Raw genomic sequence first — 461,373 nt, 5'->3', positions numbered from 1 at the left:
CTACGGCCTGCGAAAAACAGAAAAACGGAGAACCACCGCCCGTCATGTACGGGACGCCGCACGTAGATATCTGGGTCGGCGGCAAGGTAACCGACAAAACCGGCGCCCCGATACCCGGGATCGAGGTACTCCAACAAAACAGCCCCTATAAGGCCCTGACCGGGGACGACGGTTCCTACGAACTTCCCGGACAATTATTCTCCATTGAAACGACGGCGGACATCCTGTTTACCGACACCGACGGCCCGTCCAACGGCGGGGAGTTCGCGGCACAGTCCGTTCCGGTCGAATTCACCGAAGCCGACCGCGTCTCGGAAGCCGAGGGATGGTGCGGGGGCAGTTTCGCACGCACCGGTGTCGACGTCACGCTGGAGGAGGACGCGCAGGAATAGCCCGGAATATCCCGCGGCAACACCCGGTAAACGGAATAACACCCCGTACGCGATACGGATTTCCTGTTTTTTCGTATATTTGTCGTGTGGACTATCTGGACAACGACATAAAATTCGTAGGCGGCGTCGGCGAAGCCCGCGCCCGGCTTCTGGACAAGGAGCTGGGCATCCGTACGCTGGGCGACATGCTGCGTCACTACCCGTTCCGCTATATCGACCGCACGAAAGTCTACCGCATCGCCGAAATCACCGACGATGCGCCCACCCTGCTCCAGTTCCGCGCCCGCGTGACGGGCGTAGCCTATGCCGGCACGGGCCGCAAACGACGCTTCACGGCCTACGTCTCCGACCCCACGGGGTCGGCCGAACTGGTCTGGTTCCAAGGTATCAAATGGATCGAAAAACGGGTCGAAGTGGGGCGCGAATACCTCATTTTCGGGCGGCCGTCGTTCTACCGCGGCGAATTGTCGATGGCGCACCCCGAGCTGGAAACCATGGAGCAGGCGCTCTCGCGCAAGGCCGAAAGCGGCATGCAGGGCATCTATCCCTCGACCGAGAAACTTTCGAACGTACTCGGCGCCAAGGGCATGTACCAGATTATCTGCAACACATGGGCGCTGGCCAAAGACCATATCCCCGACTACATGCCCGACGAGGTACGAACCCGCTACGGGCTGATACCGCTGCGTGACGCCTACTACAACATCCATTTTCCGCAGTCGCCCGAACTGCTGCGGCAGGCACAGTACAGGCTGAAATTCGACGAACTGCTGGGCATCCAGCTCAACATCCAGTCGCGCCGTACGGAACGTCTGGCCCGAAACAACGGCTTCCTGTTCATGAAGGTCGGGGGCGTCTTCAACACCTTCTACAACGAAAAACTCCCGTTCCCGCTCACCGGGGCGCAGAAACGGGTCATCAGGGAGATCCGGCAGGACACCGTCACGGGCTACCAGATGAACCGCCTGTTGCAGGGCGACGTCGGCAGCGGCAAGACCCTCGTGGCGCTGATGTCGATGCTGCTGGCCGTGGACAACGGCTACCAGGCCTGCATGATGGCGCCCACCGAGATCCTCGCCCGCCAGCATTTCGCCACCATCACGCGTATGCTCGACGGCATGGGGGTGAAGGTCGCCATCCTCACCGGCGCCTCGAAGGCCAGGGAGCGCCGGCTGGCGCTCGAAGGGATCGCCTCGGGCGAGGTGCACATCCTGATCGGCACGCACGCCCTGATCGAAGACCGCGTGCAGTTCGCCAACCTGGGGTTCGTGGTGATCGACGAGCAGCACCGCTTCGGCGTGGAGCAGCGCGCCCGGCTTTGGACGAAGAACGAGCAGCCGCCGCACATCCTCGTGATGACCGCCACGCCGATCCCCCGCACGCTTGCCATGACCCTCTACGGCGACCTCGACGTCTCGGTGATCGACGAGCTTCCGCCGGGACGACGGCCGATCAAGACCGTACATTACACCGATGCGGCGCGGCTGCGCCTGTTCGGCTTCATGAAGCAGGAGATCGCCAAGGGACGGCAGGTCTATGTCGTATATCCGCTCATCAAGGAGTCCGAGGCCATGGATTACAAAGACCTCACCGACGGCTACGAAGCCATATCGCGCGATTTCCCGCTGCCGGAGTATGTCACCACGATCTGCCACGGCAAGATGAAACCCGCCGACAAGGAGGAGTCGATGCGCCAGTTCAAGTCGGGCGAGGCCGATATCATGGTCGCCACGTCGGTCATCGAAGTGGGCGTCGACGTGCCGAACGCCACGGTCATGGTCATCGAATCGGCCGAGCGGTTCGGGCTCTCGCAGCTGCACCAGTTGCGCGGGCGCGTAGGACGGGGCGGCGAACAATCCTACTGCATCCTGATGTCGGGCGAAAAGCTCTCGAAGGAGTCCCGGGCACGCCTCGACGCCATGTGCGAAACCAACGACGGATTCCGCCTGGCGGAGCTCGACCTCAAACTGCGGGGTGCGGGCGATATCAACGGCACGCTCCAGAGCGGCATGGCGTTTGATCTGAAGATCGCCAACCCCACGCTCGATGTCCAGATACTCACCGTCTCGCGCGAGGCAGCGGCCGGTATCCTCTCCGGCGACCGCGGCCTCTCCCTGCCTGAGCACCGCGGCCTCAGGGAGTTAAGACGGCGCTATTCGGGACGCGAAGAGATTGATTTTTCCATGATTTCGTAATATTTCATACCCGCAGACCGTTTACCCATTAAAAACCCTTTTCCCATGAAACGATTGTTATTCACGATATTGTTATTCACCGCCGCGCTGCCTGCCGCAGCCCAGCTCTACCACCCGGGCGAGCAGCTTTTCTACCGCGTCAGCTACAAGGCCAAGATGTTCCCCAATACCGAAGTCGGCGCCGTGGAGGTCAAGACCTCCGAGGTGCAGCTCGACGACCGGAAGTTCTACAAGGTCGAGGGCATCGGCCGCACACTGCCTACCTACCGCTGGTTCTTCAACCTCGAAGACATCTACACGGTATGGATCAGCCCCGAGACGCTGCGCCCGGTACGTTTCGAAAGTGACATCAAGGAGGGCGACTACACGTTCCAGAGCTATTACACCTACGACTGGGACAACAGCCAGGTGCATACCCGGTGGCGGCGGCGCCAACGGCCTTTCGAGGAGAAAACCATGCCCCTGACCCCGGGGAGCATGGATGCCATCGCGCTTTTCTTCACCATGCGCTCGGCCAATGCCGAGGATTTCAAACCCGGTGAGCCCGCAACCCTCCAGATGGTATTGCAGGACACGATCCGGCACCTGAATTACAGGTACATAAGCCGCGAAACGAAGAAGATTCGCAACATGGGACGCTTCAAGACCCTCAAGTTCGAATGCCAGTTGGGCACCTCCGAAGGGTTCTCCTTCACCGACGGCACGGTCTTCACGCTATGGATCTCGGACGACGAGAACAAAATCCCGCTTTACATCGAGTCGCCCGTCCGCGTAGGCAGCATCAATGCCTATATTTCGGGCTACAAGGGGCTTAAATACCCGATGACGAGCCTCATAAAATAAAAATTTTGTTATCTTTGCCTCAGGATAACCCTGACCCGGCGAACAATCAGGTAAATTCGACACTGAAAAACTGTTTTTATGGAAGAAAATAAGCAAGGGTACGACCCCTCGGAATTCGAGGACGACGATTACATGGCGTCGCAGCCCGTCCCGGAAAAATCCATCCGCGGCTACCGCATCGTCATCATCATCCTCTCGGTGATCCTGGTGGCGCTTTCGGTACTTTATTTCAGCATACACCGCCAGCAGATGGTCGACAACCAGCTGCTGCAGGCCGACCGCGACTCGATCCAGAACGACCTGGGACGCCTGATGACCGACTACGACAACCTGCAGGTGACCAACGACAGCATCTCTGCCAACCTCAACGTGGAACGCGACCGCGCAGACTCGCTGATGACGCGCCTGAAAAAGGAGCGTTCATGGAACCTGGCCAAGATCAAACAGTACGAAAAAGAGGTGGGTACGCTGCGCACGGTCATGAAGAGCTACATCCGCCAGATCGACTCGCTCAATACGCTCAACAAAAAACTCATCAACGAGAACGTAACCTACCGCAAGGAGATCTCGTCGGCGAAGCTGCGCGCCGAAATGGCCGAGGAGAAGGCTGCCGAACTGGACAACAAGGTTCGTGTCGGCGCCGTGATCCGCGCCCGCGACATCCGTCTCTCGGCGCTCAACGCCAACAGCAAACCCGTATCGAGGATCAAGAATGCCGCGCGCCTGCGCGTGGATTTCGTACTGACGGCCAACGAGCTGGCGACACCGGGCGAAAAGACCGTCTACGTCCGTATCACCTCGCCCGACGGCTATGTGCTGACGACCGAGGCCATGCCGACTTTCGATTTCGAGGGCGAACGCCTGAGTTATTCGGCCATGCGCGAAGTGGACTACCAGAACCAGGATCTCGAAGTGGGTATCTACTATAACAGCACAGGCTTTGCCGCTGGTGCCTACACCGTACAACTGTTCTGCGACGGCCGCCTGATCGGAACCTCGCAGATCGCGATGCGATAAAACAGGAACACCCCGCACCCAAGGCGGGAGGAGAGCCCAAGCCCCGGAGTTAACGCTCCGGGGCTTTCGTATTGCAGGCACCCCGCTCCCGGCACCGGGAAAACCCCGGCGGCCTGCGGGAATCTTCATTCCGGATTCCCGCATGATGCGATCCCGGCTGCCCCGGGCACTCCGATCCTGTTCCCGGCCCCGCCTGTTCCGGATTCCGGCGCATATCCCCAATAACGGGTATCGGGCGGGGAAAATTCCCCTGAAATTGCGATTGCACGGATACGCCGGGCTCCGTACTTTTATAAAATCTACGGGCAACGGCAAAACACAGGCCGGAGCGCGGTAAAAGCACTATCATAGATTTTAACTATAACTGCATAAATATTATCAATTTGATTTATACAAAGATTTCCCCTATTTTTGTATCAGCAAAGAGGAAGAAAACTAAAGCAGCAAAAAATATTCACATAAATAAAACAAGTACAGCTATGACATCAATCATCAATTCAACGGTACCCGAATTCAAGGTTCAGGCCTACCACAACGGCAAATTCGTAACGGTCACGAACGAAGACCTCAAAGGCAAATGGGCGATCTTCTTTTTCTACCCGGCCGACTTCACGTTCGTGTGCCCCACCGAGCTGGTGGACATGGCCGACAAATACGACCGGTTCAAAGCCATGGGCGTGGAGGTCTACTCGGTAAGCACCGACACCCACTTCGTACACAAAGCCTGGCACGACACTTCGGAAAGCATCCGCAAAATCAACTACCCGATGCTCGCAGACCCCACGGGTGTACTTTCGCGCGGCTTCGGCGTCATGATCGAGGAAGAAGGCGTAGCCTACCGCGGCACGTTCGTCGTCAACCCCGAGGGGAAGGTCAAGCTGGTGGAGATCCAGGACAACAGCATCGGCCGCAATGCAGAGGAGTTGCTGCGCAAAGTCGCCGCGGCACAGTTCGTCGAGGCACACCCGGGTGAAGTATGCCCCGCCAAATGGCAGCAGGGCGCCGAGACGCTCAAACCGAGTATCGACCTGGTAGGTAAAATCTAAGGGCCATGCTGGATCATGCACTCAGGGAGCAGTTGCTCCGCTTGTTTGAGGGGCTGGAAGCCTCCTACGTGTTCGACGTCACGGCCGACCCCGGCCATGCGTCGCGCGGAGAGCTGCTCGAGCTGCTCGAAGAGACGGCGGCCTGTTCCGCGAAGATCGGCTGTCGGATCACCGACGGGCAGGGACTGGAGTTCCGGCTTCTGCGCAACGACAAGGACACCGGCATCCACTTCCGGGCAGTGCCCAACGGCCATGAATTCAGCTCGCTGATACTGGCCGTGCTGAACGCAGACGGCAAGGGCAAAAACCTGCCCGACGAAGCGACGCGCCGACGGATCGGGGCGCTCGGCGGGCAGATCGCGCTGACGACCTACATGTCGCTCACCTGCACCAACTGCCCCGATGTGGTACAGGCGCTCAACCTGCTGGCGCTCTCCAATCCCCGGATCACCCATACGGCCGTGGACGGAGCCTTGTTCCCCGAGGAGGTTGCACGGCTGAATATCCAGGCCGTGCCGGCGGTCTTCCACGGCGAAGAGCTGATCCACGTCGGCCGCGGCTCGCTGGCCGAACTGCTGGACAAACTCGAGGAGCGCTTCGGCACTTCGGACACAGGCATAACGCCCCACGTGCGCGAATATGACCTGCTGGTCGCCGGGGGCGGCCCCGCCGGGGCTTCGGCCGCGATCTATGCAGCCCGCAAGGGGCTCCGCGTGGCGGTCGTGGCAGAAAAGGTCGGCGGACAGGTCAATGAAACGGTAGGCATCGAAAACCTGATCTCGGTGCCGCGCACGACCGGAGCAGAGCTCGCAGGCGACCTGCGCAGACACATGGAGGCCTACGGGATCGACATCTGCGACAACCGCCGCATCGAGCGTTTCGACATAGACGGCGGCATCCGGGAGCTGCATGCCAAAGGCGGGGAGGTTTTCCGCGCCCCGGCACTGGTCGTCGCCACGGGAGCTTCGTGGCGCAGGCTCGGGGTGCCGGGCGAGGCAGAGTATATCGGCCGCGGCGTAGCCTTCTGCCCCCACTGCGACGGGCCGTTCTACGCAGGCAGACACGTGGCCGTGATCGGCGGCGGCAATTCGGGGGTCGAGGCCGCAATCGACCTGGCGGGCACCTGCGCTTCGGTGACGGTTCTCGAATTCATGGAGACTCTCAAGGCCGACCAGGTATTGCAGGAGAAGCTGCGCACGCTCCCCAATGTAGAGGTACATACGAACGTGCAGACGCTCGAGGTCGAAGGCGACGGCAGCCGCATGACGGCCCTGCGCACGAAAGACCGCTCGACGGGAGCGGAAAAACGGCTGCCGCTCGACGGCGTATTCGTCCAGATCGGCCTCTCGGCCAACAGCAAGCTGTTCGCCGGCATCCTCGACACCAACCGCGCGGGAGAAATCCTCACCGACAAGGAGTGCCGCACGTCGGTACCCGGCGTATATGCAGCGGGCGATGTGACGGACATACGTTACAAACAGATCGTGATCGCAATGGGCGAAGGGGCCAAGGCGGCCCTGTCGGCCTCGGAAGACCGGATCAAGGGAATCATATGATATGCAAACTATTAAAATAAAAACGATTATGAAAACACTGGATTATTTGCACCTGGACGAGAAGAAAGTACAGGGCGTAGTATCGGCGCTGCATTCGCTGCTGGCCGACTTCCAAGTATTTTACACCAACCTGCGGGGTTTCCACTGGGATATCGAAGGGCACGGGTTCTTCGTCCTGCACGGCAAGTTCGAAGAGCTGTACGACGATACTGCCGAAAAGGCCGATCAGATCGCGGAACGCATCCTGATGCTGGGCGGCAAGCCCGAAAACAGGTTCAGCGAATACCTCAGGGTCGCCAAGGTCAAGGAGATTTCCGGCGTAACACGCGGCGATGAGGCCATCGGGCATATCCTCACCACTTACAGCTATCTTATCGGCGAGGAGCGCAAGTTGCTCGCACTGGCTTCGGAGGCCGGCGACGAGGCTACCGTGGCGTTGATGAGCGACTACCTGAAGGAGCAGGAGAAGATGGTCTGGATGCTGACCGCCTACAACAAATAGCCCTTCACGGGAAGACCGGGCAGCCGGTATACAATGGAAATGCCGGCGGAGTGTGAACTCCGCCGGCATTCTTTTCATCCGGAATCCGGAAACGACACCGGCAAGACAAGGCAGCCCGGGCCCGCCGCCCGTTTCCCTCCTGGGTGCACCGAAGCGATGCCCGTCGCCCGGCCTTCCGCCGGAATTATTTGTTCTCTTCCTGCCAGATCAGGGCCGAAGCGCCGAGGATCGCGGCATTCTTACCCTGAATACCGCTCGGAAGCAGCTTCACTTTATTCTTGAATACGAAGAGCATGCTCTCTTCCATGTACCACTGCGTAGGCTCGAAGATCAGCTTGCCCGCCTTCGACAGGCCGCCGAAGAGGAATATCGCCTCGGGCGACGTGACGGTCACCACGTCGGCCAGTGCACGACCGAGCATCTCGCCCGTAAAACGGAAGGCTTCGAGGGCGATGGGATCGCCCTGCTCGGCAGCCGCGGAGATCATCGAAGCGTCGAAATCGCCGAAAGCGATGTCGCGCAGCTTGCTGGGGGCCGACATTTTGGCCATCAGCTCGAATGCCGTGCGCTTGATGCCCGTAGCCGAAACATAGGTCTCCAGACAGCCCTTACGCCCGCAGCCGCACTCGCGGCCGTCGCGCTCGACGATGACATGGCCGAACTCTCCGGCAAAGCCATCATGGCCGTAGACCATCTCGCCGTTGGCGACGAAACCCGATCCGAGCCCCGTACCGAGCGTTATCATGATGAAATCGCGCATGCCCTTGGCATTGCCGTAAATCATCTCGCCGATCGTCGCGGCATTGGCATCGTTCGTCACGAGCACCTTCACACCCCCGAAGCAGTTCCGGATGTCGTCCGCCAGCGGGAAAATACGGCGGCTTTCGTCCGGATTGGGGTCTCCTTCGCGGAATTTCCAGAGGTTCGCGGGGTTTTCGACCGTACCCTTATGATAATTGGCATTTGGGGCGCCGATGCCGATACCCGTCAGTTCGTACTCGAACGAAAGACTGTCGGCCAGTGCATGCATCGCCTGGCAGAGGTCTTCGACATAGGCCGGATAGTCGTCTACACTGGGGTATTTCTTGGTCGAAATGACCGATTCGGCATACAGGTCGCCGTTTTCGTCGACGAGGCCGAACGCAGTGTTGATACCGCCGATGTCCACGCCGAAAGCGAGTTTTTTCATATCGTGTTCAGGTTAAAGGTTAGAATTTATCAGGTCAAAGTTAATCCAAAATTCGGCTACTCCAAACTTTTTTCCTACTTTTGGGACAGATTCCGATCCAAAAGTATTGTCAGACTATGCAAACGAACGAGCAACTGCTCTCCGCCATCGAAAATTACCTGGCCCAAACCGAGTTCCCGGCCGAACCCGAGCTACTTTACGCCCCGATCGGCTATTCGCTCGCGGGCGGCGGCAAGCGCCTGCGCCCCATGCTGCTGATGCTCTCCAACGGCATCTTCACCGACAAGATACAACATGCCCTGCCGGCCGCCGCGGCCGTCGAGGTGTTCCATAACTTCACGCTGCTGCACGACGACATCATGGACAATGCAGCCGTGCGGCGCGGCAAACCCTCGGTCTACGCCAAGTGGGGACAGAACGTGGCGATCCTCTCGGGCGACGCCATGCTGATCTGCGCCTACCGGTTGCTGGGCGAAGTGCCGGCGCAGCTGCTGCCGCAGATACTCTCGACGTTCAACACCATGGCGCTCGAAGTATGCGAAGGGCAGCAGTACGACATGGATTTCGAACGCAAGCCGAAGGTTTCGGTCGTGGAATACATGCACATGATCGAACTGAAGACCTCGGTGCTGCTGGCCGGGGCCACCACGATCGGCGCCCTGCTGGGCGGCGCTTCGGAGGAGGACTGCCGCAAGCTGCGCCGCTTCGCCATCGAACTGGGACTGGCATTCCAACTGCAGGACGACCTGCTGGACAGCTACGGCGACGAGAGGCTGGGCAAGGCCATCGGCGGCGACATCCTCGAAGGCAAACAGACCTACCTGATGATCACGGCCATAAGCCGCGCCGACGAACCTACGCGCGAAGTGCTCCGCTCGACACACCGCTCACAGATGCCCGACGCCGAGAAAATCGCCACGATAAAAGCCGTCTACGACCGTCTCGACATACCACGCCTCACCGAACAGCAGATTTCGCTGCGCTTCGAAAGGGCGCTGGGCATCCTCGACACCCTTTCGGTCGAAAAATCCCGCACGGAACGGATGCGCGAATACGCCCTGAGCCTGATGGGACGCAAAAACTGATTCCGCCAACACCCCTGCGGCAAACGACGCAGGGACATCCCCCGCAAACGACACTATGCAACGCTCCGAGATAGAAATCATGGCCCCCGTAGGGTCTTACGAAGCACTGGCCGCAGCCATACAGGCCGGGGCGGACTCGGTATATTTCGGCGTCGGGAAGCTCAACATGCGCTCGGCATCGGCTGCGAACTTCACGCTCGACGACCTGGCGAAGATCGTCGCCACGGCACACGCCGCAGGGGTCAAGACCTACCTCACGGTCAACACCATCGTCTACGAGGACGAGATGCTGACCGTCCACGAGGTGATCGACCGCGCCAAGGCCGAAGGCATCGACGCCATTATCGCCACCGATTTCGCGGCGATACTCTACGCCCGGCGCATCGGGGTCGAAGTGCATATTTCGACCCAGAGCAACATTTCGAACTCCGAAACCGTGAAGTTCTTCTCGCAGTGGGCCGACACGGTGGTGCTGGCGCGCGAGCTGACGCTCGAACAGGTGGCGCAGATACACCGCCAGATCGTCGAGAACGACATCCGGGGCCCGCGCGGCGAGCTGGTCGGGATCGAGATGTTCGCCCACGGTGCATTATGCATGTCCATCTCGGGCAAGTGCTACCTCTCGCTCTACGAAACCAACTGCTCGGCCAACCGCGGCGCCTGCCGCCAGTTATGCCGTCGCAAATACACCGTCACGGACACGGAGACCGGTGCGGCGCTGGACATCGACGGGCGTTACGTCCTCTCGCCCAAAGACCTCTGCACGGTCGATTTCCTCGACCGGTTCATCGGCGCGGGCGTCCGGGTGCTGAAGATCGAAGGACGCGCCCGCGGCGCGGAATACGTCAAGCGCGTGGTGTCGTGTTACGACGAGGCGCTGCGCGCCATCGAAGCGGGCACCTACACCCCCGCCCTGGCCGCCGGGCTGAAGGAGCGGCTCGCCACGGTCTTCAACCGCGGATTTTGGGAGGGCTACTACGCCGGGCGCCCCGTGGCCGAACACAGCCAACATTACGGCTCGGCCGCCACGCGGCGCAAGGTCTACGTAGGCAAGGTGACGAACTTCTACAAAAGAATATCGGTGGCCGAGGTACTGGTCGAAGCCGCACCGCTGTCCGTGGGCGAAGAGATTTTCTTCATGGGTGCCACCACCGGCATCGCCGAACAGACGCTCGCCGAGCTGCACGACACCGACGGCACCCCGGCGCAATTCGTGGCACAGGGCACCCTCTGCGCCGTGCATACCGACACACCGATCCACCGCGGCGACCAGCTCTACAAATTCGTCGATGCGGAATAGACCCGGCTGTCGGGACAATATCCATTACGAAAAACGCCTCCGGGCGTTTTTTTGTTACGGGTTCCCTGCGGTCAGACAGATGAAAAGCTGCTTATCATAAAATTTTTATCGAAAAACAATAAATTTTATTTGTTTTTCAAAATTTCTTTCGTAAGTTTGCAGTGTCAAAAACAAAAAGACACCCACTATGGAAATCGAAAAAGTCATCCGCATCCTGGCCATTTTCATCGCCGTGGCAGCCTTTGCAATCAAAGTAGCCACGCACCTGATGTTTCCCGGAGCATCGCACACCGGCGACATACCGCTCCTGATCCTGCTGACCCTCTCGGTCTGCGGCATCTGGCGGGATGCCTTGCGCTCGAAAAAACAAAACGAAAATTCCAACGAATAACCCATGAAAAAACTCTTTATGTTCGCCGCCACGGCAGCCATGCTGGCCGCATGCGCACCCAAGACAGCCCCCGAGTTGCCGATGGAAACCTTCTTCCGCAACTCGGAAAAAACGGGTTACCAGATCTCGCCCGACGGCAAGTATTTCTCCTATATGGCGCCTTACGAAAGCCGCCGCAACATCTTCGTGCAACCTGTCGACGGCAAGGATGCCGTACGCATCACCTCGGAGACAGAGCGCGACCTGGCCGGGTATTTCTGGGCCAACAACAACCGCATCCTCTACCTGAAGGACACGGGCGGCGACGAGAATTTCCAACTCTACGGCGTGGACATCGACGGCAGCAACCCGAAGGCCTATACGGCCATCCCGGGCGTGCGGACACAGATCATCGACCCGCTCGAGGAAATCGACTCGCTGATGATCATCGGCACCAACCAGCGCAACCCGATGATCTTCGACCCCTACCGCCTGAACCTCAACACGGGCGAGATGACGATGCTGTGCGAGAATCCCGGCGACATCCAGAGCTGGCTGACCGACCATGACGGCAAGCTGCGCGTGGCCTACGCCATCGTCGACGGCGTGAACACGCAGATCCGCTACCGCGAAACCGAAGCCGAGCCTTTCCGTCCCGTACTGACGACCAACTTCAAGGAGGGCGTGTCGTTCGCCACCTTCACCCCGGACAACAAGCTGGTTTACGCCATCACTAACCTCGGGCGCGACAAATCGGCACTCGTGCTGATGGATCCCGCGACCTGCGAGGAGCTGGAACAACTCTACACCAACGATAAATACGACCTCGGCGGCCTGTGGTACAGCGACGCGCAGAAGAAACTGCTGGGCGTGTCGTACGAAGGACACAAGGGCAAGACCCGCCACTTCTTCGACAAGGCTACCGAAGAGATGCTCGGCCGGATGGAGAAGCACCTGCGGGGCTATGAAATCGGTATCGGCGGTTCGAACAAAGCCGAGGACAAATACATCGTCTATGCGGGCGGCGACCGCACGATGGGCGCCTACTACTTCTACGACGTGAAAAGCGACACGATGACCAAGCTGGCCGACCTCGCACCGTGGATCGACGAACAACAGATGGCCGAGATGACCCCGGTCACCTATACCTCGCGCGACGGCCTCGAAATCGAGGGATACCTCACGCTGCCCGTCGGCAAGACGCTTCACAACGCCAAGAACCTGCCCGTAGTGGTCAACCCCCACGGCGGCCCGTGGGCCCGCGACTCGTGGGGATTCAACCCCGAGGTGCAGTTCCTGGCCAACCGCGGCTACGCCGTATTGCAGATGAACTTCCGCGGTTCGACCGGCTTCGGGCGCAAATTCACCGAAATCGCCTACGGCAAATGGGGCCAGACCATGCAGGACGACATTACGGACGGCGTGAACTGGCTGATCGAAAAGGGCATCGCCGATCCTTCGAAGATCGCCATCTACGGCGGCAGCTACGGCGGTTACGCCACGTTGCAGGGTATCGTCAAGGATCCCGACCTCTATGCCTGCGCCGTGGACTACGTGGGCGTATCGAACCTCTTCTCGTTCCTGCAAACCATCCCTCCCTACTGGAAACCGATGCTCGACATGATGTACGAGATGGTCGGCAATCCCGAAAAGGACGCTCAAATGCTGCGCGAAAACTCCCCGGCACTCAACGCCGAACGGATCAAAACCCCGCTGCTGGTGGTACAGGGCGCCAACGACCCCCGTGTGAACATCAACGAGAGCAACCAGATGGTCGACGCCCTGCGCAAACGCGGCGTGCATGTCGACTACATGGTCAAGGACAACGAGGGACATGGCTTCCACAACGAGGAGAACCGCTTCGATTTCTATCGCGCGATGGAGAAATTCCTCGGCAAATACCTCAAGGGCATCGAACCCGAGGGCGAAATCGTCCCCGAAAGCAGCCGCCGGTAGTCCCAATACAGACAATCCCTAAAACGAACACAGCCTCATTTTTTAAAATAAAAAGTTCAAATTTCATAGTTGTGTGACGGAGGCCCGGATAATCCCGGGCTTCCGTTTTTTACAGCACGGGAGGGCGGCAGAAACCGCACGGACAGGGCAAAAAACACAAAAGGGAGGAGTGCAGACGGCCGCCACCGACGACTACCGCGGCATCCGGCACCCGCACCGCAGCAGCCGGAGGCGTGGGTGCCGCCAAAACGCAGACCTCGGAGAGAGGCGGCAGGCGGCAGCATCCAGCGGCAGACACGCTACGTGCGGTCAGTAACATCCCCGAAACCGACGGCGAGCCGTTTCCCGCAACCCGGCCGATCCGGCTGCAACCAGCCTGCGGGCCGACCCGAATTTGAATTGAGCCGCGATTAGATTATCTTTGTCCCTGCAATGAACGCTGCATCCCACATAATTCGACCTTACGACGGGCTTCCGATGCCCCGCCGCCTGTGGGCCATCCTGGCCGTAGCGTTCGGCGTCTCGCTGTCGGTGATCGACAGCGCCATCGCCAACGTCGCCCTGCCCACCATCGGACTGGAACTGGGTATCTCGGCGGCCGACTCGATCTGGATCGTCAACGCCTACCAGCTGGCCATCATGGTCTCGCTGCTGTCGTTTTCGGCATTGGGCGACGTGGTGGGTTACCGCAAAGTCTATATCGGCGGCCTGATGCTCTTCACCGTGGCCTCGGTGGGCTGCGCCCTCTCGACATCGCTCCCGACACTGGTGCTGGCGCGCGTGATGCAGGGGTTCGGCGCCGCTGCCGTCACATCAGTCAACACCACGCTTATCCGCATCATCTACCCCAAGGCGCAACTGGGACGCGGCATGGGAATCAACGCCACGGTCGTCGCCGTGTCGTCGGTCGCCGGGCCTACGCTGGCTGCGGGCATCCTCTCCGTCGCCCAGTGGCCGTGGCTCTTCGCCGTGAACATCCCCATCGGGCTGGTGGCGCTGTGGCTGAGCCGCCGCTTCCTGCCGGACAATCCCGTGCGGGTGAGCGCACGCCGTTTCGACTGGCGCGATGCCGTGATGAATGCCCTGACCTTCGGCCTGCTGATGGCTTCGGTCGAAGGATTCTCGCACGGGCTCGACCCGCGCCTGCTCACCCTGGGCATCGCAGCGCTGCTCATCGTCGGGTTCTTCTTCATCCGCAGCCAGCTGCGCGAGCCCTATCCGATCCTGCCGTTCGACCTGCTGCGCATCCCGATCTTTTCGGTTTCGGTCGTCACGTCGATCTGCTCGTTCCTGGGGCAAATGCTGGCCATGGTAGCGCTGCCATTCTACCTGCAACACGAATTCGGCTACGACGAAGTGGCGACAGGGCTGCTGATGACCGCATGGCCGGCCGTGATCATGGTCGTGGCTCCCGTGGCCGGAATGCTCGTCGAGCGCATCCACGCCGGACTGCTCGGCGGGACGGGGCTGACGGCCATGGCCGCGGGACTGTTCCTGCTGGCATTCCTGCCCGAACACCCCGTACCGGGCGACATCGTATGGCGGCTGGTGCTCTGCGGTGCCGGCTTCGGGCTTTTCCAGTCGCCCAACAACAGCATCCTGATCGCCTCGGCTCCGCCCGAGAGGAGCGGAAGCGCCAGCGGCATGCTCGCCACGGCGCGTCTCATAGGCCAGACCACGGGCGCGGCCCTGATGGCGCTGCTGTTCCACATCGTCCCCGACGACAGCACCCACACGGCACTCCTGCTCGCCGGCGGGTTCGCACTCACAGGAGCCGTCGTCAGCCTTACCCGCATCCGGCTACCGCTGCCCGAAGGGTTGACCCGGCAGAAGAAATAACCCCCGGCAGGCAGAACGGCGGACGCTCCGGCAGGTATCCGCCACCGCCCGTGCAACCCGGCACGGCACGCACGGTAAACAGAGAAAACAAACGCCCCAAACACCGCACAGACAACAGACATACCACAACATTGATCCGGCATGAAATACCCCTTTCTCCTCGCCGTCCTGCTCTCCTGCACCGGAACGGCGTCCGCACGACAAACCCCGCCTTCACCCTCCGATACGGCACAACGGGCAACGGCCCCTTTGCAAGCCGACCATGCAACACCCCGCACCCCGCACGCAACCGGCGCGGAGACACCCCCTACACTGCACCCCGACACCGTACAACCACCCGCCCGGACGCAATTCATCCGCCCGCCCTACCTGCGGCCCGGCGACACGGTGGGCATCGTCACCCCGGCGCGGAAACTGTCGGAAAAGGCCGACACGGCGAAGGTGCGCGAGCGCTTCGAATCGTGGGGCCTGAAGGTTAAGTTCGGATCGCATACCGCCGACCGCGAGCAACCCTATTTCGCAGGCACCGATGCCCAGCGCGCCGCCGACCTGCAGGCGATGATCGACGATCCCGGCGTGAAAGCCGTCGTCAGCTTCCAGGGCGGTTACGGCTCGGTACGGCTGCTGCCGCTCATCGACCTCGACCGCCTGCGCGAGCAGCCAAAATGGATCGTCGGGTTCAGCGACGTGACAATGCTCCACCTGGCACTGGGACGGCTGGGCGTTGAGAGCCTCCATGCCACCATGCCGGGCAAGTTCCGCTTCGGCCGCGACGAGACCCCCGAATCGATCGTCTCCGACGAAGCGCTGCGCAGCGCGCTGCTGGGACTGCGGCAGCGTATCGACACCGACCCTCACCCGCTCAACAGCCCGGGCACGGCCCGCGGACGCCTCACGGGCGGCAACCTGGCGATCGTCTGCTCGTCGCTCGGCACACCCGAGGAACCCGACTTCGACGCCCCCACGGTGCTCTTCATCGAGGAGGTCGGCGAACACATGTACCGCCTCGACCGCATGATGCAACAACTCGCCCGGAGCGGAAAGCTCGCCAAATGCAAAGCCATCCTCGTCGGGCATTTTTCCGACATGGCCGGACAAAAACATTTCGGCATCACCGACCCCTACGACATCGTTGCGCAATACGTGCGGCCGCTGGGAATCCCGGTCGTCTTCGGCCTGCCCGCGGGGCACGAAGACCCCAATGTGGCGCTCTACATGGGGCGCGAAGTCACCGTCACGGTGGGCGAAACGGGTGCCGCCATCGAATTCTGACGAAGGAAGCGGGGCGCAGCGGAACGGCCCGACTCCGCCCGGACAGCAGGGCGGCGGGGCAACCGCCCCGGGCAAAGCCGCCGGGCTGCGGCGGAGCGGCGAAAGCCTTCCGCCCCCGGCACCGCCGCAAACCAGTCCCGTTCCTCTGCCGCACGGTCGTAAAACCAGCCTTTCTGCCGCTTGCCGGCGGATACACCGTCCGCCCCGAACGACGGCAGACGTCCCGCTACGCAAAAGCCGTACGCTCCGGGCCATCGCCCTCCGCAAAAAATAAACCCGCCGGGGAACGGGCTTGCCATATTTTTACTATTTTTGTAAAAGGAGGGATACGTAGCCCTGCGAAAGGCGCGGGAAACCGTCCCCGGAAACGAAATACGGATTATCGGAAATCTAAAACACTACGCATATGTTCTCAGCAAAAACCTACGCCGCGCGCCGCAACATGCTGCGCACCAAAATCGGATCGGGCATCGTCCTGTTCCCGGGCAACCCCCTGTCACCCAATAATTACCCGAACAACGCCTACTACTTCCGGCAGGATTCGTCGTTCCTTTACTATTTCGGGCTGAACGTCCCCTCGCTGGCGGGCCTGATCGACGCCGACACGGGCGAAGAGGCACTCTACGGCGACGATTTCACGGTCGAGGACATCATCTGGACAGGCCCGCAGCCCACGTTGCGCGAGCTGGGCGCAAAGGTCGGCATCGCAGCGACATATCCCCTCTCCGAACTCGAGAAACGGCTCCGCAAAGCCATTTCGCTGGGGCGCAAAATCCATTTCCTGCCCCCTTACCGCGGAGAGACAAAGCTTTGGCTGTCGTCGCTGCTGGGTATCAAACCCGCACTGCTGCACGACTACAAGTCGGTAGACCTGATGTTCGCCGTGGCCGAAATGCGCGAGAAAAAGAGCGCCGAGGAGATCGAAGAGATGGAGCGCGCGTTCCAAATCGGCTACAAGATGCACACGCTGGCCATGAAGATGTGCCGCCCGGGCGTCGTCGAGCGCGAAATCGCGGGCGCCATCGAAGGCGTCGCCAAATCCTACGGTTCGGGCGTGTCGTTCCCGTCGATCGTCTCACAGCACGGCGAAACACTGCATAACCTCAACGCCGACGGCGTACTGGAAGAGGGACGTCTGCTGCTGTGCGACGCGGGCGGCGAAACGGTCGACAACTACTGCTCCGACCACACCCGCACCTACCCCGTAAGCGGGAAATTCACGCAGAAACAGAAGGATGTCTACAACATCGTGCTGGCGGCACACGACCATGTGGCCAACATCGTCAAACCGCACATGATGTACTCCGAGATACACAACGCCGCCTACACGACGCTGGCCGAAGGGCTTGCCGGAATAGGGCTGATCAAGGGATCGGCGGCCGACGCCGTGGCCGCGGGTGCCATGACGATGTTCATGCCCCACGGGCTGGGACACGGGCTGGGCATGGACGTGCACGACTGCGAGGCGATGGGCGAGCGGAGCTTCGACTTCTCCTCGATCGCCCAACGCGCCGCCAAGTCCGCGACCTGCATTTACCGTGCGGCGTGGCGCCTCGAACCGGGGACGGTAATGACCGACGAACCGGGGCTCTACTTCATCCCGGCGCTGATCGACAAATGCCGGGCCGAGGGCCTTTACAAGGGGATCGTCAATTACGACGCCCTGGAAGGCTACCGCGACTTCGGCGGCATCCGCATCGAGGACGACATCCTTGTGACGGAGAGCGGGAGCCGTATGCTGGGCGACAAGAAGATACCCGTCACGGTCGAGGAGCTCGAAGCAGTCGTAGGCCGGTAACGTGAAACGGATTTTCATTTTCCCGACCATCGAGGAGGCCAAGGCGTTCATCCTCACCGAGCCCCGCGACCCGGTATTCGTCGGCGGGGTGGGCATGGCCGAAATCGCAGCGGCGACCCTGCGCGCCGTGAAAGCCAAAAAGCCGCAGTTGGTGGTACTGGCCGGCATTGCCGGCGCCTGTGACCGGACATTGCGGCGCGGCGAGGTGGTCGAAGTGGTCTGCGAACGCATAGCGGGCATTCCCGAGCGTTACGCCCGCGAATACGAAACCTCGGGCCCCGACCTGGGACTACCCCTTGCAGCCGGGGTCACCGTCAACCGCTCGGGCGACGGAGCCGCGGCAACGGGCGGGCCGAAAAGCGCGGCGGAAGGCACCGGGCACGCGGCAGGGGATGCCGGGTTCACGGAGCCGCACCCCGGATTTACGGTCGGAGGCGGAGCAGAGCACGCAGCGGAAGGCACCCAACGCCAGACGCCGGGCAATGCCCGAAACCAGCCGGGGAACATAGCGGCTCCCATCGGGTTCGAAACGCCGGACGATATGGAACGCACGGCGCTTGCCACGCAACCCGGAATACCGGACAATGCCGGCAACCCGGCCCAAAGGCCGGAAGGAAGCCCGGAGGATACGCCGCAAGAGTACCTGCCGGAAGTGGAGAACATGGAAGGCGCAGCCTTTTTCGCCGTATGCGACGCGCTGGGCGTCGCATGCTGCCAGATACGCGCCGTGTCGAACTACGTCGGCGAACCCTTCGGCCAGTGGGCTGTGGAGGAGGCCGTCGGGAACCTGACGGAAAAGTTAAACCAAATATTCGAAAGCAATGAATAAAAATTGGATGCTCTGGGCGGGACTGATCCTGATACTGGTCGTCTTCATCCTGGTCTGGCAATTCGCCCCCGCCATCCAGCGGTGGCTGGCCAACGTATTTATCGACATCATCGTCCTCGTGCTGACTTTTGCCGCCGGATGGCTGCTGGGCCGTTTCGGGGGTAAACGCAACCGCAGCGACAACGAGAAAAACGCCCGCAACATCACCGAGGCGCAGAAACAGTGAGGCTGAAACTGCACATCTCACCCTGCCCGAACGACACTTTCATGTTCGACGCGCTCGTTAACGGCCGCATCGACACGGGCAGCCTGCGCTTCGAGGTCGAATACCACGACATCGAGGAGCTGAACCGCGGTGCCGGGCTGGGACGTGCCGACATCAGCAAGATAAGTTGCGCCGTGCTGCCCGCCATCGCGGAACACTACGTGCTGCTCGACAGCGGTGCGGCACTCGGACGCGGCAACGGGCCGTTGCTGGTACGCCGCGCAGGCGATACGCGGCCGATACGCCGTGTGGCCGTCCCGGGGCTGCACACCACGGCCAATGTCCTGATGGGCAAACTCTTCCCCGAAATCGAAGAGCGTACACCGCTGCTCTTCTCCCGAATCGCGGCTGCCGTCGAGCGGGGCGATTTCGACGCCGGGGTACTTATCCATGAGGGCCGCTTCGTCTACCGTGAACGGGAACTGGAACTGGTCGCCGACCTCGGGCAGTTGTGGGAGCAGCGGACGGCGCTGCCGCTGCCGCTGGGCGGGATCGCAGCCCGGCGCAGCCTGCCGGACGAGGTGCGGCACGAGGCCGAACGCCTGCTGCGCACGAGCATCGAATACGCCTTCACCCATCCCGAAGCTTCGCGCACCTATATAAAACAGCACGCACAGGAGCTGGATGACAAGGTGATCGACGCACATATCGCGCTCTTCGTGAACGGGTACTCGCTCTCGCTGGGCGACGAAGGCCGCCGTGCCGTCGAGGCGCTGACGGGAGTGATCCCCTGAGCAACCGCCGGCCACCTCCAATACGTTCCGTTATGAAGTCCGTTTTATTATTGTTTCCGCTCCTGATCACCGCGGTTCGCGCAACGGGCGAGACGCCCCTGCGGCAGGCCGCCAACGGGAGCCGGGTACGCTTCCTCGGGCTGCGGACATTCGACAATCCCGTCGTCGTAGGGATGGAAAAGAACGGCAACAAAACCACCCTCCGCAGGAAAACAGCCGGCGGGGCGGGCGGTTACGAGCCCGGAAAAATCGCGGCGGACGAGAGCAAAACCCTCGGCAGGCAGGCATGGCTGGAGTACATGGCCCGGTTGCAAAAGGCCGGCTGCAGGCAGATGGATACGACAGACAAAGGCCTGATGGGTTTCGACGGCTCGCAAAGGCTCCCGGGAGTAAATCTGAACGGACAATGCCACCCCGTCGACCGATGGTGCGGACGCGGTATCCGGGAACTGCACCTGCCGCTCTTCCGGCTGACCGGAATGGAAATACCCGGCAACGACATATATTAGGGAACGCCCCGGCAACCCGGAACATACAGCCTACGGCGACAACGAACTATTACGAAGCAACCCCAAACCCCGCAATATCCCATGTACCGCACGACAAACCGCCCCAACACCCGTATCGAAGTGGCCGACGCACTGCGCGGCATCGCCGTGGCAGGGATCATCCTGTTTCACGCCCGCGAGCATTTCAACCTCTACTGGAGCGCCCTCGACCTGCCCCGCGCCGGATTCGGCAGCTGGGAACAGCCCGTGGCCGATATGCTGGGATTCCTGCTTTCGGGCAAGATGTACGCCATCTTCGCATTGCTGTTCGGGCTGAGCTTCTTCATCCAGAGCGACAACCAGGCACAGCGGGGCAACGACTTTTCGCTGCGCTTCGCATGGCGCATGGTGCTGCTGTTCGGCATCGGGCTGGTCAACGCGGCGATCTACAACGGCGACGTACTGACCTACTACGCCCTTTTCGGGCTGCTGATGATTCCCATCGGCAAGCTCCCCAACCGATGGGTGTGGGTCATCGCGGCCCTGCTTTTCATCCAGCCGCTCGAACTCTGGCAGTATTTCAGCGGACATACGCTCTCGATCCGCGGCATCGAAGGCATGGAGACCCTCTATCCCACCCTCGCCACGGGCACCTTCGCCGAGAGCGCCCGCGTGAGCCTGCTCTACGGCCCGCTCAGTTCGTTCGGCTGGGGACTGGAACACGGACGCGGCACGCAGACGCTGCTGATGTTCGTATTGGGCATGCTGGCCGGCCGCTACCGGCTCTTCTACGACGAAGGGCAGCACAGACGCATCTGGGGCGGGCTGCTGGCCGTGGGCATCGCGGGCACGTGGCTCGTACCGTTCGAGGCGATGCGCAACCTGATGACGGCCACGGCGATCGTTTCGACGGTCGTCCTGCTGTGGTACGGCTGGCCGGGGTTCCGCCGGGCGCTGCACGGCATGACCTTCTTCGGGCGCATGAGCCTGACCAACTACCTGTTGCAATCGCTGCTCGGCACGGCGCTCTTCTACAACTGGGGGCTGGGGCTTTACCGCCACGTGGACGTGATCTACGGCACGCTGGCAGGCGTGGGAATCATCCTGGTACAGTATCTCTTCTGCCGCCTCTGGCTGCGGCGCCATACGCACGGCCCCGTCGAATGGGTATGGAAAAAGCTCACATGGATCGACCTCCCGCTTTTCGACCGTAAAATCGCCTCCTGAGGGCGATTTTTTCGTGTCGCCGTTTGGTTATCCCGATTTTTTTGTATATTTATAGTCGGCTAATCGGAAAATGCTCCGCAGCACGACTTTCCGTTCCGGGAACCCGGCTCCGCGAAGTACTCCCGACGATGCCCCGCACCACCGCAAAACCTTAAAACCATACGGGAATATGAAAAACTATTCAGCAAAAGAAATTAAAAACATCGTACTCATCGGCGCGCCCGGCACGGGAAAAACTACCCTTGCCGAAGCGATGGCCTTTGAGGGTAAGGTCATCGACCGCAGGGGTAGTATCGAGGCGAACAACACGCTCTCGGACAATACGGATATCGAGCACGAATACAAACGCTCGATCTATTCCACGATCCTCTTCACCGAATTCATGGATCGCAAGCTGAACATCATCGACTGCCCGGGCTCGGACGACTTCTGCGGAAGCCTCTTCTCGGCATTCAAGGTAGGCGACGTGGGCGTATTCCTGTTCAACGCACAGAACGGCTGGGAGGTCGGCAGCGAGATCCAGGCCCGCTATGCACGCCTGCTGAAAAAGCCCGTCATCGGCGTGGTGAACCAACTCGATGCCGAGAAAGCCAATTTCGAAGCCACGATCGAGTCGATCAGGGCCGCATCGCGCGTGAAGCCCGTCATCGTACAGTACCCCGTCAACCAGGGGCCTGAGTTCAACGCCTTCATCGACGTGCTGCTGATGAAGATGTACCGTTTCAAGGACAACGACGGCCACCGCGAGGAGCTGGAGATTCCCGCCGACGAGATGGACAAGGCGCAGGAACTGAACAAGGAGCTGGTCGAAATGGCCGCCGAACACGACGAAGCGCTCATGGAGCTCTATTTCGACAAGGGTACGCTCACGCAGGACGACATCCGCGCCGGACTGAAGATCGGCCTGGCCAAGCGTGAACTGATGCCGATTTTCTGCACCAGCGGCAAGCGCGACATCGGCACCAAGCGCCTGATGGAGTTCATCATCAACGTGGCACCCGGCCCGCTGAAGGCTCCGTGTTTCCTCTCGACCGAGGGCGAGGAGATCGCCGCCGACGAGACGGCACCCGCCGTGGCGTTCGTCTTCAAGAGTCAGGTCGAACAGCATATCGGGGAGATCACCTATTTCCGCGTCATCCGCGGCAGGATCGCCGAAGGTACCGAGCTGGTAAATACCCGCACGGGCAACAAGGAGAAGATTTCGCAGTTGTTCGCCGTTGCGGGCAAGAACCGCATCAAGGTCACGGAGCTGTCGGCCGGCGATATCGGCTGCACGGTGAAGCTCAAGGGCACGCGTACCAACGACACGCTCTCGGCTGCTTCGGCACCGGTCAGCATCGAACCCATCGTCTTCCCCGAACCGCGCTACCGCGCCGCCGTGAAGGCCAAGGAGCAGGGCGACGAGGAGAAACTGGGCAAGGTCTTGAACGATGCCAAGTTCGAAGACCCGACGATCCTGGTTGAATACTCCAAAGAGTTGAAACAGACCATCATACAAGGCCAGGGAGAACATCATCTGAACATCCTGCGCACGCGCATCGAGAAGGAGAACAAACTCTCCTATGACTATATCGCACCGAAGATTCCCTACCGTGAAACCATCACCAAAGTTGCGCAGGCCGATTACCGCCACAAGAAACAGTCGGGCGGCGCCGGACAGTTCGGTGAAGTGCACATGATCATCGAGCCCTACTACGACAACATGCCCGAACCCAAGAACTACAAGGTTCCCGGCAAGGGCGACATGGTCGTGAACCCCAAGACCAAGGAGGAGTACGACCTGGCATGGGGCGGCAAGCTGCAATTCTACTCGGCGATCGTGGGCGGCGCCATCGACGCACGCTTCATGCCCGCCATCCTGAAGGGTATCATGGAGAAGATGGACGAAGGCCCGCTGACGGGTTCTTACGCCCGCGACATCCGCGTGGTGGTCTACGACGGAAAGATGCACCCGGTGGATTCGAACGAGATTTCGTTCAAACTGGCGGCGCGCAACGCCTTCAAGGAGGCTTTCCGCAACGCGGGCCCCAAGATCATGGAGCCGATCTACAATGTCGAGATACTCGTCCCGAGCGACTACATGGGCGCCGTGATGTCCGACTTGCAGAACCGCCGCGCGATGATAGCCGGAATGGAGTCCGACAAGGGCTTCGACCGTCTGAACGCCATGGTTCCGCTGGCTGAGCTGTACCGCTACTCGACGACACTCTCGTCGCTGACGTCGGGTTCGGCCACCTATACGATGAAATTCTCGTCCTACGAGCAGGTTCCGGCCGACGTGCAGGACAAGCTGCTGAAGGCTTACACCGACACCGACGAGGAGTAATTCCCGGCAGTGGGGCAATACGGGGGGGGGTATTCCCCCTTCCGGACAGGGGCGGGCACGATTGCCCGCCCTTTTTCGCCGCCGGGAACCGGCAGTCCCCGCCTCCGCCCACCGGCGCTCCGCACGCCCTGCGGTATGGCGTATGCCTCAATCCGCCCGGCATCCCGGCATATCCCGCGCGGCCGCAACGAACAGAGCCGCCTCATGTTAAGTTAATGTTAACAATCGGTGCCAAAACCGTTTCATCGGAAAAAATGGCGTAAATTTGTTCACAATTTGCACTAAACCCCAACATGAGCGAAATCTACACCGTAATCGTAGTTATTCTGGGAATCCTCGCCATTTCAGGTCTTTTCGTCGGCGTCACGAACGACGCAGTCAACTTCCTCAACTCTGCCATCGGCTCCAAGGCCGCTTCGATGCGGGTCATCCTCACCGTCGCCTCGGTCGGCATTATCGTCGGCGTAGTCACGTCGAGCGGCATGATGGAGGTGGCCCGAAGCGGCATGTTCAATCCCGGACTGTTCACATTCCACGAGGTCATGATGTTATACCTGGGCGTGATGTTCGCCAACATCATCCTGCTGGATCTCTACAACTCGTGGGGCCTGCCCACCTCGACCACCGTCTCGCTGATCTTCTGCCTGCTGGGCTCGGCCATCGCCGTGTCGATCTACAAGATCTCGAACGACCCGGCGCTGGGCGTCGGTTCGCTCGGGCATTTCATCAACACCTCCCGCGCCATGGGCATCGTTTCGGCAATCCTGCTGTCGGTGGTAATCGCCTTCACCTGCGGTACGATCGTCATGTATGTTTCGCGTACGATCTTCTCGTTCCGCTATACGGTGGTCTTCCGCCGCTTCGGGTCGCTGTGGTGCGGCGCATCGCTCACGGCAATCATCTATTTCGCCGTCTTCAAGGGGCTCAAGTCGCTGCTCGCCGACCATGCCTTCATCGAAATGGTCGACCGGCACCTGCTGCTGTCGCTTTTCATCTGCTGGGTGGCATGTTCCGTGCTGCTGTTCTTCATCCAGCGGTTCAAAATCAACATCCTGCGCATCACGATCCTGTCGGGTACGTTCGCACTGGCACTGGCCTTTGCGGGCAATGACCTGGTGAACTTCATCGGCGTGCCCGTCGCCGGGTTCGACGCCTTCTCGATCGCCAAACATTCGGGCGATCCGCAGATGATGATGGGAGCCCTGAGCGAGAACGTCCCAGCCAATTTCCTGATCCTTTTGGCCGCGGGCGCCATCATGATACTCACGCTCTGGACTTCGAAAAAGGCCATGCACGTCTCCGAGACAGAGTTGTCGCTCTCAGCGGCACAGGGAGACGAAGGCCCCGAACAGTACGGCTCGTCGGTCATGTCGCGCACGATCGTCCGCGCAGCGCTCAACATCAACGCCGGCATCGAACGGGTCATCCCCCCGCGCGTACGAGCCGCCGTCTCACGCCGGTTCGAATACGAGGACATCGAACATAGCGGTGCCCCCTACGACATGATCCGCGCCACGGTCAACCTCACGACCTCGGCCATGCTGATCGCCATAGCCACTTCGCTCAAACTCCCCCTGTCGACCACTTACGTCTGCTTCATGGTGGCCATGGGTTCGTCGCTCGCAGACCGCGCTTGGGGCCGCGAAAGCGCCGTATACCGCATCTCGGGCGTCATGACCGTCATCGCCGGGTGGTTCATCACGGCATTGGGCGGGTTCCTGATCGCCTTCGCCGTCGGGCTCGCCCTGATCTACGGCGGCACGATCGCCTTCATCATCGTCACGGTACTATGCGGATACATGCTCATCCACAGCAATTTCATCAAGAAAAGCAAAGCCTCCGCCGCCCCTGCCGCAGCCGGGGTGAAACCCCTGTCCTCCGAAGACATCATCGTCAACCTGCGCGACGAGGTGTGCCGCACGATGGAGTCGGCAACAAAGATCTACGACCGTACGCTGATCGCCGTATTCAAGGAGAACCGCAAGGTGCTGCGCGACATGGTCAAAGAGTCGAACGACCTCTTCTACCAGTCACGCGAACGCAAATACACGCTGCTGCCCACGCTCAAAAAGCTCCAGAGCAGCGACGTCAACACGGCCCACTACTACGTGCAGGTGGTCGATTACCTCAACGAAATGACCAAGGCGCTGATGCACATCACGCGCCCGGCGTTCGAACACATCGACAACAACCACGAAGGGCTTTCGAAGGAGCAGGCCAAAGACCTCATGTCGATCAACGACGACGTGGAGTCGATCTACCGACATATCAACCAGATGCTGCGCGACGGCGATTTCTCGGAGATCGAGATGGTGCTCACGCTGCGCGACCAACTGTTCGAGTCGATCGCCGAGGCCATCAAATCGGAGCTTTCGCGCATCAACGAAGCCCGCTCGAATACCAAGGCCAGCATGTTGTACCTGACGATCCTCACCGAAACCAAGAACATGGTGCTGCAATCGCGCAACCTGCTCAAATCACAGCAATATTTCCTCAAGCACCGCACGGGGCCGCAGAAGTGGATTAAATAACGGCTACGTATAAATCCCTGCATTCCGTTTGCAGCGGGATAAGAGCAGACGCGGCAACGAGCGCCCGGAGCAGGCAGGCGTAAAGCGCAGTCGTTCGGAACCGTTCGGAGAAAAACCGCGAACACTCCGCCAAAACGGCTTGCAGATGATTTTAGCCACCTTTTGTCACCCAAAGGTACTCGATTGCTTTTTTGCAGAGAAAACACATAACCGCTTCCTGCACGAAAGCACACGACAGGTTACACAAAAAAACGCATACGACATGGATATAGCACAGGTCAAGCGGCGGGAGAACATCGCCGAATACATCCTTTACCTCTGGCAGTTGGAAGACCTGCTGCGGGCGCTGCAATTCAGCCCCGAGGCGATTTTCTCGACGCTGATCGCCCCCCGCAAGGACATCGCCGAGGAGCAGAAGCACGTCTACCTGCTGTGGTACATGGACATCGCCAACCTCCTGCATCAGGAAGGCAAGGACGAGAAAGGGCACTTGGAGCATACGCTCCACCTGATCGGCGACCTGCACGACCTGCACCTGCAATTGATGAAGCTGCCCGTCGGCGCACATTACCGCCAGACCTATGCGAAGCTGGAGCCCGAGCTGCCGCGCCTGCGCGCCGTACTGGGCAATCCCGGCATGAACGACACGGAACTCTGTTTCCGCGCACTCTACGCGGCGATGCTCTACCGCATCAAGGGCGAGGGTGACAAGCAGGCCGTCACCGACACGCTCGAATACATCTCGCCCGTCATCGCCGAGCTGGCAGACATGTACGGCAAAGTCGAACGCGGAGAAATCGACCTGTTCAAGACCGACACGGCGAAATAGACCGTTCCGGGGCCGACGCAGCCAAACAGCGCATGCCGGGCACCCGAAGCGGGATACCGGCATCGGGCAACAGCCCCGCCACCGAAGACTCCGGCAGCCCGGGAAGGGCCGAGAGCCGCGCCAAATCACCTGCGACCGGCCTCCACGCGAAAAAACGGACGCCCACAAAGGCATCCGTTTTTATCTTGCGAACCGCAGCAGCGACGCGCCGGCCCTACTTTATATCCAACCCCATGATATAGTCGTTCATATAATATCCGTCACCGATCGGGAAATCGCCTTCGCGCAGTTTGCGCATCCCCATCCGCTCGTAAAAGTGCAGCGCCCGGTTGTTGCGGTTGACGTTCAGCTCCATGCGGCAAGGCGCAGGATGCACCGAACGAATATATTCCACGGCATGGCGGAACAGGAATTCCCCGGCACCGATTCCCTGGAAGCGGGGAAGGACATAGATTTTCTGCAAATGGAAAAGGTCTTCGGCCTCGTGCTGCACCGAAAGGTAACCGCACGGTTCGCCGTCGGCCGAGGCGATGAACCAGGCGAACTCCCCGCACATCTCGCGCGCAAGCACCTCCGCCCCGTACATCCACTCCATCATATACTCCATCTGCGACGGGGTGATGATCCCGCGGTAGGTCGCAGGGAACACCTCGTCGGCAAGGCGGCGTATCAGGGCGCAATCGGCCTCACAGGCCCGTCGTATCGTCAGCATCATCTGGAACAATAAAAAAGGCCGGCACGAAAGCCGACCTCTTAGTCATTTTCCCGCAGGAATTAAGCGTACTTGAACGTCGACTCGTCCGATACGGTCAGCTTCTTGCGACCTTTTGCGCGACGTGCAGCCAGCACCTTGCGGCCGTTCGCCGTAGCCATACGGCTGCGGAAACCGTGCTTGTTGATTCTCTTCCGGCGCGAGGGCTGGTAAGTTCTCTTCATTGCCATAGCTATATAATTTTTGTTGTTTCAGACATTTTTACGGATTGCAAAAGTACAACAAAAAAGTTATCCGCAAAAATTTTTCAAGAAAATATTTCAAAAAGCCGGGTAAAAAGCATGAAATCTTTTTATCTTTGTCAACGAGAGAGTGGCCGCCGACAAAGCCGCATGTCCGCACGGGACATGTCCGCACGGCAGGGGCGGCTTACGGCGGGAAACGGTTCCTGCCGTTAATTTTCACGGATTATGGCGATTTTCAAAGTCGAAGGAGGCCATCGGCTCCACGGCAGCATCACGCCCCAGGGCGCCAAGAACGAAGCGTTGCAGATACTCTGCGCCACGCTGCTGACCCCCGAACGGGTCACGGTGCACAACATTCCCCAGATCCTCGACGTCATGCAGCTCATCGAACTGCTGCGGCGCATGGGCGTCGAGGTCGAACAACTCGCGGAGGATACATACAGTTTTTGCGCCCGCGAAATAGATTTCGACTACCTCCGCACGGAGGACTACCGGCAACGCTGCACGCGCCTGCGCGGCTCGGTGATGCTCATCGGCCCCATGCTGGCGCGCTTCGGCGTGGGTTACATACCCAAACCCGGCGGCGACAAAATCGGCCGGAGGAGGCTGGACACCCATTTCCTCGGGTTCCAGAAGCTGGGTGCGAAGTTCAATTTCGACATCGCCGACGAATTTTTCATGGTCGAGGGCCGCGAGTTGAAAGGAACCTACATGCTGCTGGACGAAGCATCGGTGACCGGTACGGCCAACATCGTGATGGCCGCCGTGATGGCCAAGGGCTTCACGACGATCTACAACGCCGCCTGCGAACCCTACCTGCAACAGTTGTGCAAGATGCTCAACCGCATGGGCGCACGCATCTCGGGCATCGCCTCGAACCTGCTGACCATCGAGGGCGTCGAGTCGCTCGGCGGCACGGAGCACACGCTGCTGCCCGACATGATCGAGGTGGGCAGCTTCATCGGCATGGCCGCCATGAACCAGTCGGAACTGACGATCCGCAACGTATCGTTCGAGAACCTGGGCATCATCCCGGCGCAGTTCGCCCGCATGGGCATCCGTTTCGAGCAGCATGACGATGACATCTATATCCCGCAGCAGGAACATTACAGCATCGACACCTTCCTCGACGGGTCGATCATGACGATCGCCGACGCCCCGTGGCCGGGGCTTACACCCGACCTGCTGTCGATCTTCCTCGTGGTGGCGACGCAGGCCAAAGGTGCCGTGCTGATCCACCAGAAGATGTTCGAAAGCCGCCTGTTCTTCGTCGACAAGCTGATCGACATGGGGGCGCAGATCATCCTCTGCGACCCGCACCGTGCCACGGTCATCGGCCACGACCACCGCATCCGCCTGCGGGCCACGCGCATGACCTCGCCCGACATACGTGCGGGTGTGGCGCTGCTGATCGCCGCCATGTCGGCCGAAGGGGTTTCGACGATCCAGAATATCGACCAGATCGACCGCGGCTACAAGGACATCGACGGGCGTCTGAACGCCCTCGGCGCACGGATTACGCGCATCGACGACTGCGAATAAGAGGGAAGGCCAAACGGCAGCGCCGCAGCGGGGAACAAGACTGAAACAAGATTAAGAAACACGATTGGGAGCTTATGTTTTTGGAAAATGCCAGCCGCAAGGGCTGGATCGAAGTAATCTGCGGCTCGATGTTCTCGGGTAAGACCGAGGAGCTGATACGCCGCCTCAAACGCGCCAGGTACGCAAACCAGAAAGTCGAGATATTCAAACCCCGCATCGACGTGCGCTACTCGGAGGAGGAGGTCGTTTCGCACGACGCCAACGCCATCCGCTCCACGCCAGTCGACTCGCCGCGCAACATTCTGCTGATGACCTCGGAGGTCGACGTCGTGGGCATCGACGAAGCGCAATTCTTCGACGACAGCATCGTCGAGGTCTGCCGCGAACTGGCCGACAGCGGCGTGCGGGTCATCGTCGCAGGGCTGGACATGGACTACACCGGCAAACCCTTCGGGCCGATGCCGGCGCTGATGGCCACGGCCGAATATGTCACCAAGGTGCACGCCATCTGCGTCCGCTGCGGCAACCTCGCCCATCACTCGCACCGCCTCACACAGGACGAAAAGCTGGTCGTACTGGGCGAAACGGACTCCTACGAAGCCATCTGCCGACACTGCTTCAAAGAGCTGGTACGCGACAAGAAAGAGAAATAAGCGCAACGGGCTCGCACGGGGAACCGGGCACCTGCCAGCCTACACCAAGAAAAGCACACCGAGGGCTACAAACGCGCCACCGAAGGACATTTCAAACGTCGCATGGCCTATGCGGATCGCAGCCGGCAACAGCCCCGCCCTGCCGAAGCCTGCGAAGAATAGCGGACACACCTGCGGCCTACTGCGCAGCCTGCAGCGCAGCGATAAACCCGGGCCACAATACCCACAGGTTCTCGGTCTGCAACCAAAGTTCGCGCGCCTGTGCCTGCACGGAGGGACGTTCGCCCTCGATATCCCGCAGGTAAGCATCGTCGGCAGGGTGCTCGGCGGCCGTAAATTCCCGGAAGAAAGGCGCAAACCGCGTCTTGAAATGCAGCAACTCCCCTTCGGGAAGCGTCCCTTCACGACGGAATGCCGACCAGAGCAGCAATATCCCGCGGCTGGCACATTTGTCCGAAACGTCGTTTATCACTTCGTCGAACAGTTCCTGCTCGTCCATCGCCAGGTAATCGAACGCCAAGAGTTCGCTCCCCTCGAGGTGGTCTTCGGGATCCAGCTCCAGGAGCATCTCCAGCAGCGCCGCAGACATCTCGAAATCGTTGATCAGAAAGTGGTCGATGGCCGAGGCACGGATCAGTTCGAGCGCAGACTGCGAATTGCGATGGCTCCATTCGAGGTTGATCTCTTCGTCTTCGGGCAGCAACCCCGCAAGCCGCTGGAATGCCTGGTAACGTTCATTGCAGGCATCTTCGACATTCCCCGCGGCCTCCAGCTCACGGGTGTGTGCCAAAACCCTGGTGAAATTATACGGCCCGTCGCCGACGATTTCGAAAGTCTGGTCGAGCGTGGGGTTAAGATATGCTTTTTGCATCGCGGCGCATTTTAAAAATCATGGTTATCAGTATAGCGAGTGTCAGCGCGCCGCCCAGCAGGTAGGCCGCTGCCCGGTCGCGCATGCCACACATAAGCGGCGATATAAAGACATAGGACATGCAGACGTAGGTCATGACCAGCGCCGGCAGGAGCCCCACCCAGCGGTTGCGGCCCCGTTTGTTCAGGTAGGCCGTAATCATCCACAGCGTGACCATCGCCAGTGTCTGGTTCATCCATGCGAAATAGCTCCACATGGCCTCGAACGGCAGGCAGAAAATAATGACCAGCCCCGCAGCGAAGAGCGGGATGCTGATATAGATTCGCTTGCGCAGGCTGCGCTGTTCGAGCCCCATGAAATCGGCCACGATCAGCCGTGCCGAACGGAACGCCGTATCGCCCGAGGTGATGGCGCAGGCCACAACCCCGAAGATCACCAGTCCGGCCAGCACTTCGCCCAGCGTAGTGCGGGCGATGACATCGACCATCACGGCCGCCTGCCCGCCATACTCCGCAATCGCGGCATTCAGCCCGGAGGCACCGTTCCAGAAGGCCATGGCGATGGCCGCCCATATCAGCGCGATGATGCTCTCGGAGATCATGGCGCCGTAAAACACGGGGCGGGCCTGCCGTTCGGAACGCAGGCAGCGTGCCATCAGCGGCGACTGGGTCGCATGGAAGCCCGAAATAGCGCCGCAGGCGATGGTCGTAAAGAGCATCGGCAGGATCGGAAACCGCTCCGGGTCGGCAATGCAATTTTCCAGAGAAGTAAACTCGGGGATCGTATATTTGCCGCTGAAAAGCAATACGGCGAGGATTCCCAGCGCCATGAAAAGCAGTGCGCAGCCGAAAACCGGATAGATACGGCCGATGATCTTGTCCACGGGCAGCAACGTCGCCACGATATAATAGATCAGGATAACGCCCAGAATGATGAGCAGCAACCACGAGAACCCGCCGAAGGCGATACCCGACAGCGACGGGGCCTCGATGCGGTTGGCGATCAGCGAAGCGGGCTGCGACAGGAAGACAGCGCCGACGAGCACCATCAGCCCCACGGAAAAGATGCGCATAAGTTGTTTTATCCCCGGCCCGAGGTAGGTGCCGACGGTCTCGGGCAAACTCGCACCGTTGCTGCGCAGCGAGACGATCCCGGCGATGAAGTCGTGCGCCGCCCCCATGAAGATACCGCCGAAGGTAATCCACAGGAATGCCACGGGGCCGTATGCCGCCCCCAGCACGGCACCGAAAATCGGCCCCAGCCCCGCGATATTGAGCAGCTGTATGAGGAAAGTCCTCCACATCGGCATCGGGATATAATCCACTCCGTCGAACGACGTGGCCGAAGGCACAGGCCGCGCAGCATCCACGCCGCACAGGCGTTCGAGATAGCGTCCGTAGGTGAAATATGCTGCCACGAGGAGCCCCAGGCACCCCAGGAAAGTAATCATAACCCGGTCTGTTTTCGGTTAGTTTTGACGCGAATATAGCAAGAAATGCGAGAATTTTCCGAAAATTGTTGCGAGAAAAATATTTTTTTCAGATATTTGCAATCCCAAAGAGAGCTTAATGTTCTCGGCAAGCCGAAATAGCTCAGTTGGTAGAGCGTTTCACTCGTAATGAAGAGGTCCCGGGTTCAAGTCCCGGTTTCGGCTCGGAAAGGTCGCCATACGGCGACCTTTTTTCGTTATAAGGCCTTGCGAACCCGAATTTTTTATACTTTTGTTGCGCAATGGTTCGCAAAGGGGTTCCGCAACCCCCTGACCGATTAAAAGGGAATGCCGTGAAAATCGGCAACAGTTCCCTCTGCTGTGAGTTCCTGCCACCCGAAATGGCACAACAAGTCCTGACAATCTTTTGCCACTGGCCCCAGTCCGGCCGGGAAGGCGTCTCGACGGGAACGAGTCAGAAGACCTGCCGTTGCAATGATTTTACAATCCAGGGGAATGGATCGTGATCGGCATGAAGAGCCTGCCGGCAAGGCATATTCCCGGATGTAAAATCAGTTTGACAAATACGAAGGCCGCACCGGACGTCCGATGCAGCCGGCCGCAGTTCCGCACCAGGGAAGAGGAGGGGCCGGTCGTTTCTTTAATTTTCGACGCATGAAACGGATTTTACGACATATTCTGCCCGTGATCCTGTGCCTGCCGGCACTGGGAGGCTGCATGAAGTGGGACTACGCAGACATGGAAGAGTTCGCCGCGACGGGGCCGGGGTTGTTCATCACCAACGAGGGAAATTTCCAGTACGGCAACGCCACGCTCTCCTATTACGACCCGGCAACGAAAAAGGTCGAGAACGAGGTTTTCTACCGTGCCAACGCCATGAAGTTGGGCGACGTGGCACAGTCGATGACCATCCACAACGATCTGGGATGGATCGTCGTGAACAATTCGCATGTCGTCTTCGCAATCGACCTCCGTACATTCAAGGAGGTGGGCCGCATCACGAACCTCACCTCGCCGCGGTACATCCACTTCGTCTCCGACGAAAAGGCCTATGTGACCCAGCTCTGGGACAACCGCATTTTCATCGTCAACCCCAGGCGGTACGAGATCACGGGCTACATCGAGTGTCCCGGCATGACACCCGGATCGGGATCGACCGAGCAGATGGTACAGTACGGGCAATACGTCTACGTGAACTGCTGGTCGTACCAGAACCGGCTGCTGAAGATCGACACCCGAACCGACAGGGTGGTGGACGAACTGGTCGTCGGCGTACAACCCACATCGCTGGTACTGGATGCCAACGACAAGCTGTGGACGATCACCGACGGCGGTTACGAAGGCAGCCCCTACGGATATGATGTTCCGGCACTGTACCGCATCGACGCCGCCTCGTTCCGCCTGGAAAAGCAGTTCCGTTTCAGAGAGGGGGATGCACCCTCGGAAGTGCAGCTCAACGGCACGCGCGACACGCTGTACTGGATCAACAAGGATGTCTGGCGCATGCCCGTAGCTGCCGAGCAGCTCCCGGCGCGCCCGTTCCTCGAATACCGGGAGACGAAATATTACGGGTTGACGGTCGACCCGGACAACGGCGACGTCTACGTGGCCGATGCCATCGACTACCAGCAGCAGGGGATCGTCTACCGTTATACGGCCGACGGCGACGCGGTAGACGAATTTTACGCGGGCGTCACCCCGGGCGCCTTCTGCTGGAAACGATAACCCGACAAACACGCGAAGCAATGAAGAGACTCCTAATCCCGCTGTTCAGCATCGCCCTCTGGTGGAGCGCCGCCGCCCAGGACAAGGCGCCGTCGGACGGAGGGTGGTGGAACGAGAATCCGTCGCTGGTGTTGCCCATCCGCGCAGTCGGGGTGACGGGCGTGAAACCCATGAAAGAAATAGGCGTTCAGAAAACGCAGCTCGACACGCTCGTCCTGCACGAGAACATTGCCCTGTCGATGGCCGACGTGCTGACATTCAATTCGTCGATCTTCATCAAGCAATACGGACGGGCGACGCTTTCGACGGTCGCATTCCGCGGCACGGGCCCTTCGCATACGCAGGTGGTGTGGAACGGCATGCGCATCAACTCGCCGATGCTGGGCATGACCGATTTCTCGATGATTCCCTCCTACTTCGTCGACGACGCACAACTGCTGCACGGCACCTCGTCGGTCAACGTCACGGGCGGCGGCCTGGGCGGTGCGGTCATGCTGGCGACCAAACCCGCCGATACGCAGGGCTTCGGGCTGCAATACACCCAGGGCATCGGGTCATTCTGGACGACGGACGAATTCCTGCGTCTCACCTACGGCAACGACCGCTGGCAGACCTCCACGCGCGTGGTATATTCGTCGTCCCCCAACGAATATTCCTACCGGAACCACGACAAGAAGGAAAACATCTACGACGACGAGCACAACATCATCGGTTCGTACTATCCCCGCGAAAAGCACGACGACGGAGCTTTCCGCGACTTCCACCTGTTGCAGGAGGCCTATTACAACACGGGCAACGGAGACCGGTTCGGCCTGAACGCCTGGCTGATCGCCTCGAAGCGCGGGCTGGGGCGCATGACGACCGATTACGGCGATCCGAAGAAATTCATCAACGAACAGCGCGAACGCACGCTGCGCAGCGTGCTGTCGTGGGATCACCTGCGCCGGAACTGGAAAGTCGCGGCCAAGGCCGGATACATCTACAGCTGGTTCGCCTACGACTACGCCAACGACGTGGGCAACGGGAAACTGGAGTACATGACCACCTCCCGGAACTGGTACCACACGCTCTTCGTCTCGGGCGAAGGGGAGTACTACATAGGCCGCAAATGGCTCTTCACGGCACAGGCCGACCTGCACCAGCATTTCGTCACGAACAACGACCGCAGGATCATCTCGCAGGACATGAACCGAAAGACCATCGGATACAACCACGCGCGCACGGAGCTTTCGACCAGCATCACGGCCAAATGGATGCCCACCGAACGGCTGGGGCTGTCCGTCACGCTGCGCGAAGAGATGTACGGCGCGCAGTGGACGCCGCTCATCCCGGCGTTCTATGCAGACTACCTGATCTCGAAACGCGGGACGATCCGGGCAAAAGCCTCCGTATCGCGCAACTACCGTTATCCCACGCTCAACGACCTCTATTTCCAACCGGGCGGGAACACCGACCTCGTACCCGAATCGGGGTTTTCGTACGACGGCGGGATATCGTTTGCCGTAGGGAAGGAAGGGGTATATTCGCTGCACGGCGAGGCGACATGGTTCGATTCCTACATCGACGACTGGATTCTCTGGCTGCCGCTGGGCGGCAACACCAACTACTGGACGCCGCTCAACATGAAGGACGTACACGCTTACGGCGTGGAACTGAAAGCCGGGTACGACCGTATGCTCTCGAAGGAGTGGCAGCTGGGACTGGACGGCAACTTCTCGTGGACGCCCTCGGTCAACCGGGGCGAAGCGTTCAGCAAGGGCGACCGGTCATTGGGCAGGCAACTCCCCTACGTGCCCGTATATTCGGCCGCAGTGACAGGGCGTCTGGCCTACAAAAGCTGGCGCCTGCTATACAAGTGGTGCTATTACAGCGAGCGGTTCACCATGACGAGCAACGCATTCACCTACACAGGCAACGTCCCCTACTACCTGATGAACGACGTGACTCTCGAGAAGCTGTTTTCCGCACGCTGGGCCAATTTTTCGGTCAAAGCCGCCGTCAAAAACCTCTTCGACGAAGAGTATGTTTCCGTGCTGGGACGCCCCATGCCGGGGATAAATTTCGAAATATTCCTCGACATCCGCCCCAAATGGAGAAAGAAAAGAGTCCGGGATTGATCCGACCCGCACAGGGGACATCGGCAGGCCGGCACTATTCCGATTCCGCTTCCCGGGCTCCGAATCACGGCCCGGCGGGAAGAACTTTCCCGGGGAAGGATGTTTCGTATGAGCATGACAAAAAGAGTTTTCGGGGAAGATGCCACGAAACGGCGTCCCGGGAATAAAAAGTCCGGATCCGCGCGGATCCGGGCATAGCGATAAACCAAAGAAGCCGGCAGGGTTATTCCGCCCAGCCGCCGCCCAGGGCTTTGTAAAGGTCGACCAAAGCCAGGTGCTCGTCGCGCACGGCATTGCTGACCCCGATCTGAGCGTCGAAATAACGGCGTTGTGCATCCAGCACGTCGATATAATTGATGCTCCCGCCCCGGTATTGCAGCTGGGCGAGTTCGACGTATTTCCGGGCTGCGTCGCGCAGGTTAACCTTCAGCGCGGCCGTCTGGCGAACGCTGCGGTAGCTGACCACGGCGTCGTTGGCCTCCTTGAAAACCGTCAGCACCTTCTGTTCATACCCCAGCCGGGCCTCGTCGTAGGCGGCCAGCGCGGCCTTGTACCGGGCCTGTTTACGGCCGAACCCGAAGATCGGCGAGGCGAGCGTACCGGCGACATACGAGAACGGCGAACGGAAAAACCCGCTCACATCGTCGTTTTCCCAGCCGCCCGTCAGGTTGAACACGATGCGCGGGAAGCGGTCGGCGTAGGCCATGCCCGCGGCGGCCATCGCCGCACGGAGCTGCTGCTCAGAAGCCCGCACGTCGGGACGCCGCAGGAGCAATTCCGACGGCAACCCCACGGGAAGCGACTCGGCGAACTCCGCCTCGGTATTCATCTTGCTGCGCACGACCCGCCAGTCGGGATTTTCGCCCATGAGCAGCGAAATGCTGTTTTCCATGACCTCGATCTTGCGTTCGAGGTCGGGGATCAGCGCCGCCGTCGAGGCGTACTCCACTTTCGCCTGCTGGAAGACCGTTTCAGAGGTGAGGCCGCCCTCGAAACGCAACTGCGCCTGGTAAGCACCCTCGCTGCGCGTGATGAGCGTACGCCGCACGATGGAAAGCTCGTTGTCGAGCGCCATCAACCGGAAATAGGCGGCGGCGACCTCGGCCACGAGCGTCATCTGCATCGCACGCCTGTCCTCGACCGATGCGAGGTATTCGGCACCGCCCTTGCGCTTGGCCCAGCGCAGGTTTCCCCACAGGTCGAGCTCCCAGCTCACGGTAGCCTTGGCGCCGAATTCGGGGTCGCGGCTCGGCTCCTCGCCCGCATAGTCGTTGGTTTCGTGATCGGCGTAGACCGTTCCCGACACCGACGGCAGGCGGTCGGCCTTGCCGATGCGGTAAAGCTGGCGCATCCGCTCGACACGCGCCGCGGCGGCAAGCATGTCCTTGTTGTTGGCCAACGTATGACGGATGATGTTGCACAGGGTCGAATCGCCGTAGAACTGCCACCACTCCATGTCGGCGATGGCGAGCGAATCGGCCGCAGCACCCCCGGCGATAGCCGCCGGGAAATCGACCTCGGGCGCCTTGCAGTGACGCACGGCCGAGCAGGAGCCCAGCCCAGCGGCAGCAGCCAGTATCACAAGAAATATCGCAAGTCGTTTCATCGTTTCAGTTTTTCTTTAATCCGGTAAATCCACACGAAGAAGAAGGGCACGAAGACAATGCCTACCGTAATGGCGACCAACATGCCGAAGAAGACGCCCGTACCGATCCCCTGACGGCTTGCCGAGCCCGGCCCCGAAGCGAAGACCAGCGGCAGCAGACCGAGGATGAAGGCCAGCGAGGTCATGACGATCGGGCGGAAACGCAGGTGCGCCGCCGTGAGCGCCGCGGAGACCGCATCGCGGCCCTTCTCGACCTCTTCCTTGGCGAATTCCACGATCAGGATGGCGTTCTTGGCCACCAGTCCCACGAGCATCACCAGTCCGATCTGGAAATAGATATTGTTTTCCAGCCCGCAGATCCAGATACCCAGGTAGGCGCCGATGCCGGCCACGGGGAGCGACAGGATGACGGCCACGGGCACCGACCAGCTCTCGTACTGTGCCGCAAGGAACAGGAAGACGAACAGGAAGGCCAGCGCCAGCACCAGGCCGGTCTGCCCGCCGACATGCTTTTCCTGGTAGGAAAGGCCGCTCCACTCGACGCCGATCGACGCGGGCAAGTGCTTGCGGACGAGCTCTTCCAGCACACCCATCGCCTGCCCCGAACTGTAACCGTGCGCGGCCTCACCGGAAATGGTGGCCGAGTTGAACATGTTGAAACGCTTGATGTTGCCTGCGCCCGTCGTATAGTGCGTCGTCCCGAGCGAAGTGATCGGGATCATCACACCGCCCGCCCCGCGCACGAAAAAGAGGTTCAGGTTGTCGCGCTGCGCACGGTAGGGAGCCTCGGCCTGGATGTAAACGCGGTAGATGCGGTTGAACATATTGAAGTCATTGACGTAGATCGACCCAGTAAAGGCCTTCATCGTCGAGAAAATGTCGGACATCGAGACACCCAGCAGCTGCGCCTTGTCTCGGTCGACGTCGAAATAGAGCTGCGGAATGTCGCCCTGCATGGACGATGCCAGCCCCGTGAATTCGGGACGCTGCGAAGCGTAATACATCAGCGTATCCACGGCATGCTGCAAATCCTGGTAGGTCGTATTGCCCCGTGCTTCGAGCACCATCTCGAAACCGCCCGAGTTGCCCAGACCGGGAATCACAGCGGGCGTCGAGAGGTATACCTTGCTTTCGGGGTAGCGCGAGAGTTCGGTGCGCACGCGCTGCATCACGGAACTCAGCCCCTCGGAGTCGCGGTCACCCCACGGTTTGAGGATCACGGTCAGCTGGCTGCGCGCCTGGTTGGTACCCACGCGCGGACTGGAACCCGTGACATTGAGCACGTATTCCACGTCGGGATCGGCCATCAGGAACTTCATCGCGCGGTCGGTCACCTCACGGGTGCGTTCGATCGTCGCCCCCTCGGGCAACTCCAGTTCGACGGTAAAGTAACCCTGGTCTTCCTGCGGCATGAAGCTCTGCGGCACGAGCCTGTTCATCAGCCAGATGCCGATCAGCACGATGCCGAAGGCGGCGAACATGCGGCGCGAATGCTTCAGCGCCCCCTGAATCATGCGGCCGTAGAACTTGTTGCCCGTCGCCAGGGTGAGGTTGATGCGGCGGAAAAAGCGGTTTTTCTTCCCCTCGCCTTCGGGCCGCAGGAAAAGCGCACACATCACAGGGCTGAGCGTCAGCGCCACGACGGTCGAGATGACCACCGACACGGCGATGGTGATGGTGAACTGGCGGTAGAGCTGGCCCGTAATGCCCGAAAGGAAACTCACCGGGACAAACACGGCGCACAATACCAGCGACATGGCGATCAGCGCCCCGCTCAGGTTGGACATCGCCTTTTTGGTAGCCTCGTAGGGCGAGAGGTGCTCCTCGTTCATGATGCGGTCGACATTCTCCACGACGACGATGGCGTCGTCGACCACGATGCCGATGGCGAGGATGAGCCCCAACAGCGTCAGCATGTTGAGCGAAAACCCGAAAACGAGCATCACGCCGAAGGTACCGATCAGCGAGATGGGCACGGCAACGATCGGGATGATCGTGGCGCGCCAGCTCTGCAACGAGAGAAAGACCACGAGGATCACCAGCAGCAACGCTTCGAACAATGTCTGGTAAACATGGTGGATCGACTCCGAGATGTAGGTCGTCATGTCGAACGGAATCTCGTAGCTGATGCCCTCGGGGAAGTTGTGGCTGATCTCCTCCATGGCCGCCTTGACCAGCGCCGCCACCTCCATGGCATTGGCTCCGGGCAGCATGTTGATATTCAGCACGGCGGCGTTCCCGCCGTTGATGCCGCTCTCGGTATTATAGGACGAAGCTTCGAGCGAGATACGCGCCACGTCTTTCAGGCGGATGATCGACCCGTCGGGGTTGGCACGCACGACGATGTCCTCGAATTCGCTGACAGACGACAGACGCCCCTGCGCCGTGATGGGGATCGTCACGTCGATGCCGTTCATGGGGGCCTGCCCCAGCACGCCGGCGGCAGACTCGCGGTTCTGGTCTTTGAGCGCCGTCTGCAAATCCTTGACCGTCAGCCCCAGGTCGGCCAGCTTGTCGGGCATGACCCATATCTGCATGGCGTAATAACGGCTGCCGACGTTCGAAACGCTGCCCACTCCGGGAACACGGCGCAACATGTCCAGCACGTTGAGCGTCGCATAGTTCGAAAGGTAGATTTCATCGAACTTGGGGTCGGACGAAAGCAGGGTTATGGTCATCAGTTTGCTGGCCGCCTGCTTCTCGACCGAGATGCCGTTCTGCACCACTTCGGCAGGAAGGCGCGCCTCGGCCTTCTTCAGCCGGTTCTGGATATCCACGGCCGCCAGGTCGGGATCCGTCGAAATGTCGAAGGTCACCGTGGCGGAGAAACCGCCCGAGTTGGAGCTCGACGACTCCATGTAGATCATGCCGGGGGTACCGTTCAACTCCTGCTCAATGGGCGTAGCCACGGCCTGCGTCACGGTCTGCGCATCGGCACCGGGGTACGACGCCGAGATACGCACCACGGGAGGTACGATCTGGGGGTACTGGTCGACGGGCAGCAGTGCCAGGCCGATGAAACCCACGATCACGATGATGATGGACAGCACCGTCGAAAAGACGGGCCTGTCGATAAAGAAGTCCGCTTTCATAGGCTACTGTTGTTTTTCGGCCTCCTCATCGCGGCGCGGAGCGACCGGTTCGACTTTCATGCCGTGCTGGAGTTTATGGTAGCCCTCGACGACGATATCCTCGCCCCGCACCAGGCCGCGTTCGACGACGATGTTGTTGCCCCATTCGGGGCCCGTCTCGACAAAACGCTTCTCGACGATGCTGTCGGGGCGCACCACGTAGATGTAGGCGCCGCCCTTCTCGATCTCGATGGCCTTCGACGGCACGACGACGGCATCCTCACGCACGTCGAGCAGCAACCGCACCTTGGTGAACTGCCCCGGCAGCAGGATGTGGTCGGGGTTGGCCATCTCGGCTCGCACGGAGAAGGTACCCGTCTGCGGATCGACCTGCGGGTCGGCGAAATCGACCAGGCCGCGGTAGGGGTATTCCGAACCGTCGGCCAGGGTCACGGTGATGTAGGGATCCCACTTGCGGGTCGAATCGCGGTGCCCGAGGTTGACGTTGCGCGCCTTGCTGCGCAGGTAGTCGAGGGCCGTCATGCTGAAATCGACACGCACGGTATCGCTCTTCACGACCGTGGCGAGCAGCGATTTGCCGCTCGGCCCCACGAGCGTACCGATGTCGGCGTTGCGTTCGGAGATATAACCCGAAATAGGCGACTGCACGGAGGTATAGCCCAGGGTCATCTGCGCCTGCGTGAGGTCGGCCTCGCCGACGGCCACGTCGGCCACGGCACTCTCGTAAGCCGCCGTGGCATTGTCGAGTTCGAGCTGGCTGGCGGCACTCTGTTCGAAGAGCGGACGGATACGGTCGAGGTCGCGCTTGGCTTTCAGCGCCTGCGCCCGGGCTTTGTTCAGCTGCGCCTTGGCCTTGTCGACGCGCGCACGGTAGACCCGGGGGTCGATCACGAAGAGGGTTTGTCCCTTCCTGATGTAGGTACCCTCGGCGAAGAGCATCTTTTCGAGGTAGCCCTCGACGCGGGCGCGGATTTCGACGAACTGCTGGGCGCGGATGCGGCCTACGTAATCGCCATAGATATTGACGTCTTCGGTCGTTACGGGTTCCACCGCCACGACGGGCAGGACGACTGCGGCGGGACGCGGCCGGAGCAGGATGACGAGCAACACCGTCACGACCACAAGGCCGGCAATGACTCCGATCCACTGGCCTCGGCTCAGTCTTATCCGGACATGGGCAACACGGGAGGCCGCTTTCTTCACACCGTTCAGGTTCAGCTCCTGCAAATTCGGTTTCAATTTGTCAAATTTCATAAAGCACTAATATCATTGGGGGCAGCAAAACGGGGTTCAAACCTTGCGCCAGAATTGCAGGCAGCCCATTAAAACATTTATTGACAGCAAAATATCTACCAAATACCAAATCAAATATATACAAAAATCTGTGGAATAATTCTACATCCGTGTGGAATTATTCCACAACACCCCGGCAAAGCGTCCGCCTGCCCGGGGTCTTGCGACGGCCGGAGCCGTAACCGGCGCATCCGAACGCATTGGAGGCAACCGCCCCGGCTTCGCGGCGCAAAGGTAACAAAACAAGTCCGGGCAGGCGAAAAACTGCACCAGGAAGGTTACAGCAAATCCGCCCGGAATATTATCCGAAGCGGGCACAGTCCCGGCGGGAAAGCCATAATCCCGGGGAAACATCCCGTCAGAAGGACACAAAAAAAAGACCCGTATGGGTCTTTTTTGCCATATCGCGGCAACGCGATTCACCGCTTACGCCCCGCCTCCCGGGATGTTTCGCATGCCTGTGCCTGCGAAGCAGACTGCGACCATGCTGAAATTCTATTCCGGAGGGCTTATTCCCGCCCCCGGATGAGGCTGCCGTCCCCGGTCACCTTGAGGATCCGGGCGTTTCCAGAGGGCTCAAATCCCCCCCCCCTCACGGTTCTCTCCATCCTCCGGGAAACGGATGTCGATCGGATGGGCGAAGACAAAACGCGCACCGGAGGTATAGGTCGGATCGACCCAGATGCGGCCGCCGAAGATCATGGCTATCTGGCGACAGATGGCAAGGCCGAGGCCCGTGCCCTTCTTCTTGTTGCCGTCGAGTTTCTCGAAACGGTTGAAGACCATCTCCTGTTTGTCGAGCGGGATGCCGGGGCCCGTATCTGTCACCGAGAAGAGCACTTCCCCGTGTGCCTCGTCGACCTCCACGCCGAGCGTGATACTCCCCTGGGAAGTGAACTTGCCGGCGTTGGTGAGCAGGTTGATCAGGATCTGCGACAAGCGGTGGACATCGGTTACGAGCATATAGGAACCCACGGCACATTCGAGACGCCCCTCGACACCTTCCTGCCGCGTATGGGCGGTCGTCATGAGCACATGCTGGCAGACCTGCACGATCTCCTCGGACGAGTAGTTGAATTTGATCTTGCCGCATTCGAGCGACGAAATGTCGAGGATGTCGTTCAGCAGCGTGAGCAGCATCTCGGAATTGTTGACCACGATGGCGCAGTACTCGGCACGCTCCTCCTGCGAAAGTTCCTCGCCCTGCATCAGCGACGAGAAGCCCACGATGGCGTTGAGCGGCGTGCGGATCTCATGGCTCATATTGGCCAGGAACGCCGATTTGAGCATGTCGGACTCTTCGGCCTTCTCGCGGGCGACCACCAGCTGTCCCTCGCGCTCTTCGAGCGTGCGCTTGAGGCGCCGCGTGCGCAGGAAAAGCGCCGCGACGAAGACCAGCAGCAGCACCAGCAGTACGATACCCGCCACGAGCAACTCGATGTAATGGGAATATTTCGAGAGTTTGGCCGCTACGGTATCCTCGACCACACTCCCCTTGGGAAGGGCGTATTCGGCAATCTTCAACTCCTTGAGCTTGCGCGAATCGAAGAGGTACTGGCCGTCCGTAAGGTGGAAATGCGTCCCGTCTATCCTGCCCGATGTGTAGTACTCCTTGATCTGCGAAGCGATGACCGAGGCTGCATTCTCGTATTTGGGGACATAGCCACCCACGGCCACGTCGCCGATGCCGATCTGGGATATCGAGAAGACCGGGATGCGCGGATTGAACTGCACCAGATCATTGAGCGAACGCTGCATGAGGTACTCCCCGTCGCGGCCCACACGCCAGGTTCCGAGTATCGCCGCGGAACGGTGCGACAGCGACGCATAGGTATCATGCATCGCCTCGTCCCCTTCGCGGCTGTCCACCAGCACAAGGTTCATATCGGGATAGTTCTTCATCTCCTCGCGCACGAGTGCCTGGAGCGAAATACCCCCGTAGGTGTTATCCGAGATGAAGGCGACGTTCTCGGCCTCGGGGAAAAGCGAACGGATCAGCTCGATATTGCGGCGGACGTCGTACTTGTTGAGCATACCGCCCACATTGTTCAGGCTGTCCGTCATGTTCATGTAATTGATCGAAGGGGGCAGCCACATGCCGAGACTGTCCTCCGGCGGCGGGAGCACGATGCCATTGGAGCTGACATAGCAGCAGAAGCACATCACATCCTTGGGGATATGCCCCAGCGAGACGAACGACGCCCAGGCCTCTTGCCCCAGCAGGACGATGGCGCGAAGCCCCTTGTTCTCATACCGGGAAATCATGTTCTCGGTCTGCGACATCCAGATAGGTGCGTCGTTGATGCTCTTGCATTCGAGCGTTTCGACATAGATATCACACGGTACGCCCGAGGCCAGGATGTTGCGTTCGAACTCGGCGATGAAGCCCGACATGCGGCGCGTATCGGGATTATACGAAGAAATTATCAGGATGCTCTCCCTCTCCTGCGGCTCCTGCGCCCGGAGCAATACCGGCAGCAGGGCGCAACAGAAAAGAAGCATCCGAAATTTTATCACGGGGTTTCTGGTCATAGTTTTCCTTGTCTATCGCGAAAGCAGCGCCGTAATCCGCGTACGGAGTTCATCCGCCCGCAGAGGTTTGGCAAGACATTCGTTGAAGCCGGCCTGGAACATGCGTTGGCGGTCGGTCTCGAACGCATAGGCCGTAAGTGCGATGACGGGGACATCGGGCGCAATCTCCCGCACGCCCCGAAGCGCCTCATAGCCGTCCATGACGGGCATGTTGATGTCCATCAGCACCAGGTCGGGGCGGCTGTCGGAAAACAGGGCGACGGCCTCTTTTCCGTTCCATGCGTGTAACAGGTCGTAATCACGGCGCAGCAACACCTCGACAAGCTTATAATTACTCGGATTATCCTCGGCAACCAGCAAGCGGGGACGGTTGCCGACCGGATTTACACTATTGTCACACTCCATCGCTTCATCGGTTTAACAAAATCGCCCGACAGCGGCAAAGACCGGACAATTGCACAAAAATACCATTTTTTTGATTAATAATAAAATATTTCCCTTTAAAAATTAACAGCACCCCGAAAACAGGACGGGAAATCCGGGCGTTTTTGACATATAAATTACCTTAAAAGTTTATAATGCCAATTTTTTTACCGATATTTGCACGGGGTATCCGGATCAGGAGCGGGAAACGACACGGTTTGCAACGCCCGCTCCGGAATTCCAGGTAAATAATAAACAACCGCCCGGAACCGGACAACGAGCATGCGACGCTTCCCGTTCCGGAAAAACCCGATGACAACGAACCGCCGAACATGAACCGCAAGAAAGTACTGATCGTAGACGACAAGGAGCAAATCGCAAAAATCCTTTTCGCATACCTCCACCAGGATTACGAATGTTTTTACATGCAGAACCCGCCGCAGGCCATCGAGTGGCTCTCGCGGGGGAACATGCCCGACCTGATTATTTCGGACATCCGCATGCCCGAAATGCGCGGCGACGAATTCCTGGCATACCTCAAGCTCAACGAACTCTTCAAGCAGATCCCGGTCGTGATGCTTTCGAGCGAGGACAGCACCTCGGAACGCATCCGCCTGCTGGAAGAGGGTGCGGAAGACTATATCGTCAAACCGTTCAACCCGCAGGAACTCAAAATAAGGATTAAAAAGATTTTGGATTGAAGTACCCCGTCATCTACATCAAAGGCAGAGGCAACCACACGGCCCGTTTCACGGAGCTGACCGAGGGACAGATGCGTATCGCAGGGGATATCGGCGCAGCCATGGGTAAGCTCATGCCGCTCAAGGACGACCACGCCTTCATCCTCTACGAACAGCAGGGCGAGGAGGACATCCGCAGCATCCGCTTCCTGCGTTCCTGGTTCCCGGGCGCCGGCATCGTCCTCATCACCTCGGGGCAGCTGACCGGGGAGGAGCGGCGTGCGTATCTCGGAGCCGGCGTGAACAGCGCCGTGCCGGGCGACATATCGCGTGCAGATTTTCTCCGCACACTGCAATTCATGACCGACTATACGTTCGTCCGCAAACCCGTCGCAGGCGCCGGGAACGAAGTACGGTTGTTCCGCATGCCGCTCTGGAAACGGGCGTTCGACATCGCAGCATCGCTCTCGGCGATCCTCCTGCTCTCGCCCCTGCTCATAGCCGTGGCCGTGGCCGTCAGACTCGACAGCCCGGGGCCGGTCATCTACAAGTCGAAACGCGTGGGAAGCAACTACCGGATCTTCGATTTCCTGAAGTTCCGCTCGATGCGCTCCGACGCCGACCGGCGGCTCAAGGAGCTGGAAGATCTGAACCAGTATGCCTCGGCACCCGCCGCGGAAGACGACGCGAAGATGGTGCTCGACGACGAAGAGATCCGCAAACTGCTGGCGGACACCGAAAACGGCATGCTCTATGCAGACGATTTCGTGATCCCCGAGGAGGCTCATCAGCACCAGCTGGAAACCGAACAGGAAAACGCGTTCGTGAAGATCGAGAACGACCCCCGCATCACGCGCCTGGGGCGTTTCCTGCGTAAATACAGCATCGACGAACTCCCGCAGCTCTTCAACATCCTGCGGGGCGACATGTCGGTCGTGGGCAACCGCCCGTTACCCCTCTACGAGGCCGAACGCCTCACGAGCGACGAATATATCGAACGGTTCATGTGCCCCTCGGGCCTCACGGGACTGTGGCAGGTCGAAAAACGCGGGCAGGCGGGGAAACTCTCGCCCGAACAGCGCAAGCAGCTCGACATCGAATACGCCCGCAGGATGTCGCCGTGGTTCGACCTGAAAATAATCCTGCGCACGTTCACCGCATTCATACAGAAAGAAAATGTTTAAAACCCAGCAACATATGAAAAGGGCCGTCTTCACACTCTGGCTGCTGCTGGCTGCTGTCGCCGCAACGGCGCAAAGCGAGCCTACGCCACCCGAATTCGAATACAGCGACCTGCAACGGCTTACTCCGGAAGATTACATCGACATGCAGCTGCCCCCGCTCCACGTACTGATGGAGAATGCGCGCCATGCACCGCAGGTCGGCTATTACGAGTCGAACCGCGAGATCGAGGAGCGCGAACTGAAAACCGTGCGCCGCAACTGGATGCGCAATTTCAAGCTCAACGCCAACTACAACTACGGATCGTCGGACATCTACAACCAGAATTATCAGGACAGCAACATCCCGATATGGACGACGACCACGACCGGGCGCGAGCAAAGCTGGTGGAACGTCGGAGCTTCGTTCTCGATCCCGCTCGACGAGATTTTCAACCGCCGCAACAAGATCAAGCAGCAGAAGAAGCGTATCGAGAATACCCAGTACGACCTCGACCGCTGGTACGACGAGTTGCGCATGAAGATCATCGACGCCTACACCACGGCCGTCGAGCAGCTCTCGATCCTGCGGAGCGCCGCCGAAGCCAAGATCACGTCCGAGGCACAATACCGCATGACCGAAGTGGACTTCGTCAAAGGCAAGCTCGACGCGCAGACGCTGAGCCGCCAGAAGAGCCTCGAAAATTCGGCGACCCGCGAATACGAGCAGGTGCGGCGCAACCTCAACGACGCCCTGCTGCGGCTCGAGATACTCACGCACACGCCGATCATCAACAAACCCATATCAATGCCCGGGACATCGAAAGAAGCGACTAAAACCGAATAGCCTATGAACTACATCGCATATACCGCGCGGTTTCTCTACCGCATCAAGTGGTGGCTGATACTCTGTCCGCTGCTGGTCGCGCTGCTCGTCTACATAAAGATGGGTACCAAACCGCGCAACTACAAGTCCACGACGACGATCTACACGGGCATCGTCTCGGGATACGACATCACGACCACCGAAGGCTCGCGCCAGGACTGGAACGTCATCAACAATGCGATGGACAACCTGATCAACATCATCCTGTCGCAGTCCACGCTCAAGAACGTTTCGCTACGCCTCTACGCACAGGGGCTTACGCACCTCGACCCGGACAACGACAACCAGTACCTCTCGGCACGCACCTCGCGGTACCTGCTGAGCAAAACCCCGCCCGACGTCATGGAGCTCGTCGACCACACTTCGGAAAAGAACACTTACGAGAACCTGCGCAAATACGAAGAGATAGACCATAACAACCACGTCTACGGCATGTTCCACTGGAGCCCTCCGTATTACAGCTACCAGGCGCTGAGCCAGATCAAGGTCAAGAGGCTGGCCAACAGCGACATGCTGGAAATCAGCTACGAGAACGACGACCCGGCCATCGTCTACAACACGCTGATTATCCTCAACGACGAGTTCGTCAAGCAGTACCGCGACCTGCGGTTCGGCGAGACGAACAACGTCATCGCCTATTTCGAATCCGAGCTGGAGCGGGTGGGAAACAACCTGCGCAACCTGGAGGATTCGCTGCGCGACTACAACGTCCAGCACCGTGTCATCAACTACGACGAGCAGACCAAGCACATCGCCGCCCTCTCGCGCGACTACGAATTGCGCTACGAGGAGATCCTGCTGAACTTCGAGAGCGCCGAGAAACTGCGCGCCTCGATCGAAGGGCAGCTCGAAGGGTTGCAGGAGACTTTCCGCAACAACGCCGAGTTCATCGAGAAACTCCATAAGATCGGGAGCATCTATTCGCGCCTGTCGGCCGCCGAGGCCTTCCAGCCCGAAACCGACGGCACGGAAGGTATTTCCGACCGGACGGCCATGCCCGCCAGCCGCAACGACACGGGGCAGTTACGCAGGAAACTGAGCGAGGAGACCCGCAGCCTGCAGGAGCTCACCACGAACATCGCCAACCAACAATATACGAAGGAGGGACTTTCGGCCAATACGATCGTGACGGAGTGGCTCGCCGCCGTACTGCTGGCCGAGAAATCCCGCGCCGAACTGGCGGTGATGAAGCTCCGCAAACAGGAACTCGACCAGAAATATACGCAGTTCTCGCCCGTGGGCTCGACCCTCAAACGCAAGGGGCGCGAAATCAACTTCTCGGAACAGTCCTACCTCTCGATCCTCACGGCGCTCAACACGGCCCGCCTGCGCCAGAAGAACCTGCAGATGACTTCGGCGACGCTGAAGATCATCAACGCCCCGGTGCTTCCCCTGGAGGCGGAACCGAGCAAACGCAAGATGATGGTCGCCGCGGCAGGCCTCGCCACGCTCCTGTTCGTACTGGGATTCTTCATCCTGCTCGAACTGCTCGACCGCACGCTGCGTGACAAAGTCCGCGCCGAGCGCATCACCAAGGGGCGGGTCATCGGGGCCTTTCCCGGCAAAGCCTATTTCGGACAGCGGAGGTTCACCAAGCAATACCGTGAGATCGCATCCCGCTACATCGGCAATGCGGCGGTCAACTATTTCGACCCGGCCAAACAGCCCAACGTGCTCAATATCCTGAGTACCGAACGCGGGGACGGCAAGAGCCTGATCGCCGAACACCTGGCGGCATTCTTCCGCGAAGCGGACATGAAAGTCCGCATCGTTTCGTGGAACAAGGATTTCGACATCGAACGCAAGGAGTACCTGCTGGCCGAGAAACTCGGGGATTTCGTGCGCGACATCCCGGGCGAAGTTCCCCTCGCCGAGGCCGACGTGGTGCTGGTAGAATACCCGCCCTTCGCCACGAGCTCCGTACCGAAGGAGTTGCTGCGCCATGCGGCGCTGAGCATCGTCATCGCCCCGGCGAACCGCACGTGGAAAGATACCGACCAACTGCTTTTCGAAAAGGCAGAAAAACTCTCGGGGCGCACCCCCGTCGTACTCTGCCTCAACTGCGCGGGCCGCGACGTGGTGCAAACCTTCACGGGCCTGATGCCTCCGTACAGCCGCCTCCGCAGGTTGGGGTATCAGATCAGCCAGTTCGGGTTCACGGCCGTCAAATAAACAGCGACACGTCATGGAACGCTACGGCAGCATAACCACCCCGGTCAGCGTGCCCCGGCTCATCGTCGGGGCAATGCTGGCCGCCGGTGTGGCCGTGCTCATCCTGGCGTTCACCCAATACGGGTTGCTTGCCGGACTGGCCGTCTCGGTGATCCCGGCGGCACTGTGCATCCTGTGGGTCACACTGCGCAACCCCGCCATTTCAATGCTCGGGCTGTTCGTGGCCAACTATTTCATCATGGCGCTCACGCGTTACGCCCACGACCTGCCGTTCGGGATGATCCTCGACGCACTGATCTTCTACAACATCCTGATTATAACGCTGCAAGCCCTGATGCGCCCCATCGAATGGAAGCGCGCCAGTTCGGGGCTGACCGTCGTGGCAGCGATCTGGATGGCCTACTGCATCCTCGAAATAGTGAACCCGGAGTCGGTCTCGGTCGCGGGATGGTTCTCGTCGGTGCGGTCGATCTCCTTCTATTTCTTCTTCATCGTCGTGCTCACACAGCTCACGATGACCGAGTACAAATACCTGAAATACATGCTCGCCGTTTGGTCGGTGCTGACACTGATCGCCGTCGGGAAAGCCTGCATGCAGAAATTCTTCGGCTTTAACGCCGCGGAGAACTACTGGCTGTTCGTGCTGGGCGGCCGTTCGACACACATCATCCACAGCGGCGTGCGTTACTTCTCGTTCTTCAGCGACGCGGCCAATTTCGGCGGCTCGATGGGGCTGTCGATGGTCGTATTCTCGATTTCGGCGCTCTACTACCGCAACTCGTGGATGAAGCTCTACCTGCTGCTCGTGGCGGCCGCGGCATGCTACGGCATGCTGATCTCGGGAACCCGCAGCGCACTGGCCGTACCGTTCGTGGGCTACTCGGCCTTCATCATGATGTCGCGCAACATCAAGATGATCGGTGCGGGCGTTTTCCTGATCATCGCAGCCTTCATCTTCCTGAAATTCACCACCATCGGGCAGGGAAACAGCATTATCCGGCGTGCCCGCAGCGCCTTCAACACAAACGACCCCTCGTTCCAGGTGCGCCTGGCAAACCAGGCCAAACTACGCGAACTGATGGCTGACAAGCCTTTCGGCGCCGGACTGGGACACGGCGGCGGCAAGGCCAAGACCTTCGCCCCGAATGCGGCATTGTCGCAGATTCCGACCGACTCGTGGTTCGTGATGGTCTGGGTCGAAACGGGTGTCGTCGGCATCCTGCTGCACATCGGCATCCTGCTCTACATCCTGGCGCGGGGCGCCTACCTGGTGGTCTTCAAACTGAGGAACACCCAGCTGAGGGGATTCACGGCGGCGCTTACGGCGGGAATCTCGGGCATCGTGGTCATGGCCTATGCCAACGAGATCCTAGGGCAGATCCCCACGGGCGCCATCCTCTACATGAGCATGGGTTTCATCTTTCTGGCACCGCGTTTCGACCGCGAACTGGCGCGCAAGGAGATACTCGACAGGGCGATGTCCGCGCAACCGCCCCGCGCAAGGGAAAATTACGAATAGCATGAAACCGCTGATTTCGGTCATATCGGTCAATTACAATGGCTACGGGCTTACCTGCGCCATGGTCGAATCGCTGCAACGGCACGTCACCACGCCGCTGGAGATCATCGTGGTGGACAACGGTTCCGCCCGCGACGAGGCGGCCATGCTGCGCGAATGCTACCCGGAGATCAAGGCACTGCGCAGCGACCGCAACCTGGGGTTCGCCGGAGGCAACAACCTGGGGTTCGCAGCCGCGACAGGCGATTACCTGCTGCTGCTCAACAACGACACCGAGGTCGAAGACGATACGCTGCATTACCTCTGCGAAACCCTGGCGGGCAACCCCGCGATCGGTGCCGTATGCCCGAAGATCCGGTTTTTCGCACCCCCGCGGCATATCCAGTTCGCCGGGTATACGCCTCTGACGCACGTTACGCTGCGCAATGCGCTCATCGGCTTCGGGATGCCCGATGACGGGTCGTTCGACACGCCGCGCGACACGCCCTACGCCCATGGCGCGGCGATGATGGTACGGCGCGAAGTACCCCGAAAAGCCGGGCCGATGCCCGACATCTATTTCCTCTACTACGAAGAACTCGACTGGTCGGTGCGTATCCGTGAACAAGGCTGGAAAATAGCCTACGACCCCCGTTGCACGGTATTCCACAAGGAGAGCGCGACGACCGGACAGCAAAGTCCCCTGAGGAGTTACTACCTGACCCGCAACCGGTTGCTGTTCGCATGGCGGAACCTGCACGGCACCGCCCGGATGCTTTCCGTCGCCTACCAGCTCCTCATCGCCGTGCCCAAAAGCATCGCCGCGGCGCTGGCACACGGGCGCCGCGACCTGGCAAAGGCCATACGGCACGGTGCCGGAGGCTTCTTCACCCTGAAAAACAAAACGGTATGATGTTGCTGCTCGACATCCTCGACTGGATATTCGTCTTCGTGCTGGGACTCCCGGTGCTCTACCTCTTCGTCTTTGCGGCCGCCTCGACTCGCTCACGCAAGGACACCTATCCCCCGGCACGGCGGCAACGCAGGTTCGTGACGCTGATCCCGGCCTACAAAAGCGACGCGGTGATCGTCCATACGGCACAGGCCGCGCTGCAACAGGACTATCCGCAGGAACTGCACGAGGTGGTCGTCATCGCCGACCGGCTGCAACCGGCCACGCTCGCCGAGTTGCGCCGGATGCCGATCCGCGTGCTGGAAGCCTCCTTCGAGAACAGCTCCAAGGCCAGGGCGCTCAACTTTGCCGTAGGGGAAATCGGCCCGGACGGCGCGGAGGCCGTGGCGATACTCGACGCCGACAACCTGGCGGGCAGGGAGTTCATCGCCCGCATGAACGACGCCCTCGACAGCGGCATCCAGGCCGTGCAGGCACACCGCACGGCCAAGAACCGCGACACGGACACCGCCGTACTCGACGCAGCGAGCGAGGAGGTCAACAACTCGATCTTCCGCCGCGGGCATGTGGCGCTGGGATTCTCTTCAGCGCTGATCGGCTCGGGCATGGCCTTCGATTACAAATGGTTCCGCGAAAATATCGCCTGCTGCACCACTTCGGGCGAGGACAAGGAGCTCGAAGCGCTGCTGCTGAGGCAGGGCATCTACATCGACTACCTGGACGACGTGCGCGTGCTGGACGAAAAGGTACAGGGCGAAGGTGCCTACTACAACCAGCGGCGGCGCTGGATAGCGGCGCAGTTCTACGCCCTTTCATCGGCCGTAAGGCAGCTTCCGGGAGCAATCCTCTCGGGGAATACGGATTACTGCGACAAGCTGCTGCAATGGTGCCTGCCGCCGCGCATCCTGCTGTTGGGGCTGGTGCCCCTGTGGGCCGTCGTTATGACGGTATGCGCACCCATGGGTTCGATAAAATGGTGGGTGGCCGTCCTGCTGCTGCTCCTGGCCATGGCGATGGCGCTGCCCGACGAGCAGGCCGACGACCGCCTGGGGCACGCCCTCCGGCGGATGCCCGTCCTGTTCCTGCTGACGCTGGCTAACCTCTTCCGGTTGCGGGGCACCAAAGACAAATTCATCCACACCGAACATACCGGGGCCGGAAGCGAAGCCCCCGGAAACAATACCGGAAACCGACCATGAAAATCGCGATCGAGGCGCAGCGCATCTTCCGCCCCAACAAACACGGCATGGACTTCGTGGCGCTCGAAACCATCCGCTGCCTGCAACGGCTCGACACGAAGAACGAATACTTCATCTTCACGGGCGAAGGCGAAGACCGCTGCCTGAAGGAGAGTCCCAACATGCACATCACAACGCTCCGCTGCCCGAGCTACCCGCTGTGGGAACAGTGGGCGCTGCCGCGCGCCGTGGCCCGTGTGAAGCCCGACCTGCTGCACTGCACGAGCAACACGGCACCCGTATGGGGAAAGGCCCCGCTGGTCTTGACGCTCCACGACATCATCTTCCTCGAGGAACAGGCCGCGCGCAACAAATCGCTCTACCAGTCGCTGGGGCGCATCTACCGCCGCCTGGTAGTGCCGCGCATCCTGCCCAGATGCCGGATGGTCGTCACCGTCTCGCAATTCGAGTGCGACCGCATCCGCACCGCACTGAACTTCGACCCCGAACGCATCATGGCTATTCACAACGGCTACAACGACCGGTTCCGCCCGATGGAAGGCACGGCGGAAACCGTCCGCAAATACCTGCAAGACCCCGAATTCCTCTTTTTTCTGGGCAATACCGACCCCAAAAAGAACACGCCCGGCACGCTGAAGGCTTATGCCGAATACGTACGGCGCTCCGAAAAGCCGCTGCCGCTGCTGGTCGCAGACCTCGGGGAACAACCCGCAGAGGCGATCCTGCGCGAGATCGGCGAACCCCGGCTGCGCGGAATGCTCCGCCTGGCGGGATATATCCCCAACAGCGACCTGCCGGCCATCTACAACGGGGCTTCGGCATTCCTCTACACCTCGCTGCGCGAGAGTTTCGGCATTCCCCAGCTCGAAGCGATGGCCTGCGGCACGCCCGTGGTGACATCCGCGGCCTCGGCGATCCCCGAGGTGGCGGGCCAAGGCGCTATCCTCGTCGACCCTACCGACCCGACGGCGATCGCCGATGCCCTGCTGCGGCTCGAAACCGATGCGGAGTTCCGCGCAGGACAGGTCGCCTACGGCCTCGAACGGGTAAAACAATTCTCGTGGGAAAAGACCGCCCAGCACTTGCTGGCACTTTACGAATCGCTCGGGAAGACAAACTGAATACCGTACTGCCGAAATTTCGTGCTCCGGATTCAAAACCCCGGACAGCCGCATTGCAAAAGTTCGTTATATAACACTGTAATTGACTTATGATTGAAAAAATCAGAAATAACCCCCGGCTCAAACAATTCGTCATCGGGCTGATTTCGCCGCACAAACACCCCCGGCCCCGCCTTTGGGTACGCTGGTTCGTGAACCCTTTTGTTCACAAAAAAGGCCGCGGTGCGCTTATCCGCCGCCACGCGCGGCTCGACGTTTTCCCCTGGCGGCGCTTCGAAGTGGGACGCGACGCCCTGATCGAGGATTATGCGGTCGTCAATAACGGTGCGGGAGACGTGGTGATCGGCGACCAGGCGCGCATCGGCATCGGATCGGTGGTCATCGGCCCCGTACGCCTGGGCGACCGGGCCGGACTGGGACAGCATGTCTTCATCTCGGGGTTCAACCACGGTTATGCCGACGGGACACGAGACTCGAATGCACAGGAACTCGTGCGCAAAGAGGTGACGATCGGACGTGAATCGCATATCGGCGCCAATTCGGTGGTCGTGGCGGGCGTCACGATCGGCGAACGCTGCCAGATCGGCGCCGGGAGCGTCGTCACCAAGGACATCCCCTCGTACAGCGTCGCCGTAGGCAACCCGGCGCGCGTAATCAAGCGTTATGACGCCGCACGCGCAAAATGGATACGTGTCGATGAATAACCCGAAAGTCAGCGTCATCATCCCCGTATACAATACGGAGGCCTATGTCGAACAGACCCTGCGTTCGATCATGGGACAGACCCTGCGCGACATCGAACTGATCGTCATCAACGACGGTTCGACGGACGGCAGCCTGTCCGCACTCGAACGCATAGCCACCGGAGACGACCGCATCCGGCTCTACACCCAGCCCAACAAAGGGCTTTCGCAGACCCGCAACGCAGGGATCGACCGTGCCCGGGGCGAATTCATCTACTTCATGGACAGCGACGACCTGCTGGAGCCCGACGCCCTCGAACGCTGCTACGAACGCTGCCAGTCAGACCGGCTCGATTTCGTATTCTTCGACGCCGAAAGCTTCGGCGCGGCAGCCTCCGACGCCGCATGGTTCGACTACCGGCGTGCAAAATATTTCGGAACGGAGGTCTGCGACGGCACCGACCTGCTGCGCAGGATGCTCGCACTACACTGCTACCGGGCTTCGGCCTGCCTGAGTTTCATCCGCACTGCCTACCTGCGCGGGCTGGGACTGCGCTTCTACCCGGGGATACTCCACGAAGACGAACTCTTCACCCCGCAGCTCTATCTCGGGGCGACGCGCGCCGGCGGGATCGAGCGTTCGTTCTTCAAGCGGCGCATACACGGGGATTCGATCATGGGACGCGGGTTCTCGCGCCGCAACCTCGAAGGCTATACCACCGTACTGCGCGAACTGAACCGTTTTGCCGCGACGCGCGACGCCGGCCAGCGGCAACTCATACGCACGCTCACGAGGCAGATACTGCGCCCCGTGATGCGCAACGCCTGGGCGCTCCCGGCCGGGACACGCTGGAAACTGGTCTGGGATGCCCTGCGCCACTACCCGGGCAGCATCGACGGCCGCGCCCTGGCAACACTGCTGTTCAAGAAACCGTTAAAGAAAGGGAACGGGAAATGAGTGTCAGGCGGGAATTGGCTTCGGGTGTATTCTATACCTCGATCGCGAAATACGCGGGCATCGTCGTAACGCTCGTGGTGACGGGTATCCTTTCGCGCCTGTTCACCCCCGAGGAGTTCGGCGTGGTGAACATCGCCACGGTAGTGATCGCCTTCTTCGCCATCTTCAGCGACCTGGGCATCGGCCCGGCCGTCATCCAGCACAAAAACCTCGACAGGCACGACCTGGGCGGGATATTTTCGCTCTCGGTATGGTCGGGGGCAGTCATGGCGCTGCTGTTTTTCGCAGCAGCCGGCTGGATAGCCTCTCTCTACGGCGATTCGCAGGTGCTGCGCAACGTCCTGCGCATCCTCGCGCTGAACCTCTTTTTCGCCGCGGCCAACATCGTCCCCAATGCACTTATCCTGAAGGAGAAACGCTTCCGGTTCGCCGCCATGCGGTCGCTCACGGTGCAAATCGCAGGGGGCACGGCCGCCATCGCCGCGGCCTATGCCGGGGCAGGCATCTACGCACTGACGATCAACCCGGTGTTTTCGAGCCTGATGCTCCTGGCGATAAACTACCGCCAGAACCCGCTGCCGCTGCGCCTGCGCCCGGGACGCAAGGCGCTGGGCAAAGTATTCTCGTTCTCGGCCTACCAGTTCTCGTTCCAGTTGATAAACTATTTCAGCCGCAACCTCGACAAGCTGCTCATGGGACGTTACATGAGCCTCTCGCAACTGGGTTATTACGACAAGTCGTACCGGCTGATGATGCTCCCGCTGCAAAACATCGCCTATGTCATTTCGCCCGTCATGCACCCCATTTTTTCGGAGATGCAGCACGACCTGAAGCAGTTGGGCGCCTCCTACCTGAAAGTCGTCCGGCTGCTGGCGTTCATAGGGCTGCCGCTCTCGGCCGTGCTCTTCTTCACGGCGCAGGAGCTGGTGCTCATCATCTTCGGCGACCAGTGGGAGCCGTCCGTCCCGGTGTTCCGGATACTGGCGCTCTCGGTCGGCATCCAGATCGTGATGTCCACTTCGGGGTCGATCTTCCAGGCCGCCAACGCCACGCGGATGCTCTTCTTCTGCGGCGTATTCTCGGCGGCGCTCAACGTCGCGGCGATCTGCACCGGCATCTTCGCATTCGGCACGACCGAAGCCGTGGCCTGGTGCATCTGCGCCTCGTTCGCCGTCAACTTCGTGCAGTGTTACCACGCGTTGTTCTGCCTCACGCTGCGCACGGGATGGCGCCGGTTCTGGCGGAATTTCCTTTCGCCGCTGCTGCTCACGGCACTCGTCGGCCTGCCCCTGGCAGCAGTCGGATGGCTTCTCCCGCCGATGCCGCTCGTGGCGTCGCTCACCCTCAAGGGGACGGCGGCACTCGGCGTATGGCTCCTTTATGTGCACCTGAGCGGCGAATACGACCTGAAAGGGCTCTCAGGACGGCTCCTGGCCCGCAAAAAACGATAACAACATGAAAGGATTATTTGTCGTCTTCCACGGGTTTTCGGCCCACAGCGGCATCAGCAAGAAGATTTTTGCCCAATGCGACGCACTGCGGCGCAACGGCGCCGATATCGAGTTGTGCCACATCGAGATAGCGCCCGACGGCACGCAGCGCCGGATGGTCGGCGGGCAGGCGATCCGCACCTTCGGCAAGGGATTGCGGGCCAAGCTCGAAAAAAGGGTCTCGCTGAGCGACATCACGCGCTACATCCGCCACGAAGGGGTGGAGTTCCTCTACATCCGCCACGACCACAACGCCAGTCCGGTGCTGATCGGCTGGCTGCGCAAGGTCAAAAAACTCGGCGTGCGGATCGCGCTCGAAATCCCGACCTACCCTTACGACGCCGAATTCGCGCAGTCGCCCGCGGTGCGGAAACTCAAACTGCGCATCGACCGCATGTTCCGCTGCCGCATGGCCCGTTACGTCGACCGCATCGTCACTTTCTCCGATGATACGGAGATATTCGGCCGCCCGACGATCCGCATCTCCAACGGCATCGACTTCGGGAGTATCCCGCTCAAAACCCGGGGACACGGGGATCACCACAACATCCGGCTGCTGGCCGTGGCGAACATCCATTTCTGGCACGGCCTCGACCGCGTGATCGAAGGGCTCAGGGAGTATTACGCCGCCCCGCACCAGTGCATCGTCCGCCTGCGCATCGCAGGCGACGGCGTGGAAACGCTCATCGCGGAATACCGCCGCAGGATCGACGCATACTCCCTGACGGAGTATGCCGAAGTCATCGGCCCCCGTTCGGGCGCTGCGCTCGACGCCGAATTCGAGTGGTGCGACATGGGCATCGCCAGTCTCGGACGCCACCGCAACGGCATCACCGGTATCAAGACGCTCAAAAACCGCGAGTACGCCGCACGCGGCATCCCGTTCGTATACTCGGAACGGGACAGCGACTTCGACGGCATGGGCTACGTAATGAAAGCCCCGGCCGACGACACGCCCCTCGACATCGCGGCGCTCGTGCGTTTCTACGACGGGCTGCACCTCACGCCCGCACAGATCCGCGGCACGGTCGAGGGACGCCTCTCGTGGGACAACCAGATGAAACAGGTATTAACCGAACTTTTCGAAGCATGACGACCGTAGCGACACTCTTCTGGGCGGGGGTATTCCTCGTCTTCTACACCTACCTCGGATACGGCATCCTGCTGTGGCTGCTGGTGAAGATCCGCGAAGCCATGCACCCGGCACGGCGGTACGCCTTTCCTGCCGACCCGCCCGAGGTGACGCTGCTCATCGCCGCCTACAACGAACAGGAGGTCGTGGCGGAAAAGATGGCCAACTGCCGGGCATTGGATTATCCGGCCGGAAAGCTCCGCGTGACGTGGATCACCGACGGCTCGACCGACCGCACCGTCGAACTGCTCGCCGCCTACCCCGAGGTGACGGTGCTGCACGACCCGCGCCGGGGCGGCAAGACCGCGGCGCTGAACCGGGCGCTGGGAATCATCCGCACGCCGCTCATCGTTTTCACCGATGCCAATACGATGCTCAACCCCGAAGCCGTGACGGAAATCGTCCGCTGTTTCGAAGACCCCGCAGTGGGGTGCGTGGCCGGCGAAAAGCGCGTCGCCGGGACAGGGGATACGGGCGCCGCCGCGACAGAAGGCATCTACTGGAAATACGAATCGAAACTCAAGGAGCTGGACGACCGTCTCTACTCGGCGGTAGGGGCTGCGGGGGAGTTGTTCGCCGTGCGGCGCGAACTGTGGCAGACGCTGAGAGAAGATACGCTGCTCGACGATTTCGTCTGCTCGATGCTGATCGCGGCGCAGGGATACAGGATCGCTTACTGCAAGGGCGCCTATGCGCTGGAGACCCCTTCGGCCGACATGGGCGAAGAGGGCAAACGCAAGAAGCGCATCGCGGCGGGCGGGCTGCAATCGGTATGGCGGCTGCGCAAGCTGCTCAATCCGTTCCGTTACGGAGTGCTGTGGTTCCAGTACGTATCGCACCGCGTGCTGCGCTGGACGCTGACCCCCGTGGTACTCGCAGCACTCCTGCCGCTCAACGTCGCGCTGCTGTGGTCGGGCCATCGGGCGCTCTATGCCGCGGCCCTCGCCCTGCAATGCGCATTCTACCTGGCCGCCCTCGCAGGATGGGCGCTGGAGCGCAGCGGACACCGCAACAGACTGCTCTTCATCCCCTACTACTTCCTCTTCATGAACCTCAATGTTTTCCGCGGGGCGTCGTACCTGGCGACCCACCGCGGAAAGGGTGCCTGGGAGAAAGCCCGCAGGGCCTGACCGAATTTTGAACGGAACCTGAAATATTATACTATATTTGCATGTCTAAACCTCCCCTCATGAAAAACATCTCCATAAACCCCGAGGACTATACGATCCTGGCCGTCGACGACATCGCCACCAACATCATGCTGCTGAAAGCCGTGCTGAGCCGTGCCAAATACAAGATCGTCACGGCATCGGGAGGTAACGAGGCGCTCGAAAAGGCCGCAAAGGAGTCCCCCGACCTGATCCTGCTGGACATCATGATGCCCGACATGGACGGCTACGAGGTGATCAGGCACCTGAAGGCAGACCCCGCATTGCAGGACATCCCGGTGATTTTCCTCACGGCGCTGCACAACCCCGAGGACATCGTCAAGGGGTTCAAACTGGGAGCCAGCGACTACGTCTCCAAGCCGTTCAACCACGAGGAGCTGATCACCCGCGTATCGCACCACATCTATCTGGCGGCGGCACAGCGCACGATCATGCGGCAACGCGACGAGTTGCAGGCCACGGTCGACGCCCGCGACAAGATGTACTCGGTGATCGCCCACGACCTGCGGTCGCCGATCGGCACGTTGAAGATGGTTTTCAACATGCTTTCGATAAACCTTACGCAGGAGCAGATCGGCGAAGACAACATGGAGATGATCACGATGGGCAACAACATCACCGAGAGCACCTTCATGCTGCTGGACAACCTGCTCAAATGGACGAAGAGCCAGATCGGGCGCATGAACACGGTGTTCCAGGAGGTCGACATTTCGGAGGTCGTGGTTTTCGCCAGCAAGATGTCCGACCTCGTGGCACAGGTCAAGAACATCGCCGTCGAATACGACATCCCCGGCCCGATCACCGTCCCGTGCGACGTGGACATGGTGAAAACGATCATGCGCAACCTGATGTCGAACGCCATCAAGTACAGCAACGAGGGCGGACGGATCGTCATCCGCGTGCGGGAAACCCCCACCCATGCCGTGATAAGCGTGCGCGACTTCGGCACGGGCATCAGCGAGGAAGACCTGCCCAAACTGCTCAACCCCGAAATACACTACACCACCTACGGCACCAAGAACGAAGAGGGATCGGGCCTGGGCCTGCAACTCGTACAAGACCTCACACGCCGCAACGGCGGGGAGCTGGCCATCGAATCGACGCTGGGCGAAGGCTCCACGTTTACGTTCACCATCGCCAAGGTGCAGCCTAAGTCCGAGACCGTAGAAGACACGGGGGGGGGTATTGCGCGTCCCTGAGCGATAAATGGCTCCTCGACGGGCTGGCCGCTTTTTTCCGCCGCGAAAAGGCGGAAAAAACGGTATATATACCGTAAAATCCGGGCGGACACACGGATACCTCCCCGAAAAGGTCGCCATGAGCGATCTTTTTGTTATATTGCAGGATAAAAACCCGACCTCGCCATGAAGTATTGCAGTACAATCCTCGTGGGGCTTCTCTGCACGGCCGCCTGCCTGGCGCAGACCCCGCTGCCCGAAAGCCGCCGCACCTCCCCGGAAATATTCATCTATAAACCCGATGCCCGAGATCTCCGCGAACTGCATGTGAAAGGCAAGGCGCCCGACGAAGGGATGCTGCACACGTTCGTCGGCAAATATACTGCGTCGGGAAAGATCCCGCAGCTCCCCCGGGGAAATTACCTGCGGGTCTGGACGGACGGGAACAAACTCGTATACGGCGATCATGTCGTAGACAATTTCTATTACAGGCTCGTCAGGGACGAGCAGGTGATGCTGATACTCTGCGACACGCTGGGCAACATCATCGACGATGCCGTGGTAAGGCGGGGCTCGAAACGGATGAAATACGACCCCGGCACATGCACCTACAACCTCCCGCGCATCCGCGGCGAAGAGGCCACGGTCGAAGTAAACAACGACGGCGTACTGCATTACATCACCATCGGGAACGAACCGGATTACACCTACCGTCCCGGGTTCCTCAAAACGGCCTGGGGAAAGGTCAAAACAGCCTTCAAGCGGGTTTTCGCACCGGGGAAGCTGCCCGCGCGGGACAAGTACGACGGGTTCGTGGTATTCAGCAAACCCAGGTACAAACCCGGGGAAACGGTGAAATTCAAGGCGCACATCAACCGCAAAGGCAAGCCCCTCGACGGGAAGGTCGACGTGGCACTCGTTTCGTATTACTCCCCGTCGATAGACACGACCCTCGTATCGCTGGCGCCCTACCGTCCCGGCATGTACGAATGGGAGTTCAGGCTTTCGGACAGCCTCCGCCTCCGCCTCGACAAGGATTACACACTCCGCTTCCGGACGGGCGACAAGCATGCCAACGACATCACGGGCCGTTTTCGCTATGAGGAGTACGAACTGGGCAAGCTCACCTTCACGGCCAGGGCCGACAAACAGAAATACGCACGGGGCGACACGGTGAGGATTTCACTGAGCGCCGTGGATGAGAACAACATGCCGGTATACGACGGGCGGGTAAAGGTCTTGGTCAAACCCGCCAGGTACATGGGCTGCAAATTCCTCGCCCGCACGGCATTCGTCCCCGACCGGCTCTGGGAGCATACGTTCGACATGGAGGGCAAGTCCACGAAGGAAATCATCCTGTCCGACTCGATATTCGTCGACGGCGTGTCGATGTATTACAACGTCGCCTGCTCGTTCTTCGATGCGGGCAACGAACGCAGGGATGAGCGCATAAGCCTGTACCGGGACGCAAGGCGGAGGCGGATCGACTATTCGGCCGGCCAGGGGATGCTCGCCCTGCGTGAGCTATACGACGGCAAAAGCGTCGAAAGCCGTGCCCTGGTAACCGCCTACAACCCGGAATACGGGATCGTATGGCAGGATTCGGTCACATTGCCCTGCAGTGTGCCGCTGTCGTGGATCGTCAGCGAATACGAGGTGCAGAGCGCCACGGCATCGGAGGACATCGAGGTCGGAAAACTGCCGGGCGAACTGATCGGGCACCGCTTCTTCCGCCGGGACGGCACCGTCCGGCTGGTGGTGGACAACCCCGCGAAATTCCCGTTCTGGTACACGATCTGCATGGGGGACAAGACGATTGCCAAAGGGTATGCCACCGAACTCGACTTCGCGCGCAAGGACAACGGCCGCAAGGGCTATTCGATGCAGATAGCCTACCTGCAGGGCGAGAATGCCCGGACGATACGCGGCGAACTGCCCTTCACGGAGAAAAACATCTCGATGGAGGTAACGACGGCGGCGACCGTCTATCCCGGACAGAGCGCAAAGGTCGAAGTGGCGGTCAAAGACCGCAAGGGACGCCCGGTGAAAAATGCCGACGTGACGGCCTATGCGTTCACCTCGAAATTCGAAGCCCTGCCGCCGGCAGTGGCGATATACGGGAAGTCGGCGTCGGGAAAGACCATCACCCCGAAGAACTACGAGGCCGACGAAGAGTTCCTCTTCAACATCCGCACCGGGATGGACTGGCCGCTGTGGCGGCAGCGCATGGGACTGGATTCGATCGAATACTACAAATTCCTCTACCCGGAACCGTTCTACGCCTATGCCGAGGAGGCCCCCGGAAGACTCACCCAGCTATCCCCCTATGTGGTCGTCGACGGGGAGGTGCAGGGCATCCATGTTCTGTGGATCGACGAACAGCCCCACTATTTCAAACAGGCGCAGCAACTGACGCCGTACAGCTTCCCGATATGGCCGGGGCTGCACACGCTGCGGCTGCGCACCTACGACAGGGAGGTGACCGTCGAGAACGTCTATGCGGGCGAGGGGCTGAAGACCATCGTTTCGGTAGACGGCGGACAATCCGCAGTGCGACCCGGGGAGGCCCCCGGGGACAACCGTCCCGTGCGGATCTCCGTCAGGGAATACGACCGGAAAGAGAAAGGCATGCTCACGCAGTGCGAGACGGCGCTGCTGACACGGCACATGATTACGGTCGACAACACCTTCGGGAAAGCGACCCTGCTCACGGGACAGCCGGACAGGCAATCCTCCTACTCCGTTGAAACCGAACTGCCGGGCATTATCAACGCCGGCGGGGTCTGCTACTACCTCAACGGCACGCAGAAGCAGACCCGCCGGTACAGGCCGCAGGCCGAAGCGGCAATCCTGGCCGGGCCGTTCCCCTACCGGGGATTCACCACCGGGGGCATACAGGTCGGCACGCTCTATTCGGACACACTTGCGGTCAACAGTTTCGAAATCGAGGGCGGCTACCGTTACGACATTCGGAACAACTACCTGAAACAGCAGAGTTGGGAGCAGAACCCGATCCAGAGGCAGCTCGAACCTTTCACGCAGGCGGTCTGCTTCGGGCAGGACGCGCTTACGGCCGAATCGATCCGCGGCATATTCAGGCGGCGGCTCGCCGACATGGTCGAAAACGAATCGGGGCTGATCTCGGCCGTCCCGCCGATCTCGCTCATGGACAGCTGCCGCCTGCAACTCGCCCCAGGCAAACTGGCGGACGGCACAAGGGCACAGCCGATCATGGTGCTCCTGCAATCGACGGGCAAGTACCCCGCCAGCAGGCTCTACTACGGCACGACGACCGAAATCGACAGGCTGCCGGAGGGGAACCTCCGGGTAGACCTCATCTTCAGGGATACGACCCGCTGTTCGGCCACGATAAGGCTGCGAAAGGGCGGCATCAACTACCTGCGGATGGATTCGCTCGTAAAGGAACCGGCCGACGACCGCAGCCGCGCGCTGTTCGGGAAACTGGAAAGGATGTTGCGCGTATCGCGCCCCGCGGCACCGCTGGCCGACTACAAGCCCGCGGAGGCGGAGCGGGACAACCCGTTGCGAAACCCGGGGCGCATCAGCGAAGCCAACCTGACGGGCAAAGTTGTCACAGGCACCGTGCGCGACCCGGATGGAGAACCCATTGCCGGGGCATCGGTGCAGATCGACGTGACTGACACCGGGACTGTCACGGATACGGCCGGGAAATTCACCCTCTCGGACACGGGACGGGGAACGCTCGTCGTCAGTTATATCGGCTACCGGAATTTCGCCACCAAACTGATCTCCGGCTACGACTATAACATCGTCCTGGAGGAAGATTACAACGCGCTGGACGAAGTCGTGGTCGTAGCTTACGGGAAGTCCGGAAAGAGGGCCGTGGTGGGAAGCAGGGCCAATTCCGCAACGGTCACAACGGAAGTGGCATTCGCGGAATTCGACGAGCAGACGGAAACGCTCCCCAGCACGCTCGCGGGCATGGCCGCCGGGATACAGGTGCGGGGAGCGGGCACAATCGCCGGTCAGGCCCCGATGATCGTCGTGAACGGCGTACCCTACGACGGGGCACTGTCGGACTTCGACCGGGGAAGCATCCTGTCGATGAACCTCGTCAGGGACGCGAACACCGCAATCTACGGGGCGAGGGCCGCAAACGGGATCATCTTCATTGAAACCTCCGACCGGAACGCGGCGGGCGGCGACGGATTCCCGCTCGAGGCCGGTATGCCGAACACGCTGCGCACCGATTTCCATGACGACGCATTCTGGAAGCCCCGCCTGACGATCGACAAAGCAGGGCGGCTGACTTTCGAAGTGACCTATCCGGACGACATCACCAGCTGGGACGCCAACTTCATCGCCGTCGGTGGCCGCAGGCAGGCGGACAGGAAGCATCTGCGCATAAAATCGTACAAGCCGCTCAACGCCCAACTCTCCGTCCCCCGCTTCGCCATCGCGGGCGACAGCCTCAATGCTGCCGGACGGCTGACCAACCACACCGGCGACACCTTGTCCGTACGCCGCACGATCGAAACCGACGGACGGACGGCCGAGAAGCAAATCCGCATCGCCACCTCGCATACGGACGCAATACCCGCCGTCGCAGGGGATGCCGACAGCATCCGGATCGTCTACTCGCTGACGACGCCCGGAGGCTATTTCGACGGGGAGCGGCGTGCGATCCCGATCTACAAGGCCGGAATCCTGGAAACCCACGGGGAGTTCGCCGTCCTCAACGACACCGCGGCCCTGCGGTTCACGCCCGACCCGGCGCTGGGCACCGTGACGATCCACGCCGAGGCATCGGCCATGCAGGCATTCCTCGACGAGATCGAAAACATCGACCTCTACCCCCACCTCTGCAACGAGCAGATGGCTTCGAAGGTCAAGGCGCTGCTCTCGAAAAAACGGATATACACCCTGTTCGGACGGAAATTCAAGGACGACGACAAGGTCACGAACCTGCTCCGCAAACTGGCGGCCAACCAGAACGATGGCAAGTTATGGGGGTGGTGGAATCGGGAACAGACCGAGCTGTGGATATCGCAGCAGGTCGTGGAGGCACTTCTCGACGCCGAAACGGAGGGTTATAAGACCGGCCTCGACCGGCAGGCACTGACGGACGCGCTGCTGGCTGGCCTGAACCGCCGTATGCCGGCGGCGGCATCCGACTCGACGGGAATGCGGAAAAACGAACTGCTCTCGCTGGTGGGGCTTCTCCGCAAGCTGGACGCCAGGATCGACTACCCGCGCTACTGCGCTTTCATCGCGTCGATCCCCGACGCGACGCTCGGCAACCGGCTCCGGACGGCGGAAATGCTGCAACAGTTCGCCCCTGATGGGATGCCCGCCGCGGATTCGCTGCTGGCTCTTGCCTCCCGAACCATGATGGGGTCGTTGTACTGGCGCGACAAAACACCGCGGGAACCGACGCTCCGCAGGTTCGCGCAGCCGGACATGAGCGACGTCGAAAACACGCTCACGGCATACCGCATCCTGCGCGCCGCGGGCAACCGCAAGGCCGAGTTGGAAAAGATCCGCAACTACTTCTTCGAACAGCGTAAAAGCGGTTCGTGGCGCAACACCTACGAATCGTCGCGGATCGTGGAAACCATCATGCCCGACATGCTGGAGAAGGACGGCGGCACATTCCGCGAAGCGAGCCTGACGATCGACGGACAACGGTTCGGCAAATTCCCGCTTACCCGGACATACGAGCCCGGAAAGGAGATAACCGTCCGCAAAGAGGGTTCCATGCCCGTATTCTTCACAGCCTACCAACAAGCCTGGAACGACAAACCGGAGCCTGCGGCCGAAGGCTTCTCGGTTTCGACCCGGTTCCGCAAGAACGGCAAGCCCGTGACAACACTCCATGCCGGGGAGCGCGTCGAACTGGTGGCAACCGTAACGGCCGATTCCGACGCCGAATACGTCATGGTCGAGATCCCGATCCCCGCGGGCTGTTCCTACGACTCGAAAGAGAAAGGCGATTTCTGGAAAGAGGCGCACCGGGAATACTACAAGGAGAAGGTCGCCGTCTTCTGCAACAAGCTCCGCAAGGGGACGCATACCTTCACCGTCAGGCTCCTGCCCCGCTATACGGGCTCCTACCGCCTCAACCCGGCGCGTGCCGAACTGATGTACTACCCGGTATTCCATGGCCGCAACGAGATGAAAAAGTGCGGCGTGGCCGAGGCACAGGAGGCCCGCTGATCCCGGGAAAAAGACATGACGGCAGCGTGACGATTGCGTCCGCTACCTGAACCGCAGTTCAGCGACCACGGCCTTGTGGTCGCTGACATCTTCCGGAGGCATGTAATAACGGATGCCCTCGAAAGCGTCGTCGTAAAAGATGTAGTCGATGCGCAGTACCCCTCCCAGATAGCGGAAAGTACCGCCGTAACCGCTCCCGCTGTCACGGAAACCGTCGGTCATGTCCCCCTTCATCGTACGGTAGGTATAGGACGAAGGCGTATCGTTGAAGTCGCCCGCAAGGATCACCGGATAGGGCGAAGCATCCATTTCGGCACGGATTTCACCTACCTGCCCGGCACGGATACTACTGTTGTGTTCCAGCTCGCCCAAGATTTGCTCGACGGGGGCGTCGCGGTCGTAATCCTTCCGGAACCGGTGCCTGAGCTGGGCAATGCCCGAAGTCTGGAGGTGGACAGCGAAGAGTCGCACCGTATCGCCGACGACGAGCAGGTCGGCACGCAGGTAGTCGTTGCTCGTATCGGCAAACCGGACGTATTTATGATCGAGAACGGGATATCGGCTGACCAGGGCCGCACTGCCCTCATGCAGGAAATAGGGCATCCGCGGGGCAAAGACCTTCCCGATGCTGTCGGCCGGGAATTCCCTGCTGTCCATAAACTCCTGCAGGCAAAGCACGTCGACCTGCTCGCGGTTCATCATGCCGGCGATGGCCCTGGCCGTAGCGGGCATGGAACCCAGCCTGCGGAATCCGTTTACGTTGAGCGTGGCGATGCGGATGTCGTGCGGGTCACCCGAGTCCTTGAAATCGGGAAGCTGTACCATGGCCGAAATATACCCCAGGTTGAGCACCAGCGCGACCAGTGGCATCAGCAGGACAATCCATTTGCGGCGAACCGTCCACCAGACCAGCGCAACCACGTTGGCCAGCAGCACGACCGGCATGAGCAAGGCGAGCGTCGCCCAGAATCCGCCCTCCCCGGGGGAGACGGACGAAGCATACCGGCACAGGACGGCGGCGACCAGAAGCAGCCCGGTGAGCACCACCGAAATACCATAAAAAAGAATAGAAACGGCTTTGCAACCCATTTTGTTCACTATTTAAGCGATTTGCGCGTACAAAGATATGCTTTTCAAAATATATTTAGTATATTTGACGATCAAAAAAGACGCAAATTGGAATGAAGAGGGTTTTAATCTCCGGCGGTGCCGGATTCATCGGTTCGCACCTATGCGAAAGGCTGCTTGGTGAAGGAAACGACGTAATCTGCATCGACAACTATTTTACCGGTCACAAAAGCAACATCCGGCACCTGCTGAAACACCCCAATTTCGAAGTCATAAGGCACGATATAATCTACCCCTACATGGCGGAGGTCGAGGAGATCTACAACCTCGCCTGCCCCGCCTCGCCGATCTACTACCAGCACGATCCGGTTAAGACGACGCAGACTTCGGTCATCGGTGCGATGAACATGCTCGGCATGGCGCGTTACAACCGCGCCAAGGTCTTGCAGGCTTCGACCTCGGAAGTATACGGCGACCCGCTGGTACATCCGCAGACCGAGGATTACTGGGGCCACGTGAACCCGCTGGGACTGCGCTCGTGCTACGACGAGGGCAAACGCTGTGCCGAATCGCTCTTCATGAGCTACTACCGCGAACACGGCATCCCGGTGAAAATCGTCCGTATTTTCAATACCTACGGCCCCAAGATGGACATCAACGACGGCCGCGTAGTCTCGAATTTCATCGTCCAGGCATTGCGCAACGAACCGATCACAATCTACGGCGACGGTGAACAAACCCGCTCGTTCCAGTATATCGACGACCTGGTCGAAGGGATGATCCGCCTGATGGACGATACGCCCGACGATTTCACGGGCCCGGTCAACATAGGCAACCCCAATGAATTCACCATCAACGAACTGGCAGCCATCGTCCTGGAACTCACGGGTTCGAAGTCGAAGATCGTACACATGCCCCTGCCGTCGGACGACCCGCAGCAGCGCAAACCCGACATCTCGCTGGCCCGCAAGATGCTCAACGACTGGGAACCCACGATCCAGCTGCGCGACGGACTGGTAAAGACCATCGCCTATTTCGAGGATATCCTCTCACGGGGGAGCGTCCGGCACTGACCCGCCCCGGAAATCGGCCCGGCCCGCCCTTCTTGGAACACCGTCAGCCTGTTGAGCACCGCCCGCCTGTTTGAGTGCAGCGCGGCACAATCTCCGGTGCGGCCCGAACCCTATTTTTTCAGATACTCCCGCAATACGGAGCCTGCCAGCCGTATCAGCGTGCGCGTCGGATGCAACGCGGCGAACCCGTTGAGCATCCCCCAATCGTGTACCACGCCGTTGAAGCGCACGGTCGTCACTTCGACGCCCGCCTCGTCCAGACGACGCCCCATCGCCTCGCCCTCGTCGCGCAGGATGTCGTTCTCGGCAACGGCGATCAGCGTCGGAGGCAATCCCCGCAGCCGTTCCGCAGAGGCCCGCACGGGTGACATGAGGTCGTTGCCGCGCTGAGCCGGGTCTGAAACGTACTTGCCGAACATCCATTTCATCAACGGCGCGGTCAGGAACCGCTGGCGGCCGTATTTCACATACGAATCCCAGTCATACCCCGCATCGGTCACGGGCCACATCAGCACGAGCGTGCGCAGCCGCGGCCCGCCGTGATCCTCGGCCACGAGCGCCGCCGCAAGCGACATGTTACCGCCGACGCTGTTGCCCGCCAGCGCCAGCCGGCTGCCGTCGACCCCGATCTCCCGGCCGTTTTCGGCCACCCATTTCACTGCGGCATAGACCTCCTCGACAGCCTTCGGAAAATGCGCCTCGGGCGAAGGCGTATAGTTGACGAATACCGCCGCACAACCCGACTCCACGACAAGGTCGCGCACCAACCGCCTGTGGGTGGGATAGTCGCCCAGCACCCAGCCCCCGCCGTGGATGAACACGAACGCCGGGAGATGCACACGCCCCGCCCCCGAAGGGCGGACGAGGTTCAGGCGCAGCGTATGCCCTTCGCTTTCGACCGTCCGTTCGGACTCCTCGATGCCCGACAGATCGACATGCACGGCCGCCTGCACATCGGTCAGGACGCGACGGGCCTCCCCGACCGGCAACGATTCGACGGGAGCGCCGCCGTTCAACACTTTCAGATAAGCTTTGGTTCCCCGCGACAGGTGGTCGTCCTGCAAATAATCCGGAGCTTCCTTCAGATGATCCATAACAAACCGTTTTAAAGTTTATGACACGGACTGCAAAGGCGCTGCCACAAACGAAAAAAGCCGGACGAAATGTCCGGCTTTTCGGTATGTCATAAGCGGTTTTTACTGTGCCATGGCATGACGGAACCCGTCCACCTTGTCCCAGTCGCCGCGCGTGAAGTCGGGCACGGCGACCGGCATACTGTTGTGTTCGAGCGACGCCGCGGTCAGCGACCCGATGCACGACCATTCGGCAGCGTCGTAAACGTCCTGATCGAGCGGCAGGCCATGCTGCAGGCAGTAAACGAGGCGATAGTCCATGATGAAATCCATGCCGCCGTGGCCGCCCACGCGGCGGGCCTTCTCCTCGATGTCCCGGGCGATCGGATGCTTGTAACGCTCCATCAGCGCCGCCTTCGCCGCCTGGGGGATGAACGAATGCTCGCTCAGATTCTCGTGGTCGGGAATCTCCTCGCCGGCGATTTGCTCGGGACGGAACGCATAGCCCTCGACCGGGTATTTATTGGCGAAGCCCTCGGTGCCCGTAAGCTGGTACATGCGGCTGTAAGGACGGGGCGTATAGACGTTGTGTTCGAGCAGGATCGTGCGTCCCCGCTCGGTCTTGATGAGCGTCAGCGTCTGGTCGGCATTGGCGAAGGTCTCGGCACCCATCTTCTCCTTGGCGAGCTTCAGGCCGTTGACCGACTTGGTATCCATCGCCACGAGGTAGTTCATCTTATCGCCGCGGTGGATATCCAGCAGCTGGCAGGCCGGGCCGAGGCCGTGCGTGGCATAGACGTCGCCGCGGTGCGACTGGTTGAAGTCGAGGCGCCAGTTGCCCTGGTAATAATCCCAGTAGGGTTCGAGGTTATGAATATAGGAGCCTTCGGTGTGGAGTATCTCGCCGAACAGCCCGTGCTGGGCCATGTTGAGCGTCGTCAGCTCGAAGAAGTCGTAGACACAGTTCTCGAGCATCATGCAGTGGCGCTGTGTCTTCTCGGCAGTGTCGACCAGTTGCCAGCACTCGTCGAGCGACATGGCGGCTGGGACTTCGACGGCGACATGCTTGCCGTGCTCCATGGCATAAACCGCCATCGGGACGTGCAGCTGCCACGGGGTGCAGATGTAAACCAGGTCGATGTCATCGCGCCGGCAAAGTTCCTTCCACCCCTCCTCCCCGCTGTACGGGGCAGCAGCCGGGAGGTTATGTCCGGCGAGGATCTCCTGCGACTTGTCGACACGCTCGGGGTAGAGGTCGCAGAGCGCCACGATCTCGACCCCGTCGATGTTGGCGAAGCGTTCCACGGCGCCCGGGCCGCGCATACCCAGCCCGATGAAACCCACGCGTACGACCGGGATCGGGTCGACCGTCAGCCGCAAAACGGAATGCTGGCCCTCGGCACGGGCCGGGACGTCGAATACGATCACGCCGTCGACGATGCTGTAACCCTCCGCGGGCGGCGTGCTGCACCCCCAGCACAGCACGGCTGCCGCCGAGAACAATAAAAAGGCAAATTTCTTCATTATATCCGGGTTATTTAGTTATTTAGACAAAAGTATGAAATATTTTGAAATCTGCGCTCATTTGACTACTTTTGCCGACGTAAAAATCACACACCATGTTTCGTAGATTAGCGGCGGTAATCCTCTCGGTCGTCCTGCTCTCCCCGGGCTGGCTCGGCATGACAGGGCTCACGCTGCCCTTCGCCATGATCCCGCTGCTGTGGATCAGCGCATCGTACGACCAGACGCGCCGCTCGTGGTGGCGCATGTTCGGCTGGGCGGCGCTGACCTTCGCGCTGTGGAACATCTCGACCGTCTGGTGGATATGGAACGCCACCCCGGTGGGGCCCGTGGCCGCGACGCTCGCCTCAACGACGCTCAACATGATCGCCTTCATGTTGTTCCACACCGTCGCGAAGAAAGGGCCGAAGGCGCTGGCATACACCTTGCTCATTGCCGGGTGGATCGCAACGGAATACTGGTATACGGTCGGCGAATTCTCGTGGCCGTGGCTGATCCTGGGCAACGGATTCTCGCACGACATATGGCTCGTGCAATGGTACGAATACACGGGTGTCTTCGGCGGTTCGCTGTGGGTGCTGCTCTGTAACATACTCTTCTTCGAAGCGCTGCGGGCACGCCGCAGCATCGGACGGTGGATCCCGGCCGCGGGCGTCCTGCTCCTTCCGGCCGCCGTGTCGCTGGGCATCTGGTGGAGCTGGGAGCAGCCCGACGAGGGGACGGCCGAGGTGAGCGTCGTCCAACCCAACGTCGACTGCTACGACAAATTCAACGGCCGCGCCGACTGGCAGCAAGACAACATCACCGACCTTTTGGCACAGGTGCCCGCCGGGGCGCAATTCATCCTGCTGCCCGAGACTGCCGTCCCGGGGCATTACTGGGAACCGGGTCTTTCGGAATTCCGCCCGGCCGACGAACCGGGCATGTTCTGGCAAGAGCTGGCCGACAGCCTGCGCCGGTCGCACCCCGGGGCCCTGCTCGTCACGGGCGCCAACACCCTGCGTTATTATGCCGCCGGGGTACAACCCCGCACGGCACGCCGGGACGGGTTGGGCGAAGGTTACTACGACGTATTCAACACGGCGGTAGGGCTCGACTCCGCAGGCCGCATGCAACTGCACCACAAAGGCAAACTGGTGATCGGCGTGGAAAACACCCCGACGATCGTTTTCGACATCCTGCAATTCCTGGTAATCGACCTGGGCGGCGTCGTGGGACAGATCGGCATGGGGCAGCACGGCACGGCCTTCGAACACCGGGGCGTGAAAACCGGCCCGGCAATCTGCTACGAAGGACTTTACGGCGATTTCTTCGGCGATTTCGTGCGCCGCGGGGCACAGTTCATGGCCATCATCTCCAACGACGGCTGGTGGGGCGACACGCCCGGCTACAAACACCTCTTCACGATCTCGCGCCTGCGCGCCATCGAACACCGCCGTGCCATCGCCCGGTCGGCCAACACCGGCATGTCGGGCTTCATATCGGCCCGCGGCGACATAGGCCAGACGCTCGGCTGGGAAAAACGGGGCGTGCTCACAGCGGCCGTACCCCTCAACTCCCAACTTACCTTCTACACCCGATACGGCGACTACCTGGGACGCATCTCCGAATACCTGATGCTGCTCTGTGTGCTCTACTACATCGCCTACCGGGCCAAGAAAAAGAACCACCTCGTAAAATAAAACCCGAAACCCGATATGAATTACACCCAAACCCTCGAATTCCTCTTCCAGTCGCTGCCGGCCTTCGAAACCAAAGGCGCAACGGCCTACAAGCCGGGATTGGAGCGCATCACCGCATTCTGCCGCCACATCGGCAACCCCCAGCGCAATTTCTTCACGATCCACGTGGCGGGCACGAACGGCAAAGGTTCCGTATCGCATATCATCGCCTCGGTATTGCAGCAGGCCGGCTACCGCACGGGGCTTTTCACCTCGCCCCACCTGCAGGATTTCCGCGAACGCATCCGCGTCGACGGCGAGATGATTCCCAAACAGAAGGTCGTGAACTTCGTGGACAAACACCACGACAAGATGGTCGAGCTGGAACTGTCGTTCTTCGAAATGACCGCGGCACTGGCTTTCGACTACTTCGCACAGAGCGACGTCGAGGTCGCGGTGATCGAAACGGGACTCGGAGGGCGACTGGACGCCACGAATATCATCGTACCGGTCGTAAGCGTCATCACCAACATCGGGCTGGAGCATACGGCGCTGCTGGGCGACACGCTCCAGAAGATCGCAGCCGAAAAAGCCGGGATCATCAAGAAGAGCATCCCGGTCGTGATCGGCGAGGGCGACCTGCGCTACAACGACGTGTTCGAGCAGGTCGCTGCGGCCAACAAATCGAAAGTCATCTATGCCGAAAAGGTATTCTCGTGCCAAGAGTGCGGTTGCAGGGAAGGGCGGCAGCACTTCTGCATGCACCGCGTGCGCGACGACCGCAATTTCGAGGTAGACCTCGACCTTACGGGCAATTACCAACGCCATAATATCCTGACAGCCGCGGCGACGGTCGATTTCCTGCACGAGGAAACCCCGCTGACGATCTCCCGCCGTGCCTTCCTCGAAGGGACGCGCGATGCGGCGGCCATCACCTCGCTGGCGGGACGCTGGCAGAAGCTGGGTGAAAATCCGCTCGTCGTCTGCGACACGGGGCACAATCCCCACGGCATCGCCTACGTGGCCGAACAGCTCAAAGCGACGCCCCACAAGGAGCTTTACTGCGTGATCGGGTTCGTCCGCGACAAAGATCTGGCACACATCCTGCCCCTGCTGCCGCGCGACGCGCACTACATCTTCACGCAGGCACAGACCGAAAGGGCATTGCCCGCCGCCGAACTGACAGCCAAGGCTGCGATCTACGGGCTCAGGGGGGAAACCATCCCCGAAGTGCCGGCCGCCGTGGCACATGCCCGGGAACTTGCCGCTGCGGACGATATGGTCTTCATCGGCGGCAGCACCTATGTCGTCGCCGAAGCACTCTGATACATACGATATTCAGAACCCGTATAAAGTCCGTCCGAGTGTCTCGGACGGACTTTCTTTTGTCATCCTGAATAAAACTATAAAAAATAGTTTTATGTGAAGATTTTTTAGTTATATTTGCAGAAAACCAATCGCATGAAACGAATCCTTCCGCTCCTGGCGGCCGTGATCGCATTGACAACCGTACTCCCCGGCAAGGCGCAAACCGGCAAATATTACATCGACGGACGGGAAACAACCCGTGAAGAGCTGTTGAAACTTCCCGCGGGCGCAATCGAATCCATGGCGAATTCGGTGGAAAACGGATTGCCCGTAGTGCGTATAAAATTAAAACCCGAAGGCGGGGAACAGGCTCCGGCCACCGGGCAACAGGAAAAAAACGCTGCGACCCCGCATGAAAAAGCGATGCAGCTGGTACGTGGAATCTATGAGCAGCACACCCTGCTCAAGGAGGGCGACCTGGCGGCCGATTTCCGGGCTGCGAAATATGCCGGAGGGGATCTCACGCTTACAGCTCTGCGTGGCAAAGTCGTGCTGCTGAACTTCTGGGCTACCTGGTGCGGCCCCTGCCTGCGGGAACTGGCGCCGGAAGCCCTGCCGAAAATCATTCTCGAACGGTTTGCCGCAGACAGCGAATTCGTATTCCTGCCGGTCGCCTATACCGATTCGAAAGAGAGTCTCGACAAGTTTTTCGCAGGCGACGAACAGCATAATTACGCTTATCTGCGCGACCTGACGGCAATGGATCCGGACAAACGGGTATTCGGCCTTTATGCGGAGCAGGGCGTCCCGCGCTCCTTCGTAATCGACCGCAACGGCCGCATCGTCCTCGGGTCGCTGGGTGCGGCACAGGAGGAGCTGGAACGCATGGCCGCGGCTATCGAAAAAGAACTTTCCAGATAACGGATAAAAACAGCCCGGCCGTAAAGGCATGGGATTATAATGATGTAATGACTTGATTATTCAGGTCATTACATCTTTGTATAGGGATAATAGATAACGAGAAGGCAACGATTTATTTTCAGCTTATTCCGATCAAAGTAAATTAAAATTCATAGATTATATCTGAAGTTCAAGAAGGAATAAAACTGAAAGATTATCACCACAATGAATCTCAAAACACGACAATGGTCAAACCTTGTATTATTTTACTTTTTTGTTCATTTTAATTTTTAATATAGTCCGTTTCCTGTTTTCCTTAAAACTTATTATCTTTAATGCATGCTTTTCCGATTCCCGCATTCGTCATGGTTGCCGGCCTGCCGCCGGTTGTTACTGTTGCTACCCGCTTTGGTGCTGGCGGCGGGCCTTTCGGCGCGGTCGCTGGTCAAGGCGGACGTGCAGCTGGCGAACAACGCCGTTTTGGCGATGTATCAGGACGAGGATGCCAATATGTGGATCGGAACCTACGACGGACTGCACCTCTACAACGGCAAGAACACCTTTGTTTTCCGCATGGAGCTGGACAACGAATTTTCGCTGTGCAGCAATATCGTGCTGGAGATAGCCCCGGCCGAAAAGGGCTACCTATGGGTAGCCACTTCGCTGGGGATCAATAAATTTTCCCTGCGCGAGCGACGCGTCGTCGAAAGCTATATGCAGTACGTCGACGTGGAGAATATCGCTTCGGACAGCGAGGGAAACACCGTGCTTTTCTCGGGTGAGGATTTTATCACCTGCTACCGCCCAGGGCGCGCCTTTTTCGAGGACGTGTATATTCCGGGCGTCCGCGCTGCGGAGATTGTCGCCGTCTGGTCGGAGGCACCCCGGGTGTTCTGCACCTTGGGGCGGGACGGAGAGTTGGTGCGTTACCGGCTCAACGACGGCGAAGGGAAAAGTCTCGTGCGGGTATCCGGGCGCCAGCTCTCCGCGCGTCCGGTGCGCAAGGCGTTCTTCAATGGCGGCAGGCTCCATTTCGTCGACACCTCGGGCGGGCTGTGGCGGTATACGTACAAGGACGAATCGCTGGTGCTGCTATCCGACCTTTCGCAGCTGGGCGAAACGGGCTTTACCGTGTCGACGGTCTGTTCGTTCGGGGACGAGGTTTATGTGGGCTTCCTGGCCGGGGCCCTGGGCCGTGTTCCCGAGAAAGGAGGCCGCTGCGAGCTGATCGCCTCGGACTACCGCGTTTTCTGCCTGTGGGCCGACTGCAACCAGGATATCCTCTGGGTCGGAACCGACGGCTACGGGGTTCATATGTACTGCGACAAGGAGGAGCTGTTCACGACGCTGCTCATGGAGGACATGCCGCAAAAGGTGCTCAAACCCGTGCGGGCCATCCATACCGACGACAGGGGAAACCTGTGGATAGGCACCAAGGGCGACGGCGTAATCCGCATCCGCGATTATGAAAGCTATGCCGGCGGGAATATTCCCGTCGACCACCTGACCCGTTTCGACCGCGGCAAGGGACTTACGAGCAACGAAGTTTTCAGTTTTTGCAGCAGCCCGGCCCGGAATGTCATATGGCTTGGAACCTCGGGCCCGGGCCTTACCTATTATGCATACAGGGACGACCGGATGCGGACGTTACCCCTGCAGCCGGGAATGCCGGAGATACGCGGCGTCCACCAGATGTGCGAGGTGAACGACTCGACGCTCTACCTCGCCTGCGATACGGATGCGCTGGTCGAACTGACAATCGGAAAGGGCGACAGGCCCGTCGTGACGGCGATGCGCCGTTACCGGTTCCGGCTGGAGCGCCGCGACTGCAATGAGTTTTATGCCCTGATACGCGAAAGCGACTCGACGCTGCTGCTGGGCATGCGCGGCGGTTACGGGCTGATACGCTTCGACATGCGGACGAAGAAGTACGTATTTGTTGATATGCACCGCCTGCAAAGCCGGGCCCTGGGCGATTTGCTCTGCCTGTGCAAGAGCCGCGAGTCGGGACTCTACTGCGGCGCCAGTTCGGGGCTGATACTGCTTACGCCCGAGGGTGACATCCGGCAGTTCAACCGCCGCAACGGCATCGTCAACGACATGATACACGGCGTGCTGGAGGATGCGCACGGCTGCATCTGGTTGAGCACGAACAAGGGCCTCGCGCAGTACAGCCCCGGCCATGACTTTTTCCACAACTACTCCTCTTCCGATTTGCGCGTCATCGAGTTCTGCGACGACGCTTACTGGAAATGTCCCTATACCGACCGGCTTTTTTTCGGCGGCGTGAACGGCGTGGTGTGGATAGACCCCGCGGCCGAGCCTCCCTCTAACTACAAACCCCGGCTGCGCTTCATGGATCTCAAACTGCCGGACGGAACACTCGTGCCGCTGTCGGATTATACGGGCGACGGACACGACCCCCTCCCGGTGCGTATTGCGCCCCGTACGACCGGCTTCGCCGTCTCTTTCGTGGCTGTCGACTACCTGAATGGCGATAACTACGAGTATTCCTACATGCTGGAGGGCTATTCCGACGAGTGGGTGGAATTACAGAAAAACAACCGCGTCGCCTTTATGAATATTCCCGCGGGCAGTTACCTGCTGCACGTGCGCTATAAGAGCAACGTCATGGATCGTGCCACGCAGGTCTACACGCTGCCCCTGACGGTGCTGCCGCCGTGGTACCGCACGACGGTAGCCCTCGTGTGCTATATCCTGCTCGCGGTAGGGCTCGTATGGCTGTTTGCCGCCTTGCTGCGCAGGCATTACCGCAGGCAGCAGCAGCGTGTCGTAGCCCGGCTGGAGGAGGAACAGCGCGAGAAGCTCTATGAGGCGCGGCTCAATTTCTTCGTCAACATTTCGCATGAACTCTGTACGCCGCTGACGCTTATCAACGGCATGAACGAGCGTATCGCACAACTGAGCGCGGAGAATCCGCAGCTGCACAAGTATACGGATGTGATGCACGAGAATGTCAAAGGCCTGAACGACCTGATTCAGGAGATACTGGATTTCCGGAAAATCGAGGAGGAGGGATTCGGCCGCGTCCATATCCATAGCGTCGATATCGCCGCGATGCTCTGCGTGCAGGTACGCTCGTTCGCCGACGCTGCGGAGCGCAACGGCATCGAACTGTTGTTGGAGGTACCGCCGGAGCTGACGTGGAACACCGATGCCGCATTCCTGAAGAAAGTGGTCTTCAACCTCATGTCCAATGCGATGAAATACACGCCTCAGCGGGGATGTATCCGCATTTCGGCGACGGCAGCTGGGAACGGGCTGGAGCTGAAAGTCCGGAACACGGGGCGGGGAATAGCCCCCGAGCAGTTGATACATGTCTTCGACCGTTACCGTATCCTGGACAGTATGGATCGCAATATGTACACCGACTCCACGTCGCGCAACGGGCTGGGGCTCTTCATCTGCCGCGGGCTGGTGCAGGCGCTCGGCGGGGAGATTTCGGTGGATAGCGAGGTCGGCCGGTATGCCGAATTCACGGTGCGCTTGCCATACCGGGAGGTGGCGGACGGGGATGTCGGTGCGGAGGCGGTGCAGAAGCCGGCCGGTGTCGCTCCGACCCTGCCGCGCGGAGGTGAAAAACCCCTCGTGCTGGTCGTGGACGACAACAAGGACATCGTATGGCTGATCGAATCGGCGCTTTCCGGGCAGTTCCGCGTCAGCACGTGCCACGATGTGGCCGAGGCGCTCGCACGCCTGGGCGAGATGACGCCCGACCTGATTATCACCGACATCGTCATGGCGGGCGCGAGCGGACTGGAGTTGGTGAATGCCGTGCGCAGCGATAAATTCCTGCGCGGTATCCCGGTCGTCGTCGTTTCGGCGAAGATTACCGAGAGCGAGCAGGTCGAAGGGCTGGTGTCGGGAGCTGACGCCTACCTGACCAAACCGTTCTCCGTGCCCGTGCTCTGCGCCACGGTCGAACGGCTGATAGCCAGCCGCCGGATGCTGAAGGATTATTACAATACGCCCGAGAGCGTCTATACGGTCGTCGAGGGACAGAAGATGCATCAGACCGACAAACTTTTCATGGACACCGTCGTGGACACCATACAGGAGCATATCGAGAGCGAGAACCTGCGCATGGAACTGATTGCTGAACGCCTCGGACTGACGGCCCGCAATTTCTACCGGAAGTTCAAGAAGATTTCGGGACGCACGCCGAGCGAATTCATCAAGGAGTACCGTTTCGAGTATGCGGCCCGCCTGCTGACGACCACCCACCTCACCATTCAGGAGATCATGTACCGCGTGGGGATTTCGAACAAGTCCTATTTCTACCGCGAATTCCAGAAGAAATACGGGCTCAAACCCAAGGAATACCGTACGAAGCAGTAGTTTGCACCGGGAGCGGAAAAGTATCCTGATTCGCATAAAAGAGGTGGTAATTTACCTTGTGCGAATCAGGATACTTTTTTTGTCCGCGATGCATCCCTTTCCCCGGGGCTGTTTGCTAAATTTGTATAAACCTCAAACCGAACCAACTGACTTCCCATGACTTTGAAATAGTCTATTCTCTCAAAACTGCGGGCAGCGTTTCAGGGCCCGAAATTACCGCTCCCGCATGATTTACGAAACTATTGTTCTACGGAAACCATTTTATCAACCTAAACCAAAAATTAATGAAATTACACTTTTACTCTGTTTGTATGGTTCTGCTCTCCCTGTTGCCGGGATTGACCGTGTCGGCGCAGGAGCAGAAGACGACCGCCGCGCGTACGGTGATTGTCGTTGACCAGGCGGGGCCGGTAATCGGTGCGAGTGTCGTGATCAAGGGAACCGTATCGGGCGCCTCGACCGATGTCAATGGCGTTACAACTATCGCTTGTCCGGACGACGCCGTTCTCTCCGTATCGTATGTAGGTTACAGTACGCAGGAGGTAGCCGTCGCTTCGCGCACGGCGATCGAAGTCAGACTCGAAGAGGACGCCCAGCGGCTCGATGAGGTCGTGGTCGTAGGTTACAACACCGTACGCCGCGCCCAAACCACGGGAGCTCTTTCGCAAGTGAAGGGCGAGAAGCTCGAATTTCAGTCGTCGCCGACGCTCGAAAACCGATTGCAAGGCCAGACGCCCGGTGTGATGATCTCCAGCGGTTCGGGACAACCGGGCAGCAACGATCTATCGATCCGCATCCGCGGTACAGGATCGATCAACGGTAGCAACACTCCTCTTTATATTATGGACGGCGTGATGGTGCAATCGGCCGATTTCGCGGCGCTCAACTCCAACGACATCGCCGACATCCAGGTGCTGAAAGACGCTTCGGCCACGGCGATTTACGGTTCGCGCGGCGCCAACGGCGTGATTGTCATCACGACCAAAAGCGGACGCAGCGGACGCACGAACATCAACTACCGCAACCAGTTCGGTTTCTCGTTCCTGGTGGATTACATCGATATGATGAACAGCGAGCAGAACCTCCAGTACCAGCTGCAGTGCGTGATGTCGGAACCCAACAGCAACTTCTATCCGATGATGCAGTACCTCAAGCGCGAAATGGACGGCACGGCCTCGGAGGCCGACCTCGCGCGTCTGGCCAAGGCCCGCGCCACCGACACGGACTGGATGGACCTGATGACCCAGACGGGTTTCCTGCAGGAGCATAGCGTTTCGGTTTCGGGCGGCAGCGACAAGACCCGGTTCTTCATCTCGGGCTCTTACCTGACGCAGCAGGGGATTCTCAAGAAGTCGAGCCTCGACCGTTATTCGACACGTTTCAATATCGACCACAAGGCGACCAAGTGGCTCGACCTGGGACTGAAGGCCACGGTCGGTTACAGCAAGACCAACTTCGCAGACCCCGAAGCCGGTGCCGGACGCCAGAACTGGGGCAACCCGTGGTTTACTACGCTGCTGGCCTATCCCTACGAGTCGCCCGACGACTGGTACAACGTCGACAACCCGACGCTCATCACCAAATATTACGACCGCGAAACGGGCCGCCTGAAAACCGTCGCTTCGGTGTATGCGAAAGCTTCCATCACAGACTGGCTCTCCGTAAAGACCAATTTCGGACTGGATTTCATGTACAACCGCAACGTGTCGACGCTGCACCGCGACCATCCCAATGCGCAGCAGAACCACGGTTACTACGGCCAGACCTCATCGGAGCTATTCCGCTACACGTGGACCAATACCATCAACGTCAACAAGGATTTCGCCAACGGACATTCGCTCAACGCCGTAGCCGGTATGGAGATGTTCCAGGGCAAATGGTACACGTCGAACTTCACGGGCTACGACCTGAATTCCGACATGATGCAGTCGCCGGCCGGTATCGGCGACAAGTCGGGTTCGTCGCTTTTCCCGCCCTCGATCGGCGGCGGCCGCACGATGAGCAACCTCATGTCGTTCTTCGCGCAGGCCAGCTATTCGATCGCCAACAAGTACAACTTTTCGGCCTCGCTTCGCCACGACACCTCGTCGAAATTCTACGAGGACAACGCCAGCGCCACGTTCTGGTCGGTCGGCGCCAGCTGGCTCATCTCGTCGGAGTCGTGGTTCGACAACGCGAAGTGGCTCAACCAGCTGAAATTGCGCGCCAGCTACGGTACGACGGGTAACCAGGACGGCGTGAGCGACTTCGGAACGTTCGACGGCTACTACAACTCGTCCTACAACGGCGAATCGGGTTACAGCCACGGCCAGCTCGGCAACAGCGAACTGCGCTGGGAAACCTCGGCCCAGACCAATGTCGGACTGGACGTGTCGGTGCTGGATTCGCGCGTGAACGTCACCTTCGACTTCTATAATATCAAGACCAAAGACCTCTACATGTCGAAGAACATCTCGATGACCAGCGGTTTCAGCTCGATTTTGGCCAATGCGGGCTCCATCGTCAACCGCGGTGTCGAGCTCGGCGTCAACACCACGCCCGTCAAGACGCAGAACTTCCAGTGGGATCTCGGGTTCAACTACACCTACAACAAGAGCGAGATTACCGATCTGGGTACCTGGTCGAACAAGGAGGGGCGCTACAAAAACGGCAACACGCTCTATGAACTGGGCCGCCCGCTCGGTACGTGGATCATGCCTTACTACGCAGGCGTCAGCCCCGCTAACGGCATGCCCGTCTTCTACGACAACTACGGACAGCTCACGACCGACATCAACCAGGCGTATATGGCCGACCATCTGGGAACGTATGAAGTGCCTGTCTTCGGCGGCATCACGACCCGGCTGCGCTACAAGGGCGTGCAGCTCGACGCACAGTTCACCTATGCCTACCACTATACGGTGATGAACTGCCAGCGCTGGTATATGGACAACCACAAGTTCAACGGCAACAAGCCCGTGCGCATGCTCCGCATGTGGATGAAAGAGGGCGATGTGACCGACGTGCCGGCTTTCCGCGACGGCATTCAGCCCTCGCCGATGGCCTCGCAGTTCCTCGAGGATGCCTCCTACCTGCGCCTGAAGACCCTGCGCCTGTCGTGGACGCTGCCCGACCGCTGGATGCGGAAGACCCGCTTCATCCGCAACCTGACGCTCTATGCACAGGGCGAGAACCTCGTGACATGGACGGGATATACGGGTGCCGACCCCGAGGTCAACGGGGCACAGGACGTCATGTCCTATCCGAAGCCCCGTACCATCACGTTCGGTGTGGATATGAATTTCTAATCCTAAAATGAACCAGACAATGAAAAAAATACAATCGATATGCATCGTGGCGCTGCTGGCGGCTTTTGCGCTCACGTCATGTAACTATACCGACCTCGATCCCACGGACATGGTCGGCCCCGACAAGGCGTTCGGCAACGTGCAGAACGTCCATAAGGCCGTGGTCGGCATCTACGGCAAGGCCAGCCTGCGCTCGAAACTTGCCGTTACGGAATATATCGCCGACGACTGCGTGCAGGGCGGCGATTCGGGTGGCGCAGGAACCGACCTTGCCGGCTGGGTCTACACCGCCACGTCGGGCGACGTCAGCGGCTTGTGGGCGCATTACTACGGTATCATCAATCAGGCCAACCGCGTGCTTAACTACGGCCCGAAAGTGAAGCCGCTCAACGCCGAAGAGGAAACCTCACTGCAGGTGTCGCTCGGCACGGCTTACTTCTTCCGCGCCTATGCGCATTTCGAGCTGCTCTGCTTCTTCTCCGATTTTTCGAACGACGACGCGCTGGGCATCCCGTACGTCAGCCATTACCACGTGGTGGGCAATCCCCCGCGCGACAAAGTCGGCGCATGCTACGAGCAGATTATGACCGACCTCACCCGCGCGTACGACATGCTGACGGTAGCGGCTCCCGACCTGGCGGCCGACAACAAGGCAACCAACTCGACGGCATACATTTCGCAGGCCGCGGTCGATGCGCTCCGTGCGCGGGTTTCGCTCTACCACAAAAAGTACACCCACGCCTACATCTATGCCAGCAACGCCCTGCGTGCCGTAGGCATCGCCAAGCTTGGCGAGGTGCAGAACCTCTGGCTGGACAAGTCGAACGCCGGTACGATTTTCAAGCTGTCGCGTCCCGCAGGCTCGTCGACGATCGGGACGCTCTTCGTGGGCCGCGACTATTCGAGCGTTTTCCGCCCGAGCAACGAACTGCGCGCCCAGTTTTCCGAAAAAGACGTCCGCGGGCCGGTTTTCTTCGAATACGGCCGTGACCGCGCTGGGGCGCCCGTGTGGATGGTCACCAAGTGGTTCGGCGACGCGTCGGATATCGGCCGTCTCGATGAGAAAATGTTCCGTGCCGAGGAGATGCAGCTCATTGCCATCGAGGCGCTGATGATGCGTGAGAACCCCGACCTGGCTGAGGCCAACCGCCTGCTCAACGAACTGCGCGCCGAACGTATCGAGGGCTACACGGCGCAGACCTATCCGGGGCTGCTGGCCGAGATTATCAAGGAGCGCCGCTGCGAGCTGGTATGGGAGGGGCACCGCCTGTTCGACGCGCGCCGCCTGAAAGTGACCATGACGCGCGAGGGCAAGACGATTTCCGCCGACGACTACCGCCTGACGCTGCCGATTCCGCAGGCCGAAATCGACGCCAACTCGGGCATCTCGGAGAGCGACCAGAATTACGGATATTAACGGACTTTAAAACCTGAAAATGATGAAAAAGATAACATATATGCTTTTAGCGGGGGCGCTCCTCTGCTCCTGTGCCGATGAAAAGCCGCATTTCCTGCCGGCCCCGGGCGGCACCGTGGAGATCGGCGGCATCGGCGCCACGCCATCGTCCGACGCGGCGGCGCTCCTTGACGACGACCTTACGACCTACTTCGAGGCCGAAGTCGGCTCGGAGAACAGCGTCGAGGCGGTCGTGGATTGCAGCGCCGGGCGGATCGTGGCCTACACGCTCGTATCGTCGGGCGTGGTGGAGCAGGGCGACAACGGCGTCGAAGCGCTGTACGACCCCGTGTCATGGAAGGTCTACGGGTCGGACGACGGCGCGTCGTGGAACGAGGTGGACAGCCGTTCGGAGGTCGCGTTCATCGCCCGTTTCCAGAAACATATCTATTACCTGGCGGCGCCGGCCGACTATGCCAAATACAAATTCGTGTTCAAGGCCAACGGCGGCGACAAGCTGACTCTTTCGGACATCCTTTTCCACACGGAAGACCCGTATGCCGCATGGAAGAACTTCGAGTCGCCCGAAATCCTGTTCATCGACCTGGCCGAGGACAAGGGCTCCAAACTCTACGACGTGCTGGTTCAGGACAAGATCGCCTACCTGAAGTGGCATGCGCTGGAGATTTGCACCTACCTCTACTTCAACGACCGGGACGAGCGTTTCCCGGTGAACACCATCGAGTATTTCCTCGAACCGATGCCCGGCAAGGTGTCGTACAAAGGAGGCTCGTCGCCCAAAATCAACATCCATTACTCGACCGACTGGATTCAGAAATCGGCCAACGAGTCGCTGCTCAAGTTGAGCCTCGAAACGCGCGGCGTGCTTTTCCACGAGATGGTACACGCTTTCCAGCTCGAACCGCAGGGCATTCCGGCTTACAGTCAGGGCAACATGTCGTGGGCGGCAATCGAAGGTCTGGCCGACGCGGTGCGCACGGTGGCGGGCTACCACGACTATGCCACCCGCAATACCAACGGCAGCCTGATGTCGGGCTACCAGACGACGGGCTTCTTCTGCTACTGGCTGACACAGACGCAGGACAAGGACGCCATCCGCAATATCAACGCGTCGATGCGCACGATCAATCCGTGGAGCTGGGACGCGGCGCTCAAATACGCACTCGGCGAGGATGCCAATGAGCAGACGCTTTGGGCGCTCTACAAGGCCGATAAAACCAATTACCAAAAACGCTAAATCTGAATGACATCCATGGAAAAGATAACGATATTTCTGGCGGCCTTGCTGCTCGTCTTCGCTGCGGGATGCCGTGAGGATGCTTCCCTCGACGGACTCGAGTCCCAGACCAAGGAGGAGGGCACCTCGGCCGGCGAGAATGCCGAGTCGATAGCCGTGAAAGAGGCGCTGACCTACGAAAGCGCGCTGGAATACAATTGGGTGGCAGAATATGCCCCCGCTGCTGGAAAAAGCTATACGATTCTGTTCAACTTCCTGTCCGACAGTTCGGTGGCGACCGATTCGCCCGTTTCGGAAAACGAGAAAAACCTGGCGCTTTTCAGCGTTTCGGCGCTCAAGGAGGGCGGCGTGATTATCAAGTTCGACGGGCCCACGATGCTCAACGACGAAATCGTCGATTCGGAGTTCCGCGAAAGGCAGCTCATCGTCGAGTCGACGACCGAGACGACCATCAACTGCGTAGGCGCCTCGTCGGGCAAGCCAGTCGTGTTGACCAAAGCCACGTCGGAAGACGTACTCAAGCTGGGCGAGAAGTTGGTATGGCTGGCCCTGTCGAAGAAAAACGCCATGCAGGGTGTCCTGCGCGACGGCGAGAACAAGTTCCTGGCCCGCTATGCCGTCGACAAGAAGTCGCGCAGCATGGAGTTCACCTGGATCGACGCTGCGAACAAGGACGCCAAACACGAGTCGGCAGGCTTCGAGCTGGAGGTGACCGACGCGCAGTACGGCATCCAGTGGCCGGCCGTCACGATTAACGGTGTGGGGTACAGTTCGCTCACCTACACGATTGCCGGCGAAAGCCTCGCCTTCAACGTGGCGGACGCGAAAATCACCGCCGTAACCGAGGCGCATCCCGGTTTCGTGGACAAGGCGTCCAAGCAGTATAACCTCGGTGGCAAGCTCGAGTGCGGCACGGCCCACCCGACGCTCTGGTCGGCGCTGGTTTCGGACAAGTTCCGCAGCATCCTCTTCTATCCCTATGCGGACGACATTCCGCTGCGCGTGGAAGTTTATGTGGGCGACGGCACGACGGGCAACTATCTCTTCGTGAACGACTATACGACCGATCCCAAGACCGCACGCTTCGACAGCGACGCCGACTGGATTCGCTTCTACGCCAGCGTGCAGGGCGACTTCCTGAAGATTGCGACCGGTTCCGAGATTGCATCGTACCCTATCAGCCAGGCGGCCGCCGACCTGAAACCGTTCACCGATTTCTATTTCCATGCCGACGGCCTGTACGTAATCGAGGAGAGCGATTCGCGCGGTAAAGGCTTTTACCTGATTTCCAAGACGGGCAACCTCTGGGTGAAGGTGCGCGACGGCCTCTACTCCGAAGGCGGGGGCGAGGAGCCGGGCGGCGAGAACTTCCTGCCGCAGCTCGTGGCGCAGGGCATGAAACCCTACGGTACGTTCTTCGACAACGACAACAAGAATTTCAAACTGCATTACTCCCTCGATGCAGAGGCAGGTACGGCCGACCTGATTTGGATAGAGGATTCCGAGGCGGTCTACACCGACGGCAATTACCGTGAGATGGCGCGCAACAAGGCGCAGTACAAGACCGTGGCCGTCGATGCGACCGAGGCGGGCGTCATCACCTTCCGGGAGCCGCTCACCGTGGGCAGCGTCACCTACAAGGGCCTTACGTGGACGGGCCCCTACACGCCGAACGTGGACGGGCTTTCCTGCACGATCCGCACGCCGCTGCAGAGCGAGGCTCATCCGCTGGAGTATTTCTTCACCTATCCGGTCAACAAGTACGAGGGCGGCACGCCGGTATTCATTCCTTATTCGCGGCTCTGCCTGCCGACGGTTGAGGACGATATTCCGGGCATGACGGGCACAGAACGCTATATCTTCTATCCCTACACGCAGCCGGGAGGCGGCACGCCCGCCGGGCCTTGCGCCATCGAGGTTTTCGCGGTGGGCAAGGGACAGCGCATCGACATCAAGTCGTTCCGCAACGGGTTCGAAAATCATCCCGTATCCATCGCCGTCAGCGCCTACAAAGTCGAAGACGACCGTATGATTTTCACCAAAGGCGACGTGACGGGCGCATTCGTGGATGCCGACGGCAACGAGATGAGCAGCGAGGAGTCGCAGAAACTCGTCAAACCGCTCGAGCGGCTGCTCTTCGGCGAGCGGGGATTCCACGTCTACAAGGCAGAAAGCGTTTCCTACGACGGCAACAAACACTATTTCTATCTGGTGAGCCCCGATCCTTCCTATCCTTACTGGATTAAAATACGCGAGGCTTAATAGCCTGCTGCGGACGGAGGTGTTCCGGCTTTGACCGGGGCATCTCCCGTCCTGCGGCACAACAAACCGAAATGACAGTTATGAAGAATTACCTGATTGCCCTGATTGCGGCCTGCCCGGTCGTTGCGGCCGCCGCGCAGACACGCCCGGCGACGGACTACATCGACCCGATGATAGGCACCCGCAGCATGGGGCACGTTTTCCCCGGGGCCTGCGTGCCGCACGGCATTGTGCAGTTGAGCCCCGACACGGAGATGGTGCCGCACAACATCGACGGCAAGTACCAGCCCGAGGCCTACCGCTACTGCGCCGGATACCAGTACGACGACCCGACGATCGTCGGCTTCTCGCACACACATTTGAGCGGCACGGGGCACTCCGACCTGGGCGACATCCTGCTGATGCCGACCGTGGGGGAGATACGCACCGAGCGCGGCACGGCCGAACACCCCGAAACGGGCTACCGCTCGCGCTTCTCGCACGAGCGCGAACGCGCAGCGGCGGGTTATTACGAGGTGATGCTCGACGACTACGGCATCCGGGCCCAGTTGACCGCCACCGAGCGGGTGGGCTTGCACAAATACACCTATCCTGCGGGCGAAGACCAGCACCTGATTCTCGACCTCGACCACGGCATCTACAACTACGAGGGCAAGACCCGCTGGGCGCAGGTGCGTGTCGAGAACGACACGTTGGTGACGGGCTACCGCATCACCAGCGGATGGGCGCGCACCAACTACACCTATTTTGCCATGAGCTTCTCCAAGCCCGTGCGCGAATACGGCGCGCGCGACCGCCGGCCGCTCGATTACGGCGGAGGCTGGCGGAAGTTCGACACGGAGCGTAACTTTCCCGAAATCGGCGGGTGCGGCATCGTGATGCACTTCGATTTCGGCGACGATTCCGCACCGCTCGAGGTCAAGGTGGCGCTGTCGGCCGTGGGAACGCGCGGGGCGCTGGCCAACCTGTGTGCCGAGGCTGGCGGGCGCACGTTCGACCAGGCGGCAGCCGACGCCGCACGCAAGTGGGAAGAACAGATGTCGGTAATTGAAGCCCAAGGCAGCGACGAGGCGCTGCGTATGCTCTATACGTCGCTCTACCACACGATGATAAACCCGTCGGTCTATATGGATACGGACGGTAAATACCGCGGTGTCGACCACGAGATACACCAGGCCCGGGATTTCAACAATTATACCGTTTTCTCGGTCTGGGACACCTACCGGGCATTGCACCCGCTGTTCAACCTCATCTGCCGCGACCGCAGCCGCGACATCGTGAACTCGATGCTCGCACACTACCGCCAGAGCGTGCACCGCATCCTGCCCGTATGGTCGCACATGGGCAACGAGAATTGGTGCATGATAGGTTACCATTCGGTGTCGGTGGTGGGCGACGCCCTCGACAAAGAAATCGACGTCGACCGAAAGTTGGCGCTTGAGGCGATGATCGGCAGCGCCAACTGCGACTATTACGACGGAACGAGCATTTACAAGCAACTGGGTTACGTCCCTTACGACGTGAAGTCCACCGGTTCGTCGATGACGCTGGAATATGCCTACGACGACTGGGTGATCTACCGGACGGCCCGGCGCATGGGACTCTCCGATGAGGCCGAAACCTACCGCCGCCGGGCGTTGAATTACCGCAACGTCTTCGATCCGGAGACGGGGTTTGCCCGGGCGCGAATGAGCGACGGAAGCTGGAAACCCGACTTCAACCGCTACGATACGCACGGACAGGGGTTTATCGAGGGCAACTCGTGGAACTACTCGATGTACGTGCCGCACGACCCGGCGGGGCTGATTGCCCTGATGGGCGGCGATGGTCAGTTCACGGCGCGTCTGGACAGCCTCTTTACCGAGTACCTGCCCGACAGGTATTTCGCGCAGACCGAGGACGTGACGCGCGAGGGGCTGCTGGGCATGTATGTCCACGGCAACGAGCCGAGCCACCATGTACCCTACCTCTACATGTGGACTTCGCAGCCGTGGAAAACGCAGTACTGGGTGCGTGAGATCATGGATCGCATGTACCGTCCGACGGTCGACGGCCTGTGCGGCAACGACGACTGCGGCCAGATGTCGGCGTGGTACATTTTCACGGCGATGGGATTCTATCCCGTCTGCCCGGGCACCGACCAGTATGTGCTGGGCGCACCCTACCTGCCTTATATGAAAGTGAGGATCGGGGAGGGGTGTTACCTGGAAATTAAGGCGCCGGGCGTCAGCTCGAAGAACCGGTATGTGCATGGGGTGAAACTCAACGGGAAACCCTACACCCGGGCGTATATCACCTATGCCGACCTGAAAGGGGGCGCCGTGCTGGAATTCGACATGCGTTCCACGCCCGACAAGCGCCGCTGCTTTTCGGCCGAAGAACGGCCCTACTCCCTGAGTTGCGAACAGTAAAACGACTGCAAACATGAAATTTACGCTGATAAAGCTTGCTGCCGCATGCGCTGCGTTGCTGTGGGCGTTCGCGGTTACGGCCGACGATGCCCCGCGCATCGGCTATGTCCGTCCGCTGGTCGGCACCGACGGCTTCGGCAACGTCTATCCCGGGGCGCAGGTGCCGTTCGGCGGCATCCAGATCAGCCCCGATACGGACGACGATTATTACGATGCCGCCTCGGGCTACAAATACGCGCACAAGACGCTGATGGGATTCTCGCTCAACCATTTGAGCGGTACGGGTATTCCCGATCTGGGCGACTTCCTCTTCATGCCGGGCGTGGGGGAAATCAAGCTCGAACCCGGTACGCACGACGACCCCGACGCCGGTTACCGATCGCGGTACAGCCACGACGAGGAGTGGTGCTCGCCCGCCTATTACGGCGTGAACCTCACGGACTACGGCGTGAAAGCCGAAATGACGGCGGCGCAGCGCAGCGGCATCCTGCGCTTCACCTATCCCGAGGCTGACGACGCCTTCATACTTGTCGACATGCGGCATACGCTGTGGTGGAAATGTCGGTGGGCCAACCTGCGCAAGGAGGATGACCACACCATCACGGGCTATAAACTCGTGCAGGGCTGGGGCGCCGAGCGCCATGTTTATTTCGTGGCCGAGTTTTCCGAGCCGCTCGACGACTTCGGCATCATGGAGGGCGGCAAACGGGTGTGCTACGACACGAAACGTTTCCGCAGCGATTGCGAGGCGTGGGGCGAAGACCTGAAATTCTGGGTGCGTTTCGCCACGCGGCAGGAGCAGCAGGTGACCGTCCGCGTCGCCATTTCGTCGGTCGACCCGGCGGGCGCCCGGGGCAGCCTGCACGAGATCGACGGCCTTACGTTCGACGAGGTGCGCAGCCGCGGCGAGCAACTGTGGGAGCGGGAGCTTTCGCGGTTCACGGTCGAGGGCCCGCAGCGGGTTAAGGAGACGTTTTACACCTCGGCGTACCGCTGTTTCCTCTCTCCGTTCCTTTTCCAGGATGCGGACGGCCGCTTCCGCGAGCACGACAAGAGTATCGGGCGCGCCGAGGGATTTACCAACTATACGACCTTTTCGTTCTGGGACACCTACCGCGCCTTCCATCCGCTGATGAACCTCGTACGGGCGGACATGAGTGCCGACGTGGCCAACTCGATGCTGGCGCACTACGACAAGAGCGTCGAGCGGATGCTGCCCGTCTGGTCGTTCTACGGCAACGAAACCTGGTGCATGATCGGGTACCATGCCGTATCGGTACTGGCCGACATGATTGTCAAGCAGGTTCCCGGCTTCGACTACGAGCGGGCTTTCGAAGCGATGAAACGCACGGCGACCAATCCTAATTACGACTGCCTGCCCGAATATACGAAACTGGGCTGGGTGCCGTTCGACAAGGAGCGCGAATCGGTTTCCAAGACCCTCGAATACGCCTACGACGACTATTGCATCGCGCAGGCAGCCCGCGCGCTCGGCAAGGAGGAGGACTACGACTATTTCCTGCGCCGCTCGCTCTCGTACCGCAACCTGATTGACCCCGAAACGAAGTTCATGCGGGGCCGAGACAGCCAGGGCCGCTGGCGCACGCCCTTTACGCCCGTCGCCTATCAGGGGCCGGGCTCGGTGCACGGCTGGGGCGATATTACGGAAGGATTCACGCTGCAATATACGTGGTACGTGCCGCACGACGTCGCGGGACATATCGACCGCGTGGGCCGCAGGCTGTACGAAACGCGCCTCGACTCGCTCTTCGTGACCGAACTGCCCGACGATATTCCGGGTGCGCATGACATACAGGGGCGTATCGGCGCCTACTGGCACGGCAACGAGCCCTGCCACAACATCGTCTATCTGTACAACTACCTCGGGCAGCCGTGGAAATGCCAGCAGTGGGTGCGCCGCATATCGGACGCCTTCTACGGCAACGAGCCAGGCTCGTTGAGCGGCAACGACGACTGCGGCCAGATGTCGGCGTGGTACCTGTTCAATACGATGGGCTTCTACCCGACGGCGCCGTCGAGCAATGTCTACAACATCGGCTCGCCGACGGTCGAAGGCGTCGAACTGCGCCTCTCCAACGGGAAGTCCATTCGCGTGACGACCGAGAACTGGAGCCCGGAGAACGTCTACATTCGCCGCATGTACGTCGATGGCCGCGTGTGGGACAAGTCGTACATCACGTACGACGACATCCGTGACGGCGTACACCTGCATTATGTGATGGGTTCGCGGCCCGACAAGCGGCGCGCCGTGTCGGCTGCAGCCGTCCCGCCGTCGCTTCCCGTCGCCACAGGGCCGGACAGATAATATGAACAACCGAAAAACAGGTATCTTTACACTATGAAACACTTTATTTTTGCGCTTACGGCGCTTACGATGCTCTCCTGCTCGCAGGAGGCGCCCCGCAATGTTGCGGAACTTTGCGACGACGACCCCTCGACATCTTATGCGATGCCGGCATCCCGCCCCTGCCGGGTTGTATTCGACGGCTTCGACACTCCGATGCGGAGTTACCGCGTATACTCTTCGGGCGAAGTGCCCGCCGCAGATCCGGCCGGATGGGTGTTGAGCGGCACGCACGACGGCCGCAAATGGGTCGAACTCGACCGCCGGGAGGGATGCGTATTCTGCTCGCGTTTCCAGGAGATTACCGGGCGAATTGCCGAACCCTCGAACTATACGGCCTACAAAATCGAATTCCTGCCGCGCGAAGAGGCCGATACGGTCGCCGTGGGCGACGTGCGTTTCTACGAGCGCGACAGGGAGGAGGCGTGGAGCGGTTTCGTCTATCCCGCGGTGGATTTCGAGGTGCTTGACCCACAGACCGAGGGTGCAGCGATTTACGCCACGCTGGTGCAGGATCCCGGGGCGTATGTCCGCTACCACACCCGCAAGGTTGCCGAAATACTTTTCTACTCAGCTGCCGATACGATGAACACGGTGGGGAAAATTGACTATACGCTGAAGGATTATGCCGGGGTTTCGGCCAAATCGGGCAACCCTGCGGAAACGGCGATCGTGTACAGTACGCAGCACATCGAGAAGTCGGCGCGCGAGTCGCTTTACAAACTCGACTATGAAACGCGCGGCGTGCTTTTCCACGAGCTGGTGCACGCCTACCAGTTCGAGCCGAAAGGGATTGGAAGCTATTCAACCAACAGGGAGTTTTGGGCCTGCATCGAGGGCCTTGCCGACGCCGTGCGCGCCGAGGCCGGGCTGTTCGACACTGCGGCGCTCCGCAAACCGGGCGGGCATTGGCTCGACGGCTATAAGACGACCGGATTTTTCCTGCAGTGGCTGACGACCATGAATCCCGACGCCCTGCGTGAATTCCACGTTACGGTTCGCGATATGGATGTCTGGAGTTTCGACAAGGCCATGCGTGCGATGTTCGGCCCCGAAAAAGGCATCGAGCAGATGTGGGCAGAATACCAACAGTTTTTGCAGAGCCAGGCGCCGCAGGCCTGACACCCGCATGGCAAGATATTCGAAAACGAGGCTCCATGGAGCCTCGTTTTATATAGTGTGATGCCTGATCCTGAGTATTGTGTCTGTTCGAAGCGGATGTTTCTTGTAATTTATTGAGTTTAATATGGACAGTTTCGCGGACATCCTCTTCGGATATGGTACGGAGTACAGTATGAAAATATAATAAAGCACAAAATGAAGATCCTGAGAGAATACATCGCAATTGCCCCTCTATTTCGGAGGCGATGCGCCTGATCTTATATTCGCAACCATTCCGCAGCTTGTTTTGCAAGGTTCAGGATCTCGATACTCAACACTTTCAACTCGCGTGTCCGCTGTCCCAGTGCGGCGATCTGATGTGGTATTGCAATGTTGGAAAAGTGCATATTGATGACCTTTACAATCTGGTTATAGTTATTGCCGATGCGCTGAAACTGGAAATAAAAGTCGTTAAGTCGGGCGACGAACTGCGTCTTCGACGGGTCGCGTCTGATAACGACGGACTCCTCGCTGAAGATTCTTTTAACAATAAAACGACTCCGGTTATGCTCCAATCCGACTTTGCTGAGCAGCTCGCAAAAGCGGATGTTCTACTCTTCATTAAGCCGGAAAGAGTATTTATAACTCGGCGTTCGGGGCTTCTTATCGGTCTTGTCTGTCGGGGTTCGGTTCATATCCATATATGGCTTAAAAAGGATCGTTCCCGAGTCGCCACCCGAACCTCGCAGAGCGAGAACCTTTGTCGGACAAAGGTACAACTCGCTGTTTTCTGGCGAAAACAAAAATTCGCGGCGGAGGATTTCTATCGAAGGTTTCGGAAGTTCTCCAACTTTTCATTGAGACGCTGGGCTTCGAGGCTTTCTTTTGCCGGCAGTTTTATTTGCTTTGGCATCCCAGAGAGTAGAACGAACGGAGAGTTTGCAGCTGAATTGCGCCATCGTACCGTTGATCGTAATACGGCCCCTGACGGGAACCTGCCCGATTTTACAATTTTATTACTCGGAGCACATGCAGAAAATAAAATTAAATACCTGGAAACAAGATATTTACTCTTTTTCGCACTTCCGGTTACCTACAACAGCCCGGCCGTAAAACGGCCGGGCTGTTGCGATTTTAAGCTTCACCCATCTTGGGACCCGCTTCGGGAACCGGCGGAGGAGTGGGTATTTCGATCTTGCCCACATTGCTTTCATAACGCACGATATTCTCCTGCAGCGAACGCAACAGCCGTTTGGCGTGTTCGGGCGTGAGGATAATGCGGCTCTTGACACGGGCTTTCTGCACGCCGGGAAGCACCGCGGCAAAATCGATAATGAATTCCGAGGTGGAGTGGGATATGATCGCCAGATTCGAATAGTGGCCCTGGGCCACCGTATCGTCGAGTTCGAGGTCGATCCCGAATTGTTTCATTTCTGCCATAGGCCCGCTTGTTGTTTCTGCAAATTTACCGACTTTCGACTGCCAATATACAACTCTGCGGCCAAAGTTTTCGATATTTTATCAACATATCGGCCATTTCCGACAATCGGCCGCGCCCTTTTTTCACGCGGCCTTGACGGATGTCCGAGGTTTTTCGTATCTTTGTTGCCTGAAACTCCGCAACCGAAGAAAATGGGATTGGAAATCTTGGACGTTATGTTCCGCGGCATCTGCGTAGGCGTGGCGGCATCGATCACGGTAGGCCCCGTGGCCGTGCTGTGCATCCAGCGCACCCTGTCGAAAAGCCGTCGTTCGGGAATCGTCTCCGGCCTGGGCGTAGCCTGTGCCGACACCTTCATGGCCATGGCGGCGTTGTTTTTTTACTCGATGCTCCAGACCCAAATCGAGCAGTACAACACCCTGCTGCGCGTGATAGGCGGCATCTTCGTGGTAATCGTCGGCGTCTACATCTTCGCCCAGAACCCCGTACCGCAGATACGCCGCAACCGGGCGGGCAAGACGTCGCTGTGGCAGGACTTCGCCTCGATCTTCGGGCTGACGATCGCCAATTTCATCATGGTGATCCCCTACATCCTCGCCTTCTTCGCGGTATTCAAGATTTCGGGCGGCGACATCACGCACGAAGGCGTGGGAGGCTTCTTCCGCGCCATGTTCATCATCGCCGGATTCTTCGGCGGCGCCGCGGCCTGGTGGACGATGCTAGCCTTCGTCATCAACCTTTTCCGCCGTCGCTTCCGCCCGCGCCACATGCTGACGATCAACCATGTCGCCGGCCTTATCATCGGGATACTGGGTATTTACACGATACTTTCAACATTCTTTGATATATTCCCCAATGTCGGATAACAAACACAAGATCATAATCGCCATCGACGGCTTTTCGTCGTGCGGCAAGAGTACGTTCGCCAAAGCCATCGCCCGCGAGCTGGGTTACATCTTCATCGACACCGGTGCCATGTACCGCGCCGTCACGCTCTATGCGCTCGAACACGGTGCGATCCGGTCGGGCATCGTCGACGAGGACGCAGTCGTCAGGCTGCTCGACCAGATCGCCATCACGTTCCGTTTCAACCCCGAACGCGGTGCCAGTGACATCTACGTCAACGGCGACCTGGTCGAAGGCAAGATCCGCACGATCGAGGTGAGCAACTGCGTGAGCCGCGTGAGCGCCATCGCCCCCGTACGCAGGAAACTGGTGGCCATGCAGCAGGAGATGGGACGCCGCCGCGGCGTGGTGATGGACGGCCGTGACATCGGCACGGTGGTCTTTCCCGATGCCGAACTGAAGATTTTCATGACAGCCGACCCGCGGGTTCGCGCCTGCCGCCGCTATGACGAGCTGCGCGCCAAGGGCGACCAGGTGTCGCTCGAGGAGATCGAACGCAACGTGCGCGAACGCGACAAAGCCGATATGGGGCGTGCGATATCGCCGCTCAGGCAGGCCGAAGACGCCATCGTACTCGACAACAGCTGCATGACGGTCGGGGAGCAGATGGCGTGGTTTATGAAGGAATTCGAACAAGTTACCAGATAGGAGCACGGATCGCCGTGCACAGGGCACAGTGAAAGGGTTGCGAATAGAGATCGACGACAAATCGGGCTTCTGCTTCGGCGTAGTCCGGGCTATTTCGGAGGCCGAGAAAGCCCTCGCCGAAGGGAGTACGGTCTATTCGCTGGGCGACATCGTCCACAACCGCATCGAAGTGCAGCGTCTCGAACGGCTGGGGCTGCGCACTGTAACCCACGCCGACATGCCCGCACTGGGCGGCCGGCGGCTGTTCATCCGCGCCCACGGGGAACCGCCCACGACTTTCGCGCGCGCGAAAGAGCTCGGCATCGGGGTGATCGACGCCACCTGCCCGGTGGTCGCCCGTTTGCAGAACCGCGTGATGAAGGCGCACGAACAGATGCACCCCGTCGGAGGGCAGGTCGTGATCCTCGGCAAACGGGGCCACGCGGAAGTCGTGGGACTCACGGGACAGGTGCAGGCACCGACCATCGTCATCGAAGGCGAGGAAGACCTCGGCCTGATCGACTTTACGCGGCCGGTCTATTTCCTGTCGCAGACGACCCAGAGCATCGCCCTGTTTGAGGCCCTGGGTGCCGAGATGCGCCGCCGGGCGGCACACCCGGACGGGGTGCGGATCGACGACACGATCTGCCGGCAGGTATCGAACCGCGAACAACACCTGGCGGAATTCGCACGCCGCTTCGACGTGGTGGTGTTCGTCTGCGGGCGCAAGTCGTCGAACGGCAAGGTGCTCTCGGAGGTGTGCCGCAGGGCGAACGCCCGGACACATACGGTCGAGGAGGCCGCCGAGATCGACCCGGCATGGTTCCCGGGTGCCGAGTCGGTCGGAATATGCGGCGCCACGTCGACCCCCAAATGGCTGATGCAGGAGGTTGCCGACCGCATCGGGCAAATTGGGAGAAGATGATACACAGAAAAACGACCGCATGCAACAAGCCCCTCCCAAGGAAGGGGTTTGGGATGGGGTCAAAATTGCAAACGGCGCCGGCGGCGGCTACGACCGACAAAGGCATTGTAACGATACAAATCCAACAAAAATCACTGTTATGAAATACTTCATCCGCTCGTTAAAATATTTCGTCGCCCTGTGCGTTATCTGTGTAGCCATCCTGGCCCTGATGCTCGCAACGGGGACTTCGGCACTCACGCTCGACCAGACGGTCTACGTAATGTTCCACACCAGCCGTTACGCGACGCTGTTCGCGGCGATCGTGGTGCTTGCGGCGCTCTACCCCAGATTCGGGTTCGTGGTGCGCAAGGTCGAAGGCGACGTGGAGGAGAACCGCGAACAGATCGTCAACGCCTTCAAGTCGGCAGGCTTTTCGCTGCGCGGAGAGGAAGACGGGGTGATGACATTCCGCGCCGACGGCCCGCTGCGCAAGCTGATGCTGCTGGGAGAGGACGAAATAAAGGTTTCACAATACGGACAGTGGATTCAGATCGACGGCATACGCCGCGGCGTTGCCCGGGTCGAATACCGGCTGGATTCGTACATACAAATGAGTAAACATGATTAGGAAAGGATACAGATACCTGCTCACGGCCGTCATTGCGGCCTCGGCGGCAGCCCTTTTGACCTTTGCGGCCCGCAACGACTTCGGGCTGGGGCGCAACATGGAGATCACGGTCAATATGATGCGCGAACTTTCGCTCGGCTATGTCGACCCGGTAGACCCGGACAAGCTGATGGAAGGTGCCGCAGAAGGTATGGTCAGCGACCTCGACCCCTACACGGAGTTCATCCCCGAAGACCAGATGTCCAACTTCGAGCTGCTCACCACCGGCAAATACGGCGGCGTAGGCTCCCTCATCCGCAAGAAAGGCGACTGGGTAACGATCGCCCAGCCCTACAAGGGATCGCCCGCCGACCGTGCCGGGCTGAAGATCGGCGACAAGATCCTCGCCATCGACGGCAAAGATGCCAAGGGCTTCACCACCGAGCAGGTCAGCTCGCGCCTCAAGGGAGACCCGGGCAGCAAGGTCAGGGTGACCGTCGAACACCTGACGGGCGGCACCGAGACCGTCACCCTGCAACGCGAACGGATCGCCATTCCGGGCATACCCTACGCGGGATGGGTGGGCGAAGGCATCGGGTACATCCGCCACAGCGATTTCACCGAAGGTTGCTACGAGGATATGCGGGCGGCCATCGAACGGCTGCGTTCGGAGGGCGAGCTGAAGGGGCTGATCCTCGATTACCGCAGCAACGGCGGCGGCATCATGCAGGAAGCCGTGAAGATACTGGGCATGTTCGTCCCGAAAGGCACCGAAGTGGTGAGCACCAAAGGCCGCACGGAAGATTCGCGCCGGGTATACCGCACCGAATCGGAACCGATACTCCCGGACTTGCCGCTGGCGGTACTCGTCAACGGCAACTCGGCATCGGCATCGGAGATCGTGACGGGAGCGTTGCAGGATCTCGACCGCGCGGTCATCATCGGCCAGCGCAGCTACGGCAAAGGGCTCGTACAGACCCCGCGCCCGCTGGGATACAACGCCATGCTGAAGCTCACCACCGCCAAATACTACATTCCTTCGGGACGCTGCATACAGGCCATCGACTATTCCCACTCGCAGGAGGGCACCGTCCGTTCGGTACCCGACTCGCTCATCTCGGAATACACGACCCGCGCCGGACGCAAGGTCTACGACGGGGGCGGCATCATGCCCGACATCCGCACCGAACCGGAGTACATCAGCCGCTTCGCCATGACGCTCTATGCGCTGGGGTTCATCGAGGATTTCGGGGACGAATACGTGCGCCGGCACCCGGGACAACAGATCGACATCCGCACGTTCTCGATCACGGACGGTGATTACGCCGAGTTCGCCGAGTTCATGAAGGACAAGGAGGTCCCCTATGAGTCGGATACGCGGCGGGCACTCAAGAAACTGCGCGAGGCTGCCAAAACGGATCGCTTCGAAGAGGTGGAACAGCAGATCGCAGCCATCGACTCGACGCTCCGGGACGACACGGCGACCAATCTTGAAACCTACCGCAAGGAGATCGTCGAGTCGATCAACAACGACATCGTACTGCGCCACGGCTATTCGGAAGGCGTCATCGAGCATTCGCTTCCCGACGACGGGGACGTGCTGAAAGCCATCGAAATACTCGGCAACAGGCAGGAGTACGCGCGGATCGTCACCGAGCAGGACACCCCGCGTAAATAAACACAGGCCATGAAAATCCGCCGCGACATATTCTCGTTCCGCAACCGCGTGGTGGTCATCATCGTGGGGGTGTCCCTCGGCATGGTGTCGCTGCTCTACACCAACAACATGGCCAAGCGCCTGAAGGAAAAGGAGCAGCACGACGTGGCGCTGTGGGCCCATGCGATGGAGCGTGCGAACCGCAACGTGATGGGAGGCTCGATGGAAGACCCGCTCATCACCGACATCGTGTCGAACGGCAACAACATCCCGTTCATCATGACCAACGAGAACCTGGAGGTGCTCCAATTCCACCTGGTTCCCGAAAAAATCATCGACCACCCCGACCGGCTGCGCAGGCAGATCGACAAATTCACGGCCGAGAACACCCCGCGCACGGTGCGTTTCTGGTGGTCCAACGACCACTACCACATCATCTTCTACGGGCGATCGGCACTGCTCAAATCGCTCTACTACTTCCCCTATGTCCAGATATTGGTCATAACGGCCTTTATCCTGCTGGGGTTCATCGCATTCCGGTCTTCGAAACACGACGAGCAGAACCGGGTGTGGATCGGGCTGGCGAAGGAGACGGCACACCAACTGGGCACCCCCACCTCGTCGTTGCTCGGGTGGATCGAATACCTGCGCTCGCAGGACGTGGATCAGAGCGCCGTGGAGGAGATGAACAAAGACCTCACGCACCTGATGAAGATCGTCGACCGCTTCTCGAAGATCGGCTCCGAAACACCCCTTACCCCGGCCAACATCAACGAAGTAGTGGGCGAGTCGGTCATGTATTTCCGTAAGCGCATCCCGCGCAACGTGACGCTCGACTACAACGGGCTGGCCATCGCCCCCGTGCAGGCCAACATCAACGCCGCACTGTTCGAATGGGTGGTCGAGAACCTGATGAAAAACTCGCTCGACGCCCTACAGGGGCACGGGTCGATCGACGTGCGCATCTCGTCGGACGACAAGAACGTGATGATCGACGTCAAGGATACCGGCAAGGGCATCCCCAAGGGGAACTGGAAGCGTATCTTCGAACCGGGATTCACGACCAAGACCCGCGGCTGGGGGCTCGGGCTCTCGCTTTCGCGCCGCATCGTGGAGGATTACCACCAGGGTAAGATCGGCGTGACGGAATCGGAGATCGGCAAAGGCACGACGATCCGCATCACGCTCAAACGCATATTCGAGGAATGACCGACACGCTGAGACATACCGTGCCGGTTCCGCTGCCCCGAACGCAGGAATCCGGCGTTGCGCCGGTACACGGCACCGGGGGTTCCGCCACGCCACAGACAGCGGCCCCGGCCGGGGATTCCGTACCGCACCGCCATGCAGGTATGCCCGCGACACCCCCGGGGGACTCGCCCGCAGCACGGACTCTCCAAGCACAGTCCCCGACGGACAGTACGGAAAATACGGCCGCAGGCGACACGCTCGCCGCAGACAGTGCTGCGGACGGCGAATTTCCGTTCCTCCCCTTCGGCGACCCGTTCCCGGAGCTGCCGGCAACGCCTTGGCACGACGTCCCGGCCGCGGAGGTCTTCGGCACGGCATCCGTGCTGGTTCCGCAGCAGCCGATATATTCCGCCCGGGCGGAGTCGCTCACCGAAAATCCCGTTTTCCAGGGTTTCGTGCTGTTGCTGGCCGCAACCTATGCCATGCTCCTCTACCGCAATCTGGAGGATGTGCGCCTGCTGCTCACACGTGTTTCGCGCGACAGGGCCACAGGAGAACGCCTGACCGAAGACCCCGGCGGCAGCGGGTTTTCGCGCTTCCTGAATATCGCCACGACGATCGGCATGCTCTTCATGGGGGTCATGGTCGTCAAATACGGGGATTCCCTGATGCCGGGACGCCTGACCGAACTCCTTCCGCACGGAGCCGTGCTGGCCCTGAGCCTGCTGGCGACGCTTGCCTGTGCGGGGGTGGTGCTCTTCCAGCTGGCAACCGTAAGGATGGCCGGGGCGGTGACGCTTTCGCAGCCCTTCATCTCGCAGGTCGTCCTGCTGAAACGCACCTACTTCACCCTTGCCGTCATCGTCACGTCACCCGTACTCCTGCTCTTCGCCCTCTGTCCCCGGGGTACCGGAGGCGTTTGGTTCTGCATCATTGTCATCGAGTTGATCGTAACGGCTATCTTATACCTCAGGGAGGTGCTGAACCTGTTTATTTCCAAAAAAGTTTCGATTTTGCATTGGATTTTGTACCTTTGCATCGTGGAAGTCTTCCCGGTCAGCCTGTTATGGCTGCTCGTGGCAAGGTGATTCAGTGATTGAAGAACAACGTAAAACTTAGGTCAGCATTGAAAGTTAAAAAAGTATTGGTTTCGCAGCCGAGGCCCGCAGTTATAGAGAAGTCCCCGTTCTACGAATTGTCCGAGAAATACAACGTAGAGATCGCCTATAAACCTTTTATACGTGTCGTGGGCGTATCCCTGAAGGAGTTCCGTGCCCAGCGGGTCGAGATACTGACACATACGGCCGTTATTTTCACGTCGCGCACGACGGTAGACAGCTTTTTCCATATCTGCGAGGAAGCCCGCATCACCGTGCCGGAAACCATGAAATACATCTGCCAGACGGAAGCCATAGCACTCTACCTGCAAAAATACATCGTTTACCGCAAACGCAAGATTTCGTTCGCCGACGGATCATTCACGTCATTCATCGAACTGATAATCAAACATAAGGACGAGAAATTCCTGCTGGCGCTGAGCGAGCCCCACAAACCCGAGCTACCCGAGACGCTTGCCAAGCTCAAGCTGGCGGTAGACCCCGTCATCCTGGCACGCACGGTGGCTTCGGAACTCGAAGACGTACAGCTTGCGGATTACGGACTGCTGGCGCTCTATTCGCCTTCGGACGTCAAGACCCTTGTCGACAAGTTCGGCACCGAAAACCTGCCCGCCGTGGCGGTATTCGGCGAAGGTACGCTGCGCGCCGCCCTTGCGGCAGGCATCACGGTACAAGCCAACGCCCCGACCCCGGTGGCCCCGTCGATGGCCAAAGCCATCGACATCTATCTGCAGAAGGTTCATAAAGGCGAGGAGATAGAACCGGTGGAGTTGGTTACCGATACGGAAAAAGAGGAGTTCATCCGCAGCCAGCAGCACAAACTGGCCAAAAAGAGCCGCACGCGCCGCACTGCCGAACCCCGCAAATAAAATAGCCATGCCCGACTGCTCGCTTCCCCGCACGGAACGGCTCCGTTCGCTCGGTGCCGTGCGCCGCATGTTCGAGAGCGGGGAGAGCGGGTTCATCTTCCCGTTCCGGTACGTCTGGTTCGCCGAGGCCGACGAGATACCTTCGGTCGAGGTATTGTTCTCCGTGCCCAAGAAATTCCACAAGCGGGCCAACAAACGCAACTTGCTGCGGCGCCGCACCAAGGAGGCATACCGGTTGCAGAAACAGACGTTGAAGAACGGTAGCCCGGCGAACCTCGACCTGGCGCTGATCTACTCCTCGAAAGAGGTGCTGCCCTATAAAACCATTCAAAATGCAGTCCGCCGGATTCTGGAAACAGTCGTGGAACACCTTTAAACGCATCTGCGCCCTGCCGCTGATCGCGTTGGTGAAGTTCTACCAGCTCTGCATCTCCCCGTTCACGCCTCCGTCGTGCCGCTTCACGCCGACCTGCTCGCAATATGCCCTCGAAGCACTGCGTAAATACGGGCCGTTGAAGGGGCTGTGGCTGACGCTCCGGCGGCTCGCACGGTGCCATCCGTGGGGAGGCAGCGGTTACGACCCGGTACCCTGAACCCGCAGGTAGACAAAGCCCGAAAGGCACAAATGCTGCCCGGGACAATAAAAACAATCCGACCTTTCCGGGTCGGATTGTTTTTTCAGACAGCATACGTGCCCCCGCAGGGCGGAAAAACCGGAGGAACCCGCAAAAGGCAGGCACACAGCCCCTCCCGGCCGGTCGCGCTATCAGTCGCACGTACCGGGGCAATGTTCGGCCGAAGATTCGAATTCGAGCGTTACATGATGGATCCCGGCCGTTTCCAGCTCCGCTTTGAGCTGTCTCTTGACCGTTTCCATACGGGGCAGCTCTGCCAACACGACATGCGCCGTAAGGGCATTTTCGGTAGTGCTGATCGCCCAGACATGGATGTGGTGCACGGCCTTGACACCCGGCACGGCCTCCATCGTCTTTTCCACCTCCTCGATGCGGATACCCACGGGAACGCCGTCGAGCGACAGACGCAGGCTGTCGCGCGTCAGCGACCAGACCGATGCCACGATCACGGCGGCAACGACAAGCCCGACGATGGGGTCTACGATCGTCCATCCCGTCCACGAGATCACGACACCCGACACCAGCACCCCCACCGACACCAGCGCATCGGCGGCCATATGCAAATAAGCCCCTTTCACGTTCAGGTCTTTGTCCTTATCCTTCATGAAAAGCCAGGCCGTAAAGCCGTTGATTACGACCCCGACGCCGGCCGTCCAGGCAATGGCTCCGCCCTCGACGGGTGCCGGATGCAGCATCCGCCCCACGCTCTCGGCAACGATGACCCCCACGGCGACGAGCAGGATCACGGAGTTGAGCAGCGAAATGAGCACCGTGCTCTTCTTATAGCCGTAGGTATACCGGGGCGTAGCATGGGCCTGTGCAAGGCGGAAAGCCAGCATGGCCAGCAGCAGGCTCGCCACGTCGGAAAGGTTGTGCCCGGCATCGGACAGCAGCCCCATCGACCCGTAATAGAGCCCGACGGCGAATTCGACGACAACGAATGCCACGTTGAGCGCAATGCCGAGGATAAAGGCTTTGTTGAGCGACGTGACCGTATGGTCGTGATGATGGTGTTCGTGTGCCATAACCGTTATATTTCGGCGATCGTATCCCGGATGTCCGAGAGATCGACCAGTTTGTTGACGATGGCGTAGATCGTAAGCCCTGCCGGAGAGTGTATCTGCAACTTGGCCACGATGTTGCGCCGATGTGTGATGACCGTATGGGTCGAAATGCAGAGTGCATCGGCGATCTGCTTGTTGGTCATTCCCTTGACGATGCAGACGACGATCTCGCGTTCGCGGGCGCTCAACGGTTCCTGGCGCTCTTCACGGGGAGCATCGCCGACCGGTTGCATGATCTTTTCGCGCAGCGTCTCGACCGGGTCGTAGACCGAAAGCACGTCGTCATAGGCATTGAGCGTCGCGGCGTCCGTCACGGACATTTGCAACGCAATGCAGCGCAGGCCCTCGCAACCGGTTTGCACCCTCAGTTGCTGGGGCGTACAAAATCCCAGCGAAGCCGGGTTGACGACCAGCACGTCGGGACGATGGCGCGACAACTGCGCGGTGAGCTGCGAAATATCGGCGATTTCGAGGATATCGACGTCGGGGGCCGGCAGGCGGCGCAACACGGCGATAATGCCACAGCGCAGGATGGCCGAAGGCTCGGCGACGGCGAGTTTCAACGCCTTCATCGACGGCCTCCTTTCTTGGGAGCGGGTTGCTTCGGAGGCATGTCCCCGGGCTGTGTGCCGGACACCCCGCTCCCCGTCCGCTCCTCGAGCCGCTTGATCGCCGGGATGAACAGACGGTCTTCGATATCGTTGTGCGACGCAAGGTCGCGTTCGCAGGTGAAGATGTCAAAAAGCACGCCGTTCAGCTCGTTGGTACTGCCCGAAGGGTAATAACGGATGATGATCCGCTTCAGTTCGGCGAGTTTCGCCTCGACCTGGTCGTGGTGCCGGCGGAATATGTCGATCGAATAGCCTTCGGGATGCTCCCCCCGGAGCAGCCCTTCGACATAGGGGAAAACTTTCTGTTCCTCATAGTCCATGTGCTTGTGCACTTCGGCGACGTACTCGTCGAAGAACCGCAGGATGGCGAAAGCCACGTCGTTATGGCTGCAATCGATCGCCTCGATCAGCTTGCGGCGGATGGCCGGAAGCCGGAAATCGAGGAAATAGTTATGCGAATTGCGCAGGTAGCTGACAAGCGCGGCCACGGAGATCGTCTCCGGATCGGGGGCCTTGTCGTCGGCATGCATATTCACCACAGCCAGAAAAGTCGCCGTATCGACCCCGCTGTCGAGGCAGACCTCGCCGATGGTCTTGTCGCCGAAACCCAGTGCGATACCGAAGCGGCTCATGATAAGCAGCACGGGGTAGCGGTCGCAAACCAGGTCGCACATGCGGTCGTCGGAATTGTATCGTCCTATTCTATACATAGTATGCTCAATATCTGCAAAAATAACGAATTACCGCACCCCGCGCAATACCTAAATCCAGGTATTTATCCCGGAATCAGCGGTTTCCGATGTCGACATAGGTCGTCTGGAGCATCGTGCGGCCGATGTCCAGCAGGCCGGGTGCCGTCTCGCTGACAGCCTTGCCGCTCGTAGCGTCCCACACGGCCTCACCCGAGGCATCGACCACGCCGAAACCGTCGTTGAACGTATAGTACGCGAATTTACGGGGGGGGGTCGGGGCGAAAATATCCTTGCTGTAATCGAAATCCGAGTGGTCGATCCCCAGCTGTCCGAGGATCGTGGCGCAGATGTCGATCTGCGAAGCGTAGGTATCGACCACACGCGGTGCAGCGACGGCACCGCCCAGCCAGATCATCGGGATACGGTGGCGCAGCGGCTCGTTATAGGAGAGGCTCCGCGGCCACGGATAGCCGTGGTCGGCGACCAGCACCAGAAGCAGGTTGTCCCATGCCGGCGAAGCCTTCAGTTTGTCGACCATCCGGCCGACGCACTCGTCGGAAAAGGCGAAGGCGTTGAGTTCCTTGTCATCGAACTTCGAGAACGGCACGTCGAACGGGCGATGGCTGCTCAATGTCAGCATGCCGGCCAGGAACGGCTCGCCCTTCCCGCTCAGGGCGATCACGCGGTCGGCAAACCAATCGCACATCACCGCGTCGTCATAGCCCCAGTCGGCCGGCGGGGTATCGAAGCGCAGGTCTTTCTGCCATGTAAGCTGCTGCCAGCCCGTAGCGTACATGTACGACGCCTGGTCGGTGAAGTTCAGATCGCCGCCATAGGAGAAGCCGGTGGCATATCCTGCGCCGGAGAGCGAACGGGCCAGCGAGGGCAGGTTACGGCTCTTGGCCGGGAGCTTCATGATCGACATGCGGGTCTGGGCAGGGAATCCGCTCAGGATAGCCACCTCGCCCCGGTCGGTGCGGAACGAGTTGGCGAAGAAATTTTCGAACCAGATGCCTTCGCCCTTCAGGCGCTGCATGTTGGGCATGACGGGCAGACCGCCGACATCGGCATCCATGACCGTACGGGCGAAACTTTCGAGAATAACCACCACGACATTGGGGCGCGAGGTCGTCAGCACCCGCTCGGGAGCAGCGGCGGAAGGGTCGTTCCCGCGCAAGCGGGCAAACCGTTCCTCGCGTCCGGCCTCGTCGAAGAAGGGGTATTCGGCGGCATAGTCGGTATGGTCGCCGAGGCTCGTAAGGAACGAAAAGACCGGGTTGGTCGCCGCATGGTTCAGAAACATGTTCGCACTGAAATAGGCCTTTGACACATTGGCGACAGAAGCCCCCAGCCCGCCGCGGATGGCGAGGAAATCGCACCCGGCGAGCAGCAGCAGGACAAGGCTCCACGGCAGCGCCGCACCCCGGCGGAGCGGCTCCCCGTCGAACAGGCGGCAGACGAGGCGGTAGACCCAGACCATGAGCGCCGCGTAGGCGACGGCCAGCAGGGTCTGGCGCACCCCGAGCCAGAAATCGACGCTCGCCATAGCCTCCTCGGGGTCGGTAAGGTAAATCAGGATCGTCGCATCGAGGCGGAAACCCCAATGCTGGTATAACTCGACATCGACGGCGAAGATGACCGCCGTGACGGTTGCGACTAACACGAAATAGCCTGTCAGCACCCGCCGCCATATTCTCCCGGGCAGCCGCACCCACAGCGACACAAGGGCCAGCAACAGCGGCAGTGCGGTGACATACCCGGCGACGGTGCTGTCGAGCGTCAGCCCGTGCCACACGACGCCCAGCCATTCACCGACGGAAGCCTGCGCGGCATCGGCCGCATAGTAGGCCAGGAAAACGGGTTTCTGGACGGCCATCAGCAGAACGGTCGCACAGAACACCGCTAAAACAAAAGCTATCTTCTTCTTTACCATGCGCACATCTTAAATTGGCGGTCATACCTTTCGAAGTACCGGAAATTTCCGCCCCGGATTTTCGAATCAGACCGCGTCATTCGCAGCCTGCGGCTACGTTGACAGGTCAGCCCCTAAATCCCCGGCTCGGAAGAAATTCCGGCCGCGCCGGCCGACAAAACCGGGAAAGTGGCTGACGGGCATCGGCGCCGGGTGCTCCCGGCGCAAGGTGCCGGGCTCAGACCTTCTCGCCGTAGGCCAGGTCACCGGCATCGCCGATACCCGGGACGATATAGCAGCGCGAAGTCAACTCCTCGTCGACGGCGGCCGCCCAGATCGTGGTGGTTTTGCGCGGCATATTCTTCTGCACGTAGTCGATCCCCTGTTCGCTGGCAATCACTGCTGCAACGTGCGTATATTTGGGCGTACCACCCTTTTCGCACAAGGCCTTATAGGCCAGCACGAGCGAAGAGCCCGTGGCGAGCATCGGATCGACCAGCAACAAGACCTTGCCTTCGAGGTCGCCGCACGAGATATACTCGACCTTGACCGTAAACTTGCCGTCTTTCGTACTTTTACGGTAGGCCGAGACAAAGGCGTTCTCGGCATCGTCGAAATAGTTCAGGAATCCCTGATGGTAAGGCAGCCCGGCCCGTAGGATCGTCGCCACGACGACCTGGTCGTCGATCAGCCCGACCTCCGCTTCGCCCAGAGGCGTCTCGACGATACGGGGCGAATAGGCGAGCTCCTTCGAGATCTCATAGGCCGTGATCTCCCCGATACGCTCCAGGTTACGGCGGAAGCGCATCGAATCCTTCTGCACCGACTTATCGCGGATCTGTGCGATGAACTTGTTGAGGACAGTGTCCTGTTTACTCAAAATATGCAGGGTCATAGGTAAGAAGTTTGGTTGTCAATAAAGGAAGTTGTTGAAGGGGTAACGCCCGGCATGGATCTCGCGTACCATCCCGTAGAGATCCGAACGGAATTTCTCGATGTTGGTCTTGGCAAGCGCCGAAAGGAAAATGCAGGGGGTATTGGCCCGGGCGATCCAGCTCTTTTTCAGGTCGTCGAGCGACAGGTTCTCGCGCGTGGCGGGCGTGAGGTCGTCGTCGTCCTTCCTGACATAGGTATAGGCATCGACCTTGTTGAAGACCAGATAAACGGGTTTGTCGCCCGCGCCGATATCCTGCAGGGTCTGCTTCACCACGTCGATCTGCTCTTCGAACTGCGGATGCGAGATGTCGACCACATGCACCAGCAGGTCGGCTTCGCGCACCTCGTCGAGCGTCGACTTGAACGACTCGATCAGCTCGGTGGGAAGTTTGCGGATGAATCCCACGGTATCGGACAGCAGGAACGGGAGGTTGTCGAAAACCACCTTGCGCACCGTCGTGTCAAGTGTCGCAAAGAGTTTGTTCTCGGCAAACACCTCGCTTTTGGAGATCAGGTTCATCAACGTGGACTTGCCCACGTTGGTATAGCCTACCAGCGCCACACGCACCATCGAACCGCGGTTCGAGCGCTGCACGGCCATCTGACGGTCGATTTTTTGCAGATCCTCCTTGAGTTTGGAGATCCGGTTGCGGATGATACGGCGGTCGGTCTCGATCTCGCGCTCACCGGCACCGCCGCGGGTTCCGGTACCGCCGCGCTGCCGTTCGAGGTGAGTCCACATGCCCGAAAGGCGGGGCAGCATATATTCGTAGTTGGCCAGCTGTACCTGCGTCTTGGCATAGGCCGTCTGCGCCCGCGACATGAAGATGTCGAGGATCAGGCGCGTACGGTCGAGGATGCGGCAGGGCATGGCCTTTTCGATATTGCGCGTCTGCGACGGGGAGAGCTCGTCGTCGAAAATCACCACGTCGATCTGCTGCTCCCGGCAGTAACCGGCGATCTCTTCCAACTTGCCCGGGCCGACGTATATGCGGGCCGAAGGCTGCGGCAGCCGCTGCGTAAAGCGTTTCACACTCACGATATCAGCCGTTTCGGCCAGGAATTCGAGTTCGTCGAGGAACTCTTCGGCCTGCCGCGGATCCTGGTTGTCGCGGATAACGGCGACCATCACGGCGCGCTCCCTGCAATCGGGAACGGCCTCGGAGTTCGGGGTTATATTCTTATTCTCAGTCAAAGTCGTACACTTAATTTTAAACAGTCACATCGTGCCGCAACATGCGGCAGGGAAGGTGCTCCCTGCGGGGAGCAAACATTATGCTACAAAAAGGGTATCCTGCTTTCGGCGGATACCCTATTTATTAAATTGTCATGCAGAACATTCTCAACTCAAACCACATACGCCCGGTCAGTTCTGTACGCGGAAATCGACCGGGAGCGTGTATTTGACACGCACAGCCTGGTTACGCTGCTTGCCGGGGCTCCATTTCGGCGACTTGTTCAGCACGCGGATGGCTTCTTCGGAAAGCGACCGGTCGGGCGACTGCAACACCTCGATATTGGTCAGGCGACCGTCCTTGTCAATTACGAACGAAAGAACGACACGGCCCTGAATCCGGTTCTCAAGGGCAACCTGCGGGAACTTGACATTCTGCATCACCCACGCCCGGAACGTATTGAGGTCTCCGTCCTGGAACGATGGCATCGTCTCGGCGGTAATGAAAATCGTGTCGTCCGCAAAATCCTCGTCCTTGGCCGGCGGCACTATTTCGACAATCGCATCAGGATCGAAATCCTCGAATGTGAGATCCGTCTGCACGAACCGGTGATTGGGAATGACCTCGATCAACTGGGAAAGGGCCTTTACCTCAACCTTCTGGGGTTTCTGTTTGGGCGCGTCGGTCGTGACCGGGACAATATCGACATCGACGGGCATAACATCCACTGCGACTTTCTGAATTCTGTACTCGTCCGGCGTATAGGTAAATGCGACAATGACCAGGGACAATGCCACGACCAAACCGATCTCCAATAAAAGGCCTCTCTTATTCCTAAGATCTGCCTTGAATGATTTTTTAATCTCCATATCAATCAGAATTAGGTGGTTAGTACGCGAATCCAGTGCAGCGTATGTATCGTCGGATTCCGGGTCGCTGCCGCCGAAACCCCCTACCGTCCCGGCTTAGTTCTGCACGCGGAAGTCAACGGGCAGGGTGTACTTTACACGTACAACCTGGTTGCGCTGCTTGCCGGGGCTCCATTTCGGCGACTTGTTCAGTACGCGGATGGCCTCTTCGGAAAGCGACCGGTCGGGCGTCTGCAACACCTGGATATTGGTCAGACGGCCGTCCTTCTCGATCACGAACGAAAGAACCACACGACCCTGGATACCGTTTTCGAGGGCGATCTGCGGAAACTTGACGTTCTGCTGAACCCACGTACGGAAGGTATTGAGGTCTCCGCCCTGGAACGAAGGCATCGTCTCGGCGATCAGGAACGGCTGGTCGTCCTCGATGGTCTCCTCGACCACGTCGACCTGCTGGATCACCTCGGTGTTCTCGTCGAATTCGGCGAAGTCCACCTCGGTCGTGATCTTCGTGTCGTTGGTCACCACCTGCAACAGGTCGGCGATCACCTTCACCTCGACCTTCTTGGGAGGCTCGGGCGGCTTCTGATCCTGACGGGTAATCTCGGTAATTTCTTCTTCAACCGGGCCGTAGTTCAAGTCCGGCTTTTCGATCCGGTACTCCTTCGGCGTGTAGGCAAAAGCCGCAATAACCAGGATAAGGGCTACGACAAGTCCGATTTCAAGCAAAAGACCCCGCTTGTTCTGAAGGTCTGCTTTGGGTGATTTCTTGATTTCCATCTATTTTAAATTTAATTGTTCGGCAATGATAAATCGCACATAGGCATGCTATGCACCACAAATATATGGATAAAAATTCAAAAATGCGCCATCCGGCACGAAAATCTTTAATTTTTGCCTACTTTTGCGGGGTAAAAGATCACAACGGAGATTGATAAATGGCCGTTTCGGAACCACTATACGGGAAAAACCCTGCGGAACTCGCCGCCCTCTGCGCCGAGACGGGCCTGCCGCGTTTCGCGGCAGGGCAGCTCGCCCGCTGGCTCTATGTGAAGCACATCGAAGACCCGATGCTGATGACCGATATCCCGGCTGCCCGGCGCGCCTTGCTGGCCGAGCGGTTCCGGCAGGTGCTGACCCCGCCCGAACGGGTCACCGAATCAGCCGACGGCACGAAGAAATACCTCTTCCGCACACAGCAGGGAGCCTACATCGAATCGGCCTATATTCCCGACGGCGACAGGGCCACGCTCTGCGTCTCGTCGCAGGCCGGGTGCCGCATGGGGTGTAAATTCTGCGCCACGGGGCGGCAGGGGCTGCAACACTCGCTTACGGCGGCCGAAATCCTCAACCAGATCGTTTCCCTGCCCGAACGCGACACGCTGACGAACGTAGTTTTCATGGGCATGGGCGAACCGCTCGACAATACGGACAACGTGCTCAGGGCGCTCGACATCCTCACGGCGGAGTGGGGCTTCGGCTGGTCGCCCACGCGCATCACGCTCTCCACGGCGGGCGTCGTCCCCGAGTTGCGGCGGTTGCTCGACAGCACAAAGGTGCACCTGGCCGTGAGCCTGCACAACCCCTTCCACGAGGAGCGGGCAGCCATCATGCCCGTCGAACGGGCATGGCCGGTCGCCGAGGTCGCGGCAATCCTGCGCCGATACGACTTCACGCACCAGCGCCGCGTATCGTTCGAATACATCGTCATGAGCGGACTGAACGACTCGCCGCGGCATATCCGCGAACTATGCCGCCTGCTGGACGGCATCAAGTGCCGCATCAACCTGATCCGGTTCCATAAAATCCCCGGGTCACCCTATTTCTCGCCGGACGACGCGGCCATGGTACGTTTGCGCGACACGCTGACGGCCAAGGGCATACAAACCACGATCCGGGCTTCGCGAGGCGAGGACATCCAGGCGGCCTGCGGCCTGCTGAGCACTTCGGCGCTCGAAGGCAGGCAATAGAGCACGGTTCTTGCACGTTATACGGAAAACGAATCCGCATGAAAAAACTGATCTTCATACTGATGCTGGCACTCGCAGCGGGCGCCGCACAGGCACAGGTAAAATTCGAAACAAAATCGACCGACGCCGTCCGGGAGATGGCGGTCAAAACCGGGAAACTGGTATTCATCGACCTCTACGCCACGTGGTGTCCGCCCTGCCGTATGATGGAACGGGAGGTTTTCTCACGCAAGGACGTGGGGGATTTCATGGAACGGCATTTCGTGGCCGCCAAATACGACGTGGACAAAACCACGGGCAAGGAACTGCTGAAACGCTACGGCAGCGGGGCAATTCCGCTTTATCTGGTCTTCGACACGCAGGGCGAACTGCTGGGACGCATACAGGGGGCGGCCAAGCCCGACGAGTTCATAAACAACCTGCAAACGATCCTCGACAGGCAGAAGCCCAAACAGGGAAAGTAATCACCTGGGCTCCCGGCCTGAAACTGGCGGCGCCGCCAGCCGATGCACGAGCCAGAGATTGACCGCGGCGACGGCACATCCCGCCATCCCGCATAACACGAACTCCCGGAGCGAAAAGGCCCGGGAGTTTATCATGATGCACAGTCCCCGTCCACAGCAGGCCAGGCACGGCAGCGACGTCGCAATGACGGGGACATAGCGTCCCAGGGCAACCCACTGCCCGAGATGGATCAGCAGGTGCATCCCGAACGCAAGGAACAGGGCCAGCCACGGATAATAACAGCCGGCAAGGGCCGCACAGGCCGTTACCGCCACCAGCAAAACCAGTTCTTCGGCAGCCATGGCGGCAAACCGCAAGGGGGAGATCCCGTCGAAATGCGGGAGCATGCGGCGGGCGAGCTGCGGAAAACGCCGCGCCAGCAACTCCCGGTTGCGGCGAAGCCACGGCGGAAGAAAGAGCATCTCCTCGGCATCGTGGAGCAGGAACATCGCGGGCAGCGACCACAACAGCCACCCGGGAAGGAGCGCGCCGCCTGCCATACGGATTTATTTTTTAGGGGTATAGACCACTTTCTTGGTCTCGAAGAACTCCTCTCCGAAGAACCGCGGAATATCGTAGATATACCAGCGCATACCGGTCTGCGCCAGTTCTTCGGCCAGGTCGCCGCCCTTGAGGTAGAGGATGCCGTTCGGAAGCGAGCCTTTCTGTCCCTTCCCGATTTTCGCCCAGATCCATCGGACGAACTCCGGCATTGCCGTGACGGCGCGCGAAACGACATAATCGTAGCGTTCCTGCAGCGTCTCGACACGCACGCAGCGGGGATCGAGGTTCTGCAGCCCGAGCCCGGCGGCGACGCCCCCGACGACCGTGATCTTCTTGCGGATGGAATCGGCGGCGGTGAAATGCGCCTCGGGAAAGAGGATCGCCAGCGGCACCGAAGGGAAGCCGCCGCCGCACCCCACGTCGAGGATACGGGCGCCGGCATCGAACGTACAGACCTTGGCAATGGCGAGCGAATGCAGCACATGGCGCAGGTAGAGCTGGTCGAAATCCTTGCGCGAGACGACGTTGATCTTGGCGTTCCAGTCGGCGTAGAGGCCGTACAGGGCGGCGAACTGCTGCCGCTGCAATTCCGTCAGGCCGGGGAAATATTTGTCGATAAGTTCCATGCGGATCGGTTTTTCCGGGGGGGGGTCAGTTTTTCTCGCCTTCGGTTATCAGGCGGCACATCTGTTCGCGGGCACGGTGTATCTGCGTCTTGACGGTGCCGAGCGGCAATTTGAGGTTGGCGGCGATCTCTTCGTAAGAGTATTCGTCGAAGAACCGCATGACGATCAGCGTCCGGTAGCGCGGGGCGAGGCGTTCGAGGTAATGCTCGATCTGCGTCCGCTGCTGCATGCTGATGACGCTCTCTTCGGGCGTCGGAGTCGTCGATGGAGGCGAGGAGAAGCGTTCGTCGATCGACAGGTCGTCCTGGCGGCGCCGTACGAAGTCGATGAACGTATTGCGGGCGATGGTGTAAACCCACTGCCCGAAGGTATAGACGGTACTGTAACGATGCAGGTTGATGTAGACCTTGATGAACGTCTCCTGCAGCAGGTCGTCGGCATCGTTGACACCCCCCAGCCGCTGTACGAAAAGGCGGTGGATCGCATCGCGGTAACGGTTGAACAGGTATTCGAAGGCCCTGTCGTCGCCTTCGAGCACGAGTTCCACCAGGCGCCGGTCTTCGGCGACGATATAGTCGGCTATCTCCATACGCGGTCGTCTCGTCGCAGCAGCATCACCCCGAGCAGAAACGCCCACAGCGGACTGAGCAGGTCGTAAACGAAATAACAGCCGGCCATGCCCGCCTCTCCCAGGCGGCGTGCGATGCGCCGCACCTGGATCGCCACGAGCAGGTAGCGAACCAGCACCAGGACGAGGGCCGCGATCTTATATTCGAACGGCATCACCGCCAGCGCACAGGCGGCCGTGATGAAAAAAAGCGCCCGCGATCCCAGTTCCCACTGGATGTAATTCTTCACCTGCTGCGGATAGAACGGGAATGCCGAACCGTAATAACGCAACTGCCCCATCCACCAGCGCATGCCGCCCCACGTCTTCTCGCGCAGCGTTGCACGCGGCGAGAGGATCACGCTCACATTGTCATGCGTCATGACCTTCTGCATGTAGAGGTCGTCCTCCCCGATATTCATGTTGAGATGGCTGAACCCCTTGGAACCGAAATAGATGTTCTTGGTAAACCCGATGTTGTGGAGCGTCCCCCGGTAAGGGTTCCGGCGCACGGCACGGGCGATCCAGTCAACGCCGTGCATCATGCGCCAGGCGCGCATCATGTAGTTCGCAAAGCCTTTCCCGCGCTCCACGCCGCAGTAACCCACGACGATCTCGCCCCGGGTAAAGCCCTTGGCCATCAATGCCAGCCAGCGGTCGGTCTGGGGGACGGCATCGGTCGAAGTGAAGACCATGCACTCGTGGTGCGCCGACTTGATGCCCACGTTGAGCGCCATCTTGCGCGAGATGGGAAAGCGGGGGTCGAGGTGGATCTTGGTCGTCACGATCTGGGGGAACGACTGTTTCAGCCGCACGAGCTCCTCGTAGAAATCGGAATCGTGGCCCACGTAGACGATCACCACCTCGAAATCGGGGTAGTTCTGCGCCAGGATCAGCGGCAGCCGTTCCTCGACGAACGAATAGTCCTCCGAGAAGAGCGGGATGACGACCGACACCTGGGGATCGGCCTCCAGCACGGCCGGGCGGCGGTTGTTCTTGTAGCCGGGGATACGGCCGTAAACGAAAATATAGTAGTACAGCTGCACGCCGAACATGGCGAGCATGGCCCCTGCGAGGGCAATGCCTTCCCAGCCGTAGCATGTCAGAAAAGTATCGAAAAATTGCATACAGGCGAAATATGCGCAAAGGTACAAAACAATTCAGAATTCAGAATTCCCAAATCAGATTATTTTATGTATTTTTGCCGAATATATGAGCATGAAGTTTACATTACAGCATAAGGATCCGGCGTCCAAAGCCCGCGCGGGCGAACTGGCGACAGACCACGGCGTCATCCGCACCCCGATTTTCATGCCTGTGGGTACAGCCGCCACGGTCAAAGGCATTTTCCACCGCGACGTGCGCGACGAGGCCCGGGCGCAGATCATTCTGGCGAACACCTACCACCTCTACATGCGCCCCGGCATGGAGATCATCGAAAAGGCCGGGGGCGTACACCGTTTCTCGACCTGGGAAGGGCCGATGCTCACCGACAGCGGCGGCTTCCAGGTCTTCTCGCTCGCAGCTTGCCGCAAACTCAGGGAGGAGGGATGCCATTTCCGGTCGCATATCGACGGTTCGAAACACCTCTTCACACCCGAAAGCGTCGTGGACACCGAGCGCACGATCGGCGCCGACATCATGATGGCTTTCGACGAATGCCCCCCGGGCGACGCCCCGCGCGAATACGCGGCCAAATCGCTGGCACTGACCGAGCGATGGCTGGATCGCTGCTTCGACCGTTACCATCAGACCGAACCCAAATACGGCCACTACCAGGCGCTGTTCCCCATCGTACAGGGGTGCACCTACCCCGACCTCAGGGCGCATGCGGCCGAAAACGTGCAACAGTACGGCGCCGACGGGTATGCCATCGGCGGACTGGCGGTCGGCGAACCGACCGAGGTGATGTACGAGATGATCGAAGTGGTCAACGCCATACTGCCCGAAGACCGTCCCCGTTATTTAATGGGCGTGGGCACGCCGGTGAACATCCTCGAAGGGATCGAGCGCGGCGTGGACATGTTCGACTGCGTGATGCCGACGCGCAACGGCCGCAACGGGCAGCTGTTCACGGCCGAAGGCGTCATCAACATCCGCAACAAGAAATGGGAGGACGACTTCTCGCCGATCGACCCCGAGGGCACGGCGTTCGTCGACACGCTCTATACGAAGGCCTACCTGCACCACCTGGTGACATGCGGCGAAATGCTGGCGGCGCAGATCGCCTCGCTGCACAACATCGCCTTCTACCTGCGGCTGGTGACGATGGCCCGCCAGCACATCGCGGCCGGGGATTTCAAGCCGTGGAAGGAGGCGATGGTCGGCAAACTCCAAAGGCGCCTGTAAAGAACCGAGGCCGGGGGAGGGCAGGAGGCAAACCCGTCGGGCCACGGGCCACGAAGCGAATAATGGCGGCACTGCGTCCGAGGCATGAAAACAAATTGTATCTTTGTGCGATGAAATTACGATTTCCGGGGTTTAAGATCTTAGACCGCTACATACTGGGGAAATTCCTCGCGACCTACTTCTTCGCCATCGCGATGATTATCGTCGTGGTCGTACTGTTCGACTACGTGGAGAAGATCGACGACTTCACGGAACTGCACGCCCCGCTCAACGAGGTGATATTCGACTACTACCTGAATTTCATCCCGTTCTTCATCAACCAGTTCAGCGGACTGTTCACCTTCATCGCCTGCATCTTCTTCACCTCGAAGATGGCCTACCAGACCGAGATCGTCGCCATGCTCTCGGGCGGCATGTCGTTCCGCCGCCTGATGTGGCCCTATTTCCTCGGGGCGCTGATCATCGGCAGCCTTTCGCTGACGCTGAACCTCTGGCTGATACCCATTTCGCAGCGGCACATCGTCAATTTCGAGTCGCAGTACATAAAACGCAAGCAGAACGCCAAGTTCAACCGCCACATCTACCGGCAGATCGAGCCGGGGACGTTCGCCTACATCCGCGGCTACAACGACGGTTCGCAGCAGGCGTCGTTCCTCGCGCTGGAGGAGTATTACAGCGGCACGATGACCCGCTCGCTCGAAGCTGCCGACGTGAAATTCAACCCCGAGACCAAACGCTGGACGGCACCGCGCTACACCAAGCGCGAATTCGACTCGCTGGGCGTCGAGAAATTCGAGCAGTTCCGCAACCTCGATACACTCATCAACCTCGAAGTGGCCGAACTGGGCGAAATCAACGACCTGATACAGACCATGAACATCACGGAACTGAACGAGTTCCTCGACCAGCAGCGCGCCAAGGGTTCCGATTCGATCAACATCATCGAGGTGGAAAAGCACGCCCGCTTCGCCTATCCGCTTTCAACCTTCATCCTGACGCTGATCGGCGTATCGCTCTCCTCGCGCAAGGTGCGGGGCGGCACGGGGCTCCATATCGGCATCGGCACGGGACTCTGTTTCTCGTACATCCTCTTCAACCGCTTCTTCGAGGAGTTCGCCAAGAGCGGCACCCTGCCGCCCGGGCTGGCCGTATGGCTACCCAATATCATCTACCTGTTCATCGCCATCTACCTCTACCGGAAGGCCCCGAAATAACATGCGACACATCGACGACATAGCCGCCAAGGTGCGCCGCGCAGAGCGCATCGACGACGCCGAAGCCGCACGGCTCTGGCGCGAGGCTCCGCTGTGGTTGCTGGGCGAACTGGCGACCGCAGCCAAACGGCGCGTAAGCGGCGACAAGGTGTACTACAACCGCAATTTCCACATCGAGCCGACGAACCGCTGCGTCTTCAACTGCCGGTTCTGCTCCTACCGGCGTCCGGCGGGCGACCCCGAAGCATGGGACTATACGATGGACGAAATCGAACAAATCGCCCGCGAACGGCAGGGAAAAGGCATCACCGAAGTGCATATCGTAGGCGGGGTACACCCCGACCACGGGCTGGATTACTACACCGACATGATCCGCCGCGTGAAGTCCATACTGCCCGGGACGGCCGTCAAGGCATTTACGGCGATCGAACTATCGTACATGATCCGCAAGGCGGGACTGACGACGCAGGAGGGGTTGCGGCAGCTCAAGCAGGCCGGGATGGACGCCATACCGGGTGGAGGGGCGGAGATATTCGACGAGCGGATCCGGCAGCGGATATGTCCCGAGAAGGGCTCAACGGCCGAATGGCTCGGAGTGCACGAGGCGGCGCACCGGCTCGGCATCCCGACCAACGCCACGATCCTCTACGGGCATGTCGAGGAACTCCGCCACCGCATCGACCACCTGCGGCGCCTCAGGGAACTGCAAGACCTCACAGGCGGGTTCAACGCCTTCATCCCGCTCAAATACCGCAATTTCGGCAACCCGATGTCCGAAATCGGCGAAGTGTCGGTGATCGAAGACCTGCGGATGCTGGCCATGAGCCGGATCTACCTGGACAACATACCCCACGTCAAGGCTTACTGGGTGATGTACGGCAAGGCGACGACCGAACTGGCATTGGCGTTCGGCGCCGACGACATCGACGGCACGATCGACGACACGACGAGGATCTACTCGATGGCCGGAGCCGAAGACCGGAAGCCTTCGATGAGCATCGACGACATGCACCGCATCGTCCGGGCGGCCGGCTACCGCGCCGTGGAACGCGACACCTTCTATAACGAAATATAACCCTACCCCGCAATGGAGAAACTGGCATATTACTGGAAACGGCTCCGGAAAAACCGACTGGCATACAACCTCGTACTGATCGGGGCGATCATCCTGGCGATGGCCGTCGCGGCCCACATCGTCATGCAGGTCGGCACGCGCCACGGCGCGCGGCGCACGGTGCCCGACTTTTCGGGCGTGAAGCTCGACCAGGCACAGCGCATGGCCCGCAAGTACGACCTCAAGCTGCACATCAACGACTCGCTGTTCGTGCCGGCTTACGAAGGGGGCATCGTCCTCGACCAGCTGCCCGAAGGGGGCGTGGAGGTCAAGCCCGGCCGCACGGTCTACATCACGATCAACTCCTTCCGCCAGAAGATGGTGCCCGTGCCCTACGTGGCGGGACGTTCGCTGCGGCAGGCCAAGAACATGCTGGAGATCGCGGGGCTGGAGATCGACGAGCTGGTCTACCGCGCCGACATGGCGACCAACTACGTACTGGACGAATACTGCGACGGCCGCCCCGTAGCGGCGACGAGCAAGATCGAGGCCGAACTGGGCTCGGGCGTGACGCTCTATGTGGGCGTCGAAGGCGGCTACGGCACGACGGTCGTACCGCGTCTGGTCGGGTTCCCGCTCAAGGAGGCCAAGGGCCGCCTGTGGGAACTGGGGCTCAACGTCGGCAAGGTGGATTTCGACGAAGGGATCAACCTCCTGAACCAGAAGGATGCCCGCGTCTATATCCAGCATCCCACGGCCGAGCGGAGCGCCGGGCTGGGCTCGCGCGTCGACCTCAGGCTGACGCTCGACGAGAAGAAACTCGCCCAATACCGCGCCATAGCCGAAAAGCAGGCGAAGGAGGCGGCCGAAGAGCGATTGCAATCCGAACGCGAACATGCGGATTCGCTGGCTCAGGCGGAGTTCGAACGGGCGGCGGCAGGCTCCGCAGAGGAACAGCCGGCCGACGAGCCTGCGGCAGCCGGAAACGACGAAGGATTTTTCGACTGATGGCCGACGAACGCTACATAGAGGAGGATCCCGAACTCGACCAGGGATCGGAAGCCACAGAAGAGGACGGCGAGGGAGCCGGGCTTTATGAGCACTTTGCGGTCGTAGCCGACAAGGGGCAAACCCCGTTGCGGCTGGACAAGTTCCTGACCGTACGCATGGAGAAATGCTCGCGCAACCGTATCCAGGCGGCTGCCGACTGCGGCAACATCCTCGTGAACGGCAAGCCCGCGAAATCGAGCTACAAGGTCAAGCCGCTCGACCGTATCCAGATCGTGATGCCCTACCCGCGGCGCGAAGTGGAGATCATCCCCGAAGATATCCCGCTCGAAATCCCCTACGAGGACGACGACCTGCTGATCGTCAACAAGCCCGCCGGGCTGGTGGTGCATCCCGGGCACGGAAATTACAGCGGTACGCTCGTAAACGCACTCACGTACCACCTGCGCAACCTGCCCCTGTTCCAGGAGGGCGACATGCGCGCCGGGCTGGTGCACCGCATCGACAAGAACACGTCGGGGTTACTCGTGGTGGCCAAGAACGAACAGGCGCACGCACGGCTGGCCAAGCAATTCTTCGACCATACGATCCAGCGCCGTTATGTGGCACTCGTGTGGGGCAATTTCGACCAGGACGAGGGGACGATCACGGGCAACATCGGCCGCAGCCCCCGCGACCGGCAGAAGATGTTCGTATTCGAAGACGGGTCGGACGGCAAGCACGCCGTGACCCACTGGCGGGTGCTGAAACGTTACGGCTATGTGACGCTGGTCGAATGCCGGCTCGAAACGGGCCGCACGCACCAGATACGCGTCCACATGTCGTGGCAGGGACATCCGCTCTTCAACGACGAACGCTATGGCGGCGACCGCATCCTGAAGGGCACGACCTTCTCGAAATACAGGCAATTCGTCGAAAACTGCTTCGCCGTGCTGCCCCGCCATGCACTGCACGCGCGGTCACTCGGGTTCGTACACCCGACGACCCGCGAAACGGTATATTTCGAGAGCGAACTGCCCGCCGATTTCCGTGCGCTGCTCGGCAAATGGGAAACCTACGCAGCGGCATCGAAAGAGACGGATAACGGATAAACGGCACGGCAGCGGACTGACTTACGGCAATACGGCGGCTCGCATCTGCGGACACCCAAAACGGCAATCCCCAACCATAAAGCCGCCGGCCCGCACCCCTCAAACACACGATACAGACCGGAATTATTCCGGGACGAAACAAAAAAACTCACCGTACCTTGTTTTTACCGACCACGATAAAGGAAGTCCGCGCACGCGGGTGGGAGCAGTTGGACGTCATCCTCTTTTCGGGCGACGCCTACATCGACCATCCGGCATTCGGCGCGGCAGTGATCGGCCGCCTGCTCGAAGCCGAAGGCTACCGCGTGGCCATCGTGCCGCAACCCAACTGGCGGGACGACCTGCGCGACTTCACCAAGTTGGGCACGCCGAGGCTCTTCTTCGGCATTACGGCCGGGTCGATGGATTCGATGGTCAACCACTACACGGCCAACATCCGCCTCAGGAGCAACGACGCCTATACGCCCGGCGGCAAAGCGGGGTTTCGGCCCGACTATGCCGTAACAGTCTACACGCGAATCGTCAAGCGATTGTTCCCGCACGTCCCGGTAGTAGTCGGAGGGATAGAGGCTTCCCTACGGCGGCTGACGCACTACGACTACTGGAGCGATTCGCTCAAGCCTTCGGTGCTGGCCGAAAGCGGCGCCGACCTGCTGATCTACGGCATGGGCGAACGGGTCGTACAGCAGGTCGCCCGGGCACTGCGCAACGGATACAATGCCAAGTTGCTGCGCAAACTGCGGCAGGTGGCGTTCATGGCCGGCAAAGATTACGTGGAGCGGCTCGACCCGGCGAAGACGATCCGGCTGCACTCCTACGAGGAGTGTGCGCGCGACAAACGGGCTTTCGGGGAGAATTTCACGGTTATCGAGACACAGAGCAACCTGATGGAACCGACAGCGACGCTGGTCGAGGCCGTCGGCGACCGCTATGTGGTCGTCACGCCGCCCAACACGACGCTCACGACCGAAGAGCTCGACCACTCGTTCGACCTGCCTTACGAACGGGCACCGCACCCGCGCTATAACGGCAAAGGAGACATCCCGGCCTGGGAGATGATCAAACACTCGGTCAACATCCACCGGGGATGCTTCGGCGGCTGTTCGTTCTGCACCATATCGGCTCACCAGGGCAAATTCATCAACTCGCGCAGCGAGCGCTCGATCCTCGACGAGGTGCGGCGGATCGCCTCGATGCCCGGCTTCAGGGGTTACCTCTCGGACGTCGGTGCACCTTCGGCCAACATGTACCGCATGGGCGGCCGCGACAAGGAATTGTGCCGCAGGTGCCGCCGTCCGTCGTGCCTGCACCCGAAGATGTGCCCAAATCTGGACAACGACCACCGGCCTCTGTTGGCTTTGTACGAAAAGATCCGAGCCGTGAAGGGCATCAAGAAGGCCTTTGTCGGCAGCGGCATCCGTTACGACCTGTTCGACGACAGCCCTTACCTCGCTACGGTCGTGAAACACCACACCTCGGGACGCCTGAAGGTCGCCCCCGAACACACCGAAGATGCCGTGCTGAAACTGATGCGCAAGCCTCCGTTCGCACTTTTCGAGCAACTGAACGCCGATTTCCAGCATATCTGCCGCCGCGAGGGACTGCCCTACCAACTGATCCCTTACTTTATCTCGTCACACCCGGGCTGCACCGAACGTGACATGCGCTCGCTGTCGGCGAAAGTACTCGGCAAGCTCCATTTCAACCTCGAACAGGTACAGGATCTCACCCCGACGCCGATGACCCTCTCGTCGGTGATGTTCTACACCGGGGAGAACCCCTATACACATGAAAAAGTCTACGTCGCCCGTTCGCAGGAGGAGAAACGGCGGCAGAAAGCCTATTTCTTCGATGAACGGCCGGCCGGGAAAGCAGAAATTCCGGGTAAAAAGAATGGCTCGAAGAAGGAAAGCCGCCCAAAAGGTAGGCAGTCCCAAACCGACTCGGCAAAAAGCGGGCAAACAATGCGTCCGACACCCGGAATGCGGTGCAAAAATAGGTGACCTCATACGAGTGCACTTGCCATCACTCCGACAAAAAGAAATTTTCCCGTTCCGCCGCCCATCGGTACCCGATCGAAGTGGTATTACAATCCCAATATCACGAAAATGTGTACCAGGTAAGCGGCATACGATTGCGGCGCGATCCACAGCATTATCCGAGATGTTTTGCCAAAGAAGAAACAGCACAGGACGATCAGCCCGAACGATAGCGAAAAACAAAGCAGCGTTTCATACCACCACCATGAACGACCGATCTGGAAAAAGGCCTGCAGATAGACCGATAGGGCCAACAACAATTCCAGGCCGAAGAGCATCATGCCCATACGTCGCGTTATTCGAAGAAACCAGCTTGCCTCGCCATGCAACCGTCCCCGTCACGAAAAGTGCCACATGCTGCGCCAGATGAGTCGGTTCCGCTCAAAGCAAACCGCTCAAACATTTCCAGTTGTTAATCGGTCAGGCAGGACGTACCCGATAATTAGCTGCAGAAACGATTATGACAGCAAAAACGATCCACACCACGTTCACCCCGCTCTGCACGCGCATGGGTTTGCGCACGACAAACCAAAAAAGGGCATATACCAGCGAATAGAAAAGCAGGCGTTCGACAAACCAGAGGTGACCGACCTCGACATGCCCCGTAACTACAGAGCACAAAACAGTAAAAAAAGAGGAGCGGAATTCCCAAATGAGGAAATTTTGCCGATATAAAGCCCTGAAAACCGTGACGGTCGCAACTGGAAGGGAGAAAGTAACCGCAAAACAGGAAGTAAAGTCCCATGAGGAATGAAGCGTTGACAGCAAAGAAACTCCGCAGTCAAACTGCGCACTCATCAAGCGAAGGCTGGTATATCCAATTATCGCTATCGCTGTAAGCCGGCCCGGCATGATGGAAGATAACCAATAGGATCAGAAAAACTTTCAAATTGACGAGGTTCCAATCTCGCTGTACGGGTTTAGCAATAGGGTCTGAAGTCTTCATAGACGGTGCAGTTTCTGATAAGATACAAAAGATGGATAGGAATCAAAAAATGCAAAACAATTACCCGAAAATATTTTCAGGAAGCAGATCGACTGCGAGCAATAGGGATTATCGTTGCGCTTCGAATTATAATGCATGGCGAGGTATCGTACAATGAATTTCAGTAAACAAAAGCCGGAGAATTCTCCGGCTTTTGTTTATTTTTTATTTCGGCTCCACTTCTCATTAAGGCGTTCCAGAAGGCGGGAAATACGCCGCACGTCTCGTTCATCGTCCTTCATAACCGGGGCTTTGCGAATGCTCCACCACAGAAAAAGATAAAACAAAATAAGTAATATCAATAAATAAAGCAACCACCTCATCTGTATTAAAATAAGTCTATACCTACCATTTTATTTAGACTTAATCGAACTTATCGTCCCATTCTGACAAACATTTGTAGTCGAAAATATATAGCTCTTCTCATAGACATACACATAACAGCTATAAGTGATTTTATCTCTAACTTTTATCCAAGCTTACTATTCAATATCTCGTCATAAATTTCATAGACTTTATAAACCATTTTTTTCAAAGAAAAAAAAGATTCATATCTCTTTTTGCAATTCATTTTGAAGCGAGTTAACAGTTCGGGAGAGTCCAATATTTTATTAATTGCAGCAGCTAGAGCTTGAGAATCACATACAGGGACATTCAGCCCCGTATCTCCATGTTTATTTACCCAATTAACCCCAGATCCAAGGATATCACACGCTACAATCGGCACCCCCATCGCCAAGGCTTCGGCCAATACCACGCCAAAAGCCTCCGTGCGAACAATTGAAGGCAAACAAAATAAATCCGCCGCCGCAAAATAGGCTCCTATCTGCTCTTGCGGAATACGCCCGATTAATTTCACACGATCAGCAACCCCCTTCTGCTTAATGAGACGTTCCAATTCATCCTGCAACTCCCCACAACCGCCAATGAGGACGATCGTATCGTCCCTCAGCTTACAAGCCGCTTCGATCAAATACCTAAAACCTTTATAATAAGTAAGCCGACCGATACTCAGCACGATTTTCTTTCCCGGATATTGCGTTTTGATTGTTTGATCAATTCCAGGTAAAAACATAAGATGTTCGGTATCGAGACCGATCGGGACGACCCGGACTTTTTTAACATAAGGCTGCAGATCAGATGAAGTATCGAAATAGTTGCGGCTGGTAACGATAATTCGGCTTGCGCGACGTAACAGCATCGTCTGAAACGGGCGGTAAAATATCATCAGACTCTTTTGTTTGACAATATCCGAATGCCAATGGAGTACGATTTTCGCCCTTGTCCGGAACAATAAAGGAGCTAAAGCAGCCCATGGATTAGGTAAATGAAGATGAATAATATCATAATGGTTGCGAATTTTCCGATAAACGGAAAAATAACGCATCGAGATGGGAGTCGAATGAAAAATGGTACGAATCGGCACCCGGAATAATCGATAAGCGGGAGTTAAGTCATCCGTTTCGTTGCCGGCCAAATGTTGGAAACAGAGTTCATCCACATTACAATTCTCAATCTTATTCAAATTTTCAACTAAATCGTAATTCACTTTTTCGATACCGCCACAGAACGGGGGATAAAATTTACCAATATGTAAAACCTTCATGCCAATTTGGGATAATGATATTTTAAAAGTACCGGCGAATCTAACTTACCGCATCCATACTTTGCCTTGTTAAAAAGTTCAAAAACTACCAACCAATACATGAAATTCCCTGTTCCAGACAAATGTCCTGTAATGGTAAAATTAAAAACGATAAATAATAAGGTAAGCATCAAATTGTACCACTTCCTGTTTATTAAAAATCGATGTAGACAATACAATAAAGGCAAGAGATAGAAAAAAAATCCTATTACTCCATTATCTGTTAATAAACAAATCCAACCACTTTCTGGGTTATTATCATAGATACTGTTATAATACCCATTATTTCCAAAAATGATACTTTGCAACGGATAATCCAGAAACAAGTTTATCCCTTTCGTCCAGTAATAGATTCTGGCATTTTGATTTTCACCTTCACTCAATGCTAACAGCCTTTCTACAGAAGTTCCCGCATGCATATAAGCATAGTTCATTATGCCAATAAATATTGGTACAACAATCCATAAATATTTTATATTTTTCCGTTTAAACAACAAAACAATTAACGGGATTGACAATAATATAATCCCTAGTCGAGCATTCGCAAAAAAACAAGACAGAATAGCGGAAAACAATAACCATAAATTCTTATTGGCTAAAATAAATGCGGTTATCATAAACATTCCAAGTACAGTAGGCCCCCAAAATAGCCCCTTTGCCCGAAAAACACCAAGATTTCCGCCAAACAAAGCTTCATCAAACACAACTCCATTCAACACATTAACAAATAACAATTTATGAGTAACAAATTCGTAAGCCGTCAAACCTAAAGACAAAAAGACAAACCCGACGATTAATTTATAAACGAATTTGAAATCTAACAGATAAACTATAAATGCTACAACGATGCCTCCATATGAATAAATATTATGATAATAAGACCAAAAAGGGACTGAAATCAATAATAAACACCACGATGATACAGCACAATTGAATGGGAATTTATCAAGAGGTTTAATTTGCACGCCCCCCGAGATAAACAAATAGCTGCATAATAGCACAATAATCAATACCACGAATACATATCTATATGTTGATCCAATCAGCGTTTCACCATAGGCTTCTCCGAACAACATTAAAAAGATAAAAAAAACTATTAGTTTTTTATACATCTGCATATTAACTTATTTACACATCTTTTATACAACCCTACGAACGGGAGACAAACTCCGATTACAATCATTGTAATTAGAATGCAAATCCATAGATTTTCGCGCAAATCGCCTGTTCCCACATTTGTCATCCGACTTATTGTGAAAATTACAATACGCAAGATAATACCATGTATAGCCATGATTACCAGTGTCGATGTACTATATCCGATATGTTCTATCCAGCTTACACGACCTAATGCTATTGCAATGGCTATCATCATCATACAACCGACACCCGACCATAAGAGAAAAAGCAAAAAACAGCCATACTGGCCACTGGCCATATCAATCCTCGTAGCCCAACCTTCATGCACGGCAATGAGCAATAATAAGCAGCAACCAACAGCGACAAGTATTACATGCCGAACATGCGTCCAATACTGAACCCGCTCTGCAACCATCCACCCGGTCACATAGAAAGGCAGGGCAACCAGCGCGACATTCAGCCCCATTGGAAGCCACTCAATTCCCTTTGTATAAAGTCCCAGCCCCAAAACAGCACAAAGGACAGAAACTACAAAGATTGTTTTTCGACAACAAATATAGTCAGCTAACAACCGCGCCAATACTTCGGTCGAAAAAAGTGCGGGCAAAAACCACAATACGATGTTATGACTCATCCAACCGTTTATATTCGATCCCCACATTAGCGGTATCAGACGTTGCCACCAAGTGATCCCAGAGCAGACAGGGGGGGGGAAATTGCACTCTACCAGCCACCACCATAGCAGCGTCAACAGATAAAAGAATGCATAAGGTAGCAGCAATTTTTGAGACCGGCGAATGATGAAGGTACGCAGATCATAACGATGCCTATTAAACAAGAAACCGGAAAGAAGAAAAAACAAAGGCATATGGAACGCGTAAATAAAAATCACCGTATTCGGCTCTTTCGAAACATGCCCCAGAACTACCAGGATTATGCCTAAAGCCCGTAACACATCTATCCAGTATTTACGCCCTGTAGATATATTTAAGGCTTGCTCATTCATGTGGAAATTTTATTTGCTATTCAACTCTTTCAACACTTTACGAAAAGCCATCATACAGGTCTCGACATTCTGCTTGTTTAATACGGTCTCATAGGGGATTCCCGGAAAACTGGTATTGTTCAACCGATTGATAAATCGGATTTTATCCAAAGTATCCGTGCGCGGAAATTCACCGCGAGGGACTTTATCCATCCATGCTCTCAATTCTTCAAACGACGCAGCAAATGGACAATTTTTCATATCATTATTGAGCGTGCGCACCATTGTTACAACCGGAATATCTGCAAGTATACACTCGATTGCTATTGTTCCAGTCACTGTCACGACCATATTTATCTTGGGAAGCACCTCATCCATACGAACTGAATGACGCAAAGGAACGATCCGTTCATGAGAAGCAATAAAAGCGAGTAACTCTTCCGTGAGTTCATATTTCGACTTGGGATTCGGTTTGACGAAAATCACCGCACCACTAGGTAGGCTGTCGTACAAATGATGGAGCATTTCCAATTGATTACGATAAGGACGTCCCCATACATCCAGATTAGCCTCGGGCTGCATTTGCATTGGATAGAGTAACCGGAAACTATTTTTAAACGAACCCACATTACGGCTTTCGGCCAATGCATTCCATTTACGGATCAGTTTACGCCGTTGACGTTCAATCCGCAATTTCACCCAGGGAGCAGGTGTATTGTAATGTTCTCCACCAAGATAGGCGACCGAAAGGTGTATCAAATCATTCCATCGTTTCAACCGAGTTGAAAGCGTCGCCCTATACTTTTGCATATAATCGGGCTTAATAGTGCGATGGACAATACTGTTGATCAATTTTATTGCCTGTTCGTCAGACATTGTTTCACCCGAGCCGGAAAAGGGTTCGAGCGTATCGTAACGATAAAAGGAAAAACGGCCAGGAGGAAACCGGCAGGTCGAAGGTTGTAAATAGGGAATGGAAAGTTCTCGACAAAGATCAATCGTCTGCAATTCATGGAAAGCAGTACTTTCACCAAAAGTTACATCGGGTCGTTCCTTCTCCAGAAAATCACGGATCAGCTTGCGATAATAGGTATAATGCCCCGTCGACCGATGTCCGAAATAGTTTATATTACGATCGGATAATATTAATGAGCGATCGGCTTCTATTGGCTCTTCTAACTGGGTTTTATTCGGATAAGGTATCACCCAAACACGCCCACATCGAGGATGGAACAAATGATTTTGCACCAAAAAAAGGACTTGGTGCCCGTCATTAATCAGACAATCAGCAAAAGCTTCCCATATTCTCGTCCGAAAACGATTTTCGACAAATAATATTTTCATAATATCATACCGTAAAATAAATTACAATGGATGCCGCAAACAAAGCCAAACTCAAAATAGAACATTTGCGGAGTTTGATGCCGCGCCTGCTCAGCAAACGGTGCTGAATGGCCAAAGCTATCGTAAAAGTCACCGCATTGAGCAATGTAAAAAGCTCGATCGTCAGACGGCCTTGAAGTAAGTATAGCGCTACAGGCAACAACATGACCGGTACAATGACACGCAAATTCATCTGTCGAATCTGATTCTCTCTGCCCACAAGACCTTCACAAAGCGAAATACCCACCCATAAGGGCATCTGAAGGGCTATTAGAAAAAACAGCCGGGCATTGTCGATCGAAAGACCTTTTAAGAAATAGCGGCTAAGCAAGGGCACGAACAGATAACAGGCCAGACAACCACACAGCACTAGGCCCATAATCGCTGTATAATAGAGATCGAGTCGACGGCTATTCCCCATATAGAGCTTTTGGAAAAAGGCGATATACAAAAACTGATGAATAATGATAGCGATACCAGCCAGACGAAAATAAAAACTGTAAATGCCCACTTGTTCATACCCCATAAAGTAAGCGATATAGATTCTGGCACTGGACGTAAGCCAATAGATAATAATTCCGGAGACAACCATATGCAGGCTGTAACGAAGAATCTCGCCGCAGTCGTCGTGCAGCAGGGCAGGTATGCTTTTGGTGTGGAGCTTATAAAACTGTCGCACATAAAACCCGCCCAACACAAAAAGGTAAACCTGCATGGCCGCTTCAAGGAGCATAACATGATGAGTGATTCCGAAACTCCATATGACCAAAATCACTCCTGTCAATATGAAATAATATCCCCCGTCGAACAATACACCCAGCCAACCCTTGTCTTCCGATTTGAGGATAGAGCTGTAGAGCCTTTGGAGTGCAAAAATCAAGGTAAAAAGCAAAATTAGCGAAAATCGTTGACCGATCGCTCCGTACCAACGCAACAAACAGGCTATGACGGCTATCCCCAGTACAGGAACTCCATAGAGCATAAAAACCTGCTTTTTATCCCTTTCCCCCCGACGAAGCACGAAATAAGGATAAGCCCCCCCTAAACCCAACATAGCCACGACGGCGAGTACACTCCCCAGCGCGTAGGAGAATTCCACTACACCATACTCTTCAAGGGAAACAAAATTAAGAAAAAAAATAGGGGCCAAGAAGGCAACTCCCTTTGACAATACAAAAAACAGGATGTTATCCCGCACCTTTTTAAAGAGCAGGCTTTTATTGTGCACCACCATTTTTGTGAGACTGTCGCTTTTCATAAATTCGATCTGCCACTTTAGCGTAATGGCAGATGGCCTGATCCGGATCAAATTCTTTGTAACGCAAAGCCTGCCCAACATAAAGCCCCGGCTCAGTGAGCGATTTAGCCACTACAGCCCCGGCCCCTACAGTCACAGCATCACAAATACATACGTCCGAACAAATCAATACGCGCGAACCGACATAGACATTTTGTCCAATTGAGATGCTGCCGTCCACTCTCCAGCGTGCTGCTCCAGATCTGCTATGATAGAACCCATGAGTCCAGAGCTGACTTCCGATGCCAGCTAAAATGGAGTTTGCACCGAGACGGACACTGGCCGTCATGTCGATAAAATGCGATACGCCGATTATGGCATTTATACCCAGGATTAGTTCCGATTCGCGCAGATTGGAACTTGCCGAAAGAATCCTGTTGTATTTATTGATAACGGCTTCAGCATCCAATTGCACTCGGAAACGCCCCTTAAGCAAATTCATGCGTTGAATGCGCGATCGAGTGCCCAGATGAATAGATTTCGTGAGAATTAAGTTCCCACTTTGAATCACAGCCCCTTCTCCCAGGTAAATACCTGAAGTCAGGATCAGTGAAAACCCAATTCTGCTTTTACGGCCGAAGGAATACCCTTCCCCGCCAAATATCCTTACAAGAGGGAATGCGATACACGAAGGTAACAGAAACAAAATAGATGCGATAAGCCAACGCTTCATAAGAATCGATTCTCTATTTTATTTTTTAACTACGTTCTTCCGATAATAGACACAGAGGGCGCTCAGATAATTGGCAAACGTAACCATATAAGAGTTTTTCATCTCCCATTTACTCCGGTGTGCAATGATTTCACGGGCTTTGGCTTGGTAGCCAAATCTCCGGCAAAAAGAGTCGGAAGAGCGTAAATCGTCGCGCAAGGTCTGCTCCACCCGAATACCCAGAACACCGTTCATCATCAGATGACTGGAGAGTGATACGGCTTTAGCTCTTACCATAATATTCCAGGGCAATTCTTTTTCAAAAGCTTTGCGCAGAACATATTTATTGACGCGTACAGGTTTATTGCTGAATCCATCAAGTCCAGCCATAGTCTTGTTCGCCAATTTCCAAGGAATAGTCGATGCAAATTGATTGAAACGCTGTTCGTAGAAGGGTAGTACCGTAGTAACCCCGCGATTATGGGCCATATCGACCATATAACGAATATCATCGGTATACTGCTCCTGCCATTTTTTCTCGATAAGTCGATTAAATATCTCCCTGGAACTCATTCCAGCATGCAAATCAACCCGGTACCAATCGCAGATTTTCTCAAAATTGGACATATCGTATCTCCAGGTTTTGTATTTGACCGGATCGGCCATAAATTTCCTTCGCAGGATAAACCATTCGGGTACCAACGCATTGACAAGCAGATGGGAGTACTTCACTCTTCGGTCAGCCGCATTATAGAGTTTCAAAAGACAGGAAAGCCGCTCATACAAGTCCACCACTCCTTTACCGAATGCCCCCCAACCACCTGTTCCCTGATGAGATATTCGATCAATTACCTTCATATCTACGCTATTGACTGAAGGAGTATGAAGTCTGGTATCCTGTCCAGCAAAATAACGCACTGAAATGTCGTTTGATAAATGAGGCCGAAATATCCAATTTCCAAAAACTGGATTATTCATCTTTTGTAAATCATCTTCATAATCAGCCACAATTTTAGGATCTGCTGGATCGACCGTCACAACTTCCGTATTATACCCTAAATAAGAAGCCAATTCTTGAGCATATATAGTTTCATCTTGCGAACTTCCCGCAATACGATAGGAAACAACTCGTGTTTGTTCCGGACAAATATTATGTAATGAAGCTAACATTACACAAGAGTCTATGCCTCCGGATAAATAAACCACATTATTTTCACCAGCCCAATCAGCATGTACTTCCAATATCTTTTCACGCAGCAGACGTATATTTTCTTCCTCCGAATAATCGTTCTCAGAATACTCGATCGGCAATGATTCTCGCTCAATAGATTGCAAGGTTCCTCTTGGTATATAGTGCAACATCTCACCAATACGCACCTCATTCACATCTTCGTAAATAGTATAACCATCAGGTATGAACTGCTGATAAAGCAAAAAATCCGTATAGAATTTATTTATGTCTGTGGAAACATTATAAGCGATATCGTGCATATTGGTCGCCACAACTAACCGTTCTGTAAGCGAATCAAAATAATAATATCCAGATTTCTGCCCCATTGAATCACGCATCATATTTAACATACCGCTCTTCCGGTCAACCAAAACAATAAAATATCCTCCGGCAAATATTCGATTAGCTAATTGGTGGGAAAGTTCACTCCTTAACACTGAAACCGTCGCAAAAAATTCTTTTTTAGATATATTCCGATTCATTAAACCATATGCCCAGAATATACGCTCACCATCATCCAAGAAAATCTCATCTGATTCCACACGTCCTATACGAATCGAATTACCACAAATTTCTATATACATTTTTCAATCATTTTATTAACAATTTTAAAGCATAGATATAATGCCTAAATAAACAATAGCATCTCAGAATTATGAAATCATATCTGCCTCCAGACTACTTTAACAAAGACTTCATTTTATATGAACACTAGCGATTGTCATTTAAAATTCAGCACAAGCCTTTATCACATTTATAGTAAAAATATCCTCTTTCCAATGACATCACCCTTGGTATTGACACCTTTTTTTCACTAGCTATTTTCAGAAATATATCCCTGAAATAACGTCACCAAATTATCCTGCAACAATACCTCGACAAACTCTCTGAAAACGCCCTCGCCTCCTCGTTTCTGAAGAGATACAGTTGCCAACCGACGTATATACTCCGGAGCACTCGCAGGAACTCCGGAAACACCGACCTTCCGAAGCAATTCAATATCATTAAGGTCATCTCCAATATAAGCAACTTCATCCAATGAGATGCATAGTTCACCACATAACCCTTGGGCAATTTCAAGCTTATTTGTCACACCTTGAAAAAGGTAATCAACACCTAATTTCTCCGCTCTGCGTTTGACAATAGACGTGGTTTCTCCCGTCAATATACCCACAGGTATACCGGCCCGATGCGCGAAAAAAACCCCCGCACTATCATAAGTATGGAATTTTTTCCATTCATTTCCAGTCTGATCGTAATACATACCACCATCAGTCCAAACACCGTCAATATCGGTAAGGATTAATTTTATATTATTCATATTCAGCTATATTTCGAGCAGGCACACCTTCGCAAACAGCCTGGGAGGGGGGGAACTGCGAAGACAAACAGCATTAGCCCCTATTACACTGTAATCACCTATGGTTATTTGCCCCAACATATATTATGACATTATTGCCAATAATCGGCCGGCCGCCGTTTCTATCCCCTATAGTAACACCCTGAGACAGTTGTCTCCAATTACGCATCGGACACCAATAACACAGCCGGCACCATGATTTATCTTTAATCCCCGACCAATTTGAGCAGAATAGTAAATTTCAACCAGACCGGGAATTCGTTCCAAAACAGAATAAACAGAGGCTTGCTCTTCATTACCCTTCAGATAAAGTAATCTGGCCAATCTGTAAGTTAATACAGGGTGTAATTGCGGTGTTATGTTAAGCCGATGGATATCTATTACCTCACCATCATACCACCGACGATAATCATCTATAAATTGATCAATAGCGTTTTTATATAATTCAACATCATAATCCAGCTTTTCCTCACTGAAGTAGGTCTTTGATTTCTAAAAGTGGACAAGTTGATATATCTCAAATGCATCCATTCTATGAAATCATTTCCGGGTATATTATTTCATCTGCAGGAATATCATGGAGCACTTTGCGTCCGATCACTTCCGCGCGATCCACCCATTTATATCCATCCCCGGGACTCAAGAGATGAATATCGTTTTCAGAGATTATTTCTCCCTGTCGAATACTCCTCCGGGTTGCAATCGACCGCTCCAATTTAATTTTAGCGCTTAGCACATCCTTTTCAATATACAGATCTTCTGTCCCCATCCAACGCTCTGCAACTCGGATATCCCGAACCATTCGGTATACGCCATCCGGCCCCAATGACCCAGCCTGATCGGTACCTTTCATACGACGATCGATCGTAATATGCTTCTCGATTATTTCTGCCCCCAGCCCCAACGCGACTATAGGAGCTGAGATGCCAATCGTGTGATCCGAAAAACCTATTTTATACTGGGGATAATTTTTTTTCAGATAAGATATGGTTTGCAAATTTAGGTTATCCGGTGCTGTCGGATATTGTGATACACAATGAAGGATGGAAATATCATCATGATATTTAGTGATGGTGGCCAGAGCATCATCTAGTTCTTTTTTTCCGGCCATCCCCGTAGAAAGAATGATGGGAATGCGTGTCTCAGCCATAGCTTCCAATAATGGCAGATTCGTCAGATCACGACTTGCAACCTTCAATTTATCCGGCGTAAACAATTTTAAAAGAGAAAGACACCCTTTAGCACAAAGGGTTTCGATAAAATCCAACCCTTTGGATTTGGCATATCGATATACTTCATAATGGGCTTGGTCATCCAGTTCGAGGTAAGCCCGATGTTCCCCATACGTAGCTCCAAAAGAATTTGGGGTGTTGTATGGTCTATTCATTTGAGAAACAGTAAGTTCCTCTTTCAAATCCCGACGGGTCATCTTGACTGCATCCATAGGTTGCAGATCCAGTCCGAACACATCTTCCTCTATCGGTCTGCATATCAATTCGATGATCAACTTTGCAATATCGACGGAACCGTTATGGTTTTGCCCAATTTCACCGATAATATATGTCTTTCTCATATTTATATTTTATTTTTGATTGGATTTAATAATCTCATCCATTGTTGCATACAGGCATGCATGTCCATCAAGGTACGATACGACATCTTTTATCGTGAAGCGAGGATTTACCTCAAAAACAGCCTGAAAAATTTTCTGCTGGATACGAAAGTCAGTCAATGTATCTATGGTTAAGCGGATTGTCCGCTTTTCAAGGTCAGCCGGAATCGGATTTAAGATTATTTTAAAATCGTTAGGATGAGTATAAATATAATTTGTTACGTGTTCGTGATATACTTTCTCCGCCGTCTTCCGAGCAACAAGTTCCAATGCTGCCAGTGTAACATATTCAGCCCAAAAGCCAAAATGGGTTTTTATGGTTGGAGTATGATTGCTCGTACAAAATGATACATAATCTGCATCGATATTTTCACTCGCTAAAATCAATGAATCAAGCGATTCAATATCTAAGAAAGGATTATCAGCACAAATTCTGATAATTTTCGAAATCCCATAATATCGGGCTGCTTGAATAAAGCGATCCAAGACATCATTTTCATCTCCCCGAAAGCATTTCACCCTGTGTTCCCGAACTAAATCGCATATGGCATCATCAGGAGATGATGATGTTGTTGCCACAATAATACTGTCAGCCAACTTACACTGTGTTAACCGAGAAAGCAGAATGCTGAGTATTCCATCATTTCCGTAAAACGGAAGAATCATTTTAGACGGCAGCCGGGTTGACCCAGTACGAGCCTGAATTATTATTCCAAGCTTATTCATTAATATTTATTGTATTGGTCTTATTTTATATATAGCGGTTAATCCACTTTCGAGTAAAATCCAGTTTAATTATATGTTATGGATTTAGGCTTTAACAGATGGCTGTATACCTGCCTGAAGAAGGTTCCTATTATACCTTCGCGGTAAACAATCCTATGTTTCCATCGATTTGCCATCCAGCGACGAAACTTAAACCGGATTATCTGAACAAATCCTTTTTCAGGAAATTTTTCGCTAAATTCGGGATGTAAAATATCATTCAAGACCCGCTTTTCAAGTTTTATATCCCGTTCAAAGGGAGGAATCAATGCTGCATCCAATCCTAAATTGTCAATCGAAATGGCATTCATACAATTCAAAAAGCGATGCATATTCATGCGGCTTGCCATTGCATAAAGTTCCGGCCAATCGATTACATCAGCATGGCGTCGAATAAACATGGCCCAATCGACCACATGCCTGACACCAATCTCCTCGGCGGCAAAATGTGCAGCGGCATGGCGCAAGAGAAAGAGCGCATTGAATCGGGGCGACGGAAGATAAATACTCGCACGTCCCAACCGGATCATTTCTCCGGGTATTTCGGCATATTTTTTCAAGAGCCGTTCTATATCCCGATTCGAGGCATGGGCATGTATATTCAAAAAATCGTAATGATTTTCGACCATAATTCCGTCGATGAGAAAAACTGTATGATGGTGTTTGTCTTCATCGATCCGAATTCCCCATTCACGACATAACAACTCGTCCGCTTCACGCTGTCGACCAAAAAGCCAGATATCGATATCGCCACATTCCCGATGTTCGGGACACGGATAGCAAAAGCTCAGTCCATACCCTTTCAAGAGCATCAGCGAAATGGAATGGGAAGCATAGAATTTTGACAATTCAGCCAATACTTTTTCCTGTTTTCGATAACGATCTTCAATTTGTTTGACATTATAGGCCCATTGCACACGCAAAGACAATGGTAAATATTCCGTTGCATGCAATTGCCGCAAAGCATCCCAGATCAATGCCCCCGTCCCCTGTCGAACAGCCAAACGATAAAGTTCACCCCATTGGAGTTTAGCCAATTCCGGTAAAATTTCTCCCGGGCTTTCAGTTCCTAATCCTATCCTTAGTAAGGAAAAATATATTTTCTCGTCACGGGTCATTTATCTTCCCTTATACATGCTCTGATAGTATTGCTGGTATTCGCCTGAGGTTATGTCGTCCATCCACGATTGGTTTTGGAGGTACCAGCGGACAGTTTTTTCGATTCCTTCCTCGAACTGCAGGCTGGGCTGCCAGCCCAGTTCGCGCTTGAGTTTGCGCGAGTCGATGGCGTACCTCAGATCGTGGCCTGCGCGGTCGGTGACATACGTGATGAGCTTCTCCGACGACCCCTCGGGGTTGCCCAGCAGCCTGTCCACCGTCCGTACGATCACCCGTATCAGGTCGATGTTCTTCCATTCGTTGAAGCCCCCGATGTTGTACGTGTCGGCGACCTTGCCCCTGTGGAAGATCACGTCGATGGCCCGTGCATGATCCTCGACGTACAGCCAGTCGCGCACGTTCTGCCCGCGGCCGTACACGGGCAGCGGCTTTTGGTGGCGGATGTTGTTGATGAACAGCGGGATGAGCTTCTCCGGAAACTGGTAGGGCCCGTAGTTGTTCGAGCAGTTAGTCACCAGCGTCGGCATCCCGTACGTGTCGTGGTAGGCCCGCACGAAGTGGTCGGACGAGGCTTTCGAGGCCGAGTAGGGGCTGTGCGGGGCGTACTTCGTCTCTTCGGTGAAGAACTCCTCGCCGAAGGGCCCGCCGCCGCTCTCCCCGCCCGCAGCATCTCCCTCGGGACGGGTCAGCTCCAGCGCCCCGTACACCTCGTCGGTGGAGATGTGGTAGAACAGCTTGCCTGCCCAATCACCGTTCCAGTATTCCCGTGCCGCCTCGAGCAGCGAGAGCGTGCCCAGGACGTTCGTACGCGCGAAGGTGAACGGATCCCTGATCGAGCGGTCGACATGGCTTTCGGCCGCGAGGTGGATGACCCCGTCGATGTCATACTGACCAAACAGCGCCCGCAGCATATCCAGGTCGCAGATGTCCCCCTTCTCGAACACGTAGTTCGGGGAATCCTCGATGTCCCGCAGGTTGGCGAGGTTCCCCGCATAGGTCAGTTTGTCCAGGTTCACGATCCGGTAATCCGGGTATTTCGTCACGAACAGGCGTACTACGTGCGAGCCGATAAAGCCCGCTCCGCCCGTAATCAGGATAGTGCGTTTCATGGGTTATTTTCTGTGAGTCGTTTCATGCAGTAGATCAAAGCCTCCCTCCAGTGGGGGATGTCCATTTGGAAGGTCTCTTTGAATTTGGTCTTGTCCAGCACCGAGTAGGCCGGGCGCTGGGCCTTCGTGGGGTATTCCGACGTGTGGCAGGGGATGATGCGGCACGTGCCGTGACCCGCGGCCGCGGCGATCTCCACCGCGAAGTCGTACCACGAGCACACGCCCTCGTCGGTGAAGTGGTACACCCCCTCGTTGCCCGCGTAGCGCCCCGTCTCGATCAGGGAGAAGATCGCAAGCGCCAAGTCTCCGGCGTAGGTCGGAGTGCCCACCTGGTCGAAGACCACGCGCAGCGTCTCGCGCTCCGAGGTCAGACGCAGCATCGTCTTCAGAAAGTTGTTCCCGTACTCCGAATAGAGCCACGCCGTGCGCAGGATCAGGTAACGGCATCCCGAGGCCTTCACGGCCTCTTCGCCCGCCAGCTTCGTACGCCCGTAGGCCCCCAGCGGCGAGGTCGCCATATCCTCCCTGTAGGGCGTATGGGCCGTGCCGTCGAAGACGTAGTCCGTCGAGACGTGGATCAGCGTCGCACCCGTTTCTTTGGCCGCAGCTGCGAGGTATGCCGCGGCCTTGTGGTTGAGCAGGTCGGCCCTTGCCTCGTCCTCCTCGGCACGCTCCACGTTCGTGTAGGCCGCGCAGTTGACGATCACGTCGATACGCTGTTCCTTGACCGTTTGAAGCACCGCCCCGGCGTCGGTGATGTCCAGCTCCGCGACGTCGGTGGCCAGGTAGTTGTTGGGCGATACGCTCCCAAGCTGCCGCAAGGAGCTCCCCAGCTGCCCCCGGGCGCCCGTAATCAGGATATTAAGCATAGTAGTCCGTATTGTAGTCGAACAGTTCCGCGGCCTCCGCCAGCCGCGGGTGGCCGCTGTCCTTGGGCGAGAGGACGACATCCCCCGGCGCCAGGCGCCAGTCGATGCCCAGCGACGGGTCGTTCCATGCAATGGCGCCCTCCGATTCGGGGGCATAGAGGTTGTCGCACTTGTATTGGAATACAGCCTCGTCGCTCAGCACCGAGAAGCCGTGCGCAAAGCCCCGCGGCACGAAGAACTGCCGTTTGTTATCCCCCGAGAGCTCCACAGAGACGTGTCGCCCGAACGTGGGCGAGCCCCGGCGGATGTCCACCGCGACGTCCAGCACGCAGCCCCGGACAACGCGCACCAGCTTCGACTGTGCATGCGCTCCCCGCTGGAAGTGAAGACCGCGAAGAACGCCGTACTTCGACATCGACTCGTTGTCCTGCACGAACCGCACGGGGCGTACGAGCCTGTCGAAGGACTGCTCAGAATAGCTCTCGAAAAAATAGCCCCGCTCGTCTCCGAAGACATCGGGTTCGAGGAGAACAACACCTTCTATTTCGGTAGGGATGACTTTCATGGTATCAGTGTCGGGTTTCGTCGAGGAGTTTCAAAAGGTACTGCCCGTACTGGTTCCTGAGCATCGGCTGCGCAAGCTCACGGAGCTTCGCGGCCGTGATCCAGCCGTTATGGTAGGCGATGCCCTCCAGGCAGGCGATCTTGAGGCCCTGACGTTTCTCGATGACCTCCACGAAGATCGAGGCCTCGGCCAGCGAGTCGTGCGTGCCCGTGTCCAGCCACGCGAAGCCGCGCTGAAGCGTCTGCACCTTCAGCTCGCCGCGTTGCAGGAACGACTGGTTGACGCTCGTGATCTCAAGCTCCCCGCGCGCCGAGGGCCGGATACCCTTGGCCACATCCACGACCTTGTTCGGGTAGAAGTACAGGCCCACCACTGCGTAGTTCGATTTCGGGTGCGCCGGTTTCTCCTCGATCGACAGGCAGTTGCCCGCCGCATCGAACTCCGCCACGCCGTAGCGCTGGGGATCCTCGACACGGTAGCCGAAGACCGTAGCCTTGCCATCCTCCTCGGCCGTGCGGACTGCCTCGCGAAGAAGACCCGTGAAGCCCGAGCCGTGGAAGATATTGTCCCCCAGAACCAGACACACGGAGTCATCGCCGATGAAATCCGCGCCGATAAGGAATGCCTGTGCAAGACCGTCCGGGGACGGCTGCTCGGCATACGTGATACGAACCCCGTAGTCGGAGCCGTCGCCCAGTAAACGACGGAAACCGCCCAGATCCTCTGGCGTAGAGATCAGGAGGATGTCGCGGATGCCAGCCAGCAGCAAGGCCGATAAGGGGTAGTAGACCATCGGCTTGTCGTAAACAGGCAACAACTGCTTGCTGACGCCCTTCGTGATCGGGTACAACCGTGTACCGCTGCCACCTGCCAAGATTATGCCTTTCATTACAATAAGTTAAATCTATATTTTATAAATAATGTGTCCCGGACATACAGGGTCGCGAATAAAAAAATCAAACCTTATCCATGACCTGCTGCAACCAGAAAAAAATTCCGGTACGGCTGATATGGGTCTTGTACCCCAGCCGGCGGATAATGCCCATGAATTTCGTGTCGCGGCGGATATGCCATTGCATGAAATGATACAACCCGAACGTGGCCAGAAGGCTCATGCCGACGACCGCATACAGTTGAACGGCGATTGAAAAACCGGCCGCTTCGAACGCCCACCAGCATAATACGACCGCCGTATTCAATCCCAAGATAGCCAATGTCGTCGCGACATGGGAACAACCCATGTCGATGAACATATGGTGCAGGTGGGTCTTGTCGGGACGGAATGGCGACGAGCCCTTCAGCATACGCGTCGACATCACGCGCAGCGTATCGAACACGGGAACCGACAATACCGCCAGCGTGAACGGTACAAGCCCGACATTGGGGTCGACAAAGGCTGCGACCCGCGAGCCGGATTGCAGGATGGCGATCACGAAGACGGACATGACGGTGCCCATGACCAACGTCCCGCCGTCGCCGATGAACATCTTTGAGGTTTTACCGAAGACATTGTGCAGGAAGAAGGGAATCAAGGCCCCGACCGAAACTACCGCCAGGATGGTCATCGCCTCTTCGCCGGCGAGATGGAAAAGTATGCCGAAGATGGTACAGGCCATGATGCAATAACCCGAAGAAAGACCGTTTACGCCATCCACCAGGTTGATGGCGTTGATAATGCCAACGGTGGCAAAAACAGTCAGGGGGACGGCACACCAGGGAGAGATCGGCCCGATGCCCCACAAACCGTGGAAGTCGTTTATGCAATAGCCGCCGACGAAGACCAGCAGCAGCACGACGACGATCTCGATCAAAAGCCGCAGGGAAGGGGAAAGGTTCAGAATATCGTCCATCGTGCCGGTATAGAGCATCGCCATCATGGCCATGATCACGACGGGCAGTCCGGAGCAGTCCACGACGGCGCTCATGCACCCGATCGCGATCACGACCCCGAAGAAAACGGCGACGCCGCCCAAGACCGGGACAGGCGTACGTTGGAGTTTACGGGCATCCGGATTATCGACAATGTTTTTTAACAGGGCGATCTTCACCAGTTTAGGATGGATCCAGCCGACTAAGAAAAGGGCTATAAAGAAAGGAATGATGACTGTGTAGCAAAGAGGCGTTGCCATACTGATTCATTTTATTATCCGGAAAAGGAAGAGGTTTTACATCGACAGCAATCAAATGGAAAATTCAACAGGCTTTATCATTTATGCGATATGCCGTTCCATTTCAGCCTCCAGTCGCGCCCCGATACTTTCGGCAATACAATGTATGACATAAGAAGTGCAATAATACCATGCGTCGCCGCGCACGGGCAGCGTCAGGCTGTAATCGTACATGAACCGGGCGATCCGCCGCGCTACGGGTTTATCGACAGGGAGGGCATTGCCCTGCAATGCGACCTCGTACATCCGCCCCAGCGTACAGAGGTACCCCTCGTCGAAATTCAGGGGGTCGGCAGGGACACGTACGCACCTGCGGTAATACCCCGTCGCCCGCCTTATCACGGCATCGTTCTCCAAGTCGGGAAACATCCAGGCAACCCGGTTCATCACCCCGATACGTTCCAATGCGACCTCGGACGACACCCCCGGCCAGCAGCCATCAGCATCCAGGGCGAATCTCCAGCCGGCCATCTGCCGTTTCAGGAACAGCAGGTATTCGTCATCGACAGCCGGAGCGGGATAGAGCAGGTCGGCCGCGCACATGCAGACGCCCGTCTGTTGAAACAGACCGTTTTCCGGTCGGGCACCGACGACGCCCACAAAATCCCGGACAAGTGCGTCCGCAGCCCGGTAGCAACAGTTTTTCTTCCGCAGATCGACGGAAAACACCGTTTCGCAGGCAAGCGAATACATGGCATGAACCATCCGGCTACGGATCGCTGTGTCGGGCTCGTGTTCAGAGCGTTCAGACAGCGCCCAGAACAAGCTGTCGATCCTGTTGCGATAGGTTTCCTCCGTACCGAATTCCCCGGCAGGCGCCACGGACGACACCAACCCATAGCCCGCGGCAAAAGCCTTTGCCAACGACACGAGCTGCACATTCGTGGCCTGGGCGGGATCGGCATCCAGCAGCAATGGCAACATTTTCTTCAGGTAATTCGGTGTCATGTCAGTAATTTATCGGAACCGGAATAGTTCCTTTTGCAGGTTTACAGGCCAGGGATCATATTTTTTCGACCAACGCGGAGGGAATGGAAGCGGTAGCGACCGCCATAATGCCGTCGATCTTGACAACGACACGTCTGTCCCGGGTGTTTTTCACCCGCATGAACGTGCCTTCGACACCCATGAATACGCCGTCCTTAATCCTCACCTTGTCGCCTTTCGACAACGCGACCTCTTCGGGCGAAAGGAAAATCACCGGTTCGTCGATATTGGCGGCCACGGCAATAAAATTGCGCATCTGGGACTCGGGCACGGTCATAATCTGGTTCTCGCCGTTTTGCTGATGCATCACATAGCGCAGAATCGGCAGCCTGAATGTCTTCAGGTCGTCGATAACCTCCCGCGTGGAACGGACGAAGATATAGTTGTGCACTGCGGCTTCCCGTACCCGGGAAAACCGGCCCTTGGAATCCCGGCGGCGTACGACCCTTACCGGCACGAAATTCTCGACATGCAGTTTGTCGAGATACTCCTTGGTGGAGAGTTCGCGCTGATAGGTAACCCGAAGCACATACCATTTGGCATCTGTGTCCTGACAGTCCATTATTGTGATCCGTTAAGTCGGGATTCGGCACCCGGGAAAGGCGTACAGTTGAGAAAAAAGCGTTCTATGGGGACATCGAAAACCTCTTAAAACCAAGATTTTCAATCAATTACGCGCCTCCCATAAGAACACTTCCGTATTTTAAAGTGCGGTCTCTATATAAGAGACCTTCATAACTTTTGCAAAAGTACTAAAAATAAAGCATATGCCCAAATTTTTTAAATCATATTTTTGTTCCCGGCACCGCTTGTCAATGCAAAAACAAGTTGATTATCAAAAACTTACCATCTTTGACCCGATTGTCTGCACGAATTGTTCGCCAAGTGGATGAATTCAGTGCTCTTTTAATCCGACTTTGGGTATTTGCAGACAATAATCGAACAAGGTCGGTAAAAATAACTTTTATTATATGTTATATAATTGATTATCAGATAGTAATCAAGACAGACCTATCTCTTATATAGAGACCTTACACGTATAAGGATGCTATCAGGCTCCGGTTCGCCTGGTCGATGACGGAGTTTTCGAGCGAAGCCAGGTAAATCTGCGTGGTTTTTTCCGAAGCATGTCCCATTCCCGCACTGATGACCGACAACGGAATGTTATGGTTCCGGGCAGCAGTCGCCCACGTATGCCGCGAGGTATAGGAGGAGAGCGGGACTTCGAGCCCCAGCAAACCGGACAGCTTTTTCAACCGACGATTATAATAGTCAAGGGCCGTACGGTATTGGGAAAACGCCCTGACCGGATCGTCCGAACTGAGCAGCGGAAAAACATAGCCGGATATGCGCCCTGCACCGGCATAGCGCCCGATAAGCTTCGCGATGCAGGGCTCGATACGGATAACGAGGCGCTGCCCGGTCTTGCGGCGAACATAACGGATCGTATCCCCGACGATATCCTGATTCCTCAGGAAGGCAATGTCCACGAATGCCATCCCGCGCGTACAATAACTGAAAATAAAAATATCCCGGGCCAATGCCAGGGACGGGGAATGTGTCAGATCCAGCTGCCGGAGCCGCACGACGACATCCTCGCCGACAGCACGCTTGCAGGTCTGGTCGACACCGGTGTACACATGCCGGAAAGGATCGGCCTGTGGCACGACATCCTCCTTCACGGCCCTATTATAGACCGCACGCAATATCCGCATATAAAACGAGACGGTATTGCGGACAACGCCCCGGCGCCGGAGCCAGTCGTCATACTGCCCCACAAGCCGTTCATCGACGAGCGAAAAGGGAATGTCCCGTCCGCCCAGGAAATCGGAGAAACTCCCGAGTGTCCGCCGGTAGTTGCGCGCCGTCCCCAACTTCCCGTTCGCCTCGAGCCTTGCGGCCTGCGTTTCGACATAGGCGAGCACGGTGCTCCGCCGGGACTTGCGAAACCGATCGACAACATCCCTGAGCGAGTACCCCTCCTGCCGGAATTCGAAATCCCGGATGATCGTATGCAACAGACACAAATCACGGTCGATCCGCTGCTGCACGGACAGCAACGCATGGGCTTCGCCCGAAAGGGGCGTGATGACACACCCGCGCCTTGCATCCCACTGCCGGGGCTGGAGACGCATGGAGGTAGTTACCTGCTGTGATTTGCGCCGATGGCAAAGCTGGTAATATATTACTCCCGCTTTCCCACCGACCGTCGATTCCCTGAGCTTGACTTTTACTGTTGCCATACATTTTAGTTGTTTATGGTTAGAATTGGAATTTTCCACGCCGCCGGAGGTGCACGGATGCATGTCCCGGCGGGATCATGGCAGCAAAACTAACCATCGGACAATTTAAAAAGGCTGAAAAATATGTTATTCGGCCATAACGGCATTGCGTCCAAGGTATTCCGGACAAGAAAATCCCTCGCAGCACAAGGCACTGGCGGACGGGACTCGACAGACGTGTAGGCCGCAAACCGGACAGGCAGGACAGAGCAGGCCACAGACAAACGGAGCCGGCAGGACACGGCGGACAGGACAGCGAACGCACGGAAAGGACGGACGGATCGACGGGGCAGGGTTGGCAGACGGCAGACGACAGACGACAGACGACAGACGACAGACGAGCATTACAGCCCGGCCGGAAGCATGAAAAGCCCCCGGGACAGAAGTTCCGGGGGCTATGGAAAGGCATCTGCCGGGGATTATCCCAGCATCGGTTTCAGTACGCCGAACAGCACGAGCGCGATGAGGAGCGTAACGACGATATTGAAAGTCTGGGCGGCGAGGAACGCCCACAGGAGATTGCGGTTCTCCCGGGAAACGATATCCTTGAGGCGCGTATCGAGCCCCACGCAGACGAAGGCCAGCGAGAAGAATACCGTCGAGAACATTTTGGCGACACCCGGCTCGGCAAGTTTACCCTTGGCATCGGCCGTAAAGAGGCCGTTTCCCTGCAATAGGCTGAACACCAGCGATGCGGCAACGAATCCGATGATGAATTTGGGGAATTTCTCCCACACGATCCCCAGTGACGGGGCCTGCCCGGTCTTATCGCCGCGGCGTGTCGAGAGGTAAAGCGCGATGAAGAACGCCACCACACCGATCAGTACGTTCTGCGCAGCCTTGATGATGACGGCATGCTGGTTGGCCACCTCGCCCACGATCATGCTCGATGCGGCGACACCCGACGTAGTGTCGATCGTACCGCCGATCCACGCCCCGGCAACCTCCTGCACGACATGCGGATCGTCGAAAATATGCGGCAGGATCACATGCGCCAGCCACGGCATCAGATAGATCATCGGCACGACGACGATCAGTACCAACGAAACGATGTACGAAAGTTTCCGGTCGTCGCCGCCCGCCACGCGGGCCGCCGTGATACAGGCCGACACGCCGCAGATCGACACGCCGCTCGAAAGGATCATCGCCGAGCGTTCGTCGACCTTCATGCGGCGCGAAAGCCGGAAGGCGAAGAACCACACGACGGCGACCACCAGGCAGGCCTGCACGAGGCCGAAGACACCCGATTTCATCACATCGCTGAAGAGGATCGTGGCACCGAGGCACACGACGCCGATCTTGATGTAGAATTCACCCTGGATCGCGGGTTTCAGCCACGCGGGAACATGCCACACGTTGCGGATCAGTAACCCGAAGAGCACCGAAAAGAATACCGATTCGAAGCCGTAATACGACACGGAGGGGATCTTGGCGACGATCTGCGCCAGCAACGAGACGGCGAAGACGACCACGAGCGACGCAAGCAGCCCCCTGAGCGGTCGCCGCAGCATCAGGCACCCGGCATAGAGCACCACCAGCACGATGGCGAAGAGACAGGCGATATTGCTCCACGCAGCGCCGCCCAGCAGCGTCGCGGGGACTTTGGGCAGCGCGGAAGGTGCGACCGCGGCCAGCACCAGCAGGGGAATGCTCACCCAGACCACCACCCAGTCCTCGACCCGGAATTGTTCCATCCACTTTTTCATCTTTATCATTTTTTCAGGTTAAAATATGCCGGAGAGCATCAGTGCCACCACATTGCGACCGGCGACACCCCGCGCGGCGAAATCTTCGTAGGTATAATCCAGCTGGCAGCGCAGGTATTTCACAGGTTGCCACGTAAGCCCGGCCGTATAATTGGTCTGGCGGCTCGAACCGCGGGAGCAGTCTTCGAGAAAGGTATCGTACCGCACCGTCGGCAACAATGTCCGAGCCACGCGCCAGCCGGCCACGGCATACCACCCCTCGCTGTCGAGGCCGCCCGTCGTGCCGCAGATGTATTCGCCGCGCAGGACGAGGCGCCCGTAATCGTAGCAGGCACCGGCACCGTAACGGATGCGCTTCAGGTAATCCTCGCCGTACTCGCCCCAGTAGTACGATCCCGCGAACTGCAATCCGGCGACGGGCTTGACCGTAAGGCGCGCCACGATGTCCTTGCTTTTGTTCTTATCCTTGACGTTCAGCCCCTCGCCGTTGAAAACGCCGAAGTTGTAGTTCAGGATACTGTACCCGTCGCGCTTGAAAAATCCTCCGAACAGCTGCGCGCCCATGTCGCGGCCAGTGGCCGAAAGCCCGCAGAGGTCGTTGAAACCCATCAGTTTGCGCAACGAAAGGGGGTATTCGATGAACTCATATCTGAGCGGCACATAGTCGGTATTCTCGATCGAAAAAGGCAGCTTGTATTCGCCCAGCTGGACGTTGAGCTCATCGAACGGTTTGTAACACAGGTAGGCGTCGACGATTTTCGGCGAAGCGAATTCGATCTGGACACGGTAATCCAGTTTCGGAGCGATGGCGCCCGCCAGGTTCAGACGTACGCGTTTGATAAAAAAGGTCGACGAATTGTCGCTCCATTCGTAACCGGTCTGGACATATCCCGAAATTTTCGGCAGGGCGGCCAGCACTTTGTCCCAGGTGGACGTTTTGGCTTTGAGCGCCGCGATTTCCGCCGAAAGTTCCTCAACCGAAGCTGTCGCGGATTGTGTGTCGGGTTGCTGTGCACGAGCGGCTCCAATTACGCCGAGCAGCAGCAATACGGGCAAAATCATTCTCATAAACAAGGTCGTTTGGGTTCACAAAAGTCGTGATTCCGGCGCAAAAGGTCAATACGCGAAAATACCTAAAATGACCCGAAACGGCTCCGGGCGGCATCCGGGGGCGTATAATTACCGGCAATTATGTACTTCGACGTTCCGGAAGCCTATCTCCCGAATCTTTGCACCCTGCCGCTGTCACCCGCAACCCGTGGCTGCATCGACATGCCCGCCCTTCCCCGGAGCCCCTCCCCGGAAAGGTATTCGGGCCGCACAGTCCGGCACCGCCGCGTGCCGCCCGTACCCCGGAAACACAACAGGCTCCGCACGGGACACGAACAGGGACGGCACAAAAGAGGCCGGAATACTCCGGCCTCCCCGCTTATGGAATGAACTTTTTATCGGTCAGGGACAGAAATTACAGTTTGTTGGCGAGATCCTTGACCAGCTCGCCGTCGAACAGGTGCAGCACCCGGTGCGCGTAAGTCGAATCGTGCTGCGAGTGGGTCACCATGATGACGGTCGTACCCTCGCGGTTCAGCTCCGAAAGCAGTTCCATCACCTCGCGGCCGTTCTTCGAGTCGAGGTTACCCGTGGGCTCGTCGGCCAGGATCAGCTTGGGGTTCGACACCACGGCACGGGCGATGGCCACACGTTGCTGCTGTCCGCCCGAGAGTTGCTGGGGGAAGTGTTCGGCGCGGTGCGAAATATTCATGCGGCTCAGGATCTCGTTGACACGACGCTTGCGCTCAGACGCCTTGACGCGCATGTAGATCAACGGCAGCTCGACGTTCTCGAAGACATTCAGTTCGTCGATCAGGTTGAACGACTGGAAGACAAACCCGATATTCCCCTTGCGGAATTTCGTGCGGTCTTTCTCCTTGAACCCGGCGACCTCGTGGTCGAGCAGCGTATAGCTGCCCGAGGTGGGATTGTCCAGAAGCCCCAGGATATTGAGCAGCGTGGACTTGCCGCAGCCCGAGGGACCCATGACGGCGACGAATTCACCCTCCTTCACTTCGAACGTCACGCCGTTCAGTGCGATGGTCTCGATCTCTTCGGTACGGAAAACCTTCTTGAGGTTCTCAACTTTCAGCATTGACATAACAAACAGGTTTTTATTGTTGATATTGATTTGATTTATTCGGATTTCACGGATTCGGCCGGGTTTTCGTTAACGGCACGCCACGAGCGGACGGTGACGGTGAGAGCCGTGACGGCCAGCACCCCCGCCAGTGCCAGGGCAAAGACCCACCAGTACAGCGGCACGGCATAGGCGAAGCCTGCGAGCCAGTGCCTGACGGCCCAGATGCTTACCGGGACGGCCAGCACGAAACACACGGCGACCAGCATGACGTAGCGGCGGTTGAACATGGCGAGGATTTCGCCCCGCGAAGCCCCCATTACCCGGCGCACGGCGATTTCGCGGCGGCGGTGCTGCGTCTCGAACAGCACCAGCCCGAAGACGCCCATCAGGGCGATCACGACGGCCAACAGCGCGAACAGCCCGACGATGGCCGTCAGTTTGCGTTCGTTGTCGTACTCGAGGCCCAGCTCCTCGTCGAAAACACGGACGACGATATCGCCCGGCTCCGTGCGGGGATCGACCTCCGCGATACAGCGGCGGATATGGGCGGTAACAGCCGCAATATCGGCTCCGGGCGTCATCCGCACATAGACCACATGAGGCAGGTGCCAGTAATTTTCCTGCTGGATTTTCTTCGGAAGAAGATAGAAACAGAAGGGCGATACACCGTATTGCAGGGGCTTGAAGTTGAAATCGGCACAGAAACCTACAATTTGCTCGTCGGGCGACACGAAACCGTTGATACGGTCGCCGACCTGCATTTCAAATTCCCGCCGCGCCGCTTCGTTGAAAATCATCGTTCCGAGTTCCTTGTCGAAGTCGCTCTCCAGGAAATCGCGTCCGTCGGTAATCGGGATACCCATCACGCGCAAGAAATCAGGTTGTACGACATAACTCTGGAAAGCGACCTGACGGCCCTTGAACTCCCGGCCCCAGCCCATACGCCCGACCGACACCAAACGGCTCGTAGCTCCCGTAACATCCTTTACCTGAGGGTCGGATAGAAGTTTCTGCCGAAGGGCGTCATAACTTGCCGCCCCACGTTCGGAAAGCCGCACGGCGAGGAGGTTTTCCTTGTCGAAACCCATGTCATAGTGCATCATGTAGTCGTGTTGCAGGCGAATGAAACTGGTCGCGATGATCAGCCCGATGGAGATGAAGAACTGCACGCCCAGCAGCAGCGTACGCAGCCGGCGGCCGCTGCGGGTTCCGCCGAAGGATCCCTTGACGACCAGCGCCGGGGCGAACGACGTGATATACCACGCCGGGTAGAGGCTGGCGGCGAGCGCCATGACGAAAGCTACAACGGCTACCAGCCCCACGACTTCCAAATTCTGCGACAGCGCCAGCGATGCGGAAATGTAGCTGGCGAATTCGGTGCCCTGCAAGGCAAAGGAAACGTACCAGGCCGCCAGCAAAGCGATCAGGACGAGCCCGAACGCCTCGAAAACGAAATTGAAGCGCAGCGACGAGGCGGGAGCGCCGAAGACCTTGAACGTATTGACGGTACGGATGCGCACCGGCACCAGCGCGAAGAAGAAGTTGACGAAGTTGATGAAAGCCAGCACGATAACCAACACGGCAATACCCAGCAGGGTATAGGTCGTGACGACAGACCCCTGCCGGCAGGGCGCCTGTGAATCCGACTCGAAATAGAGTTCCGATACCGGAGAAAGGCGCACGCCGTAGATACCCGATTCGTCGTCGTCATCTGCGGCGTCCCCGGCCGCCGCACGTTTCTCGGCCGCCTCGCGCTGCATCTCCTGGTTCACGTTCGTCCACTGGCGCGCAAACTCGTCGGGATCGGCACCGGGCCTGAATTTGACGAAATAATTGAAACTCCACTCCGAAGTGGTATAAAGGTTCGTTTCGCCCAGATTTTTCACCACCTCGCACTCTCCCAGCAACGAATTGTCCGGAAAGTCTTCGAAAACCGCCACGACTTCCATCGCCCCGTCGGGCTGGGGTTCGTCGGTGTCGACCCATATGAGGCTGCCCACGCCGACCCGCATCCGTTCGGCCGCCTCGCGGGAAACGATGACGCTCTTCGGTTTTCCGAGGTCATGCACATCGCCCTCGACCGAACGGAAAGCGAAAACATCGAGGAAAGGCAGCGATACCGAACCGCAGGAAGCAGAAAACTTATTATACCCGAACGAAGGCTCGTTGCTCGTCCAACAGGTTCCGGAGCCGAAACCACCCCACATGCAGCCCCCGACTTCGACCCCCGCCGTCGAAGCGATGACACGCTCGGGCACCGGCCGGTTAAGCCACGACGACCATTTCCCGGGCTCGTACCAGTCCTCGTTCTCCACGAGATAAATACGGTCGGCTTCGTGCAGCGAGCGGTTGTAACCCAGCTCCCACCAGACCTGCGTCATGATGACGTAGAACGCGGTAAATGCCAGCGTCAGGCCTATGACGTTCAGCAGCGACGAAATTTTGTAGCGCCGCAGCGTAGTCAGAAAATTACGAAATGCGATCTTCATAACACACTATTCGGTTTTAATCATGTTAATCGGGTTGGCATTGGCGATGCGCCACGTGCGGACGAGCTGCACGGTGCAGACGATCAACAGCACCACTGCCCCGCACAGGGCGAAGAGCCACCAGCGGAGCGCCACACGCTCGACGAAGTTGCTGACCAGCAGGTCTGCACCCCAGCGGCTTACGGCGGCCCCGACGACCACGGACGGAACGGCGATCCACAGCACGTCGCGCGCCAACAGGCGCAGCACGTCAGCCGTCGAAGCCCCGTTGACCTTGCGCAGGGCGATCTCCTTGCTGCGGCGGCGCATTTCGTCGCCCAGATAGCCCACGAGCCCCATCAGGGCGATAAGCAGGGTGATGCCGCTCACGGTAAAGACGATATTGCGGAAACTGCGTATCTCGAAAAGGATGGGGCCCAGTTTGTTGTCGTAAACTTCGAGCGTATGATTGTTGCCCGAAGGGTATTCTCCGATCTTGCGCTGCACGGCCTCCAGCGACTCGGGCGACATCCCGCGCAGGCGGATCATCATGGAATAGTCCAGCATATAATCGTCCGTGGCACCGAACTTCTGGAAATAGCTGAACGGATGGAACACGATCGGTTCGACCTCTCCCGTAGCCACGACCGTCCTGAAATCCTTTACGACGCCCACGATCGTATAAAGAGGAGCCCCGGGCGAGGAGTCGTCGGTAATCTGATGCCCCAATGCCTGTTCGGGCGTCCATCCGCGCATACGGACGTAGGTTTCGTTTACGATCGCCTCCAGGGGGTTGCTCGAAGGCGTAAAGTTCCGGCCGCCGACAAGGTGCATCCGCATCGCAGGTATAAAGCCCTCGTTGCAAAGCAGCCAGCGGCAGGAGAAAAGCAATTCCTTGGAGTTTTCGTCAATGCAGGGCATTCCCGAATATCCCCAAAGCGGCACCTCGAGCGAAGCTCCGGCAGCGTCGACTTCGGGTAGCGAAGCAACGGCGTCGCAGACCGAAGAAATGTTGCCCAAAGGCGTTTTGACATATGTATATACGATACGGTCATGTTCGAACCCGAAATCGCCGTTGCGGAGTTTATCGAACTGCAACACGGCCAATAACAGGAGCGTAAGCGTAAACGTACAACTGACGATCTCGGCCACCAGCAGCGTCTGTTTCCACCGGCGGCGGTTGTCGCTGACCCCGCGGAATGCCAATGTCACGGGAACCGAAGTGAAAATACGCGACGGGATAAGCGCGGCAAGGGCAAAGGCGGCAAGGATGACGAGCAACGGCACCCAAATGCGCTTCAGGGCGAAAAGTTCGGACATCGGCGTCCCGGTAATCTCCAGCACCTGATCCTGCAGGGCCCACAACAGGAATCCGGCCACGATGACCGAAGCGAAGGTCAGTATGGCGGTCTCGGAACAGAAAATGCGGAAGATGTCCGAAGACCGGGCACCCCCGACCTTGAGCATGGAGATGGTCTTCGAGCGGCTTACCAACGTCGAAATCGAAATCAGCACATAGTTCATCGACGCAACGAAAAGCGTAAGGGCCGCAAGTGCCATCAACACCCATGCGATCAGCCCGGCGGAAGTATTTATGCGCGAAGACTCCGTGATCGGGAAAAACCGGTAGCTGCGGTTCCAGGCTTTCATATCCTCGGTGAATCCGTGGCGGTCGAAAAATGCGGGAAGCTGCGCTTCGACCTCGGCGACGGACGCCCCTTTGTGGAGTTTGACATAACTCGGGAACGAATCGCCGCCCCGCCACGACGTATTGAGGTCGCGCTTCACCATTTCGAACGAACAGAGCATATTGAAACCGCCGAGGTGCTGGTTGGGATTCGGGTCGCGGAAAAGCCCCATGACCGTCAGCGAATCGGTGCCGTTCAGCAATACCAACTGCCCCACGGGATCCTTACGACCGAAGATCGTGCGGGAAAAAGACTCCGCAAGCATCACCTGGTCGGCATGGAGCAGGATCTCTTTGGGGTTGCCGTTCATCGGTTCGAATCCCAGCACGTCGAAAAACATCGTATCGGCGTATATATACTTTGCCTGGAAAGCATTATCACCGCGCACGATGTCGGATGTGCGCGGCCCGAACAGGCGTGTGGCGGCTTCGACCTGCGGAACCTCTTCGGCCAGCGCCGGGGCGATGGGGGCATTGAGCTGCGGACTGTACCCGCTGTGCTGCGGATCGGCATAATGAGCCCACAGTTGGAATATCCGCTCCCGGTCGGGGAAACAACGGTCGGAGGTGAGGTTGTAATTGGCATACGAAAAGACCAGCAGACCGACGGCCAGCCCCAGCGAAAGCGACACCACGCGGGCAAGGGTGCCGCCGCGCAGTTTACGCAGGTAACGTAATGCGAATAGGAAATTCTTCATTCGGGTCTGTCTTTAGTTTTTAATCGAGTCGATCGGGTTGGAATCGGCCGCACGGCTGCTCTGCCAGAAGACGGCAACGAATGCCACCACGGCGGCAAAAGCCCCCGAGGCCAGGAAAATGAGGGGAGAGAGCGAAATCCGGACGCTGTAATCCTGCAGCCAGCGTTCGAGCAGGTACCACGCCACGGGCACGGCGATGACGAACGCCGCGCCGACCAGCCGCATGAAGTTGCCCACCAGGCGCGTGAGCACCTCACCGCGCGTCGAGCCGAAGACCTTGCGGACGGCGACCTCCTGCTCCTTCTGCTGGATGTAGTAAGTCGACATGGCCACCAGACCGAGCGCCGAGATCAGGATCGCCACGAGCGTGAAGATACCGACGATGTGCAGGATGCGCCGCTGATCGGCATAGTCGGCTTCGATTTCCTGCTCGATATACTCCGCCCCGGTAAAAACCGCACCGTCGGAAATACGTTCGAAGACCGATTTGACCGTATTGTAGGCCACGGTCTTGTCCCCGCGGATTTTGACCAGGATATTCCACGGGTACATATCCGCAATGTCGTCCGTCTGCCACAGCATCGCCGATTGGGGCTTGTCGAGCGCCGACCCGATCTGGAAATCGCGGTAGATACCTGCGATTTGGTAGGGATAAGAGTAATCCATGCCTACCTTGAATTCTTCGGCGTCCTCCGCAATACCCAGTTCCCGCAGGGCGTGCTGGTTGATGAAGACCATATTGTCGTCGTTCATACGGGCGAGGTGGTTGTCGCGCAGCCGCTCCAGCCCCAGTATCCGGAAATAGGTCGAATCGCCGATGAATATCTGGAATCCGATCATCCGGTCGGGGCCATACTGCATCGTATTGTTGTTGCCCCGGTCGTGGGGCGTACCGCAGCCCAGGGCGACGGCCTCGACACACGGCTCGCGTAACAGCTCCTCGCGGAACTGCGCAATCTGTTTTTTCCCGAGGAAAATTTCGGTCGAGATATCGAGTATGTCGGCCGTATTGTACCCCATCGGCGCCGAAATCAGGTGGCGGATCTGCAGGCCGATGGTCAGCGAGGTGGCGATCAGGACAATGGTGATGACGTTCTGGATCGTGATAAGCACCTTGCTGTAAAACATCTTGGTGCGGTGGCGGAACGATCCCCGGACGATGTCCACGGGTTTGTAGCGCGACACCATCATCGCCGGGATAAAGCCCGCAACGACGCCCAGCACCACGATAAACGCGGCATAGCAAGCCACGACGGCAGGCGTCATATCCTGCCAGACACCGATTTTCGACCCCAGCAGCCGCGAAGCGCCGGGCTCCACCGCGGCTGCCAGGAAAAGCGCGATGACGAACGCCACGACACACAGGAATGTCGATTCGAGGATCAGTTTGAGGATGATTTCGCCGCGCGAGGCGCCCAGCAGCCGGCGGGCGGCCATCTCCTTGGCGCGAAACCCGGTCTGGGCAACCGTCAGGTTGATATAATTCATCACGGCGAAGAGCAGGATGACGGCGCCCACACCGAAAAGGATCATCACGAAGGGCCAACTGCCGTAGTTGAACCCCCCATCATTATTCTGGGATAAAAAATAGACATCGCGCAAAGGCGTAAGGGTCACATGCTGATAGACATTGCCCTTGTAGATCCAGTATATCTCTTTGAAATAATCAAGCATATCGGGTATCTTGGCCGTCAGGTCGGCACCGGGACGCGCCAGGATGAAAGTCGTCACGGCACCGGAATTACTCATACGCTCGTCATTGGCCGAATTGATATCGCAGAGGCGCTCGGCCCGCATGATGATGTCCATATTGGGAATCACCGAGCGGTCGATATCCCGCACCACGCCGCTCACAACGTACGACTTCTCCTCGTCGGGGAAGCGGATCACCTGCCCCATCGGGTTGAACGTGCCGAAAACCTTGCGGGCGAACGACTCGGAAAGCACCACGTTGTCGCGCGAGGCGAGGGCTTGCTCCCGGTCGCCCTCCAGCAGTTCGAAATCGAATATCCGGAAAAAAGTCGTATCGGCGAAGAGGATCGTCGCCGAATATTTCCCCTGTCCGGCCTCGACGGGCTGCATGGCATCGGTGGACTGTCCCGACACTGCGACGGCGCAGGTCGATTCGATCTCGGGATAACGGTCGCGCAGGTATTTCTGCAGGTAATAACCGCTCGTAATGCACTCCTCGTTGCCGATGACATAAATGCGGTCGGCCTTGGCGTGGTAGTCGTCGCACGTAAGTTGCCGAAGGGTGTAGTCGGCGATCAGGATCACGAACATCAGCGAGACGGACAACCCGAAGATATTGATGGCCGCATAGAGCTTGTTGCGCCCCAGGAAGTTGAAAAACGAGCGGAAATTGAGTTGACGGAACATATTATTCGGTTTTGACGGGTGCGGAGAAATTTCAGCGGAAAATTATTTATTGAGGATCAGCACGTCGTTCGAGCCGTAATTCTCATAGCCCGAAACGATGACCCGCTCGCCCGGCTCCAGCCCGTCGAGCACCTCGTAATACTGCGGGTTCTGGCGGCCGATGCGGATGGGGCGTTTGTAAGCCTTGTCGCCCTCGGGCGCAAGGACATAAATCCATGCGCCGCCCGTGGTCTGGTAGAACGACCCGCGGGGGATGATGACCGCCTCGGTAGGCTGCCCCAGTTCGAGATGCAGGTAGTAGGTCTGGCCGCTGCGTATGTTCTCGGGATGGTCGCCCAGGAAGGTGAAGTCGGCTCGGAACTGGCCGCTGCGCACCTCGGGATAGACTTTGCGCAGGCGCACCTTGTAGTCGGTGCCCTGACGGTCGAAGGTGGCTTCGAGACCGGCACGCACACGGTCGATGTAGCTCTCGTCGATCTGTGCCTCGACCTTGTAGTCCGACAAGTCGTTGATCTGCCCGATCTTCTGCCCCGTGGAGACCGACTGCCCGAGCACGATGTCCAGTAGGCCGACTTCGCCGTCGATCGGCGACTTGACGTTGAGGTTGCCGATGCGCTCGCGGATGAGCTGCATGTTGCGCTTCATGTTGTCGAGGTTCTCCTCCATCTGCTCGATCTGCACCGAACGGTAGAGCGAATCCTGCACCTGCCGCTCGATGTTCAGCTCGCGTTTCTTTTCGGCCAGTTCGTAGTCCTCCTTCGACTGCAACCACTCCTCGCGGGCGATCAGGGCGTTCCTGTAAAGCTCCTCGTTCTGCTGCCAGGCCCGCTTCTTGCGCGACACGTCGAGATCCAGCTGCGCCTTGTCCTGCCGCAGCGAGAGTTTCTCCTGCTCCATCGAGATCAGCGTATTGCGCAGGATGTTCTGCTTTTCGGCCAGCTCGGCCTCGCTGTTCAGGATTTCGAGCGTGAGCGACGTGTTGCTCAGCACGACCAGCACGTCGCCCTTTTTGACGGAGGTACCCTCCTCGACCACAAGCCGCTCGACGATGCCCGCTTCGAGGGGACTGAGCTGCACGGTGGTGATGGGCTGCACCTGCCCGGTGACGCGGATGTAGTCGTTGAATTCACCGCTCACGACCTGCCCGACGGAAATCGTACGGGCATCGACGCGCAGCGTCGAGGAGTTGTCGCGCAACAGGAGCCACAACACGAAGACCAGGAACAGCGCCCCGGCCAGATAGGGGATGCCTTTTTTGGTAAACAGGGCGCGGATGCCCTTTTTCTTTTCGATACGGATGTCCATGTTATTTTCTGTTTTTCGTTAGCGGATCAGGGGCGCACCGTTGTAATACTCGACCAGGCGCGTTTTGATAATGTATTGCAACCGGGCACGCAACCGTTCGGAGCGGGCCTGCAACAGGTTGTTGGCGGCGGTCTGAAGGTCGAGCGCCGAAACCATGCCCCGGTCGTACTTGCCGGCGACGGCGTTGTAGGCCAGCTCGGAGGCCGCGCTTTTTTTGCTGGCCTGCACGAACTCCTTGCCGTAGCCGAGCATCTGCTGGTAGTTCTGGGCGATTTCGCTTTGCAGGGCACGCAACGTCTGATCGCGCTGCTGCTCGGCGATCCGCCAGTTGTTGCGGGCGCGGTTCGTCCTCGTGCGGCGCGAAAGCCCCCCGAAAATGGGGATGTTGAGCTGGGCGGAAAAATAGTAACCGCGGTTATCACGGAACTGGTTCTTAAACGGCTCGTACAACGAATGGTCGTCGAGGCTCATGAAGAAATTGGTCGAGTATCCGCCGCCGACATAGACCGACGGGAAAAAGCCGCCCCGGGCGACCGAATACTGGAGTTTCGACTGCCGCACGTTATAACCGGCGCTGCGGGCCTTGGGATTGTTGTCGAGGGCATAGGCGACCACATCGGAGAAGGGCGCCGTGCCGGCCGGGGTTTCGATGGCGAGATCCGTCTCGATCCCCAGGGGGCGGTCGGGCGGATAATTCATCGTTTCGGCAAGCGTGATCCTGGCCAGTTCGAGGTTGTTTTCCTGCTGCGTCAGCAGGTAGTCGTCCGAAGCGCACTGTGCCTCCTGCTCGGCCACGTCGGCGGCGCTCTTGAGCCCCAGTTCGAGCAGCTTGCGGCTCTTGGCGAGGTTGCCGGTGCTGGTTTCCAGCTGTTCGCGGGCGAGGCGCACGCTTTCGGTGTAATATACGACGTCGAAATAGGCTTGCATGGTATTGAGCGCCACTTCGTCCTTGACCCGCTGCAACTCCTCGACACCCATCAGGCGCATCACCTTCGCGGCACGGATGGTATTGATCCCCGTAAAGCCGGCGAAAACGGGCATTTGCCCCGAAACGCCGTAGTTGTTGGAAAGGTTCGAAACGTCGGTATAGGTATTGGTCTCGGGGTCGACCGAGCGGCCGAAACTGGTCGTGGCGCTGACCGAGCCGCTGACCGAGGGCACGAGCGCCGCCACGGATTCGATATAGTCCTGGCGGTAGTTGCGGTTGGTGTAATCCTGCTGCCGTACTACGGGACTGTGTTCGACGGCATAGGCCATGCACTCGTCGAGGGTCATACGCACGACGGGCTCGGCCGCATTCGGGGCGGGGTCGGACAGGGAATCCACGGCGGGATCCGCGACGATGACGGTTTGCGTTGCCGCAGTATCTGCGGCCGAAGCCCCCACGGGAGCAACGGGCGCAGCATCCGGCTGCACAGAGGCGGCGGGCAGGGATATCTGCGTCCCAGCGAGTGTCCAAAAAATTGACAGAATGAGGAGTAATAACAGTCGTTTCATCCTTGATTAGCGGGTATTGTTCGTTCGGGACATTTCGGAGCCAACCCCGTGCCAAAGAAACTAAATAACTGTATTACAAAATATTATATCACACATACAACGGACAAAGTGTAAAAAAATTTTACACCCTTGTAAATTTTGTGGACACGAAGGGACGATTTCACGATTTTAACGCTAATTTTACCGCAAAACAATCCGGAATGACCATGGCAAAAGAGGGAACGTTACTGATCGTGGACGACAACCGCAGCATCCTGGCGGCGTTGCGCCTGCTGCTGGAAAAATATTTCGCACGGGTGCTGACCCTCCCCACCCCCAACCGGCTGGCGACGACCCTGCGCGAGGAACAGATCGACGTGATACTGCTCGACATGAATTTCACGGCGGGCATCAACACCGGCAACGAAGGCATCTACTGGCTGAGCGAGATCCACGCCCGCAGGCCGGATATCAAAGTCGTGCTCTTCACGGCGTACGCCGATATCGACCTGGCCGTGAGGGCAATGCGCGACGGTGCGGTGGACTTCGTCGTCAAACCGTGGGACAACGACCGGCTGGTGGCTTCGCTGCGCAACGCCTACAACCTGGCGCGGTCGGCTCGCGAGGTGAAGCAGCTCAAGGAGATCAAGCGCGAGCTGGCCTCGGAGCAGCCGATGTTCTGGGGCGAAAGCCCCGCCATGGCGCGCATCCGCGAAATCGTGGAGAAGGTTGCGGCCACGGACGCCAACATCCTGATCACGGGGGAGAACGGCACCGGCAAGGAGATGCTGGCACGCGAGATACACAACCGCTCGGCGCGCAGCGGCGAACTGATGGTTTCGGTAGATATGGGAGCCGTACCCGAAACGCTCTTCGAGAGCGAACTGTTCGGCCATGTCAAGGGAGCCTTCACCGACGCCCGGGCCGACCGCGCCGGGAAATTCGAGGTCGCCGACCACGGCACGCTTTTCCTCGACGAGATCGGCAACCTGCCGCCCCACCTGCAATCGAAACTGCTGACGGCCATCCAGGGCGGGCGTATCTTCCGCGTGGGCAGCAACACGCCCGTAGCGGTGGACATCCGTCTCATCTGCGCCACGAACCGCGACCTGTTCGGGATGGTAGCGCGGGGGGGGGAGTTTCGCGAAGACCTGCTCTACCGCATCAACACGATCCACATAGACCTGCCGCCCCTGCGGCAGCGCCGCGAAGACATCCTGCCGCTGGCGGAAATGTTCCTGAAACGCTACGCCACGAAGTACAACAAACCGATCGAGGGTTTCGACCAGGCGGCGGTGCGCGAAATGGACGAATACCCCTGGGCGGGTAACATCCGCGAGTTGCAGCATACCGTCGAAAAAGCCGTCATCATGAGCGACGGAAGGCGGATCACCCCCGCCACACTGCTGCTGCGGCCGGCTCCGGCCGCAGTGCAGGCCCCGGCATTCTCGACGCTCGAAGAGATGGAGCGCGGCATGATCGGGCAGGCGATGGCGCGTTACGCAGGCAACCTGACCGAGGTGGCGCGGCAGCTGGGCATCACACGCCAGACACTCTACAACAAAATCAAACGTTACGGGTTATGAAACGCGAAGGAATAGCCTACGGCCCCGTAATCGGGTACACGGCGTTGCTCATCGCCGCTTCGGGAGCACTCGGATGGGTGGTAACGGGGTCATGGTACCCGCTGGCGATCCTGCTCGTCCCGGTGATCGGGATCGCGGCATACCGCCTCATAGGGCTTTACAGCGATTCGATACGCCGTGTAACCTTCATGTTCAACGCCATCGACAACGACGACTTCACGTTCCGCTTCCATGAAGACCCGTCGAAAGTGGACAACGGCATGCTCAACGCCGCCCTGAACCGTATCAAGGAGATCCTGGTGCGCGCCAAGGTACGCGCCGAAGAGCGGGAACGCTACTACCAGCTGATCATGGAGTACGCACGCACAGGGCTTATCACCATCAACGACGCGGGGAGCGTCTACCAGGCAAACGGCGAGGCGCTGCGCATCTTCGGGCTGCCGCGCTTGACCCACATCCAGCAACTGGAACTGCCCGCTCCCGAAGCATACCGGGTACTGACGACGATCCGCCCGGGCGAAAAGCACCATGTGTCGTGCGTGACCGAAACGGGCGAAATGGGCCTGTCGCTGGGATGTTCGCAGATCGTACTCGAAAAACGCCGGCTGCGCGTGGTGGTCGTGAGCGACATCAACAGCGAGCTGAGCGAGATGCAGATCGAATCGTGGAGCAAGCTGACGCGCATCCTGACGCATGAAATTATGAACTCGCTCGCGCCGATCACCTCCCTGAGCGACACGCTGCTGCATATCGACCGGACGATGAATGCCGATGTGGCGCACGGGCTGGATACGATCTCGGCCACGAGCCGGCGGCTGATGGCCTTCGTTGAGAATTTCCGCAGGTTCACGAAGATCCCGGCGCCCCAGAAAGCACCCTTCGAGGTGCGGGAACTGCTGGAGCACGCCATGACACTGATCGCTACGGAGGGCATCCGCATCCGGCTCGACGTCGAGCCGGCGGACACGATGATCTATGCCGACCAGATGCTGGTCGGACAAGTGGTGGTGAACCTGCTCAAGAACGCCCGCGAAGCGGTAGGGACACGGCGGGACGCCTGCATCGAAATCACGTCGCGCATAGACCCGCAGGAAAACGTGGTCATCGAAATAAGCAACAACGGCGGGGCGATCCCCGCCGAAGTAACCGAAAATATCTTTACACCTTTCTTCACGACCAAACCCGACGGATCGGGCATCGGCCTGAGCGTCTCGCGCCGCATCATGCAGCTGCACAACGGCTCGCTGCGCCTGACGGCCAACACGGACAACCGGGTGACCTTCACGCTCCTGTTCGGATAGACGCGCGTAATGCGCCGTATTCCGTCCCGGCGAACTTCCGGGTCACGGGATCCAGCGGGGGACAGCCCCCGCCAAAACAATGCCCGGCCGGGAACGGCACTCCACAGGAACGGGACAGCAATACCCTACCGCGGCAGTGGCACCGAGATCGTCCGCGCATCGAGGAACGCATCGGGGAAGGAACCGTTGTTCCAGGCCTGGCCGTTCGAGATGGTGAAATGCCGTCCCAGCCGCAATGTATTGTTGTCGATCACAGTGACGCGTGAGGGCAGGTTCTCCTTATGGATCACCACCACCGAAGTCATCGTAACCGAGGGTTTGACCTTCATCCGGCCCTCGGCACGGTAATCGGGTTTCCAGGGCGACAAATGCGCCAGCGAGTCGGGAAGCTCGAACTTATTACGAAGCGAATCGGGAAGCTCATACTTCCCCGAACGGGGCGAATCGGGCTTTTTCAGCCCGAACTTATTGGGTTCCTGCGCCGAAATCGCAAGGGCCGCAAGCAGGGCGGCCGCCAGAATAAACATCCTTTTCATAACTATCCCTCCTATCTTTTATTTGGTCTCTCCAAAATTACAATTCCCTCAGAACACTTCCCGCAGAATCCGCACCGACTGCACCGCGCTGATGGCGTCGAGATGGTAGCCGAAATAGACCAGCACGGCATTGAGGAACTCGACGCGCTGCGTACGGTTGAGACCGATTTCGGCCAGGCAACGTACGTCGCACTCCATCATATCGCGCAGGATACGTGTGCATTCCTGTGTCATAAAACTAACGTGCTGCGGCCGCGTTTTGGTATAAAGTCCCTCACGGATATCGAACCAATCGTCGGCCGAGTAGTCGTTGCCCGGGCAAAAACCCAGGAAACGGCTCAGGTTGGCCAAGAACCAGAGGTGGAAATTGGCCACCCCCTCGTCCATCGAATCGAGCGCCCCGACGCTGTTCCATACAAAATCGAAAAGCGCCTGGTTGGGTTCGTCGTATTCCCTGACGAGGCGGTACAAAACCTCTGCCATGAAGAGCGCCATGGTCGATTTGCGCACGTCGAACGGCAGGCTTTGCAGTACGAAGCCGCCCTGCACCTCCTTGAAACGGTGCATCTGCTGACGCGACGATTCGAGCCCTTCGAACTCGACCGGGAACATCGGCTGGAAAAGTGCCAGCTTCGAGCCCCGCCCGTTGCGGCTGCGGACGCCCTGTACCATGTAGCTGCGGCGCCCCCCGGTGTCGGTCAGCAGATAGACGACCATCGACGAGTCGCCGTATTTGAGCGTATGGAGAACGACTCCGCGCCCTTTGTACGTCTTCACCTACCCTTTGCGCACGTGAACCATCATCCACCCGTCCCTGGCAGCGGTCGCCACCGGGCGCAGGCCCAGTTCCCCGGCACAGGCGACAATCGCCGGGACGTCCTGTTCCAGGAAGCCGCTCATCACCAGGTCGCCGCCCGGCTCCAGCGCTGCGGCATAGGCCGGCATATCGGCCGTGAGGATATTGCGGTTGATATTGGCCAGGATAAAGCCGTAATGCCGTCCGGCGATGCGGCGCACGTCGCCCAGCATCGGTTCGATGCGGTCGGCGACGCCGTTCGAAGCGATGTTCTCGCGGCAGTTGGCGTCGGCCCAGTCGTCGATGTCGACCGCATCGACATGGACAGCACCGCATTTGGCGGCGACGATCGACAGCACACCCGTACCGCTGCCCATATCGAGCCCGCGACGGCCTGCGACGCCCAGGTCGAGTACGGCACGCGACACGAGCCAGGTGGTCGCGTGGTGCCCCGTGCCGAACGACATCTTGGGCATGACGACCACCTCCATCACCCCTGCGGGGGCAGGCTCATGGAAAGGCGCACGGATCAACAGGCGCCCCTCAACGTCGACGGGCGGGAAATTGCTCTCCCAGACGGCGTTCCAGTTCTGCGTTTCGATAGCGATATAACGTCCCTGCACGCCGTAACGCGCCAGCAAGGCATCGACCTCGCCCTTGCAGTCGGCCAGCTGCTCCTGCGGGATATAGGCCTTGAGCGTCCCCGCATCGGCCTCGAAGCTCTCGAAGGGATAGTCGGCCAGCTCGGCGGTCAGGATCTCGGCCTGCATGGCGTCCGAAAAGGCAATATTCAAGGATATATAGTTCATATTATGTAAAATTTACGTATCTTCGCCCGTACAAAGTTAACGATAATCTCGGAAATAAGGCAGGAAAAGGATGGCAGAAAACACGAAAAAGTGGGAAGAGACGGGACGTCGTTACCGGACTTATATCAAACTCGAAAAACGCCTCTCGGAAAATACCGTCGAATCGTATATGCGCGACCTGCGCCAATTCGCCCATTTCATCCTGCGCCAATACGACGTGGCGCCCCGCAAGGTCGAGCGGACGATGATCGAACGCTACATGGGCTGGCTTTTCGAGCGCGGCCGCGAAAAGACCTCGCAGGCCCGCTGCCTGTGCGGCATCCGCAGCTTCTTCAATTTCCTGCTCATAAGCGACCAGATCGAAGCGTCGCCCGCCGAATTCGTCGACACGCCGAAATTCGGGCGGCACCTGCCCGACATCCTCACCACCGCAGAGATCGACCGCATCATCGCCACCGTGGACATGCGTACGACCAAGGGTATACGCGACAGCGCCATGCTCGAAGTGCTCTATTCGTGCGGGCTACGCGTCTCGGAGCTCACCTCGCTGCGGCTCTCCGACCTCTTTTTCGGGGAGGGCTACATCCGTGTCATCGGCAAGGGCGACAAGCAGCGGCTGGTGCCGATCAGCACCGTCGCACGCGACAAGATACAGCGCTATCTCGAAGAGCGCCGCAGCGCACGTTCGGGCGAAGAGGTCGTATTCCTCAACAACCGGGGCGGGCAACTTACGCGCGTGATGGTCTTCACGATCCTGAAGCAGGCCGCCCAACGCGCCGGCATCGACAAACACATCAGCCCGCATACGTTCCGGCACTCGTTTGCCACGCACCTGCTCGAAGGGGGCGCCAGCATCCGGCAGGTACAGGAGATGCTCGGGCATGAAAGCATCCTCACCACCGAGATCTATACGCACCTCGACAGCGACCACCTGCGCCATACGCTCGAAGAGCACCTCGGGATATAGGGGAACCGGGACTCCCGGAAATGGGAAACGGGCGGGAAACGCCGGGCATCCGTCCGTCCGGGCTGTGCGGGCTGTGCGGGCGAAACGGGCGAGCGGCCTAACAACATAGAACAGCGAAGCCGGGGAACGCTCCCCGGCTTCGGCATTTCATGGTATCGGGTCGTTATTCGGCCTGTACGCAATCGTAGACCAGGATATTGGCCCGGCGGTTGCTCGAAGAGCCGTCGCGGCAGGCGACACCCAGATAGAGTTTCCCGTCGCGGACTTTCAGGCTCTCGCCCTCGGCATACCCCGTCGTGGTAAGCCCTGCAGCGGCGAGCCCTGCGGCATCGGCGACGGCCGCCACCTCGGTACGCGGCACGACGATCTTGCCGCTGTAATTGAATACCGTGACATAGGCTTTCGACGCGAAGGAATCCGCACCCGTTTCGACGGCGTTCCCCTCGTAAAAATAAACGTAGTTACCGGCGACCTCGTGCCCCTGGTGGGAATAGGAGTAAACGTCGTTCTCCTTGTCCGACCCGGCCGGCACCGAGAAACTGCCCAAAACACGGCAGTCGTTCAGGTCTCGGGCCCGAATCTCACGGGTTACGGGGTCGCTGCCGGCCGAACCGACCGTCACCGTCGCCGTCATCGTCTTGAGCGGCAGAGCCAGCGCCTCGTCGAGGTCGAAAATCCAAAAATAACGCACCCCGGACTTGCGCGAACCGACCAGCAGCCGGCGGGCCGGGAAGTCGATGGCGACCTGCTGGTCGTACTGCCCGTCCTTGTTGAGGAAGAATGTTTCGCCTGCATAGCCGGCTTCGGAGAGTGCACCCGGCACGAATTCCACACGCGACACAGACCAGTTGTCGCCGTATTCACCGCTGCTGTCGACCGAAGCGTTGCTGTTGAGCCAGATATAGGTCTTGCCGTCGGAAGCCTCCTCGGCGACGATCTGCGTGCCGTGGCCGAAATACTTGAGGGTCATATATTCGGCCCGGGCATCCTGCCCCGGCCCGGCAGCCCGGCAGACGATGACCGAAGTCCCGTCGGAACTGATCTGCGAATAGTAGATTTCGCCGCCGTCGGTCAGATCGAAGCCCTGCATGATACGGCGCGGGGCATACAGCACCACATTCTTACTATAAACGATATCGTCGGACAAAGGTGCCCCGAGCGCCGCCGAAGGGTCGAGCGGCGGCTCCTGCAACGTAGCTACGGTACAACGCGCCGAATAGCTGCGGTAACGGGCCGTGATAACCGCCGTGCCGAAGGCGCGGAGCGTCACCAGCCCGGCCTGATCGACCGTAGCGACACTCTCGTCCGAGGAAGTCCATCTGATCGTCGCCCCGGCATCGGCAGGACGGGTCGTGGCGACCAGCCTGAAACTTTCCCCGACGGTTAGTTCCAGGTCTTTTTCATTGAGTTTGAGCGACGTGATCTGCACCGGCTTGTCATTCGAAGAGCATCCGGCGCCCGTTGCGACCGAAACGACGGCGAGCAACAGCAAAGTGAGGTATTTTTTCATGGTATCCATCATTGGTTTAGTTCGACTCCCCGTCGACGACCGACACCGAGAAGGTGCCCTTAAGGCGTGTGGATCCGCCGCCGCCCGTCGTGATCGTGTTATTGGCGGTGATACGCACGTTGGCCGCAACCCGGTAGCGCACCCAGAGCGTACCCGAATTGATCGTGACGTCCACAGGGAAATCATACGAGAAATATCCGGTATTCTCACCCTCGAAAAGCGGGCTGTCGTAAGCGCGGACGTGGTAAGTCACCTCGGTATTGTTGAAGGTTCCGGTCTTCGCACCATCGGCCCGAAGCCAGGTCTGCCCGTCGGCCGAGTATTCGATCAGGAAGAAACCCGCCGAGGAGCCCGAACCGCCGATGCTGCCCGTACAGTTGAGCATCGTGCCGGGAACGAGGTATTTCACGGGAATCTTTTGCAGCCAGTAATCGCCGACATAAAGCCCCTTCAGGTAGGCATGCCCGTCGTTGTAAGCCCAGCCGTTGACGGCCGCAGCCGTCTTGCCGGCGGCCTCGACGACCGTGATATAGGCCCTGCCGTCCTCCGAAACGAGGCTGTGCGCCGACGTCACCCAGTCGGGTTGCCTGGCTTTCAGGGCATTGACATCCTCGGTACTGCCTTTCACAGGACAGAACTCCCATTTCACGGGAAGTCCTTCGATCGGCATTTCGCTCATGGCGTAGACCTTGGCACGCGCCGAGCCGATCTCGGTACCGTCGACCGAAACGGTAAAGACCGCATATCCCGGCGTGGTGGGCGTACCCGCAATATCGAGGGCGACGGTCGCGCCGCCGTTGACCAGGGAGACAGAAGTTCCGGCGACCGTAAGTCCCTGCGAATCGCCACCCGGCGTACAGCTCACGGCAATCGTCTCGTCGCCGTAGGCATTGGCATAGGTGAAGCAAAGACGCGCCTTCGAGGGTTCCTGTTCGATGAGGTTGCCCTCGACGTAAGGCGTGCCGTAGACAACGGCCCCGTCGGCCTGCGTGACGGTGATCGGATATTGCTTGCCCCCGTTTTCGAGATAGATGGTGGCGGTACGCTCGGCGGAGCGGTTATGGGTAGCGGAAACTGTGATCCACTCGAACTGTCCGCTGCCAATGCCTTCCGACGGCGAGGTCGAGAGCCATTGTGCATCTTCGGGCACGACCGTCCGCCAACTCCCTTCGCAGCGAAGCGTGATCTCCCGGGACGAAGCCAGGCAGCTGGCAAAGCGGATCGAATCGGTCTCGCGTACCAGATAGCTGTCATCGTCGTCGCTGCATGCCGCAGCCAGCAGCACACATCCTGCAGCCAGCAGCATAAGCTGATATATTCGTTTCATAATCTTCGTTTTTCAGGTTCTCAATCGTTTATTTGGTCTTCCAGCCCGGGTTTTGCCCCAGGGCGGGGTTGTCGTTCAGGGCCGTAGTGGGAATGGGTCGCACGTATTTCTTGTCGTCCCACTTGCGGTTCATGCGGATGTAGCACTCGATATAACCGCTGTCGCCGTCGGTAAGCGTATAGTCGTTGCCCAGTACCCGGTAGGTGACGCCCGGTTCGGAAACCGAAGGGCTTTCGCGCACGAAGCAGACGTCGCCCGTGCCGTCGCCGTCCATGTCGTAGACCTTGCCCAGCTCCCCCACATAAACACCATACCAGGGCTGTTCGAGCAGTTTCCCCATGCCCCAGCGCATGTCGTCGTCCCAGCGGCAGTTTTCCAGAAGCAGCTCGATTCCGCGTTCACGGCGGATCTCGAGCAGGGCCATGTCGGTCACCGTATTGAGGAAATAACCGGCCATATAGGGATCGTAGGAGTCCGGCATCTTGCCGTCGACGCCGGCACGTTCGCGCAGGAGCCTGACGGTCGCATTCCAGACGGTTTCCGAGAACTCGCCCAGCTCGGCCTTCGCCTCGGCATAGTTAAGCAGCACCTCGGCATAGCGCAGGATAGGGATGCAGGTGGAACAGGGCGAAGTATTGCTGTCGAGCGACGTGTCGTCGATGACCCATTTGATCGGCTGGTAACCTGTCACGCAATAGCCGAAGTCGGGGGCGTAATGCGTATTCACGTTGTTGTTCTTGCGCGTATAGCCCGGATGGCGGATACTCTGCATCAGACGGTAGTCGCGGTCGGTGAATTCGTCGGCGAAAGCGACCTTTTCGTACCCGGGCTTGTCGGTGAATCGGCTGCCGTCGCGGTTGAGGTAGGTATTGACGAACTGGCGCGTAAGCGAGTAGCTGCCGTACTGCATGTTCACGAAATAGGTGTTGAGGATATGCGTGGCATTGAGCGAAGCGTCATAGGCACGCGCCCAGATCACCTCCTGCGTAGCCACGTCCTCGCTGGTAAAGAGCCCGCGGTACTGCGTAGCGACGTTCGCCGGGTCGGAAACCAGGGAGTACTTCCCCTCGCCCATCAGCGTTTCGCACGCTTCGACGCAGGCACGCAGGTATTTTTCGGCTTCGTCCGAAGTCCAGGGCTCCCCCGTCGAGGGGTCGGTCGCGTGGTATTTGCGGAAAGTGCCTTCGTAGAGGCAGCAACGCGCTTTGAAAGCCAGCGCCACATTGCGGGTGATACGCACCGAGTTGACTTCCAGTTTGGCATTGGTAATACAGTTCCGGCAGGCGAAATCGAGGTCTTCGAGCACTTTGGACATCACGTATTCACGCGAATCACGGGGCTTATAAAGCGCCGCATGGTCGCCCGAATCGATCTCCTTGTCGTACCAGGGCACGGCGCCGAAGGTCTTGACTTTGTTCATGTAAAAATAGGCCCTCCAGAAGCGTGCGACGCCCTCGTAATGGTTCAGGATCGCCTCGCTGGCCGAAGCCCGGCGGAAATTGCCGAGGAAATAGTTGATATTACGCAGGTCTTCCCAGTTGCCCGTCGACCAACCGGTCTGGTCGTCGGCGTCGAAATTGTCGGTCAGGTACTGCCACTCGCCGCGCCAAGCCATGTAATCGGCATGGGCGTCGCCCGTGGCGACCGAAATGGCGGTCGGGATCATGGTTTGCAGGAACCCGTTGGCGTAGGCCTCCAGGTCGCTCTCGTTACGGAAATAGGTCGGGGCATCGATCTTATTGGGATCCCCGTTGGTCAGGAATCTCTCGCAGGAGCAGAGCCCCGCGGCGGCCAGCAGGATCAGGAGTATATTTTTCATCGTTTGCATGGTTTGAGGGTTAGAACGTAAGGTTGACGCCCAGTGTCACGGTGCGCAGCATCGGGTAGCTGTAACCGTCGCCCTCGGCCGTACGGAAATCGGAATCGCCCGCATTGATGACCTCGGGGTCGTAGTTGTCGCAGTACTTGAACATCGGTGACGAAGTCCAGAGGTTCTCGCCCGAGACGTAAACCTTCAGCCCCTTGATGCGCATCTTGCGGCAGATGTGGGCGGGGAAGGTGTAATCGACGGTGAGGTTCTTCAGGCGGATGTAGGAAACATCCTGCATGTAACGGTCATTGGGCGTGGTAAGGACGCGGTTGACCGATGACTCGTTGGTCTGGTAGGCCGAATAGCGCGGCCAGTAGGCCGTATCCCAGTTGTCGAGTTCCTCACGGTATACGTTGCTTCCCGTATGTGCCTTGAGCATATAACCGAACGGACGGTTATACTGTCCCCAGAAATAGCCAGAGTCGTAGCGCGGATACCAGTTTTTCTTGGCGACGCCCTGCCAGAAGGTAGAAACGCCGATCCCGTTCCAGTTGAAACTGACGTTGACGCCGTAATGGTAGCGGGACGAGGTGTTGCCGATGACCGTCAGGTCGCCGTGGTCGGAAAGGGTCTTGGCACCCTGGTCGATCCTGCCATCTTCGTTCAGGTCGGCGAACTTGACCTGTCCCGGGCGCGTCACCTTGTCGGAGGATTGCAGGAACGACTGCGTGGCGTGCGAGTCGATGTCGTCCTGGTCGCGGAAAAGCCCTTCGACCCGGTAGCCCCAGATTTCGCCCAACTCCATGCCTTCGTAATAATCGTCGAGGTTACCCGTGGGGTTGATATACTTGGTCACCCACGTACGCGAGTCCCATACCATGGCCTTGACGCTGTAACGGAACTCCTTGCCGGCGAGTTTGAAACTGTCGCGCCACCCCACCGAGAGTTCCCAGCCGTTGGTCTTCAGCGAGGCGTTGTTCCCCTTGGGGGCCGCCGTTCCATACACCGCGGGGAGGCTCACGCCGACGGTATACATGTCGGTCGTATTGCGGCGGTACCAGTCGAACCCCATCGTCAAGCGGTTCTTGAGGAAATCGAGGTCGGCACCGACATCGTAGGTCGTCGAGGTCTCCCACGTCAGCGAAAGGGGGATGGCGCCCGGGGCGACGGTATAAGTACCCAGCGTATTGCCGATGACCACCGTCGACGACTTGAGCGTCATGTAGTCGATGTATTTGTAGGGATCGATATTCCCGTTGCCCATGGAACCGGCGGAAAGACGGATCTTGAAGTTGTCCAGCCAGCGGTCAGACCAGGCCATGAACTTTTCCTCCGAGAGGCGCCAGCCCACCGAGGCCGAGGGGAAGAAACCCCACTTCGAATTCTCGGGGAACTTCGACGACCCGTCGTAACGGCAGCTGAACTCGGCAAGGTACCGGCCCTTGTAGCCATAGTTCGCGCGGAAGAAAGCACCGACATAGCTCCAGTCGTAACCCCCGACCGCAGGGTCGCTCGTCACGCCGTCCATCAGGCCGAAACTCGGTTTCGAAGGCACGGTAAGCCCTTCGCGCCTGATGGTCAGCGTACGGTACTTTTTCTTCTCGAGGTTCCAGCCGCCCAGCAACTTGAGCGAATGGTCGTCGCCAAGCTTGGGGGTATATTCGGCGTAGATGTTGCTCGAAATGTAGTTCATGTCGTAACGGACGTTTTCGAGCGTGCTGCCCTGGCTTTCGTTGACCGTGATGGTGGACTCGGGGCCGGTATAGCCCGTATACATGTTGGTCACCCGCTCGCGCGTGTTGCGTGAATAGAGGTACGAGAGGTCTCCGGAGACCTTGAGCACGTCCTTGACGAGGTCGATCTCTACACCCAGCTTGTCCTTGAGCGTGAATTTGTCCTCCTGCTGGTAACTCGTCCCCTCGGCGAAACCGGCATAGCCGTTCAGCACGGCGGCATAAGTCCATGTTCCGTCGGGGTTGGTTATCAGGCTGACAGGCTGGCCGGAGTGCTCGATCATACGCGGGACAAGCTGGTTGCTGTAATAGAGCATCGGCTGATGGTAATCCACCACCGCGAAGTCCATGTTGTTGTTCAGACGCAGCCACGGGCGGATGCGCACGTTGCCCTTGGCCCGCACGTTATACTGCTTGTAACGCTCGTCGCCCACACGGTAAATGCCGTCCTGGTCGTAGAAGCGCCCCGAGACATAGTAGTCGGCATTCTTGCCGCCGCCCGATATGCTGAGGTTGTGTTCGTGGGAATAGTTGACATCCTTGTAAAAGGCCTTCGTCCAGTCGGTATTGCCGAAATACTCGTATTTGCCGGCGTCGTTGATGCGTACGCGTTCGAGCGACGGATCCTGGCTGCGGCGTGCAAGTTCCCGATACCACGAGTCGGAATAAGGAACAATGTTGTTGATCGTGGAATTGAGCTCCTTCGAGCCGTTGTAATAACCGTTCCAGGCATTGATATAGCCCGTCGTCCACTCGTAGCCGTCGGTCACGAGGTTGGGCTTCGCGGTACGCGAATGGATCGAGAAACTGCCGTTATAGGTGACGTTCACCTCGCCCTCGGAAGCCGATTTGGTCGTCACGAGGATCACGCCGAACGCACCGCGGGCACCGTAGATGGCGGCCGACGAGGCGTCCTTGAGCACCGACACGCTGGCGATGTCCTGCGGGTTGACCGTCTCAAGGTCACCCTCGACGCCGTCGATCAGCACCAGCGCACCGCCGCCCGAGCCGATCGACCCCGTACCGCGGATGTCGATCGTCGCGGCACGCGAAGGCTTGCCGTCGCGCATCGAAATGTTGAGGTTGGGAATGGCACCCTGCAACGAACGCGAAACGCTCGGGTTGGAGCGTTCGGCGAACTGCCTGCTGTCCACCTGGTCGACGGCGCCGATCAGGTCGCGGCGCTTGACGGAGCCGTAACCCACGACGACGACCTCTTCGAGGATTTGCTTGTTTTCACGCAGGGTCACATCGAGTGTGCTCCGGGTACCGACCGGCTCTTCGGCGGTCTGGAAGCCCAGGTACATGAAGACGAGCGCCGCATCGTCCCCGGTAAACGTGAGCGAATACCGGCCGTCGGCATCGGTCGACGTACCCACGACGGTGTTCTTCACCAGTACACTCACGCCGGCCAGCGGCTCGCCGGCCTCATCGGTGACACGGCCCACGACGGTATGTTTCCGCTGCAACGTGGGTTTGGCAGCAGGTGCCGGGGAGGCCGCGGCGGATGCCGACAGGGCGACCACCTTATCCTTGATTTTATAAGAGATGCCCGAGCCTGCGAAGACAGAGGCAAGCATTTCGTCGAGCGTCGAGCCGTTCAATGCGACATCCACATCGGTCATCATACGCTCCCCGAGCGACGTTTCATAGGAAAAGACCACGCCCGTCTGCCGGGTAAAAGCCGTGACGACCTCGCGCAGAGGGGCACTGCGGAACGACAGCTTCAGGTCGTGGCGCTGTGCGGCGAAAGCGGCACCGGCATCCGCCGCAGCGAACGACGGAAGCGCGAGGCAGGAGCATAGCACGCCCGCACACCACCCCCTGAGGAGTGAAGTAATTGATTTTTTCATTATGGTTCAGATTAGGGTAAAGAAAGAAATTTGTTTTAAGGCCATCGGCACTTTCCGGTGCCGATTACGGGGTGGCAAAAGACTCTTTTTCCATAGGCCGGATCAAATTTTGGGTTGGATTACGGTTGATTATCGATTCAGCTGAATAATTTTAAAACGGCATCCCGACACGAACTGCAACAGGTCTACGACATCTTCGACGGAAGCGTCCTTCTGGAAATTGAAGTTATAATGGTCGTCAGGCATTTGCTGCCCATCGGGACGCAACTCTACGCCATAGGCCTGTTCGATGCGCCCGATGATCTCGGGCAGGGTCGCATTGTCGAGGGTAATGACCCCGTAACGGATCAGCAACAGGTCGCCCACGGGCACCTCGTTGACCTCGAGCTGCTCGGCATCGGCGTCATAGACCGCCTGCTGTCCGGGATGCAGGCAGATCAGGTTGCGGCCGCCGGGATGCTGCAACGCAACGGAACCTTCGGCCAGCGTGGCCACGGCGACCGACTCGCCGCTGAAGGAGCGGACATTGAAGACCGTCCCGAGCACGCGAACCCGGAATGCGGACGTGGTGACAATGAAGGGGTGTTGGGCATCATGCGTGACGTCGAAATAGGCTTCGCCGTCGAGCTCGACATTACGGCCGTCGACACGGAACGTATCGTCGTAGGAGAGCGACGTCCCGGGCCCCAGCCAAACGTCGGTGCCATCGGGCATGGCCACGTGCATGGCCACGGTATCGGCATTGTGGAAACTATGGACGAATGGTGCGGTCACGATCCGGTAGGTCATGAAAGACGCGACGAGGATCGCCGCAACAGCTGCCGCAGCGGCAAAACGCCGTAGGGGGATCAGACGCCCCTTGCGCACCGGAGCGGCATCGAGGGCATCGATCCGGCGGTTGAGGCCGTTGAGCGACCGCACGAAACGTGCCGGCAGTTGCGTATCGGGACGCTGCATGCGGCCCCGCTGCCAGACGGCACGCAACTCGGCGAAAACGCGGCGGTTTTCATCGCTCGCGCAGATCCATTCCCACAGCATCCGCTCCTCATCAGGGGTGGCGGCGCCGGCGAAATAGGCCGTAAGTAACTTCTCGTCGAAACGGACGGTCGTGTCGTTCTGTTTCACAGTTCGGAATATTGGGTTTCTACCCTAAATACACCTCGCCGGAGCAAAACACCTACATGAAAATGAATTTTTATTTGCCAAGGATATACATTGTCAAGAAAATCAGCATCTTATAGTGGCTTAATTTTTGCCGGAGCTGTTTCAGGGCATTATAGATATGGTTCTCGACCGTCGAAAGCGTGATGCCCAGCTGTTCGCTGATTTCACGGTTCGAAAGTCCTTCGATATGGCTCATGCGGAACACCTCTCGGCATTTGGGAGAAAGCGATTCGATCGCCGCATCGATCTCGCCGGCGACCTCCTGCGAGTAGAGTTTACGGATGATTTCGCTGTTGTCGGGATCGTAATGGGCATAACAACTCTGCTCGATCTGCTGCGCCACCCACGAACGGTAGGCCGTGGCATTGGCCCCTTTCTTCAGGGCATTGAGCGATGCGTGGTAAACCGAGCGGAGCAGGTAGCCCTGGAGCGAACCGTCGTCGCGCAGATTGTCGCGGTGGAGCCAGATACGGACGAAAACATCCTGCACTACGTCCTCCGCACCGTCGTCTCCGACAAACAGCCCCGCATAATTGACGAGCGACGCCCAATAGAGGCCGTAGAGTTCGTTGAAAGCGTTGCGGTCGCCGGCTTTCACCCTTGCTATCAATGTCGAATCTTCCACTTCGGTTCCGGTTAGACGTTTACAAAGATACGTCTTTTTATCGTTTGTCCAAAAACGCCGTCCCGCATCCGCCTGACACCCTGCAACGGGCGAAAAGTCCGGAAAAATGCGGAATATGCGGGATTTCAGGCGGCCAAGTATACTTTTTGTGCATATATGCGGACTGTTTTCCGGATAAGATGGCTTAATTTTGTACGGATTTGAAATACAATTTTAACCTAATAATAACCCGAAGTATGAAGAAAAACATTCTCCTGACCGCTGCCGCCCTGGTGACGACCCTTGCCGGCGTAGCGCAATGGCAACCCGCGGGCGACCGTATCCGCACCCAGTGGGGCGAAAAGCTCGATCCGCAGAACGTATTGCCCGAATACCCGCGTCCTCAGATGGTACGCGGCGACTGGCAAAACCTCAACGGCCTGTGGGACTATGCGATCCTGCCGCTGGGACAGACCCCCGACAAATTTCAGGGACAGATCCTCGTGCCGTTCGCTGTGGAGTCGAGCCTCTCGGGCGTAGGGAAAAGCCTGGGTAAGGATAACGAACTCTGGTACAACCACAGTTTCACGGTACCCGCGAAATGGAACGGCAAGCGCGTGCTACTGCACTTCGGCGCCGTAGACTGGAAAGCCGACGTCTGGGTGAACGGTGTCAGCGTAGGCAGCCACACGGGCGGCTATACGCCGTTCGAGTTCGACATCACGTCGGCCCTGAAAAAGGGTGCCAACGATATCCGGGTTCGCGTATGGGATCCGACCGACGACGGCTACCAGCCGCGCGGCAAGCAGGTGAACCGCCCCGAGGGCATCTGGTACACTCCCGTGAGCGGCATCTGGCAGACGGTATGGCTCGAAGCAGTGCCCCAGCAATATATCAAGGAAGTGAAGACCACGCCCGACCTCGACCGCAAGTCGTTCCGCGTCGAAGCCCCGGTTTGCGGAGCACAGCCTGAAGACCGCATCGAAGTGGCGCTTTTCGACGGCGACACGCAGGTAGCCAAGGGCAGCTCGCTCAACGGCGCCGCAGTGGAGCTAGCCGTTGCCGAGCCCAAACTCTGGAGCCCCGCATCGCCGTTCCTCTACGACATGAAGGTAAGCCTGGTACGCAACGGCAAGAAAATAGACGAAGTGGAGAGCTACACGGCCATGCGTAAATTCTCGATCGGCCGCGATGCCGACGACATCGTCCGCCTGGAGCTGAACAACGAGCCGGTATTCCAGTTCGGCCCGCTGGATCAGGGCTGGTGGCCCGACGGCCTCTATACAGCCCCCTCGGACGAGGCGCTGGCATTCGACGTCATCAAGACCAAGGACTTGGGTTACAACATGATACGCAAACACGTGAAGGTCGAGCCCGCACGCTGGTACTACCACTGCGACAAACTCGGCATGATCGTATGGCAGGACATGCCCAGCGGCGACCGCGGCCCGCAGTGGCAGATGCACAACTATTTCACGGGCGAGGAGAAGCACCGGTCGGCAGAATCGGAGGCCAACTTCCGTAAAGAGTGGAAAGAGATTATCGACTACCTCTATTCGTTCCCCTCGATCGGCGTATGGGTTCCCTTCAACGAGTGTTGGGGACAATTCAAGACCCAGGAGATCGTGGAGTGGACGAAGGCCTATGATCCTTCGCGTCTGGTCAACCCCGCCAGCGGCGGCAACCACTACCTCACGGGCGACATCCTCGACACGCACCACTACCCCAACCCGCGCCTGACGCTGCTCGATACCAACCGTGCAACGGTGCTGGGTGAGTATGGCGGCATCGGCTTCGTGATGAAGGGGCACCTCTGGGAGCCCGACCGCAACTGGGGCTATATCCGCCTCAACTCCCCCAAGGAGGTGACGGACGAATACGAGAAGTATGCAGAAATGCTCTACAAACTGATCGGCCGCGGATTCTCGGCGGGTGTATATACGCAGACCACCGACGTCGAAATGGAGGTCAACGGACTGATGACCTACGACCGCAAGGAGATGAAGGTCGAGCCGGAACGTATCCGCAAGATCAACCAGAAACTCTGCAACGCGCTGAGCAAATAGGCGCCCGGCATCGAAATACGAGGGACTTCCCGACGGATTTTCCTTTGAATAATTATAACAGCCTAATTTCTTAGGCTGTTATTTTTTTATCATCGGGCACCCCGGCAGCCTCCGCCTTGCCTATTCCGGGAAAAAGCGTTGCCCCGGCTGTCATGCCGACAGTCTTTATAAATTTTCTTCTGTCCATTTCGCGGGTCTTTCAATCCAAATTCTTTTCGTACAGCCATTTTGAAAGATGGTCGGCTACCTCCACGTTGTTCAGGTCGGAGAACGGGAAATGCGTGTTGCCGTGCAATCCGATTTCCGGCAGGTGTATCACGGTTGCATCTCCGCCATATTCATTGAGCAAAGCCGCCCACTTGCGCATCAGATGCAGGCGGCGCGTCCACTCGTACAGTTCCGGTCGTTCGTCCGTCTCCGGCAGGTTGTCGCCATAATAGATAAGGATCGGGATTTTGGTATAGCCCATGAATACATCCATCGAGACCTCGATGCCTTCGCTGGTATTGGAACGGGTGACGTATTGCCCCTCTTGCGGCACTTGCCCTTCGGGGAACGGCACCTGCCCGCCCGGCTCGTATGACACGATAGCACGGATGTTCTTCGTCTTGCGCAGCGTGAACCAGCCCACCGGGCCGCCCTGCGAGTGGGTGACGAAGACAGCGGGGCCTACCTTGTCGAACAAGGCCGCGTATCCGTCCGAATATACCTCGAAATCCACCGGCCCGATGTTGGGAGTCATCTGGCGGAAAAACTGGTCGAGAGCCCCGGGATCCCGGCTGAACTGTACGCCCTCGAAATAGTCGGGCCAGATACCTACCCGAAAGCGGTTGAACCATGTTTCCTCGTCGAAGGCAGGAGTAATGGCGGCGGGTTCCGTTCCCCGTCCCGCATTTCCCCGTCGGGGCTGATCGACGAGATAGGTGGAGAATCCCCGGCGCAGAAAAATGTTCTGGAAGCCCTCGCGTCCGTCGGGCGTCGTTTCCCAGGTCTTGGAGAACTGGCCTACGCCGTGGGCGAAGACGAGCGGATATTTCCGGGCAGCGACCGGTTTTTGGAAAAACACATAGGCATGGTCGCCGTGATAGGTATGTCCGAGAGAATCGGTCAGCACCTTGCCGCCTATGGCAAAGCTGCCCTGTTCGGCAATTTTCAGCACCGGGCGTTGAGAACATGCTGTCAGGAACAACGCCGTACTCATACAGATTGCAAGCATCCTTTTCATACCGTGCGCTATCTCTGTATTTTCGATTCCTGCAAAGCGTCGTAACGGCTGCCTGTAACCGGAATGGCGGCAACGGCATCTTCAAGCTCTTTCACCGTCTCGGCTGCAAAACGAATATCGGACGCCCTCAGGTTCTCTTCGAGGTGCGAAAGTTTCGTCGTGCCGGGAATGGGAACGATAAAAGGTTTCTTGTTCAGCAGCCATGCCAGAGCGACCTGCGCCGGGGTGATGCCCCTCGTTCTGCCGAAAGCGTTGAGCACTTCCACGATGCGCATGTTCTGCCGGATGGCTTCGGGCTGAAAACGCGGCAGCGTCTGGCGGTTGTCGTTGGTGGGGTCGAACTGCGTGTACTCGTTGATCATACCGCCGAGGAAACCCCTGTTCAAGGGGCTGTACGGAACGAACCCGATGCCCAGTTCCTCGCAGAGAGCCAGCACACCGTTCTGCTCGACGGTGCGGTGCATGAAATGGTATTCGCTCTGGATTGCCGTTACCGGACAGACGGCATGGGCGCGGCGGATGGTTTCGGCATTGACCTCGCAGAGGCCGAAGTGCAGAACCTTTCCTTCTTTGATCAACTCGCCGACCGTTTCGGCCACGACTTCGATCGGCGTACCGGGGTCGATGCGGTGCTGGTAGAAGATGCCGAGCGTCTCCACGCCGAGGTTGCGCAGCGAGTTCTCGCATACACGGCGGATATTGGCGGGCGTGCTGTCCTCTTCCGTCCTGACCTGAACGCCATTCACAAACTTATGTCCGAACTTGGTCGTGGCGAACACACGGTCGGCATAACCTTTTAAGGCTTTCCCTGTCAGTATTTCATTGGCATGGTAACCGTAACTTTCCGCAGTATCGAAAAGCGTCACCCCTCGTTCGATGGCTTCGTGGACGAGGCGAATGCAGGTTTTCTCGTCAGGATGTTGGCTGCGGTGATGGTTCAGCCCCATGCAGCCGAAACCCATAGCCGAAACCCGAAACGCCGCATTGCCGCTGCCTAATGTGCGGAAGCCGTGAAGGGTTGCCATGGCGGCCATGCCTGTGGACGCAGTTGCGGGTCGTCCCATGACCGCCTTTTTTGCGGCGGTTGCTTTCCCGAATGCAGGGGCGACGCAAAATGCTGCGCCTGCCAATGCCGCCCGTTTCAGAAAACCGCGGCGGCAGATGGCTTTCTCTCGGATTTGTCCCTTTTCCATATTTATATTTGGTTGGTTATCTATCCGATGCAAAGATATACAGAGATTCTCGCCCCGGCCGTATCAATTTTACGGATTGAATGACCAATTTCATCGGCCGGAGGTTCAGCGCCTTCCGCCATCAGTGATTTTGGTTGCCGTATCTGTAAAATTGATACAGCCCGGTTAAACAGGATCGTCTATTTTTGTATTGCCGGAAAAGAGTTATGGCCATGGAAAAGAATCTGCTACCCGAAAAGGAATATCATGCATGGGATAAGAATCGGGTCGAAAGTCTGGATCGGCGTTCCTCCGCCGATCCTGCCGGGGGTGGAAATCGGAGACAGGACTGCAATCGGCGCGGGTAGCGTGGTGACGCGCAGCATTCCGCCCCGCTGCGTTGCCGTCGGAAATCCGTGCAGGATTATCAGGCGGTTATGAAGAGAAAAAGTATATTTGCAATAAATAAAGACGATCGGATTATGAATGAAATAATGAAAATCGACACCATTCAGCAATACAACGACTATTTCGGCGTGGAGACGCTGCATCCTCTGGTCAGCGTTATCGAGGGAAGCAGGGGGAAACCCCTGTATTACTGCCGGAAATTATATAATGTATATGCCATATTGCTGAAAGACACGATTTGCGGACAGCTCAAATACGGGCAAAGCGCCTACGACTACCAGCGGGGAGCGATTCTTTTCATTGCACCCGGTCAGGTAATGGGATCGGAGGACGACGGATTGCTGCATCAACCCGAAGGGTGGATACTGGCCTTCCATCCGGAGCTTTTGCGGGGAACGCCGCTGGCCCGTATGATGAAAGAATACTCTTATTTTTCATATAACGCCAACGAAGCGCTGCATCTTTCGGAACAGGAGCGCAAGACCGTAATCGAATGTATGGAAAAGATAAGGACGGAGTTGCAATATCCCATCGACAAGCACAGCAAGCCGCTGATTGTGGACAACGTCAAACTGCTGCTCGACTACTGCATCCGCTTCTATGACCGGCAGTTCATCACCCGTGAAAATGCCAACCACGATATCCTGACCCGTTTCGAGGGCTTTCTGGATGATTATTTCGCATCGGATGCCCCGGCCGAAAAGGGGATGCCTTCGGTACAGTATTGTGCGGATAAACTATGTCTTTCGGCCAACTATTTCGGGGACTTATTGAAGAAGGAGACCGGAATGTCCCCGCTGAAGCATATCCAGCAGAAAATGCTAGACGCAGCCAAAGAGCGCGTAATCGACACGAAGAAATCCATCAGCGAAATATCCTGTGAATTGGGGTTCCCTTATCCGCAGCATTTCAGCCGCTGGTTCAAGAAAATGGCAGGATGCACGCCGAATGAATACCGAACCGCGAACTGACTTTACCCGCATCCGCCCGATGCATTACGCGAGCAGACGGCTCCGCAAGTTCGCACGCAAAAAACCGGCCCTCATTCGGGGAGCCGGTCATACTGCGCATCGGTTACGGGTTCCAACCATTCATTGGAGGTATTCTCGCCCGGCACCTCGAAGGCCAGATGAGAAAACCAGCTGTCGGCCGCTGCGCCGTGCCAATGTTTTACGTTAGCGGGAATATGGATGACCGTACCGGGAAGAATCTCCACCGCCGGCTTGCCCTCTTCCTGGTACCAGCCGCGGCCGGCAACACCGATAAGCATTTGGCCGCCGCCCTTCGCTGCACGGTGGATATGCCAGTTGTTGCGGCAACGCGGCTCGAAGGTAACGTTGGAAATGTTCACCTGCTCCCGTGAAATCGATGCGAGGTAGCTGTTCCCGATAAAATATTGTGCATAGGCCGTGTTGGGCTCGCCGATGGGAAAGATCATCTCGCGCTGGAAAGCCGCCCTGGCGTCCTCTCCGGCAGTATCTTCCGCCCACACGTCTTTGGCGAGGCGGAATGCCGCCCACGCTTTAGGCCATCCCGCATAGAACCCTATGTGCGTGATGATCTCGGCGATCTCCGTGCGGGTAATACCGTTATTCTTCGCGGACTGAAGATGGAATGTCAGCGAGCTGTCCGTGATACCCTGGCTGACGAGCGATGTGATCGTAACCAGGCTGCGGTCACGCAGGCCGAGTTTGTCGGTGCGGCTCCACACCTCGCCGAAAAGGACATCGTCGTTGAGTTCCGCGAATTTCGGGGCGAACTCCCCCAACTGGTTGCGCCCTGCCGTTTGTACGATCTTTTCCTGTGCCATAACGTTGAATGTTAAAATGCTGAATACTGAAAATAAAAGAATTCTGTTCATAATCGTTTCTTTTATTGGATGAAGTTATTGATTCTGTTTGCCGGATCGAGCGGGATCTGGTCGGAGAGCACCAGCGTCTTGACCATATGCAGCGTTCCCTGTTTGTATTTTTGAAAATGTTCCGAGGCGATATGCTTTTCATAAGCCTCCCGGCTCGCGTAGGTTTCGAGAATGGTCACCATACAAGGATTCTCCTTTTCGCGGACTGCATACATGGTCAATACTCCCGGCTCGGTGCGCAAGGAAACCTCGCCGACTTGAGTCGCATACTCCAAATAGGCTTCGAGATATTCCGGATAAACCTCGACTTTCGACAACCGCACAATGCCGTCGGAGGCCATCGGCAGTTTGGCGCACATGCCCGGCTGTTTGTCCAGGTTCAGACACTTGCCGATCACCTCTCCCGTCGCAAGATAGGAATAGGTCGTAAAATCGAACAGCACGGGTTTCAAATGGGTGTAGTCGGGCTTACCGTCGCTGCCGAGCACATCGGGGTCTGCATAGGTATTGACTACGGAACAGATAAAGTTGTCGAAGCCCTCCGTTTCGTAGACATCCACGACCTCGCACTCCATTGTGAGCGGAGAAGCGTCGATGACAGGCGTACCGTTTTCACCGATATGATACTCGAACACTCCCGATTTATCGACCGACGCTCCGCTCACGCTGCCCACATAGTCGGCTTTGGGCAGCATCCCGCGGCTTACGAGATTGATGGATAGTTTCTTCGATTTCCTTATTCCCTGATTGGTATAATGGCTTTTACTCATACTTACGAGTATCCGGTCGTGGCCGATAATTCCCGTGTGACCCACTACGAGCCAGTTCACTTTTCCTTCGACTTCGGCACCCACAACCGTCATCGGTTTCGGATAGAGAGCCAGCAGACTTCCGATATTTTTCTTTCCCATTTCAGTCGTATTACGTTCATCCGGGCTCTCTTTCACCGTCGTGCCGCATGACAGCATAACGGATAAGAGCAGCACGCTTAAAATAGATCTTATCATATCGCCTCGTTTTTGTCAGATTGCCTTGATAAACTTTGCCGGGACACCGCCCACGATCGTATTCGCCGCCACGTCTTTCGTCACGACCGCTCCCGCTGCGACGACGGCATTGTCGCCGATGGTTACGCCTTGCAGTATAGTCGCATTCGAGCCTACCCAGACATTTTTCCCGAGTACGATGGGTGCGGGGCAGGTGGATTTGCGCTTTTCGGGCGAAAGCCCGTGGTTGAGCGTGGCAAACACTACATTATGCCCGATTTGGCATCCGTCGCCTATCGTCACCCCGCCGTGATCCTGAAAATGGCAGCAGGCGTTGACAAACACATTCTCACCCATACTGATATTTTTGCCGAAATCGGCATAGAACGGCGGGAAAACGCGGAGCGACTGCGGCACTCGGCAGCCGAATAGTTCGGAGAGCAATCCCCGCACCTCGTCCGGCGTATGGTAAGCCGTATTCAGCCGGAAGGTGACACGACGAGCCTCGTCGCTCATCTCGTCCATGAAACGGTGTATTTCCTCCGTATCGAGGGCCTGTCCCGTCTTTACATAATTTTTGAAATCTTCGATGGTCATAATATTATAGTGGTTTTACAGTCGCTCTATTTTCACGCGAATATCGCCGCCGATGCTCAGGGCGTCGATCCCGTCGCCGTCGATGCGGCCTATTTTAATCAGGTCGCTGCTGTGCGACCAGTTTTTGCAGAAAATGGCCACGTTACCCCACGGCGCATAAATCGTGATGTCGCCGGGCGTGGGGGCACAACCGCGCGTGACGCCTTCCGTCGTCAAAGCCGGATCGGGATAGAAGATTTTCTCAGTCGTGCCGTTGTAGTCGTTCAGCGTAATCTCAAGCGGAAGCCGGGACAGGAAATCCCTGCCTGCGGCATTGTCCTCCATTGTGGCAGTGAGCGTGCGGTCACCGACCGTGATATTCATTTTCAAAGAGGTTGCATCCGGTGCATCAGGCTTGTCCTGCTCTTCCCGGTTTGCTCCTATTTCTTCAAGCCATGCAGGTACACGGGTTGTCATTTGTGACAGTGTTGAAGATGTCAATAATAATGTGTGTTCCATAAGTGTGGCATCGGGGCAAAGGCTGCGGGCCTCGCTGACCGATGTGGAAATTCCACTGCTCCCGCTTGTGGCGAACAAGGCTATCCGCTTCCCGGCAAGCTTCGAGGCATGCCCGTGCAGGAACGTCTGCATCGGCGTTGCCATACTGCCGTGCCAGATCGGGTAACCGAAAAATATCATATCATAGTCATCGAAATTTTCAACAGTAGTCTTGACGGGCGGATAATCGCCTTGCCGGATGGCCGCCAGTTCTTCCTGAGAGCGTTCCAACATGGCATTATAGTCGTTATCGTAAGGCGTTTCCGGCTCGACTTCCAGCAGGTCGCAGCCGAGCGTCGTCTGAATCAGTTGCGCCACACGCCCGGTATTGTTCGTGCGCGAAGCGTAAAGCACCAGATAGCGACCGTTACCGCCGAGAGCAGGCGTATCGGGTTCTCCATTGTCGTCGCCACCCGGCTGTTCGGGCGTTTCGGGTTGTCCGGGGGTGAACGGCTCACGATCGGAACTGCCGCAGGCTACCGTCGAAAGGACGGCAACCAGTAAAAATGAGACCAGTCGTATCTTTTTCATAAACAAATTTATTTGTCGATTTGGCTTTCGGTAAACGGATCGGCACGGTGTCCCATCAGGTCGATCTTCGCATATTCCCTGTCGAATTCTTCCATTTCACGGGACGTGAGGCGGATATTGCCGGCACCCAGAAAATCATCGAGGTGGCCAGGGTTAGTCGTGCCGGGTATCGGAGCTATCCACGACTTGCGCGAAAGCATCCATATGAGGGCGAACTGCGCGAGGGTCACGCCTTTGCGCTCTGCCCATCGGCGGACAAGAGATACAAGCGGCATATTGTGTTTCAACGCTTCGGGCGTAAACTGAGGCAGGTTCCACCGGCGGTCTCCTTGATAAAAACGGCTATTCTCGTCAATCACTCCCGTAAGGAAAGCCCGCCCCAACGGGCAATACGGGACAAAACCGATGCCCAGTTCTTCAAGTGTCGGGAATATCTTCGTTTCCGGCTCGCGCCACCAGATGGCATATTCGCTTTGCACGGCCGACACGGGACATACCGCATGGGCGCGGCGAATGGAGCGGGCGCTTGCTTCCGACATGCCCCAATGCAGCACTTTGCCCTCCTGCATCAAATCCTTTACCGTCCCGGCCACATCCTCCATCGGGACATTGGGATCGACACGGTGCTGGTACAGCAGGTCGATGCGGTCGGTACGCAACCTGCGCAGCGAGCCTTCCACCGCACGGCGGATATGGCCGGGACGGCTGTTCAACGCCGTCGGTTGCCTCTCCTCGACCCCGAAACCGAATTTCGTGCCGATCTTCACCTTGTCCCGGAAGGGGGCGAGGGCTTCGCCCACCCATTCCTCGCTGGTGTATGGCCCGTATACTTCCGCCGTATCGAAAAAGGTCACGCCTCTGTCGTAGGCGCGACGAATCAGCGCTATCATGTCCTGCTTGTCGTACTTACCGCCATAGTAACCGGCCATCGGCAGGCAGCCGAGCCCGATGGACGATACATCCAAACCTCCTATCTGTCGGTGTTCCATACCGTTCGACGGGACAACGTCGTTTGAACGTCCGTTTTTCGGCGGCGACGGGGTTTGCGCAAAAACTTTGGACAATCCCGTCCACTCTCCGGCTGCCAACAGTGCCGTCATGGATGACATTTTCAAAAAGTTTCTCCTGTCCATAGTTTCAAATTTTTCATGAATGATGCACGCGGGTCAATCCCCGCAATATTTCCATCTCGTTGTCTTCCAAACGGAAATCCGAAAGGGATATATCCTCGTCAGGGGTACATCCGGTCTGTGCAAGAAAACATTGCACCACTTTCCTCGCAGTAGTATGATAACGGTCTGCAAGAAAGCAGACCACTTCATCCTCATACAATTCGGAGGGAATGTCTATCCGTTTATTCATGATCCTTTTTTTGATAATGCAAAGTTAGCGTATCACACCCAAGCGGGCGTAACGATAAGTGGGAAGTTCATACCTTTTTTACTGATTTTGGCTCATAGACATTCGGCTATTTGATTGAAATAGTGTATTTTTGTCCATAGATACCAATCTTGCATATGCTATGGCTAAGATTATGAAGATACGAAATGTAGGCGATTACAGCCGCTATGTCGGGCACACCGACCGCCATCCGCTGGTCAGTGTCATCGATTACGCAGAAGTGTCCCCCGTCCGTCACAGCCTGAACAATTACAGCGTGTACGGAATCTTCTTTCACGATGAAGCGGAAATAGATCTGGCATACGGATGCGGCAAATACGACTACAAGAAAGGAACCGTCATCTGCGTGGCTCCCGGCCAGATAGGAGGGAAGGAGGATAACGGCGAACAGGTGATGCTGACGGGATGGGCGTTGCTTTTTCATCCCGACCTGCTGCACGCGACCCATCTGGAAAAGGCCATAAAGAATTACTCCTTTTTCGATTACCGTGTCAATGAAGCCCTGCACATGACCGACGAAGAACACGATATATTCGTCTTGCTGATGCGGCAAATCCGGGACGAACTTCAGAAAAGGCCCGACGAACTCCAGAACGCCATTATCGTGGGATATATAGAACTGATGCTGAACTTCTGCCAGCGTTTCTACAACCGGCAGTTCATTACCCGAAAGCTGGAAAACTCGGATATACTCATGAAATTCGACAGCTTGCTGCGTGATTATTACGAGGAGAAGACCCAGTTGACGCTCGGCATCCCGACCGTACAATATTGCGCCGACAAACTCTGTATGTCTCCCAACTATTTCGGCGATATGATAAAAAAGACGACCGGAGATACGGCGAGCAACTACATTCGTCAATATGTTATCCAACGGGCGAAAAGCGACTTTGCAACCGGGGCGTCCATCGCACAGGTGGCGGACGGACTCGGATTCGAATATCCCCAGCATCTCAGCCGGATGTTCAAAAGACAGGAAGGACTCTCCCCGAAAGAATATTGCGAAAGACTTCGGAAAAAGATCCGGGTCAGAGAATACGGCGGATCTGCGACGCCGGAGTGAGGCACAGCGTGTCGTAATCCAACCCTGAAACGACCGTGAGGCCACAACGACGGCCGGGAGCTATTTCGCCGAATTCATCCTCCATTCCCAATGCCTGTGCACCGCCCCTGGCAGCCCATGCGAGCAGTTCGGGAAGCGGAATGCCGGGGAACATACGCATTTCCTCGAAAACCGAAAGCCGGTCGTTCGAAGCCAGCGAGTCGGTTCCGAGGCAAATATTGAGGCGATTGCGGCGTAACAGCTCCACAGGGGGTTCGAGGCCGGATATATAGCGGTTGGAACGGGGGCACAGGCACCACCATACGGGCGCCGTAAAATGTCCCATAACGATATCTATATCGCGCTGCGTTATGCAGCAGTCATGCACCAGGATCACGCGGCGGTCGTGCGGCACGCAGGCCACGAGGCGTTCGGCCGGGGAGCCGTAATGCAGGAAATCGCAGGAGAAACCGGCCTTCGCGTACCACTCCCACAGCGGGCCGCGGTGTTCGAAGAGCGCCGCTTCGCCGGGAGATTCCATGAAATGGATCGAAAGCGGGGCATCGCCCCGGGCTGCGATCGCACGCAGGGGGGCATCCTGCACCGAATAGAGCGAATGGGGGGTCAGCGAGGTTTGCGGATGGCGGAGCAGAGGCAGCAGGTGCTCGGCCGAAGCGGCGCGCAGGCCGAAAAACTCGACAAAAGTACGGTAGGCGATACGGCTGCGCGATTTTACGGCGAAAGTGGCATCCCCGTTCGAAATATCGCCTACGGCTTCGATCCCGGCCTGCCACATGGCGGCATCGGCGGCTTCGACGGCTTGTGCTCGCTGTTCAGCGGAGAAGCGTTCTCGCACCTGCGACATGGTACCGGCAAACCCCGCAAAACCGCACCGTTCGGGGATCACCCCCAGCAAATAGGAGAGTTCGAGGTGACAGTGGGCATTGACCAGCCCCGGAGCGAGCACCCCGGCATAAAACTCGGTGCCGGGACTCCGGTCGGGCTCGGGACACGTCCCGACGGAGAGGATACGGCCGTCGGCCGCAACCCCGACCAGGGGATTGCGGAGCAGGCCCTGCGGTGTCCAAAGCAGGTTAGAGGCTATCCGCCGGGATGGCTGCGCGGAGGAATTCATCGGCAAAGATTCGCAGGTCGAGTTGTTGCTGGTAAAGGCTGTCGACGGCAACGGACGTCGAAGGGATGTAGTCGATCTCAAGGCCGGTCACCGTCACCGAGGGGCGCAGGGGCTTCTCGCGGAAATCCAGAAAATCCAAGTGCAGGCGCCGATGGGTGGTGTCGACCGTGAAACGGCGGGTGAAATTCTCCGTCCGGTTACGGCGCAGCGTCGTGGAATAGACACTGCTGCGCCCGCCGTCCCTGTTTTCGAGCCAGACGACGCCCCGCAACCCCTTCTCGTTCCGGTCGAGCGAGTCGACGAGGTATTTGAGCCGCAGTTCGTACTCGCCGGGCTGCACGTCGACGGCGATCCGCAGGCGCGCCGTATCGCGCAGTGCCCCCACACGGATCAGCGAATCGGCATAGACCGTACGTGTGAAGGTACGGCGGGCCACGTTGTCGATCGTGTCGAGCACGGCAACCTCACGGTCGTAAAATTTACCCTCGGTTTCGAGTTTCTCGATCGCCATCTCGACAACGTCACCTAGGCGGGCACTCTTGCGCTTCGAGAAGTTGCCGATCGTATAGTAGACATCACGGGTCGTATAGCCATAGCGGGCGAAGATCGGTTCGTAGATGTTCAGCGAGTCGATATTGACCCGCTCGTCGCCGATATAGGCATTCGTGAGGAAGGCATCGTGGAAGATCTGCGCCAGCTTTTCATCGGGAATAATCTTGTGGCGGGTACAGGCGGCGCCTGCGAGCAGCAGGAACGCGTAGAGCGATATACGGAAAATGCGTTTCATAATCAGGCATTATGTTTCACCATGCTGCGCACGGTAATGTTCGAAATAACATAGGCGACAAGGCCGAAGGCCGCCAGCACGGCAAGCAGGTCGCCCGGACGGAATTCGACGGGATAGCTCTTGGCAAGAAGCGTCTCGGCCGGGATTTCGATCAGGCCGAAGTGCTGCTGCAAGAGGCTCAGCCCGACGCCCAGCAACGCCCCGCACGCAGCGCCGAGGCCACAGATGAGCAACCCTTCGCTGCGGAAAATAGCCCGCACGAGCGACGTATCGGCTCCCAGCGCACGCAGTGTCACGATGTCGCGCCGCTTGTCGACGATCAGCATCGCCAACGCCCCGACGACCGAGAACGACGCGATGACCAGTACCAGCAGCGAAATGAAGAAGATACCCCATTTCTCATAGGTCATGATCCGGTAGAAGGAGACCCGCAGTTCGTGGCGCGTGCGGACGCGGTAATCACCGCCCGTCTGCCGCGCCAGAGCCTGACGCACCTGCTCCGCATCGGCCCCCTCCCGCAGGCGGACGACGAGCCCCGAGACACGGCCGGGATGGCTGAAAAGCTCCTGTGCCAGCCGCAGCGACGCCAGGACATACGTCCGCTCCGTCTCCAGGTCGAGCGAATAAACCCCGCCGAGGGGCACCGTCCGCCGCGTATAGTTGTCGAAAGGCAGCAGCGAGGAGAACGAACCCCGGCGCACGGCGTAGACATTGACATCGGCATCGGCAAGCGAGCGGATGCCCAGCATATAAGTCATCGACTGCCCCATGACGAGTCGTTCGATATCCCCCAGGCGCACCCGGTATTCACCCGCGGAAACGACACTGTCGAGCGGAAACACCGCGGCATACGCATCGTCGACACCCCGCACCGTAGCCGTAGCCTGGCGCCCGGCATGTTCCAGCAGGGCACTCTGTTCGAGGACGAACGAAAACGCTTCAACCCCGGGAATCCGTGCCACGGCGGCCGTGTCTATCGCGTCGGCAGGAAAAGTCTGCCCCAGCCGCGCCGAGACGGTCAGGTCGGCGTCGAAGGCCGAATACATCGACTTCACGAGGCTTTCGAAACCGTTGAAGACCGAAAGCAGGATGATCATCGCAGCGACAGGCATCGCGACAGCTACCACGCTCAGCCCCGAGATCAGGTTGACGACCGAACGGGATTTGGGCGAGAAAAGGTAGCGGCGGGCGAAAAACTGCGGCAACATGGCGTCGGGAAGCGGGAGCTATTCGGGCTTGTCGTGCTTGAGCGCCTCTTCGATATGCTCGATGTATTCGAGCGAGTCGTCGAGGAAGAACTGCAACTCGGGCACATTCTTGACCTGGTTGCGGATCCGCTGCCCGAGGGCGCGGCGGATAAACCAGTTCTGGTGCTCGATCTCCTTCATCGTCGCGGCACTCCGGTCGAAGGGGAAGATGCTGACGTAGACCTTGGCATAGCCGAAATCGGGCGAGATGCGCACGGCCGTGACCGTGACGAGCGCCCCGCGGACGATGCCTGCACCCTCCTTCTGGAAGATCTCGGCCACGTCCTTCTGTATCTGTTTGGCGATTTTCTGCTGTCGTGTGGTTTCCATGGCTTGAATATTTATAATCCGTATTTGAAGACTTCGCGGTTCTTTTCGCGTTTGGGACGCGGTTTCCAGGTCGAGAAGCCCTCCTTGTTGAAGCGGTAACTCAACCCCACCGAAATGGTGAGGTTGTCCAGCGGCGAACGCATGGGTGTAGCCCAGAACGGGTTTTCGGAACCGTCGATGCCGTTGTCCGCATATTTATTGCGGTTGCGGACGACGTCCGAAAGCCCGAAGTAATAACGGGCGCGGACATTGATCTCGAAGCGGCGTATCAGGAAGGAGATACCGCCGCCGCCCGCAAGCCCGTAGCCCCAGCGGCTGTCACGGGCCGTCTTGTAGTTGTAATCCCCCTTCCAGTCGGTCATTCCCGAAGCCTTGGCACTCTCATCCTCGTAGTCCGATGAAAGCTGGTAGGAAAAGGTGGCCGCAGCCTCGAGGTAAACGCGCACGCGGTGGCGCAGTATATAGACGTGGGGCTGCCAGACGATGGGCAACATGACCGAATTGATATGGCGCGTATAGTAACGGAAATCCTTCGGCTCCTCGACCAGCGAGGCATTGGTCGCAAAGGAGAAACCCTGTTGCAGGAATTCGAGGTCGATACCGAAACCGCCCACGAAGCGTTGCGCACCATAGTAGCGCCATGTAAGGCCGGCGGTATAGATACCCCACATCCCCTTCATCTCCTGTTTAGGGTCGAAGCGGGCGCTGGCCATGCCGTAACCGGCCGTAAAACCGAGCGTATGCTGCGCCGCAACGCCCTGCCAGCAGCAGACGGCGGCCGCGAACAACAACAGGTTTTTGAATCGTCTCTTCATCATCGCGCTATCGGAAATTATTGAACATGCCGCCCGTAGAGTTCATGCTGTTGTTCATGCGGTTATTATTCTGGTTGTTATCGTGGCTGTGGCCTTTCTTCTTGGGTTCCTTGGCGCGTTTCTCGGCCTCGCGGCGCAGACGCTGGGCCTCACGTTCCTCGAGCGTGCGCGAAAGCGACTCCATCGTCACGGGGGCGAACAGGGTGTTCATGTCAATCGAGAACTCGACCTCCCAGTTGGCTTTCGTGGCGAAGGTATCTTCGCCTTCGTCGTTGGCATAGATCTCGGCGCGTTCGGGCTGGCGGCGTTCGACCACATTGCCCGTGTCCCACTTGCCGTTGCCGTTCTTGTCCTCGATGACACGGAACTTGATTTCTCCGGCCGGGACGAAATTGAACTGCCAGTCGCCCGTGGTGACGTCGCGCTTCTCCTGTTTGAGGGCGTTGTTGCCGTCGAGCAGCTGGAGTATGTACTTCGAACCATCGTCCTTACCCGTGACATGGATCTTCACCGTGGCGAACTTCTCGGGGTCGAGCACCGTATACTTGCCGATGATCGAGTCGTTGGAGAATCCCGCCACATCGGTAATGGCCCCTTCGGGGATGGTGAGGGTATATTGCCCGCCGGTTTTCCAGGGCGCACGGATATAATAGCGGCGCAACTGCGCCGTATCGCGCACCAAACGCACGGGAATATCCTCGATGCTGTTGTCGGGATGCGTAAGCGTGAGGAGCATGGCGGCCGAATCGAGCTTCGTAAGCGGATAGTCGAAATCCATCGTCAGATGGTTCTCGGGGTTCACCTCGCCCGACAGCGGGAGTTTGTAGGCAAAGGGGTTCTCCTTCTTCGGTTCGACCCACTCCTCGCCCGCGGCCTCGGCCTTGCGGCGATCGCGTTCGAGCTTCTCGCGCTCCTTCTCCTGCTCTTTGGTCTCGATGAACCTCCAGGCCAGTTTCAAGGGCTCGGTGACCGATTGCAGGACATTGACCGTATCGTGCTTGAAATAGGTGATCTCGCCCTTGATCGTATCAGGAAGTGCCGACGAAGGCATGTTGAACCACAGGGCGATGGTGTCGCGCCCGACGGTCTGCGGGTCGAAGATGACCCGATCCTCGGGGATGCTGTCGAAGCGGATCCGCTCGATCTGCGGGTGTGCGGCGGCGAAATAGAGCATCGCCTTGTGTTGCAGGGGACGTTCGGACTGCGAAAGCACCTGGCGCCGGAACGCCCTGTCGGTAAACATGCGCAGGTAGAGCTGCGGTTCAGCCACGACATATTGGCGGATCGAATCGTACCACATGGCGAAATCGGGTTGCTCACGGGGGTTGTAGGTGCCTTCGAGGAAGCCTACCTGGTCGGAACCGGGTTCATAAATCTGGTTGTCGTTCTTGTCCTGGACGGCATAGACGCGGTAAGCGATCGGCTTGAGGTTCTGGGCGATGAAGATACCGTTGTTCTCGGCGCGGGCGATGACGGCCGGCTTGTACTTGAAGATCGTCGAGTCGTATTCGGCGACATTTTCCACCGAATCGGCGGGAAAGAACCAGATGAAGCTCTTCGACACGGAGTCGGCCTTATAGCTGTCGGCCGTATAACCCGACATGACCATCGAGTCGATCTCGGGCCCCGTCGAGAAGACATAACGCATCGAGTAGAGCGGGTTGCCCTCGTTGTTGTCACGGATGGCGCTGCCGAAGTTGAGCGCATAAGTCGTATTCGCCTCGAGCGTGTCGCGCAACTGGATGACGACCCCCCGTCCGCGCAGCGAAACGAGCGGTTTCTTCTTCATCTGCGGCGAGGTGAAGAACTCCTTTTGCTGATCCTTGAGCTGCACGAACTCGTCGAACTCGATGTAGATCTTCTCGTGGTTCACGAGCGGCCGGTTGGTCGAAAAGTTGTCGGGCGTCATGTTCACGATGACCGGGGGCAACGAGTCGCGGGGCCCTCCCGTGGGGGTCATCATGCTCGCGCAACGGCTCAGAAAGGCCGAAACGAAAAGCAGCAGCACGGCGGCACGCAGCGTGCGGACGATATGTCTTTTGCGGATATCCATCGTTATCATTTACTTGTATCCGAACCCTCCTGTTCCGGGTCGGCGTTCTTTTCATTGACCACACGCCAGCCCTCCTCGACATAGAGGTATTCCGGGCGCCATGTGCGGAAGACGATCGGGAAGGTCACGGGCTCGCCGTCGAGGTCGACCTCCTGCTTCGAATAGGCGTAAACCTCGTTGGTCTGATCGACCACGACCACCATCAGCGTCGAGCTGCTCACTTCCATGCCGTAATCGCCCGACTCCTCTTTCGAGGCGGTGAAATTGGGGTTGGAACGGGTTTGCGACGGGTCGTTCTTCGAGGTGATGACACCGGCCGCGGCATCGACATACGAGGCGATCCTCCACGCCGTCGTATCGACGGCATAGGCATAGGCCTTGAGTTTCGAGGGCTCGGTCGTTTCGCCGCCCTCCTCGGCCTGCACCGAAGGTGCGATGTAACAATCGAGATAGGTCGGAGGCACATAGAACTGGTTGCGGAAAATCCAGTTGCCGTCCTTGTATTCCGTCCCCTCCTTCCACGGCTTGAAGACGACGGAAACGTAGAGCTTGGGGAAATTCTCGGCGATCTCCTGCTGGGTATAGCCGTAAATCCTGTGCTCGGTATCGACCGCGACGACCATTACCGACGGTTTGTCGATCCGCATCGAGAGCCATCCGGCAATCCCTTCCTGCTGGTAGGGTTCGGCCGTCACGAGCGGCACGGTCTGTTTTTCGGACGGGTTGTCCCGCCGCGTAATGATCCCGGCCAGGGCGTCTTCGTAAGAAGCGACCTCCCAAAAGACCGTGTCGGCAGCATGGGCAAAAGCCTGCGCCTTCCCCTCGGGAAGCAATTGGGCGACATCGCCCGAGTTCTCCTGCACAAGCGGCTTGAGCACATAGTCCGTCCTGTACGAGACCTCCTTGAAACATCCCGCGAACAGCACGACGGCCGTGAACAACGTTATTATTCGTCCCCTTTTCAATGTTCTCTCTTTTTTAATTTTCATTCGGGCGCAGGGCCTCGTACATCTCCTCCATGGTCTGCCCCGTGACCGGGTGGCGGCGCTGGCGCATGATTTCGCACAGCGGGGCCAGGGCGAATTCCCGCTCGGAGAGAAGCGGGTGGGGAACGGTGAGCCGCTCGCTTGCGATCACCTCGTCGTCGTAGAAGAGGATGTCGATGTCGATCGGCCGCGAGGTGTAGGTCACGCCCGTACGGGCTTTCTCGACCGCTTCGGCCGCGCGGTTGCGGCCCAGTTCCTGCTCGATGGCCTGCACGGCCTCAAGCACCTCGAGCGGTTGCAGGTCGGTGGAGACCTCAAGCGCCTGGTTCGAAAAATGTTGTTCGGCATCGAAGCCCCATGGCTTGCTTTCGTAACGGTGCGAACAACGCAGCACGGCGCCCACGCGGGCGTTGATGAGTTGTTGCGCAGCCTGGAGCGTCCGTTTCACGTCGCCCGTATTGCCGCCGGTAAGAAGTACTACACGTGCCATAAGTCAGAGTCGTTTTATCATTTTGCTCACCGCAAGGGCAAAATGGGTGAATACGATCGTCGGATTGCCATTCTGCGAAATCTGCGCCAAAGCGCTTTCGATCTCGCCGATGAGCGGTTCTATATTCTGCGATCCGATAAAAGGGGCGAATTTAGTACAGAAAGCCAGCTCCTCGCCCCAGAGGTAGCAGACTTCGCCGATGCCCGCATGGAGCATGTAACTCTCGCGCAGCAGGCGCGCGGCATCCCGCAGGAAGGCACGCTGCTGTTCGCGCGAAAGCTGTGCGGCATCTTCGGCCCAGGCGACGAGCTCCAGATGTTTGTCGTTATAACTCAGCCGCATAAGCCCGCAGAAGAGGTCGAAATTCTCTTTCCGCAAGGCATCACTCTCGCCGGCCACGAGGTGTTTCAGTTCCAGCAGGTCGCCCCCCGCAAGACGGGCCATGTTACGGGCTTTCACCGGATCGGCGATCCCCCGCTCGCGGGCCACACGCTCCAGAACGTCGGGTGCGATGCGCGGCACGGAGACCTCCTGCGTACGCGAAATGATCGTCGGCAACAGGCGGTCGGGCTGCTCGGAAACCAGCAGGAAAAGCGTCTTTTCCCAAGGCTCCTCCAGGATCTTGAGGATCTTGTTGGCCGCCTCCTCGTTCATCGCTTCCGGGAGCCAGATCAGCATTGTCTTATAGTCGGCTTCGAAGCTCTTGAACGAGAGTTTGCGGATGATTTCGTCGGCCTCACGGGCTGCGATCATGCCTTTGAGCGTCTTGCCAAGGTCGAGGCGTTCGTACCAGTCCTGCGCCGAGAAATAGCCGCCGTTTTCGGAGAAAACCGCGCGGAACAGCGGCAGGAACTCATCGCTGCGCATCACCTCGCCGGATTTCTTCCCCTGCTTGTTGACCGGGAAAACCAGGTGCAGGTCGGGGTGCGCCAACGCAGCGATCTGCCTGCAGTCGGGACACTCGCCGCACGAATCGCCGTCATGGCGATGGTGGCAGCAAAGGTATTGCACATAGGCCACGGCAAGGGCGAGGGCACCCGCACCCGCCTGCCCTGTGAAGAGTTGGGCATGGCTCACCCGCCCTGCATCGACACTCTGCACCAGATGCCGTTTCAGATCCTCCTGTCCCGTTATATCTGCAAAACGCATATCTTCTACTCCTTTTTCTTCTTCAAACTCCGTATCGTCTGCTGGGCGGCGATAGCCAGCAGCGCCAGCACAACGAATACCAGGACGATCGTACGGCCGTTGCCGCGATCCATAGAAAGCGCAAATACACCTCCCATGAAGAGCACGAAACTCATCGCCAGCACCAAGGCCTTCCCTTTCGCATCCCGTTTCATCGCCTTATCTTTTTACCTCGGGTTCCCGTACCACTTCCGCACGCAGGATACGCACATCCGCCAGCGGACGGTCGAGCGAATCGGTTTCGGCGCGCTGGATCGCATCGACGACTTCCAGCCCCTCGGTCACACGTCCGAAAACGGTATACTGGCCGTCGAGATGGGGCGTACCGCCCAGCGTCGCATAGCATGCCCGCAGCGAGTCGGGGATCGTGACCCGCCCGTTCGTCCCGGCCCGAACACGCTCCTGCGCCCGGTCGAGCTCCCCGTCGTCCATCGGCTTGCCCCAGACGATGTAGAACTGGCTGCCGGACGATTTCCGCTCGGGGTTCACGTCATCCGGCGTCCGGGCTGCGGCCAATGCGCCGCGCGTATGGGCCAGCGCCGGATAGACGATCTCGGCAGGCAGTTCACACCCTGCATCGGCCAGGCCGAGGGGTTGCCCGGACGGGGCGCGGCGCGAATCGGGATCGCCCGACTGTATCATAAAGCCGGTGATCACCCGATGGAAAAGCAACGAGTCGAAGAACCCTTCGCGCGCCAGCTCCAGGAAATTATCGCGATGCCGGGGCGTACGTCCGTCGAGCTCCAGGCGTATATCGCCCGCCGTCGTATGGAGCAACACCTCGGCCGGCCCCGTCACGACAGGGCGGTTCCCGCCGCAGGCCGTAGACAGCAAGGCCGCGGCCAAAACAGCCCCGGCAAGCACGGTTCGGATATGCAGGTGTCTCGGCATTGTCTATTTCCGTTTCAGCGCCGCTCTCAGCATCGCCCCCACATCAATCCGCTCGCGGCGGACGAGGTAGGCGGCATAAGTCGCAAACAGCACTATATTAAACGCATAGGTTATCAATTTATTGCCGTCGAAGGCCGCCACAGCTTCGCAGGCCGCAAAGACCACAAGCGCCACGGCCACATACTCGCCGATGCGCCGCCAGTCGTAGGGCGTCGGGTAGAAACGCCGGTTGAGCCACCAGCTCACCCCCACCATCGCCGACTCGCTCGCCAGCCGGGCCCAGGCAGCCCCGTAGTATCCCCACAGCGGGATAAACCAGAAACCGAAGGCCATCATGGCGACGAGCCCGGCACCCGTGACGACGATTGCCAGCGAGGTCTTTTCCTCGCGTTTGTACCAGAACGAGAGGTTGAGCCACACGCCCGTCAGCACGTTGGCCCCGAGCACGACCGGGAGGATGAAGATCCCTTCGCGGAAATCGCGTCCCACGATCAGCGCGAACAGGTCGCGGAACAGGGCGATGCCCAGGAAGATCAGCATCGAGGCCATGACATAGTATTTCAGCGCCGCGGCGTTCATCTGCACGAAATCGGACTTTTTGAAGTTCGAGAGGAAGAACGGCTCGGCGGCAAGGCGGTACATCTGGTAGAAAAGCATCATCACCACGGCGATCTTGGTGATAGCGCCGTAAACCCCCAGCTCCGCCATGGCCCCCTCGGGCACGAGGTATTTGATCAGCTGGCGGTCGATGAACTCGTTGGCCGTACCCGCCAGCCCACCGATGAGCAATGGCAGCGAATAGGCGAAAACGGCGGCCAGCAGGGCCCAGTTGATCTTGGGCACGGTACGATCGACGGTGGCGAGGATTACCAGCCACGTCAGAGCACTGGCGACAAGGTTGGCGACGAAGACCCACCCCACGCCGAACCCGGTGGAAAAAAGCCCGGCGAGGCCGAATGCCACAGCCAGGACGACATTGAGCACGACGCCCAACGCCTTGAGTCCGACGAACAGCAACGCCCGTCCCTGCTCGCGCAGCCGTGAGAAGGGGATGCATGACCAGACGTCGAACAGGATGATGAGCCCTACCCAAACGATGTATTCGGGATGTGCCACATAAGCCTCGCCCATCAGGTGCGAAATCCCGTCGCGGAAGAAGGCGACGACGACAAAGAAAACGGCGGCGGCAAGCGAGGTGACGCCCCATGTCGTGGCAAAAAGCCTGCGTTTGGCGGCCTTCACATCACCGCCCGCCTCCTCGGCCTTGGCCGAAAAGCGGAAATAGCTCGACTCCATGCCCATCGTCAGCAGCGTGAGCGCCAGCGGGATCAGGGCGTAGATATCCGTGACGATACCATAGGTTTCCTGCCCGAAAATGCGGGTATAGTAAGGCGTGAGCAGATAGCTCAGGAACCTTACGGCAATGGTACTGATGCCGTAGATGGCAGTCTGTTTTGCAAGTTTTTCGAGCATGGACACAACTTATAGCCTGCAAATATACGAAATTTGCGGGGAAAAGGCCACATTCTCTTTCTTTCTTAAGAAAGAAGAGAAAACCCGAGCGGGAAAGCGTGGAACGGGGAGCGCCGGAAAACGGATGCGCGAGGAGGAAAACGGAAGGGGCGAAAAGGGCTGAAAAAGCGAGCCTCCGGAAACGGAAAAGGGAACCGGAGCCGAGAGGAGGGAAGGGAAGAAGCTGGATGCCGGAATGAAATACCAAGCATGGAATGCCGGCAGCATTCCCGCAAGAAACCACCGAAAAAACCACTGGAACTCCGGCCGTACCGATTACGAGGACAGCGCTCCGGCCAGCCGTATTACAGCCACTTTTTGTATTTGAAATACCAGATGGTCAGCGCCGAGCAGAAGATCATCAGGCCGATGGCAAAGATATAGCCCAGGGGGATGTTCCAGCCGTTTCCGAGCGTCAGCGTCCAGTCTAACTCGGGCATGAATTTGAAGTTCATGCCATAGATCGACGCGATAAGCGTCGCGGGCATGAAGATCACCGCGGCCACGGAGAAAATTTTGACGATCTCATTCTGCTCGATGTTGATAAGACCCAGCGCGGCGTCCTGGATATAGTCCAGTCGCTGGAAGCTGAAATCGGCATGGTTGATCAGCGAGTTGACGTCCTTGATCATCAGCTGCAGGCGGGGGTAGATATCGTTCGGGAAGCGCTCGGAGCGCAGGATGCCCGACAACACGCGCTGGCGGTCGAAGATATTCTCGCGCAGCGACATCGTACTCTCCTGCAGGGCGCTGATGCGGTGCAGGACGGCCTTGTCGATCGAGTCCTCGGAGTTGATGTCCTTCGAGAGCGCCGCGACCTGCTTGGCGATCAGCTCCACCAGGTCGGCGTCGAAATCGATGCGCACCTCGAGCAGCGAAATGAAAAGGTGGTAGCCCGTCGAATAGCTGCGGTAGTTCATCTGAAGACGTTTTTCCGTTTCACGGAAGGTACGGAACTCGGCGCTGCGCACCGAAACCAGCACACCCTCGTTGGAGATGATGAACGACACGGGTTCGACGATGAACGTATCGCCCGTCGGCACGAAGAAGTTAGAGTTGGATATGATGGCATTCTCGTTCTCCGAATATTTCGACGTGGACTCGATCTCCTCGACCTGCTGTTTGGTCTGGAGGCTGATCTCCATGAAATTCTCGACGGCCTTCTGCTCCTTAATGGTCGGCAGAAGCATGTCGATCCACAGAATGTCGTCGTAACCCAGCTCGTCGAAGAGCTTCGTGTCGGCATTCCGGATAATCTTGTTGTACTGCTTGAGGTAAATTGTAATCATAAAACGCTCTCCTTCTTAAAGTTAAAAATCCTGTTCGGCAGAGAGGCGGATCGGCTGTCCGCTAAGCTCTTCAGCCGGGATTGGCCCTCGGGGTTACCTTGATACCCGAGTCCCAGAACTTTTGCAGCGCTTTATGCTTCTGATTGTCGAAAATATAGTCGATATTCTGCGTAAGGTAGGCATACGCATCGTACGGTTTGTTGTCGAAACCATGTTCGAGAATGGCCTCGTAGGTGTGCTCGATACCGAAAGTCAGCGCATGCTGCAACCCCTCCGTGAGGTCGGGGTCGGTACCCTTGCGGGCGACCCAGACGGCGAACGCAAAAGGCAGCCGCGTAACCTTTTTCCACTCGGCGGCCAGGTCGTACGAGTATGCGAAACGTCCTTCGTGGTCGAAGACCTTGTCGCCGATCAGCAGGAAGGCATCGCCCGGCAGGGCGTGTCCCAGCTGCGCATAATCTTCGAGCGTATAGTATTCGGGGGTGACTTTCCAGTGCTTTGCAAGCAGGTAGCCGGCCAGTTGCACCGACGTGAGCGAATGGGCATCGAGGAATACGCGGCGCGCCTTTTCGATCGGCTCGTTGCTCAGGAGCACCACCGTCCGCACGGGGCCGGCGGCTCCGATGCAGTACTCGGTCACTACCTGCGCATCCGCCAGCGACGGCACGGCTGCGGCCGGCACCAGTGCGATGTCGGCTTTGTGTTCGGCGAAATTCTTTGCACAGAGGGAAGGCGGAGACAACAGCAGTTCGGCACGGAGGTTACCTTCGTGCTCGATACCATAGATGAACGGTATCGTATTGAGATACGACACGGCCGCTATACGTGGAACTATGACCATCATCCATAAGGGTATAAAACTGTTGGTTCGATGTTGCAAAGGTAATCAAAATTCGGGAGTTTTTCCACAAATTTTAGAAAAAGTGCTTTCACCTCTTGACAAGGGGGTATACGCCGTCGTATATTTGCCACACAATTCACACCGCACGGTGCACAGTGCACAAGTTATCGACATCAGGACAGAACTCATTGCCAGTCGTTTACGAATTGTTATTTTCGTTTTTCAACAACCTTTCAACCTGTTTATCAACAATGAATCGCACCCACCTCGAGGGTGCGGCGGAAAAGCTCACGGCACAACGGGGTTACACCTTCTACACCGGGCCGGAGGACGACATGGGCCACACCGTGCGGAATTACCCCGCGGCATGGCTGGCACCCCCGGAACTGCACGCCGTCGAAGGGCGCACTCACGGACGGGCGACCTATGACATGACGCTGCACCTGCTCCGCCCCGGAGCACGCATCTCCCCTGCGGAGCGGCGCACGGCACTGGCCGAAATGGAGGCACAGATGATCGAGATCTTCGCGGAGCTCTCGCTCGACGAACGCATTCTCGCCGTCGAAGGGCTCTCCGTCCGCCCGCGCTCTTTCTCGCTCACCCCGCACGGCGAAATTTCGCAAACCGCCACCGCCCGCATCGTAACGTGGTTTTAGCATGGCGCACCGTCGCCGTCCGCACGGCCGCAACCCCGCCCGGGTTACGGGCACGCAACAGAACGGCCGGCACGCTGCGGACGGCAACGGGCAACGTCGTGCAATCCGCCGCAACAACACCCCAAACATCTATCCAAATGACATTCACACAAATTCCGCCGGAGTACGCCCCGCTCGGCGGGGAACTCCGTTACACCGTCACCACGCCGGAAACCGCCACCCTCGACCTGCGCATCGCGGATGCGGGAAACGGCACGCTGATCGGCGCCAAACGCTTCGCCGGAGTCACGTCCGCCTCGTTCGATGCCGCCCCCTACCTGCGGCGCGCCGTCGCGTTCGTTCCGACGACCGGAAGCACGGGATTCCACATGGCAGACGGACGTAGTGTAGCAGCCTACATCGAGGCCCAAACGGCACAAGCGGCCGGGACGGCTCCGAGCGTCCACTCCCCGCTGCGAACGTTCCTCCCCTGCCGGACAAACGTAACAGCACCCGCCCTGCTGACCTCGATGCCGCTCGTCCGCCTGATCTCGCACGGCGAGTGCGACGAGCTGACGCTCTTCTCGGACGAAGCCGTCACGGTGACCGTCACGGCACAGGCCGGGACGACCGCGACCGCCGAAAGCTACCGCACGGCCACGGGAGGGTTGCATGTCTTCCGGCTCGACACGCGCGACTTTCCCGAAGCCGAAACCCTGGCCGTAGACGCCGGAGCCTGCGGCTCGGTCGCCTACACGGTCATCCCCGCATTCTCCGGAGCCCGGCGGCTGGCCTGGCGCAGCAGCGCGGGAGGGATCGAACATTACACCTTCCCGATCGAAAAGTCGGAGTCCGTCGAAACAACCAGGCAACGGGCATACGGAGCCGAAGGGCATCTGGTCGCCCGAACCCGTACCGAACGGCGGACGGTGCTCGTGTCGGCCTACGAACCCCGGGCGGCCCTCGAAGGGCTTTCCGAAGTCCTGACCTCGCCCGACGTCTGGCTGGCGGGGGACGACGGCTACACGGCGGTCGACGTCGTTACGGAAAAGAGCGTCCTGCACCGGCATGGCGCCGTGACCTGCCTCGAAATCGAAATCCGTCCCAAACGTAAAACCGGGATGCCATGGAACTGACGATCGACTCGAAGCCCTGTGACCTGGCCGGGGAGCCCATCGCCGTCGGGGGTTACGCCGCCGCGGAACTCGCGGACGTGGAAGCCGCACGGGAAGGCAGGTCGCAGGAGCTCACGCTCCCCGCGACGCCCCGTAACGAAGCGCTTCTGGGATTCGCCCGCGACCCGCATACCGCAGGGCGGTTCAACGCCTCGCTCCACAGGGCTGTGCTCTCGGCCGAAGGGGCAAAGTTACTGTCCGGGACGGTACGGCTGCTCGAAGCTTCGGGCGAGGGGTACCGGATCGAAATCCGCGAAGGCGGTGCCCGCTGGGCGAAAAATGCCGCCTGGCGGATGTTCAGCGCCCTGGGCATCGATTATCATGCGCGCCTGCTCCCGTCGACCGTCTCGGCCAGCTGGACGGACGATTCGCCCGTAAAGTTTTTCCCGATCCGCCGCGACGAATACCCGCAACAGAACAGCCCGTCGGATCTGCTGCCGGCCGAAAGGATCCTCTCGGTGGACGACTACCATCCCTTCCTGCACGTGGCGACGCTCGTCGAGACGATCTTCGCAGAGGCCGGCTACCGCATCGAAAGCAATTTCACGGGCAGTCCGGAGTTCCGCTCGCTTTACATGAGCGGTGCCTACCCGTCGCGCGACACGGCGGCGCTTGCTGCGCGGATGGGCTTCTACGCCCGCAGGCTGGCTCCGGCCACCGCACAGGGCAACCACCTGGGGCGGGTGTCGGCCAACCCGACCACAACGGCCAACAGCGTGGGCAACATCGTCGAAACGGCCACGCCGCAGACGCTCGACACCGACGGGGAGCCGATTCCCGAACTTTGCAACAACGGCAACTGCTTCGGGTTCGACAAGGGGCGCATCGTCTTCACCCCCACGACCGAAGTGAGTGCGGGCTTCGAATACTACCTGAAATACACCACCGACCACCGTATCCTGACGCGTGAGCGGCTCCGGGGATTCGACTCGGTTTACCTCGGGACGGGCGCCGACATGCCCTTCACGCTGGCGAACCGATATGAAGACCACCGGCCGGACATCTCCCCCGGGCACCGTTACCTGGCTATCGTGTTCGACCACACCGACGGGGCGCAGTACCGCCTGGCCTACACGAAGGATGGAGTGGCAGAGGCTCTCTGGACGGAGTTTTCGGCGCGCACGGCGCAGGTCACGACCCCGGCCTCGGGCACCGTCGCCGACCCCGTGTTGCTCATCCGCAGCGGCACCCGCTGGGTACGCTATGCGGGCGACTGGGCGCTGTACGACGGATACGTCACCGAATCGGGACGGACGACCGTCGAGCTGCGGGTACGAACCGCCCCGGAACGCATCGCCCCCGCATCGCCCAAATTCTTCGACCGGATTTATTTCTACGGCGCAGAGGAGGGAATGTCGCTTACGCTCCACAAGGAGTGTTCACTCCGACCGCGGTTCTCGTCGGCACCGGGCTACGGCTCCGCAATCACTTTCGCCGACGTCGCCCGGCATCCTATCCGGCAGTCGGCACTGCTCGAAGCGCTGCAACACCTCTTCAACCTGAGGTTCCACACCGAGGAGGAGACCAAGACCGTACGCATCGAACCCGCCGACGAATTTTTCGGCAGCGGAACCACGGCCGACTGGCGCGACAGAAGCGATTTCTCGCAGCCTGTGGTGCTGGCCGACATCGCCCCCGAAATCCACGAAAGCCGCACATGGGGATACCAGGAAGGCGACGGCGCCGTGAACCGTTTCAATGCCGGAGCCGGGAGCCCCTTCGGGGAGTGGAGCGTCCGCACCGATTCCTATGCCGCACGAGAGGGCGACCAAGTATTGCGCAACCCCCTCTTCCGGCCCACGCTCAGCGAGGCAGGGCACTATGCCAACGCCCCCTCGGCGCAGATCATGCAGGTCGGCGACCGGGATGACGTGCAGGAGGACGGCACCAACTTCACGCCCCGTATCGTGCGCTTCGCCGGGCTGCACCCGCTGCCCGCGGGCGAACGCTGGGGGTATCCGTCGGGGCTGGCGGAATACCCGCTCGCGGCATTCCACTTCACGGGGGACGCAGCGACGGAGGGCTTCACGCTCTGTTTCGAAGACCGCGACGGCATCCGCGGCCTGCACCATCGCTACGACCGCCAGGCAGCACAGGAAGCCACCTGCCAGCGCATCACCCTCTCGCTGCGGCTCGCGCCGCACGAATTCGAAAGCCTCTTCACGCCCGGCACCGGGATGCCCGACCTGCGTTCGGTATTCCGGCTCGACACCGGGGGCGAGGAAATCCGCGCCACGCTCCATGCTATCGAAAGCTACGACCCGCAGGCGGCATCGGCCAGATGCACCTTCACACGCCTGAGCGAAGGATGATGACACGGCACGAAAAACGGCTCGCCGAAGTGTTGCTCGACGTAATAGGCGGCCTGGAAGGGGAACAGGCCGTCGAACGGCTGTTCGGATTGGGACTGGTCAACCTGCGGGCCTGCGAACAGCGGGCCGTACGGGCACGGGTCGACCGGCTGGCGGAGGAAGGCGTACCCCGCTGCGAGGCCATGCACGTCACGGCCGACGAATTCTGCTGCTCCTACGAAAAGGTGCGCAGCTACTATTACAACACGTACAAATCCTGAAACATGAAATCGGAAATCCAAATCAAAAACAGCGCCGGCGTCTGCCGCATCGAGATCGAAGGCACCATCGGCGTACCGGAAGAGTGGCAGTTCGACCAGCCCGAAGCGCGCGTCGCAACCTACGAGAAGTTCCGCGACACGGTGCGGCGCATCGCCGGGATCGACGCCCCGCAGATCGTGGTCGACATCCGCTCGACGGGCGGCGACGTCAACGACGCACTCCTGATCCACGACGCGCTGCGCTCGCTCGATGCGCACATCACCACCCGCTGTTACGGTTACACGGCCTCGGCGGCGACGATCATCGCACAGGCCGCATCGCCCGGCTGCCGCGAAATCTCGGCCAACGCCCTCTACCTGATCCACACGGCCATCTGTGCCGCCGAAGGCAACGCCGCAGAGATAGCGGGAAAACTCGACCTGCTCCGCCAGACCGACACGCGCATCGCCGCGGTCTATGCCGCCCGTTCCGGCCGCCCGGCCGGGGAGTTCGAGGCGCTGATGGCCGAAAACAACGGCAACGGCCGCTGGCTATCGCCCGAAGAGGCCGTCGCAGCAGGGCTCGCCGACACGGTGACCGACAACGGGGAACGCACGGCACCCTCGCTGGCGGGGAATATCGCCCGCGGCTGGGAGCGGCTGCTCGCAGGCATCGGGCTCAACCGCCGCGAGGAGCTTCCCGCCGACCGCAATGTACTGCTCACCGCGGGAGAACGGCAGGAGTTGCTGCGCCGCTCGGCCACGGCCATACGGCAGGCGCAGCAGAACGCCTCGCCCACCTGCACCAAACCGCGCGAAGACCCGTCGTACGGCGATACGGTACGGACGGCGAACCAACGCGCCTACGCCGAAGACGCCAAACGCTTCAAAGGCATCTGACATTCACACACGACATAACCCAACACCAAAAACAAATCAGCCATGAGTTTCTTAGAAAGTGCAAAACAGTACACCGGTTCCGACCTCGAAACCATCTTTTTCCGCCCGATCCTGAGCGGCGACTCCGCCCGCGAACTGGGCGTACGGGTACTCTATAACATGCCCGTACCCACGACCATCCAGCTCTGGGACGGACAGCGCAACGTCCTCCAGAAATACTCCGCTGCCGGATGGACGGGCGGCAACGCAGCGACCAAGCTGCAAAAGACCATCAGCCTGGGACGCGTGAAGGCCGAACTGGGATTTTCGGCCGCCGACTATTTCTCGCTGGTCTATGAAAAGATCGCCGCACGCGCCGACGTCAACATGGACGACCTGACGGGCACCGAACTCGAACAGGCCGAGACGGCACTCTTCAAACAGGCCGTCGCCGAAAGCATCCGCGCCACGATGTGGGTGGGCGACACCTCGGCGGCATCGGGTTACAACACCTTCGACGGGTTCCTCAAGACCGTGAAGGCCGGAGCCATGCAGGAGAAGTTCTACAACTCGATCTGCCAGGCTGAGGATTTCTCCGATCCCGAGAAGGTAGTCGCCGTCCTCGACGACCTCTGGATGAACGCCGACGAGCGTGTCAAGGACATGAAGGCCGACGGGCAGCTCGCCTTCTTCGTCACGTCCGACATCTACTACGCTTTCGAGAAATACCTCGACGGCAAGAGTGCCGATGCCGCCTACATGGCGACCACCGAAGGCCGTCCGAGCCTCGCCTACCACGGCATACCGCTCGTGGACGTGCGTCTGGGCTCCTACCTCACCGGCACGTCGCTGCACAAGTCGTTCTGCCTGCTGACCGACCGCCGCAACCTGGTACTGGCGGTCAACACGGCCGATTTCCCCGGCAACGAAGTGCGCATGTGGTACAACCCCGACCTGATGGAAAACCGCCAGCGTGCCGTCTTCATGGCCGGGTGCGACGTGCTCGACGAGACGCTGATGACCTACGCCTACAACCCGGCATAACGATGGCAGCCTCCACACCCCGCAAACCGGCTGGGGGCGTCGCAGCCGTCACGGTCACCCCCGCAGGAAACCTCCTGCGGGCGGCGGTGGCGGCGGACGGGCGCGCCGAAGCGATTTTCCGTGACGCGACGCAGCTCACCGCCCTGCCACTCGCCGAACAACGCTCGTCCTATGCCGAACGGCTCGACACCGACGCCGGGCCGCAGCGCGTGCGCCACACGCTCACGCTGGTCGTGGGCCGCGAGGCGTTCCGTGAGGCTTTCACCCCGGCACTCCGCCGTGCAGCCGAGACCGAAGGGCTCATAGCCCTGGTCACGATGGCCTCGGGCGAGCGGCTGCTGGCGGGATGGTCGGCACGCTTCGGCACCTCGCAACCCCTGCGCCCGGGCTCCTTCGCCATGGAGTCGGGCATCAAACCCCTCGACGGCACACCGGCCGTCCTGACGCTTGCGAGCGAGGACACCGACCCGGCCGCCGAGCTCAAAGAACAAGAAGCATGAGCAGAAAACAGAAATTCAAGCCGGCCGTAGCGGTCGCCAACCGTGCGGACGACCCATATATCACATCGGGTGCGGGGAGCGTCCAAAGCGACAAGTTCTGGCGCTGGGGCGACGACAATCTCTTCCCCAATGCCCTGGCGCTGATGGCCCGGCGTTCGGTCACGCACCGCCGCATCATCAACGACAAGGCCGACTACATCTCGGGCAAGGGGTTCTCCTGCGACGAGGGGCATGAACCCCTGCTCGCAGCCTTCATCCGACGTGTGAACGGCGACGGGGAGAGCCTGCGGCAGGTGCTCAACAAGCTGGCCTTCGACAAGGCCCTGTTCGGCAACGCCTTCCTCGAAATAGTGACCGACGCGGAACACTCATTCCTCGCGTTCCACCACCAGGACGCTTCGCGCTGCCGCGTGGCCCGCGATTCGGCGCACATCCTCCTGCACCACGACTGGGCGGCCTTCAACGCCGCCGAGGCACGGACGCTGCCCCTCTACCCGACCTTCGAACGGCAGGAGGACGGCACGCTGAGGGCCATGATCCACTACAAGGACTACGAACCGATGTTCGAGCACTACGGCGTACCGCCCTATATCGCAGGGTTCAACGTCTCGGCCATCGCCTACAAGACCGACAAATGGAACATCTCGCGGCTCGACAACTCGTTCCAGCTCTCGGGCGTGATGATGCTCGACAGCACCGTGGACAACGAATCCGAAGCCGAGCGCATCGTACGGCTGGCCGAACAGAAATTCGCAGGCAACCCCGGGCAGGTGATGTTCGTCATCCGCGACGGCGGCGAGGGCGACAATTCACGCTTCATCCCCATCGCGTCGCAGAACGAAGGCGACTGGCAGGCGCTGCACGAACAGGCCGTGTCGGACATCGTCGTGGCACACTCATGGTTCCGGACGCTGAGCGGACTGGACTACGCCTCGGGATTCAGCGCCGAGCGTATCCTGCACGAGTACGAAGTGGCGCTCAACACGGTCATCCTCGGCGAGCAGGCCGAACTGACGGAGCCCGTGCGCGAGGCGATCACGTCCATTCTGGGGATAGACGCCTCGTCGTTACAGGTCATCAACCGTCCGCCGACGCGCTCCAAACCCATCTACATGAAGGTCTGGGAAGCCCGCAAGGCCGACGGGCTGGATTACGACCCCGACGACGAGCGCCAACAGGCGTTCCTGTCGGAGATCACGAAATACAACATACGAAGCATAGAATAAGGCCGGTTCTCCGGGCCTTTCGAAATTTGCCGTTCGCCGCCTCCGGCGGCACTCGAACACTCATTTCAACTACGACAATCATGAACACACTGATCACCCCTGCACAAGCCGTCGCATCGGCCTTTACGGACGGGGAGTACCTTGCGCCGGAAGCCATCGGCGAAGGCGACATCGCGGCGGCCGAACAACGCTACATCGTGCCCGTCATCGGACGGGCATTCCACGAAAAACTGCTCGCAGGCCTCCATGCCGGCTTCACGGCCGAATACCTCGCAGCCCCGGTAGCGCTCTTCACCCGCATCGCCGTACAGCCGCGGCTCGACATCCGCACCGGACAGTGCGGCACCGTAGCCCCCAAATCGGGCTCCTACCAGCCGGCCGACGCCCAGTCGCTGCGCGAACTGCAACGCAGCCTGCGCCGCCAGGCCCGCACGCTCCTGCGCCGCGCTGCGGAACACCTCGAAGCACATGCCGCGGAATTTCCCGGGTACGATCCCGACAACAACATCCTCAAACGCTGCACGACCGATGGAAACCTTATACAGACTCATTAGCGGCCTCACGGCGGGCTTCATCGCCCTGTTCGCCCCCATAGGCCCGCTGGTGGCATGTGCCATGGCATTCATCGGCATCGACTTCCTCTCGGGCGTAGCCGCCAGCCGCGCCGCTGCCCGCCGCAAGGGGCACACCTGGTATTTCGAAAGCTGCGAGGCCTGGCGCACGGTGCTCAAACTGGGACTTACGGTCACGGCCATCGCCATGGCCTGGCTGATAGACAGCTGTGTCCTGGACTTCATGCAGCTGAACGTGGCACGGCTCTTCACGGGTTTCACATGCGGCGTGGAGCTGTGGTCGTTCCTCGAAAATGCCGCACAGCTCTCCGATGCACCGCTGTTCCATTGGCTGCGCCGCTATGTCCGCCGCCGTATCCGAAAGGAGGCGGGCGATGAGTAGGGGGCTGCAAAACTGCAACCCGGGCAATATCCGCCAGTCGAAGGTGCGCTACAAGGGCGAAGTGCGCCCCTCGCGCGACCCGGCGTTCAAACAGTTCGAGTCCCTTGCATGGGGCTACCGCGCGATATTCGTACTGCTGGACACCTACCGGATACGCTACGGGCTCGACACGATCCGGGGCATGATTTCGCGGTGGGCGCCGCCTTCGGAAAACCACACCGAAACCTACATCCGCGCCGTGGCCGACGCCGTCGGAATCCCGGACGGGCAACCGCTCGACACCCGCGACCGCACGACGATGCTACGCATGGCTGCGGCTGTATCGCGTGTGGAAAACGGCGCCGCGGCCGATATGGGCGAGGTGGAACTGGGGTGGGAACTGTTCGTCCGCGACAAGCCCGCATCCGGCTGACCCGCCCGGCGGGCGACGAAAGGAAACAGTAAACGGAGGCGGGTTGCGAGGATCCGCAAAGAGCCGGCAGCAGACCAAAAACCGGGACACCCCACCCGAATGTCGCACAAAACAATCCGAATTTACTATATTTGCAGAGATGAAAGCCGCCTCCCTGTCCGCACGACTCGACCGTATGCCGATGGTAAAAGCCGTCGCACCGTTCGCCGCGGGGATTCTCGCCGCGGACTGCTTCACGCTGCCCCTGTGGTTCCTCGCAGGGGCTTTTTTGCTGTCCGGGACGCTGGCGCTGCTGCTGCACTCACAGTCCGGCGCACTCGTAATGCTGCTCACGGCCGGGTTCGCCGCCTCGCAGCTCCGCGACACGGCGCACACGCTGCCCCGCGGTATATACACGACTTACGAACTTACCGTCGAGGGTATCCCCGCCGAACGCGGACGCTACACCTCGGCCGAAGCGACGGCCATAGCGTGGCGCGACCCTTCGGACGGAACCTGGCACGCCTCGGGAGACCGCATAATGCTCTATGCCGACAGCCTTACGGCCCTCTACCCCGGCGAGAGAATCCGCTGCCGGGGTTCGGTGCGGCCGTTTCGCGGCGGAGCGGAAAGTTACCGCCGGCTGATGGCACGCCGGGGGTTCGCCGGAACGTTGTGGCTGTCGGAGCGCACCCTCATTGAGCGCCTGCCCGGACGAAGCAGCGCCCTGCACCTGCACGCCGTCGAGCGGATGCAACGGATCGGGATGCGGAACGATGCGGGCGCCGTCTGCCGCGCCATGGTCACGGGCGACCGGAGCGGCATCACGCAGGAGTTGCGCACGGCCTATTCGCGCAGCGGGCTGTCGCACCTGCTGGCCGTCTCGGGACTGCACACGGGCATCGTCTTCGCACTGGTCAACCTCATGCTGTGGTGGCTGCCGCTGCTGCACCGCGGGCACCTGGTGCGCAACCTGCTCGCAACGGTCTGCATCTGGCTGTTCGTCGCGGCGGCCGGATTCCCGCCCAGCGCCGTGCGGGCGGCCGTGATGTGCACGATGCTCCAGTTCGCACTGGCCTCGGCGTCGGAGTACGTCGCACTCAACGCACTGGCGGCCGCCGGCTTCGGGATGCTGCTGTGGAACCCCGCCTGGCTGGGCGACATCAGTTTCCAACTCTCGTTCATCGCCGTCGCGGCCATCCTCGCCTGGGGCGTGCCGCTCTGCCGACTGCTCCATACCCGCCGGCGGGCGCTCAACCTGCTCACGGACGCCCTCGTCATCAGCCTCGTGGCGGGCATCGCCACGGCACCCCTCGTATCGCACACCTTCGGCACAGTCCCGCTGGCGGGGCTGCTCGTCAATCCCGTGGCGATCCTCGTGGGAAGCATCGTCGTGCTGAGCGGCACCGTCTGGATGATCCTTCCCGTAAACTGGCTCGCCCCGGCCTTCGACGCCGTGCTTTCGGACACGGCCGGCCTACTCAACACGCTGGCCCGAGCTGCCGCGGCGTTCCCGGGCGGATATGCCGAATACACCCTCGGCGGCGGGGCGACGGCGGGCATCTACCTGTTTTTTCTGCTCACCACCCTGGCTGCATGGTCTTTCGAGCCGAAAAAAAGCGTACATTTGCCGGCATGATAACCCCCGGGGAATATACGCTGCTGCTGACGGACGAAGTGCAGCGGGCCATCGCCGCCAACCGCGGCCGCGACCCGCTGGAGGTGGCCTTAGACCGCAACACACCCCACGTCCGGCTGGTCGCCACGCAGGTCAAGTACCTCGCGCGGGCAGAGGCGAAACTCCCCTCGTACGCCGCCGCACAGTGCATCCTGCCGCCGCTGGCGTTCGAACAGGCATCGAGCGAAGCCTGCGCCGCCCACAAGCGGATCGCGGGCGGGGCCGTCCTCGATCTCACCTGCGGGCTGGGCGCCGACGCCTTTTTCCTGGCGCGTCGTTTCCGCCGCGTGGTGACGCTCGAACGCGACCAGACGCTCGCCCGCATCGCCGCGGAGAACTTCCGGCGGCTCGGCGCCACGAACATCGAGGTCGTCAACACCTCCGCCGAAGCATACCTCGCACAGCCCGGACTGCATTTCGACTGGGTCTATGCCGATCCCGACCGCCGTTCGGGCGACGGACGCAAACTGGTACGGCTCGAGGATTGTTCGCCCGACATACTCTCCCTGATGCCGCTCATCGGCAGGGCTTCGGGACGACTGTGCGTCAAAAACTCCCCGCTGTTCGACATCGGCGAGGCGCTGCGGCTCTTCCCCGGCGCCCGCGTAGAGGCCGTATCGCTGGGCGACGAATGCAAGGAGGTCGTCATCTATGCCGACGGCACGGGCCCCGGCATTACCGCGACCGCCCTCGGACGCGGCTCGTTCACGACAACGCCCGCCCAAGCCGGCGCACCCCCGCACCCGGGGGCGTTCGAACCGGATCGTTACCGGTGGCTCGTGGTACCCGATGTGGCGTTGCAGAAAGCGCGGCTGGCACGGCTGCACCTGCGCGGCAAAGCCGACATATGGAGCGAAAACGGGTACGGTTTCGCTGCGGAGCGGCCAGAGGGGATAATTGGCAAAGTATTCGCAATCGAAAGTATCGAGCCCTACGACCCCCGGCGGCTGAAACGCGCACTCAAAGGCCGCGGCGCGGAGTTGATGAAACGGGACTTCCCGTTCGCCACGGAGGAGCTGGCACGGCGGCTGGGCGTACATGCCGGCAACGACGTACGGCTGGCCTTCACGAAAATCGGGAGCGGTTTTTGGGTTGTACGGCTGGAATAGCTATATTTGCACGACAGGGACAGCGTCCGCCCCGACGGCACACGGGCCTCGGCACGGCGCCTCCGGGTTACGGGAACGGAAACGGCTTATGAAAATCAGCGAAATATTCACCTATTTTACGGACACGATCTTCCGGCGCGACATCCGCGAATGGCGCAACCCGGTGATCCGCTGGCTCGTGCAGCAATACCGGCTGCTGTTCTATACGGCGCGGGGCCTGCTCGAACACGGCACCATCGTCCGCAGCGCGGCACTCACGTTCTACACGCTGATGTCGCTGGTACCGATCGTCGCGGTGGTCTTCGCCGTCGTCAAGGGCTTCGGGCTGGCCGACGGGCTGGTGGAAAACCTCTACGCCCTCTTCCCGCAGAACCCCGAGATCGTAGACTACATCGTCACGTTCGCCGAAAAGGCGCTCGCCCGCACACAGGGCGGCGTGGTGGCCGCCGTGGCGCTGGTCATGCTCTTCTGGGCTGTGATCCGGGTCTTCGGCTCGATCGAAAGCGCCTTCAACAACATCTGGGAGGTCAAGGTCGATCGCAGCCTCACCCGCCAGTATACCGATTACATCGCCGTGGTGATGATCGTGCCGGTGCTGTGGGTCGTTGCCAATGCCGTCGGCAAATTCGCCCAGCAGATGCTGGGCTTCGACGGCAGCTGGTATTTCACCCTGCTCTCGCACCTGGCGTCGATGGTCATCATCTGGGTCATGTTCACCATCCTGTATATCATCATCCCCAATACGAAGGTCAAATTCAGGAGCGCCCTGATGGCGGGCATCGTCGCCGGCACGCTTTTCCTGCTTTTCCAGTGGGGATACCTCTACATCCAGCGGTGGATGACCTCCTACAATGCCATTTACGGCAGTTTCGCAGCGCTGCCGCTGTTGCTCATCTGGCTCCAGACCTCGTGGCAGATCCTGCTGTTCGGCGGCGAATTGTCGTTCGCCTACCAGAACATCGCCCGTTTCGGCGAAGAGCGCGAATCGCTGCTCATCAGCTACGACCAGCGGCGCAAGATCCTGCTGGCCGTGATGCTCACGGTCGTGCGGCGCTTCCGCGGCCAGGGCGGCGCCACCCCGGCCGACGAGATCCGGGCACAACTGGATCTGCCCACGCGCATCGTCAACGACATCCTTTACCAGCTCGTGCAGGCCGGACAACTGATCGCCGTGCCCTCGGGCGACGGCGAGCGCGAAGTAGCCTTCGCCCCGGCGCACGACCCCCAGTCGATGACCGTTTACGGCATACTCGAAGCGGTCGAAAAATCGGGGCAAACGACCGTCGACCTGACCCAGAGCGCCGAACTGACCCGCATCGACCAAGAACTGGAAACGCTCAAAGAGACCGCCCGCAAATCGCAGGACAACGTCCGGCTGGTGGATTTACTGTAAAACGATATGGAGAGACCTTTGGAACGCGTAGTGATCGTCGGCAGCGGAAACCTTGCCGAAGCATTGGCACAGGCCGTCGCCCGAAGCGGCCTGCAACTGGTACAGTTGTTCGCCCGCAACGCCGCGCGGGGGGAGGCTGTCGCCGCACTCGCCGGAACGCAGTGGACAGCAGACCCGGCACGGCTGGCCGACGCGGACATATACCTGATCTCGGTGAGCGACAAGGCCGTCGGGGAGGTAGCCGCGGCGCTGCCCCTGCCTGCGGGGGCCGTCGTCGCCCATACTGCGGGGAGCGTGCCGCTCGATGCGCTTCCCGCCCACGCACGCCGCGCCGTCTTCTATCCGTTGCAAACCTTCACCAAAGGGCGCAGCGTGGATTTTTCGCAAATCCCCCTCTTCCTCGAAACCGATGACGAATCCCTGCGTCCCGCACTCGAAGCCTTCGCCCGCCGTCTTTCGCACACGGTGGTGTGGGCCGACTCGGCCTGCCGCGCCAAGGTGCACCTCGCGGCGGTTTTCGCCTGCAACTTCGTCAACCACATGTACGCCGTCGGCGAAGGCATCGTCCGCAGCGCGGGCCTGCCCTTCGACGTACTCAAACCGCTCCTGGCCGAGACCGCTGCCAAGACGCTCGACGCCGCCTCCCCGGCCGACGTGCAGACAGGCCCCGCCGTGCGCAACGACCTGCACACGATGGCACGCCACCGTGCACTGCTCGCCGCCGACCCCCGACTCGAAAACATCTACTCGATAATAAGCAACAACATATGGGAAACTTCAAAGAAGATATAGCCCGCACCGAGGCGTTTATCTTCGACGTGGACGGCGTGATGACCGACGGCGGTATCATCCCCACGCTCGACGGCGATTTCATCCGCCGCTACAATGCCAAGGACGGCTATGCGCTGGGCTACGCCGTCAAGATGGGCTACAAGGTCTGCATCATCACCGGCGGACGCGGCAAGACGCTCGAAAACCGCCTGCGGATGCTGGGTATCAACCGCTACTACACCGACTGCATGGACAAAATCACGGCCATGCGGGAATATTTCGCCGACGAGGGCATCGACCCCGCGCACGCGATCTACATGGGCGACGACATCCCCGACCTGGAGTGCATGCGCGAGGTGGGCATCCCGGTCTGCCCGGCCGACGCCGCGGCCGAAGTGATCGAGGCTTCGCGTTACGTCTCGGAGTTCCGGGGCGGCGAAGGGGCCGTGCGCGACATCGTCGAACAAGTGCTCCGCGCCCGCGGCGACTGGGCGAAAAACTCCGAGGGCGTCACCCCGTCGTCGCTGGCGGCATCGCGGTAAACCCGCCCCGGAACGGCCACGGAAAAGCCGGGCTTCGTTCGCGAAGCCCGGCTTTTTCATAATACTGCCTGAAGGCACCTATTGCATCCACTCGACATCCGTCGCATCGCGGAACAGGATGTTGAGCGGCCGCACAAGGCTCGCGGCATCGGCGGCGAAGATGAACCGCACCTTGTCGACGGGTACCGTCAGGAAGACCGTCGAGGGGTAGCCGCCGATCATGTCGACGCGATCGATGAGCGACCAGACGAATATTTCGAAAGGCATCTGGCCCGGCAGCAGCGTCAGCCCGGGGAATTCCGTTTCATACCCTGCCGAAGTGGTATCGGCAGGATGGGGTTTGAAGAACACGTCGTACTGCGCGCCGTACTGCTCCATGATCCGTGCTACATAATCGCGCTGCAAGCGGGCGCTGGCATCGTCGGCATGGCTCGTGCCGATGATGATGAGGTTTTTCTTCGGGGAGGCGTCGAACAGCGCCGCAAATTTGTCGTAATCGAATCCCGCCATGTCGTAGAACCGCTTGCGCGAGGACTCGGGCAGCGCCGAAAGCATCTCGTAAGGCTGGATGCTTTCGATCTCCATCTCCCCGAGCTTTTCGGTGATGAACGGACAGGAACTTTCCAGCAGCGAACCGTCCTGCACCACCAGCCGATAATCGGGGCGGGTAGAAAGGTAATAAGGCCACGTATAGCTTTCGAACTCGGGCAGCGAACGGGTCTCGGGATAACGTCCGCCGTGGTTCCAGTCCAGCGCCTCGACCTCCGAGGCATAGCTCTCCCAGTTCTGCTCGGCCGTCGCCGCGTCGCCGAAATAGTTGTAAAAATTATTGTAGGTTCCCGTACCGTCGGAGAGCATGCTCACCTTGACCCGTGCCGAGTCGATCCCCTGCGCCACGAACCAGTCGTAGCCGATCCGGCAGCGCAGGTCGTCCACATAGAGGCCGAAGACGGCCGTCGGGTCGGCACTGTTGATCTCCAGGATACGGCGCTTCATTTCGCGCGCCATAGCCTCCATTTCGGCCTGCGTGGCATCGGCCGTTCGGTCTGCGGCGGTCGTAACCTCGGCACGCGCCGGGAACTCCGCCGGGTCGAACGTCTTGGAGCGCGAATAGAACACGTAGCCGGGCTTGTCGTGCGAGAGCAGGTGAATGCCCGCATACAAGGTAGGCATCGTCCCGAACGTCACGTAGAAATAATAGTCGGGGGAGTCGTAGCCGGCCGACAGGGCCCCCTGCGACAGGCGGAAAGGCACGATCGCATCCCCGCATGCAAAGGCGAGCTGGGCGCTGCGTGCGGCACCCGGATTCTCGTCGAGGCTCAGTTCGACCTCGGAATATCCCGCAGGGCCCTCGGTCGCGGAAAGCCTGAACCACGTATCCCCCGCAGCCTTCGTCACACGCCACGGGGCGGGAGCCAGCACGGAAATCTTGCCCGCACGGGCCAGTCCGTCGAGCGACAGGAAATGTTCCCCGCCGTTGATTACGATCAGGTTCTGCGATACTTCGTCATCGCTGCACGCCGCGGTGCCCGAAAGCAGCGCCAGGCAAAGGAAGAGCCGGAATAATCTTTTCATAAAGCGAATTGTTTTTCGATACTGCATATATAAACGCCGCGAATCCCGTTTTACTGCGTTGCCGCAAAAAATAACGGTAAAATTTAAGCCGCACGGGTTGTCCCGTGCGGCTTTGTCATTGAAAACGAGGAGTTAGCCGTTTCTTTTCTTCTTGATCCGGTCGAAATGCCCGCGGATGTGCTCGCGGAATAATTCCCGGCGGTATTTCAGATCGGCCTGCCAACCCAGCCAGCGGGTATAGCGCTCGCGCTTTTCAGGATAAATATCGCATATGGTCACCAGGATGCCCGTCTCCTCCACGCCGCCGAAATCGGGGTTCGACACCGTGTCGAAGACCCGCATCGTGGGCGAAAGGTTCATGTAGGCATTTATCAGCGGCGGGATGTTCTCGTTGAACTCGCGGATCTTCTGGATCAGTATCCGGTAGTTCTCCTGATAGGTACGCCCCGTGAAAAGCTGTTCGTAATAGGGGTCGTCCAAGTCGAGCTTCAACGGATGGATACCCTCCACGAGGTTCTCGCGGTCGGGGAAATAGCGGCGCAGGAACCAGATCAGCGCATTGCGCGCCACGGCCTTGTAGGTCGTATACATCGTCACCTTGCCGAAAAGGTATTTCGCATTCGGATCCAGCACGATCAGCGCCCCGAGGCCGTCCCAAAGGTTATCCAGCGCGTAGATGCTCTTGGCGTTGCCGCGCGCCTGGTAGGAGGGCTGCACGAACGAGCGTCCCAGCTCGATGGTGCGGGGCAGGTACTTGCGACGGAACTTGTCGCTGAAACGGAAATAGTGTTCGGTCGAGAGGTGGCGGGGATATTCGTCCGTACAGATGATGAAACGGTAGCCTCCGACGATCTCCCCGGCCGCCGGATCCCAGACGATCAGCTGGTAATACCCGTCCTCGGCCAGGTCTTCGGCGTCGATATCCACCTCCCGGCCCGTACCGCCGCCGGCGCCGCGGAACGCGATCTCGCGCAGCCGTCCGATTTCACGCATCAGCGCCGGGCACTCCGACGCCGGGAAGATATAGATCTCGTTCCCGGCCTTCTTCGTGTCGCGCGCTTTGCGCTCGGGCGTAAGCTCGGCGCGGAGCAATTCCCGGTCGACGGGAGGTATGATAGGTTCCATTTCTCGTGCTTGCATAACTTAGGACAAAAATACCGATTTACCCGTTATTTTCCGCCGGGAGGAGCATATTTTCCAAAAAATACGCTTTTTTACGTACGAACTCCGCCTGGTCGCGGAGGCCGCCGTAGCGTTGCAGCTCGGCGACGGGGATGGGGTCGCCCACGAGGATGCGGAAATGCTTGCCCTTCTGCGAAAACATCTCGTCGGACAACCACAGCATCTCGATATTGAATTTCACGCCCAGCATCCGGCGGATACGATCGACGCGGTAAAAGAAGTTCGACAACCGTCCCTCGACGAACACCGGCACGATCTGGCGCTGCGAGGCATAGGCTTTCTTCAGGAAATTGGTCTTCCACGGCAGATCGGTCACCTCGCCCCCGATGCAGCGCGAGCACAGCCCGGCGGGGAAGGTGAGGATAGGCAGCTCGCCGAAGAACTCCTCGTCGAACTTGCGGGCGTAAAGGCTGTTCTGCGAACCGTGTTTGTTGACCGGGATCCACAGCGGGCGGAGGGGTTCGAGGTGCATCAGCAGGTCGTTGACCACCACGCGCGCATCGCCGAAGCGGTCGATCAGCTTGTCGGCAAGCATCATGCCGTCCATCCCCCCGAACGGGTGGTTCGATGCGAAAAGATAACGGCCTTTGGGATCGAGTTTTTCGAGCCCTTCGACCGAATAGGTCACCTGCCATTCGCGGAAACAGGCACGGATGAACTCCTGCGGCGGCAGGTTCCAGTAATGCTCGAGGATGTAATTGATTTCCGGCTCATGGATCGTACGGCGGAGCCAGCGGAGGACGAACCCGGGAACCCAGCGGGCCAACCGCGGGGCTTTCTCGGCGAGTACCGCTCCGATATCTATTCTGGGCATAGGGATGTTCAAAAAATTATATCCGCAAATATAGGTATTGTTTTTCGAAAAATCCCTAACTTTACACCCAAATCGACCTCATCGGCAACGAATATGTCTCAGTACCATACACCTGTCCTTCTGGAAGAGTCCGTCGGCCTGCTCGGCATCGACCCCGCAGGCACCTACGTCGACCTCACTTTCGGCGGGGGCGGCCACTCGCGCCGTATCCTCGAAGAGTTGGGGCCCGAAGGGCGGCTCTATGCCTTCGACCAGGATCGCGATACGCTCGCGAACGCCCCCGATGACGCCCGGTTCCGCTATGTCGAGAGCAATTTCCGTTTCCTGCGCGGAGCCCTCAGGCTGCGCGGGGTGACCGAGACGGACGGCATACTGGCCGACCTGGGAGTCTCGTCGCACCATTTCGATGCCGTGGAACGGGGTTTTTCGTTCCGGGGCGAGGCGCCGCTGGACATGCGCATGAACCAGCGGGGCGGGCTGACGGCGGCGAAGGTCGTCAACAGCTACCCGGCCCAGACGCTCACGCAGTTGCTGGGGGACTGGGGCGAACTGGACACCCCGTGGAAGGTCGCCAACTGCATCGTCCGGGCGCGGGAAACGGCGCCGATTCAAACCACGGCGCAGCTGGTCGAGGCCGTCCGTCCCTGCACGCCGAAGAAAGACGAGTCGAAATTCCTGACCAAGCTCTTCCAGGCCCTCCGCATCGAGGTCAACGGCGAGATGGAGGCGCTCAAGATGGCGCTCGAACAGAGCCTCAGGGTATTGCGCCCGGGCGGACGGCTGGTCGTCATCTCCTACCACTCGCTCGAAGACCGGCTGGTAAAGAATTTCCTGCGCAGCGGCAATTTCGCGGGCGAGGTGGAAAAGGATTTCTACGGCCGCGCCCTCACGCCGTTCGAAATCCTCACGCGCAAGGCGGTCGTCCCCTCGGACGAAGAACTGGAACGCAACCCCCGGTCGCGCTCGGCGAAGCTGCGCGCCGCCGTAAAACGATGACCCGGCCATGTATCCCGACCACGAATTCGACCCCATAACCCCCGAAGAGGAGGCGCAGCGCGCACAGGAAGCGGAATTCGCCCGCCGCGTGCGGCGCGAGGTACTGCGCATCGAACGGGGCGAGGCCGAGGAGGAGATCCGCGCCGACCTGGAGCGCGAGGCAGAAGAGAAGGCCGAAGCCGAGGAGCGCGAACGCAGGGAGCGCCGCCGCAAGGCCAGTACCTTCTGGCAGCTTTTTTCGGGCACGATCCTCGTACGCGAAGGCGTATCGAAATATTACCCCTACATGCTCTCGATCGCGGGCATGTTCTTCCTGAGCATCGCCGTCATGTTCACGGCGCTGCACCTCGACATGAAATACACGCGCCTCGAACGCGAAGTCCAGATCCTGCGCGAACGGTCGATCCGCCTGCAGGAGCAGCGTTACAGCCGTACGACCCACTCGGCCATCGTCGAGCGGCTGCGCGAACGCGGCATCGACCTCAATGACCCCTCCGCCCCGGGCGAAATCATCGAAAATTAAACGGCGATGAAACAGGAGCGTTCGAAGATCAAAAGCGACATTCTGCTGCGGGTACGGCTGCTTTACGTGCTGTTCATACTCGCGGGGCTCACCGTGTTCGCACGCCTGGTCTGGGTACAGCTTTTCAGCGCCGAAGTGGCCTACAACGCCGACCGGCTCGCCAGCCGCATCTTCACCGAAGAGACCATCCCGGCCCAGCGGGGCAGCATCCTCTCGCGCAACGGGGCGCCGCTGGCGACCTCGATCTTCCGCTACCAGGCGGCCTTCGACTTCGCTTCGCCCGGCCTCGATTCGCTCAAGACCTTCCGCGAACAGAGCGACTCGCTCGCCAAGCTGCTCTCCGCCTTCTTCAAGGACAAACCCGCCTCGGAATACGCCCGCCGCTTCCGCGAGGAGCACGCCCGCCGCTACCGGCTGGTCAACGGCCGCGACACCTCCTACCTGCGCTCCGAAGGGTGGCTGTCGCGCATGATGGATCGCCTGCGGGGCGAGGAGTACGTCACCCGGAAAATCTACGACACGATCCGCGACCACACCCCCGTCAACATCTTTCCCCGCGAGGTGGACTATGCCGAATGGCAGACCCTGCGGCGTTACCCGATGCTGAACTGGAACATGGGCATGGTCTACCGCCTCGTCGAACGCGACCAGCGCATCTACCCGCAGGGCGAACTGGCGCGCCGTACGATCGGGCTCACGGGCGACAAGGGCAATTACGGCATCGAGGAGGCCTACCGCGAGGAACTCGCGGGACGGGACGGCAAGGCGCTGCGGCAGCGTATCGCCCGGGGCTTCTACGGCCGCGTGGCGGGAGCCGGGCATGAAGACCCGGTGGACGGATACGACATCGTGACGACACTCGACCTCGACCTGCAGGACGTGGCCGACAAGGCGCTGCGGCGCCAGTTGGAAGCCCAGAACGCCATCTGGGGCACGACCATCGTCATGGAGGTGGAGACCGGCGAGATACTCGCCATGGCCAACCTGGGCCGCTCGGGTTCCTCGGGCGGCAGCTATTACGAAAGGGAGAACTATGCGCTGGGACGCAGCATGGAGCCCGGATCGACCTTCAAGCTGGCGACGATGCTCACGCTGCTCGACGACGCCGGCATGTCGCCCGAGACGACCTACGACACGCACAACGGCGACCCCGTGACGGTCGGCCCGGCCAGGAATATCCGCGACTCGCACCGGGGCGACCACGTCATCGACTTCCGCCGCGCCGTAGCCTCGTCGTCGAACGTCTATTTCGCCAAGGCGATCTGGGATCGCTACGGCATCACGGGCAAGAAGCAGGAATACAGCGACTTCCTGCACGAGAAGCTCCACCTGGGCAAGACCGTCGGGCTGGAACGGCTCGGCGAACGCGCCCCGTCGATCACTGCCGACTGGAAAGTACCCGACCCGGGCGTCATGCTCGTCAAGATGAGCTACGGCTACCGCGTGCGGCTGGCGCCGATCCAGATGATCACGTTCTACAACGCCATCGCCAACGGCGGGAAGATGATCTCGCCCGTGCTGATCCGCGAACTGCGGCGCGGCGACCACGTCGAGGAGCGGTTCGAGACGCAGACCATCGCCTCGTCGATCTGCTCGCGCGCGGCGTTGCGCGAAGTGCAACGCTGCCTCGAACTGGTCTGCACGCAAGGTACCGCAAGCCTCTATTTCAAGGACTCCACGCGCCTGCGCGTGGCCGCCAAGACCGGCACGGCGCAGATCACCGACGCCCGCAGCCGCGAGGGGCGCTACTACCTCGGTTCGATGGTCGCCTATTTCCCGGCCGACAATCCCCGCTATACGGTGCTGACGACCATCGAAACCCGGGCGCAACCGGGCAAAGCCTACTACGGCGGGCCGTTGGCGGGCCCCGTGGTCAAACGGATGGTCGATTACATTTACAACCGCAACCGCGACTGGTACGGCCGCATGGAGCGGCACGGCGACCGCTGCTACCCGGGGCACGTCAAGGGCGGCGACATCGCCCAGATCCGCCGCGTGGCCGACAAGTTCTCGCCCCGCGCCTCGTTCGACCAGCGTACAGGCTGGGGGCGCGCCCGGGTCGACAGCCTCTCGAACGTAATCATCACGAGCCTCCCGGCCGAAACAGGGACGATGCCCGACGTGCGCGGCATGGGGCTCAAGGATGCGCTGTTCGTTCTCGAAAGCCGCGGGCTGAAAGTCCGTTTTTCGGGCGTGGGCGCCGTAACACAGCAAAGTATCCCCGCCGGAGCGCGCATCACGCCGGGCTCGACGGTCGGCATAACACTGAAATAAGATGAAAACACTGAAAGACCTACTCAAAGATACGCCCGTCACGGTGCTGCACGGCGACGGTTCCACGACGGTGGCCGCCCTGGCCTACGATTCGCGGGCCGTGACGCAGGGCGACTGTTTTTTCGCCACCCGCGGCACGCAGTCCGACGGGCACGACTTCATCCCCGACGCCGTCGCAAAAGGCGCCTCGGCCGTCGTCTGCGAGCAGTTGCCTGCCGAGACGGCCGACGGGGTAGCCTACGTCGTCGTCCCCGACGCCGCGGGAGCGCTGGCCGACATGGCCGCCGCTTTCTACGACCACCCGAGCCGCAAACTGAAACTCGTAGGCATCACCGGCACCAACGGCAAGACCACGACCGTGACATTGCTCTACGACCTTGTGCGGGCACTGGGCTACAAGGCCGGGCTGGTCTCGACGGTCGTCTACAAAGTCGGCGAACGCATCGTCGAGGCGACCCACACCACGCCCGACCCCGTGCGGCTGAACGCCATGATGCGCGAGATGGCCGACGAAGGGTGCGAATACTGCTTCATGGAGTGTTCGTCGCATGCCATCGTGCAGCAACGCACGCGGGGACTGCATTTCGCGGGCGGCATCTTCTCGAACATCACCCACGACCACCTCGACTACCACAAGACCTTCGCCGAATACATCCGCGCCAAAAAACTCTTCTTCGACTCCCTCGCCAAGGATGCCTTCGCCCTGACGAACGCCGACGACAAAAACGGCCTCATCATGGTACAGAACACCGCAGCCGGGATACACACCTATTCGCTGCGCACGATGGCCGATTTCCGCTGCAAGATCGTCGAGATGCACGTCGACGGCATGCTGCTGCGCATCGACGGGCAGGAGGTCTGGGTCGGGCTCGTAGGACGCTTCAACGCCTATAACCTGCTGGCCGTCTACGGCGCCGCGGTACTGCTGGGACTCGACCGCACCGAAGTGCTGCGTGCCATGAGCATGCTCCATGCCGTGAGCGGGCGCTTCGAATTCGTGCGGGCGGAGAACGGAACCACGGCCATCGTCGACTATGCGCATACGCCCGACGCACTGGAGAACGTCATCCAGACCATCGAGGAGATCCGCACCCCGGCGCAACAGTTGATCGTCGTCTGCGGCTGCGGCGGCGACCGCGACCGCACCAAACGACCCGAGATGGCGCAGATCGCGGTGAAATACGCCGATACGGCCATCTTCACCTCGGACAACCCGCGCCACGAGTCGCCCGGGGCGATCCTCGACGAGATGGCCGCCGGCCTCGACCCCGGCGCCCGGTTCCTGCGCATCGTCGACCGTGCCGAGGCCATCCGCACCGCCGCAATGCTCTCCCGGCCGGGCGACATCCTGCTCATCGCGGGCAAAGGGCACGAAACCTACCAGATCATCGGCGACGTAAAACACCACTTCGACGACAAGGAGGAGGTCGCCAAGGCCTTCGGCACACTCAGGAACTAAAAACCCGACATACGACATGTTCTATCACATTTTCAAACATTTAGGCGAACACTACGACATCCCGGGCTCGGGTATGTTCCAGTATATTTCGTTCCGCGCGGCGGCGGCCATCATCCTCGCGCTGCTGATCGTCATCATCTTCGGCCGCAAGATCATCGACTTCCTGCGCCGCAAGCAGATCGGCGAGGACATCCGCGACCTCGGGCTCGAGGGACAGCTCCAGAAACGCGGCACCCCCACGATGGGCGGCGTCATCATCCTGCTGGCGATCCTCGTCCCGATCCTGCTCTTCGGACGGCTCGACAACATCTACATCCAGCTGATGATCGTCTCGACCGTCTGGCTGGGGCTGATCGGCGGGCTGGACGACTACATCAAGGTCTTCCGCCACAACAAGGAGGGGCTCAAGGGGCGCTTCAAGATCGTGGGCCAGGTCGGGCTGGGCATCATCGTCGGCACGACGATGTGGCTTTCGCCCCAGATCATCGTCCGCGAGAAGGTCACGCAGCCCGTGCAGACCGTCTACCTGAACCCCGACGGGTCGGTGATCGAAAGCGTGCAGCGGAACGTCGTCCTGAGCTCGGAAAGCACCAAGACCACCAAAACCACCATCCCCTTCGTCAAGAACAACGAATTCGACTACGGATGGCTCACGGGCGAAACCAGCGCCGCCACGTGGCTGCTCTACGTGCTGGTGGCGATCTTCGTCGTCACGGCGGTGTCGAATGGCGCCAACCTCACCGACGGCCTCGACGGGCTGGCCACGGGCGTCTCCGTCCCGATCGTGGCAGTACTCGGCGTACTGGCCTACCTCTCGGGGCATATCGTCTACGCCGACTACCTCAACATCATGTATATCCCCGACAGCGGAGAGCTGGTCGTCTTCGCGGCGGCCTTCGCGGGGGCGCTGGTCGGCTTCCTGTGGTACAACTCCTTCCCGGCGCAGATCTTCATGGGTGACACCGGCTCCCTGTCGATCGGCGGCATCATCGCCGTCTTCGCCCTCTGCATCCGCAAGGAACTGCTGCTGCCGCTGCTGTGCGGCGTGTTCCTGGTCGAGAGTTTCTCGGTGATGATGCAGGTCGGCTACTTCAAATACACCAAACGCAAATTCGGCGAAGGGCAGCGCCTGTTGCTGATGGCTCCCGTACACCATCATTTCCAGAAAAAAGGGCAGTTCGAAACCAAGATCGTGCTCCGCTTCTGGATCATCTCGCTGCTACTGGCCGCCATTACCCTGGTAACGCTCAAAATACGTTAATAAACCGCCATGTATACCCCGACCCGCCTTACCGCCATCGCCTTGCTCCTCGCAACGTCGCTCCAGGCCCAGCCGCCGCAGCGGATGGTACGCTCGCAGATCCCGGAACCCTACCCCGTGCTTACGGCCACGCCGTCGGGAGAGGCCGTACCCGAATCGCCCGACCCGCTGGTGCGCTACCGCTGGACGAAAGTATCGCCGGACGACGGGCTGGAGATATACACGGTCTACCCCAGGCAGGCGACGGCCTCGAACCCCGAAGCCGCCGACCTCGGAGACCCGCGCCGGATCACCGTCAGCGACGTATGCGACCTGATGTTCGACTTCGGCCAGGTGAACGCCGGATGGCTCGAATTCGACTGCGACACCCCCGACGTCGCGTTCGAGGCCAGCATCAGCGAGTTCAACGAACCGGCCGTGTTCAACGCCGGCTCGGAGCACCCGGTGAAAACCGCCGTCCCCGCTCGCTACGGCAACAGCTTCCGGCTGGAGCTGAACAGGGAGCTCTACGAAGGCGTCCGCTTCGGGTGGATACACGTTCGCAGCCTCCGGAAGCCCGCCGTCATCCGCAACGTACGGCTTGTCTGCCAGACCAAACCGGTCAACTACGAAGGGTGGTTCGATTGCAACGACCCGCAGCTGACGCGCATCTGGTACACGGGAGCCTACACCGTGCGGCTGAACCTGCTGAAAGACTATTTCGGGGCGATCCTCATGGAGCGCAGCGACCGCCATTCATGGACGGGCGACGCCTATACGGCGCAGGCCGCGACGCTGGCCGCCTTCGGCAACTTCCCGTTCATCCGCAAGAACCTGCTCTACACCTCGACGCAGGACAACGGCATCGCCAGTTACTCGCTCTATTGGGTGCTGAGCCTGCTGGATTACTACAACTATACGGGCGATGCGGAGACGCTCGCCCTGCTGACCGAAAACGCCTGCCGGAAACTCGACGCCGCCTACGACCACTACGACACGCTGCCCCGGCTCTGGTTCTACGGCTGGGACGAGCGGCTCGGGGCGGGTTTCGAAGCCCCCGATTTCCGGGAGCCGCAGACCGCCTACCGTATGCTGGCCATCGGTACCTGGCGGCAGTTCGCCGCTGCCATGCGCCAGGCCGGCAACCGGGAACTGGCCGGGAAATACGAGCGTTACGCCGACGAAAAGACCGAAGCCCTGCGCCGCGATCCCCGCTGGTACGAGGGGTTGGGGCTCTTCGCTGCCACGGATGCCGCCAACGCCGGGTTCGCCACGCCCGCCGAGCGCGAAGCCCTGCTGGCCCGGAATTTCTCCGACCGCCTGCAGCGGGTCTCATACTCGCCCTTCAACCAGTATTTCGTATTGCAGGCATTGGCGTCCCTGGGAGCTTACGACCGTGCGCTGCACACCGTCGACGATTGCTGGGGCGGACAATTGCGCTATGGCGCCACCACCTTCTTCGAGGTGTTCCGCCCCTCGTGGAACGACTGCAAACTTTCCGACAACGACGCCCCGGTCAACAACCAGTGCGGCTACACCAGCCTGACCCACCCGTGGAGCGCCGGTGTCACCAAGTGGCTGAGCGAGGAGGTGCTGGGCATAAAACCCCAGCTCCCGGGCTTCGTCCGCTTCGCCGTGAAACCCCGCCTCGCCGGATCGCTCACCCGCGTGGAGGGCGGAGTCCTGACGCCGCGCGGCATTGCCCGGGCATCGCTCGACATGACCGCGCGCCGCGGTTCGCTCACCGTGCCCGAAGGTTCGGAGGCCGAATTCTGCATCCCCGCGGACGGGCTTCGCATCGGCACCATATACCTCGACGGCAAGCCCTGTGCCGCCGACCGTACGGACGACGGCTACTACCGTATTTCGGGGATCGGCGCGGGGCGCCACGCCATCCGGTTCGATGCCGAAGGCGAATTCCGCCCCCTGCAAACGCAGGAGGAGATCGCCTACCGCATCCCTGCTGAAAAATTCAGCGAGGACACCGCGACGCAGGGCGACTGGCAGGATAAATACGGCTCGCAGGGCTACGTGCTCTTCAGCTACGATACGGCGGGCGCACACCGCGTAAAACAACCCGACCGCATCCGCAGCATCGTCTACGCGAACTACGACCGCATGGGCCACGTACACTATGCCGATGCGGCAGGCGACCCCCGTGCGCTCCGATCCGACCGCCGGGGCGACGGCTCCCGCAGCCTGGGCGCCATCGTCACGCGCGACCCGGTCGCCTGCTGGCAGGTGATGACCGTCGACCTCGACGCCCGGGACACGCAGCCCTACCGCATTTCGCTCTATTTCGCGGACTACGAACGGGCGGGGCGCCGCAGCGCCTTCGAGGTTTTCGACCTTCGAACCAAAGAACTGCTCGCACCGGTATACATGGTACGTGACTACGGTGAAGGCAAATACGTCACGTTCGAAGCCTCGGGTTCCGTGCGCATCCGCATCTGCCAGGTGCGCGGCCCCAATGCGGCCTGTTCGGGAATATTCTTCGACTGAAACGATAAAACATAAAAGATGAAACGCATCGCAGTCCTGGGCGGAGGCATCAGCGGTTACGGCTCCGCGATCCTCGCCAAAAAGAAAGGGTTCGACGTATTCCTCTCCGATATGGGGAAGATCGCCGACCGCTACAAAGCCAAGCTCGACGAGTGGCAGGTTCCCTACGAGGAAGGCGGCCACACCGAGGAACGCATCCTCGCGGCACACGAGGTCATCAAGTCGCCGGGCATCCCCGAAACGGCCCCCATGGTGCGGAAAATCCGTGCGGCAGGCATTCCCGTCATTTCGGAAATGGAGTTCGCAGGCCGTTACCTGGGCCGGTCGAAGTGCATCTGCATCACCGGCTCGAACGGCAAGACCACTACCACGTCGCTCGTCTACAAGATCATGCGCGACGCCGGGATGAACGCCGCCCTGGGCGGCAACATCGGCGAGAGTTTCGCCTACTCCGTGGCCACGGGCGACTACGACTGGTACGTGCTGGAATTAAGCTCGTTCCAGCTCGACGGCATGTTCAGGTTCCGCGCCCACATCGGCGTGCTGATGAACATCACACCCGACCACCTCGACCGCTACGGACACTGTTTCCAAAACTACGTCGATTCGAAGATGCGCATCACGCAGAACCAGAACTCGCGCGATTATTTCGTCTATTCGGGCGACGACGAGGTGATCTGGCAGCAGCTTCCCAGGTACGACCTGCGCATGAAGCAACTTCCCTTCGCCGCAAAGAATGCCGTGGCGAGCGGTGCCGGCGACGCCTTCCTCTGCGACGGCAAATTCACGGCGGCCGTCGGGAAGGCCTCGGTCGAGATCGACACGGCCAAGATGCAGCTCAAAGGGCTGCACAATGCCTATAACGCCATGGCTGCGGCTCTTGCGACCCTTGCGGCAGGCGTCGCGCCGGCCTCGATCCGCCGCTCGATCTACGGCTTCGCCCCCGTCTGCCACCGCCTCGAACCCGTCCGGGAAAGCGGCGGCGTACTGTGGATCAACGATTCCAAGGCCACCAATGTCGACTCGGTATACTATGCGCTCGAAAGCATGACGCGCCCCGTGGTATGGATCGCCGGGGGCACGGACAAAGGCAACGACTACGAACCGCTGAAGGCTTTCGCCCGTGCGAAGGTACATACGCTCGTCTGCATGGGCGCGGACAACACCAAGCTGATCGAAGAGTTCACGGGTGTGGTGCCCGAAGTGGTCTCCACCGGCTCGCTCGACGCCGCGATGGAGGCCGCCAAAGCCGCCGCACAGCCCGGCGACGCGGTGCTGCTCTCGCCCGCCTGCGCGAGTTTCGACCTCTTCAAAAACTACGAAAACCGCGGCGAGCTGTTCAAGGCGTGGGTAAACGAAAAGGCATAGCACGATGAAGCTCGGCGAACGGAAATACACGCAGGACGAAGGGCCGGCGCAGGAGCCCTGGACGGAAGCGCCCGGGAAATCCCCCCGCGCAGCGGACGGGAAGACCGGGGCGCAGGACGCGCCCCGACGCCGCGGCGTGCGCGGCACCGATGCCGGGGAGAGCGCCTGCGAAACCCCCGAAGCCCCCGAAAAACACAAGTTCCGGCTCTTTACCGGCGACCGCGTCCTGTGGATCATCGTCGCGGCGCTGGCGGTGATTTCCGTGCTGGTGGTCTACTCGTCGACGGCCAAGATGGCCTACGACGCCCACACGGCGCGTACCACGGCCCATTTCCTGCGCCAGCAACTCATCATCCTCGTCGTCAGCCTCATCATCATGGTCGCCGTGCAGAAGATCAACTGCCGGATTTACAACCTGTTCTCCCGCCCCGTCTATTTCCTTTCGGTAGCACTCACCGTCGCCGTCTATTTCATCGGCGCCACGACCAACGGCGCCGCCCGCTGGATACCCCTCGGGCCGTTCCAGTTCCAGCCCTCCGAGGCGCTGAAGGTCGCCACGGTACTGTTCCTGGCCCGGCAACTGGCCGGACGGCAGTCGAAGATCGACAAAATACGCATCGTCCCGTCGCTCAAATTCTGGACGTGGCGTTCGTCGCGCGAACAGCGCCGCATCTGGCGCGAGGGGACATGGCCGATCCTGATGCCCGTCGTGGTCTCGTGCGCGGTGATCTTCCCGGCCCACACCTCCTCGGCCGTACTGGTTTTCATGGCCTCGTGGGTCATGATGCTCATCGGGCGCGTCCGGCTGGGCGAACTGGTGAAACTCATCGGGCTGGCCTGCATCGGCATCGTCTTCATCATGACGCTCAACTTGGGGCGCAGCGAGACAGCCGAAGGGCGCGTCTCGACATGGATCCATCTCTGGACACGCTCGCAGACCGAAAAACCGATCGAGCACCTCACCGACACCGAGCGGTCGATGATCGCCATTCACAACGGCGGGGTCTTCGGCGAAGGCGCCGGACAGAGCGCCATGCGCGTCGAGATGATCCATCCCGAAAGCGACTATGCCTACGCCTTCTTCGTCGAGGAATACGGCATCGTACTGGCACTGGCCTTGCTGATGCTCTACCTGTGGATATTCTTCCGGGGCATCGAGATATTCCGCCGCTGCGGGACGGCATTCCCGGGGCTGCTGGTACTGGGGCTCGCCCTGCTGATAACCTGCCAGGCGCTGCTGCATATCATGGTGACCGTCAACCTGATCCCCGAAACGGGACAGACGCTGCCGCTGATCTCGCGCGGCGGTTCGTCGACCATCTTCACCACCATCGCGCTGGGCATGATCCTCAGCGTCAGCCGCCAAAACGACGAACAGTCGCACGATACGCCCCGCAGCGAATCCATTTACGAAAAATAACACGGTCATGGACGACATAAGACTCGACAAATACCTTTGGGCGGTGCGGGTGTTCAAGACCCGCAGCGACGCCGCGGATGCCATCCGCAACAACAAAGTCACGGTAAACGGCTCCGCCGCCAAACCCTCGCGCGAAGTGAAGGTCGGCGACGTGATCGCCGTGCGCAAGATGCAGGTGACCTACTCCTACCGGGTGCTCGACCTCGTGTCGAGCCGCCAGCCGGCCAAGAATGTCCCCCTGTACTGCCTCAACATCACCCCGCAGGAGGAGCTGGACAAGCTCAGCATCCCGCGCGAAACGATCTTCGTCTTCCGCGACCGCGGTACGGGGCGCCCGACCAAAAAGGAGCGCCGCGAACTGGACGGGCTGATGGACGGAATCTACTACGACGGGGACGAGTAGGCCAGTATGTCCGGTGTCTCCCCTACGAACTCCTGACCTTCGCTTCGTCGTCCGTAGCCGCCGCCCTGGGCGCCCTGCTGCTGGGGCTCCGCATCCCGGGCGGGCAGGCGCTCGGCACCCTGCGCACGGCAAGGGGCTATCTAGCGCTGTCCTGTTTCATCTGGGCTGCGGCAGGTTTCGCCGGCACGTTCCTGCATCCGGACGTCGGGGATAAGCCCTGACCGTCCGCCAGACCGATGCTTATTACGACGAGGAACAGGAGGCTCGAAGTCGTCCGGTCGGAATTTGCGCGCATCCGCGGCACCCATAATCTGCGGCGTGGTTTTCTATGGCAGGATCGGCAAACAGTTGAAAATCCCCACGGGATAAAACGCCAAAACGGACGGATCATCATGCAAGCACGATATCCGTCCGTTTTTTATTTCGAGCCCATCGGCTCTTTTTCAACCGTTTATTTACTTCTTGTTGAAGAAATTCATCGTCCGTTCCAACCCGATCGTCGTGAACGAAAGGATCGCGTCGCCGAACACCTTGAGCCGCTCGGGCAGCGCCTTGCGCTCCTCGTCCGACCACTCCCCCAGCACATAGTCGACCTGGTGGCCCCTGGGGAAATCCCCGCCCACGCCGAAGCGCATCCGGGCGTAGTCCTCCGTTCCCAGCAGCTCGGCGATATTCTTCAGCCCGTTGTGCCCCCCGGCACTCCCCCGGGGACGCATACGCAGCGTGCCGAACGGCAGCGCAATGTCGTCCGAAACCACCAGCAGGTTTTCCGGGGCGATCTTCTCGGCCTCCATCCAGTAACGGACGGCTTTGCCCGAAAGGTTCATGTAGGTCGAGGGTTTCAGCAGGATCAGCGTACGCCCCTTATGCTTCAACTCGGCCACATCGCCGTAACGCGCCGTCGTAAAAACAGCGTTGGACGCCTCGGCGAGGGCGTCCAACACTTTGAATCCGATGTTGTGCCGGGTTCCGGCATATTCGGCGCCGATATTTCCCAACCCAACAATAAGGTATTTCATACGCTACCGATTAGGCTTGTGCCGCCGCACCGCGCGATGCACGGGTTACGCGCACTGCGCAGACGGCCGTCGAAGCCGGAGTGACGAATTTCAGGTTCTCGAATGCAAGGTCGCCTACGAAGATGGTCTTGCCGACACCCAGTTCGGTTACGTCCACGACCAGTTCGTCGGGCAGGTTCTCGACCAGCGCGCTCACGACGAGCTTACGGGCCGACAGCGTCAACTTACCGCCGACCTTCACACCTTCGGCGTTACCCGTCAGGCGTACCGGAATGGCGATGGATACGGGTTTACCCTCGGCAATGCGGTAGAAATCGAGGTGGAGGATCTGCTCGCGGATGGGGTGGAACTGCGCCTCACGCAGCACGGCTTGTTCTTTCTTGCCGTCGAAATCGAACTCGACGATGTAAGAGTTGGGGGTGTAGATCAGGGCCTTGATCTCGCGGGGGTCTACCGAGAAAGAAACCGACTCGCCGTTGCCCGACAGTACGCAGGGTACCATGCCCTCGCGGCGTACGGCCTTGGCCGCTTTCTTGCCGTACTCATCACGCTTAACGGCCTTTACAGAGATAGTTTTCATAATACGTTTGTTTTTTAATGTGTTACCACCGGCGGTTCTCAGCCCGGCCACGCAAGCCGCGCCCCAATTCCGCCTGTTTCGGATCGCAAAGATAAGGTAAAATATTAAGAATCAAAAATCAACCGTAAAAAATTCGTTTCCGGGCAAAAAAATTTCGGTTTGGGATTTAACTTTTGCAACTTTAACGCGTCTTACAGACAAACCCTCATGGAAGAGACCCGCGACATACCCGCAGAAGAACTCTCGGCGCTACGCAATCCCGCCACCCGGCGCGGGGCGTTCGACCGTCTGGTCGGGGCATACCTGCGGCCGCTTTACTGGCACGCACGACGGCTGGTCGTCGTCCACGAGGATGCCGAGGATGTGGTACAGGAAACCTTTATCCGCGCCTACGACAAGATCGGCACCTTCCGGGGCGGAGCCGGGGAACTGGGGGCATGGCTCTACCGCATCGCCACGAACACCGCACTGACGATGCTGCGGCGGCGCAGGCCGGGGCTCTTCTCCTCGCTCGACGACGTAAGCCGCATCCTGGCAAGCCGCGTGGCGGAGGAGTGCGGCGAGGATGCCGACCGGACGCTGGTACGTTTCCAGCAGGCGATCCTGGAGTTGCCGCTCAAGCAACGGCTGGTCTTCAACCTCCGCTACTACGACCGGATGCCCTACGGACAGATCGCCCGCGTGCTGGGGCAGCGCGAAGAGACGCTCAAGGTCAATTACCACCATGCGGTACAGAAACTGAAAGAGAAACTAACACGGGAACTATGAACCACGAATTCGGAAATATCGGCAGGCGGCTGCCTTACGACCTGCCTGAGCATCGCCTCGAAGCGTTGCACGAACGCATCCTGCGCAATACGGCGGCACGGCCCGCACCCGCTGCCCGCACCCGCCGGCTTTACCTGGCGGCAGGGGTGAGTGTCGCGGCAGCCCTCCTGGCAACGGGCATCCTCGTCTCCGGACACCTCAGCCACCGCGCCGAGGCCCCGCTGCCGGACATCGAGCAGATGCTCGCCACGACCCCGACCGAAACCCTGCAACAGGCTGCGGCGGAGAACTACGACGACATACTCTACAACCAGCAACTTTAAAATTCCATGCGCTATGAAACAACTCCTCACTTTTCTTTGCGCGCTCCTCTTCGCCCTCGCAGGCAAGGCCGCGCCCGCCGGTGACGAACTGAAACAGCTTCTGGCCGAAGCCCGGGCTATCGTCAACACGGCCGGCAACGCGGCCGACCGGGAGGTCTCCCGGGCCTTGTCCGAAGCGCGCCGCGCCGTAAACGCCACCGACCGCCAGATCGACCGTGCCATGGCCGAGGCCCGCAGGGTCGTCGGCGCCTCCGACCGCGAGATCGACCGCGCCATTGCCGAAGCGCGCGCCGCCATCGACGCCGCCGAAACGGCCGCCGTCGCCAACCAGTCGATCGAAGAGCTGAACAAGGCCGCCCGCGAGCAGGTCGTGCGCGAACTGGGGCTTACCTCGCGCCAGCGCAAGGAGTTCGAACCGCTCTACAAAGCCTACCGCGAGGCGCTCGACAAGGCCGTCAATACCCCGGATGCGGGAACGGACGAGGCCGCTCAACGGCAGGGACTCAAAACCAAGCTCTCGAACATCGCCGCCACGGCGCAGGTCAAACGCGACTACGTGGACAAATTCGCCGCTGTGCTCACCGCCGAGCAGATCCGCCGCCTCTACAACACGGAGGGCGAAATCGGCACCAACATCAAACGTGCCGCCGTCGACCGCCGCCGCAACCAGAACACGCGGCTGAAAGGCAGCGGGCGCATGGTGACGCAGGACTGGGGCAAGGCGGGCGACTACACGGGCATTTCGGCCGCGGCGTTCTTCGACGTCACGGTCAGCCCCACGGCCCGAACCATCAGCGTGACGGCCGACGACAATGTGATCGACTACCTGGTGCTCGAGCGCGACGGCGGGACGCTGAAATTCCGCGTCAACGCCAACAATACGGAGAACATTTCGGTTTCGGTCGTCGTTCCCGCATCGGCCGCCCTGCGCCAGATATCGGCCGGCTCCTACGGCAAGGTGACCTGCAAGCTGCCGCTGAAAGGGCCCTCGGTCGCAGTTTCCGTTTCGAGCTACGGATCGGTCATCGCCGACATCGACACCCCGGGTACCGCCCAGCTCAACGTGTCGAGCTACGGCAAATTCTCGGGCTCGGTACGCTGCAACGACTGCGAGCTGCGGGTTTCGAGCTACGGGTCGGCACAGGCGCCCGTCGACTGCCGCAACAACTGCCAAGTCACGGTCGGGAGCTACGCCAAGTTCTCGAACGACATCAAAGCTTCCGTCCTGACGCTCAAGATCAGCAGCGGCGCCAGTGTCAGCAGTACGCTGATCTCGGATGCACTGACGCTGAGCGTCGACAGCTACGCCAAATTCTCCGGCGCGGTGACGGTGAACAGCCGGCAGGCGAAACTGACCGTCAGCAGTGGCGGCTCGTTCAGCGGCACGTTCAGCGGGAATTCGCTCGAGGCGGAAGTCGGCAGTTACGGCAAGATCAACCTGAAAGGGTCGGCACAGGTCGCCAGCGCCGCGGTCAGGGTATCGTCCGGAGCCGTGTTCAGCGCCCCCGAGCTGCGGGTCGCCGATTACGACCTGACCGTATCGAACTATGCCAAGGCCGACGTGTGGTGTTCGGGCACCCTGCGGATAAACGCTTCGACAGCCGCCCGGATAACGTACGACGGCCCTTGCAGGGTCGAATCGCTCACCGACAACATACGGCGCAGAAAGTAAATACAAACACCATAAGCGTATTTACAGGAAAGGGACGGAATCCGGTGGGGATCCGTCCCTTTCGGGTTTGGGCAGTGCATTGCGCTATTCGATGCCGCGGATATGCTTCTCCCATTTCCAGGCTGCCGCGAGCGTCTCGTCGAGCGAGCGCTCGGCCCGCCAGCCCAGTTCGTTGTTGGCATACGACGGATCGGCCCAGATGGCCACGATGTCGCCCGCACGGCGGCCGACGATCTTATAGTTGAGTTTGAGGCGGTTGACCTGCTCGAACCGGTGCACCAGCTCCAGCACCGAAACCCCGCGTCCCGTGCCGATGTTGAATACCTCGTACCGGGCCTTGTTCCTGTCCTCGATCATGCGCCGGATCGCCGCCACATGCGCCTTCGCCAGATCTACCACGTCGATATAGTCGCGGATGTTCGAGCCGTCGGGCGTCGGGTAGTCGTCCCCGAACACCGACAGGCATTCGCGGATGCCTGCGGCAGTCTGCGTGATGTAAGGCACCAGGTTCTGCGGCACGCCGCGCGGCAGCTCGCCGATCAGCGCCGACGGGTGCGCCCCGATCGGGTTGAAATAACGCAGCGCGATACCTTTCAGCCCCTCGTAGGCGGCCAGCGAGTCGCGCAGGATATCCTCGCACATCTGCTTGGTGTTGCCGTAGGGCGACGTGGCGGGCTTGCGGGGCGTCTGCTCCGTGACGGGCAGCACGTCGGCCTCGCCGTAGACGGTGCATGACGACGAGAAGACGATGTTCTGCCGCCCGTACTCGCGCATCAGGCCGATGACGTTCATGAACGACATGAGGTTGTTGCGGTAATATTCCAACGGTTTGCTCACCGATTCGCCCACGGCCTTCGACGCCGCGAAATGGATTACCGAATCGAAGTCGTATTTTTCGAACACCCGGGCAAAGGCGTCGCGGTCGCAGCAGTCGGCCTTTTCGAACGGGACGTCGACGCCCGTGATCCTGCGCACGCCCTCGACTGCATCCATGTCGCTGTTCGAGAGATTGTCGACGATCACCACGTCGTACCCCGCACCGATCAATTCCACGGCGGTGTGCGAACCGATATAACCGGCGCCGCCGCTGACCAAAACACACGATTTTTTCATAAGTTGACGGTTTTTATTCGAACTACAAATATATCAAAAAAATACGCTCGTCCGCCAATTAGCCCCGAAAACCTCGGCCGCCGCCGGAAAATCCTTTCCCGGAGGGCTTCCGGCCTGCCCTGCGGCTGCGGCCGGAACATGCGGCGGGACGCCGTACCCGGGGATCGCCCGACGGCCTGCCAGGAGCGGGGGAAAGTCCGTCCCGGCCACGGAAGCTAACAAATTGTAACCCCGACATGGAAAAAAGCGGGAGGACGGTGGCTGTTTTCGAAAATTAATCGTATATTTGCTAACAGATTGACACCTCACACACCGGAAATTCATCAAAACATTAACGGATATGTACGGAAAAATCAAAGAACATCTGCAGCAAGAACTTGCTGAAATCAAGGCTGCAGGGCTCTACAAGAGCGAACGGGTCATTACTTCGCCGCAACGTGCGGAGATCGAAGTTGCAGGTCGTAAGGTGCTAAACTTCTGCGCCAACAATTACCTCGGGCTTTCGGACAACCCGCGCCTGATCGAGGCGGCGAAAAAAGCCATGGACAACCGCGGCTACGGCATGTCGTCGGTGCGCTTCATCTGCGGCTGCCAGGACATCCACAAGGAGCTCGAAAAGGCCGTTGCCGACTACTTCGGCACGGAGGACACGATTCTCTACGCCGCCTGTTTCGATGCCAACGGGGGTGTCTTCGAACCGCTCTTCGGCGAGCAGGACGCCATCATCTCAGACGCCCTGAACCACGCCTCGATCATCGACGGCGTGCGTCTCTGCAAAGCCGTACGTTACCGTTACGCCAATGCCGACATGGCCGACCTGGAGGAGTGCCTCAAGAAGGCGCAGGCACAGCGTTTCCGCATCATCTGCACCGACGGCGTGTTTTCGATGGACGGCAATGCCGCCCCGCTCGACGAAATCTGCACCCTGGCCGAGAAATACGACGCTCTGGTCATGGTCGACGAGTGCCACTCGGCAGGCGTGCTGGGTAAAACCGGCCGCGGCATCACCGAACTCTACGACCGGCGCGGCCAGGTCGACATCCTGACGGGCACGCTGGGCAAGGCCTTCGGCGGCGCCGTAGGCGGCTTCACCACCGGCCGCAGGGAGATCATCGACATGCTGCGCCAGCGTTCGCGCCCCTACCTCTTCTCCAACTCGCTGCCCCCCGCCGTCGTAGGTGCCGGGATCGAGATGTTCAGGATGCTCGCCGAGAGCAATGAACTGCACGACCGTCTGGTGACCAACGTCGAACATTTCCGCGAGGGGATGATGGCCGCAGGCTTCGACATCAAACCCTCCCAGTCGGCCATCTGCGCCGTGATGCTCTACGACGCCAAGCTGTCGCAGGACTTCGCCGCCAGGCTGCAGGACGAGGGCGTATTCGTCACGGGATTCTACTATCCCGTCGTGCCGAAAGGCCAGGCCCGCATCCGCGTGCAGGTGTCGGCAGGCCATACCACCGACCAGCTGGATCGTTGCATCGCAGCCTTCACCAAGGTCGGCAAAGAACTGAATGTCATCAAATAACCAATCCTCATATGCCTAAGACCTCATTAGACGCAATCGACCGCAAGATCCTCAAATACCTGATCAAGAATGCGCGCATGCCTTTTCTCGAGATCGCCCGCGAATGCGGCATCTCGGGCGCTGCGATCCACCAGCGCATCCGCAAGCTCGACGATTCGGGCGTGATCCTGGGCAGCCGCCTGATCGTAGACCCCAAGATGATGGGCTTCGACGTCTGCGCCCACATCAGCATCACGCTCAAAGACCCGCAGCTGCTCAAGCAGACCGTGGAGCAGCTCAAGGAAATCCCCGAAATCGTGGAGGCGCATTTCATCACCGGATCGGGCAACATCCTCGTGAAACTCTACTGCGTGGACAACGAACACCTCATGCGTACGATCTTCGACGGCATCCTGCGTATCCAGGGCGTCGCCTCGACCGAGACGCAGATCTCGCTGCAGGAGGCGTTCCAGCGCCAGGTGAACATCGACTTCATCGAGGAGTAGTCCGCACGACGCCCCTTTCGCAAAGGCGGAGGCCGGAAATCCCGGCTTCCGCCTTTGTGTCCGTACATGCCGGGGCACAGGCCGCTGTCCCCGGCCCCGGACGCACAAAGAAAGTACCCCGCCCATAAGGCGGGGTACCCCGGCAAACAATTGTTTAACTGATGATTATCCCGCAAGTTTACTTAGCGGAATCCGAAGCTTCCGATGCGGAGGAGGAGTTGCCCTCACTTGTGCTTGTACTCTCAACCTTATTCTCCTCCTTGGCTGATTCTCCGGCAGTCGAATCAGTCTTTTCCGCATCGCCGGACTCCGATTTCTCCTGTTCATCGGTAGCCGGGGACTCCGTTGCGGGAGCCGTAGCTTCGGTCGCCGCGGAGGCGTCCTTCTTCTCGGGCTGCTGTGCGCATGCGAATGCGCCCCCAGCCATCAGCATCAAAGCTGCCATCGTTACAATTGTCTTTTTCATAGCTCTTAATGATTTAAGGTTCCACTTCATTTCCTCAGGTTCGTAATTTGTCTCATCAACCTTTCCGACTTTCGAAAGTCCAAGGGGCGTGCCATCCGGACAAAAAACAAAAAATCCGCTGACAGACAGCGGTTAACAAGATGCGCCAGAACCGGCGGTATGTGGAAAAGTGTGGAATTGCGCCACAGGGATGTGGAAAAATTCCACACGCAGGCGCATCACTCGATCCCGTAGAGGTGCAATTTGTTGTAAAGGGTCTTGCGGTCGATGCCGAGCAGTTTGGCGGCCTGCGACTTGTTTCCCCCGGCCATGGACAGGGCGCGGCGTATCTGCTCCTCCTCGCCGGCCGGGTTGCGCAACGGCACCGCAGCCGCACCGGAAACCCCGGCGATTTCGGCCGGCAGTTCGCGGCAGGAGATATAATCGCCCCGGCAGAGCAGCGTCGCCGACATCACCGTGTTCTTCATCTGCCGCAGGTTTCCCGGCCAGTCATAACGCACCATGGCCGCAGCGGCTTCGCCGTCGAACCCGACGATATGCTTGTCCAGCTGGCGGTTGGCCTGGTCGAGGAAAAAATCGGCATACAGCATGATATCCTCGCGCATCTGCCTCACTTCGGGCATACGGAGCGTAAATTCGTTGATACGGTGGTAGAGGTCGGCACGGAACGTCCCGCGCGCGATCGCCGCTTCGAGGTCTTCGTTGGTCGCTGCGACCAGTCGGATGTCGACAGGGACTTCGCGGTTGCTGCCCACGGGACGAATACGGCGCTCCTGCAAGGCCCGCAACAGCTGCACCTGGGTTTCATAGGTAAGGTTCCCCACTTCATCCAGGAAGAGCGTGCCGCCGCTGGCCGCTTCGAAGGCACCCGTCTTATCGCCGACAGCCCCCGTGAACGACCCCTTGACATGGCCGAAAAACTCCGAAGCAGCCAGGTCGCGCGGTATGGCGCCGCAATCGACCGCCACGAACGGCTTTCCGGCGCGTTTGCTCTGGCGGTGGATCAGCTGCGCCACATGCTCCTTGCCCGTGCCGCTGGCACCGTTCACCAATACCGACATGTTCGTCGGCGCGACGAGCCGCACATATTCGTAGAGCTGCCGCGCAGCATCGCTCTGCCCCTCGATATAGTTGGGCATATCCCCGCCCGCAGCCCGGGAAGGCGCCGGCGCCTTTTCCGGCGTTGCCGGAGGGACATCGCCCACGGGCGCCGGGGCATCGAGCGCCTCGCGGATCTTTTTCAGCAATTCGTCGGGGTTGACGGGCTTGGCGACGTAGTCGCGGGCACCGAGTTTCATGCAGCGCACGGCGTTCTGGATCTCGGCATAACTCGTCATTACGATCACGGGCACTTCGATCCGCTGCCCCGACATCCACTGCAAAAGGGCGATTCCGTCCTCGTCAGGCAACCGCATATCGCTCAGCACGAGCGAGAACCCTCCTTCCGCAAGAGCCGTCCGGGCTGCCGCCGCACTGGCTGCAGTCTGTGTCCCGAACCCTTTTTTCGAGAGCCAGGTCTTGAGCATCAGGCCGAAGGTGATGTCGTCGTCTACGATCAGAATCCGTTCCATATTCACGACAAAGATACCTTTTTTTGCGCTTCCGCGATAATCGCACGGATATTTTCTGCCGCCGTGCGTACCTCCCGGCATAACGTGTCGGTCAGGGGGCCTTCCCAGCTTTCCGCCGTCCGCAGCGCCGCCGCCACCTGCACGGCCCCGAGCATCATGAAGATCGGCGCCATCTTGTGCGCCACGGCTTTCAGCGCCGCCGCATCGCCGTCATCGAGCGCCCGCTCCAGCAGGGCACAGTTGGCCGCGCCCTGCTCTGCGAACGATTCCAGAATTCCCCGTGCCGCCGCCGTGTCGTCACCCGCATAGGCCGTCAGGGCGCTGAAATCCACTCCGTCCGCCTGTTCCGCCCCGACCGCGGAAACCCCGCCCCCGGCGGGCGGCACCGCGGCATCCGCGCCGCATACGGTGTTCAGCACGGCAACCAGTTCATTCGCCGTAAACGGCTTGCGCAGGCATCCCGCGAACCCGCGTGCCGAGAAATCCCCGGCATCCATCTCCCCGCGCGCCGAAACGGCCACCACGGGAATTGCAGGGTCGACCCCGCGCACCGCGGCCAATACGCTGAACCCGTCGGCCGACGGCATCTGTATATCGGTAAAAACAGCGTCGAACACCCCTTCGGCCACCAGTTTGGCGGCATATTCGGGATACTGGCAGCACTCGGCAGCCACCCCGGCCTGGCGGCACATCCCGGCAGTCATCTCCAGTTGCAGCGGGTCGTCGTCGATCAGCAGCACCTTCAAGTCCGGACGGACGGACGTGCGGGCAGGCTGCGGCGGGCCGCCGGGTTTCTTCCCGCTGCTGCGGCCTACCGGCACCGAGACAATGAACTTGCTGCCCTCGCCCAGGCGGCTTTCGAGCGAGATGCTGCCGCCGAGCAGTTTTACCAGACGGTCGACGATCGAAAGCCCCAGACCGAACCCGTCGACGCCCTGCGCCGAACGCAGGCGTACGAACTCCTGGAAAATGCGTTCTTTCTCCTCGCGGCCGATGCCCCGCCCGGTGTCGCGCACGGAGAATACCAGCCGTCCTTCCACGACGTCGGCCCGGATCGTCACACTGCCCTCGTCCGTAAATTTCAGCGCATTGGATATCAGGTTATCGGCAACCTGGCGGATCCGGAAAGGATCGCCCATCACCTCGTCCCCGGCCCCCGGCCCGGCTTCGAGCACAAGGGCGATGCCCTTTGCATCGGCCATGGCCGCAAACCCCTCGCGGATCGTCTCGAACAGTTGTGCCGGGCAGAACGCCACGTTGTCGACGTCGACCTTGTTGATATCGAGCCGGTAGAAGTCCAGCAGGCTGTTGACCAGCGCCAGCAGGTGCTCCGACGACTCCTTCATATTGTGCAGGTAAAGTCCCTCGCGTTTGCCCGTGGTGAGGCGCGAAAGCAGGTCGATATACCCCATCACCGACCCCAGCGGCGCCTTGATGTCGTGCGTGATGGCCAGCATCAGCTTCTCACGCGCCGCCAGCAGCGCCTCGTTGTCGCGGTTGACCCGCTCGAGCGCCCTCCGGTAGCGGGTGCTGCGGTTGATATCACGCAGCAGGATACCCACGAACAGCAGCATCAGCACGACGGCGACGATGGCGATACCGCCCAGCACGTACGACGACCGGCGGCGGATAGCCTCCGTCTGGTCGATCTTGCCCAGCAGGAACGCCGTATCCTCGGCTTCGAAATCCATGATGAGGCGGTAGATCTTCGTATTCACCAGTTCGTTGCTGTAGCGGAGGCGCATCCCTTCGTCCCACGCCCGGTCGTAAATGCCGATGCGGTCGCTGGTCACCCGATCCTGCAACGTCCTGAGGACGATGGCGATCGTATCCTTCACGGCCGTCGCGGGGAGCGAATCGACGACCCGCTCACGGTGGGAGATCACGATGCTCGAATCCTCTTTGGGAGGACTGAACAGGTCGGCGAAACGGCGGAAGAAATTGCGCTTGCGCCGCGGCACCGCCACGGACAGCGTATCCTGCACCACCGTACGCACCGACACGCTGTCGCGCAGAACCCCCACGCTGTCCACACTGTCCGCCGGGCCGATCAGCTCGCGGATATTCTTGTCCAGCAGGCTGGCCGTAGCCGCCGAACGGATCGTCCGCCGCAGGTTCATCGTCCGCCGCTCCTTGTCGCCCAGCAGCCTCTCGATGCTGTCCAGACGCATCGTCTGCAGCGAATCCTGCTCCCCGGCCAGGTTGCGCAACGAGTCGATATAGCCGCGCACGGTGCGCAATTCACGTTTGTACCGCGCCTCGTAAGACTTGTATCCGGCGATCATCAGCTGGCCGTAACTCTCGGCCTGGTAGAGGTGGTAGAGGGTTTGTCCCACGACATTGCGCTTGGTGTGCAGCAGCGAATAACTGCCGTCGGAGGTCGAAAAACGCACCACCGCACGGTAAACATACCCGACTGAAAGGACGCATACGGCAATCAGGATGACATAGCCCGCGACGATCTTGGTTTTGACGAATTTCGACTCTTTCATACCCCCAAAGATAGTAAAAACCGGGAAAATCCCGGCACCCGCCGATTTCGCACCCGCACGCCCGGGCAGCACGAGCCGGCCGCCGGCCCATCCGCCGCGGGACGTCCCGCGCACAACACCGATCCCGGACAAGCCGATCCCGCACGGGGCGGACGGCCCGGCAGCACGAAAACAAACCGGGCCGCACGACAACGTACGGCCCGATTATTCCGCGTTTCGCGGTGCGGACTAATACTTATACCGCATCCACTTGTACAGCTCCTTGAACGTCGGCTTTTTGCCGTACATGAAGATACCCACGCGATAGATCTTCGCCGCAAACCACACCATCGCCGTAAACGAGGCGTAGAGGATCACCAGCGAGAGGATTATCTCCCACAGGGGGATGCCGTAAGGGATACGCGCCATCATCACCACGGGCGACGTGAAGGGGATCATCGAGAACCAGAAGGCCATCTGCGAGTTGGGGTCGTTCACGACCGATATCATCACCAGCAGGGCGAGGATGATCGGAATCGTGATCGGCGTCTGCAACTGCTGCGCATCCTGGATGCTGTCCACGGCCGAACCCACCGCGGCGAACATCGCCGAATAGAACAGGTAACCGCCGAAGACGAACAGCAGCAGGTAGGCGAAGATGCGGAGGATAAAGCCGAAGTCCGTAACGGCCGCTATCACCTGCAACATCTCCGGGTTCACGTCGATCGCAGCCGCTGCGCCGGGAACCCCCTGCTGCATGGCCTGCACGCCCTCCATCATTTCGGGCGGCATCATCTGCGCCACCGCAAGCGCCCCTACGACGCACAGCGCGCCCCAGATCAGCACCTGCACGACGGCAACCGACGCCACGCCGAGTATCTTGCCCAGCATCAGGTCGAAGGGCCTCACCGACGAAACCATCACCTCCAGCACACGGCTGTTCTTCTCCTCAATCACGGACTGCATGACCATCGAACCGTAGATCAGCAGGAACATGTAGAGGATCATGCCCAGCACGAAGCCCGTCCCCGTGGCTACCACTGACGATTTGGCGTGCGCCTCCTCTTCCTGCGACTCGTCGTTGCGGAAAGTCTGCATACCGACGCGGGTCTTCACCTCCTGAAGTATCTGCGACAGGTTTTCGATGTTGTACGATTTGAGTTTCTCGGCCTCTATGATATCCTCGATCTGCCCCGTGATGTTGCTTTCGACCGACAGCGACGACGACGAATTGGCATACAGTTTCACGTTGTTGGGGTTGGTGAGGATGTCCGAACCGATGTAGAGCACGCCGAACTTGTCGGTCAGCTCCTTACGCGCGGCCTCGGTCGAAAGGTCGGTGGGCTCGAATATCAGCTCCTTGCCGCTTTGCAGCCTGGGGGCTATCAGCCCGCTCTCGTCGATCACGGCGATATGTTTCTCGTCGCCGCCCGAATACTTCATGATGAGCATCGGGGCGAACATCAGGCCGACCATCAGCAGCGGCATCAGCAGCGTGGTGATGATGAAGGATTTTTTACGGACGCGCTCGTTGAATTCGCGTCCTATGATGATACCTACTTGTGACATGGTTTTACTTGTTTTTATGAGTTTTGTTCCCGAAGACATTGATCAGCTGCGCCGCGACGAGCAGCCCTACGCAGAGGTAGACCCACGGCGCAACCCGCTCCCCGGCACAGACGTCGTAAAAGAGGATGCCCAGTGCCGCGACGGCGAAGACGGAGCTGACGATCTTGCTGTTCATGGCCGGCTAAAGGTTCCCGCTGACGGCGCGGATGAATATGTCGTTCATCGACGGGATGATCTCCTGGAACGAGCGCAGCTCGACGGCGTCGTTCACGGCGGCGATCACTGCGCGCACCTCCTCGTCGCGCTCAACATGGAGTTTGAGCGTAGCGTATACCGACTTGTCCTGCGAACCTTCGAGTATCTCGCAGCGGCCTTCGACGGCACGGCGCAGCGCCGCCTCATCGCCCCGGTAGGCCACTTCGAAGATGTTTGCCCCGTGCCTGCGGCGTATGTCGTCGACACACCCCGAGAGGATGTTGCGCGACTTGTTGATCAGCGTGATGTGGTCGCAGATCTCCTCCACGGACGACATGTTGTGTGTCGAGAAGATGATCGTGGAGCCCTTGTCGCGCAGGGCGAGGATCTCCTCCTTCAGGAGGTTGGCATTGATCGGGTCGAAGCCCGAGAAAGGCTCGTCGAAGATCAGCAGTTCGGGTTCATGCAGCACCGTGACGATGAACTGCACCTTCTGGGCCATGCCCTTCGAGAGCTCCTCGATCTTCTTGTCCCACCAGTCCTGGATACCGAACTTCACGAACCACTGCTTGAGCCGCACGACGGCTTCGCGGCGCGAAAGCCCTTTCAGGCGTGCGAAGAAAACGGCCTGTTCGCCGACCTTCATCTTCTTGTAAAGGCCGCGTTCCTCGGGCAGGTAACCGATACGGTAAACATCCGCAGGCGTGATCTCGCGGTCACCGAACAACACGCGGCCGCTGTCGGGCGCCGTGATGCGGTTGATGATGCGGATCAGCGTCGTCTTGCCGGCCCCGTTGGGGCCGAGCAACCCGTAGACCGAACCTCGGGGGATTGCGAGCGATACGTCGTCGAGGGCCTTGTGCCCGGCGTATTGCTTGGTGACATGTTCTACTGTGAGTAAATCCATGGTCGCTGAGAGTTATTTTTAAGGTTTGTTCGGCGACAAATATAACAACAATTTTTGAATATCAAAAAATATTTATCGTTTTTCGATATACTCGACATTACAACCCGCCCGGCAGGCAAACAAAAAGGCGGCCGGGATCACCCGGCCGCCGGCATATCGATCGGAACGGAACCCGCCTACCAGATAACCACGCGTTCCTCCTCCGGCATGAACATCTCCCCGTCGGTCATACTGAACGCATCGTAGAAATCCTGCAGGTTACGCAGCGTGGCGTTCACGCGCCATTTTCCCAGCGAGTGTACGTCGAGCTTCGTAAGGCGTGCGATCTCCTCGTCGCGGATATTCTGCGCCCACAGCGTAGCGTAAGCCAGGTAGAACCGCTGGTCGGCGGTGAATCCGTCGATCGGTGCGGGCTCGGTGCCGTTCAGCGAGTTACGGAATGCCGTATGGGAAACGCGCAGGCCGCCCTGGTCGGCGATATTCTCGCCCAAGCAGAGGGCTCCGTTGGCCATAATCGCAGGCTGGCCGTCCTTGGCGGGCAGCACCTCGATCGCGTCGAACTGTTTTACGAGGATGTCGGTCTTGGCCTTGAACGCAGCGGCGTCCTCTTCCGTCCACCAGTTGTTCATGTTGCCGTCCTTGTCGAAGTTGCGGCCCTGGTCGTCGAACCCGTGGGTCATCTCGTGGCCGATCACCACGCCGATGGCGCCGTAGTTCACGGCGTCGTCAGCCTCGGGGTTGTAGAACGGCGGCTGGAGGATGGCTGCCGGGAAGCAGATCTCGTTGGTCGTCGGGTTATAGTAGGCGTTCACCGTCTGGGGCGACATGTGCCACTCGTCCTTATCGACAGGCTTGCCGAGCTTCGAAATATTGTCGGCCGTATACCAGAGGCTGGCATTCACGATGTTCTCGAAATAGCTCTTCGAAGGGTCGATCGCCAGCGTCGAATAGTCCTTCCATTTGTCCGGGTAACCGATCTTCACCGTGAAGGCCGCCAGTTTTTCCTGAGCCTTGGCCTTCGTAGCGTCCGACATCCAGTCCAGCGCCGCGATATGCTGCCCGAGCGCCGTCTGCAGGTTCTTCACCAGTCCGAGCATGCGCTCCTTGTCCTTTGCGGGGAAATATTTGGCTACATACATCTCGCCCACGGCCTCGGAAAGGATGCCGTTGGGCACCGACATGGCACGCTTCCAGCGGGGTTTCATCTCCTGCTGGCCGGCCATCGCCTTGCCGTAGAAATCGAACGAAGCCTGCTGGAAATCGTCGCTCAGGTACGACGCGGCATCGTCCAGGTACTGCGCCGCGAGGTAGTAACGGATATCCTCCAGCGGGGCGTTCTTCATCAGGTCGTTGGCGTTGGCGATCGACGATTTCGTCGTCACGATGATCGTGTCGAAGTCGCCGATGCCCATGGCTTTGTAGTAAACGGGCCAGTCGATGGCGTCGTAGGTCTTCTCGAACTCGGCCTTCGCCGTGGGGTTGTACTGTGCCGGAATGTCGCGCAGCTCGGTATTCGACCACGACTTCTCGGCCAGCTTCGTCTCGATGTTCATCACCCCGGCAACAGCTTTCTCGATATCGGCTTCGGGGACTCCGCCCAGGCGGAAGAGCTTGCCCAGATACTCCTTGTAGGCCGTCCGGATATTCTCGTTCTCAGGGTCGAGGTAGTAATCGCGGTCGCCCATCATGATACCCGACTGCGAGATATAAAGGGCGTTGATATCGCTGTTCATCAGGTCGGCCTGCACACCCACCGAAAAGAACGGGTTGGCGATCGCGGTGTGTATCCTGGCCACTACGGGGGTCAGCTGCGAACGGTCGGAGATCGCAAGGATCCCGGCTACGGCATCCTTCACCGGAGCTGCGCCCTCGGCGTTCAGGCGCACCGAATCGAGCCCCATCTTATAGAGGTCGGAGATTTTCTGCTCGATGCTGCCGGGCTCGGCCTTCATCTTGGTCATCTCCGAGAAAAGCTCGTTGATACGCTTCTCGTTGTTGTCGCGCAGGATATCGAACGAACCGTAGCGCGAATATTCCGGTTTGAGGGGGTTGTTCTTCTGCCAGCCGCCCGTGGCGTACTCGTAGAAATCGGCGTTCGGGGCTACCGAAAGGTCGAAGTTGGCCAGGTCGATGGCCGGGGTTTTGGATGTATTCTGACAACTTGCCATACAAGCTATTGTTGCAGCGAAAAGAATGATTTTTTTCATTGTGTTCGGGTATTTTAGTGACGACAGGGGTGTCCGACCATGCCGGAACACCCCTTGTCTTTATTTCGGATCTGGATCGGAATGTCGGCTTATTTGCGGATCGCCGCCACGCCCGGGAGCTCTTTGCCCTCCATATACTCCAGCAGGGCGCCGCCGCCCGTCGAAACGTACGACACCTGATCCGCCAGGCCGAACTTGTTGATGCAGGCCACCGAATCGCCGCCGCCGATAAGCGAATAGGCTCCCTTCGAGGTAGCCTCGGCGATAGCCTCCGCCACGGCACGCGAACCGGTTGCGAACTTGTCGATTTCGAACACACCCACGGGGCCGTTCCAGAGGATCGTCTTGCACTTGAGTATCTCCTCGCGGAACACCTTCTTGCCTTCCTCGGCGATGTCGACGCCTTCCCAGCCGTCGGGAATGTTGTTGGCGGGGGCCACATCGGTGTTGGCATCGGCCGAGAATGCGTCGGCGATCAGCGCGTCGGGCGACATGACGACTTTCACACCCTTCTGCTTGGCTTTGGCCAGGATATCGAGTGCCGTCTGGAACTGGTCGGGCTCACAAATCGAATTGCCGACCTTACCGCCCTCCGCAGCCGCGAAGGTGTAGGTCATACCGCCGCCCAGAACGAGGACGTCCACCTTCTCCAGGAGGTTCTCGATGATGGTGATCTTGGTCGAAACCTTCGAACCGCCCAGGATGGCGCAGAACGGGCGCTGCGGGTTGAGCATGATGCCGTCGATGGCCTTCAGCTCGTTCTCCATCACATAACCGAACATCTTGTCGTTGGGGAAATAGTCGGCGATCAGCGCCGTCGAAGCGTGTGCGCGGTGCGCCGTACCGAACGCATCGTTGATGTAGCAATCGGCGTACGAAGCGAGTTTCTTGACGAACTCCTTCTGCGGGCCCTCTTTGAGCGCCTTCTTGGCTGCCTTCTTCTCCTCGTCGGTAGCGTCTTCGGCCAGGCCGCGGGGCTTGCCCTCCTCCTCGGCATAGAAACGCAGGTTCTCGAGCAGCATCACCTCGCCGGGCTTGAGGTTTGCAGCCATCTCGGCGGCCTTCTCGCCCATGCAGTCGCCGGCGAACATCACCTTCACGCCCAGGCGTTTCTCGATGGCGGGGACAATCTGCTCCAGCGAGAACTTGGGATCGGGATTCTTCTTGGGACGTCCCAGGTGCGACATCAGGATGACCGAGCCGCCCTTTTCGAGCACCTTCTTGATGGTGGGGATCGCCGCACGGATGCGGGTATCGTCCGTCACCTCGCCCTTCTCGTTGAGGGGCACGTTGAAATCCACGCGGATGATCGCGCGCTTGCCTTTGAAATCGTAATTGTCGATTGCGAACATAGCTCTTTGATTTTGAATTATTTTGTTGAATTGATCTTTCATCCGGTATTACCGGGGCAAATTTATGAAAATAATTTAAAAAAGTGTTATTCCGATAACAGAAAAAATAATGCAGCCCGCCGCGGCAAAGGCTCCGGAGTCCGCCCTCCAGCCCCGGGCAAACCCCTGCGGCCCGATCAGGCAACACCCTTATTCACGCCGCCGCTTATTCCGCCCCCCCCCGGAGCGTACGAAGGAACTGCGCAGCACGCCATAAAGCCGGACAGGAAGCCGCGGAACCGGATTGCGAACCACAAAAACCGCGCAGGAATCGCCCGCCGTCACAGCCCGCTAATAGAACGTCCCCTTGGGCGCGAAGATCGCATACCCGAAATTGAACGTCAGGTACATGTTCTTCCAGTTGCGCAGGTCATATTTGGTCAGGGCCAGGCTGACCGGGCCGATCGGCGTATGGTAGACCAGCGACGCCTCGGCGATATAGTGCCAGCGCTTATCTTCCACCGGGCCCGACACCCCGGGCACGAAACTGCGTTTCTCGCGGAACATGGCGTAGAAACCCGTGCGCAGGAAGAAGTTGTGCATCAGGTCGAAGGTGGGCATGATACCGCCCGCCGCGAACCGCCTGCCACGGAAGTCGGGCATGTAAATCATCTGCGCATGAGGCACCGGCTCATAGGCCGGCATCGACATCACCGTGGCTCCCTCGGTCGTGAACTCGGGGTGGTTCGTGATCACGCCGTCGACATTCAGCCCCAGCGAAAGCCAGCTGCAGCCCGGCATGTCGAAATACTTGTCCCACGTAAACCGTGCCCCGAACCACTGGCGGGGCGTCCGCGACAGGAACTTTTTCGCATCGAACGGCTCGTATTTATCGCGCCCCGTGACGAAGATGCCCGACAGTTTCAGGTCGGAACCCCGGCGGGGATAGAGGAACTTGTCGAGCGTATTGCGTGCCAGCTCGGCCTTGATCCCGAAGAACGAATAGCGCGAATGGTCGGTATCATCGGCGAAAAGCTCGTCGGAATCGTACCGGTAATTGACATGCCCGCCGTTGGCGCGGATCAGGAAGACGCCGCGGTGGGCGAGGGGCATCCCGGCAGCCACCGAGAAGAAACTTTCGCTGTTCTTGACCTGCCGCGTGTTGTCGATTTTGGTGACGTTGCCGAACGACCCGTGGCGGAAATTCCGCACGGCGAAATTATAGGAGTAGTCCAGGAAGATCGGCTTCCACGCATAGAAATCCGTGCGCCCGCCGATCGTACCCCACGTATAGATCGGCCCGAGGTAGAGGTCGGCGCCCAACTGCTGCCCCACGCGTCCGATCGTCTGGTAATTGACGCCGATGTAGGCCTGGTTGAAGGCCGTCGAGGAGACATTGCCGCCGATCGTGATCTTGAAATTGGGTTTGGTATGGAACTTCGCCCGGAACGAATAGCGTTCCTTCACGGTGTCGTATGCCACATGCGGGAAATCCATCGTGAAATCGCCGTCCGCAAGCACCGCATAGAGGTTGTCGCGCAGTTCGGAGAAGCCCATCGGGCGCTGGCGCCCGGGGGTACGGCGGTCTACCTTCACGAAGTCGCGGATATAGGCCTCGGGAGCCGGGGAGAGCCCTTCGAGTTTATAGTCGTTGAAGACCAGCGGCGGGCATTTGGCGCGGAACTCTTCGCGCCGCTCGGCATAGCGCTGGGGCGACCAGCGTTCGGAAACCCGCTCCAGGATCTGCGGCATGACGGCCATCGCATCCGCATACCCGGAGTCCATCACGGCCACCGCACTGTCGAAGTCGAGCATGTTGACATCCACCGCACGGCGTACCGTGACACTGCGTCCCTTGGGCAGGTCATAGTCCGTATCGTGCATCGCCAGCATGAAAGCCTGGTCGAGGATGTTGATGTCCTCGCCCGGCGGAGTGTTGCCCGCCGTGCAGATGCTGCCCACGATCAGGTCGGGACGGAACCCCACGTCGAGCGGCCGCCACGGGAAGTTGTCGTAAATACCGCCGTCGTACAGCAGCATCGAATCGACTTTCATCGGTTTGAACACCAGCGGGATGGACATCGACGAGCGCACGGCTTCGCACAGGTCGCCGTTGCGCATCACCACCGGTTCGCGGGCGTTCATATCGCTCGACACGCAGAGGAAAGGCACCATCAGACGGTCGAAGTCGCCGCCTGCGGCCGCCGAGGCCGGCGCGAACAGCTCCGTAAGCGCCATCTCGATCGGCGTCGAAGAAATCAGGTTCGTCACGCGGAAGCGTTTGCCCGAGCTTCCCAGGTTCAGGCGCACGCTGATAAACGACGGATTATGGCCGATCTGCCGGTAGTAGGGGGTATAGCGGGGGTCGATACGCCCCGACACCCACTCCTTGACCACGCCCGAAGCGACGATCTCGCGCATCTGGGCCGGGGAGTAGCCCGCGGCATACATGGCCGCGATGATCGAGCCCATCGAGGTGCCCGCCACGTAATCGATCGGCACGCCGTTCTCCTCGAGGGCTTCGAGCACGCCTATATGGTAGAGTCCCTTTGCGCCGCCGCCGCTCATCACGACGCCCACCGAGCGGGGACGTGCAGTCCCGTCGTCGGGGTTCTGCGCCCCGGCAGCCGTCGCAGCGAGCAACAGCACCGAGATAAATGAGAGGGTTTTACGCAACATATCTCAATTTTTTTATAACTTTGCACGTTATATATACCGTAATAAGACGGGTAAAAATACGGAAAAAAGCGTAAACAATCAAAATATGACCGACAAAATCAATGAACTTCTCCGACGTGTCGAAGAGTTCAAACCGAAGGCAGCGGCCGAGATCGAGGAGTTCCGCATCAAAGTGCTCGGCAAGAAGGGCGAACTGAACGCCCTGATGGAAGAGTTCAAGACGGTGGCCCCGGAGCTCAAGCGCGAAATGGGGCAGCAGCTCAACAAGCTCAAGGCCACCGCCCTCGACCGCATAAACGCCCTGCGCGAGCAACTGCAGGACGCGATCTCCGCCGACGGCGCCGCGACCGAAGACATGACCCGCCCCGGTTCGGCCGAGCAGTTGGGGTCGCGCCACCCGATCTCGATCGTCAAGAACCAGATCGTCGAGGTGTTCTCGCGGCTGGGCTACACCGTCGCCGACGGCCCCGAAATCGAGGATGACTGGCATGTCTTCTCGGCGCTCAATTTCCCGCCCGAACATCCGGCACGCGACATGCAGGACACGTTCTTCATCGAAAAGGATCCCGACATCCTGCTGCGCACGCATACCTCGTCGATCCAGGTACGCACCATGGAGCACCAGAAACCGCCCATCCGTGTCATCTGCCCCGGCTGCGTGTTCCGCAACGAAGCCATTTCGTACCGCGCGCACTGCATCTTCCACCAGATCGAGGGCCTCTACATCGACGAAGGGGTGTCGTTCGCCGACATGAAACAGTCGCTGCTCTACTTCGCCAAGGAGGTCTTCGGCGAGCAGGCCGTCATCCGCATGCGCCCGTCGTATTTCCCCTTTACCGAACCTTCGGCCGAGGTCGACGTATCGTGCAACCTCTGCGGGGGCAAGGGCTGCCCGGTGTGCAAGGGTACCGGCTGGCTCGAAATCATGGGCTGCGGCATGGTTGACCCCAACGTACTGCGGGCAAACGGCATAGACCCCGAAAAATACTCGGGCTTCGCCTTCGGCATGGGTATTGAACGCATCGCAATGCTCAAATACGGCGTGAAAGACCTGCGCCTCTATTTCGAGAACGACGTGCGTTTCCTCCACCAGTTCGACACGGCACTCTAAAACCACCGGGCCCATGAAACGTCTGACAGCGATCACGGTACTCTGCGTGCTCTTCCTTTCGGCATTCGCCGCCGGGAAAGGCCCCGCCGGCGCGCCCGGCTATCCCGATTCGCTGCGCAGCGTATGGCTGTATACGGAAGGCATCAAACAGAATGCCATCGCCCGCGATACCGTCCGGGCGCGGGAATTCTTCGTCGAGGCCATCCGCAACGACTCGACCTTCGCACCGGCCTATTACGAAATGGCCGCAAACGGCATGTATTCCACGCCCGACGAGGCGGTGGATCTGGCACGCACGGCCTTCCGGCTCGACACCGCCAACAAGTGGTACCACCAGTTCCTCGGGCAGGCACTCATCTATGCCCGCCGTTACGACGAGGCGCTGGCCGTCTACCGCCGCCTGCGCAGCGACGAGCCGCAGAACCCCGACAACTACCGGATTCTGGCCGCCCTCTACGAGCAGGCGCAGCAGCCCTTCTCGGCCATCGCCACGCTCGACTCGGCCGAGGTGCGCTTCGGGCGCATCCCGGTACTGAGCACCATGAAGCGGCAGCTGCTGGTCTCTACGCGCCAGATGGACAAGGCCGTCGAAGAGGCCGAGGCCATGGTCGAAGCGGTGCCTTACGAGGCCGAACACCACGTCGTGCTGGCCGACCTCTACGGCATTCTGGGCAAGGACTCGCTGGCAAAGGCCGAATACGACCGGGCATTGCAGATCGACTCGACCGACGTGGGGACGCTCATGTCGCTGGCCGATTTCTACAACGGCCGCCACGATTACCGGGCGGTGCTGGACGTTACGCAGCGGCTTTTCGAGTCGGACAAGATGCCGCTCGACACGAAGATCAAGCGTTTCGGGATCTTCACCTCCGACATGCGTTTCTACCGCGAATATTACCCCCAGCTCAATACGCTGGCCTCGACGCTTGCCGTCCGCTACCCGCAGGACAGGCGCGTCGTGGAACTTTATGCCAAACACCTGATCGCCTCGGGCGAGCTGGAACAGGCGCTCGCGCTCTACAAACTCCACCTCGACGACCAGCCGCCCGTCGAGGAGTATTTCCGTTCGGTGATAGACATCGAGAGCTATCTTCAGCATCCCGATTCGGTGAACCGCTATATCGGGCGCGCCCTGGAGCTCTTTCCCGGACAGGTCGATTTCCACCTCTCGAAAGGGCATACGCTGAATTATTCCAAACAATATCCCCAGGCGATCAAAGCCTACAAACAATCGCTGGGCTATGCCCGGACAGATTCGCTGCGCAGCGTGATCTGGGGATTTATCGGCGACACCTGGCACCAGAAAGCCACCGCCGGCGAACAGGACATCGACGACAATTTCGCCCGGGCTGTCCGAAAAGGTTCGTTCCGGGCGGATATGAAGCAGTGCTACAAAGCCTACGACCACAGCCTGCGCTACGATCCGGATAACGCCATGGTACTCAACAACTACGCCTATTTCCTCTCGCTCGAAGGGCGTGAACTCGAAAAGGCGCTCACGATGTCGAGCCGCGCCATCGCCCTCACGGACAACAACCCCACCTACCTGGACACCCATGCCTGGGTGCTCTTCAAGCTGGGACGCACGGCCGAGGCCAAGAAGGTGATGCAGCAGGCCATCGCCCTCGACGGGCAGGAGAGTGCGGCGCTGCTGGTTCATTACGGGGATATCCTGCATGCCATGGGCGAACAGTTCATGGCCGAAATATACTGGCGCAAGGGACTCGAAAAGGGCTACGACGCCGACCAGATCACCCGCCGCATGGAACAGGGCAAAGCCGAAAAAGAGTGACCGTGATGAAGCCCGCCCGCATACTGACCCTCCTTTTCCTGTTCGCCGCCTTTACCGCTGCGGCGCAGGGGGGCCGCGATGCCATCGAAGAGCAGAAACGGGTCATCGCCGCCCTGGAAAAGAGGATTGCCGACGAGGAACGCGCGATCTCGAAGATACAGGAAGGCCGCGCCGCCACCGAGGAACGGGTTCGCCGCCTGGCGCGCCAGCTCGACTCCCGCAACCAACTGCTCGAAGAGACCGAGAAGCAGGTGCGCCTGCTGCGCAAGGAGATATCCCGTACGGACAGCGTCGCCGGCGATCTCAGCTCGGCCCTGGAACGCAACCGTACGCAGTATGCCGAGATGGTACGCGAGGCCTACCGCAACTATAAGCACAACAATTACCTGACCTACATTTTCTCGTCGCGCGACTTCGCCGACGTCGCGAAAAAGATCACCAACCTGCGCGAGGTGGCTTCGATGCGCGAACGCAAACTGCACGACATCGCCGCACTTTCGGAACAGGTCGCCCGCGAGAAGGAGCTGCTCGACCGTCGCAAACGCTCGTTGGATTCGGTGACGCAGAACCTCACCGCCCAGAAACAGAAGCTCCAGCGCGATTCGCGCAACGCCCGGGCCAATATCCGCCAAATGTCGCAGAAGGAGAAACAGGCCCTGCAACGCAAACTGTCGCAGGAACAGCAACTCGACGTGGCCATCAGCGAGCTGCGCAAACTCACCAAAGGCAATACCGAGGGTGCGTCGTTCTCGACCAAGACCACGGGGCTGAGGCTTCCCGTCACGGCCGGTTCGGTAAAACGCTACAAGGAAAACATGGCCGAGATCGCCGGCCCCAAGGGTGCGCACGTCATTTCGATCTACGACGGAAAGGTCGTCGAAATCAAGCGCAACCGCATCACCAACAAATACGACGTTTTCGTGGCTCACGGCGAATATATAACCTCCTATGCCAACATGGGGTCGATCTGCGTCGAAAAGGGCCAGAAAGTGGCAAGAAACGAACAGTTGGGCACCATCGGCTCGTCGGTCAACATCATGACGATGGAAACCGAGTACAAACTGGTATTCGGCATCTACCCGCCGAACCCCGGCGAGAAGCTCCGCGCCGAAAACTGTTTCAAACGGTAAACCCCGGCGATAAACACCGAACCGGGAACCCTTCCGAACGATAAACACCGACAATAAATCCCGGATCGGAAACACTCCGAATGGCAAACTCCGGCAACACACACCGAACCGGAAACCCCTCCGGACGACAACCCCGGCATGAAGCTCCGCGCCGAAAACTGCTTCAAACGGTAAACCCCGACGATAAACACCGAACCGGAACCCCCTCCGAACGGTAACCCCGGCGACATACCGAAAACCGTTTCGGGCTACAGTCCCAGACGCCCACACTCGGGCGGGGACTGTTTCAGACGGCGCCCCCAACCCCGAACTGTTTCTGGCGGCGTTCCCGCTAAATACCGTTTCGGGCGAAGGATAATTCCCATCAAAAACTTCAGGCATCGGCGGGCAGAAATTCCTCATTAAACAGGCCAGCTCTCCCGTCGACCTTTTCCGGCTTGAAAAGACCTTGTATGCTGCCCAGCACCAAGCCTGGACAGGGCACAATAAGCGGGATCAGGCTTCTACCTGATCCCGCTTACCAATTATTCCGGAAAGTCGTCAGACCTCCGGCGAATCGAGGATAATCACCGGGTCGCCTATGTTGGCGGGGATTTCGACCCAAAACCAGTTCAGGTCGCCCGGTTTGTCGGCCGCATCCACGCCCACGACATAGTAGAAGAGCTTGTCGCCGGCCTTGAATCCGGCACCGTTGTTATTGAACTTGTGCTCGGCCGTGTCCATATAAACGCCCGGCACGTTCTCCTCGTAATCCAGCAGGATATACCCGATCAGCGTCTTTTCGTCATCATACCCTTCGCCGATAACATTCACCGTCTCGGTACTCGAATAAAAATGCGCACACTTGACATTGGCTTTGTTGGTGACACGCAACGTCCCCTTTCCGCCGACCGTCTCGTAAGAGAATTCGACATCGACCCACGGCGACGTCACGACGACCGGTTCGTCGGCTGTCGTCGTTGAAGCCTTCGCCGGATCCGAATCGGTATATCCCGGGTCGTTCCCGGCCAGCGCGACGACTTCGAGCGTATATTTCGTAGCGGGCTTGAGCCCCGAAAAAGAGACCTCCACGGCATCATACGAAGCTACTTCAGCCACGACGACCTCCTGTCCCCTTTCGGTCGCCAGCAGTTTATAGCCGAATGCCGCAGCATGTTCCACGGCTGTCCACGAAGCCGCGAACGACGTGGGTTTGACATCCTTGAAGACAATCTCGGGCGAAGCGAGTTTCACCGGCTGCGGATCGGGTTCGGGCCTTTTGTCGTCATCACACCCCGAAAACAACGCCACGGCAAAGAAAGCCGCAAGTGCGGTAAGCATTTTGAAGATTTTCATTTTTTGAGATTTTTGGTTAATACTTCGTGACAAGGCAAATATAACGGTTTTTTCCTTTCGTTATACCCTGCGGATATTTCATAACAAACAGTCAATCAGAATAATTATTAAGAAAAAATCCGTCCGCAACTCCCTGTGTATATCCCGATCGCAAATAAAAGTTACAATCCGTAACTAAAATCCCGATTTACCCGAAAAAATATATTTTTTCATTTTTACGGCACTTCCCGGCGGAGGAGGCCGATGCGGCTTCGGGACGCCCCCGGACAGCTGCAACGAGAAAAAGCCCTCCGGGGCGTTTTCATCTGCATTATTTTTGTACTTTTGCAAAGATTTACAGACTGATTACGGCCTCGGGCTGTCCTTAAACATGGCAATACGATACTATAACGACGATTGTACCTTCCGGCTGCCTCAGAAACGCCTGACGGCGGCATGGCTTCGCGCAGTGGCCGAAGCGGAAGGGTATACGCCGGGCGATGTGAGCTACATCTTCTGCTCGGCGCAACGGCTTCTGGAGATGAACCGCCAGTGGCTCGGGCACGACTATTTCACCGACGTCATTACGTTCGATTACAGCGACCGCAAAGGCGCCCGCATAATCTCGGGCGACATCTTCATCGACGTCGAGACCGTCGCCGACAATGCCCGGCAATACGGCTGCACGACGCTCCAGGAAATGCGCAGGGTCATCGTACACGGCGTGCTGCACCTCTGCGGGCAGGGTGACAAGACGCCCCGCACCAATGCACAGATGCACCGCAAGGAGGATAAATACCTCAAATTCTGGGAGGCGGCACAATGACACTCGAATACGATATAATCGTCATCGGCGGCGGACATGCCGGCTGCGAAGCGGCCTCTGCCGCCGCACGCCTGGGGTCGCGCACGCTGCTGCTCACCATGGACATGGCCAAGATGGCTTCCATGTCGTGCAACCCGGCCGTCGGGGGAGTAGCCAAAGGTCAGATAGTCAGAGAAATAGATGCTTTGGGAGGACAGATGGGACGCATTACCGACCTCACCGCGATCCAGTTTCGGATGCTCAACCGTTCGAAGGGCGCAGCCATGTGGAGCCCCCGTGCGCAATGCGACAAAACCCGTTTCTCGGAGGAGTGGCGCCATACGCTCGAAAACACGCTCAACCTCTATATCTGGCAGGACGCCGCCACCGAGCTGCTGTTCGACACCTCGGCAACCAAACCGCGCGTGACAGGCGTGCGGACGCGCATGGGCATCGAATTCGCCTGCAAGGCCGTCATACTTACCGCCGGTACGTTCCTCGACGGGCTGATGCACTGCGGCACATCGCACGCCGAGGGCGGCAGGGCAGGGGACGCCGCTTCGCACGGGATCACGGAGTCCCTGCGCGCAATCGGATTCGAAACCGGGCGTATGAAAACCGGTACGCCCGCACGCCTCGATGCCCGCACGATCGACTTCGAAATACTCGAACCGCAATACGGGGACGAAAAACCATCCAAATTTTCATTTTCCCCTGATACACAACCTGTTAAATACCAGCTTCCTTGTTTTCTGGTCTACACGTCGGCCGAGGTGCACGACATCCTGCGCACAGGGTTCGACCGCTCGCCGCTGTTCAACGGGACGATAACGGGAATCGGGCCGCGCTACTGCCCGAGCATCGAAGACAAACTGCGTACATTCGCCGACAAAGACCAGCACCAGCTCTTCCTCGAACCCGAAGGACGCAGCACCAACGAATACTACCTCAACGGTTTTTCTTCGTCACTGCCCTGGGAAATACAGTTGGAAGCACTGCATAAAATCCGGGGATTCGAAGACCTCCACATCTATCGCCCGGGCTATGCCATCGAATACGACTATTTTCCACCCACACAATTGCACCATTCGCTCGAAACGAAACTCGTTTCCGCCCTTTATTTCGCCGGGCAGGTCAACGGGACGACCGGATACGAAGAGGCCGCAGCCCAGGGGTTGATGGCCGGGATCAATGCACACCGGATGCTGAAAGGGGAGGAGGCCGTCGTATTGCAGCGCGACGAAGCCTATATCGGAGTGCTGATAGACGACCTTGTGACCAAAGGGGTGGACGAACCCTACCGCATGTTCACCTCGCGTGCAGAATACCGCATCCTGCTCCGGCAGGACAATGCGGACATTCGGCTTACTCCTATCGGATATAAAATCGGGCTTATTACCCAAAAAAGATACGACTATTTCGTCAAAAAAAATACGCTCGTAGAATCGCTTATTTCTTTCGCTCGCCAACAGAGTATCAAAGCAGCCGAAATTAACGACTATTTAAAAGCAATAAATTCCGAACCTTTATCACAGGGAAGGAAGCTTTACGACATACTAATGCGGAATAATGTTTCGTTCGATTCGTTGCAAGCCGTCCTGCCGAAGCTCCGAAAATTCATCGAAACGAACCGGATGGAGGAAGAGGTGATCGAAGAGGCAGAAATCCAAATCAAATATAAAGGATATATTGAACGCGAAAAATTCATTGCAGAAAAACTACATCGGCTCGAAAACATACGGATTCCTGTGGATTTCGACTTTCACTCGATGAATTCCCTGACTATCGAGGCCCGGCAAAAACTGTCCCGAATCCGTCCTGAAAACATCGGGCAAGCCTCGCGCATACCCGGAGTTTCACCCGCAGACGTAAATGTTCTCTTGGTAAAATTCGGAAGATAGGGTAATATTCCACGTGGAACCTATCAACCCACAACCTCCCGAAATAATTAAATCACGAGATTCTGTAAAGATTATCACTTCTATATTCTTCCCGAACAACCACCAAAGAAGACATGTTCCACGTGGAACATATATACAAAACCCTTAAACACAAACGAAACAAAAAGAGGCCGCTGTATGAAGTGCACCCCAAATATTGGACGGATTAGTATTTGTTTAGATGGCATGAGTTCGGTATTGTACCGGGCTCATGTTGTTTAAGTATTTCTTTATCCGCTTGTTATTGTAGTAGTCGATATATTCTTCCAATTCTTTTCGGAAATGGTCTATGGATGAGAATTTTTGCAAATATAATAATTCGGACTTCAATAATCCAAAGAAACTTTCCATAGCAGCGTTATCCAGACAGTTACCCTTGCGCGACATGCTCTGTGTAATACCTTTCTGTCTTAAACGGAGCTGATACTGCTTCATCTGATACTGCCAGCCCTGGTCGGAATGCAAGACAATACCCGGAGAATCCGGTATTCTGGCAAACGCATCGTCCAGCATCTTCATGATCTGCATAAAGTTAGGGCGTTCAGCTATTTTATAGCTAATAATCTCCCGGTTATATAAGTCCATAATCGGCGATAGATATAACTTTACGCCGCAAACCGAAAATTCCGTAAGGTCAGTAACCCACTTCTGATTCGGTTTTTCGGCTGCAAAGTCGCGTTGCAGAAGATTGGGCGCTATCCGTCCGATCTGTCCTTTGTATGAACAGTATTTACGGAGCCTGACCTGACTTTTTATCCCGCAAATATTCATCAGCTTAAGTACGGTTTTGTGATTTATCGCATATCCGATCTTATTCATTTCAACGGTAATGCGCCGATAACCATAACGCCCCTTATGTTCGTGATATAACCTTATAATACTCTCTTTTTCGCGAGCATATTTATCGGGTTGTTTTGATTTTCTGAAGTGATAATAAAATGTGCTTCGCGCCATCCCTGCGGCTTTGAGCAATACTGAAAGCCGGCACTGCGGCCTTAGTCCTTCGATGGCTTGGGCTCTTTCCCGCTCTCGCGGACAATGCGCTCCTCGACTAAGGCCTGCAATTTTTTTAAGTAAGCATTCTCGGCACGAAGATACTCCAGTTCCTTAAGCAACTCTTCGTGCGGAGTCGTTTTGAGTTTGACTTTTTTAGTCTTCGATTTACTCATGGCCGGCCTCCTTCTTTGCGGTTTACGCCGCAGGCCTTCAGCACCTTGGTTTTGATAGAGCCGCTCCCATTGACGAATAACAAAAGGGCCCGGAATGCCGAAATGCACTGCTGTCTCCAGCAAAGATAGATGATTTTGGTGCATATGCTTCAAAACTGACAACTTAAATTCTGCACTGTAGCTACCGTGGCGCAGCTTAAGGCCGGCAAGGCCATGGCGCTCGAATAATGTTACCCACAAGTGAACTTGCGAGCGGCCACAGCCCAAGTGACATCCGGCTTCCCTAACCGAAAGTCCGCCTTCGAGTACCAGTTTTACGGCCTTTAAACGAATCTCATAATTATATTTCATAAAAAACACCCCAAAAGTGTCCAACTTTTGGGGTGCAGTACAGTATAGCGGCCTCTTAACAATATATTCGTATTCTACAAAACAATCGTACACCAATTGTATTTATCCTCAGCTCGTCCGTACTGAATATCCTGCAATCGGGTATATAATTCCAGAGAAATCTTACCAACCTTATCACCATAAGAGTAGGTTTTCTCCGTCTGCATGTCATAGATAGTGCCGATAGGGGAGATCACGGCAGCCGTTCCGCAGCCGCCGCACTCCTCGAAAGAGGCAAGTTCTTCGACCGGGATTTTTCGGTCTTCGACCTCAAGCCCCATATCGCGGGCCAGCTGGCGGAGGCTCATATTGGTGATCGACGGAAGCACCGAAGGGGATTTCGGAGTGATATATTTGCCATCCTTGATGCCGAAGAAATTGCATGCACCGCACTCTTCGATGTATTTATGCTCCGCAGCGTCGAGATACATGATATTTGAATAGCCCATTTTATGCCCTTTTTCACCCGACAAAAGGCTGGCCGCATAATTTCCGCCGACTTTCACATCGCCTGTTCCACGTGGAGCAGCACGATCCTGCTCTCGGTCGATGGCAACTAGGATCGGCTTGATTCCCTCCTTGAAATAAGCACCCACAGGCGAACAGTAGACAATCAGCAAAGCATCCTTTGCAGGTTTGACCCCCAGGCCGGCCGTCGTTCCGAACATCACCGGACGCAGATAGAGCGAGGCCCCTGTTCCGTAGGGGGGAATATAGGCTTCATTCCTCCGAACGACCTCGACGCAGGCATTGACGACCATTTCGACGGTCGGCAGCGGAAGGCAAAGACGTTCGGCCGAAGACCGGAGGCGGCGGGCATTGTCCTCGACACGGAACAGGCGGACTTTCCCATCGACTCCACGAAAGGCCTTGAGACCCTCGAAAAGTTCGATGCCATAATGCAGGCACGAAGCTGACATGTGCATCTTGATGTACTCGTCGCTCGTAACCTCCATATCACTCCATTTACCATCCGTAAAATAATAACGGACGTTGACGTCGGTCTTGTGATAGTCGAACCCCAAGGCGCTCCAATCTATATTTTCCATTATAGTAAAATTTAAAGGTTTTTCTAAATTATCCCCACAGCAAAGTAAACCGGGCAAAAACAAACCTTGAACCGATCCTTTCCTCACATTATCCTACGATAGCACCGTTATTCGTATTTCCGTCGGGGCCCAGCAGCAGCAGTTTCCCCGAAGCATCTTCGGCCATCAGGATCATGCCCTGCGACACGATACCTTTCAGTTCGCGGGGAGCGAGGTTTACAAGAACCAGCACCCTGCGCCCGACCAGCTCTTCGGGAGTAAAATATTCCGCTATTCCCGAAACGATCGTCCGCTGGTCGATCCCCGTGTCCACCGTCAATTTAAGCAATTTCTTCGTCTTGGCGACCTTTTCCGCCGCAAGGATCGTAGAAACCCGGATATCCATTTTCTGGAAATCGTCGAATTGTATCGTATCTTTCTGAGGTTCAATATTTTGCAAATTTTCAGCAGCCAGGTTAGCCTCTTTCGTCGCCGCAAGCTTATCCAACTGGCGCTGGATCACGTCGTCCTCGATCTTCTCGAAGAGCAACGACGCCTCGCCGATCTTATGCCCGGCAGCGATCAGCTCCATCGCCCCGAGGCGCTCCCATCCGAATTTCTCCACGGCGAGCATCTTCAGGATCTTCGACGCCGAGAAAGGCATGAAAGGCTCGATGGCAATCGCCGTATTGGCCGTAATCTGCAACGCAATGTTGAGAATCGTTTTCACGCGCCCGGAATCGGTCTTGATGACTTTCCACGGCTCGGTGTCCGCCAGATACTTGTTGCCGATACGCGCAATGTTCATGGCATCCTTCAGGGCTTCGCGGAAACGGTAGTTCTCGATATTGGCCTCGAGCGAACCCTTCACGGCAGCTACCTCCGCAACTGTCTGACGGTCATAATCATTCATCTCTCCGCAGGCAGGAACTTCTCCGCCGTAATATTTCTGCGTAAGCACCAGCGCACGGTTGACGAAATTTCCCAGCACAGCAACCAGCTCGTTGTTGTTGCGGGCCTGGAAATCCTTCCATGTAAAGTCGTTATCCTTGGTTTCGGGGGCATTGGCACACAGCACATAGCGCAATACGTCCTCCTTTCCGGGGAACTCCCCCAGGTATTCATGCAGCCATACCGCCCAGTTGCGTGAGGTCGAAATCTTATCGCCCTCGAGATTCAGGAACTCGTTGGCCGGCACGTTCTCGGGCAGTATATAACCCCCGTGCGCCTTGAGCATCGAGGGGAAGACGATGCAGTGGAACACGATATTGTCCTTGCCGATGAAATGCACCATCTTGGTGTCTTCCGACTTCCAGTACTTTTCCCAATCGGGGGTAAGGTCTTTCGTGGCGGATATGTAACCGATCGGAGCGTCGAACCACACATAGAGCACCTTCCCTTCGGCACCCTCCACGGGCACGGGGATGCCCCAGTCGAGGTCACGGCTCACGGCACGGGGCTGCAATCCGCCGTCGAGCCAGCTCTTGCACTGTCCGTAGACATTCGTCTTCCACTCCTTATGCCCATCGAGTATCCACTCGCGGAGGAAGCCTTCGTATTGATCCAGCGGGAGATACCAGTGCTTCGTCTCCCTTTTGACCGGAACCGAACCCGACACGGCGCTATGCGGGTCGATCAGCTCGTCGGGCGAGAGGGTAGACCCGCATTTCTCGCACTGGTCGCCGTAGGCACGGTCGTTCCCGCATTTGGGACAAGTGCCGACGATATAACGGTCGGCAAGGAACGTCTGCGCCTCCTCGTCGTAATACTGCATGGAGGTCTTCTCGATGAATTTCCCCTCGTCGTAAAGTTTGCGGAAAAATTCCGACGCGGTCGCGGCATGGGTCGCCGACGATGTCCGCGAATAGATGTCGAACGACATTCCCAACCCCTCGAACGACTTTTTGATCAGGTTGTGATAACGATCCACGATCTGCTGCGGGGTCACACCCTCCTTGCGGGCCTTGATGGTGATAGGTACGCCGTGCTCGTCCGATCCGCAGACCGAAATCACGTCGCAGCCCTTCAGCCGCAGGTAACGCGTGTAAATATCCGAAGGTATATAAACTCCCGCCAGATGGCCGATATGCACCGGGCCGTTTGCATAGGGGAGAGCCGATGTAACGAGGTAACGCTTGAACTCTTTTGCCATATTGAGATATACAGTATTACTAATTTCTGTCAAAATTAGTAATTTTTAGGGAAAGAAAAAGCAAAGCTCCATTATTTGTTTACAAACTACAAGAACACCCTGCCGCAAGAAAACAAAACGGAAACCACGGGAGCGAATCGGTCTGCCCCCGGCTACGGGGTAAAAATATACCCCGGCTTATACCGGGGCATATTTCCTAATCATCGGCGGCCGAAAACGCTATTCGAACACCAGCTCGTCGAGCAGCCATCCTGCGCCCGCGTACTTGTCGATGATGAACAGCACGTAGCGGATATCGACCGATATCGTACGCTGCAGATCGGGCTCGAAAGCTACATCTCCCGACATGGCTTCCCAGTTGCCGTCGAAAGCCAGCCCGAGCAGTGCACCCCTGGCATTCATCACGGGCGAACCCGAATTGCCGCCCGTAATATCGCAGTCGGCAAGGAACGCCACCGGAAGTTCGCCTCCGGCATTGGCATAACGGCCGAAATCGCGTGCCGCATAAAGCTCCTTGAGTTTTTCGGGCACGGTGAACTCTGTGGGGTTCTGCGGGTTTTCCTTCTCCATCACGCCCTTGAGCGTCGTATAGTAGTTGTATTCGATGCCGTCGGCAGGCGAATAGGGCAGCACGCGGCCATAGGTCAGGCGCAGCGTGAAGTTGGCATCCGAAGCCCACGCCTTTTTCGGGTTTTGGAGCATCAGCCCCGCCACGTATTTACGGCTTCCCTCGTAATATTTCTCCACGATCGGCTTGCGTGCCTGAGAAAGCGCATTATACTTCTCCCACACCGATTTCACAAACGGGGCAATGGGGTCGGCGGCATATTTATCGGCAGAAAACGAACCGATCAGCTCATCGACCTTTTCCTGCGATGTAAAGAGCGAATTATCGAAAATATAATCCACATAGGCATCCGTATCGCCGTTGAATTCCTTATCCACGATCTCCGTATAGAACGACGGCAGGTCGGTCATGTGCTCGCGGGCGATCTTCAGCATGCGCTTGGCCACCTTCCGGTCGGTCGGGGCGTTGTAATCCTTATACCAACCGGCCATCGCCTTTCGGGCCTCTTCGGGATACTTTATCTCCGTCCGCCCGTCGAACATTTTTGCAGGGGTCAGTATTTCGACCGCACGCAGGAAAGCCTCTTCCAGATACTGGCGGTTATCGTCGATGCCGGCCAGCCCCTCGATCGCTTCTCGGATTTTCGGCAGCGCGTCAATATACCCTTCCTCGGGCAGCGTATTCTTCTCGGCCCACGCCTGGAAGGCAGCTTCCTGCTGCTGCTTGCGCTCCTTGACACCCAGTTTGAGGATGCCGCGAGACTTGCCAATCGAATTCTTCCAGTAGTTCGACGACGTGGCGTATTTCGAAGCATACTGGATACGTACCTTGTCGCTGGCAGCCATGTCCTCCTTCAGGATCGCCTGGCGCTCGCCGCGGATAAAGATCCGGTTGGGATTCGAAACGTTCAGCATGTCGTCGATCTCATACGAAGTCATATAACGCTGCGTGGAACCCGGGAACCCCATGATCATGGCGAAATCCCCCTCCTTGTAACCGTCGAGCGAAATCTTGAGGAACTTCTCGGCCTTGTAAGGACGGTTTTCGGGCGAATAATCCGCCGGCCTATTATCCTGTCCGGCATAGACGCGAAACACCGAGAAATCGCCTGTATGGCGCGGCCACATCCAATTGTCGGTGTCTCCGCCGAACTTGCCGATCGACGTAGGGGGCGTTCCCACCAGGCGCACGTCGGTATAGACCTCGATCACGAAGGCAAAATACTGGTTCCCTTCGAAGAAGGGCTTGACCTCGACCACCATGCCGGGGTTGGCCTCCTGCAGCGAAGCGGTCAGGCCGGCGATATTCTCCGAGGTGATCCGTTCGTACTCCTGCTGCCCGGCCGTGGAAGGCACGTTGCCCAGAATATCCGCAGTCACGTCGCTGATCGAACGGATGAAACGCACCTTGAGCCCCGGGGCAGGAATCTCCTCCTGGCGCGACATGGCCCAAAAGCCGTTCTTCAGATAGTCGTGTTCGACCGACGACAGGGATTGTATCGACCCGTAGCCGCAGTGGTGGTTGGTGAACAGCAGGCCGTCGGGCGAAACGATCTCGCCCGTGCAGCCACCGCCGAAAATGACGATCGCATCCTTGAGCGAAGATTTGTTGATGCTGTAAATATCCTCGGCCGAAAGTTTGCATCCGCGCGCCTTCATGTCCCGGATATTCATTTTCTGCAGGTAAGGCAGCATCCACATGCCTTCGTCTGCCGCCGCGGTCAGCGACACGCACGCCGCTGCAATCAGTAAAAACAGTTTCTTCATATATAAACGATTATTTGATGTTAATCATGTTCAGGATCGAACGCTCGGCCTTGCGGCGCACCTCTTCGTCGAGTACGATCTCCGGGGCCTCCCGCTCGAGGCATTCGCAGATGTTTTCCAGCGTCACCATCTTCATGTACTTGCAGTTGTTGCAGCCGCATGTCTCGTCGTCCGGGGGCGCCGGGATAAATGTCTTGCCGGGATAGCGCCTCTTCATCTCGGCGAGGATGCCCGATTCGGTGACGACGATGAACTCATCGGCCCCGCTGCGGCCGCAATAGTCGAGGATCGCAGCCGTCGACCCCACGAAATCGGCCACCTCGATGATATAGGCCCGGCATTCGGGATGCACGACGATGCGGGCTGCGGGGTGCTCCTTTTTGAGCCGGAGCAGTTTTTCGAGCGAAAACTCCTCGTGGACATGGCACGCCCCGTCCCAGATCACCATATTCTCGCGGCCGGTCAGCTTCTTGATGTAAGCGCCCAGGTTGCGGTCGGGCGCGAAGATGACGGGGCGGTCGGCCGGGATCGACTCCACGACCTTCAGGGCATTCGACGAAGTGCAGCAAATATCGGTCAGCGCCTTGACCCCGACGGTGGTGTTGACATACGAAACCACCGTATGCCCCGGGTACCTGGCCTTGAAGGCCGCAAAGTCGCGGGCATCGCACGATTCGGCCAGCGAGCATCCCGCCTCGGGACAGGGTATGAGCACCTTTTTGCCAGGGCATAGCACCTTGGCGGTCTCGGCCATGAAATGCACGCCGGCGAACAGGATGATTTCCGCATCGACCGACTGCGCCTTGACCGACAGCGCAAGCGAATCGCCCAGGAAGTCGGCCACCTCCTGTACTTCGGGCAGCGTATAGTAATGGGCCAGTATGACGGCGTGTTTCCCGCGTTTCAGTTCTTCGATCCTATTCCGGATTTGCGCGGAGTTATCAACCTTCATTTTTAATTTTTACTTTTTAATTTAAATTTAATAAGAAATAAGAATAGAAATAATAGCTGTTGATACTGTTCACAAGTTTCCCTGGAAAATATCTTTCAACATTTTACTCCCGAGCTGTTTCCTATTCCTCGTTACAACCGGTTCGTATTCAAAGGTATGAAATTATAATCAACAATTGTCAAAAACCGTTGTCAACATTTCGACAGCTGTTTGTTGTGAACAATCTGTTCCGTTTTCCGGGGTTCGGGGCTGACTATAATTTCCCATAACTTTTTTTGGTTTCCGGAAAATCTTGTATATGCCCGCCCTTTCCGGAATTTGCAACTCTTCCGACCGGAAAGTTATCATTAGTTATCGCCGTTTATCAACACGCTTCCTAACACGATTTCATCACCTTTTCGACAATCTTTTCCGCGATTCCGCGGTACCATTTTTCGACGCGCGGATCTATCCCCGCAGCAGGCCTCCCTTCGTCGGCTCCTTCCATGATCGACTGTACGATAGGTATTTCCCCCAGGAAATCCACGCCGTGCTCTTCGGCGAACCGGCGAGCACCGCCTTTGCCGAAGAGGTAGTAGCGGTTTTCGGGCAGTTCCTCGGGGGTGAACCAGGCCATGTTTTCGATGATTCCCGCCACGGGGATGTTGACGTTTTCGTTGCGGAACATCTCCACGCCGCGCACGACGTCGGCCACGGCGACCTGCTGGGGCGTCGAGACGATCACCGCGGAATCGATCTTCAGCTCCCCGATGATCGAGAGGTGTACGTCGCCCGTTCCGGGGGGCAGGTCGGCCAGCAGGAAGTCGAGCGTCCCCCATTTGGTCTGGTGGATCATCTGTTTCAGGGCGCTGACGGCCATGGCGCCGCGCCATAGCAGGGCGTCGGTAGGTTTGATGAAGAACCCGATCGACATCAGCCGGATGTCCATCGGCTCCGCAGGGACGATATGGTCTGCGCCCTCTTCCTGCACGGCGTCGGGCAGGTAGCCTTCCACTCCGAACATCTTGGGCTGCGAAGGCCCGTATATGTCGGCGTCGAGGATGCCTACGCGGAATCCCATGTTTCGCAGGGCGACCGCGAGGTTGGCCGTGACGGTCGATTTGCCTACCCCGCCCTTTCCCGATGCGACGGCAATGACCTTGGCGATGCCGCCCGTGGTCGTCTTCAGCTTGGGTTCGGGGCGCGGGGCGGCGCCGCCCTCCTTGATGACTACCAGTACCGTTTGACCGGGGAATTCGCGTTTGAGCAGTTCCTCGGCCTGGTTTTTGATTTTCACTGCGAACGGGTCGCGCGCCTTGGCGAAGCGGAGTACGACGGTGATTTTTCCGGCCGCCGAGGCGATATGCTCGATAAAACCGCTGCTGACGATGTCCTGCCCCGTTTCGGGATGGACGAGCGACGCGAGCAGATGTCTGATTTTTTCTTCCATATTTGTGTCGTGACTTTCCCTGCAAAGATAACGTATATTTTACAGAATAAATATAGGTTAACCTTCTTTTTTATCGTTTTTCGATAAATTTTATTTGTTTTTCATATAAATTCCGTATATTTGCGAAAGAAAACCGGAATCGGGACAAAATTAGGACAAACAAAAAATAACTTCGTTATGAATTTTATCAAAACTTTTCTGGCTGCCATCCTTGCGTTTGTCGTGGGATCGGTACTGGTAGTCTTCCTTTGGATTTTCATCCTGCTCGGCATTGCCGGTTCGATGGAGAAAAGCGTGGCCGTACACCCCGAGTCGATCCTCAAACTCGATTTTTCGGAGGTGTTGACCGATGCCCCGTCGAGCGATCCTTTCGCCGGCTTCGATTTCGCGACGCTCCAGTCTACGCGCATGCTTCCGCTGATGAAGGCGCTGCGTGCGCTCGAGGCGGCGAAGGACGATCCGCGGATCAAGGGTATTTACCTGCGTATGAACGGCAACGGCGGAGTGGCGGGTTCGGCCCTGCTCGAAGAGCTGCGCGAGGCGATCGTCGATTTCAAGCAGAGCGGCAAGTTCGTCGTCGCCTATAACGAAACCTACTCGCAGGGGCAGTATTACCTCGCCTCGGCGGCTGACAGGATTTACATGCAGCCCGAAGGAGCTATGGACTGGTCGGGCCTTTCGTTCAACCTGGCGTTTTACAAGGGGCTGCTCGACAAGCTCGACGTCAAGGCCGAAGTTTTCCGCCCCACGGCCTGCAAGTACAAGAGCGCCGTCGAGCCCTATATTCTTTCCAAGATGTCGGATGCCAACCGCGAGCAGATGCAGGAGCTGGTCAATTCGATGTGGAATACCATTGCCGCCTCGGTGGCCGAAGCACGCGGCATCGACCTGGAAACCCTGAACCGGATCACCGACAAACTGGAGGTTTCGCTGCCCGAGGATGCCCTCGAACACGGGTTCGTGGATAGCCTGGTCTACGAAGACCAGATGGACGACGTATTTGCCCAGCTGGGCGTGCAGTCCGATTCCGACGGTCAATACAATTTCATCACCCTGGGCGAATATGCGTCGCAGGTAGGTGCCGACCTCAAGAATATTTCGGCCGACCAGGTGGCTGTCGTCTATGCCGACGGCGCGATCGTCGACGGCGAGGGCTTCGGCCGCGAGGTTTACGGCAATACGCTGGCTGCGACGCTGGCCGGGGTGCGTGCCGACGACAAGGTCAAGGCCGTGGTGCTGCGCGTGAATTCCCCGGGCGGCAGCGCATTGGCTTCGGATGTCATCTGGCGCGAAATGGAGCTGCTCAAGGCCGAGAAACCCGTCATCGTCTCGATGGGTTCCTATGCTGCCAGCGGCGGTTACTATATCTCGTGCCCGGCCGATGTCATTGTGGCCGACAAACTGACCCTGACGGGTTCCATCGGTGTCTTCGGCATGTACCTCAATACCATCGACGCCCTGAAGAACAAGCTGGGCATCACGTTCGACGCCGTGAAGAGCAATACCTCGGCAGGCATGGGCATGACTTCGGCCCTTACGCCAGCCGAAAGGGCTTCGATCATGCGCGGCGTGGATAAGGTTTACACGACGTTCACCAACAACGTGGCGCAGGGGCGCAACCTGCCTCTCGAGAAGGTGCTCGACATTGCCGGCGGCCGTGTATGGTCGGGCGACAACGCCCTCGGCATCGGCCTGATAGACACGTACGGTGGCCTGAAGACGGCCATTGCCGTCGCTGCGGACAAGGCCGGGTTGGGCGACAATTTCCGGGTGACGGAGGTGATCGAGCAGCCGACGGGTTTCGCGGCGTTCATCTCGTCGCTCAACGTCAGCATCCGCGAGGCCATGACCCGCTCGGAACTGGGAGTCATGATGAAGGAATACAAACAGGTGCAGGAAGCTGCTTCGCAGCAGGGGATCGTCATGTATTATCCCTTCAAACTCGAACTGCGCTAATCCCGGCCGGATGCCGGAACGATAAAAAGCGGCCCCTTTTCGAGAGGCCGCTTTTTATCGTTGCAGGGTTTCAAGGCCGGTGTGTCCGCGAAGCTGTCATTCGTGCCTGAAAAGGGGTTTGTCAGCCCTTGGCCGGGACTTTGGCCGCCGGATTTCCCCCCCCCGCCGAATCCTGCCCGCAGCGCATTTCATCCAGCTTGCGGCCTATCTCCTCGACCTGTTTCGCGTCGGGCGAAATGACCGTCGACCCGAACTTGCGCCGGTAGTCGCCCGGCGGGGAGCCGATGCGTTCGCGGAAGGCGCGGTTGAAATTCGAGATGTTGTAGAACCCGCAGCGCATACCGATCTCGGCGATCGGGTCGTCGGTCTCGACGATCATCTGTGCGGCGCGCACGATGCGGAAGCCGTTGAGGTAGTTCCACAGGTTCTGGTGGGTGTACTTTTTGAAAAAACGGCAGACCGAAGTCGCGGACATGCCTACCTCTTCGCCGATGTCTTCGAGCGAGATCTTACGTTGGTAATTGCCCTCCACGAACTGTACGATCTTGTTGATCCGGGCATTGCCGTCGGGTTGCATTTCGTAGTACGGGGCACCTATCGGCCCCGTTTCGTCCGGCCCAGCCGTGGCCAGGTCGTTGAGTATGTTCAGGAAAAGCGACGCCGATGCGAATCCCCGCAGCCCGGGCAGTTGCAGTAACCTGTCGCGGACGCGGTCTACGACGCTTTCGGCGAACCAGAGCCCGGCGACCGGCTGGCTCAGCATTTTCCGGATGGGGAGCATGGATTCCGTTTCGAATATCTGCCAGTTGGGCATGTCGCGGCTGAACTGCACGGCGACGGCCTCGCAATTGGTCTCCGCAAAGGCTTCGTCGCGTTTGTAACAGTGCGGTACGCGCGGGAAAATGATGATCAGGTCTTTTTCCGTGAAATTGTCGACCGATTGTCCGGTGACACGTGTACCCTTCACGTTCAGGGTCAGGCTGAGCATGTAATCCTCGTGGAAATGAAGGGGCGGATCGGTTTGTTTGTCAAACCAATACTGTGTGATGAACAAATCGTTGCCGGGCAACGGGGTGAGATCATTCAGGACACGTTTCATCAGATAATGAGACTTATGGTAACAAATATAGGAACTAATAAGGACAAATCAAAACCGGGGCGGCTTTTTGTGGGGAAGGATATGCGACCGGGGTTTCCCGCACCTTTGTTTACCGATCCGGAACGGGGCGTAAAGGAACCCCCGTGGTGAAAAGTGCGGAAAACGCTTTCTCCTTTCGCATTTAATGAATATCTTTGCGGATATGGCAGTGATCAGATTGACAAAGGAGTTTTCGTTCGAGGCCGCACATGCCCTCGACGGATACGACGGGCCGTGCCGTGAGATCCACGGGCATTCCTACCGGTTGTTCGTGACCGTGAAAGGGTGCCCTGCGGACGACGACACGAACCCCAAGTGTGGGATGGTGATGGACTTCGGTGTCCTGAAAAGCATTGTCAACGAGGAGGTCGTTTCCCGTTTCGACCATGCGCTCGTGTTGCGGGCGACACGCCGCGACGCTCCCCTGCGGGCGGTGCTGGCCGAACGCTTCGGCAACATCGTCACGGTGGACTACCAGCCGACGTGCGAAAACATGCTCGGCGATTTCGCGGCACGCATCGCACGCCGCCTGCCCCTGGGGGTGGAACTGCATTCGCTCCGCCTGCATGAGACTGCAACCTCGTTCGCCGAGTGGTTCGCCGAGGACAACCGCTGATTTCCGCCCGGCGGTTCCGCCGGAACGACATACCCCGACATTTCTACCGGACAGGCCCCGGGCGCAAGGGATAGGCGCACGGCAAACATCGAAAGGGAACTATTATTGACGCAAATCGAATATATGAAAAAACTGTTTCTCGTCGACGCCTATGCGTTGATCTTCAAGTATTACTATGCCTTTCTGGGGCGTCCCATGCGCAACCGGGCCGGCATGAATACCTCCGTGGTATTCGGCTTCGTAAAGTTCCTGCGCGACATCCAGAAGCGTGAGCGACCCGACCTGCTGGGCGTGGCGTTCGACCCCAAGGGCGGCAGCTTCCGCCGGGAGATATTTCCCGAGTACAAGGCCAACCGTGCCGAGACGCCCGAGGACATCCTCCTCTCCGTCCCCTATGTCAAGCGTGTGCTGGAAGCCATGTGCATCCCGATCCTCGAAGTCGAGGGTTACGAGGCCGACGACGTGATCGGCACGCTGTCGCAAAAAGGCGTCGAGGCGGGTTACGAGGTCTTCATGGTGACGCCCGACAAGGACTACGGCCAGCTGGTACGTGACAATTGCAAGATATACAAGCAGAAGGGCGCCGAAGGGAGCATCGAGATCGTCGACCGGGAGGCGATCCGCGGGAAATACGGCATCGACGACCCCAGCCTCGTGCGCGACATCCTCGCACTGTGGGGCGATGCTTCGGACAATATCCCGGGTGTGCCGGGAATCGGCGAGAAGAGCGCCTGCAAACTCGTGCAGGAGTGGGGAACGGTGGAAAATATCCTCGACAACGTCTCGAAGATCAAGGGCAAGCAGGGCGAGAAGATCGCCGAGTGGGGCGACAAACTGCGCCTTGCCAAGACACTGACCACCATTTGCCTCGACGTGCCCATCCCGTTCCGCGAAGAAGACCTCACGGTCTGCGAACCCCATATCGACGAACTCAAGGCCCTTTTTGCCGAATTGGATTTCAAGGCCTTTATGAACGACCTTACGAACCTTGCGCCCCCCGAGGAGCAACCCGAAGGCCCCCGCCAGGAGGCGCAGACCCAGCTTGCGGAGATGGCTCGGGCCAAGTCCGCCGCCGCCAAACGCGCGGCGCTGGTCGGACAGGGCAACCTCTTCGGCGACCCGGTGGTCGACATGCCTGCCGCCGAGGTTCCCGTCGCAGAACTGCAGGCCGAAGCCGATGCCATGCAGTTCAAGACGGCGCAGACCACGCCGCACGATTACCGCCTCGTGGAGAATGCCTCCCAGTTGCGCGAAGTGGTCGCCGAGGTCGGGAAATACGGCGAATTCTGTTTCGACACCGAGACCACGGGGTTCGACATCTTCAACGACCGCATCGTCGGCATGTCGCTGGCCGTAAAGCCGTTCGAAGCGTGGTACATTCCCTTCAAGGAGGAAAATACGGCGGAATATACGCAGATCGTGCGGCCGCTGTTCGAAGACGAAGGGATTGCCAAGATCGGCCAGAACATCAAGTTCGACCTGATGGTGCTCCGGCGCCTGGGGCTCGATATCCGGGGCCGCAAGTACGACACGATGATCCTGCATTACCTGCTCGATCCCGAGTCGCGCCACAACATGAACGCCCTGTCGGAAAAATACCTCAACTACAAGCCTATCGAGATCGAAACGCTGATCGGCAAGGGTTCCAAGCAGCTGACGATGGATCTGGTGAACGTCGAGCGCGTCAAGGAGTACGCCGCCGAAGATGCCGACGTCACCCTGCAACTCAAACACGTGCTCTACCCTCAGGTCGAGAAGATCGGGTTGCAACACCTCTATTTCGAGGTCGAGGAGCCCATGATCGCCGTGCTGGCCGACATCGAGATGGCGGGCGTGCGGATCGACTCCGGGGCGCTGGCCGAATACTCCGTCGAACTGAGCCGCAGGCTGGCCGAACTGGAAGCCGCGATCCGTGCCGAAGCCGGCGAGTCGACGCTCAACATCAACTCGGCACGCCAGCTGGGCGAGGTGCTTTTCGCCAAGATGCGCATCGCCGAAAAGCCCAAGATGACCAAGACCAAGCAGTTCTGCACCGACGAGGATTATTTGCAGACCTTCGCCCGCAAACACCGCATCGTCGACCTGATCCTCGAATACCGGGGTGTCAAAAAATTGCTTTCGACCTATGTCGAGGCGCTTCCCCAGCTGGTCAACCGGACGACGGGGCGTATCCATACCTCCTTCAACCAGGCGGTCACGGCTACCGGGCGCCTTTCGTCCACTAATCCCAACCTGCAGAACATCCCCGTGCGCGAAGAGATGGGGCGCCGCATCCGCCGGGCGTTCATCCCCTCCGATTCCGACCACCTGCTGCTCTCGGCCGATTACAGTCAGGTCGAGCTGCGCCTGATGGCGCACCTTTCGGGCGACGAATCGCTGATCGCGGCCTTCGCCCACGGCGAGGATATCCATGCCGCGACGGCCGCCAAACTTTTCAACAAAACCCTCGACGAAGTGACCTCCGAGGAGCGCCGCCGTGCCAAGACGGCCAATTTCGGCATCATCTACGGCATTTCGGCCTTCGGCCTGAGCCAGCGGCTCGAAATCCCGCGTAAGGAGGCCAAGGACATTATCGACGGTTATTTCGAATCTTACCCCAAGGTCAAGGAGTATATGGACAATGTGGTCGCCAGGGCCAAGGAGGAGGGATTCGTCTCGACGATCTTCGGCCGCCGCCGCTATCTCAACGACATCTCCTCGCACAACGCCGTGGCGCGCGGCCTGGCGGAGAGGAATGCCGTGAACGCCCCGATCCAGGGGTCTGCGGCCGACATCATGAAGATCGCCATGATCAATGTCCACCGCCGTTTCGCGGCCGAAGGCATCCGGTCGAAGGTGATCCTTCAGGTACACGACGAATTGGTCGTCGACATGCTCCGTTCCGAACAGGAGCGCGTCGCGGCCATCGTCACCGAATGCATGGAATCCGCCGCCGCCCTCAAGGTGCGCCTGGTGGTCGACTACGGCGTGGGCGACAACTGGCTCGAGGCGCATTGACCGCGTCCTGAGTCCGTTTGCAAGATATAGTAACGGACGGCATCGGATATGCAGACTCCCTGTTAATGCCTTGTATCCGTTATATCCGATGCCACCGCCGCCTCCTTCTTCGGTGCTGCCCCGGCGCTTTTGCGGACGCTTGTCTTGCTCCGGCGTCCCACGGGGAGGCGGCAGGAAAAATACAATGTTCGCGGATTTTTTGTTTTGATACTGAAATAAACTGACAGCTATGATCGAACCTATTTACCAGCCGGCCGCGTCGCGTTACGAAGATGGCATGACCTACCGGCGTGCGGGACGCAGCGGTGTGCTGCTGCCCGCCTTTTCGCTCGGCATGTGGCACAATTTCGGCAGCGGGCAGACCTTCTCCAATGTGCGGCAGATGGCCCATTACGCGTTCGACCGGGGAATCGTCCATTTCGATTTGGCGAACAACTACGGCCCCGCCTACGGTACGGCCGAGGAGAACTTCGGCCGTTTGATGGAGCAGTCGTTCCGACCCTACCGCGACGAACTCTTTATTTCGACCAAGGCGGGTTACGACATGTGGCTGGGGCCCTACGGCAACTGGGGCTCGCGCAAATACCTCATGGCAAGCCTCGACCAGAGCCTGCGGCGCATGAAGCTCGATTATGTGGACATCTTCTACTCGCACCGCTACGATCCCGAGACCCCGCTCGAAGAGACCCTCCAGGCTTTGGTCGACATCGTCCGCGCAGGCAAGGCGCTCTATGTCGGGCTGTCGCGCTACCCGCTGGCCGCGGCACGTTTCGCTTTCCGCTACCTGGCCCAGCGCGACGTACCCTGCCTGCTTTTCCAGGATCGCTACAACCTGTTCGACCGCGAACCCGACACGTCGGGCATCCTGACGCTCAATGCCGAGGCCGGGGCCGGGTTCGTGGCCTTTTCGCCGCTGGCACAGGGGCTGCTGACCGACCGTTACCTGAACGGTATTCCGGAAGGCTCGCGCATGGCGGCGGAGGGTTCGCTGCGGCGCGACGTGCTGACGGAGAGGATGTCGGAACGGATCCGCGGCCTGCATGAAATCGCCCGGCAGCGCGGCCAGACCCTTGCCGAGATGGCTTTGGCATGGCTGCTGCGCGACAAACGTGTCACGTCGGTCATTATCGGGGCAAGCTCCGTCGCCCAGATCGAAGATAACCTCCGGGCGCTGGAGCATGCATCCTTCTCCGACGACGAATTGTCGCGCCTCGACGCCCTGTCACGGTCATAGCGCCCTGCACGGATGAAAAGAGCCGCAGTCCCGAAGGACTGCGGCTCTTCGTGTTTTATGTCTACGTCCGGGGGCGGCTCAGGCTCGGGGGCGAACGGTTGCTTCCCGTGGAGCGCGGGGTGGCGCATGCGTCCGGAAGCTGGATCAGCCTGGCCCCCGAGACGATGCTCGTCTACACCTCGATGGAATGACCGGGCATTTTTCCCTGAACCGGAAAAACGAATCCCGCCTCTTTCGGGGAAGCGGGATTCTGCCTTTTCGGACGGGGATTACTCTTCCGTTTTTTGGCCTATGTAGAAGACGTAACCGTAGTACGCTTTGTATTTCTCGTAATGGGCGATCTCGTTTTTCTGCATTTCGGCCAGCAGGAGTGCCTTTTCACTGTGCCTGTATTGCTCCAGGAATCCCGGGATGCGTGCGCTTGCATGGGCGAAGTAGTTTTCCGTCCAGCAATGCTCGGGCAGTGCGAAATGCGCCAGAGGTGCATATCCGGCCTCTTCGAGGATCCGCACTTTCCCCGACGGGCTGTCGATGTCGGGGAAATAGTCCGAGATGAATTTCGACGCCAGGCGTGCGCCCGAGAGCCACGAGCATTCGGTCACGGCGATTATGCCGCCCGGTTTGAGGTACTGCCGCCACTCCCTCAGCCCGCGTTCGAATCCGATATTGTAGATCGAGCCTTCGGCCCAAATCACGTCGAACTCCCCGGGGCTGAAGGGCAGTGCATCCATCGAGCCCTGTATGGCCGTGACGCGGTTTTCCAGCCCGGCCTTTTTTATCCGGGCGCGGAATTCTTCCAACAGCTCCGGCAGCAGGTCGACGGCCGTTATCGTACAATCCCTGTTCCGGGCGATCGTGACGGTCTGTCCGCCGGTGCCGCATCCGATGTCGGCGATCCGCATCCCCGGCCTGTCGGGTACGAATTCCAGGGCGCGGAGCGTCTGCTCCACGCCGCCGGGCCCCTGCCTGTCGAGTTCCCTGAAGAAATCGGCGATCATTTTTAAATCGAAATCGAAGATCTGTTTATTTTCCTGTTCCATGGTTGTTTGTAGTTGAGGCCGCGCGCAGGATGGATTGGGAAATCCCGTGCATGGCGAATTTTTTAAAATAAGGCAAAATGAATGTCCGCCCGGGCAGAAATGCCCCCGGGAGGGAAGAAAGAGTCGGAATCCAATGCAAGTTATGGATTCCTACGATGCCGTATCCGTTTTAAACATCCAATGGTTTTAGTCGTTGTAAAGGTAGGTACAATTTTCCGAACCTGCAAATCCGCCGGGGAAAAGGTTCCCCGAAAAAGGGAACCCCGATCCCTTTTCAGGAACCGGGGCACTCCACAAGAGGCGCTTTCCCACTCTGCGTCAGAATGATATACCGACGCGTATGCCGAAATTATTGAGGTTGTTGACCGAGTAAGTCAGGACGTCGCCGCTGTTGGTGGCATAGCTGTAATAGAGTGCCACATGGAACCCGAAACGGTAGTCGGGGCGCGGGAAGATGCTCACGCCGATTTCGGGCGAGAGGTAGAATCCCCACGTGTCGTTGTACTGCTTGACGACGTAGTAATAGGACGAAAGTTCGGCGTAGTTGGCTCCCAGCTTCAGGCCTGCATAGGGCTGGAATACGCTGTCCGTAAGCCAGGTGTAACGGCTGGTGACGCCGAACGGCAGCTGGAATACGGAGTGCTTCTGGTTGACCGTGAGGGCCGAACCGTTGCCCAGGTCGAGTGTCTGGCGCGGAATCGTTTCGAGGTTGGTCTGGTAAGAGATGAACGGGCCCACGGCGATGGCCGGCGTGATGAAATAGCCGCCTTCGAAGTTCATGCCCCAGCCCGAGGCTTTGTCGGCGAGGCTGCTGCCCAGGGGCACGCCCATCTGCCAGTCGACGTTGATGTAATTGTTCGGGAAGATCTGCGCTTTGCCCGTGCGCGCAGCGGCGAGCAGGACGACACAGAGTGCGATGGTTTTTAGAACCGGGTATTTCGATGTTTTCATAATCGGACGTGTTTTTACGGTTAAATTATTTTTTCAGGTAAGGCGACTGGTCGAATGCCTGTTCGACGGCGTCCAGCGTGCGCTGCTGGTTGAGGCTTTCCGACGAGGTGAGCAGGCCGCCGATGTAGCTGTCCCAGATGACGGGCAGTTTCTTGCCGCTCTGCTGGTCGGCTTCCAGATCCAGCATCTCGATCAGCAGCGAACCGGCCGTATAACCGTAATATACGCGGTAGGGATAGTGCCATCCCAGCCAGTCGCCCCAGTATCCGGGCGTCCAGTAGTAGGGGTAGTACCACCACCAGTAGGGATAGTCGTAACCCACGAAATAGGTCACTTTCTGCACGTAGCTCAATTGCAGGCCGACGCTGGCCGCATCCTTGTCCTCGGTGCGGGTGTAGCCGGCGGCGTTCATGCGGCTGGCGACCGTGTTGACGATCTCCAGCGCATTGCCGTCTTTCCAATATTCCGTCTTGTCTGCGCCACCGATCAGCAGGATGCTGTCGGGGAGGTAGTAGGTGTCCACTGCACCGAAGTCGGCTTCGGTGTCGTAAGCGGTGTAGACCAGATAGTCTTTGTGGAGGCCCGATGTCGAGGGCTCTTTCTGGCACGCGCAAAACGCAACTGCAACGAGTGCGTATGCGAGGTAACGTAATTTTTTGACGGTCATGATTTTGATTTTTTAGTTTGCTGTCTCGGAGCATGTTCAAAATTCGTTCCTTCCACACCTTTTTTACGCGTGGAAGCCTGATCGGGATATAAAAAAGCAGTTTTGCGATATGCAACGCGGCTGCGGTGTGTTCTATGGTCGGGCACAGGGGTTTAACCCGGCGAGAAATAGCCCATTTTGGGGCGTCTTGACCCGGTGCCGGGCGGAAAGAGATTCTTTGCGGGCTTTTTCTGCGCTGTTTTTGAACGGTAATAGCACCGAGTTGCGGTCGGGAATGCTGCTACCGAACGGTATCGTTGCTACATGGGGCGTAATCGTTGGCGATTTCGGCCCGAAAATGGTTCGTCTTTCGGAAAATATATTACTTTTGTAACTATCTATGCACAATACCACAATGTATGAGCCGATACGATAACTGCTCCCGCGAAGAGCTTATCCGCAGGATCGAAGAGCTCGAGGCACAACTCGATACGCCGAAGGCTTCCGGGAGTCGGTTTCGGGAGCGTTATGCCTGTAAGATTCTCGATTCGATACCCGACATGCTGACCGTGCTCGACCGCGAAGGGACGCTGGTCGAACTGGTTTCCGCGGATGAGACCAACCATGTCGGGGTTCCGGGCGGAGAGCTCGCCGGGCAGAATATCCGGACGATGCTTTCGCCCTCGGCCTGCCGCAATGTGAAGAACAACCTCGACAATGTCTTTGCGACGGGGTGCGGCTCCTCTTCCCACCACGACATTACGCTCGGGGGCCGAACCCGCAACTACGAAAACCGGATTTTCCCGCTCGACGAGGAGCATGCCCTCTGCATCTGCCGCGACATCACCGAGGCCGAGGCCGCCAAGCATGAGCTGGAGATGGTCAAATATGCGCTGAACAATGTCGACGAGGAGATTTACGCCTGCAGCCTGGACGGTACGATGGAATATGCCAACGAGCAGTTCCGGGTGCGGCACGATGTCGAAGGCGACCTTTCGCAACACAAGGTTTACGATTTCTGGTCGTACGAAGGTTCCCGTCAGCAGTGGGATGCCCGGCTGGAGAAAATACGCCGCGATAACGGCTCGCACAAATACACCGTCCGCTTCAAGAACGAGCAGGGGCATATCGTGGCGTGGGACATCGTGGCCTACATCATCTACGACTACTTCCAGGAACGCGAGATCGTCTGGTTCTTCGGCCGGGACGTGACGCAGCGCATCGAACACGAGAGCAAGGTCAAGGAGATGAACTCCATCCTGGAGTGCATCCTCAACAATGTCCCGGTCTATCTGTTCGTGAAAGACCCGAGCAACGAGTTCCGTTACCTCTACTGGAACCGGGCGTTCGAGGAATATTCGCGGATTCCGGCCTCCAGGGCGCTCGGGCATACCGATTACGAGATTTTCCCCAGCCCGAAGGATGCGGAGCATTTCCGCCAGGACGACCTGACGCTGCTGCGTACGGGCGAACGCCAGACCTTCATCGAGGAGTACGTCTCGGTCACGGGCGAGACCCGTATCGTCAATACTTCCAAGTCGCTGGTGCCGGTCGAAAACCGTCTTCCGCTCATCATCGGTGTCTCGTGGGACATCACCGACATGAAGAATGCCGAGCTGGAGATCGTCGAGGCGCGTATCCGCGCCGAGGAGTCCGACCGTCTCAAATCTGCCTTCCTGGCGAACATGAGCCACGAGATCCGCACGCCGCTCAATGCCATCGTGGGCTTTGCCAAGCTCATCGGCGAAGTGGAAACCGAGGAGGAGAAACAACAGTTCATCGATATCATCGACGTCAATTCCGAGCTGCTGCTGCAACTGATAAACGATATCCTCGACATTTCGAAGATCGAAGCCGGGACGCTCGAATTCCGCTTCAGGCCGATGAACCTCAACGACCTCTGCCGCTCGGAGCTGGAAGTCCACAAACCCCGCGTCAAGCCGGGCGTGGAGCTGGTCTTCGAGGAACGGGTCGCGAACGTGGAGATCGTCTGCGACCAGAACCGCCTGGCACAGGTCATTTCCAACCTGCTGAACAACGCCGGCAAGTTTACCGAAGAGGGGGAGATCCGCTTCGGGTTCGACCTGAAGGACGGGTGCGTGGAGTTCTTCGTCCAAGATACCGGCATGGGCATACCGCCCGAGAAGGCGCGCAATATTTTCGACCGGTTCGTCAAACTCAACGATTTCGCAGCCGGAACCGGGCTCGGGCTGGCCATTTCGAAGATGATCGTCGAGAAACTCGACGGTACAATCGGAGTGGATTCCGAACCCGGCAAGGGCACGCGGTTCCATTTCTCGATCCCCGTCGTCCACCGGGACGGCGGCAAAGACGACGAGCAGCATTGCGCCGCCCCGGGCCGGGACGACGGCAAGTCGTGGGTACTGCTGGTCGCCGAGGATTCGGACACCAATTTCAGACTCATCGAAGCCGTCCTCAGCCGCCGCTTCAGCCTCGTGCGTGCCCATACGGGAGCCGAGGCCGTGGACATGTTCGGGACGGTGCAGCCCGATGCCGTGCTGATGGACATCCGCATGCCTGTGATGGACGGCCTGGAGGCTACGCGGCGTATCCGCAGCGTTTCGGCGGACGTCCCCATCATTGCCATGTCGGCCTATTCGTCCGGCAGCGAGATCGAGAGCGCGCGCAATGCGGGGTGCAACGAATTCCTCGTCAAACCCCTTTCGCAGTATTCGCTTCACCGGGCGCTGAATGCCGCCCTGGTGGAGCTCAAGGGTAAGGGTAAATCATAATCGGGTCGCCCCCGCAAACGGAACGTCCCGCAAGCCGTGCGCTGCGGGACGTTCCGTTTTATCGTGCGGCGGGTCTACCGGTACCGGTGCGAGATCAGGGTCATGAACTCTTCGCGCGTGCGGTGGTCGGAGAGGAAAATCCCGGTGAAGGCCGAGGTTGTCGTCGCCGACTGTTGCTTTTCGATGCCGCGCATCTGCATGCACATGTGGCTCGCTTCGATCACGACGGCCACGCCCATGGGGTTCAGCGCCTCCTGGATGCAGTCGCGGATCTGCACCGTCAGCCTTTCCTGTACCTGCAGGCGGCGGGCGAAGCACTCCACCACACGGGCTATTTTGGAAAGCCCCGTGATATGGCCGTTGGGGATGTAGGCGACATGCGCCTTGCCGTAGAACGGCAGCATATGGTGCTCGCAGAGCGAATAAAGTTCGATGTCCTTCACCAGCACCATCTGCTTGTACTCTTCGCGGAACGTCGCCGAGCGGATGATCTCCAACGGGTTTTCGTCATATCCTTTCGTCAGGAACGACATTGCCTTGGCCACCCGTTCGGGGGTCTTCTGCAACCCTTCGCGTGCGGGATCCTCGCCCAGCAACCGCAGTATTTCGGTGTAGTGGTGCTTCAGCACTTCGATGGTTTTGGCGTCGAAACGCTCCTCCTTGTTGTAATTTCTCTCTTCCATAGGAACGGCAAAGATAGTGCAAGCCGAGGGCAAAAGCAAGTTTACCTGCATTTTGCCGAGGCGCCGCCAGTCTAAAACAGGGTTAAAGACGATGCAAGCCGGGCGCAATGCCGAATTTATTCGGCCATTGCCGGGGTGCCGCCTGTTTTTCGTAAAGACGCTTATTTCTCGACGGAATGCAAATACGCGGCGAGTTTGCGTACGGCACGGGCACGGTGCGACACTTCGTTCTTCTCCCCGGTGGTCATCTGCGCGAAGGTTCGGTCGTATCCGTCGGGGATGAACAGCGGGTCGAACCCGAATCCCTCGTGCCCCGTTTCCCGGTCGATGATGCGCCCCTCGACGATCCCTTCGAAAAGGTGCTCTTCGCCGTCCAAGAGCAGCGATATCACCGTGCGGAACCGTGCCCGGCGGTTGGCCTGCCCTTCGAGGTTTTTCAGCAGCAGCCGGTTGTTGGCCGCGAAGTCGTGCCCGTCGGTGGCGTAGCGTGCCGAGTGTACGCCCGGGGCTCCGCCCAGCGCCTCGACTTCGAGCCCCGTGTCGTCGGCGAAGCAATCCATTCCGGTGCGTTCGTGCAGGTAATGCGCCTTCTGCGAGGCGTTGCCTTCGAGGGTATCCTGTTCCTCGGGGATCTCCTCCGTCACGCCGCAGTCGCGGGGCGTGAGCAACTTGTATCCGGGCCCCAGTACGGCCTGCACCTCGGTGAGCTTGTGTGCGTTGTTCGTTGCGAAAATAATGTTCATATTCTCTTTTTCCGATGCTTGAATCTTTCGTCGGGATGCCCGGCTTTCCTCGCTGCCCGTTTCCGGGGGCGTCCCGGGCATATCCGCTTCCCGTTCCGCGGGCCGGGTCATTTCACGACTTCGAGTTTTTCGAGCCGGTCGTCCAGGTCGATCTTGTCGATGATGGTCTTCACCAGGATGTCCATGTCCGAACCCTCGGAATAGTCGGCCGGGCAGACATGGCTCACGCGGTTGTCGTGGATCAGCGAGGCCATCTCCTTGCGGGCACCCTTCTGGTCGGGGTTGTAGACCGCGATCGAATGTCCGCCGGAATTTTTCACCAGCCGCATGCAGGGGATGTCGGTCGTCCCGTCGCCCACGTAGATCATGTGCTTGAACGGCACGGGACGTTCGTTTTCGGGGATGTAACGGTTCACCATCTTGCTGTCGAACACCGATTCGACGCCTTTGTTGATTTTGAAGATGAACTGCGTCTTGTTGGTGTAATTGACCGCCACGGCGGGCCAGTAGGCGATGCCGTCGACGTCGTAGAGAAACGAGCAGGCATAGATCTTCCGGAACTCGTGTGCGATCTGGGTTCCTTCGATGATCTCCTTCATCCCCGACGAGTTGATGTAGTGCAGGATCCTTATCCCGTGTGCGGCGCCGTAGGCGTTGATCCGCGCGAACCACTCCTTCACGCCCTTGTAAAGCGTCACGCGGCGTCCCGAATCCTGAAATGCCTCGCGCCGCAGCGACAGCCCTTTCGACTTGGCTTCCTGTAACATGCGTGCCATGTAGGTCAGTACCATGTCGGCATCCTGCTCTTCGGCCAGCGTGTTGGCCTCCGTCCAGAATTCCTTGTTGCTCTTGCCCACGGCGGGTATGAAGTCGTATTCCTGCATGTTGCCGGGGGCGAGCGTGCCGTCGAAATCGTAGATAAGGGCTATGGTGAATCGGTAATCCATGCTTTTACGGTTGTTTTAGAATTTCAAATATACCTATTTTTCACTATTTTTGCAAAAGAGAGGCCGAAAACACAAAATATAAAAACAGATGGAATTCAAAGAGTTGATCGAAAAACGCCGCAGCATCCGCAAATTTTCGGAGCGTGCGGTGTCGCGTGAGGTCGTAGACCGCATCCTGCACGAGACCCTGTCGGCGCCTTCGGCGCGCAATACCCGTACGACGCGCCTGGTGGTGGTCGACGACCCTGTCCTGGTGGCCCGCATGGCCGACATGCGCGATTACGGTTCGGCGTTTATGAAAGGCGCCCCGCTGGCGATCGTCGTGCTGGGCGATACTACGAAAAGCGACCTGTGGCGCGAGAACGCCGCGATCTCGGCGACCATCCTGCAACTGGCGTGTGTCGACGAAGGGCTGGCATCGTGCTGGGTGCACATCGACGGCCGCCCGCGCCGCAAGGATGAGCCCGGCGGGGAGACTGCTGCCGACTACCTGCGCAGTTTCCTGCCCATCCCGGCGAACTGCCAACCCCTATGCGCCATCGCGGCGGGGTATTCCGACTTCACCCCCGCCCCGCTGCCCGAGTCGGACGACGAGGCGCGGATCATCCGCCTGGGATAAGGCGGATACCGGCACCGAAAAAAAGGAGCGCTTGCGGCATTCCTGCATTACGAATACAAAGTCGAGGATATTCCGCTCAAGAGTTGAAGCGGGAGTTTATCGAAAGATATGTCGTCGATCTCTCTACCGTCCGTCATATGCTTCCGGGCAGTATCCACATGCCGATCAAGAAACTGAAGATTGTGCTTCGGGGCTTATGTTGCTTCAACAAGAAGATCCGGATGTTGTTTTATGCGATGTGGAATTACCGGATGGAAATGGCGTCGATATGGTGGAACGCATTAAGGAGTGGCTCCGATGGTAGAAGTTATTTTATTGACTGCCTATGGCAACATTCCTGACGGTGTGCAGGCCATTAAGAACGGTGCTTTCGCCTATATTACCAAAGGTGATGACAACAATAAAATTTTGCCATTATTGGCACGGGCTGTGGAGAAATCTCAGATACATAGCCGCTTGCAGCACCTTTTTCAAATATTAGAATACACGAACGGAAATAAAGCCGAAGCCGCCCGCCTGCTGGGCATCGGCATCGTCACGCTTTACCGCAAGCTGGAAAGTTACGGCATGAAGCCCTGACGCCGGCGCCAGGCGTATCATTCTGAGACGGCCGCCTTATCATTTTGATAGGGCGGCCGTTCTTTTGGGTCGGTGTGCCGGAATCCAATCCTGTTGACAACCAGTCGGATAGTGCCCGGACGAATGTTCTGGCACAGCCTTCGTATGCTACCGGGTACAAACCGAAAGAAGAAATCGACATGGTAATCGTGATCCTGATCCTGATATTTTGCGGCGCAATGCTGCTGCTGTGCCGGATGCTTTGCGGTTTTACGAAATTGTTGTCTAACTCAAAAAAGCTGAAGCGATGAATGCAATCGTACTTTTCATCCTGCTGTGCGCCTTGGGGGCGTTGTGCTACTGGTTCTATTTCAAATGTGTGGATTGGTTTGAAAAAATCTGATTAAAAATGTTTACAGGACTGCTTATTCTGAGCATCGTCGGATTCGTCTACCTGATGTATGTGCTCATAAAACCCGAAAAATTCTGATTGTCTGACCCGTAAAAAGATAAATAAATGAATACGGAAATATTAGGCGTTATTCTGCAATGGGTGGCCCTTGTGGTGCTATGTTATCCGCTGGGACGCTACATTGCCAAAGTATACCGAGGCGAGCGTACGTGGCTCGATTTCATGACACCTCTCGAAAGGGGCATTTACAAGGTTTGCGGCATCAATCCCGACGAGGATATGGACTGGAAGAAGTTCCTCAAGGCGCTGCTGATGGTCAACCTTTTCTGGTTCTTCTGGGGCATGGTGCTGCTCTGCTGCCAGAGTTGGCTGCCGCTCAATCCCGACGGTAATGCCAACCAGACACCCGACTTGGCATTCAACACCTGTATCTCGTTCATGGTGAACTGCAACCTGCAGCATTATAGCGGTGAAAGCGGTCTTACTTATTTCACGCAGTTGTTCGTGATCATGCTCTTCCAGTTCATCACCGCAGCGTGCGGTATGGCAGCCATGGCCGGTATCATGAAAGCGCTGGCGGGCAAGACCACTAAAGCCATCGGTAATTTCTGGGTGTTCCTCGTCAAGAGTACGACCCGTATCCTGATGCCCCTGTCGCTTCTGGTCGGTATTCTGCTGGTGATCAACGGCACACCGATGTCGTTCGACGGCAAACAGACCATCACTACGCTCGAAGGCAACGAGCAAGTCATCTCCCAGGGTCCCACGGCGGCCATTGTGCCTATCAAACAGCTGGGCACCAATGGCGGCGGCTATTTCGGCGTCAATTCCTCTCATCCGCTGGAGAATCCCAACGCCTTCACGAACATGCTGGAGTGCTGGTCGATTCTGATTATCCCGATGGCGATGGCTTGGGCTTTCGGGTTCTATGTGCGTCGCCGCAAGTTGGCCGCCTGGATCTTCGGCGTTATGCTCTTCGCCTTCACGGCTGGTGTCTTTGTTTCCGTTCCGCAGGAGATGGGCGGCAACCCCAATATCGACGAAATGGGCATTGCGCAGGATCTCGGCTCGATGGAGGGTAAAGAGATCCGCATCGGTTCGGCGGCTTCGGCCATGTGGGGCATGGTGACGACCGTCACGTCGAACGGTTCGGTCAACTCGATGCACGACTCACAGACTCCGCTGAGCGGTATGATGCAGATGCTCAATATGCAGATCAACTGTTGGTTCGGCGGCGTAGGCGTAGGCTGGATGAACTACTTCGCCTTCCTCATCATCGCCGTCTTCATCAGTGGCTTGATGGTGGGGCGCACCCCCGAATTTCTCGGACACAAGGTCGAAGCGCGCGAAATGAAGATCGCCACGCTGGTCGTGCTGATGCACCCCTTCCTGATCCTCGTCGGCACGGGAATTTCAGCCGCCGTAGCCGCTGCCAACCCGGAGATCGGCTGGCTGAACAACCCCTCATTCCACGGCCTGAGCGAAATGCTCTACGAGTACACCTCGGCTGCCGCCAACAACGGTTCGGGATTCGAGGGATTGGGTGATAACACGCCGTTCTGGAATATCATGACCGGCATCGCACTGATCATGGGGCGTTATTTCCCGATCGTGGGACAGGTTGCCATCGCCGGACTGCTGGCATCGAAGAAATATATCCCCGAAAGCGCTGGTACGCTGAAGACCGACACGGGCACCTTCTCGCTGATGACTTTCGCTGTCATCATCATCGTCGCCGCCCTTTCGTTCTTCCCGGCACAGGCTCTGGGCCCCATCGCCGATTATTTAAGTTTCTAATCCGGATTTGAAAAATGAAAAATCGAGTAAATAATTCGTTGTTCAACAAACAGCTTGTAAATGCAAGTTTCGTTGAGTCGTTTCGCAAGCTCGATCCGCGTGTGATGATCAAGAACCCGATCATGTTCACGGTCGAGGTCGTAACGTTCGTCATGTTGCTGCTGATCGTCTGGATCGCCGTGACGGGCAACACGTCGCAGGGATCGCTGGGCTATAATATCGTGATCTTCCTCGTGCTGCTGGCCACGGTGCTCTTCGCCAACTTTGCCGAGGCTATCGCCGAGGCGCGCGGCAAGGCGCAGGCCGACTCGCTGCGCAGAACCCGTGAGGAGACTCCTGCCAAACGTATCGAGAAGGATGGACAATCGCACATCGTCAGCAGCTCGGCGCTGCGCAAGGGTGACGTATTCGAATGCGTCGCGGGCGACACCATCCCTGCCGACGGTGAGATAATCGAGGGACTGGCGTCGATCGACGAAAGCGCCATCACGGGTGAGTCGGCTCCGGTGATCCGTGAAGCCGGCGGTGACAAGAGTTCCGTCACGGGCGGTACGAAAGTACTCTCCGACCGTATTCTGGTAAAGGTGACCGTACAGCCGGGCGAAAGTTTCCTCGACAAGATGATCGCCCTCGTGGAAGGTTCCTCGCGGCAGAAGACGCCCAACGAGATCGCCCTGACCATCCTGTTGGCAGGCTTTACGATCGTGTTCGTCATCGTCTGCGCGACGCTCAAGCCCTTTGCCGATTACGTCGGCGCCAACATCACCGTCGCGGCGTTCATCTCGCTGTTCGTCTGCCTGATTCCGACTACCATCGGCGGCCTGCTTTCGGCCATCGGCATCGCCGGTATGGATCGCGCCCTGCAGGCCAACGTCATCACCAAGTCGGGCAAGGCCGTCGAGACTGCCGGCGACATCGACACGCTGCTGCTCGACAAGACCGGTACGATCACCATCGGTAACCGCAAGGCCACGAAGTTCTATCCCGTAGGCGGGGTGAATCCCAAGGAATTTCTCCAACTCTGCGTCCTTTCGTCCGCTGCCGATGAGACACCCGAAGGTAAGTCTATCGTTGAGTTGGGGCGTGAACAGGGTTTCCGGTTCAGCCAGACCGATCTGATGGGTATACATATGGTGAAATTTACGGCCGAGACCAAATGTTCCGGTGTGGATATGCCCGACGGGCGCCGCATCCGCAAGGGAGCATCGGAGGCGATCCGGACGATCGCCCAGAAAGCGGGCAACAGTTTCTCGTCGGAAGTGGAGAAGATCGTGCGCACGATCTCGGAAAACGGCGGTACGCCGCTCGTAGTCTGCGAGAACGAGCAGATTAAAGGTGTGATTGAACTGCAGGACATCATCAAGACGGGTATCCGCGAACGCTTCGAGCGCCTGCGCAAGATGGGCGTAAAGACCGTGATGGTGACGGGTGACAACCCGCTGACGGCAAAATACATTGCCGAGCAGGCCGGTGTGGACGACTTCATCGCCGAGGCCAAACCCGAAGACAAGATGGAGTACATCAAACGCGAGCAGCAGGCCGGCAAACTGGTGGCCATGATGGGTGACGGCACGAACGATGCCCCGGCGCTGGCACAGGCCGACGTGGGCGTGGCGATGAACAGCGGTACGCAGGCCGCCAAGGAGGCCGGCAACATGGTCGACCTGGACAATGACCCCACGAAACTGATCGAGATCGTCGAGATCGGCAAGCAGCTCCTGATGACGCGCGGCACGCTGACCACCTTCTCCATCGCCAACGATGTTGCGAAATATTTCGCCATCGTCCCGGCGCTGTTCATCACCTCGATCCCGGCTCTGCAGTCCCTGAACATCATGCACCTGCATTCGCCCGAGAGCGCCATCCTGTCGGCCGTGATTTTCAATGCGGTCATCATCCCGCTGCTGATTCCGCTGGCGCTGCGCGGCGTGACGTACAAGCCGATCGGGGCTTCGGCCCTGCTGCGCCGTAACCTCTTCATCTACGGCTTGGGCGGTATCATCGTTCCGTTTATCGGCATCAAACTGATAGATATGTTGGTAAGTGTATTCTTTTAACGTGTTGCAATTATGAAAAACCTTTGGATTTCGATCAAGATAACGCTGGCGATGTGCGTCGTGCTGTTCGTCGGTTATGTATTGGTACTGCGCCTGATAGCGTGGGTGGCATCGCCCAATGACGGGGAGGCTCCTATGGTGACCTACAACGGCAAAGTCGTTGGTGCGGCCAACGTGGGCCAAGTCTTTACGGATAGCATCTATTTCTGGGGGCGTCCCTCGGCCGTGGATTACAACGGCGGCGGCTCGGGCGGCAGCAACAAGGCTACGACCAATCCCGAATACCTGGCCGAAGTGGAACAGCGCGTGCAGGATTTCCTCGCGGCGCACCCCTACCTCTCCCGCGAGGAGGTGCCCTCGGAAATGGTGACTGCCAGCGGTTCGGGCCTCGATCCCGACATCTCACCCCGCGGCGCCGAAGTTCAGATTCGCCGCGTCGCCGCGGCCCGCGGTATGTCCGAGGCTGAGGTGAAGAAGATCGTCGAAGAGAATATTCACAAACCATGGCTCGGCCTGTTCGGCACCTACAAAGTCAATGTATTGAAACTGAATGTGGCATTGGATACTGCACAGAATAAATAGCCTATAGACTTATGAAAAAGTTGGATAAATGGACTAAACGGTGGCTGATCGTACTGATCGTATTTTTGGTCGCCTTCCTGGTTACAGACCTGATCTGATACTTTGTCGGTTATCCGGTTTTCGTAAGTCAGACTTCACAAACCCTGCATTTCCCGTCGCGTACGCCCGAACCCGGGAACGGGTTTCGGGACGCAACGGACGAAAAAACAATCTCGAATCATTAACAATCAACGAAGAAATCTCTTAGCTATGAAACGTATTTTACTCGGAGTACTGGCCGCTGCGGCCCTGTTTGGAACGAATCATGTTGCCGCTCAAGAGAGAGGAGTGTCGTTCGGCGGCGGTACCGATCTCGTAAGTTCGTATTACTGGCGCGGCGTCAAGGAGTCTGGGCCGGCCCTGCAGCCCACGCTGACCATGACTGCCGGCAACTTTTCGGTAACCGCATGGGGATCGATCGATTTCAGTGACAGCGGCTACAAGGAGATGGATCTCACGCTGGCCTACCAGCTGGGGCCTGTGACGCTTTCGGTGGCCGACCTCTACTGGACCGGGCATGACGACGACCGCTATTTCATGTTCAACAACCATTCTCCCCACCGCATCGAGGTCGGTGCGAGCTGGGTCGTATCGGAACGGCTTCCTTTCACATTGTCGTGGTACACGATTCTGTTCGGCGCTGCCGACCGGAACTTTGAGGGGGAACGTGCCTATGCCTCCTATTTCGAGGTGGCCTATCCTTTCACGGTGAAGACGATCGACATGAAGGCCGGCGTGGGTATGGTTCCCTGGAACGCCGCTGCGACCTACAACTGCGGTGATCGTGATTTTTACGTGCAGAATGTCTTCCTCAATGCGGGCAAGAACTGGGATATCAAGGGTGCCGGCGGTATGAAAATTGGACTTTTTACCAATCTGATTTGGAATCCGGCACTCGACGATGTTAACTTTGTCGGCGGATTCTCATTCAGAATGTAAATGCCATGGATACACATGACACCCGGCGAAGTGCCGAGCACTTTCTCAATTTGATCAAGGAGTCGCATCGCGGCAAGTTTAAGGTCTATATCGGCATGAGCGCCGGTGTGGGCAAAACCTACCGGATGTTGCAGGAGGCACACCAGTTGCTCGATGCAGGTGTCGATGTGCGTATCGGATACATTGAAACGCACGGTCGTGCGGAAACGGAAGCCCTCGTCGCAGGGCTTCCGCTCGTTCCGCGCCGCAAGCTCTTTTACAAAGGCAAGGAGCTCGAGGAGATGGATACGCAGGGCATCATCAACCTGCATCCCGAGATCGTAGTCGTTGACGAGTTGGCTCACACCAATATCGAGGGAAGTGAGAACCCCAAGCGGTGGCAGGACGTAATGCAGATTCTCGATGCGGGGATCAGCGTCATTTCGGCGGTCAACATTCAGCATATCGAGAGCCTCAACGAGCAAGTGCAGGAGATCACCGGCGTCGAAGTTCACGAGCGCGTGCCGGACAGCGTGCTGGCGATGGCCGACGAAGTGGTGAACATCGACCTCACGGCCGAAGACCTAATCGATCGCCTGAAGGCGGGCAAGATCTATAAGCCCGAAAAAATACAGACAGCTCTGAATAACTTTTTCCGGCAGGAGCACATTCTCCAGCTGCGCGAACTGGCCTTGAAAGAGGTGGCGCTGCGCGTGGAGAAGAAGGTCGAAAATGAGATAACCGTCAATACGGCACAGTTGCACGGCCGCATCCTGGCAGTGATCGACAGCAGTGAAAAGCGGGCTCGGAAGGTCATTCGGAAGACGGCACGCATGGCTACACACCTTAATGCCGGGTTCACGGTTCTCTACGTTCAGAGCGACCGCGAAGCTCCGGACAGGATTCCGCTGGCAAGGCAGCGTTACCTGATCAATAACTTCAATCTGGCCCAGGAGCTGGGTGGAGAGGTGATGCGTGTACATTCGAATAAACATATCGATGCAATTGTCGAAGCGTGTATCGACAGGAAGATTAGCAATGTATGTATCAGTAAACCGGAGTTTTCTCTTTACTCATTGATTATTACGGCTATACGATTGCGTTTTTTGTTGAACCGCCTGTCGCGTTTAAATATTGACTTAACCATTTTATCATAATTTATGAAACTGCGTTATCGATTGACACTGGGTATCGGTTTCCTGTTTGCATTGATTGTCTTGCTGGGAGTTCAATCCGTCGGCTACGTTCGTCATCTTTCGATGGCGTCGAAAGAAATTCTCGCGGATAACTACAATTCTCTGCATTATGCCAAGGATATGTTGCAGTCGCTGGATCGTATTTCCCAGGATTCCGCTTCCCGGAAAGCACTTATTCGCAGCCTGTCGCTCCAACGGGAAAATATCACCGAGGTCAATGAACGGGAGATCACTGCGGCGCTGGACAGCAAGATTACGGCGCTGACGGACAGTGTAACGGATTCCGAACTCAAGCTCATCCGGGACGACCTTTACCGCATTATGGAACTGAACATGGCTTCGATTCACATGAAAAGTTCCGATACGGCTGTAAGTGCTACGGATGCGATGTGGTCTTTAGCGATCGTATCTGCACTCTGCGCCTTGCTGGCCATGATTTTCCTAATTCGTTTTCCGGCTATTGTGCTGCGGCCTATCGACAAGCTGAAACAAGGGATCACGCAGATCGCCAACCATAACTACGATCAAAGGCTCGATTTCGGCGACAACCGGGAATTTGGGGAGGTGGCGCAGTCGTTCAACGACATGGCCGCCAAACTCGACGAATACCGTCGCAGTTCGCTCGATGACCTGATGACGGCCAAAAAGCGCATAGAGGCAATAGTCAATACGTTGCACGAACCGATTGTTGGGTTGGGGCCTGACCGTAAACTCCTTTTCATGAACCGTGAGGCACTTTCGGTACTGAATCTTCGGGAGGATGTTTTAGGGCGTAATGCTGCCGAAGTAGCGCTTTCGAATGATTTGCTGAGGCGTCTTGTCCGCGACCTTTACGAATCTAATAAAGAGAACGACAAAGAACCGCTGAAGATATACGCAGACAACAAAGAGAGCTATTTCCAAGTGGAGAACACGCCGCTCTACATTACGCCTGTGGGCGGTACGGAGCAGCAGTTTATCGGGAACCTGATCGTCTTGAGTAATGTAACGAAATATAAGGAGTTGGATTCGGCCAAGACAAACTTTATTTCGACAGTCTCGCACGAGATGAAAACCCCGATCTCCTCGATCTTGATGAGCCTGCAACTGCTGAACGATACCCGTTTGGGGAAACTCAATGACGAACAGAAGCAACTCGTAAGCAGTATTAAGGACAGCAGCGACCGTTTATTGAACATTACGGGAGAACTGCTGAACATGACACAGGTCGAATCAGGCAAACTCAAACTCATACCTAAGATCGTAAAACCTATCGAGCTGATCGACTATGCCGTACATGCCACACAGGTGTTGGCAGAACGATTCCATTGTTTCGTGGAGATCGATTATCCAGATAAAATCTCGAAACTCTTCGTCGACAATGAAAAGATCGCGTGGGTCATCACCAACCTGTTGTCGAACGCCATTCACCACTCACCCGAAAAGTCGCGTGTCATCGTCGGTGCCGTACAGCGCGAAAAGGCGGTGGAAATCTATGTGCGCGACTTCGGCCGTGGCATAGACCCGCGTTACCATAAGAGCATTTTCGAGCGATATTTCCGCGTGCCGGGTACCAAAGTGCAGGGCAGCGGGTTGGGGCTGGCCATCTCCAAGGAGTTTGTCGAAGCCCACGGCGGTACGATCTCGGTCGAAAGCCAAGTTAATGAAGGTAGCCGCTTTTCCATCCTGTTGCCGGCCTGATCGATCCGGTTAGGTTTTTGATATATATGTTTGGAGAAGAAGTTGTCCTAAGGACAACTTCTTCATTATATACAAAATCGAGTCTTAATTTAGGGCTGAATTTGAAAAGGTGACTATATACTCAATCCCCTAATAATTGGGGTGTAGCGTAATTTCAACTCCGATGCTTCCTTTATCTCATTATTCGAATTGAAAATAAAACTCACTAATTTTATAATGATTGATTCGTTAGTCTGAAATATTGGCTTTGAGATGATCTGGAAGCGCCGATAAAACTGTCTCGTATTCGCTAAACCGAATTGCTTATTCGAAGTTGATAGATTGGGACTGCAACCCCGGGCGTGGATTGCACCCCCGTTATTCGTGTTATTTCAGCGAGGATGTTTATTAGAGTGCAAACGCACCGAAAGAGTTGCACATTGTCTCTTCGGCCGACTACATGGACATATACGACGAATAAACTGCGAGCCAGCTTTCACGCAGTCTTTTCGTATATCGATTTACCGTCGTATTATTTATCTGTTTAACCGCATCCGGGGCAGTCGTCGGCCGAACTCGAATACACAAATATAAGAAATGATCGATAAAATAATGAAATTCCATCCGATTTAATTGCAATTCCGGGAGGGGCAATCCATCGTCTTCCGAACGAAGATAACGGACAGAAAACGCTTTGTTGTTCCGTTTTTATCCTGAAAAAGATTTATAGCGATACGTATTCGACCGGGGTTTTCCATCATCTGCCGATTGTCAGCCCGATAATTTCTCATAGTATTTTCAGCCATAAATAGTTCATCCTAAAGCGCATAATTCAATGAATTACGACTGTCTTTGTAGCTGAAACTCCAAGAATCATCGACAATATGGCAAAAATCACAGTAAAAGATACGGGAGTTACGATTATATCGGTCTATGAGAAGACTATATCAGCCTGACAGATCCCGACCTTGCGGAACCCCACGCGGAAGGCTGCGGCTTCGGCCGTGAGCGTGTAGAGGTTCGGCGATTATCCGCATGTTCGATGAAGATGGATATCTGTGTGCGTTTTAAGATTTCGCGCGATACCTTTTCCAGGTTTCGCAATATGTATCCCTCGGTTTGTAGAGCTCACCGGGAGAAGGAGGATCGTCGTATTTCAGGATTCGGTAAAAAAGGGCTATATATATCCGATGGGGAATCTTGTAACGGGAATGGTTGAAGCTTTAAGTCCGAGGATGCTGTGGTTGATAATTTTCTGAGACCGGCAACCGACCTGTCGAGGGGATTACCTGGTCTGAGGTCATTTTGTACGAACACAAAAGCCATGATGTCGGGTCATGGCTTTTGTCGTTGGTTAAAACGTCACCTTGACCCGTCTAAAAAATGTAACAGCCCAATTTCTCAGGCTGTTACATCCTTTTAAAGGAAGTCCCGATAAGGGGCTCCCTTTTTCAATTAAATCAGCGTCATGCGCGTGCGCAGCATGTCGAGTACCTGTGTTTTGAGCTGCCGGGCGTTGATCGGCTTGGGCATATAGCCGTCGAATCCGCTCGAGAGTACCTTCTGTTCGTCGGATGCGAAGGCGAAAGCCGTCACGGCGATGATCGGCACGTCGGCCGATTGTTTGCGGATCTCGGCCGTGGCTTCGTAGCCGTCCATCACGGGCATGTTGATGTCCATGAGCACCAGGTGCGGTGTGTGCCGGTTGAATAAATCGACTGCTTCGCGGCCGTTCCAGGCGTGTACGAGCTTGTATTCATGGCGCAGGATCGACTCGAAAAGACGGTAATTGCTTTCGTTGTCCTCGGCGATGAGGATTACGAGCTTGTCCTTCTCGACCGTCGGGACGGCCTGCAGCATCTGTGCCGGGATCTTTGCTGGTTCCTGTTTGCCGGGGACGTACGGAAGCGTGAACCAGAAGGTCGAACCTTTGCCCTCTTCCGATTCCACACCGATATTTCCTCCCAAATGCTCTACGATCGTCCGGCAGATGGAAAGCCCGAGCCCCGTGCCCTGCTTGAACGAGTTGAGTTTGACGAAGCGCTCGAAGACTGCGTCCTTCCGTTCGGCGGGGATACCGCAGCCGGTGTCCGCAACCCAGAAATAGAGTTGTCCGGCACGGAGTTCGTAGCCGAAGCGGATCGATCCCCGGTGCGTGAATTTCGCGGCGTTCGTCAGCAGGTTTATCATCAGCTGCGAAAGGCGGTTGCGGTCGGTGCGGACGTGGCAGGTTTCATACCGCTGTTCGAATACCAGCTCCACGTTTTGGTCGGTTTTCAGCCTCATGACGTTCTCTTTCTCGCGCATCAGCTTGTTCAGTTCGAAATCCGTATGGACGAATTCGAGCGTCCCGGCCTCGATCTTCGAAAGGTCGAGGATATCGCTGATGAGTTGCAGCAACAACGTATTGTTGCTTTCGATGATCGACATGTATTCCTGCTTTTCCTGCTCTTCGTCCGTCGAGGCAAGGATGCCCGAAAACCCGACGATGGCATTGAGCGGCGTGCGTATCTCGTGGCTCATGTTGGCCAGGAATGCCGATTTCAGGCGGTTCGACTCTTCGGTACGGTCGCGTGCGGTGAGCAGCTCCTGCTCCATCTGTTTGCGTTCGGAGATCACGAGCGATGTCCCGACCAGCGACAGCGGCCTGCCATCGCAGTCGCGGGTTTCGACCGTGGCCTGTGCCTCGACCCACTCCATGTGCCAGTGCCCGCTCTCGTTGGATACGACGCGGAACTCTTCGCAGACCTTCTCCGTATGCCCTTCGATCAGGTTCCTGTAAGCTGCGCGGACGCGTTCCCGGTCTTCCTTGTGGACTTTCGAGAAGTAGCACTCCTCGTCCACCGCAAGCGAGGCGTTGTTTGCCAGCGACATTCCGGCGGCCATCTTGGCCGCCTTGTTGAGGTCGCACAGGATAGTGTGGTTCGTAAGATTCCACTTCCAGGGGATGATGTTGGCCACGTTGAGCGCCAATGCGAGTTTTCGGTTTACCGAATCCACCTTTTTCTGGGCGTTGTGCAGGGCCGTGCTGTCGATGCAGAAAATGTCGACCGTATCCTGCTGGTACGAGGGGCAGATGACGACCTCGTAGAAAATATTCACCGGCTTGTGGTAATAGGGGAAGGTAACGCTCCGCTTTTCTTTCAGTACGATGTCGATGATCGGCATGAACTGGGGCATCGACTCCGGGAAAACCGTCGACCCGGATTTGCCCGCCACTTCGTCCAGGGGGTAGAAGGAGCGTTCGAAGTGGGCGTTTACATCGACATAAACAGTGTCTATGGCCGTCCCTTGTGCGTCGAATACGACCCGTTCCTGCATGTACAGGATCGGCATGTTGTTGAACAGGTGCGAGTATTTGGCCTGGGTTTCCATTTCTTTCTGGTGGGCTGCGTCGACCTTGCGCAGGACGGCGATCCTCCATTGCTGGAAGATGAGGAATAACAGGAATATGCTGCCGCAGACACCTATCTCGGTTTTATACCGCTCCATGAACGAGGACGGTTTGTCGAAAAACAGGGTATTCGTCGGGCAGGCGTTCGGGGAGATGTTGTGCCGGAGCAGTACCGGGTAGTTGAAGACGGGTTGTGCACCGGCCAGGGTGTAAAAGGGAATGTCGCGCGGCTGCTTGCCCTCCAGCACTGCATCTATGGTGGCGATCAGCCGGTCGGAATATTCGTTCTCGCCGTATACGTAACCCCCGATCATGCCGCTGCTCTTGAGTCCGGTCGGGCGCAGCGAGAACAACGGTACGGACGAACTGGCGATGACCTTGAACGGGTTGGTCATAATTTCGTTACGCCCTGACATGTTCTTCAGGTAATGCCACGAGGAGAAGAGTACGCCGGTCTGTTTTACATCGATCGTACTCAGCGAATCGAGCAGTTGGTCGATCCCGATCTTGTCGGCCGAATAAACCGTGTATTTCATGCCGGGGTATTTCGAGCCGAGCAGCTCCGCGAGGTCGTGTTCCGTTTGCCGATTGACGTAGCGTGCGTCGTCTATGAATACGAGCCTGTCCATGCCGGGCAGTATGCGCTTCATCAGGTCGATGCTTTGGTCGAGATAGGCCGGCGAATAAAGCAGGGTCAGATTGTCCTGGTCTGCCAGCGCCCGGAGGGGAACCTGTTCCGATGCGGGGATGGGCTGCCTTTTGAGGTAGTATTTATCCGGCCCGATGAAATCCTGTTCGGCACATACGATGGTCGGGATATCTTGCCATATGCTGTTGATGAAGTTGCGCAACAGGGCAGCCGGGGTTCCGATCAGCACCAGGGCCTGGGGAGGTTTTTTGCCGTATTCGCGCAGGAGATTCGCCTCGAATGTCCTGATGTCCTCGGGGGAATCCACCAACAGCAGGGTCATATGTTCGGTGTAGAGTTCCAGGTTCTCGATCTGTTCGACGTGTGCCGTGATGTCTGCGATGATACCTCTGCTCCACGGGGTCGATTCCGCATAGGTGTTGATTACCAGTATATAATCGCGTTTGTCACCGGGAGGTCTGCTGACGGCCGGTGAGAAGGGGTATGTTAAAATGCAGCCTAAAAGCAGGGCCCATACGAGGGGCCGGAACCGGAGGCCGGGCCGGGTGGTCGGCATGTTCATGGGGAAAAAGGGACGCAAGGTAGTAGTGTATGACGCAAAAATAGCGGGAGGGGGCTGCCGGAAGACAGCCCCCTCCCTTCTTATGTAAAGTTATCGGTTCATGACCGGTTTGATGTCCTTGATGCGGAGTTGGGTGGTAACCGTCCCCCGGTAATGGTTCTCTACGATCTGGTAACATACGTCGATCGGGCGTCCCGAGCGCACCCATTCGTAATGCGTGGGTTGCTGGAAGGCGATCGACTGGATCTTCGTGTTGGGTTTCTGCCGCTGGATCAGATCCATGCGCAGGTGTTCGCACTCCACGCCGACCAGTTTGGCATCGCCGTGGTTGCTTACGCCGTAGGTCGCGAAGACCGGCGCCGTATTGCCCGGGCCGAAAGGCTGGAAGCGGTTGAGGTCTTTGCGGAACGCGGGGGTGATGTCCGAGAAGAGCAGTTCGCTGTCGATATCCACCTGCGGCATAAGCATCTGCGGGTCGATGTTCTCCTCGACATAGGCGTTGAACCTGCGCGTGAATTCCTCGACGTTCTCGGGTCGCATCGTCAGCCCGGCGGCATACATATGCCCGCCGAAGTTCTCCAGCAGATCCGAGCACGACTCCACGGCCTGGTAAAGGTCGAAGCCCGGTACCGAGCGTGCCGACCCCGTCACGAAGCCGTTGCTCATCGTCAGCACTACTGTCGGCCGGTAATAGGTCTCGATCAGGCGCGAGGCGACGATTCCCACGATGCCCTTCATCCACTTGGGATTGTAGATCACCGTGCTCTTCAGCTCTTTCATTGCGGGGTTGCGCTCGATAAAATCGTGCGCTTCCTGTGTCACCGAACGGTCGATCGACTTGCGATCCTGGTTGTAGGCGTCGATGACGTTCCCGAACTCCGCGGCGATGCTTTCGTTGCCTTCGATCAGCAACTCGACGGCCGCATGCCCGCCCGAGGGCGAGGCGTTTTCGTCGTTCTCGTCCATCCGCATACGTCCGGCGGCGTTGATACGCGGCCCGATCTTGAAGACGATGTCGTCGATGGTGATGTTGTGCTTGTCCAGGCCGCAGATCTTGATGATCGACAGCAATCCTTTCGACGGTTCGCGGTTGAGGTCTTTCAACCCGAAATGGGCAAGGATACGGTTTTCGCCCACCAAGGGTACGATATCCGAAGCGATGCTCACGACCAGCAGGTCTAACAGCGGGCTGATCTGTTCGAACGGGATCCGGTTTTTCTGCGCATAGGCCTGCACGAGCTTGAAGCCTACGCCGCAGCCCGACAATTCGTCGAACGGATAGGAACAATCGACCCGCTTGGGATCCAGGACAGCTACGGCACGGGGAATTTCCTCGGCCGGGAGGTGATGGTCGCAGATGATGAAATCCACGCCCTTCGTCTTTGCATAGACTACCTTTTCCGTGGCTTTGATACCGCAGTCCAAGGCGATGATAAGACCCACGCCCTTGCGGGCTGCCAGGTCGATACCCTTGACCGAGATACCGTAACCTTCGGTATAGCGGTCGGGGATGTAGAACATCAGGTTTTTATGCCCGATCTGGCGCAGGAACTTGTACACCAGTGCAACGGCCGTACAGCCGTCCACGTCGTAGTCGCCGTAAACCATGATTTTCTCATTGTTACGAACGGCCCGCTCGACCCGCTCGACCGCCTTGTCCATGTCCTTCATCAGGAACGGGTCGTGGAGGTCGGCGAGACTGGGTTTAAAGAACTTGTCCGCCTTTTCTACGGTGTCTATGCCTCTCTGTACGAGCAGGTTCGCCAGCACGGGAGAAATCCTGAGCACGGCAGCGAGCTTCGCCACCGCCTCGGAATCGCCCTGCGGTTTCACTACCCATCGTTTTTCTATAGGCATACGATTTACTATTTATATATTCTAACATTTAATATCTCACTTAAAAATTTGACAACGAGCTCCTTTACTTCGCCCATTGCGGCCTTGCGGCCCGTTTCCCGTTCGATCGAGGTTACCCCCCGGTCGGTAAACCCGCAGGGATTGATGCGCGTGAACCACCCCAGGTCGGTCGTGACGTTCAGCGCGAACCCGTGCATGGTGATATAACGTGACGACCGGACACCTATTGCGCAAATCTTGCGCGGCACCCTTGCGGATGCCCGGTTCCCGACGCCGATTTCGCTATCGCAGGTTCTGCCGCTGTCGCAGATTCCGGCCTCGTTGCGGTTTTCGCCGCTGTCGCCGCTTTTGCCGCCGTCGCTTTTACCGCCGATGTTACAGTTGCCGCCGTTATCTCCGCGGCAGCCGGTTGTCCGGCTCCCTGTTTCCCCGCCGATTCCGGGGCCGATCCAGACCCCCGAGGCGCCTGCCATGCGGCCGGCCGTGATGCCGTATGCCGCCACGGTGCGGATGACGGCCTCTTCCAGTGCCCCGATGTAGTCCCTCAGCCCGATGCCCAGGCGTTCGAGGTCGAGGATCGGATAGCAGACCAGCTGCCCCGGGCCGTGGAAGGTGATGTCGCCCCCTCTGTCGATGTGAAAGAACTGTGCGCCCATCGCTTCGAGCGCTTCGCGGCCTATCAGCAGATTTTCGGCATGGCCGCTTTTGCCGAGTGTGTATACCGGCGGGTGTTCCACCAAAAGGATCGTGCCTGCGCTGGCGGAGCCTTCTCCGGTGGCGCCTGACGGTTCGACGCCCTCTGCTGCGGATACGCCGCCTGTTGGGGATTCCGACCCTTTGCCGGATTGCGTTCCCGCCTTGCTGGGCATTGCCTCTGCCGATCGCTGTGCCGGCTCCCGCGCGGATGCCTGATCTGCTTCCGCGGTGCCGGCGTATGCCGCCGGGATTGCCGCCGCCTGTTTCGTTGCGCCCTTGCAGGCTGCCTTGCGGGCTACCAGAGCATCGAACAGTCCCTGCTGCAATTCCCAGCAGGTTTTGTAGTCCATCAGTCCGAGATCCCGGCAGGAAGCATCCATCGCTACAAACTTTTGACGCTCTTCAGGGCCTCTTCCGCCATGTACGACGAGCGGACTAAGGGTGCGCTCGCGCAGTAGCTGAAGCCCATTTCCAGCGCTTTCAGTCTGTACCATTCGAATTTTTCAGGAGTGATATACGCCGCAACGGGGTAGTGCTCCAGAGTGGGACGAAGGTACTGACCGAGTGTTACGATCCCCACGCCTGCGTCGCGCAGGTCGTGCAGGGTTTGTAATACTTCATCATCGCTCTCGCCAAGTCCGACCATCAGTCCGCTTTTCGTTGCGACACCCTGTGCGCTCAGGTAGCGCAGGGTTTCCAGGCTCGTACGGTACTTTGCCTTGGAACGCACCACCGGGGTCAGCCGCTCGACGGTTTCGATGTTGTGCCCGATTATATCGGGCTTCGACGCGACGACCACGTCCAGCGGGGCGGGCTGTGCGTCGAGATCGGGAATAAGGAGCTCAATTACGGCGTCGGGATTCTGTGTGCGGATGGCGCGGACGGTTTGGGCCCAGTGTGCGGCACCGCCGTCCGGCAGGTCGTCACGCGTCACAGAAGTAACGACGACATACCTCAGTTTCATCAGTGCGACGCTTTCGGCGACCCGTCGGGGTTCCTCGGCGTCGGGGGCAAGGGGGTGTCCTGTTTTCGTTGCACAGAAGCGGCAGCCTCGGGTGCAGATGTCTCCCAGGATCATGAAGGTTGCGGTTCTGCGGCTCCAGCATTCGGCCTTGTTCGGACACATGCCGCTGCTGCAAATCGTATGCAACGCATGTTTGTCGACTATTTGCTGTACCTCGGCATATTCCGGGGTGCGGTGGAGCCGGATCTTCAACCATCCTGGTTTTTTCAGTACATCTACCTTGTCATAAAACTTCGGCATTTAAGTTCATTATTTTCCAATTGATGCAAAAATACGAAAAAATAATTGATAATTCCTATGAATGCCCTATTTTCTTTCGGCACCCCGCCTCTGGTATGCCTCTTCGCGGGTTTGCCTTCTCCGGGCTGTTTTCGGGCTGTTTCCGGGGGAGCGCCTGCGGCGGCCTGCGTGGCATCCAATTAAAAAAATAAAAAATGCGGCCCTGAAAACCGCAATTATTCAATATCGGATGCTGTCGGGTGGCTTTTCCGGACAGAGAAAGGGGTTTGCTGCCTGGCAGTAGCAAACCCCTCTGGTTAGGTTAGTTAGGTTAATGAGAGTGGGAGAATCCCACGTTTTGTTATACAAAGATAAATGGAAAATCACAATCTTCCAAATCTTTTGTAACATTTTTTTAACCTAACCGAAAAAAATCTGTTAAATTATAATTAAAATTTTTAAAATACTAACGGTTTTGTAAGTTGCGAACTATAACGCCTCGCGGATTTCCTCGGTTTCCTTAGCGGCGGGCTGCGCCTCGGGAGCGAGCGAAGTGATGTGGCGGTTCCGGTAAGCGGCTGGCGTCATCTGGTACTCCTTTTTGAAAAGTTTAATAAAGTGCGACGTGTTGGGGAATGTACAGGCATTGCCGATTTCCGAAATTGACTTCGAAGTCGAGATCAGCAGCAGGCGCGAATGCATCAGGCGCTGGCGGATGTACCATTTGTGCGGCGGCATCATGAAATGGCGCCGGAATTCCTTTTTGAACGAGGTGAGCGAACGGTTCGTCAACTTCGAGAGTTCTTCGATCGAAATATCCTTGAAGATGTGGTCGTAGACGATCTGTTCGAAATTCTCCTTGGCTGCATCGACGTTGCTGAGCAGTTTGCTCTTCAGGCAGCAGTCTTCGTGCGAGGCGATGAGGTAGATCAATTCGGTCATCTTGATGTTCTCGGCCGTCTCGTCGCGGTGGAAATCCTCGTCGCGCAGGTAGTTGTTGGTATTGACGAAAAAGTTGCGGATCGAATTCCAGGCGGGCATCGAGACATGCGAACGGTTGCGGCAGTTTTCGCACGAATGTTCGTTCGAAATGTTCAGCCCGTAGGTGATGTTCAGGTGTAGCAGTATCCGCTGGAGGTCTGCCGGCGTATAATAAAAGAGCACTTGTTCGAAGGGCTGCCCGTTTTCCGGGAAGTTCTCGATATAGTGGTGCCCGATGCCGAGGTAGAATACGTCTCCGCGCGTGAGGGTCTGGCGCTTATCCCCGTCGTAAATATATTTCGTGCCACGGAGGATGTAGCCGATTGCGTAGCGCGAAAGCGCCTGAGACTGGATTCCGTTGTGAAGGGCCTCAACGTACTTCACAATCATCGGCTGCTGGGCCGACGAATTTAATGAATTCTTCATACCAAATCGTATTTTAAGTTTTTTTGAACAACGAGTTGCGTCACCGATTGCTCATTTCAAAAATACAATTTAATATTTATTTTATAAAATAATGAATAGTCTAAAAAGGCACAATAAGGCAAATAAGCCTAAAGATGCCATAATAATGACTAAATATAATATTGTAAAAATATTCCGGCGAAGGCTGCCGCCAGAAAAATCAGGTATACGGGCAATGCCATTCCCCTGTGGATGCGGACGAAAAATACCGGGATCAGTATGGCCGACGGGACAGCGAGCAGGGCGAATGCTTCGGGTGTTGCGGCGGGGCTGCATAGCAATGTCAGGGCCAATACCAGTATACCTATGTTATAAAAGAGGATAAAGCGGGGTTTGGTGCCGGCGGCATAGATGTCGGCCAGGAAAAAGAAAAGCGCCGTCAGGTCGAGCAGTACGATCCCGCCTGCCATGACGAGTGCGGGGAGGGGAATATCCAGGAAGAGTTGCAGCGGCATACCTTCGATGGCCGACTGCCCCACTGTGACCAGTGGAGCCGTAAATTCCGCCCCGCTGCCCCAGCTGACATAGCAGGCCGTGAAGATCGGCAGCAGCAGTCCGGCCGTTGCTACCACGACCTCCCGGAAGGTACGCCGGAAAAGCAGTACGGCCAACGGCAGGAGCAGCAACAGCGGCAGTGCGGGGGCATATATCAGCGGCATCAGCCCCAGGTAGAGCGAGGCACGGAAGATGGCGTCGAACCCGTACCCGTTGCAGAAGGCGCGGCAGTAATTTTTCGTTGCCAGTGCGAGCAGCATCGACGCTGCGAATCCTGCGAGATAATTCCCGCCTGTTGCGATCCCGCAGGCGACGATGGCATAGAGGGGAATCGGGAGGCAGGTGCCCACCGTATAGAGGTTGTAGCGGATCGAAATCCGTCCCGTACACATTCCGGCGAAGAGCAGCATGAACCCGGCGGCAAACTTCGACCATACCGGATATGCCGCCTGAAACCGGGCGAGTTGGCCGCCCAGAAGCGGGAGCGCTTCGCGCACCGCTCCACTGGTTTCGGTATCGGGCACGGGGATTCCTGCACACATGGCTGCGACGGCGAGTGCGAAGAGGGTCATGAAGGCCGGTACGAGCGGCTGCCGGGCGATGTCGAATTTCATGTCGGAAGGCTTTTTTCCTCAGGCAAAATTAGCGAAAAAAGCCGGAATATTACCTAACTTTGTGGTACGATGTTAGAAAACCAATACCAATACGAGTTTCGGGAGGCCGGTTGCGACGAGGCCGGCCGGGGGTGTCTGGCCGGGCCGGTGTTCGCCGCTGCGGTGATCCTTCCGCCCGATTTTCACGACCCGTTGCTCAACGATTCGAAGCAGATGACCGAGCGGAACCGGGACAGGCTCCGCCTGATCATCGAGCGTGAAGCCGTGGCCTGGGCCGTCGAGGCCGTTTCCGCAGCCCGGATCGACGAGATCAACATCCTGAACGCTTCGTTCGAGGGAATGTCGCTGGCTGTCGCCCGCCTCGATCCGCCGCCCGAATTCCTTGCGATCGACGGCAACCGTTTCCGGACACGTCTTGAATTACCCTACCGTTGCGTGGTCAAGGGTGACGGCAAATATGCCGACATCGCCGCAGCTTCGGTGCTGGCCAAAACCCATCGGGACGAGTACATGTTGCGCCTCGCGGAGGAATACCCGCAGTATGGCTGGAAAAAGAACAAGGGGTACCCGACCCGCGAGCATCGGCTCGCAATCCGTGAATACGGACTTACGCCCCACCACCGCCTGTCGTTCAGCCACGGGATCGGCCAGTTGGAGTTGCAATTCTGAGCGGGGATTGTCTTTCCGCGTGTTGCCGGGAAATCCCGTGGTGATCGGATACGATCATCTCCCGTGTTTAAATCCCCGGCCCGAATTTACCCTGCCGCCTTGCAGTGGCGGGCATACGTTTGAAGATGCTGGAGGCCGTATAACTATCGGTATGGCACATAAAAAAGGGCTGAAGTCCGACTTCAGCCCTTTTTCGATATGACTCGGGATTTAGTATCCCAGCGACTTGGAAGCGGCGTAGGAGACCTTCAGTGCATTGGCACGGCGAAGTTCCTGCTTCACGTCGGTTACGATACCCATCTTGGTTGTCTGGTCGGCCTTGAGGCAGATCGTCATCGAGGCACGGTCGGCCTCGCTGAGCTTATCGCGCTCTGCGGCTACGAAATCCAAAATATCCTTGGTCGTTTTGTACGAGTCGTTCAGCTGGATACGGGGTGCAGTGCCGAATTTGGCCTGCATCACCAGCGAAGGCTGTCCGATGTGGATGTAGCTTACGAGCGATTTCTTCTCGAGCTTTTGCACTTCGGTTGCCTCGGGGAGTTTGTACCTCACGAGCAGTTCCTGGTCGCGCATGGTGGTCGACACCATGAAGAAGAAGAGGATCATGAAGATCACGTCAGGAAGCGATGCTGTCGAGATAGGGGGCAAACCTTTATTGCCCTTCTTTTTCATTACTGCCATAACTTACTTCTTTATATTACGCGGTTCGGCCTCCGAAATCTTCAGAGGTACTGCTTTGGATACTGCATTGCGCTGATCCTCGGAAAGCTCCGAGAATTTTGCTCCGAATTTCTTCATGGCGACTTCGTCACGTACCTCGTTGAAAGCGCGTGTGAGTTCGTTCTGCACCATGATGTAGGACTGATAGCCCGTATCACGGGTGGTCTGTAACGAAACAACGCCCTGGCTTTCGGGATATACCCACTTGCTGCCGTCGGCCAACTCGATTTCCTTTTCGGTTTTCTCCGGGAGGTTCTCGTCGTCCATCGGGTTGAGGATGAATTCCTTCGTCTTGTCCTTGAGTTGTCTCAGGTCGATGATCTCCTGTTTGCCCGAGGGCCCGGCCATGATGTTGCCGCTGCCCGAGATGAGCACCAGGAAGAGGTTGCGCTCCTTGACCTTGATGTCCTCCTGCTTTTGGTTCTCGGGGGGCATCGGCGGAAGCATACGCACCAGACCGGTGTCGACATTCATCGTTGTGGCCACAAGGAAGAAAATCAGCAGCAGGAAGGCGATGTCGGCCATTGAGCCGGCGTTGATCTCCTGTATTTGTCTTTTATTTCCTGCCATTGTTCGTTGTTATTTGAAAGCGCCGTAAATTTCGGTTGCGATAGCCGTCACGAACGCAGCGACCAGGGCAACGTACGTTACCAGGATGCTGGTGTCGGTCAGGACGGTTTCACCTTGGGAGAAAAACCCGCCGTTGGCGAGGTCGGGGATCTGGATGTCATGTCCCGAAGCCACGAAGTAAGCCACGCCCACGATCACGATGATCAGCGCGAGCGAAATAATCGTGCCCTTGATTCCCGCTGGGTTCTGGATCATGCCGAAGACCGCGCAGAAGATAGCTGTGAACACCGCAAGAGCCAGCAGGAAATAGCACCAGATGAGGTTCAGGCTGATAGCCGCCTCGGAGCCACCCGTAGCAATTGCGTATATTCCCAGTACCGCCATCACGGCCAGCAGAATACCCAATATGATATTTAAAATCTTTTTCATAATTGCCTTTAACTCTTTTTAAATCGTTGGGATTATTTCTTGCTGTAAGCCGTCAGGATATCCATCAGCGTGATGGACGAATCCTCCATATCGTTTACCAGCGAGTCGATCTTCGAAACGATATAGTTGTAGAACAGCTGAAGAATAACCGCAGCGATAAGACCCATGAGGGTCGTCAGAAGGGCGACCTTGATACCGCCTGCAACGAGGGTCGGGCTGATATCGCCGGCAGCCTGGATGGCGTCGAACGCCGCGATCATGCCGACAACGGTACCCATGAAGCCCAACATAGGCGAAAGGGCGATGAACAGGCCGATCCACGTCAGGCCCGACTCCATCTGGCCGGTCTGAACCGAACCGTAGGAAACGACAGCCTTCTCGACCGAATCCAGACCCTGATCGTAACGGTCGAGACCCTGGTAGTAGATCGAAGCGATCGGGCCGCGCGTGTTGCGGCAAACTTCCTTGGCAGCTTCGATGCCGCCGTTCTTCAGGGCTTCTTCAACCTTGGTGATGAGTTTCTTCGAGTTGATCGTCGACAGCGAGAGATAGAGGATACGCTCGATGGCAACGGCCAGACCGATAATCAGGAAGATAAGGATCGGGAGCATCCATGCCCAACCACCCTCGAGGAACTTCTGCATCATCACGCGGTGCAGGCTATCGCCGGCGAGTTGGGTTTCGGCAGCTGCGGCAGCCTCCTGCGCGAAAGCGTTAACAGTACCCAATGCGAACAGGGCCACTGACAGAATCAAAAAAAGTTTTTTCATAGTTGTGATTAGATAAAATTAAATTTGTTAGTTGTTTTTTATTGTTGTGTTTTTAGGTATTTCACAATACGTTCTTCCGCTTTCCATCGTATTTCGTCAATTCTCCCGGGATTAAAAAAATCCTAAAAAAATATTTTTTTTATCCTTTCCGGATACTCACGGCGTCTTTTTACCCCGATCCATGGCTTTCCCCTGCCGGTTCCGCACGTATGGGCGAATTCCGGAAATTTCATTCTGAATCAGTCCAATCGTTTGTTTTCCAGTGGGTTGTCCCCCTATTCCCCCTCCTGCCGCCCCCAATGGACGACCCGATAAGGTACGTTAGCAGTGCGAAATATAGAAAAAAAAATCGTTCCGTGCAACGTCTTAGGCTGTAAATTCGCCTCGCAGAGGGCGCCGCAACAATGCGCGGGTCTGTTCGTCGGAAAGCCCCAGTCCGAGCACGTACATCAGCTTTGTGACGGCCGCCTCGGTGGTCATGTCGTGGCCGCACAGGACGCCGATCTTCTGCAGCCTCAGCCCGGTTTCGTAAAGTTCCATCGAAACCTTGCCCCCGCCGCACTGCGTGATGTTGAGGATGATGACCCCGCGGTCGATCGCCTCTTTCAGTACGCGGATGAACCATTCGTTGGTCGGGGCGTTGCCCGCGCCGAATGTCTCCAGCACCACGGCCCGCAGCCCCGGTGCCGAGAGCATCGCCCGCAGGATATTTTCGCCCAGCCCCGGGAAAAGCTTGATGACTTCGATTCCGTCGGCCAGGCGGGTGGCGATGCGCAGTTCCGGCGAGATTTCCGTCGGGTGGAGGATCGCCGCGAGGTTATAGGCGATGTTGACCCCCACCTCGGCCAGGGGCGGGTAGTTGTAGGAACGGAAGGCGCTCAGCGCCTCGGCGCTGCGCTTGGTGGTACGGTTGGCGCGGAACAGCCGGTTCTGGAAATAGAGCGACACTTCGGGTACCTCGGGGCGTCCGCCGATGTGCGCCCCCGCGATCTCGATGGCCGTGATGAGGTTTTCGCGGCCGTCCGTGCGCAGCACGCCGATCGGGATCTGGCTGCCGGTGAAAACCACGGGCTTGGCCAGGTTTTCGAGCATGAAACTCAATGCCGAAGCGGTGTAGGACATGGTATCCGTGCCGTGCAGTACGACGAACCCGTCGTAGCGGGTGTAGTTGTCGCGTATCAACTCGGCCAGCGCCGCCCAGTTTGCCGGGGTGACGTTCGACGAGTCGATCACGGGATCCATCGTCAGCACGTCGATGTCCACGTTGAGCCGCTTGAGCGAAGGGAATTCATCGTAGATGCCGCTGAAGTCGAAAGGCACCAGGGCGCCGGTTTCGGCATCGTTCTTCATGCCGATGGTACCGCCCGTATAGATGATCAGGATCGAAGATTTCATCGTATGGTCTTATGGTGTTATATTCCGAAAATACGTTTGGCGTTCGCCGTCGTTGCGGCCGCCACTTCGCCGGGGGGCAGCCCCTTCAGTTCCGCGACTTTCTCGCACACGAACCGCACATAGGCCGACTCGTTGCGCTCGCCGCGGTGGGGCGCGGGTGTCAGGTACGGGCAGTCGGTTTCGAGTACGATGTCGTCCAGTTCCATTTCACGCACCGTATCGGCCAGCTTGCTCTTCCTGAAAGTCACCACGCCGCCGATTCCGAAGGCGAAATCGCCGCAGGCTTTCAGTTTCCGGTAGGTGACGGCATCCTCCGAAAAGGCGTGGAACACGCCCCGCAGCCTCCGCCCGGCCTCCGCCGCGGCCGTCGCTTCCTCCCCGATGATCCGGCACATGTCGTCCCATGCCGCACGGGTGTGGATCGCCACCGGAAGGCCGAGCCGTGCGGCCAGGCGGCATTGCGAAACGAAAGCCTCGACCTGTTCGGCGACGAACTCGCCGCTCCAGTAGTAGTCCAGCCCGATCTCGCCCACGGCGCAGAAACGTGCGATGCCCTCGGGCGGGGCCGTGAGGTAACGTTCGGCGAGCGCCAGCTCCTCGCGCCAGTGCGGGTTGTCGTTCACCGAGGTGGGGTGCAGTCCCATCATCGGGACGCATTGCCCCGGGTGGCGGCGGCAGAGGTCGAACAGCGCCCCGTGGCTTTCGGAGTCTATGCCCGGGAGCAGCAGGTGTTCCACGCCCGCCGCCGCGGCGCGGGCCAGTGTCTCTTCGCGGTCGGCGTCGAACGCCGTATCGTACAGGTGTGAATGTGTATCCGTCAGTTTCATCGTGTTTTCATATATCGGTTGCCGGGCAGTTGCCGTACGGCTCCCGCCAGTTCCAGCCCTACGAGCAGGGCAGCCAGTTCACCCGGATCCAGTCCGCTCAGCTCCGCGAGCGTTTCCACCGCCAGCGGGTCGTCCGTGCGGAAACAGCCCAGCAACCCAGCTTCGTCGGGCGTAAGCTCCGGTGTGGACGGTTTTTCCCGGAATGCTGCCGGTTCCGGGCCGAGATCCCACATCAGTTCGCGGACAATATCGTCGGCGGTCATCACGAGTTGCGCTTTGCGGTTGCGGATCAGGTGGTTCGTCCCCGACGACATGCCGTCCGTGGCGCGTCCCGGTACGGCCATTACCGAACGGTCGTAGCTGTCGGCGCAATGCGCCGTGGCGAGCGACCCGCCGCTGTCGGGCGACTCTACGACCACGCAGCCGGCACCCAGCCCTGCGATGATCCGGTTGCGGGCCAGGTATGCCGTGCCGTTCTGCCGCGTCTGCGAGTGGAGCTCCGTGACCAGTGCCCCGCCGTGGTCGAGGATGTCGCGCGCCACGGCCGTGTGTTGTGCCGGCATGACGCCGGGGAGCGGGTTCGCCAGTACCGCGACGGTTCGTACCCCTGCGGCCAGGGCTGCCCGGTGTGCCGCGACGTCGATGCCGAACGCCAGCCCGCTCACGATGCAGAGCCCCGGAACCTGTGCTGCGAGCCCCTCCACCAGCCTGTTGCACATCGTCTGCCCGTAGGGCGTTGCCCGGCGGGTGCCGACCATCGCGACGCAGCGTGCCGAGAGGGCGGCGGCGTTGCCTTTCAGGTATAGTACATGGGGATAATCGGGTATTTCACGCAGCAATGCCGGGAATTCGGGGTCGGTCGAAGCGATCGCGGCGATCGAATTGCGGCGGCAGTAGCCGAGTTCCTTTTCTGCGGCGGCGAAGCCTTTGCGGTGGACGATATTCCGGATAATGTCTTCCCGCAAGGCGGCTTTCATAGCCAGCTCCTCGGGTGCCGCCGCGAAAATGCCCCGTGCGTCGCCGAATATTCCGAGCAGGTGCACGGCGCCTTTCACGCCGATGCCCGGGGTCATCTGCAAGGCGATATCCTCGATGGTCATAACCGCAAAATGTCGTTTATTATCTTGTAAAGGTAAATATTTTTGGGAAATAGCGCAAAGTTGGGTCGAAGTTTTGCAGATTTTAGAAATGTTTGTATATTTGCACTCCCGATGCGCCTGAAAATAAACCGGATGTTTCCGGCGCGGCATGCAATCCGGAAGCAACGGACTTGTAGTTACGAAATGAAAGCCGAACAGGAACCTGTCGGGGAACATATGGTCTGATGGCCGAGTGGCTAGGCAAAGGTCTGCAAAACCTTGTACAGCGGTTCGAATCCGCTTCAGACCTCACTAAAACGCCGTTGTAGTAATCTACAACGGCGTTTTGTTTTTAGTTTGTACGGTATTTGTACGGCAACTAAAAATGAATGTAAGGGTTATACCTTTTTTATTGTTGGCATATTCTGAATAACCATCCCTTGCAATAGTTTTCCATTAACTTTTTTATTGCTTTTAACTCCATCAGAACTCCACGTTCCCCATTGTTTAAAGAAAAATGGAATGTGATTCACTTCGGCTTGTCGCTTGATATTCAAAACCCATTCTTCTTTCATGGGGCGTGCCTGTACTCCGCTTTCTCCTCCGACAATAATCCAATTTATACCATTAAGATTTAATTCGCCTAAATCTTCGAGTAGTGGTTCGCAAGAAATGAATCGAACAGGGGCTTTTAGGTTTCGTATATAATCTATGCGATTTTTTGTTTTTATAGCTTCAACCGTCACTCCAATCCATGCATTACGCGGAATAATACGAGTTGAAAAATATTCGGCCATCCGTTCGGCCCGTTTGGTTAAGATTTGGTAATTATGCTGTGGTGTATTCCGAATAACTCCGAATACTTTATCGATGAAATCAAATGGAACATCTGGATGAAAAAGATCGCTCATAGAGCATACGAAAATCGTTGATGGCTTTTTCCACCTCATTGGCTCAATTAAGTCCTCAGGATGCATTGTAGATTGAAACCCATTCGTATATTTAGAATTGCCCATTGCGCACAATCTGCGAGACATTGTTTCAGCATAACAATGTTCACAGCCGGCAGATATCTTTGTACAACCAGTTACCGGATTCCACGTCCTTTCGGTCCACTCTATTTTGGTTGTTCTCATAAAATTACAATATTATATGGCTTTGCATTATGGATGTTTGCAGCTGTCCTATTAAATACTCCGTCGATTGTAACTTGATTATATCTCCTTAGCTTATCTATTACTTCAACATATATTTTAGGTTCACAACCACATCGAAGCGCATATTTTAGACCGTCTATGTTAGAGGTTATTTGTTGAGATAAAATTCGTTTCATGATTTCGTCAGAAACTTTTTGTTTTTTGTTCGAAACCCCTGGAACATGGAATAATTCCCCAGCTTGAAAGTCATTATTAATATTGCAATTAGACTCCCCCGCAAATGCATCTTGTCGCCAACAAACTCGTAAAAACTTTTCCATACCAAGTGAATGGTTTGAACCGAAAATCAGGCCATAGTAATTTTTCCCTTTCTGAATAGTAAAACTATGTAAATAATACTCTTTATCAGAGGGCAATAAGGCTCTAAAATAGTTAGTTATTACACGATGACACTCTTTTGGCATTGTTTCATCAAAAGAAATATTTTCTTTCTTGAAATATGCAGTTACAGCTGGGAGTTCTTTGAATCTCTTTATGAATGAAGATGCAATAAAGAAGATAAAATCGGTTTTTGGGGCATTTACTAATCGCAAAAAAACGTCATCAGTAATTTGTTTAAATCCATACTGATCTAATAACACAAATTTACCATATTGTTTATTATTTAGAGCGCTTTGCAACTTGGGATTTTTAATTAATTCCTGAAAATCAGCATGTTTATAAAAGAATGATTTCTCAAATACGCAATCTTCATATTGACAGCGACTTTTACATTCTGCAATTTCTGTTTCAACATGACTTTTAAGCTCCGACATCTTTTTTTCGTCTTTCTCATTAAAACCAAATAAGACAATCGGAGTTTTACTTTTCCTTAAATATTCACAATGTTGCTGTTCTTCCCCTATTGCTTCTTGCAACAGAATCAATGGCGAACCCAAATTTCCGATAGAATCCTTGCCACTTCCAGCAAACATATCATATATAAACAATCGTTTAATATATGGATTGTGAAGAAAGACAGGATACCATTCGCGGAAACACTCTCGAAATATATCTAATTTCAACTTGGTTTCCTCGGTAAATTCTGATTTGTTGATATCTTTTGCCATGTAGTTATTCTGATGGATTTAGAAATTGGTGGGATAATCTTCAATATGTATTTAAACAGCACAAGTAATCCACAAAGATAGGCTTTTTAAATTATTATTGTAAAATATTCTTATCTTTGCCCCTGCGAACAATATGTTATAAAATTCTTTTACGTGGTAGCCAGCAAAGCAACCATATTAAAGGTATGCGCAGAGCCGTTGGGGTTTAGCGACCCGCGAACGGCACTTTGCTGAGCTTGTAAAAGGGTGATGTATTGTTCGCAGCTGCGCATATTTTTATATTTATGCGAACAATGCATCATGTCCGTACTCTGGTACAGACACGCCGTAAGGCCAGCCGCAGGCGGTTCCCGCCGTGCAACCTCTCGATTCGTTTCCATTTCCACCCGCCGGATTAGCAAATAATTGCTAACCAAGTTATTATTCTCTTTATTGCCGAAAACCTGCGATAAGGACAGCCCTTACTATGTCTAAATTCTAACAATCAATCACATGGAAACGAATCAAAACCCCGTGCAGGAAAACCCTGCACAACGCATCGCCCTCGCCCTCGAACTCGAACAGCCCGCCGAACGACTTTACGATCCTGCCGAGGCCGCCCGGATCGTCCAATGCCTGACAGACGGCTATTTCGATCCCGAATATATCCTATTGTTCGGTAAATTGGTCGGCGGCACGCCGCATAGCGACGCAATGGCTTATGACCTGCTGATGGTCGTTCGTGAAACCCCGGAATACGATTGGATTCAGACCAAACGCATCCTGCGTTACAAAGTGCCCTATAGCTGCCGGAAGATTACCTACATCAATCTTTACATCATGACGTTGAGCTATGTCGAATCGAACTCAACGCCGTTCCTCTTCTTTGCCCATGCCGAAGGCGAGTTGCTGTATTGTAGCGACAGTTACCATTTTCAGCGTCCGAAGCACCCGATCGACTTCGCCAAGGCGTATGCCGACGCTAAATTCCATTTCGACACGTTCCGAACGCAGGGCAATGAACTGCTTGAACAGGCGCAGGACGCTTTCAGCGAGAGCCGTAATATGCGTCTGGCCGCGCAGTTCTCGGCGCAGGCAATGGTCTATTTCTATCACACGCTTTACTACGTCTATCACGGTCTGGAGTTCGACAGCCACGATCCAGTCATCATGCACGACCGGATGCGGACGCTTTCCACGAAGTTGATGCTTGCTTTCGACGACACCCATATCGAAAACATCTTCACGCTGCCGCGTCTGAAGAGTTTTCTGATGAAGGCTCCCTATGGCATTCGGTTCGACATCGCACCGCAAAAGTTGGAGATACATATGGAGCGCGTCCGCAAAGCGGGCGGGATTATCGAAAACCTGTGCGGCCTGCGGCTGGAGCTATATAAAGAATTGAGCGAACGGCAATAAACGGCCAATCATCCGAACGAAAAGGGGACTTGCAGGATCATTGACGATCCCGCAAGCCCCTTTTCTGTCATCCTACTTTTTCTTGGCCTTTGTTTTCTGCGTTTTCTCTTTTTCGGCCTTTGTCCGCTCTTGGTTTACGACTGCCGCGCCGCGTTTCTTGATCTCTTTTTCATACTGCCTGACCTCTCTTTTCACCACGTCGATGTTCTTATCCTCGCCTTGTTCGAACACCCGGTCGAGGTCGGTAATGAGTTGCATTTCTCCGTGCCAGACAGCCTGCATATATCGGTATTTCCAATCATTCTTGCGGTATTGCCGATTGTTCACGGCCTGCCAAATATTTCCCACAACGGATAGCCCGGCAGTCAGAGCCAGTCATACACACGCCCGAACTAACCGTTTGTTGATGTCGTAATTGTAGGGAATCCGATGCAGCAAATGATCTAACGTACTGTTTATACGTGACCAATGACCGTCTAATATCTCTTTGTATTTCTCCACCTCGCGGCTTACGAACAGCTGTACTGCCTTTTTGATCTTCTCGTCGCTTAATGCACCCTTTACCTCGGCATTTATCCGCTTCATCGCTTCGGCGAGTATCTCCGTGCTGACGTTGATCTTTCCGAAAGCCCTGTTTACGTCCGTCATGTCGGGCGGCTGTACCTCGACCACGGGTTTAATGTCGATCTGCCCGATGCGGTTGATAAAATTGGTGATCTGCTCCGCCGAAAGATTCTGCACTCGGGCTATCTCGTCGATCCGCTGCATCAGGGCTGTATTGTCGCCGCCGCTCTGTAGCTTTGCAATCTCGGCCTTGAAAGCCTTGATAAATTCTTCCTTGAAATCTTCGTATTGGTCGCAATCCAATGCGACGGTTTTTTCCTCTGCCATACTTTAACGATGTATTTTAATTTGACGTTTTTTAGTTTGTTGTTCCCGGATTCTGCGGCTTCGCTCGGCCTGTTCGATCAGCATCGCTTCGGTCGCCTGCCGGATCAGGGCCGTAATGCGGGCAATGTGTTCCTCGTGGGATTCCCCGATCCTCCGCTGCATCTGTTCCGGGGCGATTGAGCCGCAATACCCGCCCGGTGGTAAAATTATACCGCCCGCCACGCCGAAGCCGCCCAAATCGAGGGATTCGCCCGAATTACTGCGACTGCCGAACAACCCGGCGAACGCCGAACGGTAATGGCTAACTGCTGCCGATAAATTCCCGACCGCCTGCGCCGAATAGCAGGGCTGTGCGACGGGCGGAACGATCCGCTGCGCCTGTGAGAAGTGACGGTCTAACTTGGAGAAGCTGAAAGCCCGGTCGATCTTCGAGCCGGAAAAGGTGTAGCCGTTCTTGGAGAACAGCACACCCTGTTTGCGGTCGGTATCTCCGCAATACTTGAATGTGGTCGTAATACCTTGCTTCTGCAATCGCGCCTCCAGATCGCCCCACGACTTGCATCGGGGCAGACAATCCCGTACGGCATCGTAAATGGCGTACTTGGTCTTGTCCGGCTCGCGCAACCGTTCGCGCCGTACCTGCTCTTTGCCTTTCGGATAGTATAAACCATACTTGGCTGTAAGCTCCTTGCAAACCTTGCCGTTCCGGATTTTGATATTCTTGTCCGATATGGTCTGCCCGTCGTTTCCGACCCGGTTGTAGACGATATGACAATGCGGATGCGCCTGATCCATGTGCCGGACGATTAGAAACAGTGTGTTCCGAATCCCCATGCGCTCCATATACTCCCGTGCAATCTGCGCCATAGCCGGGTCGGTCAGTCGGTCAGCATCTTTCGGAGAGAAGGGTAACGATATATGTCCGACTGCGTTTTTGATCCGGGGATTCAATAGCGTCTGGTCTTTGAAATCGCGTACCATATCCTGCACGCCCGGCGGCTCAATACCCTCAAAACCCAATATCCGCGACTGCTCTTTCATTACATAGCTGACCGTTGCACCGAACGACGATCCGGCGATAATCTTACCGATCATGGCGCACCTGTTTTAGAAAGTCCTCGATCTCGGTAATGATTGCCGCGTGGGACACAATTACCGCCGCAAACCCGCCGGCATTGGCCGAGCGGGTAAGTTGATTGAGGTTACGGGCAATGCCTTTCAACTGCGCCATATAATTCAGATGTTCCGGACGCATTCGCTCACGCACTCACCCGCGCCCGATAAGCTGCCGGATAATCTCGGACGGACGGTAGCCCGATGTGCGGGCTAACTTCTTCAGCCGGAAATAGTGTTCGCTGTCGAGCCTTGCGCTGACGATGTACTTCTGTCTTTGGGCGGCTTCCAACACCGGACGCCCGCCCTTGTTAAAGGTTCTTTTCATACTTGGAATCTTAATGATTAGACCACCGGGATGACGCGCCGACCAGCGGGAGCAAGCCTCGTTTTCGTTTACGAAAACACAAACTTGCCTTTCCTCTTTCTGATAGGCATACGACAATTCCTGCGTCGTGCTATCGAGCATACGCAGTTACCGTTTTGGTGGTTTGATTGGGGTGATTTGTGCGACAGATTCTTTTATGTCGCATTCGCGGAACAGGACGCGCCCACCGATTTTATGGGCCTTGATTTTACCGCGATTAATTCAGGACGTGAGTGTAACAAGGGAGATTTTCAGAAGCGTCGCAACTTCTTTACGGGAGAGATAGCGCTCGTTCTGTTCTCTTCAAACCGGAACCTGCATCTGTTGCATTTCCTCGTGTACGGCTTCCCGGATCATTTCGGAAAGTCTTTCGACGGTCAGACCGTTCAAGATAAATTGTTCTTTTACCATATCATAAATAGATTAATGATTGCCCCGGACAATAGGTTCGGGGTGGCAAATATAGTGATAATTATTTCACTTCCAAATGTTCGGGTGTCAAGGCGTTAAATGTGCGTCGAATGGCACTCAATTGCACCCTTAAAAAAGTACCCGGCAGGTCGGGTACTTTTGATCTATTAAGATTTGTCAAAAATGTTTATACGTTGTTGATAAGTGTAAAGAAAATCCGGTTTTCTTTACATATCAAATGGAACGTGTAAAGATTTTGCGTATTTTTTTACACATCTCAATTGGATGAATTGACTTCATCTGTAACGGCAGGAGAGCTGATGTGGAACGCATTTATCAGCAAATCAAACAGTCGTATATTGAGGTAGAAATTCTCCCGTCCCAATTTGATTTTCTCGATATATCCTGCTTTCTCCAGTTGCGTCAGATAGGCTGTTGCCGTCGGTCGCGATACCTGCAACTCCTCGCAGATAAAGTCGATCTTCGTATAGGGGTGGCGGAAGAGGTTATTCAGCAAATCCTGCGAATAGATTTTCTTCAGGTTTTCCCGGATTCCCTTTTTATATTCAGCCATCAACGCCTTGATGCCGTGAATCAGTACGATTGTTTCCTGCGATGTTTCTTCGATCCCCTTTAGGAGAAACAGAATCCACGACTCCCAATCTCCGTTATCTCGGACATTCTGTAAAAGCCGGTAATACTCACCCTTATTTTTAATGATATAGCGGCTCAAATAAAGAACCGGATAGTCCAACAGGCCGTTCAGTACAAGATAGAGGATATTTACGATTCGCCCCGTGCGTCCGTTGCCGTCGGAAAACGGGTGGATGCTCTCGAACTGGTGGTGAATGACTGCCATTTTGACGAGCGGATCGACGTCGCTCATCGAAGCGTCATTGATGTATTGTTCCAGATTGGCCATGTATTTGGTGATCTCATCGTGAGTCTGGGGCGGTGTATAGATAATCTCCTGTGTCGCTTCGTTCTTGAGAGTTGTGCCAGGCGTTGTCCGGAATCCCGACGAGTTCTGTTTGACGATGCGGTATATCTCGATGATGATGTTATTCGTCAGCAGGTTGTTCTTCTTTACCAGCGAAAATCCTGTCCGTAACGCATCTGCATAACTCTTAACCTCTTTTGATGCGGGCGTCGCATACTGGCTGGCGAATAATTCGGCCTTATACAACTCGTCATGTGTCGTGATGATGCTTTCCACGGCAGAACTGTCCTTTGCTTCCTGCAGCGAAAGCGTATTGATAAGGATGCTTTCGTTGGGCATGGACTTGACCGCGCCTTTCAATTCTGCAAGGCACTTGTGCGCTTCAACCAATTGCTTCAGCACGGGTTTTGTTTCGATCTCCTGTTTAAGAGGTAATGTCGGGATTTTATACATATTCCTGCTATTCTGTGGCTAAATTACCAATTATTTCTCATTTCTCGTGCCCGCTCCGCAAAAATACGGATGGCTCATCAATTCCGTCGCGTTTTGCTCTTCGCTGATCTTGATGTATTTCATAAACTCCTTTTCGGTCTTGTGCCCTGTGATTTTCATGATGGCGATGGACGGAATACCCGCCAGATACATATTCGTTGCTCCGCTGCGGCGGGCTGTATGCGTCTTAACAAGGTCGCATTTCTCAACAATGCGTGTCTTTTGTTCCCCTTTCTCTACATAGGAAATCTCGATCTTCTCGATAATGCCTGCTTCCCGCGCAACCTCTTTGATGAATTTGTTGACTTTCTGTTCGTAGGATTTCGGCAGCTGGTTTCCGTATTTATCCAATATTGCCTGCAATTCGGGGCGTATGGGGATAACGACATGATTGCCCGTCTTCTGCTGTTTCAGGTCGATAACCTGCTGTCCGCTCTCCAGCGTGCGGATATTGCCCTCGTTGATGGTCGAATAGTCACTGAACCGCTGTGCCGTGTAACACCCGACCAGAAAAATGTCGCGGGCAATGTCTTTGTGTTTATCTCCCGACAAATCGAGTGCGGCAATAGCTTTGATTTCCGATTCGGTCAGATAAATATTTTCTACTTCGGCGGTCAATACCCGGAACTTACGGTTTTCGATTGTCCCGTTGTCGTGCAATCCCTCTTCTCTGGCCGCCCGCATGATGATTTTCAATTCCTTGACATGGCGGCCTATGGTGTTGATCGAGTAGTCTTTTGCGGTGAAATAGGCAACGAAATCATCGTAAAATTTGATGTCTATGTCATTAAAATCGTAACGTTTGCGCCGTGCTTTGCAAAACTCTTCGAATTGGATAATAAATCCCTTGTAATTCTTGACGGTGGAGTAGCCATACCGGAGCTTGTGAATGTTCAACCGTGTGCCATTCTCCATTTCACGGACATAGCGGGCAATGTAGTCGGTCAGCGATTCCCGTCCGCGTTTGGTGTTGACCGTCTGGCGCGGGTGGTGAAAGCTGTAAATGATCTTCTCCAACCTGCTTTTGGTCATAGGATGCTCCGGGTCTTTGGCTATCTCGCCCAGAATAAAACTCCGCATTTCCGCGAGGTTCTTCATCAGTTCCCGCCCCTGTTGTTCCGTAAAATCGTCGGTATAGGCAAAGCGGCTTTTCATTCCCTGCCGCTTGTCATCCCATGCGTCGGATAATACCAAATATTGGGTTTCAACATAAAACGAGGTTTTCCGATCTACATTGAAACGGATAAATACTTTCGTGAGCGCATTTTTGCGGGTAGTACGGATGCGGTAAGCAAAGGTTGCCATAGCTTCGGGTTTAAGTTCTCTGCAAAGATAGGGAATTTGTACGGTATTTGTACGGCATCTGGCGAATTTTAATTATTTATTGTTTTCAGTGATCGGCTATTTGTCGTTGTAATATGCTGAAATACAGGATAAATTGGATTAAAGCAAGTAAAGATAGATAAATATTCATGGCGTCCGCTTCAGACCTCAATTTGAGAGCGAAAGTCCTTAGAAGCTAATAACTTCCGAGGACTTTTTCTTTGTAAGGGCCCGAAGTCGGGCCCGCTTCGGAGCTACGATATACCACTTTGTCGTATACAGAATATGCTGGTTTTATGTGAGTTGTTGTCACAAGATGCCATCTTCGCAATAGTCTGTCCGATTCCGTAATACCCCGGTTTTCCGGTCGTGGATCGTGGTCCCGATGCGGTCCCTTATCAGCTTCTGCTATTTCGTTATCGCTTGTAATTCAGTAATAACAAGGCGTCAGCCTGCTCGTCGGAATCTTCGATAATGTCCCACACCAGCGCGTTTCCGAACAGGATTTGTACGGCACCGCAAATGTGGTAGATCGTTCCGAAATCCAACGGGTTGTTCTCTTTTGCAATGAATAGCAGACGGTTGTTCCGGTAGAGAGGAATATCTCTATCCCCTATCGCATTGTGCAGCGCTTCGGCATAGGGTTGCAGTCCGTCCAGTTCGACGAGCTTGTCGAATTTGTCGTTATCCGTGATATGGATGGTTAGTCGATGTATTGTTCGTTCCATAGATTAGTTCATTATTCGGGTGTAAAATCAAAAAACCGCCGCAGTCCGAAGATTGCGACGGTATTGACCGAAAGCGGGCTTCCGGTCAGCGTTTGGCATCGACCAACTCCTGCAAATAACTTTCGTGGCTTGCTTTCTCCTCTTTGGTAGGCTTGCGGACAACGCCGTTTTCCTCGACGGAGAGGCGGCCGGTCTCGGAATAGAGATACCATTTTCCGATGCGGTTACCCGCTGCATCCTCCTCTCCTTTGGCTTTCACGGACGAATTGGGGTAACGGTAGACACAGTGGTGCCCCTCCTTCGAACGGCAGCCGATCCACCGCTCCTGCTCGTCGTACATGACGATATAGGAACTGTCTGCCGACGCATAGGCCTTGCGGTTGCCGTTGGGATATATCCAGTATTCATCTCCGTTATCTGCCCGCTCGTAGACGGATCTGCCGTTTTCGTATTTCGTTACGGTAAGTTTATTGTCATCGCTGTCCATTTTCCCCTTTTCGATCACGTTTCCCTCGCGGTCATAACATTCGTAGGGATAGTGCCCTTTGTAGTCGGCGGGTTTTATCCGCTGCGAGACGATCTCTGTGCCGGGAAAGACGTAGATCAGCGTGCCGTCATAGTCGTACAGCGATTCCAGCTCTCCTTTTTCGTCATAGGTGCAGGCACGGTATTTCTTTGATCCGTTACGCGTCCATGACTTGTGCAGCGTGCCGTCGGCGCGGTATACTTTCACTTCCGTACCTTCGTCGGAATTGGAGGAGGCCTCGTGCCAGTTCTGTACCAGTTCCGCCGTTTTCGATGCCGTGATGCTGTCGTAGCGGATGGTCAGGAATTCGTTGTCTCCCGTGCGGGTGGTCTCCGAACGCTTGTTGCCGTTGGCAAAGTAGAGTACGCAGGTTGCGACCTCTCCCGGTGTCTCGAACGTGTATTTTTCGGCCAGCCTGCCGTCGGGGTGATAGCCGACCATTTCGCCTGTGAGTTTTCCATCTGCGAAGTGCTGTATGGTGCGGAGTTGCCCGTTTTCATAGTATTTTTCCAGCTTGCCGTCCAACTCGCCGTTTTTGTAGTAGCTTATCTCCGCAATGCTCCCGTCGGGGTGATACTCGACGAATTTGCCGTTAGGCAGTCCCTTTACGACCTGACATTCGCGATATGGCTTGCCATTCTCGTACCACGAACGATTGACGCCGTTCATGCAACTGTACTCTTTCTTTGCGCCGGTCGATTCGTGCCAAGTCGTCTCCTCGATGATGATACCCTTGTCATACGTCCGTTCAATGCGGGGTTTGCGCTGGCCATTGAGGATCATGTACTCCATATAGTGTCCTTGCAACTTGTCGTTGAGGTAGTTGGCCTCGATGCGGGGCTTGCTTTGGTCGGCGGCCGTGCCGTCGGCAAACCCGTATTGGCGATAGGGGCCGTTGAGGGCTCCGTTCGCATAGGTCATGGTAATGCCCAGTGTGCCGTCCTCCATATAGAGGCTGTAGGCGCCGTGCTTCTGCCCGGTTCGGGCGTTTACGGTATAGACCTCGTAAGGTCTGGTGCTGAACAGGTCGTAATACGTGCGTACGGTCTTGAGCGTTTGCGCGTGGCCCTGCGACAGTCCCAGCGCAAAGAGAGCTGCCAGTAGGAATGAGATTTTCTTCATGATATTTGTTCGAATGTTTCTGGTTTCTGCTGTTTTATTTGGTGTTGCTCGCTAATAGTGAGCGCAAAATTAAGCAAAATCGGTTGTTTTGCAAATAATAAGAGGTATGAAATCGGAGCTTGACAAATATGTGATCGCCCGTGTGCGCGAAAAGCGGTTGGAGCAAGGCGTTTCCCAGCGGGGAATTGCCTTTACTATCAGTCGCTCTGCCAGTTTCGTGGGGCAGGTCGAAAGCGACCGGTTCACGACCAAATATACCGTTCATCAACTCTATCTGATCGCTAAGGACCTCGGATGTTCTCCTGCGGAGTTTTTCCCTCCGTTGGATGATCCCCGCTTCGAAAGCGAGGAATAAGCAGGGTGCATTCCATAATTCCGGGTTGTTCAAATTTTACTCCTTTGTTGTTCGTTCGGATTTCCATTAACGGAGGAACAAACTCTCCGGCACGTCCGGCACTTGGGGCATCGGGGTTGTCTGTTCGTTCTGTTCCTGTAAATTACAAAAGGTGTCCGGAGCCATTCCGGAGACTTGGTCGTACTCTGCAAAGGGATAAGAGGCGTAGAATTGTTCTTCTTCGATCTGTCGGAGAACGAAATCGGCAATGGTCAGCCGGGCGTCCGATGTCATATCGGCAGTCAGTTGTTCCGCCGCATTGCTTACCGCAGTGTCGATACCCTGTTCCCGCATGCGGCGGGCAATCGGCAGACTGGGGGCATAGAGACCGGAGGCAGGATAGAGCGTTACGGATCGTCCGCGTAGTGCCTCCATGATGGCAGGGTCGGCCAGACTGTATCCGTTCCGATTGCTGTTTCCTGTTGCCAGCCAGAGCCGTTCGTTGTCGGCAAGGGCCATAATCAGGGCATCACGCGAATCACGCAGGATTCCGACGGGCTTGCCGGGATATTCCTGCAACAGGTGCATGCCCAATAATGCCGGTGCGGGTTGCAGATCGTATCCTTTCATCAGTCGTTGGCCGATCGGTTGCTCGCCGGTCTGTTTGCCGGTTGCGGGGTCGTACAGCACCGAGAGCAGTTGCCGTGTCTTGTTATCCTGAAAGGGGAAAGCAATGCCGTATAACCCGTCCTGTTCATACTCCAAGTCTACCAACAGGCCGTAACGGGAAAATACACGGCAGATAGCCTCCGTCGCGAAATAGCGGGACAGATAGACAAACAGCATCGTGCGTTCGTAATATTGTGTGCCGCCCAGTCGGGGACTGCGAAGCCTGTCCCGGTGGATGAAGCGGGCGATGGGTTTATGGTTGTTTTTCATGGTGTCGTGTCTTTTTTGCACGGGCGGCTCCCGGCAGGCTCTCCGTAGGAGAGATAATCGCCATGTATTCAACGGGAATTATCCGTAAGAGCCCGCCGTGCCGTAAGTGCTTATTCGGATATTTCCACATAATTTTTGCGGTATTCACCTTTGACGATGCGGGTAAAGTAGCGCTGCTTGCCTAAAAATTTCTTGACCTGATCCTTCGAGAATCCTACCTTTTTCTCTAACAGTTCGTAAACTGCGGCGATTCGGAACGAGGGCGGCAGTGTATCGTAGGCTTTGCGCTGCTGCTCTGTCATCGAGATACGGATATCCTTGCCGTAGACGAGCTTGTGAATCTTGATTGCCTCCTGCCGGAAATACTCCACCAGTCGGATCGCCCCCTCGACCGAATCCATCCCGACCGCAACGGGCTCACGCTCTTCGAGGGTGGCCCGCATTACCTCCAGGATAAGAGCGAAACGCAGCGCATAGGTATCCAACTTACAGCAGGCGTCGGCATAAGTGTCGCCCATCTCCTCCTGTGTCCGGGGCCGGTATTCGTCATTGTGCCACGATAGCATCCGTTGCAGCGCTTCGGGGGTGAATCCGATCTCGGTGGGTTGCGGGATTCCGTCGGCATCCTTTTCCATCTCACGGTCGAGTAGTCGCAGGATCGCTTTTTCATACTGTTCGGTCAGTGCGGGGTCGATCTCCGAGGCCGACCAGTGGGGCATGGTCAGGTTCTCCGGAGCGGTGAACAGAAAGCGCGAGGAGAATCCGCTACCGGCTTTGTCGCGCGTGAAGAATTTATGCATGATCGCCGTCTGCATCGTGCCGATGATAGACACGGCGACCCGATGGATGTAACGGGAATCGACCGAAGCCCGGTTGATCGACTGCGGAAGTCCCGACCAGATCGTATTGAACGCTTCGGCGTCGGAACCGGTGTTGTAGCGATTCATGTTTTCCAGAAAACCGTTCATCTCGTCGGCTACGATCGCCACGCCGCGCGGGTTGGCTTCCATGCTCCGGTAGAGCGCTTCCAGCGTCAGTTCATTCAAGATAGGACTATGCAGAACCGGTTTCGGGCCGGGGTTCCCTTCGGCTTTGCGACGCCGGTATTCGGCCATCTCCTTTTTGTAGGCTGCAAAACGCCGGGCGCGAATCAATTCGAACGGTGCGAACGCCCGTTGGATGGGATGGCTCTTGCAGGTTCCGGGATTGCCGACCAGCACACAGTTGAGCGAGGCGATTGCCGTAAAGAGGTTTTTCATTTTCAGTTGAATCGTGCTTCCTATTGCCGCAGCAAAAGCCGTCAGTATTGCCGTAGCGCTGAAATCGACCGGAAATCCCAGATCGCGGTGCAGGGCATGAATCAGTTCGGCCAGCGGGCGGGGAAAAACATCCTCGAACGGAAATACATTCTGTTTCGCTCCGACAGCGGTAGTCTGAACCGCCGCCGGAGATTTTACAACCTGTTCCATAGGGCCTATGCGTTTACGGGGATCATTGCCGCTTCGACATCGGACATCAGAAACAGGGTGCGTCTCCCGTTTTTCAGGCATCGGATCTCTCCCTGCCGCGTCATTCGATGCAAAGTCGAATAACTGATGTGGAGCAGGTCGCAGACTTCCGAGCGGGAGAGGTAGCGATGTTCGGGCGGCTCCTTCATGCGGCGCAGTTCCGTAATCTCGGAGCGAAGCTCCTTCAGACAATCGTACAGGGCCGTGAGGTCGGCCTCCTGTAAAATCAAAGTTTTCATAATAAAAATTGTTTTTGGATTACAGGTACAAAGGAACAACCTGTCTCCGCCTTAGACATAATTTTGTGGTAGGACAAAAAGGAAGCGGGCGACCGTATGCCCGCTTCGTCTTGTCAGTTATCCGGCTGTATATCTTCTCGTCTGGCAATCATCGAAAGGCCTGCAATGTCCCATGCTCCGGTAAACTCCCGGCAGAAGCGTTCGATCTTCTCGCAGCTCTCGGATCGTCCGTCCACCCGTCGCAGGAGGGATGCGACCATTTCCCGCGAATCGGTATAGTTGTCTATATCCGCATATCCGCACGTCGGGCCTCCCCGATGGCATTTGTCGATCAGTTTGCGGTAAACCTCCGGTGCGCCACCCCACAGCGAGGCCATAAGCGTTGCCGTGTGGGTGGCCCGCAGGTTGTTCAGACCGAGCCGGTGCAACAGGAACAGCGTCAGAATTACCCGCTGTGTATCGTTGATAACGATTGTGCCCTTTCCGTATTTTCTGTCTGTGAACCGGGACAGGTGCGAGTTGATCTCCTCGCTTACACAATCGAAAACGGCACTCGTGTAGGCGTTCTTTATCCGGAGTTCCATATTCCGAAGTCGGGTTTGCAATTTTTCGACAGCGACGTGGAATCCCTCCGTAAACCGGTCGTGTTGCCGGATGGTCGCATAAGCCCTTTTTCGCAGGGTGGCATAGAATACCGGATTGCAGAACAGGGCCGGTAGTGACTGACTGCATCGGATAAAAACGTTATTCCGGTAAAATGTCCGGGCCTCGTCGTCTTCCGCCGGAATCAGTTCGTGCCGCCGGATTTCCTGTCCGGCAAGCAGGCGATAGCGTTGCAGGGCCGGAACGTCGGCGAAGAGATAGCCGCTGAAGATGGGATAGAGGTCGTTTGCTTCGGTAAAGCCTTGTTGCTGCCGATAGTCTGTTTCCCAGTGCAGGAAGCAGGTACAGAACAAGTCGGCAACAGACTGGGGCGTGGCTTGCTCCTTTCCGGCGATCAGGTCGAGGCCGAAGTCGAGCGCACACAGATATTCGGCCATCTCAACGGTGTGTTCGAAGGCGACGGGCTGTCCGTCGCGGGTCTCTATGGTAGTCATGGGTTGTCAGTTGAAAAATTTGTATTGTTTGAGTGCGACCGCCTTTTCCTCGGCGGTGCAACGGATATAGCGGCGGAAATTGGCCTCGGTCGTGTGGCCGGTTGCCGACATGATAAGTGCGGCGGGAATATCGTTCTTGAAAGCGTTTGTGGCAAATGAACGGCGTGCCGTGTGGGTCGTTACGAGGTCACATTTCTCGTAACAGCGTATCTGCCGTTCTCCGCCCAATACCTCTGTCAGATAGACTTTGGAGGTAATGCCTGCCTTACGGCATAGCTGTTTAAGCATCCGGTTCGTTGCCTGATTGCTTTGTGTCGGCGGCGGACAGTTGTCGTAACGGGCGAAGATGCTGCGCAGTTTCGGGCAGATCGGCACGGCGATCGTCCGGTTCGTTTTCTGGGTCGTGATGACGATGATTCCTTCGTCGAAACGGATGTGGTGCGGTTGCAGCCGTCCGATGTCGCTGAACCGCAGCCCGGTGTAACAGCCGACCAGAAAGGCGTCGCGCACCTCGGCCTGCGAGGGCGGCAATTCCAGATCATAAAGCCGTTGCAATTCATCTTCATTCAGGTAGATGGTTTCGACCGTTTCCTGAAAAACCTTGAATTCGCGGCGCTTGAAATCGGAGTTGAGCGTATAGTTGTTGTCGAACGCGTAACGCAGGAACGTGCGGATATTCTTCACGAACTTGCCGATTACATTCGGACGATAGCGGCCCCGGCTGTGGGTCGCCTCGTTCAGATATTTGACGAAATCGTTGTAGAAATCCAACGTCAGCGATTCCAGCGTCAGCCGGATGTGACGCGCCTCGGCATAACGGCGCAGAGCACTTTTGGTCGATAGGTAGCTGCGGATCGTGCCGGGTGTCAGGCGTGTGCCCGCGCCGTTGAGAATGGTTCCTTCCCGGCAGGCGTTGATGTAAAAGTCGATGTATTCGAATACGTCGCGGAATGTCCGGGCCTTGCTTGCCTCTTGTCCGAGTTCGCGTTGCAGTTCGTTGCGTACCTGATCCGCCGAGGCGCGGATGCCCTGCTGCTGAAACCGGGCGAGAACGGTCAGTACGGCGTTGGTGATCTTGTCGATTTCGGTGTTGATGTTGTCGAGCCGGACACGCAGGCGGGGATTGCCTTTCAGATCAGCATTCCGTTTCGAATCGACGATCGCACGGCCCTCCGTGCTATCCCAATGTTTCGGCTCGATTTTGAATGTTGGAGCAAGGGCATAGGACATACGCACGTGGTTGATGGTCATACGCATCCGGATCGGAGTGAGCGGCTGTGCCGGATTTTTCAGAGAGAAGCGGATCATCCGGCGGGTATAGAGGTCTTGTTTCTGACGCATGGTCATTCGGTTGAATGGTTTCTGCGTACTTTTTTCAAGGGTCGTTCCTTGCAGTTGCCGCGTCTTGTCGCAGTCCGGGTGATTTGCCCGGAATAGCTCCTGCGGTATGACGTCGGCGTCAGATGCCGACGTCAGGCATGTCAGGTCGTTGATGTTGTAAATGATTTCCGGTTTCTTCATAATGGCTTTTGTTTGGCACGTTGCTACACAAAAGCCGCACCTTTGCGTCTGCCACTTGACATTTGTCAGTCATCGAATATCCCTGAAAAAGTTCTCCAGCCCCGGACTGTCCGAAGCTGGAGAATCGTAAAAATTTTTCTAAAAATTTCTATGATATTTGACAAAATAAAATTTGTCAGGCATTTTGTCAGAAACCGGGTGTCGGAGTTTGACACAAAGGCGGTTTCTTCGGAGGTTTTGTTATATCGTAATAACGGCTGGACGCTTGACCAGTTCATAATTCGCATCCGCAACAGCACCGTTCACAAAGGTTGTCCGGGATGTTTTATATACGCCGTATGCCTCGTGTATATGGCCGAACAGATGGTAGCGAGGGTTGATGATTTCTATTTGCTTCCGTAAATCTTCATTCCCCATATTTGCGCCGAATGCTGATTTATCAAGAATTCCGAACGGCGGACAATGCGAAATCAGTATGTCGGTCTGTTGAGGAATCCGGGCGATTTTCTCCGTATAAAGGTCTGCCCAGTGGATTTCGTAGGATAGAAAGAACGGGATTCCCCATATTTTCACACCCTCGATTTCTATACCTCTGTTGCATAGATAGTAGCAGTTATGCGGCATCCCTTCGATACTGGCTCCATCCAAGCAATCGTCATGATTGCCTGCGATGAAGATTTTGTACCGGTAATTCAATGCCCCGAACCATTCAATAAAATCGGCAATTTCTTCCTTCGTCCCGTTCCATGACAAGTCCCCTGCATGGATCAACACGTCGGCCTGCGGTAGGTTTTGCAACTCGTGATGTTTTCCATGCGTGTCGGATAGAAAGGCGATCGTCATCCTTGATAAGTGATATATTTGAGAGAATTGGTTTATTGATGATTTGTCGCGATAATCGGAACAGGTGTATTTTCTTATATTTCCATCTTGCAGAGGGGGAATCGTCGAAAGATGTTGTGAACATTATTCTTTTCAAGGATTATTCAGTCTTGGTTCGGAGTTATTATTAATGCCTCCCCTTTTAGATGTAGAATATTACAATATCTCATTCCTCGTGTTTTTGTTTTGACAATAAGTAACCATCCTTATAAAAATACAAACCACTGGAATAAAAGAATAGAGTACCATAATCACATGGCACTCTATTCATATGTGAGAGGAGCAAAACGGTTGCCAATTATGTTTCTTCATTAAAAAAGAGTTGATAGTAGTGCATGCCTGTGGCTTCATCAAACCCACGTTTAATACATTGTCTATCTCCGTGCACGTATATATGAAAGTTTTTATCAAGTTTAATAACACTTTTTAGCCCACGAGCCTGCTTCTTCACAGCAGATTCCGATATCGAGAAACTATCGGATAACTCTAAGTCCCTTTCTTTAAGATATTCAACCTTATAAGCATTAAAACTATCTATTACTTCTGGTTGAACAATTACTTCGTTTTCAAATTCCTCTATGTCAAAAGTATCCTTTTCCTTAAAATATTTAACAGATTTGTTTATCAAATCTGCTTGATCTGCTTGATCTGCTTCAAATTGACGAGGAAATTCTTTTGTTATAAAACTCTTATACAAAGAGATTGTATGCTGGGTATTATAATACTCATCTTTCCTTTGTTGTACTCGCAGAAAATCATCTACCCAAAAATGAGCCTCAGTACCTTTATTGATGTTATCCACTATTGATACTAAATATCCATTTTCATTGTCGATATTGAATATTAAGCATCCTTTGTCTAGTTTATTTATATTAATTCCCTGTTCGCTTTCAATTCCTATATCAGACGCTGTTGTATAGACTTTCAAAAATGTATCTTTATTTTCCGATTTGAACAATCCTACGGCATCAACAATAATTCCATTTACCTCCAGTTCTTTGAAATAAACTACATAAAACTCTCCTCCTTTAATATTAGGATGATTATTCTGTTCATATAAATGCTTGGCAAGTTTTATAGATTGTCCGTACAGACTATTTGGGGTCTTAAAAATTTCCGATACAAATGCGTAAACCTCATTTAAGGCAAGGTCTGTTTCGTGATAGAGACTATAGTACTCATTTGACTTAAACGGACTAATGAAATAAGAATAGAGAACACTCCTAATCTCGTCGTTTACTTTTAACAAGCCCTGAGATAAGAAAAGTGGTTCGTCTATTGATTTGTTGCCAACTCTATGTACGGCAATAGATTCTATTTTGTTCATTGTTTGTTTTTACTTTCTTTTTTAGAGACAATCAAATATAAGTCAGATGTTATTCCTAATATAACGAAAATGATGTGTACCAATACAGCGATTATTATGCATGTCAATCGCAATTCACGACACGGGTCTATTATAAATGCCGGGATTATAAAACATATCAACAAAACAACTGATTCCCAGAAGATAACATAGGACAGATCTATAACAATTCTATCAAAGAGAGAGTGCGTTTTATTTTTCCATAATTTTACACCAATGGAATGCTCTTTTGATGCATCAATGTTTTTATTGCCACTTGCTATAAAGATTGCCAATACAGATATCGAAAATCCTAACAATATGCCTATTACATTTAATATGTCTGATCGCGTTTCGGAGGCAAAGTTTGGTTTCTTTAAAATATCAATATTGTAAAAGACTATCACTCCAATAGCAATAGAGATTACAATAGATAGTAAATAACTCCATTTCCGAGTGGCAAAGAATTCATAAAATAATACAGCGACACGTCCCATTATACTAAAGCATTCGCCAGTTCTTCTAATTCTGTGTATATGTTATGGGTAATAACCTCTCCTGTTTCTGAATTAAGTTCTGCTTCTATTTCTGTCTTTTTGCCAAAAAATTCAGTATCAATCATCACATTATGTTTCTCTTCGTCTTCTCCGTATATACGTATTTTAGAAATTTTTGACTTCTTTTTCCCCTGCATCAATTGTAAAACATCCAATCCAAATCCTTTTAAGGACATATCTTTCTCCGCTTTTATTGTTAAGACCACATTGCTTTTGGCAGCCACTAATTTATTGGAAAAGTCTAACGCGTCTGACCCTACTAATGTTTTATCAAAATGAACCTCGGCAATTTTAGCACGTCCAAGATTATTTAGCATCTCAAAAAAATCATCGCCACATACAATTTTATAGTTTATTGAATATGATCGCTTCTCTTTCTTGCTTTGAACCCATAATTTATTATACCCATTCAAACAATCAACAAATTGGTTCATCGTTATTCCATTCCCATTTTTCTCAAAAATAACAAAAACATCAAATTCATTATCCCCTCGGTCTATTATTTTGATTAAAAAATGGTTCTTTTCAATATCTCCTTCTTGCTTTGTTCTAGTGTTGGGACGCTCCTCGCCGGTTCTACTATTTAGCAAATATGGGCAGAAATCTTGAGTTGCACTTTTCATTAGTCCTTTAATAACGATTGAATTATCGCCCTTAACATGAGGCATGCAACTATCTAAAAGGCATATTTTGGATTGTTTCAATTGATGTATCCTAATCAGTCTTTTTTTCTTTAATATAAATTGAAATAAGTCTTTAACCTCAACAAAAGGCATAATGTTATCCTCCTCTTTACGCCATATCTTTTTGGTTAATTCAAAATACTGAATTTGTCTCTTTTTTGTTGCCATAAACAAAGGGAGTAGTTAAGTATTATAATTACTTTAAAGATACATGTTTTTTATAACAAATGCAATATTTCCCCCAATTATCTCGCTCTATTTAAAACGAATAAATATTTTTTGCAATAATGGGATGCTGGAAAATTGTTGTTTCTATTTGTCCTAGTTATGAATAGTCAATCCCATTGTTGGTATTTGGAAGGAAAAGTAGGTTAAGTATGCGATATTAGTAAAGGGGCCATTATTGTTTCCAAATTATTGTTATGATATAATATGTTGTGACTGTATAGGAATTGGATCATTGATTAATAATTGGAGTTATAAGTGTTAGGAAAGGATTATAAATGTTATTAACCCTCTAATTTAGTGGGCGCTTCAGACCTCATCAAAACCGCGTTGTAGATATCTACAACGCGGTTTTGATTTTTATTTGTACGGTATTTGTACGGTGAGTGTCAATTTTTTCATCTATGTTCTGATTCTTAGAGTCAATAAACACATCAACTTCGAACTCTAATATTGTAAAACAGTGTCGATTTGATTCCGGATTATGGTATAGATTAAATATCCGTTAATAAATTGATTACCTAACGATTGTGTCTTATTTGAATGTAAATAAAATGTAATATTATAACAAAATATAATTTTCTAATAGAGGTCGTAATAATGCTAGTATATGACTGATTTGTAGTTTGACGATAAATATGTAGTGTGTTTTGATGTAAGTTGTTGATTTATAATTTACTCTGTTATTTTGATGGTAGATTCAATAATTCTTTTTAATGCATCAATAGCTTTTAATTTCATTTGCTCTATTGTTGTATATTTTTTTGCTATTGCCTGCTGGATTTGCAAATCAAAATCGCCATTATTATCAATGGGAATTGGGATTTGCAGATTTTCTAACATTTGAGGTTGTAATTTTGTATATTCATTTTTTTTACCTTCTATTACGCGTCCTTTTGTTTTCGCAAGCACTCTAAAATATGGCTGTGCAATAAATCGAATATAATCGATATTGATTAGATTCGTTTTGGGAATTAATAATGCTCTATCTCCGTTTATTGAAAATTTGCCAGATAAAATGAAAATGTAACCTCCATAACCATTCGTTGTCCATGTTAAGTAACGACCATTATAATCATATGTATTAATGAATGTTAATGGGGCGCGAGTTGATGCTGAATAAACAGGATAATTACCTGAGTTATTATGTCCGTATTTATGAGTATATTTGCTAATACCTCTTTGCGGCTTGAATATGTCTAATATATTGATTAATTTGTAATTATAATCATCATTATCAATGTCGACACTAATATTTTGTAGTTGATGTATATATTGCTTAATGCGATTTTGCAATGTTGTGTATTTATCATTTTTATCTGCTATATTAATTTGTGCAGATAAATCAATCTCTCCGGATGGCAAAATAGGAATAGGAATGGCAATATTACGCATATTTTCCAAAGATGCCCTATATGATCTTGAAAAACCTATCTTCTGACCTTCAATATTTAAAACAATATTAACATATCGCATATTTATTGTTGTGGAAACTGTTTGAAGAACGCCGCAATGGTCTGTTGGGATAAACGGATTATCTTCAGCGATATATCGACACTGCCAATTGCCATCAATACCCCATATCACAGAACTTGATGAAAAGGAAAGTTTATTTAATAAGTTAGAACCCCATCCGAATTCTTGATGGACATTGGCACTATATATTGGATATTTGCCTTTTTTACTATTAAATAATTCTCCTTTGGTTATCCGTTTTCCTATTTGTAGAGAGAAATAAATTGGGTCGCCAAGGTATATGTATTTATAATCCATTCTTAGTAAATGAGTTTAGAAGATTACTAACATCGTGTATTATACTGATGAATTCTTGCTCCGATATTGTTGTGGATTCTTCTAAAATACCTAATGTCATTTTTTCCTCATCAGACCAATCTCTATCCACCAGCCAATGAGAGTTGATAAAGCGAGCTAATGGGAAAACTTTGCATCGTTGAGAGTTAGATTCGAAATCAGAAGGACTTGCCATAAATTGCTTATACAATTTAGTCATTTCATACAAATCATTATTGGCAATCTCGAATCGTTTAGCATCTCTCGTTTCTCCAATTTCAGATACTAAATAGGTGAAAATGGGTGTTGTCTGATGCTCTCTGTCGCTTTTTTTTGATATAGATAGGATGTATGTGTTTTTTGGTGTTGCAAAGAATGTTCGGGTAGGAAGTGAAATAATGGCATTAAGAGTGCATGTTGTCAAAAGATGCTCTCGTAATTTATTATCTGCAGATCGAGATAATAATCCATCTGGAACAATAATAAATGCTCTACCACCTTGTTTTAGAGAATTAATGATCCATTCTAAAGCCAATCCTTCTAAACCGTTGCCAGATATGGGATATAAACATGACTTTCCATTTTCTTCAATTTCTTTCTTCATTGCGCTAACACCACTTGTTACATACGGTGGATTAGTCAATATCAGGTCAAATGTTTCCTTTTTATCAATGCCAAATGTCCCCAAATTCGTTTTGATCAAATGAAACACTTGGTTGAAAACAGATTCAGCAAATTCCTTTGTGTCAGATTTATGTTTTGCTATTAAATCAGACAAATAGATCAACATATTTGCTTTTGCAAGAATAATTGTGCGTTGATCGTCTTTTTCGTCTGAACCTTTATCGTAGCCCTCAAGTTTTAGTTTGGGTGTGATTTTCCCATTAATTGGCTCATATTGTTGTTTGAATTTGGGATATTCATTTAAAAACTCAAGGAGAAAACCTCCGACTCCACAAAATGGATCGCAAACTACTGCGTTATCTGGTAAAGATTCGGCTTGTGCCATCCTGACAATCGCTTTAACAACATTTCTTGGGGTGAAATATTGTCCTAATGATGATATGCCGGCGGATTGCCTTAAAAAACTCTCATATAATCTTGTTTTAAAACTCTTGTCTATGTTCTTAAAAGAACCGTATTCTTTATCATAATCAGCAAATTGCTGTAAAACGGTTTGGAATAATGTCGCTTGTGCTAAATTTGGCTGCCCTTCTTCATTTACGAAAATAGTTCCATTAATAACAGTTGTATTATCCAATGGACTTTTCGGGAACATTTCTCTAATTTTTGGGCGAACTAAAGCTGCATATTGTTTTAATGCGTCTTCTTTGTCTGCAGTGCTTGTATTGTAAATGTTATCAAAACTATAGTGATCTTTAAGTACTCCTAGGTCAGATAAAAACTTAAAAATAAAAATTTCGACTACATTATATAGACATTTTTCCGGCTCTTTGCCTGTGCTAATCCATATCTTTTGCCAAACACTATTTGCTAGAGTTTGGGGATTTAAAATGATTTCAGGGGCTATTTGTGCATTCGAATCCAGATTATCTGACTTTTTAAGTAGTTCCACTAGGGCCGCTTTACTCTCGGTGGACATGCATTGTTTATTCGTGATGTCAGCAACATTAAGAACAAAGTTAATACACTTTCCATCGGGATTTTTAATGTGTTGCTTGCTGGTAGAATGAAACCAATACGAGTTTACTCCATCACTTGCACAGATTACATTACATGATAATTTTTTTGCTAATGAATAATACCAATTAGAAATTGTTGCCAAAGCTTCTGTTTCATTGGCAAATTTCCCGGTGTTTTTATATTCTATTAAACAAACAACAGTGTTTTTGTCCTTAATTATCAGACCATCTGGTTTATTTTTGCTTAACCCTTTATAGTCATTTGGGGGTAGAATCCCTGCTTTTTTTAATTGTGCAACATTAGTCGCTCCGATTTTGATATAGTGATAACCTTCAACTAATTCAAAATCAAAACCACCTTGGTTTAATTCTTCACTTGCCTTTATGTTGTACTTGTACATAAGATAATAACAATTTACCTAAATTACAAATATACTTAAATTTTTCTTAGAAAAACGTTATTCTGAAATATTCACTATCTTTGCCCCTGCGAACAACATTATATTTAACCGTTTTCACAAAGGGTTATAGGGTGCATCATGCTCAAAAGGTATGCGCAGAGCTGTTGGGGTTTAGCGACCCGTGAACAGCACACTTTATAACCTGAAATATGGGGATAATGTTGTTCGCAGCTGCGCATATTTTTATTTTATGCGAACAACATTATCCGTCCGTACCCCGGTACAGACACGCCGCAAGGCCAGCCGCAGGCGGTTCCCGCCGTGCAACCTCTCGATTCGTTTCCATTTCCACCCGCCGGATTAGCAAGTAACTGCTAACCAAACCGTTATTCTCTTTGTTGTGCCCAGCGCACGATAAGGACAGCCCTCACTATGTCTAAATTCTAACAATCAACCAAATGGAAACGAATCAAAACCCTGTGCAAGAACAATCTGCACAACGCATAACCCCCGAAACCACCCAAGCCGAACAACAGCCCGTACCCTCTCCGGAACAGCCGACGGGGCAACTTGCTCCAAAGCCAGAACCGCAACCCGAACAACCAACGGAAAAACTCTACAATCCTGCCGAAGCCGCCCGGATCGTTCAATGCCTGACAGAAGATTATTTCAACCCCGAATATATCCTGCTTTTCGGAAAATTGGTCGGCGGCACACACCATAGCGACGCCATGGCCTATGACTTGCTGATGGTCGTGCGGGAAACGCCCGAATACGACTGGATTCAGGCGAAACGCATCCTGCGTTACAAAGTGCCGTACAGCAGGCGCGAGATCACCTATATCAACCTCTACGTTATGCCTTTGAGCTATGTCGAGTCGAATAAAACACCATTCCTCTACTTTGCACACTCCGAGGGCGAATTGCTCTATTGCAGCGACCACTGCCATTTCCGCCGCCCGAAACACCCGATCAACTTTGCCGCAGCCTATGCGGACGCCAAATTTCATTTCGATACGTTCCGGATGCTGGGCAACGAATTGATCGAACAGGCGCAGAACGCCTTCAGCGAAAGCCGCAATATGCGTCTGGCGGCTTTGTTCATGGCGCAGGCTGCGGTCTACTTTTATCATACGCTCTATTATGTTTATCACGGGCTGGAGTTCGATATTCACGATCCGGTCGTGATGCACGAACGGATGCGGACGCTCTCGACGCAGCTGATGCTGGTTTTAGACGATAACCATATCGAAAATATCTTCACGCTGCCGCGCCTGAAGAGTTTTCTGGTAAAAGCACGCTACGACATTGGTTTCGATGTTGCGCCGCAGGAATTGGAAATGCACCTGCAACGCGTCGAAAAAATGGGCCATATCATCGAAAACTACTGCGGCTTGCGGCTGGAGCTTTATAAAGAGTTGAGCGAACGGCAATAAGCGGCCAATCATCCGAACGAACGGGGGTTTGCGGGATTACTGACAATCCCGCAAGCCCCTGTTTCGTTTACGAAAACATAACCTTGCCGATAGACACACGGCAATTCCTGCGTTCTGCTATCGGGCACATGCAGCTACCGTTTGGAAAGTTTGATTGGAACAGTTCGTGCGGCGGATTTCCTTCAACTATCAGACATCCGTAAAGAGGTTGAGCTGGTGGAGCATCGTGAAGGCGAAGGAGGCGCCGATGATGATGCACAATACCACCAGCAGTGCGTTCAGTACCCGGGGCGAAGGCTTTGTCGGCCGGCCCTCGTTACTGCGGATATATTCGCGGAAGAAGATGTAGAGTGCCGGCACGATGCTGCATGCCAGGAGGTAGTCCTCGGGGATGCCGAAGAAGTAGACCTTCGAGAGCCCGATCAGCGCCCAGTGGCAGAGGAACATGGCCAGCACGATGTTGATCCGCTCCGAAAAGGCCAGCATCAGCCCGATGGTGAATACGGCGACCGAACACGGCATCACGGGCGTGGTGACCATCGGGAACGTACGCCCCAGCGCCAGCGAAAAGAGCGGGTAGACGAGCGGCATGGCGAACAGCAGCAGCGCGAAGCCTGTATGGTTGTGCGTGCGTTGGAGCGAAGCGTGTTTCACGACCAGGTCGTATACCCAGATACACCCCATGATCGCCCAGAAGAGCGCCAGCATGTCGTTGTGCTCGCGTTGTTCGCCGTATAAGAGGTAATAGACACCAGCGATCCAGAAATTGAGCAGCGCCATAAAGGTCTTCATGGCGATGCGTACCCCGGGCGTCGGGCGCAGGTAGAGCAGCAGCGTCAGCGTGGCCGCAACCAGCGTCAGTAGGATCTGTACGGGCCATGTCGCGGCGTTATAGGAGGCGATGGTGTTCCAGAAGATTTCCATGGATCGTTATTTGTCGGTATGCTTGCGGCGCCGCGTGAGCGAGAATGCCTGGTGGTTGAATACAAAGATGGGCAGCGTAGCCCCTGCTGCCAGCAGTGCGATCACGCTCAGCGATACGGTTGCGTTGAGGAAGAATTGCTGCATGTATTGCAACCCCTCCCCCGGGTCGTTGAGCGATTGCAGGAACATGATGAGCGAAAAGACGGTCTTGTAGGCATAGATGCCGGGAACCATCGGCAGCAGGGCGGGGATGTAGAGGGCCGTCATCGGGCAGCGGATGCCGCGCCCCAGCCACAGGCTGCCGAACCCGATGCTGATCGAGGCAAACAGCGAGGCCGTGGCGATGTCGACCGAAAAGTAGTGCATCAGGCAGAACCGCAGGGCGTGCCCCATGGCCGCCAGCAGGGCGATACGGGGGAAAGCCCGCATCGGCGGGTCGGAAACGGCGCCGAAACCGATGGCCGCGATGGCCGCAAAGAGCCCGTCGAGAAGGATGTCCGCAGCGATCATAGCAATCCGTCTTTAACCATTAACAATGTCGCCGACAGGCCGATGGCGATGCAGATGATAAGCAGCAGGGCGTTGATCAGGCGGCTGCACCCGATCAGAATGTGCCCCTCGACGATGTCGATCACGCCGTTGATGAGCGGTACCCCCGGTACGAGGAACAGGACGCTCGTCGCGAGCGCCGTTTCCGCCGAGCAGTCGAACCTCAGGGCTGCCGAGGCGCACAGCGACGCCATGAAAGCCGAGATGATGAAGATCAGGAAGTGGTTCACGCCGTGTGCCTGCATACGCTGTTTGGCGGCGAAACCCACGAGCGTCGAGGTGAAGACGATGCCCATGGCGATCCAGTCGCCCCCGAACAGCCGGCAGAACGAGGCGTTGGCCAGCCCCACGGTCAGCAGGACGAAGATTGGGTCTATGCGCGGTTTTGCAGTCAGTTCGTCGTAGCGCTTCCGGATTTCGGAGAGCGGAAGCCCTTCGTCCAGCGCATCCCAGCTCAGGGCGCTCAGGTCGGAGTTGCGCTCGAAGCTGACCGGCAGCGCCGGGATCTTCACTACGCGGGTGATGGCCTCGCCGCTCTCTTCGTCGTGGGCGGTGATGATCGTGCTTTTCTGGAAACTCGACAACTGGAGGTCGACCCCCTGCGAGGCTCCGATACGCTGCGAGTTGCGGATCACGCGCGAGGTGTGCACGCCCGATCCGAGCAGGTAAGTCGCATATTCCGCAATGAAGTCGAGGACTTCCGTCAGCTCTTGTCTGGTCTTCATAACGAGGGCAAAAATAGTCCATTTCGGGCAAACCGCCATTGTTGGGGCCGAAAAAATTACACCGTGATGCCCGTAGGGTTTCTGCGCCCGGTTTCCCGGGGGGCGGACAGCCCCTCCGGGGCACCCGGGAAATACTTACGGCCTGCGCCGGAACAGCTCCGTGATGTCTTGCATGGCGCCTTCCTTTCCGACCCTGTAAAGGCGCTGGTTGGTCGTCGGCGACGTCAGCGGCCCCAGCTCCTCGACCCAGCCTCCCAGCTTGATGTAGTCGAACGACTGCGGCCGCAGCCCCTCCGGCAGCCGGGCGCGTCCCGAATACCAGCCTGTGTGCAGCACCGGGAATTTCTGCCGTACGACGTCGGCCAGCGCGGCGATCTCGTGCGGTGCGGCGTCCCCGCCCATGAAACAGACGCAGGTCACCGAGCGCCCGTAGCGGGCGAGTATCCCGCACAGCTCCGCCTCGTCGAGCACCCGCCCCATGTCGGCCTGCAAGTGCAGGCTGTGGCACCCGCGGCAGCGGTTGGGGCAGTTGGTGATGTTGATCGCCAGCGTCGTTTCGCAGGGTATTTCCGCGAATACGATGTCGAAATTGTGGTATCTGACCATCGTCCGTTTACTCCGCTTTGGCGTAATAGCGGTGTGCGGCCTCCTTCTGGCGCGCGGCCGAGAAGTTCGACACCCGTTTCATGTAGCCGATCACGCGGGTCAGGTAGTCCAGGTTGTCGCCGTGGCACTCGGGGCACTCCTTCAGGTAGCGCTTGTCGATGTGCCCGCACTCGTTGCATACCGTGTTGGGGATGTTGAACGTGAAATAGTTGCATCCCTCGGCGGCCGCTACGCGCAGCAGGTGGCGGTACTGCTCCTTCGAAAGGTGGTCTTCGAGGTTCATGTGCAACGCCGAACCGCCCGTGAGGTGGTCGATATAACGGCGGCCGTGGAGCCTGAACTTGTCGATCACGTTCAGCGATTCGTCCTCGACGACATAGAAATAGGAGTTGTAACAGTCGCGCGGTACGACGTAGCCGTCCTCGCGATCCCATTTGGCGTGTTTCACGCCCACGTTCTCGGCCGGGATCATCTCGCAGTTGAACATGAGCTCCTTCGAACGGTACTTCTTGTTGTAGCGCTCGATCAGTCCCAGTACGCCCTGTACGAAACCGACGTAGTCGTCGTTGTCGTTGATCGGGATGCCCAGGAACTCGGCCGCCTCGACCAGCCCGTTGACGCCGATCGTGAGGTACTGGCGCGCGAGGTTGATATAGCCCGCGTCGAACAGGGGCAGCATCCCCTTGGCCTGCAAATCCTTGAGGTTCTCGTTGTAGGCCGTCTGCACCTTGTGCACCAGGTCGACGATCTCTTCGAGGTAGGTCAGGTAGTGCATGCCGTTCTTCACGGCATACTGGATGCAGCGGTTGAGGTTGATCGTCAGCACGCTCTTCGAACCGGTCGATACGCCGCCGGCGCCGAGCGTGTAGCTGAACCCGTTGTCCTGTATCTCGTTGCGCAGGCGGCAGCACGACGACAGCGAGTCGGCGTTGTCGCTGATGTAGGTGAAGAACGAGTGCCCCTCGGAGTACATCTGCGCCGTGATGTCGCCCCATTCCTTGTCCATCACGTCGCCGTCCCTGGTCAGCAGGGCCATCGTCTCGACCGGGAAGGTCAGCACGGTCTTCGTGCGCTCGCGGTTGAACCACGTCATGAAACGCTTTTGCAGCCACGACAGCGATTCCCAGTGCGGCTTCGTCCCGTCGGGGAATACGAATTCGCCGAACAGGCTTTCGAAATAGTAGCGGTCGTAATAGGCCACGTTCCAGAACACGGCCTGGAAGTTACGCGCCCCCGTGGGCTGGTTGATCGAGTAGACGATCTGTTCGAAACAGTCCGTAATCATCTTGTCGATCGTCCGGTGCTTTTTCGAGAGGTCGACCACCTCGTCCGCCCGCTTGTAGTAATCTTCTCCGTACTCCTGTTCGATGAAATAGTTCATATACATCAGGAACTCCGGCGTGGCGCAGGCGCCCGAGAGCATCGACGATACGATGAAGACCATGTTGACGAAGCCGCCGCAGAACGACTTGAGATTGGTCGGGCGTGTCGAGTTGCCGCCCACCGAGAGCGTGCCGTTCAGCAGCCACGGGTACATCGTGATCGAAGCGCAGTAGTTGGCCATCGACGTTTCGTCGTTCTTGTAGATGAAGTGGTCTTTCAGCAGGCGGAGGTATTTGTCCGAGAGTTCCTTGCCGTACATCTCCTTGATGCGGTCGGTCAGCAGCCGGCGGTTGAGCCGGATGAAGTTCTGTTTGGGCAGTTCGCCGATCAGCGTGGCGATGTTCTTGTTCTCGACGTTGGCGTTGGCATCGTATTTCGAACCCGTCGCGGGGTTCGAGGCATCGCAGTAGTTGATCAGGAATTCGAGTTTTTCGCGGTCTTCGCGATCCTCGGTGTGCTTCTGGCGGTAGAGCATGTAGCTCTTGGCCACGGCGAAATAGCGTTCGGCCATGAGCGCCACCTCGACCTGGTTCTGTATCTCCTCGACATTCATGCCGTCGGAGATATGTACGCGGCTGAGTACCGACGTGAGGTCGTCGTCGGTGGCGTATCCGCCTACCGAAAGGAATGCCTTGCTGATCGCGCGTTTGATCTTCTCGAGCGAAAAGGGGGCGCGCTTGCCGTCGCGCTTGACGATGTAAATTTCCGAAATGCCCATAATGTATCTGTATTTGTTTGTAAGTCTTGCCGTACGGAGGCGGCATCTCCGCCTGCGTAATACGCAGGACAGCCATGTCCTTACCCCTGAATTGTCCGGTGTAAATATCTGTTCCGGGCACCGCCCTAAATCCCGAAGGCGGATGTCGCAGCTCGCAAGGCAGGTCTTCTGGCTCGCCCCATCCGCACGCCTTCCCGTCCCGGGGGACAGTGGCTCAAGAGAGTGCGGAACGCAATCGAGGCTTACAGCTACGGGAATAGCCCCTGATTCTCACAGGAGTTCCCTTTTGATCCCGTGCCGGCAGCCGCCGGCGGGGAACCTTGCTCCGGAACAAATGTAGACATACTTTCCCGGATCGCAAATATGCGTGCGGGCAATTAATGAACAAATTGTAAACAAAAAATGCAGGGACATTCCGGCCCTGCATTTCCTTTTCCGGGACGCCCGTCCGCAACCCGGTGAGCGTCAAACCTCCTGCCTGTCCGCGCCCGTTCGCTCCCCGCTTTATTTGCGCATCGAGAGCGAAATCCGCCCGCGGGCGGTGTCGATCCCGGTGACCCGCACCTCGACCTGCTGTCCCAGGTGCACGACCTCCGCCGGCGAGGCGACGTAGCGGTCGGCCATCTGCGAAATGTGCACCAGCCCGTCCTGCTTGATCCCGATGTCGACGAAAGCCCCGAAGGCCGTGATGTTGGTGACGATGCCCGGCAGCGTCATCCCTTCGCGCAGGTCGCCGATCGTACGTACGTTCGGGTCGAACGAGAAGGCCTGCAGCTGTTCGCGCGGGTCGAGGCCGCACTTGTCCAGCGCTTCGACGATGTCCGTCACGGTCGGAATCCCGACCTGTCCGTCCACGTATCTCTCGGGTTTGATGCCCCTGCGCAGCTCCTTGTCGGCGAGCAGCCTGTCGACCGTCACGCCCGCGTCGGCGGCCATCCGCTCGGCTATGTGGTACGATTCGGGATGCACGGCGCTGTTGTCCAGCGGATTCTGCCCGCCGACGATGCGCAGGAAACCCGCGGCCAGTTCGTAGGCCTTGGCGCCCAGCCTCGGCACCCTGAGCAATTCTTTGCGGCTCTTGAAATCGCCGTTCGCGGCGCGGTACGCCACGATGTTCTCCGCCAGCGCCGGCCCCAGTCCGGAAATATAGGTGAGGATGTGTTTCGAGGCGGTGTTGATGTTCACCCCGACCCTGTTCACGCAGCTTTCGACCACCGTATTGAGTCTGGCCTTGAGTTTTCCCTGGTCGACGCTGTGCTGGTATTGCCCGACGCCGATCGACTTGGGGTCGATCTTCACCAGCTCCGAGAGCGGGTCGATCAGCCTCCGGCCGATGCTCACCGAGCCGCGCACCGTCACGTCGTAATCGGGAAACTCCTCGCGCGCCGCGGCCGACGCCGAGTAGACCGATGCGCCGTCCTCGCTGACCATGAATATCTCCACGGCTCCGTCCAGTCCCAGGCCGCGCACCAACTGCTCGGTTTCGCGCCCCGCCGTACCGTCGCCGATTGCGAAGGCCTCGGCCTTGTATTTCCCCGCCAGCGCCCGCAGCGTTTCCGCCGCTTCGGCATAGCGGCCCTGCGGCGGGTGCGGGTAGATGGTCGTATTGTGCACGAGGTTGCCCTGTGAGTCCAGGACGACGACTTTGCAGCCCGTGCGGAATCCGGGGTCGATGGCAATCACGCGCTTCTGCCCCAGCGGCGCCGAAAGGAGCAGCTGCCGCAGGTTTTCGGCGAATACCCCGATCGCCTCGTCGTCGGCCTTCTCTTTGGCGGCCGCGAGCAGCTCGGTCTCTATCGACGGTCGGATGAGCCGCTTGAGCGAGTCGGCTACGGCGGCCTCCATATATGTGCGCGTTGCCGATCCGGGACGTATGAACCGGCGGCAGAGCGCTTCGGTGATGCGCTCCGTGTCGGCATCGATCGAGATGCGCAGGATCCCCTCGTCTTCGCCGCGACGCATGGCCAGGAACCGGTGCGACGAGATGCTGCGCAGCGGCGACGCGGCGTCGAAGTAGTCCGAATACTTCGCCCCCTCGGCCTCCTTGCCCTTCACGAGCTTCGAGTGCACCGCCCCTTCGCGTCCCATCGTGCGCCGCACGGTGTTGCGGGCCTGTTCGTCCTCGGATATCCTCTCGGCGATGATGTCGCAGGCTCCTGCAATGGCCTCTTCGGGGGTCGCTACCTCGGCCGTGACGAAGCGTTGCGCCTGACGCAGAAGGTCGTGTGCCCGTTGTGCCATGACGATGTCGGCCAGCGGTTCCAGCCCCCGTTCGCGGGCCGCCGTGGCGCGTGTGCGGCGCTTGGGTTTGTAGGGCAGATAGATGTCCTCCAGCTCCACTGCGTCCCAGCACTCTTCGATCCGTTTGCGGAGCTCCCCGGTCAGTTTGCCCTGCCCCTCGATGGTTGCCAGGACGGTCTGCCTGCGGGCTTCCAGTTCGGTGAGCCTGTCCAGTTGTTCCTTGATCGCCCCGACCTGCAATTCGTCGAGCGAGCCGGTCGCTTCCTTGCGGTAGCGGCTGATGAAGGGGATCGTGGCGCCTTCGCGCAGCAGGCGTACCGTGCCCTGCACCTGCGGGAGGCTGATCCCGAGTCTTTGTGCTATGATTCGTTCCGTCATTCTGGTCGTGTTGGGTTGCAAAGATAGGAAATTGTCGCTGAACCCCCGCATAAAAAAGGCACGCCGTGAAAAGCGTGCCTGTTGCGTGTGCGTCGTGTACGCACTGCGTCCCCGTTGCGAGCCTGTGGGGTCAGTATCCGAACTTCGCCGCCGCCAGCCGCATGTGGCCGATGATGTCGACGCCGAACGGGCAGTTCCGTTCGCAGCGGCCGCAGGCGATGCACTCCGAGGCTTGGTGCGGCAGGAGCCTGTAATGTTCGCGTACCGTCTCCGGTATCTCGTGCTGTGCCAGGGTCAGGTTGTAGTATTTGTTCACACCGGCGATGTCGATCCCCACCGAACACGGGGCGCAGTGCCCGCAGTACATGCAGTGCCCTTCCCACGAGAATTTGTCCAGCCCGGCCAGCGCCCCCCTGTAGTCGCGTTCCGCGGCCGTGGCCGAACACCAGGCCAGTGCCGCTTCGATCTCGGCGCGGCTGCGGCAGCCGGCCATTACGGCCGCTACGCCGGGGCGCGTCAGGGCGTATTCGAGGCATTGTACCGGGGTCATCGGGCGTCCGAAGGGCGAGTTGGCGTCGCTCAGCAGGTCGCCTCCGCCGTAGGCCTTCATCACGTCGATGGCGATCCCTTCGCGTTCGCAGAATTCGTAGAGCAGTTGCCGTTCGGGGTCGATGTTGTGCAGCTCCCGCGCGTAACTCTCGTCCGCCCAGAGCGTATCCACGTCGTCGCTCGGCGGCAGCAGGTCGTAACAGGGGTTCACCGAGAACATCAGCACGTCGATGAGCCCCGTCCGGGCCGCCATGTGCGCGACCACGGGGTTGTGGCTGCTCAGGCCGATGTGGCGGATGCGCCCTTCCGACCTGAGCCGTTGCGCCAGGCGCATGATCGGGCCGTCGAGCACCTCGCGCAGGTCGGCCTCGGCGTCCACGTAGTGGATCATCCCGATCTCCACATAGTCCGTTCCCAGCCGTGCGAGCATGTCTTCGAACGCCGCCAGCGATTTCTCCGGATCGCGCGTGCGCAGGTATTGCCCCTCTTCCCATACCGAGCAGAGGTGCCCCTGTATGACGAACTTCTCGCGCCTGCCCGCCAGCGCTGCGCCGATGTTACTGCGCAGCGTGGGGTTCGAGGCGTAAAGGTCGAGGAAGTTGATGCCGTTGCGGATGGCGAAATCGAAATCGGCCCGTACCTCTTCGGCCGTCTTGTCCGTGAATCCCTCGCAACCCAGCGCAATGGCGCCGACCTTCAGTCCTGTGCGCCCCAGTATGCGGTACTCCATCCTATTCCAGTTCCACGAGTTCGTATTGCTGCGAGCCCAGCCCGATCGCTTCGCCGTGTTCCAGCGTGTGGATGCCGTGGCGCGACTCCATGCGTTCGATCAGGTGCACCTTGCCCGGGTCGGGCGATGCGTAAACCAGGTCGACGCACGCCTTGTCCTGCGCCACCGGATCGGTCGAGGCCAGGATGCCGATGTCTCCCATCTTCGGGTCTTCGGGATGCGCGTCGCAGTCGCAGTCCACCGACAGGTTGTTCATCACGTTGATGTAGAGTATCTTTTCCCCGCAGTGGTCTGCCACCGACTTGGCCGCCTCGGCCATCGACTCCAGAAAATCGTCCTGCGCGGGCAGGTTGCCCCACATCTGGGCGGCATTCTTGGTCTTCCCGGCCGAATGTATCCACGCCTTGCCCGCCGACGAGGCGATGCCGATCGAGATGTTCTTCACCGCACCGCCGAAGCCGCCCATGGCGTGCCCCTTGAAGTGCGAGAGCACCACCGTGAAGTCATAGGCGGGGTAGTGCGACCCCACGAAGTTCTCCCTGAGGTGCCTGCCACCCTTCACGGGCAGGCTTACCTCGCCTTCGGCATCCATGATGTCCACCGGGGCGATGGCCGTGAAGCCGTGGTCGGCGGCGGCCTTCAGGTGGTTTTCCGTGCTGGCGCGTCCGCCGCCGTAGGCGGTATTGCATTCGACGATCGTGCCGTCCACCTTCTGCACCAGCTCCTTGATAAGCTCCGGCTTGAGGAAGTTGTGCCCGCCGGGTTCCCCCGTCGAGAGTTTCACGGCCACCTTGCCCGTCGCCGGACGCTCCAGCGCCTCGTACAGGCGCACCATATTCTCCGGCGTGATGTCCCGCACGAAATAGACCTTGGGTGCCTCGGGCGCTTCTCCGCCGCCCTGTGCCGATCCGCAGGCCGGGGCCGTGAAAGGCAGGATCGACAGTAACGAAACCATATACATTTTTGTCATGTCTTGGGATTGTTAATTACGTAATAGGTACCTGAGCACCGCGTATCCTGCAAATACCTGTGCCAGCATACCGGGGAGCCCGATGCGGATGTCCTGCAGGGCGGCGGCCGCCGAGCCCGTCCAGGCCCATTCGCCCAGCGAGCCGAACAACTGGTAGAAGAGGACGACGCCCGCCAGCAGGGGCAGCGTCACACGCCCTGCCCGCCATGCAGCGAGGCTTGCGGCGACGGCCAGCAGCACCGATTTGAGCAGGATCACGGGCAGCATCGCCGCTGCGGGCATGCCGAACAGCGCCGAGTTCACCGCCGGCGAGAGCACGGCGGTCAGCAGGCCCACCCGCCAGCCGTATTTGTAGGCGCCGACCAGCGTGAAGAAATAGATCGGCAGCCACCGCAGGCCGCCCTGCGGCACGAGGTGGCAGATTTGGGGCAGGACGATGTTGCCTGCCACGAAGAGCGCCGCCGCGAGGTAGGTCTTCGCCTCGCGGTAGCCCGTCGAATAGAGTTTTACAGCCGTTGTTTCCATATTGTCGTTATTGGTTATGTCAAAAATAGTGTTTTCCGCCCGTATTTAAAAATCCAGGCGTATGCCGCCGATGAAGGTTGCCCGCGGCATGGGGTATCCGGCGTTTATCTCGTAGCGCTGCGCCAGCAGGTTTTCGCCCCGGGCGAACAGCGTGAGGCAGCGGCTCACGCGCAGCGACGCCCGCAGGTTCCACAGCACGAAATCCTCGGTGTTCTCCGTGCCCCGGCCGTTGGCTTTTACCGAAGTGTAGAGCCCCGCGACGTACTGTACGCCCGTGCTCACCGACCAGCGGCCCCGGGCGAACCCGGCCTCGGCGTAGAGCTTGTGCTCCGGTGCGGCGATCACGGGGTTCTCCATGTGCAGGTAGCTGTAATTGGCGGCGACCGACCAGGCCTCCGAAATGCGGTAGGCGGCCTGTGCCTCGACGCCGGCGTTGTCGATCTTCCCGGTGTTCATGTTCAGCGGCGTCGTCCCCTCGCGCGGCACGGCGACGATCAGGTTTTCGCCGTCTATGTAGAAGAGGTTGATGCCGTAGGTGAGCCGCCCGCCGAGCAGCCGCTGCGAATAGGCTATTTCGTAGTTCCACATCCGCTCGGGTTTCAGGTCGGGGTTCTGCGGCGGGAACATATACATCTCGCGGATGGTGGGGTAGCGGAAACCCTTCGAGGCCGAAGCCTTCAGCTCGATGGCGTGCGGCAGGTGGAACGAAAGCCCCGCCTGCGGGATCCACTCCGTCCCGATGTGCGAATGGTGGTCGACGCGCAGCCCGGCGTCGAAGGTCAGCCAGCTCCCGATGTCCTGCCGGAAATCGACGTAGCCGGCCACCTCGTCCTGCGACTTGTCGGCGATGTCGGAGCGCTCGCCCTTGCGGTCGCCCTCGACGTATCTGTTCCACGCCTCGCCTCCGAAGCGGTAGTAGTCCGCGCCGACGGTCAGCCGGTTGCCCCTGAAAAGCCGGGCGCTCTGGTACCACGATACGCCCATCATGTCGTCCCGTGAGTTGAAGCGGTAATCTTTCGGATTGTTCGTGTCGTTGGGGTCGACCGTGTAGCCGTCGTTGATCCGGTGGCGGCCCCAGTTGTAGAAGAGGCTCAGGGCCCCGGAAGTCCGGCCGTAGTTGTTCTCCACGGAGAGCGAAGTCATGCCGCGTGTGATGCGTTGGTCGGCATCGGCCATCGGGTTGGTCACCGCCCCGGGCTGCGAGGCGTTGAAGTGCGTCACATTGACGTCGGCCCGCACGTTCCACGCCTGCGAAATCTCATAGCCCAGTTTGGCATAACCGCCGTACTGCTCGAATCCCATGTCGGCGCGGTGCCCGTCGGTGCGGTTGTACGAGCCGCTGACCACCGACGTGAAACGTCCCTTGCGGATGCGGTTCGTCGCTTCCGTCTGCAATGTGTTATAGGAGCCGTAGCCGATGTCGGCATGGGTCTTCACGCCGTCCTCGCGCATCCCGCGGGTGACGATGTTCACCACGCCGCCCATCGCGTTCGAACCGTAGAGCACCGATGCCGGGCCGCGCAGCACTTCGACCCGTTCGGCCATCAGCGACTGGTAGGCATCGGCGATCGGGTGCCCCATCAGCCCCATGTACTGCGGGTGCCCGTCGATGAGCACCATCAGCCGCCCCGAGCCTCCGCTCAGCCCGCGCAGGGAGATGCCTCCCGCGGCGCCGTCCGACACGCCGTAGCCCATGATCCCGCGTGCGGTGGTAAACAGCCCCGGCACCTGCTCGGTCAGGGTCGGCAGCAGTGAAGGCTGCAAGCTTTGTTCGATCTTCTCCCGGCCGACCACCGACACGGTCATCGGCAGGTGGCGGATGTCCGACGCATAGCGCGCCCCCGTCACGACGACCGAGTCGATCTTCACGTTTTGCTCCGCCGGGGCTTCCGCCTGCGGCGTCACGGCGTGTACTGCGAGTGACAGCCCCGTGCAGAGCGCCAGCAAACCCAATTTTTTCATTAACCTATCCATGTTGTTCCTTCATTTTCTGCATGAACCCTTCGATCAACGGCAGGCACTCGGCGGCCGTCTCCGCCCCGGCGCAAAGCTGTTCCACGGGGCAGGTGCCCGTCCCGGCGCGGTTCATGATGCCGGGCACCACGACCGTGTATTCCACCGCGATGCCGGCTCCGGCGAGTAGCTCTAACGCCGGGCGGCTCACCACGTCGGCGAAAAGCCCCTCCACGCCGCCCAGCACCATCAGCGCCGCGGCGCCTTTGCCGACGACCTTGTCTGCGATGAAAGCGCCCCGCAGCAGTTGCGGCTCTTCGCGCAGCAGCCGGAAGAGGTCGGCCACGCCCCGTTCGCGGAATATCCGCATCGAATCCCCGTTGCGGATTACGCACGAGCATTTTTCTGCGAATAACAATTCGATAGCCTGTGTTTTTTGTTCTTTTGTCATGTTCGTTCGTGTCGCAAGTCCCTTCGCTCCCCGCCTTTCGGGGAAACGGCCGTTTCCATGATGCAAAGATAATACGTCCTGACCTACTATCAGTTACCCCGATTACGGTTCATGCTACCATTTTTACCGGATGCCCGCCGCGTCCGCACCTGCGCGATGCGACTCCGGGTGTGCCGGGTGTTGCATGGGCGCCTGCATTTCGGGTCGGCCGTGCCTGCCCGAGTCCGGGGTGTCCCGAAGATTGGTGTCTCCGGAGTGTCCTGCGTCGCCTGGAAAGTTGAGGTCCTCGGGCCATCCGGGATGCTCGGAGGGGTCAGTGCACCCGGGTTGTCCGGAAAGAGGGCTGTATCCGGCGGCCTCCGTTCGGCTCCGTCCTGCTCTCGTGTCCTGGCTTTCCCCGCATCCCGGTTTTCCCCGCGTCCCGGTTTCCTCGGTTTACCGTTTCCTTGTCCGGCGGCCGTCGCCGGATTCCCGGCTGCCGGATCGGCGGATGTATCGTTTTGTTTCGATTTATTTCGATGCGAAATTCGAAAAAAAGACGGAAACTGCGGAATCCGTGCTTCGATCCGGCCTGAAACCGGTGCTGAATCGCCTCGTTTATGCCGGTTTCGGCCTTCCCGAATCTATATAACATTCTGTACGGTGTATTTATAAAATAATTATTATCAATAAGATACGAAATTTTAATTTCTATATTATCGGTCGTTGCTCTTTACCTGCCCCTTTAAAATGGATACTTTTGTTGCTGCGCAGTGTTCCCGACTTGCGATTTGTAATTTTTTTAAAAATTCCTAATCCATAATATCACAAACTAAACCTGCTAATCTATGAAGAAAACATTTTTACACTTGTTGCTTCTGATGGGTTGTGCCTGCTGTTTTCCGTCCTGTGTCGAGGATAAAGCGGAAGATGCGGCAGCCAGACTCACCGTGAGTAAAGTCAGCGTGGAGGTCATCCGAACCGGTACGCTGAGTACGGGGTCGAAAGCGACGCTGGATGTGCTGGCCAACCGGGGGTATGCCATTACCTCCGATGCGGATTGGCTTTCGGTCGACAAACCTACCGGGAAAGGCCGTGTGTCGGTCGTCCTTGATGTCAAGCCCAACGAGACGGAAGCTATCCGTGTGGGGCACCTCGCCGTCGTGAGCGGCGGGCTTTCCGAAACCGTAACCGTGACCCAGACGCTTGCCCCCGATACCGACGATGGGCTGGAAATCGACCATGTTTATCTCGACGACGACCTTTCGTGGTGCGAGCAGTTCGGCGGCCAGGATCAGGTGCAGTTCCCCGACCAGGGCTCCACGCAGGCCGTGCGCAACCATGCTGCGGCCAAGCTCAAATTTACGCAGATGGGGTACAGCGAGTACAATTACGGCGGCAATGCCTTCTACATGGCCAAGCACTACTTCAAGATGGGTAAGAACAACCAGCAGAACGGCCTTGCCATCGACATGGGCAAATATATCGAGAAAGGCAAGTCGTCCACGATTACCCTGACGTTCGACGCGGCTCCGGTCGTTTCGATTGACGGTACGGGCAGCGGCATGACACTGCGCGGTATCGACGACACGGCGGTGACCGTCGAGGTTTACGAAGGCCCCGGAACGGTCGACAGTCCCTCCCTGAAGCAGAGCGCGTCGCTTTCCATGTCGAGCGTTACCTCGTGGAACCAGTGGGTGAGCATGAAAGTCACGCTCTACGGCGTCACCGACCGCTCGCAGATCGTTATCCGCTCCACCCAGTTCGGTGTGTCGGGCTATCACCGCTGGTACCTCGACAACATTAAGATGGTCAAGGCTCCCCGCGACTAACAGGTGTCAATAATCATAAACAGAACCAACATGAATTTCAAGCATATGTTATTCAGGGCCGCATCCGCCCTGTTGCTCGTCTCGGGCCTCGGTTTTGCGGGGTGCGACGACGCTGATCCCGACGCGTTCCTCTCGGTTACCCGCCAGGAGATCGAAGTCGAATACACGGGCCTCACCACCGAAGGGGAAATGGTCAATTTCGACCTGGGTACGAACCGCTCGTGGCGTGCCTCCTATGTCGAGGAGTGGATCCACCTCACCCATACCGAAGGCGACCGCGGCCGCGTGCGTATTTTCCTCTCCATCGACGAGAACAATACGGGCGAGAACCGCACCGGTTTCATCATCTTCGAAGGCGACGGCGGCACGCGCCGTACGATAGCCGTGACGCAGAAACTCAAGGTCGATGCACTTTCCGTTACGCCGGCGAAGATCACCGTCGTGAAATCGGGTCTGCTCGAAACCGGCGAGAAGGCTGCGATCTTCATCTCCACCAACTGCGATTGGGAAATATCCGTCGCCGACGACAGCAAGTGGATCACCCCTGTCAAGACTTCGGGTGCTCCCGGAGACGAGAGCATCGACCTGGATATCGCCCAGAATACGACCGACGGAGTACGTACGGGTACGTTCACCGTTACGGCCGATTCGAAAACGGCGACCGTCACCGTCACCCAGAATCTCGAAGGACTGAAGGTTTCCGTCAACAGTTTTTTAGTCAATAAGTTCGGATTCTCCGACGAGGATCGCACGCCGCTTACCTTCACCGTCACGGCGGCCGAGGCATGGACGGCTCAGTCCGACGGCTGGCTGACGCCCAGCCCGGCTTCGGGCGATGCGGGCCAGACCGAGGTGACGCTCACCGTGGGCGAGAACACCACGGGTGCGCCCCGCAACGGAGAGGTGAAGATACTGACCTCGCTCACCGGCCTGGAGACCGTTGTCCGGGTCGCCCAGAATGCGAAGAACTCGCTCTTCGACGACGACGGCAAGGAGGTCGGCTATGTCTATTATGACGAGCCGTTCGACTGGACTTCGAAGTTCAAAGGTGCCGACTGCGTGGGCGAACATACGCAGAATGGAGCGGTCAATATCTACTCGAAGGTGAACGATAAATACGTAGTAGACAAAGCGTTTTCCGATGCCGGGCTGACCGATTTCAATCCCGGTGTACGGACGATTTACGCCTGCTCGGATTATCTCAAAATGGGTGCAGGCGACAAGCAGACCGGAATCATCCTGCCGGCTCTTGCGATTCCCGAGGGGCAGGCCACTGATATTGAACTGACGTTCGTGGCCGCATCGAATATCGGCGGCGACGGTACGGGCAAGCCCGACGCGGTAACCGTCACAGTCGCCATTCTCGAGGGCCCCGGCAGCATAAACGGCGATCAGGGAAAAGAGAGCGAGCCGATGACGCCCGGAGAGCATTGGGAATGGACACCTATGAGCGTGAAGCTTTACGGGATTACGGGTGAAACCCGGGTCGTCATCCGCTCCACCCAGCAGGGATTATCGGGTTATTACCGCTGGTACCTCGACAATGTCAAGATGACGAAAATCGCAGCCGAATAGTCCTGCGGTGACAAATCAATGAAAAACAAGAGAGAAAAAGATATGAAAAACAGATTTGCAGATACGGGGAAATCCTATGCAGGGTATTTTCTGCGTTTCGTGTTCTGCCTGGTGCTGACGGCGTCTGCGTTGTCCTCACAGGCGCAAAGCCGCAGTCAGGTGAGCGGCAAGGTGACCGACACGGCCGGCGAGCCGCTGATCGGCGCCACCGTGGTGGTTGTCGGCACGACGACGGGTACGACCACGGGCATCGACGGAAGTTACACGATCAATGCCGCGGCTGACAGCCAGCTGAAATTCTCGTTCATCGGCTATGCCGAGCAGACCGTGAATGTCGGGGCGCGTTCGGTCATCGACATCGTCATGGAAGACGACAGCCAGGTACTCAAGGACGTCGTGGTGATCGGTTACGGTACGATGGAAAAGAAGTCGGTGACTTCGTCCATCACCTCGATCAAGGGCGATGACCTGACGGCCGGCATGGGAGGTTCGACCATCGCCACGGCGCTCCAGGGCAAGGTTCCGGGACTTACCATCTCGGGCAGCGCCAGCCCCAACAGCAGCAATGATTTCCAGTTGCGCGGCATCGCGTCGGTCAATGCCAGCCAGAGCCCGCTCGTGGTTATCGACGGCATCCCGGGCGGTGACATGCGGGCGATCAACCAGGAGGACATCGAGTCGATCGACGTGTTGAAGGATGCTTCGGCGGGTGCGATCTACGGTACGCGTGCCGCCGGCGGTGTGATCCTCATCACGACCAAACGCGCCAAGCAGGGCAGTGTGACGGCCAACTATACGGGCGAGTTTTCGTTCGAGACCGTCCGCAAGTACCCCGAACTGCTCTCGTCGAGCGAGTATATCGAGTACGGTCTGGGCGAGGACTACGGCGCCGATACCGACTGGTATAAGGAACTGACCAACGATGCGCCCTTTTCGCAGCGCCATACGGTGAGCATTGCCGGCGGTACGGAGGTGGCTCAGGTCTATACTTCGTTCATGGCCCAGAACCAGAAGGGTATCGTCATCGGCGACAACCGCAAGGACTATTCGGGGCGTATCAACGCCCGGTTCAACCTCTTCGACGGCGTGGTCGAGGTGCGCGCCAACGCCCAGTTCCGCGAGGCAGAGCGCGACAACCGCAACTCGTCGGGCATCTTCAAGATGGCCTTCGGCCTCAATCCCACCATTCCGCTCTACGACCCGGCCAACCCCTCCAAGTACAACGTGGTCGGCAACGGCATCTCCGGCACGAGCTTCAACCCCGTGGCCGACATCATGCTGCGCACGAAGAACGGCAAAGACCAGTGGCTGCTGGCCGACGCCACCGTGAAGATCAACCTGATGAAGGGCCTCTCGCTGCAGGGAACCGTGGGTATCGACAAACGCCAGTACCAGGAATATACCTACGTTTCGCATGACCACAAGGAGTCGATCGACAACAGCCGCCGCGGCGGTGCGTCGCACAAGTTCAGCAAGGACAACCGCGTTTCGGTCGAGGCCTATGCCAACTACCACCGCGTATTCCGCGAAGACCATACGCTCGACGTCGTGGCCGGTTACAGCTTCTGGCAGGCCGGCGGCGAGGATTTCAGCATGTCGAACTACGATTTCCCGGTCGACGGCGTCGGCCCGTGGGACATGGGCGTGGGTTCGTACCTCACGGACGGCCGTGCCTCGATGGATTCGAACAAGGATCCCCGCGAGCGCCTGCTCTCGATGTTCGGGCGTGCCAACTATTCGTATAAAGACCGTTACATGGCTACGGTGAGCTTCCGCCGCGAGGGTTCCTCGAAGTTCGGCGTGAACAACCGCTGGGGTAATTTCTGGGCCGTTTCGGGCGGCTGGCGTCTCTCGAACGAAGCGTTCATGCGCGACGTCAGCTGGATCAGCGACCTCAAGGTGCGCCTGGGTTACGGCGTCACGGGTAACAACGGCTTCGGGAACGGCTACACGACCCGCATGTACAAAGCCAACGACATGTGGCCCACCAACGGGGTCTGGCAGCCCGGTTACGGTTCGATTCGCAATATCAACCCCGACCTGAAGTGGGAGGAGAAATCCGAGCTCAACTTCGGTCTCGACTTCTCACTTTTCAACGACCGCCTCTGGGGTAAGTTCGACCTCTACTTCCGCCAGGTCGACGACATGCTCTATTCGGTCAATGCCCCGATGCCCCCGATGGTACACGATACGGTCATGAAGAACATCGGCAGCCTCGAGAACAAGGGTTGGGAGTTCGAACTGGGCGGGGACATCGTCCGCAGCAAGAATTTCCGCTATACGTCGACCCTGCGCCTGTCGCATAACAAGACCAAGATCAAGAGCATGGGTGACGACGGGTTCTTCCTCGACGAAGTGACCTTCCCCTCGCCGGGCAACCCGGGTACGGCCGTCCGCCTGCAGAACGGCCTCGAGCTGGGGCAGTACTTCATCTACAAGTACGCCGGGCTCGACGAGAACGGCAAGTGGATGATCTACGACAAGAACAACGAGATCGTGCCGGCCACCGACGGCAGCACGTCGAACCTCGTGGCCGAGAACAAACATTTCGTGGGCAATGCGATCCCCAAGGTCATCCTCTCGTGGGATCACACGTTCAAATACAAGAACTGGGATCTGTCGATCTTCCTGCGCAGCTGGCTCGGGTACGATGTCTTCAGCCAGGTGAACATGTACTACGGCCTGGCCAACGATTCGCAGCTCAACGTCCTCAAGTCGGCCTACACGCGCAACCGCAACATCAAGGACGAGAAGATCCTCTGCGACTACTGGCTCGACGACGGCTCGTTCCTCAAGATCGACGCCATCAACCTCGGGTATACGTTCAACCTGCGGAAGTGGACGCGTTATATCCAGTCTGCGAAACTTTACCTGACCATCCGCGACGTGGCCGTATTCACCGACTACAACGGTCTCAATCCCGAGGTCAACATCAACGGCCTGTACCCCGGTTTCGAGTATGTCAACAACACCTCGACGATGTACCCGCAGACGACCCGTTTTACGCTGGGCGTGCAGTTAAACTTCTAATTCCAAACCGAGAACCATTATGAAACTGAAACATATAATTGCCGTGACGGTCGGGGCTGCCGCCCTCTGCGCGCCTTCCTGCGACCTCGACGAGAAGTTCTACTCGGAAGTCACGCCCGATACGTTCTTCACCTCGCCCGAAAGCACCTATGCCGTGCTTTGCCGTCCTTTCACCCACTGGAAATGGTACATCGGTGCCGACCGGTGGTACCTCCAGGAGCTGACCACCGACGAGATGGTGTGCCCCAAGCGCGGCAGCGACTGGTATAACAGCGGCGAGTACTACCGCCTGCATTACCACACCTGGTCGCCCGACGACCGCTTCGTCGTCAATACCTACGACGGTACGACCGGGGGCATTTCGCGTGCCCTGGAAGCCAAGTCCGACCTCCAGGGGGTCGATTACAACGCCATCGGGCTCAACGACGCCGTCAAGGCCGACCACATCAACCAGCTGAATGCCATCACGGCCTACTTCTACATGCGCGGCCTCGACTATTTCGGCGGTATGCCCATTTACTACTCGGTGGACGACGACCTGTGCGCCCGCAGCACGGCGCGCGAGACCTACGCCCATATCGAAACCCTGCTCAAGGACGCCATCCCCGCCCTGTCGAAGAAAACGACGCTCGGGGCTTCCGAAGACGGTTACATCAAGCAGGCTGCCGCCGCGGCGCTGCTGGCACAGCTCTATTTCAATGCCGTGGCCTACATCGGCGAGGAGCATTTCGACGAGTGCGCAGAGATTTGCCGCGACATCATCGGCGGTGTCTACGGCACCTACGAGCTGGACAAGACCTGGTACGGCCCCCACTGTTTCGACAACAACACCTCGCCCGAGGTGATCTGGACGGTGCCTTCGGAGAACTCCAAAGTCGAGTGGAACTGGTATTTCAAATATTTCTACCATTATTCGGCCTACGAATATTTCGGTATCGAGACCGCAGGCTACAACGGTTTCATGCTCACGCCGTCGCTCGATCCCCAGGGACGCTACTACACGCAGTGGAAGCTGGGCAGCCCCTACCGGAAATTCAACGACAAGGACTTGCGTAAAAAGCCCTACCGTTACCTGGGCAGCCGCAAATACGAAGGCATGTTCCTCGTCGGCGACCAGACCAACCCCAACAACCCTTCCCAGCAGTGCCTGGGGCAGAAGGAGTATAGCGGCAAGGTGATCAACCTGGTCGACCAGGTCGCCCGTTTCTCGGAAGTGGGCACCAAATACAATTCCGTCGCCGAGCTTACCTCGACGATGGCCGACGGCGAGGAGAATTCGGGCGTACGCCTGGTGAAGGCCCCTCAGCCCAACCTCGACGACAAGCTGCTGCGCTGGAATCCCGATTGCCCGGTCATCCGTCTCTCGGAGATCTATTACATGCTTGCCGAGTGCGAGCTGCGTGCCGGTGACAGGAAGACGGCCGCCGGCCTGATCAACCAGGTTCGGGGGCGCAACTTCGAGGGCGGTGTGGATCCCAACCCCGTGACGGCCGACAACCTCGATGAATACCGCATGCTCGACGAATGGATGATCGAATTCTTGGGCGAAGGACGCCGCCGTACGGATCTGATCCGCTGGGACAAGTTCGTGACGGAGTCCTGGTGGGATCATACGCCGCTCAACGACAAGAACAAAAACCTGTTCCCGATTCCCAACTCGGCGATTTCGGCCAACAACCTGATCGAGCAGAACCCCGGTTATTGATCCCCGGCGATCCCGGGGGCTCCCGGCTGTCCGGGGCCCCGGGGCAAGATATGAACTTTAAAAAACCGAAAAAATGATAAAATACATCAAATATCTGTTGGTCTTCCTGCTGGCCACCGGCTTCGTGGCCTGCAGCGAGGACGAAGGCGCCCAGATTCTCGGCAGCCTCTACGAGAAGGTGGACATCACCCCCGAGCCCGGCATGAACCTCGTGGGCCGTGTCACCGACGGTACCGGCCCGATCGAGGGCGTGGTCGTGAGCGACGGCGTCACGGTGACGACCACCGACGCCCAGGGCATCTACCAGATGCGCGTGAAGCGGAACGCCCCGTTCGTATTCGTCTCCGTCCCCGCCGAATACGAAATCCCGGTGGAGAACGGCATGCCGAAGATCTACAAGAAGATCGCCATGGGCGACAACGACGTCGTGCAGCGTAGCTTCAAACTCGAACGCACGGGCAAAAAAGAGCGTTTCACCCTGCTGGCGCTGGCCGACGTGCAGATCGGCCGCGACGACGAGGTGACGATGCTCGACGAGGAGGTGTTGCCCCTGCTGATCCCCTACGTGCAGCAGGAACTGGAGACCCCCGTTTACGGCATTTCGCTGGGTGACCTGGTCTGGGACAACATGCCCTTCCACGAGGTTTACAAGCAGCGTATCCGAAAGATCGGCGTGCCCGTTTTCCAGGTCATCGGCAACCACGATCACAATAAAGCCATAACCGTCGATGCCGATGCCGATGCCAGCTTCGAGGCGGCGTTCGGCCCCACGTACTACTCCTACAACATCGGCGACTGTCATTTCATCGTGCTCGACGACGTGCTCTACACCGGCTCGTCCTCTTATACCGCCGACATCACGGACGAACAGATGGCATGGCTGGAGCAGGATCTGAAATATGTCCCCAAGGACAAGCTCATCATCATCGGCCTGCATATCGCCACTTCGCGCCGCAACCGTCCCACGAGCCATGTCGCCGATTACAAGGAGCTTTACGCCCTGCTCGACGGCTATAATGTCCGGATACTTTCGGGACACTCGCACAACAACTATACGACCACGATTTCCGAAACCATCGAGGAGAATACGCTCGGAGCGGTGATGGGTGCCTACTGGAACGGCGAGGAGCTGTGCAACGACGGCAGCCCCCGCGGTTACGCCGTCTATGAGATCGAGGGCAACCGGATCAGGAACTGGTACTATAAGGGCACTGCTTTCCCGCGCGAATACCAGATGTACCTCTATGGCCCCGGCGAGGCGGTTTCCGAAAAATACCGCGACGGCCTCATCCTAAACATCTTCAACTGGCATACCACCTGGACGGTCGAGGTGCAGGAGGATAATGCCGGCTGGGTAACGCTTCCGTCCGATTCGAACCTCAGGTACGAAATGGATCGCCGCGCCTACGATTTCATGTTCGGCGACACCAAACCCGAGCACCGTCCGACGGCCGAACCCGAATCCCAGAACGACCACATGTTCTACTACAAACCCGCGTCGGAGTCTTGGGGAACGGTCACGGTGAGGGCTTCCGACCCCTACGGGAACGTATATACCGAGAGCATCCGCAACGAATAGATCCATTTTTCGCAAACACGTTTCTCCGCACTGCCCGTTCCGACGGTGCGGAGAATTTTTCAACCATATCCCGATCATGAAACATCCTTTTCTGATTTTTCTGCTCTTCCTGTGCGGCGGGTTTTCCGCCGTCGCACAGCCTTCGGGCAACCCGCTCGTTTTCGGTGAGAACCGCCTGACGCTCATCACTCCGACGCTGTTCCGACTCGAATTCGCACACGACGGCAAATTCATCGACGACCCCACCTATTTCGCTTACGACCGGGGCAGCCTGCTCCCCGCGTCGGAGTTCAGGGTGCGGGAGCTGGACGGGAACCGCTACGAGATCACCACCTCGGCCCTGCGCATCGTCTACGAACACGACGGATTCCCGTTCGGGCTGCATAACTTTGCGGCCTACTACAAGCTCAACGGCAAGGAGAAGAAGTTCACCAACCGCTGTATTTTCCGCAACAACCTCGGCGGCCCGGTCGAGACGCTCGACCGCGTTACCGGGGAGATCCCCATGCAGAACGGCCTGCTGAGCCGCGACGGCTGGTATGTGATCGACGACGAACGCTCCGACCTGCTGGTCGACGGCTGGCTTTGCCCGCGCGATACGAAAAGCCATGTGCAGGATCAGTACTGTTTCGTCTACGGCAACGACTACAAGGCCGCCCTTGCCGACTTGGGCGCCATCAGCGGCCGCGTTCCCATGACCCGCAAATACATCCACGGCGTCTGGTACTGTCGTTACTGGGACTATACGTCGGAGGAGTTCCTTTCGATCATCGACGGCTACGAGGAGAACGATTTCCCGCTCGACAACCTTGTCTTCGACATGGGTTGGCATACCTACGATGCCAGGATCGGTACCGGGCATGCCGGCAGCCGCAGCTGGACGGGCTATACGTGGGAGCGCAAACGCATTCCCGATCCCGGGGCGCTGATCGCCGAGGTGCACCGCCGCGGCGTCACCGTGTCGCTCAACGACCATCCCCACGACGGCATACGTCCCCACGAGGAGATGTACGCCGCCTTTATGGCGGACATGGGGGCCGACCCCGCCCATCCGCTGCTTTTCGACCTCGGCGACCGGAAATACATGGAGACGTTTTTCAAACATGCGCACCATGCCACCGAGGATATGGGCGCCGATTTCTGGTGGCTCGACTGGCAGCAGAACTACCTCTATCCCGAGGTGCGCGGCTACCGCTCCACGTCGTTGCAGTGGATCAACGAGCTCTACTACCGCCAGACCGAGCGCAAGGGGCTGCGCGGCGCCGGTTACAGCCGTTGGGCGGGTTGGGGTGACCATCGCCATCCGATCCAGTTCTCGGGCGACGCGCAGGCCAACTGGGAAATGCTGGCTTTCGAGGTTAAGCTCACGGCTGCCAGCGGCAACGCGGGCTGTTACTACTGGGCGCATGATATCGGCGGGTTCCGCGGCGATCCGAACCCCGAGCTGACGGTGCGCTGGACGCAGTTCGGCGCCCTCTCGGCCGCTCTGCGCGTACATTCGACCAAAGACGCGCGGCTCGACCGCCGTCCGTGGATCAGCGGCGAGCGCGAAACAGCCGCCATGCGCCGCATGTACCACATGCGCTCGGAGCTGATGCCCTATATTTACAGCAGCGTATGGCAGACCCACTCGACGATGGTGCCGCTCAACCGGCCGATGTATATCGACTACGGCAGCGACGAACGCGCGTATGAAAACGAACAGGAGTTCCTTTTCGGGGATATCCTGCTCGCCGCCCCGATCGCTTCGCCGGGCGAAGGCGCGGACAAGACAGCCTCGCAGAAGGTCTGGTTCCCGGCCGGCGACGTGTGGTACGACTATTTCACCCACGAACGGTTCGACGGCGGGCAGGAATGCCGCATCGCCAAGCCGCTCGAAGAGTTCCCGCTCTACGTCCGGGGCGGCTGGGTGCTGCCGATGCAGCCTTATACGCCGCGCCCCGCTTCGACGCCGCTCACGACGCTCGTCCTGCGCGTCTACCCCTCGGCGGGCGATGCCGACAATACCTATACGCTCTACGAGGACGACGGGCTGAGCCGCGATTACGAACGCGGCATCCATGCCACCACAGAGCTCAACTACCGCCGTGCGGGCGATGTGACGACCGTCACCGTCCGTCCCGCCGCCGGCAGCTACCGGGGGCAGGTGCCGCGCCGCGCCTACCGGCTCCAGCTGCCCGCCGCCGGGGAGTTCCGCCGGGTGAAGGTCAACGGCCGTACGGTGAAGCCCGTGTCCGACGGGCAACTGGGATGCCCGGTGATAGAGATCCCGTCGACGGACATCCGCAAGGAGGTGAAGATCGAAATTTTCGGGTAATCCGTCCGGAGCCGATGTCCGGGAGGCGGTTCCCGTGTCCATGGTGGACGCGGGAACCGTTTTTTTTTGTAAATTTGTATTCAAACCGTCGAGCCGATGAGAAAGCTGAACATTTCCCCCCCCCTTGTTTTTGTGGCCGGTGTAGCCCTGCTCTGTGCCTGCCATAAGAGCGAAAACGAGCAGATATTCGATAAACTGGATCGGGTTATTGCGAAAAAGCACCTTTACGAAGAGCGTTTCATCCGCCATGCCGATTCGTTGCGCCGGGTGCTCCGCGCCGCGGGCGACGACACGCTGCGCTGGCAGACGGCCAACCGCCTGTTCGATTCCTATATCACTTACAATATCGACACGGCCGCCCGTTACGTGGGGCTGATGCACAATTACGCCGACGCGACCGGCAGCCGGGAGATGAAATTCCTTTCGACGACATGCGATGTTTCGGTGCTGATCGCCCGCAACAACATCGAAGAGGCCTACGAACGGATCCTTTCCCTCGATACGGTCGGCATCACCCGGCGGATGCGGGCCAGCTATTATACCCAGCAGATGGTGGTCTTCGGACGGCTCGCTTCGGGCGACGGGTCGGAGGCGCGGCGGAAGGCCTATGCCGATTCGCTTTTCCGGCTCCGCCACACCCGGATCGGTTTCGACGGCCACTCCCATGTCACGCGGCAGCGGATGTACGCCCTCGAACTGATGGATCAGAAGCGTTATGACGAAGCCCTGGAGGTTTTGCTGCCGCTTTACGACCCCGCGAAATACAACAGCCGCACGCTGGCCCGTATCGCCTATAATATCGCCAACGCCTGCTATCTGCTCGACGACGTCGAACGGCACAAATACTGGCTCGCCACGGCGGCGATCTGCGACCTGCAAACTCCCGTCAGGGAGTACCTTTCCCTCTATAACCTGGCCCTGCTGATGTTCGAGCAGCAGGATATGGAGCGTGCGGCGCGCTATATCCAGTGTACGATGGCCGACATGCTTGCCTGCAATTACAACACCCGTATCTTCCACTCCAGCCAGGCCGAGATGATCATTAACCAGGCCGTCGTTTACAGCATCAATTCGCGCAGCCGTATCCTGACCGTCATGATCAACATTTTCATGGGGCTGTTCGTCATCATCGTGCTGCTGCTCATCCATACCCTGCGGCAACATGCCAGGCAGCGGCGTACCAACGCCCAGCTTTCCGCGGTCAATGCCCAGCTCAGCGAACGCAACGAACAGTTCCGGCAACTGAACGACTGCCTGCGCGACGCCAACAAGATCAAGGACAACTATGTGTTCCGCTACATGCTCCTGGCCACGCAGTACCTCGGCCGTGTCGGCGAATACCGGGGCGAGCTGCTCAAAACCGCAAAGTCCGAAGGCTCCGAGGCGCTGATGCGCAAGCTGCGCTCGCCGTCGGACGTCGACCGCGACTACCGCGATTTCTACCGGATCTTCGATGAGACCTTCCTGGGTATCTTTCCCGATTTCGTCGAACAGGTCAATGCGCTGCTCGAGGAGCCGGCGCGGTTCCCCGTGCGGGCCGACCGGACGCTCCCTACCGAGCTGCGTATCCTGGCCGTCATGCGCCTCGGCATTACCGACAGCGGCCGCATCGCCGGTTTCCTCAACTGCGCTTCGGCGACGGTCTATACCTACCGCACCAAGCTGCGCAATTCGGCCCTCGGTTCACGCAGCGATTTCGAGACCCGGATCAAGCTTATCGGCCTCTGACGGGTCGGTGGCGGGTTCCCGAAGGGCTTCTGAGGGCTTTTTCCCCAGCCTTTACCGAGCCTTTACCGAGCTTCTGACGGCCTTTTGCCGAGCCTCAGCCGGAATTCCGCCGGGTCTTTGCCGGGCTCCCGACGAAGTGTGCCGCAAGGTGGTGGCACACTCCTGCCGCAAGCCCGGCACAATCCCGGCGTTTACTCTTCCCCGCGCACGATCACATAGTCGCCGGGCGTGAGCGACATCCCGCCGAGCCCGTCGAGGACGCCTGCCTTCTGCCGCCTGCCGTCTGAGATGCGGTAGAGCGTATATTTACCCTCTTTCCACGCCTTGAGCCCGATGCTCATCGTGTTCGGCGTGTCGTAGTCAAGCGCGCTGACCTTCGTCTGCAGTCGGCTGTCCCACGGCTCCCGGAGCCATCGGTGGTTGGGTTCCAGCGTGACGAACAGTTCGCCGTCCCGCTCGTCGATGAAGTAGATGCCCGTCCCGGTGTAGGTCACCAGCGGCGAACTGCCTACGCCGACGATGCTCCTGACCCCGTCGCTGACATTGAGCGGGCACCATTGCGTCACGTCGCCCGAGTGGTAGAATTTTTCCGGCGAGGAGAAGATGCTCACGTCGCGGCTTTTCGAGATGGCGAAGTTGCTGCCCAGTTGTTCGTTGACCAGACGGTCATACATCTGTCCCAGCGGGGTGGATTTGTAGATTTCGCCGGCTACGATGAAGCTGGCGGCTTTTTTCGGCGTGCACGTGAGGCTCAGGAAATGCGAACCGCAGTGGTAGGGGGCGTATTCCTGCATGGTGTAAGTCCACATCGAAGCGCACTGCACGCCCAGCGCCCGGAAATACTGTGCCTGTATGGGGTAGAGATAGGCGCTTTGGTTGAAGAAGGTCTCGAATTCGTAGACGGTTTTCGCCTTGCCGGCGTATTCGGGGAGCAGGAGCCACCCGTAGCCGTTCACGTCGTCGAAATACTGGTTGAACCAGCCCGAATAATCCTGCGACGTGAGGTCTTTGGGATTGCTCCAGTAGTCCTGTGGCACGAGATCCTGCCCCGGATAGTTGCAGCAGGCCACGGCTTCGGCCTTCGAGGCGAGGGCGCCTTTGAAAATATCCGGGTTGCCGTTGCGGTAACGGTGCCAGTTGTGGCTCCAGACGACGGGCTGCTGCGCCCCGGCCTCCCGGATGACGTCGTACATGCCGTCGATATAATCCCGGATGAGTTCCTCACGGAAAACCGCATACGAAGCGTCGTTGTCCTGCTGCCCGTTGCCGGCCGCCCAGGACTGGAAATCGGCGTAGGCGGCGGGGTTGGACTGTATGTCCGTATAGCTGAAGGCTTCGGGTTCGTTGATCAGCTCCCACAGGGCGATGTGTTTCTCGGCCGCATAGGTCGTCCCCGAATAGTTGTTTTTGCGCGTGAGCAGCTGGCGGACGTAGTTTTTCGATTTCCGGACGACCTCCTTGTCGTGTACCCACTCCTGGCGGGCAGCGGTCATGAATACCGAATTGGGCACGTAGCCGCTGCCCATGTGGTTGATAAGGGCCAGCGTAATGTAAATACCCCGTTCGGCAGCTTCGGCGACCATGTAGTCCAGCACGTCCAGGTAGGGCGTTTCGACCAGGTTGCCCTCCGCATCGGTGAAATCGGCGGGTGTCAGGTGGCAGCGGATGACCGAAACCTTGAGTTTGGATACCTCTTCGAGGTTGTTGTGGGCCACGCGTCTCAGCGCCTCGGCCGTTTGGGGTATCCCGTGCCTCTTGAGGCGGTCGTTGTATTCCCAGCTCAGGCAGGGCTGGAAGTTGACGCCCCATAACGAGAGCTCCCCGCCGTCGGGCGCATATATTTTCCCGTTTTGTACCGATACGTAATCCCCCGTCGCGGGTGGCGTCGGCGGCGTGGGCGGGTTGGGGTCGGGGGTCTGGTCGGTTCCGGAGTTGGAGCAGCAGGCCAGTGTCATCAGCAGGCCTATTGCAACGATAAAGCGTGTCTTGATCATGGTTCGGGTTTTTGTTGGTTTCGTTCCGTTTTCAAATATAGGTTAAATCCCGTACACCCCGGCCTGCGAGAAGGCCGGGGTGCCGTGCCGCGTTATTTTTCCCAGGCGAGTTTGGGGTAGCCGCCGCCCGCGCTGCCCAGCGTCCGCCAATAGGCGGCCGGGGTTTCGGCCGTGGTTCGCCATGCCTCATGCGTCGAGGGCTGGGGCCATGCGGCGCCGAATTTCGCATTTCCGGTCTGGCTGCCTCCGCCGCCTGCCGGGATACCCTCCAGGTCGCCGTTCCAGTAGCAGTGGGAGATGTTGCCCGAATTGTGCTCGCCGACGATCGCCCCGATGGCGCTGTCACCCGTCACCTGTCCGATGTGGTAGCAGGCCGTGATGGTTCCCTTGTGGAACCCGCAGATGCCGCCTGCCCCGGCCCATCCCGAGGTCTGGCTCTCTATCAGCCCGTCGTTGTGGCAGGCGATGATCTCGGCGTCGGTGCTTTGGCCCGCGATGCCGCCCGAATTCCACTTGGCACCCACCTTGCCCGCATTGTAGCACGAGCTGATCGTCGCCCCGGCGTTGAGCTGGCCGCAGATACCCCCGGCCTGCGACCCTTCGACCGTGACGGTGCCCGTATTGTAGCAGCGCGTGATGAGCGTGGCATTGTAGGTGAGCCCCGCGATGCCGCCGTTGTTGTCGCCTGCGCCCCACGGCAGGACGAGGTCGCCCGTGTTGTAGCAGTCGGCGATCTGGCAGTCGTCGGCCTGCCCCGCGATGCCGCCCGTCTTGCTGGGTTTGCCGCCGATGCCGCCCGTGTTGCCGCAGCCCGTGATCGTCCCTTTGCCGCAGTAGCCGACGATGCCGCCCGTGCCGTCCGACGGTACGGTGGCGTCGATGGTCAGCGTGCCCGTGTTCAGGCACTCCGATACGGTGCCGTTGTTGTTGTACCCGCAGATGCCGCCCAGCGTGTTGCTGCCGCCGTCAGTCACCGATGCGCGGTTGGTGCATCGCTCGATCGTTCCCGTGTTCTCACCGCAGACCATGCCTGCATGCCACTGCCCCCTGAGTGCGCTGGCCGAGGCGATCACGACGTTGCGGATCGTCCCGCCGTTGGCTGCGAAGAGCCCGGCATTTCCGTTCCCGAGCGAAACCCTGAGGCGGGCGACGGTGAAGTTGCCGCCGTCATAGATGCCCTCCAGTTTCGAGATCGGCGTCCACTCGGCGTCGAGCAGGTCGATGTTGCCCTGCTGGAGGTATTTGCGCCCCCGGCTGGCGTCGTCGAGGTCGATCATCTTCAGTTCGGCGATCGTGTTGACGGGGATGAAGCCTTTGTCGTCCGCCTCGCGGAAGGCTACTTTCCCGTCGACGATCCGGAGGCTGATCTGGCTGCTTTCCTCCCGCCCGATCTCGTATTGCGTGCCGTCGCAGGCGATCCTGGCGACGATGCCGACCGGAACCCCGGCCTGCTGCATGGCCTCGCCCTTTGCATTGAGGGTGATCTGCGTGGGGCTGTCCGACCCGGCCAGGTAAACTTCGATGGTGCGGTTTTCCAGCCCTTCGATCCGGTAATGCGTCGGGGTCATGCCCTGGGCCGTACCCCCGGCTCCTTCGTCCCAACTGCCCACGCCGATGGTTCCCAGCGTCAGTTCGCTGCCGTTCAATACCAATGGTACCGTGTAGCGGTAATCGGCCAGGAACACCCCGTCGGTGGGGGATGCCGCCGCGCTGACCTCCGTCGTGCTGACGGTGTTGTTGACCATGACCGAAACCCTGAACCCGGGTGTCGACGGCTCGATGATCGCCTGCCATTTGTTGCCGTTCCCGACGTGGCAGGCTTTGAGGCCGTCGACCGTGAGCGCCGTGGCGGCGATCGTGCCCAGTTCGAATTCCACCATGGTCTTCAGGTGCCGCATCGGGACGTTGGCCATCTCCCGCAGCGGTACCTGGGCGGGGTTGTCCCACCCCAGCTGGTCGGCGTCGATAAGTCCCTGCGCCGTACCGTCCTGGATGGCTGTGCCCTCCTTCCTGAGGATGATCCCGACGGGCTGGCGCTTGTTGTCGGGGAATACGACCGCCTCTCCGGCGGGGATCCATTTGCCGCCGTCGTATTCATACGTGGCCTGCATGCGTTCGCTGCCGCTGCCGAGCGTCACCGTCATCGTGTGCCCCGCACGGGTCGATGCCGGGCCCATCGTCGGGTCGTCGTCTCCGGTTTGGGCGCGTGAAACCTCGGCCATTTGGGTGCGGATGGAGATGCTTTCCACCGTCGTAGGCTCCGTCCGGCCCTCCTTTGCGGTGTCGTCGTCGGAGCATCCTGTCGCTGCCGTGCCCAGTGCGAGCATGGCCAGATAGAGGATATGTCGTTTCATGATAGGCTCTTTTATATTAGAAATTGATCTCGATCGTGTGGTTTTCCCCCGCTTTGAGGGCCGGCATCGTCTTGACGACGAAGTTCCGGGGACGCTCCTGGCCGCCGATGGTGACGGTGCCGATGGCTTCGGGGGCTATTTCCGTATTACCCGGCAGCATAATCAACTGGGCATCACCGGTCTGAGGGTCACAGTAGGCATCGTACCCGGCGACCGAGAGCGCCGTGATCCTGCTGCCCGACATCGTGCCGGCGAGCGTGAATGTGAGCTTCGGCCGTTCGTGCCCCAGTGTCAGGGCGACGGCCTGCGCTGGGGCGACCTCCTTCAGCTCGGCCGAAAGCCAGTCCGCGGCGAGGAACGCTTCCTTCTCCCGCTGGTCTTTGGCGATGGCGCCGCCCTGTGCCTGGCGTACGGCCTCCTCCGGCCAGTATACCTTGACGGAGGCCAGGGCGCTTCCGTCCACCGGGAAGTAGAGCACGTCGTCCGGGGTGGCGCCCGCCAATGTCCCGTCCGCATAGATATAGGTCGTTGTCCGGGCCTTTACGCTTACCGAGGCCCCGGCCATTCCCCGAAGGCCGAAGTAGTCGTCCGCCGCGTAGTTCGCCGCCGCCCGGCTTCCCGGGCTGATGCCTGCGACGCTGAGCCGGACGGGCATCGCGGCGTCGAAGGGTTCCTGCTCCGAGCAGGAACTTCCGGCCAGGAGCGCCGCCGCGGCACAAATGAGTAAGGATTGTTTCATAGTTTATCAGGTTTAGGTTGTTTCTCCCGTGGTGCGGTATAACAAAAATAGTCCGCCCGCCTGACTTAAATTATCCCGGAATTATCAAATACTATTACGTTTCCGCCATTTGCCTTCCCTGCCCGGCCGGAGGGGCCATGCGTCTTGATCCCGTGCGGGGGCTGGAAACGGAAAAGCGGCCGGATCCGTGTCCGGCCGCCTCTCCGTCCCTGCGGGTTCGGGCTATTTCCTGCGGTGTTTTTCGGCATACTCCTTGGGCGAAAGCCCGAAATGCTCGCGGAAGCATTTGGTAAAATAGGAGTGTGAGTTGAACCCTACGCTATACATGATCTCCGAGATGCGGGTGTCGCTTTGCGCGAGGTATTGCGCCGCCCGTTTGAGCCGCACGGTGCGGATGAATTCGTTGATCGACTCCCCGGTGAGCGCCTTGACCTTGCGGTAAACCTGCTGGTAGGAGTAGCGCGAAATCTCGCACAGCTCCTGTATGCCGAATTCGGAGTTGTCGATATTCTGTTCGATGGCCTTGACCAGCGTGTCGATGAACTTGTCGTTTTCCGATTCGATCTGAATTTCCGAAGGGTCGGTGAGCAGCTTCTGGCGGTATCGTTCGCGCAGTTTGATGCGCTGCTCGATGAGCGAGTTGACCCGCGTGCGCAGCGTCTTGATGCTGAACGGCTTGGCGATATACCCGTCTGCGCCTGCCGAATACCCCTCTGCGCGGTTCTCCTCATCGCCCTTGGCCGTGAGCAGCAGGAACGGGATGTGGCAGGTGAGCAGTTCCGCCTTGCTGCGGCGGCACAGTTCGAAGCCGTCCATGCCGGGCATCATCACGTCGCTGACCACCAGGTCGGGGTAGATGTTTCGGATCTGCTCCCACCCGTCGTTGCCGTCGTGTGCCGTGTATATTTCGTACTGTTCTTCGAGGTTTATGCGCAGGAAATTCCGCATGTCCTCGTTGTCCTCGACGATGAGCACCTTCGGGTTGCGCTCGGCGGATCCCGCTTCGGGCTGCCTATCTGCCGTCCCGCTGGCGGGTGCCGCCCCCGCCGGGTCGACCGGGAGCGTGAACGTGAAGGCGCTGCCCCGGCCCGGGGCGCTTTCCAGGGTCAGCGTGCCGCCGTGCAGCTCGACGAAATCCTTAGCGAGCATCAGCCCGATGCCCGTGCCTCGGATCGACTCGAACGACGGGTTGCTGCCCTGGTAGAACCGCTCGAAAATATGTTCCCGGTCGGCCTCCGTGACGCCTATCCCGGTGTCCGACACCTCGACTGCGGCGAACCGTCCTTCGTCGCTGCGGCGCAGCGAAACCGTGATGCCGATATGTCCGTTGTCGGGCGTGAACTTGAAGGCGTTGGAAAGCAGGTTGTACAGCACCTTCTCGACTTTGTCGCTGTCGAATTGGAAGGTGAGCTCGGGTTCGGAGGTTTCGAAATCGTAGTCGATGCCCCGTCGTTGCGCCTGGTAGGCGAACGATGCGTAAATCCTGTGCACGAACGACACGAACTCGCCCGTGCTGGGGTTGAGTTTCATCTTCCCGTTGTCGAACTTGCGCAGATCCATGATCTGGTCGATCAGCCGCAGCAGCCGTTCGCCGTTCTGCCGCATGAGCGAGAGCTGCTCCAGCTGGCGCTTGTCCCGGATCTGTTCCCCGAGGCTCTCTATGGGGCCCAGGATGAGCGAAAGCGGGGTTTTGAATTCGTGCGATACGTTGGTGAAGAAACGCATCTTGACCTGGTTCAGTTCTTCGGTCTTCATGCGTTCGAGTTTTTCGAGCCGGAGTTCCGAGAGGAGTTTCATTTTGGTGAGCGTCAGGTTGTAGGCTACGACGATCACCACGGCGACCAGCACCCCGTAGATCAGGTATGCCCACCAGCTCAGCCACCAGGGCGGCAGGATGCGCACCTCGATCCGTGCCGTGCGGTCGCTCCATATCCCGTCGGAGTTGCAGCCCCTGACCGTGAAGAGGTACCTGCCCGGCGAGAGGTTCGAATAGGCGGCGTAGTTCTGCGTGCCGCCCGTCATCTGCCACTCCTTGTCGTACCCTTCCAGCCGGTAGGCGTACTTGTTGTTCGACGATGCGAAGTTGAGCAGCGAAAAGTAGAAACGGAACGAATTTTCGTTGTGCCGCAGCCGCAGCCGGTCGCTGTGCAGGATCGAGCGCGGCAGTACGACGCGTTTGCCGATCCGGTGTCCGGGGCGCACCTCCTTGTTCCACAGGCTGAACGATGTGACGACCGTCGGCGCCTTGTCCTCGTTGAGCAGGATCGCGTCGGGGTGGTAGCGGATGTAGCCCCCGTCGCCGCCCATGTAGATATGGCCCTGCGGGTCGATGAAGAAACTGTTGTAAATCAGTTCGTCGATCCTCAGATCCCGGTTGAGGTCGCAGACGATCTTGTTTTTCCGCACCGGGTCGTACATGATGAGCTTGTTGGTCGTGGCGGCCCAAATGCGGCCGCGGCTGTCCGACGTGAGCGTGCGGATCGACTGCGAGAGGTCGAGGTCGTTGTCGAAACGCTCGAACTGCCCGCTCGCCGGGTCGAGTTTGCAGAGGCCCCGGTCGGTGCCCGTCCACACATTCCCCTTACGGTCAACGTGGATGGTGTAGATGCGGTTGCTTATCAGGCTGCGGGGGTCGTCCGTGCGCACCTTGTACTGTATGAAGCGGTCGTTGCGCTTTTCGTATTTGAACAGCCCCTCCTGCGTGGCCGCGAACCAGATGTTGCCCTTTGCATCCACGTCGAAATAGCCGATGTCGCAGTTGTCCGAGTTGATGATGCCGCTGATGAGCCGGGTCTTGTAGCTCAGGTGCGAGATACCGCCGTCGGGGCGGTAATGCGGGGTGATGAAGCAGAGTCCGCTGCTGATGTTGGTCACGATGTCGTGGTCGGCGTCCTCCTTGATGTCGTAGATGTATTTGAGCGAGAAGTTCTGGTTCGAGTGCTCGGCGCGTACGAAACGGTCGCGCGCGGCATCGTAGTAGTCGATCCCGTCGTTGGTTCCCAGCCACAGGGTGCCGTGGCTGTCGCGGATAAGCCGCTTGGCGATGCTGTGCGAAACCCCTTTGTCGGCCATGTAACGCGTGTATCCTGCGTCGCGTCGCGTGCTGTCGTACCGCAGGACGCCTTCGTTCGTGGTGAGCCACAGGCTGTGGTCGGGGGTTCCGAGCAGGTCGTTGACGATGACTTTGCGTTCGGCCCCTTTCCTGTCGTTGGTCAGGCGGACGCAGTCGATCTTCTTGCGTTTGAGGTCGAGTTTGGCCAGTCCGCTGTCGGTGCCGATCCAGACGATGTTCTGCCGGTCGCGGAAAAGCGTGCGCAGCGAGTTGTTGGGCAGCGACGTCGGGTCGGACAGCGAACTGTAATAGGCGCTGGCCCGACAGCTGCGGGTGTCGTAGAGCGTGAGCCCGTCGGCCGTTGCGAGCAGCAGGTGCGTATCGTCGTAGCTGAGGATGCTCTTTATGTCGTTGTCCGTAAGTCCGCCGTCTTCCGCGCGGAGGGTGCCGAGCGGCTGCTCGGGATGCCGGATGTCGAGGACGACCAGGCCGCTGGAACTTCCGACGTACAGCAGGTCGGGGGTGTTCTCCGGGATATACAGCGCGTTGACCAGGTTGTTGTAGGTGTCGTTGGGCAGCTTCCGGCTCCGGGTTTCATAGCGGACGAAACTGTTGTCCGTGGGGTTGAAGCGGTAGAGCCCGTCGAAGGTGCCGAGCCACAACATCCCGTGCCGGTCGGCGCAGATGCTGCGGATTTCGTTGGCCATCCGGTCGAATGCATCGGGTACCAGTACGAAATAGTTGATATAGCGTTTCCGCAGGTCGAGGCGGATCAGCCCTTCGAGCGTCCCGACCCACATCACCCCTTGCGGATCGTCGTGGATGCAGCGGATGCGCAGGTTGTTGAGCAGCCGCAGCGAGTCGTTGTCCGCATGGTATTTCACGAAACTTTCCGTCACGGGGTCGTAGAGGTCGAGCCCCTTCTCGGTGCCGATCCACAATTCGCCCGTGCGTGTGAGGTGTATGCAGTTGATGAACGAGGCGCTGACCGACGTCGAATCCCCGGGGTTGTAGCGGAACGTTTCGAAATTGTAGCCGTCGTAGCGGTTGAGCCCTTCGGCCGTCCCGAACCACATCAGCCCCGTACTGTCCTGTGCCACGGCGAAAACCATTTTGTCCGACAGTCCCGCGTCGATCGAGAGGTTGGTGAAATGGAGGTTCGTGACCTGTCCCCACAGGGGCAGCCAGCAAAACAGCAACAGTCCGGCAGCAAGGTGTTTCATCGGTCGTAATTTAAGGTGCTACGACAAATATACCTGTTTTTTGCATCATTCTGCCTGTTTGTCCCACAGGAAAACCGCACACTCTTCGGCTCCGAGCCTGACGGAGGCGCCTTCGGGCGACGCTTCGCCGCATAACCGGCGTGCCGAGGCGGGCAGCGGCCGCGAAAGCCCTATTTCGACGGTGTGCGGGCGTTTGTTGACCAGTACGGCCAGCCGTTGCGACGGAGACTCCATCAGACGCATCAGCACCCCGTCCGCCGGGCGGGAGAAGTGCAGCGGGGCACGGTCGATCTGCCCGCGGCAGTAGGTGCCGTAGAAATCCGCGACCCCTTTGTTGTCGCCGTGCCAGCCGCCCAGCTCGACGAGCGAGGGAAGCCACACGGCCTCGCCCTTGCCGTAGCGGTGGCGGGTGCCGACCACATCGTCGCCGTGCATGGCGATCGCCTGCGCCTTGTCGGGGGTGAGGATCCCTTTCCACAGATGCGCGGGCAGGGTCGTGGCAGGGGTGTCGCATGCGATCGTAAAATAGGGTGCGACGGCCTTGTACTCGCTGATCTGTGCGCCGAAGCACCTGCGCAGCGGAAAGTCGTCCATCAGGATGCAGTGCATGTTCTGGTCGTAGAATCCGGTGAGCCCCGTGGCGATCATCCGGCCGCCTTTACGGACGAAATCGTCGAGCCGTTCCCATACCTCCGAAGGCAGTGCCACGAGGTTCGTCAATACGATCGTTTTTCCCTGCGGGTTGCTCCAGTCGTATGCGCCCATTTCGCAGATTTCGGGAACCACGCCCCAGGCGGCTATGGCTTCATAGGCCCCCGCGAGCGATTTCATGGTTGCGCTGGCCTTGCGCCCTTCGTAACGGCCGTCGTCCGACACCGCCGCATTCTTTTGCTGCGTGCGGAGCGATTCGGTGTTGTAAAGGAGCGTGATGCCGCTCCGTACGGGCCGGGCCTCGCGGAAAAAGCTTTTGTGGGCTTTCGCCGTGCGGGCGACTTCCGAGGCCGCTGTCAGGCGGTCGCTCGGCCGCCCCTGGAAATCGAGCATACCCCATTCGCCGGCTTCGAGTGCCGACGCCCGCTGGTTCAGCGTCCAGAAGATCACCCCTTCGGCGCCTGCGGCGATACCCGTCCAGAGCCATTGCGTGATCTCCCGCGCCGTGGGACAGAGTACCTCCCTTCCGCTGGCCGTGACATTGCCGCCCTGCATTTCGGTGATCCAGAACGGGTTTTTCCCGGCTCCGGAGCGGATGATGTCGGCCATGAGCGAGATTCCCAGCGGGTATTGCGCCCGGGTGAAATAACCGAAGTGCCAGCTCAGGTGCATCGACACGCCCAGCGAGGTCAGAAACCCTTCGTAGGCGGGGAAATCGTAGTCGGCGAGGTTGTCCAGAAGCTGGTGGGGATTGATGTGTTTGTGGTGCGCAGGGTCATGCCGATCGACCTGCGATGCGATCCATCCCAGGTACCACGTCGTGAAATCGGTGTGGAACCGCTCTTGCGTGAAGTCGGCTTTCAGGTAGCCGTTGTCGTAGGCCGGAGTCTTCTGCGCGGCTTTCCAGCGTGCGAAAACCTCGTCGGTCAGGTCGTTTCGCCCGGGCCCCGTTCCGCCCGTTCCCGGTTCGTTCTGCAACACCCAGGTGTCGAGGGCGGGATGCCCCCTGAAGTGGCTCACGACGGCTTCGATGTAATCGGCGATTTCCAGCAGGTGGGCTTTCGAGCGGGGGAATTTGAATCCGCCCACGTCGCCCAGCTCGTCGGTCGGCGGGAAGAGCGTGGCGAAGAGTTTTACGCCGTGTTTCCCGGCGGCATCGAACGCTTTGTCGTAAAGCGTGAAATCCCACGATCCGTCCGGGCGCAGCATGTGCGCCCCGAACATCCGGATGCGTGCCGTTTCGAATCCGTGCTGCGCGAGTATCCTGAAGAACCCGTCGATCTGCTTGTCGGTCTGCCCCGGTTCGATGAACACCTGCGCCCCGATCTGCGGGTATTCGGTGCGTTGCGGGTAAAGGGGCTGGCACAGGAATCCCAACGCCAGTAACAGGATTGTCTTTTTCATGGGCTATCGTTTGTTGCAAAGCCTCCGGCCGTTGCGGATTGCTTCGGATTCGTTGTTGCAGGGAAGTAGCGTGAATTTGTAGGCATAGCGTTTTGCCAGCAGGCGGTACTGCTCCGAGGGGCGCGCATTCAGGCTCCATGTATCGGTTCCCCCGACCCCGGCCTGCACGCAGTCTATGTTGACCGTCAGGGCATCCGGAAGTCTCTCCACTTCGGTGACGTGGCGTGCCCTGTCGAGCGCCTCCTGCGTGCAGTCCCATACCGACATGCTCAGGGGGCTGTCCCCCGCGATCTGGATGCCGCGTCCGTTGCCCTCCGTCAGCGTGAGCCAACGCACTGCGCAGCGGTTGCCGTTCTCCTGCGGGGTGATGTAGTCGTGCATGAAGTCCCCGGGCGTACCCCGGTAGAGGCCGAGCAAAGCACCGCACGAGCGGTCGGAGTAATTTTCCTGGGGCCCTTTGCCGAAGTAGGCCATCCTCCCCAGTGTATTGGGAACCCGGGTTCGTAGCCCCGCGCGCAGCGGTTCCGGCAACTGCCCGGCGATCTGCAGGTCGTACGACACGGCCAGCGCCCCCGTGCCGTCAAGCGTATAAACCAGCGTCAGCCGCACGCTGTCGGGAACCCCCTTTTCGACGCGCACCGTCCCTGCGGCTTCGTCGATGCGGATGCCTTCCGTCCGGATCCTTCCGGGCATCTCTTTCCAGCATCCGGCGATCTGCCCGACGCGCCATCCGCGCCAGTCGTTGTCGGTCGACGCCCGCCAGAAGTTCGGCCGCAGGGTGTCGCATACCAATGCCTTCCCGCGTACCGTATAGGAGACCAGGTAGCCGCTTCTGCGGTCGATTTCCGCCCGAACCCCCGCGGCGCTCAGCACGATGCGCTCCCCGTCCTGCGAGACGGCCGCCCTGCCTGCGGCGGGTTTATGCGCGGGTGCCTTGTAGAAAGGCAGTCCGAACTGCTCTTGCGCAGCGATGTGCCCGGCCCCGGCGTAAGGGGTCGCCCGTTTTTCCCGGGCCTGTACGCGGAGCAGATATTCGGCGCCGGGTTCGGGCTCGAAGGGGCGGAACCCGACGGTGGCCGGGGCGCTCTTGCCCGCGGGCGTCGTCGGCACGTCGAAACTGCCGCGCTGCAATACGCCCTTGTCGGTCGATATTTCCCAAGTGAAGTCGTAGCGGTCGGTCGGGGAGAAGAAATTACGGTTGTGTACGACAACCCTTCCGGCAGCAAGGTCGTCCGCCGTGAACCCGATGGGCTGGAATACATATTTGCACTCCAGTGCCGCGGGCTTCAGCGTACGGTCGGGGTTGACGATGCCGTTGCAGCAGAACGCCGCGTCGTGATGCTCCCCTGCCGGTTCGAAATCCCCGCCGTAGGCCCAATAAGTGCGTTGGCAGGTGTCTTTTTTGACCAGCCCCTGCTCTGCCCAGTCCCAGATATGGCCGCCCAGCAGTCCCTCATGGCTGCGGATGACCGTCCAGTAGTCGTTCAGCCCGCCGGTCGAATTTCCCATCGAGTGGGCGTATTCGCACATCAGCACGGGGCGGTCGATCCGCGGGTTGAGGGCCATGCGCTCCAGCTCCCCGACCGTGGGATACATGCGGCTCACGATATCCACGTAGGCGGGGTCGGTCGGATTGCCGCCGTCCTGCGGCTGTTGCGGGGTGCCAGGCTTCCCGTCTGCGGGGGCGGCACTGGTGAATACGGCCGCCGAAGTGCGCCTGAGGGGTACGTAAAGCGGGCTCGCAGGTTGTCCCTGCGCCCCTTCGTAGTGGATCAGGCGCGTGGGGTCGTAATCCTTGGCCCAGCCGGCTGCCGCCGCGTGCGCCGGGCCGCATCCCGATTCGTTACCCAGCGACCACATGACGATGGAGGGGTGGTTGCGGTCGCGGACGACCATCCGGCTTACACGCTCCAGGAACGGAACGGCCCACTCCGGGTCGTTCGAGAGCTTCCCGCCCGAACCGTGGCTCTCGATGTTGGCTTCGTCGATGACGTAAAGGCCGTAGCGGTCGCACAGCTCGTAGAAATAGGGGTCGTTGGGGTAGTGGGACGTACGCACGGAGTTGAAATTCAGCAGTTTCATCAGCCTTACGTCCTGTTCCATCCCTTCGCGCGTGACGGTCTTTCCCGTATATTGGTCGTGGTCGTGGCGGTTTACGCCGTAGAGTTTCACGGGGACGCCGTTGACCAGCATCTCGCGTCCGCGGAGCCGGACGTCGCGGAACCCGACCTTGCAGCTGCGCGATTCGGCGACCTGCCCGTCATCGTTGCGCAGGGTCAGCACGAGGGTGTAGAGCGCAGGGTTCTCGGCGCTCCATTTTTCGGGTGCCGCGATGCGCTGCTCCATCAGTGCGAAGTAGACGTTGTCGCGTTGCGGGTAAGCCTCCGACAGGATTTCTTCGACCGGTAGTCCCATTTCACGGCCTTCGGGCGTCCCGTCGGGGGCATAGAGTTGCGCCCGCAGATGCCATCCTGCCGCCGGGGTGCCCTCGCGCAGGTCGATCGTGGGGCGTATCTGCAACAGCGCGTCGCGCATGTCGCCGTCGAGCAGCGTCCGCACCCCGAAGTCGCCGATGGCCACGTCGGGTTTTGCGGCAAGATATACTTCGCGGTGTATGCCCGCCATGCGCCAGTGGTCGGCATCTTCGAGGTAACTGCCGTCCGTCCATTTGAAAACCTTCACGGCGAGCGTGTTCTCGCCCGGTCGCAGCAGGCCGGTGACGTCGAATTCCGAGGGCAGGCAGCTGTCCTCGGCATATCCTGCTAGGGTGCCGTTGACCCAGACGTAATAACCCGAGTATACACCCCCGAAGTGCAGCACTACCCGGTCGCCTTCCCAGCTTCGGGGTACGGTGAACTTTCGGACGTAGCATCCCGTCGGGTTGTCGCGTGTGATCGACGGCGGCCTGAACTCGAACGGATAGGGGATGTTGGTGTATATCGGATACCCGTAGCCCTGCATCTCCCAGCACGAGGGAACCTCTATCTCGTCCCAGTTTCCGAGGTCGGCGTCCGGTTGCCAGAACCCTTCGGGGCTTTGGGCGGCGTCTTCCGCAAAACGGAATTTCCAGACGCCGTCGAGCGGCATCATCCGTGATTGGGCGCGGTCTCCCGCCAGTGCATCCTGCGGGGTCTTGTAGGAGTAGGAGGTGGCCCGGGCGGGCAGGCGGCGCAGGGCGTTGACGTGCTGGTCGGCGTCCCATCCGTCGGCGGCTGTTGCGGCGCCGTATGCAAGCGTGCACAGGAAGATTGCCGTAAGTCGTTTCATAGTTCGGATAAGGTAGAGTTTTCGATGGAACAAATATAGGAATACTCCACCCGCCGGATTTGCACGGATTTATCAAAAATTAACAGAAAACCGGCCTTTCGCCCCTCCTGCGCTGTCCCGACGAAAATGTGTTAGCATCTGCTGAACCGGTTACATTCCGTGCGCGGGGAATTCCCTACTTTTATCCTGTCGCTCAAACCTAAGACTACGACCTATGAAACGACTCATCCTTTTGACCTGCCTCCTTGCCTTCGTGTCGGTAGCGGAGGCGTGGGCCAAGCGCCCCGGGCGCTCCTTCAGGCGCTCTTTCGTCCAGGTAAGCGCCCGGGATCCCCGTTATTTCTGCCTTTCGGACGGGCAGCCGTATATCCCCGTGGGATGCAACATCGCCGCGATGGGGTCGGTTGCCGACATGGAACATTACCTCGGGGAGATGCACCGCCACGGCGCCAATTTCGGCCGCGTGTGGCTCAACACGGGCCTCTTCGAGATCGAAACCCGCTACGGCGAGGTGGACAGCGCCAAGCTCGTGCGTATCGACCGCCTGCTGGAGCTCGCCGACCGGTACGGCATCAAGATCAAATTCTGTATCGAGAGTTTCCGCCATATCCGACCGGGCGTGAACAAGTGGGACACCAAAGCCTCGTACCATACTTCCAACGGCGGCCCGTTTGCCGATGCCGACGATTATATCACCTCGCCGCGGGGGGAAGAGGAGTTCCTGCGCCGCGTGCGCATCTTCCGCGAGCGTTACGGCGACCATCCCGCCGTTTTCGGCTGGGAGCTGTGGAACGAAATGAACGCCGTGGAGACGCCCGAGGAGCACCTGCGCGCGTGGAATGTCCGTATGCTGCCGCGTGTGAAGGAGATCTTCCCGAAAAACCTGGTGATGCAGAGCCTCGGCTCGCTCGACCGGGAGTCGAGCTTCCCGATTTATGAATTCATCAACCGCCTGCCTTCGAACGAGGTGGCGCAGGTGCACCGCTATATCGACGAGGGTGCCGAACTGGCCGTGTGCGGCGCTCCGGTCGACAGCATGGCCTCCGATGCCATCGCCGTGCTGCGCGGATACGGCCTCCGCAAACCGATGCTGCTGGCCGAGTCGGGCGCCGTGAAACCCGTGCATACCGGCCCCCATCCTATATATAAGGTAGATACGATGGGTTCCGTGCTCCACGACGTGCTCTTCGCCCCCTTTTTCAGCGGGGCCGCCGGGCCGGGGCACCTCTGGCATTGGGATCACCATATCGACAAGCAGCATACCTGGTTCCAGATGGGGCGCTTCGCGCGTGCCGTCGAAGGTGTCGACCCCCTCCGCGAAGGGTTCGAACCCGTGCGCCGCGATACGGCGGGGCTGCGGGTCTATGTGCTGCGGGGCGAACACACGCTGCTTGCCTGGTGCCGCGATACGGTGAGCACGTGGCGGCACGAGCTCTCCGAACGCATTCCGGCGCAGCGGCTGTCCGGCCTGCAGGTCGACTTCACACCGCTGCTCGGCGGGCGCAGGGTGAAGAAAGTGCGGATCTACGACCCCTGGCGGGACGAGTGGGTGCGCGCGTCCCGCCGTGCTGACGTATCGCTTCCGGACTTCACGCGCTCGGTGGTCGTCCGGATCGAATATTGAAGCGCAGGAGGGCGGATGATGAAAACGGACAAATAAATGATAAATCCGTTCTTTATATCCCTGTTCCGTCTTCCTAAATTTGTTGTAACGAAAATCCTGAAGCATAACCAAACCTATCAGCCTATGAAAGAAAAAGACGCTCCGACCTTTTCGATTTTGTGATCCGGCCCTCTCGGTGAACCTCAGTGCGGGCCTGTCCCGCGGCGGCGATTCTCCCCGCGGGACGCAATCAACCAACTACAACCTAAATACCTATGAAAATGAACCATTATTTGAATGTGCCGGGGCTTCTGCGCAGATTCGCGAAGATCGGGCTGGCTCTGCTGCTCGTCCTGCCGGTCGCTTTCGGCGCCGGTGCGCAGGACGTCTCCCCTGCCAGGGTCTCCGGGACGGTCGTCGACCAGCAGGGCATGCCGATCGTCGGGGCCGGGGTGGTCGTCAGGGGAACCCAGACTGGCTCCGTGACCGACCTCGACGGGCGTTTCACGGTCATGGCGGCCAAGGATGCGACGTTGACAGTTTCATTTATCGGCTATACCACCCGGGAGGTGCCCGTAGGAACCCAGACCGATATTCGCATCGTGCTCGCGGAGAATGTCCAGAGCATCGACGATGTGGTGGTGGTCGGCTTCGGCACCCAGAAGAAGGAGACCGTCACCGGCGCCATCGGGCAGCTGTCGGGCAAGGAGCTGATGCGCTCTCCCGTGACCAATATTTCCAATGCCCTCGTAGGGCGTATCGCCGGTATGGCCGCCGTCCAGAAGACCGGCGAGGCCGGCTTCGAGGAGTCCACGATCCGCGTGCGCGGCGTGGGGACGTATGCCGGCGACCAGAATCCGCTGATCGTCATCGACGGCATCGTGCGTGACATGACGGCCTTCAACATGCTCGACCCGAACGATGTGGAGAACGTCAACGTGCTCAAGGACGCTTCGGCGACAGCCGTGTACGGCGTACGCGGTGCCAACGGCGTCATCATCGTGACGACCAAGCGCGGCCGCGAAGGCAGCCTGAAAATCTCGTTCACGGCCAATGTCGGCTTCACCTCCCCGACGACCCTGCCCAGCCTGGTCAATTCCTACGACTATGCCGTGCTGCGCAACGAGGCGTTCGCCAACGACGGCAAGCCCGACGACATCAAGGTCTTTTCGCAGGACGAACTGTGGAAATTCCGGCATAACCGCGACTATACGCCCTCCGAGGTCGAGGCGATGGGACACCTTTCGCCCGAACAGAAACAGGCGCTGCTCGACAGCCCCGCCATCTACTACGGCAGTACGGACTACATGAAGCGGATTTTCGACGCCGGGGTGTCGCCCCAGCAGCAGTACAGCGTCAATATCTCCGGCGGTACCGAAAAGGTGGCCTTCTTCACCTCGGTGGGGTATTCCAACCAGAAGAGCCTCACCAACGACTTCGGGTTCAGCGATGCGGCCTCCAACTCGGGCAGCCACAAATATAATTTCCGCACCAACTTCGATTTCAACATCATCCCGCTCACCGAGATCAATGTTTCGCTCTCGGGGCAGGTGCGCGAGACGAAGATCATCACCGACCGCAACAGCAGCGTGGACATGTGGGGCCGTTACCGCGACCTGATGCTCAACATCTACGAAGCCCCGCCCTTCTCGGCGCCGGGCGTCTCCGACGGCCGAATCATCACCGATTATGCCGGCGGTACGATCATGGACAGCAACAAGGGCGCATGGGGCAAATCCCCGATCGCCTACATGCTCGAAAAGGCACAGGCGCGCATCAACCAGAGCAGTCTGAATACCTCGATCCGCATCCGCCACCGGATGGATTACCTCGTCGAAGGGCTTTCCGTACGCGGGGCGTTGTCGTATGACCATTATTTTACCAAGACGCTGCGCGTCACCCCCAACCTGCCCGTCTATTCGATCACGCGCAACCCCGCCGATCCGGCCGAGCTGCTCTATTACGGCGGCGAACACAATGCCAAATCCTACGAGGAGACCGGCTGGGGCAAAAATCGCAAGGTCTATGTCGAGGCCGGCATCGACTTCAGCCGCGATTTCGGCAAGCACGCCGTCACGGCCATGGCGCTCGTCACCGGCGAACGCTACACCTCGCCCGGGCTGAAGTACAACGTCCCCCGCGGCTATTACGGTGTGGTGGGGCGTGTCACCTACGGTTACGACCAGCGTTACCTGGCCGAATTCAACATGGGTTACAACGGTTCCGAGAACTTCGCGCCCGGCAAGCGGTTCGGGTTTTTCCCGGCCGTTTCGGTAGGCTGGGTCGTATCGAACGAACCCTACTTCCCGAAGAACGACATCCTCACGTGGCTCAAGTTCCGCGCCTCGTACGGGCAGACCGGCAACAGCGAGATCGGCGGCGACCGCTTCCTTTTCCTGCCCGGCACCTGGGGCAGCCACAGCTACGGCCCCTGGAACGGCACCCCGCTCGACGGGTATTTCTTCGGCTCGTCGAACGGTTCAGTCAATAACCCGGCCTTTCCCGGCAAATACGAACAGTCGACAGGCAACCCCGACGTCACGTGGGAGAAGAAGGAGTCGTACAACATCGCCGCCGAGGTGCGCATGTTCCGCGACCGGCTCTCCGTCACGGTCGACCTGTTCGAGGAGAAGCGCAACAACATCCTCACCAAGCTGGGGGTCACGCCGGGCATCATCGGCCTGAGCGGCGACGCCCTGCCGCCCGTGAATGTGGGGCGCATGAGCAACCGGGGTTACGAGATACAGGTCTCGTGGCGCGACAACGTCGGCACGGATTTCTGGTATGAAGTGGGCGGACAGGTCTCCTATGCCGTCAATAAGATCGACTACAAGGCCGAACCCTCCTACATGTACGCCTGGATGAACGAAACGGGCTTCGCCTACGGACAGTACAAGGCCTATTACAACGAAGGCTTTTACAATACGCCCGAGGAGGTCGCCAACCATCCCTACAATGCCATCGACGGCAACCGTGTCCAGGGCGGCGACCTGCGTATCGTCGACGTCAACGGCGACGGCATCATCGACGACAAGGACATTACCCCGACGGGCTTCTCGAACGTCCCGCGCTTCGCGTTCAGCAGCAACCTGAGCTTCGGCTACAAGGGGTTCGAAATATCCGCGCTCCTTACCGGTTCGGCGCAGGGGACGTTCAACATGAACGGCTACCTCATCACGCCCTTCGCCCAGGGAAACGGTACGCCGCTGAGCTATATGAACGGCCGCTGGACGCCCGAACGCCATGCCGCCGGCAAGCAGATCACCTTCCCGCGCATGTCCGTGAACATGGCCAACAGCCAGAACAACCAGAACAACTCCTTCTGGTTCCGTTCGACCGACCATATCAAGCTCAAGAACGTCGAGGTGGCCTATACGTTCCGGAACGCCCGCTGGATGCGCAAGGCGCATATCGGCTCGATCCGCGTATTCGTCAATGCCAACAACCTCTGTACCTGGGGCGGCAAAGACCTGGTCGACGGCATCGACCCCGAGCTGGTGCAGGACGGCAGTACGTCCGAAGGCATCATCTATCCGCTCACGCGCGTGTATAACTTCGGTTTCAACATCCAATTTTAAGTCGCAGCCTTATGAAAAAGACCATTTATACGCTTCTCGGCCTGTTGCTGGCGGCCGGCCTTACGTCCTGCCAGGACTGGTTCATCGAGAAGCCCGAAGTGACGGGCATGGATCAGGACGAGGTCTTCAGCACGGCCAAGAACGCCGAGGGGGCGATCGCCGAGGCCTACGCCACGATCCTCTCTTCGGGATTGCCCGTACTGGTGTGGAACAACTCCCCGATCATGCCCTACGAGACGACCGAAGCCATCATGGGCGGCGAAGACCTTTGCCGCCTGACATGGGGATACATGGATAAGCAGGTCGTGGCGGGCATGCTGGCCAACAACGAGAATAACGGCGCCGGTTATACCGACGACTATTTCCCCAACAACTACGCCTACATCCGCAAGGCGTGGCTCGTGTACGAGAACATCGACAAGGTCGCCGACATGTCCGACCGCGACAAAGCCATCGTCAAGGCCGAAATGCAGGTGCTGGTGGCTTTCCGCTACGTGGAGATGCTCAAACGCTACGGCGGTGTGCCGCTGGTCGAATCGACGCTCACCACGGTCGACGTGCGCCCCCGCTCCACCGTGCAGCAAACCCTTGACTTCATCGTCGGGCTGTGCGACGCGGCCGCCGCGACACTCGAAGGTGTGCGCTGGCCGGCCGACTGGCTGGGGCGCGTGAACAAGGGTGTGGCGCTGGCCGTCAAGGCCGAGGCGCTGATGTATGCCGCCCGTCCCCTCTTCAATGCCGACGCCCCTTACATGCAGATGGCCGACCCCGCGAACAATGAGATGATCTGGCTCGGGGGCTACGATGCCAAGCGCTGGGAAACGGCGCGCCTGGCCAATCAGGAGGTGATCGACTGGGGCAAGGCCAACGGCTTCGAGCTGATCGACACGGGCGACCCCATCAAGGATTACGGCACGGCCGTCGGCACGCCGTCGAACCGCGAGGTGCTGCTGGCCTACAAGCAGCAGCGCGAGGCTGACGACAACGGTATCTACAAGAACTACACCTTCATGCCGACCCACACCGGCCACGACCTGGGGCAGTACCGCGGCACCGGCTACGGTCAGCTCTGCCAGTACCGCAAGGCCGATGGTACGGATCAGACGTGGGCGGGCGTGGACGACTGGCGCCCGGCCGGCGAATACCGCGACAAGGCCGAAGAGTTGGAACCCCGTGCGCAGGCGTCGCTCTATTTCTACGGCGTCAACCCCAAGAACAATACCGGCAACAGCCGTTGGGATCTGTACCAGAACTGGCAGCTCGAATACAAGTGGCAGGACGGCTGTGCCAAGAACATCAAATTTTGGTACGAAGCCGGTTCGCGCGAATGGTTCGAATTCCCGATCTACCGCATGGCGGAGTTTTACCTCAATATCGCCGAGGCCTACAACGAGGAGGGCAACCCGACCATGGCGCTGCGCTACCTGAACGACATCCGCAGGCGCGGAGGCATCCCCGACGAAACGCAGACCGACCGGGTGGGGCTGCGGCGGAGCATCCACCGCGAATGGGCCGTGGAATTCTACGTGGAGAACCAGTGGTATCCCCACGCCCGCCACTGGAAGCAGGGGGCGTCGATGGTCGGCGGGGCCAAGTACAAGTTCGAGTTCTCGCAGGCCGCCGGCGTGTCGTGGAACCCCCGCAAACCCGAGGAGTTCGCCAATTACACGCGCAAGCCCTCCTATGTCCCCGAATACACGTGGCACGAGCGCATGTCCCTTTCGCCCTTTACGCTCAGCGAGGTGAATAAGGGCTATCTGGTGCAGAACCCCGGATATTGATCCGCCCATACACAATCGTTTACCGAAAAAATCAGAATTACATGAATCCCAACCATATGAAAAGTGTGTTTCTCGGAGGCGCGGCACTCGCGGTTCTGGCCGTCGGTGGTGCCGGCCCGGTTTCCGCCCGGGATACCGCGGCTGCGGAACAGCCCGACAGTGCGGCCCTGGAATATGTGATCCCCGGGACATCGGCCCGCACGAAGGCAATGCTGGTCACTTCGTCCGTCTCTTCCGTGACGGGAGACGAGGTATCCATCCCCTCGGCCAATATCAACAACATGCTTTACGGACGTATCCCGGGGCTCGTCGTGTCGCAGACCAACGGGGAACCCGGCTACGATGCCGCTACGCTCAGTATCCGCGGCGTGGCGACCTACAACAACTCGTCGCTGCCGGTCTATGTCGACGGCTTCCAGACCAATATGGCTTATTTCCAGTTTCTCTCGCCTGCCGAGATCGACCGGATCGAGGTGCTGAAGGATGCCGCGGCGCTGGCTCCCTTCGGCATGAGGGGCGCCAACGGCGTGATTTGGGTCACGACCAAGCGCGGTCGTATCGGCCGCCCGCGCGTCACGGTCAATGTCCGGGGCGGCGTGCAGCAGCCCATGAACCTCCAGAACCCGTTGCGTACGGGCGACTATACCCGGCTTTACAACGAGGCGCTGAGCAACGACAACGGCAACGTTTGGACACCCTATTACACGGCCGACCAGGTCGCCCGACTGCCCGACGTGGACTGGTACCGCGAGGTCACCAAGAAGGCCACGCCCTATACCGATGCCGACGTGTCGGTCTCGGGCGGCGACAAGACCGTACGCTATTTCGTGCTGTTCGGCTACATGGGGCAGCGGGGAATCTACGACACCCCGACCAACGATACGCTGGCCAACGCAGGCATCGACCGCTACAATATCCGCACGAACCTCGATATGAACCTCTTCGGTTTCCTGGAGGCCAAGGTCGATGTCGGGGGCCGGATCGAAGACCGCCGTTACCCCAACCGCGCCGCGGGCGACCTGTGGAACGACCTTGCCAAATACCCCGGCTCGGTTTATCCCGTGCGCAACCCCGACGGGACGTGGACGGGTACCCCGATCTACAATTTCAACCCCCTGGCCTCGATCAAGGCGCTGGGGCGCAACTCCACGCACGACCGTACCCTGCAGGCCAATTTCCAGCTCAAGGAGCGGCTCGACTTCCTCGTGGAGGGGCTCTACCTTTCGGAGGCGATGTCGCTGAGCAGCTGGACGCGCGACGGCGCGAGCAACACGCGCAACTATTCGCGCTGGCTCGACGGGGTGCAGCAGACCACCGATAACGACACCCCCTATACCCGTGGCGAGGACAGCGGCCAGAACCAGTGGACGTGGCAGCACTACAATGCCACGGTCGGCTACGACGGCACGTTCGGGCGGCATGTGGTCTCCGCCTCGGCCGGGATACTCTACAATATCTACAAGACAGACTTTTCGCAGAACGGCGCTGCCGGCAAGATGGTCGAATACCGTCACATGACCGTCAACGGGGCGGTCAACTATGCCTATGACGACCGCTATGTGGCGACCTTCTCCTTCGCCGCCGACGGTTCGGACAATTACAGGCCCGGCAACCGCTGGGGGTTCTATCCCTCGCTCGGCCTTGGCTGGATCGTCTCCCGCGAGCGTTTCCTGCGGGACAGCCGCATGGTCGATCTGCTCAAGCTTAGGGCTTCGGTCGGTAAGAACGGCTGGGATCCGATGGGCGAGATGCGTTACCTCTGGGAGGGCTACTATACCGGCCGCGGCGGCCTCAATACGGGAAACTCCGAGCACACGTGGCACGGGGGAACGGCGCTGTCCTACCTCCCGAACCCCGATGTTTTTGCCGAAAAGAGCCTGAAGTACGACGCCGGCATCGACCTGCGCCTGTGGAACAGGTTGTCCCTGAACGTTGACCTGTTCCTCGAAAAAAGATCGGGCATCGTGACTCAGGACTGGATGATCCCCGGTGCCTCGGGCGTGGACAATCCGCCTTACCGCAACATCGGCAGGATGACTAACAAGGGCTTCGAAGTCCAGCTTTCCTGGGCCGACCGCATAGGCGATTTCAATTACGCGCTCACGGGCATGGCCTCGTATAACAGCAACAAGGTCGACTATATGGCCGAGGTCGTGACCGTGCCGACCGCGGCACGCACGGGACGGCGGCTCGACGCCCTGTTCGGATATGTGGCCGACGGGTTCTACGACTGGGACGATTTCGACGTCGGCGGCGAACTCAGGGAGGGGCTTCCCAAGCCTACGTTCGGTGCCGTGCAGCCCGGCGACATCAAGTATAAGAACCTGAACGGCGATACGGTCATCGACGAGAACGACCAGACGGCCATCGGCGACTCGTACCTGCCCAAGTTGCAGTACTCGTTCTCGTTGGCGGCGTCCTACAAGGGGTTCGACCTCTTCGCCCTCTTCCAGGGGGCGGCCGGCCGTGACGTGAACCTGCTCGATGCGCCCTTGCAGAACGTGGCGTTCCGCGACAACGGCAACGTCTACGGGATTGCCGAAGGCCGCTGGGCCTACTATCCCGAACAGGGCATCGACACGCGGGCTACGGCCACCTATCCGCGCCTTTCGTTGCAGGACAACAGCAACAACTACCGCAATTCGACACTCTGGAAGCGCAGCGGCGACTTCCTCAAGCTGCGCAACGTGGAACTGGGATACACCTTCGCGCAGCCGTCGCTGAGCAAGGCCGGCATCTCGAAGATCCGCATCTACCTGAGCGGTGTCAACCTGCTGACCGTCAGCAGGCTGATGCGCGACTACGACATCGACCCCGAAATCCTTTCCGGCCACCCGGCGCTGAAATCCTACAACCTCGGACTGACCGTAACCTTCTAAACACGACTGCCATGATACGAAAAAATATGAGAATCCTTTTCGCGGGCGCCCTCCTCTGTTCGCTGTCCCTGGCGGGGTGCGATGCGCTCGACACCAAGGAAGACCTGAACCTGACGGACGAGATGATGGCCACACGCCGTTACCAGATGTTCGACTGGGGCTACCGCGTTTACGAACACATCCCCTACGGGTTCACGGCGATCGACGGCAACCTCTTCGCAGCCGTTTCCGACGAGGCGCAATACGTGACCACGTTCAGTTCCACGCAGCGGTTCAACGAAGGCAGCTGGAGCGCCTATTACAACCCCGACGATTGCTATACGAGCTATTACAACGGCATCTATGCGGCGCACGACTACCTCGATAAGTCTGTGGATTACAGGTATATCCTCGGTATGCACCGCGACACGCTCACCTCGAACGGCCTGGACAGCTACCGCCGCGACATCGTCGACGTGCAGCGGCTGCGCGCCGAGGCGCATGTGCTGAAAGCCTATTATTATTTCGAGCTTGCCAAGCGTTACGGCGGGGTGCCCCTCATCGACCGCGTATATGCCGACCAGAAGGAGGCCAATCTTCCGCGCGGCACGTTCGACGAGGTGGTCGGCCTCATCCTGCGCGAGATCGAGGGGGTGCGCAACGAACTGGTCGTCGACTGGCGGGCCGAGAACCTCGAGGAGAAGTCGGGCCGGATCACCCGCGGCGCGGCGCTGGCCCTCAAGTCGAGGGTGTTGCTCTATGCCGCCAGCCCGCAGTTCAATCCCTCGGGCGAAAAGTCCAAGTGGGCTGCCGCTGCCGCTGCGGCCTTCGAAGTGATCAACATGGGCATCTATTCCCTGCATCCCGATTACGGCGGGCTGTTCGTCGCCGAAACCTCTACAACCAGCCCCGAGACCATCTGGGCGGTGCGTATGGGGGCGACCAACGAGTTCGAACGCAAGAATTACCCCATCGGCACGCAGGGCGGCGGTACGGGTATCTGCCCTTCGCAGAACCTCGTGGAAGCCTATGAATCTACGGGGGAGGATACGGGCGATGCCTATGCCGGCCTCGACCCGCGCTTCTACGCCACCGTCCTGCGCAACGGCGATACGTGGAACGGGCGCACGCTCGAAATCTATGCGGGCGGCGCCGACGACCCCGCCCGGCAGAACGCTTCGCCCACGGGGTATTACCTGCGCAAGTTCCTGAACGAGAACCTGAACCTCACCAATGACGACAAACGGCTTCGCAGCTGGATCGTTTTCCGCTATGCCGAAATGTTGCTTAATTTTGCCGAGGCGATGAACGAAGCCTACGGCCCGGACGACGCCCACGGCTACGGGATGAGTGCGCGCGACGCCGTGGATGCCGTGCGTGCCCGTTCCGGGGTGGGGATGCCCCCGGTCGATGTCGACCCGGGCGATGCGGCCGCCATGCGCACGGCCATCAAACACGAACGCCGCATCGAGCTGGCCTTCGAAGACCATCGCTACTGGGATCTCCGGCGCTGGGACGATGCCGGGACGGTGCTCAACCGGCCCCTGCGCGGCGTGAAGGTGACCCGCAGCGGCGACGGCTTTGCCTACACGCCGTTCGAAGTGGCCAAACGCATCTTCGATGCCCCGAAGATGAACCTTTATCCGATCCCGCAGGCCGAAATCGTAAAATCGGGCGGGGTACTCGACCAGAATCCGGGTTGGTAGACCGAAAAATATCGAACTATGAGAACGATCGTTACATTCTTTTCTGTGCTGCTCCTCGCATGCGGGGCAGCCTCATGCCAGAAGGCCGACAGCGAGAGGCCCTGGGGCAGTGCGGTGATCTATATGCCGCAGGCCGGTTACACCCCTTATGCCGTGCCCAACGGCGGGACGGCGCAGCAGTCCAACAAGAATTACCGCATCGACGCGCAGGCGGGGAAGGTGCACATTTTCCTGGGCATCTACCGCGCCGGGCTGGCCGAGTTGCAGGCCTACACGGTCAGCGTCTCCGTGGGCAGCACTCCCTTGGACGGGACTGTGTTGCTGCCGGGCCGGGCATACACGCTGCCTTCCTCGGTGAGCTGCCCCGACGGGAAACGCGATGCGACTTTTTTCCTCACGGTCGACATCGCCTATCTGAAGGCGAATGCCGACAAGGATTTTTCCCTGCCGGTCACCATATCCGACCCGACGCGTTATGCGCTCAACGACAAGCTCACAACGACGCAGGTGCGTATCGACACGTCGGAGCTGCTCTCGAAGGAGGGGCTGTAACCCGGCTTTGCCGCCACACCGGCACGGGGTCGCCTCCGGCGGCCCCGACTGCCGTTTTGTTCCCGGCTGTCGCCTGAAATCGTTTTTTATGAGGAAATTATTTGCGCTCCTGTTTTTTGCGCTCTTTCTTGCGCCTGCGCCCCTTGGCGCCCGGCCTTTCTCCCGCGGGCGCATCGTCGTGCATCCCGGCGGGCGTTACCTGCAATATGCCGACGGCAGGCCGTTCTTCTATCTGGGCGACACGGCGTGGGAGTTGTTCCACCGTACGACGCGCGAAGAGGCGCGCCTCTATCTCGAAGACCGCGCCCGGAAAGGGTTCACGGTCATACAGGCCGTCTGCCTCGCGGAACGTGACGGGCTGCGTGTCCCCAATGCCTACGGCGACCTGCCGTTTGCCGATGCGGGGTTCACCCGGCCCAACGAGCGTTATTTCGCGTATGTGGACGAAGTGGTCGCCATGGCCGACTCGCTGGGGCTGGTCATCGGCCTGCTGCCCGCATGGGGCGACAAGTTCTGCCTCAAATGGGGCCCCGGGCCCGAGATCTTCACGACGGAGGGGCGTGCCGAGGCTTTCGGGCGCTATCTGGGGGAGCGTTACCGCATCCGGCGGAATATCATCTGGATACTGGGCGGCGACCGTCCTCCCGAAGGGCGTGAACCCATACTGCGGGCCTTCGCCCGAGGCATTGCCTGCGGTGTCGCTGGCCGCGAGGATTATTCGGCCTGCCTGATTACCTACCATCCGTGGGGGAAATCCTCTTCGGGCGACTGGCTGCACGACGAGCCGTGGCTCGCGTTCAACATGCAGCAGAACGGCTATGCCTACGATTTCGACCTTTGGGAGCGCATCGCCCGCGATTATGCCCGGCGGCCCGTCAAACCCGTGCTGGACGGGGAGCCGATCTACGAGGAACATCCGATCGACTTCGACCGGGAAAAATACGGCACTTCCGAAGCCCTGCATGTGCGGCGGGCGTTCTACCACGAGGTCTTTTCCGGGGCCTGCGGACATACCTACGGCTGCCATGCCGTATGGCAGATGTGGGAACCCGGCCGGTATGCGCCTGTCACGGGGCCCGTGCGGAGCTGGCGGGAATCCCTCTCGCTGCCCGGGGCCTACCAGGTGTGCTATGGACGGGAACTTATCGAGAGCCGTCCGTTTTTCCGCCGTATTCCCGACCAGGGCGTTATCGCCGGGGATGCCGGCCGGGGGCACGGGCGTTGTACGGCTACCCGCGACAGCCTCGGCACCTATGCCATGGTCTATTCCGAGAGCGGACGGCCGTTTGCCGTCGACCTGGAACGGGTTTCCGGGAAGCGGATCGTGGCCTGGTGGTACGATGTCCGCAGCGGGCGCCCGCTGCGGATCGGGGAATTCCGCCGCCGGGATGCCGGTGCGACGATGACCTTCACGCCCCCGACCTGCGGCAAGGGGAACGATTGGGTACTGGTGCTCGACGATGCGCGCATGAAATATCCGCCGCCCGGGAGATGCCCGGAAGCCCGCTCCGGGGCTGCCGGGTAAGTCCGCCTCCCGGGCGTTTTTATCCGGCGGCGTACAGGGTTTCCTGCCGGTGCGGATCGTGTCTCCGCTCCGGGCGCTCTTTGCCTATTATGACGACACACCCCGCACGAAGCCGTGCGGGGTGTGTCGGTGCGGGGTACCCCCCCCCTACCTGGTCAGGTATTTACCCTGCTTCTTGAGGGCGTTGTATACCGAGCCGGCCCAATAGTTGCGCAGGCCGAACCCGCCGGGCTTACCGGCCATGTCCATCTGGAGGATGACCTCCTGCGTGGCGGGATCGAACAACACGGCCGTGTAGTATCCGATGCCGTTGCCCTTGTCGAGCGTCGTGGCTATCAACACCAGCCCCTTGTTCCCCGAGCCGTTGTCGTAGCGGGCGAGGATCCCGGGGAGCTGCGCCGCGATGTCGGCCTTCGTGCTGCGGGGCGTGAACTGCTCCGCAGCCAGGCCGTCCAACGCCTCGTTGGCCTGTTCGACATTGGTCGAAAGGATGTCGATGCCGGTGAATCCGGCCACGTCGTATTTCTTGGGTTCGCTGAGGAAGAGCCGGTTGATGGCCTCGAACGCCTTGATGAACTCGGCCGGCTGCTCGTTGGCCCCGATGACGCTCACGCAGCTGTAATCCACGCCGTAGAAGTCGGCAGCCATCTTCGTCTTTCCCTTCTGTGCGAAACCGCCGACGGCGATCAGGCACAGGGCTATGCTCAGTAATTTTTTCATGGTTGGGTTTTATTTGGTTTGTTCGCGTAAATCTACGAATTTTATTTGTTTCCGGCTCATTTGGGGCATCTGTTTTTTCGCAATGTACTCCACCGGTTCGAAGACCACCTCGGGTGCTACGCGCACTTTCGAGCGGAACGTGTCCTTGATTTCCTTCTCGAACGCCTCGTCGCGGCGCGTGCTGCCGATTCGCAGCACGATCTGGTCGGTGCCGAGGCTTCCGGTGAATACCTCGATGATGTAGTTGTTCACGCCGGGGATGTTCTCCAGCACGTCGTACAGCGCGGGCGGGTAGAGCGTCGTGCCCTTGAATTTGATCATCTGCCCCCGGCGTCCGATCACCGACGAGAGGCGCATCGTCGTGCGGCCGCAGGCGCAGCGTCCCGTGTGGGCGATGCAGATGTCGCCCGTCTTGAAGCGCAGCAGCGGCATGCCCCGCACGCCGAGCGTCGTAATGACCACCTCGCCCTCCTGTCCCTCGGGCACGGGGTTGTTCTGCTCGTCGAGCAGCTCCACCAGAAGCATGTCGGCCGGAACATGCCCGCCGCAGTGGTGCCCGCATTCGGTGATCGAGGTCTGCATCTCGGTCGAGGCGTATGTCGAGAAGAGCTCCAGTTCGGGCCACAGTTCGGTGATTTTCGCTCCCAGCGTGTTGTTGTTGAAGTCGGTGTCGCGCAGCGCCTCGCCGATGCAGATCGCACGGCGCAGCGACGAGCGGCGGTAGTCGATCCCGTGCTCCTGCGCATAGCCGACGAGTTTTATCAGGAACGACGGCACGACGATGCAGCCCGTGGGGCCGATGCGCCGGATGGTGTCCCATTGCAGTTCGGGGATGCCGTTCCCCACGCGGATCACGCCGCATCCCAGCTCTCGGGCTCCCATGAAGTAAGCCAGCCCGGCCATGAAGCGGCGGTCGATGGTCGTCATCAGCTGCAGGATGTCCTCCCCGGTGCATCCCGCCGTGGTGAACGACACGGCCTCGTTGTAGGCCAGCCGGGCCAGGTCTTCTTCCGTGAGGGCGAACGTCACCGGGTCGCCGAGGGTTCCCGACGTGGTCACGTAGTCGATGATGCGGTTGCGGGGTACGCAGACGAACTCCCCGGGGTGCAGTTGCAGATCCGTTTTGGTGGTTACGGGCAGGCGCCGCAGGTCGTCCGTTGTGCGGATGTCGCCGGGCTGCATGCCGCAGCCGTCGAACATGCGCCGGTAGTAAGGTGAATTTTCATAGAGGTAGACGACCTCTTCGCGCAGGCGCTCCTCTTGGAACGCCGCGATCGCATCGGCCGATGCGAATTGTATCTGCGGGTTTCGTATCATGGCTTGCATTCCGATTTGAGTCTTTCTATCGCCAGGAGTTCGTCCCTGCGGGGAACCCCGGCCTCCAGCGCCCTGCCGAAGCTCTGCGCCGCGCGCCCGTCGTCGCCCTGCGAGAGGTAGTATTCCCCCAGCAGTTTCCAGGTGTGGAAATTCTGCGGGTTGGTTCGGGCGAAGGTTTCTGTCAATTCCCCGTCGGCCTTCCTCCCTGCTTTTATCGCCCGGCGGATGCGGGCGCCGAGCTGGCGGTATGCGACCACGCGCGGGTAGTCGCGGGCCAGGTAGGCCGTGTCGGAGGGTATCTCCAGCGCCGCGTCGTACAGCTCTGCGACGGGGTCGGGGTTGCGCAGGATCGCCCCGAGGTCGTAGCAGACAAAGGCGCCGCCCTGCCACGGCGAGGTCGAGACCCACATTTGCAGGGTTGCCGGCTTGAATATGACCGAGTGGTGGGCGATCGACTGGTTCACCGAACAGTCGTTCCCCACGCCGATATCCTTGCCGCCCGTGCCGCGCTGGTCGCGCAGCATGGCGGCCGCTGCCGGGACGTCGAGGGGCGTATTCGCCGTCATGAGCTCTTCGAGCCGGGCGAAGCGATGGGGGCTGTCGGTCATGGCGATATTCTCGCGGTTGTCCCCGTCGTCGGCGAACGCCTCCGACTGGTAGTGGTTCGTGCATATGAGGTACTCCCCGTCGCCCTCGTAGAGCACGGTTCGGCGGGGCGTTTTCTCGATGATCGCCGCCCTCCCGTCGCGTGCCGAGGCCACGAGCAGCGATTCGCTGACGAAGGTGTCGCGGCGGCGGGCGATCTCCAGCGCCTCTGCGATGGTCGCCGCATGTTGCAGGATCTCGCGTGCGAGGATCGAGATGGGTGTCGCCGATGCCAGCGGCACGGGCCCTTTCGCGGCATTGATCGTCACGGTCAGCCCTTCGGAATTCATGCCCGACAGCACGCCGATCATCCCCGCCCAGCCGATGCTGGCGAAGGGATGGCCCGCCTGCGGCCGGCAGAAGGTCACGATCTTGTTGCGGGCGAAGTCGTCGCCCATATAGAAATCAAAGTTGCGCCCGACGACCGGCTTCCCGTCGTCGCTCGCACCGCCCCATGCCGCGAACGAACTGCATCCCACGAGCATGTACTGGCTCATGGCGTGCCCGATGTCGTGCGCCGCGTGGTAGTTGAGCTGGCGTTCGTAGGGGGTGCCGATGGCGTCGAAGTCGTGCGAGCAGTAAAGCGACCGGGCGTATATCTCGCGCCGGTACTCTTCGGGGACGTGCCGCCCCAGGTTGCGGTTGAATATCCGGATCATGCCGCCCAGGAATTTCAGGTAGCCCTCCGAGGGGATGAATTCGCGGATTCGGTCTACGAAAACCTGTTCCTGGTAGTGCATCAGCCCTGCGGTGAGGGCGCCTGCCGCCGCCCCCGACTCTTCGGGCGACCCGGCGGTGTAGAGCTCCCAGAGTCCGTGGGGGTTGCGGCGCAGGAAACTGCCGTGGCATACGGCGTAGCCGCCGTGGTCTGTGACGCGGTAGGCTGCGGTGTCGATCGTCACCGCGGGCTGCCCCATGTCTGCCGTCAGGTAAAGGCCGCAGAGGAATGCCGTCGGCAGGACGAGGATCGCCGCCAGTGTGGCGAGTGTGTATTTGAGGAGGCGTTTCATGCGTTGGCGATCTTTTTTGCGAGGTATTCCGTGCCCACTATTTCCGAGCAGGTCGCCGCAGCCGACAGCGTGACGCCGATTGCGCCGTGTACCGTGAGGTTCTGCCCCGTGAGCAGCAGGTTTTCGAATTTGGTGCGGGCCGGGATGTGCGACGCCATGATGCTGCGCCAGTCTTTCAGCAGCCCGTATGCCGCGCCGTGCGGTGCGCCGGTGTAGTGGCGGTAGGTGAGCGGCGTGGCGGCATACGTATGGGCGATGGCATCCCTCAGTTCCGGAAGGCGGGCGCAGGCGAAATCGACCGTCGCCTGCGTCATGGCGGCCTTCAGCGCCGTGTAGGCTTCGGGGCGGCGTCCCGGGGCGGAGCCTTCCCACGCCTCCCAGGGGCGGGTGGCGACGGGCGTCATCAGCGTTACGACATCGCACCATGCCGGGTTGCCGTCCGGAGCCTGTGCACTGAGCAGCACCATCCCCGGCCGCATGGCTTCCAGGTCGAAAAGCGTCTTCCAGACATCTTTCCCGGCGAAGTAATAGAGGTTCCGGTTGAGGTACGGGATCCGCCCCGGCTTCAGCAGCAGGTATGCCGAGAAGAGCCCGTACGAGTCGGGCAGGCTGCCTATCCGTTCCCGGAATGCCTTGCGGATGACGGGCGTCGGGCCTATCAGGCGGAATGTCTCCGCGGGATGGATGGCCGAGATGACGGTTTTTGCCCGCAGCATCCGCCCGTCGGCCAGCTCCACGCCCGTGACGCGCCGCCCTTCGGTGTGCAGGGCGACGACGCGGCTCCGCACCAGCATCGTCCCTCCGTGCTCGCGGATCTTCGCCGCCAGAGCGTCGGCGATCTGCTGCGTCCCGCCCGTAAAGCGGCAGGCGCCCTCGATGTTCGAGTGATTTACCATCGCGTGGTGGTAGAGCGTCGAGCTTTCGCGCACGCCTCCGTAGAGGGGATTCGTCCCCGCGAGGATATTGCGCAGCAGCGGGTCTGCGACGCATTCGCCGATGAATCCGGCCGCCGGTGCCCCGAGGTATTTCGTTCCCCCGTCCGACAACCGCCCCGTGCGGTGCACCCCGATACCGATGCTGCCGCCGATTTCGCGCAGCTTCGCGCAGTAGCGGCCGAGCCCTGCCTTTTCGTGCGGGAACAATTCCCCGAGGTGCTTTTCGAAGGCTTCGTAACCGTGCATGTAGGCGTAGTCGCCCGCTCCGGGCAGCGATACGACGTCGAATGCCTCGTCGAGCGGCCGCAGGCGCAGCGAGCCGAGGATGCCGAAATATTCGAAGTAACGGCGCATGATGCCGCCGGCCTGCATGCTGCCGATGTAGTGCATGCCCGTGTCGATCTCATGTCCCCGCCGGGAGAACGATTGCAGGCAGCCTCCGGGCAGGGCCGCCTGTTCCGCGACGCAGACTCCCATCCCTTCGCGGGCGAGCATGGCGCCGCACTCCAGGCCTCCGAGGCCGCTGCCGATGACGATTATGTCGAACTGCCCCTGCATGTCACTCCTCCTTTCCGCTGTCCGTTTCCCGCCGGCTCAGTATGTATACCGTATTCGACGTGCGCGTGTCCTTGTGCGCGGCGTGTATCTCCATGCCCAGTTCGCGGGCGATCCGGGCCAGCTCGGGCGTCGAGGTGAAATGCAGCCCGCCGTCGGTCTTGTTGAACCCCACGATCTTCGTCGACCACACCTCGGTCATCGCCGTGGCCTTGTGCCGCTCGGCCTTGCCGCTGTCGCCGTCGCGGATGATGATCCGTCCGCCTGCGTTGAGCCGTGCCGCGCAGCGCCCGATGAGCGCCCGTTGTTCTTCGGGGCGCATGTAGTGCAGCACGTCGACCAGCAGGAAGGCGTCTGCCCCTGGCAGCTCCGCCGTGCGCAGGTCGGCGTGGATGAACTCGATGCCCGGCCGCCGCAGGAAGCTCTGTCCGGCCGTCTCGACCTTTTCCGCATCGTAGTCCATGCCGATGACCCGCCGCCGCTCGCAGAGCATGGCGAGCATGTAGCTCAGGGGGCCGTACCCGCACCCGAGGTCTACGACCGCCGCATCGCGCGGCACGATGCGGTCGAACAACTCGTAGCTCCGCTCCAGCCGCACCTTGACGCGCATGTACCACTCCAGCACGGGGCCCTTGTAAGTGTAGCTCTTGATAAGCATGTCGCGGAAATAGGGGTTGCACGGCCTGTTGTAGGTTTCGTACAGCCCGAGGTACTCCCGGCGCATCAGACGGCAGGCGGCCTTGGCCTGCGCCGAGCAGTTTGCGGGGTCGGCGGCCATGCGCGGCAGCACGCGGCTTACCACCAGCCCGTGTTTGATATAGATGGGCTGCCTTTTCGACGAGATCATGCCGTTGCCGTAGAGGCAGATCGGCAGGATGTCCAGCCCCAGTTCCCCGGCCAGGTAGAAAGCCCCTTTGTGGAAACGTCCGATCTTCCCGTCGGCCGAGCGCGTCCCCTCGGGGAAGACGATCACGCTGTACCCTTCGGCCACTTTCTGCGCCAGTGCCGGGGCGAGGCGTTCGTATCCGTCCGCCGCATGGTAGAACCCCAGGTAGCGGACGATACGCCCGAATACCGGCGAACGCCACACCCAGCCGTTGGTCACCATCACGGCTTTGGGGCAGATGCTCAGCAGCACCAGGATGTCGATGAACGACTGGTGGTTGGCGATCACGACTGCCGGTTTTTCGAACCGTTCGCCCGGCTCGTTCAGGCGTATGGTCTTCGTCGTGACCATCGCCCGCAGGAATCCCCGCGTCATGTGGTGGATCGACCACTGCACGATGCGCTGTTTGCGGCGGCGTGCCATCGGCAGCGGCCAGAGCGTGAAGATCAGCGCCTGCAACAACTGGCAGCCCGTCACGAACAACCCGAATGCGTAGGCCGTGTTCACGAGGCTCCCCAGCGTGTAGGGCGCCCCGCCCTTTTCGGTTTGCGAGGTGATCAGCATCCGGAACAGCACGGGTTGTATCGTGTAGGAGACCAGCACCACGGCGACGATGCCGAACAGGGAGATCGTCGCCAGCGAGTGCAGTGCCGGGTGGCGTGCGAAGATCAGCGCCCCGAGCCCCACCACGACGGTGAAGGCCGAAAAGAAGATCGCCGTCTTGTGCGTGTCGAGCATCCTGCGCCCGGTCTTGTATTCGCTCAGCAGCCCGTCCATGATGAAGATGCTGAAGTCGTCGCCGATGCCGAAGATGAAGGTCGAGAGGATGATCGTCACGATGTTGAATTCCACGCCGAACATCGCCATCAGTCCCAGGATGATGACCCAGCTGATGCCCATCGGCAGCAGCGACATCAGCGTCAGTTCGATACGCCCGTAGCAGAGGAATAGCGCCACGGTGACCAGTATCGACGAGATCGAGAGTATCAGGTAGAAGTTGTGGTTCACGCTCCGCGCCATTTTCCCGGCGTAGAACGCCCGGTCGGCGACCACGATGTCGTCCGCCGCCGAGAACACGGCGTAAACCTCGTGCTTGCAGCTGTCGGGCAATGTCACATGGCTCAGGAATATGGGTGTCGCGCCGTGCCCGTCGATCCATTCGCGGAATACCTCCCGTGCCGCCGGGGACGAGTAGTCGAGTTTCGTGTACTCCCTTCCGGCCAGTTCCAGTGCGCCGTCGAAGGCCCCTTCGGCGAATCCGTAGCGCCTTTCGCCCTCCCGGATTCCTGCGCGCAGCACTTCGCGGCGCTGCGGCGTCCAGAACTTTCGCCAGCGCTCCAGCCTCAGCAGCTGCTCGGCGCTGTCCACCACGAACGAGGTCACCCCGGCATGGGAGTCGATCTTCCCGGCCTGTTTCAGCGAGTCGAGCTGCCGTCCCAGGCGCAGGTAGCTGTCCACGGCTTCGGCCGGGGTGTCGGCCGCCGTGAGGAAGAGCACCTTCGAACGTTCCCGGTCGTCGTCCATCAGGCGGCCCAGACGCTCCTCGGCCTGCGCCAGATGGGGTGCGTTGTAGTTCAGGTGCATCATGTCGCTGTCGAAGCCGATGCGGTTGAAGAAGAAGAGGCATACCGCCGTGAGCCCGAGTATCGCCGCCACCAGCATGCGGTTGCGGTCGGGGCGCATACCCGTGAGCCGCTCCACGCCTTCCAGCACGGCCGACCCCCCCCCGCGATCCTCCTTACGGATCAGGTGGGGCAGCAGGACGAGGCTGAACAGCGTCGTTCCGACCAGTGTCAGCGAAGCGAAGAGCCCGAAGTCGCGCAGCAGCTGCGAGTCGGTGAAAAGCAGCCCGGCGAAGGCGCCGATGGTCGTGATGCTGCCGATCGTCAGCGGGTAGGCCAGGTCGCGGATGATCTGCCGCGGGTCGTGGCAGTGGTTGGCATGGCAGAGGATGTGTATCGAGTAGCTCAGTGCGATGCCCATGACGACGGTTCCTGCCCCGACGGCTATGGCCGAGATCGTGTGGCACACGAGCGACATGACCGCCAGCGCCAGCAATCCGCCCAGCGCTACGGGGATCAGGGCCAGCAGCACCGACAGCTTGTTGCGGAACGAGAGGGTGATGAACACCACGATGACGAGGATGGCGATGTTCAGCGTCAGCATCATGTCGTGCTTGATCTGCCGCGCGTTGTATGCGGCCACGGCCGGGGCGCCGAAGTAGTCGGCCGAGATGCCCTGGGCGGCGTACTCGGCGTTCAGGCCGGCCAGCACCGCTTCGATCCGCTCCACCAGCCGATCGCCGATGCCCGTGTCGCTGCTCTCGTACCGGGGCGAGATGAAGACCATCAGCGTCGTCATGTCCTTCGAGAAGAGGTAGTCGTCGAAGAGCGTGTAATTGCCCCCGATATTCAGCTCCTGTAATTTTCCCAGTGCCCCGAACGACAGCCCCAGCGGGTCGTCGTAGATGTATTCGTCGATGAACCCGCCGACGGGCGACAGCAGCCTGCGGTAGTTGCTCTCCATCGCGCGCGCGATGCCCTGCCGCGTGAGGAGCGTGTCCATGCGGGCATAGTCCGCCTCGGTGAGCAGCAGCGGCAGGTGCCCTTGCAGGAACGCCCGCATGTCGTCCGCCAGCTCGCTGCCGAACGAAGCCTCGGCCTGTGCCCAGCGGTGGAAAAGCGTATCGGCTTCGAGCAGTTCCACCAGCCGGTCGGCGCAGGCCATCATCCCCTCCGCCGTGGCTCCCGTGCCTTCTGCACCTTCCCGGGCATTTATCATCACGGCGATCTTGTCCTTGATCTTCAGGTTCGAGAATGCCGCCGCGGCCTTCCGCTCCCCGTCGGGGAAGAAGCCGGTGATGTTCTCGCTGAAACGCAGTTGCAGGGCCGCCGCACCCATCGCCGCGACCAGCACTGCCAGCACCGTGCAGAGCAGTGCGCGGCGCCGTTCGAAGAAGTCGTAGAGGGTGATGAAAAGTTTATTCATGGCCGGGCGTGCGTTTACAGAGTACGAGCAGGGCATAGCCGACCGCCGTCGCGGCCGCACCGCATACGGCGGCCATCGTGAAGCTGCCCGCGATGTATTGTACGAGGTCTGCGGCCACCCGTTCCAGGGTGATGTCCGAGAGCGAGAGCGGCATGTCGCGCTGCAAGACCTGCGCCCCCGTCCAGTAACTTCCGTAAAGGATGAACGGGATCATCGGCGGGATGCTGATGTTCGAGCTGATAACCGCCACGGCTTTGTTCAGGTGTGTGAAATGCGCCGTAACGGCGGCCGCGATCATCTGGTAGCCCCACAGCGGGGCGATGCCGAAGAAGACGCCCAGCCCGATCGAGGCGGCCAGCCGCGGGTTCGAGTCCTTCGACCGGGTGATGTTGTCGGCTATGAAACGCCGGACTCTCTCCCGGGTGAGCGACCGCAGGAACCGCCAGGGATAATAGAACAGCAGCGCCCCGAGCACGAGCAGCGTGTTGAGGATGCTGATGCGCGTGAAGTCCTTGCCCGGGCGGAAATGCGACACGCGCTCGGCCTTTTCGGGGTAGAAAACCCTCACCGGGATGTTGCGCACCTCGATCCCGCGCCATGCGGCGCGTACCAGCACTTCGACCTCGAACTCGTAGCGGCGCGTCGCGAAACGCATCCCCTTCATCCGCCGCACGGGGTAGAGCCGGAACCCCGACTGCGTGTCGTCGAGGCGGATGCCCGTCTCCACGCGGAACCAGAAGTTCGAGAACTTGTTGGCGAAGGTGTTTTTGCCCGGCATGTTGTCCGACCTCAGGTTGCGTGCCCCCACGAGCAGTGCGTCGGGGGTCTTTGCGATCTCTTCGACGAATTTCGGGATGTCCGAGGCGTAGTGCTGCCCGTCCGAGTCGATCGTCAGCATGTAACGGTAGCCGTGCTCCGCGGCGTAGCGCAGCGCCCGGCGCAGGGCGTATCCCTTGCCCCGGTTCGGGGCGTAGGAGATGCTCCCGACGCCCGCCCCGGCGATTATCCCCGCCGTCGAGTCGGTCGACCCGTCGTTCACCACCAGCACGTCCGTGCAGTAGCGGCGCACCTCTCCGATGACTCGGGCGAGGGTCTTTTCGTTGTTGTAGGTCGGGATCACCGCCAGTATGTCGTTCCGCTCGATGGTCATGGCATTTCGCATACGGTGCCCCTGAGTTTGAGCACCGTCTTTCCGTGGTTCGTAATCGTGCAGGAGAGCCTCGTGCCCTCCGGCGTGTCGTCCCCCACCCGGATGTCGATCTCCAGCAGTTCGTCCGCCTGCGGCACGACCATGCCGAGGAACTTGCATTCGCGGATGGCCGCATAGCGGAACCTGCGCCCCGTGCCGCGGTTCAGGCATTCCCGTACGAGTTGCAGCGTGCAGACCCCCGGCAGCACCGGGTGCCCCGGGAAATGCCCCCGGTAGACCGGGTGCGACGCATCGAGCCGCACGCGGAAAGCGTAATGCCCCTCCTGGGCCAAGTAGTTGTCTATGCTGGTGAACAGGTCTTGCATCGGGTGTGGTCTCTGGGTTACGGGTTGAACCTTGCGGGGTCGACCGGGAGGTTGAAACGCTTGTTGCGGAATTCGTAGACCGAATGCCCGCCCTCGGTCTCGCAGAGTTCCATGCGGTCTAAGGTCATGTCCCTCAGGTCGAAGCAGAGCGTGATCGAGTCGATGTACTTGCGGGCGCGCTTCGACTCGGGAACCATTTTCACCTCCCCGACACCCTCCTTTTCGGTGTAGCCGATCTGCCACCCCTGGCCGAACTGCGAGAGGTCGCCGGTCATGCTGGCGCGGATCATCAGCGCCACCTGTTGCAGCATGGGGTTGGCCGACGTCGCGGTCTGGGTCACCTGCCCGGCCGTTTTGAGGATGATGCGGTCGTTGCGGATAATCACCTTGTCGCCTTCGGGCACGGTGTAGTCGAGCGCCATGGCCAGGCTGTTGTCGTAATAGAAGCGGCCTTTGAGCTCGATCTCGTTCTTCATGCGGCACACCTGTTTGCGCTGCGTGAAGTCGCACTGGATAGTCCTGTTCTCGCGGCTGGCTTCGGCGAGCCGCTCTTTGAACGACGCGGGCAGCCCGGCCCGGGCCGTGAGCCCCGACAGGAGCAGGGCGGGGATGAAAAGAAGTGACGCTATCTTCATGGTTTCTCGGTTTTAAACAGTTCGCATACGGTCGCCGTGCGGTACCCCCGACGTTCGAGGTCGTCGAGCACCAGCGCCAGCAGGCGTCCGGCGCCGGGGCGGTCGTCGTGCAGCAGGATCACCTTGCCGTCGCCCAGCCGTCGGCGGATACGGCGTGCCACGGCCTCGCGGCTGCGGTGCCGGAGCGTGTCGAGCGAGCGGATGCTCCAGCCCACGCAGCGGCTTCGCGTCCGTTTCACGGCGCGTGCCACCATCGGGTTCGTGACTCCGTAGGGGGGCCGGAAAAGGTCGGTTTCCACGCCGGTTATCCCGCGCAGCGACTCCCTGCACCGCAGGATGTCGGCCGCCATCGCCCCGCTTCGCCGCATCGGGAAGCCGGGGCTGTGGCTCCACGTGTGAATGCCGATTGCGTGCCCCTCGGCGGCCATGCGGCGTACGATCTCCGGGTGCAGCTCCGCCTTGCTGCCGATCAGGAAGAAGGTCGCCCGTACGCCGTGTTCCCTCAGCGTGTCCAATACGCGCGGCGTCTGCTCGGGGTCGGGCCCGTCGTCGAACGTCAGCGCCACGACGTGCCCCGCCGCCCGGTTGCGGCACAGGCTGCGGACATACGCCCCCAGCCTGATCTGGTAGGAGCAGTAGAAAAGGGCGAACCCCGCGGCGATTATGGCGATAATTACATACATGTCAATTCGATGGCGGATACGGTGCTGCCCGGGAAATCGTTGTAAAGCACGATCCTCTGCCCGGCGTTCCCCGCGTTCCCGATGTCCCCGGTGTCCTCGATGCTCCCGGCGTTCCCGATATTTCCGGCCTTACCCGTATTCCCGGCCTCCCCGGCGACCACGCGGCGGAACACCTCGGCGATGGCCGTGAAATGGGGCGTCACGCCGCTCATCGACGCACGTATAGTCCGGCGCTCGCCGCTTTGCGGCGTATTCCCCGGTTCCTCCCCGTTCCCGGCGGCCGCCCCCGTGCCGGGACTTCCCCCGGCCGGGATTTCACGGCCGGCGTTGTCCCCGGCCGATGTCCTTGTGCCGGCGTCTTCCCGGGAGTGGATTCTTCCCGTGCCGGCGCTTTCCCCGTCCGGGAATTCACTGCCGGCGCTTTCCCCGATGGCTGTGCCGTCCGGGAACCGGATCCCCGTGATCGCCGCGACCGAGGTGTCGAACGCTTCGGCGGTCAGCACGAAGAATACCGACGATTCGCCCCAGCCGCCCTGTTGTGCCACCCTGAGGCGTTGCAGGATTATCCCGGCCGACGGCGTCGTCTCGTCGAACGCCCCGACCAGCACCGCCCGCGACAGCCCCGCGCCGATGCGCAGTGCGGCATCCGTCAGGGCGTTCTCGAAGCTCGTCCAGCGGTTGGCGTAGGTCGTATTATAGCAGTGCAGCCCGCGCAGCAGGGCGATCTGCGCCCCGACCGTGTTGAACGTCGACTGGATGAACGGCGTCGGGTTGAGCATCCGCTCTTCGTTGGCGATCAGCGAGTCGAGGAATTTCTCGCTGTCGGCGATGCACCCCAGCCCCGTGGCCGTGACCACGGCCTCGACCGCCGCCCGGTCGCCGAATTCCAGCAGCGATTCGATGCCCGCCGCGACGCCCGACTTCACCACGCGGCTCATCCTCCGGCGGAGGTTCATTTCGGGGATCAGCTCCTTGATGTCGCGGCGCAGCCCGGCGCCCGATGTGATGCAGTTGACGTAGAGTTTCATTTGGCAAAGATTAACGAACAGCAGTTGCCGCCGAACCCGAACGAATTTGAGAGCACCGAACGTACGTCGGCCTCTTGCGTCCGTGCTACGGGGTGCAGCCCGAGTTCCGGGATCGGCTCCGCGAATCCGGGGTTGCCGTAGCGCAGCCCGTGTGTGATAGCCAGCACCGCCAATACGGCCTCGATGCCTCCCGCCGCGGCGAGCGCATGGCCCGTGTAGCCTTTCGTCGAACTGAACGGCGGCACCTGTCCGCCGAACAGCCGCCGCAGGGCGGTGCCTTCCGTGAGGTCGTTGTTCGGGGTCGCCGTGCCGTGGACGTTGATGTAGTCCACGCGGCGCAGCCCGCTTTGCGCCAGCGCCCCGGCCATGGCGCGGTATGCGCCCTCGCCCGTTTGCGACGAGGCCGTCTGGTGATGGGCGTCGTTGGCATTGGCATATCCCGCCAGGCGGCAGTAGGTGCGCATGCCTGGCCTTTCGTGCGTGAGGACGAGGTAACCCGCCCCTTCGCCCAGGTTCAGCCCGGCTCGCGTGGCGTCGAACGGACGGCAGGGCTCCCGGTCGAGTACCGAGAGCGAGTTGAAGCCGTTGAGCGTGAAACGGCAGAGGGCATCCGTGCCCCCGGCCACCACATAGTCGGCCATGCCGCTCCCGAGCAGCAGGGCGCCGGTGACGATGGCGTTTGCGGCCGACGAGCAGGCCGTGCTGACCGTCGCCGTGTAACCTCCGATACCGCAGTGGCGGGCGATCCGTTGCGTGCTGTCGGCACAGTCGTGCCCCGCCACGTCGCGCAGCCTCCCTTTCGCCTTGTCCGTGCGGAAGTCGCGGTAAAAATTCTCCGTCAGATCCATGCCGCCTACCGAGGTGCCCGAGACGAGTGCTACGCGCGCCCCGGCGGGGATCGCCGCATCCGCCACGGCCTGTGCGGCCGCCGCCATGCCCAGCAGGGCGGTGCGGGAGGGATGTTCGCGCTCCGGGATGCCGAGCAGCTCCCCGAGCGCCGCGTTGTCCCGTTTCACTTCGCCCACGGGCACGCCGACAGCAGAACCGAGAAGCGTCGGCTTCCCGATTCCGCTGCGTCCGGTGCGCAGGCTCCCGAGCGTCTCCCCGGCTCCGATGCCGATGGCCGAGACGATCCCTATGCCGCAGACGGCTATGCTCATTGCGGGCGGTTCTTGCGGATATAGTCGGCCAGCGTGGCTACCGAATAGAATATCGGTTTGGCCTGGGCCGGGTTTGCCAGCCGTATGCCGTAGTGTTTTTCGAGCAGGAGGGTGATTTCCAGTGCGTCGATCGAGTCGAGTCCCAGCCCGTCGCCGAACAGCGGCGCGTCGGTCGCTATCTCGTCGGCGGTGATCTCCTCGAGGTTCAGCGCTTCGATAATTTGTTGTTTGAGTTGCAGTTCCAGATCTTCCATCGTATTTTGTCCCGTTTTTTCGGTTAATGTCAGTTCGCAGTCGTAGCTGCCGCCGTCGAATTCGCACCAGCCCCACAGGACGGCGTCCATGCGCCCTTCGGCGATCAGCGAAGCGGCGTATTCCCGGATAAAGTTACTGCTTTTGTCCGGGAACGCAAAAAAAGTGCTCTCTCCCTTCAGCCCGTGCTTGATCGCCACCTGCCCCAGCATGATGTTGGGCAGCGTGTAGACGAACACCGCCGGTGAAGCCCCGCACCCGTCCCCGGCGTCGATGATCGCCTGGTGGCGCCGGTCGCTGTCGAGCGAGGCGCTGCGGTTGGCCATCACCACGCCGATGCGCTCCGCCGGGCAATCGGGCCTGTGTCCGGAGAGCAGTTCGCACGAGGCGACGTAGGCCAGCTTGCACAGGTCGTCCATCTTCGAGAATTTCATGTTCGGGTCTGCGAGCGCCCGGTATCTTTCGCGGATGAAGGCGTCGAACGGCAGCGAAGGGTGTTGCGCAATGACGACGTGAGCCGTATCGTGACAGCGGATTCCGCTGCCGTGTCGTCCTGTGCCGGTTTCCGCATGGCCGCCGGCCTTTTCTCCGGTGTCCGGATTCCCGTGCCCGACCGCATTTTTGCCACGCGCCCGGTCATTCGCGCTCATAGCCGTTCCGCTTCGGGCACAGGCAGCCTCCAGGCAGTCGTTCCCGCCTTGCACATCTGTGTTTGGCCCACACCCTTGTCCCGTTGCCGTTTCATTTCCGGGCGCGGCGTCGGGGCCCGCTGCGCGGCGGAATACGACCGCGGCGTTGCAGCCCCCGAATCCCGAGGCGGTTTTCAGCGCCGCGTCCGTCCGTATCTTGCGGTGCGCGGCGCTCACGTCGGGCGGGTAGGGTACCCCGCACTTCGCGTAGCCCTTCACCCCGAAGCAGGTGCCCTCGCACAGCTCCCGTACCGTAACGATGCTCTCGATCACGCCCGAAGCCCCCAGGGTATGTCCGAAATAGGGCTTCAGCGAGTTGCAGGGCACGCCGCACAATCCTGCGAGGTGCAGCGCCCTGCTTTCCATCTCGTCGTTGTAGACGGTCGCCGTGCCGTGGGTGTTTACCAGCCCGATCTCCCCGGCCCCGATTCCCGCCTCGGCGAGTGCCGCGCGGATAGCGTACCAGAGCCCGTCGCCTGTGCGCGAAGGCGCCGATATGTGGTTGGCGTCGTTCGAGATTCCGCCTCCCGCCACGCTCACGCCCGTGGCCGAGAGCCGTCGGTCGCGTGTCAGCAGGACGGCGCCGCACGCTTCGCCCAGCGTCAGCCCGTCGCGTGCCGCATCGTAGGGACGGCAAAGCGTCGGGCTCACCGACTTGAAGGCGTTGAATCCGCTGACGATGAAGTCGCTCAGCAGGTCGAATCCCGCCACGAAGACATGGTCGTACCGGCCGCTGCGGATCAGCCGCGCCGCGATGACGATGGCCGAAACCCCCGAGATGCAGGCGTTCGAGATCAGCAGCGGCCGGTGCGCGGCGTCGAAATGACGCCCCACGACCTCCGCGGTTCTGTTCAGGTCGCATCGCTCCGGGGCGCTCCCCAGCGACCCGATCTCCCCTTTGGTCGTCGCCAGGACGATCAGCACCCGCTTGTCGGCGGGCGTGACCCCCGAGCGGGCGACCACCCCGCCCAGTGTCGCCAGGACGAGCCGTTCCATACATGTATACTCTGCAGGGGGTTGTCCCGCCCCTGCCGGTGACCCCGCCGGTGACCCGGTCGTTTCCCATGCCGGCCCGGCTGCCGCTTCCGCCGTTTGTCCTGCCGCCGCCGGATTTGCGGCCGCCCCGGCCGTTTGCTCCGGCGCTGGCTCCGCTGCGGCCGCCCCGGTCTTTCCTGCCGGTCGTTCCGCCGCCAGCCCCGGCCTTTCCGCTGCCAGCGCCCCGAGCCGCTTCCGGTCGATCAGGCATACGGGCGTACTGTCGTGCCACGACGCCAGCGAGCTTTTCATGGCGCGTACGGCGGCCATGTTCTCCTCCGTGCCGAAGCCCAGCGCCGAGACCATGTCGTCGGGCCCCCACCAGACCGTTATTTCACTTCCCATCGCTCTTTCCATTTGCGGTAGAATTCCGGCGCGAGCAGTTGCAGTTCGCCCCGGCTGTCGAGGAACACCTGCGTCGAACTGCCTTCGGCCACCACTTCGCCGTCGGTGGCGCTGCGGATCGTGTACTCGAAACAGACCTTCGCCGCCTCGGTGGCGATATAGCGGGTTTCCACCACGGCCGAGTCATTCACTTTCAGCGGTTTCCTGTATTGCAGGTGCAACTCGACGATCGGCGCCGTGTAGCCGCTGGCATAGATGTCCATGTAACCCAGCCCTGCGAATTCGCGGCCGAACGCCTCGCGCCCGTCCTCGAAATAGCGCACGTATTCGCCGTGCCACACGATCTGCATCGAATCCACTTCGCTGAACCTCACGCGCAGCGAGGTTTTGTTCACGAGGCTCGCCTCGGTCTTTTTCCTGCGTACCATCACTCTTCCAGGTATATTTTCATCCGGCACTCGGCGACGGGTTTCCCGTCGCATTCCGTCCGCGCCGAAAGAAGCGTTACGTTCATCACCGTCTGTTCGATCACGTTCTGTGTGACGAGCCTGCTGCCTACCGGCGGCAGGAAGTGCACCTTCAGGTCGTTCACGGCGCCGATGTACCCCAGCAGCACCCTTTGGCCCATCGTGCGGCTCATGTAACCCGCCCTCAGGGCGGCCGACTGGGCGATGTGCTCCACGATGCCGCACTCGTCCAGCACCCCGTCCGCGACGAACAGGTTGTCCGCCGTAACGGTCAGCCCGCTGCGTGCGCATCCCTGCTCGTCGATGCCGTAGAAGGTGTCGACCATCACGATCGGCGTGCGCTGCGGGATGCAGTCCAGTATCTCGCCCGCCGTAATCAGGGTTTTCTCAGGTACTCCCATAAAGGCCCTTTTTTATTTCGTTTCAATCGCAGCGTATCCGCCAGCGCGCTCTGCGGGTCGTCGGGGAAAACCCATGCCTTACCCGTGGCCAGCGCGGCCTGCCGCACCTGTTCCAGGTCGAAGTCCGACGAGAGGTAGTAGGTCGGCCCCAGCAGGTCGTCGTCCCGGCCGATGGCACCCTCTTTCGCGGCCAGCTCCGCCAGCCGCGTATGCGGGTAGATGCGCATGCCCGCATAGGGGAACATGACGGTGTACTCCATCCTCCGCGAGTTTTCGATCGTTTCGCGCACGTTTTCGCGCGTGTCGCCGTAGCCGCCCAGGATCAGGAAGTGGGCGTAGTAGACGCCCTCGTCCAGCGCGAGCCGGCTTGCCCGCACGACGTCGCCGAACGTGAAATGCTTGCCGTAAGCCTCCAGCGTCCGGTCGCAGAACGACTCGGTGCCGAATTCGATGTGCGTAAGCCCCGAAGCCCGGAACAGCCGCATCTGCTCAGCGTCGATGCCCCGCGGCGAGAAGTAGGCGCCCCAGCGGATGTCCGTGCGGCGGCGGATCAGCGTCTCGGCCAGCCGGACGTTGTATTCCGGGCTGATGTTGAACACCGAATCGGTGAAAAACAGGTAGCTGATCCCGTAGTCGCGCTTGGCGCGGAGGATGTTTCCGGCGATCGCCTCCGGATCCATCGTCCGCACGCACCGCCCGTCGATCGAGGGGTACGAACAATAGATGCAGTCGTAGGGGCATCCCCGCTTGGTCTGTATGTTGAGCATCCCGCTCCGCTTCCAGTAATAGCCCGTTAACTCGGGCTCGAACTGCACCTCGATCGACGGCAGGTAGCTCCTGCGGCCGCTTCCGCGGCGTCCGTCGCGGGTGTAGACCGACGGGATGTCGATCTCCGTCCGGCCGCGCTCCAGCGCCCCGATCAGCTCCGCGAGCGGCCCTTCGCCTTCGCCGTGGATGCCGTAGTCGGCGCCCAGCTCCCGCATGAAAGCCTCGGGGTAGATCGAGAACCCTGCGCCGCCGATGATCAGGGGGGCGTCGCTTGCCGCGCGTATGACGTCCGCCAGCGCCCTGTACTGGGGCAGGAAACCCCGCCGGTCGAGCGAGTTGGCCCCGTCGACATTGCGCAGCGACAGCCCGATGTAACGGGGTGCCAGCATGCGGATACGCTCCGCCAGCTGCCCGTCCGTGAGCAGGTTGCAGTCCGCCATATCGACGCGTATCCCGCTTATCGTGCGCTCCAGATAGGTTTTCAGGTACGAAAGTCCGAGCGGATAAACGGGGTAGGGCGAGGTGTGCCGGTTGGCCGATACGAGTAATATGCTACATGCGCTCACGACCAGAACCGATAGAAGTTGAACCACTGCTGCGGGTAGCGTCTCACCACGGCTTCGAGCGAGCGTACGTAGCTGCCTAGCACGGCGTCGCGGGTCATGGGCTGCCCGTCCGGGATGTCGAAGATGAACCGGTAGCGCCTGCCGCGCTCGCGCATGGCATAGTAGAATACCACCGGGACGCGGAATTTCCCGGCGACGGCGAACGGCCCTGCCGGGAACGGCGCTTCGCGCCCCATGAAGGGCGCCTTCGCCGTCGGGCTGCCTTCGACGAAGCGGTCGCCCTGGAAGCAGACGTACTCCTTGCGGTCGAGCACCTCCTTGATGCGGAGGATCGACTCGATGCCGCCCTCGTTTACCGCGATCACTTTGTAGCCCTCCTGTTTGCAGTGCTTGTCCATGACGTTTTTGATCTGCCGCAACTCGGCGTCGTACATCACCAGGTGCATCCTGCGGGCATAGTCCCCGAAGAACCCGGCCCCCGTGCCCCAGCATCCGACGTGTGCGCCGATGATCACCGCCCCGCGCCCGCCGTCGAGCACGCGCAGGAAAGCGTCGTAGTTTTCGAATTCGAATTTGTATTTCCGCTCCATGCCGCTGCCGATGGCCACCCGGTCGATGATCGTCTGGCCGAGCGCATAGTAGTGGGCGTAGAGTTTCACCGCGGCCCGAAGCCGGCCGTATCCCAGGATGCGGCGGTTATAGAACCATATGGCCCGCGTGGCGCGGGGTGCGAAGGGTATGAAATAGACGACTACCAGCGAGAGGAAGGCATACGCGCCCCGTATCCCGGACACCCGCATCAGGAAGATGAAGAAGTTGTATCCGAAACCGCCGCCGCGCGAGCGTCCGCTCCACTGCTTGCCGTTATTTCCCATTCGTCCGGCTGATAATCAGGTCGTAGAAGTCCCGGAAGGTCTTCAGCTCCTTGAAATCGGGGCCCGTGAGCGTTACGCCGAAGTTCTTGTCGACGATCACCACGACGTCCACCAGGTCGAGGCTGTCCAGGTCGAGCGTCTCCAGCAGCGGGGCTTCGGGCGTAATGGTCGTCCGGTCGACTTCGAATTCATCGGCCAGTACGGTATTGATCTTTTCTATGAGTTCCTGTTCTGTCATTTTTAGGAAAGGGTTTATTTGTATTTCTTAACGATCAGGGTCGAGTTGGTGCCGCCGAAGCCGAACGAGTTCGAGAGGAAGCAGTCGAACTCCGTGTCCACCCTGCGGACGGGGATGTTGAGCTTCGAGGTGGCCTCGTCGCCCTCGGTGAAGTTGATGTTCGGGGCGATGAACCCGTGCCGCATCATCAGCATCGAGTAGACCACTTCGCTGGCCCCGGCCATCCACATTTCGTGGCCGGTCATCGACTTGGTCGACGCCACGTAGGGGTTGCAACCGGCGAATACCCCGGCTATCGCCTCCGCCTCGTTGTAGTCGCCCAGCGGCGTCGAGGTGGCGTGCGCATTGACGTAGGGGATCTCCTCGGGCCGCATTCGGGCGTCCTCCAGACACCGCAGCAGCGAACGGCGCGGGCCGTCGACGTTCGGCACGGAGATATGCTCGCCGTTCGACGAGAACCCGTACCCGACCACTTCGCCCAGGATTTCCGCGCCCCGTGCGACGGCCGATTCATGGCTTTCGAGGATCACCGTCGCCGCACCCCCGCTCGGCACCAGGCCGTCGCGGTCTTTGTCGAATGGGCGCGATGCCGCCGTGGGATCCGATTCGCGGGTCGAGAATGCCCCCAGCCCGTCGAAGCTGCCCACCGAGTAGAGGTTCACCTCCTGTGCGCCGCCGCAGACCACGCGCTCCTGCAACCCCTGCCTGATCATCAGGTAGCCCATGCCGATGGCGTGCGACCCGCTGGCGCAGGCCGCCGAGAGCGTGAGGTTGATGCCCCGCAGGTTGAAGATCACCGAGAGGTTCATCGTCACGGTCGAGTTCATCGACTGGAAGATGTTGCCCGAGCCGACCATCGCCGTGTTCCGCCTGGCGCGGATGATGTCGATCCCCTCGATCACCGGCGCCGCACTGCTGTCGTTGCCGTAGATGATCCCCACCTCGTTCGCCGCCAGGTACGCTTCGTCCATCCCCGCGTTGCGCATCGCCTCGGCGGTGGCCATGTAGGCATATTCGCCCTGCTGGGGCAGGCACAGCCGCTTGCGGCGGTCGAGCACCCCTTTCAGGTTCGGTTGTTCCACGATCCCCGTCAGCGACGAGATGTATCCCAGCTCCCTGCGCGCCGGGTCGAGCCCGATGCCCGAGCGTCCCTCGCGGAGCGACTGCGTGACTTCTTCCGTATTTTTTCCGATGCAGGCCCAGATGCCCATTCCGGTGATAACTACTCTCTTCTCCATGGTCTCAGGTATATAATCCCCCGTTGATCGAAATGACCTCCCCCGTGATGTAGGAGGCTTGTTCCGAGATGAGGAACATCGCCAGGTCGGCGACTTCGGCCGGTTCGCAGAAGCGTCCGGCGGGTATCTGTTTCTTGAGCTCCGCCTCGTCGATGTCGGCGGTCATGTCCGTGCGCACGAACCCCGGGGCGATGGCGTTCACCGTCACCCCCTTCCTGGCCACCTCCTGCGCCAGCGCCTTCGTCGCGGCGATCACGCCGCCCTTGGCCGCGGCGTAGTTGGCCTGCCCGGGCAGGCCCTTGATGCCCGAGAGCGAGACGATGTTGACGATGCGCCCGAAACGGTTTACGAGCATCCCCTTGAGCAGCGGCCGCGTGACGTTGTAGAACCCGTCGAGGCTGGTGCCGATCACCGAGTGCCACTGCTGCGGTTCCATCCACATCATCAGCACGTCGTCGCGGATGCCCGCGTTGTTCACCACCACCTCGATGCAGGCGCTTTCGTGCGCTTTCTGCCAGGCGGCGATGGCCGCCGCGCTCTCTTCGCCCGAGGCCACGTCGAATTGCAGCGCCTCGCCGTCGCCGCCCGCGGCGCGGATGCCCGACAGGGTCTTTTCGGCCTCGGCGGCGTTCGACTTGTAGTTGACGAGCACGTGGTAGCCGCACCCGCCCAGTTTGAGGCAGATTTCGCGGCCTATGCCCCGGCTGCCGCCGGTCACGAGTGCGTATTTATTTGTTTTTGCCATTTTCTGCGGTTATAGCTTCCTGCAACTCCTCTCCCAGCGAGCGGCGTACGACTTTGCGTGCGGCATCCGCCTGGGCGTTGAACCCCGTGAATTCACTGGCGCGGCCTTTCTGGAGCTTTGCGCGCCAAAGTTCCCGGCCGTCGGTGGTCAGAATCGAAACGGTCGTGAACATACGCGCACCCCACGAGATGCTGAACCCCGAGCCCTTCTTTTCGACGCGGATGCGGAGTACGAAATCTGCGTCGGCCTTGTCGTCCACCACCTGCCAGCGGTTCCATTCGGGCCCCTTCAGCGCCGCGATAAAAGGTTTCGCGTCGTCTTCGATATTGTTCCTCACGTCGATGAATTCGACATAAACCCGGTTGCCGTCGGCCGTCAACCGTCCCAGCGAAATGTCTTGGGCGGATGCGCAGAAAAGAGCGCACAATGCCGCCGTCAGGGTGGTCAGAAGGTTTTTCATAGGGAAGCGGGATGGGTTTTCAGGAGGTTTTCGATGGCGGCGATCTCCCTGTACTTGGGCCTGTCGTCGGCAAAGCGCGGCGCGATGGCCCGGATGTCGGCATACAGTTGCCGCGTAGTGTCGGAGAGCTCCCCGGCGCATTGCAGGTAATCCGTGGCCTGCGCCAGCGCCAGCATCTCGATCGCGACCACCTGGTACCCGTTCTCCACGACCTGCCGCGTGAGCATCGCCGCGTTGGTTCCCATGCTCACGATATCCTGGTTGTCGTTGTTGTTCGGGATCGAGTGGACGTACATCGGATTCGAGAGCGTCTGCGACTCGGCCGTGGTCGAGGTCGCCGTGAACTGCGCCGCCTGCAACCCGTAGTTGAGCCCCAGCTTGCCGAGGTTCACGAACGGCGGCAGCGTCTCGTTGATGCGGTCGTGGAAAAGGTAGTTCAACTGCCGTTCGGCGAGCATCGTCATCTTCGTCACGGCGATCTTGAGCTTGTCCATCTCCAGCGACACGTAGTCGCCGTGGAAATTCCCGCCGTGGTAGATCGTTCCCGCCGCGGGGTCTACCACCGGGTTGTCGTCCACCGCGTTGAACTCCTCGACGAGGATCTTCTCGGCCTGGGAGATCGTTTCGAGCACCGGCCCCAGGATCTGGGGGATGCACCGCAGCGAGTAGTAAGGCTGCACCTTGTGCCTGAAGGTGGGCGCCGCGCCCGTGTCGCCGCTGTAAAGTTCCGCTTCGCGTTTGCGCAGCCGGCGGCTCGTGGCGCATATGGCGCGCATCTGCCGGGCGATCTCGATCTGCCCCGCGTGGAGTTTGTATTCGTTGAGCGCCCCGGCCATGAAGTCGTCGTACGATTCCACGATTTCGTTGAGCATCACCGACGCCTTCACCGCCCACCCCAGCAGGCGGCGCGCCTGGGCCAGATTCACCAGTCCGATGCCCGTCATCACGGCCGTGCCGTTCGTGAGCGCCAGCCCGTCGCGGATGCGGAGCCTGAGGGGCGCTATGCCGCATGCCGCCATCGCCTCGGTAGCCGGGACGGTTTCGCCCCGGAACGAGACCTCCGCCTCGCCGATCAGCGCCAGTACGATGTGCGCCAGCTGCACCAGGTCGCCGCTTGCGCCTACACTGCCGTGGCGCGGCACGAGCGGGTATATTTCGTTGTTGAGGAAATCGGCCAGTATCCGCACCACGTCGGGGTGCACGCCCGACTTGGCGTTGAGGAACGTTTGCAGCCGCGCCAGCATCGCCGCCCGCACGCAGATGTCGGGCAGCGTTTCGCCCGCGCCGCAGCTGTGCGAACGGATGATGTTGTACTGGAGGCTGTTCAGGTCGGCGTCGCCGATCCGGTACTGTGCCATGGGGCCGAACCCCGTGTTGATGCCGTAGATGACCTTTCCCTGCTCGAATTCCTCCAGGAAACGGTAACACGCCTCCACTTCGCGCAGGGCTTCGTCGTCGATCTGTATTGCGGCCTTGTTGAAAATCCGGTCGTTTATGGTATTTAGGTTCGAACGTAGCATTTTTTGAGCCGGTTTATGGCTCCAAAATTACAAAAACTATCTCAATAAATATTTATAAGTTTGTTTTTTTGTTTATATCGTCGGGCGATGCGGTCTGGCGCCTAAGGCTGCGGGCGGCATCCGTGCCCCGGAAAAACAGCGGAGGGCACCATCGGGTGCCCTCCGCCGCCAAGGCATATCCTGCGTGTTATTTCACGCCGAACTTGTAGATGCAGACCTGCGTATAGGTCTCCCCGGGGCGCAGTACCGTCGAGGGGAAATTGTCGTGGTTGGGGCTGTCGGGGAATTTCTGCGTTTCGAGCGCCAGCGACTCGCGGTAGCGCTGCGGTTTGCCGTATTTGCCGATGCTCGTGCCGTCGAAGAAGTTGCCGCTGTAAACCTGCAGCCCGGGCTGGTCGCTCAGCACCTCGATGGTACGTCCCGAGGCGGGTTCCCAGACCGTGGCGGCCTGCTCGATGCCGCTTGGGGTCTTGCGGTCGATGACCCAGTTGTGGTCGTAGCCGCCGCCGTTGCGCAGCTGCTGGTTGTCGGCTCCGATGCGCTCGCCGATGGCGTGCGGCTCACGGAAGTCGAACGGCGTACCCTCCACCGGGGCGATCTGGCCCGTGGGGATCAGCACCGAGTCCACCGGGGTGGTGTGGCTGGCATTGATCGTCATCACGTTGTCGAGCACCGTGCCGTTGCCTTCGCCCTTGAGGTTGAAGAACGGGTGGTGCGAGAAGTTCGCGACGGTGGGCTTGTCGGTCGTGGCCTTGTAGTCCACGCGGAATTCGTTGTCGGGGGTGAGCGAGTAGGTCATCTCGATATCCAGATTGCCCGGGAACCCGTCCTGTCCGTCGGGATGGAGGTAATGCAGCACCAGTTTGTCGTCCGTGGCCGACACTACGTCCCATACCACCCGGTCGACGCCTTTCAGCCCGCCGTGCAGCGTCTGCCCGTTGTTGTTCAGGGGAAGGGTGTACTCTGCGCCGTCGAGCGTGAAGCGCCCCTTTGCGATGCGGTTGGCGTAGGGGCCTACCACGGCGCCGAGGAACCGTTCGCCCGTGTTGTCTATGTAGCGGCCGATGTTTTCGTAGCCCAGTACGATGTCCTCGTAGCGGCCTTCGCGGTCGGGCGTCCAGAGCGATACGACGCGGGCGCCGTAGTTGGTGACCTGCATGGTGATGTCGCCCGCATGGAGCGTGTAGAGTGCGACGGGTTTGCCGTCGACGGTGGTCTGGAATGCCTCTTCGGGCAGCAGCGGGAGTTCCGTTTTCTGCACGCCGCACGCAGCCAGCAGCGACATGCCGAGTAGGATAAGCGATTTTTTCATCGGTTTCGGGTTTTTTTAAGTTTTTTCAGCACGTAAAGATAAACGATTCCGGCGAAAAACGTGCGCTGCGGCCTGGTTTTTTGCCGGAGCCCGTACGGTTTCGGCACGCTTTCGGACATTTGCGGCGTATATTGGCGGGATTTTGCTATTTTTGCCAGGGACATCAGCCCGCTCCATGAAACAGAAGCAGATATTCACGTTCCGCGATGCGGAGAAGCAGGTCGCCCCCGCGGCCTTCTCGATCATGCTCAAACCGGCGGGCTCGGCCTGCAACCTCGACTGCCACTACTGCTACTACCTCGACAAGGCGGTGCAGTACGGCGGCCGCCAGGCCGTGATGGACGACCAGCTGCTGGAGCTCTGCATAAAACAGTACATCCGGGCCAACGAGGTCGACACCGTGCAGTTCTGCTGGCACGGCGGCGAGCCGTTGCTGCTGGGGCTGGATTTCTACCGCCGGGCGATGGAGCTGCAGCGCAGGTACGCCGACGGCAAACGGATTGAGAACACGTTGCAGACCAACGGTACGCTGGTCGACGAGGCGTGGTGCGACCTCTTCGCCGCCAACAATTTCCTGGTCGGCCTCTCGCTCGACGGGCCCGGGGATATCCACGACGCCTTCCGCCTGACCAGGGGCGGCAAACCGACCTTCGAGCGCGTGATGCGGACGGTCGGGATGTTCGGGCGCAGCGGCGTGGAATTCAATACGCTGAGCGTCGTGAACCGGTGCTGCGAGGGGCGCGGCGGGGAGATCTACCGCTTCTTCCGCGACGAGGTGCACAGCCGCTTCATGCAGTTCCTGCCCGCCGTCGAACACGTCGTCGACAAACCGGGACACCACCGTCCGCTGATCGTCCCGCCCGGACACGAAGGGGCGCGGCTGGCCGGCTGGTCGGTCTCGGCCGAAGGCTACGGGCATTTCCTGTGCGATGTTTTCGATGAGTGGGTCGTAAGCGACGTGGGGCGCTGTTTCGTGCAGTTGTTCGACGCCTCGCTGGCGCAGTGGTGCGGTGTGCAGCCGGGCGTCTGCTCGATGGGCGAGACGTGCGGCGACGCGCTGGTCGTCGAGCACAACGGCGACGTCTACTCCTGCGACCATTTCGTCTACCCCGAGTACAGGCTGGGCAATATCCGCGAGACGCCCCTTGCCGAGCTTTACCGCTCGCGGAAACGCCGCGAATTCGGGCTGGACAAACGCAACACGCTGCCCGCCGGGTGCCTGCGCTGCAACTACTATTTCGCCTGCCGGGGCGAATGTCCCAAGCACCGTTTCGCCCGCGGGGCCGACGGCAGCCCCAAAAATTCGCTCTGCGAGGGGCTGATGCATTATTTCCGCCACGTCGAACCCTACATGGAATACATGCGCGACCTGCTCGCGCGGCAACAATCCCCGGCCTGGGTCATGCCTTTCGCCCGCAGGCGCATGGGGCTGATGTAGCCGTCCGTTGCCGATCCGGTGGCCCGGCGCACACCGGTCCGGCCTTTCCCGCTCCGGTTTAACTTTCCCCTGCCTCCCTCTGATTCCCTGCCGGTGTTTTCTTCCGTTTTTTGCGGAATACCCACAGCAGCGGCAACCCCGCTGCGAGGGTCAGCCATGTCACCACGCCCAGCGCGTCGGTCACCCCCTCGACATAGGTTTGGGAAGCCGATACTGTTTCGTGCGCCGCATGGAAGGCCGTCCGGGCCGAGTAAACGGCTGTCAGGATGGCGATGCCGATGCTGCCTGCGAGCTGTTTGATGCTGTTCGAGATACCCGCCGCTGCGGCCATGTCGTGCTGCGTGAGGTTCCGCAGCGAAAAGAAGTTCAGCGGGGCGAACGTGAGCCCCATGCCCAGCCCGCGGATATAGAGCACGAAGAGGATATGCCGGTGGGAGGTGTGGAGCGAGAAACGGCTGGCCAGCCAGAAGCTCAGCGCCAGCAGCAGGATGCCCGCCGCCGTGAGCAGCAGGGGCTTGACGTAGCGCGTGAGGTAACCCGATACGGCCGACAGCACCCCTTGTATGAGCCCCACGGGCAGGAATACGCTCCCGGCCATCAGCGCCGTGTAGCCCAGCCCGCGCTGCATGTAGAGCGGCAGCAGGTAGGTGCCGCCCAGCATGCCGATCGAGAAGAGCGTCAGCACGGCCATCGAAACCCCGAAGTTGCGTTCCCCGAGCAGGCGCAGCTGCAGCAGCGGCGCCGGGCTGCGCAGCTCCGTGCGGACGAAGTAGGCGAGCGCGACGGCTGCCACGGCGAAGCAGCCGATCACCGTGGGCGACGCCCAGCCGTCGTGGTTGGTCGGCGAGTTGCCCCGCGCCAGCGCAAAGATCGCCAGCGGCATGAAGAGCGCGATGGCCACGAATCCCCGCCAGTCGAACGGGTGCCGCGCCGGGCTTTTCCATTCTTTCTGGATAAAGGCCGAGAGCAGGATGGCGAGCACTCCCACGGGGACGTTCACGTCGAAAATCCTGTGCCAGCTGTACGCATCGACCAGATAGCCGCCCAGCAGGGGACCGAACGAGATCGAGGCGGCCGCCGCCATTGCCCACAGGCCGAGCGCCAGGCCGCGCTCCTCGGGGCGGAATTCGCGGGTCACGATCGCCAGTCCCAGCGACTGTATGATACCGCTGCCGACGCCTTGCAGGGCGCGTGCCCAGATCAGGAACAGGTCGCCCGGGGCTTTGCCGCAGAGCCACGACCCGAGCGTGAAGAGTGCCAGCCCCAGGATATAGATGCGTTTGTTCCCGAAGCGGTCGGCGAACCATCCCGCCGAAGGGAGCATGACGGTCATGGTGATCATGTAGGCGGTGATGACCCATTCGGCCGTCGAGATGCCGATGCCGAAAGCCGACATGATGGCCGGCAGCCCGACGTTGACCACCGTCACGTCCAGCACGGCCATGAACGTCCCGAGCATGATCATGCCCAGGATCCACCATTTGTAGGCGGTGCTTTGCCGGATATGTTCGCCGAGGGTCGCCATCGGCGGGCGATACGTCAAAAAAATGCCACTCTGCCGATGCCTGCCGCATGGGACGCCCGTCCTTTTGCGTTTTTTCCCTTTCCGGGTTTTCTTCGCCTTCCCCGGATGCTCCTCCCGGCTCCCTCTGTCCGCCGCATGGGGTTGTCCGTTTGCCGCATGGGACACCCGTCCTTTTGCGTTTTTTCCTTTCCGGGCTTTCTCCACCTCCCCCGGATGCTCCTCCCGGCTCCCTCTGTCCGCCGCATGGGGTTGTCCGTTTGCCGCATGGGACGCCCGTCCTTTTGCGTTTTTTCCTTTCCGGGCTTTCTCCGCCTCCCCCGGATGCTCCTCCCGCTCCCCGCCGTCCGTCCCGTTGCGGTAGCGGCCCGAAAAAAGGGGATGCCGCTGGAAAGCGGCATCCCCGTACGTGCAGGCCCTGTAAGCCGGGTTCTGTTCCCGGGGCGAACCCCGGGCCCCTGTCATTTATCTAGGGCGGCAGTCTCCTGCCGTCTCAAGCAACCTACCCCCCGGCATCGGGCGAGCAACCCTTAATTGCCGGTATACACGGTCTTGCAACCCGCGAGACGTACTGCCGGGCGGCATCGCTGCCCCCGCGGTGGGCTCTTACCCCGCCTTTTCACCCTTACCCGCCGGGATTACGAAAATCCCCTGCGGGCGGTCGTTCTCTGTTACGCTCCTATACCCTCACGGATATCAAGTCGTTAGCTTGCGCGGTGCTCTGTGTTGCCCGGACTTTCCTCTCCCGGCCTCGGCCGGCAGCGACAGGGCGGGCCTGCCCCGCAAAGGTAATAAAATTCGGCGGATTCCCGCTCCGGGGGCGCGATTTCCGGGCATAGGCCGGGAATATCCCGGCTTGCCGCCATGGTATCCGCGTCCATGCCGTGCCCGGGCTCCCGGCCTGTGCCGTGACGCATTCCCGCCGGGCGGCAGGGGGCTTCCCCGTGAAGGCGGCGTATCGCCGCCGTCCCGGCCTCCGCCTTTTCCCTGTCGCCGGATACGGCGCTGCCTGCGCCGTTTCCCCCCCCCGTTCCCTTTCGGCATACTCCGTCCGGACGCACCGTATGCCCCGTACGGAATCTTTTTTGCAAATATTGGATAAAGTTGTATTTTTGCTCAGTCCCTCCGCCGTTCTTCGGGGCGGCGGGACAGAAGAATATACCGGCCGATGGCAGATAACGCGCATACGATCGACATACAGGACAACCGCACGGTTGTCGGATTGCTCCGTGCCGGGGATGAAAAATGTTTCGATGCGCTTTTCCGCCGCTATTACAAACCGCTCTGCACCTACGCCACGCGCTTCGTGCCGCCGGTACGCGCCGAGGAACTCGTCCAGGACACCCTGATGTGGGTGTGGGAAAACCGCACCTCGCTGATTCCCGAGATGCCGCTCAAATCGCTGCTGTTCACCATCGTAAAGAACAAGTCGCTTAACAGCGCCTCGCGCGACACGCTCAAGAACCGCATCATCCGCCAGCTGGCCGAACACTACGAAGAGACGTTCGACGACCCCGATTTCTACCTCGAGGGCGAACTGGTGCAGCGGCTGGCCGAAGCTCTGCGCAAAATGCCTCCTGAATTCCAGCAGACCTTCCGTATGCACCGCCTGGAAGGTATGACCCACAAAGAAATAGCCGCCCGCCTCAACGTTTCCCCGCAGACGGTCAATTACCGTATCGGGCAGACCGTGCGCCTGCTGCGCGAGGAACTCAGCGATTACTGGCCGCTGCTCGTGCTGTTGCTGTGCCCTGACCTCTCCTGATAAGGAAATCTGAATTTTTTTTCGCCTTTCCGTTAGCATCCTTTGCTGACGGATTGTATTACTTTATAGACAAGCAAACAGCATGGCAAATTTCGAAATCGACGAAGAGGTATTGGTAGCCTTCCTCAAAGGCGAGCTGGACGCAGCGCAGGCGGCGGCCGTAGAGGCGTGGTACGACCGCTCGGCTGCAAACCGCAGGATGCTCGGCCAGGTCTATTATATATTATATGTCAGCGACCGTATCAACGACGCGGCCGGTATCGACGTCGAGCGTTCGCTCCGGCAGTTCAAGCGCCGCATGCACGCCGGACGCCGTATCCCCCTGCGCCGTGTCGCGGTGCGTATTGCCGCTGCGGCCGTGATCGCCGCGGTGCTCCTGGCCGGCGGGTTCACGACCGTGTCGCTTTCCAAGCGCCTGGCGCAGCCCGTGACCGTCGTCACCCAGCTGGGCGAGCGGTCGCAGGTGGTGTTGCCCGACGGGACGAAGGTGTGGCTCAACTCATCGAGCAGCGTGGAGTACGTTGCCCCTTTCTTTTCGCGCCAGCGCCGCGTGAAGATGGAGGGTGAAGCCTATTTCGAGGTCGAGCACGACCGCCGGGCGCCGTTCGTCGTGTCGACCAACGGCCTGGACATCGAAGTCCTCGGCACACGTTTCAACATCCGCAACGACGACAACGAGCACCGTGTCACCACCGTCCTGCTCGAAGGCGCCGTCAAGGCCTATGCTTCGGGACGCGAGCAGGCCTCGGTGCGCCTGCACCCTGCGCAGCAGCTGGTTTTCGACACCCGGACGCACGCCATGCGCCTGACCGACTGCCCCTCGGCCGAACGCTCGATCAACTGGATCGACGGCCGCTTCTGCTTCGAGCACGATACCTTCGGGGAGATCGTCGCCGAGCTCAAGCGCTACTACAACGTCGACATCCGCTTCATGGACAACCGGCTCCGCGACATGCGCTTCTCGGGCAATTTCCGCGTCGAGGACGGCATCTACCACATCATGTCCGTATTGCAGCTGACCTATAAATTCAATTACAGGATCGTCGGCAACGACATCGAACTCTACGCAAACCCTGAACGATAACCGAATACGAACTTAAAATCTTTCGATCCGCCTATGGAAAATTAATGTCCTTTCCCCCGGATGCCGCACTCTGTGGCGGCCTGTTTCGACACCTAACCATTACAACTAACCTAAAATCTGATCCATGAAAAAAACTAACCTTGCGACAGGCAGGGGAGGGCATGTTGTCACGGCATGTTTCCGTTGTCTGTTCGTTATCCCGATGCTGCTCCTGGGATGCTTCGGCGCCACCTCTGCCGCGGCACAGACGCAGCAAGCCCTCTCGCGTGTGAGCCTCGATGCCCGGGACGCGACGGTCATCACGGTTTTCCAGGCTATCCAGCAGCAGACGGGCTGTTCGTTCGTCTACAATACGTCGGACATCGACACCGACCGCAAAGTGAGCCTCTCGGCGCACGACGAACCGCTGCAGGCCGTGTTGGACAAGCTCTTCGCGGGTTCCGACATCGCTTATACCCTTCGGGACAAGCACATCGTACTCTCGAAGAAAGCTAAAAATTCCCCCCCCCACAGCGCCCAGGGCGGCGTTACCGGAGTCATAAAGGACGATAAGGGCATGCCCCTGGTCGGCGCCACCGTGCTTATCAAAGGTACGACGACGGGTGCCGCCGCCGACGTCGACGGCAATTTCTCGCTTCCGCAGGCCAAACCGGGGGACACGCTCGAAATTTCGCTCATCGGCTATACCAAACAGGAGCTTCCCGTCTCGGGATCCGCCCCGTTGTCGGTGGTCATGCACGAGGATAACGAAGTGCTCGACGCCGTGGTGGTTACCGCCCTCGGCATCAAAAGGTCGGAGAAAGCACTGACCTACAACGTGCAGGAGGTCGCGGGCGACATCGTCAACACGGTCAAGGACGCCAACTTCATGAACTCGCTTTCGGGCAAGGTCGCCGGCCTTCAGATCAATGCCAGCGCCTCGGGCGTGGGCGGTTCCACGCGCGTGGTGATGCGCGGCGTGAAGTCCATCAGCGGCAACAACAACGCCCTCTATGTGATCGACGGTATCCCGATGCCCGACCTGCGTTCGTCGCAGACCGAGGGCACCTACGAAACGCCCGACGGCGGCGATTTCGAGGGTATCTCGAACCTCAACCCCGAGGACATCGAATCCATGACGGTGCTTTCGGGCGCCACGGCGGCCGCGCTCTACGGTTCGCAGGGTGCCAACGGCGTGATCGTCATCACGACCAAAAAGGGCGAGGAGGGGCGTGTGCGCGTGAACTACGCCAACAATACCACCTTTTCGTCGCCGTTCGTCATGCCGCAGTTCCAGAACACCTACGGCACCGAAGCTACGGCACCGTCCATGAGCTGGGGTACGAAGCTCTCGACCCCGACCTCGTACGACCCCTCGGATTTCTTCCAGACCGGCTTCGAGGAGACCAATGCGATCTCGGTTTCGGGTGGTACGCGCGTGAACCAGTCCTATTTCTCGGCCGCTTCGCTCAATTCGCGCGGCATCATCCCCAACAACGTCTACAACCGGTACAACTTTACCTTCCGCAATACCACGCAGCTCATCAAGGACAAGCTGACGCTCGACCTGGGCGCTTCCTACATGCGCCAGTACAAGCGTAACCCGCTCGTGCAGGGCCTCTACCACAACCCGCTGATTCCCATTTACCTTTTCCCGCGCGGCGACGACATTTCCAAGTACGAGGTTTACGAGCGTTACGACGCCACGGCGGGCTATATGAAGCAGTTCTGGCCCCTGGAGTTCATCACCGGCGTCGAGAACCCCTGGTGGATCACCAACCGCGAGCTGTTCGAGAATACGGCGCACCGCTATACGTTCAACGCCACGCTCAAGTGGGACATTGCCGACTGGATCACCCTCACGGGGCGCGTGCGCACCGATAACATGGTGATGAACTATACGCGTAAGATCTATGCCTCGTCCGACAAGCTGTTCGCTTCCGAGTACGGTAACTACCAGAACAACAAGATCCACCACAACAACCTCTACGCCGACGCCCTGCTGTCGATCAACAAGAGTTTCTTCGACGACAAGTTCTCCCTGTCGTTCAACCTGGGTGCGAGCATTCTCGACGACAAGAACGACGGCGAAGGCTTCGAGGGCCACCTGGCCACCATCGCCAACAAGTTCTCGGTCTACAACGTGGATATGAGCCATTCGCAGACCAAACCCTACGCCGACCGCTACCACGACCAGACGCAGGCCATCTACGCCACCGCCCAGCTGGGATATAACGGCATGGTCTACCTCGACGTGACGGCGCGCAACGAGTGGGCGTCGCAGCTGGCCTTCACGCCCCATATGAACATTTTCTACCCGTCGGTGGGTCTTTCGGCCGTCATCTCGTCGATGGCCGACCTTTCCAAAGCCGGCATTTCGTTCCTCAAGGTGCGCGGCTCGTATGCCGAGGTGGGCAACGCCCCGCAGCGGTTCATCACCGGTGTGAACACCCCCTTGCTGACCGGCGGTATCGTTTCGTCGGACTCCTATGCCCCGGCTGTCAACCTCACGCCCGAGCGCACCAAGTCGTTCGAGGCGGGTCTGAACGCCAAGTTCCTCGGCAACAGGATATGGATGGACTTCACCTATTACAACACCAACACCTATAACCAGCTCTTCAGCTACGATGCACCTCCCAGCACCGGTTACAAACGTGCCTATGTCAATGCCGGCAAGGTCAACAACTGGGGTATCGAAGCGGTCTTGGGTTACAAGAACAAGTGGCGCGACTTCTCGTGGTCGACCAACGTCAACTTCTCGATGAACCGCAACAAGATCAAGGAACTCGTCCCCGAGGGGACGCGCGACGTGGCCGGCAACCTGATCACCATCGACGAGGTGAACATGGACTACGGCGGCTACCGCATGAAGATCAAGGAGGGCGGTTCGATCGGCGACTTCTACGTGACGGGGCTCAAGACCGACGACCAGGGGCGCATCTATGTCGACCCGAATACCAATACCGTCACTACCGATCCCAACACGTGGCTTTACGGCGGCAATACCGAAGCCCGCTTCCGCCTGGGGTGGAACAACCGGTTCTCCTACAAGGGCGTGAACCTCGGCGTGCTGTTCGATGCCCGCATCGGCGGCCAGGGCGTCTCGGCGACGCAGGCCCTGATGGATCGTTGGGGTGCCTCGCAGGATTCGGCCGACGCCCGTGAAAACGGCGGCGTCTGGATCTCCGAGGATCAGAAAATCCCCGATGCCAGGGTCTTCTATGCCAACAACGGCAACGGGCTTTCGATGCTTTCACACTACGTTTACAGCATGACCAACGTCCGCCTGCGTGAACTTACGCTGGGCTACGACCTTCCTTCCAGGTGGTTCAACGACAAGGTCGGCATGACCGTGTCGCTCGTGGGCCGCAACCTGTGGATGATCTACAACAAGGCGCCGTTCGATCCCGAGATCACCGCTTCCACGGGTACCTATTACCAGGGGCTCGACTATTTCATGCAGCCCAGCTCCCGGACTATCGGCTTCAGCGTAAGACTCCAATTCTAAAACTTCAGACCAATGAAACGATTCAATCATACAATAGGATTTTTCGCCGCCGCGGCGCTTGCCGCCTGTACCGGTGACTTCGAATCCTTCAACACCAATCCCGATGCGGTGCAGTCGGTCGACAAGAAGACCTACATCACCACCATGCAAATGGATGCCGTGATTCCGTGCAGCGACGTGGGGGCCAACGAGTTCCAGCGTGCCTGCAACCTGATGGGCGACGCCTTCGGCGGCTATCTCTCCCCGATCCAGGCCTTCAACGGCGGCAGCTATACCTGTACCTACGACCTCGACGGTACGGATTACAACAACTATCCCTTCTCGGTGGCTTTCACCAATGTGATGCCTGCATGGCTCAACCTCAAGTACGCCTACCAGAACGGGCAGGTTACCGACGACGTCTTCGCCGTTGCCGAGGTCATCAAGGTGATGGCCCTCCAGCGTACCACCGACATCTACGGCCCGATCCCCGTTTCGAATTTCGGCCAGACCGAAAACCCCTACGAATCGCAGGAGACCGTCTACAAGAACCTTCTCACGGATCTGAATGCCGCCATCGTGGTGCTGAAGGAGTACGCGGCCAATGCGGGCGACGCCAGGCCGTTGCAGAAGGTCGACGCCGTTTACCAGGGCGACTATGCCAAGTGGCTCAAGCTGGCCAACTCGGTCAAGCTCCGCATGGCCATGCGCATCCGTTTCGTCGAACCCGCTCTTGCCCGCACCTATGCCGAGGAGGCCGTCAGTGACGGGGTGATGACCGCTTCGGACGACGGGGCGTGGCTCAAGAGTTCCGGTTCGGTTCAGGTGTACAACCCGCTCGAAGAGACGTGGAACGCCTATAACGACACCCGCATGGGTGCGACCATCGACGCTTACATGAACGGTTATGCGGATCCGCGCCTGCCGGCCTATTTCAAAACCTGCGAGGACAGCAAGTACCACGGCGTCCGCAGCGGCCTCAGCACGATGCTCAAGGCGGACTATGCCGGACTTTCGGTGCCCAACGTCGCCAAGGATACGCCCGTGGTGTGGTTCCTCGCTTCCGAGGCCGCTTTCCTGCGGGCCGAGGGTGCCATGCTCGGCTGGGAGATGGGCGGTGACGACGAATCGTTCTACAAGGCGGGTATCGAGCTGTCGTTCCTCGAACACGGGCTCACGGCCGCTGCCGCTGCCGCCTATGCCCAGAGCACGGCCGAGCCCCAGGCGTTCGAAGACGCTTCGGCCGCCTCGACGAAATACAACGCCTCGAAACCTTCGTCCGTCACCCCGAAGTGGAATGCCGGCGCCGGGGACGAGGAGAAACTCGAACGGATCATCACGCAGAAGTGGATCGCCATGTTCCCCAACGGGCAGGAAGCCTGGTCGGAATTCCGCCGCACGGGCTACCCCAAGGTGATCCCGATCGTCAACAACCTCAGCGGCGGCAAGGTCGATACCAACGTCCAGGTGCGCCGTATGACCTTCCCGCGTTCGGAGTACTCGAACAATGCCGCCGGCGTGGCGGCTGCCACCGCACTGCTCGGCGGAGCCGATACCGGCGGTACGAAACTCTGGTGGGATAAGAAATAATGAACCTAAAAACAACACGGAAGATGAAAAATTTCTTGAAATACGTCGCGGCCCTTGCGATCGTGGGTGCCTTTTTCGTCGCTTGTTCGGATTGGACGGATCCCGAGCGTGAAATTACGCAGCATCCCGACCAGCAGTCGCCCATCCTGCGCGATAATGCCTACTACCAGGCCCTGCGCGAATACAAAAAGACCAAGCACAAGATCGCTTTCGGCTGGTACGGTTCGTGGACGGCCGTGGGCGCATCCTACCAGACCCGCCTGCAGAGCGCTCCCGACTCGATGGATATCATCTCCATCTGGAGCCAGTGGCATTCGCTGACCCCCGAGCAGATCGCCGACAAGGAGTTCGTGCAGAAGATCAAGGGCACGAAGGTGACCTTCACGATCTTCTCGGACAAGATGCCCGAGCCGTTCCTCACCGAGATCGGCGGCGGCGAATACACCGACGAGGCCATCGAAGCCTATGCCAAGGCTTATTGCAAGGACTCGATGGACAAGTACAGCTACGACGGCATCGACATTGACTACGAACCCGGCTACGGCGCTTCGGGGCCGTTCGTGGGGCATGACAACGAGTTGTTCAGGAAGCTGATCCTCGCCATGAGCAAATACGTCGGCCCCAAGTCGGGGACGGGACGCCTGCTTATGATCGACGGCGTGCCCTATGCCGTGCATGCCGATGTGGCCGACTGCTTCGACTACGGCATCGTGCAGGCTTATAAATCCTACGGCTATACCGATTTGCAGAGTCGCTTCGACGAAGCCGATAAGAAAGGCTGGAAGCCCGAGCAGTATATCTTCGCCGAGAACTTCGAGTCCCTCTGGAAAAACGGCGGCGTGTCGCATGAGTGCCGCGACGGCCAGTGGGTCAACTCGCTGCTGGGCATGGCGCGCTTCAACCCCACGCAGGGTTTCGGCGCCGGTTTCGGTGCCTACCACATGGAGTACGAGTACGGGAATTCGGCCATGCCTTACAAGTATATGCGCGAGGCGATCCAGGATGTGAACCCCGCCGGCGGCGACCTGATCGTCGGCCTGACCTCGACCGCCCTGTCCAAATACCTGTTCCTGGTCGGGGACGACGGTACCATCACGGGCGAGGTGGACGAAAAAATCCGGGTCGAGCTGGCGCGTCCCGCCCCTGCCGACGTTTCGTTCCCGCTGGCGCTGGACAACTCGCTGGTCGAGTCCTACAACGAAGAGCACGGCACCTCCTATGAGGCGATCGACCCCGCACGGGTGTCGCTCGGCACGCTCAGCGTGGCGGCCGGGGACTTCATGTCCGATGAGGCGTCCGTTACCGTAAGCTCCGCCAATATCGAGAAGGGATACTACCTGCTCCCCATCGTCGTCGAGCTTCCGCAGGGCGATGTCTACACCTCGAAGGAGACACTGGTGCGTTACGTGCTGGTGACTGTGGCGGCGATGGAGATCGACGTCGATGCCACGGCGCTCACGGGCGTGAAGATCGAACCGGCTTCCGGCTGGACGATCGTCTGCTACCAGGGCACCGCTTCGAGCGGCGCCAACGGCGTCTGGAACCTCGATTCCGATACGCAGAAAGCCCGCATGTTCGACGGCAAACTCGACTCCAACTGCTGGTATGCCGCGAGTGCGTCCTATTCGTGGGGGAACGGCGGCAATTTCATCATCACGCTGGACAAGGCCTACGACATCAACGGCTTCCGCTGGCATATCTACTACGAGGACTCCAACCCCGAATGTACCGATTTCCAGTACAGCGAGGACGGCACCAACTGGTTCAGCCTGACCAACGAAATTTCGTTCGTCCCCAAACTCACGGACGAAGGCTGGAAGATATTCCGGTTCAAGAAGACCGTGAAGGCCCGCTACATCCGGGTATACGTCGGCCGGGTGACCGGGTATACCAGCATGAACGAGGCCGAGATTTTCGCCCCTGCAAACTAAACCTAAAACAAGAGAACTATGAAACTGAAATATTTGGTCGCTCCGCTGTTGTTCGCCGCCGCTGCGGTCACGGGCTGTCAGGAGACTGCGGAGACCTATCCTGCGATCTACATGACCGATGCGCAGAGCAATCCCGACAAATCCATGACCATCGACGAACCCCCTGCCGAGACCTCGATCACCGTCTCCGCCTCGGTGGTCGCCGAGCATGACATCCACATTCAGCTCGAAGTGCGCCCCGACCTGCTGGCCGCCTATAACGACAAATACGGCAAGAACTACCAGATCCCGCCCGCCGACAGCTATTCGCTCAGCTCGACGGAAGCGACCATCCTGGCCGGCTACAACACCTCTTCGGAGATCGGTTTCACGGTGACGTCCGTCTCGGAGTTCGCCGAGGGCGTGACCTATTGCGTCCCGGTGAGCATCAAGACCGTATCGGGCGGGATGACCGTGCTCGAACCGAGCCGCACGCTCTTCATCGTGCTGAAGACCCCGGTGATCAGCAAGGCGATCTACCTGGGATCGAGCAACATCTACAAGGTGACTTCGTTCCAGGAGAATTCCGACCTGGCAGCCCTTCCGCAGCTCACGCTCGAAGCCCGCGTATACATGCTCGGCTTCCAGACCCGCGATCCTTATATCAGCTCCATCATGGGTATCGAGGGCATCTGCGGCGTACGTTTCGGCGACGTGAAGGTCGATCCCGACTGCATCCAGATCTGTCACGACTCCTACCAGCCCGCAGCTACCGACAAGCCGTTCGACAAGGAAAAGTGGTACCACGTCGCCGCAGTCTGGACGGGCTCTTCGTGGGACATCTATATCAACGGGCAGTATGCCACGGGCGTGGAAACGCAGGGCGAGACCATCGACCTGACGAGCGACAATTCGGGCGGTTTCTACCTGGGAGCCTCCTATGGCGGCGGCCGTACGCTGAACGGCTATGTCGCCGAGTGCCGCGTATGGACACGCGCCCTCTCGCAATCCGAGATCGCCAACAACATGAACTATGTCGACCCCACGTCCGACGGGCTGCTCGCTTACTGGCGCATGAACGCCTGGGAGCCCAACGACAGCGGTTCCGGCAATATCGTGCGCGACCTCACGGGCCACGGTTACGATGCCGTCGGCGGCAGCTCCAACCCGACGATGATGGACACCAAGTGGAATTAGTCCGCTTATAGACCGACAGGGGCCGTGCGACCCCGGCATAAGCCGGGTTGCACGGCCTTTTTCATACTCCTGCTTCGGGCTGTCCCTGCTTCGGGCTGTCCCTGCTTCGGGCTGTCTCTGCTTCGGGCTGCAAACCCGCCCCGGATGGCGGCCCGTCGCGGCCTGTCGTGGCCTGTCGGCGGTTTCGGTTTCCGGCTGTCCCCGTTCCCCGACGGTTTCCGGACGCGGGTTGCTCCGGTTTTCGGCTGTCCCCGTTCCCCGACGGTTTCCGGACGCGGGTTGCTCCGGTTTTTGGCTGTCCCCGTTCCCCGACGGTTTCCGGACGCGGATTGCACTTGCTTCCGGCTGTCCCCGTCCTCCGACGGTTTTCGGCTGCGGTTTGCCTTTGGCTGGCTGTTCTCCGGCGGCGCCCTTCCGGCTGCGGCCACGGCTCGCTCCGCCCTCCTCCGGCTTTGCCGGTTCATCCCGATTTGTTGTTGTACCCGACCTAAAGACCTTATGAAAAAAATCACGCTTATCTCTTTTTGCCTTGCCGCTTTCGCCTTTGCTTCGTGCGCCGGCGGCGGGTGCCCGGCCACGGGCATCATCCCGGCCCCGCAGCAGGTGACGTGGGGCGAAGGTGCCTTCCGTATGCCTGCCAAGCTGTTCTACACGACCGACCTCGACGGGCAGGACAAGGCCGACCTCGCGGCGTGGATGCAGCGTGCCGCGGACGGATTCTTCCCCGCCTCCTTTGCCGAGGCCTCCGACGGCGACATGCCCGCACTCGAACTGCTTCGTACGGGCGACGGCGCCCCCGAAAGCTACCGTCTCGACGTCTCCCGCACAAAGATCACGCTCACGGCCCCCGATGCCGCAGGGTTGTTCTACGGACTCCAGTCGCTCGCACAACTGGCCGGGCACCACGGCCGCCGCATTCCGGCCGTCACGATCGTGGACGCCCCGCGCTTCGGTTACCGGGGCTTCATGCTCGACGTCTCGCGCCATTTCCGCGACAAGGAGTTCGTCGAACGTCAGCTCGACCTCATGGCGCGCTACAAGCTCAACCGCTTCCACTGGCACCTGACCGACGGAGCCGGATGGCGCATCGAAATCAAAAAATACCCCGCCCTGACCGACATCGCCGCCTGGCGTCCCTATCCCGACTGGGAGGGATGGAACTTCGGCGGCAAACGCTACTGCCACCGCGACGACCCGGCGGCCGCCGGGGGCTATTACACGCAGGACGACATCCGCGAAGTGGTCGAATACGCCCGTGCCCTGCATATCGAGGTGATTCCCGAGATCGAGATGCCGGGGCACAGCGAGGAGGTGCTGGCCGTTTACCCCGAACTCTCGTGCAGCGGCAAACCCTACACGAACTCCGATTTCTGCATCGGCAACGAGCAGACGTTCGAATTCCTTGAGAGCGTGCTCTCCGAAGTGATCGGGCTCTTCCCTTCGGAATATATCCATATCGGCGGCGACGAGGCTTCGAAATGGGGTTGGCGCACCTGCCCCGAATGTGCCGCCCGGATGCGGCGGGAGGGACTGCAGGACGTCGATGAACTGCAAAGCTACCTGGTGCACCGCATCGGGACGTTCCTCGCCGCCAAGGGCCGCCGCCTGCTGGGCTGGGACGAGATTCTCCAGGGCGGGCTCGCGCCCGGCGCCACGGTCATGTCGTGGCGCGGCACCGAGGGCGGGATCGCCGCGGCCAGGGCCGGACACCGCGCCGTGATGGCTCCCTCGAACTACTGCTACCTCGATTTCTGCCAGGACGACCCCACCCGCGAGCCGGTCGCCGCCGCGGCGTTCCTCACCCTCGCGCAAGCCTATTCCTACGACCCTGCGCCCGATTCGCTGGGTGCGGATGTCGTGCCGATGATCCTCGGCGTGCAGGGCAACCTGTGGTGCGAGCACGTGCCCACAGCCGAACATGCCGAACACATGATCTGGCCGCGCCTGCTGGCGATCGCCGAAGTGGGGTGGAGCGCCCCCGAACGTAAGGATTACGACGACTTCCACGCCCGCGTGCTCGACGCCGTGGCGTGGATGCAGCAGCGCGGATACCACCCCTTCGACCAGAAAAATGCCGTCGGCCCCCGCCCCGAATCGCTCGATACCCTGCATTGCCTTTCGACCGGCAGGCAGGTGGTTTACCGTACGCCTTACAGCCCGAAATACCCGGCTGCGGGCGACGCTTCGCTGACCGACGGGCTGTGCGGCGGGTGGAACTACGGCGACCGCCGCTGGCAGGGGTGGCTCGATACGGATGTCGAACTGGTCGTCGACCTCGGGGAGCGCCAGCCTGTGAAACGTATCGCGGCCTGTTTCATGCAGGGTTTCTATGCCGACATCTGGATGCCCCGTGCGGTCGAAATCTCGGTTTCGGATGATGACAGGCACTATACGCCCCTTGCTGCGGTCGAAAACGACATCCCGTTCGAATACAAGCAGGATTGCTACCGCGAGTTCGGCTGGTCGGGTCAAACCGCGGCGCGTTACGTGCGGCTGAAAGCCCTGCACAACGGCCATCCCGGCGGCTGGATTTTCACCGACGAGATTATCGTGGAGTAACCCCGCGGGGCGGCCCTTCCCCGGATCGCCCCCCCCCCGGGCACGCATTGTCCCGGAGCGGGGCTGTCTGACGAGTCCTTTTTTACGTTTTCACCCCTGCCGGAGCAGCCTCCGGCAGGGGTGATTTTTTGTTTTTCGGGGTTTTGGACGGCCTCTTGAGGATACGACGCGCCCCTTCCGTCGGTTTGCGGCCTCCTTGCACCGATCCGGCTGCACCTCCCCGATGCTGTCCGGATCGGGGCTCCTTCCCGCGATGCGCCCGACCTTGCGCCCCTTTCGTCCTTGTCCCGGCTTATCCCTGCATCCGTCCTGTGCCTGCCCGCAGGCACCCCTCCCCTCCGGTTACTTCTCGCGGAAAATGTTGAGGTGCGCCAGCAGCGGGTTGCGGCGGTCGAGCAGCAGGAACTCCGCCAGCAGCAGCACGAGCGCTGCGATGAGCAGGTATTGGTACTGCTCGTTGAACTCCTCGAAACGCATCATCGACAACTCGGTCTGTTCCATTTCGTTGATGCTCTTTACGATCTCGTCGAGGCCGATCGACTGCTTGGTCGAACGCACGTAGGCGCCGCCCGTGATCCCGGCCACCTCGGAGAGCATCTTCTCGTCGAGCTTCGAGACGACCATGTCGCCCTTCTCGTCCTTGATGAACTCCCCGCCGATCTGGATCGGGGCGCCTTCGGGCGTGCCGATGCCGATGGTGTAGATGCGTATGCCCATCTCCGCGGCGCGTTTGGCTACCGCCAGGGCGTCGTCCTCGTGGTTCTCGCCGTCGGTCACCAGGATGATGACCCGGCTGTGCGTCTCCTCCGTTTCGCCCGAAAACGACAGCAGCGCCTGTGACAGCGCCTTGCCGATGGCCGTGCCCTGTACCGACACCAGCGACGGGTCGATGCGCTTGGCGAAGGCCTTCGCCATGCGGTAGTCCGACGTGATGGGCAGCTGTACCTTCGGTTCCCCGGCGAAGACGATCAGCCCCACGCGGTCTTGCCTGAGCCCGTCGAAAAGTTTGTTGATGGCATATTTGGTGCGTTCGAGCCGGTTGGGTTCGAAATCCTCGGCCAGCATCGAGTTCGAGACGTCCACCACGAGCATCATCTCCACGCCCTGCGCCTTCTCCTCGCGGAGCTTCGATCCGAACTGCGGGCGTGCCACGGCCAGTATGAGCAGGACGGCGGCCGTGCAGAAAAGGATGAACTTGAGCGCGGTGCGCCCGGTCGAGACCTCGGGCATCAGCTCCTCCAGCACCTCGGGGTTCCCGAAGCGTGCGAGCCTTTTGCGGCGGCGTGCCGCCGCTGCCCAGAAGATCAGTACCAGTGCCGGTATTGCCAGCAGCAGCCAGAGATATTGCGGATTTGCGAATCTGAACATAACGAATGCCTGCCCGGCGTATTGTTTCCCGTTTGCTGTCCCTGTCCGACCCGCCGGGTTTGCATTAAGGCACCTGGGGTGCCTGTCGGACAGCGACATTCCCTCCGCAATCCTCCTTCCGGCAAAGGGAGGGCTTTGCCGGCGTCCGGGGCGTGGTGCCCGTCAGGGTATCCGTTTGAGCACCAGGTTCGTGAACAGGAACTCTGCGAACAGCAGCAGCAGTCCCGCCAGCGCCCACATGAGGTACTGTTCGTGGTAGGTGACGTGTTCCGTAACCTCCACCTTGCTCTTTTCCAGTTGGTTGATCTGGTCGTAAATGGCTTTCAGCTTGGCCTTGTCCGTGGCGCGGAAATACTCCCCGCCCGTCATCCGGGCGATCGACCGCAGGGTCTTTTCGTCGATCTCGACCTTGGCCATCACCGTGCCGCCCGTGGGCGTGCCGTAGATGTCCACGGCGGGGTAGGGCGCCATGCCCTCGGTGCCGACGCCGATCGTGTAGACGCGGATACCCTGCGCCTTGGCGATCTCGGCCGCCGTCTGGGGTGCGATCTCGCCGCGGTTGTTCACGCCGTCGGTCAGCAGGATGATTACCTTCGACTTGGCCTCGCTCTCGCGCAGGCGGTTGATTGCCGTTGCCAGGCCGTTGCCGATCGCCGTGCCGTCTTCGATCAGGCCGCTGCGGATGCGCGACAACAGGGTCTGCAACGTCCCCTGGTCGGTGGTCAGGGGGCTCTGCGTGAAGGCCTCGCCCGCGAATGCCACCAGTCCGATCCGGTCGCCGTAGCGGTCGGCGATGAACGATCCGGCCACCTCCTTGGCCGCCGTGATGCGGTCGGGCCGGAAGTCGCGTGCCAGCATCGAGCCCGAGACGTCGATCGCCAGCATGATGTCGATGCCCTCGGTGTTCGTGTGCGAAAGCCGCTCCACGTCCTGCGGGCGCGCCAGCGCCACGACCAGCAGCGCGAATGCCGCCGCACGCAGCACGAACGGCAGGTGCCGCAGGTAATAACGTATGGTCTTCGGGGCGCGCACGACACCGTCGACCGACGAGATCTGTATCGCCGCCCCGCCCTGCAACGTCCGCCAGACGTAGTAGCCGGCCATCGGTACGAGTGCCGTCAGCAGCCACAGATAGTATGGTGATGCGAAATGCATAGTCCTTGTGTTTTACCAGTTTTTCGTTCCCCGGACGACGACGCCCTGTTTCTCCTTCAGCTTGTCCTGCGTGCGGTCTTCCTGAGCCTGGATGGCATCGAGCATCTGTTCCTGCTCCTGCGGGGAGATACCTGCCGGAACGGGCTGCTGCTGCCCCTCCTGGTCGCCTTCGCCCTCCTTGTCCGGCTGCGAAGGATCCTGCTGCCGGTCGCCCTGCTGTTCCTGGTCGCCGCCCTGCTGCTCCTGGTCATCGCCCTCTTGGCCCTTGTCGTCCTGCTGCCGGTCGCCGTCCTGTTTGTCCTGTCCGCCGCCCTGTTGCTGCTGATCCTGGTTCTGGTCTTTGTCCTGGTTCTTGTCGTCGTCGCCGCCACCGCCGCCGTCCTTGTTATCGTCTAACAGGCGCTTGGTGTAGGCGTAGTTGTACTTGGCCTGCTGGTCTGCAGGATTCAGCCGCAGCGACTGTTTGTAGCTTTCGAGCGCCTCCTTGTATTTCTGCTGCTTGAACTGGGCGTTGCCGAGGTTGTAGAACGCTTCGGCACGCTCCCCGTCCGCACGCAGCGAGTCGGCCGCAGCTTTGCGCATGGTCTGCTCGGCCTTGTCGAACCGTTCGGCCTTGTAGAAGGCGTTGCCGAGGTTGTAAGTCGCCTCGAACGACTCCGGTGCGGCCTCCAGCGCCCGCTCGTAACGTTCGATGCTCTTCTCGTAGTTGCCCTTGTTGTATTGCCGGTTGCCGCGCCGCACCTCGCTGCGTTCGGGCATGTTCTGTGCCGAAGCCCCGAGCGCGGCCAGGAGGAATACCGCTGTGTATATGAGTTTATACATCTGTCACGCATTTTAGTTTTTCGCCGGCTCCTGCTCTTCCGTTTCCTCCTCCGCCTCGGCGACCTTGGTCTCCTCGACGAAATAGTAGGCTTTCAGGTAGTCGGCCTCGTTTTGCTCCGCTTCGGGCGTCGCCTTGGCGAACTTCACCAGGTCGGCGTCGCGCAGGATCGCCGTCAGATCCATCCGGGCCTTGTCGGGCAGTTCCTCCGCGCGCATCGTCTCGATGATCTCGTCCGAGGTCATCTCCATGGCGCCGAAGCCCCACCGTGCCGCGACGTAGGTGCGCAGGATGTCCGTCAGTGCCGAATAATATTGCTTATGCTTGTTGTTCTGCCACAGCTTCTGGTGGTGCAGCGCCTCCAGCGCCTTGATCGCCACGACGTGCGGCGGCTGGGGCGGTGACGGCCTGAACAGGTCGCCGAGGCGTTTGCCGCGGCTCTCCAGGTAGCGCTTCAGCGCATAGGCCGCCGCCAGCAGCAATACGAGTGCGAGCGCGCCCCATTGGGCGTAGCCGCTGACCTCCCCGAACCGGAACGGCAGGTTCCACTGGGGTTTCACGTCGTAGATCGACTGCGATGTCGAGTCGATCTGGAAAGTGGCTACCTCCAGGTAGAGCGAGTCGCGCGCCCAGAGCGTGTCGACGATGTTCTTGTCGGCATAGAGCACCGCCGGGCGGCCGAGGTTCCACTTGCCCTCCTCGAACGCCGCCAGCGTGTAGCGCTTGCGGAGTTTGAGATGGCGGCCGTCGCGTTCGAGCGTGTCGACCGGATGCTCCTTGTAGAGTTCGATGGCGCTTCCCGGCTTGTCCTCGAATTCGGGGAACTGCACCACCTGCACCAGGTCTTTCTCGACGTCGACCATCAGGTCGAAACGGTCGCCGATCATGACGCTGTCGGGCTGGATGTGCGCCGTGACCTGCGGCACGTCGGACTGGGCCCGCGCCGCTGCGCCCGCGAGGAGCAGCGCTATTGCAAAAAGTCGTTTCATCGCTGTTTGAACAGTTTTATCAGTTCCGACACATAGTCGCCCTCGGTCGAGACCATCGCCGTGTCGATGCGGTTGTGCTTGAGCGTCGATTCGATCTGTGCGCTGCGCTGCCGCCATTTTTCGGCGTAATGCTCCCTCACGGCGCGCGACGAGGTGTCGACCCAGACCTTACGTCCGCTTTCGGCGTCTTTCATCTCGACGATTCCCACGTCCGGCAACTCCGTTTCGCGCGGGTCGTAGACGCGTATGCCCACCAGGTCGTGCTTGCCGCCGGCGATCTTCAGCGCGTCGTCCAGCGCCGCCCTGTCCTTCGAGGAGTCCATGAAATCCGAGAGGATGAAGGTCGTGCAGCGTTTCTTGTTGACGTTGGTCAGGAACCGCACCGGCTCCGAGAGCTTCGTCCCCGCCGATTCGGGCCGGAATCCCACCAGCTCGCGGATGATCATCAGGATGTGGCTGCGCCCCTTCTTCGGGGGGATGAACTTCTCGACCTTGTCCGAGAAGAAGATGCAGCCCACCTTGTCGTTGTTCTGTGCGGCGGAAAAAGCCAGCACGGCGGCGATCTCGGTGATGATGTTCTTCTTCAGGCGTTCGGTCGTGCCGAACATGCGCGATGCCGAGACGTCGACCAGGAGCATCATCGTCAGCTCGCGTTCCTCCTCGTAGATCTTGATGTGGGGTTTGCGCGAGCGCGCCGTCACGTTCCAGTCTATATCGCGCACGTCGTCGCCCGCACGGTACTCCCTGACTTCGGAAAACGACATGCCCCGTCCGCGGAAAGCCGTATGGTACTTTCCGGCGAAGATCTCGTTCGAAAGACCCCGGGTCTTGATCTCGATCTTCCGGACGCGTTTCAGAATATCGTTCTCGGTCTGCTGCATCGTTAGGGTACGATTACGTTGTTGAGGATGTCGGTGATGATCTCTTCCGAGGTGATGTTTTCGGCTTCGGCCTCGTACGTCAGGCCGATGCGGTGGCGCAGCACGTCGTGGCAGACGGCGCGCACGTCCTCGGGGATGACATAGCCGCGGCGGCGGATGAAGGCGTAGGCGCGTGCGGCCTTCGCCAGCGAGATCGACGCACGGGGCGAACCTCCGTATGCGATCAGGTTCTGCAGTTTCTGCAGGTTGTATTCCGCCGGCTCGCGCGTGGCGAAGATGATGTCGATGATGTATTTCTCGATCTTCTCGTCCATGTAGACGTCCTCCACGACCTTGCGGGCCTTGATGATGTCCTCGGGCGAGATGACCTTGTTGACCTGAGGCATGCCAGCGCCCGAGAGGTTCATGCGCACGATGTCGCGCTCCTCCTGCTTCTTGGGGTAGGAGATCTTGGCCTTGAGCATGAATCGGTCGACCTGCGCCTCGGGCAGCGGGTAGGTACCCTCCTGCTCCAGGGGGTTCTGCGTGGCCAGCACCAGGAACGGCTGCGGCAGCGGGTAGGTCTGGTCGCCGATGGTCACCTGCCGCTCCTGCATGGCTTCGAGCAGTGCCGACTGCACCTTGGCCGGGGAGCGGTTGATCTCGTCCGCCAGCACGAAGTTGGCGAACACGGGGCCTTTCTTGACCACGAACTCCTCGTTCTTTTGCGAGTAGATCAGCGTACCGATCAGGTCGGCCGGCAGCAGGTCGGGGGTGAACTGTATACGCGAGAATTCGGCATCCACGGCTTTTGCCAGCGTGGTGATGGCCAGCGTCTTGGCCAGTCCGGGCACGCCTTCCAGCAGGATGTGTCCGTTCGACAGCAGCCCGATCAGCAGCGTGTCGACCAGATGGCTCTGCCCCACGATGACCTTGCCCATTTCCGTGCGGAGCGTATCGACGAATACCGATTCGCGTTCGATCCGCTCGTTGAGTTCTTTGATGTTGATGACTTCGCTCATTGTTTTATTATATGTTGAATTTCATGCTTCATACCCTGCGCCGGGCACTCTTGCCCGCAGCCTCCGCATCCGCCCGGCGCAAACGCTGCCGTATTGTCGTCGGATTTAACCTCTTAACGAAAGTAATGCAAAGATATTATTTTTTCCGGGATTTTTTTCATTTCCGCCCGGATTGCCCATAATCCCGTCCCCCGAAACGACCGGGGCGGGGCTCTGGCGCGGTTTCGGCGCTTTTCCCTCCTCTCCCGGTTTTGCCGTGCGGCTTCTCTTCTTCCGGCCTGCCCACCCACCCCTCCACCGTTTCCCGCCCCGTCCCTCCTCCGTTTCCCTTGCCTTGCTTCCGGGATTTGTCCGCTCCGTCCGCTTTGCACGTGCCTCTTGCCCCGCCTTCATCTGCGCCATCCTTCGGTTTGCCCCGTGCGCCATCCTTGGGCGCCGTCCCTGCGGCCTTTTCGGAGAAAGGCGCGCCTTTTCGGAGAGGGCTTGCGAAAAAGTATTAACTTTGCAGCCATGGAACCCAAAGAATCTCCGATACTGCAAGGCCTGAACCCCGCACAGCTCGCTGCCGTGGTCAACTACGACAGCCCGTCGCTCATTATTGCCGGCGCCGGTTCGGGCAAGACGCGCGTGCTGACCGCGCGCATCGCCTATATGATCGAGCAGGGCGTGGCGCCCTTCAACATCCTGGCGCTCACCTTCACCAACAAGGCCGCCCAGCAGATGCGCGAGCGCATCGCGCAGATGATCCCTGATAACCGCAGCCGCTATATCCGCATGGGTACGTTCCACTCGGTCTTTTCGCGCATCCTGCGCGAGAACGCCGAAAAGATCGGTTTTCCCGAGTCGTTTACGATCTACGAGCCCTCGGACTGCAAGAACCTCATCAAGACCATCGTCCGCGAACTGAACCTCGCGGACGAGAAATACAAGCCCAACCTCATCGCGTCGCGTATCTCCTACGCCAAGAACTGCCTGGTGACGCCCGGCGCCTACCTCGCCAACTCGGTCTATGCCGCCGAAGACCGGCAGGCGCAGATCCCCGAGTTCGGCAATGTCTACAATATCTACTGCCAGCGCTGCAAGCGCAACGGCGCGATGGACTTCGACGACCTGCTCTTGCAGACCAACATCCTGCTGCGCGACGCCCCGGACGTGCTGGCGCGTTACCAGGAGCTGTTCAAATACATCCTGGTGGACGAGTACCAGGACACCAACTACGCCCAGTACGTCATCATCCGCCGCCTGTCGCAGCTCCACTCCCGGGTCTGCGTCGTGGGCGACGACGCACAGTCGATCTACTCGTTCCGCGGTGCCAAGATCGAGAACATCCTCTCCTTCCAGAAGGATTTTCCTGCGGCCAAGGTCTTCAAGCTTGAGCAGAACTACCGCTCGACCCGCACGATCGTCGATGCGGCCAATTCGGTCATCGTCCGCAACTCCAAGCGCATGGAGAAGCACTGTTTCTCGGCCGGCGACGTGGGTGAGCCGATCCGCATCCTCAAGGCCTATACCGACCGCGAGGAGGCCGAAATAGTGGTCTCCGACCTGCGCGACAAAGTCCGCTCGACGGGCGACGACTGGTCGGAAGCGGTGATCCTCTACCGCACCAACAACCAGTCGGCCGTGCTGGAGGATAACCTCCGCCGCCGCGGCATTCCCTACCGCATCTACAAGGGCAGTTCGTTCTACGACCACAAGGAGGTCAAGGACATGCTGGCCTATATCCGGCTGGTGATCAACCCGCGCGACGACGAGGCGTTCAAACGCATCGTCAACTATCCGACGCGCGGCATCGGCGACACGACCGTGCAGCGCATCGCGCAGCTGGCCGCCGAGCGGGGCGTCTCGATGTGGGAGGCGGTCGACGCGCTGGTCGCCGAGCCGGCCGCCGATCCCGTGCAGAAGACCATCGCCCGCAAGGTGGCGGACTTCGTGGCGATGATCCGCTCGCTGTCGCTCGCCCGCAACGAGAAGGGGCTTTACGACTTCGGGCTCGAGATCGCCACCCGCTCGGGCATCCTCGCGGCCTACCGCGCCGAGAATACCCCCGAGGCGACCTCGGCATTGGACAATATCGAGGAGCTGCTGAACTCGATGCAGGAGTTCAAGGAGCGGTGCGACGCCGAAATCCGCAACGGGGAGCGTCCGCAGGACGAAGAGGCGACCATCGAGGAGTGGTTGCAGAACGTCATGCTGGTGACCGACATGGACAAGGACGACCCCGAAGACCGCAACAAGGTGACGCTGATGACCGTCCACTCGGCCAAGGGGCTGGAATACAAATACGTGTATATCGTCGGGCTGGAGGAAAACCTCTTCCCCTCGCAGCGGGCCGCTGAGTCGCCCGACGGCATGGAGGAGGAGCGGCGCCTGTTCTACGTGGCGCTCACCCGGGCCAAGGTCGAGGCGACGATCTCCTACGCCGAGATGCGTTTCAAGTGGGGCAACATGGAGTTCTCGCGCCCGAGTTGCTTCTTGCGCGAGATCGACCCGAAATATGTCAGGGCCGACTTCGGTTCCGACACCGACGACGCCCGTCCGCACCGCTCGCCCGACGGGGCAGCGCCTTCGGCCATCGACGAACTGCGCCGCCGCTTCGACTACCGTTTCCAGCAGAAACAGCAGGCTGCGGGCAGGAACAATGGCGGCGGCCGGCCGGGCAGCAACCCCGGCCGCGGCAATTTCGGCGGCCGCCCCTCCGACGGCGAATCCGGCCCTGCAAGGCGTTTCGCCCGGGCTGCGGCACCCCGCGACGCCCGCCCGCAGGGGCGTCCCGACCCGGCGCTCGTCCAGATCCCGCGCCCCTCGACCGACGGCATGCGCCGCATCGGTGTGCGGCAGGCGGCCGACGGCGGCGTGCCCCTGGGCGAGGCGATGCCCGTCAGCGGCGATTATACCGTGGGGCAGCGCGTCGAGCACCCCAAGTTCGGCGTGGGTATCGTGCAGCGCATCGAGACCCTCGCCACCGACCACAAGCTGGTCGTGGCCTTCGATGGCGCGGGCGAAAAGACCCTGCTGGCTAAATTCGCCAAACTGACCAAACTCTGATCCGGCTATGGAAACCCCGCTCGTATCGGTCTGCATGACCACTTACAACCACGAAGCTTACCTCCGCCAGGCTGTCGAAAGCATCTTGGCGCAGGAGACCTCATTTGACGTCGAACTGGTGCTGGGCGACGATTGCAGTACGGACTCCACGGCCGCTATTTGCCGCGAATACGCGGCGAAATACCCCGGCCGCGTGCGTTTCGTCACGGGCCAGCGCAACGTGGGCTGGCGTGCCAACTATCTCCGCACGTTCGAGGCCTGCCGCGGGAAATACGTGGCCTACTGCGACGGCGACGACTGGTGGAGCGACCCCCGCAAGTTGCAGATGCAGGCCGACCTGCTGGAGTCCGACCCCTCGTGCGGGATGTGCTATACGCGCGCCAGCAACTATTACCAGAACACCGGCCTCACCGAACCCGACCACGAGGAGCATTTTACCGATTTCGACCGCCTGCTCTGCCGGCTCACCATCGCCAACTGCGCCACGCTGGCGCGCCGCGACCTCATCGCCCGCTACTATGCCGAGGTGCGCCCCGGGGAACATCCCGAATGGCTTACCGACGACGCTCCGATGTGGCTCTGGTTCGCGGCCTGCAGCCGGATCCGCTACCTCCCGGTCATCACGGCGGTGCACCGCCGCCTGCCGCAGAGCGTGAGCCATAGCACGGAATATCCCCGCCGGATCGCCTTCTGCGACTCCCTGATGGACATAAGCCTGTGGTTCGATGCCCGTTACAGTGCACGCCGCAACCGTTTCCGCATCCTGCGGCGGCGCAGTTCGGTCGCGTTGTGGGTACTCTCCTGGAACGGTTCCGTCGGCGAATACCTCGCCCGGTGGCGCCGCGACGTGGCTGCCTGTCCGCGCCTGCTGTTCTGCCCCGAAGGCTGCGGGCTCCTCGTGAAGAAGATTTTGTTCCGACGTAAAAAACAACGACTATGACTACCAAAGAGCGTTACGACGGCGTTATCGCCTGGTTCTCGGAGCACATGCCCGTGGCCGAGAGCGAATTGCACTATACGGATCCCTACCAGTTGCTCGTGGCCGTGATCCTTTCGGCGCAGTGTACCGACAAGCGGGTCAACATGACTACGCCCGCCCTGTTCGAGCGCTTCCCCACGCCGTTCGAAATGGCGAAGGCCACGGCCGAGGAGATTTACCCCTATATCCGAAGCATTTCCTATCCGAACAACAAGGCCCGCAACCTCGCGGGCATGGCGCGTATGCTGTGCAAAGAGTTCGGAGGCGAGGTGCCGAGCGACCTGCAGCAGATGCAGCGCCTGCCGGGTGTGGGGCGCAAGACGGCCAATGTGCTTGGCGCCGTGCTGTGGCAGAAGGAGGTGATGCCGGTGGACACGCATGTCTTCCGTGTTTCGAACCGTATCGGGCTGACGACCAATTCGAAAACTCCGTTGCAGACCGAGCTGACGCTCGAAAAGAACATCCCCTCGCACCTGCTGCCGCTCGCCCACCACTGGCTGATCCTCCACGGGCGTTATGTCTGCATGGCGCGCAGCCCCAAGTGCGGCGAATGCGGGATCGCCGCCTGGTGCCGCAAGTACGCCGCCGACCACCGGACGAAAGGGTAGGTGCCCCCCCCCGACGTTTTGGGGCATTTGCCCGGGGAGGCTTTGCCGGGACGGTTCGTTCTCCGGTCGACGGTCCCGCCCGGTACGACCCGCCTCCCGCGCGGGGCATGATCCGGCCGCCGGGAACACCCTGAACACAAAAAAACAGATCAACCCAATCCAAACCTCAGACCTATGACCAAGATCGTCCTGAAATTCCTGTTGTTGCTGTTCGTGCCCTTTTTCACGCAGGCGCGTGGCACCGATTCGCTGCGGGTGCTGTGGGTCGGCAACAGCTATACCTATTACAACGACATGCCGTCCACCGTCCGGCAGATCGCCGCCACGCAGAAGGTGAAACTCTCCTGTACGCGCTTCCTCAAGGGCGGCGAGCGCCTTTCCGGCCACCTGAAAAACCAGAAACTGCTCGACGCCATCGCCGCGGGCGGCTGGGACTACGTCATCCTCCAGGAGCAGAGTTCCGCACCGGCCATGCCGACCCGACAGGTCGCACGGGAAGTCTACCCTGCGGCGCGTACGCTCGACAGCCTGGTGCACGTCGCGTCGCCCGATGCCCGTGTGATCTTCTACATGACGTGGGGGCATAAGAACGGCAACCGCTTCCCGATTCCGGAGTACCCGCCCGCCAACAGCTACGGCACCATGCAGGAACGGCTGATTACCAGCTACCTCGAAATGGCCTACGACAACGACGCGTGGTGTGCCCCCGTGGGCATGGCATGGCGCCGGGTGCGTGCCGAAAGGCCCGATTACGTGCTCTATGCGCAGGATTGTTTCCACCCCGGGCCGCTGGGCAGCTACCTGGCCGCGAACGTGATTTTCACCACGATCTACGGCAAGCCCTACCAGACCGCCTGCACGCTGGACTTCCCGGCCGAACAGGCCGAATACATCCAGCGTGTGGCGCAGCAGACCGTGCTGGAAAACCTCACGCTGCTGAATATAAAAAGGTAATCGGATTTGTACGGATTCATGCCCGCGCTTCGACAAGCGCGGGTTTTTTCGGATCTTGGACGCCCGCCGGCCTTGCCGCAGGCCGTTCCGCCGGACAGGATGCCTGCTCTCACCGCTCGCTCAGCTCCAGCCAGCGCATCGTCTTTTCGTCGATCGACGCGATCAGCTCCGCTATGCGCCGTGACTGCGCCGTGAGCTCCTCCACCGGGAGCGTCCCCGACGAGAGCGACGCCTCGAGTGCCGCTTTCTCGGCCTCGAGCGCCGGGATTTCCGTTTCGAGCGCTTCCAGCTCCCTCTTTTCGTTGAACGAGAGCTTGCGCGGCACAGCCTCCGCCGCCTGTGTTTTCGCCGCCTGCGGTTTGGGGCGGGCCTGTGCGGCTTCGGCGCGGCGTGCCGCTTCGTATTCGCGCTTCCAGGCCACGTATTCCGAGTAGGTTCCCGCAAAATCCCTGATCTCGCCCCCGCCGCAGAAAACCAGCAGGTGGTCGGCGACCTTGTCCACGAAATAACGGTCGTGCGACACCACGATCACGCAGCCTCTGAACGCTTGCAGGTACTCTTCCAGGATGCCCAGCGTTACGATGTCCAGGTCGTTCGTCGGCTCGTCCAGCACCAGGAAATTGGGGCTCTGCATCAGCACCGTGCAGAGGTATAACCTCCGCCGCTCGCCGCCGCTCAGGCGTGCCACGTAATTGTATTGCGTTTCCGGTGTGAAGAGGAAATGCTGCAGCAGCTGCGAGGCGCTCATCCGCCGCCCGTCGCCCAGTTCGACCTGTTCGGCGATCGCCGTCACCACGTCGATCACCCTCATCGAGTCGTCGAACTCTAGCCCCTGCTGGCTGTAATAGCCGAAGCGAACGGTTTCGCCTATGTCGATCACACCGCTGTCGGGTCGTTCGATGCCCGTCAGCAATTTGAGAAACGTCGACTTGCCGCAACCGTTGTCGCCCACGATCCCCAGCTTTTCGTAGCGGGTGAAGTTGTAGTTGAACTTGTCGAGGATCACCACGTCGCCGAAGCGCTTGCTCACGTCGCGGGCCTCGAATATCTTGGTGCCGATCCGCGACGCCCCGACGTCGAGCCGCACCTCGCCGCTGCGGCGCGTCGTTTTGAGCCGCGATTCGAGATCGCGGAACGCGTCGATGCGCGACCGCGCCTTGGTCGCCCGCGCCTGCGGCTGGCGGCGCATCCACTCCAGTTCGCGGCGGTAGAGGTTCATGTCGCTCGCCCGCTGTGCCGCGTCGGCCGTTTCGCGCTCCTGTTTCTTTTCCAGGTAATAGGAGTAGTTGCCCGCATAGTGGTAGATCCGGCGGTTTTCCATTTCGAGGATGTCGCTGCACACGCTGTCGAGGAAATACCGGTCGTGGGTCACCATCAGCAGCGCGGCGCTGCTCGCCGCGAGGTACTCTTCGAGCCACTCGGTCATGTCGGTGTCGAGGTGGTTGGTCGGCTCGTCGAGGATCAGCAGGTCGGATTCGCTGATCAGCACGTTGGCCAGCGCCACGCGCTTGAGCTGCCCGCCCGAGAGGGTCTCCACTTTTTGCCCGAAGTCGCGGATCCTGAGCCGTGAAAGGATCCGCTTGGCGCGCTGCTCGTAATCCCACGCTTCGAGGGCATCCATCCGCGCCATTGCCTCCTGCAGCCCTTCGCCCGACGCATTGCCGATCGCCCGCTCATACTCCGCGATGGCCTTCAGAGCCGGGTTTGCCGCGTGGAAGCAGGCTTCCAGTACGGTCATGCCCGCCGGGTATGCGGGGCTTTGTTCCAGGTAGGCGATCCTCAGGCCGCGGCGCGGCACGACGCTGCCCGCATCGTGGCTTTCCTTCCCCGCGATGATGTTCAGCAGCGTGGTTTTTCCCGTGCCGTTCTTCGCCACGAGGGCCACGCGCCGGCCCTCCTCGATCGTGAACGAGATATTTTCGAAGAGCACCTGCTCGCCGTACGATTTGGTGAGGTTTTCCACCTGGAGACAAGAAGCCATAACGTGTGATTTAGATTTGCAAAGCTACGCAAAAATCCCGAACCGTGCCAATCGCCGCCCCGGAAAGGGGCCCCGACCCCCGGAAAACGGGCTGCCCCTCCCCGAAAAAAGGACGGCGCACGACGGTCATATCCCCTCGTGCGCCGTTTCTCGTTGCCGGCCCCCCCCGGAAACGTTGTGCCGTTCCGGTTTTCACCCCTCCCGGCGCCATGCTTTCCGGGCGGTTCCCTTCTTCCGTCAACCTCCCTTCTCCCGGGTTGCGGGTTCCCGTTACGGTGTTTTCTCCGGCACCGGATCCCTCCCTGCGGCATCCGCTTTCCCGGACACCCGTTTCCAGGCACTATCTTTTCCCCGCCCTGCCTTTCGGGCGCACTACCAGTTCTTGCGCAGGTCGCGCGTCAGGGGGAACTCGGTGATGCGCAGCGTCGTGCAGCCGTAGGGGATCAGCGTGATCTCTTCGGCGGGATTGGCGGTCTCGTTGGTGCTGTACGGCTGGGGGCCGGCGCTCTCCTGGTAGAGCACCCATTCGTCGAGCCTGCGCCCGCGCGCCTTGATCTCCACCGGGGCATTTTCCAGCGTCCACGGATAGGCGTCGCCGATATCGCGCCGCTCGACCCTGAATGCCTCCGCAATGCGTTCGGGGCGGACGTCCTCCTCGAAGAGCGTGTAGTTCCACGGGGTCGTCGGCCGCACTTCGTAATACCACGGGCCGTAGATCTGCTTGCCGGGGTTGCGGACTTTCGACCATTTTTCGCCGATGCGCAGCGAGTAGACCAGCGGCCCGCGCTCGACGACGGCCGAGCGTTCGTACCAGCGGCTGACGGCGACCTCCATCGGCAGGCGGAGCGTCACCACGTCGCCCGTGCGCCACGTGCGGCGCACCTCCGCCACGGAGCCCCCGGCGGGCGTTGCCACGGCCTGACCGTTCACCGCCACGGTCGCCCCTTCGCACCAGCCGGGGATGCGCAGGCGGAGCGGGAACTGGGCCGTTTTCACCTTGCGGCCGTCGATCTTTATCTCGAAGCGTATCTGCTCGTCGAAGGGGTATTGCGTCCGCTCGGCGATCGTCACCCGTACGCCGCCGGCCACTTCGGCCGTGACGTTGCAGGGCGAATAGACCATCGCGGCCAGCCCGCCGTCGTGGGTGGCATACCACAGGTTTTGCGTGAACTTGGGCCATCCCTGGTGCATGTTCGACGTGCAGCAGGCATAGCCCGTCAGCAGGCCGTAGAGGATGTCCGTGCCGTCGTGGCTCTGCTCGAAATTGCGGCGGTGGTCGGTAATCATCACCTGGTTGACCTGCTGGTAGTACTGGCGGGCGTCATAGGCGTCCGTGGCCTGCGTGGGCAGGGCGTTGAACGCCACGCGCTCCAGATGGTCGGCGAACTGCACGTCGCCCGTGATTTCGGCCATCTCCTCCAGCGAGTACATCATCTCCACGGCCGTGCAAAGTTCCGAACCCTGCGTCGGGGCGGCGCCGTGCAGCGCCTCGTCGCCCCCGTACAACCCCGTCGGCAGGCCGATGTAGCGGCGTATGTCCGCGAAGCCTTTCTTCACGGCCGCCACATGCGCCGGGTCGTTGCTGCGCTGGTAGTATACCACCGGCTCCTTGATCCCCTGCGCGAGGTTCACGCAGTGCAGCGAAAAGGGCGTCGGGATCACCTCCCCGCCGGCGAGGATGCCCGTCCAGTCGAGCGTCTGCCGGTGGATCAGGTCGCCCAGCTCCAGCAGGAATTCGTCGCCCGTGATGTTGTAGAGCCAGTAGACGATGCCCAGGTTGTCGCCGCCGCGCTGTTCGCCCCAAAAAGTCCAGTGCCCCAGCGGGGTCTTCGGAAGCTCGCGCAACTGGTAACGGAAATAGGCCCTCATCAGTTCGATGACGCGCTCGTCGCCCGTCGCCGAATAGTATTGTTGCAGCACCTTGAGCATGACCATCTTGGGCCACCAGTCGCGGGCGTTGTCGCGCTGTATGGCCGGGCTTTCGAACGGACGGTCTTCCGCCGGGCCGAAATAGCCGTCGGGCTGCCGGCTGCCGAGCGCCCACTCGATCCAGGGGCGGGTCTTTTCGATCAGCTGCCTGTCGCCGAGGATATAGGCCAGCGGCAGCAGCCCGTCGATCCAGTAGGGGCCGCGTTCCCAGACGTCGCCGTCGCCGCCCAGCCAGCCGTTGCGCGGGCCCATCACCTCGGGGTAGACCGAATCGAGGTGCCCCGTCAGCCCGTCGGCCTGACGCTGCAACTGGTCGCGGAGCCATCCTTCGGCGCGGATGGCGCCCAGCGGAAGTTTCACGAAGGGCTTTTCGCGCAGCGGGGCGCGGTTGTTGGCATAGGGTGCCGCGGCCGTCGCGGTGGCCGTTGCCAGGAGTAGGCCTGCCAGCAGCAGGGACATGAGTTTTTTCATACGTACGGTTTTGGTTAGCCGGAACAAAATTAACGAAATTACCGGCTGCGGGGTGTATGCAAATGTGCAAATTCAGTATACATCGGCGGGCGCGGTTTGTTATCTCCCTCTTTTTTGCTACCTTTGCCCAGTATCACCAATGTGAAGAAAGGCTGAAATGGAGCTATCGAAAGAGCGTATCGAATCCCTCAGGGAACTTCTCGCCCCGGCAAACCGGAAGATCGTGATTGTCGCCCATACCAATCCCGACGGCGATGCCGTGGGTTCTTCGCTCGCATGGGCCGAGGTGCTGCGGGGAATGGGACACGAGGTGACGTGCATCGTCCCGAACAAATACCCCTATTTTCTCGACTGGATGCCGGGTATCGGCCAGGTCGTGGTCTTCAAGAACGACACTGCGGGCGATGCCGTGCGCGCCATCGCCGAGGCCGACCTGCTCTTCTGCCTCGACTTCAACGCCGTGTCGCGGCTCGAAATCCTGAGCGATACGATCGAGGCCAACACCACGGCGCGCCGCGTGCTGATCGACCACCACCTTTCGCCCGACGGGCATTTCGACCTCTCGTTCTCGTATCCCGATTCGTCGAGCACCTGCTTCCTCGTATACAGCATCATCGAAGCGCTGTTCGGCACCGATGCCATTACGCGGCAGATGGCCGAGGCGCTCTACGTGGGCATCATGACCGACACGGGCAACTTCGCCTACTCGTTCCTCACGCCGGAGCTGTTCCGCGCCGTGGCGGTGCTGGTCGAGAAGGGCATCAGCATTCCCGAGATACACAACAACGTCTATAACGCCTATACCGAAGGCCGCGCACGATTGTTCGGTTATGTCATCAACCGCAAGATGGAGATCATCCAGGACGGGACGGTGGCCTACATGTCGCTGATGGAGAACGAAATGCGCCGTTTCCAGTTCCAGCAGGGCGACAGCGAGGGTTTCGTGAACTACGCGCTGACGATCAAGAAGATGAAGATGTCGGCCATGTTCCTGGCCCACCGCAAGTTCATCCGCGTGAGTTTACGTTCGCGCGGAGATGTCGACGTCAACCTCTTCGCCCGCAAGTACTTCAACGGCGGTGGCCACAAGAATGCCGCGGGAGGTAAATCGTTCGTTTCGATGCAGGAGACTATCGACCACTATATCAAGTCGGTAAAGGAGTTCGCCCAAGACGGGCACCTGGGTTGAGGCCGCTCCGGCTGGTGGCCATGCACCGATAACCTGCGATAGTTATGGACGATTTCCGACTTAAAGTTTTCATCACCGCGGCCCGGACGCTCAGTTTCACCCGGACTGCCGAGCAGTTGTTCATTTCCCAGCCCGCCGTCAGCAAGCATGTCGGTGAGCTCGAATCCCGTTATAAGACGCAACTCTTCGTTCGTTGCGGCAGCCGCCTGGAGCTGACCCCGGCCGGCGAGACCCTGCTGGCCTGCGCCGAACGGCTGGCGGGCGACTACCGCCGCATGGAGTACGAGATGAGCCTCTGCGCGAGTGCGGTCGAGGGCGAACTGCGCCTGGGCGCCAGCACGACCATCGCCCAATACCTCCTGCCGCCGATCCTCGCCCGCTTCACCACGCGCTTCCCCGGCGTGCGGGTCTCGATGATGTCGGGTAACAGCGACCAGGTCGAACAGGCGCTGTGCGGGCGCGGCATCGACCTGGGGATGGTCGAGAGCCTCAGCCGCCGGCAGGGGTTGCACTACACGCTCTTCGCGCCCGACGAACTGGTGTTGGTCGCACGTACGGGCGGCCCCTATGCGCGGACGGATGCCGTGACGCCCGACCGTTTGCGGCAGATTCCCCTCGTGCTGCGCGAGGGCGGGTCGGGGACGCTCGAAGTCATCAAGACGGCACTCGGCAAGGCCGGGATTCGCATCCCGGAGCTGAACGTGGTGATGCGCCTCGGCTCGACCGAGGGGATCAAGGCGTTCGTGCGCAACAGCGACGCCATGGCCATCCTGTCGGTGATTTCGGTCGTGAACGAGCTGCGCAGCGGTACGCTGCGTATCGTCGATGTCGACTCCTTGTCGCTCACGCGCGACTTCGTGTTCGTGCATGCCGAGGCCGAACCTGCCCGGCTTGTCCGGCAGTTCGTCGATTTCGCCCGGGCTGACCGCTGACCCGGCGGGCATCCCGTATCCCGTTCCCGTATTCTGTTCCCATATTCCGTTTCCGGGCACCGCTGCACGGCTGGGGCTTTCATTATAACTTTATGTTATGCAGGATAACCGGTTCTTGTTCCATATCCCGCCAAAAGATGCGATCTTTGCCGGCGAAACAAAGGAATGGTTATAACGGCTCCTTAAAAAACACGAAGGATATGTTGAAAAAAGGTAACAGGGCGAATACCCTGCACGGGATTCTGCTGATCGTCCTGTTCTCGTTCGCGGCATTCTATATCGCCGGGTTCCCCCTCGTAAAGAAACTTTCGTTCAGTCCGCTGATCGTCGGCATCGTGCTGGGCATGCTCTATGCCAACAGCCTGCGCAACAAGCTGCCCGAAACGTGGGTGCCCGGTATCAGGTTCTGTACCAAGCAGGTGCTGCGCTGGGGCATCATCCTCTACGGGTTCCGCCTGACGCTCTCCGAGGTGGCCGCCGTGGGTATTCCGGCCGTCGCCGTCGACCTGGTCGTCGTGACGGTCACGATCCTGGGCGGCGTCCTGCTGGGCCGCCTGCTGAAGATCGACCGCGACACGGCGCTGATGACCTCGACGGGCAGTGCCATCTGCGGCGCGGCGGCCGTGCTGGGTGCTGAGCCGGTCGTGAAATGCGAGGGGTACAAGACCGCCATCGCCGTCTCTACGGTCGTGATTTTCGGCACCCTCTCGATGTTCCTCTATCCCCTGATGTACCGCACGGGGATGCTCGACGCCCTGACGGACACGGGCGTGGCCGTCTATACGGGCAGCACGCTTCACGAAGTGGCCCATGTGGCGGGGGCGGGCAATGCGATGGATCCGACCGACGGCCTGGGTATCGCCGGGACGGCGACCATCACCAAGATGATCCGCGTGATGATGCTTGCGCCCGTGCTGGTTATCCTGGGGTTCGTGCTGGCGGGCCGCCGGAAAACCGCCGGAGGGCGCAAGGAGAAGAGCAAAATTACCATTCCGTGGTTCGCCTTCGGCTTCATCGCGGTCATCGGCCTCAATTCGCTGCTGCAATACCTGACCGGGGCGGAGAGTGTCCGCGACATCCCGTTGAACGGCGCCATCGAATATGTCGATACGTTCATGCTGACGATGGCCATGACGGCGCTGGGTACGGAAACGAGCATCGACAAGTTCAGGCAGGCCGGGGCGAAGCCCTTCGTGCTGGCGGGCCTGCTGTATGTCTGGCTGGTCGTGGGCGGTTATTTCGTGACCAAATACCTGGTCGGGGTCTTATAGCGGCATCCGCTGTACCCGCTGTTTTTCACCTGCCGTTTTCCACCGCTGTTTCTCTCTGCTATTTCCCACCGCCGTTTCTCACCGCTGCTTTTTACCGCTGCTTTTCACCGCCCGTTCCCGCCTGCCGCCGCAGGGCGGCGGTGTGCGGGCGATGTCCGTTCAGGGCAGTTTCGGCAGCGCAGGGGCTTCGTGCTCCGAATAGCGGAGGACTGCCTCCCGAACGAAGTCCGCAAAACTGCGGGCTTCTTCGTAGGTGATGGCGCCGGGATAACTCATCAGCACCAGCCGATGGGGCGTGAAGGGCTTGCGGAACGACGGGTGGATGTATTGGTAGGGGTTGGCGACGAACCCCAGCCGCTCGTAGAAATGCCGGCGGCGGATCGAAATGTCGTCTTCGGGCGGGTCGATTTCGAGGATGACGCGCCCGACCTTCCGGCAGAAGGCCGAGAGTGCCGCGGAGCCCATGTTTTGTCCCCGCAGGGCGGGCGAGACGGCCAGGTGCTCGACATAACGGTAGCCGTCGGCACCCCAGTGGAAGAGGATGCCGATGAACTCCCCGCCGCGCCAGATGCCGTCGGCTTCGAAATTCGGGTCGCCGAAAGCCCGGTCGTAGGCCTCCTCGCCCCAGCGTTCGTTGTAGGGGAACGACTTTTCGTAAAGCTCCCAGGCCTCGGCCCAGCCTTTGTCAGCGCGGGATTTGAAAGGTATGAATTGCAGTGGTCGTGTCATAGTCCGTTTTGTTTTGCGCAAAAATACTGCAAATTCCCCGCATTACCAACCCGGATAGGCCGGTCATGGCGCTCCGGGCAAAAGATAAAAGGGACTTCCCTGTTGCGTGGGAGTCCCTTTTACTGCCTTGCGGCGTGAACTTTTTATTACTCCGTTTTCCCTCCGGTAATATCCTCGGGGATGCCGTCGCAGCGTTCGTAGACCGAAATGTCCGAGCGGTCGTCCTTGGCTGTCCATATCATTTGTGTCTTCGAAAAGTCGGTCACGATGTAGCGGTGCTGCCAGTCGCCGGCACTGTAATCGTAGTTGCCGTAGATGATGGCGCCCAGTTCCTCGTCGGTTTCGATGGCGAAGCGTCCCGTGAGCTTGCGGGCGCCGAAGCTGTCTAAGTTCTGGTACATGACGTACTTCTGGTCTTTGCGGATGAACTCGATGTATACGTAGCTGCCCTGGGCGAGGGGCGCGCCGTTCCATTGGGCGAGCTGCCACGTGCCGGCGAGGTTGTTGGGCGTGACATCCAGGGGGGCTACATACGACTTGTCGTCATCGCAGGCGCAGAAGGCCGTCGCGATAAGTGCAAGGAGCGTAAATCTAAAAATTGTTTTCATATGACTCGTTTTTGTCTGTTTCTTACTCTGTTTCTTCGAACCGGATCTGCAGCGTGCGCCCGCTCGGCGGGACATCGGGCCCTTCGAGGATCAGGGGCAGCTGGGCCGGCGGCCTGTGCGTTGCCTGCGCGGGGTCGAACCCGATGACCAGGTCGCCTTTGGCGCCCGGGGCGAGGGTTGCGGGCTCGCACCTGAGGGTGATTCCCCGCGGGAGCAGGTGATCGTCGCAGCGTGGCCGCATGGCTTTGCCGCCCGTGTTCAGGCATTCGATGCGCTCGCTCTGCAACCCTTCCCGGGCGAACCGCACGGACTGCTGTTTGAGCCGCAGCGTCCCCATTGCATAGGGGTAATCGCCGTCCGTGAGTTCCGAGGCTATGACCGTGCCCGTGAGGTGCAGGATGGCCGTCGGCATCTTGTCCGAGAGCTGCGTATAGACGAAGATCCGCCTGTCGAAGCTCCCCGGGTGTCCCTTCGGGTGGTAAGTGACCGTCACCGTGCCTTCGCCGCCCGTGCGGACGGGCTGCCGGCCGTAGGTGGCCGCGGCGCAGCCGCAGGTGGTCTGCACGCGGGTGATGATGAGCGGTGCCGTTCCTTCGTTATGCCATTTGAACGTGTAGCTCGGCGGCGTATCGTCCTCGCCGATATGCCCTGCGTCGATCTGCGTGCGCTCGAAGCGCATGGCTTGGGCCCCGTCGGCCGTGGAGGGGTGCGCCAGGCTGTCGAGTTTGGCACGGGGGACGATGCGGATCTGTCCGCAGAGCGGTGTGGCGGCGGTAACCGCCCACAACGCCCCGCAGCAGAAGAGCATACGTGCTATCGTCGTTCCGCAGCGCATCGTTCGTTAAAGCCAGCCGTTACCGTTTGCGGATTTACGCACCGTGATGTTGAAATTGTGCGTCTCGCCCTTGCTCGAAGTGATGCTTGCCCTGGTCGTACCGGCCTTCAGCCCCTTGACCGTCAGTTTCGCACCCTCCATCGACGCCGTGGCGACCGCCGTGTCGGCGATGCTGACCGTGTAGGTCAGCGTTTCGCCGCCGAGGAAGTAGTTGGCCGGGATGGCCTTCACCTCCTTGCCCAGCGAGATGTAGAGGTTCGGGAACGAAACCTGCTTGCCGTTGCCGGAGACCGCATTGAGCAGCCTGGCCGCATTGACCTGGCCCGTGCCCATCTGGTTGCGGTAGTTGGCCAGCGTCAGCTGCATGGGCTGGTTCAGGCCGACGTCGGCGACGTAGCGGTAGTAGTTTTTCAGGCCGGTCATGTAGGAGTCGATCGGCGTGGTGGTTTGGTAGAGTAGTGCCTTGAACTCGTCGGCCGTGAAGTGGCGGCGGAGCTGTGCGGCGTACGAGAGCCCGAGCGCGGCGACGCCCGAAACGTGGGGGCAGGCCATTGAGGTGCCTTCCATGTAACCGTAGCCCGTTTCGCTGATGTCGTAGGGCAGCGTGGAGAGCACGCAGCCGATCTCGCCGCGTTTGTGGTTGTCGTCGAAGTACTCGTAGTAGTAGTCCTGGTCGCCGCCCGGGGCTGCGATCGTCGTGCCGGGGCCGTAGTTGGTATAGGTTGCGGGCGTATAGTCGGCAGCCGTGGCCGATACCGAGATGCAGTCCTCGGCAGCGCCCGGGAACCCGGCCTGCGGGGCGCTCTCGTTGCCGCCTGCGAAGATGGCAAGACCGCCTTCGATCGGGCCGTTGGGCGACCCGGCGTTATGCAGGAAGTAGTCGAGGGCGTCCTTTTCCAGCGGGGCGTTCGTCGCCCACTCCTCTTCGTCCTTGAAGCCCGGCGTCCCCCATTCGTAGCTGTTGGCGCTGCCCGAGACATAGCCCCAGCTGCACTGCAGGATGACGGCGCCGTTGTCGGCCGCGTATTTGATGGCCCGGACGGTCGCCAGCGAGTTGCTGACCGTGTTGCCCGAGAATATCTGGCAGCTCATGATCTTCACGCCCGGGATGTCGCCGTTGCCGCCGGCGATCGAGCTGATGCCGATGCCGTTGTTGTTCTGCGCGGCGATTACGCCCGCTACGTGCGTGCCGTGCCCCGTGTCGTTGATGTCATCCCATGAGATGACGCCCGTCTCGAATACGAAATTGTAGCCGTAGACGTCGCCTTTGTAGCCGTTGCCGTCGTTGTCCTGCTTCGAGCGGTAAACCTCGCCTTCGTTGACCCACATGCTGTTCTTCAGGTCGGGGTGTTCGACCATGACGCCTTCGTCGAGCACGGCGACGATGATCGACTTGTCGCCCGTCGAGGATTTCCACGCCTCTTCGCACTGCACGTCGGCATCGACGATCGACTTGTCGCCGAACAGGTTGCCGCGGTTGATCAGGTGCCACTGCATCGGCAGCAGCTCGTCGTTGAAGGGATAGCCCGTATCCCCGGCGGCACGGGTCGCACGCTGCATGGCGGCGAGGGCCTCGCGGGTGAGAGGCATCGCCTTCTTGCCGGCGTTGTAGGCACGGCGGATCGTGCGGTTGAGGTTCACGTGCTGGACTTCGCCCAGGGCCGAAAGTTTCTCGGCGACCTCCTCGGCGGAGTAGTCGTCGCCGAAGCGTACGACGTACCACAGGTGCAGCTCCGATTCGCGGGTGCGCTCCTCGTTGCGGCCGTCTACGGGGAAGACGCGCTCGATCTGGTAGCCGCCCACGATGTCGAGTACCTCGTCGACCGAAAGGATGCCCGAGCGGGTGGCGGGGCCGCCGCTGCGGGTCGCTGCGGCCGTCTTGTCGAGTATCTCGCTCACGTAAGGCGAAAATTTGACGAGTATCTCCCCCGACTTGTGCTCGACAGGGGTGTCCGGGCCCGTGCCGGGCGTCGGGAGCTCCTCGTTGGTGCAGGCGGTAAATGCCAGGAATGCAATGGCAAAAATGCCGTATAAATAGTTTTTCATCGTCTTGATTATTTGGTCGTATCCTCGTCTTCGTCTTCCGCACCGGGGTCTTTCTTGTACCCCTCATAGAATTTATAGTAGTAGTTCAGGTTGGCGGGTTCGTTGCCGAATCCGGCCGATGCGCCCGTCGCGTCCTTACCTTCCTGCGTGAACACGAGCTGGAAGGGTGACCACCAGTCGAGGGCGGGGTGGTAGAGCAGCCAGTCGGGCAGTTCGCCGGTCAGGCGGTTGAGGTTGATGGCGAAACGC

364 protein-coding genes, 2 tRNA genes, 1 other RNA gene, 3 pseudogenes and 2 riboswitches (2 of these 372 only partly in view) are annotated in these 461,373 nt (G+C 58.7%); of the genes and pseudogenes, 163 read left to right on the top strand and 207 right to left on the bottom strand.

Annotated features, from left to right (window positions below; genetic code table 11):
- The 7 genes from NQ559_RS07875 to NQ559_RS07845 all read left to right on the top strand — a co-directional run.
- Window positions 1–392: the 3' portion of a radical SAM-associated putative lipoprotein gene (locus NQ559_RS07875; protein WP_018696285.1), read on the top strand. It extends 58 nt beyond the left edge of the window; 392 of the gene's 450 nt are visible here — the last part of the coding sequence; its start codon lies off the left edge, out of view; the stop codon is at window positions 390–392.
- Between the two features lie 86 nt (window positions 393–478).
- A complete protein-coding gene (recG, locus tag NQ559_RS07870; protein ID WP_018696286.1) occupies window positions 479–2,587 on the top strand; it encodes an ATP-dependent DNA helicase RecG in 2,109 nt (702 codons plus the stop codon).
- A 45-nt stretch (window positions 2,588–2,632) separates the two neighbouring features.
- The gene (locus NQ559_RS07865) at window positions 2,633–3,430 is read left to right on the top strand and encodes a DUF3108 domain-containing protein (RefSeq protein WP_026318444.1); all 798 of its coding nucleotides are present in this window, start codon (window positions 2,633–2,635) and stop codon (window positions 3,428–3,430) included.
- 78 nt (window positions 3,431–3,508) lie between these two features.
- Entirely contained in the window at window positions 3,509–4,447 is a 939-nt protein-coding gene (locus NQ559_RS07860) for a DUF8429 coiled-coil domain-containing protein (protein ID WP_018696288.1), read from the top strand.
- 479 nt (window positions 4,448–4,926) lie between these two features.
- On the top strand, window positions 4,927–5,493 hold the full coding sequence (ahpC, locus tag NQ559_RS07855; protein WP_018696289.1) for an alkyl hydroperoxide reductase subunit C: 567 nt from the start codon (window positions 4,927–4,929) through the stop codon (window positions 5,491–5,493).
- A 5-nt stretch (window positions 5,494–5,498) separates the two neighbouring features.
- A complete protein-coding gene (gene ahpF, locus NQ559_RS07850) occupies window positions 5,499–7,049 on the top strand; it encodes an alkyl hydroperoxide reductase subunit F (protein ID WP_018696290.1) in 1,551 nt (516 codons plus the stop codon).
- Window positions 7,050–7,077: 28 nt separating this feature from the next.
- Window positions 7,078–7,551, top strand: coding sequence for a Dps family protein (locus NQ559_RS07845; protein WP_018696291.1), 474 nt, complete (start codon window positions 7,078–7,080; stop codon window positions 7,549–7,551).
- 184 nt (window positions 7,552–7,735) lie between these two features.
- Here the strand turns inward: NQ559_RS07845 and NQ559_RS07840 are convergent, their stop codons facing one another.
- Entirely contained in the window at window positions 7,736–8,740 is a 1,005-nt protein-coding gene (locus tag NQ559_RS07840) for an ROK family protein (protein ID WP_018696292.1), read from the bottom strand.
- Between the two features lie 116 nt (window positions 8,741–8,856).
- On the opposite strand from NQ559_RS07840, the gene NQ559_RS07835 reads away from it, so the two are divergent.
- From NQ559_RS07835 to NQ559_RS07765, 15 genes are all read left to right on the top strand, one after another.
- On the top strand, window positions 8,857–9,825 hold the full coding sequence (locus tag NQ559_RS07835; RefSeq protein WP_018696293.1) for a polyprenyl synthetase family protein: 969 nt from the start codon (window positions 8,857–8,859) through the stop codon (window positions 9,823–9,825).
- Window positions 9,826–9,880: 55 nt separating this feature from the next.
- The gene (locus NQ559_RS07830; RefSeq protein WP_018696294.1) at window positions 9,881–11,125 is read left to right on the top strand and encodes a peptidase U32 family protein; all 1,245 of its coding nucleotides are present in this window, start codon (window positions 9,881–9,883) and stop codon (window positions 11,123–11,125) included.
- Window positions 11,126–11,312: 187 nt separating this feature from the next.
- Window positions 11,313–11,516, top strand: a complete 204-nt coding sequence (locus NQ559_RS07825) for a hypothetical protein (protein WP_018696295.1) — start codon at window positions 11,313–11,315, stop codon at window positions 11,514–11,516.
- Window positions 11,517–11,534: 18 nt separating this feature from the next.
- Entirely contained in the window at window positions 11,535–13,451 is a 1,917-nt protein-coding gene (locus tag NQ559_RS07820) for a S9 family peptidase (RefSeq protein ID WP_227412515.1), read from the top strand.
- Window positions 13,452–13,928: 477 nt separating this feature from the next.
- Window positions 13,929–15,290 carry an MFS transporter gene (locus NQ559_RS07815; protein ID WP_018696297.1) on the top strand — a complete coding sequence of 454 codons (1,362 nt, stop codon included), beginning with the start codon at window positions 13,929–13,931 and terminating at the stop codon, window positions 15,288–15,290.
- Between the two features lie 141 nt (window positions 15,291–15,431).
- Window positions 15,432–16,562 (top strand): S66 peptidase family protein, encoded by a 1,131-nt coding sequence (locus NQ559_RS07810; RefSeq protein WP_026318445.1) that lies wholly within the window; start codon window positions 15,432–15,434, stop codon window positions 16,560–16,562.
- 406 nt (window positions 16,563–16,968) lie between these two features.
- On the top strand, window positions 16,969–18,360 hold the full coding sequence (locus tag NQ559_RS07805; protein ID WP_018696299.1) for an aminopeptidase P family protein: 1,392 nt from the start codon (window positions 16,969–16,971) through the stop codon (window positions 18,358–18,360).
- A gap of 1 nt (window position 18,361) precedes the next feature.
- Window positions 18,362–19,189 (top strand): phosphorylase family protein, encoded by an 828-nt coding sequence (locus NQ559_RS07800; RefSeq protein WP_018696300.1) that lies wholly within the window; start codon window positions 18,362–18,364, stop codon window positions 19,187–19,189.
- Window positions 19,182–19,415, top strand: a complete 234-nt coding sequence (locus NQ559_RS07795; protein ID WP_018696301.1) for a hypothetical protein — start codon at window positions 19,182–19,184, stop codon at window positions 19,413–19,415. The genes NQ559_RS07800 and NQ559_RS07795 overlap by 8 nt, the downstream gene beginning before the upstream one ends.
- On the top strand, window positions 19,412–20,188 hold the full coding sequence (locus tag NQ559_RS07790; protein WP_018696302.1) for a 1,4-dihydroxy-6-naphtoate synthase: 777 nt from the start codon (window positions 19,412–19,414) through the stop codon (window positions 20,186–20,188). Before NQ559_RS07795 ends, NQ559_RS07790 begins: the two co-directional genes overlap by 4 nt.
- A gap of 32 nt (window positions 20,189–20,220) precedes the next feature.
- Entirely contained in the window at window positions 20,221–20,697 is a 477-nt protein-coding gene (locus NQ559_RS07785) for a hypothetical protein (RefSeq protein WP_018696303.1), read from the top strand.
- An 81-nt stretch (window positions 20,698–20,778) separates the two neighbouring features.
- On the top strand, window positions 20,779–21,903 hold the full coding sequence (locus NQ559_RS07780) for a DUF418 domain-containing protein (protein WP_018696304.1): 1,125 nt from the start codon (window positions 20,779–20,781) through the stop codon (window positions 21,901–21,903).
- 169 nt (window positions 21,904–22,072) lie between these two features.
- On the top strand, window positions 22,073–24,229 hold the full coding sequence (gene fusA2 / locus NQ559_RS07775; protein WP_018696305.1) for an elongation factor G2: 2,157 nt from the start codon (window positions 22,073–22,075) through the stop codon (window positions 24,227–24,229).
- Between the two features lie 293 nt (window positions 24,230–24,522).
- Complete coding sequence (locus NQ559_RS07770; protein ID WP_018696306.1) at window positions 24,523–26,760, top strand: inorganic phosphate transporter; 2,238 nt, start codon at window positions 24,523–24,525, stop codon at window positions 26,758–26,760.
- Window positions 26,761–27,022: 262 nt separating this feature from the next.
- Window positions 27,023–27,589: a DUF4924 family protein gene (locus NQ559_RS07765; protein WP_018696307.1), complete on the top strand. Its 567-nt coding sequence runs from the start codon at window positions 27,023–27,025 to the stop codon at window positions 27,587–27,589.
- Between the two features lie 214 nt (window positions 27,590–27,803).
- Here NQ559_RS07765 and NQ559_RS07760 read toward each other — a convergent pair whose 3' ends face one another.
- Window positions 27,804–28,301: a GNAT family N-acetyltransferase gene (locus tag NQ559_RS07760; protein WP_026318447.1), complete on the bottom strand. Its 498-nt coding sequence runs from the start codon at window positions 28,299–28,301 to the stop codon at window positions 27,804–27,806.
- 62 nt (window positions 28,302–28,363) lie between these two features.
- A complete protein-coding gene (rpmH, locus tag NQ559_RS07755; protein ID WP_018696309.1) occupies window positions 28,364–28,525 on the bottom strand; it encodes a 50S ribosomal protein L34 in 162 nt (53 codons plus the stop codon).
- A 246-nt stretch (window positions 28,526–28,771) separates the two neighbouring features.
- On the opposite strand from rpmH, the gene murA reads away from it, so the two are divergent.
- Together murA and NQ559_RS07745 are read left to right on the top strand one after the other, a co-directional pair.
- A complete protein-coding gene (gene murA, locus NQ559_RS07750; RefSeq protein ID WP_018696310.1) occupies window positions 28,772–30,088 on the top strand; it encodes a UDP-N-acetylglucosamine 1-carboxyvinyltransferase in 1,317 nt (438 codons plus the stop codon).
- Between the two features lie 74 nt (window positions 30,089–30,162).
- A complete protein-coding gene (locus NQ559_RS07745) occupies window positions 30,163–30,741 on the top strand; it encodes a thymidine kinase (protein ID WP_018696311.1) in 579 nt (192 codons plus the stop codon).
- Between the two features lie 178 nt (window positions 30,742–30,919).
- Here NQ559_RS07745 and NQ559_RS07740 read toward each other — a convergent pair whose 3' ends face one another.
- Window positions 30,920–31,612 (bottom strand): tetratricopeptide repeat protein, encoded by a 693-nt coding sequence (locus tag NQ559_RS07740; RefSeq protein WP_244061907.1) that lies wholly within the window; start codon window positions 31,610–31,612, stop codon window positions 30,920–30,922.
- Window positions 31,593–33,062, bottom strand: a complete 1,470-nt coding sequence (locus NQ559_RS07735; RefSeq protein ID WP_018697066.1) for a carbon starvation CstA family protein — start codon at window positions 33,060–33,062, stop codon at window positions 31,593–31,595. The genes NQ559_RS07740 and NQ559_RS07735 overlap by 20 nt, the downstream gene beginning before the upstream one ends.
- Window positions 33,063–33,193: 131 nt before the next feature.
- Here NQ559_RS07735 and NQ559_RS07730 point away from each other — a divergent pair.
- The 3 genes from NQ559_RS07730 (at window position 33,194) to NQ559_RS07720 (ending at window position 36,904) form a co-directional block, all read left to right on the top strand.
- Window positions 33,194–33,266: transfer RNA gene (locus NQ559_RS07730), tRNA-Thr, on the top strand.
- Between the two features lie 61 nt (window positions 33,267–33,327).
- Window positions 33,328–33,547, top strand: a riboswitch (cobalamin riboswitch).
- Window positions 33,548–33,716: 169 nt separating this feature from the next.
- Window positions 33,717–34,787: a YncE family protein gene (locus NQ559_RS07725; RefSeq protein ID WP_026318607.1), complete on the top strand. Its 1,071-nt coding sequence runs from the start codon at window positions 33,717–33,719 to the stop codon at window positions 34,785–34,787.
- A gap of 20 nt (window positions 34,788–34,807) precedes the next feature.
- Window positions 34,808–36,904 carry a TonB-dependent receptor plug domain-containing protein gene (locus tag NQ559_RS07720; RefSeq protein WP_018697064.1) on the top strand — a complete coding sequence of 699 codons (2,097 nt, stop codon included), beginning with the start codon at window positions 34,808–34,810 and terminating at the stop codon, window positions 36,902–36,904.
- A gap of 223 nt (window positions 36,905–37,127) precedes the next feature.
- Here the strand turns inward: NQ559_RS07720 and NQ559_RS07715 are convergent, their stop codons facing one another.
- The 5 genes from NQ559_RS07715 to NQ559_RS07695 form a co-directional block, all read right to left on the bottom strand.
- Complete coding sequence (locus NQ559_RS07715; RefSeq protein WP_018697063.1) at window positions 37,128–38,510, bottom strand: efflux transporter outer membrane subunit; 1,383 nt, start codon at window positions 38,508–38,510, stop codon at window positions 37,128–37,130.
- Window positions 38,507–41,602, bottom strand: coding sequence for an efflux RND transporter permease subunit (locus NQ559_RS07710; protein WP_018697062.1), 3,096 nt, complete (start codon window positions 41,600–41,602; stop codon window positions 38,507–38,509). The genes NQ559_RS07715 and NQ559_RS07710 overlap by 4 nt, the downstream gene beginning before the upstream one ends.
- 3 nt (window positions 41,603–41,605) lie before the next feature.
- The gene (locus NQ559_RS07705; RefSeq protein WP_026318606.1) at window positions 41,606–42,856 is read right to left on the bottom strand and encodes an efflux RND transporter periplasmic adaptor subunit; all 1,251 of its coding nucleotides are present in this window, start codon (window positions 42,854–42,856) and stop codon (window positions 41,606–41,608) included.
- A 615-nt stretch (window positions 42,857–43,471) separates the two neighbouring features.
- The gene (locus tag NQ559_RS07700) at window positions 43,472–45,427 is read right to left on the bottom strand and encodes a sensor histidine kinase (RefSeq protein WP_026318605.1); all 1,956 of its coding nucleotides are present in this window, start codon (window positions 45,425–45,427) and stop codon (window positions 43,472–43,474) included.
- Window positions 45,428–45,439: 12 nt separating this feature from the next.
- Window positions 45,440–45,832, bottom strand: a complete 393-nt coding sequence (locus tag NQ559_RS07695; RefSeq protein WP_022332616.1) for a response regulator — start codon at window positions 45,830–45,832, stop codon at window positions 45,440–45,442.
- Window positions 45,833–46,182: 350 nt separating this feature from the next.
- Between NQ559_RS07695 and NQ559_RS07690 the strand changes: the two genes are divergently transcribed.
- From NQ559_RS07690 to NQ559_RS07620, 15 genes are all read left to right on the top strand, one after another.
- Complete coding sequence (locus NQ559_RS07690) at window positions 46,183–46,551, top strand: response regulator (protein ID WP_018697057.1); 369 nt, start codon at window positions 46,183–46,185, stop codon at window positions 46,549–46,551.
- Entirely contained in the window at window positions 46,548–47,714 is a 1,167-nt protein-coding gene (locus tag NQ559_RS07685; RefSeq protein ID WP_018697056.1) for a sugar transferase, read from the top strand. The genes NQ559_RS07690 and NQ559_RS07685 overlap by 4 nt, the downstream gene beginning before the upstream one ends.
- Window positions 47,715–47,727: 13 nt before the next feature.
- Window positions 47,728–48,537 (top strand): TolC family protein, encoded by an 810-nt coding sequence (locus NQ559_RS07680; protein WP_018697055.1) that lies wholly within the window; start codon window positions 47,728–47,730, stop codon window positions 48,535–48,537.
- 3 nt (window positions 48,538–48,540) lie between these two features.
- Complete coding sequence (locus tag NQ559_RS07675; protein WP_018697054.1) at window positions 48,541–50,748, top strand: GumC family protein; 2,208 nt, start codon at window positions 48,541–48,543, stop codon at window positions 50,746–50,748.
- Between the two features lie 13 nt (window positions 50,749–50,761).
- Entirely contained in the window at window positions 50,762–52,267 is a 1,506-nt protein-coding gene (locus NQ559_RS07670; RefSeq protein WP_018697053.1) for an O-antigen ligase family protein, read from the top strand.
- A 1-nt stretch (window position 52,268) separates the two neighbouring features.
- Window positions 52,269–53,159, top strand: a complete 891-nt coding sequence (locus NQ559_RS07665; RefSeq protein WP_018697052.1) for a glycosyltransferase family 2 protein — start codon at window positions 52,269–52,271, stop codon at window positions 53,157–53,159.
- Window positions 53,156–54,358 (top strand): glycosyltransferase family 2 protein, encoded by a 1,203-nt coding sequence (locus NQ559_RS07660; RefSeq protein ID WP_018697051.1) that lies wholly within the window; start codon window positions 53,156–53,158, stop codon window positions 54,356–54,358. The genes NQ559_RS07665 and NQ559_RS07660 overlap by 4 nt, the downstream gene beginning before the upstream one ends.
- Window positions 54,355–55,479: a glycosyltransferase family 4 protein gene (locus tag NQ559_RS07655; protein WP_018697050.1), complete on the top strand. Its 1,125-nt coding sequence runs from the start codon at window positions 54,355–54,357 to the stop codon at window positions 55,477–55,479. The genes NQ559_RS07660 and NQ559_RS07655 overlap by 4 nt, the downstream gene beginning before the upstream one ends.
- Window positions 55,480–55,568: 89 nt before the next feature.
- Window positions 55,569–56,183, top strand: a complete 615-nt coding sequence (locus NQ559_RS07650) for an acyltransferase (RefSeq protein ID WP_018697049.1) — start codon at window positions 55,569–55,571, stop codon at window positions 56,181–56,183.
- Window positions 56,176–57,120 carry a glycosyltransferase gene (locus NQ559_RS07645; protein WP_018697048.1) on the top strand — a complete coding sequence of 315 codons (945 nt, stop codon included), beginning with the start codon at window positions 56,176–56,178 and terminating at the stop codon, window positions 57,118–57,120. Before NQ559_RS07650 ends, NQ559_RS07645 begins: the two co-directional genes overlap by 8 nt.
- Entirely contained in the window at window positions 57,117–58,571 is a 1,455-nt protein-coding gene (locus NQ559_RS07640) for a lipopolysaccharide biosynthesis protein (protein WP_026318604.1), read from the top strand. Before NQ559_RS07645 ends, NQ559_RS07640 begins: the two co-directional genes overlap by 4 nt.
- Before the next feature lie 4 nt (window positions 58,572–58,575).
- Window positions 58,576–59,703, top strand: coding sequence for a glycosyltransferase family protein (locus NQ559_RS07635; protein ID WP_018697046.1), 1,128 nt, complete (start codon window positions 58,576–58,578; stop codon window positions 59,701–59,703).
- The gene (locus NQ559_RS07630) at window positions 59,700–60,872 is read left to right on the top strand and encodes a glycosyltransferase family 2 protein (RefSeq protein WP_018697045.1); all 1,173 of its coding nucleotides are present in this window, start codon (window positions 59,700–59,702) and stop codon (window positions 60,870–60,872) included. Before NQ559_RS07635 ends, NQ559_RS07630 begins: the two co-directional genes overlap by 4 nt.
- 59 nt (window positions 60,873–60,931) lie before the next feature.
- A complete protein-coding gene (locus NQ559_RS07625; protein ID WP_018697044.1) occupies window positions 60,932–62,110 on the top strand; it encodes a hybrid sensor histidine kinase/response regulator in 1,179 nt (392 codons plus the stop codon).
- A gap of 165 nt (window positions 62,111–62,275) precedes the next feature.
- Entirely contained in the window at window positions 62,276–68,287 is a 6,012-nt protein-coding gene (locus tag NQ559_RS07620; RefSeq protein ID WP_018697043.1) for an alpha-2-macroglobulin family protein, read from the top strand.
- A 42-nt stretch (window positions 68,288–68,329) separates the two neighbouring features.
- Here NQ559_RS07620 and NQ559_RS07615 read toward each other — a convergent pair whose 3' ends face one another.
- Window positions 68,330–69,376: an endonuclease/exonuclease/phosphatase family protein gene (locus NQ559_RS07615; protein ID WP_018697042.1), complete on the bottom strand. Its 1,047-nt coding sequence runs from the start codon at window positions 69,374–69,376 to the stop codon at window positions 68,330–68,332.
- A gap of 92 nt (window positions 69,377–69,468) precedes the next feature.
- On the opposite strand from NQ559_RS07615, the gene NQ559_RS07610 reads away from it, so the two are divergent.
- Entirely contained in the window at window positions 69,469–70,428 is a 960-nt protein-coding gene (locus NQ559_RS07610; protein WP_018697041.1) for a UDP-glucuronic acid decarboxylase family protein, read from the top strand.
- Between the two features lie 110 nt (window positions 70,429–70,538).
- Here the strand turns inward: NQ559_RS07610 and NQ559_RS07605 are convergent, their stop codons facing one another.
- Window positions 70,539–71,522, bottom strand: a complete 984-nt coding sequence (locus tag NQ559_RS07605; RefSeq protein ID WP_018697040.1) for an alpha/beta hydrolase — start codon at window positions 71,520–71,522, stop codon at window positions 70,539–70,541.
- Between the two features lie 102 nt (window positions 71,523–71,624).
- Window positions 71,625–73,025, bottom strand: coding sequence for a Gfo/Idh/MocA family protein (locus tag NQ559_RS07600; RefSeq protein ID WP_018697039.1), 1,401 nt, complete (start codon window positions 73,023–73,025; stop codon window positions 71,625–71,627).
- Window positions 73,026–73,120: 95 nt separating this feature from the next.
- Here NQ559_RS07600 and lnt point away from each other — a divergent pair, with 95 nt between their 5' ends.
- From lnt to NQ559_RS07545, 11 genes are all read left to right on the top strand, one after another.
- On the top strand, window positions 73,121–74,707 hold the full coding sequence (gene lnt / locus NQ559_RS07595; protein ID WP_018697038.1) for an apolipoprotein N-acyltransferase: 1,587 nt from the start codon (window positions 73,121–73,123) through the stop codon (window positions 74,705–74,707).
- Between the two features lie 15 nt (window positions 74,708–74,722).
- Window positions 74,723–76,012 carry a bifunctional folylpolyglutamate synthase/dihydrofolate synthase gene (locus tag NQ559_RS07590; protein ID WP_018697037.1) on the top strand — a complete coding sequence of 430 codons (1,290 nt, stop codon included), beginning with the start codon at window positions 74,723–74,725 and terminating at the stop codon, window positions 76,010–76,012.
- A gap of 135 nt (window positions 76,013–76,147) precedes the next feature.
- Window positions 76,148–76,915 carry a TlpA family protein disulfide reductase gene (locus NQ559_RS07585; RefSeq protein ID WP_018697036.1) on the top strand — a complete coding sequence of 256 codons (768 nt, stop codon included), beginning with the start codon at window positions 76,148–76,150 and terminating at the stop codon, window positions 76,913–76,915.
- 318 nt (window positions 76,916–77,233) lie between these two features.
- Window positions 77,234–81,253, top strand: coding sequence for a hybrid sensor histidine kinase/response regulator transcription factor (locus NQ559_RS07580; protein ID WP_051087701.1), 4,020 nt, complete (start codon window positions 77,234–77,236; stop codon window positions 81,251–81,253).
- A 311-nt stretch (window positions 81,254–81,564) separates the two neighbouring features.
- On the top strand, window positions 81,565–84,540 hold the full coding sequence (locus NQ559_RS07575; protein ID WP_018697034.1) for a SusC/RagA family TonB-linked outer membrane protein: 2,976 nt from the start codon (window positions 81,565–81,567) through the stop codon (window positions 84,538–84,540).
- 19 nt (window positions 84,541–84,559) lie between these two features.
- Window positions 84,560–85,957 carry a RagB/SusD family nutrient uptake outer membrane protein gene (locus NQ559_RS07570; RefSeq protein ID WP_018697033.1) on the top strand — a complete coding sequence of 466 codons (1,398 nt, stop codon included), beginning with the start codon at window positions 84,560–84,562 and terminating at the stop codon, window positions 85,955–85,957.
- Window positions 85,958–85,979: 22 nt separating this feature from the next.
- Entirely contained in the window at window positions 85,980–87,194 is a 1,215-nt protein-coding gene (locus NQ559_RS07565; protein WP_018697032.1) for a basic secretory protein-like protein, read from the top strand.
- A 15-nt stretch (window positions 87,195–87,209) separates the two neighbouring features.
- Complete coding sequence (locus NQ559_RS07560; RefSeq protein WP_018697031.1) at window positions 87,210–89,456, top strand: hypothetical protein; 2,247 nt, start codon at window positions 87,210–87,212, stop codon at window positions 89,454–89,456.
- A gap of 80 nt (window positions 89,457–89,536) precedes the next feature.
- Window positions 89,537–91,867 carry a GH92 family glycosyl hydrolase gene (locus NQ559_RS07555; RefSeq protein ID WP_018697030.1) on the top strand — a complete coding sequence of 777 codons (2,331 nt, stop codon included), beginning with the start codon at window positions 89,537–89,539 and terminating at the stop codon, window positions 91,865–91,867.
- A gap of 13 nt (window positions 91,868–91,880) precedes the next feature.
- Window positions 91,881–94,193, top strand: coding sequence for a GH92 family glycosyl hydrolase (locus tag NQ559_RS07550; RefSeq protein ID WP_018697029.1), 2,313 nt, complete (start codon window positions 91,881–91,883; stop codon window positions 94,191–94,193).
- 33 nt (window positions 94,194–94,226) lie between these two features.
- On the top strand, window positions 94,227–95,354 hold the full coding sequence (locus NQ559_RS07545; protein WP_018697028.1) for a basic secretory protein-like protein: 1,128 nt from the start codon (window positions 94,227–94,229) through the stop codon (window positions 95,352–95,354).
- 257 nt (window positions 95,355–95,611) lie between these two features.
- On the opposite strand, the pseudogene NQ559_RS07540 reads toward NQ559_RS07545, so the two are convergent.
- From NQ559_RS07540 to NQ559_RS07530, 3 genes and pseudogenes are all read right to left on the bottom strand, one after another.
- Window positions 95,612–96,028: pseudogene (locus NQ559_RS07540) on the bottom strand (plasmid mobilization protein).
- A gap of 140 nt (window positions 96,029–96,168) precedes the next feature.
- Window positions 96,169–96,292 (bottom strand): annotated as a pseudogene (locus NQ559_RS07535) (site-specific integrase); the annotation flags it as partial.
- A gap of 175 nt (window positions 96,293–96,467) precedes the next feature.
- Window positions 96,468–96,773, bottom strand: a complete 306-nt coding sequence (locus tag NQ559_RS07530) for a DUF3467 domain-containing protein (protein WP_018697026.1) — start codon at window positions 96,771–96,773, stop codon at window positions 96,468–96,470.
- Between the two features lie 192 nt (window positions 96,774–96,965).
- Here NQ559_RS07530 and NQ559_RS07525 point away from each other — a divergent pair, with 192 nt between their 5' ends.
- The 10 genes from NQ559_RS07525 to yidD all read left to right on the top strand — a co-directional run bounded on the left by NQ559_RS07525 (window position 96,966) and on the right by yidD (window position 105,249).
- Window positions 96,966–97,640: a LysE family translocator gene (locus NQ559_RS07525; protein WP_026318600.1), complete on the top strand. Its 675-nt coding sequence runs from the start codon at window positions 96,966–96,968 to the stop codon at window positions 97,638–97,640.
- Window positions 97,630–98,328, top strand: coding sequence for a (d)CMP kinase (gene cmk / locus NQ559_RS07520; RefSeq protein WP_018697024.1), 699 nt, complete (start codon window positions 97,630–97,632; stop codon window positions 98,326–98,328). The genes NQ559_RS07525 and cmk overlap by 11 nt, the downstream gene beginning before the upstream one ends.
- A gap of 37 nt (window positions 98,329–98,365) precedes the next feature.
- Window positions 98,366–99,232 (top strand): 4-hydroxy-3-methylbut-2-enyl diphosphate reductase, encoded by an 867-nt coding sequence (locus tag NQ559_RS07515; protein ID WP_018697023.1) that lies wholly within the window; start codon window positions 98,366–98,368, stop codon window positions 99,230–99,232.
- A 139-nt stretch (window positions 99,233–99,371) separates the two neighbouring features.
- A complete protein-coding gene (locus tag NQ559_RS07510) occupies window positions 99,372–99,842 on the top strand; it encodes a hypothetical protein (RefSeq protein ID WP_018697021.1) in 471 nt (156 codons plus the stop codon).
- Window positions 99,835–101,499, top strand: coding sequence for a S41 family peptidase (locus NQ559_RS07505; RefSeq protein ID WP_018697020.1), 1,665 nt, complete (start codon window positions 99,835–99,837; stop codon window positions 101,497–101,499). The genes NQ559_RS07510 and NQ559_RS07505 overlap by 8 nt, the downstream gene beginning before the upstream one ends.
- A gap of 9 nt (window positions 101,500–101,508) precedes the next feature.
- The gene (locus tag NQ559_RS07500; RefSeq protein WP_018697019.1) at window positions 101,509–102,687 is read left to right on the top strand and encodes a sensor histidine kinase; all 1,179 of its coding nucleotides are present in this window, start codon (window positions 101,509–101,511) and stop codon (window positions 102,685–102,687) included.
- A complete protein-coding gene (locus NQ559_RS07495; protein WP_018697018.1) occupies window positions 102,684–103,757 on the top strand; it encodes a DUF4271 domain-containing protein in 1,074 nt (357 codons plus the stop codon). The genes NQ559_RS07500 and NQ559_RS07495 overlap by 4 nt, the downstream gene beginning before the upstream one ends.
- A gap of 38 nt (window positions 103,758–103,795) precedes the next feature.
- Window positions 103,796–104,656: a uroporphyrinogen-III synthase gene (locus NQ559_RS07490; RefSeq protein WP_026318599.1), complete on the top strand. Its 861-nt coding sequence runs from the start codon at window positions 103,796–103,798 to the stop codon at window positions 104,654–104,656.
- 7 nt (window positions 104,657–104,663) lie between these two features.
- Window positions 104,664–105,032, top strand: a complete 369-nt coding sequence (locus NQ559_RS07485; protein WP_018697016.1) for a ribonuclease P protein component — start codon at window positions 104,664–104,666, stop codon at window positions 105,030–105,032.
- Window positions 104,989–105,249 carry a membrane protein insertion efficiency factor YidD gene (gene yidD, locus NQ559_RS07480; protein WP_018697015.1) on the top strand — a complete coding sequence of 87 codons (261 nt, stop codon included), beginning with the start codon at window positions 104,989–104,991 and terminating at the stop codon, window positions 105,247–105,249. Before NQ559_RS07485 ends, yidD begins: the two co-directional genes overlap by 44 nt.
- A gap of 173 nt (window positions 105,250–105,422) precedes the next feature.
- Here the strand turns inward: yidD and NQ559_RS07475 are convergent, their stop codons facing one another.
- The 8 genes from NQ559_RS07475 to NQ559_RS07440 all read right to left on the bottom strand — a co-directional run bounded on the left by NQ559_RS07475 (window position 105,423) and on the right by NQ559_RS07440 (window position 113,330).
- Window positions 105,423–106,316, bottom strand: coding sequence for a cation diffusion facilitator family transporter (locus NQ559_RS07475; protein ID WP_018697014.1), 894 nt, complete (start codon window positions 106,314–106,316; stop codon window positions 105,423–105,425).
- A gap of 5 nt (window positions 106,317–106,321) precedes the next feature.
- Window positions 106,322–106,927: a response regulator transcription factor gene (locus tag NQ559_RS07470; protein WP_018697013.1), complete on the bottom strand. Its 606-nt coding sequence runs from the start codon at window positions 106,925–106,927 to the stop codon at window positions 106,322–106,324.
- Window positions 106,924–107,676: a hemerythrin domain-containing protein gene (locus NQ559_RS07465; RefSeq protein WP_026318597.1), complete on the bottom strand. Its 753-nt coding sequence runs from the start codon at window positions 107,674–107,676 to the stop codon at window positions 106,924–106,926. The genes NQ559_RS07470 and NQ559_RS07465 overlap by 4 nt, the downstream gene beginning before the upstream one ends.
- A 76-nt stretch (window positions 107,677–107,752) precedes the next feature.
- On the bottom strand, window positions 107,753–109,591 hold the full coding sequence (locus NQ559_RS07460; RefSeq protein WP_051087700.1) for an LTA synthase family protein: 1,839 nt from the start codon (window positions 109,589–109,591) through the stop codon (window positions 107,753–107,755).
- Between the two features lie 217 nt (window positions 109,592–109,808).
- Window positions 109,809–110,465, bottom strand: coding sequence for a uracil phosphoribosyltransferase (gene upp / locus NQ559_RS07455; RefSeq protein WP_018697010.1), 657 nt, complete (start codon window positions 110,463–110,465; stop codon window positions 109,809–109,811).
- Window positions 110,466–110,483: 18 nt separating this feature from the next.
- A complete protein-coding gene (gene hflX, locus NQ559_RS07450) occupies window positions 110,484–111,701 on the bottom strand; it encodes a GTPase HflX (RefSeq protein ID WP_018697009.1) in 1,218 nt (405 codons plus the stop codon).
- A gap of 171 nt (window positions 111,702–111,872) precedes the next feature.
- A complete protein-coding gene (locus NQ559_RS07445; RefSeq protein ID WP_026318596.1) occupies window positions 111,873–112,550 on the bottom strand; it encodes an energy transducer TonB in 678 nt (225 codons plus the stop codon).
- 96 nt (window positions 112,551–112,646) lie between these two features.
- Entirely contained in the window at window positions 112,647–113,330 is a 684-nt protein-coding gene (locus NQ559_RS07440) for an energy transducer TonB (RefSeq protein ID WP_018697007.1), read from the bottom strand.
- A gap of 158 nt (window positions 113,331–113,488) precedes the next feature.
- Between NQ559_RS07440 and rlmN the strand changes: the two genes are divergently transcribed.
- Window positions 113,489–114,520, top strand: a complete 1,032-nt coding sequence (rlmN, locus tag NQ559_RS07435; protein WP_018697006.1) for a dual-specificity RNA methyltransferase RlmN — start codon at window positions 113,489–113,491, stop codon at window positions 114,518–114,520.
- Between the two features lie 38 nt (window positions 114,521–114,558).
- Entirely contained in the window at window positions 114,559–114,984 is a 426-nt protein-coding gene (locus NQ559_RS07430) for a thioredoxin fold domain-containing protein (RefSeq protein WP_018697005.1), read from the top strand.
- On the opposite strand, the gene NQ559_RS07425 is transcribed toward NQ559_RS07430, so the two are convergent.
- From NQ559_RS07425 to NQ559_RS07410, 4 genes are read right to left on the bottom strand one after another with little or no spacing between them, the layout of a single operon-like run.
- Window positions 114,985–115,524, bottom strand: a complete 540-nt coding sequence (locus tag NQ559_RS07425; protein ID WP_018697004.1) for an HXXEE domain-containing protein — start codon at window positions 115,522–115,524, stop codon at window positions 114,985–114,987. It lies immediately after the preceding gene.
- A 6-nt stretch (window positions 115,525–115,530) separates the two neighbouring features.
- Window positions 115,531–116,154 (bottom strand): 16S rRNA (guanine(527)-N(7))-methyltransferase RsmG, encoded by a 624-nt coding sequence (locus tag NQ559_RS07420; protein ID WP_018697003.1) that lies wholly within the window; start codon window positions 116,152–116,154, stop codon window positions 115,531–115,533.
- Between the two features lie 25 nt (window positions 116,155–116,179).
- Window positions 116,180–116,743: an RNA polymerase sigma factor gene (locus NQ559_RS07415; protein WP_018697002.1), complete on the bottom strand. Its 564-nt coding sequence runs from the start codon at window positions 116,741–116,743 to the stop codon at window positions 116,180–116,182.
- The gene (locus NQ559_RS07410) at window positions 116,734–117,888 is read right to left on the bottom strand and encodes a glycosyltransferase (protein WP_026318595.1); all 1,155 of its coding nucleotides are present in this window, start codon (window positions 117,886–117,888) and stop codon (window positions 116,734–116,736) included. Before NQ559_RS07410 ends, NQ559_RS07415 begins: the two co-directional genes overlap by 10 nt.
- 91 nt (window positions 117,889–117,979) lie before the next feature.
- Here NQ559_RS07410 and tgt point away from each other — a divergent pair, with 91 nt between their 5' ends.
- The 6 genes from tgt to NQ559_RS07380 all read left to right on the top strand — a co-directional run bounded on the left by tgt (window position 117,980) and on the right by NQ559_RS07380 (window position 125,480).
- Window positions 117,980–119,110 (top strand): tRNA guanosine(34) transglycosylase Tgt, encoded by a 1,131-nt coding sequence (gene tgt / locus NQ559_RS07405; RefSeq protein WP_026318594.1) that lies wholly within the window; start codon window positions 117,980–117,982, stop codon window positions 119,108–119,110.
- A 110-nt stretch (window positions 119,111–119,220) separates the two neighbouring features.
- Window positions 119,221–120,324, top strand: coding sequence for an LptF/LptG family permease (locus NQ559_RS07400; RefSeq protein WP_018696999.1), 1,104 nt, complete (start codon window positions 119,221–119,223; stop codon window positions 120,322–120,324).
- A gap of 1 nt (window position 120,325) precedes the next feature.
- The gene (gene mqnE, locus NQ559_RS07395) at window positions 120,326–121,399 is read left to right on the top strand and encodes an aminofutalosine synthase MqnE (RefSeq protein ID WP_018696998.1); all 1,074 of its coding nucleotides are present in this window, start codon (window positions 120,326–120,328) and stop codon (window positions 121,397–121,399) included.
- Between the two features lie 12 nt (window positions 121,400–121,411).
- A complete protein-coding gene (locus NQ559_RS07390; protein ID WP_018696997.1) occupies window positions 121,412–122,386 on the top strand; it encodes a PASTA domain-containing protein in 975 nt (324 codons plus the stop codon).
- Window positions 122,386–123,477, top strand: coding sequence for an RluA family pseudouridine synthase (locus NQ559_RS07385; protein ID WP_018696996.1), 1,092 nt, complete (start codon window positions 122,386–122,388; stop codon window positions 123,475–123,477). Before NQ559_RS07390 ends, NQ559_RS07385 begins: the two co-directional genes overlap by 1 nt.
- Window positions 123,478–123,635: 158 nt before the next feature.
- Complete coding sequence (locus tag NQ559_RS07380; RefSeq protein ID WP_018696995.1) at window positions 123,636–125,480, top strand: YgiQ family radical SAM protein; 1,845 nt, start codon at window positions 123,636–123,638, stop codon at window positions 125,478–125,480.
- An 83-nt stretch (window positions 125,481–125,563) separates the two neighbouring features.
- Here NQ559_RS07380 and NQ559_RS07375 read toward each other — a convergent pair whose 3' ends face one another.
- The 29 genes from NQ559_RS07375 to NQ559_RS07235 form a co-directional block, all read right to left on the bottom strand.
- Complete coding sequence (locus NQ559_RS07375; protein ID WP_018696994.1) at window positions 125,564–125,803, bottom strand: hypothetical protein; 240 nt, start codon at window positions 125,801–125,803, stop codon at window positions 125,564–125,566.
- Window positions 125,804–125,936: 133 nt separating this feature from the next.
- Entirely contained in the window at window positions 125,937–126,314 is a 378-nt protein-coding gene (locus NQ559_RS07370) for a hypothetical protein (RefSeq protein ID WP_154654064.1), read from the bottom strand.
- 656 nt (window positions 126,315–126,970) lie between these two features.
- The gene (locus NQ559_RS07365) at window positions 126,971–128,107 is read right to left on the bottom strand and encodes a glycosyltransferase (RefSeq protein ID WP_018696990.1); all 1,137 of its coding nucleotides are present in this window, start codon (window positions 128,105–128,107) and stop codon (window positions 126,971–126,973) included.
- Window positions 128,104–129,258, bottom strand: coding sequence for an O-antigen ligase family protein (locus tag NQ559_RS07360; RefSeq protein ID WP_022332151.1), 1,155 nt, complete (start codon window positions 129,256–129,258; stop codon window positions 128,104–128,106). Before NQ559_RS07360 ends, NQ559_RS07365 begins: the two co-directional genes overlap by 4 nt.
- Complete coding sequence (locus tag NQ559_RS07355) at window positions 129,243–130,292, bottom strand: acyltransferase family protein (RefSeq protein ID WP_018696988.1); 1,050 nt, start codon at window positions 130,290–130,292, stop codon at window positions 129,243–129,245. Before NQ559_RS07355 ends, NQ559_RS07360 begins: the two co-directional genes overlap by 16 nt.
- Before the next feature lie 9 nt (window positions 130,293–130,301).
- A complete protein-coding gene (locus tag NQ559_RS07350) occupies window positions 130,302–131,615 on the bottom strand; it encodes a hypothetical protein (RefSeq protein WP_154654063.1) in 1,314 nt (437 codons plus the stop codon).
- A gap of 4 nt (window positions 131,616–131,619) precedes the next feature.
- A complete protein-coding gene (locus tag NQ559_RS07345; RefSeq protein ID WP_229065207.1) occupies window positions 131,620–132,912 on the bottom strand; it encodes an MATE family efflux transporter in 1,293 nt (430 codons plus the stop codon).
- Entirely contained in the window at window positions 132,872–133,624 is a 753-nt protein-coding gene (locus tag NQ559_RS07340; protein ID WP_018696984.1) for an acyltransferase, read from the bottom strand. Before NQ559_RS07340 ends, NQ559_RS07345 begins: the two co-directional genes overlap by 41 nt.
- A gap of 18 nt (window positions 133,625–133,642) precedes the next feature.
- Window positions 133,643–135,418 carry an asparagine synthase-related protein gene (locus NQ559_RS07335; RefSeq protein WP_026318591.1) on the bottom strand — a complete coding sequence of 592 codons (1,776 nt, stop codon included), beginning with the start codon at window positions 135,416–135,418 and terminating at the stop codon, window positions 133,643–133,645.
- A gap of 230 nt (window positions 135,419–135,648) precedes the next feature.
- A complete protein-coding gene (locus NQ559_RS07330; protein ID WP_018696982.1) occupies window positions 135,649–136,155 on the bottom strand; it encodes a 3-deoxy-D-glycero-D-galacto-nonulopyranosonate 9-phosphatase in 507 nt (168 codons plus the stop codon).
- 571 nt (window positions 136,156–136,726) lie between these two features.
- Window positions 136,727–137,767, bottom strand: a complete 1,041-nt coding sequence (locus NQ559_RS07325) for an N-acetylneuraminate synthase family protein (protein WP_018696981.1) — start codon at window positions 137,765–137,767, stop codon at window positions 136,727–136,729.
- 9 nt (window positions 137,768–137,776) lie between these two features.
- The gene (locus tag NQ559_RS07320; RefSeq protein WP_022333565.1) at window positions 137,777–138,532 is read right to left on the bottom strand and encodes a cytidylyltransferase domain-containing protein; all 756 of its coding nucleotides are present in this window, start codon (window positions 138,530–138,532) and stop codon (window positions 137,777–137,779) included.
- Between the two features lie 65 nt (window positions 138,533–138,597).
- Window positions 138,598–139,689 (bottom strand): nucleotidyltransferase domain-containing protein, encoded by a 1,092-nt coding sequence (locus NQ559_RS07315; RefSeq protein WP_018696979.1) that lies wholly within the window; start codon window positions 139,687–139,689, stop codon window positions 138,598–138,600.
- Entirely contained in the window at window positions 139,690–140,799 is a 1,110-nt protein-coding gene (rfbB, locus tag NQ559_RS07310; protein WP_018696978.1) for a dTDP-glucose 4,6-dehydratase, read from the bottom strand.
- Window positions 140,796–141,668, bottom strand: coding sequence for a dTDP-4-dehydrorhamnose reductase (gene rfbD, locus NQ559_RS07305; protein ID WP_018695455.1), 873 nt, complete (start codon window positions 141,666–141,668; stop codon window positions 140,796–140,798). The genes rfbB and rfbD overlap by 4 nt, the downstream gene beginning before the upstream one ends.
- On the bottom strand, window positions 141,661–142,233 hold the full coding sequence (gene rfbC / locus NQ559_RS07300; RefSeq protein WP_018695456.1) for a dTDP-4-dehydrorhamnose 3,5-epimerase: 573 nt from the start codon (window positions 142,231–142,233) through the stop codon (window positions 141,661–141,663). The genes rfbD and rfbC overlap by 8 nt, the downstream gene beginning before the upstream one ends.
- Before the next feature lie 4 nt (window positions 142,234–142,237).
- Window positions 142,238–143,122, bottom strand: coding sequence for a glucose-1-phosphate thymidylyltransferase RfbA (rfbA, locus tag NQ559_RS07295; RefSeq protein ID WP_026318292.1), 885 nt, complete (start codon window positions 143,120–143,122; stop codon window positions 142,238–142,240).
- Between the two features lie 67 nt (window positions 143,123–143,189).
- A complete protein-coding gene (locus NQ559_RS07290; protein ID WP_018695458.1) occupies window positions 143,190–144,362 on the bottom strand; it encodes a glycosyltransferase family 4 protein in 1,173 nt (390 codons plus the stop codon).
- Between the two features lie 81 nt (window positions 144,363–144,443).
- Complete coding sequence (locus NQ559_RS07285; protein WP_018695459.1) at window positions 144,444–145,349, bottom strand: hypothetical protein; 906 nt, start codon at window positions 145,347–145,349, stop codon at window positions 144,444–144,446.
- Window positions 145,350–145,404: 55 nt separating this feature from the next.
- Window positions 145,405–145,950, bottom strand: coding sequence for a UpxY family transcription antiterminator (locus NQ559_RS07280; protein WP_018695460.1), 546 nt, complete (start codon window positions 145,948–145,950; stop codon window positions 145,405–145,407).
- 469 nt (window positions 145,951–146,419) lie between these two features.
- Window positions 146,420–147,631 carry a site-specific integrase gene (locus NQ559_RS07275; protein WP_022332554.1) on the bottom strand — a complete coding sequence of 404 codons (1,212 nt, stop codon included), beginning with the start codon at window positions 147,629–147,631 and terminating at the stop codon, window positions 146,420–146,422.
- A 458-nt stretch (window positions 147,632–148,089) separates the two neighbouring features.
- On the bottom strand, window positions 148,090–149,376 hold the full coding sequence (locus NQ559_RS07270) for a YeiH family protein (protein WP_022332553.1): 1,287 nt from the start codon (window positions 149,374–149,376) through the stop codon (window positions 148,090–148,092).
- Window positions 149,377–149,394: 18 nt separating this feature from the next.
- On the bottom strand, window positions 149,395–150,444 hold the full coding sequence (locus NQ559_RS07265) for a porin (protein WP_018695463.1): 1,050 nt from the start codon (window positions 150,442–150,444) through the stop codon (window positions 149,395–149,397).
- A gap of 397 nt (window positions 150,445–150,841) precedes the next feature.
- Window positions 150,842–151,522 (bottom strand): ABC transporter ATP-binding protein, encoded by a 681-nt coding sequence (locus NQ559_RS07260; RefSeq protein WP_018695464.1) that lies wholly within the window; start codon window positions 151,520–151,522, stop codon window positions 150,842–150,844.
- Window positions 151,523–151,563: 41 nt separating this feature from the next.
- On the bottom strand, window positions 151,564–153,999 hold the full coding sequence (locus NQ559_RS07255) for an ABC transporter permease (protein WP_018695465.1): 2,436 nt from the start codon (window positions 153,997–153,999) through the stop codon (window positions 151,564–151,566).
- A 6-nt stretch (window positions 154,000–154,005) separates the two neighbouring features.
- Window positions 154,006–156,363, bottom strand: a complete 2,358-nt coding sequence (locus NQ559_RS07250; RefSeq protein ID WP_018695466.1) for an ABC transporter permease — start codon at window positions 156,361–156,363, stop codon at window positions 154,006–154,008.
- A 12-nt stretch (window positions 156,364–156,375) separates the two neighbouring features.
- On the bottom strand, window positions 156,376–158,742 hold the full coding sequence (locus NQ559_RS07245; RefSeq protein WP_018695467.1) for an ABC transporter permease: 2,367 nt from the start codon (window positions 158,740–158,742) through the stop codon (window positions 156,376–156,378).
- Window positions 158,743–158,784: 42 nt separating this feature from the next.
- The gene (locus NQ559_RS07240) at window positions 158,785–160,047 is read right to left on the bottom strand and encodes an efflux RND transporter periplasmic adaptor subunit (protein WP_018695468.1); all 1,263 of its coding nucleotides are present in this window, start codon (window positions 160,045–160,047) and stop codon (window positions 158,785–158,787) included.
- A gap of 18 nt (window positions 160,048–160,065) precedes the next feature.
- The gene (locus tag NQ559_RS07235) at window positions 160,066–161,544 is read right to left on the bottom strand and encodes a TolC family protein (protein WP_154654011.1); all 1,479 of its coding nucleotides are present in this window, start codon (window positions 161,542–161,544) and stop codon (window positions 160,066–160,068) included.
- 206 nt (window positions 161,545–161,750) lie between these two features.
- On the opposite strand from NQ559_RS07235, the gene NQ559_RS07230 reads away from it, so the two are divergent.
- Both NQ559_RS07230 and NQ559_RS07225 read left to right on the top strand, forming a co-directional pair.
- Window positions 161,751–163,109, top strand: coding sequence for a sigma-54-dependent transcriptional regulator (locus NQ559_RS07230; protein ID WP_026318294.1), 1,359 nt, complete (start codon window positions 161,751–161,753; stop codon window positions 163,107–163,109).
- Entirely contained in the window at window positions 163,106–164,410 is a 1,305-nt protein-coding gene (locus NQ559_RS07225) for a sensor histidine kinase (protein WP_018695471.1), read from the top strand. Before NQ559_RS07230 ends, NQ559_RS07225 begins: the two co-directional genes overlap by 4 nt.
- Before the next feature lie 125 nt (window positions 164,411–164,535).
- Here the strand turns inward: NQ559_RS07225 and NQ559_RS07220 are convergent, their stop codons facing one another.
- Genes NQ559_RS07220 through prmA form a run of 3 tightly spaced genes read right to left on the bottom strand, consistent with a single transcriptional unit; the run spans window position 164,536 to window position 166,551 of the window.
- Entirely contained in the window at window positions 164,536–164,946 is a 411-nt protein-coding gene (locus NQ559_RS07220; protein WP_227412471.1) for a hypothetical protein, read from the bottom strand.
- A gap of 48 nt (window positions 164,947–164,994) precedes the next feature.
- Window positions 164,995–165,723: a DNA repair protein RecO gene (gene recO, locus NQ559_RS07215; RefSeq protein ID WP_018695473.1), complete on the bottom strand. Its 729-nt coding sequence runs from the start codon at window positions 165,721–165,723 to the stop codon at window positions 164,995–164,997.
- Window positions 165,724–166,551 (bottom strand): 50S ribosomal protein L11 methyltransferase, encoded by an 828-nt coding sequence (prmA, locus tag NQ559_RS07210; RefSeq protein ID WP_018695474.1) that lies wholly within the window; start codon window positions 166,549–166,551, stop codon window positions 165,724–165,726. It abuts the gene before it with no gap.
- Window positions 166,552–166,621: 70 nt separating this feature from the next.
- Between prmA and xerD the strand changes: the two genes are divergently transcribed.
- Window positions 166,622–167,518, top strand: a complete 897-nt coding sequence (xerD, locus tag NQ559_RS07205; protein ID WP_018695475.1) for a site-specific tyrosine recombinase XerD — start codon at window positions 166,622–166,624, stop codon at window positions 167,516–167,518.
- Window positions 167,519–167,681: 163 nt separating this feature from the next.
- Here the strand turns inward: xerD and NQ559_RS07200 are convergent, their stop codons facing one another.
- The 6 genes from NQ559_RS07200 to NQ559_RS07175 all read right to left on the bottom strand — a co-directional run bounded on the left by NQ559_RS07200 (window position 167,682) and on the right by NQ559_RS07175 (window position 177,540).
- On the bottom strand, window positions 167,682–169,028 hold the full coding sequence (locus tag NQ559_RS07200; protein ID WP_026318295.1) for an Ig-like domain-containing protein: 1,347 nt from the start codon (window positions 169,026–169,028) through the stop codon (window positions 167,682–167,684).
- A 16-nt stretch (window positions 169,029–169,044) separates the two neighbouring features.
- Window positions 169,045–170,355, bottom strand: coding sequence for a BACON domain-containing protein (locus NQ559_RS07195; RefSeq protein ID WP_033395182.1), 1,311 nt, complete (start codon window positions 170,353–170,355; stop codon window positions 169,045–169,047).
- Window positions 170,356–170,383: 28 nt separating this feature from the next.
- Entirely contained in the window at window positions 170,384–172,174 is a 1,791-nt protein-coding gene (locus NQ559_RS07190; protein ID WP_018695478.1) for a RagB/SusD family nutrient uptake outer membrane protein, read from the bottom strand.
- A gap of 19 nt (window positions 172,175–172,193) precedes the next feature.
- Complete coding sequence (locus NQ559_RS07185; protein ID WP_026318296.1) at window positions 172,194–175,751, bottom strand: SusC/RagA family TonB-linked outer membrane protein; 3,558 nt, start codon at window positions 175,749–175,751, stop codon at window positions 172,194–172,196.
- A gap of 129 nt (window positions 175,752–175,880) precedes the next feature.
- Window positions 175,881–176,876: a FecR family protein gene (locus NQ559_RS07180; RefSeq protein WP_018695480.1), complete on the bottom strand. Its 996-nt coding sequence runs from the start codon at window positions 176,874–176,876 to the stop codon at window positions 175,881–175,883.
- A gap of 70 nt (window positions 176,877–176,946) precedes the next feature.
- Entirely contained in the window at window positions 176,947–177,540 is a 594-nt protein-coding gene (locus NQ559_RS07175) for an RNA polymerase sigma-70 factor (RefSeq protein ID WP_046517982.1), read from the bottom strand.
- Between the two features lie 236 nt (window positions 177,541–177,776).
- On the opposite strand from NQ559_RS07175, the gene NQ559_RS07170 reads away from it, so the two are divergent.
- Window positions 177,777–179,585, top strand: a complete 1,809-nt coding sequence (locus NQ559_RS07170; RefSeq protein WP_018695482.1) for a glycoside hydrolase family 2 protein — start codon at window positions 177,777–177,779, stop codon at window positions 179,583–179,585.
- Window positions 179,586–179,655: 70 nt separating this feature from the next.
- On the opposite strand, the gene NQ559_RS07165 is transcribed toward NQ559_RS07170, so the two are convergent.
- Genes NQ559_RS07165 through NQ559_RS07155 form a run of 3 tightly spaced genes read right to left on the bottom strand, consistent with a single transcriptional unit; the run spans window position 179,656 to window position 182,003 of the window.
- The gene (locus NQ559_RS07165; protein ID WP_018695483.1) at window positions 179,656–179,772 is read right to left on the bottom strand and encodes a twin-arginine translocation signal domain-containing protein; all 117 of its coding nucleotides are present in this window, start codon (window positions 179,770–179,772) and stop codon (window positions 179,656–179,658) included.
- Between the two features lie 12 nt (window positions 179,773–179,784).
- A complete protein-coding gene (locus NQ559_RS07160; protein WP_370866384.1) occupies window positions 179,785–180,786 on the bottom strand; it encodes an alpha/beta hydrolase in 1,002 nt (333 codons plus the stop codon).
- 32 nt (window positions 180,787–180,818) lie between these two features.
- Window positions 180,819–182,003: an aldo/keto reductase gene (locus NQ559_RS07155; RefSeq protein WP_026318297.1), complete on the bottom strand. Its 1,185-nt coding sequence runs from the start codon at window positions 182,001–182,003 to the stop codon at window positions 180,819–180,821.
- A gap of 461 nt (window positions 182,004–182,464) precedes the next feature.
- On the opposite strand from NQ559_RS07155, the gene NQ559_RS07145 reads away from it, so the two are divergent.
- Entirely contained in the window at window positions 182,465–183,361 is an 897-nt protein-coding gene (locus tag NQ559_RS07145) for a helix-turn-helix domain-containing protein (RefSeq protein ID WP_018695486.1), read from the top strand.
- Between the two features lie 71 nt (window positions 183,362–183,432).
- On the opposite strand, the gene NQ559_RS07140 is transcribed toward NQ559_RS07145, so the two are convergent.
- Genes NQ559_RS07140 through NQ559_RS07120 form a run of 5 tightly spaced genes read right to left on the bottom strand, consistent with a single transcriptional unit; the run spans window position 183,433 to window position 188,035 of the window.
- Window positions 183,433–184,251 carry a carboxymuconolactone decarboxylase family protein gene (locus NQ559_RS07140; RefSeq protein WP_083923832.1) on the bottom strand — a complete coding sequence of 273 codons (819 nt, stop codon included), beginning with the start codon at window positions 184,249–184,251 and terminating at the stop codon, window positions 183,433–183,435.
- A gap of 11 nt (window positions 184,252–184,262) precedes the next feature.
- Window positions 184,263–185,258, bottom strand: a complete 996-nt coding sequence (locus NQ559_RS07135) for a flavin reductase (protein WP_026318298.1) — start codon at window positions 185,256–185,258, stop codon at window positions 184,263–184,265.
- Between the two features lie 15 nt (window positions 185,259–185,273).
- Window positions 185,274–185,834 carry a DapH/DapD/GlmU-related protein gene (locus tag NQ559_RS07130; RefSeq protein WP_018695489.1) on the bottom strand — a complete coding sequence of 187 codons (561 nt, stop codon included), beginning with the start codon at window positions 185,832–185,834 and terminating at the stop codon, window positions 185,274–185,276.
- Window positions 185,835–185,849: 15 nt separating this feature from the next.
- On the bottom strand, window positions 185,850–186,902 hold the full coding sequence (locus NQ559_RS07125; protein ID WP_033395183.1) for a cyclophilin-like fold protein: 1,053 nt from the start codon (window positions 186,900–186,902) through the stop codon (window positions 185,850–185,852).
- A gap of 8 nt (window positions 186,903–186,910) precedes the next feature.
- Entirely contained in the window at window positions 186,911–188,035 is a 1,125-nt protein-coding gene (locus tag NQ559_RS07120) for an aldo/keto reductase (RefSeq protein WP_026318299.1), read from the bottom strand.
- Between the two features lie 389 nt (window positions 188,036–188,424).
- Here NQ559_RS07120 and NQ559_RS07115 point away from each other — a divergent pair, with 389 nt between their 5' ends.
- Window positions 188,425–189,366: a helix-turn-helix domain-containing protein gene (locus NQ559_RS07115; protein ID WP_051087677.1), complete on the top strand. Its 942-nt coding sequence runs from the start codon at window positions 188,425–188,427 to the stop codon at window positions 189,364–189,366.
- Here the strand turns inward: NQ559_RS07115 and NQ559_RS07110 are convergent.
- The 14 genes from NQ559_RS07110 to NQ559_RS07045 all read right to left on the bottom strand — a co-directional run bounded on the left by NQ559_RS07110 (window position 189,332) and on the right by NQ559_RS07045 (window position 202,912).
- A complete protein-coding gene (locus tag NQ559_RS07110) occupies window positions 189,332–190,480 on the bottom strand; it encodes an amidohydrolase family protein (protein ID WP_018695495.1) in 1,149 nt (382 codons plus the stop codon). The two genes, NQ559_RS07115 and NQ559_RS07110, sit on opposite strands and share 35 nt — an antisense overlap.
- Window positions 190,440–191,267 carry a DUF4296 domain-containing protein gene (locus NQ559_RS07105; RefSeq protein WP_018695496.1) on the bottom strand — a complete coding sequence of 276 codons (828 nt, stop codon included), beginning with the start codon at window positions 191,265–191,267 and terminating at the stop codon, window positions 190,440–190,442. The genes NQ559_RS07110 and NQ559_RS07105 overlap by 41 nt, the downstream gene beginning before the upstream one ends.
- A 2-nt stretch (window positions 191,268–191,269) precedes the next feature.
- On the bottom strand, window positions 191,270–192,475 hold the full coding sequence (locus NQ559_RS07100; protein WP_018695497.1) for an FtsX-like permease family protein: 1,206 nt from the start codon (window positions 192,473–192,475) through the stop codon (window positions 191,270–191,272).
- Between the two features lie 18 nt (window positions 192,476–192,493).
- Window positions 192,494–192,844, bottom strand: coding sequence for a 30S ribosome-binding factor RbfA (rbfA, locus tag NQ559_RS07095; protein ID WP_018695498.1), 351 nt, complete (start codon window positions 192,842–192,844; stop codon window positions 192,494–192,496).
- A gap of 11 nt (window positions 192,845–192,855) precedes the next feature.
- Window positions 192,856–193,662 carry an outer membrane beta-barrel protein gene (locus NQ559_RS07090; RefSeq protein WP_026318300.1) on the bottom strand — a complete coding sequence of 269 codons (807 nt, stop codon included), beginning with the start codon at window positions 193,660–193,662 and terminating at the stop codon, window positions 192,856–192,858.
- 4 nt (window positions 193,663–193,666) lie between these two features.
- Entirely contained in the window at window positions 193,667–195,712 is a 2,046-nt protein-coding gene (locus tag NQ559_RS07085; RefSeq protein WP_026318301.1) for an Ig-like domain-containing domain, read from the bottom strand.
- A gap of 5 nt (window positions 195,713–195,717) precedes the next feature.
- Entirely contained in the window at window positions 195,718–196,677 is a 960-nt protein-coding gene (locus NQ559_RS07080; protein WP_026318302.1) for a hypothetical protein, read from the bottom strand.
- A 13-nt stretch (window positions 196,678–196,690) separates the two neighbouring features.
- Window positions 196,691–197,188 (bottom strand): 2-amino-4-hydroxy-6-hydroxymethyldihydropteridine diphosphokinase, encoded by a 498-nt coding sequence (gene folK, locus NQ559_RS07075; RefSeq protein WP_018695502.1) that lies wholly within the window; start codon window positions 197,186–197,188, stop codon window positions 196,691–196,693.
- Window positions 197,189–197,191: 3 nt separating this feature from the next.
- The gene (locus tag NQ559_RS07070) at window positions 197,192–198,337 is read right to left on the bottom strand and encodes a DNA polymerase III subunit (protein WP_018695503.1); all 1,146 of its coding nucleotides are present in this window, start codon (window positions 198,335–198,337) and stop codon (window positions 197,192–197,194) included.
- A 5-nt stretch (window positions 198,338–198,342) separates the two neighbouring features.
- Window positions 198,343–198,531, bottom strand: coding sequence for a hypothetical protein (locus NQ559_RS07065; protein ID WP_018695504.1), 189 nt, complete (start codon window positions 198,529–198,531; stop codon window positions 198,343–198,345).
- Window positions 198,532–198,535: 4 nt separating this feature from the next.
- Window positions 198,536–199,267, bottom strand: a complete 732-nt coding sequence (locus NQ559_RS07060; protein WP_018695505.1) for a peptidylprolyl isomerase — start codon at window positions 199,265–199,267, stop codon at window positions 198,536–198,538.
- Between the two features lie 3 nt (window positions 199,268–199,270).
- Window positions 199,271–200,740, bottom strand: a complete 1,470-nt coding sequence (locus NQ559_RS07055; RefSeq protein WP_018695506.1) for a lipopolysaccharide biosynthesis protein — start codon at window positions 200,738–200,740, stop codon at window positions 199,271–199,273.
- 344 nt (window positions 200,741–201,084) lie between these two features.
- Complete coding sequence (locus NQ559_RS07050; RefSeq protein WP_018695508.1) at window positions 201,085–202,068, bottom strand: magnesium transporter CorA family protein; 984 nt, start codon at window positions 202,066–202,068, stop codon at window positions 201,085–201,087.
- A 70-nt stretch (window positions 202,069–202,138) separates the two neighbouring features.
- Entirely contained in the window at window positions 202,139–202,912 is a 774-nt protein-coding gene (locus NQ559_RS07045; RefSeq protein WP_018695509.1) for a menaquinone biosynthetic enzyme MqnA/MqnD family protein, read from the bottom strand.
- Window positions 202,913–203,160: 248 nt separating this feature from the next.
- Here NQ559_RS07045 and NQ559_RS07040 point away from each other — a divergent pair, with 248 nt between their 5' ends.
- The 16 genes from NQ559_RS07040 (at window position 203,161) to NQ559_RS06965 (ending at window position 217,757) form a co-directional block, all read left to right on the top strand.
- Window positions 203,161–203,565, top strand: a complete 405-nt coding sequence (locus tag NQ559_RS07040) for a hypothetical protein (protein WP_018695510.1) — start codon at window positions 203,161–203,163, stop codon at window positions 203,563–203,565.
- A 137-nt stretch (window positions 203,566–203,702) separates the two neighbouring features.
- A complete protein-coding gene (locus NQ559_RS07035; RefSeq protein WP_018695511.1) occupies window positions 203,703–204,680 on the top strand; it encodes a hypothetical protein in 978 nt (325 codons plus the stop codon).
- Complete coding sequence (locus NQ559_RS07030; RefSeq protein WP_018695512.1) at window positions 204,671–207,031, top strand: hypothetical protein; 2,361 nt, start codon at window positions 204,671–204,673, stop codon at window positions 207,029–207,031. Before NQ559_RS07035 ends, NQ559_RS07030 begins: the two co-directional genes overlap by 10 nt.
- On the top strand, window positions 207,028–207,291 hold the full coding sequence (locus NQ559_RS07025) for a hypothetical protein (protein WP_033395184.1): 264 nt from the start codon (window positions 207,028–207,030) through the stop codon (window positions 207,289–207,291). Before NQ559_RS07030 ends, NQ559_RS07025 begins: the two co-directional genes overlap by 4 nt.
- Window positions 207,292–207,294: 3 nt before the next feature.
- On the top strand, window positions 207,295–208,170 hold the full coding sequence (locus NQ559_RS07020; RefSeq protein WP_018695514.1) for a Clp protease ClpP: 876 nt from the start codon (window positions 207,295–207,297) through the stop codon (window positions 208,168–208,170).
- Between the two features lie 42 nt (window positions 208,171–208,212).
- Window positions 208,213–209,193, top strand: a complete 981-nt coding sequence (locus NQ559_RS07015) for a hypothetical protein (protein WP_018695515.1) — start codon at window positions 208,213–208,215, stop codon at window positions 209,191–209,193.
- Window positions 209,194–209,195: 2 nt separating this feature from the next.
- Window positions 209,196–209,693, top strand: coding sequence for a hypothetical protein (locus NQ559_RS07010; RefSeq protein ID WP_018695516.1), 498 nt, complete (start codon window positions 209,196–209,198; stop codon window positions 209,691–209,693).
- A complete protein-coding gene (locus NQ559_RS07005; RefSeq protein ID WP_018695517.1) occupies window positions 209,690–210,919 on the top strand; it encodes a phage portal protein in 1,230 nt (409 codons plus the stop codon). Before NQ559_RS07010 ends, NQ559_RS07005 begins: the two co-directional genes overlap by 4 nt.
- A gap of 80 nt (window positions 210,920–210,999) precedes the next feature.
- Window positions 211,000–211,473: a DUF6712 family protein gene (locus NQ559_RS07000; protein WP_018695518.1), complete on the top strand. Its 474-nt coding sequence runs from the start codon at window positions 211,000–211,002 to the stop codon at window positions 211,471–211,473.
- Window positions 211,448–211,873 carry a phage holin family protein gene (locus NQ559_RS06995; protein WP_018695519.1) on the top strand — a complete coding sequence of 142 codons (426 nt, stop codon included), beginning with the start codon at window positions 211,448–211,450 and terminating at the stop codon, window positions 211,871–211,873. The genes NQ559_RS07000 and NQ559_RS06995 overlap by 26 nt, the downstream gene beginning before the upstream one ends.
- Window positions 211,866–212,285, top strand: coding sequence for a structural protein (locus NQ559_RS06990; RefSeq protein WP_018695520.1), 420 nt, complete (start codon window positions 211,866–211,868; stop codon window positions 212,283–212,285). Before NQ559_RS06995 ends, NQ559_RS06990 begins: the two co-directional genes overlap by 8 nt.
- Before the next feature lie 139 nt (window positions 212,286–212,424).
- Window positions 212,425–213,903, top strand: a complete 1,479-nt coding sequence (locus NQ559_RS06985) for a ComEC/Rec2 family competence protein (protein ID WP_018695521.1) — start codon at window positions 212,425–212,427, stop codon at window positions 213,901–213,903.
- Window positions 213,900–215,051 carry a THUMP-like domain-containing protein gene (locus NQ559_RS06980; RefSeq protein WP_018695522.1) on the top strand — a complete coding sequence of 384 codons (1,152 nt, stop codon included), beginning with the start codon at window positions 213,900–213,902 and terminating at the stop codon, window positions 215,049–215,051. Before NQ559_RS06985 ends, NQ559_RS06980 begins: the two co-directional genes overlap by 4 nt.
- Window positions 215,052–215,139: 88 nt before the next feature.
- Window positions 215,140–216,444: a YihY/virulence factor BrkB family protein gene (locus tag NQ559_RS06975; RefSeq protein ID WP_018695523.1), complete on the top strand. Its 1,305-nt coding sequence runs from the start codon at window positions 215,140–215,142 to the stop codon at window positions 216,442–216,444.
- 18 nt (window positions 216,445–216,462) lie between these two features.
- Complete coding sequence (locus NQ559_RS06970; RefSeq protein ID WP_018695524.1) at window positions 216,463–217,236, top strand: Rossmann-like and DUF2520 domain-containing protein; 774 nt, start codon at window positions 216,463–216,465, stop codon at window positions 217,234–217,236.
- Window positions 217,212–217,757 carry a KdsC family phosphatase gene (locus NQ559_RS06965; protein ID WP_018695525.1) on the top strand — a complete coding sequence of 182 codons (546 nt, stop codon included), beginning with the start codon at window positions 217,212–217,214 and terminating at the stop codon, window positions 217,755–217,757. Before NQ559_RS06970 ends, NQ559_RS06965 begins: the two co-directional genes overlap by 25 nt.
- A 78-nt stretch (window positions 217,758–217,835) precedes the next feature.
- Here NQ559_RS06965 and NQ559_RS06960 read toward each other — a convergent pair whose 3' ends face one another.
- The 3 genes from NQ559_RS06960 to glsA form a co-directional block, all read right to left on the bottom strand.
- Window positions 217,836–219,332 carry a BACON domain-containing protein gene (locus NQ559_RS06960; protein ID WP_018695526.1) on the bottom strand — a complete coding sequence of 499 codons (1,497 nt, stop codon included), beginning with the start codon at window positions 219,330–219,332 and terminating at the stop codon, window positions 217,836–217,838.
- Between the two features lie 132 nt (window positions 219,333–219,464).
- Complete coding sequence (glsB, locus tag NQ559_RS06955) at window positions 219,465–220,472, bottom strand: glycine N(alpha)-acyltransferase GlsB (RefSeq protein WP_018695527.1); 1,008 nt, start codon at window positions 220,470–220,472, stop codon at window positions 219,465–219,467.
- Window positions 220,473–220,494: 22 nt separating this feature from the next.
- Window positions 220,495–221,328 carry an acyltransferase gene (gene glsA, locus NQ559_RS06950; protein WP_026318304.1) on the bottom strand — a complete coding sequence of 278 codons (834 nt, stop codon included), beginning with the start codon at window positions 221,326–221,328 and terminating at the stop codon, window positions 220,495–220,497.
- A gap of 93 nt (window positions 221,329–221,421) precedes the next feature.
- Between glsA and rsmH the strand changes: the two genes are divergently transcribed.
- The 9 genes from rsmH to hslR are packed head-to-tail and all read left to right on the top strand — an operon-like array spanning window position 221,422 to window position 233,513.
- Window positions 221,422–222,324, top strand: a complete 903-nt coding sequence (rsmH, locus tag NQ559_RS06945) for a 16S rRNA (cytosine(1402)-N(4))-methyltransferase RsmH (RefSeq protein WP_018695529.1) — start codon at window positions 221,422–221,424, stop codon at window positions 222,322–222,324.
- Window positions 222,325–222,331: 7 nt separating this feature from the next.
- The gene (locus NQ559_RS06940; protein WP_018695530.1) at window positions 222,332–222,847 is read left to right on the top strand and encodes an FtsL-like putative cell division protein; all 516 of its coding nucleotides are present in this window, start codon (window positions 222,332–222,334) and stop codon (window positions 222,845–222,847) included.
- 6 nt (window positions 222,848–222,853) lie between these two features.
- Window positions 222,854–225,121: a PASTA domain-containing penicillin-binding protein gene (locus tag NQ559_RS06935; RefSeq protein WP_018695531.1), complete on the top strand. Its 2,268-nt coding sequence runs from the start codon at window positions 222,854–222,856 to the stop codon at window positions 225,119–225,121.
- 1 nt (window position 225,122) lies between these two features.
- Entirely contained in the window at window positions 225,123–226,580 is a 1,458-nt protein-coding gene (locus tag NQ559_RS06930; protein ID WP_018695532.1) for a UDP-N-acetylmuramoyl-L-alanyl-D-glutamate--2,6-diaminopimelate ligase, read from the top strand.
- 16 nt (window positions 226,581–226,596) lie between these two features.
- Entirely contained in the window at window positions 226,597–227,841 is a 1,245-nt protein-coding gene (gene mraY, locus NQ559_RS06925) for a phospho-N-acetylmuramoyl-pentapeptide-transferase (protein WP_018695533.1), read from the top strand.
- 9 nt (window positions 227,842–227,850) lie between these two features.
- Window positions 227,851–230,322: an alpha-L-rhamnosidase C-terminal domain-containing protein gene (locus NQ559_RS06920; protein WP_018695534.1), complete on the top strand. Its 2,472-nt coding sequence runs from the start codon at window positions 227,851–227,853 to the stop codon at window positions 230,320–230,322.
- Window positions 230,323–230,340: 18 nt separating this feature from the next.
- The gene (gene murD / locus NQ559_RS06915) at window positions 230,341–231,690 is read left to right on the top strand and encodes a UDP-N-acetylmuramoyl-L-alanine--D-glutamate ligase (RefSeq protein WP_018695535.1); all 1,350 of its coding nucleotides are present in this window, start codon (window positions 230,341–230,343) and stop codon (window positions 231,688–231,690) included.
- Window positions 231,691–231,694: 4 nt separating this feature from the next.
- Window positions 231,695–233,110 (top strand): FtsW/RodA/SpoVE family cell cycle protein, encoded by a 1,416-nt coding sequence (locus NQ559_RS06910; protein ID WP_018695536.1) that lies wholly within the window; start codon window positions 231,695–231,697, stop codon window positions 233,108–233,110.
- A 7-nt stretch (window positions 233,111–233,117) separates the two neighbouring features.
- A complete protein-coding gene (hslR, locus tag NQ559_RS06905; RefSeq protein ID WP_018695537.1) occupies window positions 233,118–233,513 on the top strand; it encodes an Hsp15 family ribosome-associated heat shock protein in 396 nt (131 codons plus the stop codon).
- A 455-nt stretch (window positions 233,514–233,968) separates the two neighbouring features.
- Here hslR and pth read toward each other — a convergent pair whose 3' ends face one another.
- Window positions 233,969–234,532, bottom strand: coding sequence for an aminoacyl-tRNA hydrolase (gene pth, locus NQ559_RS06900; protein ID WP_022332757.1), 564 nt, complete (start codon window positions 234,530–234,532; stop codon window positions 233,969–233,971).
- Between the two features lie 10 nt (window positions 234,533–234,542).
- Window positions 234,543–235,112: a 50S ribosomal protein L25/general stress protein Ctc gene (locus tag NQ559_RS06895; protein WP_018695540.1), complete on the bottom strand. Its 570-nt coding sequence runs from the start codon at window positions 235,110–235,112 to the stop codon at window positions 234,543–234,545.
- A gap of 207 nt (window positions 235,113–235,319) precedes the next feature.
- Here NQ559_RS06895 and NQ559_RS06890 point away from each other — a divergent pair, with 207 nt between their 5' ends.
- The 3 genes from NQ559_RS06890 to NQ559_RS06880 are packed head-to-tail and all read left to right on the top strand — an operon-like array spanning window position 235,320 to window position 237,875.
- Window positions 235,320–235,880 carry an RNA polymerase sigma factor gene (locus tag NQ559_RS06890; RefSeq protein ID WP_018695541.1) on the top strand — a complete coding sequence of 187 codons (561 nt, stop codon included), beginning with the start codon at window positions 235,320–235,322 and terminating at the stop codon, window positions 235,878–235,880.
- A complete protein-coding gene (locus NQ559_RS06885) occupies window positions 235,877–236,203 on the top strand; it encodes a hypothetical protein (RefSeq protein ID WP_018695542.1) in 327 nt (108 codons plus the stop codon). Before NQ559_RS06890 ends, NQ559_RS06885 begins: the two co-directional genes overlap by 4 nt.
- 13 nt (window positions 236,204–236,216) lie before the next feature.
- Window positions 236,217–237,875 (top strand): GIN domain-containing protein, encoded by a 1,659-nt coding sequence (locus tag NQ559_RS06880; RefSeq protein ID WP_018695543.1) that lies wholly within the window; start codon window positions 236,217–236,219, stop codon window positions 237,873–237,875.
- Between the two features lie 84 nt (window positions 237,876–237,959).
- Here NQ559_RS06880 and galE read toward each other — a convergent pair whose 3' ends face one another.
- Window positions 237,960–238,988, bottom strand: coding sequence for a UDP-glucose 4-epimerase GalE (gene galE / locus NQ559_RS06875; RefSeq protein ID WP_026318305.1), 1,029 nt, complete (start codon window positions 238,986–238,988; stop codon window positions 237,960–237,962).
- Window positions 238,989–239,328: 340 nt separating this feature from the next.
- Here galE and kbl point away from each other — a divergent pair, with 340 nt between their 5' ends.
- Both kbl and NQ559_RS06865 read left to right on the top strand, forming a co-directional pair.
- A complete protein-coding gene (gene kbl, locus NQ559_RS06870) occupies window positions 239,329–240,516 on the top strand; it encodes a glycine C-acetyltransferase (RefSeq protein WP_018695545.1) in 1,188 nt (395 codons plus the stop codon).
- 11 nt (window positions 240,517–240,527) lie between these two features.
- Window positions 240,528–241,001, top strand: coding sequence for an Lrp/AsnC family transcriptional regulator (locus NQ559_RS06865; RefSeq protein ID WP_018695546.1), 474 nt, complete (start codon window positions 240,528–240,530; stop codon window positions 240,999–241,001).
- A 178-nt stretch (window positions 241,002–241,179) separates the two neighbouring features.
- Here the strand turns inward: NQ559_RS06865 and NQ559_RS06860 are convergent, their stop codons facing one another.
- The 9 genes from NQ559_RS06860 to NQ559_RS06820 form a co-directional block, all read right to left on the bottom strand.
- Window positions 241,180–241,467, bottom strand: coding sequence for a hypothetical protein (locus NQ559_RS06860; protein WP_032134787.1), 288 nt, complete (start codon window positions 241,465–241,467; stop codon window positions 241,180–241,182).
- A 218-nt stretch (window positions 241,468–241,685) separates the two neighbouring features.
- Window positions 241,686–243,038 (bottom strand): sigma-54-dependent transcriptional regulator, encoded by a 1,353-nt coding sequence (locus tag NQ559_RS06855; RefSeq protein ID WP_018695548.1) that lies wholly within the window; start codon window positions 243,036–243,038, stop codon window positions 241,686–241,688.
- A gap of 2 nt (window positions 243,039–243,040) precedes the next feature.
- A complete protein-coding gene (locus NQ559_RS06850; RefSeq protein WP_026318306.1) occupies window positions 243,041–245,530 on the bottom strand; it encodes an ATP-binding protein in 2,490 nt (829 codons plus the stop codon).
- Window positions 245,531–245,758: 228 nt separating this feature from the next.
- A complete protein-coding gene (locus tag NQ559_RS06845; RefSeq protein ID WP_018695550.1) occupies window positions 245,759–247,078 on the bottom strand; it encodes an ABC transporter permease in 1,320 nt (439 codons plus the stop codon).
- 4 nt (window positions 247,079–247,082) lie between these two features.
- Entirely contained in the window at window positions 247,083–247,253 is a 171-nt protein-coding gene (locus NQ559_RS06840) for a hypothetical protein (RefSeq protein WP_018695551.1), read from the bottom strand.
- Between the two features lie 6 nt (window positions 247,254–247,259).
- Window positions 247,260–248,180 carry an ABC transporter ATP-binding protein gene (locus tag NQ559_RS06835; RefSeq protein WP_018695552.1) on the bottom strand — a complete coding sequence of 307 codons (921 nt, stop codon included), beginning with the start codon at window positions 248,178–248,180 and terminating at the stop codon, window positions 247,260–247,262.
- Window positions 248,181–248,356: 176 nt separating this feature from the next.
- Entirely contained in the window at window positions 248,357–250,348 is a 1,992-nt protein-coding gene (locus tag NQ559_RS06830; RefSeq protein ID WP_018695553.1) for a M13 family metallopeptidase, read from the bottom strand.
- A 128-nt stretch (window positions 250,349–250,476) separates the two neighbouring features.
- Window positions 250,477–251,739, bottom strand: a complete 1,263-nt coding sequence (locus NQ559_RS06825; RefSeq protein WP_018695554.1) for a phosphoglycerate kinase — start codon at window positions 251,737–251,739, stop codon at window positions 250,477–250,479.
- A gap of 330 nt (window positions 251,740–252,069) precedes the next feature.
- A complete protein-coding gene (locus NQ559_RS06820) occupies window positions 252,070–254,397 on the bottom strand; it encodes a patatin-like phospholipase family protein (RefSeq protein WP_018695555.1) in 2,328 nt (775 codons plus the stop codon).
- Window positions 254,398–254,482: 85 nt separating this feature from the next.
- Between NQ559_RS06820 and pheS the strand changes: the two genes are divergently transcribed.
- Genes pheS through NQ559_RS06805 form a run of 3 tightly spaced genes read left to right on the top strand, consistent with a single transcriptional unit; the run spans window position 254,483 to window position 258,430 of the window.
- Complete coding sequence (pheS, locus tag NQ559_RS06815) at window positions 254,483–255,508, top strand: phenylalanine--tRNA ligase subunit alpha (protein WP_018695556.1); 1,026 nt, start codon at window positions 254,483–254,485, stop codon at window positions 255,506–255,508.
- Between the two features lie 13 nt (window positions 255,509–255,521).
- Entirely contained in the window at window positions 255,522–257,300 is a 1,779-nt protein-coding gene (locus tag NQ559_RS06810; RefSeq protein ID WP_018695557.1) for a tetratricopeptide repeat protein, read from the top strand.
- Between the two features lie 5 nt (window positions 257,301–257,305).
- The gene (locus NQ559_RS06805) at window positions 257,306–258,430 is read left to right on the top strand and encodes a murein hydrolase activator EnvC family protein (protein ID WP_018695558.1); all 1,125 of its coding nucleotides are present in this window, start codon (window positions 257,306–257,308) and stop codon (window positions 258,428–258,430) included.
- Window positions 258,431–258,970: 540 nt separating this feature from the next.
- Here NQ559_RS06805 and NQ559_RS06800 read toward each other — a convergent pair.
- Window positions 258,971–259,765, bottom strand: a complete 795-nt coding sequence (locus NQ559_RS06800) for a fibronectin type III domain-containing protein (protein WP_018695559.1) — start codon at window positions 259,763–259,765, stop codon at window positions 258,971–258,973.
- 370 nt (window positions 259,766–260,135) lie between these two features.
- On the opposite strand from NQ559_RS06800, the gene ybeY reads away from it, so the two are divergent.
- Together ybeY and mnmG are read left to right on the top strand one after the other, a co-directional pair.
- On the top strand, window positions 260,136–260,570 hold the full coding sequence (gene ybeY, locus NQ559_RS06795; protein ID WP_026318308.1) for an rRNA maturation RNase YbeY: 435 nt from the start codon (window positions 260,136–260,138) through the stop codon (window positions 260,568–260,570).
- Window positions 260,567–262,450, top strand: coding sequence for a tRNA uridine-5-carboxymethylaminomethyl(34) synthesis enzyme MnmG (mnmG, locus tag NQ559_RS06790; RefSeq protein ID WP_018695561.1), 1,884 nt, complete (start codon window positions 260,567–260,569; stop codon window positions 262,448–262,450). The genes ybeY and mnmG overlap by 4 nt, the downstream gene beginning before the upstream one ends.
- A gap of 216 nt (window positions 262,451–262,666) precedes the next feature.
- Here mnmG and NQ559_RS06785 read toward each other — a convergent pair whose 3' ends face one another.
- The 7 genes from NQ559_RS06785 to NQ559_RS06755 all read right to left on the bottom strand — a co-directional run bounded on the left by NQ559_RS06785 (window position 262,667) and on the right by NQ559_RS06755 (window position 271,943).
- Window positions 262,667–263,554 carry an IS3 family transposase gene (locus NQ559_RS06785; RefSeq protein ID WP_117615371.1) on the bottom strand — a complete coding sequence of 296 codons (888 nt, stop codon included), beginning with the start codon at window positions 263,552–263,554 and terminating at the stop codon, window positions 262,667–262,669.
- Complete coding sequence (locus NQ559_RS06780; protein ID WP_032558195.1) at window positions 263,485–264,009, bottom strand: helix-turn-helix domain-containing protein; 525 nt, start codon at window positions 264,007–264,009, stop codon at window positions 263,485–263,487. The genes NQ559_RS06785 and NQ559_RS06780 overlap by 70 nt, the downstream gene beginning before the upstream one ends.
- 74 nt (window positions 264,010–264,083) lie before the next feature.
- Window positions 264,084–265,097: a branched-chain amino acid aminotransferase gene (locus NQ559_RS06775; protein ID WP_018695564.1), complete on the bottom strand. Its 1,014-nt coding sequence runs from the start codon at window positions 265,095–265,097 to the stop codon at window positions 264,084–264,086.
- 88 nt (window positions 265,098–265,185) lie between these two features.
- Entirely contained in the window at window positions 265,186–267,228 is a 2,043-nt protein-coding gene (gene metG, locus NQ559_RS06770; protein ID WP_018695565.1) for a methionine--tRNA ligase, read from the bottom strand.
- A gap of 219 nt (window positions 267,229–267,447) precedes the next feature.
- The gene (locus NQ559_RS06765; RefSeq protein WP_018695566.1) at window positions 267,448–269,562 is read right to left on the bottom strand and encodes a S46 family peptidase; all 2,115 of its coding nucleotides are present in this window, start codon (window positions 269,560–269,562) and stop codon (window positions 267,448–267,450) included.
- Between the two features lie 10 nt (window positions 269,563–269,572).
- Complete coding sequence (gene nadA / locus NQ559_RS06760; RefSeq protein ID WP_018695567.1) at window positions 269,573–270,514, bottom strand: quinolinate synthase NadA; 942 nt, start codon at window positions 270,512–270,514, stop codon at window positions 269,573–269,575.
- Window positions 270,515–270,890: 376 nt separating this feature from the next.
- The gene (locus tag NQ559_RS06755; RefSeq protein ID WP_018695568.1) at window positions 270,891–271,943 is read right to left on the bottom strand and encodes an Mrp/NBP35 family ATP-binding protein; all 1,053 of its coding nucleotides are present in this window, start codon (window positions 271,941–271,943) and stop codon (window positions 270,891–270,893) included.
- A gap of 177 nt (window positions 271,944–272,120) precedes the next feature.
- On the opposite strand from NQ559_RS06755, the gene sppA reads away from it, so the two are divergent.
- Window positions 272,121–273,899 carry a signal peptide peptidase SppA gene (sppA, locus tag NQ559_RS06750; RefSeq protein ID WP_018695569.1) on the top strand — a complete coding sequence of 593 codons (1,779 nt, stop codon included), beginning with the start codon at window positions 272,121–272,123 and terminating at the stop codon, window positions 273,897–273,899.
- Between the two features lie 121 nt (window positions 273,900–274,020).
- Here the strand turns inward: sppA and NQ559_RS06745 are convergent, their stop codons facing one another.
- Complete coding sequence (locus NQ559_RS06745; protein WP_032134616.1) at window positions 274,021–274,998, bottom strand: AraC family transcriptional regulator; 978 nt, start codon at window positions 274,996–274,998, stop codon at window positions 274,021–274,023.
- Window positions 274,999–275,200: 202 nt separating this feature from the next.
- Here NQ559_RS06745 and NQ559_RS06740 point away from each other — a divergent pair, with 202 nt between their 5' ends.
- The 4 genes from NQ559_RS06740 (at window position 275,201) to NQ559_RS06725 (ending at window position 280,075) form a co-directional block, all read left to right on the top strand.
- On the top strand, window positions 275,201–275,653 hold the full coding sequence (locus NQ559_RS06740) for a 6-pyruvoyl trahydropterin synthase family protein (protein ID WP_022332725.1): 453 nt from the start codon (window positions 275,201–275,203) through the stop codon (window positions 275,651–275,653).
- A 123-nt stretch (window positions 275,654–275,776) separates the two neighbouring features.
- Window positions 275,777–278,650 carry a DNA polymerase I gene (gene polA, locus NQ559_RS06735; protein ID WP_026318310.1) on the top strand — a complete coding sequence of 958 codons (2,874 nt, stop codon included), beginning with the start codon at window positions 275,777–275,779 and terminating at the stop codon, window positions 278,648–278,650.
- A 229-nt stretch (window positions 278,651–278,879) separates the two neighbouring features.
- The gene (locus NQ559_RS06730; protein ID WP_018695573.1) at window positions 278,880–279,884 is read left to right on the top strand and encodes an aldo/keto reductase; all 1,005 of its coding nucleotides are present in this window, start codon (window positions 278,880–278,882) and stop codon (window positions 279,882–279,884) included.
- A gap of 50 nt (window positions 279,885–279,934) precedes the next feature.
- Window positions 279,935–280,075 carry a hypothetical protein gene (locus NQ559_RS06725; RefSeq protein WP_018695574.1) on the top strand — a complete coding sequence of 47 codons (141 nt, stop codon included), beginning with the start codon at window positions 279,935–279,937 and terminating at the stop codon, window positions 280,073–280,075.
- 78 nt (window positions 280,076–280,153) lie between these two features.
- Here NQ559_RS06725 and NQ559_RS06720 read toward each other — a convergent pair whose 3' ends face one another.
- From NQ559_RS06720 to NQ559_RS06710, 3 genes are all read right to left on the bottom strand, one after another.
- Window positions 280,154–280,924, bottom strand: coding sequence for a class I SAM-dependent methyltransferase (locus NQ559_RS06720; protein WP_018695575.1), 771 nt, complete (start codon window positions 280,922–280,924; stop codon window positions 280,154–280,156).
- Between the two features lie 318 nt (window positions 280,925–281,242).
- Window positions 281,243–281,875 carry an outer membrane beta-barrel protein gene (locus NQ559_RS06715; RefSeq protein ID WP_018695576.1) on the bottom strand — a complete coding sequence of 211 codons (633 nt, stop codon included), beginning with the start codon at window positions 281,873–281,875 and terminating at the stop codon, window positions 281,243–281,245.
- Window positions 281,876–281,900: 25 nt separating this feature from the next.
- Window positions 281,901–282,542 carry a DUF4136 domain-containing protein gene (locus NQ559_RS06710; protein WP_018695577.1) on the bottom strand — a complete coding sequence of 214 codons (642 nt, stop codon included), beginning with the start codon at window positions 282,540–282,542 and terminating at the stop codon, window positions 281,901–281,903.
- Window positions 282,543–282,940: 398 nt separating this feature from the next.
- On the opposite strand from NQ559_RS06710, the gene NQ559_RS06705 reads away from it, so the two are divergent.
- Window positions 282,941–285,274 carry a PAS domain-containing protein gene (locus tag NQ559_RS06705; RefSeq protein ID WP_018695579.1) on the top strand — a complete coding sequence of 778 codons (2,334 nt, stop codon included), beginning with the start codon at window positions 282,941–282,943 and terminating at the stop codon, window positions 285,272–285,274.
- A 74-nt stretch (window positions 285,275–285,348) separates the two neighbouring features.
- Here NQ559_RS06705 and folE read toward each other — a convergent pair whose 3' ends face one another.
- The 3 genes from folE to NQ559_RS06690 all read right to left on the bottom strand — a co-directional run bounded on the left by folE (window position 285,349) and on the right by NQ559_RS06690 (window position 287,647).
- The gene (gene folE / locus NQ559_RS06700; protein WP_018695580.1) at window positions 285,349–285,957 is read right to left on the bottom strand and encodes a GTP cyclohydrolase I FolE; all 609 of its coding nucleotides are present in this window, start codon (window positions 285,955–285,957) and stop codon (window positions 285,349–285,351) included.
- Window positions 285,958–286,118: 161 nt separating this feature from the next.
- Complete coding sequence (gene rdgB / locus NQ559_RS06695) at window positions 286,119–286,700, bottom strand: RdgB/HAM1 family non-canonical purine NTP pyrophosphatase (protein ID WP_026318311.1); 582 nt, start codon at window positions 286,698–286,700, stop codon at window positions 286,119–286,121.
- A gap of 107 nt (window positions 286,701–286,807) precedes the next feature.
- A complete protein-coding gene (locus tag NQ559_RS06690) occupies window positions 286,808–287,647 on the bottom strand; it encodes an HAD family hydrolase (protein WP_018695582.1) in 840 nt (279 codons plus the stop codon).
- A gap of 88 nt (window positions 287,648–287,735) precedes the next feature.
- Here NQ559_RS06690 and NQ559_RS06685 point away from each other — a divergent pair, with 88 nt between their 5' ends.
- From NQ559_RS06685 to NQ559_RS06645, 10 genes and pseudogenes are all read left to right on the top strand, one after another.
- Window positions 287,736–288,266: a nitroreductase family protein gene (locus tag NQ559_RS06685; protein WP_018695583.1), complete on the top strand. Its 531-nt coding sequence runs from the start codon at window positions 287,736–287,738 to the stop codon at window positions 288,264–288,266.
- Between the two features lie 178 nt (window positions 288,267–288,444).
- Window positions 288,445–288,734 (top strand): annotated as a pseudogene (locus tag NQ559_RS06680) (response regulator); the annotation flags it as partial.
- A complete protein-coding gene (locus NQ559_RS06675; RefSeq protein ID WP_018695585.1) occupies window positions 288,723–288,845 on the top strand; it encodes a helix-turn-helix domain-containing protein in 123 nt (40 codons plus the stop codon). The pseudogene NQ559_RS06680 and the gene NQ559_RS06675, both read left to right, overlap by 12 nt.
- Before the next feature lie 388 nt (window positions 288,846–289,233).
- Window positions 289,234–289,314, top strand: a complete 81-nt coding sequence (locus NQ559_RS16020) for a potassium-transporting ATPase subunit F (protein ID WP_018695588.1) — start codon at window positions 289,234–289,236, stop codon at window positions 289,312–289,314.
- A 27-nt stretch (window positions 289,315–289,341) separates the two neighbouring features.
- Window positions 289,342–291,033 carry a potassium-transporting ATPase subunit KdpA gene (kdpA, locus tag NQ559_RS06670; protein ID WP_018695589.1) on the top strand — a complete coding sequence of 564 codons (1,692 nt, stop codon included), beginning with the start codon at window positions 289,342–289,344 and terminating at the stop codon, window positions 291,031–291,033.
- A 14-nt stretch (window positions 291,034–291,047) separates the two neighbouring features.
- Window positions 291,048–293,090 carry a potassium-transporting ATPase subunit KdpB gene (kdpB, locus tag NQ559_RS06665; RefSeq protein ID WP_026318312.1) on the top strand — a complete coding sequence of 681 codons (2,043 nt, stop codon included), beginning with the start codon at window positions 291,048–291,050 and terminating at the stop codon, window positions 293,088–293,090.
- Between the two features lie 12 nt (window positions 293,091–293,102).
- Complete coding sequence (locus NQ559_RS06660; protein WP_018695591.1) at window positions 293,103–293,672, top strand: K(+)-transporting ATPase subunit C; 570 nt, start codon at window positions 293,103–293,105, stop codon at window positions 293,670–293,672.
- Between the two features lie 327 nt (window positions 293,673–293,999).
- The gene (locus NQ559_RS06655) at window positions 294,000–294,650 is read left to right on the top strand and encodes a hypothetical protein (protein ID WP_018695592.1); all 651 of its coding nucleotides are present in this window, start codon (window positions 294,000–294,002) and stop codon (window positions 294,648–294,650) included.
- Between the two features lie 5 nt (window positions 294,651–294,655).
- Window positions 294,656–295,786 (top strand): sensor protein KdpD, encoded by a 1,131-nt coding sequence (locus tag NQ559_RS06650; RefSeq protein WP_018695593.1) that lies wholly within the window; start codon window positions 294,656–294,658, stop codon window positions 295,784–295,786.
- 3 nt (window positions 295,787–295,789) lie between these two features.
- Window positions 295,790–297,505 carry a sensor histidine kinase gene (locus NQ559_RS06645; protein WP_026318313.1) on the top strand — a complete coding sequence of 572 codons (1,716 nt, stop codon included), beginning with the start codon at window positions 295,790–295,792 and terminating at the stop codon, window positions 297,503–297,505.
- 1,434 nt (window positions 297,506–298,939) lie between these two features.
- Here the strand turns inward: NQ559_RS06645 and NQ559_RS06640 are convergent.
- The 6 genes from NQ559_RS06640 to NQ559_RS06610 all read right to left on the bottom strand — a co-directional run bounded on the left by NQ559_RS06640 (window position 298,940) and on the right by NQ559_RS06610 (window position 308,440).
- The gene (locus NQ559_RS06640) at window positions 298,940–302,089 is read right to left on the bottom strand and encodes an ATP-binding protein (RefSeq protein ID WP_018695595.1); all 3,150 of its coding nucleotides are present in this window, start codon (window positions 302,087–302,089) and stop codon (window positions 298,940–298,942) included.
- Window positions 302,090–302,179: 90 nt separating this feature from the next.
- The gene (gene recJ / locus NQ559_RS06635; protein WP_022332229.1) at window positions 302,180–303,946 is read right to left on the bottom strand and encodes a single-stranded-DNA-specific exonuclease RecJ; all 1,767 of its coding nucleotides are present in this window, start codon (window positions 303,944–303,946) and stop codon (window positions 302,180–302,182) included.
- Between the two features lie 8 nt (window positions 303,947–303,954).
- On the bottom strand, window positions 303,955–304,692 hold the full coding sequence (gene lipB / locus NQ559_RS16085; protein ID WP_373873354.1) for a lipoyl(octanoyl) transferase LipB: 738 nt from the start codon (window positions 304,690–304,692) through the stop codon (window positions 303,955–303,957).
- 332 nt (window positions 304,693–305,024) lie between these two features.
- Window positions 305,025–305,906 carry a lipoyl synthase gene (gene lipA, locus NQ559_RS06620; RefSeq protein ID WP_018695598.1) on the bottom strand — a complete coding sequence of 294 codons (882 nt, stop codon included), beginning with the start codon at window positions 305,904–305,906 and terminating at the stop codon, window positions 305,025–305,027.
- A gap of 468 nt (window positions 305,907–306,374) precedes the next feature.
- Window positions 306,375–307,292, bottom strand: a complete 918-nt coding sequence (locus NQ559_RS06615; protein WP_018695600.1) for a helix-turn-helix domain-containing protein — start codon at window positions 307,290–307,292, stop codon at window positions 306,375–306,377.
- A gap of 149 nt (window positions 307,293–307,441) precedes the next feature.
- Window positions 307,442–308,440, bottom strand: a complete 999-nt coding sequence (locus NQ559_RS06610; RefSeq protein WP_018695601.1) for a hypothetical protein — start codon at window positions 308,438–308,440, stop codon at window positions 307,442–307,444.
- A 69-nt stretch (window positions 308,441–308,509) separates the two neighbouring features.
- Here NQ559_RS06610 and rnhB point away from each other — a divergent pair, with 69 nt between their 5' ends.
- A complete protein-coding gene (gene rnhB, locus NQ559_RS06605; RefSeq protein WP_018695602.1) occupies window positions 308,510–309,109 on the top strand; it encodes a ribonuclease HII in 600 nt (199 codons plus the stop codon).
- Between the two features lie 210 nt (window positions 309,110–309,319).
- Here the strand turns inward: rnhB and NQ559_RS06600 are convergent, their stop codons facing one another.
- From NQ559_RS06600 to dprA, 7 genes are all read right to left on the bottom strand, one after another.
- Window positions 309,320–309,790 carry an ExbD/TolR family protein gene (locus NQ559_RS06600; RefSeq protein WP_022332234.1) on the bottom strand — a complete coding sequence of 157 codons (471 nt, stop codon included), beginning with the start codon at window positions 309,788–309,790 and terminating at the stop codon, window positions 309,320–309,322.
- A gap of 3 nt (window positions 309,791–309,793) precedes the next feature.
- Window positions 309,794–310,399: an ExbD/TolR family protein gene (locus tag NQ559_RS06595; RefSeq protein WP_022332235.1), complete on the bottom strand. Its 606-nt coding sequence runs from the start codon at window positions 310,397–310,399 to the stop codon at window positions 309,794–309,796.
- A gap of 9 nt (window positions 310,400–310,408) precedes the next feature.
- Entirely contained in the window at window positions 310,409–310,828 is a 420-nt protein-coding gene (locus NQ559_RS06590) for a hypothetical protein (protein WP_018695606.1), read from the bottom strand.
- A 32-nt stretch (window positions 310,829–310,860) separates the two neighbouring features.
- Entirely contained in the window at window positions 310,861–311,598 is a 738-nt protein-coding gene (locus NQ559_RS06585; protein ID WP_018695607.1) for a MotA/TolQ/ExbB proton channel family protein, read from the bottom strand.
- Between the two features lie 366 nt (window positions 311,599–311,964).
- The gene (locus NQ559_RS06580) at window positions 311,965–312,993 is read right to left on the bottom strand and encodes an asparaginase (RefSeq protein ID WP_018695608.1); all 1,029 of its coding nucleotides are present in this window, start codon (window positions 312,991–312,993) and stop codon (window positions 311,965–311,967) included.
- 17 nt (window positions 312,994–313,010) lie between these two features.
- Window positions 313,011–313,820, bottom strand: a complete 810-nt coding sequence (locus tag NQ559_RS06575; RefSeq protein ID WP_018695609.1) for a TatD family hydrolase — start codon at window positions 313,818–313,820, stop codon at window positions 313,011–313,013.
- A complete protein-coding gene (gene dprA, locus NQ559_RS06570) occupies window positions 313,817–314,920 on the bottom strand; it encodes a DNA-processing protein DprA (RefSeq protein WP_018695610.1) in 1,104 nt (367 codons plus the stop codon). Before dprA ends, NQ559_RS06575 begins: the two co-directional genes overlap by 4 nt.
- A 218-nt stretch (window positions 314,921–315,138) precedes the next feature.
- Between dprA and NQ559_RS06565 the strand changes: the two genes are divergently transcribed.
- Window positions 315,139–315,209: transfer RNA gene (locus NQ559_RS06565), tRNA-Cys, on the top strand.
- 88 nt (window positions 315,210–315,297) lie between these two features.
- On the opposite strand, the gene NQ559_RS06560 is transcribed toward NQ559_RS06565, so the two are convergent.
- Both NQ559_RS06560 and tcmP read right to left on the bottom strand, forming a co-directional pair.
- Window positions 315,298–316,035 carry a phage Gp37/Gp68 family protein gene (locus NQ559_RS06560; RefSeq protein ID WP_026318314.1) on the bottom strand — a complete coding sequence of 246 codons (738 nt, stop codon included), beginning with the start codon at window positions 316,033–316,035 and terminating at the stop codon, window positions 315,298–315,300.
- A complete protein-coding gene (tcmP, locus tag NQ559_RS06555) occupies window positions 316,032–317,165 on the bottom strand; it encodes a three-Cys-motif partner protein TcmP (RefSeq protein WP_083923834.1) in 1,134 nt (377 codons plus the stop codon). Before tcmP ends, NQ559_RS06560 begins: the two co-directional genes overlap by 4 nt.
- Before the next feature lie 492 nt (window positions 317,166–317,657).
- Here tcmP and NQ559_RS06550 point away from each other — a divergent pair, with 492 nt between their 5' ends.
- Complete coding sequence (locus tag NQ559_RS06550) at window positions 317,658–318,563, top strand: hypothetical protein (protein ID WP_018695614.1); 906 nt, start codon at window positions 317,658–317,660, stop codon at window positions 318,561–318,563.
- Between the two features lie 72 nt (window positions 318,564–318,635).
- Here the strand turns inward: NQ559_RS06550 and NQ559_RS06545 are convergent, their stop codons facing one another.
- The 9 genes from NQ559_RS06545 to NQ559_RS06505 form a co-directional block, all read right to left on the bottom strand.
- Entirely contained in the window at window positions 318,636–318,845 is a 210-nt protein-coding gene (locus NQ559_RS06545; RefSeq protein ID WP_015546155.1) for a hypothetical protein, read from the bottom strand.
- 93 nt (window positions 318,846–318,938) lie between these two features.
- Window positions 318,939–319,454 carry a hypothetical protein gene (locus tag NQ559_RS06540; protein WP_015546154.1) on the bottom strand — a complete coding sequence of 172 codons (516 nt, stop codon included), beginning with the start codon at window positions 319,452–319,454 and terminating at the stop codon, window positions 318,939–318,941.
- Window positions 319,455–319,457: 3 nt separating this feature from the next.
- Window positions 319,458–320,549 carry a relaxase/mobilization nuclease domain-containing protein gene (locus tag NQ559_RS06535; RefSeq protein ID WP_018695615.1) on the bottom strand — a complete coding sequence of 364 codons (1,092 nt, stop codon included), beginning with the start codon at window positions 320,547–320,549 and terminating at the stop codon, window positions 319,458–319,460.
- Window positions 320,539–320,685 (bottom strand): plasmid mobilization relaxosome protein MobC, encoded by a 147-nt coding sequence (mobC, locus tag NQ559_RS06530; protein ID WP_018695616.1) that lies wholly within the window; start codon window positions 320,683–320,685, stop codon window positions 320,539–320,541. The genes NQ559_RS06535 and mobC overlap by 11 nt, the downstream gene beginning before the upstream one ends.
- 36 nt (window positions 320,686–320,721) lie before the next feature.
- Window positions 320,722–320,895, bottom strand: coding sequence for a hypothetical protein (locus NQ559_RS06525; RefSeq protein ID WP_169342433.1), 174 nt, complete (start codon window positions 320,893–320,895; stop codon window positions 320,722–320,724).
- Window positions 320,896–321,622: 727 nt separating this feature from the next.
- On the bottom strand, window positions 321,623–322,738 hold the full coding sequence (locus NQ559_RS06520; RefSeq protein ID WP_018695619.1) for a Fic family protein: 1,116 nt from the start codon (window positions 322,736–322,738) through the stop codon (window positions 321,623–321,625).
- A 30-nt stretch (window positions 322,739–322,768) separates the two neighbouring features.
- Window positions 322,769–324,082, bottom strand: coding sequence for a site-specific integrase (locus NQ559_RS06515; protein ID WP_018695620.1), 1,314 nt, complete (start codon window positions 324,080–324,082; stop codon window positions 322,769–322,771).
- Between the two features lie 434 nt (window positions 324,083–324,516).
- Window positions 324,517–324,828, bottom strand: a complete 312-nt coding sequence (locus tag NQ559_RS06510) for a hypothetical protein (protein WP_018695621.1) — start codon at window positions 324,826–324,828, stop codon at window positions 324,517–324,519.
- Window positions 324,829–324,913: 85 nt separating this feature from the next.
- Window positions 324,914–326,476 carry a toxin-antitoxin system YwqK family antitoxin gene (locus NQ559_RS06505; protein WP_018695622.1) on the bottom strand — a complete coding sequence of 521 codons (1,563 nt, stop codon included), beginning with the start codon at window positions 326,474–326,476 and terminating at the stop codon, window positions 324,914–324,916.
- A 106-nt stretch (window positions 326,477–326,582) separates the two neighbouring features.
- Between NQ559_RS06505 and NQ559_RS06500 the strand changes: the two genes are divergently transcribed.
- A complete protein-coding gene (locus NQ559_RS06500) occupies window positions 326,583–326,831 on the top strand; it encodes a helix-turn-helix domain-containing protein (RefSeq protein ID WP_018695623.1) in 249 nt (82 codons plus the stop codon).
- Between the two features lie 66 nt (window positions 326,832–326,897).
- Here NQ559_RS06500 and NQ559_RS06495 read toward each other — a convergent pair whose 3' ends face one another.
- The 11 genes from NQ559_RS06495 to NQ559_RS06445 form a co-directional block, all read right to left on the bottom strand.
- On the bottom strand, window positions 326,898–327,749 hold the full coding sequence (locus tag NQ559_RS06495; protein WP_018695624.1) for a DUF6371 domain-containing protein: 852 nt from the start codon (window positions 327,747–327,749) through the stop codon (window positions 326,898–326,900).
- 110 nt (window positions 327,750–327,859) lie between these two features.
- Window positions 327,860–329,218 (bottom strand): DUF3987 domain-containing protein, encoded by a 1,359-nt coding sequence (locus tag NQ559_RS06490; RefSeq protein WP_018695625.1) that lies wholly within the window; start codon window positions 329,216–329,218, stop codon window positions 327,860–327,862.
- A 5-nt stretch (window positions 329,219–329,223) separates the two neighbouring features.
- Complete coding sequence (locus NQ559_RS06485) at window positions 329,224–329,496, bottom strand: helix-turn-helix domain-containing protein (protein WP_018695626.1); 273 nt, start codon at window positions 329,494–329,496, stop codon at window positions 329,224–329,226.
- 113 nt (window positions 329,497–329,609) lie between these two features.
- Entirely contained in the window at window positions 329,610–330,593 is a 984-nt protein-coding gene (locus tag NQ559_RS06480) for a hypothetical protein (RefSeq protein ID WP_018695627.1), read from the bottom strand.
- A 6-nt stretch (window positions 330,594–330,599) separates the two neighbouring features.
- Window positions 330,600–332,114, bottom strand: a complete 1,515-nt coding sequence (locus NQ559_RS06475; protein WP_018695628.1) for a tyrosine-type recombinase/integrase — start codon at window positions 332,112–332,114, stop codon at window positions 330,600–330,602.
- Between the two features lie 240 nt (window positions 332,115–332,354).
- Entirely contained in the window at window positions 332,355–332,957 is a 603-nt protein-coding gene (locus NQ559_RS06470; RefSeq protein ID WP_018695629.1) for a metallophosphoesterase family protein, read from the bottom strand.
- Window positions 332,958–333,294: 337 nt separating this feature from the next.
- Window positions 333,295–334,323, bottom strand: a complete 1,029-nt coding sequence (locus NQ559_RS06465) for a nucleoid-associated protein (RefSeq protein ID WP_018695630.1) — start codon at window positions 334,321–334,323, stop codon at window positions 333,295–333,297.
- Window positions 334,320–334,838 (bottom strand): hypothetical protein, encoded by a 519-nt coding sequence (locus NQ559_RS06460; RefSeq protein WP_018695631.1) that lies wholly within the window; start codon window positions 334,836–334,838, stop codon window positions 334,320–334,322. The genes NQ559_RS06465 and NQ559_RS06460 overlap by 4 nt, the downstream gene beginning before the upstream one ends.
- Window positions 334,838–335,749: a hypothetical protein gene (locus tag NQ559_RS06455; protein WP_018695632.1), complete on the bottom strand. Its 912-nt coding sequence runs from the start codon at window positions 335,747–335,749 to the stop codon at window positions 334,838–334,840. The genes NQ559_RS06460 and NQ559_RS06455 overlap by 1 nt, the downstream gene beginning before the upstream one ends.
- Before the next feature lie 732 nt (window positions 335,750–336,481).
- The gene (locus tag NQ559_RS06450; protein ID WP_083923839.1) at window positions 336,482–337,579 is read right to left on the bottom strand and encodes a restriction endonuclease subunit S; all 1,098 of its coding nucleotides are present in this window, start codon (window positions 337,577–337,579) and stop codon (window positions 336,482–336,484) included.
- On the bottom strand, window positions 337,569–339,641 hold the full coding sequence (locus tag NQ559_RS06445) for an HsdM family class I SAM-dependent methyltransferase (RefSeq protein WP_033395187.1): 2,073 nt from the start codon (window positions 339,639–339,641) through the stop codon (window positions 337,569–337,571). Before NQ559_RS06445 ends, NQ559_RS06450 begins: the two co-directional genes overlap by 11 nt.
- A 458-nt stretch (window positions 339,642–340,099) precedes the next feature.
- Here NQ559_RS06445 and NQ559_RS06440 point away from each other — a divergent pair, with 458 nt between their 5' ends.
- Window positions 340,100–341,077 carry a hypothetical protein gene (locus NQ559_RS06440; protein WP_026318317.1) on the top strand — a complete coding sequence of 326 codons (978 nt, stop codon included), beginning with the start codon at window positions 340,100–340,102 and terminating at the stop codon, window positions 341,075–341,077.
- A gap of 189 nt (window positions 341,078–341,266) precedes the next feature.
- Here NQ559_RS06440 and NQ559_RS06435 read toward each other — a convergent pair whose 3' ends face one another.
- The 11 genes from NQ559_RS06435 to NQ559_RS06385 form a co-directional block, all read right to left on the bottom strand.
- The gene (locus NQ559_RS06435) at window positions 341,267–342,001 is read right to left on the bottom strand and encodes a DUF6064 family protein (protein WP_018695637.1); all 735 of its coding nucleotides are present in this window, start codon (window positions 341,999–342,001) and stop codon (window positions 341,267–341,269) included.
- Window positions 342,002–342,007: 6 nt separating this feature from the next.
- Window positions 342,008–342,511: a threonine/serine exporter family protein gene (locus tag NQ559_RS06430; RefSeq protein WP_018695638.1), complete on the bottom strand. Its 504-nt coding sequence runs from the start codon at window positions 342,509–342,511 to the stop codon at window positions 342,008–342,010.
- A complete protein-coding gene (locus tag NQ559_RS06425; RefSeq protein ID WP_018695639.1) occupies window positions 342,508–343,275 on the bottom strand; it encodes a threonine/serine exporter family protein in 768 nt (255 codons plus the stop codon). The genes NQ559_RS06430 and NQ559_RS06425 overlap by 4 nt, the downstream gene beginning before the upstream one ends.
- A 135-nt stretch (window positions 343,276–343,410) precedes the next feature.
- Window positions 343,411–343,881, bottom strand: coding sequence for an anaerobic ribonucleoside-triphosphate reductase activating protein (gene nrdG / locus NQ559_RS06420; RefSeq protein ID WP_018695640.1), 471 nt, complete (start codon window positions 343,879–343,881; stop codon window positions 343,411–343,413).
- A 7-nt stretch (window positions 343,882–343,888) separates the two neighbouring features.
- Window positions 343,889–345,982 carry an anaerobic ribonucleoside-triphosphate reductase gene (nrdD, locus tag NQ559_RS06415; protein WP_018695641.1) on the bottom strand — a complete coding sequence of 698 codons (2,094 nt, stop codon included), beginning with the start codon at window positions 345,980–345,982 and terminating at the stop codon, window positions 343,889–343,891.
- A 141-nt stretch (window positions 345,983–346,123) separates the two neighbouring features.
- Window positions 346,124–346,320: riboswitch (cobalamin riboswitch) on the bottom strand.
- 166 nt (window positions 346,321–346,486) lie between these two features.
- The gene (locus NQ559_RS06410) at window positions 346,487–348,601 is read right to left on the bottom strand and encodes a Tex family protein (protein WP_018695642.1); all 2,115 of its coding nucleotides are present in this window, start codon (window positions 348,599–348,601) and stop codon (window positions 346,487–346,489) included.
- Between the two features lie 130 nt (window positions 348,602–348,731).
- Window positions 348,732–349,880 carry an aldo/keto reductase gene (locus NQ559_RS06405; RefSeq protein WP_018695643.1) on the bottom strand — a complete coding sequence of 383 codons (1,149 nt, stop codon included), beginning with the start codon at window positions 349,878–349,880 and terminating at the stop codon, window positions 348,732–348,734.
- A 1-nt stretch (window position 349,881) separates the two neighbouring features.
- Complete coding sequence (locus tag NQ559_RS06400) at window positions 349,882–350,850, bottom strand: DUF362 domain-containing protein (protein WP_026318318.1); 969 nt, start codon at window positions 350,848–350,850, stop codon at window positions 349,882–349,884.
- Window positions 350,851–350,862: 12 nt separating this feature from the next.
- Window positions 350,863–351,375: a hypothetical protein gene (locus NQ559_RS06395; protein WP_018695645.1), complete on the bottom strand. Its 513-nt coding sequence runs from the start codon at window positions 351,373–351,375 to the stop codon at window positions 350,863–350,865.
- Window positions 351,376–351,420: 45 nt separating this feature from the next.
- On the bottom strand, window positions 351,421–353,337 hold the full coding sequence (locus tag NQ559_RS06390) for a TonB-dependent receptor (RefSeq protein ID WP_018695646.1): 1,917 nt from the start codon (window positions 353,335–353,337) through the stop codon (window positions 351,421–351,423).
- A 4-nt stretch (window positions 353,338–353,341) separates the two neighbouring features.
- Complete coding sequence (locus NQ559_RS06385; RefSeq protein WP_033395188.1) at window positions 353,342–353,779, bottom strand: DUF1893 domain-containing protein; 438 nt, start codon at window positions 353,777–353,779, stop codon at window positions 353,342–353,344.
- Between the two features lie 827 nt (window positions 353,780–354,606).
- Here NQ559_RS06385 and NQ559_RS06380 point away from each other — a divergent pair.
- From NQ559_RS06380 to NQ559_RS06350, 7 genes are all read left to right on the top strand, one after another.
- Entirely contained in the window at window positions 354,607–355,590 is a 984-nt protein-coding gene (locus NQ559_RS06380) for a BACON domain-containing protein (protein WP_230317642.1), read from the top strand.
- Window positions 355,591–355,620: 30 nt separating this feature from the next.
- Window positions 355,621–357,165: a BACON domain-containing protein gene (locus NQ559_RS06375; RefSeq protein ID WP_018695650.1), complete on the top strand. Its 1,545-nt coding sequence runs from the start codon at window positions 355,621–355,623 to the stop codon at window positions 357,163–357,165.
- 42 nt (window positions 357,166–357,207) lie between these two features.
- Window positions 357,208–360,195 (top strand): SusC/RagA family TonB-linked outer membrane protein, encoded by a 2,988-nt coding sequence (locus tag NQ559_RS06370; protein ID WP_051087680.1) that lies wholly within the window; start codon window positions 357,208–357,210, stop codon window positions 360,193–360,195.
- A gap of 19 nt (window positions 360,196–360,214) precedes the next feature.
- Window positions 360,215–361,900: a RagB/SusD family nutrient uptake outer membrane protein gene (locus NQ559_RS06365; RefSeq protein WP_018695652.1), complete on the top strand. Its 1,686-nt coding sequence runs from the start codon at window positions 360,215–360,217 to the stop codon at window positions 361,898–361,900.
- A 73-nt stretch (window positions 361,901–361,973) separates the two neighbouring features.
- Window positions 361,974–363,479, top strand: coding sequence for a calcineurin-like phosphoesterase C-terminal domain-containing protein (locus NQ559_RS06360; RefSeq protein ID WP_018695653.1), 1,506 nt, complete (start codon window positions 361,974–361,976; stop codon window positions 363,477–363,479).
- Window positions 363,480–363,555: 76 nt separating this feature from the next.
- Window positions 363,556–365,796: a TIM-barrel domain-containing protein gene (locus tag NQ559_RS06355; RefSeq protein ID WP_018695654.1), complete on the top strand. Its 2,241-nt coding sequence runs from the start codon at window positions 363,556–363,558 to the stop codon at window positions 365,794–365,796.
- A 96-nt stretch (window positions 365,797–365,892) separates the two neighbouring features.
- Window positions 365,893–367,524 (top strand): DUF6377 domain-containing protein, encoded by a 1,632-nt coding sequence (locus NQ559_RS06350; RefSeq protein WP_018695655.1) that lies wholly within the window; start codon window positions 365,893–365,895, stop codon window positions 367,522–367,524.
- A gap of 191 nt (window positions 367,525–367,715) precedes the next feature.
- On the opposite strand, the gene NQ559_RS06345 is transcribed toward NQ559_RS06350, so the two are convergent.
- The 6 genes from NQ559_RS06345 to NQ559_RS06320 form a co-directional block, all read right to left on the bottom strand.
- Entirely contained in the window at window positions 367,716–369,518 is a 1,803-nt protein-coding gene (locus NQ559_RS06345; protein WP_018695656.1) for a glycoside hydrolase 5 family protein, read from the bottom strand.
- Window positions 369,519–369,610: 92 nt separating this feature from the next.
- Complete coding sequence (locus tag NQ559_RS06340; RefSeq protein WP_018695657.1) at window positions 369,611–371,872, bottom strand: hypothetical protein; 2,262 nt, start codon at window positions 371,870–371,872, stop codon at window positions 369,611–369,613.
- A gap of 16 nt (window positions 371,873–371,888) precedes the next feature.
- A complete protein-coding gene (locus tag NQ559_RS06335; RefSeq protein WP_018695658.1) occupies window positions 371,889–372,611 on the bottom strand; it encodes a hypothetical protein in 723 nt (240 codons plus the stop codon).
- A gap of 222 nt (window positions 372,612–372,833) precedes the next feature.
- Entirely contained in the window at window positions 372,834–376,886 is a 4,053-nt protein-coding gene (locus tag NQ559_RS06330) for a hybrid sensor histidine kinase/response regulator transcription factor (RefSeq protein ID WP_018695659.1), read from the bottom strand.
- A 45-nt stretch (window positions 376,887–376,931) separates the two neighbouring features.
- Complete coding sequence (locus NQ559_RS06325) at window positions 376,932–378,941, bottom strand: beta-galactosidase trimerization domain-containing protein (RefSeq protein WP_033395189.1); 2,010 nt, start codon at window positions 378,939–378,941, stop codon at window positions 376,932–376,934.
- Between the two features lie 3 nt (window positions 378,942–378,944).
- On the bottom strand, window positions 378,945–382,208 hold the full coding sequence (locus tag NQ559_RS06320) for a glycoside hydrolase family 2 TIM barrel-domain containing protein (protein ID WP_018695661.1): 3,264 nt from the start codon (window positions 382,206–382,208) through the stop codon (window positions 378,945–378,947).
- A 214-nt stretch (window positions 382,209–382,422) separates the two neighbouring features.
- Here NQ559_RS06320 and NQ559_RS06315 point away from each other — a divergent pair, with 214 nt between their 5' ends.
- From NQ559_RS06315 to NQ559_RS06285, 7 genes are all read left to right on the top strand, one after another.
- Entirely contained in the window at window positions 382,423–383,832 is a 1,410-nt protein-coding gene (locus tag NQ559_RS06315; protein WP_026318320.1) for a cellulase family glycosylhydrolase, read from the top strand.
- Window positions 383,833–384,086: 254 nt separating this feature from the next.
- Complete coding sequence (locus NQ559_RS06310) at window positions 384,087–387,389, top strand: SusC/RagA family TonB-linked outer membrane protein (protein ID WP_051087678.1); 3,303 nt, start codon at window positions 384,087–384,089, stop codon at window positions 387,387–387,389.
- 11 nt (window positions 387,390–387,400) lie between these two features.
- Complete coding sequence (locus NQ559_RS06305) at window positions 387,401–389,170, top strand: RagB/SusD family nutrient uptake outer membrane protein (protein WP_018695665.1); 1,770 nt, start codon at window positions 387,401–387,403, stop codon at window positions 389,168–389,170.
- Window positions 389,171–389,226: 56 nt separating this feature from the next.
- Window positions 389,227–392,049: a SusC/RagA family TonB-linked outer membrane protein gene (locus NQ559_RS06300; protein WP_169342434.1), complete on the top strand. Its 2,823-nt coding sequence runs from the start codon at window positions 389,227–389,229 to the stop codon at window positions 392,047–392,049.
- A 26-nt stretch (window positions 392,050–392,075) separates the two neighbouring features.
- Window positions 392,076–393,734, top strand: a complete 1,659-nt coding sequence (locus NQ559_RS06295) for a RagB/SusD family nutrient uptake outer membrane protein (protein WP_018695667.1) — start codon at window positions 392,076–392,078, stop codon at window positions 393,732–393,734.
- Window positions 393,735–393,752: 18 nt separating this feature from the next.
- Window positions 393,753–394,286: a DUF1735 domain-containing protein gene (locus tag NQ559_RS06290; protein ID WP_018695668.1), complete on the top strand. Its 534-nt coding sequence runs from the start codon at window positions 393,753–393,755 to the stop codon at window positions 394,284–394,286.
- Window positions 394,287–394,374: 88 nt separating this feature from the next.
- Window positions 394,375–395,811, top strand: a complete 1,437-nt coding sequence (locus NQ559_RS06285) for a glycoside hydrolase family 140 protein (protein ID WP_018695669.1) — start codon at window positions 394,375–394,377, stop codon at window positions 395,809–395,811.
- A gap of 147 nt (window positions 395,812–395,958) precedes the next feature.
- On the opposite strand, the gene NQ559_RS06280 is transcribed toward NQ559_RS06285, so the two are convergent.
- The 22 genes from NQ559_RS06280 to NQ559_RS06175 all read right to left on the bottom strand — a co-directional run bounded on the left by NQ559_RS06280 (window position 395,959) and on the right by NQ559_RS06175 (window position 420,799).
- The gene (locus NQ559_RS06280; RefSeq protein ID WP_018695670.1) at window positions 395,959–396,531 is read right to left on the bottom strand and encodes a hypothetical protein; all 573 of its coding nucleotides are present in this window, start codon (window positions 396,529–396,531) and stop codon (window positions 395,959–395,961) included.
- Window positions 396,532–396,540: 9 nt separating this feature from the next.
- The gene (flxY, locus tag NQ559_RS06275) at window positions 396,541–397,848 is read right to left on the bottom strand and encodes a flexirubin biosynthesis putative acyl-CoA ligase FlxY (RefSeq protein ID WP_018695671.1); all 1,308 of its coding nucleotides are present in this window, start codon (window positions 397,846–397,848) and stop codon (window positions 396,541–396,543) included.
- Window positions 397,845–399,503 carry a C45 family peptidase gene (locus tag NQ559_RS06270; protein WP_018695672.1) on the bottom strand — a complete coding sequence of 553 codons (1,659 nt, stop codon included), beginning with the start codon at window positions 399,501–399,503 and terminating at the stop codon, window positions 397,845–397,847. The genes flxY and NQ559_RS06270 overlap by 4 nt, the downstream gene beginning before the upstream one ends.
- Entirely contained in the window at window positions 399,500–400,996 is a 1,497-nt protein-coding gene (locus tag NQ559_RS06265) for a phytoene desaturase family protein (protein WP_018695673.1), read from the bottom strand. The genes NQ559_RS06270 and NQ559_RS06265 overlap by 4 nt, the downstream gene beginning before the upstream one ends.
- Before the next feature lies 1 nt (window position 400,997).
- The gene (locus NQ559_RS06260; protein ID WP_018695674.1) at window positions 400,998–404,867 is read right to left on the bottom strand and encodes a trifunctional MMPL family transporter/lysophospholipid acyltransferase/class I SAM-dependent methyltransferase; all 3,870 of its coding nucleotides are present in this window, start codon (window positions 404,865–404,867) and stop codon (window positions 400,998–401,000) included.
- Entirely contained in the window at window positions 404,860–406,029 is a 1,170-nt protein-coding gene (locus NQ559_RS06255; protein ID WP_026318324.1) for a DUF2062 domain-containing protein, read from the bottom strand. The genes NQ559_RS06260 and NQ559_RS06255 overlap by 8 nt, the downstream gene beginning before the upstream one ends.
- Window positions 406,014–406,382, bottom strand: coding sequence for an ApeI family dehydratase (locus NQ559_RS06250; protein WP_018695676.1), 369 nt, complete (start codon window positions 406,380–406,382; stop codon window positions 406,014–406,016). Before NQ559_RS06250 ends, NQ559_RS06255 begins: the two co-directional genes overlap by 16 nt.
- 17 nt (window positions 406,383–406,399) lie before the next feature.
- Window positions 406,400–407,017, bottom strand: coding sequence for a flexirubin biosynthesis/transport protein LolA2 (gene lolA2 / locus NQ559_RS06245; RefSeq protein WP_018695677.1), 618 nt, complete (start codon window positions 407,015–407,017; stop codon window positions 406,400–406,402).
- Entirely contained in the window at window positions 407,014–407,700 is a 687-nt protein-coding gene (locus NQ559_RS06240) for a polysaccharide deacetylase family protein (protein WP_018695678.1), read from the bottom strand. The genes lolA2 and NQ559_RS06240 overlap by 4 nt, the downstream gene beginning before the upstream one ends.
- Complete coding sequence (locus tag NQ559_RS06235) at window positions 407,691–408,728, bottom strand: beta-ketoacyl synthase chain length factor (protein WP_018695679.1); 1,038 nt, start codon at window positions 408,726–408,728, stop codon at window positions 407,691–407,693. Before NQ559_RS06235 ends, NQ559_RS06240 begins: the two co-directional genes overlap by 10 nt.
- Window positions 408,725–409,888, bottom strand: coding sequence for a beta-ketoacyl-[acyl-carrier-protein] synthase family protein (locus NQ559_RS06230; protein ID WP_018695680.1), 1,164 nt, complete (start codon window positions 409,886–409,888; stop codon window positions 408,725–408,727). The genes NQ559_RS06235 and NQ559_RS06230 overlap by 4 nt, the downstream gene beginning before the upstream one ends.
- The gene (gene apeE, locus NQ559_RS06225; protein ID WP_154654013.1) at window positions 409,885–412,209 is read right to left on the bottom strand and encodes an ApeE family acyl carrier protein; all 2,325 of its coding nucleotides are present in this window, start codon (window positions 412,207–412,209) and stop codon (window positions 409,885–409,887) included. Before apeE ends, NQ559_RS06230 begins: the two co-directional genes overlap by 4 nt.
- On the bottom strand, window positions 412,194–412,637 hold the full coding sequence (locus NQ559_RS06220) for an acyl-CoA thioesterase (protein ID WP_018695682.1): 444 nt from the start codon (window positions 412,635–412,637) through the stop codon (window positions 412,194–412,196). The genes apeE and NQ559_RS06220 overlap by 16 nt, the downstream gene beginning before the upstream one ends.
- Window positions 412,637–413,077 (bottom strand): hotdog family protein, encoded by a 441-nt coding sequence (locus NQ559_RS06215; RefSeq protein ID WP_018695683.1) that lies wholly within the window; start codon window positions 413,075–413,077, stop codon window positions 412,637–412,639. The genes NQ559_RS06220 and NQ559_RS06215 overlap by 1 nt, the downstream gene beginning before the upstream one ends.
- Window positions 413,053–414,438 carry a lipid biosynthesis B12-binding/radical SAM protein gene (locus NQ559_RS06210; RefSeq protein ID WP_026318325.1) on the bottom strand — a complete coding sequence of 462 codons (1,386 nt, stop codon included), beginning with the start codon at window positions 414,436–414,438 and terminating at the stop codon, window positions 413,053–413,055. The genes NQ559_RS06215 and NQ559_RS06210 overlap by 25 nt, the downstream gene beginning before the upstream one ends.
- Complete coding sequence (locus NQ559_RS06205) at window positions 414,408–415,286, bottom strand: lysophospholipid acyltransferase family protein (protein WP_018695685.1); 879 nt, start codon at window positions 415,284–415,286, stop codon at window positions 414,408–414,410. Before NQ559_RS06205 ends, NQ559_RS06210 begins: the two co-directional genes overlap by 31 nt.
- Window positions 415,276–415,524 (bottom strand): phosphopantetheine-binding protein, encoded by a 249-nt coding sequence (locus NQ559_RS06200; protein ID WP_018695686.1) that lies wholly within the window; start codon window positions 415,522–415,524, stop codon window positions 415,276–415,278. Before NQ559_RS06200 ends, NQ559_RS06205 begins: the two co-directional genes overlap by 11 nt.
- A 14-nt stretch (window positions 415,525–415,538) precedes the next feature.
- Window positions 415,539–416,762, bottom strand: a complete 1,224-nt coding sequence (locus tag NQ559_RS06195; protein WP_026318326.1) for a beta-ketoacyl-[acyl-carrier-protein] synthase family protein — start codon at window positions 416,760–416,762, stop codon at window positions 415,539–415,541.
- Between the two features lie 4 nt (window positions 416,763–416,766).
- Window positions 416,767–417,507: a flexirubin biosynthesis SDR family reductase FlxB gene (gene flxB / locus NQ559_RS06190; protein WP_026318327.1), complete on the bottom strand. Its 741-nt coding sequence runs from the start codon at window positions 417,505–417,507 to the stop codon at window positions 416,767–416,769.
- Entirely contained in the window at window positions 417,491–417,967 is a 477-nt protein-coding gene (locus NQ559_RS06185) for a hypothetical protein (RefSeq protein ID WP_018695689.1), read from the bottom strand. The genes flxB and NQ559_RS06185 overlap by 17 nt, the downstream gene beginning before the upstream one ends.
- Entirely contained in the window at window positions 417,964–419,487 is a 1,524-nt protein-coding gene (flxA, locus tag NQ559_RS06180; protein ID WP_018695690.1) for a flexirubin biosynthesis tyrosine ammonia-lyase FlxA, read from the bottom strand. Before flxA ends, NQ559_RS06185 begins: the two co-directional genes overlap by 4 nt.
- Before the next feature lie 187 nt (window positions 419,488–419,674).
- Window positions 419,675–420,799 carry an aldose epimerase family protein gene (locus tag NQ559_RS06175; RefSeq protein ID WP_018695691.1) on the bottom strand — a complete coding sequence of 375 codons (1,125 nt, stop codon included), beginning with the start codon at window positions 420,797–420,799 and terminating at the stop codon, window positions 419,675–419,677.
- Window positions 420,800–420,974: 175 nt separating this feature from the next.
- On the opposite strand from NQ559_RS06175, the gene NQ559_RS06170 reads away from it, so the two are divergent.
- Window positions 420,975–422,237 (top strand): anaerobic sulfatase-maturation protein, encoded by a 1,263-nt coding sequence (locus NQ559_RS06170; protein ID WP_018695693.1) that lies wholly within the window; start codon window positions 420,975–420,977, stop codon window positions 422,235–422,237.
- A 58-nt stretch (window positions 422,238–422,295) separates the two neighbouring features.
- Here the strand turns inward: NQ559_RS06170 and NQ559_RS06165 are convergent, their stop codons facing one another.
- The gene (locus NQ559_RS06165; protein ID WP_018695694.1) at window positions 422,296–423,762 is read right to left on the bottom strand and encodes a DHA2 family efflux MFS transporter permease subunit; all 1,467 of its coding nucleotides are present in this window, start codon (window positions 423,760–423,762) and stop codon (window positions 422,296–422,298) included.
- Between the two features lie 402 nt (window positions 423,763–424,164).
- Window positions 424,165–424,540, bottom strand: an RNA gene (gene rnpB, locus NQ559_RS06160) — RNase P RNA component class A.
- Window positions 424,541–424,927: 387 nt separating this feature from the next.
- Here rnpB and NQ559_RS06155 point away from each other — a divergent pair.
- The 7 genes from NQ559_RS06155 to NQ559_RS06125 all read left to right on the top strand — a co-directional run bounded on the left by NQ559_RS06155 (window position 424,928) and on the right by NQ559_RS06125 (window position 437,330).
- Window positions 424,928–425,524: an RNA polymerase sigma-70 factor gene (locus NQ559_RS06155; RefSeq protein ID WP_018695696.1), complete on the top strand. Its 597-nt coding sequence runs from the start codon at window positions 424,928–424,930 to the stop codon at window positions 425,522–425,524.
- Window positions 425,525–425,606: 82 nt separating this feature from the next.
- Window positions 425,607–426,608, top strand: coding sequence for a FecR family protein (locus NQ559_RS06150; RefSeq protein ID WP_018695697.1), 1,002 nt, complete (start codon window positions 425,607–425,609; stop codon window positions 426,606–426,608).
- 124 nt (window positions 426,609–426,732) lie between these two features.
- Window positions 426,733–430,095, top strand: coding sequence for a SusC/RagA family TonB-linked outer membrane protein (locus NQ559_RS06145; protein ID WP_018695698.1), 3,363 nt, complete (start codon window positions 426,733–426,735; stop codon window positions 430,093–430,095).
- A gap of 12 nt (window positions 430,096–430,107) precedes the next feature.
- Entirely contained in the window at window positions 430,108–431,664 is a 1,557-nt protein-coding gene (locus tag NQ559_RS06140; protein ID WP_018695699.1) for a SusD/RagB family nutrient-binding outer membrane lipoprotein, read from the top strand.
- A 23-nt stretch (window positions 431,665–431,687) separates the two neighbouring features.
- On the top strand, window positions 431,688–433,595 hold the full coding sequence (locus NQ559_RS06135; protein WP_018695700.1) for a glycoside hydrolase family 18: 1,908 nt from the start codon (window positions 431,688–431,690) through the stop codon (window positions 433,593–433,595).
- Between the two features lie 18 nt (window positions 433,596–433,613).
- Window positions 433,614–434,771, top strand: coding sequence for a DUF1735 and LamG domain-containing protein (locus NQ559_RS06130; RefSeq protein WP_018695701.1), 1,158 nt, complete (start codon window positions 433,614–433,616; stop codon window positions 434,769–434,771).
- Window positions 434,772–435,269: 498 nt separating this feature from the next.
- Window positions 435,270–437,330 (top strand): glycoside hydrolase family 20 protein, encoded by a 2,061-nt coding sequence (locus tag NQ559_RS06125; protein WP_018695702.1) that lies wholly within the window; start codon window positions 435,270–435,272, stop codon window positions 437,328–437,330.
- A gap of 342 nt (window positions 437,331–437,672) precedes the next feature.
- Here NQ559_RS06125 and NQ559_RS06120 read toward each other — a convergent pair whose 3' ends face one another.
- The 6 genes from NQ559_RS06120 to NQ559_RS06095 all read right to left on the bottom strand — a co-directional run bounded on the left by NQ559_RS06120 (window position 437,673) and on the right by NQ559_RS06095 (window position 443,544).
- Window positions 437,673–438,698: a vWA domain-containing protein gene (locus NQ559_RS06120; protein WP_018695703.1), complete on the bottom strand. Its 1,026-nt coding sequence runs from the start codon at window positions 438,696–438,698 to the stop codon at window positions 437,673–437,675.
- A 162-nt stretch (window positions 438,699–438,860) separates the two neighbouring features.
- Complete coding sequence (locus NQ559_RS06115) at window positions 438,861–439,853, bottom strand: vWA domain-containing protein (RefSeq protein WP_018695704.1); 993 nt, start codon at window positions 439,851–439,853, stop codon at window positions 438,861–438,863.
- Window positions 439,854–439,865: 12 nt separating this feature from the next.
- Window positions 439,866–440,675 carry a TPR repeat aerotolerance protein BatC gene (batC, locus tag NQ559_RS06110; RefSeq protein ID WP_018695705.1) on the bottom strand — a complete coding sequence of 270 codons (810 nt, stop codon included), beginning with the start codon at window positions 440,673–440,675 and terminating at the stop codon, window positions 439,866–439,868.
- Window positions 440,676–440,687: 12 nt separating this feature from the next.
- Window positions 440,688–441,662: a hypothetical protein gene (locus NQ559_RS06105; protein WP_018695706.1), complete on the bottom strand. Its 975-nt coding sequence runs from the start codon at window positions 441,660–441,662 to the stop codon at window positions 440,688–440,690.
- Window positions 441,659–442,543, bottom strand: coding sequence for a DUF58 domain-containing protein (locus tag NQ559_RS06100; protein WP_018695707.1), 885 nt, complete (start codon window positions 442,541–442,543; stop codon window positions 441,659–441,661). Before NQ559_RS06100 ends, NQ559_RS06105 begins: the two co-directional genes overlap by 4 nt.
- 2 nt (window positions 442,544–442,545) lie before the next feature.
- Window positions 442,546–443,544 carry an AAA family ATPase gene (locus NQ559_RS06095; RefSeq protein WP_018695708.1) on the bottom strand — a complete coding sequence of 333 codons (999 nt, stop codon included), beginning with the start codon at window positions 443,542–443,544 and terminating at the stop codon, window positions 442,546–442,548.
- Between the two features lie 510 nt (window positions 443,545–444,054).
- On the opposite strand from NQ559_RS06095, the gene NQ559_RS06090 reads away from it, so the two are divergent.
- From NQ559_RS06090 to NQ559_RS06075, 4 genes are all read left to right on the top strand, one after another.
- Window positions 444,055–446,592, top strand: a complete 2,538-nt coding sequence (locus NQ559_RS06090) for an ATP-dependent helicase (protein ID WP_018695710.1) — start codon at window positions 444,055–444,057, stop codon at window positions 446,590–446,592.
- A 7-nt stretch (window positions 446,593–446,599) separates the two neighbouring features.
- On the top strand, window positions 446,600–447,532 hold the full coding sequence (locus tag NQ559_RS06085) for a glycosyltransferase (protein WP_018695711.1): 933 nt from the start codon (window positions 446,600–446,602) through the stop codon (window positions 447,530–447,532).
- Window positions 447,529–448,179, top strand: a complete 651-nt coding sequence (nth, locus tag NQ559_RS06080) for an endonuclease III (protein ID WP_018695712.1) — start codon at window positions 447,529–447,531, stop codon at window positions 448,177–448,179. Before NQ559_RS06085 ends, nth begins: the two co-directional genes overlap by 4 nt.
- A 174-nt stretch (window positions 448,180–448,353) precedes the next feature.
- Entirely contained in the window at window positions 448,354–449,133 is a 780-nt protein-coding gene (locus NQ559_RS06075; protein WP_018695713.1) for an SGNH/GDSL hydrolase family protein, read from the top strand.
- Between the two features lie 109 nt (window positions 449,134–449,242).
- On the opposite strand, the gene NQ559_RS06070 is transcribed toward NQ559_RS06075, so the two are convergent.
- Together NQ559_RS06070 and NQ559_RS06065 are read right to left on the bottom strand one after the other, a co-directional pair.
- Window positions 449,243–451,114 carry an ABC-F family ATP-binding cassette domain-containing protein gene (locus NQ559_RS06070; RefSeq protein ID WP_026318328.1) on the bottom strand — a complete coding sequence of 624 codons (1,872 nt, stop codon included), beginning with the start codon at window positions 451,112–451,114 and terminating at the stop codon, window positions 449,243–449,245.
- Between the two features lie 372 nt (window positions 451,115–451,486).
- Window positions 451,487–453,514 (bottom strand): beta-L-arabinofuranosidase domain-containing protein, encoded by a 2,028-nt coding sequence (locus NQ559_RS06065; protein ID WP_026318329.1) that lies wholly within the window; start codon window positions 453,512–453,514, stop codon window positions 451,487–451,489.
- Window positions 453,515–453,671: 157 nt separating this feature from the next.
- On the opposite strand from NQ559_RS06065, the gene NQ559_RS06060 reads away from it, so the two are divergent.
- The 3 genes from NQ559_RS06060 to NQ559_RS06050 all read left to right on the top strand — a co-directional run bounded on the left by NQ559_RS06060 (window position 453,672) and on the right by NQ559_RS06050 (window position 456,906).
- Entirely contained in the window at window positions 453,672–454,703 is a 1,032-nt protein-coding gene (locus NQ559_RS06060; protein ID WP_018695716.1) for a DHH family phosphoesterase, read from the top strand.
- Window positions 454,704–454,747: 44 nt separating this feature from the next.
- Window positions 454,748–455,635 (top strand): LysR substrate-binding domain-containing protein, encoded by an 888-nt coding sequence (locus NQ559_RS06055; protein ID WP_018695717.1) that lies wholly within the window; start codon window positions 454,748–454,750, stop codon window positions 455,633–455,635.
- A 200-nt stretch (window positions 455,636–455,835) separates the two neighbouring features.
- On the top strand, window positions 455,836–456,906 hold the full coding sequence (locus NQ559_RS06050; RefSeq protein ID WP_018695718.1) for a YeiH family protein: 1,071 nt from the start codon (window positions 455,836–455,838) through the stop codon (window positions 456,904–456,906).
- A gap of 159 nt (window positions 456,907–457,065) precedes the next feature.
- Here the strand turns inward: NQ559_RS06050 and NQ559_RS06045 are convergent, their stop codons facing one another.
- The 5 genes from NQ559_RS06045 to NQ559_RS06025 all read right to left on the bottom strand — a co-directional run.
- Window positions 457,066–457,635: a GNAT family N-acetyltransferase gene (locus NQ559_RS06045; RefSeq protein ID WP_018695719.1), complete on the bottom strand. Its 570-nt coding sequence runs from the start codon at window positions 457,633–457,635 to the stop codon at window positions 457,066–457,068.
- A 146-nt stretch (window positions 457,636–457,781) separates the two neighbouring features.
- The gene (locus NQ559_RS06040) at window positions 457,782–458,243 is read right to left on the bottom strand and encodes a lipocalin family protein (RefSeq protein ID WP_018695720.1); all 462 of its coding nucleotides are present in this window, start codon (window positions 458,241–458,243) and stop codon (window positions 457,782–457,784) included.
- A gap of 22 nt (window positions 458,244–458,265) precedes the next feature.
- Window positions 458,266–459,078: a DUF1573 domain-containing protein gene (locus tag NQ559_RS06035; RefSeq protein ID WP_018695721.1), complete on the bottom strand. Its 813-nt coding sequence runs from the start codon at window positions 459,076–459,078 to the stop codon at window positions 458,266–458,268.
- 6 nt (window positions 459,079–459,084) lie between these two features.
- Entirely contained in the window at window positions 459,085–461,124 is a 2,040-nt protein-coding gene (locus NQ559_RS06030) for a S8 family peptidase (protein ID WP_018695722.1), read from the bottom strand.
- Window positions 461,125–461,132: 8 nt separating this feature from the next.
- Window positions 461,133–461,373 carry the final stretch of a BACON domain-containing protein gene (locus tag NQ559_RS06025; protein ID WP_018695723.1) on the bottom strand. The gene runs 1,403 nt beyond the window's last position, so 241 of the gene's 1,644 nt are visible here — the last part of the coding sequence; its start codon lies beyond the right edge, outside the window; its stop codon occupies window positions 461,133–461,135.

Source organism: Alistipes onderdonkii (genome assembly GCF_025145285.1).
Classification (GTDB): domain Bacteria; phylum Bacteroidota; class Bacteroidia; order Bacteroidales; family Rikenellaceae; genus Alistipes; species Alistipes onderdonkii.
Note: the sequence above shows the minus strand (reverse complement) of the source record. Positions and strands in the feature narration are given on the sequence as shown.

Bases quoted from the DNA above. Each gene is read 5' to 3' on its own strand.
- NQ559_RS06270 (WP_018695672.1), bottom strand. From the start codon at position 399,503: ATGAAACGCCTCCTCAAATACACACTCGCCACACTGGCGGCGATCCTC.
- NQ559_RS07285 (WP_018695459.1), bottom strand. From the start codon at position 145,349: ATGACACCGAATTACCTGAAGAAAATGTTGCCATTGCTGCTGGATGCC.
- NQ559_RS06920 (WP_018695534.1), top strand. From the start codon at position 227,851: ATGTATACCCCGACCCGCCTTACCGCCATCGCCTTGCTCCTCGCAACG.
- NQ559_RS06990 (WP_018695520.1), top strand. From the start codon at position 211,866: ATGAGTAGGGGGCTGCAAAACTGCAACCCGGGCAATATCCGCCAGTCG.
- NQ559_RS07735 (WP_018697066.1), bottom strand. From the start codon at position 33,062: ATGATTACTTTCCTGGGGTGCCTGGGGCTCCTCGTGGCAGCATATTTC.
- NQ559_RS07620 (WP_018697043.1), top strand. From the start codon at position 62,276: ATGAAGTATTGCAGTACAATCCTCGTGGGGCTTCTCTGCACGGCCGCC.
- NQ559_RS06370 (WP_051087680.1), top strand. From the start codon at position 357,208: ATGAAAAACAGATTTGCAGATACGGGGAAATCCTATGCAGGGTATTTT.
- NQ559_RS07815 (WP_018696297.1), top strand. From the start codon at position 13,929: ATGCCCCGCCGCCTGTGGGCCATCCTGGCCGTAGCGTTCGGCGTCTCG.
- NQ559_RS06185 (WP_018695689.1), bottom strand. From the start codon at position 417,967: ATGAAAAACCTTCTGACCACCCTGACGGCGGCATTGTGCGCTCTTTTC.
- NQ559_RS06395 (WP_018695645.1), bottom strand. From the start codon at position 351,375: ATGGAAACAACGGCTGTAAAACTCTATTCGACGGGCTACCGCGAGGCG.
- NQ559_RS07725 (WP_026318607.1), top strand. From the start codon at position 33,717: ATGAAACGGATTTTACGACATATTCTGCCCGTGATCCTGTGCCTGCCG.
- NQ559_RS06470 (WP_018695629.1), bottom strand. From the start codon at position 332,957: ATGACGATCGCCTTTCTATCCGACACGCATGGAAAACATCACGAGTTG.
- NQ559_RS06330 (WP_018695659.1), bottom strand. From the start codon at position 376,886: ATGAAACACCTTGCTGCCGGACTGTTGCTGTTTTGCTGGCTGCCCCTG.
- kdpA (WP_018695589.1), top strand. From the start codon at position 289,342: ATGAATACGGAAATATTAGGCGTTATTCTGCAATGGGTGGCCCTTGTG.
- NQ559_RS07690 (WP_018697057.1), top strand. From the start codon at position 46,183: ATGAACCGCAAGAAAGTACTGATCGTAGACGACAAGGAGCAAATCGCA.
- NQ559_RS06260 (WP_018695674.1), bottom strand. From the start codon at position 404,867: ATGAATAAACTTTTCATCACCCTCTACGACTTCTTCGAACGGCGCCGC.
- NQ559_RS07320 (WP_022333565.1), bottom strand. From the start codon at position 138,532: ATGAATAAGCTTGGAATAATAATTCAGGCTCGTACTGGGTCAACCCGG.
- pheS (WP_018695556.1), top strand. From the start codon at position 254,483: ATGACCGACAAAATCAATGAACTTCTCCGACGTGTCGAAGAGTTCAAA.
- NQ559_RS07385 (WP_018696996.1), top strand. From the start codon at position 122,386: ATGGCCGACGAACGCTACATAGAGGAGGATCCCGAACTCGACCAGGGA.
- NQ559_RS07820 (WP_227412515.1), top strand. From the start codon at position 11,535: ATGTTCGCCGCCACGGCAGCCATGCTGGCCGCATGCGCACCCAAGACA.
- NQ559_RS06600 (WP_022332234.1), bottom strand. From the start codon at position 309,790: ATGGCAGTAATGAAAAAGAAGGGCAATAAAGGTTTGCCCCCTATCTCG.
- cmk (WP_018697024.1), top strand. From the start codon at position 97,630: ATGTCGGATAACAAACACAAGATCATAATCGCCATCGACGGCTTTTCG.
- NQ559_RS06040 (WP_018695720.1), bottom strand. From the start codon at position 458,243: ATGAAAACAATTTTTAGATTTACGCTCCTTGCACTTATCGCGACGGCC.
- NQ559_RS07155 (WP_026318297.1), bottom strand. From the start codon at position 182,003: ATGGAAAAGGGACAAATCCGAGAGAAAGCCATCTGCCGCCGCGGTTTT.
- NQ559_RS07125 (WP_033395183.1), bottom strand. From the start codon at position 186,902: ATGAAAAAGATACGACTGGTCTCATTTTTACTGGTTGCCGTCCTTTCG.
- NQ559_RS06885 (WP_018695542.1), top strand. From the start codon at position 235,877: ATGAACCACGAATTCGGAAATATCGGCAGGCGGCTGCCTTACGACCTG.
- NQ559_RS06740 (WP_022332725.1), top strand. From the start codon at position 275,201: ATGGCAGTGATCAGATTGACAAAGGAGTTTTCGTTCGAGGCCGCACAT.
- NQ559_RS06980 (WP_018695522.1), top strand. From the start codon at position 213,900: ATGATAACCCCCGGGGAATATACGCTGCTGCTGACGGACGAAGTGCAG.
- NQ559_RS06240 (WP_018695678.1), bottom strand. From the start codon at position 407,700: ATGTATGTAATTATCGCCATAATCGCCGCGGGGTTCGCCCTTTTCTAC.
- NQ559_RS07000 (WP_018695518.1), top strand. From the start codon at position 211,000: ATGAACACACTGATCACCCCTGCACAAGCCGTCGCATCGGCCTTTACG.
- NQ559_RS06810 (WP_018695557.1), top strand. From the start codon at position 255,522: ATGAAACGTCTGACAGCGATCACGGTACTCTGCGTGCTCTTCCTTTCG.
- NQ559_RS06995 (WP_018695519.1), top strand. From the start codon at position 211,448: ATGGAAACCTTATACAGACTCATTAGCGGCCTCACGGCGGGCTTCATC.
- dprA (WP_018695610.1), bottom strand. From the start codon at position 314,920: ATGACCATCGAGGATATCGCCTTGCAGATGACCCCGGGCATCGGCGTG.
- NQ559_RS07200 (WP_026318295.1), bottom strand. From the start codon at position 169,028: ATGAAAAAATACCTCACTTTGCTGTTGCTCGCCGTCGTTTCGGTCGCA.
- NQ559_RS06220 (WP_018695682.1), bottom strand. From the start codon at position 412,637: ATGGTACGCAGGAAAAAGACCGAGGCGAGCCTCGTGAACAAAACCTCG.
- NQ559_RS06295 (WP_018695667.1), top strand. From the start codon at position 392,076: ATGAGAATCCTTTTCGCGGGCGCCCTCCTCTGTTCGCTGTCCCTGGCG.
- NQ559_RS07770 (WP_018696306.1), top strand. From the start codon at position 24,523: ATGAGCGAAATCTACACCGTAATCGTAGTTATTCTGGGAATCCTCGCC.
- NQ559_RS06105 (WP_018695706.1), bottom strand. From the start codon at position 441,662: ATGAAACGACTTTTTGCAATAGCGCTGCTCCTCGCGGGCGCAGCGGCG.
- NQ559_RS07720 (WP_018697064.1), top strand. From the start codon at position 34,808: ATGAAGAGACTCCTAATCCCGCTGTTCAGCATCGCCCTCTGGTGGAGC.
- rlmN (WP_018697006.1), top strand. From the start codon at position 113,489: ATGGCCGTTTCGGAACCACTATACGGGAAAAACCCTGCGGAACTCGCC.
- NQ559_RS07315 (WP_018696979.1), bottom strand. From the start codon at position 139,689: ATGACCCGTGACGAGAAAATATATTTTTCCTTACTAAGGATAGGATTA.
- NQ559_RS06250 (WP_018695676.1), bottom strand. From the start codon at position 406,382: ATGCAAGACCTGTTCACCAGCATAGACAACTACTTGGCCCAGGAGGGG.
- NQ559_RS07645 (WP_018697048.1), top strand. From the start codon at position 56,176: ATGAATAACCCGAAAGTCAGCGTCATCATCCCCGTATACAATACGGAG.
- NQ559_RS06410 (WP_018695642.1), bottom strand. From the start codon at position 348,601: ATGACGGAACGAATCATAGCACAAAGACTCGGGATCAGCCTCCCGCAG.
- NQ559_RS07660 (WP_018697051.1), top strand. From the start codon at position 53,156: ATGATGTTGCTGCTCGACATCCTCGACTGGATATTCGTCTTCGTGCTG.
- polA (WP_026318310.1), top strand. From the start codon at position 275,777: ATGAAAAAACTGTTTCTCGTCGACGCCTATGCGTTGATCTTCAAGTAT.
- murA (WP_018696310.1), top strand. From the start codon at position 28,772: ATGGCGATTTTCAAAGTCGAAGGAGGCCATCGGCTCCACGGCAGCATC.
- mraY (WP_018695533.1), top strand. From the start codon at position 226,597: ATGTTCTATCACATTTTCAAACATTTAGGCGAACACTACGACATCCCG.
- NQ559_RS06215 (WP_018695683.1), bottom strand. From the start codon at position 413,077: ATGGGAGTACCTGAGAAAACCCTGATTACGGCGGGCGAGATACTGGAC.
- NQ559_RS07100 (WP_018695497.1), bottom strand. From the start codon at position 192,475: ATGTTGCCGCAGTTTTTCGCCCGCCGCTACCTTTTCTCGCCCAAATCC.
- NQ559_RS06910 (WP_018695536.1), top strand. From the start codon at position 231,695: ATGAAGCTCGGCGAACGGAAATACACGCAGGACGAAGGGCCGGCGCAG.
- NQ559_RS07040 (WP_018695510.1), top strand. From the start codon at position 203,161: ATGAATCGCACCCACCTCGAGGGTGCGGCGGAAAAGCTCACGGCACAA.
- NQ559_RS07705 (WP_026318606.1), bottom strand. From the start codon at position 42,856: ATGAAATTTGACAAATTGAAACCGAATTTGCAGGAGCTGAACCTGAAC.
- NQ559_RS07020 (WP_018695514.1), top strand. From the start codon at position 207,295: ATGAAATCGGAAATCCAAATCAAAAACAGCGCCGGCGTCTGCCGCATC.
- NQ559_RS07055 (WP_018695506.1), bottom strand. From the start codon at position 200,740: ATGCTCGAAAAACTTGCAAAACAGACTGCCATCTACGGCATCAGTACC.
- rfbA (WP_026318292.1), bottom strand. From the start codon at position 143,122: ATGAAAGGCATAATCTTGGCAGGTGGCAGCGGTACACGGTTGTACCCG.
- NQ559_RS06440 (WP_026318317.1), top strand. From the start codon at position 340,100: ATGGAAACGAATCAAAACCCTGTGCAAGAACAATCTGCACAACGCATA.
- NQ559_RS06805 (WP_018695558.1), top strand. From the start codon at position 257,306: ATGAAGCCCGCCCGCATACTGACCCTCCTTTTCCTGTTCGCCGCCTTT.
- NQ559_RS07470 (WP_018697013.1), bottom strand. From the start codon at position 106,927: ATGAAGGCGTTGAAACTCGCCGTCGCCGAGCCTTCGGCCATCCTGCGC.
- NQ559_RS06540 (WP_015546154.1), bottom strand. From the start codon at position 319,454: ATGGCAGAGGAAAAAACCGTCGCATTGGATTGCGACCAATACGAAGAT.
- NQ559_RS07565 (WP_018697032.1), top strand. From the start codon at position 85,980: ATGAAAAAGATAACATATATGCTTTTAGCGGGGGCGCTCCTCTGCTCC.
- NQ559_RS06485 (WP_018695626.1), bottom strand. From the start codon at position 329,496: ATGAAAACTTTGATTTTACAGGAGGCCGACCTCACGGCCCTGTACGAT.
- NQ559_RS06830 (WP_018695553.1), bottom strand. From the start codon at position 250,348: ATGGCAAGTTGTCAGAATACATCCAAAACCCCGGCCATCGACCTGGCC.
- NQ559_RS07420 (WP_018697003.1), bottom strand. From the start codon at position 116,154: ATGGAACTTATCGACAAATATTTCCCCGGCCTGACGGAATTGCAGCGG.
- NQ559_RS06745 (WP_032134616.1), bottom strand. From the start codon at position 274,998: ATGAAACGTGTCCTGAATGATCTCACCCCGTTGCCCGGCAACGATTTG.
- NQ559_RS07325 (WP_018696981.1), bottom strand. From the start codon at position 137,767: ATGAGAAAGACATATATTATCGGTGAAATTGGGCAAAACCATAACGGT.
- mqnE (WP_018696998.1), top strand. From the start codon at position 120,326: ATGCGACACATCGACGACATAGCCGCCAAGGTGCGCCGCGCAGAGCGC.
- murD (WP_018695535.1), top strand. From the start codon at position 230,341: ATGAAACGCATCGCAGTCCTGGGCGGAGGCATCAGCGGTTACGGCTCC.
- NQ559_RS07780 (WP_018696304.1), top strand. From the start codon at position 20,779: ATGTACCGCACGACAAACCGCCCCAACACCCGTATCGAAGTGGCCGAC.
- NQ559_RS07070 (WP_018695503.1), bottom strand. From the start codon at position 198,337: ATGCGTTTTGCAGATATAACGGGACAGGAGGATCTGAAACGGCATCTG.
- NQ559_RS07235 (WP_154654011.1), bottom strand. From the start codon at position 161,544: ATGAAACGACTGTTATTACTCCTCATTCTGTCAATTTTTTGGACACTC.
- NQ559_RS07495 (WP_018697018.1), top strand. From the start codon at position 102,684: ATGACCGACACGCTGAGACATACCGTGCCGGTTCCGCTGCCCCGAACG.
- NQ559_RS07460 (WP_051087700.1), bottom strand. From the start codon at position 109,591: ATGGTAAAGAAGAAGATAGCTTTTGTTTTAGCGGTGTTCTGTGCGACC.
- lipA (WP_018695598.1), bottom strand. From the start codon at position 305,906: ATGCCGAAGTTTTATGACAAGGTAGATGTACTGAAAAAACCAGGATGG.
- mobC (WP_018695616.1), bottom strand. From the start codon at position 320,685: ATGGCGCAGTTGAAAGGCATTGCCCGTAACCTCAATCAACTTACCCGC.
- NQ559_RS06575 (WP_018695609.1), bottom strand. From the start codon at position 313,820: ATGAAACTGACGGATACACATTCACACCTGTACGATACGGCGTTCGAC.
- NQ559_RS06055 (WP_018695717.1), top strand. From the start codon at position 454,748: ATGGACGATTTCCGACTTAAAGTTTTCATCACCGCGGCCCGGACGCTC.
- NQ559_RS07050 (WP_018695508.1), bottom strand. From the start codon at position 202,068: ATGATTACAATTTACCTCAAGCAGTACAACAAGATTATCCGGAATGCC.
- NQ559_RS07860 (WP_018696288.1), top strand. From the start codon at position 3,509: ATGGAAGAAAATAAGCAAGGGTACGACCCCTCGGAATTCGAGGACGAC.
- NQ559_RS06780 (WP_032558195.1), bottom strand. From the start codon at position 264,009: ATGAAATATAATTATGAGATTCGTTTAAAGGCCGTAAAACTGGTACTC.
- NQ559_RS16020 (WP_018695588.1), top strand. From the start codon at position 289,234: ATGTTTACAGGACTGCTTATTCTGAGCATCGTCGGATTCGTCTACCTG.
- NQ559_RS06720 (WP_018695575.1), bottom strand. From the start codon at position 280,924: ATGGAACAGGAAAATAAACAGATCTTCGATTTCGATTTAAAAATGATC.
- ybeY (WP_026318308.1), top strand. From the start codon at position 260,136: ATGGCAATACGATACTATAACGACGATTGTACCTTCCGGCTGCCTCAG.
- NQ559_RS07545 (WP_018697028.1), top strand. From the start codon at position 94,227: ATGAAACACTTTATTTTTGCGCTTACGGCGCTTACGATGCTCTCCTGC.
- flxB (WP_026318327.1), bottom strand. From the start codon at position 417,507: ATGGCAAAAACAAATAAATACGCACTCGTGACCGGCGGCAGCCGGGGC.
- yidD (WP_018697015.1), top strand. From the start codon at position 104,989: ATGCAGTCCGCCGGATTCTGGAAACAGTCGTGGAACACCTTTAAACGC.
- NQ559_RS06615 (WP_018695600.1), bottom strand. From the start codon at position 307,292: ATGAAGAATTCATTAAATTCGTCGGCCCAGCAGCCGATGATTGTGAAG.
- ahpF (WP_018696290.1), top strand. From the start codon at position 5,499: ATGCTGGATCATGCACTCAGGGAGCAGTTGCTCCGCTTGTTTGAGGGG.
- NQ559_RS06640 (WP_018695595.1), bottom strand. From the start codon at position 302,089: ATGAACATGCCGACCACCCGGCCCGGCCTCCGGTTCCGGCCCCTCGTA.
- rfbD (WP_018695455.1), bottom strand. From the start codon at position 141,668: ATGCTTAATATCCTGATTACGGGCGCCCGGGGGCAGCTGGGGAGCTCC.
- NQ559_RS06315 (WP_026318320.1), top strand. From the start codon at position 382,423: ATGAAACGACTCATCCTTTTGACCTGCCTCCTTGCCTTCGTGTCGGTA.
- NQ559_RS06365 (WP_018695652.1), top strand. From the start codon at position 360,215: ATGAAACTGAAACATATAATTGCCGTGACGGTCGGGGCTGCCGCCCTC.
- hslR (WP_018695537.1), top strand. From the start codon at position 233,118: ATGGACGACATAAGACTCGACAAATACCTTTGGGCGGTGCGGGTGTTC.
- NQ559_RS07025 (WP_033395184.1), top strand. From the start codon at position 207,028: ATGATGACACGGCACGAAAAACGGCTCGCCGAAGTGTTGCTCGACGTA.
- NQ559_RS06035 (WP_018695721.1), bottom strand. From the start codon at position 459,078: ATGCGCTGCGGAACGACGATAGCACGTATGCTCTTCTGCTGCGGGGCG.
- NQ559_RS06100 (WP_018695707.1), bottom strand. From the start codon at position 442,543: ATGCAGCAGACCGAGAACGATATTCTGAAACGCGTCCGGAAGATCGAG.
- NQ559_RS07630 (WP_018697045.1), top strand. From the start codon at position 59,700: ATGACGACCGTAGCGACACTCTTCTGGGCGGGGGTATTCCTCGTCTTC.
- rbfA (WP_018695498.1), bottom strand. From the start codon at position 192,844: ATGGAAACCACACGACAGCAGAAAATCGCCAAACAGATACAGAAGGAC.
- NQ559_RS07500 (WP_018697019.1), top strand. From the start codon at position 101,509: ATGAAAATCCGCCGCGACATATTCTCGTTCCGCAACCGCGTGGTGGTC.
- NQ559_RS07840 (WP_018696292.1), bottom strand. From the start codon at position 8,740: ATGAAAAAACTCGCTTTCGGCGTGGACATCGGCGGTATCAACACTGCG.
- NQ559_RS07625 (WP_018697044.1), top strand. From the start codon at position 60,932: ATGAAAAACATCTCCATAAACCCCGAGGACTATACGATCCTGGCCGTC.
- NQ559_RS06380 (WP_230317642.1), top strand. From the start codon at position 354,607: ATGAAGAAAACATTTTTACACTTGTTGCTTCTGATGGGTTGTGCCTGC.
- NQ559_RS07160 (WP_370866384.1), bottom strand. From the start codon at position 180,786: ATGAGTACGGCGTTGTTCCTGACAGCATGTTCTCAACGCCCGGTGCTG.
- NQ559_RS07120 (WP_026318299.1), bottom strand. From the start codon at position 188,035: ATGGACAGGAGAAACTTTTTGAAAATGTCATCCATGACGGCACTGTTG.
- flxY (WP_018695671.1), bottom strand. From the start codon at position 397,848: ATGATACGAAACCCGCAGATACAATTCGCATCGGCCGATGCGATCGCG.
- NQ559_RS06860 (WP_032134787.1), bottom strand. From the start codon at position 241,467: ATGAAAAAGACAATTGTAACGATGGCAGCTTTGATGCTGATGGCTGGG.
- sppA (WP_018695569.1), top strand. From the start codon at position 272,121: ATGAATTTTATCAAAACTTTTCTGGCTGCCATCCTTGCGTTTGTCGTG.
- NQ559_RS06690 (WP_018695582.1), bottom strand. From the start codon at position 287,647: ATGGATTACCGATTCACCATAGCCCTTATCTACGATTTCGACGGCACG.
- NQ559_RS07765 (WP_018696307.1), top strand. From the start codon at position 27,023: ATGGATATAGCACAGGTCAAGCGGCGGGAGAACATCGCCGAATACATC.
- NQ559_RS07085 (WP_026318301.1), bottom strand. From the start codon at position 195,712: ATGGATATCCGCAAAAGACATATCGTCCGCACGCTGCGTGCCGCCGTG.
- NQ559_RS07825 (WP_018696295.1), top strand. From the start codon at position 11,313: ATGGAAATCGAAAAAGTCATCCGCATCCTGGCCATTTTCATCGCCGTG.
- NQ559_RS06580 (WP_018695608.1), bottom strand. From the start codon at position 312,993: ATGAAATCTTCGATCCTGATCATCTATACGGGCGGTACCATCGGCATG.
- NQ559_RS06520 (WP_018695619.1), bottom strand. From the start codon at position 322,738: ATGTATAAAATCCCGACATTACCTCTTAAACAGGAGATCGAAACAAAA.
- NQ559_RS06155 (WP_018695696.1), top strand. From the start codon at position 424,928: ATGGCAGATAACGCGCATACGATCGACATACAGGACAACCGCACGGTT.
- NQ559_RS06385 (WP_033395188.1), bottom strand. From the start codon at position 353,779: ATGACAAAAGAACAAAAAACACAGGCTATCGAATTGTTATTCGCAGAA.
- NQ559_RS07010 (WP_018695516.1), top strand. From the start codon at position 209,196: ATGGCAGCCTCCACACCCCGCAAACCGGCTGGGGGCGTCGCAGCCGTC.
- NQ559_RS06195 (WP_026318326.1), bottom strand. From the start codon at position 416,762: ATGGAGAAGAGAGTAGTTATCACCGGAATGGGCATCTGGGCCTGCATC.
- NQ559_RS06115 (WP_018695704.1), bottom strand. From the start codon at position 439,853: ATGCATTTCGCATCACCATACTATCTGTGGCTGCTGACGGCACTCGTA.
- NQ559_RS06460 (WP_018695631.1), bottom strand. From the start codon at position 334,838: ATGGGACGTGTCGCTGTATTATTTTATGAATTCTTTGCCACTCGGAAA.
- NQ559_RS06405 (WP_018695643.1), bottom strand. From the start codon at position 349,880: ATGGAGTACCGCATACTGGGGCGCACAGGACTGAAGGTCGGCGCCATT.
- NQ559_RS06450 (WP_083923839.1), bottom strand. From the start codon at position 337,579: ATGGATTATAAATACATATACCTTGGCGACCCAATTTATTTCTCTCTA.
- NQ559_RS06545 (WP_015546155.1), bottom strand. From the start codon at position 318,845: ATGCAGGCTGTCTGGCACGGAGAAATGCAACTCATTACCGACCTCGAC.
- NQ559_RS06500 (WP_018695623.1), top strand. From the start codon at position 326,583: ATGAAATCGGAGCTTGACAAATATGTGATCGCCCGTGTGCGCGAAAAG.
- NQ559_RS07005 (WP_018695517.1), top strand. From the start codon at position 209,690: ATGAGCAGAAAACAGAAATTCAAGCCGGCCGTAGCGGTCGCCAACCGT.
- NQ559_RS07485 (WP_018697016.1), top strand. From the start codon at position 104,664: ATGCCCGACTGCTCGCTTCCCCGCACGGAACGGCTCCGTTCGCTCGGT.
- rdgB (WP_026318311.1), bottom strand. From the start codon at position 286,700: ATGAACATTATTTTCGCAACGAACAACGCACACAAGCTCACCGAGGTG.
- NQ559_RS06030 (WP_018695722.1), bottom strand. From the start codon at position 461,124: ATGAAAAACTATTTATACGGCATTTTTGCCATTGCATTCCTGGCATTT.
- NQ559_RS07090 (WP_026318300.1), bottom strand. From the start codon at position 193,662: ATGATGAAGAGACGATTCAAAAACCTGTTGTTGTTCGCGGCCGCCGTC.
- NQ559_RS07655 (WP_018697050.1), top strand. From the start codon at position 54,355: ATGAAAATCGCGATCGAGGCGCAGCGCATCTTCCGCCCCAACAAACAC.
- NQ559_RS07795 (WP_018696301.1), top strand. From the start codon at position 19,182: ATGAATAAAAATTGGATGCTCTGGGCGGGACTGATCCTGATACTGGTC.
- NQ559_RS07760 (WP_026318447.1), bottom strand. From the start codon at position 28,301: ATGCTGACGATACGACGGGCCTGTGAGGCCGATTGCGCCCTGATACGC.
- NQ559_RS07650 (WP_018697049.1), top strand. From the start codon at position 55,569: ATGATTGAAAAAATCAGAAATAACCCCCGGCTCAAACAATTCGTCATC.
- NQ559_RS07220 (WP_227412471.1), bottom strand. From the start codon at position 164,946: ATGAAAAGGATGTTTATTCTGGCGGCCGCCCTGCTTGCGGCCCTTGCG.
- rnhB (WP_018695602.1), top strand. From the start codon at position 308,510: ATGTTAGAAAACCAATACCAATACGAGTTTCGGGAGGCCGGTTGCGAC.
- NQ559_RS06715 (WP_018695576.1), bottom strand. From the start codon at position 281,875: ATGAAAACATCGAAATACCCGGTTCTAAAAACCATCGCACTCTGTGTC.
- ahpC (WP_018696289.1), top strand. From the start codon at position 4,927: ATGACATCAATCATCAATTCAACGGTACCCGAATTCAAGGTTCAGGCC.
- NQ559_RS07430 (WP_018697005.1), top strand. From the start codon at position 114,559: ATGAAAAAACTGATCTTCATACTGATGCTGGCACTCGCAGCGGGCGCC.
- NQ559_RS07575 (WP_018697034.1), top strand. From the start codon at position 81,565: ATGGTTCTGCTCTCCCTGTTGCCGGGATTGACCGTGTCGGCGCAGGAG.
- NQ559_RS06175 (WP_018695691.1), bottom strand. From the start codon at position 420,799: ATGAAAAAATCGCTTATCCTACTCGGCATGTCGCTGCTGGCTGCGTGC.
- NQ559_RS07350 (WP_154654063.1), bottom strand. From the start codon at position 131,615: ATGAAAATATTATTTGTCGAAAATCGTTTTCGGACGAGAATATGGGAA.
- NQ559_RS07610 (WP_018697041.1), top strand. From the start codon at position 69,469: ATGAAGAGGGTTTTAATCTCCGGCGGTGCCGGATTCATCGGTTCGCAC.
- apeE (WP_154654013.1), bottom strand. From the start codon at position 412,209: ATGGGAAGTGAAATAACGGTCTGGTGGGGGCCCGACGACATGGTCTCG.
- NQ559_RS06650 (WP_018695593.1), top strand. From the start codon at position 294,656: ATGGATACACATGACACCCGGCGAAGTGCCGAGCACTTTCTCAATTTG.
- NQ559_RS07060 (WP_018695505.1), bottom strand. From the start codon at position 199,267: ATGCCGAGACACCTGCATATCCGAACCGTGCTTGCCGGGGCTGTTTTG.
- NQ559_RS07105 (WP_018695496.1), bottom strand. From the start codon at position 191,267: ATGAAACGCATTTTCCGTATATCGCTCTACGCGTTCCTGCTGCTCGCA.
- NQ559_RS07170 (WP_018695482.1), top strand. From the start codon at position 177,777: ATGAAGAAAAACATTCTCCTGACCGCTGCCGCCCTGGTGACGACCCTT.
- NQ559_RS06350 (WP_018695655.1), top strand. From the start codon at position 365,893: ATGAGAAAGCTGAACATTTCCCCCCCCCTTGTTTTTGTGGCCGGTGTA.
- nrdG (WP_018695640.1), bottom strand. From the start codon at position 343,881: ATGGTCAGATACCACAATTTCGACATCGTATTCGCGGAAATACCCTGC.
- NQ559_RS07110 (WP_018695495.1), bottom strand. From the start codon at position 190,480: ATGAATTCCTCCGCGCAGCCATCCCGGCGGATAGCCTCTAACCTGCTT.
- glsB (WP_018695527.1), bottom strand. From the start codon at position 220,472: ATGCAAGCACGAGAAATGGAACCTATCATACCTCCCGTCGACCGGGAA.
- NQ559_RS07710 (WP_018697062.1), bottom strand. From the start codon at position 41,602: ATGAAAGCGGACTTCTTTATCGACAGGCCCGTCTTTTCGACGGTGCTG.
- NQ559_RS07115 (WP_051087677.1), top strand. From the start codon at position 188,425: ATGGCTAAGATTATGAAGATACGAAATGTAGGCGATTACAGCCGCTAT.
- NQ559_RS07675 (WP_018697054.1), top strand. From the start codon at position 48,541: ATGAACTACATCGCATATACCGCGCGGTTTCTCTACCGCATCAAGTGG.
- NQ559_RS07590 (WP_018697037.1), top strand. From the start codon at position 74,723: ATGAATTACACCCAAACCCTCGAATTCCTCTTCCAGTCGCTGCCGGCC.
- NQ559_RS07340 (WP_018696984.1), bottom strand. From the start codon at position 133,624: ATGAAGCGTTGGCTTATCGCATCTATTTTGTTTCTGTTACCTTCGTGT.
- tcmP (WP_083923834.1), bottom strand. From the start codon at position 317,165: ATGGCAAAAGATATCAACAAATCAGAATTTACCGAGGAAACCAAGTTG.
- NQ559_RS07715 (WP_018697063.1), bottom strand. From the start codon at position 38,510: ATGAAACGACTTGCGATATTTCTTGTGATACTGGCTGCTGCCGCTGGG.
- rsmH (WP_018695529.1), top strand. From the start codon at position 221,422: ATGTCTCAGTACCATACACCTGTCCTTCTGGAAGAGTCCGTCGGCCTG.
- NQ559_RS06320 (WP_018695661.1), bottom strand. From the start codon at position 382,208: ATGAAACGACTTACGGCAATCTTCCTGTGCACGCTTGCATACGGCGCC.
- NQ559_RS07245 (WP_018695467.1), bottom strand. From the start codon at position 158,742: ATGTTCCGTCAACTCAATTTCCGCTCGTTTTTCAACTTCCTGGGGCGC.
- NQ559_RS06065 (WP_026318329.1), bottom strand. From the start codon at position 453,514: ATGAAAAAACTCATGTCCCTGCTGCTGGCAGGCCTACTCCTGGCAACG.
- NQ559_RS06835 (WP_018695552.1), bottom strand. From the start codon at position 248,180: ATGGATTTACTCACAGTAGAACATGTCACCAAGCAATACGCCGGGCAC.
- NQ559_RS07185 (WP_026318296.1), bottom strand. From the start codon at position 175,751: ATGAAAAAATCAATTACTTCACTCCTCAGGGGGTGGTGTGCGGGCGTG.
- NQ559_RS06800 (WP_018695559.1), bottom strand. From the start codon at position 259,765: ATGAAAATCTTCAAAATGCTTACCGCACTTGCGGCTTTCTTTGCCGTG.
- NQ559_RS06235 (WP_018695679.1), bottom strand. From the start codon at position 408,728: ATGAAACTCTACGTCAACTGCATCACATCGGGCGCCGGGCTGCGCCGC.
- NQ559_RS07335 (WP_026318591.1), bottom strand. From the start codon at position 135,418: ATGTATATAGAAATTTGTGGTAATTCGATTCGTATAGGACGTGTGGAA.
- NQ559_RS07440 (WP_018697007.1), bottom strand. From the start codon at position 113,330: ATGGAAATCAAGAAATCACCCAAAGCAGACCTTCAGAACAAGCGGGGT.
- NQ559_RS07400 (WP_018696999.1), top strand. From the start codon at position 119,221: ATGAAATTACGATTTCCGGGGTTTAAGATCTTAGACCGCTACATACTG.
- NQ559_RS06430 (WP_018695638.1), bottom strand. From the start codon at position 342,511: ATGATCGCTGCGGACATCCTTCTCGACGGGCTCTTTGCGGCCATCGCG.
- tgt (WP_026318594.1), top strand. From the start codon at position 117,980: ATGAAGTTTACATTACAGCATAAGGATCCGGCGTCCAAAGCCCGCGCG.
- NQ559_RS07240 (WP_018695468.1), bottom strand. From the start codon at position 160,047: ATGGACATCCGTATCGAAAAGAAAAAGGGCATCCGCGCCCTGTTTACC.
- NQ559_RS06845 (WP_018695550.1), bottom strand. From the start codon at position 247,078: ATGTCACAAGTAGGTATCATCATAGGACGCGAATTCAACGAGCGCGTC.
- NQ559_RS06895 (WP_018695540.1), bottom strand. From the start codon at position 235,112: ATGAAAACTATCTCTGTAAAGGCCGTTAAGCGTGATGAGTACGGCAAG.
- NQ559_RS06645 (WP_026318313.1), top strand. From the start codon at position 295,790: ATGAAACTGCGTTATCGATTGACACTGGGTATCGGTTTCCTGTTTGCA.
- NQ559_RS06060 (WP_018695716.1), top strand. From the start codon at position 453,672: ATGGAGCTATCGAAAGAGCGTATCGAATCCCTCAGGGAACTTCTCGCC.
- NQ559_RS06855 (WP_018695548.1), bottom strand. From the start codon at position 243,038: ATGGAACGGATTCTGATCGTAGACGACGACATCACCTTCGGCCTGATG.
- NQ559_RS06310 (WP_051087678.1), top strand. From the start codon at position 384,087: ATGAAAATGAACCATTATTTGAATGTGCCGGGGCTTCTGCGCAGATTC.
- NQ559_RS06170 (WP_018695693.1), top strand. From the start codon at position 420,975: ATGAAACAGAAGCAGATATTCACGTTCCGCGATGCGGAGAAGCAGGTC.
- NQ559_RS07255 (WP_018695465.1), bottom strand. From the start codon at position 153,999: ATGAAGATCGCATTTCGTAATTTTCTGACTACGCTGCGGCGCTACAAA.
- NQ559_RS07510 (WP_018697021.1), top strand. From the start codon at position 99,372: ATGAAATACTTCATCCGCTCGTTAAAATATTTCGTCGCCCTGTGCGTT.
- NQ559_RS07230 (WP_026318294.1), top strand. From the start codon at position 161,751: ATGGCAAAAGAGGGAACGTTACTGATCGTGGACGACAACCGCAGCATC.
- NQ559_RS06940 (WP_018695530.1), top strand. From the start codon at position 222,332: ATGTATCCCGACCACGAATTCGACCCCATAACCCCCGAAGAGGAGGCG.
- fusA2 (WP_018696305.1), top strand. From the start codon at position 22,073: ATGAAAAACTATTCAGCAAAAGAAATTAAAAACATCGTACTCATCGGC.
- NQ559_RS06095 (WP_018695708.1), bottom strand. From the start codon at position 443,544: ATGAGCGAAGTCATCAACATCAAAGAACTCAACGAGCGGATCGAACGC.
- NQ559_RS06290 (WP_018695668.1), top strand. From the start codon at position 393,753: ATGAGAACGATCGTTACATTCTTTTCTGTGCTGCTCCTCGCATGCGGG.
- NQ559_RS06140 (WP_018695699.1), top strand. From the start codon at position 430,108: ATGAAACGATTCAATCATACAATAGGATTTTTCGCCGCCGCGGCGCTT.
- NQ559_RS06265 (WP_018695673.1), bottom strand. From the start codon at position 400,996: ATGCAGGGGCAGTTCGACATAATCGTCATCGGCAGCGGCCTCGGAGGC.
- NQ559_RS06285 (WP_018695669.1), top strand. From the start codon at position 394,375: ATGAGGAAATTATTTGCGCTCCTGTTTTTTGCGCTCTTTCTTGCGCCT.
- NQ559_RS07410 (WP_026318595.1), bottom strand. From the start codon at position 117,888: ATGCAATTTTTCGATACTTTTCTGACATGCTACGGCTGGGAAGGCATT.
- NQ559_RS07165 (WP_018695483.1), bottom strand. From the start codon at position 179,772: ATGGACAGAAGAAAATTTATAAAGACTGTCGGCATGACAGCCGGGGCA.
- rfbB (WP_018696978.1), bottom strand. From the start codon at position 140,799: ATGAAACGCACTATCCTGATTACGGGCGGAGCGGGCTTTATCGGCTCG.
- nadA (WP_018695567.1), bottom strand. From the start codon at position 270,514: ATGAAGGTTGATAACTCCGCGCAAATCCGGAATAGGATCGAAGAACTG.
- NQ559_RS06610 (WP_018695601.1), bottom strand. From the start codon at position 308,440: ATGAAATTCGACATCGCCCGGCAGCCGCTCGTACCGGCCTTCATGACC.
- NQ559_RS07530 (WP_018697026.1), bottom strand. From the start codon at position 96,773: ATGGCAGAAATGAAACAATTCGGGATCGACCTCGAACTCGACGATACG.
- NQ559_RS07195 (WP_033395182.1), bottom strand. From the start codon at position 170,355: ATGAAACGAATATATCAGCTTATGCTGCTGGCTGCAGGATGTGTGCTG.
- NQ559_RS07330 (WP_018696982.1), bottom strand. From the start codon at position 136,155: ATGAATAATATAAAATTAATCCTTACCGATATTGACGGTGTTTGGACT.
- NQ559_RS07665 (WP_018697052.1), top strand. From the start codon at position 52,269: ATGAAACCGCTGATTTCGGTCATATCGGTCAATTACAATGGCTACGGG.
- NQ559_RS07835 (WP_018696293.1), top strand. From the start codon at position 8,857: ATGCAAACGAACGAGCAACTGCTCTCCGCCATCGAAAATTACCTGGCC.
- NQ559_RS07670 (WP_018697053.1), top strand. From the start codon at position 50,762: ATGGAACGCTACGGCAGCATAACCACCCCGGTCAGCGTGCCCCGGCTC.
- nrdD (WP_018695641.1), bottom strand. From the start codon at position 345,982: ATGGGCATTTCGGAAATTTACATCGTCAAGCGCGACGGCAAGCGCGCC.
- NQ559_RS06135 (WP_018695700.1), top strand. From the start codon at position 431,688: ATGAAAAATTTCTTGAAATACGTCGCGGCCCTTGCGATCGTGGGTGCC.
- glsA (WP_026318304.1), bottom strand. From the start codon at position 221,328: ATGCCCAGAATAGATATCGGAGCGGTACTCGCCGAGAAAGCCCCGCGG.
- NQ559_RS06710 (WP_018695577.1), bottom strand. From the start codon at position 282,542: ATGACCGTCAAAAAATTACGTTACCTCGCATACGCACTCGTTGCAGTT.
- NQ559_RS07570 (WP_018697033.1), top strand. From the start codon at position 84,560: ATGAAAAAAATACAATCGATATGCATCGTGGCGCTGCTGGCGGCTTTT.
- NQ559_RS06435 (WP_018695637.1), bottom strand. From the start codon at position 342,001: ATGGAAATCTTCTGGAACACCATCGCCTCCTATAACGCCGCGACATGG.
- mnmG (WP_018695561.1), top strand. From the start codon at position 260,567: ATGACACTCGAATACGATATAATCGTCATCGGCGGCGGACATGCCGGC.
- NQ559_RS07580 (WP_051087701.1), top strand. From the start codon at position 77,234: ATGCTTTTCCGATTCCCGCATTCGTCATGGTTGCCGGCCTGCCGCCGG.
- NQ559_RS06425 (WP_018695639.1), bottom strand. From the start codon at position 343,275: ATGAAGACCAGACAAGAGCTGACGGAAGTCCTCGACTTCATTGCGGAA.
- NQ559_RS06880 (WP_018695543.1), top strand. From the start codon at position 236,217: ATGAAACAACTCCTCACTTTTCTTTGCGCGCTCCTCTTCGCCCTCGCA.
- NQ559_RS06505 (WP_018695622.1), bottom strand. From the start codon at position 326,476: ATGAAGAAAATCTCATTCCTACTGGCAGCTCTCTTTGCGCTGGGACTG.
- NQ559_RS06050 (WP_018695718.1), top strand. From the start codon at position 455,836: ATGTTGAAAAAAGGTAACAGGGCGAATACCCTGCACGGGATTCTGCTG.
- NQ559_RS06765 (WP_018695566.1), bottom strand. From the start codon at position 269,562: ATGAAGAAACTGTTTTTACTGATTGCAGCGGCGTGCGTGTCGCTGACC.
- nth (WP_018695712.1), top strand. From the start codon at position 447,529: ATGACTACCAAAGAGCGTTACGACGGCGTTATCGCCTGGTTCTCGGAG.
- NQ559_RS06595 (WP_022332235.1), bottom strand. From the start codon at position 310,399: ATGGCAGGAAATAAAAGACAAATACAGGAGATCAACGCCGGCTCAATG.
- NQ559_RS06125 (WP_018695702.1), top strand. From the start codon at position 435,270: ATGAAAAAAATCACGCTTATCTCTTTTTGCCTTGCCGCTTTCGCCTTT.
- NQ559_RS07865 (WP_026318444.1), top strand. From the start codon at position 2,633: ATGAAACGATTGTTATTCACGATATTGTTATTCACCGCCGCGCTGCCT.
- NQ559_RS07560 (WP_018697031.1), top strand. From the start codon at position 87,210: ATGGAAAAGATAACGATATTTCTGGCGGCCTTGCTGCTCGTCTTCGCT.
- lnt (WP_018697038.1), top strand. From the start codon at position 73,121: ATGTTTCGTAGATTAGCGGCGGTAATCCTCTCGGTCGTCCTGCTCTCC.
- NQ559_RS06730 (WP_018695573.1), top strand. From the start codon at position 278,880: ATGATCGAACCTATTTACCAGCCGGCCGCGTCGCGTTACGAAGATGGC.
- NQ559_RS07505 (WP_018697020.1), top strand. From the start codon at position 99,835: ATGATTAGGAAAGGATACAGATACCTGCTCACGGCCGTCATTGCGGCC.
- NQ559_RS06150 (WP_018695697.1), top strand. From the start codon at position 425,607: ATGGCAAATTTCGAAATCGACGAAGAGGTATTGGTAGCCTTCCTCAAA.
- NQ559_RS07365 (WP_018696990.1), bottom strand. From the start codon at position 128,107: ATGAAGGTTTTACATATTGGTAAATTTTATCCCCCGTTCTGTGGCGGT.
- NQ559_RS07555 (WP_018697030.1), top strand. From the start codon at position 89,537: ATGAAGAATTACCTGATTGCCCTGATTGCGGCCTGCCCGGTCGTTGCG.
- flxA (WP_018695690.1), bottom strand. From the start codon at position 419,487: ATGCTACGTTCGAACCTAAATACCATAAACGACCGGATTTTCAACAAG.
- NQ559_RS06390 (WP_018695646.1), bottom strand. From the start codon at position 353,337: ATGAAAAAATTGGGTTTGCTGGCGCTCTGCACGGGGCTGTCACTCGCA.
- lolA2 (WP_018695677.1), bottom strand. From the start codon at position 407,017: ATGAAGATAGCGTCACTTCTTTTCATCCCCGCCCTGCTCCTGTCGGGG.
- NQ559_RS06070 (WP_026318328.1), bottom strand. From the start codon at position 451,114: ATGGCTTCTTGTCTCCAGGTGGAAAACCTCACCAAATCGTACGGCGAG.
- NQ559_RS06535 (WP_018695615.1), bottom strand. From the start codon at position 320,549: ATGATCGGTAAGATTATCGCCGGATCGTCGTTCGGTGCAACGGTCAGC.
- upp (WP_018697010.1), bottom strand. From the start codon at position 110,465: ATGACCCTGCATATTTTGAGTAAACAGGACACTGTCCTCAACAAGTTC.
- pth (WP_022332757.1), bottom strand. From the start codon at position 234,532: ATGAAATACCTTATTGTTGGGTTGGGAAATATCGGCGCCGAATATGCC.
- NQ559_RS06205 (WP_018695685.1), bottom strand. From the start codon at position 415,286: ATGGGAAATAACGGCAAGCAGTGGAGCGGACGCTCGCGCGGCGGCGGT.
- NQ559_RS06775 (WP_018695564.1), bottom strand. From the start codon at position 265,097: ATGGAAAATATAGATTGGAGCGCCTTGGGGTTCGACTATCACAAGACC.
- NQ559_RS06965 (WP_018695525.1), top strand. From the start codon at position 217,212: ATGGGAAACTTCAAAGAAGATATAGCCCGCACCGAGGCGTTTATCTTC.
- NQ559_RS06455 (WP_018695632.1), bottom strand. From the start codon at position 335,749: ATGGCAACAAAAAAGAGACAAATTCAGTATTTTGAATTAACCAAAAAG.
- NQ559_RS07190 (WP_018695478.1), bottom strand. From the start codon at position 172,174: ATGAAAAATATACTCCTGATCCTGCTGGCCGCCGCGGGGCTCTGCTCC.
- NQ559_RS06510 (WP_018695621.1), bottom strand. From the start codon at position 324,828: ATGGAACGAACAATACATCGACTAACCATCCATATCACGGATAACGAC.
- NQ559_RS06445 (WP_033395187.1), bottom strand. From the start codon at position 339,641: ATGTACAAGTACAACATAAAGGCAAGTGAAGAATTAAACCAAGGTGGT.
- NQ559_RS06280 (WP_018695670.1), bottom strand. From the start codon at position 396,531: ATGAAAAAATTACTGAGCATAGCCCTGTGCCTGATCGCCGTCGGCGGT.
- NQ559_RS07355 (WP_018696988.1), bottom strand. From the start codon at position 130,292: ATGAATGAGCAAGCCTTAAATATATCTACAGGGCGTAAATACTGGATA.
- kbl (WP_018695545.1), top strand. From the start codon at position 239,329: ATGTACGGAAAAATCAAAGAACATCTGCAGCAAGAACTTGCTGAAATC.
- NQ559_RS07265 (WP_018695463.1), bottom strand. From the start codon at position 150,444: ATGAGAATGATTTTGCCCGTATTGCTGCTGCTCGGCGTAATTGGAGCC.
- metG (WP_018695565.1), bottom strand. From the start codon at position 267,228: ATGGCAAAAGAGTTCAAGCGTTACCTCGTTACATCGGCTCTCCCCTAT.
- NQ559_RS07250 (WP_018695466.1), bottom strand. From the start codon at position 156,363: ATGAAGAATTTCCTATTCGCATTACGTTACCTGCGTAAACTGCGCGGC.
- NQ559_RS07845 (WP_018696291.1), top strand. From the start codon at position 7,078: ATGAAAACACTGGATTATTTGCACCTGGACGAGAAGAAAGTACAGGGC.
- NQ559_RS07585 (WP_018697036.1), top strand. From the start codon at position 76,148: ATGAAACGAATCCTTCCGCTCCTGGCGGCCGTGATCGCATTGACAACC.
- NQ559_RS07600 (WP_018697039.1), bottom strand. From the start codon at position 73,025: ATGAAGAAATTTGCCTTTTTATTGTTCTCGGCGGCAGCCGTGCTGTGC.
- NQ559_RS07065 (WP_018695504.1), bottom strand. From the start codon at position 198,531: ATGAAACGGGATGCGAAAGGGAAGGCCTTGGTGCTGGCGATGAGTTTC.
- NQ559_RS06090 (WP_018695710.1), top strand. From the start codon at position 444,055: ATGGAACCCAAAGAATCTCCGATACTGCAAGGCCTGAACCCCGCACAG.
- NQ559_RS07260 (WP_018695464.1), bottom strand. From the start codon at position 151,522: ATGCTGAAAGTTGAGAACCTCAAGAAGGTTTTCCGTACCGAAGAGATC.
- NQ559_RS06960 (WP_018695526.1), bottom strand. From the start codon at position 219,332: ATGAAAAGATTATTCCGGCTCTTCCTTTGCCTGGCGCTGCTTTCGGGC.
- NQ559_RS06120 (WP_018695703.1), bottom strand. From the start codon at position 438,698: ATGTTCAGATTCGCAAATCCGCAATATCTCTGGCTGCTGCTGGCAATA.
- NQ559_RS06400 (WP_026318318.1), bottom strand. From the start codon at position 350,850: ATGACAAAAATGTATATGGTTTCGTTACTGTCGATCCTGCCTTTCACG.
- NQ559_RS06355 (WP_018695654.1), top strand. From the start codon at position 363,556: ATGAAACATCCTTTTCTGATTTTTCTGCTCTTCCTGTGCGGCGGGTTT.
- NQ559_RS07290 (WP_018695458.1), bottom strand. From the start codon at position 144,362: ATGGCAACGCCTCTTTGCTACACAGTCATCATTCCTTTCTTTATAGCC.
- NQ559_RS06755 (WP_018695568.1), bottom strand. From the start codon at position 271,943: ATGGAAGAAAAAATCAGACATCTGCTCGCGTCGCTCGTCCATCCCGAA.
- NQ559_RS07700 (WP_026318605.1), bottom strand. From the start codon at position 45,427: ATGACCAGAAACCCCGTGATAAAATTTCGGATGCTTCTTTTCTGTTGC.
- recJ (WP_022332229.1), bottom strand. From the start codon at position 303,946: ATGCCTATAGAAAAACGATGGGTAGTGAAACCGCAGGGCGATTCCGAG.
- rpmH (WP_018696309.1), bottom strand. From the start codon at position 28,525: ATGAAGAGAACTTACCAGCCCTCGCGCCGGAAGAGAATCAACAAGCAC.
- NQ559_RS07805 (WP_018696299.1), top strand. From the start codon at position 16,969: ATGTTCTCAGCAAAAACCTACGCCGCGCGCCGCAACATGCTGCGCACC.
- NQ559_RS07045 (WP_018695509.1), bottom strand. From the start codon at position 202,912: ATGATGGTCATAGTTCCACGTATAGCGGCCGTGTCGTATCTCAATACG.
- NQ559_RS07615 (WP_018697042.1), bottom strand. From the start codon at position 69,376: ATGGGTTGCAAAGCCGTTTCTATTCTTTTTTATGGTATTTCGGTGGTG.
- NQ559_RS06660 (WP_018695591.1), top strand. From the start codon at position 293,103: ATGAAAAACCTTTGGATTTCGATCAAGATAACGCTGGCGATGTGCGTC.
- NQ559_RS06525 (WP_169342433.1), bottom strand. From the start codon at position 320,895: ATGAAAAGAACCTTTAACAAGGGCGGGCGTCCGGTGTTGGAAGCCGCC.
- NQ559_RS06345 (WP_018695656.1), bottom strand. From the start codon at position 369,518: ATGATCAAGACACGCTTTATCGTTGCAATAGGCCTGCTGATGACACTG.
- NQ559_RS06075 (WP_018695713.1), top strand. From the start codon at position 448,354: ATGACCAAGATCGTCCTGAAATTCCTGTTGTTGCTGTTCGTGCCCTTT.
- NQ559_RS06685 (WP_018695583.1), top strand. From the start codon at position 287,736: ATGGAATTCAAAGAGTTGATCGAAAAACGCCGCAGCATCCGCAAATTT.
- NQ559_RS07370 (WP_154654064.1), bottom strand. From the start codon at position 126,314: ATGAGTGCGCAGTTTGACTGCGGAGTTTCTTTGCTGTCAACGCTTCAT.
- kdpB (WP_026318312.1), top strand. From the start codon at position 291,048: ATGAAAAATCGAGTAAATAATTCGTTGTTCAACAAACAGCTTGTAAAT.
- NQ559_RS06130 (WP_018695701.1), top strand. From the start codon at position 433,614: ATGAAACTGAAATATTTGGTCGCTCCGCTGTTGTTCGCCGCCGCTGCG.
- NQ559_RS06850 (WP_026318306.1), bottom strand. From the start codon at position 245,530: ATGAAAGAGTCGAAATTCGTCAAAACCAAGATCGTCGCGGGCTATGTC.
- NQ559_RS07475 (WP_018697014.1), bottom strand. From the start codon at position 106,316: ATGGCACACGAACACCATCATCACGACCATACGGTCACGTCGCTCAAC.
- NQ559_RS06590 (WP_018695606.1), bottom strand. From the start codon at position 310,828: ATGAAAAAGATTTTAAATATCATATTGGGTATTCTGCTGGCCGTGATG.
- NQ559_RS06145 (WP_018695698.1), top strand. From the start codon at position 426,733: ATGAAAAAAACTAACCTTGCGACAGGCAGGGGAGGGCATGTTGTCACG.
- NQ559_RS07740 (WP_244061907.1), bottom strand. From the start codon at position 31,612: ATGCAAAAAGCATATCTTAACCCCACGCTCGACCAGACTTTCGAAATC.
- NQ559_RS07225 (WP_018695471.1), top strand. From the start codon at position 163,106: ATGAAACGCGAAGGAATAGCCTACGGCCCCGTAATCGGGTACACGGCG.
- NQ559_RS06305 (WP_018695665.1), top strand. From the start codon at position 387,401: ATGAAAAAGACCATTTATACGCTTCTCGGCCTGTTGCTGGCGGCCGGC.
- NQ559_RS06515 (WP_018695620.1), bottom strand. From the start codon at position 324,082: ATGGCAACCTTTGCTTACCGCATCCGTACTACCCGCAAAAATGCGCTC.
- NQ559_RS06985 (WP_018695521.1), top strand. From the start codon at position 212,425: ATGAAAGCCGCCTCCCTGTCCGCACGACTCGACCGTATGCCGATGGTA.
- NQ559_RS07640 (WP_026318604.1), top strand. From the start codon at position 57,117: ATGAGTGTCAGGCGGGAATTGGCTTCGGGTGTATTCTATACCTCGATC.
- NQ559_RS06490 (WP_018695625.1), bottom strand. From the start codon at position 329,218: ATGGAACAGGTTGTAAAATCTCCGGCGGCGGTTCAGACTACCGCTGTC.
- NQ559_RS07695 (WP_022332616.1), bottom strand. From the start codon at position 45,832: ATGGAGTGTGACAATAGTGTAAATCCGGTCGGCAACCGTCCCCGCTTG.
- NQ559_RS06495 (WP_018695624.1), bottom strand. From the start codon at position 327,749: ATGAAAAACAACCATAAACCCATCGCCCGCTTCATCCACCGGGACAGG.
- NQ559_RS06475 (WP_018695628.1), bottom strand. From the start codon at position 332,114: ATGAAGAAACCGGAAATCATTTACAACATCAACGACCTGACATGCCTG.
- NQ559_RS06360 (WP_018695653.1), top strand. From the start codon at position 361,974: ATGATAAAATACATCAAATATCTGTTGGTCTTCCTGCTGGCCACCGGC.
- NQ559_RS06335 (WP_018695658.1), bottom strand. From the start codon at position 372,611: ATGAAACAATCCTTACTCATTTGTGCCGCGGCGGCGCTCCTGGCCGGA.
- prmA (WP_018695474.1), bottom strand. From the start codon at position 166,551: ATGAACTATATATCCTTGAATATTGCCTTTTCGGACGCCATGCAGGCC.
- NQ559_RS07030 (WP_018695512.1), top strand. From the start codon at position 204,671: ATGGAACTGACGATCGACTCGAAGCCCTGTGACCTGGCCGGGGAGCCC.
- NQ559_RS06085 (WP_018695711.1), top strand. From the start codon at position 446,600: ATGGAAACCCCGCTCGTATCGGTCTGCATGACCACTTACAACCACGAA.
- NQ559_RS07525 (WP_026318600.1), top strand. From the start codon at position 96,966: ATGGGATTGGAAATCTTGGACGTTATGTTCCGCGGCATCTGCGTAGGC.
- NQ559_RS06465 (WP_018695630.1), bottom strand. From the start codon at position 334,323: ATGAACAAAATAGAATCTATTGCCGTACATAGAGTTGGCAACAAATCA.
- NQ559_RS07445 (WP_026318596.1), bottom strand. From the start codon at position 112,550: ATGGAGATTAAAAAATCATTCAAGGCAGATCTTAGGAATAAGAGAGGC.
- NQ559_RS07635 (WP_018697046.1), top strand. From the start codon at position 58,576: ATGAAAGGATTATTTGTCGTCTTCCACGGGTTTTCGGCCCACAGCGGC.
- NQ559_RS06865 (WP_018695546.1), top strand. From the start codon at position 240,528: ATGCCTAAGACCTCATTAGACGCAATCGACCGCAAGATCCTCAAATAC.
- NQ559_RS06705 (WP_018695579.1), top strand. From the start codon at position 282,941: ATGAGCCGATACGATAACTGCTCCCGCGAAGAGCTTATCCGCAGGATC.
- folE (WP_018695580.1), bottom strand. From the start codon at position 285,957: ATGGAAGAGAGAAATTACAACAAGGAGGAGCGTTTCGACGCCAAAACC.
- NQ559_RS07830 (WP_018696294.1), top strand. From the start codon at position 9,881: ATGCAACGCTCCGAGATAGAAATCATGGCCCCCGTAGGGTCTTACGAA.
- NQ559_RS07140 (WP_083923832.1), bottom strand. From the start codon at position 184,251: ATGAACAGAATTCTTTTATTTTCAGTATTCAGCATTTTAACATTCAAC.
- NQ559_RS06825 (WP_018695554.1), bottom strand. From the start codon at position 251,739: ATGTTCGCAATCGACAATTACGATTTCAAAGGCAAGCGCGCGATCATC.
- NQ559_RS06820 (WP_018695555.1), bottom strand. From the start codon at position 254,397: ATGTTGCGTAAAACCCTCTCATTTATCTCGGTGCTGTTGCTCGCTGCG.
- NQ559_RS07375 (WP_018696994.1), bottom strand. From the start codon at position 125,803: ATGGGCATGATGCTCTTCGGCCTGGAATTGTTGTTGGCCCTATCGGTC.
- galE (WP_026318305.1), bottom strand. From the start codon at position 238,988: ATGAAAAAATCGTGTGTTTTGGTCAGCGGCGGCGCCGGTTATATCGGT.
- NQ559_RS07135 (WP_026318298.1), bottom strand. From the start codon at position 185,258: ATGATAAGATCTATTTTAAGCGTGCTGCTCTTATCCGTTATGCTGTCA.
- NQ559_RS07035 (WP_018695511.1), top strand. From the start codon at position 203,703: ATGACATTCACACAAATTCCGCCGGAGTACGCCCCGCTCGGCGGGGAA.
- xerD (WP_018695475.1), top strand. From the start codon at position 166,622: ATGGCAGAAAACACGAAAAAGTGGGAAGAGACGGGACGTCGTTACCGG.
- NQ559_RS07270 (WP_022332553.1), bottom strand. From the start codon at position 149,376: ATGAAAAAGTGGATGGAACAATTCCGGGTCGAGGACTGGGTGGTGGTC.
- rfbC (WP_018695456.1), bottom strand. From the start codon at position 142,233: ATGAAAGTCATCCCTACCGAAATAGAAGGTGTTGTTCTCCTCGAACCC.
- NQ559_RS06340 (WP_018695657.1), bottom strand. From the start codon at position 371,872: ATGAAACGACATATCCTCTATCTGGCCATGCTCGCACTGGGCACGGCA.
- NQ559_RS06890 (WP_018695541.1), top strand. From the start codon at position 235,320: ATGGAAGAGACCCGCGACATACCCGCAGAAGAACTCTCGGCGCTACGC.
- NQ559_RS07275 (WP_022332554.1), bottom strand. From the start codon at position 147,631: ATGGCAACAGTAAAAGTCAAGCTCAGGGAATCGACGGTCGGTGGGAAA.
- NQ559_RS07425 (WP_018697004.1), bottom strand. From the start codon at position 115,524: ATGGCAGGCGGCGCGCTCCTTCCCGGGTGGCTGTTGTGGTCGCTGCCC.
- NQ559_RS07745 (WP_018696311.1), top strand. From the start codon at position 30,163: ATGTTTTTGGAAAATGCCAGCCGCAAGGGCTGGATCGAAGTAATCTGC.
- NQ559_RS07145 (WP_018695486.1), top strand. From the start codon at position 182,465: ATGAATGAAATAATGAAAATCGACACCATTCAGCAATACAACGACTAT.
- NQ559_RS07280 (WP_018695460.1), bottom strand. From the start codon at position 145,950: ATGGACTGTCAGGACACAGATGCCAAATGGTATGTGCTTCGGGTTACC.
- NQ559_RS07130 (WP_018695489.1), bottom strand. From the start codon at position 185,834: ATGACCATCGAAGATTTCAAAAATTATGTAAAGACGGGACAGGCCCTC.
- NQ559_RS07465 (WP_026318597.1), bottom strand. From the start codon at position 107,676: ATGTATAGAATAGGACGATACAATTCCGACGACCGCATGTGCGACCTG.
- NQ559_RS06045 (WP_018695719.1), bottom strand. From the start codon at position 457,635: ATGACACGACCACTGCAATTCATACCTTTCAAATCCCGCGCTGACAAA.
- NQ559_RS07015 (WP_018695515.1), top strand. From the start codon at position 208,213: ATGAGTTTCTTAGAAAGTGCAAAACAGTACACCGGTTCCGACCTCGAA.
- NQ559_RS06300 (WP_169342434.1), top strand. From the start codon at position 389,227: ATGAAAAGTGTGTTTCTCGGAGGCGCGGCACTCGCGGTTCTGGCCGTC.
- NQ559_RS06550 (WP_018695614.1), top strand. From the start codon at position 317,658: ATGGAAACGAATCAAAACCCCGTGCAGGAAAACCCTGCACAACGCATC.
- NQ559_RS06200 (WP_018695686.1), bottom strand. From the start codon at position 415,524: ATGACAGAACAGGAACTCATAGAAAAGATCAATACCGTACTGGCCGAT.
- NQ559_RS06840 (WP_018695551.1), bottom strand. From the start codon at position 247,253: ATGAACAGCAAGATCGTCAGCTCCGTCTTCGCCGTCGCGGCACTGGGC.
- NQ559_RS07360 (WP_022332151.1), bottom strand. From the start codon at position 129,258: ATGTATAAAAAACTAATAGTTTTTTTTATCTTTTTAATGTTGTTCGGA.
- NQ559_RS07390 (WP_018696997.1), top strand. From the start codon at position 121,412: ATGGAGAAACTGGCATATTACTGGAAACGGCTCCGGAAAAACCGACTG.
- NQ559_RS07680 (WP_018697055.1), top strand. From the start codon at position 47,728: ATGAAAAGGGCCGTCTTCACACTCTGGCTGCTGCTGGCTGCTGTCGCC.
- NQ559_RS06560 (WP_026318314.1), bottom strand. From the start codon at position 316,035: ATGAGAACAACCAAAATAGAGTGGACCGAAAGGACGTGGAATCCGGTA.
- NQ559_RS06255 (WP_026318324.1), bottom strand. From the start codon at position 406,029: ATGCGAAATGCCATGACCATCGAGCGGAACGACATACTGGCGGTGATC.
- NQ559_RS06935 (WP_018695531.1), top strand. From the start codon at position 222,854: ATGAAACAGGAGCGTTCGAAGATCAAAAGCGACATTCTGCTGCGGGTA.
- NQ559_RS06975 (WP_018695523.1), top strand. From the start codon at position 215,140: ATGAAAATCAGCGAAATATTCACCTATTTTACGGACACGATCTTCCGG.
- NQ559_RS06375 (WP_018695650.1), top strand. From the start codon at position 355,621: ATGAATTTCAAGCATATGTTATTCAGGGCCGCATCCGCCCTGTTGCTC.
- batC (WP_018695705.1), bottom strand. From the start codon at position 440,675: ATGTATAAACTCATATACACAGCGGTATTCCTCCTGGCCGCGCTCGGG.
- folK (WP_018695502.1), bottom strand. From the start codon at position 197,188: ATGGCACGTGTAGTACTTCTTACCGGCGGCAATACGGGCGACGTGAAA.
- NQ559_RS07345 (WP_229065207.1), bottom strand. From the start codon at position 132,912: ATGAAAAGCGACAGTCTCACAAAAATGGTGGTGCACAATAAAAGCCTG.
- NQ559_RS06930 (WP_018695532.1), top strand. From the start codon at position 225,123: ATGAAAACACTGAAAGACCTACTCAAAGATACGCCCGTCACGGTGCTG.
- NQ559_RS07550 (WP_018697029.1), top strand. From the start codon at position 91,881: ATGAAATTTACGCTGATAAAGCTTGCTGCCGCATGCGCTGCGTTGCTG.
- NQ559_RS06480 (WP_018695627.1), bottom strand. From the start codon at position 330,593: ATGACTACCATAGAGACCCGCGACGGACAGCCCGTCGCCTTCGAACAC.
- NQ559_RS06165 (WP_018695694.1), bottom strand. From the start codon at position 423,762: ATGGCGACCCTCGGCGAACATATCCGGCAAAGCACCGCCTACAAATGG.
- NQ559_RS07605 (WP_018697040.1), bottom strand. From the start codon at position 71,522: ATGGATCATCTGAAGGAAGCTCCGGATTATTTGCAGGACGACCACCTG.
- NQ559_RS06230 (WP_018695680.1), bottom strand. From the start codon at position 409,888: ATGAGCATAGCCGTCTGCGGCATAGGGATCGTCTCGGCCATCGGCATC.
- NQ559_RS07785 (WP_018696303.1), top strand. From the start codon at position 20,221: ATGAAGTCCGTTTTATTATTGTTTCCGCTCCTGATCACCGCGGTTCGC.
- NQ559_RS07810 (WP_026318445.1), top strand. From the start codon at position 15,432: ATGAAATACCCCTTTCTCCTCGCCGTCCTGCTCTCCTGCACCGGAACG.
- NQ559_RS07415 (WP_018697002.1), bottom strand. From the start codon at position 116,743: ATGGAGATAGCCGACTATATCGTCGCCGAAGACCGGCGCCTGGTGGAA.
- NQ559_RS06325 (WP_033395189.1), bottom strand. From the start codon at position 378,941: ATGAAAAAGACAATCCTGTTACTGGCGTTGGGATTCCTGTGCCAGCCC.
- NQ559_RS06585 (WP_018695607.1), bottom strand. From the start codon at position 311,598: ATGAAAAAACTTTTTTTGATTCTGTCAGTGGCCCTGTTCGCATTGGGT.